The sequence below is a fragment of the Rhodococcus sp. RD6.2 genome, assembly GCF_001040705.1.
Lineage (GTDB): Bacteria > Actinomycetota > Actinomycetes > Mycobacteriales > Mycobacteriaceae > Rhodococcus_G.
The window spans coordinates 283731-739069 of the sequence record NZ_CVQP01000006.1; the positions used below are offsets into that span (position 1 = coordinate 283731).

At 68.5% G+C, this 455339-nt stretch carries 436 protein-coding genes, 4 tRNA genes, 1 other RNA gene, 7 pseudogenes and 1 riboswitch (2 of these 449 cut by a window edge); of the genes and pseudogenes, 262 read left to right on the plus strand and 186 right to left on the minus strand.

Translation table 11 applies throughout. The features are described from left to right. A protein-coding gene (locus RHCRD62_RS11505) for a siderophore-interacting protein (protein WP_050064836.1) crosses the window boundary here: on the minus strand, positions 1–71 show its start. Its footprint begins 763 nt before the window's first position; 71 of the gene's 834 nt are visible here — the first part of the coding sequence; the start codon lies at positions 69–71; its stop codon lies beyond the left edge, outside the window. A gap of 391 nt (positions 72–462) precedes the next feature. Between RHCRD62_RS11505 and nrdH the strand changes: the two genes are divergently transcribed. The 5 genes from nrdH (at position 463) to RHCRD62_RS11530 (ending at position 4880) form a co-directional block, all read left to right on the plus strand. Further along, positions 463–696 (plus strand): glutaredoxin-like protein NrdH, encoded by a 234-nt coding sequence (gene nrdH / locus RHCRD62_RS11510; protein ID WP_050064837.1) that lies wholly within the window; start codon positions 463–465, stop codon positions 694–696. Between the two features lie 23 nt (positions 697–719). Then, a complete protein-coding gene (gene nrdI, locus RHCRD62_RS11515) occupies positions 720–1178 on the plus strand; it encodes a class Ib ribonucleoside-diphosphate reductase assembly flavoprotein NrdI (RefSeq protein ID WP_050064838.1) in 459 nt (152 codons plus the stop codon). Next, positions 1136–3322, plus strand: a complete 2187-nt coding sequence (gene nrdE, locus RHCRD62_RS11520) for a class 1b ribonucleoside-diphosphate reductase subunit alpha (protein ID WP_050064839.1) — start codon at positions 1136–1138, stop codon at positions 3320–3322. The genes nrdI and nrdE overlap by 43 nt, the downstream gene beginning before the upstream one ends. A 37-nt stretch (positions 3323–3359) precedes the next feature. Continuing rightward, the gene (gene nrdF, locus RHCRD62_RS11525; RefSeq protein WP_137873997.1) at positions 3360–4334 is read left to right on the plus strand and encodes a class 1b ribonucleoside-diphosphate reductase subunit beta; all 975 of its coding nucleotides are present in this window, start codon (positions 3360–3362) and stop codon (positions 4332–4334) included. Positions 4335–4493: 159 nt separating this feature from the next. Continuing rightward, the gene (locus RHCRD62_RS11530; RefSeq protein WP_050064840.1) at positions 4494–4880 is read left to right on the plus strand and encodes a VOC family protein; all 387 of its coding nucleotides are present in this window, start codon (positions 4494–4496) and stop codon (positions 4878–4880) included. A gap of 4 nt (positions 4881–4884) precedes the next feature. Here RHCRD62_RS11530 and RHCRD62_RS11535 read toward each other — a convergent pair whose 3' ends face one another. From RHCRD62_RS11535 to RHCRD62_RS11545, 3 genes are read right to left on the minus strand one after another with little or no spacing between them, the layout of a single operon-like run. Beyond that, positions 4885–5358: an NUDIX hydrolase gene (locus tag RHCRD62_RS11535; protein WP_050064841.1), complete on the minus strand. Its 474-nt coding sequence runs from the start codon at positions 5356–5358 to the stop codon at positions 4885–4887. Further along, positions 5358–6443, minus strand: coding sequence for an HtaA domain-containing protein (locus RHCRD62_RS11540; RefSeq protein WP_050064842.1), 1086 nt, complete (start codon positions 6441–6443; stop codon positions 5358–5360). Before RHCRD62_RS11540 ends, RHCRD62_RS11535 begins: the two co-directional genes overlap by 1 nt. Further along, the gene (locus RHCRD62_RS11545) at positions 6427–7503 is read right to left on the minus strand and encodes an ABC transporter substrate-binding protein (RefSeq protein ID WP_050064843.1); all 1077 of its coding nucleotides are present in this window, start codon (positions 7501–7503) and stop codon (positions 6427–6429) included. Before RHCRD62_RS11545 ends, RHCRD62_RS11540 begins: the two co-directional genes overlap by 17 nt. Before the next feature lie 423 nt (positions 7504–7926). Here RHCRD62_RS11545 and ctaD point away from each other — a divergent pair, with 423 nt between their 5' ends. From ctaD to kstD, 11 genes are all read left to right on the plus strand, one after another. Then, positions 7927–9657 (plus strand): aa3-type cytochrome oxidase subunit I, encoded by a 1731-nt coding sequence (gene ctaD, locus RHCRD62_RS11550; protein ID WP_084734212.1) that lies wholly within the window; start codon positions 7927–7929, stop codon positions 9655–9657. Positions 9658–9807: 150 nt separating this feature from the next. Next, positions 9808–11040 (plus strand): phosphoserine phosphatase SerB, encoded by a 1233-nt coding sequence (serB, locus tag RHCRD62_RS11555; protein ID WP_050064845.1) that lies wholly within the window; start codon positions 9808–9810, stop codon positions 11038–11040. A 5-nt stretch (positions 11041–11045) separates the two neighbouring features. Beyond that, positions 11046–11882 (plus strand): aminoacyl-tRNA hydrolase, encoded by an 837-nt coding sequence (locus tag RHCRD62_RS11560; RefSeq protein ID WP_084734257.1) that lies wholly within the window; start codon positions 11046–11048, stop codon positions 11880–11882. Positions 11883–11950: 68 nt separating this feature from the next. Continuing rightward, entirely contained in the window at positions 11951–12556 is a 606-nt protein-coding gene (locus RHCRD62_RS11565) for a TenA family protein (protein ID WP_050064846.1), read from the plus strand. 171 nt (positions 12557–12727) lie between these two features. After that, a complete protein-coding gene (locus tag RHCRD62_RS11570) occupies positions 12728–13558 on the plus strand; it encodes an ABC transporter ATP-binding protein (protein ID WP_050064847.1) in 831 nt (276 codons plus the stop codon). Between the two features lie 54 nt (positions 13559–13612). Next, positions 13613–14422: an NUDIX hydrolase gene (locus tag RHCRD62_RS11575; RefSeq protein ID WP_050064848.1), complete on the plus strand. Its 810-nt coding sequence runs from the start codon at positions 13613–13615 to the stop codon at positions 14420–14422. 72 nt (positions 14423–14494) lie between these two features. Continuing rightward, positions 14495–15274 (plus strand): enoyl-CoA hydratase/isomerase family protein, encoded by a 780-nt coding sequence (locus RHCRD62_RS11580; protein ID WP_050064849.1) that lies wholly within the window; start codon positions 14495–14497, stop codon positions 15272–15274. 100 nt (positions 15275–15374) lie between these two features. Beyond that, complete coding sequence (locus RHCRD62_RS11585; protein ID WP_050064850.1) at positions 15375–16364, plus strand: class I SAM-dependent methyltransferase; 990 nt, start codon at positions 15375–15377, stop codon at positions 16362–16364. A gap of 6 nt (positions 16365–16370) precedes the next feature. Continuing rightward, a complete protein-coding gene (locus RHCRD62_RS11590) occupies positions 16371–17525 on the plus strand; it encodes a THUMP-like domain-containing protein (RefSeq protein ID WP_050064851.1) in 1155 nt (384 codons plus the stop codon). A gap of 92 nt (positions 17526–17617) precedes the next feature. Next, the gene (locus RHCRD62_RS11595) at positions 17618–18211 is read left to right on the plus strand and encodes a TetR/AcrR family transcriptional regulator (protein WP_050064852.1); all 594 of its coding nucleotides are present in this window, start codon (positions 17618–17620) and stop codon (positions 18209–18211) included. A gap of 64 nt (positions 18212–18275) precedes the next feature. Further along, positions 18276–19958: a 3-oxosteroid 1-dehydrogenase gene (kstD, locus tag RHCRD62_RS11600; RefSeq protein ID WP_050064853.1), complete on the plus strand. Its 1683-nt coding sequence runs from the start codon at positions 18276–18278 to the stop codon at positions 19956–19958. Here kstD and RHCRD62_RS11605 read toward each other — a convergent pair. The 6 genes from RHCRD62_RS11605 to RHCRD62_RS26720 form a co-directional block, all read right to left on the minus strand. Beyond that, positions 19955–20704, minus strand: coding sequence for a sirohydrochlorin chelatase (locus RHCRD62_RS11605; RefSeq protein ID WP_050064854.1), 750 nt, complete (start codon positions 20702–20704; stop codon positions 19955–19957). The two genes, kstD and RHCRD62_RS11605, sit on opposite strands and share 4 nt — an antisense overlap. Positions 20705–20708: 4 nt before the next feature. Further along, a complete protein-coding gene (locus RHCRD62_RS11610) occupies positions 20709–21995 on the minus strand; it encodes a sulfate adenylyltransferase subunit 1 (protein WP_050064855.1) in 1287 nt (428 codons plus the stop codon). After that, the gene (cysD, locus tag RHCRD62_RS11615) at positions 21995–22930 is read right to left on the minus strand and encodes a sulfate adenylyltransferase subunit CysD (RefSeq protein ID WP_050065235.1); all 936 of its coding nucleotides are present in this window, start codon (positions 22928–22930) and stop codon (positions 21995–21997) included. Before cysD ends, RHCRD62_RS11610 begins: the two co-directional genes overlap by 1 nt. Next, positions 22927–23646, minus strand: a complete 720-nt coding sequence (locus tag RHCRD62_RS11620; protein WP_050064856.1) for a phosphoadenylyl-sulfate reductase — start codon at positions 23644–23646, stop codon at positions 22927–22929. The genes cysD and RHCRD62_RS11620 overlap by 4 nt, the downstream gene beginning before the upstream one ends. Then, on the minus strand, positions 23643–25361 hold the full coding sequence (locus tag RHCRD62_RS11625) for a nitrite/sulfite reductase (protein ID WP_050064857.1): 1719 nt from the start codon (positions 25359–25361) through the stop codon (positions 23643–23645). The genes RHCRD62_RS11620 and RHCRD62_RS11625 overlap by 4 nt, the downstream gene beginning before the upstream one ends. Positions 25362–25499: 138 nt before the next feature. After that, positions 25500–25589, minus strand: a complete 90-nt coding sequence (locus RHCRD62_RS26720) for an Ms4527A family Cys-rich leader peptide (protein ID WP_367379641.1) — start codon at positions 25587–25589, stop codon at positions 25500–25502. 132 nt (positions 25590–25721) lie between these two features. Here RHCRD62_RS26720 and hemW point away from each other — a divergent pair, with 132 nt between their 5' ends. The 3 genes from hemW (at position 25722) to RHCRD62_RS11640 (ending at position 27894) form a co-directional block, all read left to right on the plus strand. Continuing rightward, positions 25722–26933 (plus strand): radical SAM family heme chaperone HemW, encoded by a 1212-nt coding sequence (gene hemW, locus RHCRD62_RS11630; protein ID WP_253277287.1) that lies wholly within the window; start codon positions 25722–25724, stop codon positions 26931–26933. Positions 26934–27185: 252 nt separating this feature from the next. Further along, positions 27186–27491: a hypothetical protein gene (locus RHCRD62_RS11635; RefSeq protein ID WP_157050881.1), complete on the plus strand. Its 306-nt coding sequence runs from the start codon at positions 27186–27188 to the stop codon at positions 27489–27491. Then, positions 27481–27894, plus strand: a complete 414-nt coding sequence (locus RHCRD62_RS11640) for a hypothetical protein (protein WP_050064859.1) — start codon at positions 27481–27483, stop codon at positions 27892–27894. The genes RHCRD62_RS11635 and RHCRD62_RS11640 overlap by 11 nt, the downstream gene beginning before the upstream one ends. A gap of 68 nt (positions 27895–27962) precedes the next feature. Here RHCRD62_RS11640 and RHCRD62_RS11645 read toward each other — a convergent pair whose 3' ends face one another. Beyond that, positions 27963–28265 (minus strand): type II toxin-antitoxin system VapB family antitoxin, encoded by a 303-nt coding sequence (locus tag RHCRD62_RS11645; protein WP_050064860.1) that lies wholly within the window; start codon positions 28263–28265, stop codon positions 27963–27965. 175 nt (positions 28266–28440) lie between these two features. On the opposite strand from RHCRD62_RS11645, the gene hrcA reads away from it, so the two are divergent. The 3 genes from hrcA (at position 28441) to RHCRD62_RS11660 (ending at position 31495) form a co-directional block, all read left to right on the plus strand. Then, a complete protein-coding gene (gene hrcA / locus RHCRD62_RS11650; protein WP_050065237.1) occupies positions 28441–29466 on the plus strand; it encodes a heat-inducible transcriptional repressor HrcA in 1026 nt (341 codons plus the stop codon). Positions 29467–29566: 100 nt separating this feature from the next. After that, positions 29567–30721: a molecular chaperone DnaJ gene (gene dnaJ / locus RHCRD62_RS11655; RefSeq protein WP_050064861.1), complete on the plus strand. Its 1155-nt coding sequence runs from the start codon at positions 29567–29569 to the stop codon at positions 30719–30721. Positions 30722–30733: 12 nt separating this feature from the next. Then, positions 30734–31495 carry a 16S rRNA (uracil(1498)-N(3))-methyltransferase gene (locus RHCRD62_RS11660; RefSeq protein ID WP_050064862.1) on the plus strand — a complete coding sequence of 254 codons (762 nt, stop codon included), beginning with the start codon at positions 30734–30736 and terminating at the stop codon, positions 31493–31495. Here the strand turns inward: RHCRD62_RS11660 and puuE are convergent. The 9 genes from puuE to RHCRD62_RS11705 all read right to left on the minus strand — a co-directional run bounded on the left by puuE (position 31461) and on the right by RHCRD62_RS11705 (position 40012). Beyond that, positions 31461–32411, minus strand: coding sequence for an allantoinase PuuE (puuE, locus tag RHCRD62_RS11665; RefSeq protein WP_050064863.1), 951 nt, complete (start codon positions 32409–32411; stop codon positions 31461–31463). The two genes, RHCRD62_RS11660 and puuE, sit on opposite strands and share 35 nt — an antisense overlap. Next, positions 32408–33361: an allantoicase gene (gene alc, locus RHCRD62_RS11670; protein WP_050064864.1), complete on the minus strand. Its 954-nt coding sequence runs from the start codon at positions 33359–33361 to the stop codon at positions 32408–32410. Before alc ends, puuE begins: the two co-directional genes overlap by 4 nt. 7 nt (positions 33362–33368) lie before the next feature. Beyond that, positions 33369–34607 carry a DUF6986 family protein gene (locus tag RHCRD62_RS11675; protein ID WP_050064865.1) on the minus strand — a complete coding sequence of 413 codons (1239 nt, stop codon included), beginning with the start codon at positions 34605–34607 and terminating at the stop codon, positions 33369–33371. Between the two features lies 1 nt (position 34608). Then, entirely contained in the window at positions 34609–34932 is a 324-nt protein-coding gene (gene uraH, locus RHCRD62_RS11680; protein ID WP_050065238.1) for a hydroxyisourate hydrolase, read from the minus strand. Continuing rightward, a complete protein-coding gene (pucL, locus tag RHCRD62_RS11685) occupies positions 34929–35852 on the minus strand; it encodes a factor-independent urate hydroxylase (protein WP_050064866.1) in 924 nt (307 codons plus the stop codon). Before pucL ends, uraH begins: the two co-directional genes overlap by 4 nt. Further along, positions 35849–36367, minus strand: a complete 519-nt coding sequence (gene uraD, locus RHCRD62_RS26175; RefSeq protein WP_050064867.1) for a 2-oxo-4-hydroxy-4-carboxy-5-ureidoimidazoline decarboxylase — start codon at positions 36365–36367, stop codon at positions 35849–35851. Before uraD ends, pucL begins: the two co-directional genes overlap by 4 nt. Then, on the minus strand, positions 36364–37695 hold the full coding sequence (locus RHCRD62_RS26180; RefSeq protein ID WP_050064868.1) for an amidohydrolase family protein: 1332 nt from the start codon (positions 37693–37695) through the stop codon (positions 36364–36366). Before RHCRD62_RS26180 ends, uraD begins: the two co-directional genes overlap by 4 nt. A gap of 116 nt (positions 37696–37811) precedes the next feature. Then, complete coding sequence (locus tag RHCRD62_RS11700; RefSeq protein ID WP_050065239.1) at positions 37812–38831, minus strand: isopenicillin N synthase family dioxygenase; 1020 nt, start codon at positions 38829–38831, stop codon at positions 37812–37814. A gap of 32 nt (positions 38832–38863) precedes the next feature. Further along, entirely contained in the window at positions 38864–40012 is a 1149-nt protein-coding gene (locus RHCRD62_RS11705) for a substrate-binding domain-containing protein (protein ID WP_050064869.1), read from the minus strand. Between the two features lie 331 nt (positions 40013–40343). Here RHCRD62_RS11705 and RHCRD62_RS11710 point away from each other — a divergent pair, with 331 nt between their 5' ends. The 5 genes from RHCRD62_RS11710 to RHCRD62_RS11730 all read left to right on the plus strand — a co-directional run bounded on the left by RHCRD62_RS11710 (position 40344) and on the right by RHCRD62_RS11730 (position 44576). Further along, on the plus strand, positions 40344–41126 hold the full coding sequence (locus RHCRD62_RS11710; protein WP_050064870.1) for an ABC transporter ATP-binding protein: 783 nt from the start codon (positions 40344–40346) through the stop codon (positions 41124–41126). Continuing rightward, positions 41123–42001: an ABC transporter permease gene (locus RHCRD62_RS11715; RefSeq protein ID WP_084734213.1), complete on the plus strand. Its 879-nt coding sequence runs from the start codon at positions 41123–41125 to the stop codon at positions 41999–42001. The genes RHCRD62_RS11710 and RHCRD62_RS11715 overlap by 4 nt, the downstream gene beginning before the upstream one ends. Positions 42002–42011: 10 nt before the next feature. Continuing rightward, positions 42012–43058, plus strand: a complete 1047-nt coding sequence (locus tag RHCRD62_RS11720) for an isopenicillin N synthase family dioxygenase (RefSeq protein WP_050064871.1) — start codon at positions 42012–42014, stop codon at positions 43056–43058. A gap of 74 nt (positions 43059–43132) precedes the next feature. Further along, positions 43133–43777: a GntR family transcriptional regulator gene (locus RHCRD62_RS11725; protein WP_050064872.1), complete on the plus strand. Its 645-nt coding sequence runs from the start codon at positions 43133–43135 to the stop codon at positions 43775–43777. A 34-nt stretch (positions 43778–43811) separates the two neighbouring features. Then, a complete protein-coding gene (locus RHCRD62_RS11730; protein ID WP_050064873.1) occupies positions 43812–44576 on the plus strand; it encodes an alpha/beta hydrolase family protein in 765 nt (254 codons plus the stop codon). Between the two features lie 55 nt (positions 44577–44631). Here the strand turns inward: RHCRD62_RS11730 and RHCRD62_RS11735 are convergent, their stop codons facing one another. After that, entirely contained in the window at positions 44632–46002 is a 1371-nt protein-coding gene (locus tag RHCRD62_RS11735) for a hypothetical protein (RefSeq protein WP_050064874.1), read from the minus strand. A 123-nt stretch (positions 46003–46125) separates the two neighbouring features. Between RHCRD62_RS11735 and RHCRD62_RS11740 the strand changes: the two genes are divergently transcribed. Beyond that, complete coding sequence (locus RHCRD62_RS11740) at positions 46126–46740, plus strand: QsdR family transcriptional regulator (RefSeq protein WP_157050882.1); 615 nt, start codon at positions 46126–46128, stop codon at positions 46738–46740. A gap of 14 nt (positions 46741–46754) precedes the next feature. Here RHCRD62_RS11740 and RHCRD62_RS11745 read toward each other — a convergent pair whose 3' ends face one another. Beyond that, entirely contained in the window at positions 46755–47372 is a 618-nt protein-coding gene (locus RHCRD62_RS11745; protein ID WP_050064876.1) for a TetR/AcrR family transcriptional regulator, read from the minus strand. Positions 47373–47473: 101 nt separating this feature from the next. Here RHCRD62_RS11745 and RHCRD62_RS11750 point away from each other — a divergent pair, with 101 nt between their 5' ends. Then, positions 47474–48409, plus strand: coding sequence for an alpha/beta hydrolase (locus RHCRD62_RS11750; RefSeq protein WP_050065241.1), 936 nt, complete (start codon positions 47474–47476; stop codon positions 48407–48409). Beyond that, positions 48406–49911, plus strand: a complete 1506-nt coding sequence (locus RHCRD62_RS11755) for a flavin-containing monooxygenase (protein WP_050064877.1) — start codon at positions 48406–48408, stop codon at positions 49909–49911. Before RHCRD62_RS11750 ends, RHCRD62_RS11755 begins: the two co-directional genes overlap by 4 nt. 35 nt (positions 49912–49946) lie before the next feature. On the opposite strand, the gene RHCRD62_RS11760 is transcribed toward RHCRD62_RS11755, so the two are convergent. The 3 genes from RHCRD62_RS11760 to RHCRD62_RS11770 all read right to left on the minus strand — a co-directional run bounded on the left by RHCRD62_RS11760 (position 49947) and on the right by RHCRD62_RS11770 (position 52004). After that, the gene (locus tag RHCRD62_RS11760) at positions 49947–50555 is read right to left on the minus strand and encodes a hypothetical protein (protein WP_050064878.1); all 609 of its coding nucleotides are present in this window, start codon (positions 50553–50555) and stop codon (positions 49947–49949) included. Between the two features lie 26 nt (positions 50556–50581). After that, positions 50582–51091, minus strand: a complete 510-nt coding sequence (locus RHCRD62_RS11765) for an Rv1352/Rv1906c domain-containing protein (RefSeq protein ID WP_050064879.1) — start codon at positions 51089–51091, stop codon at positions 50582–50584. A 67-nt stretch (positions 51092–51158) separates the two neighbouring features. Next, the gene (locus RHCRD62_RS11770; RefSeq protein ID WP_050064880.1) at positions 51159–52004 is read right to left on the minus strand and encodes a ribonuclease H family protein; all 846 of its coding nucleotides are present in this window, start codon (positions 52002–52004) and stop codon (positions 51159–51161) included. 182 nt (positions 52005–52186) lie between these two features. On the opposite strand from RHCRD62_RS11770, the gene RHCRD62_RS11775 reads away from it, so the two are divergent. The 8 genes from RHCRD62_RS11775 (at position 52187) to RHCRD62_RS26390 (ending at position 61737) form a co-directional block, all read left to right on the plus strand. Then, a complete protein-coding gene (locus tag RHCRD62_RS11775) occupies positions 52187–54295 on the plus strand; it encodes a hypothetical protein (protein WP_050064881.1) in 2109 nt (702 codons plus the stop codon). 2 nt (positions 54296–54297) lie between these two features. Continuing rightward, entirely contained in the window at positions 54298–55911 is a 1614-nt protein-coding gene (locus RHCRD62_RS11780; RefSeq protein WP_050064882.1) for a type I restriction-modification system subunit M, read from the plus strand. Continuing rightward, complete coding sequence (locus RHCRD62_RS11785) at positions 55908–57038, plus strand: restriction endonuclease subunit S (RefSeq protein WP_216596630.1); 1131 nt, start codon at positions 55908–55910, stop codon at positions 57036–57038. The genes RHCRD62_RS11780 and RHCRD62_RS11785 overlap by 4 nt, the downstream gene beginning before the upstream one ends. Beyond that, positions 57035–57508 (plus strand): DUF6508 domain-containing protein, encoded by a 474-nt coding sequence (locus RHCRD62_RS11790; protein WP_050064883.1) that lies wholly within the window; start codon positions 57035–57037, stop codon positions 57506–57508. The genes RHCRD62_RS11785 and RHCRD62_RS11790 overlap by 4 nt, the downstream gene beginning before the upstream one ends. Before the next feature lie 32 nt (positions 57509–57540). Further along, the gene (locus RHCRD62_RS11795) at positions 57541–58296 is read left to right on the plus strand and encodes a hypothetical protein (protein ID WP_050064884.1); all 756 of its coding nucleotides are present in this window, start codon (positions 57541–57543) and stop codon (positions 58294–58296) included. Between the two features lie 27 nt (positions 58297–58323). Then, positions 58324–59082 carry a PASTA domain-containing protein gene (locus tag RHCRD62_RS11800; protein ID WP_050064885.1) on the plus strand — a complete coding sequence of 253 codons (759 nt, stop codon included), beginning with the start codon at positions 58324–58326 and terminating at the stop codon, positions 59080–59082. Continuing rightward, positions 59079–59672 (plus strand): GreA/GreB family elongation factor, encoded by a 594-nt coding sequence (locus RHCRD62_RS11805; protein WP_157050883.1) that lies wholly within the window; start codon positions 59079–59081, stop codon positions 59670–59672. The genes RHCRD62_RS11800 and RHCRD62_RS11805 overlap by 4 nt, the downstream gene beginning before the upstream one ends. A gap of 61 nt (positions 59673–59733) precedes the next feature. Further along, positions 59734–61737: an HNH endonuclease signature motif containing protein gene (locus tag RHCRD62_RS26390; RefSeq protein WP_050064887.1), complete on the plus strand. Its 2004-nt coding sequence runs from the start codon at positions 59734–59736 to the stop codon at positions 61735–61737. Positions 61738–61756: 19 nt separating this feature from the next. On the opposite strand, the gene RHCRD62_RS11815 is transcribed toward RHCRD62_RS26390, so the two are convergent. The 3 genes from RHCRD62_RS11815 to RHCRD62_RS11825 all read right to left on the minus strand — a co-directional run bounded on the left by RHCRD62_RS11815 (position 61757) and on the right by RHCRD62_RS11825 (position 64594). Continuing rightward, complete coding sequence (locus tag RHCRD62_RS11815; protein WP_050064888.1) at positions 61757–63529, minus strand: EndoU domain-containing protein; 1773 nt, start codon at positions 63527–63529, stop codon at positions 61757–61759. Between the two features lie 90 nt (positions 63530–63619). Next, the gene (locus RHCRD62_RS11820) at positions 63620–64258 is read right to left on the minus strand and encodes a DUF4352 domain-containing protein (RefSeq protein WP_050064889.1); all 639 of its coding nucleotides are present in this window, start codon (positions 64256–64258) and stop codon (positions 63620–63622) included. Between the two features lie 39 nt (positions 64259–64297). Then, positions 64298–64594, minus strand: coding sequence for a hypothetical protein (locus tag RHCRD62_RS11825; protein WP_050064890.1), 297 nt, complete (start codon positions 64592–64594; stop codon positions 64298–64300). Between the two features lie 363 nt (positions 64595–64957). Between RHCRD62_RS11825 and RHCRD62_RS11830 the strand changes: the two genes are divergently transcribed. Further along, positions 64958–68152, plus strand: coding sequence for a type I restriction endonuclease subunit R (locus RHCRD62_RS11830; protein WP_050064891.1), 3195 nt, complete (start codon positions 64958–64960; stop codon positions 68150–68152). A gap of 14 nt (positions 68153–68166) precedes the next feature. On the opposite strand, the gene RHCRD62_RS11835 is transcribed toward RHCRD62_RS11830, so the two are convergent. Continuing rightward, the gene (locus RHCRD62_RS11835; RefSeq protein ID WP_172671051.1) at positions 68167–68709 is read right to left on the minus strand and encodes an AAA family ATPase; all 543 of its coding nucleotides are present in this window, start codon (positions 68707–68709) and stop codon (positions 68167–68169) included. Between the two features lie 80 nt (positions 68710–68789). Here RHCRD62_RS11835 and RHCRD62_RS11840 point away from each other — a divergent pair, with 80 nt between their 5' ends. Next, complete coding sequence (locus RHCRD62_RS11840) at positions 68790–69158, plus strand: SpoIIAA family protein (protein ID WP_050064892.1); 369 nt, start codon at positions 68790–68792, stop codon at positions 69156–69158. Between the two features lie 10 nt (positions 69159–69168). Here the strand turns inward: RHCRD62_RS11840 and RHCRD62_RS11845 are convergent, their stop codons facing one another. Then, a complete protein-coding gene (locus tag RHCRD62_RS11845) occupies positions 69169–70749 on the minus strand; it encodes an MFS transporter (protein ID WP_050064893.1) in 1581 nt (526 codons plus the stop codon). 86 nt (positions 70750–70835) lie between these two features. On the opposite strand from RHCRD62_RS11845, the gene RHCRD62_RS11850 reads away from it, so the two are divergent. From RHCRD62_RS11850 to RHCRD62_RS11875, 6 genes are all read left to right on the plus strand, one after another. Then, on the plus strand, positions 70836–71570 hold the full coding sequence (locus tag RHCRD62_RS11850) for a TetR/AcrR family transcriptional regulator (RefSeq protein WP_253277310.1): 735 nt from the start codon (positions 70836–70838) through the stop codon (positions 71568–71570). A gap of 148 nt (positions 71571–71718) precedes the next feature. Continuing rightward, positions 71719–72768: a PhoH family protein gene (locus RHCRD62_RS11855; RefSeq protein ID WP_050064894.1), complete on the plus strand. Its 1050-nt coding sequence runs from the start codon at positions 71719–71721 to the stop codon at positions 72766–72768. Between the two features lie 103 nt (positions 72769–72871). Next, positions 72872–73414 carry an rRNA maturation RNase YbeY gene (gene ybeY / locus RHCRD62_RS11860; RefSeq protein WP_050064895.1) on the plus strand — a complete coding sequence of 181 codons (543 nt, stop codon included), beginning with the start codon at positions 72872–72874 and terminating at the stop codon, positions 73412–73414. A 34-nt stretch (positions 73415–73448) separates the two neighbouring features. Beyond that, on the plus strand, positions 73449–74792 hold the full coding sequence (locus RHCRD62_RS11865; protein WP_050064896.1) for a hemolysin family protein: 1344 nt from the start codon (positions 73449–73451) through the stop codon (positions 74790–74792). Then, a complete protein-coding gene (era, locus tag RHCRD62_RS11870; protein WP_050064897.1) occupies positions 74789–75706 on the plus strand; it encodes a GTPase Era in 918 nt (305 codons plus the stop codon). Before RHCRD62_RS11865 ends, era begins: the two co-directional genes overlap by 4 nt. A 4-nt stretch (positions 75707–75710) precedes the next feature. Beyond that, positions 75711–76094 (plus strand): hypothetical protein, encoded by a 384-nt coding sequence (locus tag RHCRD62_RS11875; RefSeq protein WP_050064898.1) that lies wholly within the window; start codon positions 75711–75713, stop codon positions 76092–76094. Positions 76095–76097: 3 nt separating this feature from the next. Here the strand turns inward: RHCRD62_RS11875 and RHCRD62_RS11880 are convergent, their stop codons facing one another. Together RHCRD62_RS11880 and RHCRD62_RS11885 are read right to left on the minus strand one after the other, a co-directional pair. Further along, positions 76098–76658 carry a TetR/AcrR family transcriptional regulator gene (locus RHCRD62_RS11880; RefSeq protein ID WP_050064899.1) on the minus strand — a complete coding sequence of 187 codons (561 nt, stop codon included), beginning with the start codon at positions 76656–76658 and terminating at the stop codon, positions 76098–76100. A gap of 1 nt (position 76659) precedes the next feature. Continuing rightward, entirely contained in the window at positions 76660–78135 is a 1476-nt protein-coding gene (locus RHCRD62_RS11885; protein ID WP_050064900.1) for an amidase, read from the minus strand. 151 nt (positions 78136–78286) lie between these two features. On the opposite strand from RHCRD62_RS11885, the gene recO reads away from it, so the two are divergent. The 4 genes from recO (at position 78287) to RHCRD62_RS11905 (ending at position 81858) form a co-directional block, all read left to right on the plus strand. Further along, positions 78287–79111, plus strand: coding sequence for a DNA repair protein RecO (gene recO / locus RHCRD62_RS11890; protein ID WP_084734215.1), 825 nt, complete (start codon positions 78287–78289; stop codon positions 79109–79111). Beyond that, positions 79068–79874 (plus strand): isoprenyl transferase, encoded by an 807-nt coding sequence (locus RHCRD62_RS11895; protein WP_050064902.1) that lies wholly within the window; start codon positions 79068–79070, stop codon positions 79872–79874. The genes recO and RHCRD62_RS11895 overlap by 44 nt, the downstream gene beginning before the upstream one ends. Then, on the plus strand, positions 79871–80272 hold the full coding sequence (locus tag RHCRD62_RS11900) for a hypothetical protein (protein WP_050064903.1): 402 nt from the start codon (positions 79871–79873) through the stop codon (positions 80270–80272). Before RHCRD62_RS11895 ends, RHCRD62_RS11900 begins: the two co-directional genes overlap by 4 nt. A gap of 182 nt (positions 80273–80454) precedes the next feature. Further along, the gene (locus RHCRD62_RS11905) at positions 80455–81858 is read left to right on the plus strand and encodes an aldehyde dehydrogenase family protein (protein ID WP_050064904.1); all 1404 of its coding nucleotides are present in this window, start codon (positions 80455–80457) and stop codon (positions 81856–81858) included. On the opposite strand, the gene RHCRD62_RS11910 is transcribed toward RHCRD62_RS11905, so the two are convergent. The 3 genes from RHCRD62_RS11910 to RHCRD62_RS11920 are packed head-to-tail and all read right to left on the minus strand — an operon-like array spanning position 81855 to position 83377. Then, positions 81855–82589, minus strand: coding sequence for a Clp protease N-terminal domain-containing protein (locus RHCRD62_RS11910; protein ID WP_050064905.1), 735 nt, complete (start codon positions 82587–82589; stop codon positions 81855–81857). The two genes, RHCRD62_RS11905 and RHCRD62_RS11910, sit on opposite strands and share 4 nt — an antisense overlap. Before the next feature lie 53 nt (positions 82590–82642). Beyond that, on the minus strand, positions 82643–83086 hold the full coding sequence (locus RHCRD62_RS11915; RefSeq protein WP_050064906.1) for a Fur family transcriptional regulator: 444 nt from the start codon (positions 83084–83086) through the stop codon (positions 82643–82645). Further along, entirely contained in the window at positions 83087–83377 is a 291-nt protein-coding gene (locus RHCRD62_RS11920; protein ID WP_137874083.1) for an ArsR/SmtB family transcription factor, read from the minus strand. A 278-nt stretch (positions 83378–83655) separates the two neighbouring features. On the opposite strand from RHCRD62_RS11920, the gene RHCRD62_RS11925 reads away from it, so the two are divergent. After that, positions 83656–85047 carry a glycine--tRNA ligase gene (locus RHCRD62_RS11925; protein ID WP_050064907.1) on the plus strand — a complete coding sequence of 464 codons (1392 nt, stop codon included), beginning with the start codon at positions 83656–83658 and terminating at the stop codon, positions 85045–85047. Positions 85048–85099: 52 nt separating this feature from the next. Here the strand turns inward: RHCRD62_RS11925 and RHCRD62_RS11930 are convergent, their stop codons facing one another. Both RHCRD62_RS11930 and RHCRD62_RS11935 read right to left on the minus strand, forming a co-directional pair. After that, positions 85100–85840: an ABC transporter permease gene (locus RHCRD62_RS11930; RefSeq protein ID WP_050064908.1), complete on the minus strand. Its 741-nt coding sequence runs from the start codon at positions 85838–85840 to the stop codon at positions 85100–85102. Between the two features lie 3 nt (positions 85841–85843). Next, complete coding sequence (locus tag RHCRD62_RS11935; protein ID WP_050064909.1) at positions 85844–87862, minus strand: TPM domain-containing protein; 2019 nt, start codon at positions 87860–87862, stop codon at positions 85844–85846. A gap of 93 nt (positions 87863–87955) precedes the next feature. On the opposite strand from RHCRD62_RS11935, the gene RHCRD62_RS11940 reads away from it, so the two are divergent. Next, on the plus strand, positions 87956–88633 hold the full coding sequence (locus tag RHCRD62_RS11940; RefSeq protein ID WP_050064910.1) for a YdcF family protein: 678 nt from the start codon (positions 87956–87958) through the stop codon (positions 88631–88633). After that, a complete protein-coding gene (locus RHCRD62_RS11945) occupies positions 88630–89898 on the plus strand; it encodes a deoxyguanosinetriphosphate triphosphohydrolase (RefSeq protein WP_050064911.1) in 1269 nt (422 codons plus the stop codon). The genes RHCRD62_RS11940 and RHCRD62_RS11945 overlap by 4 nt, the downstream gene beginning before the upstream one ends. A 6-nt stretch (positions 89899–89904) precedes the next feature. On the opposite strand, the gene RHCRD62_RS11950 is transcribed toward RHCRD62_RS11945, so the two are convergent. Then, positions 89905–91092 (minus strand): dipeptidase, encoded by a 1188-nt coding sequence (locus RHCRD62_RS11950; RefSeq protein ID WP_172671052.1) that lies wholly within the window; start codon positions 91090–91092, stop codon positions 89905–89907. 60 nt (positions 91093–91152) lie between these two features. On the opposite strand from RHCRD62_RS11950, the gene dnaG reads away from it, so the two are divergent. Further along, a complete protein-coding gene (gene dnaG, locus RHCRD62_RS11955; protein WP_050064912.1) occupies positions 91153–93057 on the plus strand; it encodes a DNA primase in 1905 nt (634 codons plus the stop codon). 14 nt (positions 93058–93071) lie between these two features. On the opposite strand, the gene RHCRD62_RS11960 is transcribed toward dnaG, so the two are convergent. After that, positions 93072–93311 carry a hypothetical protein gene (locus RHCRD62_RS11960; protein WP_050064913.1) on the minus strand — a complete coding sequence of 80 codons (240 nt, stop codon included), beginning with the start codon at positions 93309–93311 and terminating at the stop codon, positions 93072–93074. 137 nt (positions 93312–93448) lie between these two features. Between RHCRD62_RS11960 and RHCRD62_RS11965 the strand changes: the two genes are divergently transcribed. Then, positions 93449–93521: transfer RNA gene (locus RHCRD62_RS11965), tRNA-Asn, on the plus strand. Positions 93522–94114: 593 nt separating this feature from the next. Here the strand turns inward: RHCRD62_RS11965 and RHCRD62_RS25815 are convergent. The 3 genes from RHCRD62_RS25815 to RHCRD62_RS11975 all read right to left on the minus strand — a co-directional run bounded on the left by RHCRD62_RS25815 (position 94115) and on the right by RHCRD62_RS11975 (position 95611). Next, entirely contained in the window at positions 94115–94276 is a 162-nt protein-coding gene (locus tag RHCRD62_RS25815; RefSeq protein ID WP_157050885.1) for a hypothetical protein, read from the minus strand. Positions 94277–94343: 67 nt separating this feature from the next. After that, entirely contained in the window at positions 94344–94799 is a 456-nt protein-coding gene (locus RHCRD62_RS11970; protein WP_157050886.1) for a hypothetical protein, read from the minus strand. Positions 94800–95005: 206 nt separating this feature from the next. Then, on the minus strand, positions 95006–95611 hold the full coding sequence (locus RHCRD62_RS11975) for a DUF4822 domain-containing protein (protein ID WP_084734258.1): 606 nt from the start codon (positions 95609–95611) through the stop codon (positions 95006–95008). 170 nt (positions 95612–95781) lie between these two features. Here RHCRD62_RS11975 and pip (RHCRD62_RS11980) point away from each other — a divergent pair, with 170 nt between their 5' ends. From pip (RHCRD62_RS11980) to RHCRD62_RS11995, 5 genes are all read left to right on the plus strand, one after another. Further along, positions 95782–96750, plus strand: a complete 969-nt coding sequence (gene pip / locus RHCRD62_RS11980) for a prolyl aminopeptidase (protein ID WP_050064916.1) — start codon at positions 95782–95784, stop codon at positions 96748–96750. Positions 96751–96905: 155 nt separating this feature from the next. Continuing rightward, complete coding sequence (locus RHCRD62_RS25820) at positions 96906–97058, plus strand: hypothetical protein (protein WP_157050887.1); 153 nt, start codon at positions 96906–96908, stop codon at positions 97056–97058. Positions 97059–97156: 98 nt separating this feature from the next. Continuing rightward, positions 97157–97233 (plus strand) — tRNA-Ile (locus RHCRD62_RS11985). An 81-nt stretch (positions 97234–97314) separates the two neighbouring features. Next, positions 97315–98517: a trans-sulfuration enzyme family protein gene (locus RHCRD62_RS11990; protein WP_050064917.1), complete on the plus strand. Its 1203-nt coding sequence runs from the start codon at positions 97315–97317 to the stop codon at positions 98515–98517. Between the two features lie 101 nt (positions 98518–98618). After that, positions 98619–99095 (plus strand): DoxX family protein, encoded by a 477-nt coding sequence (locus RHCRD62_RS11995; RefSeq protein WP_253277288.1) that lies wholly within the window; start codon positions 98619–98621, stop codon positions 99093–99095. 71 nt (positions 99096–99166) lie between these two features. On the opposite strand, the gene RHCRD62_RS12000 is transcribed toward RHCRD62_RS11995, so the two are convergent. Further along, on the minus strand, positions 99167–100234 hold the full coding sequence (locus RHCRD62_RS12000; protein WP_050064919.1) for a ParB/Srx family N-terminal domain-containing protein: 1068 nt from the start codon (positions 100232–100234) through the stop codon (positions 99167–99169). Positions 100235–100357: 123 nt separating this feature from the next. On the opposite strand from RHCRD62_RS12000, the gene RHCRD62_RS12005 reads away from it, so the two are divergent. Next, complete coding sequence (locus RHCRD62_RS12005; RefSeq protein WP_050064920.1) at positions 100358–100876, plus strand: DinB family protein; 519 nt, start codon at positions 100358–100360, stop codon at positions 100874–100876. Between the two features lie 158 nt (positions 100877–101034). Next, positions 101035–102162, plus strand: coding sequence for an NDMA-dependent alcohol dehydrogenase (locus tag RHCRD62_RS12010; RefSeq protein ID WP_050064921.1), 1128 nt, complete (start codon positions 101035–101037; stop codon positions 102160–102162). A gap of 69 nt (positions 102163–102231) precedes the next feature. Here RHCRD62_RS12010 and RHCRD62_RS12015 read toward each other — a convergent pair whose 3' ends face one another. Continuing rightward, positions 102232–103104 (minus strand): alpha/beta fold hydrolase, encoded by an 873-nt coding sequence (locus RHCRD62_RS12015; protein WP_050064922.1) that lies wholly within the window; start codon positions 103102–103104, stop codon positions 102232–102234. A 122-nt stretch (positions 103105–103226) separates the two neighbouring features. Between RHCRD62_RS12015 and RHCRD62_RS12020 the strand changes: the two genes are divergently transcribed. The 4 genes from RHCRD62_RS12020 (at position 103227) to RHCRD62_RS12035 (ending at position 105796) form a co-directional block, all read left to right on the plus strand. Then, entirely contained in the window at positions 103227–103856 is a 630-nt protein-coding gene (locus RHCRD62_RS12020) for a TetR/AcrR family transcriptional regulator (RefSeq protein ID WP_050064923.1), read from the plus strand. A gap of 17 nt (positions 103857–103873) precedes the next feature. Further along, complete coding sequence (locus RHCRD62_RS12025) at positions 103874–104689, plus strand: serine hydrolase domain-containing protein (protein ID WP_050064924.1); 816 nt, start codon at positions 103874–103876, stop codon at positions 104687–104689. 139 nt (positions 104690–104828) lie between these two features. Further along, entirely contained in the window at positions 104829–105347 is a 519-nt protein-coding gene (locus RHCRD62_RS12030; protein WP_050064925.1) for a DUF3145 domain-containing protein, read from the plus strand. 14 nt (positions 105348–105361) lie between these two features. After that, positions 105362–105796, plus strand: coding sequence for an anthrone oxygenase family protein (locus RHCRD62_RS12035; protein WP_050064926.1), 435 nt, complete (start codon positions 105362–105364; stop codon positions 105794–105796). 60 nt (positions 105797–105856) lie between these two features. Here RHCRD62_RS12035 and RHCRD62_RS12040 read toward each other — a convergent pair whose 3' ends face one another. The 6 genes from RHCRD62_RS12040 to aceE form a co-directional block, all read right to left on the minus strand. Continuing rightward, on the minus strand, positions 105857–107290 hold the full coding sequence (locus tag RHCRD62_RS12040; RefSeq protein ID WP_050064927.1) for an acyl-CoA carboxylase subunit beta: 1434 nt from the start codon (positions 107288–107290) through the stop codon (positions 105857–105859). Between the two features lie 95 nt (positions 107291–107385). Continuing rightward, positions 107386–108627, minus strand: coding sequence for a KasA/KasB family beta-ketoacyl-ACP synthase (locus RHCRD62_RS12045; RefSeq protein ID WP_050065247.1), 1242 nt, complete (start codon positions 108625–108627; stop codon positions 107386–107388). A gap of 8 nt (positions 108628–108635) precedes the next feature. Continuing rightward, the gene (gene acpM, locus RHCRD62_RS12050; protein ID WP_050064928.1) at positions 108636–108914 is read right to left on the minus strand and encodes a meromycolate extension acyl carrier protein AcpM; all 279 of its coding nucleotides are present in this window, start codon (positions 108912–108914) and stop codon (positions 108636–108638) included. Positions 108915–109034: 120 nt separating this feature from the next. Further along, a complete protein-coding gene (locus RHCRD62_RS12055) occupies positions 109035–109952 on the minus strand; it encodes an ACP S-malonyltransferase (RefSeq protein WP_084734218.1) in 918 nt (305 codons plus the stop codon). A 128-nt stretch (positions 109953–110080) separates the two neighbouring features. Then, entirely contained in the window at positions 110081–111442 is a 1362-nt protein-coding gene (locus RHCRD62_RS12060; RefSeq protein ID WP_253277289.1) for a PucR family transcriptional regulator, read from the minus strand. A 137-nt stretch (positions 111443–111579) separates the two neighbouring features. Beyond that, positions 111580–114396 (minus strand): pyruvate dehydrogenase (acetyl-transferring), homodimeric type, encoded by a 2817-nt coding sequence (gene aceE, locus RHCRD62_RS12065; RefSeq protein ID WP_253277290.1) that lies wholly within the window; start codon positions 114394–114396, stop codon positions 111580–111582. A 288-nt stretch (positions 114397–114684) separates the two neighbouring features. Between aceE and RHCRD62_RS12070 the strand changes: the two genes are divergently transcribed. From RHCRD62_RS12070 to RHCRD62_RS12080, 3 genes are all read left to right on the plus strand, one after another. After that, positions 114685–115107 (plus strand): DUF3052 domain-containing protein, encoded by a 423-nt coding sequence (locus RHCRD62_RS12070; protein ID WP_050065249.1) that lies wholly within the window; start codon positions 114685–114687, stop codon positions 115105–115107. A gap of 51 nt (positions 115108–115158) precedes the next feature. Beyond that, a complete protein-coding gene (locus tag RHCRD62_RS12075) occupies positions 115159–115623 on the plus strand; it encodes a peroxiredoxin (protein WP_050064931.1) in 465 nt (154 codons plus the stop codon). A 42-nt stretch (positions 115624–115665) separates the two neighbouring features. Continuing rightward, positions 115666–115737, plus strand: a tRNA-Val gene (locus RHCRD62_RS12080). A gap of 111 nt (positions 115738–115848) precedes the next feature. On the opposite strand, the gene RHCRD62_RS12085 is transcribed toward RHCRD62_RS12080, so the two are convergent. Further along, positions 115849–116265, minus strand: a complete 417-nt coding sequence (locus RHCRD62_RS12085; protein ID WP_050064932.1) for an Rv1352/Rv1906c domain-containing protein — start codon at positions 116263–116265, stop codon at positions 115849–115851. A gap of 190 nt (positions 116266–116455) precedes the next feature. On the opposite strand from RHCRD62_RS12085, the gene RHCRD62_RS25825 reads away from it, so the two are divergent. Further along, positions 116456–116620, plus strand: a complete 165-nt coding sequence (locus RHCRD62_RS25825; RefSeq protein ID WP_157050888.1) for a hypothetical protein — start codon at positions 116456–116458, stop codon at positions 116618–116620. Positions 116621–116791: 171 nt separating this feature from the next. Here RHCRD62_RS25825 and RHCRD62_RS12090 read toward each other — a convergent pair whose 3' ends face one another. The 3 genes from RHCRD62_RS12090 to RHCRD62_RS12100 form a co-directional block, all read right to left on the minus strand. Continuing rightward, positions 116792–118099, minus strand: coding sequence for an FtsX-like permease family protein (locus tag RHCRD62_RS12090; protein WP_050064933.1), 1308 nt, complete (start codon positions 118097–118099; stop codon positions 116792–116794). Next, a complete protein-coding gene (locus RHCRD62_RS12095) occupies positions 118096–118788 on the minus strand; it encodes an ABC transporter ATP-binding protein (RefSeq protein ID WP_050065250.1) in 693 nt (230 codons plus the stop codon). The genes RHCRD62_RS12090 and RHCRD62_RS12095 overlap by 4 nt, the downstream gene beginning before the upstream one ends. Before the next feature lie 207 nt (positions 118789–118995). Beyond that, positions 118996–119967: a biosynthetic peptidoglycan transglycosylase gene (locus RHCRD62_RS12100; RefSeq protein WP_172671053.1), complete on the minus strand. Its 972-nt coding sequence runs from the start codon at positions 119965–119967 to the stop codon at positions 118996–118998. Between the two features lie 382 nt (positions 119968–120349). Between RHCRD62_RS12100 and RHCRD62_RS12105 the strand changes: the two genes are divergently transcribed. Continuing rightward, positions 120350–120817: a hypothetical protein gene (locus RHCRD62_RS12105; protein ID WP_157050890.1), complete on the plus strand. Its 468-nt coding sequence runs from the start codon at positions 120350–120352 to the stop codon at positions 120815–120817. A 40-nt stretch (positions 120818–120857) separates the two neighbouring features. On the opposite strand, the gene RHCRD62_RS12110 is transcribed toward RHCRD62_RS12105, so the two are convergent. Together RHCRD62_RS12110 and RHCRD62_RS12115 are read right to left on the minus strand one after the other, a co-directional pair. Further along, on the minus strand, positions 120858–121334 hold the full coding sequence (locus RHCRD62_RS12110) for an SRPBCC domain-containing protein (protein ID WP_050064936.1): 477 nt from the start codon (positions 121332–121334) through the stop codon (positions 120858–120860). 59 nt (positions 121335–121393) lie between these two features. After that, positions 121394–122347: a GlxA family transcriptional regulator gene (locus RHCRD62_RS12115; protein WP_050064937.1), complete on the minus strand. Its 954-nt coding sequence runs from the start codon at positions 122345–122347 to the stop codon at positions 121394–121396. A gap of 86 nt (positions 122348–122433) precedes the next feature. On the opposite strand from RHCRD62_RS12115, the gene RHCRD62_RS12120 reads away from it, so the two are divergent. Further along, positions 122434–123720, plus strand: coding sequence for an MFS transporter (locus tag RHCRD62_RS12120; RefSeq protein ID WP_253277311.1), 1287 nt, complete (start codon positions 122434–122436; stop codon positions 123718–123720). A 3-nt stretch (positions 123721–123723) separates the two neighbouring features. Here RHCRD62_RS12120 and RHCRD62_RS12125 read toward each other — a convergent pair whose 3' ends face one another. Both RHCRD62_RS12125 and RHCRD62_RS12130 read right to left on the minus strand, forming a co-directional pair. Beyond that, complete coding sequence (locus RHCRD62_RS12125; RefSeq protein ID WP_050065251.1) at positions 123724–124323, minus strand: CueP family metal-binding protein; 600 nt, start codon at positions 124321–124323, stop codon at positions 123724–123726. Positions 124324–124762: 439 nt separating this feature from the next. Then, positions 124763–125575: an alpha/beta hydrolase gene (locus tag RHCRD62_RS12130; protein ID WP_050064939.1), complete on the minus strand. Its 813-nt coding sequence runs from the start codon at positions 125573–125575 to the stop codon at positions 124763–124765. 61 nt (positions 125576–125636) lie between these two features. Between RHCRD62_RS12130 and RHCRD62_RS12135 the strand changes: the two genes are divergently transcribed. Continuing rightward, positions 125637–126122: an acyltransferase gene (locus RHCRD62_RS12135; protein WP_050064940.1), complete on the plus strand. Its 486-nt coding sequence runs from the start codon at positions 125637–125639 to the stop codon at positions 126120–126122. 7 nt (positions 126123–126129) lie between these two features. Here RHCRD62_RS12135 and RHCRD62_RS12140 read toward each other — a convergent pair whose 3' ends face one another. Beyond that, complete coding sequence (locus tag RHCRD62_RS12140; protein ID WP_253277291.1) at positions 126130–126468, minus strand: type II toxin-antitoxin system Phd/YefM family antitoxin; 339 nt, start codon at positions 126466–126468, stop codon at positions 126130–126132. A gap of 127 nt (positions 126469–126595) precedes the next feature. Between RHCRD62_RS12140 and RHCRD62_RS12145 the strand changes: the two genes are divergently transcribed. Further along, a complete protein-coding gene (locus tag RHCRD62_RS12145) occupies positions 126596–127555 on the plus strand; it encodes a cobalamin biosynthesis protein (RefSeq protein WP_050064942.1) in 960 nt (319 codons plus the stop codon). Here RHCRD62_RS12145 and RHCRD62_RS12150 read toward each other — a convergent pair. The 3 genes from RHCRD62_RS12150 to RHCRD62_RS12160 form a co-directional block, all read right to left on the minus strand. Next, positions 127537–128463 carry an SURF1 family cytochrome oxidase biogenesis protein gene (locus RHCRD62_RS12150; protein ID WP_050065252.1) on the minus strand — a complete coding sequence of 309 codons (927 nt, stop codon included), beginning with the start codon at positions 128461–128463 and terminating at the stop codon, positions 127537–127539. The genes RHCRD62_RS12145 and RHCRD62_RS12150 overlap by 19 nt on opposite strands. A 66-nt stretch (positions 128464–128529) precedes the next feature. Next, positions 128530–129003 (minus strand): low molecular weight protein-tyrosine-phosphatase, encoded by a 474-nt coding sequence (locus RHCRD62_RS12155; RefSeq protein ID WP_050064943.1) that lies wholly within the window; start codon positions 129001–129003, stop codon positions 128530–128532. Further along, a complete protein-coding gene (locus RHCRD62_RS12160) occupies positions 128993–129652 on the minus strand; it encodes an HAD-IA family hydrolase (protein WP_253277292.1) in 660 nt (219 codons plus the stop codon). The genes RHCRD62_RS12155 and RHCRD62_RS12160 overlap by 11 nt, the downstream gene beginning before the upstream one ends. Before the next feature lie 56 nt (positions 129653–129708). Between RHCRD62_RS12160 and cobC the strand changes: the two genes are divergently transcribed. The 6 genes from cobC to RHCRD62_RS12190 all read left to right on the plus strand — a co-directional run bounded on the left by cobC (position 129709) and on the right by RHCRD62_RS12190 (position 136512). Then, entirely contained in the window at positions 129709–130770 is a 1062-nt protein-coding gene (gene cobC / locus RHCRD62_RS12165) for an Rv2231c family histidinol phosphate aminotransferase CobC (RefSeq protein WP_084734221.1), read from the plus strand. Further along, complete coding sequence (locus RHCRD62_RS12170) at positions 130767–131894, plus strand: Nif3-like dinuclear metal center hexameric protein (RefSeq protein WP_050064944.1); 1128 nt, start codon at positions 130767–130769, stop codon at positions 131892–131894. Before cobC ends, RHCRD62_RS12170 begins: the two co-directional genes overlap by 4 nt. 142 nt (positions 131895–132036) lie before the next feature. After that, complete coding sequence (locus RHCRD62_RS12175; RefSeq protein ID WP_050064945.1) at positions 132037–132774, plus strand: zinc ribbon domain-containing protein; 738 nt, start codon at positions 132037–132039, stop codon at positions 132772–132774. Continuing rightward, positions 132771–133880, plus strand: a complete 1110-nt coding sequence (locus tag RHCRD62_RS12180; protein WP_050064946.1) for a bifunctional RNase H/acid phosphatase — start codon at positions 132771–132773, stop codon at positions 133878–133880. The genes RHCRD62_RS12175 and RHCRD62_RS12180 overlap by 4 nt, the downstream gene beginning before the upstream one ends. Positions 133881–134070: 190 nt before the next feature. Next, positions 134071–134865, plus strand: a complete 795-nt coding sequence (locus tag RHCRD62_RS12185) for an SDR family oxidoreductase (RefSeq protein WP_157050911.1) — start codon at positions 134071–134073, stop codon at positions 134863–134865. 219 nt (positions 134866–135084) lie between these two features. Then, on the plus strand, positions 135085–136512 hold the full coding sequence (locus RHCRD62_RS12190) for a dicarboxylate/amino acid:cation symporter (protein ID WP_050064948.1): 1428 nt from the start codon (positions 135085–135087) through the stop codon (positions 136510–136512). 45 nt (positions 136513–136557) lie between these two features. Here the strand turns inward: RHCRD62_RS12190 and RHCRD62_RS12195 are convergent, their stop codons facing one another. Then, a complete protein-coding gene (locus RHCRD62_RS12195) occupies positions 136558–137088 on the minus strand; it encodes a DUF1697 domain-containing protein (protein WP_050064949.1) in 531 nt (176 codons plus the stop codon). 37 nt (positions 137089–137125) lie between these two features. On the opposite strand from RHCRD62_RS12195, the gene rnpB reads away from it, so the two are divergent. The 3 genes from rnpB to RHCRD62_RS12205 all read left to right on the plus strand — a co-directional run bounded on the left by rnpB (position 137126) and on the right by RHCRD62_RS12205 (position 139567). After that, an RNA gene (gene rnpB, locus RHCRD62_RS13705) (RNase P RNA component class A) lies at positions 137126–137536 on the plus strand. A gap of 395 nt (positions 137537–137931) precedes the next feature. Further along, complete coding sequence (locus RHCRD62_RS12200; protein WP_050064950.1) at positions 137932–138114, plus strand: hypothetical protein; 183 nt, start codon at positions 137932–137934, stop codon at positions 138112–138114. A 49-nt stretch (positions 138115–138163) separates the two neighbouring features. Further along, positions 138164–139567 carry an RNB domain-containing ribonuclease gene (locus tag RHCRD62_RS12205; RefSeq protein ID WP_050064951.1) on the plus strand — a complete coding sequence of 468 codons (1404 nt, stop codon included), beginning with the start codon at positions 138164–138166 and terminating at the stop codon, positions 139565–139567. Positions 139568–139570: 3 nt separating this feature from the next. On the opposite strand, the gene RHCRD62_RS12210 is transcribed toward RHCRD62_RS12205, so the two are convergent. The 4 genes from RHCRD62_RS12210 to panB all read right to left on the minus strand — a co-directional run bounded on the left by RHCRD62_RS12210 (position 139571) and on the right by panB (position 142940). Beyond that, the gene (locus RHCRD62_RS12210) at positions 139571–140377 is read right to left on the minus strand and encodes a CHAD domain-containing protein (protein ID WP_050064952.1); all 807 of its coding nucleotides are present in this window, start codon (positions 140375–140377) and stop codon (positions 139571–139573) included. A gap of 96 nt (positions 140378–140473) precedes the next feature. After that, a complete protein-coding gene (gene pip, locus RHCRD62_RS12215; protein WP_050064953.1) occupies positions 140474–141439 on the minus strand; it encodes a prolyl aminopeptidase in 966 nt (321 codons plus the stop codon). Then, positions 141440–141889 carry a hypothetical protein gene (locus tag RHCRD62_RS12220; protein WP_050064954.1) on the minus strand — a complete coding sequence of 150 codons (450 nt, stop codon included), beginning with the start codon at positions 141887–141889 and terminating at the stop codon, positions 141440–141442. A 169-nt stretch (positions 141890–142058) separates the two neighbouring features. Next, on the minus strand, positions 142059–142940 hold the full coding sequence (panB, locus tag RHCRD62_RS12225; protein WP_050064955.1) for a 3-methyl-2-oxobutanoate hydroxymethyltransferase: 882 nt from the start codon (positions 142938–142940) through the stop codon (positions 142059–142061). A gap of 193 nt (positions 142941–143133) precedes the next feature. Here panB and RHCRD62_RS12230 point away from each other — a divergent pair, with 193 nt between their 5' ends. The 5 genes from RHCRD62_RS12230 (at position 143134) to RHCRD62_RS12250 (ending at position 150305) form a co-directional block, all read left to right on the plus strand. Beyond that, on the plus strand, positions 143134–144687 hold the full coding sequence (locus RHCRD62_RS12230; RefSeq protein ID WP_050065255.1) for an alpha/beta hydrolase: 1554 nt from the start codon (positions 143134–143136) through the stop codon (positions 144685–144687). A 52-nt stretch (positions 144688–144739) separates the two neighbouring features. Continuing rightward, complete coding sequence (gene glnA, locus RHCRD62_RS12235; RefSeq protein WP_050064956.1) at positions 144740–146080, plus strand: type I glutamate--ammonia ligase; 1341 nt, start codon at positions 144740–144742, stop codon at positions 146078–146080. A 7-nt stretch (positions 146081–146087) separates the two neighbouring features. After that, positions 146088–149105 (plus strand): bifunctional [glutamine synthetase] adenylyltransferase/[glutamine synthetase]-adenylyl-L-tyrosine phosphorylase, encoded by a 3018-nt coding sequence (locus tag RHCRD62_RS12240; protein ID WP_050064957.1) that lies wholly within the window; start codon positions 146088–146090, stop codon positions 149103–149105. A gap of 169 nt (positions 149106–149274) precedes the next feature. After that, positions 149275–149808 carry a C40 family peptidase gene (locus RHCRD62_RS12245; protein WP_050064958.1) on the plus strand — a complete coding sequence of 178 codons (534 nt, stop codon included), beginning with the start codon at positions 149275–149277 and terminating at the stop codon, positions 149806–149808. Between the two features lie 62 nt (positions 149809–149870). Then, positions 149871–150305 (plus strand): nitroreductase/quinone reductase family protein, encoded by a 435-nt coding sequence (locus tag RHCRD62_RS12250; protein ID WP_050064959.1) that lies wholly within the window; start codon positions 149871–149873, stop codon positions 150303–150305. On the opposite strand, the gene RHCRD62_RS12255 is transcribed toward RHCRD62_RS12250, so the two are convergent. Further along, positions 150302–150982 (minus strand): GntR family transcriptional regulator, encoded by a 681-nt coding sequence (locus RHCRD62_RS12255; RefSeq protein ID WP_050064960.1) that lies wholly within the window; start codon positions 150980–150982, stop codon positions 150302–150304. The two genes, RHCRD62_RS12250 and RHCRD62_RS12255, sit on opposite strands and share 4 nt — an antisense overlap. Positions 150983–151115: 133 nt before the next feature. Here RHCRD62_RS12255 and RHCRD62_RS12260 point away from each other — a divergent pair, with 133 nt between their 5' ends. From RHCRD62_RS12260 to RHCRD62_RS12270, 3 genes are all read left to right on the plus strand, one after another. Then, the gene (locus tag RHCRD62_RS12260; RefSeq protein WP_367379642.1) at positions 151116–151997 is read left to right on the plus strand and encodes a sulfurtransferase; all 882 of its coding nucleotides are present in this window, start codon (positions 151116–151118) and stop codon (positions 151995–151997) included. 63 nt (positions 151998–152060) lie between these two features. Next, positions 152061–152894 carry a hydroxyethylthiazole kinase gene (gene thiM, locus RHCRD62_RS12265; RefSeq protein WP_050064962.1) on the plus strand — a complete coding sequence of 278 codons (834 nt, stop codon included), beginning with the start codon at positions 152061–152063 and terminating at the stop codon, positions 152892–152894. Then, on the plus strand, positions 152891–153991 hold the full coding sequence (locus RHCRD62_RS12270) for an LLM class flavin-dependent oxidoreductase (protein ID WP_050064963.1): 1101 nt from the start codon (positions 152891–152893) through the stop codon (positions 153989–153991). The genes thiM and RHCRD62_RS12270 overlap by 4 nt, the downstream gene beginning before the upstream one ends. Positions 153992–154059: 68 nt before the next feature. Here RHCRD62_RS12270 and RHCRD62_RS12275 read toward each other — a convergent pair whose 3' ends face one another. Further along, the gene (locus RHCRD62_RS12275) at positions 154060–156186 is read right to left on the minus strand and encodes an oxidoreductase (RefSeq protein WP_050064964.1); all 2127 of its coding nucleotides are present in this window, start codon (positions 156184–156186) and stop codon (positions 154060–154062) included. Positions 156187–156421: 235 nt separating this feature from the next. On the opposite strand from RHCRD62_RS12275, the gene RHCRD62_RS12280 reads away from it, so the two are divergent. Then, positions 156422–157405 (plus strand): endonuclease/exonuclease/phosphatase family protein, encoded by a 984-nt coding sequence (locus tag RHCRD62_RS12280; RefSeq protein WP_050064965.1) that lies wholly within the window; start codon positions 156422–156424, stop codon positions 157403–157405. A gap of 42 nt (positions 157406–157447) precedes the next feature. Here RHCRD62_RS12280 and RHCRD62_RS25445 read toward each other — a convergent pair whose 3' ends face one another. Continuing rightward, positions 157448–158470, minus strand: a complete 1023-nt coding sequence (locus tag RHCRD62_RS25445) for a helix-turn-helix transcriptional regulator (protein ID WP_172671054.1) — start codon at positions 158468–158470, stop codon at positions 157448–157450. Positions 158471–158610: 140 nt separating this feature from the next. Here RHCRD62_RS25445 and RHCRD62_RS12290 point away from each other — a divergent pair, with 140 nt between their 5' ends. Further along, the gene (locus tag RHCRD62_RS12290; protein ID WP_050064966.1) at positions 158611–160044 is read left to right on the plus strand and encodes an amidase; all 1434 of its coding nucleotides are present in this window, start codon (positions 158611–158613) and stop codon (positions 160042–160044) included. A 469-nt stretch (positions 160045–160513) separates the two neighbouring features. On the opposite strand, the gene RHCRD62_RS12295 is transcribed toward RHCRD62_RS12290, so the two are convergent. Then, positions 160514–161458 (minus strand): chymotrypsin family serine protease, encoded by a 945-nt coding sequence (locus RHCRD62_RS12295; RefSeq protein WP_050064967.1) that lies wholly within the window; start codon positions 161456–161458, stop codon positions 160514–160516. A gap of 185 nt (positions 161459–161643) precedes the next feature. Here RHCRD62_RS12295 and RHCRD62_RS25450 point away from each other — a divergent pair, with 185 nt between their 5' ends. Continuing rightward, the gene (locus RHCRD62_RS25450; RefSeq protein WP_253277293.1) at positions 161644–161790 is read left to right on the plus strand and encodes a hypothetical protein; all 147 of its coding nucleotides are present in this window, start codon (positions 161644–161646) and stop codon (positions 161788–161790) included. Between the two features lie 98 nt (positions 161791–161888). Here RHCRD62_RS25450 and glnA (RHCRD62_RS12300) read toward each other — a convergent pair whose 3' ends face one another. Next, positions 161889–163325, minus strand: coding sequence for a type I glutamate--ammonia ligase (glnA, locus tag RHCRD62_RS12300; protein ID WP_050064968.1), 1437 nt, complete (start codon positions 163323–163325; stop codon positions 161889–161891). 190 nt (positions 163326–163515) lie between these two features. Here glnA (RHCRD62_RS12300) and RHCRD62_RS12305 point away from each other — a divergent pair, with 190 nt between their 5' ends. Then, the gene (locus tag RHCRD62_RS12305; RefSeq protein WP_050064969.1) at positions 163516–163989 is read left to right on the plus strand and encodes an RDD family protein; all 474 of its coding nucleotides are present in this window, start codon (positions 163516–163518) and stop codon (positions 163987–163989) included. A gap of 184 nt (positions 163990–164173) precedes the next feature. Here RHCRD62_RS12305 and RHCRD62_RS12310 read toward each other — a convergent pair whose 3' ends face one another. The 4 genes from RHCRD62_RS12310 to sucB form a co-directional block, all read right to left on the minus strand. Beyond that, positions 164174–164929 carry a DUF4191 domain-containing protein gene (locus RHCRD62_RS12310; protein WP_050064970.1) on the minus strand — a complete coding sequence of 252 codons (756 nt, stop codon included), beginning with the start codon at positions 164927–164929 and terminating at the stop codon, positions 164174–164176. A 56-nt stretch (positions 164930–164985) separates the two neighbouring features. Continuing rightward, a complete protein-coding gene (lipA, locus tag RHCRD62_RS12315) occupies positions 164986–166023 on the minus strand; it encodes a lipoyl synthase (protein ID WP_050064971.1) in 1038 nt (345 codons plus the stop codon). A gap of 38 nt (positions 166024–166061) precedes the next feature. After that, entirely contained in the window at positions 166062–166826 is a 765-nt protein-coding gene (lipB, locus tag RHCRD62_RS12320; RefSeq protein ID WP_050064972.1) for a lipoyl(octanoyl) transferase LipB, read from the minus strand. A gap of 136 nt (positions 166827–166962) precedes the next feature. Further along, a complete protein-coding gene (sucB, locus tag RHCRD62_RS12325) occupies positions 166963–168708 on the minus strand; it encodes a 2-oxoglutarate dehydrogenase, E2 component, dihydrolipoamide succinyltransferase (RefSeq protein WP_050064973.1) in 1746 nt (581 codons plus the stop codon). 269 nt (positions 168709–168977) lie between these two features. On the opposite strand from sucB, the gene RHCRD62_RS12330 reads away from it, so the two are divergent. Beyond that, complete coding sequence (locus RHCRD62_RS12330; protein WP_050064974.1) at positions 168978–169313, plus strand: hypothetical protein; 336 nt, start codon at positions 168978–168980, stop codon at positions 169311–169313. Between the two features lie 71 nt (positions 169314–169384). Here RHCRD62_RS12330 and RHCRD62_RS12335 read toward each other — a convergent pair whose 3' ends face one another. Then, complete coding sequence (locus tag RHCRD62_RS12335; RefSeq protein WP_050064975.1) at positions 169385–170896, minus strand: leucyl aminopeptidase; 1512 nt, start codon at positions 170894–170896, stop codon at positions 169385–169387. Between the two features lie 149 nt (positions 170897–171045). Between RHCRD62_RS12335 and gcvT the strand changes: the two genes are divergently transcribed. Beyond that, positions 171046–172146 (plus strand): glycine cleavage system aminomethyltransferase GcvT, encoded by a 1101-nt coding sequence (gene gcvT, locus RHCRD62_RS12340; RefSeq protein WP_050064976.1) that lies wholly within the window; start codon positions 171046–171048, stop codon positions 172144–172146. Between the two features lie 84 nt (positions 172147–172230). Continuing rightward, positions 172231–173334 carry a branched-chain amino acid aminotransferase gene (locus tag RHCRD62_RS12345; RefSeq protein ID WP_050064977.1) on the plus strand — a complete coding sequence of 368 codons (1104 nt, stop codon included), beginning with the start codon at positions 172231–172233 and terminating at the stop codon, positions 173332–173334. Between the two features lie 120 nt (positions 173335–173454). Here the strand turns inward: RHCRD62_RS12345 and RHCRD62_RS12350 are convergent, their stop codons facing one another. The 4 genes from RHCRD62_RS12350 to RHCRD62_RS12365 all read right to left on the minus strand — a co-directional run bounded on the left by RHCRD62_RS12350 (position 173455) and on the right by RHCRD62_RS12365 (position 176876). Then, positions 173455–174216, minus strand: coding sequence for an adenosylcobinamide-GDP ribazoletransferase (locus RHCRD62_RS12350; protein WP_050064978.1), 762 nt, complete (start codon positions 174214–174216; stop codon positions 173455–173457). A gap of 4 nt (positions 174217–174220) precedes the next feature. Next, complete coding sequence (gene cobT, locus RHCRD62_RS12355) at positions 174221–175264, minus strand: nicotinate-nucleotide--dimethylbenzimidazole phosphoribosyltransferase (RefSeq protein ID WP_253277312.1); 1044 nt, start codon at positions 175262–175264, stop codon at positions 174221–174223. Between the two features lie 97 nt (positions 175265–175361). After that, positions 175362–175898 (minus strand): bifunctional adenosylcobinamide kinase/adenosylcobinamide-phosphate guanylyltransferase, encoded by a 537-nt coding sequence (locus tag RHCRD62_RS12360; protein WP_050064980.1) that lies wholly within the window; start codon positions 175896–175898, stop codon positions 175362–175364. A gap of 3 nt (positions 175899–175901) precedes the next feature. Beyond that, entirely contained in the window at positions 175902–176876 is a 975-nt protein-coding gene (locus tag RHCRD62_RS12365) for a helix-turn-helix domain-containing protein (protein WP_050064981.1), read from the minus strand. Between the two features lie 84 nt (positions 176877–176960). Here RHCRD62_RS12365 and RHCRD62_RS25830 point away from each other — a divergent pair, with 84 nt between their 5' ends. Then, complete coding sequence (locus tag RHCRD62_RS25830) at positions 176961–177137, plus strand: hypothetical protein (RefSeq protein WP_157050892.1); 177 nt, start codon at positions 176961–176963, stop codon at positions 177135–177137. Positions 177138–177193: 56 nt separating this feature from the next. Here RHCRD62_RS25830 and RHCRD62_RS12370 read toward each other — a convergent pair whose 3' ends face one another. Continuing rightward, positions 177194–177868, minus strand: coding sequence for a DUF3043 domain-containing protein (locus RHCRD62_RS12370; RefSeq protein ID WP_050064982.1), 675 nt, complete (start codon positions 177866–177868; stop codon positions 177194–177196). Between the two features lie 103 nt (positions 177869–177971). Between RHCRD62_RS12370 and RHCRD62_RS12375 the strand changes: the two genes are divergently transcribed. The 3 genes from RHCRD62_RS12375 to RHCRD62_RS12385 all read left to right on the plus strand — a co-directional run bounded on the left by RHCRD62_RS12375 (position 177972) and on the right by RHCRD62_RS12385 (position 180604). Then, complete coding sequence (locus RHCRD62_RS12375; RefSeq protein WP_050064983.1) at positions 177972–179033, plus strand: glycerate kinase family protein; 1062 nt, start codon at positions 177972–177974, stop codon at positions 179031–179033. Between the two features lie 168 nt (positions 179034–179201). Further along, entirely contained in the window at positions 179202–179513 is a 312-nt protein-coding gene (locus RHCRD62_RS12380) for a HesB/IscA family protein (protein ID WP_137873497.1), read from the plus strand. A 125-nt stretch (positions 179514–179638) separates the two neighbouring features. Further along, a complete protein-coding gene (locus RHCRD62_RS12385) occupies positions 179639–180604 on the plus strand; it encodes a carbohydrate kinase family protein (RefSeq protein ID WP_050064985.1) in 966 nt (321 codons plus the stop codon). A 72-nt stretch (positions 180605–180676) separates the two neighbouring features. Here RHCRD62_RS12385 and asnB read toward each other — a convergent pair whose 3' ends face one another. After that, positions 180677–182602 (minus strand): asparagine synthase (glutamine-hydrolyzing), encoded by a 1926-nt coding sequence (asnB, locus tag RHCRD62_RS12390; RefSeq protein WP_050064986.1) that lies wholly within the window; start codon positions 182600–182602, stop codon positions 180677–180679. Between the two features lie 215 nt (positions 182603–182817). On the opposite strand from asnB, the gene RHCRD62_RS12395 reads away from it, so the two are divergent. Both RHCRD62_RS12395 and RHCRD62_RS12400 read left to right on the plus strand, forming a co-directional pair. Continuing rightward, the gene (locus tag RHCRD62_RS12395) at positions 182818–183888 is read left to right on the plus strand and encodes an aa3-type cytochrome oxidase subunit II (RefSeq protein ID WP_084734224.1); all 1071 of its coding nucleotides are present in this window, start codon (positions 182818–182820) and stop codon (positions 183886–183888) included. A 74-nt stretch (positions 183889–183962) separates the two neighbouring features. Continuing rightward, a complete protein-coding gene (locus RHCRD62_RS12400; protein WP_050064987.1) occupies positions 183963–184379 on the plus strand; it encodes a cytochrome c oxidase subunit 4 in 417 nt (138 codons plus the stop codon). 152 nt (positions 184380–184531) lie between these two features. Here the strand turns inward: RHCRD62_RS12400 and RHCRD62_RS12405 are convergent, their stop codons facing one another. Together RHCRD62_RS12405 and RHCRD62_RS12410 are read right to left on the minus strand one after the other, a co-directional pair. After that, positions 184532–184720: a hypothetical protein gene (locus RHCRD62_RS12405; RefSeq protein WP_050064988.1), complete on the minus strand. Its 189-nt coding sequence runs from the start codon at positions 184718–184720 to the stop codon at positions 184532–184534. Between the two features lie 40 nt (positions 184721–184760). Next, positions 184761–185024 (minus strand): antibiotic biosynthesis monooxygenase family protein, encoded by a 264-nt coding sequence (locus RHCRD62_RS12410; RefSeq protein ID WP_050064989.1) that lies wholly within the window; start codon positions 185022–185024, stop codon positions 184761–184763. A 159-nt stretch (positions 185025–185183) separates the two neighbouring features. On the opposite strand from RHCRD62_RS12410, the gene RHCRD62_RS12415 reads away from it, so the two are divergent. Beyond that, entirely contained in the window at positions 185184–185387 is a 204-nt protein-coding gene (locus RHCRD62_RS12415) for a sigma factor-like helix-turn-helix DNA-binding protein (RefSeq protein WP_172671055.1), read from the plus strand. Positions 185388–185508: 121 nt separating this feature from the next. Here the strand turns inward: RHCRD62_RS12415 and RHCRD62_RS12420 are convergent, their stop codons facing one another. The 4 genes from RHCRD62_RS12420 to RHCRD62_RS12435 form a co-directional block, all read right to left on the minus strand. Beyond that, positions 185509–187197 (minus strand): cytochrome bc1 complex cytochrome b subunit, encoded by a 1689-nt coding sequence (locus RHCRD62_RS12420; RefSeq protein ID WP_050064991.1) that lies wholly within the window; start codon positions 187195–187197, stop codon positions 185509–185511. Next, complete coding sequence (locus RHCRD62_RS12425; RefSeq protein WP_050064992.1) at positions 187194–188336, minus strand: cytochrome bc1 complex Rieske iron-sulfur subunit; 1143 nt, start codon at positions 188334–188336, stop codon at positions 187194–187196. Before RHCRD62_RS12425 ends, RHCRD62_RS12420 begins: the two co-directional genes overlap by 4 nt. Then, complete coding sequence (locus RHCRD62_RS12430) at positions 188333–189184, minus strand: cytochrome bc1 complex diheme cytochrome c subunit (protein ID WP_171018589.1); 852 nt, start codon at positions 189182–189184, stop codon at positions 188333–188335. Before RHCRD62_RS12430 ends, RHCRD62_RS12425 begins: the two co-directional genes overlap by 4 nt. A gap of 63 nt (positions 189185–189247) precedes the next feature. Beyond that, entirely contained in the window at positions 189248–189859 is a 612-nt protein-coding gene (locus RHCRD62_RS12435) for an aa3-type cytochrome oxidase subunit III (protein ID WP_050064994.1), read from the minus strand. Positions 189860–189985: 126 nt separating this feature from the next. Between RHCRD62_RS12435 and RHCRD62_RS12440 the strand changes: the two genes are divergently transcribed. After that, positions 189986–190438, plus strand: coding sequence for a hypothetical protein (locus RHCRD62_RS12440; RefSeq protein WP_050064995.1), 453 nt, complete (start codon positions 189986–189988; stop codon positions 190436–190438). A 44-nt stretch (positions 190439–190482) separates the two neighbouring features. Next, positions 190483–191517: an anthranilate phosphoribosyltransferase gene (trpD, locus tag RHCRD62_RS12445; RefSeq protein WP_050064996.1), complete on the plus strand. Its 1035-nt coding sequence runs from the start codon at positions 190483–190485 to the stop codon at positions 191515–191517. Between the two features lie 34 nt (positions 191518–191551). On the opposite strand, the gene RHCRD62_RS12450 is transcribed toward trpD, so the two are convergent. After that, on the minus strand, positions 191552–191827 hold the full coding sequence (locus RHCRD62_RS12450; RefSeq protein WP_050064997.1) for an Lrp/AsnC family transcriptional regulator: 276 nt from the start codon (positions 191825–191827) through the stop codon (positions 191552–191554). 7 nt (positions 191828–191834) lie between these two features. After that, on the minus strand, positions 191835–193562 hold the full coding sequence (locus RHCRD62_RS12455) for a DEDD exonuclease domain-containing protein (protein ID WP_050065258.1): 1728 nt from the start codon (positions 193560–193562) through the stop codon (positions 191835–191837). 140 nt (positions 193563–193702) lie between these two features. Between RHCRD62_RS12455 and RHCRD62_RS12460 the strand changes: the two genes are divergently transcribed. The 5 genes from RHCRD62_RS12460 to RHCRD62_RS12480 all read left to right on the plus strand — a co-directional run bounded on the left by RHCRD62_RS12460 (position 193703) and on the right by RHCRD62_RS12480 (position 198637). Next, entirely contained in the window at positions 193703–193972 is a 270-nt protein-coding gene (locus RHCRD62_RS12460; protein ID WP_050064998.1) for a hypothetical protein, read from the plus strand. 128 nt (positions 193973–194100) lie between these two features. Continuing rightward, a riboswitch (cyclic di-AMP (ydaO/yuaA leader) is annotated at positions 194101–194263 on the plus strand. A 12-nt stretch (positions 194264–194275) separates the two neighbouring features. Continuing rightward, positions 194276–194842 (plus strand): NlpC/P60 family protein, encoded by a 567-nt coding sequence (locus RHCRD62_RS12465; RefSeq protein WP_050064999.1) that lies wholly within the window; start codon positions 194276–194278, stop codon positions 194840–194842. A 226-nt stretch (positions 194843–195068) separates the two neighbouring features. Further along, positions 195069–196112 (plus strand): C40 family peptidase, encoded by a 1044-nt coding sequence (locus RHCRD62_RS12470; protein ID WP_050065000.1) that lies wholly within the window; start codon positions 195069–195071, stop codon positions 196110–196112. 140 nt (positions 196113–196252) lie between these two features. After that, on the plus strand, positions 196253–197464 hold the full coding sequence (locus RHCRD62_RS12475; protein ID WP_367379643.1) for a hypothetical protein: 1212 nt from the start codon (positions 196253–196255) through the stop codon (positions 197462–197464). A gap of 48 nt (positions 197465–197512) precedes the next feature. Further along, entirely contained in the window at positions 197513–198637 is a 1125-nt protein-coding gene (locus RHCRD62_RS12480) for a glycosyltransferase family 4 protein (RefSeq protein WP_050065001.1), read from the plus strand. 63 nt (positions 198638–198700) lie between these two features. Here the strand turns inward: RHCRD62_RS12480 and RHCRD62_RS12485 are convergent, their stop codons facing one another. Then, positions 198701–200509, minus strand: coding sequence for an AMP-dependent synthetase/ligase (locus tag RHCRD62_RS12485; protein WP_050065002.1), 1809 nt, complete (start codon positions 200507–200509; stop codon positions 198701–198703). A gap of 116 nt (positions 200510–200625) precedes the next feature. Here RHCRD62_RS12485 and RHCRD62_RS12490 point away from each other — a divergent pair, with 116 nt between their 5' ends. From RHCRD62_RS12490 to RHCRD62_RS12515, 6 genes are all read left to right on the plus strand, one after another. Then, complete coding sequence (locus tag RHCRD62_RS12490; protein ID WP_050065003.1) at positions 200626–201018, plus strand: polyketide cyclase / dehydrase and lipid transport; 393 nt, start codon at positions 200626–200628, stop codon at positions 201016–201018. 44 nt (positions 201019–201062) lie between these two features. Continuing rightward, complete coding sequence (locus tag RHCRD62_RS12495; protein ID WP_050065004.1) at positions 201063–201500, plus strand: SRPBCC family protein; 438 nt, start codon at positions 201063–201065, stop codon at positions 201498–201500. Positions 201501–201529: 29 nt separating this feature from the next. Next, complete coding sequence (locus tag RHCRD62_RS12500; RefSeq protein WP_050065005.1) at positions 201530–202780, plus strand: ArsA family ATPase; 1251 nt, start codon at positions 201530–201532, stop codon at positions 202778–202780. Further along, a complete protein-coding gene (locus RHCRD62_RS12505) occupies positions 202768–203193 on the plus strand; it encodes a hypothetical protein (protein WP_084734227.1) in 426 nt (141 codons plus the stop codon). Before RHCRD62_RS12500 ends, RHCRD62_RS12505 begins: the two co-directional genes overlap by 13 nt. Then, entirely contained in the window at positions 203190–204152 is a 963-nt protein-coding gene (locus tag RHCRD62_RS12510; RefSeq protein ID WP_050065006.1) for an ROK family protein, read from the plus strand. The genes RHCRD62_RS12505 and RHCRD62_RS12510 overlap by 4 nt, the downstream gene beginning before the upstream one ends. Before the next feature lie 95 nt (positions 204153–204247). Continuing rightward, on the plus strand, positions 204248–204970 hold the full coding sequence (locus tag RHCRD62_RS12515) for a lysophospholipid acyltransferase family protein (protein WP_050065261.1): 723 nt from the start codon (positions 204248–204250) through the stop codon (positions 204968–204970). Positions 204971–204985: 15 nt separating this feature from the next. Here RHCRD62_RS12515 and RHCRD62_RS12520 read toward each other — a convergent pair whose 3' ends face one another. Next, the gene (locus RHCRD62_RS12520) at positions 204986–206329 is read right to left on the minus strand and encodes a glycosyltransferase 87 family protein (protein ID WP_050065007.1); all 1344 of its coding nucleotides are present in this window, start codon (positions 206327–206329) and stop codon (positions 204986–204988) included. Between the two features lie 64 nt (positions 206330–206393). Here RHCRD62_RS12520 and RHCRD62_RS12525 point away from each other — a divergent pair, with 64 nt between their 5' ends. The 3 genes from RHCRD62_RS12525 (at position 206394) to RHCRD62_RS12535 (ending at position 209245) form a co-directional block, all read left to right on the plus strand. Continuing rightward, on the plus strand, positions 206394–206885 hold the full coding sequence (locus tag RHCRD62_RS12525; protein WP_050065008.1) for a polyadenylate-specific 3'-exoribonuclease AS: 492 nt from the start codon (positions 206394–206396) through the stop codon (positions 206883–206885). An 82-nt stretch (positions 206886–206967) separates the two neighbouring features. Further along, positions 206968–208353: a class II 3-deoxy-7-phosphoheptulonate synthase gene (locus tag RHCRD62_RS12530; protein ID WP_050065262.1), complete on the plus strand. Its 1386-nt coding sequence runs from the start codon at positions 206968–206970 to the stop codon at positions 208351–208353. A 136-nt stretch (positions 208354–208489) separates the two neighbouring features. Then, positions 208490–209245: a VOC family protein gene (locus RHCRD62_RS12535; RefSeq protein ID WP_050065263.1), complete on the plus strand. Its 756-nt coding sequence runs from the start codon at positions 208490–208492 to the stop codon at positions 209243–209245. 10 nt (positions 209246–209255) lie between these two features. Here the strand turns inward: RHCRD62_RS12535 and RHCRD62_RS12540 are convergent, their stop codons facing one another. Then, entirely contained in the window at positions 209256–209654 is a 399-nt protein-coding gene (locus RHCRD62_RS12540; protein WP_050065009.1) for a hypothetical protein, read from the minus strand. A gap of 65 nt (positions 209655–209719) precedes the next feature. After that, positions 209720–211747: a Stk1 family PASTA domain-containing Ser/Thr kinase gene (gene pknB / locus RHCRD62_RS12545; protein ID WP_050065010.1), complete on the minus strand. Its 2028-nt coding sequence runs from the start codon at positions 211745–211747 to the stop codon at positions 209720–209722. Between the two features lie 124 nt (positions 211748–211871). Between pknB and RHCRD62_RS12550 the strand changes: the two genes are divergently transcribed. Together RHCRD62_RS12550 and RHCRD62_RS12555 are read left to right on the plus strand one after the other, a co-directional pair. Beyond that, positions 211872–212237: an Rv2175c family DNA-binding protein gene (locus RHCRD62_RS12550; RefSeq protein ID WP_050065011.1), complete on the plus strand. Its 366-nt coding sequence runs from the start codon at positions 211872–211874 to the stop codon at positions 212235–212237. A gap of 39 nt (positions 212238–212276) precedes the next feature. After that, a complete protein-coding gene (locus RHCRD62_RS12555) occupies positions 212277–213164 on the plus strand; it encodes an SDR family oxidoreductase (RefSeq protein WP_050065012.1) in 888 nt (295 codons plus the stop codon). Here the strand turns inward: RHCRD62_RS12555 and RHCRD62_RS12560 are convergent. From RHCRD62_RS12560 to RHCRD62_RS12575, 4 genes are all read right to left on the minus strand, one after another. Further along, positions 213149–214069: a phytoene/squalene synthase family protein gene (locus tag RHCRD62_RS12560; RefSeq protein ID WP_050065264.1), complete on the minus strand. Its 921-nt coding sequence runs from the start codon at positions 214067–214069 to the stop codon at positions 213149–213151. The genes RHCRD62_RS12555 and RHCRD62_RS12560 overlap by 16 nt on opposite strands. A 10-nt stretch (positions 214070–214079) precedes the next feature. Then, positions 214080–215633, minus strand: a complete 1554-nt coding sequence (locus RHCRD62_RS12565; RefSeq protein ID WP_050065013.1) for an alpha-(1->6)-mannopyranosyltransferase A — start codon at positions 215631–215633, stop codon at positions 214080–214082. Positions 215634–215780: 147 nt separating this feature from the next. Further along, on the minus strand, positions 215781–217316 hold the full coding sequence (gene crtI, locus RHCRD62_RS12570; protein WP_050065014.1) for a phytoene desaturase family protein: 1536 nt from the start codon (positions 217314–217316) through the stop codon (positions 215781–215783). Next, positions 217316–218404 carry a polyprenyl synthetase family protein gene (locus RHCRD62_RS12575; protein WP_050065015.1) on the minus strand — a complete coding sequence of 363 codons (1089 nt, stop codon included), beginning with the start codon at positions 218402–218404 and terminating at the stop codon, positions 217316–217318. Before RHCRD62_RS12575 ends, crtI begins: the two co-directional genes overlap by 1 nt. 101 nt (positions 218405–218505) lie before the next feature. Between RHCRD62_RS12575 and RHCRD62_RS12580 the strand changes: the two genes are divergently transcribed. Beyond that, positions 218506–219429 carry a methylenetetrahydrofolate reductase gene (locus RHCRD62_RS12580; protein ID WP_050065016.1) on the plus strand — a complete coding sequence of 308 codons (924 nt, stop codon included), beginning with the start codon at positions 218506–218508 and terminating at the stop codon, positions 219427–219429. A 35-nt stretch (positions 219430–219464) separates the two neighbouring features. Here RHCRD62_RS12580 and RHCRD62_RS12585 read toward each other — a convergent pair whose 3' ends face one another. The 5 genes from RHCRD62_RS12585 to RHCRD62_RS12605 are packed head-to-tail and all read right to left on the minus strand — an operon-like array spanning position 219465 to position 224311. Continuing rightward, positions 219465–220589 carry a glycosyltransferase family 2 protein gene (locus RHCRD62_RS12585; RefSeq protein WP_050065017.1) on the minus strand — a complete coding sequence of 375 codons (1125 nt, stop codon included), beginning with the start codon at positions 220587–220589 and terminating at the stop codon, positions 219465–219467. Then, positions 220586–221254, minus strand: a complete 669-nt coding sequence (locus RHCRD62_RS12590) for an LppM family (lipo)protein (protein WP_050065018.1) — start codon at positions 221252–221254, stop codon at positions 220586–220588. Before RHCRD62_RS12590 ends, RHCRD62_RS12585 begins: the two co-directional genes overlap by 4 nt. Then, entirely contained in the window at positions 221242–222075 is an 834-nt protein-coding gene (locus tag RHCRD62_RS12595) for a carotenoid biosynthesis protein (RefSeq protein ID WP_050065019.1), read from the minus strand. The genes RHCRD62_RS12590 and RHCRD62_RS12595 overlap by 13 nt, the downstream gene beginning before the upstream one ends. Beyond that, a complete protein-coding gene (locus tag RHCRD62_RS12600) occupies positions 222072–223649 on the minus strand; it encodes a phytoene desaturase family protein (RefSeq protein ID WP_050065020.1) in 1578 nt (525 codons plus the stop codon). Before RHCRD62_RS12600 ends, RHCRD62_RS12595 begins: the two co-directional genes overlap by 4 nt. Next, positions 223646–224311, minus strand: coding sequence for a GNAT family N-acetyltransferase (locus tag RHCRD62_RS12605; RefSeq protein WP_050065021.1), 666 nt, complete (start codon positions 224309–224311; stop codon positions 223646–223648). Before RHCRD62_RS12605 ends, RHCRD62_RS12600 begins: the two co-directional genes overlap by 4 nt. 230 nt (positions 224312–224541) lie before the next feature. On the opposite strand from RHCRD62_RS12605, the gene RHCRD62_RS12610 reads away from it, so the two are divergent. The 24 genes from RHCRD62_RS12610 (at position 224542) to RHCRD62_RS12725 (ending at position 251993) form a co-directional block, all read left to right on the plus strand. Continuing rightward, a complete protein-coding gene (locus RHCRD62_RS12610; RefSeq protein ID WP_050065022.1) occupies positions 224542–224943 on the plus strand; it encodes an SAV_6107 family HEPN domain-containing protein in 402 nt (133 codons plus the stop codon). A 187-nt stretch (positions 224944–225130) separates the two neighbouring features. Then, positions 225131–225541, plus strand: coding sequence for a DUF3040 domain-containing protein (locus RHCRD62_RS12615; protein ID WP_050065265.1), 411 nt, complete (start codon positions 225131–225133; stop codon positions 225539–225541). Positions 225542–225970: 429 nt separating this feature from the next. Next, positions 225971–226402, plus strand: coding sequence for a division/cell wall cluster transcriptional repressor MraZ (gene mraZ / locus RHCRD62_RS12620; protein WP_050065023.1), 432 nt, complete (start codon positions 225971–225973; stop codon positions 226400–226402). Positions 226403–226630: 228 nt separating this feature from the next. After that, entirely contained in the window at positions 226631–227587 is a 957-nt protein-coding gene (gene rsmH, locus RHCRD62_RS12625) for a 16S rRNA (cytosine(1402)-N(4))-methyltransferase RsmH (RefSeq protein WP_253277313.1), read from the plus strand. After that, positions 227584–228447, plus strand: a complete 864-nt coding sequence (locus tag RHCRD62_RS12630) for a cell division protein FtsL (protein WP_253277294.1) — start codon at positions 227584–227586, stop codon at positions 228445–228447. Before rsmH ends, RHCRD62_RS12630 begins: the two co-directional genes overlap by 4 nt. Then, a complete protein-coding gene (locus RHCRD62_RS12635; RefSeq protein ID WP_084734230.1) occupies positions 228444–230336 on the plus strand; it encodes a peptidoglycan D,D-transpeptidase FtsI family protein in 1893 nt (630 codons plus the stop codon). The genes RHCRD62_RS12630 and RHCRD62_RS12635 overlap by 4 nt, the downstream gene beginning before the upstream one ends. A 133-nt stretch (positions 230337–230469) precedes the next feature. Next, a complete protein-coding gene (locus RHCRD62_RS12640; protein WP_050065025.1) occupies positions 230470–232083 on the plus strand; it encodes a UDP-N-acetylmuramoyl-L-alanyl-D-glutamate--2,6-diaminopimelate ligase in 1614 nt (537 codons plus the stop codon). After that, a complete protein-coding gene (gene murF / locus RHCRD62_RS12645) occupies positions 232080–233588 on the plus strand; it encodes a UDP-N-acetylmuramoyl-tripeptide--D-alanyl-D-alanine ligase (RefSeq protein WP_050065026.1) in 1509 nt (502 codons plus the stop codon). Before RHCRD62_RS12640 ends, murF begins: the two co-directional genes overlap by 4 nt. Then, the gene (mraY, locus tag RHCRD62_RS12650; RefSeq protein ID WP_050065027.1) at positions 233585–234664 is read left to right on the plus strand and encodes a phospho-N-acetylmuramoyl-pentapeptide-transferase; all 1080 of its coding nucleotides are present in this window, start codon (positions 233585–233587) and stop codon (positions 234662–234664) included. The genes murF and mraY overlap by 4 nt, the downstream gene beginning before the upstream one ends. Before the next feature lie 2 nt (positions 234665–234666). Continuing rightward, positions 234667–236196, plus strand: a complete 1530-nt coding sequence (gene murD, locus RHCRD62_RS12655) for a UDP-N-acetylmuramoyl-L-alanine--D-glutamate ligase (RefSeq protein ID WP_253277295.1) — start codon at positions 234667–234669, stop codon at positions 236194–236196. Then, positions 236183–237739 carry a putative lipid II flippase FtsW gene (gene ftsW, locus RHCRD62_RS12660; RefSeq protein ID WP_050065028.1) on the plus strand — a complete coding sequence of 519 codons (1557 nt, stop codon included), beginning with the start codon at positions 236183–236185 and terminating at the stop codon, positions 237737–237739. Before murD ends, ftsW begins: the two co-directional genes overlap by 14 nt. Further along, positions 237736–238884: an undecaprenyldiphospho-muramoylpentapeptide beta-N-acetylglucosaminyltransferase gene (gene murG / locus RHCRD62_RS12665; protein WP_050065029.1), complete on the plus strand. Its 1149-nt coding sequence runs from the start codon at positions 237736–237738 to the stop codon at positions 238882–238884. Before ftsW ends, murG begins: the two co-directional genes overlap by 4 nt. Continuing rightward, complete coding sequence (gene murC / locus RHCRD62_RS12670) at positions 238881–240395, plus strand: UDP-N-acetylmuramate--L-alanine ligase (protein ID WP_050065030.1); 1515 nt, start codon at positions 238881–238883, stop codon at positions 240393–240395. Before murG ends, murC begins: the two co-directional genes overlap by 4 nt. After that, positions 240392–241129: a cell division protein FtsQ/DivIB gene (locus tag RHCRD62_RS12675; RefSeq protein ID WP_084734231.1), complete on the plus strand. Its 738-nt coding sequence runs from the start codon at positions 240392–240394 to the stop codon at positions 241127–241129. Before murC ends, RHCRD62_RS12675 begins: the two co-directional genes overlap by 4 nt. Before the next feature lie 264 nt (positions 241130–241393). Beyond that, positions 241394–242611: a cell division protein FtsZ gene (gene ftsZ, locus RHCRD62_RS12680; RefSeq protein ID WP_050065031.1), complete on the plus strand. Its 1218-nt coding sequence runs from the start codon at positions 241394–241396 to the stop codon at positions 242609–242611. Further along, positions 242608–243351 carry a peptidoglycan editing factor PgeF gene (pgeF, locus tag RHCRD62_RS12685; protein WP_050065032.1) on the plus strand — a complete coding sequence of 248 codons (744 nt, stop codon included), beginning with the start codon at positions 242608–242610 and terminating at the stop codon, positions 243349–243351. Before ftsZ ends, pgeF begins: the two co-directional genes overlap by 4 nt. Next, positions 243344–244093 (plus strand): YggS family pyridoxal phosphate-dependent enzyme, encoded by a 750-nt coding sequence (locus RHCRD62_RS12690; RefSeq protein WP_050065033.1) that lies wholly within the window; start codon positions 243344–243346, stop codon positions 244091–244093. The genes pgeF and RHCRD62_RS12690 overlap by 8 nt, the downstream gene beginning before the upstream one ends. A 50-nt stretch (positions 244094–244143) precedes the next feature. Beyond that, positions 244144–244755, plus strand: coding sequence for a cell division protein SepF (locus RHCRD62_RS12695; protein WP_050065034.1), 612 nt, complete (start codon positions 244144–244146; stop codon positions 244753–244755). A gap of 117 nt (positions 244756–244872) precedes the next feature. Further along, positions 244873–245160: a YggT family protein gene (locus tag RHCRD62_RS12700; protein ID WP_050065035.1), complete on the plus strand. Its 288-nt coding sequence runs from the start codon at positions 244873–244875 to the stop codon at positions 245158–245160. 147 nt (positions 245161–245307) lie between these two features. Beyond that, on the plus strand, positions 245308–246132 hold the full coding sequence (locus tag RHCRD62_RS12705) for a DivIVA-like cell division protein Wag31 (protein ID WP_050065036.1): 825 nt from the start codon (positions 245308–245310) through the stop codon (positions 246130–246132). A 77-nt stretch (positions 246133–246209) separates the two neighbouring features. After that, a complete protein-coding gene (locus RHCRD62_RS12710) occupies positions 246210–246446 on the plus strand; it encodes a DUF3784 domain-containing protein (protein WP_050065037.1) in 237 nt (78 codons plus the stop codon). A 277-nt stretch (positions 246447–246723) separates the two neighbouring features. Beyond that, entirely contained in the window at positions 246724–249900 is a 3177-nt protein-coding gene (ileS, locus tag RHCRD62_RS12715) for an isoleucine--tRNA ligase (protein ID WP_050065269.1), read from the plus strand. A gap of 105 nt (positions 249901–250005) precedes the next feature. Further along, positions 250006–251349, plus strand: coding sequence for a DNA polymerase IV (locus tag RHCRD62_RS12720; protein WP_157050893.1), 1344 nt, complete (start codon positions 250006–250008; stop codon positions 251347–251349). A gap of 143 nt (positions 251350–251492) precedes the next feature. Continuing rightward, positions 251493–251993, plus strand: a complete 501-nt coding sequence (locus RHCRD62_RS12725; RefSeq protein WP_050065038.1) for a WKL family lipoprotein — start codon at positions 251493–251495, stop codon at positions 251991–251993. Between the two features lie 68 nt (positions 251994–252061). Here the strand turns inward: RHCRD62_RS12725 and RHCRD62_RS12730 are convergent, their stop codons facing one another. Together RHCRD62_RS12730 and RHCRD62_RS12735 are read right to left on the minus strand one after the other, a co-directional pair. Then, positions 252062–252784 (minus strand): hypothetical protein, encoded by a 723-nt coding sequence (locus RHCRD62_RS12730; RefSeq protein ID WP_050065271.1) that lies wholly within the window; start codon positions 252782–252784, stop codon positions 252062–252064. Beyond that, positions 252781–253701, minus strand: a complete 921-nt coding sequence (locus tag RHCRD62_RS12735; RefSeq protein ID WP_050065039.1) for a hypothetical protein — start codon at positions 253699–253701, stop codon at positions 252781–252783. Before RHCRD62_RS12735 ends, RHCRD62_RS12730 begins: the two co-directional genes overlap by 4 nt. Positions 253702–253852: 151 nt before the next feature. Here RHCRD62_RS12735 and lspA point away from each other — a divergent pair, with 151 nt between their 5' ends. The 6 genes from lspA to dnaE all read left to right on the plus strand — a co-directional run bounded on the left by lspA (position 253853) and on the right by dnaE (position 261342). Next, positions 253853–254368: a signal peptidase II gene (gene lspA / locus RHCRD62_RS12740; protein ID WP_216596632.1), complete on the plus strand. Its 516-nt coding sequence runs from the start codon at positions 253853–253855 to the stop codon at positions 254366–254368. Next, positions 254368–255294: an RluA family pseudouridine synthase gene (locus RHCRD62_RS12745; RefSeq protein WP_050065041.1), complete on the plus strand. Its 927-nt coding sequence runs from the start codon at positions 254368–254370 to the stop codon at positions 255292–255294. The genes lspA and RHCRD62_RS12745 overlap by 1 nt, the downstream gene beginning before the upstream one ends. Next, entirely contained in the window at positions 255275–255958 is a 684-nt protein-coding gene (locus tag RHCRD62_RS12750; protein WP_050065042.1) for a hypothetical protein, read from the plus strand. The genes RHCRD62_RS12745 and RHCRD62_RS12750 overlap by 20 nt, the downstream gene beginning before the upstream one ends. Further along, entirely contained in the window at positions 255955–256893 is a 939-nt protein-coding gene (rarD, locus tag RHCRD62_RS12755; RefSeq protein WP_050065043.1) for an EamA family transporter RarD, read from the plus strand. The genes RHCRD62_RS12750 and rarD overlap by 4 nt, the downstream gene beginning before the upstream one ends. Positions 256894–256905: 12 nt before the next feature. Then, positions 256906–257436, plus strand: coding sequence for an Rv2253 family sensor-like surface protein (locus tag RHCRD62_RS12760; protein WP_050065044.1), 531 nt, complete (start codon positions 256906–256908; stop codon positions 257434–257436). A gap of 360 nt (positions 257437–257796) precedes the next feature. Then, positions 257797–261342 carry a DNA polymerase III subunit alpha gene (gene dnaE / locus RHCRD62_RS12765; protein WP_050065272.1) on the plus strand — a complete coding sequence of 1182 codons (3546 nt, stop codon included), beginning with the start codon at positions 257797–257799 and terminating at the stop codon, positions 261340–261342. On the opposite strand, the gene RHCRD62_RS12770 is transcribed toward dnaE, so the two are convergent. Together RHCRD62_RS12770 and RHCRD62_RS12775 are read right to left on the minus strand one after the other, a co-directional pair. Next, a complete protein-coding gene (locus RHCRD62_RS12770) occupies positions 261242–262504 on the minus strand; it encodes a glycosyltransferase 87 family protein (protein WP_253277296.1) in 1263 nt (420 codons plus the stop codon). The genes dnaE and RHCRD62_RS12770 overlap by 101 nt on opposite strands. Before the next feature lie 204 nt (positions 262505–262708). After that, the gene (locus tag RHCRD62_RS12775; protein ID WP_050065045.1) at positions 262709–262936 is read right to left on the minus strand and encodes a hypothetical protein; all 228 of its coding nucleotides are present in this window, start codon (positions 262934–262936) and stop codon (positions 262709–262711) included. A gap of 110 nt (positions 262937–263046) precedes the next feature. On the opposite strand from RHCRD62_RS12775, the gene RHCRD62_RS12780 reads away from it, so the two are divergent. The 6 genes from RHCRD62_RS12780 (at position 263047) to RHCRD62_RS12805 (ending at position 268896) form a co-directional block, all read left to right on the plus strand. Next, entirely contained in the window at positions 263047–263481 is a 435-nt protein-coding gene (locus RHCRD62_RS12780) for a nitroreductase family deazaflavin-dependent oxidoreductase (protein ID WP_050065046.1), read from the plus strand. 68 nt (positions 263482–263549) lie between these two features. Beyond that, positions 263550–265316, plus strand: a complete 1767-nt coding sequence (locus RHCRD62_RS12785; RefSeq protein WP_050065047.1) for a pyruvate dehydrogenase — start codon at positions 263550–263552, stop codon at positions 265314–265316. A 60-nt stretch (positions 265317–265376) separates the two neighbouring features. Further along, positions 265377–266717 carry a threonine ammonia-lyase IlvA gene (gene ilvA, locus RHCRD62_RS12790; protein ID WP_050065048.1) on the plus strand — a complete coding sequence of 447 codons (1341 nt, stop codon included), beginning with the start codon at positions 265377–265379 and terminating at the stop codon, positions 266715–266717. 9 nt (positions 266718–266726) lie between these two features. Beyond that, positions 266727–267038, plus strand: coding sequence for a DUF6191 domain-containing protein (locus tag RHCRD62_RS12795; RefSeq protein ID WP_050065049.1), 312 nt, complete (start codon positions 266727–266729; stop codon positions 267036–267038). A gap of 56 nt (positions 267039–267094) precedes the next feature. Then, positions 267095–267442, plus strand: coding sequence for a TfoX/Sxy family protein (locus tag RHCRD62_RS12800; protein WP_050065050.1), 348 nt, complete (start codon positions 267095–267097; stop codon positions 267440–267442). Further along, the gene (locus RHCRD62_RS12805; RefSeq protein WP_050065051.1) at positions 267439–268896 is read left to right on the plus strand and encodes an NAD-dependent succinate-semialdehyde dehydrogenase; all 1458 of its coding nucleotides are present in this window, start codon (positions 267439–267441) and stop codon (positions 268894–268896) included. Before RHCRD62_RS12800 ends, RHCRD62_RS12805 begins: the two co-directional genes overlap by 4 nt. Before the next feature lie 49 nt (positions 268897–268945). On the opposite strand, the gene RHCRD62_RS12810 is transcribed toward RHCRD62_RS12805, so the two are convergent. The 4 genes from RHCRD62_RS12810 to treZ form a co-directional block, all read right to left on the minus strand. Next, complete coding sequence (locus RHCRD62_RS12810; RefSeq protein ID WP_050065052.1) at positions 268946–270037, minus strand: chymotrypsin family serine protease; 1092 nt, start codon at positions 270035–270037, stop codon at positions 268946–268948. Positions 270038–270322: 285 nt separating this feature from the next. Further along, positions 270323–271417, minus strand: coding sequence for a hypothetical protein (locus RHCRD62_RS26185; RefSeq protein WP_050065053.1), 1095 nt, complete (start codon positions 271415–271417; stop codon positions 270323–270325). Between the two features lie 306 nt (positions 271418–271723). Next, positions 271724–272044 (minus strand): DUF6389 family protein, encoded by a 321-nt coding sequence (locus RHCRD62_RS12820; protein ID WP_253277314.1) that lies wholly within the window; start codon positions 272042–272044, stop codon positions 271724–271726. Between the two features lie 281 nt (positions 272045–272325). Beyond that, a complete protein-coding gene (treZ, locus tag RHCRD62_RS12825; RefSeq protein WP_050065054.1) occupies positions 272326–274068 on the minus strand; it encodes a malto-oligosyltrehalose trehalohydrolase in 1743 nt (580 codons plus the stop codon). Between the two features lie 739 nt (positions 274069–274807). On the opposite strand from treZ, the gene RHCRD62_RS12835 reads away from it, so the two are divergent. Then, a complete protein-coding gene (locus RHCRD62_RS12835; protein WP_050065056.1) occupies positions 274808–275245 on the plus strand; it encodes a hypothetical protein in 438 nt (145 codons plus the stop codon). Between the two features lie 9 nt (positions 275246–275254). Here the strand turns inward: RHCRD62_RS12835 and RHCRD62_RS12840 are convergent, their stop codons facing one another. The 3 genes from RHCRD62_RS12840 to glgX form a co-directional block, all read right to left on the minus strand. Beyond that, positions 275255–276064: a mycofactocin-coupled SDR family oxidoreductase gene (locus RHCRD62_RS12840; protein WP_050065057.1), complete on the minus strand. Its 810-nt coding sequence runs from the start codon at positions 276062–276064 to the stop codon at positions 275255–275257. A gap of 128 nt (positions 276065–276192) precedes the next feature. Beyond that, positions 276193–278511 (minus strand): malto-oligosyltrehalose synthase, encoded by a 2319-nt coding sequence (gene treY / locus RHCRD62_RS12845; RefSeq protein WP_050065058.1) that lies wholly within the window; start codon positions 278509–278511, stop codon positions 276193–276195. A 1-nt stretch (position 278512) separates the two neighbouring features. Next, positions 278513–280621, minus strand: a complete 2109-nt coding sequence (glgX, locus tag RHCRD62_RS12850; protein WP_050065059.1) for a glycogen debranching protein GlgX — start codon at positions 280619–280621, stop codon at positions 278513–278515. Between the two features lie 118 nt (positions 280622–280739). Between glgX and RHCRD62_RS12855 the strand changes: the two genes are divergently transcribed. After that, on the plus strand, positions 280740–281654 hold the full coding sequence (locus RHCRD62_RS12855; RefSeq protein WP_084734233.1) for an ABC transporter substrate-binding protein: 915 nt from the start codon (positions 280740–280742) through the stop codon (positions 281652–281654). Between the two features lie 31 nt (positions 281655–281685). Here the strand turns inward: RHCRD62_RS12855 and RHCRD62_RS12860 are convergent, their stop codons facing one another. After that, positions 281686–283719 carry an acyltransferase family protein gene (locus RHCRD62_RS12860; RefSeq protein WP_050065061.1) on the minus strand — a complete coding sequence of 678 codons (2034 nt, stop codon included), beginning with the start codon at positions 283717–283719 and terminating at the stop codon, positions 281686–281688. A 95-nt stretch (positions 283720–283814) separates the two neighbouring features. On the opposite strand from RHCRD62_RS12860, the gene RHCRD62_RS12865 reads away from it, so the two are divergent. From RHCRD62_RS12865 to bioD, 3 genes are all read left to right on the plus strand, one after another. Further along, positions 283815–285101, plus strand: a complete 1287-nt coding sequence (locus RHCRD62_RS12865) for an adenosylmethionine--8-amino-7-oxononanoate transaminase (protein WP_050065062.1) — start codon at positions 283815–283817, stop codon at positions 285099–285101. A 73-nt stretch (positions 285102–285174) separates the two neighbouring features. Next, positions 285175–286308 (plus strand): 8-amino-7-oxononanoate synthase, encoded by a 1134-nt coding sequence (locus RHCRD62_RS12870; RefSeq protein WP_050065063.1) that lies wholly within the window; start codon positions 285175–285177, stop codon positions 286306–286308. Continuing rightward, positions 286305–287021, plus strand: a complete 717-nt coding sequence (gene bioD, locus RHCRD62_RS12875) for a dethiobiotin synthase (RefSeq protein WP_050065064.1) — start codon at positions 286305–286307, stop codon at positions 287019–287021. Before RHCRD62_RS12870 ends, bioD begins: the two co-directional genes overlap by 4 nt. 51 nt (positions 287022–287072) lie before the next feature. Here the strand turns inward: bioD and RHCRD62_RS12880 are convergent, their stop codons facing one another. The 8 genes from RHCRD62_RS12880 to RHCRD62_RS12915 form a co-directional block, all read right to left on the minus strand. After that, on the minus strand, positions 287073–288236 hold the full coding sequence (locus tag RHCRD62_RS12880) for a thiolase family protein (RefSeq protein ID WP_050065065.1): 1164 nt from the start codon (positions 288234–288236) through the stop codon (positions 287073–287075). A gap of 30 nt (positions 288237–288266) precedes the next feature. Then, positions 288267–289046, minus strand: coding sequence for a crotonase/enoyl-CoA hydratase family protein (locus tag RHCRD62_RS12885; protein ID WP_050065066.1), 780 nt, complete (start codon positions 289044–289046; stop codon positions 288267–288269). Next, positions 289043–289807, minus strand: coding sequence for an SDR family NAD(P)-dependent oxidoreductase (locus RHCRD62_RS12890; protein ID WP_050065067.1), 765 nt, complete (start codon positions 289805–289807; stop codon positions 289043–289045). The genes RHCRD62_RS12885 and RHCRD62_RS12890 overlap by 4 nt, the downstream gene beginning before the upstream one ends. Positions 289808–289841: 34 nt before the next feature. Then, positions 289842–290990, minus strand: coding sequence for an acyl-CoA dehydrogenase family protein (locus RHCRD62_RS12895; protein WP_050065068.1), 1149 nt, complete (start codon positions 290988–290990; stop codon positions 289842–289844). A gap of 42 nt (positions 290991–291032) precedes the next feature. Beyond that, positions 291033–292295 (minus strand): CaiB/BaiF CoA transferase family protein, encoded by a 1263-nt coding sequence (locus tag RHCRD62_RS12900; protein WP_253277297.1) that lies wholly within the window; start codon positions 292293–292295, stop codon positions 291033–291035. Beyond that, on the minus strand, positions 292292–293605 hold the full coding sequence (locus RHCRD62_RS12905; protein ID WP_084734234.1) for an MFS transporter: 1314 nt from the start codon (positions 293603–293605) through the stop codon (positions 292292–292294). The genes RHCRD62_RS12900 and RHCRD62_RS12905 overlap by 4 nt, the downstream gene beginning before the upstream one ends. A 184-nt stretch (positions 293606–293789) precedes the next feature. Further along, entirely contained in the window at positions 293790–294791 is a 1002-nt protein-coding gene (locus RHCRD62_RS12910; RefSeq protein ID WP_172671056.1) for a LysR family transcriptional regulator, read from the minus strand. A 44-nt stretch (positions 294792–294835) separates the two neighbouring features. Next, the gene (locus RHCRD62_RS12915) at positions 294836–296089 is read right to left on the minus strand and encodes a cytochrome P450 (RefSeq protein WP_157050918.1); all 1254 of its coding nucleotides are present in this window, start codon (positions 296087–296089) and stop codon (positions 294836–294838) included. A 123-nt stretch (positions 296090–296212) separates the two neighbouring features. Here RHCRD62_RS12915 and RHCRD62_RS12920 point away from each other — a divergent pair, with 123 nt between their 5' ends. The 5 genes from RHCRD62_RS12920 to RHCRD62_RS25840 all read left to right on the plus strand — a co-directional run bounded on the left by RHCRD62_RS12920 (position 296213) and on the right by RHCRD62_RS25840 (position 300310). Beyond that, a complete protein-coding gene (locus RHCRD62_RS12920; protein WP_050065070.1) occupies positions 296213–296497 on the plus strand; it encodes a hypothetical protein in 285 nt (94 codons plus the stop codon). Beyond that, positions 296494–297312 carry a hypothetical protein gene (locus tag RHCRD62_RS12925; RefSeq protein ID WP_050065071.1) on the plus strand — a complete coding sequence of 273 codons (819 nt, stop codon included), beginning with the start codon at positions 296494–296496 and terminating at the stop codon, positions 297310–297312. Before RHCRD62_RS12920 ends, RHCRD62_RS12925 begins: the two co-directional genes overlap by 4 nt. A 45-nt stretch (positions 297313–297357) precedes the next feature. After that, positions 297358–299319: a fumarate reductase/succinate dehydrogenase flavoprotein subunit gene (locus tag RHCRD62_RS12930; RefSeq protein WP_050065072.1), complete on the plus strand. Its 1962-nt coding sequence runs from the start codon at positions 297358–297360 to the stop codon at positions 299317–299319. Further along, a complete protein-coding gene (locus tag RHCRD62_RS12935) occupies positions 299319–300080 on the plus strand; it encodes a succinate dehydrogenase/fumarate reductase iron-sulfur subunit (RefSeq protein WP_050065073.1) in 762 nt (253 codons plus the stop codon). The genes RHCRD62_RS12930 and RHCRD62_RS12935 overlap by 1 nt, the downstream gene beginning before the upstream one ends. 74 nt (positions 300081–300154) lie before the next feature. Next, on the plus strand, positions 300155–300310 hold the full coding sequence (locus RHCRD62_RS25840) for a hypothetical protein (protein ID WP_157050894.1): 156 nt from the start codon (positions 300155–300157) through the stop codon (positions 300308–300310). Positions 300311–300393: 83 nt separating this feature from the next. Here RHCRD62_RS25840 and murJ read toward each other — a convergent pair whose 3' ends face one another. The 7 genes and pseudogenes from murJ to RHCRD62_RS12970 form a co-directional block, all read right to left on the minus strand. Continuing rightward, positions 300394–301980 carry a murein biosynthesis integral membrane protein MurJ gene (gene murJ, locus RHCRD62_RS12940; RefSeq protein ID WP_050065074.1) on the minus strand — a complete coding sequence of 529 codons (1587 nt, stop codon included), beginning with the start codon at positions 301978–301980 and terminating at the stop codon, positions 300394–300396. 635 nt (positions 301981–302615) lie between these two features. Further along, positions 302616–303221, minus strand: a complete 606-nt coding sequence (locus RHCRD62_RS12945; RefSeq protein ID WP_050065075.1) for a hypothetical protein — start codon at positions 303219–303221, stop codon at positions 302616–302618. A 516-nt stretch (positions 303222–303737) separates the two neighbouring features. Beyond that, positions 303738–304310: pseudogene (locus RHCRD62_RS12950) on the minus strand (DUF6226 family protein); the annotation flags it as partial. A gap of 1372 nt (positions 304311–305682) precedes the next feature. Then, positions 305683–306771 carry a hypothetical protein gene (locus RHCRD62_RS12955; RefSeq protein WP_050065077.1) on the minus strand — a complete coding sequence of 363 codons (1089 nt, stop codon included), beginning with the start codon at positions 306769–306771 and terminating at the stop codon, positions 305683–305685. Beyond that, positions 306768–307625, minus strand: a complete 858-nt coding sequence (locus RHCRD62_RS12960; protein ID WP_050065078.1) for an ABC transporter ATP-binding protein — start codon at positions 307623–307625, stop codon at positions 306768–306770. The genes RHCRD62_RS12955 and RHCRD62_RS12960 overlap by 4 nt, the downstream gene beginning before the upstream one ends. After that, a complete protein-coding gene (locus RHCRD62_RS12965; RefSeq protein WP_050065079.1) occupies positions 307622–308023 on the minus strand; it encodes a GntR family transcriptional regulator in 402 nt (133 codons plus the stop codon). The genes RHCRD62_RS12960 and RHCRD62_RS12965 overlap by 4 nt, the downstream gene beginning before the upstream one ends. Before the next feature lie 99 nt (positions 308024–308122). Next, entirely contained in the window at positions 308123–309226 is a 1104-nt protein-coding gene (locus tag RHCRD62_RS12970; RefSeq protein WP_253277298.1) for a lipase family protein, read from the minus strand. Positions 309227–309472: 246 nt separating this feature from the next. Between RHCRD62_RS12970 and RHCRD62_RS12975 the strand changes: the two genes are divergently transcribed. Then, the gene (locus RHCRD62_RS12975) at positions 309473–309760 is read left to right on the plus strand and encodes a putative quinol monooxygenase (RefSeq protein ID WP_050065081.1); all 288 of its coding nucleotides are present in this window, start codon (positions 309473–309475) and stop codon (positions 309758–309760) included. Between the two features lie 4 nt (positions 309761–309764). On the opposite strand, the gene RHCRD62_RS12980 is transcribed toward RHCRD62_RS12975, so the two are convergent. Together RHCRD62_RS12980 and RHCRD62_RS12985 are read right to left on the minus strand one after the other, a co-directional pair. Beyond that, positions 309765–310421 (minus strand): sterol desaturase family protein, encoded by a 657-nt coding sequence (locus RHCRD62_RS12980; RefSeq protein ID WP_050065082.1) that lies wholly within the window; start codon positions 310419–310421, stop codon positions 309765–309767. Then, positions 310418–311146, minus strand: a complete 729-nt coding sequence (locus RHCRD62_RS12985; RefSeq protein WP_050065083.1) for a FadR/GntR family transcriptional regulator — start codon at positions 311144–311146, stop codon at positions 310418–310420. Before RHCRD62_RS12985 ends, RHCRD62_RS12980 begins: the two co-directional genes overlap by 4 nt. Positions 311147–311263: 117 nt before the next feature. Between RHCRD62_RS12985 and RHCRD62_RS12990 the strand changes: the two genes are divergently transcribed. Continuing rightward, complete coding sequence (locus tag RHCRD62_RS12990) at positions 311264–311863, plus strand: hypothetical protein (RefSeq protein ID WP_050065084.1); 600 nt, start codon at positions 311264–311266, stop codon at positions 311861–311863. 5 nt (positions 311864–311868) lie between these two features. Here the strand turns inward: RHCRD62_RS12990 and RHCRD62_RS12995 are convergent, their stop codons facing one another. Continuing rightward, positions 311869–312456, minus strand: a complete 588-nt coding sequence (locus tag RHCRD62_RS12995; protein ID WP_050065085.1) for a TetR/AcrR family transcriptional regulator C-terminal domain-containing protein — start codon at positions 312454–312456, stop codon at positions 311869–311871. A 142-nt stretch (positions 312457–312598) separates the two neighbouring features. On the opposite strand from RHCRD62_RS12995, the gene bioB reads away from it, so the two are divergent. Genes bioB through RHCRD62_RS13010 form a run of 3 tightly spaced genes read left to right on the plus strand, consistent with a single transcriptional unit; the run spans position 312599 to position 314455 of the window. After that, the gene (gene bioB / locus RHCRD62_RS13000) at positions 312599–313612 is read left to right on the plus strand and encodes a biotin synthase BioB (RefSeq protein WP_050065276.1); all 1014 of its coding nucleotides are present in this window, start codon (positions 312599–312601) and stop codon (positions 313610–313612) included. 2 nt (positions 313613–313614) lie between these two features. Then, a complete protein-coding gene (locus RHCRD62_RS13005) occupies positions 313615–313839 on the plus strand; it encodes a biotin synthase auxiliary protein BsaP (RefSeq protein ID WP_050065086.1) in 225 nt (74 codons plus the stop codon). Between the two features lie 34 nt (positions 313840–313873). Next, entirely contained in the window at positions 313874–314455 is a 582-nt protein-coding gene (locus RHCRD62_RS13010; RefSeq protein ID WP_084734235.1) for a DUF2567 domain-containing protein, read from the plus strand. A gap of 38 nt (positions 314456–314493) precedes the next feature. Here RHCRD62_RS13010 and RHCRD62_RS13015 read toward each other — a convergent pair whose 3' ends face one another. Further along, positions 314494–315183 carry an NUDIX hydrolase gene (locus RHCRD62_RS13015; protein ID WP_050065087.1) on the minus strand — a complete coding sequence of 230 codons (690 nt, stop codon included), beginning with the start codon at positions 315181–315183 and terminating at the stop codon, positions 314494–314496. An 82-nt stretch (positions 315184–315265) separates the two neighbouring features. Here RHCRD62_RS13015 and nadA point away from each other — a divergent pair, with 82 nt between their 5' ends. From nadA to nadC, 3 genes are read left to right on the plus strand one after another with little or no spacing between them, the layout of a single operon-like run. Next, on the plus strand, positions 315266–316297 hold the full coding sequence (gene nadA, locus RHCRD62_RS13020) for a quinolinate synthase NadA (RefSeq protein WP_050065088.1): 1032 nt from the start codon (positions 315266–315268) through the stop codon (positions 316295–316297). Next, on the plus strand, positions 316297–317910 hold the full coding sequence (locus RHCRD62_RS13025) for an L-aspartate oxidase (RefSeq protein ID WP_050065089.1): 1614 nt from the start codon (positions 316297–316299) through the stop codon (positions 317908–317910). Before nadA ends, RHCRD62_RS13025 begins: the two co-directional genes overlap by 1 nt. After that, positions 317907–318770 carry a carboxylating nicotinate-nucleotide diphosphorylase gene (gene nadC, locus RHCRD62_RS13030; protein WP_050065090.1) on the plus strand — a complete coding sequence of 288 codons (864 nt, stop codon included), beginning with the start codon at positions 317907–317909 and terminating at the stop codon, positions 318768–318770. The genes RHCRD62_RS13025 and nadC overlap by 4 nt, the downstream gene beginning before the upstream one ends. A 46-nt stretch (positions 318771–318816) precedes the next feature. Here the strand turns inward: nadC and RHCRD62_RS13035 are convergent, their stop codons facing one another. Both RHCRD62_RS13035 and RHCRD62_RS13040 read right to left on the minus strand, forming a co-directional pair. Further along, positions 318817–320247: a cellulase family glycosylhydrolase gene (locus RHCRD62_RS13035; protein WP_253277299.1), complete on the minus strand. Its 1431-nt coding sequence runs from the start codon at positions 320245–320247 to the stop codon at positions 318817–318819. Between the two features lie 140 nt (positions 320248–320387). After that, on the minus strand, positions 320388–322547 hold the full coding sequence (locus RHCRD62_RS13040; RefSeq protein WP_050065092.1) for a phosphocholine-specific phospholipase C: 2160 nt from the start codon (positions 322545–322547) through the stop codon (positions 320388–320390). Between the two features lie 138 nt (positions 322548–322685). Between RHCRD62_RS13040 and RHCRD62_RS13045 the strand changes: the two genes are divergently transcribed. Next, positions 322686–323099 (plus strand): VOC family protein, encoded by a 414-nt coding sequence (locus RHCRD62_RS13045; protein WP_050065093.1) that lies wholly within the window; start codon positions 322686–322688, stop codon positions 323097–323099. 34 nt (positions 323100–323133) lie between these two features. Here RHCRD62_RS13045 and RHCRD62_RS13050 read toward each other — a convergent pair whose 3' ends face one another. Together RHCRD62_RS13050 and RHCRD62_RS13055 are read right to left on the minus strand one after the other, a co-directional pair. Beyond that, positions 323134–323766 (minus strand): LysE family transporter, encoded by a 633-nt coding sequence (locus RHCRD62_RS13050; protein WP_050065094.1) that lies wholly within the window; start codon positions 323764–323766, stop codon positions 323134–323136. A 28-nt stretch (positions 323767–323794) separates the two neighbouring features. After that, positions 323795–325081 (minus strand): glycoside hydrolase family 1 protein, encoded by a 1287-nt coding sequence (locus RHCRD62_RS13055; RefSeq protein ID WP_253277315.1) that lies wholly within the window; start codon positions 325079–325081, stop codon positions 323795–323797. Positions 325082–325226: 145 nt separating this feature from the next. Between RHCRD62_RS13055 and RHCRD62_RS13060 the strand changes: the two genes are divergently transcribed. Further along, positions 325227–326063: a thioesterase family protein gene (locus RHCRD62_RS13060; protein ID WP_050065095.1), complete on the plus strand. Its 837-nt coding sequence runs from the start codon at positions 325227–325229 to the stop codon at positions 326061–326063. A gap of 17 nt (positions 326064–326080) precedes the next feature. Here RHCRD62_RS13060 and RHCRD62_RS13065 read toward each other — a convergent pair whose 3' ends face one another. Continuing rightward, positions 326081–327280: a S8 family peptidase gene (locus RHCRD62_RS13065; RefSeq protein WP_050065096.1), complete on the minus strand. Its 1200-nt coding sequence runs from the start codon at positions 327278–327280 to the stop codon at positions 326081–326083. 337 nt (positions 327281–327617) lie between these two features. Between RHCRD62_RS13065 and RHCRD62_RS13070 the strand changes: the two genes are divergently transcribed. From RHCRD62_RS13070 to RHCRD62_RS13080, 3 genes are all read left to right on the plus strand, one after another. After that, entirely contained in the window at positions 327618–328169 is a 552-nt protein-coding gene (locus RHCRD62_RS13070) for a DUF1036 domain-containing protein (protein WP_157050895.1), read from the plus strand. Positions 328170–328256: 87 nt separating this feature from the next. Then, positions 328257–329114, plus strand: a complete 858-nt coding sequence (locus RHCRD62_RS13075; RefSeq protein ID WP_050065098.1) for a DNA/RNA non-specific endonuclease — start codon at positions 328257–328259, stop codon at positions 329112–329114. A 42-nt stretch (positions 329115–329156) separates the two neighbouring features. Further along, positions 329157–330005: a caspase family protein gene (locus tag RHCRD62_RS13080; RefSeq protein ID WP_157050896.1), complete on the plus strand. Its 849-nt coding sequence runs from the start codon at positions 329157–329159 to the stop codon at positions 330003–330005. Here RHCRD62_RS13080 and RHCRD62_RS13085 read toward each other — a convergent pair. Both RHCRD62_RS13085 and RHCRD62_RS13090 read right to left on the minus strand, forming a co-directional pair. Beyond that, a complete protein-coding gene (locus tag RHCRD62_RS13085; RefSeq protein ID WP_050065100.1) occupies positions 329975–330766 on the minus strand; it encodes a slipin family protein in 792 nt (263 codons plus the stop codon). The two genes, RHCRD62_RS13080 and RHCRD62_RS13085, sit on opposite strands and share 31 nt — an antisense overlap. Then, positions 330763–331233 carry an NfeD family protein gene (locus tag RHCRD62_RS13090; protein WP_050065279.1) on the minus strand — a complete coding sequence of 157 codons (471 nt, stop codon included), beginning with the start codon at positions 331231–331233 and terminating at the stop codon, positions 330763–330765. The genes RHCRD62_RS13085 and RHCRD62_RS13090 overlap by 4 nt, the downstream gene beginning before the upstream one ends. 375 nt (positions 331234–331608) lie before the next feature. Between RHCRD62_RS13090 and RHCRD62_RS13095 the strand changes: the two genes are divergently transcribed. The 6 genes and pseudogenes from RHCRD62_RS13095 to RHCRD62_RS25455 form a co-directional block, all read left to right on the plus strand. Beyond that, entirely contained in the window at positions 331609–332556 is a 948-nt protein-coding gene (locus RHCRD62_RS13095; protein ID WP_253277300.1) for an alpha/beta hydrolase, read from the plus strand. 90 nt (positions 332557–332646) lie between these two features. Continuing rightward, entirely contained in the window at positions 332647–334008 is a 1362-nt protein-coding gene (gene hisD / locus RHCRD62_RS13100) for a histidinol dehydrogenase (RefSeq protein ID WP_050065101.1), read from the plus strand. After that, positions 334005–335138 carry a histidinol-phosphate transaminase gene (locus RHCRD62_RS13105; RefSeq protein WP_050065102.1) on the plus strand — a complete coding sequence of 378 codons (1134 nt, stop codon included), beginning with the start codon at positions 334005–334007 and terminating at the stop codon, positions 335136–335138. The genes hisD and RHCRD62_RS13105 overlap by 4 nt, the downstream gene beginning before the upstream one ends. Next, a complete protein-coding gene (hisB, locus tag RHCRD62_RS13110) occupies positions 335135–335749 on the plus strand; it encodes an imidazoleglycerol-phosphate dehydratase HisB (RefSeq protein ID WP_050065103.1) in 615 nt (204 codons plus the stop codon). The genes RHCRD62_RS13105 and hisB overlap by 4 nt, the downstream gene beginning before the upstream one ends. Next, positions 335746–335901: a hypothetical protein gene (locus RHCRD62_RS26085; RefSeq protein ID WP_172671057.1), complete on the plus strand. Its 156-nt coding sequence runs from the start codon at positions 335746–335748 to the stop codon at positions 335899–335901. Before hisB ends, RHCRD62_RS26085 begins: the two co-directional genes overlap by 4 nt. 94 nt (positions 335902–335995) lie before the next feature. Next, positions 335996–336145, plus strand: a pseudogene (locus RHCRD62_RS25455) (pirin family protein); the annotation flags it as partial. A 7-nt stretch (positions 336146–336152) separates the two neighbouring features. On the opposite strand, the gene RHCRD62_RS13115 reads toward RHCRD62_RS25455, so the two are convergent. Genes RHCRD62_RS13115 through RHCRD62_RS13130 form a run of 4 tightly spaced genes read right to left on the minus strand, consistent with a single transcriptional unit; the run spans position 336153 to position 340394 of the window. Continuing rightward, positions 336153–337346: a hypothetical protein gene (locus tag RHCRD62_RS13115; protein ID WP_050065104.1), complete on the minus strand. Its 1194-nt coding sequence runs from the start codon at positions 337344–337346 to the stop codon at positions 336153–336155. After that, positions 337343–338584, minus strand: a complete 1242-nt coding sequence (locus RHCRD62_RS13120; protein WP_050065105.1) for a vWA domain-containing protein — start codon at positions 338582–338584, stop codon at positions 337343–337345. Before RHCRD62_RS13120 ends, RHCRD62_RS13115 begins: the two co-directional genes overlap by 4 nt. Before the next feature lie 3 nt (positions 338585–338587). Continuing rightward, positions 338588–339712, minus strand: coding sequence for an ATP-binding protein (locus RHCRD62_RS13125; RefSeq protein ID WP_050065106.1), 1125 nt, complete (start codon positions 339710–339712; stop codon positions 338588–338590). 34 nt (positions 339713–339746) lie between these two features. Beyond that, entirely contained in the window at positions 339747–340394 is a 648-nt protein-coding gene (locus tag RHCRD62_RS13130) for a hypothetical protein (RefSeq protein ID WP_050065107.1), read from the minus strand. A 219-nt stretch (positions 340395–340613) separates the two neighbouring features. On the opposite strand from RHCRD62_RS13130, the pseudogene RHCRD62_RS25460 reads away from it, so the two are divergent. Further along, positions 340614–340787: pseudogene (locus RHCRD62_RS25460) on the plus strand (imidazole glycerol phosphate synthase subunit HisH); the annotation flags it as partial. Between the two features lie 86 nt (positions 340788–340873). Here the strand turns inward: RHCRD62_RS25460 and helR are convergent. Then, the gene (helR, locus tag RHCRD62_RS13140; RefSeq protein WP_050065109.1) at positions 340874–343048 is read right to left on the minus strand and encodes an RNA polymerase recycling motor ATPase HelR; all 2175 of its coding nucleotides are present in this window, start codon (positions 343046–343048) and stop codon (positions 340874–340876) included. A gap of 226 nt (positions 343049–343274) precedes the next feature. Here helR and RHCRD62_RS13145 point away from each other — a divergent pair, with 226 nt between their 5' ends. The 8 genes from RHCRD62_RS13145 (at position 343275) to RHCRD62_RS13180 (ending at position 349501) form a co-directional block, all read left to right on the plus strand. Further along, positions 343275–344432, plus strand: a complete 1158-nt coding sequence (locus RHCRD62_RS13145) for an MFS transporter (RefSeq protein ID WP_172671058.1) — start codon at positions 343275–343277, stop codon at positions 344430–344432. After that, a complete protein-coding gene (gene hisH / locus RHCRD62_RS13150; RefSeq protein WP_050065110.1) occupies positions 344429–345058 on the plus strand; it encodes an imidazole glycerol phosphate synthase subunit HisH in 630 nt (209 codons plus the stop codon). Before RHCRD62_RS13145 ends, hisH begins: the two co-directional genes overlap by 4 nt. Then, positions 345055–345315, plus strand: coding sequence for a hypothetical protein (locus RHCRD62_RS13155; protein WP_157050897.1), 261 nt, complete (start codon positions 345055–345057; stop codon positions 345313–345315). The genes hisH and RHCRD62_RS13155 overlap by 4 nt, the downstream gene beginning before the upstream one ends. 19 nt (positions 345316–345334) lie before the next feature. Next, positions 345335–346069: a bifunctional 1-(5-phosphoribosyl)-5-((5-phosphoribosylamino)methylideneamino)imidazole-4-carboxamide isomerase/phosphoribosylanthranilate isomerase PriA gene (gene priA, locus RHCRD62_RS13160; RefSeq protein WP_050065111.1), complete on the plus strand. Its 735-nt coding sequence runs from the start codon at positions 345335–345337 to the stop codon at positions 346067–346069. A 9-nt stretch (positions 346070–346078) separates the two neighbouring features. After that, positions 346079–346912, plus strand: a complete 834-nt coding sequence (locus tag RHCRD62_RS13165) for an inositol monophosphatase family protein (protein ID WP_050065112.1) — start codon at positions 346079–346081, stop codon at positions 346910–346912. After that, entirely contained in the window at positions 346909–347682 is a 774-nt protein-coding gene (gene hisF, locus RHCRD62_RS13170; RefSeq protein ID WP_050065113.1) for an imidazole glycerol phosphate synthase subunit HisF, read from the plus strand. The genes RHCRD62_RS13165 and hisF overlap by 4 nt, the downstream gene beginning before the upstream one ends. Continuing rightward, positions 347679–348026 (plus strand): phosphoribosyl-AMP cyclohydrolase, encoded by a 348-nt coding sequence (gene hisI, locus RHCRD62_RS13175; RefSeq protein ID WP_050065114.1) that lies wholly within the window; start codon positions 347679–347681, stop codon positions 348024–348026. Before hisF ends, hisI begins: the two co-directional genes overlap by 4 nt. A gap of 128 nt (positions 348027–348154) precedes the next feature. Continuing rightward, entirely contained in the window at positions 348155–349501 is a 1347-nt protein-coding gene (locus RHCRD62_RS13180) for a DUF1214 domain-containing protein (protein WP_050065115.1), read from the plus strand. A gap of 12 nt (positions 349502–349513) precedes the next feature. Here RHCRD62_RS13180 and RHCRD62_RS13185 read toward each other — a convergent pair whose 3' ends face one another. Next, complete coding sequence (locus RHCRD62_RS13185) at positions 349514–350128, minus strand: class I SAM-dependent methyltransferase (protein WP_050065283.1); 615 nt, start codon at positions 350126–350128, stop codon at positions 349514–349516. A gap of 80 nt (positions 350129–350208) precedes the next feature. Between RHCRD62_RS13185 and RHCRD62_RS13190 the strand changes: the two genes are divergently transcribed. After that, positions 350209–351462, plus strand: coding sequence for an APC family permease (locus RHCRD62_RS13190; RefSeq protein ID WP_050065116.1), 1254 nt, complete (start codon positions 350209–350211; stop codon positions 351460–351462). Between the two features lie 15 nt (positions 351463–351477). Here the strand turns inward: RHCRD62_RS13190 and nhaA are convergent, their stop codons facing one another. Together nhaA and RHCRD62_RS13200 are read right to left on the minus strand one after the other, a co-directional pair. Continuing rightward, complete coding sequence (gene nhaA, locus RHCRD62_RS13195; protein WP_050065117.1) at positions 351478–352782, minus strand: Na+/H+ antiporter NhaA; 1305 nt, start codon at positions 352780–352782, stop codon at positions 351478–351480. Positions 352783–353184: 402 nt separating this feature from the next. Beyond that, complete coding sequence (locus RHCRD62_RS13200) at positions 353185–353544, minus strand: Rv2640c family ArsR-like transcriptional regulator (protein ID WP_050065118.1); 360 nt, start codon at positions 353542–353544, stop codon at positions 353185–353187. Positions 353545–353637: 93 nt separating this feature from the next. Here RHCRD62_RS13200 and RHCRD62_RS13205 point away from each other — a divergent pair, with 93 nt between their 5' ends. Then, a complete protein-coding gene (locus tag RHCRD62_RS13205; RefSeq protein WP_050065284.1) occupies positions 353638–354108 on the plus strand; it encodes an ArsI/CadI family heavy metal resistance metalloenzyme in 471 nt (156 codons plus the stop codon). 75 nt (positions 354109–354183) lie between these two features. Here the strand turns inward: RHCRD62_RS13205 and arsA are convergent, their stop codons facing one another. From arsA to RHCRD62_RS13240, 7 genes and pseudogenes are all read right to left on the minus strand, one after another. Then, positions 354184–355965 carry an arsenical pump-driving ATPase gene (gene arsA / locus RHCRD62_RS13210; protein WP_050065119.1) on the minus strand — a complete coding sequence of 594 codons (1782 nt, stop codon included), beginning with the start codon at positions 355963–355965 and terminating at the stop codon, positions 354184–354186. Positions 355966–355980: 15 nt separating this feature from the next. Further along, a pseudogene (gene arsD, locus RHCRD62_RS13215) lies at positions 355981–356385 on the minus strand (arsenite efflux transporter metallochaperone ArsD); the annotation flags it as partial. Positions 356386–356395: 10 nt separating this feature from the next. After that, positions 356396–356821, minus strand: coding sequence for an arsenate-mycothiol transferase ArsC (locus RHCRD62_RS13220; RefSeq protein ID WP_050065120.1), 426 nt, complete (start codon positions 356819–356821; stop codon positions 356396–356398). Between the two features lie 26 nt (positions 356822–356847). Beyond that, positions 356848–357894, minus strand: coding sequence for an ArsO family NAD(P)H-dependent flavin-containing monooxygenase (locus tag RHCRD62_RS13225; protein ID WP_050065121.1), 1047 nt, complete (start codon positions 357892–357894; stop codon positions 356848–356850). 16 nt (positions 357895–357910) lie between these two features. Beyond that, on the minus strand, positions 357911–358327 hold the full coding sequence (locus tag RHCRD62_RS13230) for an arsenate reductase ArsC (protein WP_050065122.1): 417 nt from the start codon (positions 358325–358327) through the stop codon (positions 357911–357913). A 166-nt stretch (positions 358328–358493) separates the two neighbouring features. Continuing rightward, a complete protein-coding gene (gene arsB, locus RHCRD62_RS13235) occupies positions 358494–359594 on the minus strand; it encodes an ACR3 family arsenite efflux transporter (RefSeq protein ID WP_050065286.1) in 1101 nt (366 codons plus the stop codon). Continuing rightward, positions 359591–359977 carry an ArsR/SmtB family transcription factor gene (locus RHCRD62_RS13240; RefSeq protein WP_050065123.1) on the minus strand — a complete coding sequence of 129 codons (387 nt, stop codon included), beginning with the start codon at positions 359975–359977 and terminating at the stop codon, positions 359591–359593. The genes arsB and RHCRD62_RS13240 overlap by 4 nt, the downstream gene beginning before the upstream one ends. On the opposite strand from RHCRD62_RS13240, the gene RHCRD62_RS13245 reads away from it, so the two are divergent. After that, complete coding sequence (locus RHCRD62_RS13245; protein ID WP_157050898.1) at positions 359917–361434, plus strand: ATP-binding protein; 1518 nt, start codon at positions 359917–359919, stop codon at positions 361432–361434. The genes RHCRD62_RS13240 and RHCRD62_RS13245 overlap by 61 nt on opposite strands. A gap of 12 nt (positions 361435–361446) precedes the next feature. Here the strand turns inward: RHCRD62_RS13245 and RHCRD62_RS13250 are convergent, their stop codons facing one another. Then, entirely contained in the window at positions 361447–362322 is an 876-nt protein-coding gene (locus tag RHCRD62_RS13250; RefSeq protein ID WP_050065125.1) for a metalloregulator ArsR/SmtB family transcription factor, read from the minus strand. A 102-nt stretch (positions 362323–362424) separates the two neighbouring features. Between RHCRD62_RS13250 and RHCRD62_RS13255 the strand changes: the two genes are divergently transcribed. From RHCRD62_RS13255 to RHCRD62_RS13265, 4 genes and pseudogenes are all read left to right on the plus strand, one after another. Beyond that, the gene (locus RHCRD62_RS13255; protein ID WP_050065126.1) at positions 362425–363765 is read left to right on the plus strand and encodes an NAD(P)-binding domain-containing protein; all 1341 of its coding nucleotides are present in this window, start codon (positions 362425–362427) and stop codon (positions 363763–363765) included. 4 nt (positions 363766–363769) lie between these two features. Beyond that, on the plus strand, positions 363770–364993 hold the full coding sequence (locus RHCRD62_RS13260; protein ID WP_050065127.1) for an MFS transporter: 1224 nt from the start codon (positions 363770–363772) through the stop codon (positions 364991–364993). A 27-nt stretch (positions 364994–365020) separates the two neighbouring features. After that, positions 365021–365275, plus strand: a pseudogene (locus tag RHCRD62_RS25470) (NAD(P)-binding domain-containing protein); the annotation flags it as partial. Between the two features lie 258 nt (positions 365276–365533). Next, on the plus strand, positions 365534–365713 hold the full coding sequence (locus tag RHCRD62_RS13265) for a tautomerase family protein (RefSeq protein ID WP_050065128.1): 180 nt from the start codon (positions 365534–365536) through the stop codon (positions 365711–365713). A 25-nt stretch (positions 365714–365738) separates the two neighbouring features. Here RHCRD62_RS13265 and RHCRD62_RS13270 read toward each other — a convergent pair whose 3' ends face one another. Beyond that, positions 365739–366257 (minus strand): MarR family winged helix-turn-helix transcriptional regulator, encoded by a 519-nt coding sequence (locus RHCRD62_RS13270; RefSeq protein WP_050065129.1) that lies wholly within the window; start codon positions 366255–366257, stop codon positions 365739–365741. Between the two features lie 83 nt (positions 366258–366340). Between RHCRD62_RS13270 and RHCRD62_RS13275 the strand changes: the two genes are divergently transcribed. After that, positions 366341–367123 carry a dioxygenase family protein gene (locus tag RHCRD62_RS13275; RefSeq protein ID WP_050065130.1) on the plus strand — a complete coding sequence of 261 codons (783 nt, stop codon included), beginning with the start codon at positions 366341–366343 and terminating at the stop codon, positions 367121–367123. On the opposite strand, the gene RHCRD62_RS13280 is transcribed toward RHCRD62_RS13275, so the two are convergent. Then, positions 367120–367572 carry a peroxiredoxin gene (locus RHCRD62_RS13280; protein WP_050065131.1) on the minus strand — a complete coding sequence of 151 codons (453 nt, stop codon included), beginning with the start codon at positions 367570–367572 and terminating at the stop codon, positions 367120–367122. The two genes, RHCRD62_RS13275 and RHCRD62_RS13280, sit on opposite strands and share 4 nt — an antisense overlap. 45 nt (positions 367573–367617) lie before the next feature. On the opposite strand from RHCRD62_RS13280, the gene RHCRD62_RS13285 reads away from it, so the two are divergent. From RHCRD62_RS13285 to RHCRD62_RS13350, 14 genes and pseudogenes are all read left to right on the plus strand, one after another. Then, entirely contained in the window at positions 367618–368304 is a 687-nt protein-coding gene (locus RHCRD62_RS13285) for a hypothetical protein (protein WP_050065132.1), read from the plus strand. 46 nt (positions 368305–368350) lie between these two features. Further along, a complete protein-coding gene (locus RHCRD62_RS13290) occupies positions 368351–369925 on the plus strand; it encodes an anthranilate synthase component I (RefSeq protein WP_050065287.1) in 1575 nt (524 codons plus the stop codon). Further along, positions 369918–370604, plus strand: a complete 687-nt coding sequence (locus RHCRD62_RS13295; protein ID WP_050065288.1) for a TIGR02234 family membrane protein — start codon at positions 369918–369920, stop codon at positions 370602–370604. The genes RHCRD62_RS13290 and RHCRD62_RS13295 overlap by 8 nt, the downstream gene beginning before the upstream one ends. A gap of 96 nt (positions 370605–370700) precedes the next feature. Beyond that, the gene (gene trpC / locus RHCRD62_RS13300; RefSeq protein WP_050065133.1) at positions 370701–371510 is read left to right on the plus strand and encodes an indole-3-glycerol phosphate synthase TrpC; all 810 of its coding nucleotides are present in this window, start codon (positions 370701–370703) and stop codon (positions 371508–371510) included. A gap of 151 nt (positions 371511–371661) precedes the next feature. Continuing rightward, a complete protein-coding gene (gene trpB / locus RHCRD62_RS13305) occupies positions 371662–372915 on the plus strand; it encodes a tryptophan synthase subunit beta (protein WP_050065134.1) in 1254 nt (417 codons plus the stop codon). After that, on the plus strand, positions 372912–373715 hold the full coding sequence (trpA, locus tag RHCRD62_RS13310) for a tryptophan synthase subunit alpha (protein ID WP_050065135.1): 804 nt from the start codon (positions 372912–372914) through the stop codon (positions 373713–373715). The genes trpB and trpA overlap by 4 nt, the downstream gene beginning before the upstream one ends. Then, positions 373712–374734 carry a prolipoprotein diacylglyceryl transferase gene (gene lgt, locus RHCRD62_RS13315; RefSeq protein WP_050065136.1) on the plus strand — a complete coding sequence of 341 codons (1023 nt, stop codon included), beginning with the start codon at positions 373712–373714 and terminating at the stop codon, positions 374732–374734. Before trpA ends, lgt begins: the two co-directional genes overlap by 4 nt. A gap of 209 nt (positions 374735–374943) precedes the next feature. Next, positions 374944–375207 (plus strand): annotated as a pseudogene (locus tag RHCRD62_RS26395) (TM2 domain-containing protein); the annotation flags it as partial. A gap of 174 nt (positions 375208–375381) precedes the next feature. Then, complete coding sequence (gltB, locus tag RHCRD62_RS13325) at positions 375382–379959, plus strand: glutamate synthase large subunit (RefSeq protein WP_050065138.1); 4578 nt, start codon at positions 375382–375384, stop codon at positions 379957–379959. Next, on the plus strand, positions 379952–381457 hold the full coding sequence (locus tag RHCRD62_RS13330; protein WP_050065139.1) for a glutamate synthase subunit beta: 1506 nt from the start codon (positions 379952–379954) through the stop codon (positions 381455–381457). Before gltB ends, RHCRD62_RS13330 begins: the two co-directional genes overlap by 8 nt. A gap of 113 nt (positions 381458–381570) precedes the next feature. Next, positions 381571–382992 carry a pyruvate kinase gene (pyk, locus tag RHCRD62_RS13335; protein WP_084734240.1) on the plus strand — a complete coding sequence of 474 codons (1422 nt, stop codon included), beginning with the start codon at positions 381571–381573 and terminating at the stop codon, positions 382990–382992. Next, entirely contained in the window at positions 382989–383903 is a 915-nt protein-coding gene (locus RHCRD62_RS13340; protein WP_172671059.1) for an acyl-CoA thioesterase II, read from the plus strand. Before pyk ends, RHCRD62_RS13340 begins: the two co-directional genes overlap by 4 nt. Before the next feature lie 36 nt (positions 383904–383939). Next, positions 383940–385076, plus strand: a complete 1137-nt coding sequence (locus RHCRD62_RS13345) for a cation:proton antiporter (RefSeq protein WP_050065141.1) — start codon at positions 383940–383942, stop codon at positions 385074–385076. Between the two features lie 83 nt (positions 385077–385159). Further along, a complete protein-coding gene (locus RHCRD62_RS13350; protein ID WP_084734241.1) occupies positions 385160–387028 on the plus strand; it encodes an ABC transporter ATP-binding protein/permease in 1869 nt (622 codons plus the stop codon). A 3-nt stretch (positions 387029–387031) separates the two neighbouring features. Here RHCRD62_RS13350 and RHCRD62_RS25845 read toward each other — a convergent pair whose 3' ends face one another. Next, the gene (locus RHCRD62_RS25845; RefSeq protein WP_137873428.1) at positions 387032–387220 is read right to left on the minus strand and encodes a hypothetical protein; all 189 of its coding nucleotides are present in this window, start codon (positions 387218–387220) and stop codon (positions 387032–387034) included. 363 nt (positions 387221–387583) lie between these two features. Between RHCRD62_RS25845 and RHCRD62_RS13355 the strand changes: the two genes are divergently transcribed. Both RHCRD62_RS13355 and RHCRD62_RS13360 read left to right on the plus strand, forming a co-directional pair. Beyond that, the gene (locus RHCRD62_RS13355; RefSeq protein ID WP_050065291.1) at positions 387584–388555 is read left to right on the plus strand and encodes an alpha/beta hydrolase; all 972 of its coding nucleotides are present in this window, start codon (positions 387584–387586) and stop codon (positions 388553–388555) included. A 182-nt stretch (positions 388556–388737) separates the two neighbouring features. Beyond that, positions 388738–389805 (plus strand): phosphatidylinositol-specific phospholipase C domain-containing protein, encoded by a 1068-nt coding sequence (locus tag RHCRD62_RS13360; protein ID WP_301280721.1) that lies wholly within the window; start codon positions 388738–388740, stop codon positions 389803–389805. A gap of 41 nt (positions 389806–389846) precedes the next feature. Here RHCRD62_RS13360 and RHCRD62_RS13365 read toward each other — a convergent pair whose 3' ends face one another. Beyond that, complete coding sequence (locus RHCRD62_RS13365) at positions 389847–390500, minus strand: NAD(P)-dependent oxidoreductase (protein ID WP_050065292.1); 654 nt, start codon at positions 390498–390500, stop codon at positions 389847–389849. A gap of 111 nt (positions 390501–390611) precedes the next feature. On the opposite strand from RHCRD62_RS13365, the gene RHCRD62_RS13370 reads away from it, so the two are divergent. Beyond that, positions 390612–391595, plus strand: a complete 984-nt coding sequence (locus RHCRD62_RS13370) for an AraC family transcriptional regulator (protein ID WP_253277301.1) — start codon at positions 390612–390614, stop codon at positions 391593–391595. A gap of 1 nt (position 391596) precedes the next feature. Here the strand turns inward: RHCRD62_RS13370 and RHCRD62_RS13375 are convergent, their stop codons facing one another. From RHCRD62_RS13375 to RHCRD62_RS13395, 5 genes are all read right to left on the minus strand, one after another. After that, positions 391597–392064, minus strand: coding sequence for an SRPBCC family protein (locus RHCRD62_RS13375; protein ID WP_050065144.1), 468 nt, complete (start codon positions 392062–392064; stop codon positions 391597–391599). A 31-nt stretch (positions 392065–392095) separates the two neighbouring features. Next, the gene (locus RHCRD62_RS13380) at positions 392096–392857 is read right to left on the minus strand and encodes an SDR family NAD(P)-dependent oxidoreductase (protein ID WP_050065145.1); all 762 of its coding nucleotides are present in this window, start codon (positions 392855–392857) and stop codon (positions 392096–392098) included. 496 nt (positions 392858–393353) lie between these two features. Continuing rightward, a complete protein-coding gene (locus RHCRD62_RS13385) occupies positions 393354–394217 on the minus strand; it encodes an SGNH/GDSL hydrolase family protein (protein WP_253277302.1) in 864 nt (287 codons plus the stop codon). Positions 394218–394283: 66 nt separating this feature from the next. Beyond that, positions 394284–394511 carry a hypothetical protein gene (locus RHCRD62_RS13390; RefSeq protein ID WP_050065146.1) on the minus strand — a complete coding sequence of 76 codons (228 nt, stop codon included), beginning with the start codon at positions 394509–394511 and terminating at the stop codon, positions 394284–394286. Between the two features lie 72 nt (positions 394512–394583). Further along, positions 394584–395720, minus strand: a complete 1137-nt coding sequence (locus RHCRD62_RS13395; protein WP_050065147.1) for a helix-turn-helix transcriptional regulator — start codon at positions 395718–395720, stop codon at positions 394584–394586. Positions 395721–395837: 117 nt separating this feature from the next. Between RHCRD62_RS13395 and RHCRD62_RS13400 the strand changes: the two genes are divergently transcribed. Continuing rightward, a complete protein-coding gene (locus RHCRD62_RS13400) occupies positions 395838–396530 on the plus strand; it encodes a DNA alkylation repair protein (protein ID WP_253277303.1) in 693 nt (230 codons plus the stop codon). Between the two features lie 18 nt (positions 396531–396548). On the opposite strand, the pseudogene RHCRD62_RS13405 reads toward RHCRD62_RS13400, so the two are convergent. Both RHCRD62_RS13405 and RHCRD62_RS13410 read right to left on the minus strand, forming a co-directional pair. Continuing rightward, positions 396549–397942 (minus strand): annotated as a pseudogene (locus RHCRD62_RS13405) (FAD-binding oxidoreductase). 42 nt (positions 397943–397984) lie between these two features. Further along, complete coding sequence (locus tag RHCRD62_RS13410) at positions 397985–398395, minus strand: RidA family protein (protein ID WP_050065295.1); 411 nt, start codon at positions 398393–398395, stop codon at positions 397985–397987. Between the two features lie 193 nt (positions 398396–398588). Here RHCRD62_RS13410 and RHCRD62_RS13415 point away from each other — a divergent pair, with 193 nt between their 5' ends. Then, complete coding sequence (locus RHCRD62_RS13415) at positions 398589–398861, plus strand: hypothetical protein (protein ID WP_050065148.1); 273 nt, start codon at positions 398589–398591, stop codon at positions 398859–398861. 26 nt (positions 398862–398887) lie between these two features. Here the strand turns inward: RHCRD62_RS13415 and RHCRD62_RS13420 are convergent. Then, positions 398888–398964: transfer RNA gene (locus tag RHCRD62_RS13420), tRNA-Leu, on the minus strand. 147 nt (positions 398965–399111) lie between these two features. Here RHCRD62_RS13420 and RHCRD62_RS13425 point away from each other — a divergent pair. From RHCRD62_RS13425 to RHCRD62_RS13460, 8 genes are all read left to right on the plus strand, one after another. After that, entirely contained in the window at positions 399112–399720 is a 609-nt protein-coding gene (locus RHCRD62_RS13425) for an ANTAR domain-containing response regulator (protein WP_050065149.1), read from the plus strand. Between the two features lie 312 nt (positions 399721–400032). Then, complete coding sequence (locus RHCRD62_RS13430; protein WP_253277304.1) at positions 400033–401214, plus strand: branched-chain amino acid ABC transporter substrate-binding protein; 1182 nt, start codon at positions 400033–400035, stop codon at positions 401212–401214. A gap of 85 nt (positions 401215–401299) precedes the next feature. Next, complete coding sequence (locus RHCRD62_RS13435; protein ID WP_050065151.1) at positions 401300–402358, plus strand: branched-chain amino acid ABC transporter permease; 1059 nt, start codon at positions 401300–401302, stop codon at positions 402356–402358. Further along, positions 402355–403596: a branched-chain amino acid ABC transporter permease gene (locus tag RHCRD62_RS13440; RefSeq protein WP_050065152.1), complete on the plus strand. Its 1242-nt coding sequence runs from the start codon at positions 402355–402357 to the stop codon at positions 403594–403596. Before RHCRD62_RS13435 ends, RHCRD62_RS13440 begins: the two co-directional genes overlap by 4 nt. Next, a complete protein-coding gene (locus tag RHCRD62_RS13445) occupies positions 403593–404555 on the plus strand; it encodes an ABC transporter ATP-binding protein (RefSeq protein WP_157050899.1) in 963 nt (320 codons plus the stop codon). Before RHCRD62_RS13440 ends, RHCRD62_RS13445 begins: the two co-directional genes overlap by 4 nt. Next, positions 404542–405276 (plus strand): ABC transporter ATP-binding protein, encoded by a 735-nt coding sequence (locus tag RHCRD62_RS13450; RefSeq protein WP_050065153.1) that lies wholly within the window; start codon positions 404542–404544, stop codon positions 405274–405276. The genes RHCRD62_RS13445 and RHCRD62_RS13450 overlap by 14 nt, the downstream gene beginning before the upstream one ends. Before the next feature lie 47 nt (positions 405277–405323). After that, the gene (polA, locus tag RHCRD62_RS13455; protein WP_050065154.1) at positions 405324–408053 is read left to right on the plus strand and encodes a DNA polymerase I; all 2730 of its coding nucleotides are present in this window, start codon (positions 405324–405326) and stop codon (positions 408051–408053) included. Beyond that, entirely contained in the window at positions 408053–408826 is a 774-nt protein-coding gene (locus RHCRD62_RS13460; RefSeq protein WP_050065155.1) for a PIG-L family deacetylase, read from the plus strand. Before polA ends, RHCRD62_RS13460 begins: the two co-directional genes overlap by 1 nt. A gap of 33 nt (positions 408827–408859) precedes the next feature. Here the strand turns inward: RHCRD62_RS13460 and trxA are convergent, their stop codons facing one another. After that, entirely contained in the window at positions 408860–409225 is a 366-nt protein-coding gene (gene trxA, locus RHCRD62_RS13465) for a thioredoxin (RefSeq protein WP_050065156.1), read from the minus strand. A 135-nt stretch (positions 409226–409360) separates the two neighbouring features. After that, complete coding sequence (locus tag RHCRD62_RS13470) at positions 409361–409873, minus strand: 2'-5' RNA ligase family protein (RefSeq protein WP_050065157.1); 513 nt, start codon at positions 409871–409873, stop codon at positions 409361–409363. 70 nt (positions 409874–409943) lie between these two features. Here RHCRD62_RS13470 and RHCRD62_RS13475 point away from each other — a divergent pair, with 70 nt between their 5' ends. The 6 genes from RHCRD62_RS13475 (at position 409944) to RHCRD62_RS13500 (ending at position 414876) form a co-directional block, all read left to right on the plus strand. Then, positions 409944–411008: an isocitrate/isopropylmalate dehydrogenase family protein gene (locus RHCRD62_RS13475; protein ID WP_050065297.1), complete on the plus strand. Its 1065-nt coding sequence runs from the start codon at positions 409944–409946 to the stop codon at positions 411006–411008. 106 nt (positions 411009–411114) lie between these two features. Then, on the plus strand, positions 411115–411957 hold the full coding sequence (locus RHCRD62_RS13480) for an ABC transporter substrate-binding protein (RefSeq protein WP_253277305.1): 843 nt from the start codon (positions 411115–411117) through the stop codon (positions 411955–411957). A gap of 26 nt (positions 411958–411983) precedes the next feature. Beyond that, positions 411984–412931 (plus strand): amino acid ABC transporter permease, encoded by a 948-nt coding sequence (locus tag RHCRD62_RS13485; protein WP_050065298.1) that lies wholly within the window; start codon positions 411984–411986, stop codon positions 412929–412931. Between the two features lie 27 nt (positions 412932–412958). Further along, positions 412959–413711: an amino acid ABC transporter ATP-binding protein gene (locus tag RHCRD62_RS13490; protein ID WP_050065159.1), complete on the plus strand. Its 753-nt coding sequence runs from the start codon at positions 412959–412961 to the stop codon at positions 413709–413711. Between the two features lie 87 nt (positions 413712–413798). After that, the gene (locus RHCRD62_RS13495) at positions 413799–414695 is read left to right on the plus strand and encodes an SPFH domain-containing protein (RefSeq protein WP_050065160.1); all 897 of its coding nucleotides are present in this window, start codon (positions 413799–413801) and stop codon (positions 414693–414695) included. A 1-nt stretch (position 414696) separates the two neighbouring features. Next, a complete protein-coding gene (locus tag RHCRD62_RS13500) occupies positions 414697–414876 on the plus strand; it encodes a type II toxin-antitoxin system antitoxin (RefSeq protein WP_050065161.1) in 180 nt (59 codons plus the stop codon). 8 nt (positions 414877–414884) lie between these two features. Here RHCRD62_RS13500 and RHCRD62_RS13505 read toward each other — a convergent pair whose 3' ends face one another. Continuing rightward, a complete protein-coding gene (locus RHCRD62_RS13505) occupies positions 414885–415775 on the minus strand; it encodes a class I SAM-dependent methyltransferase (RefSeq protein ID WP_050065299.1) in 891 nt (296 codons plus the stop codon). Positions 415776–415962: 187 nt separating this feature from the next. On the opposite strand from RHCRD62_RS13505, the gene rpsA reads away from it, so the two are divergent. After that, positions 415963–417435, plus strand: a complete 1473-nt coding sequence (gene rpsA / locus RHCRD62_RS13510) for a 30S ribosomal protein S1 (protein ID WP_050065162.1) — start codon at positions 415963–415965, stop codon at positions 417433–417435. A 99-nt stretch (positions 417436–417534) separates the two neighbouring features. On the opposite strand, the gene RHCRD62_RS13515 is transcribed toward rpsA, so the two are convergent. Both RHCRD62_RS13515 and RHCRD62_RS13520 read right to left on the minus strand, forming a co-directional pair. Beyond that, a complete protein-coding gene (locus tag RHCRD62_RS13515; RefSeq protein ID WP_157050900.1) occupies positions 417535–417780 on the minus strand; it encodes a hypothetical protein in 246 nt (81 codons plus the stop codon). A gap of 117 nt (positions 417781–417897) precedes the next feature. Next, complete coding sequence (locus tag RHCRD62_RS13520; RefSeq protein WP_050065164.1) at positions 417898–418116, minus strand: hypothetical protein; 219 nt, start codon at positions 418114–418116, stop codon at positions 417898–417900. Positions 418117–418239: 123 nt separating this feature from the next. Between RHCRD62_RS13520 and coaE the strand changes: the two genes are divergently transcribed. After that, a complete protein-coding gene (gene coaE, locus RHCRD62_RS13525; RefSeq protein WP_050065165.1) occupies positions 418240–419463 on the plus strand; it encodes a dephospho-CoA kinase in 1224 nt (407 codons plus the stop codon). A 24-nt stretch (positions 419464–419487) separates the two neighbouring features. On the opposite strand, the gene RHCRD62_RS13530 is transcribed toward coaE, so the two are convergent. Further along, on the minus strand, positions 419488–419991 hold the full coding sequence (locus tag RHCRD62_RS13530; RefSeq protein WP_253277306.1) for a ribonuclease FAU-1 family protein: 504 nt from the start codon (positions 419989–419991) through the stop codon (positions 419488–419490). 82 nt (positions 419992–420073) lie between these two features. Between RHCRD62_RS13530 and uvrB the strand changes: the two genes are divergently transcribed. Then, positions 420074–422230: an excinuclease ABC subunit UvrB gene (uvrB, locus tag RHCRD62_RS13535; RefSeq protein WP_050065166.1), complete on the plus strand. Its 2157-nt coding sequence runs from the start codon at positions 420074–420076 to the stop codon at positions 422228–422230. 21 nt (positions 422231–422251) lie between these two features. Here the strand turns inward: uvrB and RHCRD62_RS13540 are convergent, their stop codons facing one another. Then, positions 422252–423118 (minus strand): ABC transporter permease, encoded by an 867-nt coding sequence (locus tag RHCRD62_RS13540; RefSeq protein ID WP_084734245.1) that lies wholly within the window; start codon positions 423116–423118, stop codon positions 422252–422254. After that, the gene (locus RHCRD62_RS13545; RefSeq protein ID WP_050065167.1) at positions 423115–425913 is read right to left on the minus strand and encodes an alpha/beta fold hydrolase; all 2799 of its coding nucleotides are present in this window, start codon (positions 425911–425913) and stop codon (positions 423115–423117) included. Before RHCRD62_RS13545 ends, RHCRD62_RS13540 begins: the two co-directional genes overlap by 4 nt. A gap of 169 nt (positions 425914–426082) precedes the next feature. Here RHCRD62_RS13545 and RHCRD62_RS13550 point away from each other — a divergent pair, with 169 nt between their 5' ends. Beyond that, positions 426083–426535 carry a universal stress protein gene (locus tag RHCRD62_RS13550; protein ID WP_050065168.1) on the plus strand — a complete coding sequence of 151 codons (453 nt, stop codon included), beginning with the start codon at positions 426083–426085 and terminating at the stop codon, positions 426533–426535. A gap of 49 nt (positions 426536–426584) precedes the next feature. On the opposite strand, the gene RHCRD62_RS13555 is transcribed toward RHCRD62_RS13550, so the two are convergent. Genes RHCRD62_RS13555 through RHCRD62_RS13565 form a run of 3 tightly spaced genes read right to left on the minus strand, consistent with a single transcriptional unit; the run spans position 426585 to position 430230 of the window. Beyond that, positions 426585–428903 carry a HelD family protein gene (locus RHCRD62_RS13555; RefSeq protein ID WP_050065169.1) on the minus strand — a complete coding sequence of 773 codons (2319 nt, stop codon included), beginning with the start codon at positions 428901–428903 and terminating at the stop codon, positions 426585–426587. A 47-nt stretch (positions 428904–428950) separates the two neighbouring features. Further along, positions 428951–429496, minus strand: coding sequence for a pyridoxamine 5'-phosphate oxidase family protein (locus RHCRD62_RS13560; RefSeq protein WP_050065170.1), 546 nt, complete (start codon positions 429494–429496; stop codon positions 428951–428953). Positions 429497–429540: 44 nt separating this feature from the next. Further along, entirely contained in the window at positions 429541–430230 is a 690-nt protein-coding gene (locus RHCRD62_RS13565; protein WP_050065171.1) for an MBL fold metallo-hydrolase, read from the minus strand. A gap of 153 nt (positions 430231–430383) precedes the next feature. Between RHCRD62_RS13565 and uvrA the strand changes: the two genes are divergently transcribed. Then, positions 430384–433308: an excinuclease ABC subunit UvrA gene (gene uvrA / locus RHCRD62_RS13570; protein ID WP_050065302.1), complete on the plus strand. Its 2925-nt coding sequence runs from the start codon at positions 430384–430386 to the stop codon at positions 433306–433308. Positions 433309–433824: 516 nt separating this feature from the next. Here the strand turns inward: uvrA and RHCRD62_RS13575 are convergent. After that, complete coding sequence (locus tag RHCRD62_RS13575) at positions 433825–434184, minus strand: DUF1844 domain-containing protein (RefSeq protein WP_050065172.1); 360 nt, start codon at positions 434182–434184, stop codon at positions 433825–433827. A gap of 283 nt (positions 434185–434467) precedes the next feature. On the opposite strand from RHCRD62_RS13575, the gene infC reads away from it, so the two are divergent. From infC to RHCRD62_RS25850, 8 genes are all read left to right on the plus strand, one after another. Further along, on the plus strand, positions 434468–435151 hold the full coding sequence (infC, locus tag RHCRD62_RS13580) for a translation initiation factor IF-3 (RefSeq protein WP_050065173.1): 684 nt from the start codon (positions 434468–434470) through the stop codon (positions 435149–435151). A 53-nt stretch (positions 435152–435204) separates the two neighbouring features. Beyond that, a complete protein-coding gene (gene rpmI, locus RHCRD62_RS13585) occupies positions 435205–435399 on the plus strand; it encodes a 50S ribosomal protein L35 (protein ID WP_050065174.1) in 195 nt (64 codons plus the stop codon). A 64-nt stretch (positions 435400–435463) separates the two neighbouring features. Then, complete coding sequence (gene rplT, locus RHCRD62_RS13590; protein ID WP_050065175.1) at positions 435464–435853, plus strand: 50S ribosomal protein L20; 390 nt, start codon at positions 435464–435466, stop codon at positions 435851–435853. 23 nt (positions 435854–435876) lie between these two features. Further along, a complete protein-coding gene (locus RHCRD62_RS13595) occupies positions 435877–436689 on the plus strand; it encodes a TrmH family RNA methyltransferase (RefSeq protein WP_050065176.1) in 813 nt (270 codons plus the stop codon). A gap of 41 nt (positions 436690–436730) precedes the next feature. Then, positions 436731–437801: a phenylalanine--tRNA ligase subunit alpha gene (gene pheS / locus RHCRD62_RS13600; RefSeq protein WP_050065177.1), complete on the plus strand. Its 1071-nt coding sequence runs from the start codon at positions 436731–436733 to the stop codon at positions 437799–437801. Between the two features lie 36 nt (positions 437802–437837). Beyond that, positions 437838–440321, plus strand: a complete 2484-nt coding sequence (gene pheT / locus RHCRD62_RS13605) for a phenylalanine--tRNA ligase subunit beta (protein WP_050065178.1) — start codon at positions 437838–437840, stop codon at positions 440319–440321. Between the two features lie 140 nt (positions 440322–440461). Beyond that, a complete protein-coding gene (locus RHCRD62_RS13610) occupies positions 440462–440890 on the plus strand; it encodes a hypothetical protein (protein WP_253277307.1) in 429 nt (142 codons plus the stop codon). Between the two features lie 43 nt (positions 440891–440933). Continuing rightward, complete coding sequence (locus RHCRD62_RS25850) at positions 440934–441098, plus strand: adenylate cyclase (RefSeq protein ID WP_157050901.1); 165 nt, start codon at positions 440934–440936, stop codon at positions 441096–441098. Between the two features lie 105 nt (positions 441099–441203). Here the strand turns inward: RHCRD62_RS25850 and RHCRD62_RS13615 are convergent, their stop codons facing one another. Then, on the minus strand, positions 441204–442868 hold the full coding sequence (locus RHCRD62_RS13615; RefSeq protein WP_050065179.1) for an acyl-CoA dehydrogenase family protein: 1665 nt from the start codon (positions 442866–442868) through the stop codon (positions 441204–441206). Continuing rightward, on the minus strand, positions 442865–443542 hold the full coding sequence (locus RHCRD62_RS13620) for a TetR/AcrR family transcriptional regulator (protein WP_084734247.1): 678 nt from the start codon (positions 443540–443542) through the stop codon (positions 442865–442867). Before RHCRD62_RS13620 ends, RHCRD62_RS13615 begins: the two co-directional genes overlap by 4 nt. Before the next feature lie 130 nt (positions 443543–443672). On the opposite strand from RHCRD62_RS13620, the gene RHCRD62_RS13625 reads away from it, so the two are divergent. Next, positions 443673–445205, plus strand: coding sequence for a class I adenylate-forming enzyme family protein (locus RHCRD62_RS13625; RefSeq protein WP_050065180.1), 1533 nt, complete (start codon positions 443673–443675; stop codon positions 445203–445205). Positions 445206–445253: 48 nt separating this feature from the next. On the opposite strand, the gene RHCRD62_RS13630 is transcribed toward RHCRD62_RS13625, so the two are convergent. Further along, positions 445254–446405 carry a hypothetical protein gene (locus RHCRD62_RS13630; RefSeq protein ID WP_050065181.1) on the minus strand — a complete coding sequence of 384 codons (1152 nt, stop codon included), beginning with the start codon at positions 446403–446405 and terminating at the stop codon, positions 445254–445256. Next, positions 446405–447355: a metal-dependent hydrolase gene (locus RHCRD62_RS13635; RefSeq protein WP_050065182.1), complete on the minus strand. Its 951-nt coding sequence runs from the start codon at positions 447353–447355 to the stop codon at positions 446405–446407. Before RHCRD62_RS13635 ends, RHCRD62_RS13630 begins: the two co-directional genes overlap by 1 nt. A gap of 160 nt (positions 447356–447515) precedes the next feature. On the opposite strand from RHCRD62_RS13635, the gene RHCRD62_RS13640 reads away from it, so the two are divergent. From RHCRD62_RS13640 to argH, 9 genes are all read left to right on the plus strand, one after another. Further along, entirely contained in the window at positions 447516–448124 is a 609-nt protein-coding gene (locus RHCRD62_RS13640; RefSeq protein WP_050065183.1) for a TetR/AcrR family transcriptional regulator, read from the plus strand. Positions 448125–448156: 32 nt separating this feature from the next. After that, a complete protein-coding gene (gene argC, locus RHCRD62_RS13645) occupies positions 448157–449218 on the plus strand; it encodes an N-acetyl-gamma-glutamyl-phosphate reductase (RefSeq protein WP_050065184.1) in 1062 nt (353 codons plus the stop codon). Continuing rightward, positions 449215–450459, plus strand: a complete 1245-nt coding sequence (gene argJ, locus RHCRD62_RS13650) for a bifunctional glutamate N-acetyltransferase/amino-acid acetyltransferase ArgJ (protein ID WP_050065185.1) — start codon at positions 449215–449217, stop codon at positions 450457–450459. The genes argC and argJ overlap by 4 nt, the downstream gene beginning before the upstream one ends. Continuing rightward, a complete protein-coding gene (argB, locus tag RHCRD62_RS13655) occupies positions 450456–451379 on the plus strand; it encodes an acetylglutamate kinase (RefSeq protein WP_050065186.1) in 924 nt (307 codons plus the stop codon). Before argJ ends, argB begins: the two co-directional genes overlap by 4 nt. Next, the gene (locus RHCRD62_RS13660; protein WP_050065187.1) at positions 451376–452563 is read left to right on the plus strand and encodes an acetylornithine transaminase; all 1188 of its coding nucleotides are present in this window, start codon (positions 451376–451378) and stop codon (positions 452561–452563) included. The genes argB and RHCRD62_RS13660 overlap by 4 nt, the downstream gene beginning before the upstream one ends. 4 nt (positions 452564–452567) lie before the next feature. Continuing rightward, a complete protein-coding gene (gene argF, locus RHCRD62_RS13665; RefSeq protein WP_050065188.1) occupies positions 452568–453509 on the plus strand; it encodes an ornithine carbamoyltransferase in 942 nt (313 codons plus the stop codon). Then, the gene (locus RHCRD62_RS13670) at positions 453506–454018 is read left to right on the plus strand and encodes an arginine repressor (protein WP_050065189.1); all 513 of its coding nucleotides are present in this window, start codon (positions 453506–453508) and stop codon (positions 454016–454018) included. Before argF ends, RHCRD62_RS13670 begins: the two co-directional genes overlap by 4 nt. 88 nt (positions 454019–454106) lie before the next feature. Continuing rightward, a complete protein-coding gene (locus RHCRD62_RS13675) occupies positions 454107–455306 on the plus strand; it encodes an argininosuccinate synthase (RefSeq protein WP_050065190.1) in 1200 nt (399 codons plus the stop codon). Between the two features lie 3 nt (positions 455307–455309). Then, positions 455310–455339, plus strand: partial view of an argininosuccinate lyase gene (gene argH, locus RHCRD62_RS13680; RefSeq protein ID WP_050065191.1) — the start only. 1395 nt of this gene lie beyond the right edge of the window; 30 of the gene's 1425 nt are visible here — the first part of the coding sequence; its start codon is at positions 455310–455312; its stop codon lies off the right edge, out of view.

The following is a 455339-nucleotide window of genomic DNA, read 5'->3' on the forward strand; positions in this document are numbered from 1 at the left end:
CGCAGGCTCGGTGAGAGCGTCGTCACGTCTTCGACGCGGGCGCGGAATCGAGGGTCGTCGGGGGTCGCCACGGGCCTACCCTAGGCCGACCAGGCACATCCCAGCGATTTCCTCGGCATACCTGCTGGAATGTGACCCGCGACACGCCGAGGGTGGCACGCCGATGACCTGCGCGAAGGCTTACGACCTGGGAATTCCATGAATGTCGTTCACAACATCTCGCGTGTTGCGGGTTTGTCTGCCACTAGGTGTAGTGTCGGAGGCACCGAGAAGGCAGTGCCCGGAACGGTCGAGAACGTGGGCCGAGGGGCTGCTTCAGTAGGTGAGATTGGCGTCACGCACGGCGTCGCGATCCGGCTGTTGCCGGCCGTGTTCACCGCGTTCGGAAGGACCGAGTAAACACCGTTCACTGGATTTCGAAAGCACAGCTTCGATTCGTAAGCCAAGGGGAAGAGGACTTACATGAGCATCACCGTCTACACCAAGCCGGCATGCGTTCAGTGCAATGCGACCTACCGTGCGCTCGACAAGGCCGGTATCGAATACAACGTCATCGACATCAGCGAGGACGCCGAGGCCCGCGACTTCGTGATGGCCCTCGGGTACCTGCAGGCGCCCGTCGTGGTCGCAGGCGACGATCACTGGTCGGGATTCCGCCCCGACCGCATCAAGTCCCTCGCCACCGCCGCGGCCTGAAGACCTCACGGAGATGATCGGCAGTGACCTCGCTGGTCTACTTCTCCAGCGCATCGGAGAACACCCACCGCTTCGTGGAGAAGCTGGGAATCCCGGCTGAGCGCATACCGCTGCACGACCGCGAGGGCACGTTCGAAGTCGACGAGCCGTACGTCCTGATCCTGCCCACCTACGGCGGCGGGACGACGGTGACCGGACGCGACACGAGCTACGTGCCCAAGCAGGTCATCCGATTCCTCAACAACCAGCACAATCGCTCCCTCATTCGAGGGGTGATCGCTGCTGGCAACACCAACTTCGGCGAGTCGTATTGCTATGCCGGAAACGTGATTTCGCAGAAGTGTCAGGTTCCGTACCTGTACCGCTTCGAACTAATGGGAACAGCCGAGGACGTCGACGCAGTGCGCCAGGGCCTCGCAGACTTCATGGAGAGTGAACAGTGGCACCGACCATCACAGACACAGCCCCGGCTGGGAGTGTAGAGCGCGCTACGGCACGACCCGACTCGTCCGCGGGGGAGCTCGACTACCACGCGCTGAACGCGATGCTGAACCTGTACGGCCCGAACGGGGAGATCCAGTTCGACAAGGACCGTGAGGCGGCGCACCAGTACTTCCTGCAGCACGTCAATCAGAACACCGTCTTCTTCCACAACGTGGACGAGAAGCTGGACTACCTGATCAAGGAAAACTATTACGAGCGTGAGGTTCTCGATCAGTACACGCGCAACTTCGTCAAGGATCTGATCGACCGTGCGTACGCGCACAAGTTCCGATTCCCGACGTTCCTCGGCGCGTTCAAGTACTACACCTCGTACACGCTCAAGACGTTCGACGGCAAGCGCTACCTGGAGCGCTTCGAGGACCGCGTCTGCATGGTCGCGCTGACCCTCGCTGCGGGTGACGAGCACCTCGCGGAGCAGCTTGTCGACGAGATCATCTCCGGCCGCTTCCAGCCGGCGACCCCGACGTTCCTCAACTCCGGCAAGAAGCAGCGCGGCGAGCCCGTCTCCTGCTTCCTGCTGCGCATCGAGGACAACATGGAGTCCATCGGCCGCGCCATCAACTCGGCACTGCAGCTGTCCAAGCGCGGTGGCGGAGTTGCGTTGCTGCTCAGCAACGTTCGCGAGCACGGTGCGCCGATCAAGAAGATCGAGAACCAGTCGTCCGGCGTAATCCCGATCATGAAGCTGCTCGAGGACTCCTTCTCCTACGCGAACCAGCTCGGCGCGCGTCAGGGTGCGGGCGCGGTGTACCTGCACGCCCACCACCCGGACATCTACCGCTTCCTCGACACCAAGCGGGAAAACGCGGACGAGAAGATCCGCATCAAGACGCTGTCCCTCGGCGTCGTCATCCCGGACATCACGTTCGAGCTGGCGAAGAAGAACGAGGACATGTACCTCTTCTCGCCGTACGACGTCGAGCGCATCTACGGCAAGCCGTTCGCCGACATCAACGTCACCGAGAAGTACTACGAGATGGTCGACGACAAGCGCATCCGCAAGTCGAAGATCAAGGCGCGCGAGTTCTTCCAGACCGTCGCCGAGCTGCAGTTCGAGTCCGGCTACCCGTACATCATGTACGAGGACACCGTGAACCGCGCCAACCCGATCGCGGGCAAGGTCACCCACTCGAACCTGTGCTCGGAGATCCTGCAGGTCTCCACGCCGTCCGAGTACAACGACGACCTGACCTACAGCACCGTGGGCAAGGACATCTCCTGCAACCTCGGGTCGCTGAACATCGCGAAGACGATGGACTCGCCGGACTTCGCGCAGACCATCGAGACGTCGATCCGTGCGCTGACCGCAGTCGCGGATCAGACGTCCATCGACTCCGTGCCGTCGATCCGGAAGGCCAACGACGAGGGCCACGCCATCGGCCTCGGGCAGATGAACCTGCACGGTTACCTCGCCCGCGAACGGGTCCACTACGGCTCGGCCGAGGGTATCGACTTCACGAACATCTACTTCTACACGGTCGTGTACCACGCGATCCGCGCGTCCAACGCGATCGCCAAGGAACGCGGCACGTACTTCGCGGGATTCCCGGAGTCCAAGTACGCGACGGGCGAGTACTTCGACAAGTACACGAACCAGGTGTGGGAGCCGGCGACCGAGCGGGTGCGGCAGCTGTTCGCCGACGCGAACGTCCACATCCCCACCCAGGACGACTGGCGTGAACTGAAGGCGTCCGTGCAGCAGTACGGCATCTACAACCAGAACCTGCAGGCCGTCCCGCCGACCGGGTCGATCTCCTACATCAACAACTCCACCAGCTCCATCCACCCGGTGGCGTCGAAGATCGAGATCCGCAAGGAAGGCAAGATCGGTCGCGTCTACTACCCGGCGCCCTACCTGACGAACGACAACCTGGAGTACTACCAGGACGCGTACGAGATCGGGTACGAGAAGATCATCGACACCTACGCCGCTGCCACCCAGCACGTGGATCAGGGGCTGTCGCTGACGCTGTTCTTCAAGGACACCGCCACCACCCGCGACATCAACAAGGCGCAGATCTACGCGTGGCGCAAGGGAATCAAGACGCTCTACTACATCCGCCTGCGGCAGATGGCCCTCGAAGGCACCGAGGTGGAGGGTTGCGTCTCATGCATGTTGTGAGTCTTGGTAATGATTTTTCGAACGGAGTGAGGGCATCGTGAGCCAGAAGATCAAGCTGATCGACCGGGTGTCGGCGATCAACTGGAACCGCGTCCCCGACGAGAAGGACGCGGAGGTGTGGGACCGCCTCACCGGCAACTTCTGGCTGCCGGAGAAGGTGCCGGTCTCCAACGACATCCCGTCCTGGAACACGCTGACCGCGGGCGAGAAGCAGCTCACCATGCGGGTGTTCACGGGTCTGACGCTGCTCGACACCATCCAGGGCACCGTCGGCGCCGTCTCGCTGATTCCGGACGCGCTGACCCCGCACGAGGAGGCGGTGTACACCAACATCGCGTTCATGGAGTCGGTGCACGCGAAGTCGTACTCCAGCATCTTCTCCACGCTCTGCTCCACGCGTGAGATCGACGACGCGTTCCGCTGGTCGGAGGAGAACCCGAACCTGCAGCGCAAGGCCGAGATCGTCCTCGAGTACTACAACGGCGACAGCCCGCTCAAGCGGAAGGTCGCTTCGACGCTGCTCGAGTCGTTCCTGTTCTACTCCGGCTTCTACCTGCCGATGTACTGGTCGTCGCGAGCCAAGCTCACCAACACCGCCGACCTGATCCGCCTGATCATCCGCGACGAGGCCGTCCACGGCTACTACATCGGCTACAAGTACCAGCGCGGACTCGAGCAGCTCACGCAGGAGGAGCGCGAGGACCTCAAGAACTACACGTTCGAGCTGCTGTTCGAGCTGTACGACAACGAGGTCGAGTACACGCAGGATCTCTACGACGAGGTCGGGCTCACCGAGGACGTCAAGAAGTTCCTGCGCTACAACGCCAACAAGGCGCTGATGAACCTCGGCTACGAGGGCCTGTTCCCGAAGGACGAGACAGACGTCAACCCGGCGATCCTGTCGGCGCTGTCTCCGAACGCGGACGAGAACCACGACTTCTTTTCCGGCTCCGGCTCCAGCTACGTCATCGGCAAGGCCGTCAACACCGAAGACGAGGACTGGGACTTCTAGCGCACCCGGCCCCGCTTCACCCTGCATCGACCGAATGTGGCGGTCAGTCATTCCGAATGACTGACCGCCACATTCGGTCTTGGGCGCCGGCGCTCTTCTCACACGTTTCGAACGGGGTTACCGTCGACGTGGCGGGTTCACAATCGCGAGGAGGCGGCGATGAGCGGTCGGGTGGTGCACTTCGAGGTCCCGTTCGACGACGGGGACCGGGCACGGGGGTTCTACCGTGACGTGTTCGGTTGGGACTACCACGAAATGCCCGAGTACAACTACACCGGTGTGTCGACCGGTCCGACGGCGGACACCGGGATGCCCGCCGAACCTGGGTACATCGGTGGCGGCATGTTCGAACGCGAACCGTCGTTCCCGCGGGGGCCGGTGATCACCATCGACGTCGCGAGCATCGACGACACGCTCGCCAAGATCACCACCCTCGGCGGTGAACCGGTGGGGGAGAAGACGGAGGTCGGCGAGATGGGATACGCCGCCTACTTCAAGGACACCGAGGGCAACGTCATGGGTCTGTGGGAGACCCGGACGTCCTGACCGCTCAGCGCTCGAACCAGGTCTCCGGACTGCCTCGCAGCGCCTTCTCGATCCGCCCGACGGAACTGTCGTTGAGTGGGGCGGGCAGCGCGTCGGGGGAGAACCACGCGAACTCGAGGTTCTCGTCGTCGGACGGGTGCGGTTCCCCGCCCACGTGGCGCGCCAGGAAACACAGGTCCAGATACTGGGCCTGGTCGCCGTTGGCGTGCGTCAACGGCGAGGTCACGTCCACGCTGGACAGTCGGACGAGTTCGACGTCGACGCCTGCCTCCTCGCGGATCTCCCGGACGATCGCGGCCGCGGGCTGCTCGCCGGGTTCGAGGATGCCCGAAACGATCGCCCAGTTTCCATTGTCGGCCCTGCGTCCCAACAGGATTCGTCCGTCCTCGTCGACGACGACGGCGCTCACGCCGGACAGCCACAGTGGGGCGTGTCCGACGTGAGCGCGGAGGTCGAGGATGAACTCGGGGACCGGCATCAGTACCGGAACGTGACGGGTGCGGCCTGCTGCCCGGAGTAGGGGAGCAGGATGCTCGGCGCGAGCGGCGCCGCGAACCGCGCCGGGATGCCCGCGAACTCGCCGCCGCCTGCCCGCGCCGGGGTGTCGAGTTGCGCGAACCGGATGCGGTGCATCGAGTCGTCGCCGACCATGTTGCCGTCGGACGTCTCCGCGGTGAGGAAGGTGCCCTGGTCGGTGAATTCGATCCACGGGTTGGTGAGGGCGATCTCCGCGAGGTGGAACCGGGTGAACGAGACGACGGTGCCGCGGTAGCGGACGGTGCCGAGACCGGTCGCGGGATCGACGTCGGCGCCGTCGAGTTCGAAGGTGAGACGGCCGTCGCCGCTGACCGATGCGCCGTCACTGCCCGTGATCGATCCCTGCAGTGTGGTCTTCACGAGATCTGCGTATCCGGGTGCAACGCCCCACACGAGGTCCTGCTGCGGCGGCACCGGCGCGTTGGGCCCCGGTGCGGGATCGAAATTCACCGGCACCGACAGTTCCTCGGCGGCGTTGACGGCGTCGGCGGCTGCATACGTGTAGACGCCGTACACGGCATCGGGGGCGGTCTTCGCCGGCTTGGTGACGGTGAGCGTCGCGGTGAACGAGCCGTCGTCGGCCAGTGGCACCCACTGCTGGCGAATGGTCCGACGGAAGTCGAACGGGACGTCGGGCACCCGGTTCAACGCGTCCTCGGACATCACCCATGCCGTTGCGGAACGCTGCTGGCCGACGCGGGCGTCGGAGGGAGCGTCCTCGGACGGACGCCAGTCGGGCGCGAACGCACCGAAGGCGACGAACGTGCCGTGCGGGACGCCAGGGGGAACGGGGACGGGCAGACCCGATGTGTTGGCGTCGGGGTCGAATCCGGTGCCGCGCACCACGATCCGGTCGCCCTGGTGGACGGCGGTGTCGCCCAGCGGAGTGACACCGTCCGCTGCGAGCACCTCGATGTGCGCGGTCCCGGTCGGTGCCGCGACCGCGCCCGGCGCGGTGAGGGCCGAACCGGCGAGCGCGACGCCCAGTCCCGCGAGGAGAACCCGCGTCCTAGTTGACGTAGCCATTCAGTGACGCCTCCAGATCGTCGAGGATGCCGTTCGCGGCGATCACGCCGATGCCGGTCATCCAGATTTCGTCGTCGACCGCGAACACACGCTTGTCCGTCACCGCGCCGAGCCGCTGCCACAGGTCGCCGTTCATGATCTCGACGCCCTGGCCACGGGCCTCGTCGCCGTAGAAGCTGACGTAGATGATGTCGCCTTCGGCCTTCGGCAGTTCCTCTTCGCTGAGTTCGGCGAACCGGCGATCCTGCGCGCCCTCGAGCCGCTGGAACGGGGGCCGCTGCACGCCCGCGTCGGCGAGGACCTGACCGGAGAAGCTGTCCGGGCCGTAGATCCGGATGACGCCCGGCATGAACCGCACCACCGACGCCTGGGTCTCGGAGGAGTTCAACGACTTGCCGGTCTCGGTGGCGGTGGTCTCGTACGTGTCGAGCACCTGCTGAGCACTGGCTCCGCGGCCGAGGGCCGTGCCGTCGAGGACCAGGTTGTCCTTCCACGTCAGGCCCACCTTCTCGGTGAACGTGGTCGGCGCGATGGCCGAGAGTCGCTCGTAGTCGTCCGGGGTGCGGAACTTCGAACCGAGGATCAGATCCGGCTGCAGTGCCGCGATCTTCTCGAAGTTGGGCTCCTGGACGGTGCCGACCGGTTCGACCGCTGCGATGGTCGCGCCGAGGTACTCGGGCTGCGCGCCGACCGCGCCGGTGACGGCCGCACCGACGAGGCGGTCCTGCAGTCCGAGCGCACACACGGTATCGAGCTTGTCGGTGTCGAGGACAACGATTCGCTGCGGGTCCGCCGGGACCTCGGACTCGCCCGCGGCGTGCGCGACCTTCCGAACCGAGCCGGTGACGCCTGCGGGGTCGACGGGGGCGGTCGGGCCGCAGACGTTCTCGGTGTCGCGGGCGTTGCCGAGGACGCCCGCACCGGCGACATTGGTGGTGCTGCGGACGATGGTGCTCGCCGCGTCTTCGGTTCCGGATCCGCCGCACGCGGTGAGGACGAGCACGGAGGCCGCGAGCACGGCGGTAGGTGTCAGGCGGCGGATGAGTGTGGGCTTGCGCATGTGGCGGGGCTTTCCTCTCGCGGGGGGATGCTCCGAAGACTATCGACGGTGACGGTCCGGTCACCGTGGGGGAGAGCCAATCGAACGTAGGTAAGCCAAACCTTAACATTGCGAAGGTTGGTCATGGCTCGACGGAGTGTGCGGTCGCACACGCGCCGATGCGCGCACACGTCGGTAGCGCCGCCGGTGCGACGGCGACGCGCGATCGCGATCGTGATGAGCCTTCCCGTCTCTGCAGGTCAGGGACGAGTTCGGTTTTCGGATCGACACGAAGTACGACAAGAGGTAGGACCCGGTCCCCGGATCGTCCGGCGACGGTCTACGATTCTCACAGCGCAAGCCATGAGGATGGTCGTCTCGCAGCCCGAGGCGAGTGTCCTGAGCGAGCCTGCGGAGCGACCAAGGGCACATTCAGGAGGATCAGTGACTGCCGTAGCGCCCCAGCCAGTCCCCGAGCTAACGGCCAAACGGCCGTTTCCGGCGAGGCTTGGACCTAAGGGTTCCTACATCTACAAGATGATCACCACGACCGATCCCAAGGTCCTCGGGATCATGTACATGGTGACGTCGTTCGCGTTCTTCCTGATCGGCGGCCTGATGGCCCTGCTGATGCGTTCGGAACTCGCGATCCCCGGCATGCAGTTCCTGTCGAACGAGCAGTTCAACCAGCTGTTCACCATGCACGGCACGATCATGCTGCTGATGTACGCGACGCCGATCGTCTTCGGTTTCGCGAACTACATCCTGCCGCTGCAGATCGGTGCGCCCGACGTCGCGTTCCCGCGCCTGAACGCCTTCAGCTACTGGCTGTACCTGTTCGGCTCGACCGTCGCGACCGCCGGCTTCATCACCCCCGGTGGTGCCGCCGACTTCGGTTGGACCGCGTACAGCCCCCTCACCGACGCCCTGCACTCGCCCGGCGTCGGCGCGGACCTGTGGATCCTGGGCCTCGGCGTCAGCGGCCTCGGCACCATCCTCGGTGGCGTCAACATGATCACCACCGTCGTGTGCCTCCGCGCTCCCGGCATGACCATGTTCCGCATGCCGATCTTCACCTGGAACATCCTGGTGACCAGCGTGCTGATCCTGCTCGCCTTCCCGCTGCTGACCGCGGCGCTGCTCGGCCTGTTCGTCGACCGTCACTTCGGCGCGCACATCTTCGACCCGGCCAACGGCGGCGTTCTGCTGTGGCAGCACCTGTTCTGGTTCTTCGGACACCCCGAGGTGTACATCATCGCCCTGCCGTTCTTCGGCATCGTGTCGGAGATCTTCCCGGTCTTCTCGCGTAAGCCGATCTTCGGTTACAGCGGCCTGGTCTACGCCACGCTCGGCATCGCCGCCCTGTCCATCGCGGTGTGGGCGCACCACATGTACGCCACCGGCGCGATCCTGCTGCCGTTCTTCTCCTTCATGACGTTCCTCATCGCGGTTCCGACCGGTGTGAAGTTCTTCAACTGGATCGGCACCATGTGGAAGGGCCAGTTGACGTTCGAATCGCCGATGCTGTTCTCGGTCGGCTTCATCGTGACGTTCCTCTTCGGTGGCCTGTCCGGCGTCCTGCTCGCCAGCCCGCCGCTCGACTTCCACGTCACCGACTCGTACTTCGTCATCGCGCACTTCCACTACGTGCTCTTCGGCACCATCGTGTTCGCCACCTACGCGGGCATCTACTTCTGGTTCCCGAAGATGACCGGACGCATGATGGACGAGCGTCTCGCGAAGTGGCACTTCTGGACGACCTTCATCGGCTTCCACGCCACGTTCCTCGTGCAGCACTGGCTCGGCAACGAGGGCATGCCCCGTCGCTACGCCGACTACCTGCCCTCCGACGGGTTCACGACCCTGAACACGATCTCCACGATCGGTGCGTTCATCCTCGGTGCCTCGACGCTGCCGTTCATCTGGAACGTCTTCAAGAGCTACCGCTACGGCGAGGTCGTCACGGTCGACGATCCGTGGGGCTATGGCAACTCGCTCGAGTGGGCGACCACCTGCCCGCCGCCGCGCCACAACTTCACCGAGCTGCCCCGGATCCGTTCGGAGCGCCCGGCGTTCGAGCTGCACTACCCGCACATGGTCGAGCGGATGCGCGCAGAGGCACACGTCGGCCCCGGGCACGGCAGCAAGACCGCCGTCCTCGAGGACGCACACTGAGCCTTCGCGTCGCCGACCAGCGATAGCGCAGATGGCAACTGAAAGGCCCCGCCCGACATTCGGGCGGGGCCTTTCGCCTTGCAGAACCCTGCTTGGCACAATGGAGTACGAAACTCGTGGCAGCGGCCGCGGGATGGAGGGAGATTCTCGGTGGGTTCGGATGCACAGTCGGCGACGACGGTTCTCGTGACCGTGACGGGCCGGGACCGCCCGGGCGTCACCTCGGTCCTGCTCGCCGCGCTCGCACGGCACCACGTGAGCCTGCTCGACGTCGAGCAGGTGGTCATCCGCGGCAGGCTCACGCTCGGAGTGCTCGTCGAGTGCCCGTCGGATCCGGAAGCGCTGCAGGAGGCGCTCGAGGGCGCGATGGCCACGGTCGGCATGAGCGTGGACGTCGAGATCGGTGGAGGTGCCGCGGCGCGGCCCGTCGCGCCCACACACGCCGTCGTGGTGCTCGGCAGCCCCGTCACCGCGCGCTCGTTCAGCCACATCGCGAGCGAGCTGGCGAAGCAGGGCGCGAACATCGACTCGATCCGTGGCGTCGCGGACTACCCCGTCACCGGTCTCGAACTGATGGTCACCGCGTCCGACACCAGCGAGGCCGCGAACGCCCGTTTGCGCACCGCGTTGTCCGAACTGGCGATGGCCGAATCGGTCGACATCGCCGTCGAGCGCGCCGGCCTTTCCCGGCGGGCCAAGCGGCTCGTCGTCTTCGACGTCGACTCGACGCTCGTTCAGGGCGAGGTCATCGAGATGCTCGCCGCACACGCAGGCGTCGAGGACAAGGTCCGTGAGGTCACCGAGTCCGCGATGCGCGGCGAGATCGACTTCACCGAGTCGCTGCACCAGCGGGTCGCGACCCTGGCCGGGCTCGACGCGTCCGTGATCGACGAGGTCGCGGCGCAGATCGAACTCACCCCGGGCGCCCGCACCACCATCCGAACCCTCCGTCGCCTCGGCTACCACTGCGGCGTCGTGTCGGGCGGTTTCCGGCAGGTCATCGAGGGCCTCGCGCACGAACTCGAACTCGACTTCGTCCAGGCCAACACGCTGGAGATCGTCGACGGCAAGCTCACCGGCCGCGTTGTCGGGGAGGTCGTCGACCGCGCAGCCAAGGCCGTCGCACTGCGCCGGTTCGCCGATCAGGTCGGAGTGCCGATGGAGCAGACGGTCGCCGTCGGCGACGGCGCCAACGACATCGACATGCTCAACGCCGCGGGTCTCGGGGTCGCGTTCAACGCGAAGCCTGCGCTGCGCGAGGTCGCCGACGCTGCGCTCTCGCATCCGTTCCTCGACGCGGTGCTGTTCGTTCTCGGAGTGACCCGGCACGAGGTCGAGGCCGCGGACGCCGTCGACGGGCTGGTGCGTCGGGTTCCGCTCTGATGCTGATGCTGCCCGACGCCGGGTTCGCTGCCAGGCACGCCGTCCTCGCGGCCGGGTACGGTCACCGACCCGACCCGGAGGATCCCGCGCAGGTGCTGGCGATGCCGCTGGTCCTGCACATCCCGAAGGCCGATCGGCCCGCACGTACCGCGGTGCTGGAAGCGGCCGCCGCGGCGACGGTGGCGCTGTGCCTGGACGCTCGCGTCGGAGAGGGCGAGGACGGCGAACCCGGGCCGTGGCAGCGTGACTACCTGGCATGGACGGGCGCCCGCATCCGTAAGGTTGCGCGCCGGGCGAGGGGCGCGCAGTGGCTGGCCGTGCAGGACGTCGACGGTGTCACCGTCGACGTCGACGGTGCGCAGGCTCGGGCGTTCGTCCCGGGGCCGGTCGGCGACCTCGATCCTCGGGTGCGCAAACTGCAGATTGGTGGCACCGATCTCGACCACGACGATCCCGACGACGCCGACCCGTCGTTGCCGGTGCTGTGGCTGAACGCCCCGCTCGGGATGACGGTGGGGAAGGCGGCCGCCCAGGTCGGGCACGCGGCGATGATGCTCGCGGGCGCGATGACGGTGACGCAGGCGGCGGAGTGGGCGGCGCAGGGGTTCCGCTGTGCGGTGCGTGAAGCCGATCCACAGCGCTGGGCCGAGGTGACCGCACTGGTCGCCGCGGGCGAGGCGGTGGCCGTTCGTGACGCCGGCTTCACCGAGGTCGCCCCCGGGTCGATGACGGTCGTCGCGACGGCGACGCCACGGGATGCGGTGCCGGGTGTGCCGGCTGGTGAACGGATCTCCGGTCGGCGCTGGGCATTTCGTCGACCGGGTGGTCGGCGGCGGTCGTAGCGCTGGTCGTTCGCGGGTGGGCTGACACTGCTCGCCGGACTTGTTGATCGTCGGAAGGTGGTGCAGGCGTGAGTCTTTCGTCAAGGTTGCAGGACAAGGGCGGGCCGTTGCTCGCGGAGCAGCTCGCGCATCCGACGGTCGTCGGTATCGGCCGAGGCGACCTCGACCCCGCCGAGTTCCGACGCTGGCTCGAACAGGACTACCTGTACCTGCTCGACTACACGCGGGTGTTCGCACGACTCGCGTGGCAGGCGCCCGACGGGCACCTCGGAGAACTCGTCGACCTGGCGCACTCGACGCTGCACGAGGAACTGAACCTGCACCGGGAACTCTCGCAACCGTTCGGCGCCGACTTCGACGCCGCGACCCCGAGTCCGCAGTGCGCGGCGTACACGGGTTTCCTGCTCGACGCCGCCGCCGACTACGGGCGCGGGCTTGCCGCGTTGCTGCCGTGCATGTGGGGCTACTCCCGGTTGGGAGTAGCGCTCGCGCACAACCCGCCCGCCGACCCGCGCTTTCGGCGCTGGGTCGACACCTACGCGGATCCCGGCTTCGCGGCGCTCGCACAGCGATGCGCGCAGATGTTGGACGAGGCGGCGCCGGACGAGACCGTCGCGGAGGAGGCATTCATGACGGCGATGCGGCACGAGCTCGCATTCTGGGACGCCCGGTGAGCACGGCAGCAGGCGCTGCTCGACGGTGAGACCGAGCGCTGGTCGACGGTGACGCAGCGCGCCGCGTTCGGGCGCGTCGTCGGCTTCGAGGAACGGTTCCGGGGCGCGCCGGCATGAGTCCCCGACACGCGTCTGCATCCCGGTGTACGGGGACGGCGTGCGTGAGAGAAGATGGCAGCCGTGTCCGAACCTGATCCCGATCTGCTCATCGATTTCGACGACGTCCTGATCCGCCGCGGTGGCGTGACCCTGGTGGGTCCGGTGACCTGGAAGGTGGAGCTCGACGAGAGGTGGGTCGTCCTCGGCCCGAACGGTGCCGGTAAGACGTCGCTCCTTCGTATCGCGGCGGGGGAGGTGTTCCCGACGTCCGGTCACGCGAACCTGCTCGGGGAGACGCTCGGCCGGGTCGACGTCAACGAATTGAAGCCGCGCATCGGGCTGTCGTCCTCGGCGCTCGCGAACCGCGTCCCCTCGGACGAGTTGGTGAAGGACCTCGTCGTCTCCGCCGGGTACGCGGTCCTCGGCAGGTGGCGTGAGCGCTACGAGGACATGGACACCGAACGCGCCGTGGAGATCCTGGAGAGCATCGGCGCGGAGCACCTCGCTGACCGCACCTACGGCACGCTGTCCGAGGGCGAGCGCAAGCGGGTGCTCATCGCTCGCGCGCTGATGACGGACCCGGAGTTGTTGCTCCTCGACGAGCCCGCGGCCGGACTCGACCTTGGCGGTCGCGAGGAGCTCGTGGCGCGGCTCGCCGATCTGGCGGCCGACCCCGACGCGCCGGCGACGGTTCTCATCACCCACCACGTCGAGGAGATTCCGCCCGGCTTCACCCACGCGCTGCTCCTCAAGGAGGGTGAGGTCGTCGCGCAGGGACTCGTCGACGACGTCATCACCGCGGAGAACCTGACGACGGCGTTCAGCCAGTCGATCTCGCTCGACCGCGTCGACGGCCGCTTCTTCGCCCGTCGCACCCGGCTGCCCGGTCAGCACCGCCGCTGACGCCGCTCCACCCGGGCGGCGGGGCGGCGGCGGACGCGGCGTAAGTTGCGTGACATGGATCTCAGCCAGCTGCCCACCGACGTCCCGGTCAAGGACGCGTCCACCGTCATCCTGTTGCGCGACGGCGCCTCCGGTCCGGAGGTGTTCCTGCTACGCCGCGTCGTGAGCATGGAGTTCGCCGGCGGCATGACGGTGTTCCCCGGTGGCGGCGTCGATCCCCAGGACGCATCCGCCGATGTCGCGTGGGCGGGGCCACCGGTCTCGTGGTGGGCAGAGCGGTTCGGCGTGGACGAGTCGCGCGCGAAGGCGCTCGTGTGTGCGGCGGTGCGCGAGACGTTCGAGGAATGCGGGGTTCTGCTCGCGGGCCCGACCGCGGACACCGTCGTCGCCGACACCTCCGGTTATGCGCAGGCCCGCAAGCAACTCGAGTCACGCGAGCTGTCCTTCAGCGAGTTCATCGCGAACGAGGGATTGGTGTTGCGCGCGGATCTGCTTCGCCCGTGGGCGAATTGGATCACCCCGGTCGGGGAGAGCAGGCGCTACGACACCCGCTTCTTCGTCGCCGCCGCACCGGAAGGTCAGACGGCCGACGGCGAGACGTCCGAGGCGGCGTCGGTGGCCTGGCAGACGCCCGAGGAGGCGCTCACGGACTGGCGTGCCGGGAAAACGATCCTGCTTCCGCCGACGTGGACGCAGTTGACCTCGCTCGCGCAGTTCGGTTCGGTCGCGGAGGCACTCGCCGCAGAGCCGGAGATCCCCGTGATCCTGCCGACGCTGTACCAGGAGGACGGGCAGCTGAGGGTGCGGTTCCCGGGGCAGGATCCCTACTACGAGGCCGTGATCCATCCGTGGAGCAAGCGGTAGCGACGCAGGCTCCGGGTTGGGACGAGCGGAGCGCCGGATCTGGGATCAGGGATTACCGGTAGCCTTCCGGTCATGGCTGAGTTCGTAACCCTCGAAGTGTCCGACGGCATCGGCACCATCCGTCTTGCCCGTCCCCCGATGAACGCCCTGAACCGTCAGCTCCAGGAGGAGCTGCGGGCGGCGGCCCGTGAGGCCACCGTCAACGACGAGGTCGCGGCCGTCATCGTGTACGGCGGCGAGAAGGTGTTCGCGGCCGGTGCGGACATCAAGGAGATGGCGGACATGACGTTCGCCGAGATGTCGCCCATCGCGGGGGAGCTGCAGTCTGCGTTGGGTGTGATCGCCGACATCCCGAAGCCGACGGTCGCGGCGATCACGGGCTACGCCCTGGGTGGCGGTCTGGAGATCGCGCTCGGTGCCGACCGCCGCATCGCGGGGGACAATGCGAAGCTCGGTGTTCCCGAGGTGCTGCTGGGCGTCATTCCCGGCGGCGGCGGCACGCAGCGGCTGGCGCGTCTGATCGGCCCCGCGAAGGCGAAGGACATGGTGTTCACCGGTCGTTTCGTCGGCGCCGAGGAGGCCCTGGCGATCGGTCTGATCGACGAGATGGTCGCACCCGACGAGGTGTACAACGCTGCCCGCGCGTGGGCGTCGAAGTTCGTCGGTGGCGCTGCGCGTGCGTTGGCCGCGGCGAAGGCGTCGATCGACCAGGGTCTCGACACGGATCTGAACACCGGTCTGAAGATCGAGGCGGCCCAGTTCGCGGCCCTGTTCGCCACCGAGGACCGCACGATCGGCATGGCGTCCTTCGTCGAGAACGGACCGGGCAAGGCCAAGTTCGTCGGCAAGTGACCTCGGGTGCTCCGGGTGACGCGTGGTCGCGTCACCCGGGGCCATTTTTAATCCAAAACTAGAACTTGTTCCTTGCTTACCGCAGGGTAGGCTCTCCTCCATGACTGCAAGCCCGAACAACGGCGTCGATCCCGCGCCGAACCCGCACGCCACGGCCGAAGAGGTCGAAGCAGCGCTCAAGGACACCAAGCTCGCCCAGGTCCTGTACCACGACTGGGAAGCCGAGACGTACGACGAGAAGTGGTCCATCTCGTACGACGAGCGGTGCATCGAGTACGCGCGCGGTCGGTTCGACGCCGTCGCCGGCGACGCGGGGGATCTGCCGCTGCCGTACGGGCGGGCGCTCGAACTGGGCTGCGGTACCGGGTTCTTCCTGCTCAACCTGATGCAGGGCGGGGTCGCGAAGACCGGTTCGGTGACGGACCTGTCGCCGGGCATGGTCAAGGTCGCGCTGCGCAACGCCGAGAACCTCGGACTCGAGGTCGACGGCCGGGTCGCGGACGCCGAGCGGATCCCGTACGACGACAACACCTTCGACCTCGTCGTCGGGCATGCGGTGCTGCATCACATCCCGGACGTCGAGCAGTCGCTGCGCGAGGTGCTGCGGGTGCTCAAGCCAGGCGGCCGTTTCGTCTTCGCCGGTGAGCCCTCCACCGTCGGCAACTTCTATGCCCGCTGGCTCGGCCGCATCACCTGGGAGGCCACCACCACGGTCACCAAGCTGCCGTTCCTGGCCGACTGGCGTCGCCCGCAGGCCGAGCTCGACGAGTCCTCTCGCGCTGCGGCACTCGAGGCCGTCGTCGATATCCACACCTTCGACCCCACCGACCTCGAGAACATGGCGAAGTCGGCGGGCGGCACCGAGGTGCGGGCGATCACCGAGGAGTTCGCCGCGGCGCTGCTCGGCTGGCCGGTCCGGACCTTCGAGGCGGCGGTTCCGCCGGAGAAGCTCGGCTGGGGATGGGCCAAGTTCGCGTTCGGTGGCTTCAAGACGCTGAGCTGGGTCGACGACAAGGTGCTCAAGCACGTCGTCCCGCGCAACTTCTTCTACAACGTGATGATCACCGGCGTGAAGCCGGGCGAGAACTGATCGTCGGTGGGTTATGACTTCACCCCGGAGGACGTGCGGTACCTGAGCGCCGCCGCCGCCGATCTCGCGGAGGTGGATCAGCTCGAACTCTCCGCGCGCACGCACCTGGCTGACATCGGCCGGGTGCGTGCCCGTTTCGGCGACCGGTCGGGTGCGCTCGTCGAGACGGTGCTGCTGCGACGCCGCGCCGAGGGCAAACTCGACGCGCATGCCTGGCTGCTCACCGACGACGCACTCCAGCAGGCCACCCCGACCGTCGTGGCGCGGCACCGCGCCGCTCGGCTGTCGGGCCGGGACGTGCACGACGTCACCTGCTCGGTCGGCGCGGAACTGTCCGCGCTCGTCGGCGCCGCACGTCGCGTCCTGGGCAGCGACATCGACCCGGTTCGGACGGCGATGGCGTCGCGAAACGTTCCCGGCGCCACCGTCATCCGCGCCGACGCCCTCGCACCGTGCAGCCGCGACACCGTCGTGCTCGCCGACCCGGCCCGCCGCTCGGGCGGAAAGCGCAGGCATGACCCCGCCGCGCTGATTCCACCGTTGCCGGACCTGCTGGACGTGTATGTGGGCCGGGACATCGCGGTCAAGTGCGCCCCGGGACTGGACTACGACAAGCTCGGCTGGGACGGCGAGGTGGAGATCGTCTCGTTGTCGGGTGGGGTCCGTGAGGCCTGCCTCTGGTCGCCCGGTCTCGCGGGTGAGCGCGTCGGTCGTCGGGCGACGGTCCTCGCCGCCGACGGTACCGGCTGGGAGATCACCGATGCCGAGTCCGACGACATTCCGGAGCAGGATCCGGGGGAGTGGATCGTGGACCCGGACGGCGCCGTCGTACGCGCGGGGTTGGTGCGGCACTACGCGGCCCGCCACGGGCTGTGGCAACTCGACCCACGGATCGCCTACCTGACCGGCAACTCGGTGCCCGAGGGCGTGCGCGGATTCCGGATCCTGTTGCAGCTCAAGTACTCGGAGAAGGCACTCAAGCAGGAGTTGGCCCGACTCGACTGCGGCGTCGCGGAGATCCTGGTGCGCGGTCTCGACGTCGACCCGGCGGTGCTGCGCCCGAAACTCAAGTTGAAGGGTGACCGCTCGCTGAGCGTGGTCCTGACCCGGATCGGTCGGACACCGGTGGCGTTCGTCTGTGAGGCCGGCGCCCGAGTCTGAAATTCGAAAAGTTGACAGTCGCTGTCACAAAGGCAGATACTCTCATCATGTGGGGTTGGTGTACCCCGGCGACATGATGAAGGGCGGTTCGGATGTCACTGCGGGAACGTCAGCGCGCGCAGGTTCGGGCGGAGATCCAGCGAGCGGCATTCGCACTGTTCGCCCGTGACGGTTTCGACGACGTCACCACAGACCAGATCGCCGCAGCCGCCGGGGTCTCGCCCAGCACCTACTTTCGGCACGTGCGCAGCAAGGACGATCTGCTGCTCGACCCGGTCCGGGAGGGTGGTGCCGGAATCGTTGCGCTCCTCGAGGAGCGTCCGGACGCCGAGTCCGCGGATGTGTCACTGGCACAGGCGATCCTGACTCGGTCGACCATGTTCGCAACGCCGGAGATCGAGCAGTGGCGTGCGGCCTTCCGCACCGCCCCCCACCTGCTGGACCGGGTCGCCCTGATCACCACCGAGCACAGGTCCAGGCTGATCGAGCTGGTGGCGCAGCGCATGTCGCGTGATCCCGAGACCGACAGCAACCCGGGACTGCTGGTGCACCTGATGCTCGCGGCCGCCGAGTTCGGCTACCTGCAATGGCTGCGCGCTGTCGACGACCACGGCGCCTCCCTGCCCGTGTGCGTCGAAGGCGCGGTCGGGGCGGTCCTGAGCGATCGGTGGAGCATCACCTCCTGACCGATCCACACGTTCGAAATATCGCTTTCACCAATCTGATTCACCAACGACAGGAGTCAGTGTGATGACGCACGCCCATGAGCAGGTTCACGAGACGGTCGACCTCGTCGTCGTCGGTTCCGGTGCGGCCGGGATGGCCGCTGCCATCACGGCCGCCCGTAGCGGCCTCGACACCGTCATCGTGGAGAAGTCGGAGTACTGGGGTGGGTCGTCGGCCCGCTCCGGCGGCGGGGTGTGGATCCCCGGGAACTCCGTGCTCGCACGTCAGGCGCCGACGGACGACCTCACGGACGCGCGAACCTACCTGACGAGCATCGTCGGGGAGGGCGCCGACAGTGCTCGGATCGACGCCTACATCGATCGGGGCGCGGAAGCGCTCGACTTCCTCATCGAGCATTCGGCGCTGGATCTCGAATGGGTGAAAGGCTATTCGGACTACTTCCCCGAGGCGCCCGGTGGACGGGCGACCGGGCGGTCGTGTGAACCCGTGCCGTTCGACGGGCGCAGACTCGGTGACGACCTGCGTACGCTGCACCCGTCCTACACCAAGGCGCCGCTCGGTGTCGTGGTCAAACAGGGCGACTACCGGTGGCTCAGTACGGGTCTGCGTCACTGGCGCGGCCCGGTACGAATGATCGGTGTCGGAGCCCGGACCTTCCTGGGTCGCGTCCGCGGGAAGAAGCTGCTCGGGCTCGGCTCCGCGCTCATGGGCCAGATGATGCTCGGTGTGCGCGCCGCGGGGGTTCCGGTCCGCCTGGGTACCGCAATGGCGGGGCTGGTCATCGAGGGCGGCCGCGTCGTCGGCATCGAGGTCGAGCGTGACGGCGTCCGGACCGTGCTGCGTGCCCGCCGCGGAGTCGTGTTGGCGTGCGGCGGTTTCGACAACAACGCCGAGATGCGGCAGCTCTACCAGCGGGAACCGGTGAACACGTCGTGGTCGCTCGGCGCGCCGACCAACACCGGGGACGGCATCACCGCAGGACTGGAGGCAGGTGCGACGGTGTCGTACATGGACGACGCGTGGTGGGCGCCGTCGATCCCTCTCCCGAAGGGGCCGTGGTTCGCACTCGCCGAGCGGTCCCTGCCGCGCAGCCTGATCGTCAACGATCGCGGGGTGCGGTTCATGAACGAGTCGTTGCCATACGTGGAGGCGACGCACCGGATGTTCGGTGGCCCATTCGGTCAGGGTGAGGGCCCGGCCGAGAACTTCCCGGCCTGGCTCGTGTTCGACCAGACGTACCGGGATCGGTACATGTTCGCCGGTCTGCCCGCGCGGCAGCCGATGCCTCGCTCGTGGCAACGGGACGGGGCGATCGTCGCCGCCGGGTCGATCGCGGAACTGGCCGACCGGATCGGGGTTCCCGCCGACGCGCTCACCGCCACGGTCGACCGGTTCAACGGCCACGCGCGGGCCGGTTCCGATCCCGACTTCGGGCGCGGCCAAAGCGCGTACGACCACTACTACGGCGACATCACCAACAAGCCCAACCCCAGCCTCGGTGAGCTCACCAAGGCGCCGTTCTATGCAGCGCAGATGGTGCCGGGGGACCTCGGCACGAAGGGTGGAATCGACACCGACGCGGTCGGCCGGGCCTTGCGCGGCGACGGAACGGTCATCGACGGTCTCTATGCCGCCGGAAACACGAGTGCGCCGGTGATGGGCCACACCTACGCCGGTCCCGGGGCGACGATCGGACCCGCGATCGTCTTCGGCTACCTCGCGGCACTCGACGCAGCAGCAGGCTAGGCGGCGCGCGCGATCGTGGCGCGCCCGATGCCGGCGCGGTAGCGGTCCAGGACGACCTCGACGAGCAGGGCGTGGTCGCCGATCACGTCGGCGCGCAGGGCCCCGGGCGCGGCCTCGTCGGCCGCGGCGTCGATGCGGTCGGTGAGCAGGCCGGGAGCGAGGAACCAGGGTGCGATGACGATCTGCTTCGCCCCATCGGCCCGCAATCGGGAGACGGCCTGCGACACCGTCGGTTCGGTGGTGGCGAAGCACACCTCGACACCGGACCACGCGGTGCCCACGAGCAGGCGCGGAGCGATCGTGGCGGTGCGCGCGTTGGCGTCGGCGCGGGACGACCCGACGGCGGCGAGAACCACTCCGGCACCGGGATCGTCCACCGTCACGCCTGCCGCAGCGACCCGGTCCCGAACCGCCGAGACGAGCCGGTCGTCGTCGCCGAGGACATCGGTCTGCACCAGGTCGAGTCCCGGATGACGCGACCGGGCGGCGGCGAGCAACCCGGGCAGGTCGACCCGGGCGTGGAACGCACTGCCCAGCAGCAGTGGCACCACGACCGCGGACGAATGGCCCTCCGCGGCAACGGTATCGATGACCTGATCCACCGACGGAGCGGACAGGTCGAGGAAGCACAGCCGGACGTCGAGGTCCGGACGCGCGCCCCTGATCGCCGCCGCGGCGGCCGCCATCGCCCGCGCGGAGCGGGGATCGCGGCTGCCGTGCGCGACGAGAATCAGGGGCGGCGTCATGGACCTAGACCGGCTGGCCGAGCTCGACCGCGGCGATCGCGTCACCGACGAGACCTGCGGCGAGGGTGTTGCCACCGGCGGGGTCGATCAGCAGGAAGCTGCCGGTGTGCCGGTTGACGCGGTAGTCGTCCGCGACGATCGGGTCCGCGACACGCACCGAGATCTTGCCGATCTCGTTGAGCTGCAGCGCTGCCGGGCTCTGCTCGGTGGTCAGGCTCTGCTCGTCGAAACGCTCGACGAGCGAGCCGACGATGGCCTGCGTGGTGCGGGTGCCGTGCTTGAGCAGCAGCCGGGCACCGGGGTGCAGGGGCTTCTCGGCCAGCCAGCACACGGTCGCCTCGAACTCGCCGAGCGGTTCCGGGGCGTCCTGCGGAGAGGCGATGGTGTCGCCGCGCGAGATGTCGACGTCGTCCTCGAGCACGAGGGTGACGCTGCGACCGGCATGTGCGAAATCGAGTTCGCCGTCCGCCGTGTCGACCCGGGTGACCGTGGTGCGGATGCCGGACGGCAGCACCACGACCTCGTCGCCGGGCCGGACCTCGCCCGCCGCGACCTGGCCCGCGTATCCGCGGTAGTCGGGGAAGTCGGCGGTGCGCGGCCGGATCACGTACTGGACGGGGAAGCGCAGGCCCACCCGGTGCGGCTCGGCGTCGACGGGCACCGACTCGAGGTGCTCGATCAGCGTCGGGCCGTTGTAGTACGGCGTGTTCTCCGACCGGACGGCCACGTTGTCGCCGTGCAGCGCGGACACCGGGATCTCCACAACGTCCTCGTCGGCCCAGCCGAGCGAGGAGGTGAGGGCGTTGAACTCGCGGGAGATGTCCGCGAACACCGTCTCGGGGTCCTCGACGAGGTCGATCTTGTTGACCGCCAGCACCAGTCGCGGCACACCGAGCAGCGCGAGAACCGCGGCGTGCTTACGGGTCTGCGAGATGACACCCTTACGGGCATCGACCAGCAGGATCACCAGCTGCGCGGTGGACGCACCGGAGACGGTGTTGCGGGTGTACTGCACGTGCCCAGGGGTGTCCGCGAGCACGAAGCTGCGGTTCGGGGTCGCGAAGTAGCGGTACGCGACGTCGATGGTGATGCCCTGCTCGCGTTCGGCGCGCAGGCCGTCCACGAGGAGCGACAGGTCGGGGGTGTCGAGACCCTTGTCGACGGACGCGCGGGTGACGGCGTCGATCTGGTCGGCGAGAACGGATTTCGTGTCGTACAGCAGCCGGCCCACGAGGGTGGACTTGCCGTCGTCGACGCTGCCGGCCGTGGCCAGGCGCAGCAGATCACTCATCAGAAGTAGCCCTCTCGCTTGCGGTCTTCCATGGCCGCTTCGGAAACTCGGTCGTCGCCACGCGTCGCGCCGCGTTCGGTGAGGCGGGACGCCGCGACCTCGGCCAGGATGGCCTCGTTGTCGGCGGCGTCGGACAGCACGGCGCCGGTGGTGGAGCCGTCGCCGACGGTGCGGTAGCGGACCGAGAGGTTCTGCACCTGCTCGCCTTCGCGGGGGCCGCCCCAGACGCCGGACGTCATCCACATGCCGTCGCGCTGGTACACCTCACGCTCGTGGGCGTAGTAGATGCTCGCCAACTCGACGTTGTCTCGGGCGATGTAGCGCCAGATGTCGAGCTCGGTGAAGTTGCTGAGCGGGAACACTCGCACCTGCTCACCCGGGGAGTGCTTGCCGTTGTACAGGTTCCACAGCTCCGGGCGCTGCTTCTTCGGGTCCCAGCGACCGAAAGCGTCACGCAGCGAGAAGATGCGCTCCTTCGCCCGGGCCCGTTCCTCGTCGCGGCGAGCACCGCCGAAGACCGCGTCGAAGCGGTTCTCGGCGATGGCGTCGAGCAGCGGAACGGTCTGCAGCGGGTTGCGGATCCCGTCGGGACGCTCGGTGAGCCGTCCGTCGGCGATGTACTCCTCGACGCTCGCGACATGCAGGCGCAGGTTGTACTTCGCGACGACGTGGTCGCGGAACGCGAGGACCTCGGGCAGGTTGTGCCCGGTGTCGACGTGCAGCAGCGCGAACGGCAGCGGCGCGGGCCAGAAGGCCTTGATCGCCAGGTGCAGCAGCACCGTGGAGTCCTTGCCGCCGGAAAACAGGATCACCGGACGCTCGAACTCGCCCGCGACCTCACGGAAGATGTGGATCGCCTCGGACTCGAGCGCCGCGAGGGTGTCGAAGTCGGAGCCGGAGAGCGTCGGCCGGATGTCGGTGAGTTCAGCAGTCATGAGGCGTGCAACCCGCATTCTGTCTTGGAGTTGCCGGCCCACCGTCCGCTGCGCGGATCGGAGCCGGGGGCTGGCTTGGAGGTGCAGGGTGCGCACCCGATGGACGGATATCCCTCGTCGACAAGCGGATTGACGAGGATGCCGTGCTTGTCGATGTAGTTCTGCATGTCCTCGTCGGACCACGCGGCGATCGGGTTGATCTTCACCAGCCCGAACGCGTCGTCGAACGAGATCAGCGGCGCATTGGCGCGGGTGGGGGCCTCGACCCGGCGGATGCCGGTCACCCACGCCTTGTAGCCGGCGAGCGACTTCTTCAGCGGCGCCACCTTGCGCAGCGCGCAGCAGCGTCCCGGGTCGCGGGCGAACAGGTCCTTGCCCTCGGCCGCGTCCTGCTCTGCGACGGTGGCCTCGGCCTGAACGTTGATCACGTTCACCCCGTACACGGCCTCGACGGCGTCACGGGTGCCGATGGTCTCCGCGAAGTGGTAGCCGGTGTCGAGGAACAGCACGTCGACACCGGGATGCACCTGCGCCGCGAGGTGCACGAGCACCCCGTCCTGCATGTTCGACGCCACGATGTACTGGCTGCCGAAGGTGTCCTCGGTCCACCGCAGCAGTTCCTCGGCGGACGCACCCTCGAGACTCGCCGCCCCCTGCGCGGCAAGGTCGCGGAGGTCGGCCTCGGTTGCGTCGGTCAGATCCAATCCGGTGGTCATCGCAGATCCTCCTCGTCGGCGCGGACGGTCCACTCGGCGAACCGCTCGCCCTCGTTGCGGTGCTTGACGAACTGCCGCACCACGCGCTCGATGTAGTCGCCCAGCTCCTCGCTGGTGACCTTGTGCTGGCGCAGCTTGCGACCGAATCCGGCGTCGAGGCCGAGGCTGCCGCCCAGGTGCACCTGGAAGCCCTCGATCTGGTTGCCTTCACCGTCGTCGACGAGCTGGCCCTTGAATCCGATGTCGGCGATCTGCGACCGGCCGCAGGAGTTGGGGCAGCCGTTGATGTTCACCGTGATCGGCACGTCCAGGGACGCGTTGATGTCGGCGAGCCGGTCCTCGAGCTCCGGTGCGAGCACCTGGGACCGCTTGCGGGTCTCGGTGAACGACAGCTTGCAGAACTCGATTCCGCTGCAGGCGAGGAGGTTTCGACGCCAGTGCGACGGCCGGCCGTGCAGGCCGAGCGGCTTGAGCTCGTCGATCAGCCATTCGACCTTGTCGTCGGGCACGTCGAGCACGATCAGCTTCTGGTACGGCGTGAAGCGGACGCGGTCGGAGCCGACGGCCGCGACCGCCTCGGCGACCTTGCTCAAGATGCTGCCCGACACGCGACCGGCGATGGGGGAGAAGCCGATCGCGTTGAGCCCGTTTCGCAGCTTCTGCACGCCGATGTGGTCGATCGGGCGCTCCGGCTTCTCCGGCGCGGGGCCGTCGATCAGCTTCCGCTTGAGGTACTCCGTCTCGAGCACCTCACGGAACTTCTCGATGCCCCAGTCCTTGATGAGGAACTTCAGGCGCGCCTTGGTGCGCAGGCGCCGGTAGCCGTAGTCGCGGAAGATCGACACGACCGCTTCCCAGACGTCGGGAACCTCGTCGAGCGGGACCCACACGCCGACGCGCTGCGCGAGCATCGGGTTGGTGGACAGGCCGCCGCCGACCCACAGGTCGAGGCCCGGTCCGTGCTCGGGATGGTTGACGCCGACGAACGCGACGTCGTTGATCTCGTGGACCACGTCCTGCTGGCCGGAGATGGCGGTCTTGAACTTGCGGGGCAGGTTCGAGTACGCCGGGTCGCCGATGTAGCGGCGGACGATCTCGTCGATCGCCGGGGTGGGGTCGAGGACCTCGTCGAACGATTCGCCTGCGAGCGGCGAGCCGAGGACGACGCGGGGGCAGTCGCCGCACGCCTCGGTGGTCTTCAGGCCGACGGACTCGAGGCGGCGCCAGATCTCGGGGACGTTCTCGATCTCGATCCAGTGGTACTGGACGTTCTCGCGGTCCGAGAGGTCGGCGGTGTCGCGGCCGAACTCGGTGGAGATCTCACCGAGGGTCCGCAGCTGCGCGACGTTGAGGGCGCCTGCGTCGCACCGCACCCGCATCATGAAGTAGCGGGCCTCGAGCAGGTCGATGTTCTCGTCACCGGTGAAGGTGCCGTCGTAGCCCTGCTCACGCTGGGTGTAGAGGCCCCACCAGCGCATGCGGCCACGCAGGTCGGCCTTGTCGATGCTGTCGAAACCCTGCTTCGAGTAGATGTCCTCGATGCGGGCGCGAACGTTGAGCGGGTTGTCGTCCTTCTTGGACTGCTCGTTCGCGTTGAGCGGTTCGCGGTAGCCGAGGGCCCACTGGCCTTCGGAACGGCGCTTGACCGGGCGCGGTGTGCGCGCACGCGGCGCGTCGTCCGCCGCGGGAGGTGACGAGTCGACTGTCTGCGACATCAGGAGGCGCTCCAAGATCTGCTTCAGGTGGATCTGTACGGGCGCCGGTCTACCGGGGGCATGGCTGTCGAGGGGAGGGCTGTCCCCGCGTGCCCACATTCGAGACCGGCCGGGACTGGCGGGTTGCTGAGAATGCGTCTACGCAGAGCAGGAAAGACAGCAACAGCTACAGACACGCTTGAGATCCACATGGCGTCGAGCCACGAGCACAATCCCAAGTCCGGTCACGCCGACGATTGTGCCAGATCACACCGCCGATGCCGACACCTGCTCCGGTATTTCCCCCGAATTGGGGGGAAATGCGCAGACCAGTGGCCGGTGTGGGATGGATCACTCTCGGCCCGGTGGGACACTGGAGCGGTGAGTACCCGCCTGACCGAGCCGACCACGACCGCCTTCGCACTGCCCGAGACGGCGCTGGAAGGGCTCGGCTCACGGCCGTTCGGCATCTACGTCCACGTCCCGTTCTGCGCCACCCGCTGCGGCTACTGCGACTTCAACACCTACACCGCGGGCGAACTCGGCACGTCGGCCTCGCCGCAGTCGTGGCTCGAGGGCCTGCGCCGCGAACTCGACGCCGGTGCGGCGATGCTGGGGCGCGGGGCAGCGGCCGTGCCGGCGGCGCAGACGGTCTTCGTCGGCGGCGGTACCCCGTCGCTCCTCGGCGGCGACGGGCTTGCGGAGGTGCTCGCGGCCGTCCGGTCGAGTTTCGGCCTCGCTCCGGGCGCCGAGGTGACCACCGAGTCGAACCCGGAGTCGACGTCGCCGGAGTTCTTCGACACCATCCGCGGCGCCGGCTACACCCGGGTCTCGCTCGGCATGCAGTCCGCGGCGCAGCACGTGCTGCGCGTCCTCGATCGCACCCACACGCCGGGCCGTGCCGTCGCCGCGGCAAAGGAGGCCAGGGCGGCCGGGTTCGGACACGTGAACCTCGACATGATCTACGGGACGCCGGGCGAGCGCGACGAGGACCTCGACGCCACCCTCGACGCGGTGCTCTCCGCCGACGTCGATCACGTCTCCGCGTACTCGCTGATCGTCGAGGATGGCACGGCACTGGCCCGCAAGGTCCGGCGTGGCGAACTGCCTGCCCCCGACGACGACGTCCTCGCCGCCCGCTACGAACGCATCGACGCCCGCCTCGCGGACGCGGGTCTGGGCTGGTACGAGGTGTCGAACTGGTCGAAGCCCGGCGCCGAGTGCAGGCACAACATCGGGTACTGGGACGGCGGCGACTGGTGGGGCGCCGGACCGGGCGCGCACAGCCACGTCGGCGGGCTGCGCTGGTGGAACGTCAAGCACCCGGCCCGCTACGCCGACGAGCTGGCGTCCGGGGCCCTGCCCGTCGCGGACAGCGAAACCCTCACCGTGGAGGACCGGCACCTCGAACGCGTGATGCTGGTCCTCCGGCTGCGGTCCGGAATGCCGCTCTCGGATCTGCGCCCGAGTGAGCTCGCGGCCGCCGAGCAGGTCGTCGCGGACGGGTTGCTCTCGCGCATCGATGACCGCCTGGTGCTCACCGACCGTGGCAGGTTGCTGGCGGACGGCGTCATCCGCGACATCCTGAGCTGAACCCTCGATACGCAACTCCGCCCGCCCAGCGATCCCGGGCGTGCGGAATACGGCCGACGCGGTGCCCCCACCGAGGGCTGGAGCTGGTCGAGGTGGCGTGCGCAGTCCGGTGTCACGCGGATTTCGGTCGTGAGATCCCACTGCGGCATGGCCAGGTGGTGCCGCGCGCCGACATCGTGGCTACAAAGGAACCGCCAACTCGCCGTTCCACAGGGTTCGTTGGTGTCGGTGGGCGTGGATACAGTCGGCCGCGTGTCTGTGAATATAGGTGTCTACGTGGAGATCTCCGGGTTGCGCGACGACCGGGAGCAGGTTGGCATGACGATGCTGCTGACCGAGGTCATGCGGGAACATCGGCTGGAGAACGACGTATTCGTCAGCATGCGGGGCAAGGGGGCGGACCTGTCCGTGCGCGCCGATTCCGGCGATCACAAGGTGATCTTCAGCGGGTTCTACGCCTGGGGACCCGCCTTCGAGGAAATGCTGACGGCGCGGGCTACCCAGCTGGTGTCGCACGCGCAGGTGGACTACGAATGGGAGTACGAAGATGAGGTCTGATCTGCGTTTCCACGGACCGTGGAACGACCGTCTGCCGGATCCGGTGCCTGTCGTCCACCGCGATCTCGACGTGAGTGTGGGCGGCCGAGAGCTGACGACACTGACCCGTGAGCACCTCGAGTACTGGGTGCGTCGCATCGAACTGGAGCAGCCGGGCAACACCTTCATGGTCGTGGACCGACCTGACGAACCCGGTTACATCCAGACCTATCGCAACAGCGCCACCGACTTCTACCTCGAATGGTCCGACGCGCCGCCGCCAGCTCCGAGCAGACAGACTGTCGTCAACGACGAAGCACAGATCGTGGCCCTGCTGTGGGCCTGGCTCGAAGGCGATTACACCGAGCTTGACGCACTGGATTGGGAGTCGTTCGACCGTGTAACCGGTGACATCCTCAGCTGATCGCTGAACGGGCGGTTACCGGGGTCGGCACCGGGCCGATGGTCCGGTAACCGCCCGCTCGGCGGATGTCAGGCGATCGCGTCGTAGTCGAACAGCCGTGCGTGCAGCACGACGCGGTTGCGCAGCGCCGAACGGACGGCGTGGTGGACGCCGTCCTCGAGGTAGATCACGCCGTGCCAGAGCACCGCGTGGGGGAACAGGTCGCCGTAGAACGTGGAGTCCTCGGACAGCAGCCGGTCCAGTTCGAGGACCTTCGTTGTCGTGACGATCTCGTCGAGGCGGACCTGGCGAGGAGGAATCTTCGACCAGTCGCGTATCGACAGGCCGTGGTCCGGATAGGGCTTGCCGTCCCGGACACCCTTGAAAATCATGTTGCACCCCGTCGGATGGTTTCGGTCGGTGCGGTGGGCACCGACGCTCGGTCGAGCGCCACCACAGTAAGGGCTGCACGGGCGGTGGTCACGGGACGACTAGAATGCGGGGGCACCCGGCGGCACGGCGGGGGACCCGGCGGCGCGGGGCGAGACGAGCATGGAGGTGGCCGGCATGTCGAGTACCGACGAACGACGCTTCGAGGTGCTGCGCGCGATCGTCGCCGACTACGTCTCCACGCAGGAGCCGATCGGGTCGAAGGCACTCGTCGAGCGGCACAATCTCGGAGTTTCCAGCGCCACGATCCGCAACGACATGGCGGTCCTCGAGGCCGAGGGCTACATCACCCAACCGCACACCAGTTCGGGACGTGTTCCGACCGACAAGGGTTACCGCGAGTTCGTCGACCGGATCTCCGAGGTCAAGCCGATGTCGGGGCCGGAGCGCCGCGCCATCCTCGAGTTCCTGGAAACCGGCGTGGACCTCGACGACGTCCTGCGTCGCGGAGTGCGGCTGCTGGCGCAGCTGACCCGGCAGGTGGCGGTCGTGCAGTACCCGACGCTGTCGGCGTCGTCGGTGCGGCACCTCGAGGTCGTGGCACTGACACCGGCACGGTTGCTGCTGGTCCTCATCACCGACTCCGGGCGAGTGGACCAGCGGATCGTCGAACTCGGGGACGTCATCGACGACGAGGCGCTGTCGCAACTGCGGGCGCTGCTCGGCGGAGCGCTCGAGGGCAAGCGTCTTGCGGACGCGTCGGTGGCGGTGTCCGAACTGGCGATGGCGGCGCCGGAGTCGTTGCGGGACGCGGTGGTTCGCACATCGACGGTGCTGATCGAGACGCTCGTCGAGCATCCGGAGGAGCGTCTCGTTCTCGGCGGAACCGCGAACCTGACGCGCAACGCCGCGGACTTCCCGGGGTCGCTGCGGTCGGTGCTCGAGGCACTCGAGGAGCAGGTGGTGGTCCTCAAGCTGCTGGCCGCGACGGGGACGCCGGGGTCGGTGACGGTGCGGATCGGTGAGGAAACCCAGGTCGAGCAGATCCGCGGGACGTCGGTGATCACCACCGGTTACGGCGCGGGTGGCGCCGTGTTCGGCGGAATGGGTGTGCTGGGCCCCACCCGAATGGACTATCCGGGAACAATCGCGTCGGTCGCCGCCGTTGCCCGGTACATCGGCGAGGTGCTGGCCGAGCGGTGATACGCGCCCACGTCGGGGCGCTGCAGGGGTCGAAACGGCCCCGAATTTCGACGTAGTGACCTTTTTCGAGTGGACAGACAACGAGGACGAGAGACGTAACGTGGCACGGGACTATTACGGACTGCTGGGTGTTTCGCCCAAGGCGACCGATCAGGAGATCAAGCGGGCCTACCGCAAACTCGCCAGGGAACTGCACCCCGACGTGAACCCGGACGAGGCGGCGCAGGCGCGGTTCAAGGACATCTCGACCGCGTACGAAGTGCTGTCGGACCCCGAGAAGCGCCGCATTGTGGACCTGGGCGGCGATCCGTTGCAGCAGGGCGGCGGCGGAGCGGGCGGCTTCGGCGGCGCCGGGTTCGGCGGCGGCGGCCTCGGTGACGTGTTCGAAGCCTTCTTCGGCGGCGCGGGCGGAACCCGCCGCGGTCCGCGCGGTCGCGTGCAGCCCGGCGCGGACTCGCTGCTGCGCACGAAGCTGACGCTCGAGGAATGCGCGACCGGCGTCACCAAGCACATCACCGTCGACACGGCGATCCTCTGCGACCTGTGCACCGGTTCCGGAACCAACGGCGACTCGAAGCCCGTGACCTGTGAAACCTGTGGCGGCGCCGGCGAGGTGCAGTCCGTGCAGCGGTCCTTCCTCGGTCAGGTCATGACGTCGCGGCCCTGCCCCACCTGCCGCGGCGCGGGCGAGACCATCCCCGACCCCTGCCACAAGTGCAGCGGCGACGGCCGCGTGCGGGCCCGCCGCGACATCGCGGTGAAGGTGCCGGTCGGTGTCGGCAACGGCATGCGGATCCGGTTGTCCGCGCAGGGTGAGGTCGGCCCCGGCGGCGGCCCGGCCGGTGACCTGTACGTCGAGGTCATCGAGCAGCAGCACGACGTGTTCGTGCGCGACGGCGACGACCTGCACTGCACGATCCGCGTTCCCATGGTCGACGCGGCGCTCGGCACGACCGTCACGGTCGACACCATCATCGACGGACCCACCGAGATCACCGTCGATCCCGGCACCCAGCCGGGATCGGTCGCGACGCTGCGCGGGCACGGCATGCCGAAGCTCCGCTCGGGTGTTCGTGGCGACGTGCACGCGCATCTCGAGGTGGTCGTTCCGACGAAGCTTGACTCGAAGCAGGCCGCCGTCCTCCGCGATCTCAAGGCACTGCGCGACCGCGACCTCGCCGAGGTCGTCAGCAGCGGCTCGCAGCAGAGCGGTGGGTTGTTCTCCCGGCTGCGCGACGCGTTCAGCGGACGCTGACGAGCGACGCCGATGGCAGCGACGCTGTTCTACCTCGACCCGCTCCCCGACGTCGGAGCGGTCGCGGTCCTCGACGGCAAGGAAGGCAGGCACGCCGCGACGGTGCGCCGCATCCGCGTCGGTGAGCACCTGGTGCTCGCCGACGGCCGCGGCGGCATCGCCCGCGCCGAGGTCGTCGAGGTCGGGAAGGATCGCCTCGACCTGACGGTCACCGCCCGCGACGAGCTGCCCGCCGCGAGCCCGACCGTCACCGTGGTTCAGGCCCTGCCGAAGGCGGAACGATCCGAGCTCGCGGTCGAGCTGGCGACCGAGGCGGGGATCGACGAGATCGTGCCGTGGCAGTCGTCCCGCTGCGTCGCCAAGTGGGAAGGCCCGAAGGCCGTCAAGGGTGTCGCGCGCTGGCAGGCGGTGGCGGTCGCGGCGGCGAAACAGTCACGGCGACCGTACATTCCGCAGGTCGCCGATCTGCACAGGACCGGACAGGTCCTCGCGCGGGTGCGGGAGGTCGTCGCGGCCGGTGGCGTCGTACTGGTGCTGCACGAGGCCGCGACCGCCGAACTCGCCGCCCTGGAACTGCGGACCGTGCCGGAGATCGTGCTCGTCGTCGGCCCCGAGGGCGGACTGGCCGACGACGAGGTTGCCGCGCTCACCGAGGCGGGCGCACACGCGGTCCGGCTCGGCCCGACCGTGCTGCGCACCTCGACGGCCGCGGCGGTTGCCCTCGGCGCGCTCGGGGTCCTCACCGACCGCTGGTCAGCAGCACCGCTCGCGTAGCCCCCGCGGGCGCGGGATGTGTGGCGCGCCAGTGGTCGGCGACGTCGATGCGCCGGGTGATCCAGACGTCGTCGCGGCGCTGGATGTGGTCGAGGAACCGTTCGAGCGCAGCGGTTCGACCCGGTCGTCCCGCGAGGCGGCAGTGCAGTCCGACGGACATCATCTTCGCGCTGCCCTGCATTCCTTCCGCATACAGGACGTCGAAGGTGTCGCGGAGATGTGTGAAGAACTGTTCGCCGCTGGGGAATCCGGCGGGCGACGCGAACCGCATGTCGTTGGTGTCGAGAGAGTACGGGACCACCAGGTGCTGCGAGTCGCCGACCGGAACCCAGTAGGGCAGGTCGTCGGCGTACGAGTCGGAGTCGTAGGCGAATCCGCCGTGCTCGGCGACGAGTTCGCGGGTGCTGGGGGAGTCGCGGCCGGTGTACCAGCCGCGCGGAGACTCGCCCGTCAGGTCGTGGAGGATGCGAACCGCTTCAGCGATGTGGGCGCGTTCGACGTCACGGTCGACACCCTGGTAGGAGATCCACCGCAGCCCGTGGCAGGCGATCTCGTGCCCCAGTTCACCGAAGGCCGCCACCGCCTCCGGATTGCGCTGCAATGCCCGGGCGACGCCGAAGACGGTGAGTGGCAACCCACGTCGCTCGAATACCCGCAGCAGACGCCAGAGGCCGGCTCGGGAGCCGTACTCGTAGAGCGACTCCATGCTCATGTGCCGGTCCGGAAACGCCTGTGCGGGAACCATGTCGGACAGGAACGTCTCGGAGGCGGGATCGCCGTCCAGGACACAGTTCTCGGCGCCCTCCTCGTAGTTCAGGACGAACTGCACCGCGATCCGCGCGCCGCCGGGCCACTGCGGATCGGGCGGGTGCGGGCCGTACCCGACGAGGTCGCGGGGGTAGATGCCGGCGCTCACAGCAGTGCACCGTGCACGCGCAGTCGCGCCATGCCGCCGTCGGGGAAGATGTCGAGCCGGACGTCGGTGACGGGCTCCGGTGTGTCGACGAGGAACCGGTGCCGAGTGTCCGGCTGCAGGACGGTGCGGGGCAGCAGGTCGTGCCACTCGCCGTCGGGTCGGCGTCCGCGCAGGCTCGCGGCGCCGGGCGCGTTGCCGAGGAAACACGACGTGTCGAGTTCGACCATCCGCACGACGCCGGTGCCGGCGAGCCGCACCTGCACCCAGTCGTTGCCGTCGTCGCGGCGTCTGCTGGTCTCCCAGCCCTCGCCCATCGTCCGGACCGGTCCGGGGAACAGCAGGCCCTGCGGCGCACCGTAGTAGCCGTTGGAGCAGGCCGTCACCAGCGCGCCGTTCTCCAGCGCGGCGAGGTCTAGTGACGTGCGGTCGAGGAGGTCCAGGTCGGGTCGGCCCTCGCCGTGCACCCGGAGTCGGGCGACGCCGCCGTCGGGGTGGATCGTGAGTTTGACGTGTGTCCAGCGGGTTTCGGAGTCGACTGCGAACGGGGTGCGGGTGTCGCCGCCGACCGGGCTGCGGGCGACGAGCGTGTGCCACTCCGCCTTGCGCACGTCGTCGGGGGATGGGTGACCGTCGACGGCCGCCGCCTCGACGGTGACCTCGGTGGGGTGGTTGCCGGTGAACCACGCGGTGTCGACGACGACGCCCCGCACGACGCCGGGCACACCGAGGCGGACGATCGCCTCGTCGCAGCCGGGTTGGCGTCGGCGCCGGGTCTCCCAGCCGTCGTAGATCTGGCCGCGCGGCCCGAACGTCGCCGGGCGATGGCCGGCATCGGTCGGAAGGATCAGGTTCTCCTTCTCGGCGAAGGATTCGTCGCTCGCCCACACGACGGCGCCGCCGAGGCTGCGCAGCGCGAGATCGGGGAGGACACGGAAATCGGTTGTGGTCATGGGGGCCTCACTCGGGACTGGGAAGGGGCAGGGTGCGGTCGGCGAGGCCGTGCAGGACGTCGGTGGTGCAGTCCGGTGCGAGCGCGAGGAGCTCGGTCCCGTCGTAGGCGCCGCAGCCGAGGCCGCGCAGGACCACCGCCGCGAGTGCCTGCGCGGTGGCCGGTTCGTCGACGACGGAGCCGCCGCGCCGCTGCAAGTACGCCTGGAGACGGGACGCCGCGGCGGTGAGGGCGGCCCGGTGGAAGTGCAGTACCGCGGCCCACCGGGTCACCAGGTGACCCGGATGGATGTCCCAGCCCTGGTGGTAGCCGCGTTCGAGGGCGCGAGTGACGAGCCGGAAATGCCGGGCCAGGGCGTCCCGAACCTCCAGGTCGGTGCCCTCGGGGACGACCTGGGTCGACCCGTCGGACACCCGGACCCCGGTCTGCGCGGCGGCGGCGAGCATCACCGCTTTCGCGTGGTCGGCAACCGGATGGTCCGCGGACTGCTGGCGCGGCGCGATACCGCAGGCGGCGCTGTAGTCGTAGGTGCCGTAGTGCAGGCCGGTGCACCGCCCGTCGGCGAGATGAACCGCCCGGGCGAGGGGTACCGTCCCGTCCGCGCCGATCACCGCCTGGGGGCTCTCGATCTGCAACTCGAACCGCAGCGCGCGCTCCGGAAGTCCGTGCACGCGTTCGATTTCCTCGCAGAGTGCGACCACGGCGGGAACCTGCTCGGCGGCTCGTAACTTCGGCACGGTGAACACGAATCCCGGTGGCACGCCGCCCGCGGCGTCGAGAACCAGTTCGAGGGTGCGGATCGAACGTCGTCGCTCGGTGGGGGCCAGCCCCTTGGTACGAATCCCGCACCACCGGGGTGCCGCCTCGCCGCCGTCGGTCACCGCGCACAGCGTTCGTCCGGCGCGCCGGGCGTGCTCGTCCTCCACCGTGTCGGCTCGCCATCCGTAGCCGTCCTCGAAGTCGATACGCAGGTCGGCGATCGGGCGCCGGGACAGGATTCCGTCGACGCGGGCGACCGTCGCCGCGTCCGTGAGGTCGGCGATCAGTTCGGACCGTGCGGCGAGGAGGGTGCGTGCCGCATTTCCCCACTCGGTCGGCGTGGCGGAGTCCGCGTGGGCGGCACCGACGTACACGGTGTGCACCGGCTGGTCGTCGGTGCGGGTGTCCGGATACCGGGCGGCGAGTTGCGCGTCGACGGGAGCGAGGATCGCGTCGATTCGGTCCAGGTCGACGGTCACGGTGTTCACCTCAGCTGCCCCGATAGGTCGAGTACGCGAACGGGGACAGCAGCAGCGGGACGTGAGTGTGCCCGCCCGAGGCGTCGAACGCGATCACCACCTCCGGGTAGAACGTGTCCCGTCCCCGGCCGCGGAACCATTCGCCGGTGTCGAACGAGAGTCGGTAGCGTCCCGGCGGAATCGGCGCGGCGGTGAGCGCGCCGATCCGGCCGTCCGCATCGGTTCTGCCCGAGCCGATCTCGGCCCCGCCGGAGTCCGTGAGCCGGACGGCGACCGCGGCGGCGGGCGTCCCGGTGACGGCGTCGAGTACGTGCGTGCTGACGGTGACGCTCACGCCGCGCCCCGGGTCCACGCCGGCCCGGCATCGGGGGCGTCGGTGCGCTGGACTGTGGCCTGGATCAGCCCGTACGGGCGGTCGTCGGCGTGGAACACCTCGTTGGGGTTGTCCAGCCCGAACGGGCTCAGGTCGTAGTCGAAGTGGTGCTTGTTGGGGGCGGCGAGGCGGACCTCCGCGATCACCGGATACGTCTCCAGGACAGCCTTGCCCATCTCGAACAGCGTCTGCTGCAGCGCAAGCGAGTGGACCTCGGCGAAACGCTCCACGAACAGGGCACGCACCCCGAGATAGGTGGCCTCCCAGTCCACGTCGGTGGTGGTGTACCGCCATTCGGCGATCAGGGTGGTCGCCAGGACGCGGTCCTCGGTCGGGGTGAGGGTGGTGTACTCGTCGACCAGGAACCCGGAGAACGCGGATCCGGTGGACTTGAGGAGTGTGAAGTCCTTGAGGCCCGCGGTCACCCACGTGCGCTGCTCGTCTCCGGTGCCCTCCACCGTGATCGCGGCGGTCCGCACCTCCTGGCCCTGACGCACCCAGGTGTGGTCGTGTTCGGCGCCCCGGACCTGGGCGCGGGCCCACGCGTACTCCTCGATGTCGATGCGGGCGCAGCGCACCGGTTCGACGTCGTCGACGAAGTGTCGCGCCAGGTCGAGCCCGTACGTTTCGATCGACTCCAGGCCGCGCTGCTTGGCGAAGGCGTACACCGTCTGCTTCTGGGTGTCGGTGGGCAGCACGGAGGACTGGTCGCCTGCGAGGTGGGCGGCGGCGAAGTCGCCGCGCAGCGACGTCGAGACGCTGACGTCGCGGATCTCGTGCCGGTCGGTGTCCCGCTGGATGCGGACCACGCGGTTCTCGGACTTTCCGTACTGGTGGGGTCCGAGGACGATCTCTCCGGTCAGTGTCGTCGGGGCGGTCATGGTGCGTCTCCCTCGTGTGTGGCGACTCGCCCGTCGGGCGCAAACATCTGCCGCAGTCGGTTTCGGTTGATCGTGGCGAGTTCTTCTCTGGCGGTGCGACGTTCGGTCGCGGTGTCGTTGCCGACGCGATCACGGAGCAGGTCGAGCAGGTCGGTGCCGGAGCGGCCGGACGCGTACACGAGGTAGACCATCCCGTGCCTGCGCTCGTACTCGGCGCCGAGCGCGGCCAGCTCCGCGAGGGTGGCGGTATCGGACTCGTCGACCCCGGCCTGCTCCAGTCGGGACTGCGCGCGCTCGGTGCGTTCGCCGATCCGGGGGTGTCCGGCCAGCGCCGCATCGAACTCGGAGTCGGGCAGCGCGTCCAGCGCCGCGTCGGCAGCATCGAGCAGGTCGGTCAACGTGCCGTACGGACGGCCGGCGACGACGCCGGCCGCCCACCCGCCGGACTCGCAGACGCGCAGCAGCACGGGCTCGGCGTCGAGCGCCCCGAGCGCGTCGAACTCCGCGACCCTCACAGCGCCGCCAGGGTTCGGATCAGCCCCGCCTCGTCGACGCGGGTGCTGCGGCCGTCCCGGATCACGACCTCGCCGCCGACGACGACGGTGTCCACGATCCGGCTGGTGCCGGTGGTGAGGATCGCGGCGCCCGGGTCGCGGACGGGCAGGGTCGCGAAGTCCCGGTCGAATCGGATCAGCGTCAGGTCCGCCACGTCGCCGACCGCGACACCACCGGCGCGCGCTGGCAGGCCGAGCGCGGAATTGGCACCGCCCGAGGCGATGTCGAGCATCTCCTCGAACCCGAACAAGTCCGCCTTGCGGCGCGCCGCCCGCTGCACGTACGCGCCGGTGCGCAGCGACTCGAGCATGTCCTGGGTGTCGTTGCTGGCGGCGCCGTCCACGCCGAGCCCGACCGCGACCCCGTCGGCGATCATGTCGGGGACCGCGGCGATTCCACTGCCGAGGCGCATGTTCGACACCGGGTTGTACGACACCGCGACGCCGCGGTCGGCGAGGGTGCGGCGTCCGGCCGCGGAGAGTTCGACGCAGTGCACCGCGATCATCCGTTCCCACAGGAAGTCGTGCGTGGCAAGGTACTCCACCGCACCCATGCCCGCATGCTCGCGGCACATCGCGTCGTCCGTAGTGGTTTCGAGCAGGTGGATCGACACCGTCATGTCGCGCGCCGTCGCGAACTCCCGGATCGCGGCCATGCCGTCGGGCGTGACGGACCGCGGGTTGGGAACCGCGAGCCCGACCGTGACGGCGGAACCCGCCGCATCTTTCGCGAGCAGGTCGGTGTGGTCCAGGACGTCGCCGAGCGGTTGCATGAGGCGGGGCTCGAAACCCCATTTGCGGGTGGCGTCGCCCCGATCGGCGACGCCGCGGCCGAGCACCGCGCGAATCCCGGTGTCGCGCAGCCCCCTCAGCACCGCGTCGTGCACCTCGGTGGACGGGTGCGGCCACATGTGCTCGACGAGTGCGGTGGTGCCGCTGCGCAGCGCTTCGAGGGAGGCGGCGACCGTCGCGGTGTACGCCCGCTCCGGGGTGATCGCGACCGATTCCTCGCCCACCTGCAGCAGCCATTCGAGGAGCGGATCGCCTTCGGCGATGCCGCGCATCAGCGACTGCTGCAGGTGGGTGTGGGTGTTGACGAATCCCGGGATCAGGTGGGCACCGGAACCGTCGATCCGGCTCGAGCCGGTCAGATCGACCTCACCGCGGACTCCGATGGCGGTGACGTGGCCGCCGGAGATCAGGACGTCCCGTCCGGGGAGCCACCGACCCCCCGTGAACACCGACACGTCGGTGATCGCGGTCGTGGGCTGGGGGGTGGTGTCGGTCATGGTCGTTCCTCCGGGGTCGTGTCAGCAGCTGGGGTTGTAGGGCAGCACGGTGTGGACGGCTCGGGCGTCGGCAGCGAACACGTCGATCTGGCGACGCGCCCACCGCAGCAGCGAGGTCATCGGGCGGCAGCGCTGTTCGGCTGTGACTCCGTCACAGCGGGTGCGTAGTTGGCCTCGACCCGCTGACGCAGGTAGTCCTCCGCGGTGATCGGCGGGTACTTGCCCTGCGGGCTCTCGATCAGCACGTCGCGGTTGGCCTGAGCGAAGAACGCGAGGCTGTAGCGGGCGCCGCGATGGTCGTCCGGTCCGGGGGAGCGGACGCGGTGGAAGTTGGAGGGCAGCAGGTCGTCACTCCAGCGCATCAGCATGTCGCCGATGTTGCAGGTGATCGCGTCATCGGACGGTTCGATCGGCGTCCACGCCTCGCCGTCCATCTCGCGGCCGGGGCACACCTGAAGCCCGCCCTGCCCGTCGCGCTGGAACAGCAGTGTCAGGCAGTCGAAGTCGGTGTGGGCGCCTGCCCGCCACGCCGTCGGATCGACCGGGGCATCGTCCGCCAGTGCGAAGTAGTGCAGGAGGCGAAGGGTGCTCTGGTAGCTGACGGTCGCGGGATCGTGTGCGCGGGTGAAGAAGTCGCAGTCGAAGCCGAGCCGGTCCGCGAAGCAGGACAGCAGCCGCATCGCCAGCTCCCAGCACTGCCGTTCGAAACCCAGGACGGTGTCGCGGAACCCGGGAAGTTCCGACTCGCTCGGCCACAGCCCATCCATGTGCGGCCGGGTGAGCTGGAACGACTCCTTCTGGTCGGGGGTGCCGATGGACGGACGCACCTGGGTCATCGACTCCCAGCCCGAGTTCAGACCCTTCTTCAGCGGCGCCGCACCCTTCACGGATTCGGGCAGTGCGAAGTACGCCTCCGCGGCGGCGAAGGCGTCACGGACCTCGGCGAGGTCGATACCGTGGCCGACCACCTGGAAGAAGCCGATATCGGTGGCTGCGGCCCACAGTTCGTCGGTGATCTGCGCGCGCCGGTTCTCGAAGTCGGAGAGGTCGATGCGGCGCACCTCGCGTTCGGTGGTGACGGTACCGAGCGCGCCCATCCGGGACTCGCGCTGCAGTTCGGTCATGGTGTGGTTCATCGAGAGTCCTTCTCGGTCGGATCGTGTCGCGGTCACTTGATGCCGATAGCGGCGTCGGTGAACCGGTTGGTGAAGAGCTGCTCGGCGGTCAGGCCGGCGGGCAGGTTCGCTCCGCCCGCGTTCAGCACGGGCACGAGTTCGTCGAGGTTGTGCTGGGTGCGCGCCGTGTCGTACGTGCCCACCGATCCGTCGGCCTCGTTGGCGATCAGGCCGTCCGCGGCCAGCAGTTCGGCACCGGCCGCCGCCTCGCCTGCGCTGTAGGGCGTGTAGGCGACGTCCTGGGCGATCACGTCGACGATCGTCGCGTTGGCCGCGTCGGGCGCGGTGATGTAGTCGGCGCTCGCCTGCTGGATGATCGGGACCAGCTTGTCCAGGCAGGACGACATCGCGTCGACCTTGTCCGCGCGCACCACGACGTTCGAGGCGTAGATGTCGAAGCCGACGTCCTTGACGAGCTGGTACTCGATCGGCTTGTTCCAGGCGGGGGTGTCCTCCTCGTAGGAGTACGGCTCGGAGTTGGCGAAGCCCTGCTGCGCGATCGTCGGGTCGCCGACGAACCGGGACGGGGCGCCGTCGTACGTGGTGTCGAGCTGGGACGCCTTGAGCAGGTTCTTCGCGACGAGCCACTGCGGGAAGATCTGTTCCTTCGAGACCACGACCGTCGCGTCGGTCTTGCCGATGTCGCCGATGGACGTCCAGTCCGGGTGGCTCGCCGGATCCCACATCAGGATCGCCGGGCTGTACTTGAGCAGGGGCGTGACGCCGGTAACGGGCTGGCTGCCCGCGGCGGCGATCAGCTGGTCGCCGTGCACGATGCCGAGGTGTATCGCGTCGTCCACGTACAGCTGCGAGGACACGGACTGGAAGCCGATCGCCGGCCCGCCCGCCCGGAGGGTGAGGTCGACGCCGGTGTCCTTGCCACCCGCGACGAGCGGGCCGGTCACGGACCGGTTCTCGGTGTCGACCGCGTAGCCGGGGCCCAGCATCTCGAACAGTGCGCCCATGTCGGACTGCGGCTGCCACTGCAGCTGCACTGTCACGTTCGCGGGGCAGGCGCCGGCGAGTGTCTGCTCCTGCGCGGCGGGTTCGAGGGCGACGTCCTCGGCTGCCGCGGCGTCGCTGCCGCCGCACGCCGTGAGGGTCAGCGAGGCGAGGGCGAGAGCGGAGAGGCCCGCCCGCATGCGGATGGTGCGTGAAGTGGTCACTGTGCTCCTCGTGGATCTGCGCGTCACCGCGCCGGGAAGGTCATGGGGGAGAGGCGATGTGGGGACCGGGGGACGTCACCGGTCCGACGAGAACCACTATCCACGGCGCATGATTACATGCAATATCTCGGATGTTTCTTCTGGGTTACAAAGCGTCTCTGTGTCACTTGCTTCGGAAGTGCACTGGTGAAGCCCGGATTGGTGATCGGGTCGTAACACGCGGTCATTCCGTCGTCATACATGTAATCAATGATCTGACTCATCAATTCACGGAGTTCTGCATGTAAGAACTGATCCGGAGGTCGGTATGGCTCTAGCGAACACGATGCGCGACGCGGACGCGCGCACCCTGACCAAGTCGACGGAGATGACCTTCGACGGCGTGGTCAAGCGATTCTCCACGGGGACAACGGCACTCGACGGCATCGACCTGCAGGTCGGGCGGGGTGACTTCGTCGCGGTGGTGGGCCCCTCCGGCTGCGGAAAGTCGACGTTGCTGCGGATGGCCGCCGGCCTCGACGTCCCGACCGAGGGCAACGTCGCCGTCGGAACCGAGTCCGTCGGCTTCATCTTCCAGGAACCCACCCTGCTGCCGTGGCGGACGGTCCGCCGGAACGTCGAGCTCACCGCCGAACTCGGGCACCTGCCCAAGGCGGAACGACGCGAGCGGGCGGACGCCGCGATCGCCGCGGTCGGGCTCGGCGACTTCGCCGACCAGCTTCCCCGGGCGCTGTCCGGTGGCATGAAGATGCGTGCCTCCCTTGCCCGTTCGCTCGCCCTCGCGCCCGACGTGCTGCTCCTCGACGAGCCGTTCGGTGCCCTCGACGAGATGACCAGATTGGACATGCAGGTCGAGCTCCAGAAGCTGTACGCGGAGAAGCGCTTCACGGCGATGTTCATCACCCACTCGGTGTCCGAGGCGGTCTTCCTCGCCAATCGCGTCGTCGTCATGACCGCCCGGCCCGGGCGGATTGCCGAGGTGATCGACGTGGATTTCCCCTACCCCCGCGGCCCCGAACTGCGCTACGACCCCCGCTTCACCGACCACGTTTCGCGGATCTCCGCCTCGCTGCACGGAGGTGCACGATGACCGTCCTCGCCCGTCCCGCCCCCGTGGCCCGCGCGTCCGAGGTTCGCGTCGCGGCCGGATCACGGCACCTGGGTCGATCCGCGCGAACCCTGTTCGGCGGCATCGTGGTTCCCCTCGCCTCGTTCGGCGCCGCGATCGCGGCCTGGTACGCCGTGACCTACCTCGTCCTCAGCCCCGAACGGCGGTTCCTGCTGCCGCCGCCGCATCAGGTGCTGACCAACTCGATGCTCGATTGGACGCACCTGAAGCCGATGCTGGAGGCGCTCGTCGTCACCACCCAGGTCGCCGCCGTCGGATTCGCCGTCGCGGCCGCGATCGGTGTCGGTGTCGGTGTCCTGATGAGCCGCGCACGCTGGCTGGAGCGCGCGATCTATCCCTACGCCGTCGTCCTCCAAGTCATCCCGATCCTCGCGATCGTTCCGCTGATCGGACTGTGGTTCGGGTACGGCATGTTCGCCCGCGTACTCGTCTGCGTCATCATCGCCGCGTTCCCGATCATCACCAACACGCATTTCGGCCTCCAGTCCGTCGACCGCGGGCAGCACGAACTGTTCACCCTCGCCCGCGCATCCGCCTGGGATCGACTCCGCAAACTCGAACTCCCGTCCGCACTGCCGTCCATCCTCACCGGAATCCGCACAGCGGCGGGGCTCGTCGTGGTCGGCGCGATCATCGGTGACATGTTCTTCGCCAAGGGCGAGCCCGGCATCGGCACCCTGCTCGACGTGTACCGCAGCCGGCTGCAGTCCGAGGACCTGTTCGCCGCCATCGTCCTCGCGTCACTTCTCGGCGTCGCCGTGTTCATGCTCTTCGGCGCCCTGTCCAAAGTCCTGATCGGCAACTGGCATTCCTCCGCCGACACCTCGAAGAAGTAGGAGAACTTCCATGCACGAGACCGACACCGACTTCCACGTTCCGACCGTCGACATCAGCGCCTACCTCGCCGACGTGCCCGACCCGTCGGCACGCGCCGACGTCGCTGCGCAACTCGACCGCGCCTGCCGCGAGGTCGGTTTCGTGCAGATCGTCGGGCACGGCATTCCCGACGACGTGCAGGCGGACCTCGCCGCCGCGCTCGACGAGTTCTTCGCGCTGCCACTCGAAACCAAGAGGGGCTACCGCAGGCCCGGGGAGAACCGCGGCTACGCGCCGCCGAAGTCCGAGTCGCTGAGCATGAGCCTCGGGGTGGCGTCGGCGTCCGCGATGAATGACTTCTACGAGGCGATCACGGTCGGCACCGAGGCCGCGGACTTCCCGGACATGGACCTGCCCGAGGTGAGCTATCCGCACAACACGTGGCCCGAGGCGGCGCCGTCGTTCCGGGCGCCCGTCGAGGAGTACTTCCGTCGCGCGCAGGAACTCTCGCGAATCCTGATGTCCGCCTTGACCGATGCCCTCGGGCTGGGTGCCGGCTACTTCGACACCCTCGTCGACCATTCGATCGAGGTCCTGAAGATGAACAACTACGCCCTCCCCGAATCGGAGATCGCGGTCGCCGACGACCTCACCGGAATGGGGGCCCACACCGATTTCGGGATCCTGACCGTGCTGTGGGCGGATCGCGTGCCCGGGCTCCAGGTGCTCGGCGGTGACGGCCTCTGGCACGACGTTCAGCCTGCGGAGGGCGCGTTGCTCGTGAACCTCGGTGACGCCCTGGCGAGGTGGACCAACGACCGCTGGCGATCCACCGTTCACCGCGTTGACCCGCCCGTCGTGGACGGCCGGATTCTGCGCAGACGATCGGCGGCGTTCTTCTTCGACGGCAATCACGACGCGGTGATCGAAACACTGCCCGGGTGCCTCGGGGACGGCGAGACCGGCTACCCGCCGATCACCGTCGCCGACAACATCGCCGCCAAGCTCGCGGGCATGAAGGACGGTGTCGCGCCCGTCGGGCTCCGCGAAGCCGAACGGGTTCTCGCGGCCCGCTAGATCGCACGCGCACGAGTTAGGACGCCGCATCCGCGTTACCGTGGGTCGTGGCCAACAGCAGCGGAGAATCAGAGATGACGACCACCGAACGCGAGCTGCTCGCCGAGTCGGTCCACGCCACACTCAGAGAACAGATCTTCGCCGGGGAGCTGCCTCCGGGAACCGCACTGTCGGTGCCCGCGCTGGCCGCCAAACTCAACGTCAGCCGCACCCCCGTCCGTGAGGCCGTGCAGCAGCTCATCAACGACGGCATCGCCGTGTACACCCGAAACGCGGGTGCCAAGGTGGACACCGTCGACGACCAGACGATCCAGGAGGTGTTCGCGGTCCGCGAGGTCCTCGACGGCCTCGCCGGCTACCGGGCGACACTGCGGGCCACCCACCGAGACGTCGACGATCTGGTGGCGATGCTCGACTCGCAGCGGAAGTTGCTGGACGCACCTGCCGACCAACGCAGGGACGCCCGCCTGGACCTCGAGTTCCATACCGCGATCCGCGACGTCGCCGCGAACAAACCCCTGCGCGAGGCGCTGTTCCGCCTCGACGCCCAGGCCCACCTGTACCGCTCGGACATGTGGGCGATGGAGGCGAACCGGCGCATCGCCGTCGACGAACACGAACGGATCGTCGCGGCGATCCGCTCCGGCGACGCGGAGGGAGCCCGCGCTGCGTCGTGCGCGCACGTCGCGGGGCTGGCGGTGCGCATCAGGAGGCGGTAGCCGTCACCCTGTGTGGGAGCGGGACAATTGCCTCATGCCGCGTATCCGCATCGACTACGGCCAGCACCCCGCGCAATTCGGGCACCTGTACACCCCGATCGGGGTCGACGGTCCCGTGCCGGTGGTGATGGTGATCCACGGCGGCTACTGGAGCGCCGACTTCCACCTCAACCTCGCGACGACCCTGGCCTCCGAGTTGGCCAGGCGCGGGGTCGCGGCGTGGAACGTCGAGTACCGCCGTGTCGGAGCGGGTGGCGGCTGGGCGGAGACCAGTGTCGACATCGAGGCCGCGCTCGTGGCAACGTCGACGCTGCTGCCAGAGGCGTCGCCGGTGGCACTCGACACCGCCGACGTCCGCATCGTCGGACACTCGGCCGGGGCCCAGCTCGCGGTATGGGTTGCGGGACAGCGGGACTGCGCGGTGCGTCCCACCCGCGTGGTGTCACAGGCCGGTGCGCTCGACCTGGCGTCGCGGGCCGCGACCCGCAGCGGCGGCGCGGCGTTGACGGCACTGTTCGGTGTGTCCTACGCCGACGACCCGCAGCTGTACCGCGACGCGTCGCCGCTGCACCGCGTCCCCACCGGTGTCCCGACGGTCTGCATCCACGGAGTCGAGGACATTCAGGTGCCCGCGGCTGCGAGCCGCGTCTACGTGGACGCGGCCCGGTGCGCGGGCGACCGGGCGGCGTTCTGGGAGGTGCCGGCGGAGGGACACAACGCCTTCCTCGACCGCACCACCCGCAGTTGGGAACTCACCCTGCGTGCGGTGCTGGACCAGGATCCGTGGTCGATGCCGTGACACGGCCGAGGGTGGTACCCACTCGGTGAGTACCACCCTCGATCGGTGTTCGCGGTCAGCGGAGTTGCGGCGAGCAGCCTCTGGCCTCGAAGACGGCCTTCGAGGAGTACCGACCGTCAGGCAGGTATTCCCCCATCACGGTCTTCTCGTCGCCCGGTGTCGCGGTGTTCTGGACGGCGTGATCGAAGCCGGCCGCCGGCAGCATGTTGCGCAGGATGAGGTACCCGTCGTCGGGGTGTCCGGCGCCGTCGCCCGTCGGTGACAGGGGAAGCCAGGCGACGCCGCACGCCTCGGTCGCGTTCACCGGGCGGTCCTCCGGCAGCGTCGCGACGATGGTGAACTGGCGTGCCGAGTCGAGCGGCACCTGCTCGTCGTAGAGGCATCCGATCACCTTCGTGGTGGCCATCGACTCGTTGTTGCACAGCGACCAGTAGCGCATGTCCGCGTCGCCGACCCGATCCTGACCGCCCGTGGTGCGGGGTGTCACGGGCATCGTTCCCGTCAGCGTGAGCACCTCGCCGAAGCCGCGATTGGTGTGGGCGGCAACGTAACTGTTGTCGATGTTGGAGTACTGGCCACCCGTGCGAGCGGGGTTCCCGGAGCACTGCCCGAAATAGCTGCATCCGATCCCGAACGGCACGTTGTAGAACGTCCGCCACGCCGGCTGCTGCTCGGCGGGGAAGGTTGCAGGCTTGCCGGGCTGGTCACGCAGCGACAGGTATTTGTCCAGCGGAAGCTTGTCCACGGCGGGCGTGGTCGTCGCGGCGCTCACGGCGGTGCACAGGGACTCCCCGGTCAGTACCTGACCGTCCGCCATGTGCAGTTCGGGTTCGGGCAGTCCGACACCGCCGGTCACGTCGCGGCCGTTGTCGGGCAGGTACAGGCGGTAGAGCAGGGTGGTCCGGTCCTGGCCGGGGACGCCCGCGTACAGGGTGTTCGCCGCCGCGGATGCGGGATCCGTCGGCGGCACCTCGTTCAGGACGGTGGCGGTGTACGAGCGGGGACCGTGCCCGTTGCGGGACGCGCCGGGTAGGTACGGGTTCGCCGAACCCGGGTCGGGCGCCGTGGACACGTCGTTCAGTGCCGCGGTGGGGGAGTTGGTGCTGATGTCGTAGGAGTTGAGCGACTGGTACCGGGCGTGCGCGTAGTCGCCCTGCAGCACGAGGCGGGCGCCGTCGGGGATCGCGAACTGCGCTGCCCAGTACAGCGCCCCGGAGTCGGGGAAGGCGTAGTTGAGGTTCTGGTCGGTAGCCGAGAAGGTCGGGCCGAACCAGAAGCACGAGGACGTGGGGTGGGATTCGCCGCCGGAGGAGCCGGAACCAACGGACCCGAGGTCGGGCAGGTCCAGAGCCTGAGCGGTGGGCGGGATCAGTGCGACACCCGCCGCGATTGCGGCGGCCGTCACGAGTCTTGCCAGGGCAGGCATTCGTACTCCTTGTGACGTGGGTAACAAAACGTGGGGTGGACGATAGGGCGGGTGTGGAACAAAAGTCAATAACGTCCCATATGGAAAGGTTCAGGAATACGTTCCGTGCAGTACAGTGCGACCGTGAGTTCGCAACCCGACGACGGGCCGCCGTCGTTCCGCAAGCCGACCGCCAGCGATGCGCGCACGATGGCGACGTGGCTGTTCCGGCACGGCGAGCGCGTGGACATGCACACTCTCGCGACACATCTGGACATCGGCCGGTCCACGCTCTATCGGTGGGTGGGGGACCGTGAAAAGCTCATGGACCAGGTGATTCTCGCCTCGATCGGTGACATCTGGGACGAGGCCCGTCGAGGTGCCGACGGTGCAGGCGTCGACCGCGTGCTGGACGCGACGCGGCGCTTCATGCAGGGTTGCATCGACTTCGAACCGCTCGCGACCTTCGCGCGACGAGAGCCGAACCTCGCGCTGCGGGTCCTGCTCGACCCCGACGGTCTCGTCACCGGGGCGCTTGCTCGCAACCTGTCTCGCGAGGTGGCGGTAGCGGCGCCCGGCGTCGCGGTCCCCGAGCGGACGTTCGAGGTTCTGGCGTTGGCGGCCACAGCGCTGCTCTGGGCGCATGTCGCCGCGAGCCGTGATCCGGACATCGACGCGACGATCGACATCATGCGCACGGTGCTCACCGCGCATGCGCGGGTCACCGAATCGCCTGGCGCCGAACCGGATCAACCGTAGATCCGGCTGAATCCTCAGCGGGGGAGGATGCCGTTCTGAATCACGGACATCGCCGACTCCACCATCTGTTCGATCGTCGCGGCGTCCACTCGGATTCGATCGCCCCGCCAGTTCAGGGCCAGGATCCCGTCCATCATCGCCCACATCGCCACAGCGAGGGTGGCGGGGTCGATCGACGCGGTGAAGCTGCCGTCCGCGACCCCGTCGGCCAGTACGTCGGCGAGCTTGCCGACCTGTTCGTCGATCAGCCCTGAGATCCGATCCACTGCCTGTGGTTCGTCGGGTGGGTCGAGGATCAGTCGGAACTGCTGGGGCCGCTCGATCGCGAACCGGGTGTAGGCGTGTGCCGCCTGCCTGATCCGGGTGAGTGGAGGGCCCGTCTCGGCGAAGGCCGCATCCATGTACTGCCTGTTCTCGACGAGTGCCCGCTCGGCCACCGCGAGCAGGACCTCGGGTCTGCGTCCCACCCGGTTGTAGACGGTCTGGACCGCGACATCGGCGCGTTCCGCGATCGACTCGACCGTCACCGCGTCGGGACCTCCGTCGATCAGCAACTGTTCCGCGGCGTTGATGATCGCCGAGCGGGTGGCGGCGGCACGCCTGGTGGTTCGGGTCTCTGTGATCTCTTTCACGAAAAATACTTTACCGGATTCCAAGGTTGGTATAGAGTCCAAATGTGGAAGCGCTCCCAACTATGGGATTGAACAGCGCAGATACGCTCGAGGAGCGATTCATGACAGATCGTCACGATGTGGAATTCCGATCCGGGGACTCATTCTGTGCCGCTTGGCTCTACCTGCCGGAGAGTGCCGCGCCCGCACCCGTGATCGTGCTCGGGCACGGCCTCGGCTGCGTCCGCGACATGGGCCTGGACGCGTACGCCCGGCGTTTCGCGGGCCTCGGCTACGCCTGCCTGGCGTTCGACTACCGGCACTTCGGTGCGAGCGGTGGCTCGCCCCGGCAACTGCTCGACGTCGACCGGCAACTCGAGGACTGGGCGGCGGCCCTCGCCTTCCTCCGTGCCCGAGACGATGTGGACGCCGATCGAATCATCCTGTGGGGCAGTTCGTTCGGTGCCGGGCATGCCATTGTCACCGCCGCCGCCGATCGGCGGATCGCGGCAGTCGTCGCCCAGTGTCCGTTCACCGACGGGCTCGCGTCGACCCTCGCGATGAACCCGCGATCGGCGCTGGCGGTGACCGCGCGCAGCGTGCGCGACCTCGTCAGCTCGTGGCTCGGCCGCCCACCCGTCATGGTCGCAACGGCCGGCCCGTACGGATCCGCCGCGCTGCTGTCGTCCCGCGACAGCGAACGCGGCTACCTGGACCTCGTTCCGGCTGCCGCGCCGTTCCGGAACGAGGTCGCGGCCCGGGTGGCGTTGCGAATCCTCCGGCACGCGCCCGGCAGGCGGATCGCCGAGATCGAGGCGCCCGCGTTGTTCTGCATCTGCGACGACGACTCGGTCGCGCCCGCGAAGGCGTCGCTGCGTCACGCGCGCCGGGCCCCGCGCGGCGAGGTTCGCCGCTACCCGGACGGGCACTTCGCGATCCACGTCGGTGACGGCTTCGAACGCGCCATCGCCGATCAGATCGACTTCATCACCACCCGTGTGCCGGTCGCCGCGACCGGCTCCCACGACCGCACCACGAGAGCAGAGGACCCGTCATGACACGAACCACCCCGGCCGCCGACCACGTCGACGTCCTGATCATCGGTGCCGGACTCTCCGGGATCGGTGCGGCGCACCACCTGCAGGCCACCCTCCCGAACAAGACCTACACGATCCTCGAATCGCGTGAAAGCATCGGCGGAACCTGGGATCTGTTCCGCTACCCCGGGATTCGATCGGACTCGGACATGTACACCCTCGGATACCGGTTCCGGCCGTGGACCGGGGGCAAGGCGATCGCGGACGGCCCGTCGATCCTCCGGTACATCCGCGACACGGCCGCCGAGGCGGGCATCGACCGCAACATCCGCTTCCGTCACCGGGTGGTTCGGATCAGCTGGTCGAGTGCGGACCGCCTGTGGACCGTCGACGCCCGCCGCACCGACACTGGCGAGCAGGTCACGCTCACCGCAGGATTCGTGATGACCTGCACCGGCTACTACCGCTACGACGAGGGCTACACCCCGGACTTCCCCGGTGTCGACCGTTTCGCCGGCCGCGTCGTCCATCCCCAGTACTGGCCCGAGGACCTCGACTGCGCAGGCAAGCGTGTGGTGGTAATCGGCAGCGGCGCCACCGCCGTCACCCTCGGGCCCGCGCTGGCCGACCTGGGTGCGCAGGTGACGATGCTGCAGCGCTCACCGACGTACATCGTGTCGGCGCCGTCGAAGGATGCGGTGGCCTCGGCCCTGCGACGGGCACTGCCCGCCCGCGCCGCCTATGCGCTGGCACGGGCGAAGAACATCACCCGCTCGGTCGCGATCTACGAACTGTGTCAGCGATTCCCGCGGCCCGCACGGGCCCTGATCCGGCGGTCCCAGGTCGGTCGACTCGGTGCCGGTTTCGACATCGACGCCCACCTCACGCCGCGATACGACCCGTGGGACCAGCGAATGTGCCTGGTTCCAGACGGCGACCTCTTCGATGCCCTGCGTCGCGGCGACGTCGCGATCGAGACCGATCACGTCGACACTTTCACCGAATCCGGCATCACGTTGCGCTCGGGCAAGGAACTGCCCGCGGACATCGTGGTGACCGCGACGGGCCTGAACCTGGTCGCCTTCGGGGACGTCGAGATCGTCGTCGACGGGAAAGGGGTGTCGCTGCCGGAGACCATGTCCTACAAGGGCATGATGCTCAGCGGTGTCCCGAACTTCGCCTTCGTCGTCGGATACACCAACGCCTCGTGGACCCTGAAGTCGGACCTGGTGTGCGAGTACGTCGTTCGCCTCCTGGCCCACATGGACGCCGCCGGTCAGGTGGTGTGCGCGCCGCGTCGTGATCCGTCGGTCGGTGAGGAGCCGTTCCTCGACTTCGCCGCCGGGTACGTGCTCCGCACGGTCGACAGCTTTCCGAAGCAGGGGGACACGGAGCCGTGGAAGTTGCGGATGAACTTCTTCCACGACGTCCGCACCCTTCGCCGCGGTTCAGTGACCGAATCGATGGACTTCGTGCCCGCCGGTGAGCGGGCCCCGAACCGTGCGTCCGTGGCCCGCCCCTGAGTCGACCCGGGGCGGACACGGCGACCTCCCGACCCCTACGCCGAGCCGGTGACCTCGATGATGTTCACCTGCAGCTTCGGCACGGTGGTGTTGCCGCCGGCCTGGGTGTCGTAGCTGAAGGAGCCGAGCACCTCGGCGTGCATGGTGACGAGGTCGTCTTCGACGACGTTCGCGATCAGTGCTGCGGTGTCACCCACGACCATGGTGTTCTGGTCGTAGTCGTACACGCTGTCGGGCACGGACGGTGCGGTGCGAGCGAGGAACTGCGCCGTCCCGGTGGCGGAGTCGAACTGGGTGACCCGGCCGTACACGACCACCTTGCGGCCGATGGCGGCGCCCGGGTTCTTCGCGATCAGCGCGAAGTCACGGTCGGTGAGCTGCTCGTAGGTCGCCGGATCCTTCTTTGCCGCCTCCTCGGCCTGACGCTTCGCGGCTTCCGCGGCGGCAGCCTCCTGCCTGGACTTGGCGGCAGCGGCCGCGGCGTCCTTCCGTGCCTGGGCCTGCTCGGGCGTCTCCGTCGGGGTGGCCGATGCCGGTGCCGCGGCCTCCGACGGCGCCTCGGTACCGGAGCACCCGGTCACGGCGGCGAGGACGGCGATCGCCGCGCCCGTGGATGCGAGGATGCGCCGTGTCGATGAGGTCATGAGTCGTCTCCTGTCGAAGCGGGTGGTCATGCCGCCGAGCCGGCGACGAGAAGGGGGAGGATGGCGGGCAGGACGGTGCTGCCGACGACGGCGCTGCCCACAACGCCTGCGCCGATGAGCGGCGCCGTGAGGTCGGGTGCCACGGCAGCGGGTGCCGCGGGCTCCACCGGCAGGGTCGCCGCGGGAACCGTTGCGGCCCCGCGGGAGTCGCCGATCCGGATCCACGGCTGGCAGTTCCAGCTCTCGAAGGCGGCATCGGTGGGCTTGACGTCCACGACGACGCGACCCTTGCCGTAGGCGTATGCGATGGCGTCGTCGGCCTCGCCTGAGAATCCCGACAGGCGGGTGCCCCAGCAGTTGACGTCGCCGTCGACAGGGCCCGCCGAGGCGTACAGGCCGGGCTCGATGTCGACTCCGACGATGTAGGTGCTGTCCGCGGCCATCGTCGTGGCGGCGGCGTTCGCCGTGCCGGTGGTCGCGAGGACCGCGCCGGTCGCGAGGGCAGACACGACGAGTGTGGTGGTGTGGGTACGCATGATGAAACCTCCAGTGGTGGTGAGTGAACGCCCCAGCGCAGGAGTGCGCCGAGCCGGTTTTCGATCGCTAGACCGCTGCGCGCAGCGGGGCGACGATGTTGTCGGCGACGGCCTCGCGGACGTCGGGATCGATGTGCGCCTCGTGGCCGCGGCGGGCCGCGACGGCGAGACGATGCGCCGCCTCGTTGAGGGGGTGGCCGGCATGTCCTCGAACCCACGAGAACCGCACGCGCCTGCCCCGGCTCAGGTAGCGGATGTGGTCGACGGTCTTGGCCACGCGACCGCGGTTGGGGTAGCCGCTGCCCAGGCAGGCGAGTGCCGCGCGGCTGTCGGTGAGGACGTGCAGCGGATGGTTCCGGAAGCTGGACACGGCGAGGTCGATGGCGAGCAGTTCGCCGACCAGGACCGAGTCCGCATCGGCCACCACCTTCTGCCTGCGGACGCCGTCCGCCCGCACACACGCCACGCCGACGCCGCGCCGCCTGCTGCACTTGGACGCGTCCGTGGCAACGACGAGTTCGGGGAGCGGTCCAGCGGCTGCCGCTGCGGCGGCGGCGAGGTCGCTGACGTGCTGCGACATTGCATCGGCCGCGGTCAGCAGGAGTGCGGGCATCCGTCCTCTCGGTGTCCCGACGAGGTCGAGTGCCGCGAACGAGCCGGCCACGGCCTGAAGTTCGCTGCGAACGCGGGAGTCGCTGACATACAACGGCATCGGGGCCTCGGCGCCTGCGGCGTACTCGTGGACATACTCGACGGCGTCGAGCACGGAGGCCAGACGATGATGGTCCTCGCCGCCCGGAGTCGTGAACACGCGGGTGTCGAGGGCCGTGCCGTCGTGAATCGTTGCCGCGCTCAGGGACAGGTCGGATTCGGTGCCTGCGGTGTGGCGAGTGTGGATCACTGCGATCGTCATGGCTGCTCCTGTCGGTTCCGGTGTGGGAACAACAGTCGCCGACGAAGCGCAGTGTGAACACATCAATCAGTGATAACTGGGGTTATCGCTCGGACAGAGATTGCTGTTGGTCGGATGCGCTACCTTCGAGCAGCATCCGTGAGAGCGGACGCTCGACACGGTAGGGAAGGGGTACGACACGCATGAGCAGCCAGGCCGCGTCACCTCTGTTGTTGTCGAAGCCCGCCATCGCCGATCTCGCCAAGGTGCGCCGGCCGGTGGTGACGATGTGGATCAACCGCTACCGCGAGTCCTCGCACCCGTTCCCGCTCCCGGTCGTCACACGCGCCCGGGTCGACCACTACGCCGCCGACGAGGTGGTGCAGTGGATCAGGTCCCGGGGTCTGGGCAACAGCGACACCCTCGCGGAGGATCTCGCGCTGCACGCCGTGCTCGGTCACGAGTCGACGTTGCCGTCCGATGCCGTCCTCGACGGCGTGACGGCGCTGCTGTGCGTCAAGGTTCTCCTCGGCATCCAGCTGTCCGAACTCGATGCCGAGGATCTGCTCGACGAAGTCGACGGCCTCGACCCGGACGATCGCTTCCTCTTCCGTGAGGTCGAACGCCTCGGCGACGAGGCCGAACTCCTGGGCAGGCACGTCGACACCATGGCCGATGCTGCCTACTCAGCTGCCGAAGCGTTCGAAACGGTGATGCGGCAACGCTTCCGGCTCGGTCTGCGGGACCTGAGCGACGTCGCCCTTCGTCCCGCTGCCCTCGAGTTGGCGGCGCGGATCGCGGTGGCGGTAACCGGTGACGAGGGTGCGGTGTTCGTCGATCCGTCCGTCGACGGCAGCGACCTGCTCGTGACGTTGCGGGACGTGCTGCCCGAGTACACGGACGCGGTCGCGATCGCTGGCTGGGCCGACACCAGGGCGTCGCGGCTCGCGCGCCGCAGGCTCGTCGTGCACCGCTGGAGTCTGCGTCCTGCCACCGGTGACGACGGAGACGGTGTGCCCGGCCCGGCCACGTTCCTGATGCAGTTCCCCTCGCCCGCGGCACCGACCCTGTCGGACGGGCAGATCCTCTCCACGATCGACGACCTCGCACTGCAGATGCGGGAGGGTCAGTCCGCGGTGATCGTCGGGCCGGCGAGCGCACTTGTCGACCCTCTGGCGGACCGGGACGCCGAGTCGACCCGGTCGGCCCTACTGCGGACGAGTCGGGTGCGTGCGGTGGTGCGCCTGCCGGAGGGGCTGCGGGTGTCGCGGCCCGGACTGTCGACGGCGCTGTGGGTACTGGGCTCCGGCGACGCCTCGGTGAAGCCCAGGGAGCGGTGGACGGTGGTCGCGGACCTCGGTGGCGTCGAGCTCGACGATTTCGTGACCGAGTCGGTGCTCTCGGACGTCCTGGCCGCGTTGGGGTCCAGGAAGTCGTTGGAAGCCCATTCCTTTCGTGTCGGCGGGGTGTACAGGACGTCCTCGTTGCTCGCGTCGGGGTCGCTGCTGCCGCCGCGCCCGCACCGCCCACCACGGCCGCGTCACTCCGGTGCTGAAGCGGCCGGTCGGGTGCTGCACCTGGTGGGGGAATACCGCGAGGGTGCGCGCCGGATGGATCCGCACCTGATGGTGCCGGTCGAGTACCGTTCCGCCGATCAGGCGCCGGCGGAGTCGGCAGGCGAGCTGGCGAGTCGGCGGGAGCTCGCCGTGGTGCCGGGCAACCGGATCGACCCCGCGGACCTCGCGGCGGTAGGCGCGAACCACGCCGCGGGTGCGGTGCGGGTGATCGGACCGGACGAGGTTCTCGGCCGGACGGCATTGGGGGCGCGGGTGATCGACCGCCTGCAGTTCACGACGAAGAACCCGAACGGCCGCTACACCGAGCCGGGCGACATCGTGTTCTGCACCAGCCCGGAATTCGGGGTGCTCGTCGACGTCGAGGGGTCGTCGGTGGTGCTCGCGCCGGCCCGGATCATGCGGATCACCGATCCGTCCGCATCCGGCCTGGTCCCGGAGTTGATCGCCGGGCACCTGAAGTCGGCGGGCATCGGCGACCGCGCACCGGGAGCGGTGCGGCGGGGGAAACCGTGGCGCGGGTGGGAGATTCCCCGCATCGACGCGGCCCGTGTGCCCGCGGTGACGGCGATGCTGGCGGACCTGCGCCGCCGCAGGCAGGCGGCCGCGGACCTGATCGCGACGATCGACCGACTCACCGACACCGTCGTCGACGGGGTGGGCCGAGGAGCGCTGGTCGTCACCGAGGAGACTGTGTTGGAACCGGATAGCGCTGTGTTGGAACCGGAGAGAGGCTGAGGATGCCACCCAAGAAGAAAGTCGCGGTCACGGCACCGTCGACGATGAAGGAACTCAAGGACACGCTGTGGAAGGCCGCGGACAAGCTGCGCGGCTCCATGGATGCGTCCCAGTACAAGGACGTGATCCTCGGACTGGTGTTCCTCAAGTACGTGTCGGATGCGTTCGCGGAGCGCCGCGAGCAGATCCGTGCGGAGTTGGTGGCGGAGGGACTGGACGAGAACCAGATCGCGCAGCTGATCGACGACGAGGACGAATACCGCGCGGGCGGCGTGTTCTGGGTTCCGGACACCGCTCGCTGGGACTTCCTGTCGACTAATGCCAAGGGCATCGCCGAAGCGCCGGGCACTGCAGGCCGGACGGTCGGGGAACTGATCGACGGTGCGATGCGGCATCTGATGGACGCCAATGAGAGCCTGCGCGGCACCCTGCCGACGATCTTCAACAGCGACAGTGTCGACCAGCGCCGCCTCGGTGAACTCGTCGACCTCCTCGGCGACACCCGCTTCACCGGCGAGGGTGCGCGGAAGGCGCGGGACCTGCTCGGCGAGGTGTACGAGTATTTCCTGGAGAAGTTTGCGCGCGCCGAAGGCAAGCGGGGTGGCGAGTTCTACACGCCCGCAGGCGTGGTGCGGGTGTTGGTCGAGGTCCTCGAACCGTTCGGTGGCCGCGTCTACGACCCGGCATGTGGTTCGGGCGGCATGTTCGTGCAGACGGAGAAGTTCATCGAGCACCACGGCGGCAACGCCACGGACGCTGCTGTCTACGGTCAGGAACTGAACCAGCGCACCTGGCAGATGGCGAAGATGAACCTCGCGATCCACGGCGTCACCGGCAATCTCGGTGACCGCTGGGAGGACACGTTCGCGCAGGACAAGCACCCCGATCTGCTCGCCGACTACGTCCTCGCGAATCCGCCCTTCAACATCAAGGACTGGACGCGCAAGGAGGACGACAAGCGCTGGAAGTACGGCGTCCCGCCGATCGGCAACGCGAACTACGCGTGGATCCAGCACATCGTCTCGAAGCTCGCCGAACGAGGCAGCGCCGGCATCGTCATGGCCAACGGCTCGATGTCGTCGAACTCCGGCGGTGAGGGCGACATCCGCGCGCAGCTGGTCGAGGCCGATCTGGTGTCCTGCATGGTCGCCCTCCCGACACAGCTGTTCCGCTCCACCGGCATCCCGGTGTGCGTGTGGTTCCTCGCGAAGGACAAGGGAATCGGACCGAAGGGCAGCATCGACCGCCAGGGTCAGGTGCTATTCATCGACGCGAGAAACCTCGGCTACATGGTGGACCGAGCCGAGCGCGCCCTCTCCGACGATGACATCGCCAAGATCGCAGGCACCGTCCACGCTTGGCGCGGAACGGAATCCGCTGCCGGCGCAGCGTACGAGGACGAGCCCGGATTCTGCTACTCGGCTACCCTCGCGGAAATCAAGGAAGCCGACTACGCACTGACCCCGGGCCGCTACGTCGGCGCCGCCCCCATAGAAGACGACGGCGAACCCATCGACGAGAAGCTCGCCAGGCTCACCGGCGAACTCTATGCGCAGTTCGACGAATCCGAGCGGCTCCAGAAGGTCGTGCGCGAGCAGTTGGGGAGGGTGCTGTGACGGTGCTTCCTGAACTGTGGCGGACGCAGACGCTCGACGAGGTCGTCGAGCTTCGGCGTGGGTTCGATTTGCCTACTCACAGCAGGCGCGAAGGGCCGTTCCCTGTGCTGTCGGCTGGAGTGACCGCCGGATGGCATGACGAGGGCCCTATCAAAGGTCCTGGACTCGTTGTCGGCAGAGCAACCAATCTGGGCGTTCCGACTTGGTCGGAAGGCGACTTTTGGCCATTGAACACAACCTTGTATGCGGCTGACTTTCATGGAAACAGCCCGCGCTTCGTATTTCACTTGTTCGAGTCGATGGATCTGAGCGGATTTGACTCGGGCAGTGTGCAACCGATGCTCAATCGGAACTATATTGCGAAACTCAAAGTGGCGGTGCCGCCGCTGAGCGAGCAGCGTGCCATCGCCGAAGTCCTCGGCGCCCTCGACGACAAGATCGCCGCGAACCGGAAGCTGGTGGAGACGGCCGATCAGCTTGCTTCGTCGCTGTTTCGAGATGCCGCGGCACAGGGAAGCGTTGAAGTCGAGTTGCGCGAGGTAGCGGAGCTCATCACGCGAGGAGTGGCGCCGAAGTACACCGAGGACGAGACCGAGTTGCTCGTGTTGAACCAGAAGTGTGTGCGTGATCAGCGGGTGAACCTTGGGCCCGCTCGGCGCACATTGCAAACCAAGGTTCCTGCTGCCAAACGTCTTCGAGCGAACGATGTGCTGGTGAACTCAACTGGTGCTGGCACACTTGGTCGGGTCGCCCGCTGGGTATCGGACCTTGATGCGACTGTGGATTCGCACGTGTCGATTGTGCGGTTCGGCTCGGACCGCGTAGATCCCGTATGTGCTGGGTTCGCTGTACTCCATGTGGAGCCGATGATCGAAATGATGGGCGAAGGAAGTACCGGGCAGACCGAACTGTCGCGAGACCAGCTCGGGAAGCTTCGCCTGCGATTCGTTGCCCGCGAGCGTGAAGCAGAGGTGTCGGGGAAGCTAGCAGCTCTGACGGCAACCTCAGTCGCGCATATCGCTGAGAACGGCAACCTCGCAACCCTCCGCGACACTCTCCTCCCGCGCCTGATGTCGGGTGAGCTTCGTGTCCGTGATGCGGAGCACGAGGTGGAGGAGGTCTTGTGACGCAGGAGGTCACGCGCGAGCTTGTCGAGTTGGCGGATGTGGCGCGAGCGTCGCTCACGTCGAGCGACTGGGCGAGGCTGCGCGATTTCACGAATCGGATCAACGCTCATAACGGGCCGTTTGCGGAGCGCGTGCCGCCGAAGCGTCGAGAAGACGGTGCTCTCGTAATGGGTTACACCGCTGTGGGCCCGTTGATCATGGAGCTGCTGCCGTTGGCCTACGACCTGAAGCTTGTCGTTCCGTTCGCGTGGCCTGACTGGGAAGAGGGCCGCCAGCTGATCAACAGCCAGCCCTTTGACGCGGCGACGCTGACGTGGGAACAGACTGTTGGGCTGTTCACGGCACTGATCCGCGGGGACCGGTTCAGTGAGGGATCGCTGGCGCAAGTGTTCGGGGACGGCAGGATGCCACGGCTGATGGAGCGCTTGCTGGACTTCGCGCCGGAGGGCGGCGAGGCGGCTGGCATGTAATACCAGGTGAATTCGGAGTACAGGGGGAGAACATGGATCAGGATCTGCGGGACCGACTGCTGGCGATGGACACCATGGCGGTGTTCGAGGTGATGTCGCATTACCTCGATAGGGTCGGCCATCAGCTTCAGCAGGCGCGCACGACCCATTCGGACGGTCTGGGGGCGGCGTGGATCGAGGCGCAACTCGGTGCGCTGCGGGACTTCGGGGAGCAGGTGCCGTTCGAGAACGAGTCGATGGCGGATGCGACTGCCATCGCGTCTCGGTGGTCGACTGCGGCAGCGGAGGTCCTGGCAGCGCTGCCGAAACCGGAGGCCGACCCGGACCTCCTGACGGTGGTGGTGACACCGGACGAGGTCGCGGCATGCAGCACAGGACCGGTACTCGGCCTGCTGACGATGCTGCTCGAGTCGCCTGCCCGCGCCCGTAGCCGGCAGGGCGTGCTCGATCTCCGGATCAGCGGGTACGACACGCACCCTGCCGAACTGTCCGAGATCCCCGAGGTACGCACGTACATCCAGCAGTTGGGCCGGGAGTTCCCGTACTGGCTCTACTTCGCGTCGACGAAGTCGTCCTCGCTGCAGATGATCGCGCTGTGTCACCTGCCGCCTGGCCTCACGAAGAACGAGAAGCGGGCACAGTTCCCGATTCGGCTGCACGACCTGCTGATGGGTCGGTGGATACCCGCACTGAACGAGATGGCGGAATTCGCGGGACTCGCACCGGAAGTACTGCGCGAGGTGTCGGATCGCGCGATCGGCTACTTCAGCACCACTGCAGCCGTTTGACGGCTGCCACGAATACAGGAGCCCAATGTGAAACCCTTTGCCCCCTACCTCCGCGTTGTCGCGGGGTTCTTTGCCGCAGTCTGCCTGTGGCTGGTGTTCGTCGATCTCGTGAACGGACTGTTCGGGGAGGCGCTCGTGCTTCTCGCGTTTGCGGCGGGGCTCGGCTATCTCGCTGTCGGCAAGCCGATTCGCGAATACCTCGCCCGGCAGAAGGCCGCCAACGATGCGCTCGCCGCACGTGCCCAGGCGGGGCACGAGGCGTTCATGGCGGGCGATCCGTCCGCGTTCGCCCCGCCGCCGCCCGCACCGGAGAAGCGGCCGGTGCGCCGCGGCGTGTTGATCGCCTCGGCGGTCGCCGCACTGTTCGTGGTGATCGGGATCGTGGGCGACATCAGTGACGGACTCGATGCGGAATCCGGTACGGAGACAACGACCACCGCGCCCGTCTCGCCTGCCTCCAAGGTCGCGACCCCGGCGCCGCAGGCGCCTCCCGTCGCGCAGGCTGCCGCACCGGACACCGCGGCACCCGTCGCGGCAGCCGCGCAGGCCGAGCCCGCTGTCATGCCGTACGTGACGTGCATGAACCTGCAGGACGCGCAGGATGCCATTCAGGTTGCCGGTGTCTTCTACTCCCGCAGCCAGGACGCGACCGGCAAGAGCCGTAATCAGGTACTCGACAGCAACTGGGTGGTCGTCGGTCAGACACCTGCCGCCGGTGCCACCGTCGACGAGGGTGAAGCCGTCCTTTCTGTCGTCAAGATCGGCGAACCCGGAGACTGCTCATGACCAACAGTTCCGCTGCCCGCACGCGTCGAACGAGCACGGTCCCCCAGCGGGTGCCCATGATGAAGAGATTTCCGAGGACGGTCGCGGACCGGCTGCGCGACGTGGGATCCATCCCGTCCGGACTACGAGCTCGGCACGTCGTGAACAAGCAGATCAACGCTCAACGCGCACGCTGGGAGACCGAGCTCGCTTCGTGCCGCAGCCGTCGCGCCGTGGTGTCCGCGAAGATCAACGACGAGCGATGTGGATTCGACCCTGCGGAGAGCGAAGGTTCGCGACTCGCGATGAAGGCCCGCAACGACAATGCGGCGCGGATCGAGGAGCTTCGGGACCTCCTGCGGCACACGGCGATGCCGACCTACAGGCCGCTGTTCAAGGTCAGGGAAGGGTCGATCGTCTCCCTGCAGTTCGGCGACGGTCGGCCGGTTCGCATGATCGTGGGCGAGCGTAGTCATGACGCGGCTATCGAGCCGTGTCCGCTGGATACGCCGCTCGGCGCCGCGCTGCTCGGTCGCCGGCGCAACGCCACGATCACGTACTCCGTGCGGGGCAGGGAGCGAGTGGTGACGATCGTCGGCCTGATCGCCTGAGTCGCACACCTTGACGTTCGAACCCTGGTGCGACTGATCGAACGTATGTACTATAGAACGTATGTTCGAGTCGGAGGAGTCGCAGCAGGTGGGGGCCGAGGCTCCCGGCGTGCTGTCAGGCGTCCCCGAGTCGGAGTGGACAGGTCTGCTTCGCGAGCGTCATGCCGGGATTGCGCGGGCGCAGTTCCTCGAAGTCGACGCCGTGGTATCGGTGTACCTGGCGCGCTGCGCCGACGATGCCCGGCGCGGCTGCAACGAGGCATTCCAGGGGGAGTTCGCGCACGCCGAAGTCGGGATCATGCTGACCGTGACGGAGCCAGTGGCACGTCGGTGGATCGGCCTCGGACTCGACCTGCGGTGGCGGCTGCACGCCACGTCCGAGGCGTTCGCCACCGGCCGGATCGATCAGGCTCGCGCGCAGGCCATTTCCGATGCGATGGCCAATGTGTCCGCGGACAAGGTCGAGATGGTCGAACGCCTCCTCCTCGACGGAATCAAGGGTGCCACGACGACGATGATCCGCCGTACCGCTCGCCGGCTCATCGCACGCCACGATCCCGCAGGCGCGAAAGCACGACGAGAGCAGGGAGAGATCGACCGCGACGTACGATTCCGCGCGAACGACGACGGCACCTGCTCGGTGGACGGCACGCTGCCCGGGCCTGCCGGGCAGGTCGTTGCGATGCGACTGCGGAAGATGTGCTTCGAGGTGTGCGGCGGCGACCCGCGAGCATTCGCACAGCGTCGCGCCGATGCGCTCGTCGCGCTGGCCGACGGCTCCGGTCGGCTGCGGTGCCTGTGCGGACGCGCCGACTGCCCGCGCGCAGCGCGTGTCGATGCAGCCGAGAACGGAGCCCACGCCGACGACCAGGCGCCGTCGCCCACGACGCCGGCGCCGCGTGATCCTGAGCGTGCCGTGCCCGCGTCGTCGTCGACCGAACCGGCCGCGGAACCCTTCGCCGCGACAGGAGCCGGACACCGCGACGCGGCCGACCGTAGCGCGTCGCGCAGTCACGGTGGCTGGCACCTGCCGCCGCTGCCTCCGGCGACCGTCCACGTCGGCGTGAATGTGACCACGCTGCTCGGCCTCGACGATCACCCCGGTTACCTCGCGGGACACGGCTGGATAGATGCGGACCTCGCCCGGAGCATCGCCGCCGACGGCACTTGGCGGAAGGTCCTGACCCTCACCGACACAGACCGGGAGGCACTGCTCGACGCCCTGTGTGGACACACCGGCCGCGGTGTCCATGCGGAAGCCGCGCCCGACAGCATCTCCGACGAGGCGTGGCTGTCGGGGCGGCGAATCGAGACTCGCGCCCACGGAACGATCCTCGGCCTCGGCCACGCACTGGCCGCGGCGGGCATCACGCCTGCGGCGATACGGGCACGGAGCAGGCATCGACGCGAACAACTCACCTACCGCCCGTCGGACCGATTGGCGGAGATCGTGCGCGCCCGAGACGGGAACTGCCGATTCCCCGGCTGCACCGTGCGCGCAATCGCCTGCGACCTCGACCACACCGTCCCGTTCGACCACGCACAACCCGAAGCTGGTGGGTGGACCGTCGAACAGAATCTGGCGTGCCTCTGCCGACGGCATCACCGCCTCAAGACGGCCGGACTCTGGAAGGTGCGGCAACTGGGAGGCGGTCGTCTCGAATGGACAACCCCCACTGGCGAACTCGTCATCACCGAACCGGCAGGTGAGTTCAGTGGGGAGTCCATGCCGCCCGGAGACCCGTGTGCCGGATTACCTGAAACACCACCACCTACCGGCGATACAGAGTCTCTCGGGGAAGGTGAAAGCCCGCCCGACACTTCCGCGGTGGGTGACACCGGCACCGACGCTGAAATCGCGGCGGCCCTCGGGCTGACGCTCACCGAACCGGACACCCTCGCCCGCGTGTTCGGGCAACCACGGGGCCGTGGCGTCGAGGACGACCTCAAATACATCCTCGATGTCACTCCGCGGTCGCTCGCGGTCATCGATCCCGCACACACCATCGTCCTCCGCGACATCGACAACCCGACTTCCGGGGACGACGAACCGCCGCCGTTCTGACCAGGTGGGCCGCCCGCGACTATCCCCTCGGACCCCAGTCGTTGTCCGGATGATCTCGATCCACCAGCGCGGTGTAGACCTCGAACACCTCGTCGCCGTCCTCCTCTGCGAACCACTCGTCGTACACCAACTCCGCGATCGCATTCATCAGCTCACGCGACAGGGTTGCCGGATGATCGAGTGCCATCCACATCCCGGCCAGCACCGCCTCGTACGGCTCACCCGAATAGGCAGCGGACCGCGCGAGCCGGGCATCGACACCTGCACCGACGAGGAAATCCGCGAGCAGGCGAGCCGTGTCGGTGGCGAGGTCTACAGGACGGTCGCTCGGATCCGGGTTGGTCACGACGCCAGGGCCGGACATCGGATAGGCCGTGACCATTCGTGGGGGACTGTCCGCTGACCGGCGCCACACCGCAGCGACCCGAACCTCGTCGATCACGCGCTCGTCGAAGACCGTGCGGCCGATCGGAATCCGAGACTCGGGTTCGTTCACGGTAGCCTCGATCGCGGCCATGACAGCCGCCTCGGACCACGTTGCCGGGAACTCCGCGGTGCCGGGGAACCCAACGCCGGACCCGTGGCCTCCACCGGTCGGTCGAAACAGTCGGCGCGCGAACGAATCGAGCACCTCCTTCCGATCGACTCCGGTGTCGTCCGGCCGCTCCTCGGAGAACCGTTCGACGCCACGCGCGGTGAGCCATGCGATCGGGTCGCCCGCGAGGATCTCGTCGGCGAACAGGCTCAGCACCGGAAGCGGATGTGCCCGCTCCGGTGCGCCGAGTCGCCGGCACAGGGCATCGATCTCGTCCCGCGGCACCGTGATCCGATACTCGGGCGGCCGAATGCCGGGGAGTCCGCGACCACCCTGACAGGCGATGGCGAAGCCCTCCGGGCCGACACCGAAAAAGACCTGCGGCGCACCGTCCGGGGTGACTCGCACCGACCAAGCCGGGTCGGTGGCAGCTGTCGCCTCGGTACCCAGGGAGTCGATCCGCGCGTCACGAGGACCACGGATCACGGTCTCCTCGGCCGCCCACAGAATCATGTCCAGGAACAGTTCCGCCAGGAACAGCAGGTCCGCGTCACTGTCGAGTTCCGCCCGGGTCGCGGCCGCGGCGACCTGGGACGCCGCGGCGGACGTGCCGCGCAGGGTGTCGTGCGCGTCGCACCAGTCGGCCACGTCGGTTCCGGCGGCATCGACCACGGACTGGACTCGGTCGGGATTGCGAGTGTCGATGTCGCCGAAAGGTGTCACGCGAACACGAGTGTCGAACTCGATCATCCACCCCGTATAGGGGCCGATCGTGGTCGGCTCGATCTGTCTCGACTCCGGATCCGATTGGTAGAACCGCCACAGGTCGTGAGCGCTCGCGCCGCCGCCGAGAGAATTCTCCCGGTCGAGCGCGTCGAGAGCGAATGCCAGCACGTCCCGCACCCGGACTCGGCGATGAGTGCGGGGGTCCTGGCCGTCGATCCAGTGAGCCTGGAAACCGATCACGTGGTGGACGTACTCGGGGTCGTCGGCCGCGACGAGCGCTTCGTCACCGGTCCACACGATCGCGGTACCCGCCGGTGCCGGTTCGGCCAGGTGCCACCGGAGTGCTCCGATATCGGCGTAACCGCAGGATTCGGCGGCGGATTCGGCGCCGCGGGCATCGTTGGTGTCCACGTTCGGTGGCAGCACCGAACCGGACATGAACCGGGTTGCGGGATCCGTGGTGTGCACGATGCCGGTTCTGGCGCCGATGTCGAATCGCAGACGCGCGATCCGCTGGTCTCTGGATGGCATTGTCGAGATTCCTCTTTCGGAGTTGAAAGCTGACTGCAGTGGACACGGCCGTGGTGCGCCCACCCCCCAGCGGGCGCACCACGTTCCGGATTACCCGAGATTCACCTCGGTGCCACCGGAGAACATGGAGTCGTGGAGTTCCATGGATGCGGGGACCGCTCCCGTGGGCATGTCGTAGACGACCTTCAGCGTCACCGTGTTGCCGGGGTTGATCTCGTCCCAAAACGCGACGTCGGTGTCGAGGTTCAACGCTGCCGCCGTGTCGGCCTTGAACTCGCGGCCCTGCGCGTCGAACATCTTCTGGTCACTGGGGCTCACGCCCTTCGGCTCCCCGGACGTGTTCAGGACGGTCATCGTGACAACGACGAACTGGCCCTGCGCCTCCTCCGCCAGGTACGGGTTGTCGCCCAGCGAGGTGAGCCCGGACTCCACGTTCGTGACGGTGAACTCGAACTTGCCGTCGCGCACCGCACTTCCGATGCCGGGTGCAGGCGCGTCCTGCTCCTCGACTGCCGGGGCGGCGGGTGCGGCGCCGCCTGCGGCGGGTGCGGCGGCAGGTGTGGCCGGTGCGGGAGTGTCCTTGTCCCCGCCGCCTGCGACACCTGCGATCACGAACACCGCGACGATTGCGCCGAGCACCCACGGCCATTTCTTGGCCTTCTTCGGCGCTGGCGGGGTGCCGCCGAACTGCTGGGGAAAGGACTGGTCGGGGCCCTGAGGTGCGGACATGGGTATGACCTTTCTGTGAAGTGAAGTCGACGACCGAGATCAGGCCGCGACGAGGAGGAGCACGCCGGCTTCGGCCTGCTCCGCGCTGACGGTGACGCCGCCGAGGCGTCCGACCGTCACCTGGTAGTGGTCGTGACCACGAGGGACACCTGCCACCGAGAACGTGAACGTGCATCCGCCGCCGAGGACCGTGCTGGAGTCGAGTCGGCTGACGGCGAGAGTGGAACCCGCGCTGTCGCGGACGGTGACCTCCGCGCCGGGCGTCACCCGGTCGGTGCCGGCGCAGCCGAAGCCGGCGGGTTGCTCCGACGTCGTGTTCGGGCCGGCGGCGGACACCTGACCGGACAGCTCGAACGGTCGCGTCCCGGGTCGATTGCCGTAGTCGACCGCGAACGCAATCCCGGCGAGGACAACACATCCGACGACGCGAGCGCGACGCGTGCCGCAACGGCCGTCCGTGACAGCCGGTGCCGGGGTGGGTCGAGGTCGGGGTCGGACCCCGGAGCTTCCGCTCGCTCGTTCACTGCAACTCCTGACTCGAGGCGATGTGCCGCAATCGTGTCCGGCGGGTTGGGATTCGATCGACTGGCGGAGCGATAAGGAGGGTTATCAATCGAGGAGGCTCGAGAGTGGGCCGCGCTACCTACCCTGGGATGTCGGCGACGTCGATCATCGGCACGCCCATCTACATTGATCACCATGAGTGAGGGAGCCGGTATGGCGGACCGTGGCCTGACCGAGGCCGACTGGGAGCATCTCGCACTGGAGACGCTCGGTGAGCTCGGCTGGAAGCCGCTGCACGGTACGGAGATCGCACCCGACACCGGTCAGCGTGCCAGCTGGGACGACCTCCTCATCGTTCCGCGGCTGCGCGCCGCGATCGCCGTCCTCAACCCGGCGCTACCGCCGCACGTCGTCGACCAGGCAGCGGCGATCGTCGCGACCGCAGGATCGCTCGACGCGCTCGCCGAGAACCACACCATGCACGGCTACCTGACCGAGGGGCTTCGCAAGGTCACCTACATCGACGACAGCGGCGCCGAGGTGACGCCCACGATCAGGTTGGTGTCCACCGAACCCGACGACAACGACTGGCTCGCCGTCAACCAGGTCACCGTGATGCGCGGCGACCGCCACCGCAGGTTCGACGTCGTGCTGTACCTCAACGGGATGCCGGTCGGGATCGTCGAGCTCAAGCGTGCGGGCAGTGAGCACGCCGGATTGGTCGAGGCGCACGCGCAGCTGACCACCTATGTCGCCGAGTTCCCGCTCGCGTTCCGCTTCGCCGTGTTCACGCTCGTGTCGGACGGGATCACCGCCAAGTACGGCACGCCGTTCACCGCGTACAACCACTTCTCGCCGTGGAACGTCGACGACGACGGCACCCCCGTCGCCGGCACCTCGGCCACAGCGCTCGACGTCGCGATGTTCGGCCTCTACAACCAGGAACGATTCCTGCAGCTCCTGCGCAACTTCACCGCGTTCGACAAGGGCGACACCGGCCTCGTCAAGCGGATCGCCAAACCACACCAGTACTTCGCGGTCACGAAGGCGGTCGCGTCGACCGTGCACGCCGTCGAGTCCAACGGCAAGGCCGGGGTCGTCTGGCACACCCAGGGCTCCGGCAAGTCGATGGAGATGGAACTGTATGCCGCCCAGGTGATTCGGCACCCCAAGCTCGCGAACCCGACGATCGTCGTCATCACCGACCGCAACGAACTGGACGGCCAGCTGTACGAGACGTTCCTGCGTTCCCAGCTGCTGCCGGAGCAGCCGCGGCAGATCCGTCGACGCGAGGAACTGCGCTCCGAACTGTCCGGCCGCACCACCGGAGGCATCTACTTCACCACCCTCCAGAAGTTCGGAAGGACGAAGGAGGAGAAGGACTCCGGCGCCAGCCACCCGCTGTTGTCGAACCGGCGGAACGTCGTGGTCGTCGTCGACGAGGCGCACCGCAGTCACTACGACAACCTCGACGGGTACGCGCGACACCTGCGTGACGCGTTGCCGCACGCGGCGCTGATCGCGTTCACCGGTACCCCCGTGTCCTTCGAGGATCGCAACACACGCGACGTGTTCGGCGACTACATCGATGTCTACGACCTGACCCGCGCCGTCGAGGACGGTGCCACGGTCCCTGTCTACTTCGAGAGCAGGCTCGTCAAGGTCGCATTCGCGGACGGCGTCACCGAATCCGACCTCGACGCGACGGCGGACGAGGTGACCGTCGGCCTCGACGACACCGAACGCGATCGGATCGAACGCAACGTCGCCGTCGTCAACGCCGTCTACGGCGCGCCCGCCCGCCTCGACCAACTCGCCCGCGACCTCGTCGAACACTGGGAGACCAGGCGCAAGGCGATGAGCGAGTTCGTCGGCTCGGCAGGCAACCCGACGGCCCCCGGCAAGGCCATGATCGTCGGTGGCACCCGGGAGATCTGCGCCAACCTGTACTCGCGGATCGTGGCGTTGCGTCCCGACTGGCACTCCGACGACCTCGACAAGGGCCGGATCAAGGTCGTCTACTCGGGCGACGCGTCCGACCAGCCGCCGGTCAGCGACCACGTCCGGCGCGACTCGGCGAACGCGGCGATCAAGAAGCGTCTCAAGGACATCGACGACGAACTCGAACTGGTCATCGTCAAGGACATGATGCTCACCGGTTTCGACGCGCCGCCGCTGCACACGATGTACCTGGACCGGCCGCTCAAGGGTGCGCTGCTCATGCAGGCGCTCGCGCGCGTCAACCGGACGTTCCGCGGCAAGCAGGACGGGCTCCTCGTCGCGTACGCGCCTGTCGCCGACAACCTCGCGGCTGCGCTCGCCGAGTACACCGAATCCGACAAGCAGAGCAAGCCTCTCGGTCGTGACATCGACACGGCGATCGACACCGCGAAGAACCTCCTCACCAAGCTCGGCAACCTTCTGCACGGGTTCGACTGGCGGGCGAAGCGCCTCGAGGCCGATCGAAAAGCTTACGTCCGGGCTGCGCTCGGCGCCGTCGACTACCTGCGCGACCCGCGGCACCCGGAGAACCAGGTGGGGGAGAGAGAGGAAACGCTCGCCGCCCGCTACCGGAAGTTCTCGTCCCAGCTCTCCCGGGTTTGGGCGATCTGCGGCAGCAGGGACGAGCTGCGCGAGCAGGTATCGGACGCGCAGTTTTTCGAAGAGGTCCGCGTCTACATGGCCAAGTTCGACGCAGAAGACCGTGCCGCGCGCGGGCAGGTCGTCCCCGAGGACGTCGAGCGGGCGTTGCGCACCCTGATGGCGGCGTCCGTCGAGTCCGGCGACGTCCTCGACATCTACGACGCCGCGGGCATGCCGAAGCCGTCGCTGTCCGACATCAACGTCGAGTTCATCACCCGCACCCAGCAGGCCCGCAACCCGAACCTTGCGATCGAGGCGCTCCGCAAACTCGTCAACGAGGAGTCCCGAAAGGCGGCGAGGCACAACGTCGTCCGACAGCGAGCGTTCTCGGAACGGCTGCAGGAGCTGATGCGCAAATACACCAACAGTCAGCTCACCTCCTCCGAGGTCATCGCGGCGATGGTCGAGATGGCCCAGGAAGTGGCACGGGAGGCCGAGCGCGGCAAGCGGTTCGACCCACCGCTCGACGAGAACGAACTCGCCTTCTACGACGCGGTCAGCCAGAACCCGTCCGCCGTCGAGCAACAGGGGGAGGGCAAGCTCGCCGACATCGCCCGCGACCTCGTCGCCGTGATGCGTCGAGACGTCAAGACCGACTGGAAGCAGCGCGACGACGTCAAGGCTAAGCTGCGATCACAGATCAAGAGGCTGCTGGTGCGGCACGGCTACCCGCCGGACCAGCAGCCCGCCGCGATCAAACTCGTCCTCGAACAGATGGAGATGATCGCCCCCGACCTGGCGGAGTGAACTACTGCGTTCTGTCACCCGGCGAGTTCGTTCACCCCGACGAGCGGTGCCGCCGGATGGTCGCGCAACACGGCTTCCAGTCGCGCTGCAACGTCCGCCGGGTCCGTGCCCTCGGTGCTCAAGACCAGGTCCACGACCGTGAGCCCGCGCATGGTGGTGGCGAGCTTGTGCGCATGGTCAGCGAGTTCCTGCCGCCCCGACCAGGTTTCGGGCTCCCGGTCGAGCACTCGGCGTCGCACGGTCTCGGGTTCGGCGTCCAGGCGCACGGTCAGGTGGTGGTCGGCGCCGAGCGCCGCCGACACCGCCCGGCCGTAGGCGTCGTCCTCGACCGTCGCGGTGACGAGCAGGAGAGTGTGGCCCGCCTCGCGGTAGGAGCGGGCAAGCATTGCCGCGTGCCGGAGCACGCGCCGGGTGTCGAGCGGCGGGTAGCAGCGCTCGAGTTCGTCGAGTTCGATCAGTGCGTTGGCGATGCCGGCGTCGCCGAGGCCGTCGTGCAGTTCGGTGAGGACCGAGGTCTTTCCCGCCCCGGGTGGTCCTGTCAGCAGCAGTGCGAACATGTCGGCCAGTGTGTCAGCTCGCGCAGCGGTCGTCGGCGTGCCTCCGGGCACGCTCGCCGGATGTGTACGAGAGTCGGGCCATGACCATCGAGAAGATCGACGGACTCCCGGCAGGCACCCTCGGCTACCGCGGTCTCGGGGTGGTGACCTCCGAGGACTACCGCACCGTGCTCGACCCCGCGATCGAGGAGGCCGTCTCCACGCACGATCGTGTCAACCTCGTCTACGTCCTCGGCGACGGATTCGACCGGTACTCACTCGGGGCGATGTGGCAGGACACCCAGCTGATCGGTGTCCCGCGCAACATCTGGGGGCGCCTTGCCCTGGTCACCGATCACACCGGGCTCGGTGAAGCCGTGCACCTTTTCGCGTTCCTGTTCCCCGGCGAACTGCGGGTGTTCTCGACCGCCCGCGAGGCCGATGCGATCGAGTGGGCCGCGGGCGGCTGACCTGCGCCCGTCAGGTCCGGGCCCGGCCGGGGAGGATCACCGCGACCACGAACGCCCCGACCACCAGTGCCAGTCCGCCGACGAGGCTGGCCTGCCCGATGGCGTCGGCGAACGCGCTGCCCGCGGCCTCGCGCAGGGGTTCCGCGTACGACGAGGCGAACGGATTCGTGGCCATCTCCTGCGCGACGAGGGTTGCGCCGCCGACGGATTCGCGGGAGACCTCCATCGCGTAGTCCGCCTGCGCCGCCATGTCGCCGGTCAGCTTCGGTAGCGGTGCGGCGTCGAGGAATCCGGCGATCGACTCCTGGTACCGCGAGGCGAGGACCGATCCGAGGATGGCGATGCCGAGGGAGCCGCCGAGCTCGATGGCGGTGTCGTTGAGCCCGCCCGCGGCGCCGAGGTCGTCTTCGGGAAACCTGTCCATGATCGCGTCGGTGGCGGGCGGTTCGGCGAGACCGATACCCAGACCCAGCAGTGCGAGCGCGGCGGCGAAGATCGGGTATCCGGAGTCGGAATCGGCCGCCGTCATCAGGAGGATGCCTGTCGCGGCGAGGAGCATGCCGGCGACCACGGTGCCGCGCACGCCGAGACGGGGCGCGATCCGTCCACTGGTCAGGGCACCGAGGGAGACGGCGCCGGCCAGTGGTAGCAGTCGGACACCGGTTTCGAGCGGGCCGTAGCCGAGGACGAACTGGAACTGCTGGGCGATGAAGTAGATCGCGGCGAACGCGGCGAGGAACAGCAGCAGCACCGCCACCGCCGCGCCGCCTATGGTCCGGTCGGAGAGACGCCGGATGTCGAGCAGCGGATGCGGGTGCCGCAGTTCCCACACGACGAACGCCGCGGTGGCGACGGTCGCGAGGGCAGCCGCGGCGATCGGACCCGTGCTCCACCCGAAGTGGAAGCCGTTGATGATCGAGTAGACCAGGGCGCCGATCGCGACCACGGACAGCAGGCCGCCGATCCAGTCGATGCGGCGGGACTCGGCGGCCCGCGACGGGGGTACCAGGATCAGGGCGCCGACGGCCGCGGCGGCGGCGATCGGGACGTTGATGAGGAAAGTGGCGTTCCACGAATGGGATTCGAGGATCCAGCCGGCGAGCAGAGGCCCGAACGCGATCGCGAGACCAGCGGTGGCCGCCCACGCCGCGATCGCGCGGGAACGCTCGGCGCGCGGGAATGTCGCGACCAGGAGCGACAGGGTCGCGGGCATGATGACCGCCGCGCCGACGCCCATGACCATCCGGGCGGCCACGACAGCGGTCGTGGTGTCCGCGAGGCTGCCGAACACCGCGCCCGCTCCGAACACGAACAGGCCTGCGAGGAGCGCGCCGCGGCGGCTGTAGCGGTCGCCGACGACGCCGAACAGCAACATCAATGCGGCGTAGGGGACGGTGTAGCCGTCGATCACCCACTGCAACTGCGAACTGGTGAGCGCGAGATCCCGGGTCATGTCGGGTGCCGCGACGATCAGCGCCGTGTTGGCCATGACGACGATAAGCAGGGCCAGGCACAGCACGCCGAGCGCCGCCCACCGCAGGCGGTACGGCGACCGGTCGTCGGTGACCGGTCTGGTGGAGAGAAGGGTCATGTCGGGCTCCGTTCCTCGGGTTCTCGACGCTGATTGCACACTGATGTGCAAGTTACTTTCCTTGCACACGAGTGTGCAATATGGCTGTGTTGCGAATCACGGGCGCGTGGAAGGTCGGTTCGGTTCGGCACGCGTGGAACACTGCGGAGGTGGAAGGCGGTGCAGGCGTGGACAACGAACCGGTCAGGCCGCGGCGTAGTCAGGCCCGTGCGAACCGGTCCCGGATCATCGAGGCCGCGATCGCCGAGTTCGCAGGCAATCCCGACGCCAGCATGGACGACGTCGCGCGTGCGGCAGGAGTGGTCCGGCGAACCGTCTACGGGCATTTCCCCAGCCGCGACGCGCTGATCGAAGGTCTCGTCGACGAGGCGTCGTCCGCGCTGCTCTCGGTGCTCGAAGCGTTGCCGACCCTGCCCGACCGTCCCGACGTCTCGACCGCGATGCTCGCCCTGCTGAGCTGGCCCATCGGTGACCGGTTCCGGGTGCTGCTCACCTTCGCGCGCGCAGAACTGGGGGAGAAGCGCATCCGCGACCTCATCGAGCCGGCCCGTGCGCCGAGCGTCGCCCTCGTCGAACGCGGGCAGGCCGACGGCCTCTTCTCCACCTACCTGCCCGCCCCGGTGCTCGTCGCGATGACCGAGGCCGTCACCCTTGCGCTGTTCGAGGAGGCGAACAACGGAGCGATCGCCGACGACGGCGATTCGTTCGCCCTCGCATCGCTCGTCCTGCTCGGGGTTCCGCCCGACCGGGCCGCCGAGGTGGTCGCCGAGGCGTGGGACCTGCTGCGGACGAGGACCGAGGCGCCAGCCGGGCGGCGCTGATTACTCGGTGGGAAGCCGTCGTCGTGCGAGATAGACTGCATTACGTCACCGTCGTCGGATCAGGAAAGCAGGCCATAGCTACCACGTGAGCGCAGACAGCATGGGTGGGACGTCGTCCCCCGTCTCCCGGTCCGATTCCTCGGCGCGGATGGTCGACGCGCAGCAGCGCCCCGCGCAGCGCTCCGTCCGATCGAGCATGGAGATCTCGCCCGAAGCGATGTTGCCTCTGCTCGGCTCCACCGACGAGAACCTCAAGGCACTCGAACGTGCCCTCGACGCCGACATCCACGTGCGCGGCAACACCGTCACCTTCACCGGCGTCGCCTCAGACGTCGCCCTCGCGGAGCGGGTGGTGAGTGAACTCGTCACGTTGGTCGGCAAGAGTCAGGCGCTCACACCCGACGCGGTGCGGCGCAGCATCTCGATGATGACCGACGGTGCAGGCGAATCGCCCGCCGAGGTGCTCAGCCTCGACATTCTGTCCAGGCGCGGCAAGACGATTCGCCCGAAGACCGTGAACCAGAAGCGGTACGTCGACGCGATCGACGCCAACACCATCGTGTTCGGCATCGGTCCCGCAGGCACCGGCAAGACGTATCTGGCGATGGCGAAGGCCGTGCAGGCGTTGCAGTCGAAGAACGTCAGCCGGATCATCCTCACGCGACCGGCCGTCGAGGCGGGCGAGCGGCTCGGCTTCCTGCCGGGCACCCTGCACGAGAAGATCGACCCCTACCTTCGGCCGCTGCACGACGCGCTGCACGACATGATGGATCCCGAAGCGATCCCGAAGCTCATGCAGGCGGGCGTCATCGAGGTCGCGCCCCTGGCGTACATGCGTGGCCGGACGTTGAACGACGCGTTCATCATCCTGGACGAGGCGCAGAACACCACGGCCGAGCAGATGAAGATGTTCCTGACCCGCCTCGGGTTCGGGTCGAAGATCGTCGTCACCGGCGACGTCACCCAGGTGGACCTGCCCGGCGGGCAGCGCTCCGGGTTGCGCGCCGCGGCCGAGATCCTCACCGAAATCGACGACATCCACTTCGCCGAACTGACCAGTGCCGATGTCGTCCGGCACCGGCTCGTCTCCGACATCGTCGACGCCTACGACCGGTTCGAGTCCGAGCGGGTCGACGACGTTGCACTGGGCAACCGGGCGCAGCGCCGCGCTGCCGGCGGTCGCCCGGGGCGTCGGTGACCGGGATTCGGCACCACCCCGCACTACAGTTGAATCCCCGCGCGGTCGCCGGTCACCCAGCGGACGCGACCCGCGCAGAACGGCCCCGAGGAGAACGGCACAGATGAGCATCGAGGTATCCAACGAGTCCGGGATGGACGTCTCCGAGGCGGAGCTCGTCAGCGTCGCCCGGTTCGCGATCTCCCAGATGGACGTGCACCCGGCGGCCGAGCTGTCGATGGTGCTCGTCGACCTGGACACCATGGCGGACCTCCACATGCGGTGGATGGACCTCCCCGGACCCACCGACGTGATGTCGTTCCCGATGGACGAGCTGGAACCGGGTGGCAGGCCCGACGCACCCGAACCCGGCCCGGCGATGCTCGGCGACATCGTGCTCTGCCCGGCGTTCGCCGCCGACCAGGCCGCGAAGGCGGGCCATTCCACGGCGCACGAGCTCGCGTTGCTGACCGTCCACGGTGTCCTGCACCTGCTCGGCTACGACCACGCGGAGCCCGAGGAGGAGAAGGAGATGTTCGCCCTCCAGAACAGCCTCCTCGCCGAGTGGTACGACGATGTGGCGCGTCAGGAACGCGACGCCGAACTCGCCGCCCGCGACAGCAGGCTGCTCGGCAAGACCGGGTTCGTAGACCGGCCCGAGCCGTGAACCCCGACTCGGTCCGAGCGGTGAGCGGTCGCCAGTGAGCGGTGCCGTCCTGCTCATCCTGTCCGCTGTCCTGCTCGCGTTGCTCGGTGGCGTGTTCGCCGCACTCGACTCGGCGCTGAACACGGTCTCGCCCGCTCGTGTCGAGGAGATGGCGAAGGACGAACGTCCCGGCGCGCAGCGGTTGCTCGCCATCGTCGAGGACCGGCCGCGGTACGTGAATCTGACGGTCCTGCTTCGCATCGCGTCGGAGATCAGCGCAACCGTGCTCCTCGCCGCCGGGCTGCTCACGATGCTCTCGACCGGCTGGGCGCTCGGGATCACCGCCGTCGTGATGGTGCTGGTCAACTACGTCGCCATCGGCGTCGGACCGCGCACCATCGGCAGGCAACACGCCTACTCGATCGCCCTCGCCGGGGCGTTGCCCGTGCAGGCGCTCGGTGTCCTGCTCAGCCCGATCAGCCGCCTGCTGATCCTGATCGGCAACGCGCTGACACCCGGCAAGGGTTTCCGGAACGGTCCGTTCGCGTCCGAGATCGAGCTTCGGGAGCTCGTCGACCTCGCGCAGGAACGTGGCGTCGTCGCGGACGAGGAGCGGCGGATGATCCAGTCCGTCTTCGAACTCGGCGACACCCCCGCGCGTGAGGTGATGGTCCCGCGGCCGGAGATGGTGTGGATCGAGGCCGACAAGTCCGCGGGCCAGGCCACGTCGCTCGCGGTGCGCAGCGGGCACTCCCGCATCCCGGTGATCGGGGAGAACGTCGACGACGTCCTCGGCGTCGTCTACCTCAAGGACCTGGTGGAGAAGACGTACCACGCGACGGACGGCGGCCACGGTGTCTCCGTCGCCGAGGTCATGCGCCCCGCTGTGTTCGTGCCCGACTCCAAGCCCCTCGACAGTCTGCTCGCGGAGATGCAGCGCGACCGGAACCACATGGCGCTGCTCGTCGACGAATACGGCGGCATCGCCGGGCTCGTCACCATCGAGGACGTGATCGAGGAGATCGTCGGCGAGATCGCCGACGAATACGACACCGACGAGATCCCGCCCGTCGAGGACCTCGAGGACGGGCGCTACCGGCTCTCCGCGCGGCTGCCGCTCGAGGACCTCGCCGAACTGTTCGACATCGAGATCGACAGCGACGAGGTCGACACCGTCGGCGGACTCGTCGGCTACGAACTCGGCCGCGTCCCGCTGCCCGGGTCCGAGGTGATGGTTGCCGTCCGCGACGCCTCCACCTCCGGCCGCGACGCCGTGACCGACGGCATCGTGCTGCGCGCCGAGGGCGGCAGCGACATGCGCGGACGAGTCCGCATCACCACGGTGCTCGCCTGGCGTGCACCACAGACCGACGAGAACGAGACCCAGGAGTCCGCATGACCACCACCGAATTTCGTTCCGGCTTCGTCTGTTTCGTCGGCCGACCGAACACCGGCAAGTCGACGCTGACCAACGCGCTCGTCGGCAGCAAGATCGCCATCACGTCGTCGCGGCCGCAGACGACGCGGCACACGATCCGCGGCATCGTCCACCGCGAACACACTCAGCTGATCCTCGTCGACACCCCCGGCCTGCACCGGCCGCGCACCCTTCTCGGTCAGCGCCTCAACGACCTGGTGCGTGACACGTACTCCGAGGTCGACGCGATCTGCCTGTGCATTCCCGCGGACGAGAAGGTCGGACCCGGCGACCGCTGGATCCTCGAGCAGGTACGGCAGGTCGCGCCGCGCACGAAGCTGATCGGCATCGTCACCAAGATCGACAAGGTCGGCAAGCAGCAACTCGCCGCCCAACTGCTCGCCGTTTCGAAGCTCCTCGGGCCGGAGACCGACGTGGTTCCGGTGTCGGCGGCGTCGGGGGAGCAGGTCGAGGTCCTCGTCGACGTCCTCGCCTCGCACATGGAGGAGGGGCCCGCGTTCTACCCGGACGGCGAGCTCACCGACGAGCCCGAGGAAACCCTCATGGCCGAGCTGATCCGCGAGGCCGCACTCGAGGGGCTCGGGGACGAACTGCCGCACTCGCTGGCCGTCGTCATCGAGGAGATCGTCGAACGTGAGGGTCGCACCGAGAAGCAGGGCGAACTGCTCGACGTGCACGCCCTGCTGTACGTCGAGCGGCCCAGCCAGAAGGGCATCGTGATCGGCAAGGGCGGTGCCCGGCTCCGCGAGGTCGGCACCAAGGCGCGCCTGCAGATCGAGAAGCTGCTCGGCACGCGAATCTTCCTGGAACTGCACGTCAAGGTCGCCAAGGACTGGCAGCGGGATCCGAAGCAGCTCGGGCGGCTGGGGTTCTGACGCGATGGTCTCGCGTCGTCATCCCGGTGCCGCGCTTGCGGTGACCGCGGCTGCGGCGCTGGGTGCGGCAGGCTGCGCGTCCGACACCGCGCCGCGCCGCGTCCCTCCCCCGAGCGGCCTTCACATGATGTCGAGCACCGATGACGCGCCCCTCGACTGGTCCCGCACCTTCCGCCCGGCATCCGAGATCTGCACTGGCATGGCGCGGTATCTCGACGTCCTCGAGGCGGGCCTGGCGCGGAGCGGACTCCAGGACCGCGGGCGCGAATACGAGGCGACGTGGATGCTCGACCTGCGCCGGTCGACCGCTGCGTGGGCGCTGGCGAGCGACGAGGAACGCAGCGAGGTCGAGCGCGGGTACCACGACGCCGTGCGCGGTGACTGCTGACGGTCAGGCGCTGAGCAGCCGCAGTATCGCGGCCGAGACGTCCTGCGGGACACCCGTTGCGACGCGACGCAGCTGCAGGCCCGCGATCGTCGCGACGAGCGTCGAGGCGACGTCGCGGGCGCCGGGGACGCCGAGCGCCTCGAGGATCGTCACCGTCAGGGTGTCGTACGCGGCGAAGCACTTGTTCGCCGCGTCCTGGAGCGACGGGTCGCGGCCGGCCTGGATGAACAACTCGAACGGAGCGAGGCGCTCGGCCGTCCACCCGAGGTCGCGGACCACCTGCTCAGTGAGCGATGCGGCGTCGACGATGCTCAGCCCGTGGTCGCGGTAGCTCTCGGCGAGCTCGGTCAGCCGGGTGGTCTCGTCCGTGACGAACCCGAGAAGCGCGTCGCGGAGCATGTCGTTGCGGGTGGGGAAGTGATAGGTGATGGAGCCGAGGGACACCTCGGCTTGCGCGGCGATGCGGCGATTCGTCACCGCTGCCACCCCGTCGCTTCCGATGACGTGCAGGACCGCCTGCAGGATGCGTTCCCGTGCGGGCGTGGCGACGGTGGGCTCGTTCACGTCACCACCACCGCTCGGGAGTTGCGGTGTCCCAACGCAGCTCGCGCTCCAACTGCGCTGCCAGCGAGACGAGGAGGGGTTCGCTCGACTCGTGGCCCATCAACTGGACGCCGCGCGGCAGCCCCTCGTCGGTGAACCCGGCGGGCACACCGACACTCGGCCACCCGAGCACGTTCCATGGCCAGGCGTACGGGCACGCCGCGGTGATGACCTTGTCGGTCTCGTAGTGGCCGGTCCGGTCGATCGCGTCGACCTTCGGCGGCGGTGTCGCGGTCGTCGGCGCGAGGATCACGTCGAATTCGTTGAAGATCGACCCGATCCGGCGCCGGATCCGCGGTTCGGCGGCCCGGGCGACGCGCAGGGGCAGTCCGCCGAGCAGTCGTCCGGTGCGGGCGTTGGCGAGGGTGCGGGGATCGAGTTGCGTGGGGTCCGGCACTCGCTGCCGCCACTCCTCCAATCCGGCCATCGAGCGCGGAAGGAAATTGGCGCCCAACAGGATTCCGTACGCGGGATCGGCAACGACCACCTCGTGACCGAGTCGGCGCAGCGTGTGGGCGATACCGCCGACGGCATCGCGGATCTCCGGGTGCAGCGCCGTCGGGGTCGCCGTGAACGGCAGTTTCAACGAGAGTGCGATCCGCAGTCGTCCGGGCTCGCGGTCCGCGGCGTCGCGCACGGTGAGCGGACGGGGGGTGTGCAGGTCGCCGTCGTGGGGTCCGGCGACGAGGTCGAGCAGGAGCGCGGCGTCCTCGACGGTGCGGGCCAGGGGGCCGAAGACGGTGACGCCGTTGAACGCCTCGGGGTCCGGCCAGGTGGAGATCCGTCCGCGCTGCGGTTTGATGCCGACGAGGTTGGTCCACGACGCCGGGATACGAACCGACCCGGCGCCATCCGACCCGAGCGCGGCAGGAACCAGTCCGGCCGCGACCGCAGCGGCACTGCCGCCCGAGGAGCCGCCGGGGGTGCGGTCCCGCGCCCACGGGTTGCGGGTGTGCCCGAAGCTGCCGCCGGTGAAGGGCCACTGCCCGAGTTCGGGGCTGTGCGTCTTCCCGACGATCACCGCGCCCGCCGCACGGAGTCGACGTACGGCCTCGGAGTCGGCGGTCTTCGCCGGGAAGTCGCCCGCGCACCCGAAGGCGGTCGGTTCACCCGCGACGTCGACGTCGTCCTTGACGGCGATGGGCACGCCGAGGAGTGGGAGGCGTTCACCTGCGGCGAGGCGACGATCCGCGTCGGCGGCCTCGGCGAGCGCGGCGGCGCGGCGCACGACCTTGAACGCGTTCAGTGTCGGCTGGGCGGCGTCGATCGCGTCGAGGCTGCGGGTGACCATCGCGACGGAGGTGGTGTCGCCGTCGGCGAGCGATCGCGCGCATTCCGCGAGCGTCGGCCACGTGAGTGTGGGTCGGGCGCGGCCGGACCCCTCGTGCGCGGCCGCACCCGACCGGTCCGTCCCCTGTTGACCGGTGTCAACGCTCATGTCGCCTCCCTGTTCGTTCGAACGAACGGTAGCAGCGGTCGGTGTGGTGCGGGCCGTTTTCGCCGTGAGTCCTTTCGGTCCTCCGGCGGGCCGAAAGGACTCACGGCGCGGGGGTGGCGGCGGTGTCGTTCCTGCATGGGACACTGAACCGGTGAGGTTGTACCGGGATCATGCAGTGGTGCTGCGCCAGCACAAGCTGGGCGAGGCCGACCGCATCGTCACCCTCCTCACCAGGCAGTACGGACTCGTTCGTGCCGTTGCCAAGGGAGTCCGCCGCACCAAGTCGAAGTTCGGGGCCCGGCTCGAGCCGTTCGCCCACATCGACGTCCAGCTCTACCCCGGCCGCTCGCTCGACGTGATCACCCAGGTGCAGACGCTCGACGCGTTCGCCACCGACATCGTCGACGACTACGGCCGCTACACCACCGCCTGCGCGATCCTCGAGACCGCCGAACGGCTGTCCGGGGAGGAGCGGGCGCCCGCGCCGCGCCTGCACCGGCTGACGGTCGGGGCGCTGCGCGCGGTCAGCGACCAGGTCCGCGCACCCGAGCTGGTCCTCGACGCCTTCCTGCTGCGGGCGATGGGCTTCGCCGGCTGGGCGCCTGCCCTCGACGAGTGCGCCCGCTGCGCCGCGCCCGGCCCGCACCGCGCGTTCCACGTCGCCGCCGGGGGAGCGGTGTGCGTGCACTGCCGCCCGCCGGGTGCCGCCACGCCGTCGCCCGGTGTGCTCGACCTGATGGCCGCACTGGACCGCGGTGACTGGGAGTTCGCGGAGACCGTCGCCGCAGGGGTGCGGTCGCAGGCGTCCGGTCTGGTCGCCGCGCACCTGCAGTGGCACCTGGAACGGCAGCTGCGGACACTGCCTCTGATCGAACGAGCGCGGCCGCATGCCGCTGCCCCTGAGCAGGTCGGGCAGGGGGCCGTCGGGCAGGATGAAGGGCGTGATCCGACGACGCGCACCGCAAGCCTCGCCTGACCGGGAGATCCGTCCCCCGAACCCGCACCCGTCCGGGGCGCGGGCGCCGATCATCCAGCCCGAGCTCATTCCCCGGCACGTCGCGCTGGTGATGGACGGCAACGGCCGGTGGGCGCAGGAACGCGGACTGCCGCGTACCGCCGGACACGAGCGTGGTGAGGCCGTCCTCATGGACTCCGTCGAGGGGTGCATCGAGGTAGGTGTGAAATGGCTGTCGGCCTACGCGTTCTCCACCGAGAACTGGAAGCGCAGCCCCGAAGAGGTCAAGTTCCTGATGGGCTTCAACCGGGACGTGATCCGGCGCCGCCGCGACGAGATGCACGAGATGGGCGTCCGGGTGCGCTGGGCGGGACGCAGGCCGCGTCTGTGGGCGTCGGTGATCAAGGAACTCGAGATCGCCGAGGAGCTCACCAAGGACAACGACGTCATGACGCTGACCATGTGCGTCAACTACGGCGGCCGGGCCGAAATCGCCGACGCCGCACGGGAGATCGCACGCCGGGTCGCGGCAGGCGAGATCAACCCGGAGAAGGTCACCGAGGCGACCGTCGCCAAGTACCTCGACGAACCCGACATGCCCGACGTCGACCTGTTCCTGCGCCCTTCCGGCGAGCTGCGCACGTCGAACTTCCTCATCTGGCAGTCCGCCTACGCGGAGATGGTGTTCCAGGAGAAGCTGTTTCCCGACTTCGACCGCCGCGACCTGTGGGCCGCCTGCGTCGAGTATGCGTCGCGTGACCGCCGCTTTGGCGGAGTCAAATGAGCGAGGACACCGCCGCTGCGCTCCAGGCGCGGGTGCACGGCGCGCTCGCGCTGTTCGTTGACATCGCGGAAACGACCGATGGTTCATTGGGATTCGAGTACGCGGGTGCCCTGTGCTCGATGCGTGCCGTGAATCTCGCTCCCGGATTGGATGTGCTGTCGCTGACGGCGGTCCTGGCGTGGGATCGGCCCGTCAGCACCACGCTGCACCGCAAGGTCGCGGCGAAGAACGATGCGCTGCAGTTCGGGTTGGTCTCGGTGATCACCCGCGGGCGCCTCGCCGACGTCATCCTCCGCTACACCTTCCCCGCCGCCGGGCTGACGGACGAGGCGCTGACCACGATGCTCCTGCTCGTGCTCGCCGGTGTGGAGGACAGCAGGCAGGGTCTGCTCGGGTAGCGCGCACCTGCTCGACCTCGTCTACGGCGATCACCGGCGACACCTACAGCTGAGCACCGGGGTTGCTGCCCCGACGAACGATCCTGTCGGCCCGCACCGAACAGTCGTATCGTGACTCGGAGACCCGGCGCTCGGGTGGGACCCGCGTCGGGCGAATCCCCATCAGAGCCGAGGTGGCAGTCATGGGAGTCGACCAGGGGACCGACCTCACCGAATCACGATCGGACGTCGCGTCGATCGCCGCCGACCTGCGCAGGGTGTTCGCTACCGGACGCACCAGACCCGCGGCCTGGCGGATCGCGCAACTCGAAGGCATCGAACGTCTCCTCGTCGAGCGGGAAGACGACCTCGTGCAGGCGCTGGCCGAGGATCTCGGGCGCAGTGCTCTCGAGAATTGGTTCATCGATGTCGCGCCGGCCGGGGCCGAAGCCTCGTATGTCCGGAAGCGGTTGCGGCGGTGGATGCGGCGCAGCCTGCGCGGTCTGCCCGTGAACCAGCAGCCTGCGCTGGGCTGGGTGCAGTACGAGCCGCTCGGTGTGGTGTTGATCGTCGGGGCGTGGAACGCGCCTGTGACACTGGTCCTGAAACCGCTGGTTGCTGCCATCGCGGCGGGTAACTGTGTCGTGCTCAAACCTTCCGAGTTGACGCCCGCCACGTCGCGACTGCTCGCGCGGATCGTTCCCGAGTATCTCGACCCCGAGGCGATCGCCGTGGTCGAGGGGGACGGGGCGGTCACCCAGGACCTCCTCGCGCAGGGAATGGATCACTGTCTCTTCACCGGTGGTACCGAGATCGGGCGGAAGGTAATGGCTGCTGCGGCGCCGCACCTCACACCCGTCACCCTCGAACTGGGCGGGAAGTCGCCGGTGATCGTCACCGCCGATGCCGATCTCGAGGTGACGGCTCGCCGGATCGCGTGGGCGAAGCTGCTGAACTCGGGTCAGGTGTGCCTGGCGCCGGACTATCTGCTCGTCGAGCGTTCGGTGCGGGACGAACTGGTCGCCCGGATCGTCGAGGCAGTCGGGCGGTTCCGGGCGGAGGAATCGAGTCCGGGGGTTCGGATCGTCAACGAGCGCCAGTTCGACCGTTTGGCCGGGTATCTCGCGACAACACGCGCGACGGTGGTGCTCGGCGGTGGGTTCGACCGCGCGGCTCTCACGGTCGAACCCACCGTGCTGCTGGATCCGGAAGTCGACGAACCGATGATGACCGAGGAGATATTCGGTCCGATTCTTCCGGTCCTTGCCGTGGATTCACTCGACGCGGCATTCGCGTTCGTGACGTCCCGGCCGAAGCCGCTGGCCGCGTACCTGTTCACCCGCTCCGCTGATGCGCGGCGCCGGTTCGTGGCCGAGATCAGCGCCGGCGGCATGGTGGTGAACCACCTCATCTATCACTACAGTGCGCAGGTTCTTCCGTTCGGTGGGGTCGGTGCCAGCGGAACTGGCCGCTACAACGGGAAATGGGGGTTCGAGACCTTCAGCAACCGGAAGGCCGTGCTGGTCAAGCCTTTCAAGCCGGACCCGCGGTTCGTCTATCCGCCGTACACCGACCGTGCCGTCGCGATCCTGCGCAGGCTGTTCTAGTCCTCCGCCGGTTTCGGGGTCAGGGCCTCGAGGGCGCTGGTGAGGTCGGCCTCGAAGCGGTCGCGGTCGACGCCTGCCGCGGTGAGGGGGCCGTCGCCGTTCTCGACCTCCAGTAGCGCCAGGAGGATGTGCTCGGTTCCGATGTAGTTGTGGCCCAATCGGAGTGCGTGGCGGAACGTCAGCTCCAGTGCCTTGCGTGCGGCGGCGTCGTAGGGCACCAGGTCGGGCGTCTCGTCGGCGGGAGCGGGCAGGATGACGGCGTCGCGGATGGCGGCGGCGTCCACCTGCTGCGAAGCGAGCAGGGTGATCGCGAGCGATTCGGGCTCGGAGAGCAGTCCGAGGGCCAGGTGCGCGGGCGTCACCTCTGTGGAGCCGGCGGACTTCGCCTCGTTGTGTGCGGCGGCGATGACGTTGCGGGCGCGCGGGGTGAACTGGTTGAAGCCCTGGTTCGGATCGAGGTCGGTGGCGGTACCGGGGTCCTTCGGTGTGAAGCGCTTCTGGGCGGCCTGCTTGCTGACGCCCATGCTGCGGCCGATGTCCGTCCACGACAATCCGGTGCGACGCGCCTGATCGACGAAGTGGCCGATCAGGTGGTCGGCGACGTCGCCGAGGTGGTCGGCGGCGAGAACCGCGTCGGAGAGTTGGTCGAGCGGGTCGTTGTGGACCTTCTTGATGGCGTCGATGAGGTCGTCGAGTCGGACCTTGGGCGTGAGTTGCGTCGGTTCGGGCATGCGTCAACTCTAGGTTGACGCATGGGCATCGTCAACCATTGGTTGACGATGGGTCAGGCGGAGCAGTTGCGGCAGGTTCCGAAGACCTCGACCGTGTGGCTGACGTTGGTGAACCCGTTCTCCTCCGCGATCGAGTGCGACCACTTCTCGACCTCGGGTCCGTCGACCTCGACCGTGAACCCGCACGACCGGCACACCAGGTGGTGGTGATGCCCGGAGGAGCAGCGGCGGTAGACCGACTCGCCCGAGTCGGTGCGCAACATGTCCACGGTGCCCGCGTCGGCCAGGGTCTGCAGCGTTCGGTAGACGGTCGTCAGGCCGATGCCCTCGCCGCGCCTGCGCAGCACGTCGTGCAGTTCCTGTGCGGATCGGAACTCGTCGATCTCGTCGAGCAGTGCCGAGATCGCGCTCCGCTGCTTCGTGGCGCGCACGCCAACAGCGACGGGGGTGCGGGGCTTGTCGGTCACTCGGGTTCCCTTCTCGGCGCCTGCGTCCATTTAGTGCCCTTCCTCGGCGTGGGCGACGGCGTCGACCACGATGTGGGCGAGGTGATCGTCGACGAGTCGATACACGACCTCGCGTCCGGAGCGATCGCCCCGAACCACTCCCGCCGACTTGAGTACGCGCAGATGCTGGCTGATCAGCGGTTGGGTGACCTCGAGCGCGTCGACGAGTTCGTGGACGCACCGCGGAGCGGCACGCAGTTGCAGAACGATGGCGATGCGAACCGGTGCGGCGAGCGCGCGCAGGATGTCGCCCGCGGCGGTGAGCGTGTCGCGATCCGGCATCGCGGCCGGGGGCGGGGAGTCGGCGTCGTGCGGCGCGGAGTGGTCGCGCAGGTCGTCCGCGTCGGCGATGCTCACGAGTGCGCGCTCCTTGTCGATGCCGTGGTGTGTCGAGGCCGTGCGTGGGGTGTCGGACACAGCTTATTGCAAACAATATCCATTTTGATATGCACGAGTATGCATGTCAAACGACGAATTGGGTGCGGTGTCCGACCCCGATAGGCTGGATCCGTACATCCCTACCCACACGGCATCTATTACCCAGATGGAGAGCTATTCCAGTGGCACCCAAGTCCAAGGTCGAAACCGTCGCCAACCTCGCCAAGCGTCGAGGTCTCGTCTTCCCCTGTGGTGAGATCTACGGCGGTACCAGGTCCGCCTGGGACTACGGGCCGCTCGGCGTCGAGCTCAAGGAGAACATCAAGAAGCAGTGGTGGCGGTCGATGGTCACCGGCCGCGACGACGTCGTCGGCCTCGACTCCTCGGTCATCCTGCCCCGCCAGGTGTGGGTCGCGTCCGGTCATGTCGGCGTCTTCAACGATCCGCTGGTCGAGTGCCTGAACTGCCACAAGCGGCACCGGCAGGACCACCTGCAGGAGGCGTACGCGGAGAAGAAGGGCCTCGACAACCCGGACGACGTCGCGATGGACCTCATCGTCTGTCCCGATTGCGGCACCGTCGGTCAGTGGACCGAGCCCCGCGACTTCAACATGATGCTCAAGACCTACCTCGGTCCGGTCGAGTCGGAGGAAGGACTGCACTACCTGCGTCCCGAGACCGCGCAGGGCATCTTCGTCAACTTCGCGAACGTGCTCACCACGTCGCGCAAGAAGCCGCCGTTCGGCATCGGCCAGATCGGCAAGAGCTTCCGCAACGAGATCACGCCCGGCAACTTCATCTTCCGCACCCGCGAGTTCGAGCAGATGGAGATGGAGTTCTTCGTCAAGCCCGGTGAGGACGAGGAGTGGCACCAGTACTGGATCGACACCCGCCTCGCCTGGTACACCGACCTCGGCATCGACCCGGAGAACCTGCGCCTGTTCGAGCACCCCGAGGACAAGCTCTCGCACTACTCCAAGCGGACCGTCGACATCGAGTACCGCTTCGGCTTCCAGGGCAGCGAGTGGGGCGAGCTCGAGGGCGTCGCGAACCGCACCGACTACGACCTCCGCGTCCACGAGGAGTCGTCGGGCCAGGACCTCAAGTACTTCGACCAGACGACCGGTGAGCGCTACACGCCGTACGTCATCGAGCCGGCAGCAGGCCTGACCCGGTCGCTGATGGCGTTCCTCGTCGACGCGTACCAGGAGGACGAGGCGCCGAACGCGAAGGGCGGCGTCGACAAGCGCACCGTGCTGCGCCTCGACCGCAGGCTCGCCCCCGTCAAGGCCGCGGTGTTGCCGCTCAGCCGCAACGAGGCACTGAGCCCCAAGGCGCGCGACCTCGCGGCGCAGCTGCGCAAGAACTGGAACGTCGAGTTCGACGACGCCGGTGCGATCGGTCGCCGCTACCGCCGTCAGGACGAGATCGGCACCCCGTTCTGCATCACCGTCGACTTCGACACCCTCGAGGATCAGGCCGTCACCATCCGTGAGCGCGACACCATGGAGCAGGAGCGGGTCTCCCTCGACAAGGTCGAGGGCTACCTCGCCCAGCGTCTGATCGGCGCGTAGCAGTTGTGCGCGCTTCTGGTGGTGCGAGCCACCAGAAGCGCGCACCCGCGCGTCAGCGCCTGACCAGGCCTCGGGCGACGAGTTCCATCGTCACCGCGACGCTGCACGTCTGGGCCAGGAGGAGCCCGACGAGCACCAGGATCTGCACGGCACCGGCCTGCACCGCCGACCCGCTCGCGAGCAGGACACCGACGAAGGCGCCCGGCAGGGTGACCAGGCCGACGGTCCGGGTCTGGTCGAGGCCGGGCAGCAGCGCGTCCGCGGCGACGTCGTGGACGACGAGCATGCGCGAATCCCGTTCGTCCAGACCGAGACTCAGCGCCGCCTCCACCTCGCCGTGGCGCTGGTCGATGGAGTCGAGTGCGCGTTTGGCGGCCAGGGACGTGGACGTCATGGCGTTGCCGAGGACGATGCCACCGATCGGGATCAGCGCGACCCCCTCGAGCGGCACCACGCCACTGGCCAGCATCGGGGTGAGCGCCGCCGTGATCCCGACCGCCAGGGCCACCGTCAGCCACAACCCGGAGCGGCCCGCCTTGGATCGCCGCGCCGCGGTGACCGACGCCGCCGCGAACATCACCAGCAGGACGGCAACAGCCGACCACAGGTGACGCAACGCCGCCGCCAGCACCAGGGACACCACCGCGAGCTGCGCGGCGCCGCGCAGCGTAGCGGCAGGGACCGACAGCGCGCGGTCCAACCCGGAGATCCGATACACCAGCGCGGCCGCGACCGCCATCGCCGCACACAGTGCGGCGAGCGCGAACCCGGCGTCGGCCAGGTCCGCACTCACGGCTCAGAACCTTCCGCTGCGGCTGATCCGGCCCGAACTTCCCGAGCCGCCGAACGATCCCGGACTCCGGCTGCCGCCCCTGTGTCCGCCACCGCCCCGGTATCCGCCACCGCCCATGCTGCCCCGGATCATCGAATCGATGAGGATGCCGCCGAGGATGGCACCGGTGTTCCCGCCCGACGACTGCTGCGGACGCCTGCTCGCCTCCCACTGCTGCACGTCCGCCTGCGCGACGTACAGTGCACGGCCGCTGAGCTCGCCCGCCGCCTTCGAGTGCTGCAGGGCCCGCGCCGGATCGGACTGGCTGAGCTGCCGCGCCGCGTCCAGGTGCCGCTGCGCCTCCGACAGTCGGGTGCGCGCCTCGGCGCCGACCGCGCCGCGGCGCGTCGCGATGAAATCGGTTGCCGCGGTGATCTGGGCCTGCGCGGCGGTGATGTCCTGGGTCAGACGCTGCGCGGTCCGCTCCGCCTGAGCCTTCGCCTCGGTGGCCGTGGCCAGCATCTCGTCGAGGACGGCATCCGCCTTCGCGACCTCGGTGAATGCGCCGAGGGGATCGCTCTCGCGAAGCGTCTCCGCCCACGCGACGGCATCCGCGGCGGCCGTGCGCGCCGCCGCGAGATCCGCACCCCCGTGAGCGGTCAGCGCGTCGGCCGCAGCGATGTCCTTGCGGGCGTCCTCGATCGCGGCGGGCAGGGTCGCGGTGGCCGCACGGATGTTGTCGGCGGCGTGGTCGATGCCGTCGAGCAGCTCCCGGACCTGGTCCAGCGCACCCTCGGCGGCGCGGATCGCGACCACCGCCGGACCCTGCTTGCCCGCGGGCAGCGCGACGGCCGCACGGCCCGCGGTGACGTTCTGGTCCGCGAACGCCAGTTGCTCACGAGCCAGCGCGATGTTGCCGTCGATCGACGCCAGCGCAGACGCCGGGAACTCGGACTTGAGTTGCGTCAGAACCGAATCCGATGCGGGCACCCGCACCGTCATCTCGATGACCCGCTGGGTGAGGGTGTCGAGGCGGGCGGGCGCGTCGATCAGCAGGTCGCGCATCCCGTCGAACTCCGCCACCCGGGCGTCGAGCTCACGGTCGGCGCGGGAGCAGGTGGCGATGAGTTCGACAAGCATGTCGCGCTGCTGCTCCGGGGTTTCCGGGACGTCGTCGTCGAGGCGCTGCCGGATGGTGAACGCCGACGCGAGCGCCGCCTTCGCCGCCTCGAACGCGGCCGTGAACGGTGCGGTCGCTGCGTCCCCGAATTCGCCGCGCGCCAGGTTCAGTTCCTCTTCGCTCGTGCGGATCGCGTTGTCGGTGTCGACGAGCACCTCCTTCGCGCGGGCGTCGAGCGTGGCGATCGGCAGCATCGCGACCGCGGCGGGGTCTGTCCAGTCGATGTCCGCGGGTACGTGCCCGCCTGCCGCGGACTTCTTGCGGCGCCGCGTGTAGACGACGGCGCCACCGACGAGGACGACCCCGACTCCGCCGATCACCAGATAGGTGACGCCGGACCCGGACCCGCTCGGGGCGATCGCGTCCGACAGGCCACCCGCGGCGGCGACGGCAGCGCCCGCCCAGTCGTCGTCCCGCAACGCGGGCACGACGGCGTCCCGTTCGATGTCCGCGATGTCGGCGTCGGTGACGTTCGTGATTCCCGTCGGCACCGTGAACGTGTATGCACGGTCGCCGGTGGCGACCGACAGCAGCGCCGTCTCCGCGCCGAGGCCGCTGAGTTGTTCGGTCCGTGCCGCCCAGGTGTCGGCGTCCATGCCGTCGAACGAGTCGACGTACACGACCCACAGCTGCACGTGATGCTCGTCGAACAGGGTGTCGACGGCGGCCTGGACCTCGCTGCGCCCGTCGTCGTCGAGCGCGCCCGCGGTGTCGGTGATCTGCTGCGGCAGTCGGGCCGGCGCGTCCGCGGCGGCGGTGGCCGGGAGGCAGAGCAGCATGATCGCCGCGACCACCGAGGCGAACGCGGCGGCGGCGCGGTGGGTGACGAGCAGGTGTGCGGATGACGGGACACCGAATGGCATGGCGACGAATCTATCGGGTGTCGCGGCGTTGGTGCTGACCTCGACGGTGCGCCGCTGGCCGGTGCCCGCGATCGCGGCTGGCAGACTTGGGGAGTGAGTTACGCAGCAGCGCCCCCGGAGCGCGACGACAGGCTCGGCTTCGCGGGCACCCTTGCGCGCTGGACGCGTCGCGTCGTCGTCGGTTCGATCCTGATCGGGCTGCTGCTCGTCGGCGGTACCGCGGTACGGGTGTGGCAGGTCGCGCGGATCGACGACACGCGGCCCGCCGACGCGATCGTCGTCCTCGGCGCGGCGCAGTACTCGGGTACCCCGTCGTCGGTGTTCGAGGCTCGTCTCGAGCAGGCGGTGAAGCTGTACGAGAAGGGGGTTGCGCCGACGGTGGTGACCGTCGGCGGCAAGCAGGTCGGCGACCTGTACACCGAGGCGGCCTCCGGGAAGAACTACCTGATCTCTCGGGGAGTCCCGGAAGAGCAGATCGTCGCGGTCGAAGAAGGCTCCGACACCCTGCGCAGCATCGAGGGCGTCGATCGGGTGATGGGGGAGTTGGGGATGGGGTCGGCGGTGCTCGTCAGCGATCCCTGGCATTCGCTGCGCACCCGGACGATGGCCCGCGACGCCGGGCTCGAGGCGTGGACGGCACCGACCAGGCAGGGCCCTGCTGTCTTCACCAGGGAATCGCAGTTCCACGGAATCGCAAGGGAGACAGGCGCATTGATCTGGTATCAACTCACCCACTTCTCGGCGGACTTCCCGTACGACGCAGGCCAGTGACCGTGGCTCCGTACACCGAGCACGACCTCGAACGGCGCGTCCCCGAGGGGGCGAAGAGCGCCGGACTGCCCGGAGCGAGCGCACCGCGCAGCGACTTCTCCCGCGACCGGGCCCGGGTGCAGCACAGCGCGGCGTTGCGTCGCCTCGCCGACAAGACCCAGGTCGTCGGGCCCCGCGACGGCGACACCCCACGAACCCGCCTCACCCATTCGATCGAGGTCGCGCAGATCGGCCGCGGCATCGCCGACGGGCTCGGGTGCGACCCCGACCTGGTCGACCTCGCGGGCCTCGCCCACGACATCGGGCACCCCCCGTACGGGCACAACGGCGAGAAGGCGCTCGACGAGGTCGCCGCCGACTGTGGCGGTTTCGAGGGCAACGCGCAGAACCTGCGCATTCTCACCAGCCTCGAACCGAAGGTCCTCGCACCCGACGGCAGCAGTTCGGGCCTCAACCTCACCCGGGCCGCGCTCGACGCCGCGATCAAGTACCCGTGGACGCGGCCGTCGCCCGGCGCCAAGTTCGGCGCCTACGACGACGACGCCGACATTCTCGCCTGGGTCCGCGACGGCGCCCCGGACCGGCGCAAGAGCCTGGAAGCGCAGGTCATGGACTGGGCCGACGACGTCGCGTACTCCGTGCACGACGTCGAGGACGGCGTCATCGCCGGACGCATCGATCTGCGCGCACTCGCCGACCCCAGCGAGCGCGCAGCGCTCGCGGAGATGGGTGCCGCCGAGTTCCGCGGTCTGGTCGTCGACGACCTGGTCGAGGCGGCGAGCAGGCTGTCGCGGCTGCCGGTGGTCGTCGCGGTCGGCAGCTACGACGGCACGCTCGCGTCGGCCGTCGCGCTGAAGAACCTGACCAGCGAACTCGTGGGCCGGTTCGCGACGGCCGCGGTGTCCGCCACCCGGTCCGTCGCGGGCGACCGGCCGCTCACCCGCTACGCCGCGGACCTGGAGATCCCGCCGGTCGTCGCGGCGGAGGTGGCGCTTCTCAAGAGGGTGGCCCTGCGCTACGTGATGTCCGACGCCGGGCACCGCACCAAACAGGACCGTCAGCGCGACCGGATCCACCGCGTCGCCCAGTGGCTGCTGCACACTGCCCCGAGCTGCCTCGACCCGATCCTGCTGCCGTCGTGGGAACGCGCGCAGGACGACGCCGCGCGGACCCGGGTGATCGTCGACCAGATCGCGTCCTACACCGAGAGCCGACTCGAACGCGTCGACAAGCAGAGCCTCGGCGCTCAGGCGTCGTGGGGGTGAGTCGCGCTACTCCGGCAGGACCTGACCCATCACGCGGAACGTGTTGCCGCCCATGATCGCCCGGATCTCGTCGTCACTGCGGCCCCGGTCGCGCAGTTCCTGGGTGATCACCGCGATCTCACTGGTGTCCCACGCGACGGTGGTGGCGCCGTCGTAGTCGGACCCGAGCGCCGCGGTCTGCAGGCCGCCGACGGCGATCACATGCTCGATCGCGTCGACGACCGCGGTCGGGGTCAGCTCGCACACCGCGGCGTCCCAGTACCCGATTCCGACGACGCCGCCGGTCGCCGCGACGCCGCGGATCTCGTCGTCGGTGAGGTTGCGGTTGACGTTGCACGTCGCCTGCACGCCGCCGTGGCTGGCGACGACCGGCTTCGTCGCCAACGCGAGCATCTCCGCGATCGCCGTGTGGCTCGAATGCGCGATGTCGACGATGACGCCGCGCCGCTCCATCTCCGCGAACGCCGCCCGGCCGAGGTCGGTCAGCCCACCCTGCTCGACGCCGTGCATCGAGCCGACGGCCTCGTTGTCGAAGAAGTGCGCGAACCCGGCCATCCGCATGCCCGCGTCGTACAGCGCGTCGAAGTTCTCGATGTTGCCCTCGAGGTTCTGCAATCCCTCGACGGAGAACAGTGCGCCCGTCACGTCCTGCCCGGCCTCGCGGTCCGCGAGCAGGGTGTCGAGGTCGCCTCGGGTGCGAATGACCCGCAGCGTGCCGTTGGAGTCCGCGGCCGCCTTCTCCAGCTTCTCCGCGTGGTACAGCGACCGCTGCAGCAGCGATCCCCACGTGCGCGGCGGCTGCAGCTGCGCGAAGGTGAGAAGGGTGATGTTGTCGGTGTCGGCGGTGTTCGCGTCGTAGTTCTGGCCCTTCGGCGACTTCGACACCGACGAGAACACCTGCAGCGCGACGTTGCCGTCCTGCAGGCGCGGCAGGTCCATGTGGCCGCGGGACGACCGCTCCAGCAGGTCGCGGTCCCACATCAGGGTGTCCGAGTGCATGTCGGCGATCTGGAGGCTGTCGTGCAGCGCCTGCGTCTGCGGGGTCACCGCGGGCAGGTCGGCGTCGACGACCTGGTTCTGGGCGCGTTCGACGATGCCGGGGGTGAGCGCGAAGAACGCGACGGCGGCGACGGGGACCAGGACGGCGACACCGACGAGGGCGCGGCGCAGCCATCGGCGTGAGGTGGGCGACATGGCCGAATCCTAGGGCGTCCACCCTGCGGGGTTCCCGGAACGGGCACCTACACTGTCCTCGTGGCCGGCCGAATCTCTGAACGTGACATCGCGGCCATTCGAGAGCGCACTCGCATCGAGGACATCGTGGGCGAGTACGTCGCCCTCAAGAACAGCGGCGGCGACTCGATGAAGGGACTGTGTCCCTTCCACGACGAGAAGTCGCCCTCCTTCCATGCTCGACCCAACCACGGCACCTTCCACTGCTTCGGCTGCGGTGAGGGCGGGGACGTGTACTCGTTCCTGCAGAAGATCGAGCACATCTCGTTCGTCGAAGCGGTCGAGCAGCTCGCGGACCGGATCAACTACACCATCTCTTACGAGGGCGGCGGGCCGTCCGTCCAGCGCGACCGCGGCACCCGGGCGCGCCTGGTCGCGGCGAACGCGGCGGCGCAGCAGTTCTATGCGGCGCGGTTGTCGCAGCCGGATGCGCAGACCGCCCGCGACTACCTCACCGAACGCAACTTCGACGGCCAGGCCGCGCTGACGTTCGGCTGCGGCTACGCCCCCGACGGCTGGGACACCCTCACCAAGCACCTCATGACCAAGGGGTTCGAGGCGAAGGAGATCATCGACGCCGGCCTCGCGACGCCGGGCAAGCGCGGAACTCCGATCGACCGGTTCCGGCGTCGCCTGGTGTGGCCGATCCGCAACCTCGGCGGCGACGTCATCGGGTTCGGGGCTCGCAAGCTGTTCGACGACGACACGATGCCGGGGAAGTACATCAACACCCCGGAAACCATGCTGTACAAGAAGTCCCAGGTGTTGTTCGGGCTCGACCTGGCCAAGCGGGACATCGCGAAGGGTCACCAGGCGGTCGTCGTCGAGGGCTACACCGACGTGATGGCGATGCACCTCGCTGGCGTCACCACCGCCGTCGCATCGTGCGGCACCGCATTCGGCGACGATCACCTGGCGATGCTGCGGCGCCTACTCATGGACGACAGCTACTTCCGCGGCGAGATCATCTACACCTTCGACGGGGACGCGGCCGGGCAGGCCGCGGCGATGAAGGCGTTCGAAGGCGACCAGAAGATGGCAGGCCAGACGTACGTCGCCGTCGCACCGGACGGCATGGACCCGTGCGAGTTGCGGCAGGAGTCCGGTGACGCCGCCGTGCGCGACCTCGTCGCCCGACGGGTTCCGCTCTTCCGGTTCGTCGTGAAATCGGTTCTCGCCGAACATGATCTGGAGACCGCGGAGGGTCGGGTCGAGGCTCTGCGCCGCACCGTCCCGGTGGTGGCCCGGATCAAGGACACCGCCCTGCGTGAGGACTATGCGCGCCAACTCGCCGGCTGGGTCGGCTGGGACGACATCAACTCCGTCGTGCGCCGGGTCCGGGACGAATCACGTCGCGGTGGATCGCGCACGGGTAAGCCGCAGCAGGCGAATCGGTTCCGGGAGGAACCGCAGGCCCCGGCCGCTCCGTCGGGTCCGCCGCGCCCGAATCCGCGCGATCCGGCCCTGTGGCCGCAGCGGGACGCCCTCAAGGCGGGTTTGCAGTACCCGGAGATCGCCGGGTCGGTGTTCGACTCCCTGCCGCCCGAGACGTTCACCCATCCCGCGTACGCCCTGGTGCGGCAGGCGATGGCGGACGCGGGCGGCACCGCGGCCGGGCTCGGCGGCGCCGAATGGATGGACGCCGTCGCGAAGCTGTCCGACCCGTTGCAGTCACTGGTGACGGAGCTGGCCGTCGAGCCGATCCGCGCCTCCGACGTCCCCGACTACATTCCCCGCGTCCTCGCGCGCCTGCAGGAGGTGTGGGTCGGGCAGCAGGTCGCCGACCTCAAGTCGCGACTGCAGCGGATGTCGCAGGCCGACCGCCCCGACGAGTACATGTCGCTCTTCGGCGACCTCGTCGCCCTCGAGCAGTACCGGCGAAGCCTGCTCGAGCAGGCGGTCGGGGACAACGCCGAGGACTTCTGACCTCCAGGCGAGGGTCAGAGGCTGTCGCGGGGCACGTAGATCTGCGTCTTCTCGTCGATCGGCTTGAGCGGTTCCAGCTTCGGCTGCGGATCGAGGCTGTCCGCGAGCTTCTTGCGTCCCACCTCGATGGCCTTCTTCGTCGCCGGGCTCTCCACGATCGCCTTCGTGGTCCGGGTGATCTGTTCGTAGCGTCCACGGCCGGCCTTCGTGCCGAGTACGTACCCCGCCGCCACCGCCATCAACAAGCGCAACATCTACTGCTTTCCCTCCTGTCGAACGGCCTGACACAGTGTGCCTGACGAGCCCCGGCGCAGGCGATTTGGTACCAGGGTGGGTCTATGGGTTAAAGTCTGTTCCGCAGCCAAGCGCAAGCGAGAGCTGCCGAAGATAATCCCCTGTAGCTCAATTGGCAGAGCTTCCGACTGTTAATCGGACGGTTGCTGGTTCGAGTCCAGCCGGGGGAGCTTCGAAAGGCCCTTCACCTGTAGCAATGCAGGTGAAGGGCCTTTTTCGTTTCAGGGACGACTACGCACTGTTGTCACGGATTGTCACAACTGATCCCAAAACTCGTCGCACCGGCAGCGAGCGCGTCAGTCTGGGAATGCGCGTAGGACCGCATCGTGAACGAGGAATCTGCGTGCCCGAGCCAAGCTAATCACCGCGATGGGGACGCCCGGCAGCCTCAGGCGTGAGGATCACCATCCACACTTCCCGAGGTGACCTTGATCGGAGTGTGCGGGCTGAGGCTTCCGACTTGTATGCCGGAGCGGCGTCGCAGCGTGACCGGTGGGACTACGGGTAGCGAGGTCGGTCAGCATGAGCATGCACGCGCCGCGATGTGGGCAGGACTAGCCTGGCCCGTAGCCAAACACCCTGGAGGTGATTGACGATGGATGCCTGGTCTGTGTGGCTCGGCCCCATAGGTTCCTTCATCGACTACGCGCTGTACTGGGTGCGCAATGGGCACCTGCCCGGATGAGCAAGCGACGGCGGGCCAGTGATCTGTGGGACCGCTGACCCGCCGTAGCTCAACTCATTGTTGATCGGGTTGAAGTTCTTACCGATCCAAGACGAGAACGGGTTGCCCGAGTAGTTCATAGTCGCGGCCGATTCGGGCGTCCGGGTCGGGCATGTAGCCGCGTCGGACGTAGTCGTCGATCGTGTTGATCGACAGTCCCTCTCGCTCGGCGACTTTGGCGCGACTCAGGTACTCGATCACTGTGCCACCTTGGTTCGACGCGCCTGGGGGATCGGCCCAGTGTGGTTGTTCCATGTTCTCCACCGACCTACTTACCGAGTGCCTGGGAGACCTGGTCGTAGGCTTCGAGCATCGCGGTGTACTCGGAGCACTTGAATCGTGCGCTCAGTAGATACCGAGCCCGGATTTGCTGTTCGGTTCGCCCGGATTCCTGAGCCTGCTTGGCTACAAGCGGGTCGAGGGTGTCCGCAGCTGTCGCGGCGCCGCCTGACGATGTCACTGACGGGCTGCGGGTCGACTTTGCGAATCCTTGAACCACACCGCAGTCCGCGGCAGCCACCGCGACAGTTGCTTCGACTGTCTCTGGTTGATCTGCTGCCGCGTCGGCCGCGGCCATGCTTTTGCCGTAGACCTCGCGTGCGACCGCGTACGTGTACTCGCGATCTGTCATGGTTGGCGCGGCGTCACTTGAGTCGCTGTTGCTGCAGGCGGTCGCCGCCAGCAGCGCGATAGCTGCGGCGCTGGTCACGATTGTCCGTTTCATGCGCGGATTGAACCAGACTGCCGGCGGCCGGATGTGGCTGTCGTGCGAGTGACTGACATCGCTTCTCGTTGGGGAGCGCCAGTCTCGGCTACTCGTTGATGCCCCCACTCCTATGTCGGAGTGGGGGCGTTTCGTCGTAGCTCACGAGCCCTTGCGTGCCCGGCCCGGCACGCCGGGACGGTCTCGCTCGTACACGGCTGTTCGGGTCAGTGGCTGTTGCCGTTGTTGAAGTGGTAGTCGGTGCTGCCGTTGCCGTCCAGGCTGCTGTTCGCGCTGGGGCCGCGGCCGTCGGTGCCGGGCTCGACGTGGTTGGTCTTGGTGTGCACGATGTCGTAGTAGACGCTCGTGTCGGCTGCGTTCGGGAAGATGCGGTAGGTGAAGACCTTCTTGTCGAGCTGGGTGATCGGGACGACACGCTCGAAGAGAACCTGGCCGGCGTCGTTCTTCGCGTTGATCCAGCGCTCGGAGCCGTCGGGGGTGACGGTCCAGTCGCCGTGCAGCTTGGGGCTGTCGTCGAGGTTGTACATCGTGTACGTGCCGTCTGCCTTGAAGTAGGCCCAGCCCACGAAGTTCGAGACGGCCGGGTTGTCGAGGGCGACGCGGTTGCCGTCCTGGTCGACAGCGCTGGTGGTCTTCCACGGGGTCGAGGCGAGCACGTCCGAGGGGGTCTGCGCGACGTCGGATGAGCCGACGTACGCCGGCGCGGCGAGTGCGGCGGCAGCCGCGGTGGTCGGGGCGATCGCGAGTGCGGCGAGCACGAGGGTCGAGGCGGCGACAGCGGTACGGCGGGAGATCGGCGCGATGATGTTCATGTCCTCGACGCTACGAATCGGGCCCACGGGTCCACATCATCCGATTGGCTATTTGCTCGGACGCCGAACGGATGATCCGGAGGAGATCACTTGGACGCGACGCGAGCACCACAGGCTGTAGTCCGCGGCTGTGTCGGTGGGCCGAGTCCGCCGCCTGCAAGACTTGCGTCGTGACTGGCCTTCACCCATCCGTCGAACCGTACGACTCCGGTCATCTGGATGTCACCGACGGCAACTCCCTGTACTGGGAGACCGTCGGAACGCCCACCGGCCTTCCCGTCGTCTACCTGCACGGCGGGCCCGGCTCGGGTTGCACACTCGGTGCGCGGAGGTTCTTCGACCCGCAGGTTTTCCGCGCGGTGCTGTTCGATCAGCGGGGGTGCGGTCGCAGTCACCCGCGGGCGGACGACCCCACGACCGACCTGGCGGCGAACACGACCGATCATCTGATCGCGGACATCGAACGGCTCCGGGAACATCTCGGGATCGACAGGTGGGTTGTGGCCGGACTGTCGTGGGGAGTGACACTCGGACTGGCCTACGCGCAGGCGCACCCCGATCGGGTGCTCGCAATGGCACTGGGTGCAGTCACGGCCGGCACCCGGAAGGAGGTCGAGTGGGTCACGCGCGACATGCGTCGCGTCTTCCCGCGTGAATGGGAGCGGTTCATCGAACCGGTGCCCGAGAACGAGCGTGAGGGGAACATCGCCGCCGCGTATGCGCGCCTGCTCGCTGACGCGGATCCGCGGGTACGTGAGCACGCCGCTCGGCGGTGGTGTGAGTGGGAAGACGTCCACGTCTCGCTGATGCCCGGCTGGACGCCCCGCGCGAGCTATCAGGACCCATCGTTCCGAATGATGTTCGCGCGAACGGTCACCCACTACTGGGGCAACGACTGCTTCCTCGCCGACGGCCAGCTCCACGACCGGATGGACAGGCTCGCAGGCATCCCCGCCGGCCTCGTCCACGGCAGGTACGACGTGTCCGGCCCACTCGACACCGCGTGGCAACTTCATCGCCGGTGGGACGGGAGCACTCTCGTCGTAGTCGACGACGCCGGGCACGGCGGTGGCAGCTTCAGCGGACGGTTCGCCGACGCGGTCAGCGCGGTCGCGGAACGGGTGGCGCATCGGTTGTGACCGAGTGCGGCCAGGGATTCGACGTGCAGGTCCCCGACCTGTGTACGCAGGTCGGGGACCCATTGTCGTCGCGGTGATCGAGATCGGGGACCTTCGGCCCTGTTTCTGCCGCGTCGAGGGTGGAACCATCGCATTGTCGATGAAAGGCGATGGAAATGATGCAGAACTCGCGAACTCTCGCGAACACCCACCTTCTCGCTCCGCGGGATGCCGGTGAGCATGTCACCCGCGCGCAGTTCGTCCTGGCGATGCTCGCCGCGCTGTCCGTCGTGGCGGCGGGGGTTCTGCTGCTGACCGTTTTGAGCTGACACCGGTACTGGCGCTGACACCGCCGGTGTCCGCGTCGCCACGGCCTCCCGGTAGCATTCCCGTGCGCCCGCATCGGTTCTCGGACCAGCGGGCGGATGGGGCGGTAGCTCAGTCGGTTAGAGCCGTGGACTCATAATCCATTGGTCGCGGGTTCGAGCCCCGCCCGCCCCACCACCGAGCCTCCCCCTCCGTGCGGCGCGATGCATCGCGTGCGTGCGCGCTTTAATCCTCACGAGGGTTGGCTAGCGTGGAGCGATGCCGCGCCCCGACAAGCATGATCCCCGCCGCCTGTCCGACCTGTCGCTCGCCGTCCACGGCGGCAATCGCGTCGACGAGGGTACGGGAGCCCTGCGCACGCCCCTCGTGATGGCGAACTCGTATGCACTGCCCGATGATCCCTCGCAGATCAGCTGGTCGTCCACGGATGGCGGGCTCTACACCCGCAACACCGGCGCGAACCAGGTTGCGTTGCAGAAGAAGCTCGCAGCGCTCGAGGACGGGGAGGATGCGGTCGCGCTCGCGTCGGGGGTGGCCGCGTTGCACGCGGTGTTCTTCACACACCTGCGCTCGGGTGACCATGTCGTCGTGGCAGATGCGACCTACGAGGCCACATTCAAGCTTTTCACCCAGTTGCTCCCGTGGAAGTACGGAATCGACGCCACATTCGTGGATATCGCCGACTTGGACGCTGTCCGCGCCGCTGTCCGGCCCCGGACACGTCTGATCGTGACCGAGGCGATCGCGAACCCGACCACGAAGGTTGCGGACATCGAGGCACTTGCAGACGTCGCGCATGCCGCCGGGGCGCTGCTGGTCGTCGACTCCACCTTCACGCCGCCGCCGTTCTACCGGCCGCTGCGCGACGGAGCGGACCTCGTCGTCCACTCGTTGACGAAGTACATCAACGGCCACGGCGACGCGATGGGCGGCGCGGTGATCGGTCGCCGTGATCTCGTGCAGCCGATCAAGGACGAGGCGATGGTGGACGTCGGCGGGGTGATCTCGCCGTTCAACGCCTGGCAGATCATGCGCGGCTCCGTGACGCTGCCGCTGCGCCTGCGGCAGCACTTCGCCAGTGCGCCGGAGCTGGCCGCGGTGCTCGAGGCCGATCCGCGCGTTGCCTTCGTCGCGTACCCGGGACTCGACTCGCATCCTCAGCACGCGCTCGCGACCCGCCAGTTCGGCGGCCGCGGTTACGGCGGGATGCTCGCGTTCGCCGTGGCCGGTGACGCCGACGCGCAGAATCGCTTCGTGGCGAATCTTCGCCTGGTCACGTCGGCGGTCTCGCTCGGGCACGACGAATCGCTCATCGTGCACGTGGGGACGGAGGGACCCCGGGTGGCCGCCTATCCGGCACCGTTCCGTGAGTACGGCCATCTGCGATTCTCTGTCGGCCTCGAGGACGTGTCGGACCTGCGTGCCGACCTTCTCGCCGCGCTCGACGCCACGTTCGCCTGACAGGCGTGCGGTTGTTGCATTTCATGGCGCAACCGGGCCGAACGTCGGGTCCGATGCGCTGGCACCCCACAAGTTAGGTTAGGCATGCTTGACTTCGTTGAGTGACAACAACCTTGCGTACCTGGCTGACCAACAGCGGCGCCTACGTGATCGCCGCGTTCCGGATCGTCATCGGATTCCTCTTCCTCTGTCACGGCACCACGAGCCTGTGGGCGTGGCCGGCCGAACCCTACGGCGGCTCGACGGCCGAGGTCGGCGCGTGGCCGGGCTGGTGGGGCGCCGTCATCCAGGTGGTCTGCGGAGCCGCCCTGATCGTGGGGTTCGGCACCCGGCTCGCCGCGTTCCTCGGCTCGGGATCGATGGCCTACGCGTACTTCTGGAGCCACCAGGCCGACGGCGCCCTGCCCATCCAGAACGACGGCGAGTCCGCCGCACTGTTCTGCTGGGCGATGTTCCTGCTGATCTTCGTCGGCTCCGGGGCCTTCTCGGTTGACGGACTGCTTCGTCGCCTCCGGGGAGTGGGCGACGCGGACGAGGTGCGGACGAAGGCAGACGGACCCGCGCTCGTCGACGCCTGACCCGCCAGCCACTCACTCATCCATCCGAACATCGGGGTCGTCCGCTCGTGGAGCGGACGACCCCACCGTCGTCACTTGCCTTGTGCTGCCTTGTATTCCAGCGCGTACGCGATCTTGCCGGGCTTGGCGTCGGAGTAGGGCTTGGACAGCTTGCCGAATTCCCCCTTGTCAGCGGCCTTCCCGTCGTTCCACGCACCGAGCACGCCGAGCTGCGACGCGGTGAAGCTGTTGTTCACCACCGCGCCGGCGGGTAGCGCGGTCTGCGCCCGAGTGACGCGATCGACCGCGGCCAGGTAGCTCGCCGAATCGTGGTTGTCCCAGCCGCGCAGGTCTCCGGCGCCGCCGCCGCGCAGCCACTCTCCCCAGTAGAACTCCTGGAAGGGGATTGTCCCGGCGGTGTATCCGATGTCGCGGCCGAAGTACATCAGGCTGCGGTACCGGTCGTCGGCGAAGTTCGCCAGCCCCACGCCCTTCGGGAGTGCCGCGTACGCGACCTCCTTGCCGTCGACGTCGTGATTCCACACCCATCGGTTGGTCTGCATCTGCGCCCAGAAATCGGGGATGCTCAGCGCCGAGAGGTTACCGAGCACCCGCAGGCGCACGTGCACGTCCGGACCCTCGACCTCCTGGAACGACGTCAACGTGTGGTGGCCGTCCGTCAGATACAGCAGGCCGCCGGGGCCCACCACGACCGTCTTCATCGGTGCGACGGTCTCGGGGGTCTCCTTGCCCACCGCGACCGAGCAGGTGAACGAGCCCGGATCGGACAGCCGAGCTTCCGGTGTCGCGGCGACCGCGGTGCCCTGGCCGTTCGCCTCGCACCAGTCCTCGAACTTCTTGTTGACCGCGTCCTTGCCGAGGGTGTAGCGGCCGAGCTTGTAGTACACCTCGTCGTAGCCGAGCGAGGGTTGCGTCGCCCGGACGTCGCCGATGCGGACGTCGAGCAGTTCGCCCTCTTGGGCGCACAGGTACGGCGAATCGCTCGACCCGCCCGCCGACCCGGTCGCGAGCAGTGTCGTGACGCCGCCGGAGGTCGTGCAGGGGACAGCGGAGGCGGTGCCGCCCGTGATTCCGACGGTGACGCCGGTGAGGGCGAGCGCCGCGGTGGTCAGGGTCGCGACGCGCGAGGCTACGGACATGGGTGGTGATCTCCTGTCGGATGGGCGTTGGCGGGGTCACCGTCGCGGACGTCGGTGAGCGTTGGGTTGCCGCAACACGACGGCTCGCCGGACGGTCGGTGAACGCGCGGCTAGGGTGGCGGTATGGCGATCACCCCGGATACGAAGAACTGGACCTGGGTCGTGGAAAAGCCCTGTCCGGATTGTGGATTCGACCCCGCTGGAGTCGAGTTCGAACAGATCCCCGACCTGGTCCGGGCGAACGCCGCCCGATGGCCCGCGGTCCTCGCACGCCCCGACGTCGCGGTGCGGCCTGACGACCGGACGTGGTCGGCGCTGGAGTACGGCGCGCACGTCCGCGACGTCTTCCAGATCTTCCGCGAACGCCTCGAACTGATGCTGACCGAGACGGATCCGTCGTTCGCGAACTGGGACCAGGACGCGACGGCCGTCGCGGAGAACTACGGCGCCCAGGACCCGGGCGTGGTGTCCGCGGAACTGGTGGCGGCGGCCGACGAGATTGCGGTCGCCTTCGCCGCCGTACCCGCGGACGCGCTCGATCGGAGAGGTCTGCGCAGCGACGGTTCGGCGTTCACCGTCCGCACCCTCGCCGTCTACTTCTTGCACGATCCGGTACACCACCTGCACGATGTGCGGGGTTGACGCCTACGTGTGACCTGGGGAAACAGGACTACGTTATAACCTGTTACGAAATTGACCTAGAACGTGTTCCATTTTGGTGTCGTTCCGGCTATGGTGAGCGCTTGTGATCGCCGTCACCTCGATCACCTCTAGCTGCTGTGGACGAAAGGCCGGAACTTATGAAGACAAAAGGCGCGCTCCTGTGGGGACTGAACGAGCAGTGGTCGGTCGAGGAGATCGAGCTGGGTGATCCGCGGGAGGGTGAAGTCCAGATCCGCATGGAAGCGGCCGGCATGTGCCACTCCGACTACCACCTCGTCACCGGCGCGACCCCGATGCCGTCCTTCCCGGTGCTCGGTGGGCACGAGGGCGCGGGCGTCGTCACCAAGGTCGGCCCGAACGTGAAGCGGCTCAAGGAAGGCGACCATGTCGTCCTGTCCTTCATCCCCGCCTGTGGCCAGTGCGACCCGTGTACGCAGGGTCATTCGAACCTCTGCGACCTGGGCATGGGCCTGCTCACCGGCCAGTCCATCTCCGACGGCTCGTACCGCATCCAGGCGCGTGGCCAGAACGTCATCCCGATGTCGCTCCTCGGCACCTTCTCGCCGTACATGACCGTGCACGAGTACTCCGCGGTCAAGATCGACGAGCACGTCCCGTTCGAGGTCGCCGCGCTCGTCGGCTGCGGCGTCACGACCGGTTGGGGCTCGGCGACCAACGTCGCGCAGGTCCGCCCCGGCGACTCCGTAGCGATCGTCGGCGTCGGCGGCGTCGGCATGGCCGCGCTGCAGGGCGCGGTGGTCTCGGGTGCACGCAATGTCATCGCCATCGACCCGGTCGCGTCCAAGCGCGAGCGTGCCCTCAAGTTCGGTGCCACCCACGCCTACGCCAGCCTCGAAGAGGCCATCGTCCCGGTCATGGAACTGACCTGGGGCAAAATGTGCGACAAGGTCATCCTCACCATGGGTGAGATGGACGGCGCGATGGTCGATCCCGCGCTGACGCTGACCGCCAAGGCGGGCACCTGCGTCGTCACCTCCATGGGCAACATGTCCGACATGGACGTGAAGATGAACCTCTTCCTCTTCGCGATGCTGCAGAAGACCCTCAAGGGCAACGTCTTCGGTGGCGCCAACCCGCGCCACGAGATCCCGATGCTCCTCGACCTGTACAAGTCGGGTCAGCTGAACCTGCAGGACATGATCTCCAACACCTACAGCCTCGAGCAGATCAACGACGGCTACCAGGACATGCTGGACGGCAAGAACCTCCGCGGCGTCATCAAGTACACCGACGCGGATCGCTAGACACGCAATCAACGACGACGACGCCGGGCCGGCAGAGGAGGCCCGGCGTCGTCGCGTTTCGGGGTCGATTCACGTCGGTGGCCGCACCTCGACGTGAAGTGCATGGATGAGTTCGGCGATCAGTGCGGGGGCATCGAGGGGGACGAACGCGGCGCAGTCGTCGATCACCTCCAGGCGTGAACCGGGAATGTCCGCCGCCAGCCTGCGACCAAGTTCGAGACCGAACACGCGGTCGTCGGCGCCCCAGGCGAGCAGCGTCGGGTCACGCCGATCACTCAGGCGCGCCACGGCATCGAAGGTGTAGGCGGTGTCGATTCCCGCGAAGACGGCCCTGATGTCACGTCGGACGGCCTTGTCTCGGAGTGGTCGTGTCCATCCCCTGACCACGTCGTCGGCGGGGGCATGGTGTGCGAGCAGGCGAGGGACCGCCAGGCTGCGAACCCGACGCGACCGCGTCAGGAATGCGCTGAGTTGCAGTGTCCCCGGCACCCGGGCGAGGGAGAAGAGCCACCGCAGGGACGGTGGCGGGAAGTAGTCGTAGGCGTCGCACGACGTCAGGACGAGTGCGCGAACCAGTTCGGGGTGTCGAGCGGCGGCGATCTGACTCAGTGCTCCGCCGGTGTCGTTGCCGACCAGGGTGATTCGATCCACCTCGAATGCCGCGGCGATGTCGGCGACGAGATCTGCGAGCGCAGGTGGGCGTAGATCGGCGTCCGGATTCATGGGCCGGGTGTGTGCACCCAGGGGGAGTGTCGGCAGCAGGCATCTGTAGCCGAGTTCGGCGGCTCGTGCGGCGACGCCGTCCCACAGGTGACTGTCCACGAGCACGCCGTGCACGAACAGCAGCACCGACGAGCCGGTGCCCATCTCACGTACCTCGATCGGTCCTGCGGTGGTGTCGATCCAGTGCCTGATCTCGCTGTGGTGATCTGCGGACGTCATCGCGAACCTCCTGTTGAATGTCTTTTCAATAGTTCGGACGGTAGTGGATATTGAATACTTCTTCAATAGTGCGAGTTCTACAGTGGCAGGATCCGGCTGATTCGAGAAGGTGGTGGGAGCGCGTGGCGGGGCAACGGACACGGTTGTCGACAGAGGAGCGGCGGGCCGAGCTGATCGAGGCGACGCTGCGTGCCCTCGCGTCTCGAGAGCCCGAACGACTGTCCGTGCAGGAGATCTCGTCGGCCGCCGGCGTATCCGACGGTCTGCTGTACCACTACTTCGGCAGCAAGGATGCACTGGTGTTCGCGGCCATGGAGTCTGCTGCTGACCGGATGATCGAGGACCTTCTTGCGGTGTCGGGTGAGGGTCCACTTCTGCATAGACTGTCGGCTGCCCTCGTCGCGTATCTCGACCATGTTCAGTTGCACAGCGTTGGTTGGCGCGCGCTCCTGCGGGCAAGTGGCAGCGCGGGCCTTGCGGAACTCGCACAGCGTGTGGACGCCGCCTCCACCGAGTTGTTCCTCAGAACCCTGGACGTCGACGAACCCACCGAGACGACCATGATGGTGATCGCCGGCTGGCTGGCCTTCGAGCGAGCCGCCTGCCTCCACTGGCTCGAAGGCGGTCAGGTCGACCGAGCAATACTCGAACAGGTGCTGGTTGCCTCGTTCTTCTCGACGTTGCAGGTCGCGGCAACGGCGGATCCAGCGCTGGCCGCGGGTCTGGCCCGGATCACAGAGGGCAACGGATGAGCTCGTACCCTGACGGGATGCACGCTCTCGCCGCTATCGAGACCTGGCCCGTCGACCATGCCGCCGCCTCGGTTGTCGGCCCGGAACGAGCTCTCGCGACCGCAGGGGACCAGGACCGGGTGTTCGAGCTGGCATCGGTGACCAAACTGCTGGTGGCGTACGGGGTGCTCGTCGCGGTGGAAGAGGGTGCCGTCGAACTCGACACCCCGGCAGGGCCGCCCGGTGCGACCGTCCGGCACCTGCTCGCGCACGCGTCGGGAATCGCGTTCGGCGACCGATCCGTCGCGGCCGAACCGGGCGCCAAGCGGATCTATTCGAGCGCCGGGTTCGAGGTCCTCGCCGAACTCGTCGAAGCGGAGACCGGCATCGCGTTCCCGGACTACCTGCACGAGGCCGTGTTCGAGCCGCTCGGCATGGCGGGCGCCGCACTGACCGGCCCGGCCGGGCATGGTGCGCGCGCCTCCGCCGCCGATCTGACGCGGTTCGCCGGTGAACTCCTGCGGCCGACGCTGATCGCCGCCGACACTCTCGCCGACGCGACGACCGTGCAGTACCCCGGCCTGCGAGGTCTGCTCCCGGGCTACGGGATGCAGCGGCCCAACGACTGGGGACTCGGATTCGAGATCCGGGACGGAAAGTCGCCGCACTGGACGGGTACCTCGAATGCGCCGTCCACCTTCGGGCACTTCGGTCAGTCGGGGACGTTCCTGTGGGTCGACCCGACCCGCGACCTCGCGTGTGTCGCACTCGCCGACCGGGCCTTCGGAGACTGGGCGAAGAATGCGTGGCCGCCGCTCAGTGAGGCCGTGGTCGCTGAGTTCGGCGGTCGCTGACAACGTCGCCACCGCGCCAATCGCTGTTTCAACTGGCGCACCACCGGTAACAGGGGGCACACTGTTATCGCGCCGTTGCCCGTCTGCGACGACAGAGGCCGTTGGGGAAGACGACCCTCGTCGAAGCTGGAGGTGCCCTGTGCGCGAATTGGATCAGTTCGCCGACGCGACGACCGGTGTGCTCCACGTGCACTCGTCGCCAGCGGCTCTGTGCCCGCACGTCGAATGGGCACTCGCCGCCACGCTCGAGTCCAAGGCGAACCTCAAGTGGACGTCCCAGCCCGCCTCGCCAGGCCAACTTCGCGCGAGCACCGACTGGCTGGGTCCGGTCGGCACCGGTGCCCGACTTGTCAACGCGCTGCGTGTTTGGCCGATGCTTCGCTTCGAGGTCACCGAGGACGCCAGCGAGGGAGTCGACGGCGAACGGTTCGCGCACGCACCGGGACTCGGTCTGTGGCACGGTTCGATGAGCGCCAACGGCGACGTGATCGTCGGCGAGATGCGACTGCGGTCCCTGATCGCCGAATGCAGCGGAACGGGCTCTCTCGCAAGCGAACTCGAGCATGCGCTCGGTTCGCCGTGGGACGCGGAACTCGAGCCGTACCGCACCGGCGGCGAAGGCGCCGAGGTGACCTGGCTGCGCCGCAACGTCGGGTAGGTAATCATGAGTCCATGATGGTTCTCGGACTCGTCACACTCGTCCTGCACGGAACGCTCGCGGGGCTGTACTACGCGTTCTCGATGTCGGTGATGCCGGGTCTGCGGGCCGTCGACGCGACCGCCGCCGGAGAGGCGATGAGCGGCATCAATCGAAAGATCCAGACGCCGTGGCTGTTCGTGCCGTTTCTCGGTGCCCCGGTCGCGGCGCTCGTCGCGGGATTCCTGGCGTCGGGGGAGGCGGCGCCCTGGTACTTCTCCGCGGCAGGCGTCAACCTCGTCGGATCGCTCGTCGTCACCGCCGCGATCAACGTCCCGCTCAACAATGCACTCGACGCCGGTCGAATCACCTTCGGTGACTACGCTCCGCGCTGGACGGCTTTCAACACGGTGCGTGCGGTCGCGACGGTGGCCTCGCTCGTCCTGGTGGGTGTTGCACTCACGCGGTGACGAAACGCCGAACGCGGGTGCGCCCTGGTGGGCACACCCGCGCTCGCGAGAAATCGCCGTTTACAGCGGAATGTTCTTGTGCTGTCCGCGGCGGGCGGGAGCGGCAGCCAACGCCGCCGTGAGCAGGCTGCGCGTCTGCGCCGGCTCGATCAACTCGTCGACGACACCGATCGAGATGGCCCGTCCGACACCGCCCGCGATCGCCTCGTGCTCGGCGGCGAGGCGGTCGTGCAGCGCCTCGCGCTCCTCCTCCGGGGCGGCCGCGAGGGCCCGCTTGTGGAGGATGCCGACGGCGGCCTTCGCGCCCATGACGGCGACCTCGGCCTCCGGCCACGCGTACACCTTGGTGGCGCCGAGCGCGCGTGAGTTCATGGCGATGTAGGCGCCGCCGTAGATCTTTCGGGTCACCAGGGTGACGCGGGGAACCGTGGCCTCGGCGAACGCATGCAGCAACTTGGCGCCGCGCCGCACCACGCCCTCCCACTCCTGGCTGACGCCGGGCAGGTAACCGGGCACGTCGACGATGACGACGAGCGGGATGCCGAACGCGTCGCACAGTCGGACGAAGCGTGCGGCCTTCTCGGCGCTCTCCGAGTTCAGGCACCCGCCGAGACGCAGGGGATTGTTCGCGATGACACCGACGGTGCGGCCACCCATGCGGCCGATGCCGGTGACGATGCTGCGGGCCCAGTTGCCTTGCAGCTCTTCGAGGCTCGACTCGCCGTCCACATTGTCGAGAAGCTCGTGCACGATCGGGCGGACGTCGTAGGCGCGCTTGGCCGACTCCGGCATCAGCGCGCGCAGGTCGGTGTCGCCGCGGCGGGCCGCGTCCAGGTCGAACTCGCCCTGGTCGGCGATCATCGACACGAGTCGGCGTGCTCGGTGCAGTGCATCGAGTTCGTCGCGTGCCGCGATGTGGGCGACACCGGACTTCTTGGTGTGGGTCGCGGGACCGCCGAGGGACTCCATGTCGACCTGCTCGCCGGTCACCGAGCGCACGACGTCGGGGCCGGTGACGAACACGCGGCCCTCCGGGGCCATGATCACGACGTCGGTCAGTGCCGGTCCGTAGGCGGCGCCGCCCGCGGCGAAGCCGAGGACGACGGAAATCTGGGGGATGAGGCCGGACGCGCGCACCATGGCTTCGAACACGAGGCCGACGGCGTGCAGGGCTTCGACGCCCTCCGCCAGGCGGGCCCCGCCCGAGTGCCAGACGCCGACGATCGGAACCTGATCTTCGATCGCGGCGTCGATCGCCGCGACGATGTGCTTGCAGCCCTCCACTCCCATCGCGCCGCCCATCACGGTGGCGTCGGAGCAGTAGGCGATGGTGCGGACGCCGTCGATCTCACCGGACGCGGCGAGCACACCGGACTTGTCGCGGGGATGCAATGCGACTGTGGTGCCGGCGTCGAACAGCTTCTCGAGCCGGGCCAGGGGATCACGGGGGTCGAGCTGCGTGTCGGATCTGGTGATCGGATCAAGAATGGTCATCGCCGGTCCTCCTTCATGCGAGCCGCTGACTGCGGAGTGGGTGGTGAGGGGCTCGGTGGAACCGAGCCCCTCACCGTCTAGCTGAAGCCGATCCGTCAGGCGCGGCCGAAGGCGAGCGCAACGTTGTGCCCACCGAATCCGAACGAGTTGTTGAGTGCGAAATCGATCTGGCCGCTGCGGGGTTCACCCTTGACGACGTCGAGGTCGATCTCTGGATCCTGATTCTCGAGATTGAGCGTGGGGGGAATGACCCCGTCACGCACACTCAGGACCGTGAGCACTGCCTCGAGCGCGCCGACGGCGCCGATCGAGTGCCCAAGTGCGGACTTCGGTGCATACACCGCGGCATGATTGCCGACCGCGGCGTTGATCGCCCTCGCCTCGGCGATGTCGCCGATGGGAGTGGCGGTCGCGTGGGCGTTGACGAAGCTGATGTCCGACTTCGACAGGCCGGCATTCTGGATGGCGCGGGTCATCGCCCGTGCCGCTCCGGTGCCGTCGGGGTGCGGCGCCACGATGTGGTAGCCGTCCGACGTGATGCCCGCACCCAGCAGTCGCGCGTGGATGGTGGCACCGCGGGCCTTTGCATGCTCCTCGGTTTCGAGGACCATCATCGCGCCGGCCTCGCCGAAGACGAACCCGTCACGATCCTTGTCGAACGGCCGCGAGGCGCCCGCCGGATCGTCGTTGCGCGTGCTCAGTGCACGCATCATCGCGAAGCTCGCGGTCGCGACGGCGTCGAGTTGCCCCTCGACGCCACCGGCCACCACGATGTCGGCGTCGCCGAGCGCGATCATCCGGTACGCGTGCGCGATCGCTTCCGAACCCGACGAACATGCCGAGACCGGAGTGATGACGCCTGCGCGGGCACCGAGCTCGAGTCCGACCGTTGCAGCCGGACCGTTCGGCATGACCATCTGAACGGCGAACGGGGACACCTTGCGGTAACCGCCGGTGTTCAGCTTGTCGACCGCGTCGATCAGCGCCTCGCCGCCACCGAGACCGGTGCCGATGACGACACCGAGGCGGTCCTTGTCGACCTCGGGGCTGCCTGCGCCCTGCCACACGGCACGGCTCAGGGTCAGAGCCACGCGCTCGGCGAACGCCATGCGGCGGACCTCGACGCGGGTCAGGCCCTCGTCGGGGCTCACCTTGAGGCGGCCGCCGATACGGACCGGGAGGTCGTACTCGTCGACGAAACCGTCGAGCGTGCCGATTCCGCTTTCACCGGCGAGCAGCGACTTCCACGTGGCATCCACGTCACCCGCGAGTGACGTCGTGGCTGCCAGGCTGGTGACTACGACGTTGGGCAACGTGCGGGGAGAGGTGGAGGACACGTCGAGGCTCACTCGCCGTCGGTGCCGGTCTGGACGCCTTCGGCCTCGAGCTTCTGGGTGTACGCGACGGCGTCACCGACGGTGCGCAGGCTGGCGAGATCCTCGTCCGGGATCTTCACGCCGTACTTGTCTTCCATCTGGACGGCGATCTCGACCATGGACAGCGAGTCGATGTCGAGGTCGTCGACGAAGGCCTTCTCGATGGTCACCTCGGACGGCTCGATGCCGGTGACCTCTTCGATGATCTCGGCGATGCCGGCGATGATTTCTTCCTGAGTGTGTGCCACGGGGTGGCTCCCTTCGTGATGGTGTTATTTATCGGGTCCTGCGTTCGGCCGATGTTCAGACCGGCCGAGTGATGCAAGTTGTGGGGTCTATCAGTTACACGGTGTGGGGGCCGTGTTCGCTCAGACGAGTTGGGCGAACTGAGCGAGCCCGTCCAGGTCGGCGGGGGTCTTCAGGGCGAGCGTGGGCGTGCCCTTCATCTCGCGCTTGGCGATACCGACCAGGGTTCCGGCCGGAGGCAGTTCGACGACCGCCGTCGTCTCCGCGTTCCGCAGGTATTCGCTGCACAGATCCCACCGCACGGGACGGGTGACCTGCGCGGCCAGCTTCGACAGGGCGTCGGCACCGGAGGTGACGGGCTGCCCGTCCGCGTTGGACAGCAGCGTGTGGGTCGGATCGCCCGGGACGATCCGGGAGGCGGCCTCGGTGACCGCGTCCTGGGCCGGTCCCATGAACCGGGTGTGGAAAGCGCCCGCAACGGGAAGTGCACGAACCCGAGCCTTCTCCGGCGGATTCGCGGCGAGTTCCTCGAGCTGGGTGAGCAGGCCGGCCGCGACGATCTGGCCGGCCGCGTTGCGGTTGGCCGGTTCGAGGTCGAGTTCGGCGAGCCGGGCGAGGACTGCTTCCTCGTCGCCGCCGAGCACAGCGGACATGCCGGTCGGCTCGAGTGCGCACGCCTTCGCCATCTCCGCGCCACGGATCGCGGCAAGGGTGACGGCGTCGTCCGCCGTGATCACGCCGGCGATGGCCGCTGCGGCGAGTTCACCGACCGAGTGTCCGGCAGCGACGAATGTCGCGGGAAGCTCGCCACGACGTTCGAGCTCCTCGAAGGCGAGCAGCGCGGACGCCACGACGAGTGGCTGGGTCACGGCGGTGTCGGTGATTTCCTCCGCCGTGGCGGTGGTGCCGAGGCGGACGAGATCGAGACCGGCTGCCTTCGACCAGATCGCAAGGCGATCAGCGGTGCCCGGCAGCTCCAGCCAAGGGCTGAGCATGCCGGGGCTTTGGGACCCCTGACCCGGGGCGAGCATCGCAATCACAGGAATAAGGGAACACTGAGAGGACCGGTTTGCGGGGTGTTGTTGACCATGAACCTTGGACGGGTGTTTTGGAGGGTTCCAACAAAAGCGCAAGTCGAGGCCCAGCATCGTACGGGAGCGATTCGTCGTTACAGCTGGTTCTCCGAACTTGTGATGGATGTTATTGGTGTGACGGAAAGCGAAGGTTTGTAGTGATTTCGAGTCAGCCTTCCCACTGTTGCTGCAATACGGAGAACGTAAGCGTCTCGCGGGGTGGTCGGATCGCGGCCGGTGATCTCCGCGATCTTCTTCAGGCGATACCGGACAGTATTTGGATGGACGAACAGTTGCCGGGCGCATGTCTCGACGGCGGCGCCGCAGTCCATGTAGGCGTCGAGAGTGTCCGACAGCACCGACCCGGCGGTTTCCAGGGGACGCACCAACTGGTCGTACAGGGCATCGAGAGCGGCCCGATCGCCGAGGAGTGCCCGCTCGGGGAGTAGCTCGCCCGCGTGCACCGGACGGGGAGCGCCGCGCCAGCCGGGAACCGCGTCCATGCCTGCGAGCGCCTCGACCGCGCTGAAGTGGGCCGCGCCGAGCGTCCCCGTCGTCGGTCCGATCACCACCGGCCCCGGGGAGAACGCCGCAAGCAGGTCGTTGAGGAAAGGCCGATTCTCCGGCGTCGGTCTGACGTCGCCGCTCACCACCGTCACCAAGCGCGACCCTTGCACCACCGCGAGGGCCGCACGGTCGTGGCGCTGCGCCACGACGTGGACCGTGCCGACCACCGAGACGCCCTGATCCGGAGGCGGTGTCCCGACGAGGACGGTCGCAGGCGCGTTCGCGTCCCAGTTGAGGGTCGCCGCACGCGAGAGCATGTCCGGGCCGGTGTCACCGCGCACCACGGCGTCCACCACGAGCGCCTCGAGCCTGGTGTCCCACGCGCCGCGGGACTCCGCCGCGCTCGCGTACACCGATGCCGCCGTGAACCCCAGTTCGCGGCCGTACCGCAGAACCGCCTCCGTCAGCGCGATCAACTGCTGATCGTTGCGGGCGAGCGCCGGAAGCCATTGCTCGAAGAACTCCATCGCGACCCGGACCATGTCGACGGTCTGCCGCAGCGTCAGCCGCCGGGCCAGGTCCTGCGGAATCACCTGGAACGCGTCGAGGCTGAACCGCATGTCGCTGTCGGCGGGGTTCTGCAACCAGTCGAGGAAGTTGACGATGGCCGTCTGCACCAGCAACTGCACACTGGCTCGCTGGTCGGCGTCGAGATCGTCGAAGAACGGCAGCTGTGCCTGCATCGAGGTCACGGCCTCGGTGGACAGCCGCCCCGAGAACTGCTTGACCCGGCGCAGCAGGGCGTCGGGCAGGGGATTGCGCTGCACACGCTGCCGGACGAACGGTGGCGGCGAGGCAGGTGAGCGCCCTGCCGGTGCGGGCGTTACCGCTGCGTCGCCGTCACGCACGTCGGTCGCCTCGACCTGCGGCTCCGCGTCCTCGTCACCCATGACACCGAAACCTACGCCACCGCCGGCCCCGCGTTGTGCGCCACGGCCCGACCGTTACACAGGCGACGCCCCGCCGCCGAGTCGGTGGCGGGGCGTCGAGTGACCGTGCGGATCAGGCGCGACCCGGGCCGTGTGGATCAGGCGCTGCCCGGATCCTTCATCGACGTCGGCGCGGCGAGGACGTCGTCGATGCGGTACTGCTTCGCCGCAGCGGCGGGCGTGTTGTGCTCGACCTTCCCCTCGCGGGCGAGGCCGGCGAGCGCCGCGACGGCAATCGACTCGGCGTCGACGTTGAAGAACCGTCGCGCCGCCGTACGGGTGTCGGAGAAACCGAACCCGTCGGTGCCGAGGGTCGTGTAGTCGCCGGGCACCCACTGCCGGATCTGGTCCGGCACGGCGCGCATCCAGTCGGAGGCGGCGACGAACGGGCCCTCCGCGCCGGCGAGCACCGACGCGATGTACGGCACCGGAGCCGGACGGTCGGGATTGCGCAGGCCCTGGCGATCGCATTCGAGTCCCTCGCGGCGAAGCTCGCCCCACGACGTCACCGACCACACGTCGGCCGCGACACCCCAGTCGTCGGCCAGCAGCTGCGCGGCACGCAGGCCTTCCGGCATCCCGACACCGGACACCAGGATCTGTGCTCGCGGTCCCGTTCCCTGCGACTTCTGGTACAGGTAGATGCCCTTGAGGAGGCCCTCGACGTCGAGGTCCGCCGGCTCGGCGGGCTGCACGTACGGCTCGTTGTAGATCGTCAGGTAGTAGAAGACGTTCTCGCCGCCGAACCCGGGGGTTCCGGGAGTGCCGCCGTACATGCGGCGGATGCCGTCCCGGACGATGTGCGCGATCTCGTAGGAGAACGCCGGGTCGTAGGTGACAGCCGCCGGATTGGTGGACGCCAGCAGCAGCGAGTGCCCGTCCGCGTGCTGCAGGCCCTCGCCGGTCAGGGTCGTGCGACCCGCGGTGGCGCCGAGGACGAAGCCGCGAGCCATCTGGTCGGCGGCGGCCCACAGGCCGTCGCCGGTGCGTTGGAACCCGAACATCGAATAGAAGATGTACAGCGGGATCATCGGCTCGCCGTGCGTCGCGTAGGACGAACCGACCGCGGTGAACGACGCCGTCGAGCCGGCCTCGTTGATGCCCTCGTGCAGGATCTGCCCGACGCTGGACTCCTTGTACGCCAGCATCAGTTCGGCGTCGACGGACGTGTACAGCTGCCCGTTGCGGTTGTAGATCTTCAGCGACGGGAACCACGAGTCCATACCGAAGGTGCGGGCCTCGTCCGGGATGATCGGGACGATCCGGTGGCCGATCTCCTTGTCGCGCAGCAGTTCCTTGATGACGCGCACCAACGCCATCGTCGTCGCGACCTCCTGCTTGCCGGATCCCTTACGGATCGGGTCGAGCGCGGAGATGTCCGGAACCGGCAGGGGAGCGGCGTCGGTGCGACGGGACGGCAGGAAGCCGCCGAGTTGCCTGCGGCGCTCGAGCATGTACCGGATCTCCGGCGCGTCCGGCCCGGGGTGGTAGTACGGCGGAAGGTAGGGGTCCTTCTCGAGTTCGGCGTCCGAGATCGGGATGCGCTGCAGGTCGCGGAACGCCTTCAGATCGTCGAGCGTCAGCTTCTTCATCTGGTGCGTCGCGTTGCGGCCCTCGAAGTGCTTGCCGAGGGTGTAGCCCTTGATCGTGTGCGCCAGGATGACCGTCGGCTGGCCCTTGTGCGCCATCGCGGCGGCGTAGGCCGCGTGGATCTTGCGGTAGTCGTGGCCGCCGCGCTTGAGGTTCCAGATCTCCTGGTCCGACAGGTCCTTGACCAGTTCCTTGGTGCGCGGGTCGCGGCCGAAGAAGTGCTCGCGGACGTACCCGCCGTCGTTGGCCTTGTACGTCTGGTAGTCGCCGTCCGGGGTGACGTTCATCAGGTTGACCAGCGCGCCGTCCTTGTCGGCGTGCAGCAGCGAGTCCCACTCGCGACCCCACACGACCTTGATGACGTTCCAGCCGGCGCCGCGGAAGAAGGACTCCAGCTCCTGGATGATCTTGCCGTTGCCGCGGACCGGACCGTCGAGGCGCTGCAGGTTGCAGTTGACGACGAACGTGAGGTTGTCGAGGCCCTCCGTGGCCGCGACGTGCGCGAGACCACGCGACTCCGGCTCGTCCATCTCGCCGTCGCCGAGGAACGCCCACACGTGCTGCTGCGAGGTGTCCTTGATGCCGCGATCGTGCAGGTAGTGGTTGAAACGGGCCTGGTAGATGGCGTTCATCGGGCCCAGGCCCATCGACACCGTCGGGAACTCCCAGAAATCGGGCAGCAGCCGCGGGTGCGGGTAGGAGGGGAGGCCGCCGCCCGAATCGGCGTGCGAGGCCTCCTGTCGGAAGCCGTCCATCTGCGAGGGCGGGATCCGGCCCTCGAGGAACGCGCGGGCGTAGATGCCGGGGGAGGCGTGGCCCTGGACGAAGATGTGGTCTCCGCCGCCGGGGTGGTCCTTGCCGCGGAAGAAGTGGTTGAACCCGACCTCGTACAGCGCGGCGGACGAGGCGTACGTGGAGATGTGGCCGCCGACGCCGACGCCGGGGCGCTGCGCGCGGTGCACCATGACCGCCGCGTTCCAGCGGATCCAGGCGCGGTACCGGCGCTCGACCTCCTCGTCGCCGGGGAACCACGGCTCGTTCTCGGTCGGAATGGTGTTGACGAAATCGGTGGAGGTCAACGCGGGAATCGACACGCGGTTCTCGCCTGCGCGCTCGAGCAGTCGCAGCATCAGATAGCGTGCGCGCGCCGGCCCGGAACGCTCCAGCAGATCGTCGAAGCTCTCGATCCATTCACCGGTCTCGTCCGGATCGATGTCGGGGAGATAAGACGCGACACCCTCTCGGATGACGCGAACCCGGCCGTCGGAACCGGGGGTGGGACCGGGCGTTGCTGGAGATACCGGGTCCTGGATCTGCTCGGACAACATTTGCTCCTCATCGCGGTGGACGCTCGGTGTGGCGTCCGTTCCAATCCGGTTCGCCAACTGTGACGGCGACCCGGTTCGTTCATGATGGTGATCTGCATCCAATCCTGCCAAACGGCATCGATCGCTGCGCGTGCGAGGGGCATTCGTCGCCTGTACGAACATTTGTTACCTCGAATCGGCGCGGCCCGCTTGCGCGAGCGGCCCCGAGCATGTTCGCTTTCACTACCGATCACCACCGATCGGATGCTGGAGGTTCAGCTGTTTGACTTAGAGGAGGACACCACCGTGGTCGCCGCGGCCGACGCTCAGAACTACATCCAGAAGCTGGGCATCACCGAAGACATGGCTGTGCAGGAACTGGGTTGGGACGAGGACACCGACGACGACCTGCGGTCCGCGGTGGAAGAAGTCATCGGTGGCGAGATGGTCGACGAGGACTCCGACGAGGTGATCGACGTCGTCCTGCTGTGGTGGCGCGACGGTGACGGAGACCTCGTGGACGCCCTCATGGACGCCATCGTTCCGCTCAACGACGAAGGCTTCGTCTGGGTCCTGACTCCAAAGACCGGACAGCCCGGCCATGTCGAACCCAGCGAGATCGCCGAGTCGGCCCCCACCGCGGGGCTGACGCAGACGTCCGCTGCCAATCTGGGATCCTGGTCGGGAAGCCGCCTGGTGCAGCCGAAAGCACGGCCCGCCAAGCGCTGACAGGCTCTGCTGCGCCTGCCTCACCGACATCGAAGATTCGAGGAGTTCGTCATGCCGTTGGCCGTGGGCACCGTCGCGCCCGATTTCACGCTCAAGGATCAGAACAACCAGGAGATCACGCTCTCCGACTACCGGGGAAAGAAAAACGTCCTGGTCGTGTTCTATCCGCTCGCGTTCACCGGCACCTGTCAGGGTGAGCTTTGCAAGGTGCGGGACACCCTCCCGACCTTCGAGAACGACGACACCGCCGTCGTCGCCATCTCCGTCGGCCCCCCGCCGACGCACAAGATCTGGGCCGCGGAACAGGGGTACACGTTCCCGCTGCTGTCCGATTTCTGGCCGCACGGCGCCGTCACCCAGGCCTACGACGTGTTCAACGAGAAGGCCGGTTTCCCGAACCGCGGCACCTTCGTCGTCGACAAGTCCGGAATCATCCGATTTTCCGAGATGAACGGGCCCGGAGAGGCCCGTGACCAGGGAGCTTGGGAGAAAGCGCTCGCCACGCTAGATTCCTGAGTGCAATTCGGCGAACGGACGAAGCTCCGTTTGCCGCGTTGAGGGCGTGTAGCTCAGTGGTAGAGCTCTGGTTTTACACACCAGCGGTCGGGGGTTCGAAACCCTCCGCGCCCACCTGCAGCCGAGGCGTCGATCTTGCCTGACCAACAGTCAAGACAAGCCCCCCGCCTCGACGAGGCGGGGGGCTTGTCTTGTTTCGCGGAGGCGGGAGCCGAAGCCGGTCGGTCAGGAACCCAGCGGGAGGTTGTCGAAGACGAAGCCCTCCAGGCTGCCCGTCATTCCGAGCAAGCCCAGGTCGTCCGACCCGGCCGACCCGAATGAGTCGCCTTGCCGGTGCCAGGTGGTGCAGCCGACGGAGTCGAGCCGGTCTCCGGCGTCCAGGTCGACGATGCGGTACCTGTTGCTCATGCTGATGCCGTCGAGGCTCGGCTCGGTTTCACCGGCCTGGGTGAGGGTGAATTGGCAGGCGTCGCCGGTGAAGCGGGAGTAGTACGTTCCCGGCTCCATGTCGACTCCCGCCACGTAGGAGTGGCTGGTGGTTCCGGGAAGGCTCACCGGGAGCGCGTTCGCGACGCCCGCGGTGCCGATGACGAGGCCGACTGCGGCGATGGCGGCGCCGACGAATCCTGCAGTTCTACGCAACGCGGTTCTCCTCGTGGGTGGTGGAGTGAACCAGGTCACGCTAGTGGCTTCGTGATGCTCCGGTCGGGAAATCCGACAGCACTCCTACTTTCGACTGATCAGTCGCCATACTGCGAACCTCACCAGGTGGCCTCGGTCGCAAGCCGATCGGCCACGCTCGGGGTCACGTCCGCCGACGTACGATTGACCGATGAGGATGGGAGCGGTGCTGACGCTCGTCGGGCTCGCGGTGCTGGCCTTCGGCCTCGGGCTGGCGGCGGCCCGGCTGGAGAGCGTCGGCTGGACCATCGCGCTCGGACTGCTGTGGCTCGTCATTGCTGCGGTCGCCCTCGCCCGGACCCGTCGCACCGGCTGACCGAAACCTGTCAGTTCCTTTCCGGCGCAGCCGAATCCGTGATCCCTCCGCAGGACTGCCATCCCCGCAGGTCGGCGCAGTCAGCCCCACAACCACCGCGACGACGGCGCCTCCGCGCCGAGGGTGAGTATCCACTTCCTTCGGGGCGCAGGGGCTTTCATCGGTCCGGGCTCAATCGGCGAGCACCCGGCGCATCACCGGCCGAGCCACGAGTGCGCTGGCCAGCACCAGGGCAATGCCCGCCGCAAGCGTGACACCGAGCTGCACCAACGCCATCGGAGTGGTGAGGACGACGGCGCCCGCGAGGGGGAACAGGAACAGCAGCGCGCCGCCGGCGCCTGCCAGCGCCATCACCATCACCGGGGTGCGGACCTGCCGGATCCGCGCCCGGTCCATCACCTGGACGGGGGTGCCTGCCAGGGCGAGGCTGCGGTAGACCTGCCGGCTGTCCAGGATCGTCGACACCTGGGTGAGCGCCGACGAGATCGCGGCGAGCGCGAAGGTCGCGCCGAGGGTGAACAGCACGCCGGTCCGCAAGTCCGCGTAGATGAACTCCTGACCCGGCTGAAGCTCCTGACCCTCACCGTCGCCGATCGCCGCGAGCAGCGAGGTTCCGGCCGCGACGAAGGCGGCCATCGTGACGCCGCTGACGGTGCGCCACACGGACTTCGGGTTGTCGAGCACCCGGCGCGCGGCGATCAACGAGGCGGCGTCCCGCGATCGGGCGAGCATGATGCGGCCCAGCAGGGAGATCACGAACGGTCCGATCAGGGCCACGATGCCGAAGCAGACCGCGAGTCCCGCCAGGATGGCCGCGACGCCCGGCATCGCGCCGCCGACGGCGGTCCACCCGATGAGGACCGCAACCGCGAGAACGGCGATGAGTGCCTTCGGGGCAGGCTTAGCGTGGCCCTGTGCCACGCCGAGCGGGCTGACGAACACCTGCCGCATGCCGAGCATCGAGGTGAGCGCGGCCAGTACCGTCATTCCGAGCACCACCCCGAGCAACGGCAGGGCGCCGACCCAGAGCTCGGAGAGCTCGAAGGTGCGGCCCTGGAACCGCAGCTGCGCGACCAGTGGGAGCGCGGCGAGGTAGCCGACTACGCCGATCAGCGCACCGACCAGGCCCTGCGCACCCGATTCGGCAGAGCACAGGGCGACGATCTGACGCGGGGTGGCGCCGATCAGCCGCAGCGCCGCGAGCCGCTCGTCCCGGCGCCGCGCACCGAGTCGCGCCGCCGCGAGTCCGAGGGTCACGGCGGGCACCACCATGAGGACCGAGGCCACGCCCGCGAGGGAGAGGTACATCTGCGCTTCCGGCTCCCCGGTGCGCCCGTCGAAGGCGCCGTACCCGCCGAGGACCGTGAGCAGCAGCGCGGTGGAGGCGGCGAAGGCGGTGACAGGAAGGGCGTAGGTGCTGATCGCCTTCCGGCCCTCGCCCCGCACCGTCAGCAGGGCGACGCGGGCGGTGGCGTTCATGCCGCCACCTGCTGCGCGACGAGGGAACCGGCCTGCATCACCAGCGTGCGATCGCACCAGCGGGCCACCTCGAGGTCGTGGGTGACCACCACGAGGGCGGACCCGATCTGCTGCGCCGACTCCCGTAGCAGCCGCATCACCTCCCAGCTGGTCTGCGCGTCCAGCGCGCCGGTCGGCTCGTCCGCGAACAGCACCGAGGGTTTGGTCACCAGAGCCCGGGCGATCGCGACTCGCTGCGACTGCCCACCCGACATCTGGCCCGGCCGGCGGTCCTGCAGACCGTCCAGGCCGAGCGGCGCGAAGAAGGTGTTCGCGGTGGCCTTGGCGTCGCGGATGGAGGCGCCGTTCAGGATCAGCGGCAGTGCGACGTTCTCGATCGCGGGAAGTTCCGGGAGGAGTTGCCCGGACTGGAAGACGAAGCCGAATGCCTCGCGCCGGAGCCGGCTGCGGTCGTTCTCGCCGAGGTTCTGGATGTGATGCCCCGCGAGCAACACCGCGCCGGAGTCCGGTTTCACGATCCCCGACATGCAGTGCAGCAGGGTCGATTTGCCCGATCCGGACGGTCCCATGATCGCGGTCGCGGTGCCGGCCCGGATCTCCAGGCTGACGTCGCGGAGCACGGGGGCCTGCCCGAAGGACTTGCCGAGGGCGTGCACGGACAGGACGGGTGGCGGGGTCGGATCGGTCATGGTTCCACCGTCGCCGATGCGGGGTGTCCGAGTCATCGGACCGTCGCCGGATTCCGGGTGGCCCTGCCTCATCCCCGGGTATGACCGGACCCCGAGGCAGACCCGGATCCGGCGGGAGCGAACCTGATCCGACGCGAGAGGCAGGGGTCTACGGCAAGCATCGGAAGAACCCCGCACCACACAGTGCGGGATTCTTCGTCGGCTGGCTCAACTCGGGTACTGGTCGCTCCACCAGGCACCCTCGGAGGCCAGTCGATCCGCGACCGAGTCGGGCATCGTCGAGCAGCTGTCCGGATCGTCGAGGGGATTGTTGTCGCTCGCCGAGTCGAGGATGCCGACCGTTTCCACGGTGCCGTCCCAGCCGCCCATCTCGTCGACCCGCTGCGGCACCTTCGTGCGCGCCCGCGTCACGGTGCTGGCCACCACCCACTGGCCGTCGCTGGTGATGTCGACGCCGCCGCCGGGAGATCGTTTGGCGTCCTCCCCGAGCGGCAGCAGACCGGCCAGGGTTGCCGCGTCCGAGGGGTTTCCGTCCCACGGCGGGCGGTTGAAGTAGTACCAACTGGCTGCGCAGACCCCGTACAGGTTGGGTCCGAACTGTGCGTAGTTCAGGTAGAGCTCGAGTTGCCTGCGGTCGCCGATCATGTTGAACGGCCAGGCCAGCAGGGCCTCGACTCCCTTGCGGACGATCTTGGTCACTCCCCACTCGCCCCGGAACAGGAAGATGTTCTTCACGAGCTGCTGCGGAATGGTCGACCCCGAGTTGTCCTCGCCCGTGCTGACGTAGGTCAGCGTGCGGTCGACGAACTCGCCCACGTGATACGGCCCCGTACGGGTGCCGAGTTGCGCGTCCTCGTGGACGATCACCGCGGCGACGTAGTGCCTGCTGATGTAGTCGAGCGAGACGTTCTGGAAGACGGTCGGACCGCTCGCCTCGTCGGTCAGCATGAACAGCGTTCGTGGCGGTGTCGCCACGCGGTACACGACCGGCATCAGGACGCACAGCGCCACGAATGCCGCGAGCGCACGCAGTCCCCACCGGAGCGCCGATCGACGGGGCCGCTCCCATTCCGGTTGCCCGACCGGGGGAGTCGCACCGGGGCGCCCGTCGTACGGCGGTACCGGCGGCGTCGGCTTCGGGGGAAGCGGGGGCTGGCCCGCAGACGGTGCCGGCCACAACGGGGGAAGTCGGCGTTCCAGGCGGGGGCGGGGCCGGGGGGTGCCGCTCGATGGGACCGCGGGTGGCGGTTCGGGCCAACGTCGCGGGGTCGCGGGAGCGTCCGCGTCCCGACGCTGGGGGCTCCGGCTGTCGCCGAGTCGTATCCTCATCAGTCCTCGACGGCGGTGGTACAAGGCCAGAAACCGGATCTGGCAGGCTCGCCGTGGCATCGATTTTAGATGGTGTACGAGAGTGCGAATTCCGGTGGCCGGGCGTCGATTCCCTCGTGGATCGAGTGCGACCCGCTCGCGGCCCGATGTCCGTCTCCAGCATGACGCGGCGGGAGAAGACTCATCCTGCCGTGCGACGCGAGTGGCGCACTACCGCTCGTAGGTTGAGGTGGTGATCAACACCAAGCGAATCAGCGGCAGCATCGCCGCATCGCCCCTGCTCCTCGGCGTGATGCTCGCGGCGACAGCATGCAACGTCGACCGCTTCGACGACAGCAAGGCATACAAGAAGACGGAGACCCACTCCTTCTCCACCGCCACCGACGGACGGCAAGTCCTGCCCGACTGGGTACCCCCCAACGCGACCGCCATCGACGAGATCGTCAGAACCACGGGTGACGAACGGATCCTCAGGATGACGAGCAGTGTCGAGGCCCTGGACCACCCGGGGTGCGCCGAGATCGACGGCTCCGATGCCCGCCCGCCGTCACTGTCGGCAGGTTGGTGGCAGTCCGGAGTCGAATCCGCCAGCACGGTGAAGTGCGGTGACTGGTATGTCGTACAGGCAGGTGAGCACCTGTACGCCCACAAGCCGGAGGCGGTTCAGTTCATCCTGGACCAGCTGGTGGCGAACGAGTAGGAGCCTGCCACCCTTCGTCGTTCCACCCCTTCGGGCGGGTTCACTTGTAGAAGCCGTCCCGCAGGTTGATACCGTGCTCGACCCACACCTTGAGTGCGGCGAGCATTCCGGTCCATCCCTGGCAGTTGCCGAAGGCACTCGTCGCGCCCTCGTCGGTCGGCTGCCACGACGACTCGGTGATGGTGACCCGGGTCCGGGTGTCATCGTCGACGGGCTCGAACTCGAACGTGGTGGTGGTCGTGCCGGCCTCGGACGTGGTTGCGGTTCCGGCCCATTCGATGACGATGCGGCTCGGCTGTTCCGCGGCGACCACCGTCACGGGGAATGCGCCCGGGAAGTCCGCGAAGTCCCAGGTGACGTCCGCGCCCGGTTCGAGGCGTCCGCGCGCGCCGCCGGTGGTGAAGTACTGCGACAACTGCTCGGGGTCGGCGACGGCCTCGTAGGTCTGCGCGGTCGGCCGGGATACGTGGCCCGAGACGGTGAACGAGAGCTCGATGAGTGTGCTGTGGTCTGCCATGCAGTCCAGGATTCACGTCCGCGGGGGCGGTGACCAGCCCCGCCCGACCGTGTCTCACGTCAGGCGCGAAAGGTCCTGCGGTAGGCGGACGGCGGCACACCGAGCTGCGTGGCCATGTGCTGCCGCAGGGAGGTCGCCGTGCCGAAACCGACGTCGGCGGCGATGGTGTCGACGGATAGGTCGGTGGTCTCGAGGAGTTGCCGGGCACGGTCGACGCGGCGAGTGATGAGCCACTGGGTCGGCGTCGTCCCGACCTCGTCGGCGAACCGGCGCGTGAACGTCCGCACGCTCATGTTGGCGTGCCGGGCCAGACGGGACAGCTGCAGCGGCTCGTCGAGTCGCTGCAGAGCCCAGTCACGGGTCGCCGCAGTCGAATCCGAGGCGTGCACCGGGACCGGGCGCTCGATGAACTGCGCCTGCCCGCCGTCCCGCCACGCCGGGACGACCGACCGCTTGGCGACCCGGGTCGCGACGTCGGCGCCGTGGTCGCGGCGGACGAGGTGCAGGCAGAGATCGAGTCCGGCGGCGACGCCCGCCGAGGTGACGACGTGACCCTCGTCGACGAACAACACGTCCGGGTCGACCTGCACCGCCGGGAACGTGCGCTGGAAGTGGTCGGTGTGCCGCCAGTGCGTGGTGGCCCGCAGCCCGTCGAGCAGGCCCGCGGCCGCGAGCACGTACGACCCGATGCAGATCGAGACGTAGCGGGTGCCGGGGCGGACGAACCCCAGAGCTTTCTCCATCTCCGGGGGCAGGTGCCCGTCGCGGGTGGAGCCGAGTTGATACGTCGCGGGGATGACCACGGTGTCCGCGGTGGAGAGCAGTTCGGGGCCGTGGTCGACCGAGACCGTGAAGTCGGCTTCCGTGCGGACCGGTCCGCCGTCGACGGTGCAGGTCAGCACCTCGTACAGGGGTTCGCCCGCCGCGTCCTCGGCCATGCCGAAGATTCGGGACGGGATGCCGAGCTCGAAGGGCACCACCCCGTCGAGTGCCAGGACCACCACACGATGCATGGCTCGATTCTTTCACACATTGGCATTCAAGCCATTGGTTCGCGCCGGTCACGACCCACACACTGATTCTCGTGACCTCCGAGCTCGTGCCTCCACGTCCCACCGTCGCCCCGACTTCCCGGCGCCCACACCCCGCCTGGTCGGTCGCCGCGGTCGCGTTCCTCGCGCTCGTCGGCGCGGCCGCCTTCCGTGCGGCCCCGTCGATCCTCATCGACCCGCTGCACCAGGACTTCGGCTGGTCGCGGGCATCGATCTCCTCGGCGGTGTCGATCAACCTCGTCCTGTACGGCCTCACGTCGCCCTTCGCGGCGGCCCTGATGGAACGCTTCGGAATGCGCCGGGTCGTGACCGCGGCGCTACTCCTGGTGTCGGCGGGCAGCGGGCTGACGGTGTTCATGACCGCGCAGTGGCAGCTGGTGCTGCTGTGGGGCGTCCTCGTCGGTCTCGGCACCGGATCCATGGCGCTGGCATTCGTCGCCACCGTCGTCGACCGCTGGTTCGTCGCCCGGAAGGGTCTCGTCACCGGCATCCTCACTGCAGGTGGAGCGGCCGGACAGTTGGTGTTCCTGCCCGTGCTCGCAATGATCTCCGAGAGGCACTCGTGGCAGGTGGTGGCGTTGACCGTCGCATTCGCTGCACTCGCGGTGGTCCCTCTGGTGTTGCTGTTCCTCCGGAACCGGCCGTCCGACATCGGCGCTGTCCCGTACGGCGCCGACCCCGACTTCGTCGCGCCCGAGGTGCCCGCGGCGCCCGGCGGCGCGGTGCGTCGCGCGCTGTCGGTGCTGGCGTCGGCGTCGCGGACCCGGGTGTTCTGGCTGCTGGCAGGCACATTCGCGATCTGCGGCGCCAGCACCAACGGACTCGTCGGCACCCACTTCGTGCCGGCCGCCCACGACCACGGCATGCCCACCACCGCCGCGGCGAGCCTGCTCGCGGTGATCGGCATCTTCGACGTACTCGGGACCATCGCGTCGGGTTGGTTCACCGACCGCTTCGACGCCCGCAAGCTTCTCGGGACCTACTACCTGCTCCGCGGGATCTCGCTGGTGTTCCTGCCGATCCTGTTCGCGGAGTCGGTGCATCCGCCGATGATCGCGTTCGTCATCTTCTACGGCCTCGACTGGGTGGCCACCGTGCCGCCGACGGTTGCGCTGTGCCGTCAGCACTTCGGTGCCGACAGCCCGATCGTGTTCGGGTGGGTCCTGGCGTCGCACCAGATCGGTGCGGGCATCGTCGCGTTCCTCGCGGGCCTGGTCCGGGACCGGTTCGGCGGGTATGACGCTGCATTCTTCGTCGCGGGCGGTCTGTGTGCGATCGCCGCGGTGATGTCACTCGCGATCGTCGGTCGAAGGCGGGAAGCCGTCGCGCAGTGAGGCTTACGCGAGGGCGATGGTGGTGACGCAGGTCGGGTCGTCCGGGCCGGTGCCGACGGTGGCCCGGCCGGTGCGCCCCTCGTACTCGACCACCACGTCGGCCTCGATCCCGCGGGGCAGCCACAGGCCGACGAACCCATTGTCGTAGGTGCGACTTGTCAGGTCCGCCAGCACGGCACCGTCGGCAACGTCCGTGGCGGTCACCCGGATCGGCTGGTCGCGCAGTTCACCGAGACAGGTGGTGAGGCTGTGGAAGTAACAGTCGTGGGTGCGGTTCACGTAGGGCGCGACGGAGACGTAGAACTCGTCGTCGGGGAGCGCGACGGACGTTTCGGGGCCGTCGTTCTCGGAGATGAGGACCTCGTCCGGCCGCACTGACGCGACGAGGCCGTCGGGCCGCTCCGCTACGGGAAGTGTGTCGAGTCGCTCGATCAACTCCTTTCCACTCAGGTCGTCGAGTCCTTTCGCCGCAAGCACATTCGTGGTCGGCGAGGTGGAGGCGGGCGAGTCCGCAGGGGTGGACGAGCATGCCGTCAGGGCCAGTGCGCCGACGGTGGCGACAGCAGCGATCAGGGCCTTCGAGCGGAACGGTGAACGAGCCATGACCACACGCTAGCCGCGTGTCCGCTTTGTCTGTTGTCGGGGGTGCCGCGAAGTGCTCCTCGGTCCCGTGGATCCCCTCGAACGAGACGTGGATCACTTGTGACCTGGGGAAAGTGCGGGATGTCACAAGATCAGTTCACGCTGCATTCACCGGCAGCGCCCCTCGATTCACTACCTTCGTGTGAAGGGGGGTCGCAGAGCAGCAGCCGCCCGAGGCTCCGGCCGACCCGTCCGAGATCGTCCGTCTTCTGCACATGGAGGTGCCCATGACGCTCCTCGCAGTACTGACGTTGATCTTTGCGCCGCTGTGTGTGCTGGCCGCCTACGCGACCGTGTGCGCCGTGTTCCTGGTGGAATTGCGCCGCAACGACCGTGAACACCAGACCGAGCAGGCCCCGATCCGGACGACGCAGGACATCTCGCTGCGGTCGCGTCGCCGTCAGCCTTTCTCGGCCCCGAGGTCATGGCGCTCCAGGAAGTCCAGCGTCAGGTCCGCGACCTCGCGCCACCCGTCGTCCGCGGCAAGCGAATGTCCGCGGTCCGGCAGCACCGAGTACTCGGTCGCGCCGGTGTTGCGCCTCTGAATGTTGTACTGGGACGCGACGATCGACTCCGGCGTCATGCGGTCGGCACCGCCCGCGACCAGCAACAGTGGACCGCGCGCGGTGCGGGTGTCGATCTTGGCGGGACTGCCGACCGCGACGTTGGCCAACGCGGCTTGGAACAGCGGCCGGGCAGGCGCCGGGATCGTGTGGGCGTCGAAGATCCGGTCCGACTCCTCGCGGGAGATCGCGTTCGCGAACGTGTGGTGATACGACTCCGGTGTGTGCGTCCAGGTCTTGTTCCGCAGCAGCGGATTCCGCAGGATCGGCATCACACTACGCACCTGGTCGAGTGGCAGGCGGAGGACGCCCTTGAATTGTGCGGGGGCGATCGCGACCGCTCCACGCGCCAGCCCGTCGCCGAGGAGCTTCTGCGCGATCAGACCGCCGAAGGAATGACCGACCAGGATGGGAAGCGTCGGCAGCGCTTCGACGACGGTCCGGTAGTGCCGAGCGACCTCCGCGAGGCCGACCCCGTTCAACTTGTCCGGATTCTCGCGCGTCGCCTCGGCCGTCTCCCCGTCCCCGGGCCAGCCGGGAGCGATCGGGATGTACCCGCGCGACGCGAACAGTTCCGTCCACGGCTGCCAACTGCTTGCGTGCATCCACAGTCCGTGCACGAACACGACAGGGATCGGGTCGGACGCCATCTTGTCTCCTCGGTCTCGGTGCTTGTCGAGCCTAGAGTGCCGACGTCGCTATCGTGACGTAGTGCGCTTCATCACGATCGTCCAGTCGTCCCCGTTCGTGCCGGTGTGGCTACGGATCCTGCTCCTGCTCGCCGCCGGAGCGCGGGTGTGGGGTGCGGGCATCTATTCGGGATGCCACTTCGGCGGCAAGGACATTCGGATGGGCGTCGGCACATTCGTCAACCGTGGCGTCCTGTTCGACGGCACCGCGCCCATCACTCTCGGCAGGCAGGTTGCCGTCGGCCACGGCGTCAAATTCATCACCAGCACCCACGACATCGGACCGGAGGACGGCCGCGGCGGACGCGTCCGCAACATGCCGATCACCGTCGGCGACGGCAGCTGGATCGGAGCGGGCGCCATCGTCCTGCCCGGGGTCACGGTCGGTCCGGGATGCATCGTCGGGGCCGGAGCCGTCGTCACCCGCGACTGCGAACCCAACGGCCTCTACGCGGGCAACCCCGCGCGCCGGGTACGCGACCTGCCGGTCGGGGTCGTGCGGACCTGAGTCGCGCTCACGCGGACTTCTTCTTCTTCTTCCTTTTCGTACGTTTCTTCCGGGCCTTGGCCTTCGATCCGCGACGGCACTTTTCGGTCGACGTCGCAGGTTCCGCGGCGGGCGGTTGGTCGGGGACCGCCGGGAGAAGCGAGCGGGCCAATTCGCGGCGCAGACTGGCCATCAGCTCGGGGGACCGGAGCAGGAACGTGGCCTCCTGCAGCGCGGTGTAGTGCGCGAGCGAGATGAGCACTGCACTGTCCGTCTTCCCGGCGATCTCGACGGCGACGGTGCCCGAGTTGACCTCCTGGACGAGGGACGCCAGGCGTTTGCCCGCGGACTTCACCGTGGTCGCCACCGCTGTCGACTCCGTTCGCCTTTCGAATTCTGTCGCCGCGCATCTTCGCATCCCCTGCCTCCGAATCGGGACGAGGACACGACGGTCGGACGAATCGTGAACGGTGCGGGTTGATAGAACTGGTCCCGTGACTCGACCCCGGATCTCGGCCCGCGCGGCAGGCATCGCCCTCGGATACGTGGCCGACCGGGTGTTCGCCGACCCGAGGCGCGGACATCCCGTCGCCGGTTTCGGTCGAGCGGCCGCCGCCCTGGAACGCGCCACCTACCGCGACTCCCGGGCCGCGGGGGCCTGCCACACGGCGCTGCTCGCCGGCGGCGTCGTCGGGGGCGCGGTCGTCGCGTCCCGCGCGGCCCGCCGGCTCGGCTGGGCGGGGGAGACGGCCCTCGTGGCGGCGGCGACGTGGACCGCGCTCGGCGGAACGTCGCTCGCGCGCGTCGGCAACGAGATGGCCGATCGTCTGGACGGCGACGACCTCACCGGTGCACGCGAACTCGTCCCGTCCCTGTGCGGACGTGACCCGAATTCACTCGACGAAGCCGGGATCGCCCGCGCCACGGTCGAATCGATCGCCGAGAACACGTCCGACGCGACGGTCGGGCCTCTGGTGTGGGCGGCGATCGCCGGGGCGCCCGGCGCACTCGGATACCGCGCCGTCAACACCCTCGACGCGATGATCGGGTACCGGTCACCGCGCTACCTGCGGTTCGGCTGGGCCGCGGCCCGCCTCGACGACGTCGTGAACCTCGCTCCCGCGCGGCTGACCGGACTGCTCGCCGTCGCCTCCGCGCCCGCCGTCGGCGGTTCCCCTGCCGCGTCGGCACGGGCGTGGCGACGCGACGCGTCCGCTCACCCCAGCCCCAATGCGGGCGTCGCGGAGGCGTCGATGGCTGGAGCGCTCGGCGTGCGGCTCGGTGGCCGAACCGAGTACGCGCACGGTGTCGAGGAGCGCCCCACCCTCGGGGACGGTCCGTCCCCCCGGGTGGGGGACATCGCGCGGGTCGCGCGGCTGTCCGAGGTGGTGCAGGCCGGTGCCGCGGTGACCGCGGCCCTCGTCGTGGTGCTCGCTCAGCGGCGCTTGCCGTAGCGATCGGCGAGCCTCGCCTCGGTCGCTGTCAGTGTGGCCGGCTCGGGCTCGGTCGATCGGCCGAAGCGGCGGCGCGGCAGCGCGACCTCGTCTCGCTCGGGGTTCGTCTCGGCCGGCGTCTGTTCTGTGTCGGAGGCGTCCGTGTCGGGGACTACGACGGTGTTCGCGCGTTCGCGGCGGCGCTCCCGGATCTCCGCGCGCACGAAGTACGCCAGACCCAGCGGCGCCATGATCCCGAACGCGAGCCACTGCAGTCCGTAGGAGAGGTACGGGCCGGCGTCGAGCTGGGGAAGCGGAATCGGGTTCAGCGCACCCGGCTCGCCCGCAGGCAACTGGAACCACGCGTCGACCAGCGGCAGACCGACCGTTGCACCGACCTGCCCGGCATCGAGGAAGTACACCTGGGGGACACCGTTCTCGATGATCGGGTCCTTGCCTGGGACGGTGCCCTCGGACACGCGAGCCCGGGCCGTGACGGTGACCTCACCGGACGGTGCGGCCTCGATCGGCGGCGCGAGGGTGCCCTGGACCGGTCGCACGTACCCGCGGTTGATCAGGATGATCTCGCCGCCGGTCAGACGCATCGGTGTGAGCACCTCGTACGCGGGATCGCCCTCGATCGAGCGCAGTCGGACCAGTGCCTCGTGATCCGGCAGGTAGGTGCCCGTCGCCGTCACCTGCCGCCACTCGTCGTTGGCGGCGAGCGGACCCGACTCGGGCAGGATCGACTCGACCGGAACAGGCTCCGCGTTCACGGACTCCTCGATCAGCGCGTTGCGGTGCTCGGTGCTCGTGTTCTTGCCCAGCTGCCACGGCGCGAGGACGGTGAAGCACATGTAGGCGAAACCCGCCACGACGACGGCGAGCACCAGCCAGCCCGGACGCAGCAGAAATTTCAGCCTTCGCACGCCACCACGGTACTGGGCGTGCCGGGTGAGACCGAAATGTCGGTGTCCGGGATCACCCAACGGCCGTCAGAGTCGTTCGCGAACCCACTCCAGCAGGCCCGGAACAGCGGCTTCGATCTGCTCGCGAACCAGCTCGAAGTCCTCGCCGTCGCCGTAGTACGGATCGGGCACCGAATCATCCTCGGCGTCCGGGTCGAAGCTGCGCAGCAGGCGCCGCCGTTCGGTCGGCACCCCGAGGTGGGCCAGCGCGCGATCGTGACCGGTGTCGAGCGCGACCACGAGGTCGGCGTCCAGATGGTCGCGTCCGACCTGCGCGGCGCGGTGCCCGACCGGGTAGCCGTGCGCCGCCAGCACGGCGGTCGTCCGGTGGTCGGCGTCGTCGCCGACGTGCCAGTCGCCGGTGCCCGCGCTCGACACCCGGACGACGTCCGCGAGACCGGCGTCGGTCAGGTGGCCGAGCAGGATCTTCTCCGCCATCGGCGACCGGCAGATGTTGCCGGTGCACACGAACGTGATGTGCAGCGCAGCGTCAGCGGGCATGCAGGATCGCCCCCAGCTCGCCGACCGTCCGAGCCGACCACGCGGCGTCATCGGCCTCCGATTCGGCGCCGTAACCCCAGTGCACGAGGACCGTCGGGATACCCCAGTGCGCGGCTCCGTGCACGTCGTGGACGCGGTCGCCGACCATCACGACATCGGGCGTGCCGCCGGGAACGGGGCTGACACCGAGCCCGCGCAACGCGTGCTCGACGACGTCCGCCTTCGCTCGCCGGGTGCCGTCCGCGGACGCACCCGCGACGACCTCGAAGTGCCCGGACAGGCCGAAATGATCGAGGATCCGGACTGCGAACCGCTCGGACTTGCTGGTCGCGACCGCCAGCCGCGACCCCGACGCGGACAGTCCGGTCAGCAGGTCCGCGACGCCGGGGAACACCTCGTTCTCGGCCCACCCGATCCGGTCGTAGCGGTCGAAGTAGGCGGCCAGGGCGCGCTCCGCGTCCGCGTCGTCCAGGCCGACCGTGCGCAAGGTGTCCGCCATCGGCGGTCCGAGGATCAACTGCGTCAGGTCGACATCCGGCTCCGGTGCGCCGACCGTGGCGAGCGCATGCCGGAACCCGGTGACGATGCCGGGCGCGGAGTCGGTGAGGGTGCCGTCGAGGTCGAAGAGGGTGATCGCGGGAGAACGCACCCGTCCATCCTGCCTGGCTCCCAGGTCCTGCGCTCGACCGCCATACACTGCCGATCGTGGACACCCGAGCATCCGACGCCGTCGACCCGAACAGGTGGGGCGACGTCGACCTGCGCCACCACGGCGACATCGACGCCGTACCCGGACTGCTCGACTTCGCCGTCAACGTGCGCGGCGACGGACCGCCGGACTGGCTCGCGGCACGCCTCGCCTCGGCGGTGCCGACCCTCGGTCGCTACCCGTCCGAGCAGGCCGAGCGCGCCGCTCGCGAGCAGGTCGCGGCGCGTCACGGCCGCGACCCCGACGAGGTGTTGCTGCTCGGCGGCGGAGCGGAGGGATTCGCGATGCTGCCGCGGCTCGCGCCGCGGCTGGCGGCGCTGATCCACCCGTCGTTCACCGAACCCGAATACGCGCTGCGCGAGGCCGGGGTGCCGGTCACCCAGGTGGTGCTCGCGCCGCCGTACCGCCTGAGCGGCGCCGCCGTCCCCGACGCAGCCGACCTCGTGGTGCTCGGCAATCCGACCAACCCGACGTCGACGCTGCATCCCGCCGGCGACGTCCTCGCCCTCCGCCGACCCGGACGCCTCCTGGTCGTGGACGAGGCGTTCGGCGACGCGGTTCCCGGCGAGCCGGAGTCGCTGGCCGGCCGGTCACTGCCCGACGTCCTGGTGCTGCGGTCGCTGACCAAGACGTTCGCGCTCGCGGGCCTGCGGTGCGGGTACGCGCTCGGCGCCCCCGACGTTCTGGCGCGCATGCAGAAGGGTCGCGCGCACTGGCCGCTCGGCAGCCTGCAACTCGAGGCGATCAGAGCATGCAGCGAACCGGACGCAGTCGCGTGGGCCGATCGCGAGGCGCGACAGATCGAGGTCGAACGGGCCGAGATGCTCCGCCTTCTCGCCGCCGCGGGTGTGGAGGTGGTGGGTCCGGCGCGGGCGCCGTTCCTGCTGCTTCGCGTCCCTGACGGCGAACTCGTCCGAAAGAAGCTGCAGGAGAAGGGGATCGCGGTGCGTCGCGGCGACACCTTCCCCGGGCTCGACCCGAACCACATCCGCGTCGCCGTCCGCGCAGCCGAACCGGCTCGCGCCCTGGTGGCCGCACTGACGGAGGTACTGGCATGAGTGTTCCGCTGTCCGAGGTCATCTCGGCGCTCGAGGAGGCGTACCCGCCGCGGCTTGCGCACAGCTGGGATTCCGTCGGCCTCGTTTGTGGCGACCCCGCCGACTCCGTCGACCGCGTGATGATCGCCGTGGACGCGACGGCCGCCGTCGTGGACGAGGCACTGGCGTGGGGGGCGCAGCTGCTGCTCGTCCACCACCCGCTGCTGCTGCGCGGCGTTGACACCGTCGGTGCCCACACCCCCAAGGGTGCCCTGCTGCACCGGCTGATCCGGGGCGGCTGCGCCCTGTACACGGCGCACACCAACGCCGACTCCGCCGATCCCGGAGTTTCCGATGCGCTCGCGCAGGCACTCGGTCTGACCGTCACCGGACCACTCGACCAGGCAGCGTCGGAACCGCTCGACAAGTGGGTCGTCATGGTCCCGTCCACCGACACCGCCCCGGTCCGGGACGCACTGTTCGCGGCGGGCGCGGGCGAGATCGGCGACTACAGCTGCTGCAGCTGGACGGTCACCGGCACCGGCCAGTTCCTACCCGGCGACGGCGCGACCCCCACGATCGGAGCGGTCGGACGTGTCGAGCAGGTCACCGAGGACCGCGTCGAGGTAGTCGCACGTCGGGCGCTGCGGTCGCGGGTGCTGGCCGCGCTGCGCGCCGCGCACCCGTACGAGGAGCCCGCGTTCGACGTCGTCGAACTCGCCGACACCGGGTCGGCACTCGGCATCGGCCGGGTCGGGGAACTGCCGGAACCCGAGACGTTGCGCGAGTTCGCCGCCCGCGTCCGCCGCGCACTGCCCGAAACCGCGTGGGGTGTGCGGGCCGCAGGCGACCCCGACACCGTCGTGCGCACCGTCGCGGTGTGCGGCGGCTCCGGCGACTCCCTGCTCGGCGCGGCACGCGCGCGCGGCGTCGACGCGTATGTGACCGCCGACCTGCGGCACCATCCCGCCGACGAGCATCTGCGCGGTGGCGGTCCGGTGCTGGTCGACGTCGCGCACTGGGCCAGCGAGCAGCCGTGGTGTGCGCAGGCGAGCGGCATCCTCGATGCCCGGTTCGCCGACGTCGACGGCTGGTCCACGGTGGTCTCCGAGGTCCGGACCGATCCCTGGACCCTCGGCCTCTGACCACCCCTCCCACGGGGCGAGAGGAACCCGACGCGGGCTGGGCGGGGCGAGGGTTCCCCTCGCCCGGGTGGAGGAGAGGGCCGGGGCGGTAACGTATGCGGAACCCTCCACCCCTCGAATCACAAGCAGGAGCGAAGCCCGAGTGAACGTCGACCCCCGGATCCAGGCCAAGCTGCTCGACCTCGCTGCGGTCGACACCGAGCTGACCAGGATCGCGCACCGCAGGCGCACCCTCCCCGAGCAGGAGGAGGTCGAGCGGCTCGAAGCCGACCGGGTGGGACGCAAGGATGCCGCCGTCGCCGTGCAGATCGTCCTCGACGACCTCGACCGCGACATCAGCAAGCTCGAAGGCGAGGTCGACGCGGTTCGCAAGCGTGAGGACCGCGACCGGAAGCTGCTCGAGAGCGGCACCGTCGGCGCCAAGCAGCTCACTGAACTCGAACACGAACTCGGCAGCCTCACCCGCAGGCAGGCCGCGCTCGAAGAGGACCTGCTCGACGTGATGGAGCGGCGCGAGGCCACCCAGGCCGACTACGACCACGCCGGCGGCCAGGTCGACCAGATCGACGACGCCCTCGTCGACGTGACCCGTCGCCGCGACGACGCGCTCGCCGACCTCGACGCCGCCCAGCAGCGCTGCGACGCCGACCGGACCGCCCTCGTCGCCGAATTCCCCGAGGACCTGCTCGCCGTCTACGACCGTCAGCGCAGCGGAGGCGGAGTCGGTGCGGCGCTGTTGCAGGCACGCCGGTGCGGCGCCTGCCGGATCGAGATCGACCGTGGCGAGTTGACGCGGATCGCGGCGACCGCACCCGACGTCGTCGTCCGGTGCCCCGAGTGCAGCGCGATCATGGTGCGCACCAAGGAATCCGGTCTGTGACCGCTGTTTCCCACGTCCGGGTCGAAGCCGACGGTGGATCGCGCGGCAACCCGGGTCCCGCAGGTTACGGCGCAGTCGTGTTCGACGCGGACACCGGTGCCGTGCTCGCGGAGCGCCGCGAGTTCCTCGGCGTCGTCACGAACAACGTCGCCGAGTACAGCGGCCTGATCGCCGGCCTGACCGCGGCATCCGACCTCGGCGCAGGCGTCGTCGAGGTCCGGATGGACTCCAAGCTCGTCGTCGAACAGATGTCGGGACGCTGGAAGGTCAAGCACCCCGACATGATTCCGCTGGCGCAGCGCGCCCGGGAACTCGCGTCCGGGTTCGATCGCGTGACCTACACGTGGATTCCGCGGGCCGAGAACTCGCACGCGGACCGGCTCGCCAACGAGGCGATGGACGGTGGAGCTCAGCCCGAGGATGTCCCCGAGGTCGGCCCGGTGCCCGCCGCGGTCGAAAAGACGCCGACCGCGCCCGGCTGGACCGGCGCCGTCGGGAAACCGACACGCCTGCTGTTGCTGCGACACGGCCAGACCCCACTGTCGGTGGAACGTCGCTACTCCGGACGCGGCAACCCGCAGCTGACCGAGGTCGGGCTGGCGCAGGCCGCTGCCGCCGCCGCGCGTCTCGGCGGCCGAGGCGGTGTCGCGGCAGTGGTGTCGTCGCCGCTGGGCAGGGCGAGGCAGACCGCGCAGGCCGCAGCCGACGCACTCGGTCTTCCGCTCACCGTGCATGAGGGCTTGACCGAAACCGACTTCGGCGCGTGGGAAGGGCTGACGTTCCGGGAGGCCTCCGAGCGTGACCCGGACCTGCACCGCGCGTGGCTCGGCGACACGTCGATCCGGCCGCCGGAAGGTGAGAGCTTCGACGAGGTCCGCGTCCGCATCGAGGAGGTCCGAGCCGACCTGGTCCGTGAGTACCCGGGCCAGAACGTCCTCGTCGTCTCGCACGTCACCCCGATCAAGACGCTGCTGCAGCTGGCGCTCGACTCCGGTCCGTCGCTGCTGTACCGCCTGCACCTGGACCTCGCGTCGCTGTCGATCGCCGAGTTCTATCCCGACGGGGGAGCCTCCGTTCGGCTCGTCAACGACACCTCCCACCTGTGAGGTCGAACGCCGGATCGTGAGGTGAAGCGCGCCGGTGAACCCTGACCGGCCCGGCAGCGCTGGCGCCGCTACGCGGACCGGAGGAGTATCACGACGAGGCCGCCCACAGTCCCGCCGTAGGCCGTAGGCCGTAGGCCGTAGCGGCCGGTTCGCGGGGACCAGCGGAATCGTGCGTCCACCGGAGGGAGCGATCGTGTCCACGAGCACCCGGGTAGCCCTCGTGACCGGAGGTTCCGGCGGGATCGGCAGGGCCGTTGTCGAACGGCTCGTCGTGGATCGTTTCGCGGTTGCCGTCCACTACGCGGGGAACAAGGCGCGGGCCGACGAGCTGGTCGAGCAGGTGACCGACAGCGGAGGTCATGCGCTCGCAGTCGGCGGTGACGTAGCCGACGAGACCGCGATGAAGGCGGTGTTCGACGCCACCGAGCGTGCGTTCGGCGGACTCGACGTCGTGGTCAACACCGCCGGGATCATGATCCTCGCCCCGATCGTGGACCTGAATCTCGACGAACTGGACCGGATGCACCGCACCAACATCCGCGGCACCTTCGTCGTGTCGCAGCTGGCGGCGCGCACCGTTCGGAAGGGCGGAGCGATCATCAATTTCTCCACGTCGGTCACCCGAACGAAGTTCCCGAACTACGGCGCGTACGCGGCCAGCAAGGCTGCGGTGGAGGCGATGACGCTGACCCTCGCCCGAGAACTGCGGGGCCGGGACATCACGGTGAACGCCGTCGCGCCCGGACCGACGGCCACACCCCTGTTCCTGGACGGCAAGGACGACAGCACGATCGCAGGCCTCGCCGCGGCCGTCCCACTCGAACGGATGGGCCGTCCCGAGGACATCGGGGAGACAGTGGCCTTCCTCGCGGGTCCCGCACGGTGGGTCAACGGGCAGGTCTTGTTCGTCAACGGCGGGCTCGCGTGGCGGAACGGGACCTCCGCGGGAGGACGGACGGGGCACCGCGCGAAACCGCGTCTTTAGCGTGAGTAACATGGTCTGGGTGACCCTGCTGCTGACCAGTCGACGCTTCGTCGACAACTGTCTGCAGTCGAGCGCCGTCTGTATCAGCTGACCCCGGTCGACTCTCGTGTCCCGGGCGGCCGTGTTTCCTCACCGGCCGTAGGAATCTCCTTCCGCATGTCAGCTTTCCCCGCGCACCACGTGTGATTCGTGCTGCGCGTCCTCAGAAAGGTCCGCCGAATGTCGGCCTCCACCAGCGCCCCCGCCGGGCGACGTCTGCCCGCCTGGGCGACGTCCTTCGGTACCCAGATCGTGATCGGCCTCGTCGCAGGCGTCCTGATCGGTCTGATCGCCCGCTCCATGCCCGATGCCGCCGACGGCAACCCGAACTGGCTGGTCGGCACCGTCACGACCATCGGATCGAGCTACGTCGCGTTGCTCACCGTCGCGGTGATTCCGCTGGTGTTCACCGCGATCGTCAGCTCCATCGCCAACCTCCGACAGGTCGCCAATGCGGCCCGGCTCGCCGCCCAGACGCTGCTGTGGTTCGCGATCACCGCGCTGATCGCCGTTGTCATCGGCATCGTCGTCGGCCTGCTCGTCCAGCCCGGAGCGAACACCACCGTCGACGCCGCCGCCGCTGCCGCGCCGAAGTCGTCCGGCTCGTGGTGGGCGTTCCTGACCGGACTCGTACCGCAGAACTTCCTGGCACTCGGCGCGAAGACCACCGTCACCGATTCCGGGGCAGCGACCACCTCTCTGAGCTTCAACGTGCTCCAGCTGCTCGTCATCGCGATCGCGATCGGCATCGCCGCCCTCAAGGTGGGGGAGAAGGCCAAGCCCTTCCTCGACTTCAACGCCGCGCTCCTCGCGATCGTGCAGAAGGTGCTGTGGTGGATCATCCGCCTCGCGCCGATCGGCACCGCTGCGCTGATCGCCAAGGCCGTCGCCACCTACGGATGGGACGCGCTCGGTCAGCTCGGCTGGTTCACTGTCGCCGTCTACATCGGCCTGGCACTGGTGTTCTTCGTCGTCTACCCGATCCTGATCCGCGTGCACGGACTGTCGGTGCGCCGGTTCTTCTCCGGCGTCTGGCCGGCCACGCAGTTGGCGTTCGTCTCCCGCTCCTCGATCGGCACCCTCCCGCTCACCGAGCGGGTCACCGAACGTAACCTCGGCGTGCCGCGCGAGTACGCCTCGTTCGCGGTGCCGCTCGGCGCGACCACCAAGATGGACGGCTGCGCCGCGATCTACCCCGCGATCGCCGCGATCTTCGTCGCCCAGTTCTACGGCCTCGACCTGACCCTGACCGACTACCTGCTGATTGTCGTGGTCGCGGTGATCGGCTCGGCCGCGACCGCGGGTACCACCGGCGCGACCGTGATGCTGACGCTGACCCTCTCGACGCTCGGCCTGCCCCTGGCGGGTGTGGGTCTGCTCCTGGCGGTCGAGCCGATCCTCGACATGGGCCGCACCGCCGTCAACGTGACAGGTCAGGCGCTGATCCCGACGATCGTCGCGAAGCGGGAGAACATCCTCGACGAGGACCTGTACAACGCCGAACGCAACGGCGACCCGTTCGCGGACGAGGACGTCGAGCCCGGGGCACCGGACGAGGAGGTCCAGCCCGCAGCGTCGGTCCAGGGCCGGGAAACCGTCCACGCCTGACGATCTCCCATGAGTCCTTTCGGCCCTCGAGCGGGCCGAAAGGACTCACGGGCCCAGCAGCTTGCGGAGGGTGCGCAGGTTCCGGTTCGTCGTGGTCGACTTGTACTTGGCCTTCCCCGACAGCTTCCCGAACGGACTCTGCAGGGTCTGGCCGCGTTCGACGTGCCAGTACAGGACGCCGTCGCCCGGTTGCAGCGCCTCGTCGCCGAGGGCGAGACCGTCGGCGGCGGTGAACATGTCGGTGAGCGCGGCGGGGTCGGACGACAGCAGTACGTACGGATGCCAGCCGTCGCGGTCGGCGTCGAATGGGAACTCGTCGACGATCCGCGCCAGTGTCGGCTGGTCGACCAGCACGATCCACGCGTCGTAGCCGAATCGTTCGCGCAGCGCCGCCTCGATGTCGGCCTTGATCGCCGCGGTGTCCGTGCGGTCGGAGTCGAACAGGACGTTGCCCGACGCCAGAACGGTTGTCACATCGGTGAACCCGATGGCGGCGATCGTGTCCTTGAGGTCGGCCATCTTGATGTTGATGCCGCCGACGTTCACGCCCCGAAGCAGGGCCACGTACCGTGTCATTCCCCGACCCTAGTGCCGGGTAGTCTGTACGGGCGGACGAGTTGGTCGGACGGCCGCGGCGAAGGGAACCACGCGCGTCGGCGTGCAGGCCCGGCGCCGAGGAAAGTCCGGACTCCACAGAGCAGGGCGGTTGCTAACGGCAACCCGGGGTGACCCGCGGGACAGTGCCACAGAAAACAGACCGCCGGCGCGTGAGCGTCGGTGAGGGTGAAACGGTGCGGTAAGAGCGCACCAGCGCCCCGGGTGACCGGGGTGGCTAGGTAAACCCCGCCCGGAGCAAGGTCGAAGGCCGCACCTCACGGTGCGGCTGCGCAGGTGTTCGAGGGCTGCTCGCCCGAGCCTGCGGGTGGACCGCTCGAGGTACCCGGCAACGGTGTGCCCAGATGGATGGTCGTCGCCCGGCGCCTAGCGCCGGGAACAGGATCCGGCTTACAGACCAACTCGTCCGCTCACACACCTCCGCTCTCCACAGACAACTGTGCCCCCGTCCGTCGACGGGGGCACAGTTGCGTATGTGGAGCGATCAGATCGGGTTGACGACCAGAAGGGTCGCCCAGTGCTTCGCCTCCTGCTCACCGACATGCGGCAGCAACGTGTCGAAGAGGATGTAGGACATCGGCTCCATGGTTGGTGGTTCTCCGTTCAAGGTTCGTCGCGACACAGCCGATCCAGGACAGATCGAAGGGCACGGTCAGTCGAGGGGGAGTCGACGGACCGTGGACCGCTGCGGCCGTAAGAGTCTCACGGTTGTGACTTCCGCTCAAGGGGACTGGAAGAAATGATGCCCTGCCGGCCGGAAATTGTTCGTGAGCGGGTCCGCAGGCGATGGAGCACACTGGAGGAATGAGCGACGACGACAAGTGGTACTACTGCGTTTCGGACGGGTCGGTGCGTCAGGGCAAGGACGCTCGCGGGCTGGATCGCATGGGGCCGTATCCGGATCGGGAGACGGCCGGGCGGGCCCTGGAGATCGCCGCGGAGCGGAACCGCGCGGCCGACGACGCCGACCGCGACTGGGAGGACTGAGCGGATCGGGCAGCGCTGCGCCCGCCCGAATCGGTCGTAGGCTCCGCCCGTGACTCTGCGAATTTCCGCCCCCGGCATCGACTTCGATGCGATCAGATCCGAATTCTCCCTGGACGGTGGATTTCCGGTCGCCGCACTGGCCGAGGCCGACGGCGCGGTGGACCGGTGTGCGTCCGGCCGGGTCGACCGCACCGATCTGCCGTTGGTGACGATCGATCCACCGACCTCGATGGATCTGGACCAGGCACTGCACATCGAGCGCACCGACACCGGATTCGTCCTGCACTATGCGATCGCCGACGTCGCGGCGGTGGTGCGACCGGGCGGCGCACTCGACACTGAGACGCGGCGGCGCGGCCAGACGTTCTACCTGCCCGACGGCTCGGTTCCCCTGCATCCCCGAGTGCTGTCGGACGGTGCCGCGAGCCTGCTCCCGGATCAGGTGCGGCCCGCCGCGCTGTGGCGGATCGACCTCGACGAGACGGCGGAGCCCGTTGCCGTCGCCGTCCGTCGCGCGTCGGTCAGGTCGGTGGCCCGGTTCGATTATGCGGGAGTGCAAGCGGATTCCGATCGCGGGACGTTGCATCCGTCGATTGCCGCGCTCCCCGAGTTCGGTGCGCTGCGGCTCGCGTCGGCCCTGCGACGCGGCGCGATCGAACTCAAGCTTCCCGAGCAGGCGGTGGTCGCCGACGGCGGGGGCTGGCGGCTCGACGTCGAGCCCCGGACAGCGGCCGACGACTGGAACGCCGAGGTGTCCCTGCTGACCGGGATGTGTGCCGCCCGCATCATGCTGGACGCTCGCATCGGACTGGTGCGGACACTGCCGCCCGCTCCCGCGGACGCCGTGGCGGCGCTGCGGCGATCCGCGCGGGCGCTCGGACTGAACTGGAAGCCGGATGTGTCGGTGGGGGTGATGATGGCGGGTCTCGATCCCAACACTCCGGACGCGTTGGCGATGATGAGCGACGCGACGACACTGCTGCGCGGCGCGGACTACGCGGCGTTCGACGGCGCGGTTCCGCCCCTGACCGTGCATGCGGGGATCGGTGCCCCCTACGCGCACGTGACCGCGCCGCTGCGGCGCCTGTCGGACCGGTTCGCCACCGAGGTCTGTCTCGCCGTGTGCGCGGGAGTCGAGATACCGCAGTGGGTTCGACAGGCGTTGCCGCTGTTGCCCGGCGTGATGCGCGGTTCGGATCAGTTGGCCGGCAAGGTCGACCGGGCGTGCGTCGACCTCACCGAGGTCCGTGTGCTCGCCGGGCGCATCGGTGAGACGTTCGACGCCGTCGTCCTCCGGTCCGCGGACCGCAAACGCGACGCAGAGGTGTTCGTCGCCGATCCGATCGTCATCGCGCGGTGCGCGGGAAACCCTCCCGAAGGCGAGCGCGTGTCGGTGCGGCTGATCGCGGCGGACGCGGAGACGCGTCGGGTGCAGTTCGAGTACGCGGCCTGACGATCAGAGTGCCGACTTCAGCCGGCGGACCGTGCGAAGGACGTCCCGTGCCGCCGCACCCGCCTGCTCGGCTCGATCGGTTTCGAGGGCGGCGACGACGCCGAAGGTGAAGGTGTCCTCGCCCGCGGCCCGCGCCCGATCGGCTGCCGCGAGCACCTCGCCGCGCGCGACCACCGCGTCCTGATGGTTGCCCAGGACCGTCTGCAGTTCCTCCGCGGCCGCCGCCACTCTCTTCGCCCGGGGGCGGGACGCGGTGATCGCCTCGGCCGCGTACCGCAGCGCCTTCGCACGCTTGCGGGTGCGGTGCAGCGCGCTGTCCGGACCGGGGTCGCCCTTGTGCCCCCGCAACCCGGCCTTGCGGCCGGCCTTGACGACCCGCCCATGAGCGCGGCGTACCTCGTCGAGCGGCCGCCCCGACGACCCCGGCTGCGCGCAGAGCGCGTCCAGGTCCGTGAGGAGTGCGTGGAATCGGGGAGTCGCCAACGTCGCCACCGCCACGTCGTGGGCGCTGCGATAGCGCTCACGGTAGGTGTCGACCAAGCGGTACCGCACCGTGCCCCGGATCAGTTCGGACGGCAGTGCGTCCAGCACGTCCGCGAAGTGGTCGGCGAGCACCTCGGCGTCCCGCGCGTCCCCGAGAACCGTCCCGAGCCACCGCAACTCGTCCCGCAGCGCGGCCGAATCCGGGAACACCGACGCGTACGTCCCGAGCACACTGCGCAGCCTGCGCGCCGCGACCCTCATCTGGTGCACGGAGTCGGGTTCGTCCCCCCGCACGGCGTCGGCCGTGGTGGACAGCTTCGCGCTCAACGCGCGTGCGTTGTCCAGTACGGCCGCTCGATCCCTACGTCTGTGTGAGCCCACACCCCAGGTCTACCGCACCGAGGGGCGCGATGCGACCACACGTCAGAGTCCTCGGAATCCGTCCGTCGCCTCGACCAGGTGATGGGTGATGCCGGGCTCCGCGGCGGCATGCCCGGCGTCGTCAACGATGCGCAGCCGAGCGGACGGCCATGCCCGGTGCAGTGCCCACGCCGTCGTCACCGGGCACACGACGTCGTACCTGCCCTGCACGATCACGGCGGGGATGTGCGCGATCGTGTCGACCCCGTCCAGCAGCTGGTTCTCGGCGAGGAACCCGTCGTTGACGAAGTAGTGGTTCTCGATCCGCGCGAATGCGAGCGCGAAGCGCTCTTCCGCGCTGCGATCGACGTGTTCTTGCTTCGGGATCAGTTCACTGGTCGAGCCCTCCCACGTCGACCAGGCGACCGCCGCCGCCGTCGCGACGTCCGGATCCGGGTCGTGGAGGAGCCGGTGATAGGCCTCGACGAGGTCGCCGCCCCGATCGGACTCCGGGACCGCGGCGAGGAAGCCCTCCCACCGGTCCGGGAAGATCGCGCTCGCGCCGCCGTTGTAGTACCAGTCGATTTCGCTGCGCCGCAGCAGGAAGATCCCGCGCAGCACCAGCTCCGTGACTCGAGCCGGGTGGGTCTGCGCGTACGCCAGCGCGAGCGTCGAACCCCACGACCCGCCGAACACCTGCCACCGCTCGACTCCGAGGTGTTCGCGCAACGCCTCGATGTCGGCGATCAGGTGACCGGTCGTGTTCACCGACAGGTCCGCTCCGTCCGCGACGTGCGGCGTCGATCGCCCGCACCCGCGCTGGTCGAACAGGACGATGCGGTAGGCGTCCGGGTCGAAGAATCGGCGATGGTCCGGGCTGGTCCCGCCACCCGGTCCGCCGTGCAGAAACACCACCGGCTTGCCGTCCGGATTGCCGCACTGCTCCCAGGCGATCGACTGCCCGTCACCGACGTCGAGCCTGCCCGTCAGGTGCGGCTCGATCGGTGGGTACGGCTGTCTGCGGTTCACTCAGAACCCGATCAGGCCGGAGGCGAGATCCGGGAGCTCGAGGGCGTACAGGGCGCCGTCCCGCACGTCGGGGCACTGTGCGGTGGTGATGACGTCGATCCGTGCCTTGTGCGTGACCAGGTCGATCATGTTGACGCCGTTCTGCGCCGCCCAGGTACCGACCACGGAGTTCAGTCCGCCCTTGCCGATGGTCGGTGTGTATGTCCTCCAGCTCTGCAGCTGAGCCTCCATCTCCGAGCAGAGCTGCTCGGCCTGAGTCGTCGTCACCCCACCCGAATCACCGGGGATCACGCCGCCCGCGGCGCCCGCTCCGCCGGAGTTCGTCGACGGGGCAGGCGCGGGTGCTGCCGTCGAGGCGGGAGCCGGGGTCGTGTCGCTCGCGCATCCCGCCGTTCCGGCGAGAAGGGCGGCAGCCCCGGCGAAGGCGAACGCGTAACGGCGGAAAGGCATGTGGCGACCCCAGACTGTCGGCCCGGCGCGCAGGGTGCCAGGTATGCGAAGGACGGTGCCCGCGGCCGGGTGCCGGTCGCGGGCACCGTCGAGTGTGCCATCGATCCGCGCGCAGAATGAGGCATCGCGCGCTGTGACGTTCAGCCCAGCGGAGCTGCCGGGGCCACGATCAGAAGCTGTGCTCCTCGGCGGGGAACGTGCCGGTCCGCACCTCGTCGGCGTATGCGACGGCAGCGCCGCGCAGCGTCTCGCCGATCGCGGCGAACTGCTTGACGAACTTCGCGGTCTTGCCGCTCGTGTACCCGGCCATGTCCTGCCAGACGAGAACCTGCGCGTCGCACTCGACACCCGCGCCGATTCCGACGGTCGGGATGGTCAGCTTGCGGGTGACCTGCCCGGCGATCTCGGCGGGGACCATCTCCATGACCACGGAGAACGCGCCGGCCTCCTGGACCGCGATCGCGTCCGCGACGAGCTGCTCCGCGCCGTCACCGCGACCCTGGACACGGAACCCGCCCAGGCTGTTCACGGACTGCGGAGTGAAACCGATGTGCGCCTGGACGGGAATGCCTGCGGCGGTCAGTGCCGCGATCTGCGGGGCGACACGTTCGCCGCCCTCGAGCTTCACGGCGTGCGCCTGTCCCTCCTTCATGAAGCGGAAGGCGGTCTCGAGTGCCTGCTGCGGCGATGCCTCGTAGCTGCCGAACGGAAGATCGGCGATCACCAGGGCGTGCGGAGCCCCGCGGACCACGCCGCGGACCAGGGGGAGCATCTCGTCCACGGTGACCGGGACGGTGGTGTCGTAGCCGTACACGACGTTGGCGGCGGAGTCGCCGACCAGCAGCGCCGGGATGCCCGCCTCGTCGAAGATTCGGGCGGTGGAGTAGTCGTAGGCGGTGAGTTCCGCCCAGCGTCGTCCCTCGGCCTTCATGGCCTGCAGGTGGTGGGTGCGGATCTTGGTGCGCCTCGGTGCGGCTGTCGCAGGCGCTCCGCCATACAGGGCGGTGGCGGAATCGGACGCCGGGGTGGTGGACGCGGAGGTGTCGGACATCAGTGTCCCTTTCGTGCCTCGAGGCCCAGTGCGGGTCCCCGGGTTGCGGGTGATGACACCCACAGTCTGCCACCGCAGGGCAGGGACCGGACCGTGCAGTTCGTCACACCTGGCCCGCGCAGGATCGGTCCCGCTGACCGGGGCGGATCCTGCCGAAACGGGGCCGGTGGACTGTCGTGGCACCATCGACGGCATGCGAATGGTTACTGCAGCGGCGCTGGTCGCGACGGCGGCGATGGCGGTGGCGGGCTGCAGCGGAGCCGGTGAGACCGGCGGGCAGGCCGTTCCGTCCGACGCTCCGACGGCGACGGCAACAGGACCGGTGCCTGCGGGGCTGGACGCCTTCTACGCGCAGACCGTCGCGTGGGGGTCGTGCGCGGACTTCGAGACCGACGGACCCCTCGCGAGCGCGTTGGAGTGCGCTCGGGTGACGGTGCCGGTGGACTACGACGACCCGGACGGTGCGACCGCGCAGATTGCGATCTCGCGGAGCCCGGCGACCGGTGATCGGATCGGGTCGCTGCTGGTGAACCCGGGCGGACCTGGTGCATCGGGGTTGTCGATGGCGAACGTGGCCGACATGACCGACCTTGCCGAGCGATTCGACGTCGTCGGGTTCGACCCGCGCGGCGTGGGTGCATCGACGCCGCAGGTCCGGTGCCTGACGAACGCCGAGTTCGACGCCGACCGCGCCGACCCGAAGGTCGACATGAGCCCGGAGGGGGTCGCGCGAGTCGAATCCGTCAACGCCGCCTATGCCGCGAAGTGTGCGGAGCGGACGGGTGCCGACTTCCTCGCGCACGTCGGCACCCACGAGGTGGTCCGCGACATGGACGTCATCCGGTCGGTGCTCGGTGACGAGCAGTTGACGTTCCTCGGGTTCTCGTACGGCACTCGCATCGGCGCGGAGTACGCGGAGACGTTCCCGGGCAACGTGCGGGCGATGGTTCTCGACGGTGCCGTCGATCCGGAGCAGGACCCGGTCGAGGAGACGGTGCTGCAGGCGGCGGGATTCCAGCAGGCGTTCGACGACTTCGCCGCGAACTGCGCCACGGTCGACCGGTGCCCGCTCGGTTCCGATCCGACGCAGGCGGTCGCGCGGTTCCGGGCGCTGGTCGATCCGCTCGTCGAGCGCCCGGCCGAGACGACCGATCCTCGTGGACTCGGGTACCAGGACGCGATCACGGGGGTGCAGCAGGCGTTGTACTCGCCACAGTTGTGGGGGGCGCTGCGCAGCGGGCTGACCGCGCTCGCCGACGGCAAGGGCGACTCGCTGCTGATGCTCGCCGATCAGTACCAGGGCCGCGACGACGACGGCGCCTACTCGAACATCAACGACGCGTTCAACGCGATCCGGTGCGTGGACGATCCGCCGGTGACGGATCGGGCGGTCGTCGATGCAGGGGACACCGCGTACCGGAAGGCGGCACCGTTCCTGGACGACGGCCGCGGCACGGGCGCGGCGCCTCTCGACGCGTGCGCGTTCTGGCCGGTGCCGTCGTCTGCGAATCCGCACGCAGTGGACGCTCCGGGGCTCGCGCCGGTCGTGGTGGTCTCGACGACGCAGGACCCGGCGACGCCGTACCAGGCGGGGGTCGACCTGGCGAAGCAGCTCGGCGCGTCATTGATCACGTACCGCGGAACGCAGCACACGGTGGTGTTGAACGGGGAGGCGTGCGTGGACGATCCGGTGGTGGCGTACCTGACCGACCTGGCGATTCCGGCTCCAGATCTCACATGTTCATAACCGCCCGAGTTATGTAACACAGATTTAACGCGCGGTGCCTAGTCTCGCGTGCATGGATCGCCAAATGGAATTCGTGCTCCGTACCCTCGAAGAGCGCGACATTCGTTTCGTTCGACTGTGGTTCACCGACGTGCTCGGGTATCTCAAGTCGGTGGCGATCGCTCCGGCCGAGCTCGAGGGGGCGTTCGCGGAGGGCATCGGCTTCGACGGCTCGGCGATCGAGGGCTTCTCGCGGGTCTCGGAGGCGGACACCGTCGCCAAGCCGGACCCGTCGACCTTCCAGATCCTGCCGTGGGAGCACAAGGACGGCAGGCAGCATTCGGCCCGCATGTTCTGCGACATCGCGATGCCGGACGGCACCCCGTCGTGGGCGGACCCGCGCCACGTCCTGCGTCGCCAGCTGAGCAAGGCCAGCGACCTCGGCTTCAGCTGCTACGTGCACCCCGAGATCGAGTTCTTCCTCCTCGAGAACGGCCCGTACGACGGCACGCGCCCGGTCCCGGCCGACTCGGGTGGCTACTTCGACCAGGCGGTGCACGACTCGGCACCGAACTTCCGCAGGCACGCGATCGACGCCCTCGAGCAGATGGGCATCTCGGTCGAGTTCAGCCATCACGAGACGGCGCCCGGGCAGCAGGAGATCGACCTGCGCTACGCGGACGCCCTGTCGATGGCCGACAACGTGATGACGTTCCGGTATGTCGTCAAGGAGGTCGCGCGGAACGAGGGCGTGCGGGCATCGTTCATGCCGAAGCCGTTCGCGGAGCACGCCGGCTCTGCGATGCACACCCACATGAGTCTGTTCGAGGGCGAGAACAACGCCTTCCACAACCCGGACGACCCGATGCAGCTGTCGGCCACGGGTAAGGCGTTCATCGCCGGAATCCTCGAGCACGCCAACGAGATCAGCGCGGTGACGAACCAGTGGGTGAACTCCTACAAGCGCCTCGTCCACGGCGGCGAGGCGCCGACCGCGGCGTCCTGGGGTCCGTCGAACCGGTCCGCACTCGTGCGCGTCCCGATGTACACGCCGAACAAGGCGTCGTCGCGTCGCGTCGAGATCCGCAGCCCTGATTCGGCATGCAACCCGTACCTGTCGTTCGCGGTGCTGCTCGCGGCCGGATTGCGCGGCATCGAGAAGGGCTACGACCTCCCGCCCGAGGCCGAGGACGACGTGTGGTCGCTGACGTCGGCCGAGCGGCGCGCGATGGGGTACAAGGCGCTGCCCGGAAGCCTCGGTGAGGCACTCGAGGAGATGGAGCGCTCCGAACTGGTCGCGGAGACCCTCGGCGAGCACGTCTTCGACTTCTTCCTCCGCAACAAGCGGCGGGAGTGGGAGGACTACCGCAGTCAGGTGACTCCGTTCGAACTCCAGACCTACCTCGGGCTGTAATCCGACGATGGTCAAGCCTCCCACCGTCCGGTCCACCATCCCCGGCGTCGGTCGACTAGGCCTGGTCGAGCCGTCGGCACCTGCCGAACTGGCCGCACTGGGCTGGGTGAACGCCGACAGCGTCGAGCTGCTGTGGTCCTTGTCGCGCGCCGCGAACGCCGATCTGGCGTTGCGCACCCTGGTTCGGGTCAAGGACGGTCTCGATGCGGAGGGCTGGGCGGAACTCGATGCCGCGTTGCGCGTCGACACCGGCTTGCGCGGCAGGCTCTTCGGGGTCATCGGCGCGTCGAGTGCGCTCGGCGATCACCTCGCCTCGGATCCGGGGCAGTGGACGTCGCTGCGCGGGAACGTGGTGCTGCCGACGAAGCAGGAACTCGTCGACGAGCTCCTCGCTGCGGTCGAGGCGGTGCCGGACGGGTCGGCGTCTCCGACGAATCTCGTGTATCGGGCGGCGGTGACGGGCCACGACGCGATTGCGGCGTTGCGTCGCACCTACCGGAACCAGATGATGCTGCTGGCGTCGATGGACCTGGCCCCGATCGTCGAGAACGAGCCGGTGATCCCGTATCAGGTCGTCGGGCATCAGCTCTCGGACATGGCCGATGCGGCGTTGACAGCGGCGCTCGCGGTCGCCGTCGCGACGATCCACCCGGACGGACCGTGTCCCGCCCGCCTCGCGGTGATCGCGATGGGCAAGTGTGGCGCGCGGGAACTGAACTACGTCAGCGACGTCGACGTCGTGTTCGTCGCGGAGCCTGCGGACTCGTCCGCCAGCCGGCTCGCGGGCGAGATGATGCGGATCGGGACGTCCGCGTTCTTCGAGGTCGACGCCGCGCTCAGGCCGGAAGGCAAACGCGGAGAACTGGTCCGGACCCTCGACTCGCACGTCGCGTACTACAAGCGCTGGGCCAAGACGTGGGAGTTCCAGGCGTTGCTCAAGGCGCGCCCCGCCACGGGCGACCTCGCGCTGGGCCAAGACTACTTCGACGCGTTGAACCCGATGGTCTGGACCGCGGCCGAACGCGAGGACTTCGTGCCCGAGGTGCAGGCGATGCGGCGCCGGGTCGAGGAGATGGTGCCGCCGGAGCTGCGTGAGCGTGAGATCAAGCTCGGCCGCGGGAGCCTGCGGGACGTCGAATTCGCCGTCCAGCTCCTGCAATTGGTACACGGACGCGCCGACGAGTCGCTGCGCGTGCAGAGCACGATCGACGCCCTGACCGCGCTCGCGGCGGGGGGCTACGTCGGCCGCGACGACGCCGCCAACCTCACCGCGTCGTACGAGTTCCTTCGCCTCATCGAGCACCGGTTGCAGCTGCAGAAGCTCAAGCGCACCCACACCCTGCCCCCCGCGGACGACGAGGAGGGCCTGCGCTGGCTGGCGCGGGCCGCGCACATGCGCCCCGACGGCCGCCTCGACTCGCTCGGTGTCCTCAATGCCGAGGTCAAGCGGAACGCGCACCGGATCCGCCGGTTGCACGCGAAGCTCTTCTATCGTCCGCTGCTCGACTCCGTTGCCCGACTGGACAAGGAAGCACTGGGTCTGTCGCCCGACGCCGCGGTCCGTCAGCTCGCGGCGCTCGGCTACGTTGCCCCGGAGAACGCCCTCGGGCACCTCAAGGCGCTGACGTCCGGCGCCTCGCGCAAGGGTCGAATCCAGGCGCTGCTTCTCCCGACACTGCTCGAATGGCTCAGTGACACACCGGATCCCGATGCCGGCCTGCTCGCCTATCGACGGCTGTCGGATGCGATGATGGATGCCGAGTGGTACCTGCGCCTCCTCCGCGACGAGGGTGCGGTCGCGCAGCGGCTGATGATCCTGCTCGGTTCCTCCGCCTACCTGCCGGACCTGCTCATCAAGGCGCCGGACGTGCTGCGGACGTTCGCCGACGGACCCAACGGTCCGCGACTGCTCGACGTGGATCCCCACGACGTGGCCCGCGGAATCCTGGCATCGTCGGCGCGCTACGACGACCCGGTTCGGGCGGTCGGTGCGGCGCGATCGTTGCGCAGGCACGAGTTGGCGCGGGTGGCGTCGGCAGACGTGCTCGGGATGCTCGACGTCCCGCAGGTGTGCCAGGCGTTGTCGTCGGTGTGGACGGCTGTGCTCGGTGCCGCGCTCGCTGCGGTGGTGCGGGCGTCGGAGGCGGAACTGGGTGAGGCGGCGCCTGCGACCATCGCCGTGATCGGGATGGGCAGGCTCGGGGGCAACGAACTCGGGTACGGCTCCGACGCGGACGTGCTGTTCGTCTGCGAGCCGCGTCCGGGCGCCGACGAGACGCGAGCGGTCAAGTGGGCCAACATGGTTGCCGACCGGGTGCGGACGCTGCTTGGCGCACCGAGCACCGACCCGCCGCTCGAGGTCGACACGGGCCTGCGTCCCGAGGGTCGCAACGGCCCGGTGGTGCGAACGCTCGCGTCGTACCAGGCGTACTACCGCCAGTGGGCGCAGGCCTGGGAGATCCAGGCGCTGCTGCGTGCGCACGCGGTGACCGGCGACACCGACCTGGGCCTGCGGTTCCTGACGATGATTGACGAGTTCCGGTACCCGGACGGCGGTGTCACCGATACCGCGGTGCGGGAGATCCGCCGGATCAAGGCACGGGTCGACTCGGAGCGACTGCCCCGCGGCGCCGACCCCGCCACCCACACCAAGCTCGGACGCGGCGGACTCGCCGACATCGAGTGGACGGTCCAGTTGATCCAGCTGCGGCACGCTCACGACGTGCCCGCGCTGCACAACACGTCGACCCTCGAGACGCTCGACGCGATCGGTGCGGCGGAACTGCTCGCCGAGACCGACGTCGAACTGCTCCGCGAATCGTGGCTGACCGCGACCAAGGCACGCAACGCGCTGGTGCTGGTCCGCGGAAAACCGACCGATCAGCTGCCCGGTCCGGGTCGCGTGCTGTCCGCCGTCGCGCAGGTGGCGGGCTGGCCGGGCGGCGACGCCAACGAGTTCCTCGACAACTACATGCGGGTCACCCGGCGGGCGAAGGCCGTGGTGGAGCGCGTGTTCGGTGCCTGAGGTCGCCGTTCGTACGCCGTAAGGCGAAAACCACTACGTACCCCCGTTTTTCGGGGAACAGGTACTTCGGTGGGTGATTTCCCCGCTGTTCTCGTGGGCGGTTCCCGGGATTCTTCGATGCGTTGCCGACGATCTCCGTCGGCCGGAGAATCCTGGAGGAATCCGCTCGATGTCGAAGCACCGCAAATCCCACACCACCCGCGCCACGCGAACGGTGTGCGGCCTCGCCGTCGCCGCTGCGATCACCGGGGGAGTGCTGGCCCTGCCCGCCGCCCGCGCGTCCGCGGAACCGTTCGCCATTCCGGGTATCGGCACCCTCGACGTCCCCGGAGGTGCCCCGGTGACGCCCGCGCCGCTGCCCACTCGCGGGCAGCAGGCACTCGACGCTGCGCTCTCGAAGCTGGGCGCGCCGTACGTGTGGGGGGCTACCGGGCCCAACGCCTTCGACTGCTCGGGTCTGGTCCAATGGGCGTACCGGCAGGCGGGCGTTTCCGTTCCACGCACCACGTACGACCAGGTCAACGGCGGCAGTCCCGTCGGTCGCGGCGATCTGCAACCCGGTGACGTGGTGCTGTTCAACGGCGCGGAGCACGTCGGCCTCTACGCGGGTGGCGGTACCGTCGTCCATGCGCCGACCAGTGGTCAGCCGGTCAAACGCGCGCCGCTGGACTCGATGCCGTTCTTCGCGGCGCGCCGTTACTGAACGCGCGGCCGAGAACGACGACCACCGTAGACTCGTTCCCGTACCCGAGGGAAGGATCGCACGTGAACGCTCCCGACCCCAACGACTGGAATGCGAAGATCGTCGCCGAGTTCCGGGCCAACGAGGGCAGGGTGGGTGGTCAGTTCGAGGGTGCTCCACTGATCCTGCTGCACCACCGGGGCCGAAAGTCGGGGCGCGAGTTCGTCTCCCCGATGATGTACCTGCCCGACGACAGCGACCCGGACCGGATCTTCGTGTTCGCGTCGAAGGCGGGTGCGCCGACCAACCCCGCCTGGTACCACAACCTCGTCGCGGCCGACACGGCCACGGTCGAGCGTGGCACCGACACCTACACCGTGGCCGTCGAGGAGATCACCGGCGACGAGCGGGACGTCGTCTTCGCCGAACAGGCGTCCCGCTACCCGGGTTTCGCCGGGTACGCGGTGAAGACCGCCGGGGTCCGGGTGATCCCGGTCGTGGCGCTCACCCGCGTCTAGCTGCCCGCGAACAGCCGGATGCGCTGCTCACGACTGCGCTCGAGGTGCGAGCGCATGTGCTCGCGGGCGGCTCGTTCGTCCCGGGCGCGCAGCGCGTCGAGGATGAGGTCGTGCTCGGAGTTCAGTAGGTCCGGCTCGCCGTAGTTCGACGGCGGTCCGCTGTCGTAGATGCGCAACTGGGTCGTGAGCCGGATGAGCAGGGCGGTGATGGTCGCGTTGTGGGCGGCCTGCCAGAGGGCCTCGTGGAAGCGGAAGTTGCCCGAGCGCACCTCGGCGTCCTCGGTCGCGTCGCAACAGACGCGGTGCAGGCTTTCGAGTCGGGCCATGTCGAGGTCGGTGTGGCGCAGCGCCGCGGCCCCCGCGGCCTCGGATTCGAGCGCGACCCGAGCCGCGTAGATCTCGATGACGTCCTCGGGCGTGCCGGAACGCACGCGGAAGCCCCGTGCCGCGCGTTCGAGCAGGCCGTCGTGGGCGAGCCAGTTGAGAGCCTCGCGGATGGGGGTGCGGGATGCGCCGTACGTCTCGCTGAGTTGCGTCTCGTGGAGGGGAGACCCCTGCGGGAACTTGCCGTCGAGGATGTCGGCCCGCAGGCGGAGGTACTGCTTCGACGTCTGGTCGGAACGGCCGGCGGCGCCCGTCGTCATCAGCGTTCCCAGGTCGTCGTCCTCGCGCGCCATCGTGTCCCCTCCGTCGATTCGTTGCGGTCTGCGCCGCGTCGATGATTATGCCAGGGGAGACAGCCGGATACTTGCGTATACGCTCGTCCTCGCTTACGTTCGGGTTGTTCGAGTCCTCCAGGAAGGTGTGTCGGTGCAACCAGTGATCCAGGCGCAGGAGTTGGCCGCGCTGCTCGGCCGCCCCGACGCGCCCGTCGTCCTCGACGTCACCGTCCTCCTCGCACCCGCCCGATTCGACGGCGACTACCGACCCGAATCGGGCGAGTCGCTCTGGCGCGAGGCGCACCTGCCGGGGTCCCGGCACGTCGACCTCCTGACGACCCTGTCCGACACCTCGGGCTCGCTGCACTTCACCCGCCCGTCGGCCGACGGACTCGCCGCCGACCTGGGCAGGCTCGGCATCACGCCCGACAGTTCCGTGGTGCTCTACGACCAGGGCGGCGCGACCTGGGCGTCGCGGGTGTGGTGGCTACTGCGGGCAGTCGGAGTCGACGCCAGGATCCTCGACGGCGGTCTCGCCAGGTGGACCGCGCTCGGGCTGCCCGTGGAATCCGGTGAGCCCACCGCGGCCGAGCCGGTCCAGGTTTCGTCGTCCGCGCTCGCCGACCGTGGACTCTGGGTCGACCGCGGCGAGGTCGCGGCCATCGCCGCAGGCCGAGCGCCCGGAACGCTGGTGTGCGCGCTCGCGCCCGCACAGTTCGCGGGCGCCGAGAACACCCGCTACAGCAGGCGCGGCCACATCCCCGGCAGTCGCAACCTGTCCGCGAAGAGCATGCTCGACGACCGCGGACTGCTCCGCGAGGCCGACGAACTCACCGCGCTCGCCGCAGCGGCGCTCGCGGACGTCGACCAGCCCCTGGTGATCTATTGCGGTGGAGGAATCTCGGCGTGCCTGACCGCACTCGGGCTCGTCCTCGCCGGACACGACACGGTCCAGGTCTACGACGGGTCGATCGAGGAGTGGTCGGCCGACTCGACACTGCCGATGGTGACGACGACGGGTGGTGACGAGTGAAGCGATGTCGCCCTCGGCCCTGACCCCGACACCCACGACGATGCCTACCTCACAGGAATTTCCATGACGATCACCCCCGCCGATCTCGGTACCGCACTCGACTCCCTTCGCGCCCGCGTCCCGCTCGTCCACTCGCTCACCAATGTCGTGTCGGCGAACTTCCTCACCAACGTCCTTCTCGCCGCGGGCGCCAGCAACGCGCACATCGACAACGCCCACGAGGCAGGCGATTTCGCCCGCATCGCAGGTGGCGTCCTCGTCAACCTCGGAACCCCCGACGACGGCACCGCGGCCGCGTTCACCGCCGCCGCCGAGTCCGCTCACGATGCGGGTACCCCGTGGGTGCTGGACCCGGTCGGGGTCGGTGGTCTCGCCTGGCGCAGCGGCCTCGCCCTCGACTTGCTCAAGTACCGGCCGACCGCGATCCGCGGCAACGCGTCCGAGGTCATCGCGCTCGCCGGGCTCGGCGCCGACACCCGAGGCGTCGACAGCTCCGACGATCCGGCCGCCGCGGTTCCTGCCGCCGTCGCGCTGTTGCAGCACGCCGAGGTCGTGTCCGCGTCCGGCCCGGTCGACCACCTCGTCGGACGCGACGCGGACGGCACGGTCGTCGGAGTCCGGATCGGCGGCGGCAGTGCGCTGCTGCCTCGGGTGACGTCCACCGGCTGCTCGCTCGGCGCACTCGTCGCCGCCTACCTGGCCGTCGCGGAGACGCCGCTGATCGGTCTCGCCGCCGCGCACGCCCACGTCGCGGTCGCGTCGGAGATCGCGGAGGCGAACTCCTCTGGGCCGGGTTCGTTCGCCGTCGCCTACCTCGACGCGCTGTACACCCTCGACGCCGCCACACTCGCCGAGCGCGTCGTCCTCGACACCTTCGAGGTGGCCGAGAACCGATGAGCATCAAGACCTTCTGGTATCTCACGCAGGCCGACGGCGACTTCCCGTGGAGCCCGGGTGGGCTCTATCCGGTCGACGGGCAGCGGCAGATCGAGCTCGCGAGAACGATCGACGACGGCGGATTCGACGGCGCACTGGTCGCCACGTGGTCCAACGACCCGTTCCTGTCCGCAACCTGGGCGGCCTCGCACACCTCGAGGATGAAGTTCCTCGTCGCGGTGTACGCCAACATGATGCCCGCGCGACTGCTCGCCGAGAAGGCGTTGACGTTCGACGCGTTCAGTGGCGGCAGGCTGATGATCAACTCCGTCAACGGCCGCGACAACATCCTCACCAAGTACGACATGAACGTCGAGCACGACCGGCGGTACGAACTGGGCGAACAGTACTGGGCCGACTTCCGCCGCTACTACCGCGAGGGTACGGAGTCGAACTTCCCGAACACGCCGCTGCGCGTCGACTCCGCGGACGGACACACGGTCCCACTGTGGGGGACCGGCGACTCGCCTGCGGGACTGGAGAACTCGGGCAAGGTCCTCGACGCCTACCTGGTGATGTCGCGCGAGACGTCCTTCGTCAAGGAGAAGTTCGACGGGGCCCGCTCCGCCGCGGCCGCCGCGGGCCGCGAGTTCACCGACTTCGGTGCCCTGTCCGGGGTCATCGTCCGGCCGAACCGCGGCGAGGCGATCGACCGGTTCCGGTCCCTGTTCGAGAAGGCAGGGATCGACCAGATCACCGACGTCCTCGACAATGCGGTCCGGCGCCGCACCGGTGGCAAGCACGATCTGGCCACGTTCACGGCCCGTGACGCGCAACGGCAGGGCTGGGTCGACACCATCGTCGGCGGCAAGCTTCCCGAACCCGAGGACCTGTACATCGGCGACGGCCTCTACGCGGGTATCACCGCGTGGTCGCCACTCGACATCTTCGGCACCGGATCGTCGGCGGTGTACTACGTCGGCGACCCCGACGAGATCACCGGTCACGTACACGACCTGCAGGCCCGCACCGGCCTGACGTCCCTGATCCTCGCCGGCTGGCCGCTGGTCGACGAGGCGAAACAGGTTGCCGAGCACCTGATTCCCCGCCTGGCGTAGGCGCGTCGCGCCCGTGCGTGAGGTCGGTGGCTCTGACCGCCGATCTCATGCACGGGTGCCACAGGCGCCTACAGTGCCGTCGCGACCTTCCACGCCGAGTGCATGGCGCCCTCGATGTAGTCGACGCTCCCGGCGTCGCCGACGACGCGGGTGTTCACCCCGGCTCGCGCCAGCTCGTCGGCGAGCGGCGCGGCCGCGGTCACGCCTGCCGCCATCACGACCATGTTCGCGGGCGCCGACAGCGACTTTCCGTCGACGGTGAACTCGACCGTCGTGCGGGTGATGCGCTGCACCGTCGCATTCCGGTGGACGGTCACACCCACCTCCCGGGCGTGCTTGACGGCGGTCCAGCGGCGCGGCATCGCCATCGGGACACCGAGCTGCCCGCCCTCGGCGAGGAGGGTGACGTTGCTGCCGCGTTCGGCGAGGAACTCCGCCAGTTCGAGTCCGACGAGCGAACCACCGATGACGACGACGTTCCTGCTCATCGGGAGGAACTTGAGGTACTTGCGGCTGAGGTCGCGGATCCTGCCGGGGCTCTTCGTGATTCCGGTCAGTCCGGCCAGTTTGCCCGCGATGCGGAACAGCAGGGGCTGGTCGGAGACGTCGCCCGATCCGGTCATCAGGGCGCGCATGGTGTCGCCGGTCTGCACGTGCGGAAGGTTCCCGCCCGGCACACTCGGACGGTCGCGGACCGCGCCGGTCGCCACGACGACCTTGTCCGGGTTCAGGGCACGCACCGAGGTGACGGTGGCCTCGGTGGCGACGCGGATCTCGACGCCGAGCCGCGTGACTTCGCCCGTCAGCCAGTTCAGCAGTCGCTCGTTGTCCGGCGTGGTGAGGGTCGAGAACCACAGGGTGCCGCCGATGCGGTCGGACTTCTCCAGCACCGTGACGCGGTGGCCGCGTTCGGCGGCGACACGGGCCGATTCGAGACCGCCCGGGCCGGAGCCCACGACGACGACGTGCTTGCGGGCCTTCACCGCGGGGAACGGCAGGAGCTTCTCGTTGCCGAGCGTCGGGTTGACCGCGCAGAGCGGGGTCGCGTCCCAGAAGTTCTCCTGGACACAGACGTAGCAGTTGATGCAGGGGCGGACCTGCTCGGAGCGTCCCGCCTTGAGCTTGTTCACCAGGCCGGGATCGGCCAGGAGCTGACGACCCATCGCGACGAAATCGGTTCGGCCGTCGGCGATCATCTCCTCGCCGACCTCGGGGAGCATGCGGCCGACGGTGATGACGGGAATCGAGACCGCACGCTTGATGGCCGACGCGTTGTCGGTGTAGTAGCCGACCGTGTTCGGCAACGGCCCGTCGGTGAAGTTCGCGAAAGCGTTGAGCGCGGTGCCGGTGACGTGAATGGCGTCCGCACCAGCCTTTTCGAAAAGCTCTGCTGCAGCTACCGACTCGTCGCTGCTCAAGCCGTCGGACTCCCCGTACTCCTGCCCCGCGAGCCGCACGATCACGGCGAGGCCGTCGCCGACGGCGTCCTTGACCGCGCGGATCACCTCGCACGTCAGGCGTGCCCGGTTCTCCAGCGCACCGCCGTACTCGTCGGTGCGCTGGTTCGAATAGCGGCTCAGGAACGTGCCGAGCACGTAGTTGTGGGCGCAGTGGATCTCGACGGCGTCGCCACCGGCCGTCTGCACGCGCACCGCCGCTTCGGCGAACATGCGAACCAACCAGTCGAGGTCCTCCTGGGTGGCCTCGTGGTAGGTGGCCCGCTTGCCCTCCTGGATGGCGGCCATCTTCCCGAGCTCCTCGGGAGTGCAGTCGAGCATTGCGCTCATGTCACCCGGAGGCTTCGGCATCGAGGGCACCAGCTGAGGGCGACCGTCGAGGGTGTCGATCCGTGCCACCTTGCCGTGGTGCGTCATCTGCACGCAGAGCTTGCTGCCCGCGGCGTGCACGGCGTCGGCGAGCGCCTTGAGGCCGGGAATGAACCGGTCCTCGGACAGGCCCGGCTCCTTCCGGCTGGTGCATCCGATCGGGTAGGCGACCGCGCAGCACCCCGTGATGATCAGTCCGGTACCGCCCTCGGCGCGGGCGACGAAATGGTCGATGTCGCCCTGGTGGATCTCGCCGTCCTCGCAGAGGTTCATGTCCATCGCGGGCAACACGACCCGGTTGGGGAGGGTCATCGGCCCGATGGTGCCGGGAGCGAGGAGATGCGGAAACGTCTGCTGTCGGATCGTCACCGTCGGAAGCTACGTCGCGCCCGTCCACCGCGTTGCGACCTTCTCGCTGAACGGGACCGAATCGTGAGCAGCGTCCCGGCGGTTGCCGTGGTTCCCTCGCTGTTCCGCCGGTTCGGACATGGGGTCGACGCTCGACGCGATATAAGGGTGCGTGCCGACAACTTCTGCCAGACACGCGACCGGGATCCGAACAGATACGCGCAACCGGTGGGGACGACGAATCGGGTGGCTGGCGGTGGCGGCGCTGTGTCCGCTGATCGGAGTTCCAGCCGCGACGGGCCTCGCCAACGCCACTGCACCCGAGCCGAGCGCGACCGTGCCGGCCGAGTCGGGAACGCTGCGGGCAATGACCTACAACATCGCGGGACTGCCGGAGCTCCTGTCGAGCGCGGAGACGGACCGGCAGACGAGCACGACGACGATCGGCGCAGGACTGAATTCGTACGATCTCGTGAACGTGCAGGAGGACTTCAACTATCACGCCGCCCTGTACTCGACGGCGGTACACCCGTATCGGACACCGACCAGTGGCGGCGCCGGCATCGGCAGCGGACTGAACACCCTGTCCGCCTTTCCACTGGAGGGGCCGGAGCGGGTGACCTGGGAGCGCTGCTGGATCGGCACGGGGGACTGCCTGACGCCCAAGGGCTTCACCTTCACTCGGGTTCGTCCGGCCGACGGTCTCGTCATCGACGTGTACAACCTGCACACCGATGCCGGCTCCGAGCCCAACGACCTGACCGCCCGCGCGGCCAATCTGGATCAGCTCACTCGATTCATCGCCGCTCGGTCGTCGGGCAACGCGGTGATCGTCATGGGAGACACCAACAGCCGGTACACCCGAGCGGGGGACGAGATCGCCGAGTTCGTCGCGGCGAACAACCTCCGTGATCCGTGGGTGGACCTGGTCCGGAACGGCGACGTCCCGGTCAAGGGTGAACCCGCGCTCTCCTGCGCCGAGACCAGCCCGACCGACGACTGCGAGATCGTGGACAAGGTGCTCTACCGCAGCGGCGACCGGGTGAGCCTCGAGGCGACCGGCTACCGCAACGACCACTCCCGCTTCGCCGCCGCCGACGGCACGCCGCTGTCGGATCACTTCCCGATCGCGGTCGACCTCGACTGGTCCTGTGCCGGCGACTGCGTCGACGACATGGACGATCCGCTGCGGTCCGACGGTGTCGGCTCGGTGGACCGGGGCGGCTCGTTGGGCCGGTGATGCCGCGGCGGGCCGACTCGGGGGCGCCTCGGATCCCGCCTGTCAGTGGTCCGTCGACACGCGGGGCGGATCGGAGAGTCGCGTCGTCTCCACTGCGCATCGCAGGGCATCGACGCTGTCGAGGTCGTGCTCGATCGCGGCGCGGGCCAGCGCGGTGCGATTGGGCACCTGGACCTTGCCCAACGCCGACTCGACGTGGCTGCGCGCGGTGCGAACCGAGATGCCGAGCGCTTCGGAGATCTGTTCGTTCGACCAGCCTCGGGCCACCAGACCGACGACGTCGAGTTCTCGCGCGGTGAGACCCCCGACGATGTCGGCTCGACCGATCCGAATCAGTGCGGCGCCGGATCGGACGACGAGACGAATGTGCCGCCACCGTCCGTCGGTACCCCGCCGGCGAAGGCCGGCGCGTCCTGTTCCGTCGGCCACGGTCAGGCGAGCCAGCCGGCGCAGATCCGTGCTCGACAACCCCGTGGAGTCCAGCGCGCCGATCCGGACGTCGACCGAATCTCCCCTCACCCAGGCGACGAGATCGGCAGGAGGGTCGCCGGCCGATGCCCCCGGATCGATCAGTCCGGCGATCTCGTGCGACAGCATCGTCAGCGCCAGGCGCGCGTCGTCGTCGAGCGGTCGCGCATGGGTCGAGCTCATCGCGACGAAGCCGGGGCGCACCACACCACCCGAGTCGACGGCCAACGGCAACGTCAATCCTTCGTGAAATCCGTTCGGCTGCAGCGCTTGTCTGAACGTCCGAGTCGAATGAAAGTCGAAGGGGAGGTCGATGAACCTCATCGCGGAGGGGTGCCGCAGGGCGTAGTCGTGTCCGGGACAGCTGTGGGCGTAGGTCGTGGCGATGAACTCCATGACATCGCGCGGATAGTCGAGGTTGACGAGCACCGGCTGACCGCGATCACCGGCGTCGACACCGGCTCCCACGAGGGCCGCGCAGTCGAAACCCAATCCGTCGCGTGCTGTCCGGATGGGGAGATCGACCGGCGCGTCACCGCGCGCTGCCGCGCGCACCTCGGCTGCGAAACGGCTCCACCACTCGATGCTGTTACCCACGTCACCTCCCGAGTTGGCCGAAGTGTACCCGCGCCATGCCATCGGCCTTTCGGCCGATGTGTCCTGCGCCACAATCGCGCACCATCGGTGGCGCCATCCCGAGTGGGGTGGTCCCACCACGAGATGGAGGAGAGTCATCCGTGAACATCGATGAATACGCAGCCCTCGACGCGACGGGCATGGCCGAGGTGATTGCTTCCGGCGACGTCACTGCCGACGAGGTCGCGGCTGTCGCCACGAAGGCGCTCGCCGACGTCGACACCAAGCTCAACGCCGTGGCGACGGGGCCCTTCGAGAAGCCCCTGGACTACGCCGGAGACGGTCGATTCGCCGGTGTGCCGTTCGTGATCAAGGATCTGGTGTGTCACGCCGAGGGCGTACCGACGCGGATGGGCACCCGCATGCTCGGCGACGGGATCCGTCCTCCCGCCGACACCCATCTGATGGAGCGCTTCCGCGCCGCCGGCCTCGCCACGCTCGCAGTCTCGACCACGCCCGAGTTCGGTTTCAACGCCAACACCGAAGCCCTCGCCTACGGTTCGACGCGGAATCCGTGGAACCTCGACTACAGCGCGGGAGGATCGAGCGGCGGCTCCGCAGCACTCGTCGCGGCGGGGGCGATCCCGGTCGCTCACGCCAATGACGGCGGCGGTTCGATCCGCATTCCCGCAGCCTGCAACGGGCTGATCGGCCTCAAGCCCAGCCGTGGTCGTGTGCCGCTGGGACCCGACCTCGGTGATGCGTTGAGCGGGTTCGCGATGGAGTTCGCGGTGACCCGCTCGGTCCGCGACACCGCCGCGCTGCTGGACGAGGTGGCGGTGAGCTACCCCGGCGACCGCTTCGTCATCGCTCCGCCCAGTCGCCCGTGGGCAGACGAGGTCGGTGTCGACCCCGGCCGGCTGCGGATCGCCGTCCACACCGAGTCGTGGGCGGGCACCCACGTCGATCCCGAGGTCGCCGCCGCCGTGGACTCGGTGGCGGCCACTCTCGAAGCAGCGGGTCACCACGTCGAGCGCGGCACGCCGGTCTTCGACTGGCAGCAACTGCTCGATGCCCACGTCGTGATCTGGTCCGCATTCCTGGCCGAGTCGGTCGCCGGTGTCGAGGCCATGACCGGCGTTCTCGCCGGCCCCGACAACCTCGAACGAACCACCTGGGAATGCGTCCAGTTCGGTCGTCGGGTCACCGCGGTGGAACTGGGCATGGCCAACCTGACGATCAACACGGTGTCGCGTGAGGTGGGCCGGTTCTTCACCGAATACGACGTGTTGCTGACCCCGACGACCAACTCACCTTCGGTCCCGCTGGGTCAGCTGGATGCGAACGCCGATCTGACCGCCGCGGAGTGGACCCGGCAGATCTTCGACACCTGCTCGTTCACGCCGCTGTTCAATGCGACCGGCACCCCGGCGATCAGCCTGCCGCTCGCACAGTCGGCGCAGGGCCTGCCGATCGGCGTCCAGTTCGCAGGACCCATGTGTTCGGAGGCAATGCTGCTGCGCGTTGCGGCGCAGCTCGAGAAGGCGCTGCCGTGGGCCGATCGACGTCCCGGAGTCCACGTGACCACGCTCTGACCCCTACAACGCAGATGAGTCAGCCCGTCCGGCGATCATTCGGTGATCGCCGGACGGGCCTGGGACCTCCGCCAACTGCGTGCAAGGAAGCTCCCCGGCCACAGAATCGGGCGTCAGTGGCGACTGACCGAATCCGACCTAGAGGGCGCCCTCGACCTCACCGCCGTACCCGCCGCGCCCCGCAACATCGACCCGGCCGGCGCAACGCCCACCACCCGCCGACGCGCCAACAGGCGCTTGGGCAGATAGGCGATCCCGCTCACCGTGGCGATCGAGCCTCGCGGACTTGGTCGTCATCGTCAGACGATTGGCGCAATGCTCAGGTCGCGTCTGAACTCAGCCGGCCGAACAGTTCATCGGCGACGCGGGAGCTGCAGATGATGCGCGAGTGGTGACGGGCCCGGCAAGGCGAAGTCCCCACCCTTGGGGTCAACGCGTCAAGGGTGGGGACTTTCGGTGTCTCGGGAGACTAGTTGTTGGTGATCTGGAAGCCCTTGCCGGGGAACCCGGCCGCCTTAGAGTTCAGATCCGCAAGGATCGTCGTGGCAGGGGTGTTGACGAAGTACAAAAGGGTCTGCAGCCAATGATACTTACGGGTAGTGATTCCCACCCATTTGGTGGAATTGTTCTGAACCCATACGGGTCCACCAGAATCCCCCGGTTGGTGGACAGCCCCGGCGTACATTTGGCCGTCGGTGTAGTGGCTGATGGTGCCACAATTGGCGGCGTACGGCCTATCGGCTTGTGCGAGGTCCTGTGAGGTGATCGTGCCCGCGTGGCACACCACACTCAGCGCAGGGGGGTTGGCTGGGTTTCCTGACGAATCGCTGAAGACCTCATTCATCTTGAACCATGGCACCGACGGCGTCACGACAGGACCAGGCTCGTATGTCGTCTGGGGACTGAACGGCTGTCCGTTGACATCACCGTACTTGGGAACAGTCATGACCATGCTGGACAGTTCCACATTGTCCGCGAACTCGATCACCATGTAGTCGAGCTTGGTGTTAATCCCGGTGATGGGGTTTGCTTCCCGGTTGTCGGTCGTTATGTAGCGGATCCATCCAATCGGGGATGCAGTGTGATCCCTCGTGAGATCTCGCCAGTCCCACACCGGATGGTTGTTTTTGTTGTTTTCGGTGACGAGATCACGCAGGGGAGCCCCCGGCCAGAAATTGCCGCCGTCGTTCGGATCTTCCTGACGTGGGTTGCAGTGCCCTGCGGTGATGCCTACCTTCCTCCCAGATGCGTCTGTTCCAACCGCACCGAGCGTGCAGGTGCCCACTCTGCCAACCATGTCGTCGAACTTGAGCCGCATACCGGCCTGGACAACCTTGGTGGGCGTGACCGGGTCCGCGCCGGCCGTGCCGACGGTCAAAGTCAGAAGCATCGTCGCTGCCCCCGTCAAAGCCACGAAACCCCTTGTTAAACGCTTCAATTCATTCCCCTCCGTGGAGCACTGCGGTCGTTCAGGTGAACGACCCGAAGGAGAGTAGACCGCCTGGTCCTGTCTGGGCGCCGGATTGAGAGGATCGATCGGGAACCGAAACGCCACGGAGCCTCCCGGACGAGTTCACCTTCCACGACCTCCGCCACTACATGGCGTCGCTGCTCATCTCGTCGGGCGCCGACATCAAGACCGTGCAGGCGCGGATGACACACGCAGCGCGAATACGACTCTCAACGTCTACGCCCATCTGTGGCCGGATGCAGACGAGTCCACCCGCTCTGCGATCGGTGCTGTGATCGCGAAGCGGGTGGACTCGGCAAAATCTACTGCGTACTGACTGCGTACCGAGACGGTCTCTCAACCGCCCCGGCACAGGTCAGATGGTGCGAACGACTTACACGTCGTAGTAGAGCTGGAACTCGTAGGGGTGCGGCCGCAGGTTCACGGGCGCGATCTCCTGCTCACGCTTGATCGAGATCCAGGTCTCGATCAGGTCGGTGGTGAACACGCCACCCTCGGTGAGGTAGTCGTGATCCTGCTCGAGACGGTTGATGACGGCCTCGAGGCTGGTGGGGGCCTGCGGGATGTTGCGGGCCTCCTCCGGCGGGAGCTCGTAGAGGTCCTTGTCGACCGGAGCCATCGGCTCGATCTTGTTCTTGATGCCGTCCAGGCCGGCCATCATCTGAGCCGCGAAGTTCAGGTACGGGTTGCCCGAGGAGTCCGGCGCGCGGAACTCGAGGCGCTTGGCCTTCGGGTTGTTGCCGGTGATCGGGATACGGACCGCAGCCGAACGGTTGCGCTGGCTGTACACGAGGTTGATGGGGGCCTCGTAGCCGGGAACCAGACGGTGGTACGAGTTGATCGTCGGGTTCGTGAACGCCAGCAGCGACGGCGCGTGGTGCAGGATGCCGCCGATGTACCAGCGGGCCAGGTCGGACAGGCCTGCGTAGCCGGACTCGTCGTGGAACAGCGGCTTGCCGTCCTTCCACAGCGACTGGTGCACGTGCATGCCCGAGCCGTTGTCGCCGAAGAGCGGCTTCGGCATGAAGGTGGCGGACTTGCCGTGCTGCCAGCAGGTGTTCTTGACGATGTACTTGAACAGCTGCAGGTCGTCGGCCGCGGCGAGGAGGGTGTTGAACTTGTAGTTGATCTCCTGCTGGCCGCCGGTGCCGACCTCGTGGTGGCCGCGCTCGAGCTCGAAGCCCGCGTTGGTCAGGTTGGTGGAGATCTCGTCGCGCAGGTCGACGTAGTGGTCGTACGGGGCGACGGGGAAGTAGCCACCCTTCGCGCGGACCTTGTAGCCGAGGTTCGGGCTGCCGTCGGCGTTGCGCTCGTTGCCGGTGTTCCAGGAGCCGGACACGGCGTCCAGCTTGTAGAACGCGCCGTTCATGTTCGACTCGTAGGAGACGTTGTCGAAGATGTAGAACTCGGCCTCGGCACCGAAGAAGGCGGTGTCGGCGATGCCGGTCGACTTCAGGTACTCCTCGGCCTTGCGCGCGACGTTGCGGGGGTCGCGGCTGTAGGACTCGCGGGTGAAGGGGTCGTGGACGAAGAAGTTGATGTTCAGCGTCTTCGCGGCACGGAACGGGTCGATCTGCGCGGTGGTGACATCCGGGAGCAGCATCATGTCGGACTCGTGGATCGACTGGAAGCCACGGACCGAGGAGCCGTCGAACGCCAGACCGTCCTCGAACACGTCCTTGTTGAACGCGGAGGCCGGAATCGAGAAGTGCTGCTGGACGCCCGGCAGGTCACTGAATCGAATGTCGACGTACTCGACCTGTTCGTCCGCGATGTACTTGATGACCTCTTCGGCCGTGCTGAACGCCACGCTTGTGCTCCTTCAGTTGGGTCCCAGCCAATGTTGATGCGGCGGGTTCGTCGAGGTGACGGTATGGACTCGGTGTTGCCCAACAATCAAGTCCATGTTTCGCCAGTGTTACACGTCGCGATATACGACGTAGGTCACATCGGTCGAGCGGCCGAGGTGAGCAGATCAGCGCACCGCCTATCCTGGACACATGGCGCGCATGACTGGTTCCTGGCTCTCCGGCCCCACGGCCGCACTCCCGATCGACGACGACGGTACGCCGAAGTATCGGGGCGAGCGCATCGGACTTCCGGCGACCGGCCGCGGCTCACTCGTCGGCTCCGGGCACCGGATCGGCGCGCTGATGCTCGACTGGCTGATGGCGGGAGGCGTCGCGATCCTGATCCTCGGCGGAGACGCGCTCGACCCCCGGCTGTCCAGCGTCGTGCTGATCGTGTGGTTCCTCGTCGGCATCGTCACGGTGACGCTCTTCTCGTTCACGCCAGGCCAGTACATCGTGGGACTTCAGGTTGCGCGCATCGACAAGCCCGTCGGCGTCGGAATCGTTCGCGCACTCGCCAGGCAGGTGTTGCTCGTCTTCATGGTTCCGCCGCTCATCACCGACGTCGACGGCCGCGGCATGCACGATCGCGCGACCGGAACCGCGCTGGTCCGCAGCCGGTAGCAGCCGAGGCTGTGCAGTCAAGGGCCGTAACACGCACGATGTCAGTGGTGCGCCCGCCGAGACCCTGCCCCTGATCGGTACGCGTTCTCCGCACCACACAGCGCAAAAAGCTCACGACCACGTCACTCGAATCGAGAGATCCGAAGTGACGTGGTCGTGAGCATTGTGCGAAGCGTCTGAGCGCCTACCGGCGGCGGATCGTGCGCTGCACGCCCTTCATCTTGGCGCCGCCGGGGACCGGGCCCTTGGGCATGGCCGGGCCGCCGCGGGTGCCGAGTGCGGTGAGCCGCGACTCGATGGAGTCCATGCGCTTGGTGTCGATGTTGCGCGGCAGCTTCGTCAGGTACTTCTGCAGCTGACCGAGCGGCACCTGACCTTCGTCGTTGCCGACGACGATGTCGTAGATCGGGGTGTCGCCGACGAGTCGTGCGACCTTCTTCTTCTCCTGGGCGAGGAGCGGCTTGACCCGCTGCGGCGCGCCCTCGGCGACGAGGATGATGCCGGGGCGGCCGATGACGCGGTGCACAGCGTCGAGCTGGGTGGTGCCGGCGATCGTGTTGGTGACTCGCCAGCCGCCCTGCAGGTTGTCGAGTGCCCACGCGGCAGCTCCGGCCTGACCGTCGGCCTTGCCGTAGACGGTGCGCTGCACGCGGCGACCGAAGATGACGAACGCAGCGAGCACGCCGAGCAGGATGCCGACGGGAAGCAGGAACCACTGGATCCCGAAGGGCAGTCCGATCAGGAACAGCACGACGGTGATGCCGACGAGCGCGCCGATCATCAGCGGCAAAAGGAGCTTGTCTTCCTTGCGCTGAAGCTGGAATGCCTGCCACAGCTGAGTGCGTCGCTCCTTCGACGCCGCCTTGCGCGCCGCCTTTGCAGCGGCCTTCGCCTCTTTCGATGCCTTGCCCGCTTTGCCGGACCTACTGCCGTTCGCCATACCTCACAGGATACGACCAGGCCCGGTCGCCGATCACACCCGACCGGGCCGGGATGTCAGGCGCGAGCGAGACGCGCGAGCAACGAACCTGCTTCCTGGGAAGCGCTGCCCTCGTCCGCGAGGTGCGCCTGCCCCTCGGGGAGAGCGCGGCCGTGGTGGGCCATCGCCTGCGCGTACAGCCGTCCCGCCCGATACGACGACCGGACGAGGGGACCGGCCATGACGCCCGCGAATCCGAGTTCGGTCGCGAAGTCGGAGTGGTCGACGAACTCCTCCGGCTTGACCCAGCGCTCGACGGGATGGTGTCGCGGCGACGGGCGCAGGTACTGGGTGATGGTGATGATGTCGCAGCCGGCCTCGTGCAGGTCGACCATCGCCGCCTGCACCTCCTCCGGCGTCTCGCCCATGCCCAGGATCAGGTTGGACTTGGTGACCAGGCCGAAGTCGCGCGCGGCGGTGATCACCGCGAGGGAACGTTCGTAGCGGAACGCGGGACGGATCCGCTTGAAGATCCGCGGCACCGTCTCCAGGTTGTGCGCGAGGACCTCGGGGCGCGCGTCGAAGACCTCGGCGAGCAGGTCCGGGTTCGCATGGAAGTCGGGGATCAGGTTCTCGACGCCGGTGTTCGGGTTGAGGGCGTGGATCTGGCGGACCGTTTCCGCGTACAGCCAGGCGCCCTCGTCGGGCAGGTCGTCGCGTGCGACGCCGGTGATCGTCGAGTACCGCAGCCCCATCGACCGGACCGACTCGGCGACGCGCCGCGGCTCGTCACGGTCGAGGTCGGCGGGCTTGCCGGTGTCGATCTGGCAGAAGTCGCATCGCCGGGTGCACTGGTCGCCGCCGATCAGGAAGGTGGCCTCGCGGTCTTCCCAGCACTCGTAGATGTTGGGGCAACCGGCCTCCTCGCACACCGTGTGCAGGCCTTCGGACTTCACCAGCGACTTCAGTTCGCTGTACTCCGGCCCCATCTTGGCGCGGGTCTTGATCCAGTTCGGCTTCCGCTCGATCGGAGTCTCGGCGTTACGGACCTCGATGCGGAGCAGCTTGCGCCCTTGTGGGGCGGCGGAGGGTGAGTTCTCGGGTGCCACAGTCACGAAATCGATGCTACGCCCGTCACATTCTCGGCCCGCGGTCAGCCGAACCGATGCGTGGTGAAAGCCGGTGCGGCGGCGTCGCCGGACGGGAAGACGTTGCGTTCGATGTCGTGATCGGCGACTGGGAGGGTGCCGGCGAACGCCGCGACGACGGCCTCGACCACGGCCGGTACGACGTCGGAAACCGTTACCCTCCTGCCCAATTCGCCGGACAGTGAGGAGACACCCGCGTCCGTGATGCCGCAGGGCACGATGTCGTCGAAGCGGTCGAGAGCGGCGTCGCAGTTGAGGGAGAAGCCGTGCAGCGCGACCCCGCGCTGGACCCGGACACCGATCGCGGCGATCTTGCGTTCCGGCAGCCACACGCCGTCGCGCATACCCGCCGCCAGCCACACGCCGGACCGGCCCTCCACCCGACCGCAGTCGAGGCCGAGATCGGTGCAGACCGTGATCAGCGCCTCCTCGATGCGGCGCACGTAGTTCACGACGTCGACCGGTTCGGCGAGCTTGACGATCGGATAGCCGACGAGCTGACCGGGACCGTGCCAGGTGATCTTCCCGCCCCGGTCGACGTCGATGACGGGGGTTCCGTCCGTCGGGCGGTCCTCCGGTTGGGTGCGCCTGCCCGCGGTGTAGACGGAGGGATGCTCGAGGAGCAGCAGGGTGTCGCGGCCGAGGTCGTTGGCGCGGTCGTCGGCGAGCCGACGTTGCAGTTCCCAGGCCTCGAGGTAGTCGACCAGGCCGAGCTCGCGGATGTCGAGAGGTTCACTGTCGGTGCGGACGGAAGAGGTGACCCTGGTCATTCTCGACACGCTACGCCTGGCGTCGGGTCGCGCATCGCGTGCCTCTCGCCCGACCGTGAGATGAACTGGCCAGACACGCGAATCGGGGTGTCGCCGACGGTACGGCGACACCCCGATTCGGTGGAGCGAGAAATTCCTACAGGCCGAGATCCGCGTCGAACGCGGCTTCCTCGAGACGCTGCTTGATCGTCGTCAGGAACCGACCGGCGTCGGCGCCGTCGATCAGGCGGTGGTCGTAGGTCAGCGGCAGGTAGCACATCGACCGGACGCCGATGGACTCGTTGCCGTTGTCGTCGGTGACCACCATCGGACGCTTGACGATGGCGCCGGTGCCCAGCATCGCCGCCTGCGGCGGAACCAGGATCGGGGTGTCGAACAGTGCACCCTGGCTGCCGATGTTGGTGATGGTGAAGGTGCCACCGGCCAACTCGTCCGGCTTGAGGCCGCCGGTGCGGGCGCGCTTGGCGATGTCCGCGATCGCGCGAGCCAGACCGGCGAGCGACAGGTCTCCGGCGTTGTGGATGACCGGGGAGAGCAGACCCTGCTCGGTGTCCACGGCGATGCCGAGGTGGACGGCCGCGTGGTAGGTGATCTCCTTGGCGTCCTCGTTGTAGCTGGCGTTGACGTTCGGGTGCGCGCCGAGTGCCTCGACGACGGCCTTCGCGAAGAACGGCAGGAACGTCAGGTTGACGCCCTCACGATCCGAGAAGCCGGCCTTGGCCTGCTTGCGGAGCGCCGCGATCGTGGTGACGTCGACCTCGAAGGTCTGGGTCAGCTGCGCGGTGGTCTGCAGCGACTCCCGGGTCTTGACCGCCGTGATCTGGCGGATCCGGTTGACCTTCTGCGTGGTGCCACGAAGGTGTGCGAGTTCCGGACGCACACCCGCTGCCGCGGCGGCCGGGGCCGATGCGGCCGGAGCTGCCGCGGCGGGCGCAGCGGCCGGAGCCTTCTTCGCCTCGGCGGCGGCCAGGACGTCCTGCTTGCGGATGCGGCCACCGACACCGGTGCCGGTGACGGAGGCGAGGTCGACACCGTTCTCGGTGGCGAGCTTGCGCACGAGCGGGGTCACGTACGGCGTCGAGTCGCTGCTCGGAGCGGCAGCGGGCGCCGGGGCAGCGGCTGCAGGCGCAGGTGCGGGAGCCGGTGCGGCAGGCGCGGGTGCCGGGGCCGGCGCCGGGGCAGGCGCAGCTGCTGCGGGTGCCGGGGGAGCAGGCGGTACCGGGGGAGCAGGCGGTGCCGGGGGAGCGGCAGGCGCTGCCGGTGCGGCGGCCGGGGTGCCGGAGCCGACGACGGCGAGCTGCGCGCCGACCGCGATGGTGTCGTCTTCCTGCGCATTGATCTCGAGCAGGGTTCCCGCGACCGGGGAGGGGATCTCGGTGTCGACCTTGTCGGTGGAGACCTCGAGGAGTGGCTCGTCGACGGCGACCTCGTCACCGACGGCCTTGAGCCAGCGGGTGACGGTGCCCTCGGTGACGGACTCGCCGAGCTCGGGCATGGTGACCGGGGTGCCGGATGCCGGGGCCGCGGGCGCGGCAGGTGCGGCGGGCGCGGGTGCAGCCGGGGCCGCGGGAGCCTCCGCGGCGGGCGCGGCGGGAGCCTCGACTGCGGGAGCCGCAGGGGCCGCGGGTGCTGCGGGGGCGTCGTCGGCGCCACCGATGACTCCGAGCTCACCACCGATCTCGACGGTGTCGTCCTCCTGCGCGACGATCTTGGTCAGGATGCCGGCAGCAGGCGAGGGGATCTCGGTGTCGACCTTGTCTGTGGAGACTTCGAGCAGGGGCTCGTCGAGTTCAACCGTGTCTCCCTCCTGCTTGAGCCACCTCGTGACGGTTCCCTCGGTGACGCTCTCACCGAGAGCCGGCATCTGGACGGAGAAGGCCATTTCTTTTGACTCCTCGACAGTTGTGTTCGGGTTTGTGAGTTTGTCGACTTGTGGTCGAAATTCATTTTGCAGTACGGGCGCTGCCTCGGGTTGGGCTGCGATGGATGAACACGCCGTCCGAACAGCCGCGCCGCGGTGCGTACTCATCCTTACACCTACGCGGATCCGCCGTCCGATGAGGGCCGCATCACAACGTCTCACCAACCTCACAGCATTCGCTGGCACACTGCAATTGCACAGGTGTGTGGGATCGGAACGAGGTGAGCGCGATGGGGCTGCGTACGAAACTGTTCGGCTCTTCCCACCGGAAAGGTGAGCGGGTCCGCGACGAGGACGCCGCCTACCTCGCGAACTGGGCGCGTTCCCACATCGGAGTCGAGGCCTTCGTCGAACCGAAGACCACCGTCACGCCCACGACCGTCGTCCTCGTCGCGAACGACGGCGCGTGGACGCGTCGCGCGGTCGGCGGTGAGCGCGGTGCCCGCAAACTCGGCCACGACCTGCGCATCCCCGTGTACGACGTGCGCAAGACCGGGTATCCGCAGCGGATGCGCGACTACGACTCGCGGCAGCGGATCCTCCGCAAACGCGCCCGGGAGGCGTGAGCGGCGACACCGCCCGTGCGTGATCCTCACACCCCGGGGGAGCGAGAATCACGCACAGGCGTGCGGCACGCCTAGCCGTTGGCGGCGATGTCCTCCAGAACGGTGATCATGGTGCGGACCGGGACGCCGGTGCCACCCTTCGGGGTGTATCCGAACGGGCCGCCGGTGTTGTACGACGGGCCCGCGATGTCGATGTGCGCCCACTGCACGCCGTCCGCGACGAACTCCTTGAGGTACACGGCCGCCGCGAGCATGCCGCCCCACCGATGGTTGGTCACGTTCATCAGGTCCGCGACCTTCGAGTTCAGGTCGGCGCGCAGTTCCTTGGGCAGCGGCATCGCCCACGCGTTCTCGCCGACCTCCTGCGCGATGCTGGCGACGCGGTCCCGGAAGTCGTCGGTGCCCATCACGCCGGATGTCCGGGTGCCGAGCGCGACCATCTGCGCACCGGTCAGGGTCGCGGTGTCGATCAGGTAGTCGGGGTTCTGTTCGCAGGCCTTGACGATCGCGTCGGCGAGGACGAGTCGTCCCTCGGCGTCGGTGTTGACGACCTCGACCGTGGTGCCGCCGTACTGGGTCAGGACGTCGCCGGGGCGTTGCGCGGTCGCCGACGGCATGTTCTCCGCCATCGGTGCGTAGGCGTCGACCGTGACCTTCAGGCCCAGCTTCGCGGCGAGCACGACGGTCGCGATGACCGCGGCGGCGCCGCCCATGTCGGACGTCATGTTCTCCATGCCGGCGGCAGGCTTGATGGAGATGCCGCCGGTGTCGAAGGTGATGCCCTTGCCGACCAGGGCGACCTTCTTCGCGCCGCGTCCGCCGGTGTGGGTGAGCCGGACCAGGCGGGGGCCTCGCGACGAGCCCTTGCCGACGCCGACGATGCCGCCGTAGCCGCCCTTCTCGAGTGCCTTCTGGTCGAGAACCTCGACCTTGAGGCCTGCCGCGGTGCCGAGCGCCTTCGCGCGGACAGCGAACTCCTCCGGGTAGAGGTGGCTCGGCGGCGTGTTCACGAATTCACGTGCGGTTGCGACGGCTTCGGCGATCGCCGTGCTGCGCGCGAGAACCTTCTTGGTGGCGGCGGTGCGGGGCGAGTCCACGAGCAGCTCGACGCGGCCGAGCGGCAGGGCGTCCTCCTTGGGTGCCGATTTCGCCTTGAACTCGGTGAATGTGTACGCGCCGAGGTAGAAACCCTCGGCCGCGCCGGCCAGGTCGATCGACGACAGCGTCGTCGCGGCGACGGCGGTGCCGCTCAGAGCGCGCGCGGCGGCACCCGCCGACGCGCGGACCTGCTCGGTGTCGACCGCGTCCGGGGCGCCGAGCCCGACGGCGACGATGCTCGAGACGGACAGACCCGCCGGTGCGGGGACGCGCGTGACCTCCTCCGCCTTGCCGGTCGCGCCGACGGCGACCAGACCGGCGAGGACGGATTCCGCGGTCGCGTCGTCGAGGGCCTCGCCGACCGAGACCTCCGGCCCGTCGGGGCCGGTGGTGAGGCCGACGACGAGCACGTCGACCCGGGCGGTGATCGAGCCGGCGAGGACGAGTTCCGGGCCGATCGGTGCGTCGGACGTGGCAGGGCTCACGGTCAACTCCTGGGGTGTAAGTGATTGCGTTGTCCGCAACTGTAGTTCGCGGTGTCACGGCGAGTCCGGCGCCGCTGCCCCGGCCCCTCGACCGGGTGGTCGGCGGATTCGGCGGCGTTGCAGGCTGCGCGGTCCGTTAGCGTGGTGGCATGAGCAATGCGGAACTCCAGCACGGTCCCCTCCACGCCCTCCATGTCGAACTCGGCGCCACGTTCGCGCCGTTCGGTGGATGGGAGATGCCCGTGTCGTATGCGGGAGTCGTGGCGGAGCACACCGCTGTTCGCGACGCGGTCGGTGTGTTCGACGTGAGCCACCTCGGTAAGGCATCGGTGGTTGGTCCGGGTGCCGCGGCCTTCGTGAACGCCTGTCTGACAAACGATCTCGACCGGATCGGCCCCGGCCTCGCCCAGTACACGTTGTGCGCCAACGAGACGGGCGGCGTGATCGACGACCTGATCGCGTACTTCGTCTCCGACGACGAGGTGTTCCTGGTGCCGAACGCGGCGAACACCGCCGCGGTGGTGGCGGAACTGGCGGCGCAGGCGCCGGAGGGCGTGACTGTGACGGACCTGCACCGCGACCATGGCGTGCTCGCCGTCCAAGGTCCGCGGTCGGCCGAGGTCCTCGCTGCGCTCGGGTTGCCCACCGACATGGACTACATGGCCTTCGCGGACGCGGAGTTCGAGGGCGCACCGGTGCGGGTGTGCCGGACCGGCTACACCGGCGAACGTGGTTACGAACTGCTGCCCCGCTGGGACGACACCGCGACGGTGTTCCGGGCGCTGGTCGCGGCCGTCGAGCAGGCCGGAGGCCAGGTCGCGGGCCTCGGCGCACGCGACACGCTGCGGACGGAGGCGGGGTACCCGCTGCACGGTCACGAGCTGTCGACCGAGATCTCGCCGCTCGAGGCGCGGTGCAGTTGGGCGATCGGCTGGAAGAAGCCGCAGTTCTGGGGTCGCGACGCGCTGCTCGCGCAGAAGGCGGCAGGCCCGGCGCGAACGATGTGGGGCCTACGCGCACTCGACCGCGGCGTGCTGCGGCAGGGGCAGTCGGTGCTGCGCGACGGCGCCGTGGTCGGAGAGACGACGTCGGGGACGTTCTCGCCGACGTTGAAGGTGGGGATCGCGCTGGCTTTGCTCGACTCGTCCGCGGGTCTGGTAGCGGGTGACGAACTGACCGTCGACGTGCGTGGCCGTGCGCTGCGGTGCGAGGTGGTCGCGCCTCCGTTCGTTCCGGTGCACACGCGCTGAAACAGACGCCTCCGGGTGCTGTGACGGAACGAAGATCCGCACTCGCGCAATGTCGTGCACGGAGGGTTGGATAGGATTCGGCGCATGACTGGTGTCCTCGAATTCACGCGCGTTCCGCATCCCTCACCTGCTTCCGAGCAGGAGCGCGCGCGAGTACTGGCCGCCCCCGGGTTCGGGACCTACTTCACCGACCACATGGTGACGATCGACTACACCGAGGGTCGGGGCTGGCACGACGCCACGGTGCAGCCGTACGCACCGCTGCAGATGGATCCGGCGACGATGGTCCTGCACTACGGGCAGGCGATCTTCGAGGGACTGAAGGCGTACCGCCAGCAGGACGGGTCGATCGCGTCGTTCCGGGTGTCCGCGAACGCGGAGCGCCTGAACACGTCCGCTCGGCGGATGGCGATGCCGGACCTTCCGGAGGACCTGTTCCACCGGTCGATCACGGAGCTGCTCGCCGTGGACGGCGACTGGGTGCCTGCCGCGGGCGGCGAGGACGCCCTGTACATGCGGCCGTTCATGATCTCGACGGAGGTCGGGCTCGGGGTGCGTCCGTCGAACAGCTACAAATACCTGCTCATCGCGTCGCCGGCGGGCGCGTACTTCTCGAAGGGCGTCAAGCCGGTGAGCGTCTGGCTGTCCACCGAGTACGTGCGCGCCGCGCCGGGCGGCACCGGTGCGGCCAAGTTCGCGGGCAACTACGCGGCGTCGCTCGTCGCGCAGGCGCAGGCCGCGGAGAAGGGGTGCGACCAGGTCGTCTGGCTCGACGCGATCGAGCGCACCTACGTCGAGGAGATGGGCGGGATGAACCTGTTCTTCGTCTTCGGCTCCGGCTCCGAGGCGCGCCTGGTCACCCCCGAACTGTCGGGTTCACTGCTGCCCGGTATCACCCGCAATTCCCTGCTCACCCTCGCCGCCGACGCCGGGTACGCCGTCGAGGAGCGCCGGATCAGCACCACCGAGTGGCGGGAGAAGGCGGCGTCGGGCGAGATCACCGAGGTGTTCGCCTGTGGCACCGCCGCGGTCATCACTCCGGTCGGCACGGTCAAGTCCGCCGAGGGCGAGTTCACGGTCAGCGGCGGCGAACCGGGTGAGGTCACGATGGCGCTGCGTGACACCCTCACCGGCATCCAGCGGGGCACCTTCGCCGACACCCACGGCTGGATGACCACCCTGGCCTGACACGGTCGAGGTCGAGGTCGAGGTCGAGCAGGCGCCGGGCCCGGCTCGCGAGCCGGCGGGTGTCGCCCGATGTGCGTCGGACGACGTGCTAGGCCGGGCCGGTGCCTGCTGACGCGCCGGTCAGCCTCCGACGAGGAACCCGACCGCGGTCACGGCGACGGACACCTCGATCGCCGCGCCGAGGACGTCGCCGGTGATGCCACCGAACCGGCGGGCACAGTGCCGGGTCAGTCCGAGTGTGAGCGCCAATGCGGCGGCTGCGACCGCGGGTCCCTGCCACCAGCGGTCCGGGACGGCGAACACCGCACCGGCGACGAGGACCGTCGACCACGCCGCGCACACTCCTGCCCGCTGCGTCCCCGCGACGAGGGCGCCGAACCCGGTGGGGGCGGCCGCGGGCAGGGCGGTCCGGCAGGTGAGGACGGCCGCGACACGGCCCGCCGCCACCGCGGTGACGATCGCGGCCCACTGTCCGCCTGTGGCGAGTGCGCCGAACGAGAGTGTCTGTCCACCAAGGCAGATCAGGAGTGCGGCTGCGCCGAAGGGGCCGACGCCGCCGCTGCGCATCACCTCGAGTGCGCGGTCGGGCGGGCCGTAGCAGCCGAGGCCGTCGACGGTGTCGGCGAGCCCGTCGACGTGCATTCCCCGGGTCGCCAGCGCCAACGCGGCAACGGCGATCAGCCCGGCGAGGGCGGGGTCGAGCGACGCACGGAGGGCGATCCACAGCACCCCGGCGGCGGCCGTTCCGAGCAGCAGTCCGACCAGTGGCGTCGAGGTGATCGCGCGTCGGCCCGATGTCCGGTCGATGGCCGGGCCGTCGTCGCGATGCGGGACGGGCAGGACCGTCAGCCAGGACAGCGCCAGCCGCAACCCGCCGAGCACCGGACTACTCCGCTGACTCGGGCTCGGGCTCGGGCTCGGGGGCGGCGTCCCGGGTGCTCACGCCCGCGTCGTCGAAGGTCGCCATGTTCGCGAGGGTCGCGACCGCGCCCTGCAGGATCGGATAGGCGACGAGCGCTCCCGACCCCTCGCCCAGGCGCATGCCGAGGTCGATGATCGGATCGAGCTGCAGCTGTCGCAGCGCCACGGTATGCGCCGGTTCGGGGGACCGGTGGCCGGCGACCCACCATTCGCGGGCGCCGGGAGCGAGGTCCTCGGCGACCAACGCGGCCGCCGTGACAACGACCCCGTCCACGATCACCGGCGTGCGCCGCACCGCTGCCTGCGCGAGGAATCCCGCCATCGCGGCGAGGTCCGCGCCGCCGCCGATCCGGAGCAGCGCCACCGGATCGGCGACGTGGGGACGCACCCGTCGGAGCGTGTCGCGGATCGCCGCCGTCTTCCGCGACCAGCCCGCATCGTCGACGCCGGTTCCTCGGCCCACGGCAGCCACGGGCTCGGTGTCGGTGAGCGCCGCGATCAGCACGGTCGCCGGGGTCGTGTTGCCGATGCCCATCTCGCCCGCGATCAGCAGGTCGGCGCCCTCGTCGACCTCGGCGTCCGCGATGGCGCGGCCCGCGTCGATCGCCCGGACAACCTCGTCCTGGGTCAGGGCGTCCTCGCGGTCGATGGCGCCACTCGAGCGGCGAATCTTGAACTGGGAGACGGTGGGATCGGTGTCGGCGTCGACCGAGATGTCGACGACGCGGACACCGGCGCCGGTGGTCGCGGCGAGGGCGTTCACCGCGGCCCCTCCGGAGGTGATGTTGGCGACCATCTGAGCCGTCACCTCGGCGGGGTACGCGGACACACCGTGCCGGGCGATGCCGTGGTCACCCGCGAACACCACCACCCGCGGGCGCGTGAAAACCGTGGGAGGGCACTCGCCCTGGCATGCGGCGACCCACGCGGACAGGGCCTCGAGGCGACCGAGCGACCCCGCGGGCTTCGTCAGCTGAGCCTGGCGGGCATTGGCGGCGGCGCGGACCATGGCCGACGGTGCGATGACCGGGTCGAACGTCACGGACTCGGAGGTCGAGTTCGAATCGGTTGTCACAGTGGGCCTTTCGTTGGATGCCGAGGCATGATCACTTCAATCGGACCGTCAGGCCCGCGACGGAGAGCAGTACCTCGTCGCACACCTGTGCCAGCCTGCCGTTCAGGGCGCCGATCTCGTCCCTGAACAGCCTGCCCGACCGGGTCTCGGGAATGACACCCAGCCCCACCTCCGGGCTGACCAACACCAGCATTCCGGCGTGGCCGGAGACCGCGTCGACCAGGTCGTCGCAGCGGGTGCCGATCGTGCCGCGCGGCGCATCCCACGCGTTGGCGGCGTCGAGTTCGGTGGTGAGCCAGGTCCCGAGATCGTCGACCAGCGTCGGCGGACCGCCCGCACGCAGGAGTTCGGCGAGGCCGGGTCCCGATGCGCTCTCCAGGGTCGTCCAGTGCGCAGGTCGGCGTCGGCGGTGCTCCTCGATCCGGTCGGCCCAGTCGGTGTCGTCGGGATCGAGCGCGGATGTGGCGATGTACCGGACAGCACCTGCAGGCATCAGTGACTCGGCGTGGCCGGACTTACCGGAGCGGGCCCCGCCGAGAACAAGGGTGCGATGCGCGGCGGTGGACACGCGCTAGACGGTACCAACGGCCTCGGCGGCGTCTCCGAAGCGTCGGCGGTACTCGGCAGGCGCGAGTCCACGCTGCCGCTGGAAGTGGTGACGCAGCAGGGCGGCGGATCCGAATCCGCAGCGGTGGGCGACGTCCTCGACGGGAAGATCGGACCGTTCCAGCAGCTCCTGCGCGAGAAGTACCCGCTGCGCAGTGAGCCATCTTCCGGGAGTGGTACCGGTCTCGGCGGCGAACCTGCGGGCGAAGGTTCGAGGGGACATCGCGGCCCGGGACGCCAACGATTCGACCGTGTGCGGTGCGGCGAGATGGTCGCCGAGCCAGTCGAGCAGGTCGGCGACACCACCCGCGGCACAGTCCGGGGCCGGACGTTCGATGAACTGCCGTTGACCGCCGTCGCGCTGCGGTGGGGTCACCATGCGCCGGGCGATGGTGTTCGCGACGTCGGACCCGAGTTCGCGGCGAACGACGTGCAGGCAGGCGTCGATGCCCGCGGCGGTGCCCGCGCTGGTGACCAGCGCACCCTCGTCGACGAACAGGACGTCCGGGTCGACGGTCGTCGCAGGGAACGCGCGGGCGAGTTCCTCGGTGTGCATCCAGTGTGTGGTGCACCGGCGCCCGTCGAGCAACCCCGCCGCCCCGGCGAGGAAGGCGCCGGAGCACACCGACAGGACGATGGCGCCGGAGTCGGTGGCAGATCGGATCGCGTCGACGGCGTCGGGCGGATAGTTGTCCCGGATCGTCGTCGCGGAGAGCACGACGAGGTCGGCGCCCGCGAGCCCGTCGAGGCCGTGATCGGGGGTGAGGGTGGTGCCGGAGATGTTGGTGCGCAGGGGAACCCCGGCCTCGATGCCGCAGACGCGGAAGTCGAAGGCGGGCACACCGGCAGTCGAGCGGTCGAGGCCGAACACCTCGCAGATGGTGCCGAACTCGAACATCGCCACCCGGTCCAGAAGGAGGACCGACACGCGCGACAGCATGAATCCAGTCTATGGCGCTATCTTGACGGTGTTTGTCATTGCTGCCACTTTCGGCAGCAATTGTTCGGTCGAAGAATTACTGCCATGAACGACACCATGAGTCGGGCCGTCGCAGCGGTGTTCACGCGGGGCCGACAACGAGCACGCAGGAATCGTCACCTCGTCGACCCGCGCCGCGGAGCGGACGCCGTCATCGACCGGGATGTCGAACGCATCGCCGCCGACATGACGGTTCTCCGGGGACGAGCACCGCACAACTGACCGGTCGATGCCGGCGGGACGCGGCCCGCCGGCATCGAGGTCAGACGGTATCGAGGTCAGACGGCGTCGCCGGGGGAGACGCGGGGCTGCGGGGCACGCATCTTGCGGATCTGCGACGAGCGCACGAACGCATACCAGCCGAGCTTGAATCCGCCGTCGATCGAATCCGGGAAACGCTCGCGGACCTTGTTGTTGATCTGACGTCCCATGATCACGCCCTCGACGACCATGAACAGCATCATCACGAACATGACCAGCGTGACGATCGCCTGCATCGCAGGATTCAGGAACATCGCCAGGATCAGCAGCACCGCCAGCGGCATGAACATGCCGACCAGGTGACGGCGCGAGTCGACGAGGTCGCGCACGTAGGCCCGGACTTCGCCCTTGTCGCGAGGCAGGAGGTACTTGTCCTCGCCCGCGAGCATCCGGGCGCGCCGATCCGCGGCGTCCGCGCGCCGCTCGGCGGCGGCCGCCTTGCGCTGCTCCTTGTCGCCGCGGCTCTCCTTGCGCCGGGCCCGTGCCTCCTTGGAGGTCATGGGCGCGGGGGTGACCGGGCCGCGTCGCTTGCCTTCCGCCTCGCGGCGGGACGGCGTCGGCCTGCCCTTGCCTTCGGTGACAGCGGACGGGGCCTTCGAACTCGGCTCGGTGGCGGTCGACTCGTCGACCCCGGCGTCACCGGCGTCACCGTTGTCGGGATTGTCGGGGTTTCCACGGCGCAGCAGTTTCACGTCACCAGGCTACTTGCCTGCGGGTACTCCTTTCGACCCCGCTCACCCGTCCGGCTCGATCGGTGGCCGGGCCCGCCCGTCGATCCGGTCCTAGACTCGCCCGATGCGAGTGCTGATCGCTCCCGATTCGTTCGGCGACACCCTCACCGCGGTCGAGGCGGCCGCCGCGATCGCCGCCGGGTGGACGCGGGCCCGTCCCGGCGACGACCTGGTGTCGGCGCCGCGCTCCGACGGCGGGCCCGGCTTCGTCGACGTCCTGGCGGTCCACGGCGGCCTGATTCGTGAGGCCGCCGTGTCGGGCCCCCTCGGCGAACGCGTCGTCGCCCGGTGGGTACAGGCAGGCGACACCGCCTACGTGGAATCGGCGCAGGCATGTGGCCTGCACCTGCTCCGACCCGATCCCGCCACCGCCCTCGCCGCACACAGCACCGGAGTCGGCGAACTGGTGGCCGCTGCGCTCGACGCGGGCGCGCGCACCGTCGTCGTCGGGCTCGGCGGCAGTGGCTGCACCGACGGCGGCCGTGGGCTCGTCACCGCGCTCGGTGGCACACCCGACGCCGCAGGGCTGACCGCAGCGCGTGAGCGGCTCGCGGGTGCGCGCCTGGTCGCGGCCACGGACGTCGAGAATCCACTCCTGGGACCGCGGGGCGCGGCCGCGGTGTTCGGACCGCAGAAGGGCGCCGACCCAGCCGCCGTCGACGAACTCGAACGCCGCAACGCCGCATGGGCGCCGATCCTCGACGCCCAAGGGGGCGGTTCCGTGTCCGGCGCCGTCGGTGCGGGCGCCGCCGGCGGTCTCGGCGCCGCGCTCCTCGCACTCGGGGCGCAGCGACGATCGGGCGCCGACGTGGTGGCCGACGTCACCGGGCAGGACGCCCTGCTCCGCGGCTCCGACGTCGTCGTGACCGGCGAGGGCCGGTTCGATCGTCAGTCCCTCGGCGGAAAAGTCGCGGTCGCATTGGCCCGTGCCGCTCGCATCCACGGTGTTCCCGTGATCGTTCTCGCAGGTCAGGTCGCTGTCGACAGCACTGATTCCGACCTGGCGGCACTCGGCCTGCGAGGCGTCCATTCCGTCGCCGAGCACGCCGGATCGGTGCAGCTGGCGATGGACGACGCGGCGACGCAACTGGCCGACCTGGCTGCGCGCGTCGCACGGACGTGGTGATCGCCGCTCGAAACAGCACACCGACGGCGGGAATAGTGCGGCGGAGAGTACGGTTGAGATGTTCACGGTTTTGGTACGAGCGAACAGGGAGAGTCCATGTCAGTGCAGAACGAGAGTGCCGTTCAGTCCGAAGGTGCGGTGCAGGACGAGGCTGCACACAAGGTCGTGATGAGCGACGCCGCCGCCTCGAAGGCGAAGGCTCTGCTCGACCAGGAAGGTCGCGACGACCTGGCCCTGCGTATCGCCGTTCAGCCGGGTGGATGCGCGGGACTCCGGTACCAGCTGTTCTTCGACGACCGCTCCCTCGACGGTGACCTCGTCGTCAACTTCGGCGGCGTGAACCTGGCCGTGGACCGGATGAGCGCACCGTACGTCGAGGGCGCCACCATCGACTTCGTCGACTCCATCGAGAAGCAGGGCTTCACGATCGACAACCCGAACGCCACCGGCTCCTGCGCCTGCGGCGATTCGTTCAACTGATCGCACCGCACCCTCCCCTCCGGCGCGGCACCCCCTCGGGGTGTCGCGCCGGACGTGTGTCCAGGGACGGTGCGCACGGCGGGTAGATTGTGCACTTTGCACCCGTCGAACTGAAAGGTCAGCGCGTGACAATCGCGGTCACCGGTTCCATCGCCACCGATCACCTGATGCGTTTTCCCGGGCGCTTCGCCGAGCAGTTGATCGCCGATCAGCTGCAGCACATCTCGCTCAGCTTCCTCGTCGACGACCTCGTGGTCCGGCGCGGTGGCGTGGGCGGCAACATCGCGTTCGCGATGGGTGTGCTCGGCGGATCGCCGCTGCTGGTCGGAGCGGTCGGAGCGGACTTCGCCGAGTACCGGGGATGGCTCGAGAAGCACGGTGTCGACTGCAGCGCCGTCCACGTGTCCGAGTTCGCGCACACCGCTCGTTTCGTCTGCACGACCGACGAGGACATGGCGCAGATCGCGTCGTTCTACCCCGGTGCGATGAGCGAGGCCCGGGACATCTCCCTCACCGACCTGCCCGCGGGCGTCGACCTGGTCCTGGTCGGAGCGAACGACCCCGCCGCGATGGCACGGCACACGCAGCAGTGCCGCGAGCTCGGACTCCCGTTCGCTGCGGACCCGTCGCAGCAGCTGGCGCGGCTCTCCGGTGCCGAGGCGCGCGAACTCATCGGCGGCGCCGAGTACCTGTTCACCAACGAGTACGAGTGGGCGTTGCTGCTCCAGAAGACCGGCCTGACCGAGAAGGAGGTCGCCGATCAGATCGGTCTGCGCGTCACCACCCTCGGCGCGAAGGGCGTCGAGATCGTCGACCGCGAGGGCAACTTCGTCCACGTCGGCGTCGTCCCGGAGCGGGCGAAGGTCGATCCGACCGGTGTCGGCGACGCCTTCCGCGCCGGCTTCCTGACGGGCCGCAGCGCCGGACTCGGCCTCGAGCGGTCCGCGCAGCTCGGCTCCCTGGTCGCGGTGCTGGTCCTCGAGACCGTCGGCACTCAGGAGTGGACCCTCGACCGCGACGACGCCGTCAAGCGTCTCGCGGAGGCGTACGGCACCGAAGCCGCCGAGGAGATCGCCACCCTGCTGAAGTAGCAGGCGGTCGCGCCGCCCGTGAGTCCTTCCGGTCCCGTGACGGGCCGAAAGGACTCACGGGCGCGACGCGCCCTACACGTGGACCGGGTACACCGGCTCCTGGATCTGCGGCACGATCCGCTTCTCGACGAAGATTCCGTGCCACACCATGAAGCACAGCACCGTCCACAGGCGACGGCTGTGATCCGACGTGCCCGCGCGGTGCTCGTTCAGCATCGAGGCGACTGCGGCCTTGTCGAAGATGTGGTCCGTCTGCGAGTCCGCGATCTGCTGGTGCGCCCAGTCGAACAGTTCGGTGCCTGCCAGCCAGTGCCGCAGCGGAACAGGGAAGCCCAGCTTGGCGCGGTGCAGCACGTGCGCCGGGACGATCCCCTCGAGTGCCTGCCGCAGGGCGTACTTGGTGGTGCTCTTGGTGATCTTCTGCTCCAGCGGCACCCGTGAGGCGACCTCGAAGACCTCGGTGTCGAGGAACGGCACGCGCAACTCGAGCGAGTTCGCCATCGTCATCTTGTCGGCCTTGACGAGGATGTCGCCGCGCAGCCACGTGAACAGGTCCAGATGCTGCATCCGCGCGACCGGATCCCAGCCCGCCGACTGCGCGTAGATCGGCGCGGTGACGTCCCGGTGCGTCCACTCCGGGCGGAAGTCCCGCAGCACGGCTCGCAGCTGCGCGTCGTTGAAGCTGCGGGCGTTGCCGTAGTAGCGCTCCTCGAGGGTCATCGACCCGCGGTTGAGGAGGCTCTTGCCCCGGGTGCCTTCGGGGATCCGCTCCGACAGCTTCCCGGCGGCGCGGCGCAGAGGCGCGGGCAGGTACTCGAACGGCTTGAGCGACAACGGTTCCCGATAGATGGTGTACCCGCCGAACAGCTCGTCGGCGCCCTCGCCCGACAGCACCACCTTGACGTGCTTACGGGCTTCCTTCGCGACGAACCACAGCGGCACGAGCGCGGGGTCCGCCACCGGATCGTCCAGGTACCAGATGATTTCGGGAATCGCAGCGGCGAACTCGGCGGGGGAGACGACCTTCACGATGTGGCGGGCGCCGATCGCGGCGGCCGACTCGGCGGCCACGTCGACCTCCGAGTAGCCCTCACGTTCGAATCCGGTGGTGAAGGTGATCAGCTTCGGGTTGTGCCGCATCGCCAGCGCCGCGATCGCCGTCGAGTCGATGCCGCCGGACAGGAACGAGCCGACCGTGACGTCCGCGCGCATGTGCTTGGCGACGGAGTCCTCGAGGGCCTCTGCGATCTCGCGGTAGCGAACCTGCTCCGAGCCGGGCGAGAACGGCCGCACCGGGAACTTCGGGGTGAAGTACCGCGTGATCCGCGGCTCCTCGCCGGGACGCACCCACGCGTAGGACCCCGACTCGAGACGCCGGATGTCGGCGTGCAGCGATTCCGGCTCCGGGACGTACTGCAGGACCGTGTAGTGCTCGATCGCCCGCGGATCGAGATCGGTGTCGATGCCGATGACGTCGGCCAGTTCGAGGAGGCTCTTCTTCTCGCTGCCGAACGCCGTCCCCGCGGATCCGGACGCCAGGAACAGCGGCTTGATGCCGAACGGGTCTCGGGCGATGAACAGTTCCCGCTTCTCGGTGTCCCAGATCGCGAAGGCGAACATGCCGCGCAGTCGGCTCACCGCATCCGAACCCCAGTGGTGGAACGCCGCGACGATCGACTCGCTGTCACCCTCGGTGGCGAACTCGGCGCCGTGGTCGCGAGCGAGTTCCTCACGCAACTCCAGGTAGTTGTAGATCTCGCCGTTGAATGTCAGCGCATACCGGGTCGGGTTGTCCGCGGGACCCCAGCGGAGCGGCTGGTGCGAATGCTCGATGTCGATGATCGAGAGGCGGTTGAAGCCGAAAACGAGGTCGTCGTCGTGCCACGTGCCGTGCTCGTCGGGGCCGCGATGCCGCAGACAGTGCATCGCGGAATCGACCCGGGCGACGGTGTCGTCGGAGGTTCCGTCCGAGGTCAGTAACCCGAGCAGTCCACACACAGCGTCCAATACCTCAATTCGCTTCGGGGGCACCTCCGCACCGGCGTGAACAGGCGGGGAGGAAGTTGCCGATTGATTCTGCCGAGTATGCCGCAGACCCGCCGAACCGCCGGGTGTGACCCGGGAGTGGATAGGCGACGGCTTTGGTCTACGCTGCGTAGTATTCGGGTGGTCCGCTGGGCTGCCCCTATCAATTTTGCGGCGATCAGGAAGGCGTGAACGTGGCGCAGAGTCGGATCCTTCGGCGAGCGGGGCTAGTGGTCTCATTGGGACTGGCCGCCATGCTGCTGTCGGGATGTTCGATCGACAATTCGGTGCTTCGCTTCGGATGGCCGTCGGGCATCACCCCCCAGGCCGAGCGGATGCGCGAACTGTGGACCTGGTCGGTCATCGCCGCCCTGTTCATGGGCGTGATCGTGTGGGGCCTGACGTTCTGGACGGTCATCTTCCATCGGAAGAAGAAGGACTCGCCGGAATTCCCGAGGCAGACGGCCTACAACGTGCCGCTCGAGCTGTTCTACACAGCCGTGCCGTTCGTCATCATCGCCGTGCTGTTCTACTTCACCGTGGTCGTGCAGAACTACGTCCACGAGAAGAAGGACGACCCGAACGTCGTCGTCGACGTGACCGCATTCCAGTGGAACTGGAAGTTCGGTTACCGCTCGATCGATCTCGGTGACGGCACGGCGAAGTACGACGGCGTCGACAAGGAAGCCCAGGCTGCGGCCGAGGCTCCGGCCGAAGAGCAGATCATCCACGGCAAGGCCGTCCCCCCGCCGCTAGCCGGCAAGGGTGAGCACGATCTGTCCTACCTGCGCTACGACACCATCGAGACCGTCGGCAGCAGCACCGAGATCCCGATCCTGGTCCTGCCGACCGGCAAGCGGATCGAGTTCGTGCTCGCCGCGTCCGACGTCATCCACGCGTTCTGGGTTCCGGAGTTCCTCTTCAAGCGGGACGTCATGCCGAACCCGAAGGAGAACCACTCCGACAACGTCTTCCAGATCAGTGAGATCCAGAAGGAAGGCGCGTTCGTCGGCCGCTGCGCCGAGATGTGCGGCACCTACCACGCGATGATGAACTTCGAGGTCCGCGCCGTGAGCCCGGAGAAGTTCGCGCAGTACATCGAGCTGCGCAAGCCCACCGACGAGGGTGGCAAGGGCATGACGACCGCAGAGGCACTCGACGCGATCGGTGAGTCGCCGGTTGCGACGTCGACGACACCGTTCAACACCGAGCGCACCTACCGCCAGGCCACCGAGGTTCTCGAGGGCGAATACCAGTAGGCGCGCCGGGCATGCAGGGCATGCCGCGCCACTGGCATCCAACGACCTAGCTACCTGCTGAAGGACGAGCTGATATGAAGATCGAAGCGAAGCTCTTCGAGATCTTGACGGTGTTTTTCATCTTCATCGCGATCGTGTACGGCATCTTCACCGCCGTCTCACGAACCGGTGTCGAGTGGGCGGGCACCACCGCGCTGGTGCTGACCGCCGGGCTGAGCCTGATCATCGGAACCTACTTCCGATTCGTCGCTCGCCGCCTCGACACCCGCCCCGAAGACTACGAGGAGGCCGAGATCTCCGACGGTGCAGGCGATCTGGGCTTCTTCAGCCCGGGTAGCTTCTGGCCCATCCTGGTCGCCTTCGGAGCCGCATTCACGGCTGTCGCCCTCGCGTTCTTCCAGCCCTGGATGATCGTCGTCGGTGCCATCCTGGTCATCGCGTCGGCCGCTGGTCTGGTCTTCGAGTACCATGTCGGTCCCGAGAAGCACTGACACCGGCGCACACGTCCACGCCGAGGGCGCCGCACTCCACACGGAGTGCGGCGCCCTCGGCGTTTCGGCGTGTCCCGGTTCGTTCCGGTGTCCCTGTTGTTCGTCGTCGAGCCATGCCCCTTCATCGCTCCGATGAAGGGGCACAGCTCACGCTAGCGACGTCGTCCTCCGATGAGGACCACGCCGATGACCCCGACGATCACGAAGGCCACGGACGCGGGCAGCGCCCACTGACCGATGAAGGGGCCACCGAACAGGATGGCGCCGACGGTTCCCACCGTGCCGACGACGAGTAGGAGCGCCCCGATCGCGGCCACGACGTGTTCCCTTCGGTTGGTCATCCGGCATTCAGGCCCGACGAGAAGGCCGTCAGATTCGATCTCAGGGGCGAACGGCGTCGACCTGCTCGTAGTGCTCGACCGTGGGGAAGGGCTCGTAGAAGTGGTGCAACAGGCGACGCCACTGCTGATACTCGGGAGATCCGCGGAACCCTTTGGTGTGGTCCTCCAGCGCATCCCATTCGAGGAGCAGTAGATAGGCGCCGGGTCGTTCGATGCACCGGGACAGGCTCAGGCTTCGGAAGCCCGGCATCCCCGCGACGATCTGCTTGGCGTGACCGAACGCGGACTCGAATTCGGTGGTCATACCGGGCTTCACCACCAGGGAGCGTGTTCCAGGATCATCACCGAATGGTAGGCCGCTGCTGTGGTCGGGCGGTCGGTCCTGGTCCGGGACGACATCGTCCCGGACGCTCGGGACACCCACCTCTTCCACCCGGGACCTGTCGTTCGACACGATCACGGGGTGACGACAGTCGACGCGACGAGCCTGATCGCCGAACTCCCTCAGCACCAGCGGCTCATACTGCATCTGCGCGTCGTGCGCGGACTGTCCGTGGAGCGCACCGCACGGCTCCTCGGTGTCGGCCCGGACGAGGTTCTCCTGCGTCAGCACTGGGCGTTGAACGCCCTACGGCGCGTTCTGAGGAACTCGGAGGCGGTGGGGTAGGGGAGCGGTGCCTGCGCGCGCGTGAGATGTACCCGAGGCATCGACGGTCCGGGACGACAACGGGGAAGGCCCCGAACCCGTGTGGGTTCGGGGCCTTCCCCGTTGTCGTTGCCGACTGCGATCAGTGCTTCGTGTCGCCGTCCGCAGACTCGATGCTCTTGGCACCGGACTCGATGCCGTGCACCTCGTCCTGGTAGTCCTTCAGCGTCGTGAGGAGCTCGTGCTCCTTCTCGTGCTCGGCGGCGAGGAGCGCGGCTGCCTCGTCGGCCGGGTCGGCGTACAGCAGGCTGCCGGAACCGGGCTTGCCGGCCGAACCGAGCTTGTTCATCTTCTTCGGGATCGCGGCACCCTGGTACTCGAGCGGGATCGGGTGGCCGTGATCGTCCACCGGTCCGAGGGGCTGGTGAACCTCGATGTACTCGCCGTGCGGCAGGCGCTTGATGACGCCGGTCTCGATGCCGTGCTCGAGCACCGCGCGGTCGCTGCGCTGGAGGCCAAGGCAGAACCGGTAGGTGACGAAGTAGGCGATCGGAGGCAGCAGCACCATTCCGATGCGGCCGATCCACGTCATCGCGTTGAGCGAGATGTCGAACTTGAACGCGATGATGTCGTTGATGCACATGATCGTGAGGATCGCGTAGAAGGTCACGGCCATGACACCGAGGCCGGTACGGACCGGCACGTCACGCGGACGCTGCAGCAGGTTGTGGTGCGCGTCGTCCTTGGTGAACTTCTTCTCGATCCACGGGTAGGCGATCAGCACCGTGAACACCAGGCCCATGATCAGCGCGACAGCGAACACCGCGGGGATCGTGTACCGGCCGAACGGGTAGAGCTCCCACGCCGGCCACAGTCGGGCCAGGCCGTCCGTCCACATCATGTAGATGTCGGGCTGGCTGCCCGCGGACACCTGCGACGGGTTGTACGGGCCGATGTTCCAGATCGGGTTGATCTGCAGGACGCCACCCATGACGGCGAGGATGCCGAAGGTGAAGGCGAAGAACGCGCCACCCTTGAGGGCGAAGACCGGCAGGATTCGGACGCCGACGACGTTGTTCTCGGTGCGGCCGGTTCCGGGGAACTGCGTGTGCTTCTGGTACCAGACCAGCGCGAGGTGCGCGCCGATCAGGGCCAGGATGATGCCGGGAACGAGCAGCACGTGCGCCACGTACAGACGCGGGATGATCAGCGTGCCGGGGAAGTCGCCGTCGAAGATCAAGAACTGCAGCCAGCTACCGACGATCGGGACCGACAGGGTGATGCCGGACAGGGCGGCGCGGAGGCCGGTGCCGGACAGCAGGTCGTCGGGGAGCGAGTAGCCGAAGAAGCCCTCGAACATCGCCAGGATGAGCAGCAGACAGCCGATCACCCAGTTCGCCTCACGCGGGCGTCGGAACGCGCCGGTGAAGAAGATGCGAAGCAGGTGGACGATGATCGACGCCGCGAACATCAGCGCGGCCCAGTGGTGGATCTGTCGGACGAACAGACCGCCGCGGACCTCGAACGAGATGTCCAGGGTGGTCGCGTACGCCCGCGACATCTCGACACCGCGAAGCGGCTGGTAGGCGCCGTTGTAGACGACCTCCGCCATCGAAGGGTCGAAGAAGAGGGTGAGGTACACACCCGAGATCAGCAGGATGAGGAACGAGTACAGCGCGATCTCGCCGAGCATGAATGACCAGTGCGTCGGGAAGACCTTGTTGATCTGCTTTCGCATCCCGGCTGCCAGGTGGTAGCGCGAGTCGAGATTCTCGCCGGCTTTCGCGGCGTGAGCTGCGGCCTTGGTCTGGCCGCCAGTGATGGTTGTCATGAACGACGCTCCCAAAATCCGGGGCCGAGGGCCTCGACGAAGTCACCGTTGGCGACGAGGAAACCCTCTTCGTTCACGGTAATCGGCAACTGGGGCAGAGCGCGAGCCGCGGGACCGAAGATCGGCTTGCCGTACTGCAGAGCGTCGAACTGCGACTGGTGGCACGGGCAGAGAATCCGGTTGGACTGCTGCTCGTACAGCGAGGTCGGGCAGCCCAGGTGGGTGCACAGCTTCGAGTAGGCCCAGTAGTCGCCGAAGTTGAAGCTCTCCTGACCCTTGCGCCGGATTGCGCGGTCGCTGTCCTCGGTGCGAAGACGGATCAGCATGACCGGGTTGTCGGCGCGCTTGAGTGCGTGCGCGAGCGCCTTCTCGTTGCCGCGCTCGGACTCACGGAACGGGAAAACCGTCTCCATGGCTCCCGCGTCGAGATCCTCCGGGCGAACCAGGACGATGTCGTGCGGACGGCCGGTGTAGCGACGCAGGTAGATGGTCTCGCCCGGGAAGGTGGGGGTCCAGCCGGAGGTCCACAGGTCGGAGTTGTCGCCCTTGGCCCACGGGTTCTTGATCAGGCCACCGAGCGGCATGATCGCCATGACACCCAGTGCACCCGCACCGAAACCGAGGGTGCGCTTGATGATCTTGCGGCGACCGATCGTGGAGGTCTCCAGCGAATCGGCCAGCTCGGCGACGATCGTCTTGCGGTCGACCTCGGCGGAGCCGCCCTGGTCGTGACGATCCTGGATCGACACCTCTTCGGGAACGAACTTCTTGGTGAACAGCACCGCGCCGACACCGAGCCCGAGGATCGCCAGGCCCATCGTCAAACCGATGAGCGGCGTGTACAGGCTGTACTTGTCGTAGCCCTCTTCGCCCATGCCCTTGTACTCCCAGGGCCAGAAGAGGTAGATCGCGATGAACGCGACCGCGGAGATGCCTGCGAGAGCGAACCAGTAGGCGACGGCGCGCTCGGCGCGCTTCTCGGCCTTGGTTCCCTCGACGGTCCAACGCTCACGACGGAACGCCACGTCGACACCGTCAAGGTTGGTGCCGAGGGTGACGAGCTCGTCGCGACTCATCGCGTCGAGTTCTTCCTTCGTGTAGTCCTTCTTCGGCGTACCGCCGTGTCCGGCGTCGCTCATGACCTTGCTCCGATCCACATTGCTGCGCCGACGACGGCAACGATTCCGATGGCCCACATGGCCATGCCCTCCGAGGCGGGGCCGAAACCGCCGAGGCCGTAGCCGCCGGGGCTCTGGGTCTCGCTGGCGGACTTGATGTACGCGATGATGTCGCGCTTCTCGTCCGGGCTCAACTGGCGATCCGAGAACTTGGGCATGTTCTGCGGACCGGTGGCCATCGCCTGGTAGATCTGCTGCTCGTTCGGGGCGTCGAGCTCGGGCGCGAACTTGCCGGACGACAGTGCACCGCCGCGACCGGTGAAGTTGTGGCAGGACGCGCAGTTCAGCCGGAACAGCTCGCTGCCGCGGGCGATGTCGTCACCACGCAGCGACGTCGTCGCGATCTCGCCGTTCTCGTCCCGCACGGTGGTCGGGCCGCCGCCGTTGGCCTGGATGTAGGCGCCGATGGCGTCGGTCTGACGGGCGTCGAACTTCGTCGGCTTGCGGACGGCCTGCGCTTCGTTGCGGACCATCGGCATGCGGCCGGAGGACACCTGGAAGTACACGGCTGCCTCACCGACACCGATCAGGCTCGGGCCGCGGTCCTGGACACCCTGCAGGTTCGCACCGTGGCAGGTGACGCACGAGGTGTCGTAGAGCTGCTTGCCCTCGCGGATCAACGCCGATGCGTCGTCGGACGCCGTGGCGACCTGCGGGGTGGGCGTGAGGGCCGAGGCGAGGAAGCCGGCGCCGACAAGTCCCATCATCAGGATCAGCGCGCCGGTGATCCGGCGGCGGAACTTGCGCTGACGACGGGCTCGTGTTGCAGACGCGCTGTCGGCGGCTGCTGAAGGGGGGGATGAACTCATCTGTATCCCTTTGGTCTCGCGGGACGGACTGAACGGGCTGGGGCTGGGTACTGCGTTCAGCTGCTAACGGATGAAATAGATGGTGGCGAACAGGCCGATCCACACGATGTCGACGAAGTGCCAGTAGTACGAGACGACGATTGCTGCCGTCGCCTGTGCCGGGGTGAACTTGCTGACTTTGGTTCGGACAATCAGGAAGACGAAGGCGACGAGACCACCGATCACGTGTAGGCCGTGGAAGCCGGTCGTGATGTAGAAGACGGAGCCGTACGCGCTGCTCGACAGCGTCGTGCCATGCTCCACCAGGTGGATGTACTCGTACGCCTGGCCGAGCACGAAGAACGTGCCCATGGCCAGGGTGAGGACATACCAGCGGCGCAGGCCGAAGACGTCGCCCTTCTCGGCGGCGAAAACGCCCATCTGGCAGGTGAACGACGAGGCCACGAGCACCGCGGTGACCGGCACGGCGAGTGCCAGGTTCAACTCGGTGGGCTCCGGCGGCCAATTGCCGTTCGCCTGTGCACGCGCGACGAAATACATCGCGAACAAACCAGCGAAGAACATCAGCTCGCTGGACAGCCAGATAATGGTGCCGACGCTGACCATGTTCGGCCGGTTCAGCGAGTGCACGCGCTGGGTGATTGCGGATCCTTGGGTCCCTACTGCGCTCGTCACAGAAGGAAGTATGACGCGTTGTCGTACGAGAGGACCACCCGGGTCCGCTGTTGGCGCGTCGTGCCCGAATTCCAGTATGCCCGAAGTCGCGATTGTGCAGGTCGGTGCTCATGGCAGGCTGAACGCATGACTGGGGCGCGGTGGTGGAAGCAGCTTTTCGGACGGGGTAAGGCGGTGGCGCTGGACGCGGAGCGCACCGATCTGGTGGTGGTCGTGTCGAGCTTCGACGACGCCGAGGCATGCAGCACCGCACTGGCCCGTGGCGCCGAGACCGCACCCGCGTGGAATGAGCAGGACGAGGCTGTCCTGCGGCACCATCTCCGGCTGCCGGGGGACAGCGTCGATCGCGCCGTCGAGCTGGCCGCCCAGGACGGGTACGTGATGGCCTCGGATCCTGTCGACGCGCCCCGAGTGGAGGTGTCCGACGGTCTGGTCGCCGTCGTCCTGCAACGCACCCAGACCCTCGACGCACTGCACTGCTCACAGGAGAAGTCGCGGATGGCGGGTCTGGCGCAGCGAGCGGGAGGAACCGTCGTGGGTTGGGATGCCCTGCAACCTCCGCGGGACGCTGCGCTCTGACTAAGCTGCCTTGCGGATTGCAGCGACGACAAGAGGCGGTTGGAATGGCGACGTGGCCCGAGGTGCTTGGCGCTCTGACGGACGGACAGGATCTCGACGCGACGACCGCTTCCTGGGCGATGAGCGAGATCATGTCCGACAACGCCACCTCGGCCCAGATCGCGGCGTTCGGCGTTGCGCTCAAGATGAAGGGCCCGACGCCATCCGAGGTGGCGGGGATCGCCGACGCGATGCTCGAGAACGCCCGGACCCTCGACGTGGACGACGATGCCGTCGACATCGTCGGAACGGGAGGGGACCGTCAGCACACCGTCAACATCTCCACGATGGCGTCGGTCGTGGTGGCGGCAGCGGGCGTCCGCGTCGTCAAGCACGGAAACCGGGCGGCGTCCTCGAAGAGCGGTGGCGCCGACGTCCTCGAAGCGCTCGGAGTCCGCATCAACCTCGACCCCGCCGCCGTCGCACAGTGCGTCCGCGAGGTCGGCATCGGATTCTGCTTCGCACCGACCTTCCATCCCGCGTTCCGGTTCACCTCCGGTCCGCGCAAGGAGATCGGCATCCCGACCGTGTTCAACGTCCTCGGGCCGCTGACGAACCCGGCCCGACCCCGCGCAGGCCTGATCGGGTGCGCGTTCGCCGACCTGCAGCCGGTGGTCGCCGGGGTCCTGGCACGCCGGGGCGTGTCGGCGTTGGTGGTCCGCGGCGACGACGGACTCGACGAGATCACCACCTCCACGACCAGTACGGCCTTCGTGGTGGACGGCGGGACCGTGCGTGAGGCGCGGATCGACCCGACGGTGCTGGGAATCGAGCGCGTGCCGCTCGACGCCCTGCGCGGCGGGGACGCCGAGGCCAATGCGGTGATCGCCCGGTCGGTCCTGGCAGGCGAACGGGGGCCGGTCCACGATGCGGTGGTGCTCAATGCAGGCGCGGCGATCGCCGCCTACAGCGGACTCGGCGGCAACCTGGACGACGCGCTGCGATCGGGGATCGCGCGTGCCGTCGAGGTCGTCGACAACGGGGCGGCGGCCGAGCTGCTCCAGCGCTGGGTGGACGTCAGCACGCGCATCGCCGGCTAGCGAACGCCGACTGGGGCCGGCGTTCGCCTGACCGTCACTCTCCGATGGAGAAGGCGGCCTCGACGTCGGCGCTCGCGTAGGAGCGGAACGCGATGTGGGTGGTCGTCCGCAACACTCCGTCGACCTTGTTGATGGCGCCCGTGACGACGTCGGCGATCTCCTCGTGGCCGCGCACCTTGACGATGGCAATCAGATCGACGTCGCCCGCGCACGAGTACACCTCGGAGACACCTGCGATGTCGGCGACGGCCTGGGCGGTCTCGGGGATCCGGTTCGCCTCGGCGTGAATGAGGACGATGGCGTTGATCATCTCGCTCCTAGTGACGGGGGTGCGGTGCTCGTTCAGCGTATTCGCCCGCACCCCGGGCAAGCGCACACCACTCCTGCCACGAACCCGCGCCGCGCGCAGGTTCGCGGTAGCCGTCGGTGGCGCGCACAATCCGCACACCCGGCGAGTCGAGCCAGTTCGCGACCAGGCGAACCTCGTCGGCCATTGCCCCGCGCAGTGGCGACGGGTCCGGGAGAACCGTTTCCGCCGAGAGGGTGAGCGCGTCCACCACCGGCATCGGCGCGACCCCACGTGCCGCAACACCCGCTGACGCCAGCCGTCCCGATCTGATGACGGCGAACTCCCACCCACCTTCGTCGCGGGGACGGGCAGCGACGAGCTCGTCGATCGCCGCGACCGCGGCGAGGCGTTGACAGCGCCGCAGCGCGATGCCGAGTGCGGCCGTCCGATCCCGAAGTCGGGCGGCATTCTCGAACAGTTCGGAGGCGGCCAGGTCTTCGATACGGGCACGCAGTGCGAGCAGGGGACGGTCGGTCTCGCCGCGGATCAGGTCCCGCGTCAGGTCGACGGTGACGGAGTACTGCGCGGCCGACTGCGGTGTGCTCCCGGCCGGACAGCCGCCCACGGCGTCGTCGGGGCAGTCCGGCCCATGGACGCCGTCCGGGCGAATCTTCCTGGTGCACTGCCGGAGTCGACAGGCTTCGGTGATCGTGGCGGCGATGTCGGTGGCGTCGGTGCGGTTGGTGAACGGGCCGAGGGCGTCGCGGCCCGCGCGCCGGGTGATCGACAGGCGGGGGAACGCTTCATCGGTGAGGGTGATCCACCAGGCGCGCTTGGGGAACTTGGAACGGCGGTTGTAAGGGGGCGCGTGGGCGGCGAGAAGTCGCAGTTCGCGCACGCCTGCCTCGAGGCCGTGCGCGCACTCGACATGGTCGACTCGGGTGGCGAGCGCGACCATCTCCTTCATCCTGGCGCGGGTCTCGGACCCGGTGAAGTAGCCGCGCACCCGTCGCTGCAGATTGACGGCGGTCCCGACATAGAGGACCTCGTCCGACGGTCCGCGGAACAGATAGACACCCGGCGTGCGGGGCAGGTGTGCCGCGAGGCCCCGTTTACCGCGCTGGGCGGCCGACACGTTGGGTAGGTAGTCGACCAGTTCCGGATAGCTGTGCACGCCGAGGTTGCCGACCCGTTCGATCAGGGCGTGGAGCACGTCGACGGTGGCGCGGGCGTCGTCGAGCGCCCGGTGGGTCGGTCGGGTCGACACCTGGAACAGGTCGGCAAGCGCGGACAGCTTCACCGACGGGGCTTCGTCGCGGGAGAGGACGCGCCTGGCCAGGCGGACGGTGCACAGCACCTGGAACGGTGGCCAGGCGATGTCGCAGCGGGTGGTTGCGGCTCGGAGGAAGCCGATGTCGAACGGGGCGTTGTGGGCGACCAGGACGGCGCCGCGGGCGAACTCGAGGAAGCTGGGGAGCACCTGCTCGATACGAGGTGCGTCGACGAGCATCGCGGACGTGATGCCGGTCAGTTGAACGATGAAGGGTGGGAGGGTCCGGCCGGGGTCGACGAAGGTCGACATCTCTCCGATGACCTCTCCGCCGCGGATCTTGACCGCACCGATCTCGGTGATTGCGTCGTCGCCCGAGTTGCTTCCCGTGGTTTCGAGGTCCACGACGACGAAGGTGGTGTCCCGGAGCGGGGTGTCCAGTTCGTCGAACGTCAACTGGCGTGCTGTTGCGTCGCGGGAACTCACGGTGCCGAGATTAGGGGGCGGCACCGACACCGCCCGCCGGAGCGGGATTCGTCGTGGGCATTCCTGTCGGCAGGGGGCGTTACCTTGCCCCTGTCGGGCTCGAAAATCGCCCGGAAACGCAGAAAGAGACGAGGGTCACAGTGATTGTTGATTGCAGTGGATGTGCGGTGCGCGGTGTCGCATGCGGCGACTGCGTCGTCACGGTTCTGCTCGGTTATCCGGAGTTCGACGAGTCCACGCAGACCCCTCGGTCGGGTGCTGTCGCGCGGATGAGTCTTGAGCAGGACGAACGGGTTGCGTTGGCGGTGCTGGCCGATGCGGAGCTCGTTCCTCCGCTTCGGCTCGTCGAGGCGGCCGGCGAGACACAGACCGCCTGGTCGTTATCTGTTCGTGATGCGGGTGTCGCATAGCCGGTGGTTTGCGCGCAATTAGGGCGAAATGTCTGGTTTGCGGCGTCCGATGAGTCGACACCGCTCGGGGGCTTTCGTAATCTTCTCGAGACCTAGCGGAGTCTCGCCGCCCCAGACCGGAGCGGCGTCGCGAGGTACCGCCTAATCGAACTCCCGTGAGGGACTCGAACCGGGAACCCACCGTTTTCTGGGGTGAATCCCGACGGAGCGCACACGCGTGACGCCGGGTAGGGCTGATCTTCCCAGCCCGAACCCGTCAGCTAACTCGGTCGGCGGAGGAATGGAAGAAAGGCCCCTCCTTTCGTGGCAACACTGAGTACCAAGGCTCGGCGCGTCGCCGTCGCCAGCACCCTCGCCCTCGGCGCGATCACGGCTTCCGCGGCCCCGGCACTGGCTGAGCCCGTCACCGTTCCCGGCGTCGGCACCTTCGACATCCCGGGTGTCCCCGCCCAGACGATCGAGATCCCCGGCCTCGCGCAGCTGCAGGGCCAGGTCCCCGGCGCTCCCGCGGCCGTGGCCCCCATCATCACCGCCGGTCAGAAGGCCGTCGACGCAGCCGCCAGCAAGATCGGTGCACCGTACGTTTACGGCGCATCCGGCCCGGACGCCTTCGACTGCTCCGGCCTCGTGCAGTGGGCCTTCAAGCAGGCGGGCCTGAACCTGCCCCGCACCAGCTACGACCAGGCCGCGGCAGGCACCCCGGTGTCGACCAACGCCCTCCAGCCGGGCGACGTCGTCTCCTTCTACGGTGGCTCGCACTCGGGCATCTACGCAGGCAACGGTGAGGTCATCCACGCCGCGACGTCCGGTACCCCGGTCAAGCGCGCGCCGATCTCCTCCATGCCGATGGACGGCGCACGCCGCTACTGAGGCATCACGCACCACGGCTGTGACAGGCTGCGCACCGCGGCTGTGACACGCGACAGGGGAAGTGTCGCGGGCGCACTCGGCGAGCTCACGACGGGCCCGGCGATCCGACTCGGATCGCCGGGCCCGTCGGCGTTGGAGATCCCGTCTGTCAGAGTGGACACCGTCGTATGCCGTTCCGTAACCTTGCCGAGACCTTTCAGCGCGGGAGAAGAGGAGTACCCGGTTCGTGGCGTCACCGAGAAGTAGGTCCACTGCACTTGCGACCGGCGTGCTCGCGTTCGCCCTGATTGCCGGGACGGCAGGGCCTGCCGCAGCAGATCCCGCACTGGACAATCCGACCGCGGCCCTCGAACGACTCTCCGAGCTCTCGCGCACGTCCGAACAGACGGCCGAGGCCATGCACAACGCCCAGATCGATCTCGACTCGAAACTGGCCGTTCAGCGTGACTCGGAGGCACGCCACCAGCAGGATCTCGAACGCGCCGACGCCGCGCGCGCGGAGATGGCCCGGTTCCAGCCGGCCGTTGACCGGCTCACCGCCGCGAACTACCAGGGCGGACGCGTCAACCGGCTGTTCGCGGTGATGGTGTCCGACTCACCGCAGCAGTTACTCGACCAGATGTCCACGCTCAGCGTGCTCTCCGCCGACACCGCCGCCCAGGTGCGCGAGTTCAAGGATGCGAGTGACGCCGCCACCGCCGCCGAGGAGTCCTCGCGCAGATCCGCAGACGATGCCAGGACCGCCACCGAGCACGCACGGGTGATCAGCGACGACCTGCAGCGCACCCAGAGCGACCTGAAGGAGCAGATCGCCGACGTGACGGCGGCGTTCGCGGAGCTGAGCAGCGCGGAGAAGGCTCAGCTCGCCGGTTCGGTCTTTCCTCCCGGCTTCGACCCGTCGATCGTCCTGAAGGGTCTGGTTCCCGGGTCCAACACGAGTGCCGTTCAGGCGGCGCTCTCCCAGGTCGGCAAGCCGTACGTGTGGGGCGCCACCGGGCCTGATGGCTACGACTGCTCGGGCCTGATGGTGTGGGCGTACCGGCAGATCGGCAAGGGATTGCCGCGATCGAGCCAGGCGCAGGCGGCGGCCGGAATCCCGGTGCGCAGGGAGGATCTCCAGCCCGGGGACCTCGTCCTGTACTACGACGACGCATCCCACGTCGGGATGTACGTCGGCGACGGCAACATCGTGCACGCGTCGACCTATGGAGTGCCCGTCAAGGTCGCACCGGTGGATGCGTATCCGTTCTACGGCGCCCGCCGGTACTGACCATCGAGCGGGGGAGTTCGCCGCGGGAGACGCGGCGCGGGATTCGGCGCTGGGAGGCGGTTGCGCTCGCAGGCCTCCTCGTCGCCGTCGCGGGCGCAGCGGGGATAGTGCTGAGCCAGCAGTCGGACGGTCCCTCCACGGTGTCCGCGGAGTCCAACCCGTTCGAGCAGGCTCGCCGCGAGGGCGTGCAGGACCTACTGAACCGGTGGGCCAAAGCCGTCCGATCGGGTGACGAGGCCGCGTTGGCGGCACTGTTCGACGCGGGTGCCGCGCCCGAGTTCCTGGCCGCGGAGGTGCGTCGGTCGCGCAACCTGGCAGGGGTGCCGTTGGCGGACTGGGGCTACGAAATCGGCTCCGGACCCGAGACGCCGGTCCCCGGAGACATCGCCGAGCGTCTACAGGCCACCGACGTGTGGGCGCCGCACGTCTTCCTCAGATACGGGATCGCGGGCGCCGACACGGCCTCGACGCGCAAGCCCGTCTCGCTCGTCGTGGCGCGGCGCGGTGAGGAGTGGAAGCTCGTCTCGGACGGCGCACTGCCCCAGTACGACCGGAGCACCTGGCGCGGCCCCTGGGACTTCGGGCCCGTCGTGGCACGCTCCGTGCCGACCGATGGCGGCGTGTCCGTGGTGCTCGGCCACCCGTGGCAGCAGGACCGCGTCGACGCCATCGCTGCCGAACTCGTCACCGCCGTTCCCGCGGTCACCGAGGTGTGGGGGCCGCAGTGGCCACGCCGAGCGCTCGTCCTCGTCACCGCGGGCCAGGAGGAGTTCACCGAACAGGTGGGGCATCAGCACAGCGGCTCGGACATCGCCGCCGTCGCGGTGTCCGATGCGGTGACACCGGGGTCGGACACCGTCACCGGTCAGCGAATCGTGTTCAGCCCCACCGCGGGAGAGCGGCTCACGGAGGCGAGCAGGCGGGCGGTGCTCCGACACGAGTTGACCCACGTCGCGGCCAGGTCGACCACCGTCGACGGGTCACCGATGTGGGTCCTCGAAGGGTTCGCCGACTACGTCGGTCACCGCGGTTCCGGTTCCGAGGTCGTCGACGTCGCACCGACCGTGTCCGCCGCGGTCGCGGCACACGGACCGCCGGTTCGCCTCCCCACCGACGACGACTTCGGGGCAGGCGGTGAACGATCGCTCGCGGCCTACGAATCCGCCTGGACCGTAGCCGAATTCGTCGCCGACCGATTCGGCGAGGAAAGCCTGCGGTCGATGTACGGGGAGCTGTCGACCGGGCCTGCGGACCAGGCCACCGTCGACGACCGGATCCGGTCGTCGATCGGGGTGCCGACACAGGAACTGATCGGACAGTGGGCGTCGTGGCTGTCCGACACCGTGCGGTGACCCGACCCCTCTTCCCGCACCGCGTCGACCACCGCCTACCGTGATCGCATGCGCCGAACTCTGCTGGTGACGAACGACTTTCCACCGCGACCGGGCGGCATCCAGTCCTATCTGCAGTCCCTGACGTCCGCGCTGCCCGCGCACGAGCTCGTCGTGTACGCCCCGCGCTGGCGCGGTGACAGCCACATCCGGTTCGACGCCGCGCAACCGTTCGAGGTGGTCCGCCATTCCACCACCCTCATGCTGCCCACTCCGCTCGTCGCGCGGAAGGCGGCAAAGCTGGTGCGCAGGCACGATTGCGAGACGGTCTGGTTCGGCGCCGCGGCGCCGCTCGCGTTGCTCGGGCCGCACCTGCGTCGTGCGGGCGCGGACCGGATTGTGGCAAGTACCCACGGCCACGAGGTCGGATGGTCGATGTTGCCCGCGGCACGGCAGTCGCTGCGCCGAATCGGGGACACCACCGACGCCGTCACCTACGTCAGCAAGTACACGCGGCGACGGTTCTCGGCCGCGTTCGGTCCGCGGGCCGGGCTCGAGCACGTTCCGCCCGGCGTGGACAGTGAGACGTTCCGCCCCGACCCCGCGGCCCGAGCCGAGCTGCGGGCCCGGTACGGGCTGGGGGAGCGGCCGACGATCCTGTGCCTGTCGCGGCTCGTGCCACGCAAGGGACAGGACGTCCTGATTCGCGCGCTGCCGCAGATTCGTCGTGCCATCGACGGTGCGGTACTGGTGATCGTCGGCGGCGGGCCCTACGAGGAGTCGCTGCGCCGATTGACGCGTTCGGTCGGAGTCGAGGATCACGTGGTGTTCACCGGTGGTGTCCCGTCCGCGGAACTGGCCGCACACCACACGATTGCGGACGTGTTCGCGATGCCGTGCCGCACGCGCGGAGCAGGGCTGGACGTTGAGGGCCTCGGAATCGTGTACCTGGAGGCGTCGGCGTCGGGTGTTCCGGTGATCGCGGGAGCGTCGGGTGGCGCCCCGGAAACGGTGCGCGAAGGCGAGACCGGCCATGTCGTGAACGGCCGCTCGGTGTCCGCGGTGGCGGAGTCGGTGATCTCGGTGCTCGAGGATCGTGACCGCGCGGCGGCGATGGGTGTCGCGGGACGGGCCTGGGTCGCGGAGCAGTGGCGCTGGGACGTGCTCGCCGCGAAGCTCGCGTCGCTCCTGTAGGTGCTTCGCGCCGTGAGTCCTTTCGCCCGCGGGGGGCGAAAGGACTCACGGGCGGCGGGCCCGCTAACGGCTGTAGATCGCCTCGATCGCGGCGCCGTGGTTCTGCAGGATGATGTTGCGCTTGAGCTTGAGTGTCGGCGTCAGTTCGCCGGTCTCCTCGGTGAAGTCGAGCGGCAGGATGCGGTACTTCTTGATCGACTCGGCGGCCGAGACGAGCTTGTTCGCCTCGGCGATCGCCTCGTCGATCTCCGCGATCAGATCGACGTCGGCGATCAGGCTCTCGATGGTCGCATCGGAGGCCTTCTCGTTGCGCTCGAGCCAGCCCGGCCATGCCTCCGGATCGATGGTGATCAGTGCGCCGATGAACGGCTTCTGGTCGCCGACGACGAGGGCCTGGCTGATCAGCGGGTGCGCCCGCAGGTGATCCTCGAGGCCCGCGGGGGCGACGTTCTTGCCGCCCGCGGTGACGATGATCTCCTTCTTGCGGCCGGTGATGCTCAGGTAGCCCTCGGTGTCGAGCGAACCGAGGTCGCCGGTGTGGAACCAGCCGTCCTCGATGGCGTCCTTCGTGGCGGCCTCGTTCTTCCAGTACTCGGTGAACACGACCGGGCCCTTGAGCAGGATCTCGCCGTCCTCGGCGATGCGAACGGAGTTGCCTGCCAACGGCTTTCCAACGGTCCCGACCTTCTGGTTGCCGGGGGAGTTGACGGTGATCGCGGCAGTGGTCTCGGTGAGGCCGTAGCCCTCGTAGATGGTGACGCCCAGGCCGCGGAAGAAGTGACCGAGTCGCGCACCGAGCGGCGCACCGCCCGAGATGGCGAGCTGGCACTGGCCACCGAGGGCCGCCTTGAGCTTGCCGTAGACCAGCTTGTCGAAGACGGTGTGCTTGAGATTCAGGAAGAAGCCCGCGCCGCCGGTGTCCTGGGCCTGGCTCCACTCGACCGCGACCTCGGCGGCCGCGTCGAAGATCTTGCCCTTGCCTTCGCTGTGCGCCTTCTGCCGGGCGGTGTTGTAGACCTTCTCGAACACGCGCGGCACCGACAGGATGAAGTCGGGCTTGAACTCGCCGAAGATCGCGACGATGTTCTTCGTGTCGGACGTGTGGCCGACGGTGGTGCCCGCGTTGAACGCGGCGAGGCTCACGGCCCGCGCGAGGACGTGCGCGAGCGGCAGGAACATCAGATTGCGTCGCCCGGGCTGCAGCAGCGCCCCGAAGCCGGACGTGGCGATGGCGTTCGACTCCGCGATGAGATTCGAATGCGTGAGCATGCAGCCCTTGGGGCGTCCGGTGGTGCCGGAGGTGTAGATCAGGGTGGCGGGGTCGGACGCCTTCAGCGCTGCCGTGCGGGCGCGCACGTCGTCGTCGGCGACGTCGGCGCCGCGCTCGACGAGGGTCGCGATCGCACCGGGCTCGTCGTCACCGGGTTCGATCTGCAGGACCGTCGTCAGGCCGGGGAAGTCGCCGACGACGCCGGCAACGGTGTCCGTGTGGGCGGCGTTCTCGACGATCAGCGCCACCGCGGCGGAGTCCTGGAGGATCCATCGGACCTGCTCGGCGGAGGAGGTCTCGTAGACCGGGACCGTCACGCCGCCTGCCGACCAGATCGCGAAGTCGAGGATCGGCCACTCGTACCGGGTGCCGGACATGAGGGCGACGCGGTCGCCCGGCCCGACGCCGGACGCGATCAGGCCCTTGGCGACGGCGGTGACCGTCTCGGCGATCTCGCGGGCGGTCACGTCCACCCACGTGCCGCCCGTCCGCCGCTTGAAGAGAGCAAGCGTCGGGTTCTTCTCGGCGTGGGCGTACACCGCGTCGACAGCGGATCCGTCGTCGGGAACGGTGAAGTTGAGGGGGACACTGAACTCACGCACGTGAGGCCTCCGACCTGAAAAGAATACTGACGAGTAGGTTGTGCTCTTCCCACTGTAAACCCTCGAGGATGCGACCTGCGCCACGTCGATCGCGGGTGATGTGTGAAGCTGTCCGGGTGAGCAGCATTCAGGTCGCAGACCAGACCTTCATCGCGGCGGCGCCCGAGCGCGTCGCCGAGTGTCTGTCGGCGCAGCGCAAATGGGGCCGTTGGTGGCCGGACCTCCGCCTCGACGTGCGGGAGGACCGTGCCGAGAAGGGGATTCGCTGGACCGTCGGCGGTGCGCTCACCGGGACGATGGAGGTCTGGCTCGAGCCCGAGCTGGACGGCACGATCGTCCACTACTTCCTGCACGCCGAACCGGCAGGTGTGGCCGCCGAAGACGTTGCGTCCCTCGACCTCGCCGGAATGAACCACGCCCGCAGGCTCGCGGGCAAGGTCGTCACCTTCGAGGCGAAGCGGGAACTCGAGGCAGGCCGCCCCGCCGGAGAGTCGCCGCAGTCCAGCTGACGCCGCGGCGTGGGTGACGGCGCGAGGGAAGGGAACGTTCTCGGATGTCGGAGAAGACAAAGAGGTCGATCACGATCGCGGCACCGCCGGGCCGCGTGATGGACGTGATCGCGGACTACGACAGCTACCCGGAATGGGTCGCGGCCGCGAAGTCGGTCGAGGTCCTCGACGTCGGGCCGTCGGGTCGTGCCCACCGGGTGCGATTCGTGCTGGACGCCGGGATGGTCAAGGACACCTACGTTCTCGAGTTCCGGTGGGCCGAAGACGGTCGCGCGGTGTCGTGGGAACTGGTTTCCGGCGAGATCCAGAAGGCGCAGTCCGGGTCGTACCTGCTCGCGCCGCAGCCCGACGGGTCGACCCTGGTCACCTACGAACTGACGGTGGACCTCACGATTCCGATGATCGGGCTGTTCAAACGCAAGGCGGAGAAGGCGATCACGGACACCGCGCTCAACGAGCTCAAGAAGAGGGTGGAGGGCTGAGCCCGCAGGAGGCCGACGCGCATCCGAGGGTGCAGTTCGTCGTCGGCAAGGGAGGCGTCGGCAAGTCGACCGTCGCGGCCGTCACCGCGGTGGCCGCTGCGCGTTCGGGTGCCCGGGTGCTCGTCGTCTCGCTCGACCCGTCGCATTCGCTCGCGACGGTGTTCGGTGTCGACTCGAGGCCCGGCGGCGCGGACGCGATCCACGACGTCCCGGGGTTGACCGCAGGCGCGATCGCGATGCTCGAACTCGACACCCGCGCTCTGCTCGAGCGCAGGCTCACGACGCTCGCAGCCCTCGTGCCCGCGGGCGGCGACCACGACCACACCTCGCCGCTCTCGCTCCCCGAACCGGAGGAACTGACGGGGCTGCCGGTGGCCGAGGAACTGCTCGGGCTCGCGGAGGTGACGAAGCTCGTCGACGGCGGCGACTGGGACCTGGTCGTCGTGGACTGTCCCGCGACCGCGGGCACCGTGCGACTGCTGACGGTCGCCGATCTGGTGGCGGACGGCGTCGAGCGGATCTGGCCGCGGCACGCGCGCGTCACCCTGGGGCGGGGTGCCGCGCAGTGGCAGCTCGTGACGGCGTTGCTCGTCGACCGTCTCGTCGAGTCGACGGCGCCGATCCGTGCGTTGCTGACGGACCCGCAGCGGTGTGGCGTCCGGCTGGTGACGGAGCCGAGGACGGTCGCCGCCGCGGAGGTGCGGCGGACGATCACCGTGCTGGCGCTCCTGGGTGTTCACGTCGACGACGTCATCGTCAACGGTGTACTCCCGCAGACTGATTCGAGTGCGGGTCCGGACGAGGCCGACGACTCCGGATCGCAGTCGGGCCGGTGGTACGCCCGCCGCAGCAGCGAACAGTTCGCCGTCGTGGCGGAATTGCGTGCGGCTCTGTCGGACCTGCCGATTCGGGTGGTCCACGACGACGGCGGCGAGCCGGTAGGGTTGGGCGCTCTCGGGGTCGTCGCCGACGACGCCTTTCCGGACGGAGTCGATCCCGCACCCGCGGATGGTTCGACGCGCCTGGTGTCGACGGTGGAACTCGAATCGGAAGGGGGGTCGGACTCGGTGTACGCGTTGCGGATTCCGCTGCCCCTCGTCGACCCCGCGACCGTGACCCTCGGACGCGTCGGCGACGACCTGCTCGTCGGCGCCGCCGGAGTGCGGCGGCGGTGGCCACTGGCGTCGGTGCTCAAACGGTGCGACGCGATCGGCGCGGGTGTCGAAGGGCAGGATCTCGTGGTGCGGTTCCGGCCGAATCCGGAGGTATGGCCGCAGTGACCGCCGACCACGCCGCGCTGATGGCCGAACTCCGGGCGATCGCGCTGGCCGCACTCGACCGCCTCGAGCCGATCCTCGAACGTGCGGCGCAGGCCGCCTCGGAGGCGACGCACGACGGCCCGCAACAGGATCCGGGCACCGAGACTGCCGACGATGCCGCGGGAGGAACCTCTGGTTGCTCGTGGTGCCCGGTGTGCGCGCTCGTCGCCCTCGTCAAGGGCGAACCGCACGATCTGGTGACACTGGTGAGCACGCAGCTTGCGGCACTGCTTGCGCTGGTCCGGGCGCTGCTGGCCGAGTACGACGGCGGCGATGGTCCCGACGGCGGGGGTTCGCACGGTGACGCGCAGGCGACGCGGAGTCGCGCCTTCGTCCCGATCCAGGTCCGGATCGAGGACAATCCCGAAGCATGACGACAGCGCGCGGAACCGGCCTGACGATCGGCGTCGACGTCGGAGGAACCAGTATCCGCGCGGCCGTGGTCGACTCCGGCGGCGACGTCCTCGACACGGCGCAGGCTCCGACCCCGAGGTCGGCGAGCGCACTGGAGGACGCCCTCGACCGCACTCTCCGCGAACTGATCGGCCGCAACGTGGTCGACGCGGTCGGGCTCGCGGTCGCCGGCTTCGTCTCGCAGGACCGCAGGGTCGTGAGATTCGCCCCGCACCTGCCGTGGGTGGAGGTGGAGGTGGCCCGAGAACTCGGCGGCCGCCTCGGGCTCCCGGTCGTGCTCGAGCACGACGCGAACGCGGCGGCGTGGGCCGAGCGCCGCTTCGGTGCCGCGACCGGCGGCGGCAACGTCGTCACGGTCGCGATCGGCACCGGTATCGGTGCCGCGTTGCTGGTGGACGGCAAGTTGTACCGCGGCAGCTTCGGAGTGGCGCCGGAACTCGGGCATCTCCAGGTGGTGCCGGACGGCAGGCCCTGCTCGTGCGGGAAGCGCGGCTGCTGGGAGCGCTATTGCAGCGGAACGGCGTTGGTGGAGACGGCGATCGAACTGCTCGCCGCCGACCCGTCCGGCTCGACGGTGCTCGCCGCTGAGGTCGCTCGCGATCCGGGATCGCTCACCGGGCGCCGGATCGCTGGGGCGGCCAGGGACGGAGACGTGGTCGCGACACGGACGATGGCGGATTTCGCACGGTGGCTCGGACTCGGGCTGGCGATGGTCGCGGACGTCTTCGATCCGGAACTGATCGTGATCGCCGGTGGCGTCGCGAGTTCGGCGGGCCTGTTCCTCGACGATGCACGGGAGCACTACGCCCGAGCGCTCACGGGGGCGGGGCATCGTCCACTCGCCCGGATCCGCCCGACCCAACTCGGTGAGGCCGCGGCGATGGTCGGGGCCGCGGATCTGGCTCGCACGCGGATGTGACCGTCGACACCACCGGCGTGTCGTCGTCTGGTCGCGCACACCGGGCGTCGGTACAGTTCGCGACACCGGATGTGTCGTCCGGTCGGGAGGTGAGCATGTGGTACTGGCTCTTCAAATATGTCCTTCTCGGCCCCATTCTGTTCGCCCTCGGCAGGCCCCGAATCGAAGGCGCGGAACATCTTCCGGCGCACGGACCGGCGATCCTCGCGAGCAACCACCAGGCGGTGATGGACTCGTTCTATCTGCCGCTGCGGGCGCCGCGGCGCATCACCTTCCTCGCGAAGAGCGAGTACTTCACCGGCCCCGGGCTCAAGGGGCGATTCCAGAAGTGGTTCTTCACCGCGGTCGGGCAGGTACCCATCGACCGCACCGGCGCGGACGCCGCGGCCGACGCGCTCGCCGCGGGACTGCGGGTCCTCGGTGACGGCAATCTGCTCGGCATCTACCCGGAGGGCACACGCTCCCCGGACGGACGTCTCTACAAGGGCAAGACCGGCATGGCCCGGATGGCACTCTCGTCGGGCGTGCCCGTGATCCCGGTCGCGATGATCGGCACCGCGAAACTCAATCCCATCGGATCCCGTTTTCCGCGACCGGCGAAGGTCGTGGTCCGGGTCGGTGAGCCGATCGACTTCTCGCGCTTCGCCGGGATGGCGGGCAACCGCTTCGTCGAGCGAGCCGTCACCGACGAGGTGATGTACAAGCTGATGCAGCTATCCGGACAGGAGTACGTCGACGTCTACGCGGCGTCGCTGAAGACGTCCGCCCCGAACGCGCATACGCCGACCGCACCGGAGCGCGCCGTCGCGGAGAAGTGATCAGGGAGTTGCTGATCAGAATGTGACGACGGGATCGGCGACGGGCCGCTCCGCGCCTGCCGTCGATGTCCGAGCGGGCAGCCGGACCACCGCGAGCAACACGAGCGTCGCGACGCCCCACCAGACGTACGACGACGCCAGCACCTGGTCGACGATCGGCCAGTCGAGGCCGCTGGACCGGCCCGGTGTGAGCCGCCAGTGCGGGGCGACGACCATCAGCGCGATGCCGGCGAGCGTCCACCCCGCCCACAGTGCCCGCCGCTTCGGTTCCTGCTCCGCCCGGCCGATCGCGAGGTGACCGAACGCCATCAGCAGCGGGACCACCCACACCCAGTGGTGCGACCACGACACCGGCGACGCCAGCAGTCCGAGGACCGCGACCGACGACACCGCGAGCACGAGGTGACCGGACGCGAGTACGCGGCGGACCGCGATCACCGTGACAACGAGGGCGAGCGCGCAGAGCGCCAGCCACACGACGGATCGAGCCGAATCCTCGAGCCCGAGGCGGGCCAGCATACCGTTGATCGACTGGTTCGCCGGATATGCGGGCCGGCCGATGCGGCCGGAGTCCAGGAGCGTGTCCGTCCAGTACTGCTTCGCGTCGTCGAACGTCACGAGGAATCCGAGTGCGGTTCCGCCGAGGAAGCCGATGCCCGTGGTGATCGTGGCGCGGAAGTCCTTACGCAGCAAGAAGTACAGCACGAACACCGCGGGGGTCAGCTTGATCGCGGCCACCAGTCCGACGAGCAGTCCCCGCGGCCACGGCGTCCGAGGAAGCAGGCAGTCCGCGGCCACCAGTGCCATCAGCACGATGTTGACCTGCCCGTAGTCGAGCGTCGAGTACACGGGCTCGAGGAGCAGCGCGCCCGCGAACACGGACACCGCCGTCCACGTCGCCGTCGCGCGGTCGACGATCCCGAGTGAGCGGAGCGTCAGGGCGACGGTGCCGAACAGTGCCGCCAGCGAGATCGCGGTCAGTACGACGCTCGCCTGTTCCAGGCTGATCAGCGACAGCGGACTGAACACGATCGCGGCCAGCGGTGGATAGGTGAAGGGCAGTGCGCTGCCGATCTCGGTCGGCGGCATCGCGCCGTACAGTGCGAGGCCGTCCACGAGGGCGGTTCCGCCGAGCCGGTAGACGTCGAGGTCGATGCGGTAGTGGGCGGCGAACTCACGTAGCGGTGGGAACCCGACGAGGTTGTACGCGATTCCGATCAGCGCGGCGACCGTTGCCGCGATCCGCAGCATCGCCCCTGCCGGGGTCGCCGCGGGCGGCAGCCAACTGCGTCGAGACGACGCGGACTGGTCGGCGTCGACCTGCGCAGCTGCTGTCGCGGGGTCGCGGGGAGTCGGCACCAAGTCATCCTTCGGTTCGGGGGCGGTCGCGTCACCAGTGTGCCGGGCGCATAAGGTGCCCGTCGTGCGCTACTTCTACGACTGCGAGTTCATCGAGGATGGTCGCACAATCGACCTGGTCTCCATCGGCGTGGCCGCCGAGGACGGCCGAGAGTTCTATGCGGTGTCCACCGAGTTCGACGCGTCCCGCGCCGGGAAGTGGGTTCGCAGCAATGTGCTCCCGAAGCTGCCGCCGCAGTCGTCTCCGGCGTGGCGCAGCCGCGAGAAGATCCGCGACGACCTGCTGAAGTTCCTGATCCCGCGGCCCGGCATCGTGCCCGAACTGTGGGCGTGGGTGGCCGCGTACGACCACGTGGCCCTGTGCCAGTTGTGGGGTGACATGACGGCGTTGCCGCAGTCGATGCCGCGGTTCACGAGGGAACTCAAGCAGTACTGGGAGGACGGCGGCAGGCCCGCGCTGCCGCCCGCGCCGACCGACGCGCACGACGCGCTCGCCGACGCCCGCCACAACCTGGTGAAGTTCGAAGCCATCCGTCGGGCCCAGATGCTGCGCTGACTGACAGGCCCGCCCGGTCACGGGAGGGCGACAATCGCACCCACCCGTGTCGGTCGTCACCGCGACCGAATATCCTGGATCGGTGAACTGGACTGTCGACGTGCCGATCGACCGCTTGCCCGAACTGCCGCCGCTGCCTGCGGCGCTGCGAACGAAGCTGGACGAGGCGCTGAGCAAGCCCGCCGCGCAGCAGCCGTCGTGGCCCGCCGACCAGGCTGCCGCGATGCGCACCGTTCTCGAAAGCGTCCCGCCGATCACGGTGGCCAGCGAGGTCGAAGACCTGCAGAACCAGCTGGCGAGCGTGGCTCGCGGCGAGGCGTTCCTGCTGCAGGGCGGTGACTGCGCGGAGACGTTCGCAGACAACACCGAACCGCACATCAAGGGCAACATCCGCACCCTGCTGCAGATGGCCGTCGTGCTCACGTACGGCGCCTCGCTCCCGGTCGTGAAGGTCGCTCGGATCGCCGGTCAGTACGCGAAGCCGCGCTCGTCCGACACCGATGCGCTCGGCCTGCAGTCGTACCGCGGCGACATGGTCAACTCGATCGTCGCCGACGCCGCGGTCCGCGCGCACGACCCGTCGCGCCTGGTCCGCGCGTACGCGAACGCGAGTGCGGCGATGAACCTGGTCCGCGCGATCACCGCGGCAGGCGAGGCCGACCTGCACCGCGTGCACGACTGGAACCGTGAGTTCGTGTCGTCGTCGCCTGCGGGCGCACGGTACGAGGCGCTCGCCGCCGAGATCGACCGCGGCCTGCGCTTCATGGACGCGTGTGGCGTCGTCGACCCGAACCTGAAGGCCGCGAAGATCTTCGCCAGCCACGAGGCCCTCGTCCTCGACTACGAGCGCGCGATGCTGCGTCTCGACGACACCGGGGACCATCCCAAGCTGTACGACCTGTCAGCGCACTTCCTGTGGATCGGCGACCGTACCCGCCAGCTCGACGGCGCGCACATCGCGTTCGCGGAGCTGATGGCCAACCCGATCGGTCTGAAGATCGGCCCGTCCACCACGCCGGAGATGGCCGTCGAGTACGTCGAGCGCCTCGATCCGACGGGCAAGCCGGGCCGCCTGACGCTGATCTCCCGGATGGGCAACGGCAAGGTGCGCGACCTACTGCCCGGGATCATCGAGAAGGTCCAGGCCACCGGACACCAGGTGATCTGGCAGTGCGACCCCATGCACGGCAACACGCACGAGTCGTCGACCGGGTACAAGACCCGCCACTTCGACCGCGTCGTCGACGAGGTGCAGGGCTTCTTCGAGGTGCACAACGCGCTGGGCACGCACCCCGGCGGCATCCACGTGGAGCTCACGGGCGAGGACGTCACCGAGTGCCTCGGCGGCGCGCAGGACATCTCCGACGTCGACCTGTCGGGACGCTACGAGACGGCGTGTGACCCTCGCCTGAACACCCAGCAGTCCCTGGAGCTCGCGTTCCTGGTCGCCGAAATGTTGCGTGGCTGAACGATTTTCAGTTGACCCTCGGCCCGTCCCGGTTTCTCCGGGGCGGGCCGAGGTGCGTTCCGGGCCGACGGTGTCGGCGCCCGGCGTTATGGTCGCGGTGATCGATGAATCCCACACCGAGAGTGAGGCACGCATCATGAAGATCACCGAACCGCAGCTCGGCGCACCCTGCTGGTCCGAACTGGGCACCACCGACCTGGCCGCCGCGGGCGCGTTCTACTCGGAACTGCTGGGCTGGACCCCGGGCGAGCCCAGCGCGGACGCGGGCGGCTACACGAGAATGCTCCTCGACGGCGACCCGGTGGCCGCAACCAGCCCGCTGTACCAGGAGGGACAGCCGGTCGCCTGGACCGTGTCCATCGCGGTCGCGGACGCCGACGCGACCGCGGCGAAGGCGACCGCGGCCGGAGGAACTGTGATCGCCCCGCCGATGGACGTGTTCGACCTCGGTCGGTTCGCGGTCCTCGCCGACCCGACGGGCGCGGTGTTCTCCGTGTGGCAAGCCCGGGCGTTTGCAGGTGCCGCGCGGCGGGACGAGACCGGCGCACTGTGCTGGATCGAGCTGCGTACCCGCGACACCGCCGCCGCGCAGGCGTTCTACACCGAGGTGTTCGGTTGGTCCGTCAACGCCGGTGAGGGTTACACCCAGTTCGGGCTGGAGGGTGCCGATTTCGGCGGCATGATGGCGATGGGACCGGATTTTCCGGAGGGCATCCCGCCGCATTGGGCGCTCTACTTCGGCGTGGACGACGTGGACGCGTCGGCCGCGAAGGCCACCGAGCTCGGTGGCATGGTGCACGTCCCCGGCACCGACATCCCCGGCGCCGGCAGGTTCGCGGTGCTCACCGACCCGCAGGGCGGGGCGTTCGCGATCTACACGCCGCAGTCTTGACCGGAACCCGCTAGATCGGCGCAGACCACGCCGGGTAGACGAAGTGGCCCGGTCCGCCGCCGGGCAGTGACGACCCGGTGACGTTCGGCAGGTTCGAGGGCAGCTGCACCAGCTTGTGCGGGTTGCCGTCGCGGTCGGCCTGCCAGCACTCCAGCAGCACGCCGTGGAAGGCGGTGCACACGATGCGGGTGCTGTTGCCGTACGGAGACGTCAGCCGATCCTGGTTGACGAACGGATTCCAGTACGCGGGGTTGTCCGGCGTCAGGAAGTTCGACTTCTCGAACGGGACGAGCGGGGTCGGATAGTCCGGCACCGTCGGCCAGGCGTCGGCGGCGTGGGCAGCGGCGGGTGCGGCGAGAACGGCGACCGCGGCCAGTGGGCCGGCCAGCCACAGCGAGCGACGGGGCATCGGTCCTCCTCTGGACGTGTGTCCTGTGTGTCGAGGGAGTTGAGGCGCGCGTTACCGGGTGTTCGTCAGGGCAGGGCCGTCAGCGTCACGGTGCCGCCGGGCTCGATTCGCTCGCCGACACCGGGATTCTGTGCGACCACCAGTGACTTGTCGGACTTCGATACCCTCCGGACCTCGACGTCGAGGCCGAGGCGCTTGAGCTCGTCCCGGGCCGACCCGACGGTGCGCCCCAGGAAAGACGGCATCTTCACCGCGGTCGACACCGTCAGGGTCACACTCGACCCGGCGCCGACCGTGGTGCCCGATGCCGGGTCGGAGCCGATCACGTCGCCCGCGTCGACGTCCTCGTCGAAGACCTCGCGGGTGTCGGACACGGCGATTCCGAGCGCGTCGAGTTCGGCGCGGGCCTGATCAACGGTCTTGCCCTGCAGATCCGGCACCTCGACCGGCGGTGACCCCTTGCTGCGCAGGACCTTCACCTCGGATCCGACGGGGAGCACGGTGCCGGGGCCGGGGTCGAGGGCGGCGACGGACCCGACGGGGGCGTTGGTGCTGAATGCCTCACCGCCGTCGACGGGGACGAACGTCCGGGACCGGAGGGCGTCCTCGACGGCGGCGACGTCGGCACCGACGGACAGGGAGGGGACGGTGGGCTTGCCGAGTGAAACGAGCAGCGCCACCGATCCGTCGCGAGGCACCCTGGCGCCCGTGTCGGGGTCGGTGCCGAGGAGCGTGTCGACGGCCACGGTGTCCGAGTACTCGCCGCGGATCTCCGTCGTCAGTCCCGCGGCCTCGATCGTCGCCGTTGCCGCATCCCGGTTCATCCCTTCCACGGACGGCACCGACGTGTAGCGACCGGAGCCGAGCCACCAGCCCCCGAGCCCGACGAGAGCGGCCAGGAGGACGATCACGGTCAACCAGATCACCATCGACCGCCGCGACCGCAGCCGATCGGCAGCGAAGTCGGGGAACTCGTACCGGCGCGAGTCCGGATGGTCGTCGCGTTCGGCCGGATCCATCGGATCGTGGGGCCAGTCCTCGCGATGTGTCAGCTGGGTGACGGCCTTCGTCGGCTGCGGCGTGACGTGCTCGACCGCGGGATGCGCGACGACAGTGGTCGGCGCGGCGGTGGAGACCGTCGGTGCGGCGGACCCCGACACCTCGGTGGCCGTGGTGGCCGCCGCGACCTGCATCGCCGCACTCAGGTGCTGTGCGGAGCGTCGGGGGGCGGGGACGCGGTAGTCCGGCAGGTTGAGCTGTCGGGCCGCGCCCTGCAGCGCGGCACTCATCTCGCCCGCGTGCGCGAACCGATCCTCGGGGTTGCGCGCGGTGGCCTGGAGAACGATCTGGTCGAACTCGGCGGGCACGCCGGGGATCATCGAACTCGGTGCGGGGACGTCGGTGTTGATCCGCTGGTAGGCGATCGACAGGGACGTGTCGCCGGTGAACGGAGTTCGCCCGGTGAGCGTTTCGAACAACATCAGGCCCGTGGCGTAGACGTCGCTGCGGGGGTCGGCGTAGCCGGAGGTGACCTGCTCGGGCGACAGGTACGCGGCGGTGCCGAGGATGACGCTCGACGAGGTGACGTTGGACGCCGCGACCGCGCGTACGAGGCCGAAATCGGCGATCTTCACCTCACCCGCGTCCGAGATCAGGATGTTCTCCGGCTTGACGTCGCGGTGCACCAGTCCGGCGCGGTGCGCGACGGCGAGGGCATCGAGCACCGGGCGGACCACCGCCGTCGACGCATGCGGTGGCATCGGTCCGCGTTCGCGGAGCAGTTCCCGCAGCGTTCCGCCCGCGACCAGCTCCATCACGAGGAAGACGTGTTCGCCGTCGACGCCCTGATCGTGGACGGCGACGAGGCCGGGATGGCTCAGCCGGGCCACGGCTCTGGCCTCGAACTCGAATCGGGACAGGAACTGCGGGTCCTGCGCGAACTGCGGGTCCATGACCTTGATCGCGACCGGCCTGTCCAACCGCAGGTCCATGCCGCGGTAGACCGTGGACATGCCTCCGCGCGCGATCGGGGCGTCCACCCGATAACGTCGCTCGAGCAGCTCGCCGATGAGCCGCTGATCGCCTGCCCCCACCCGGAGTTACCTCGCTTCTCGTGATGCTGCCCGCAGGCAGGTCGACGCCGCCCCTAGGCGGTCCTGTGCGATCGATCGTAGCCAGCGCGGTCACCCGTCGGCCGAACCCGATACCGTAGCGGGTGTGAGTGCCATTCCGTACACCGACGACGTCCTCGATCCCAGCGTCTCGCTGCTGCAGTTGCCCGACGTGGCCAAGGTCCTCGGTCTCGTGGTCACACGAGTCCATCAGATGCTGCGCGACGGCGAGCTGATCGCGATCCGGCGTGACGGCATCATCTCCGTGCCCGAGGACTTCTTCTCCGACGACGGCGTCGTCCGGATGCTTCCCGGCCTGCTGAGCGTCCTGCGCGACGGCGGGTACACGGACGTGGAAATCCTTCGCTGGCTGTTCACCGAGGACGACACGTTGCCGGGAACTCCGGTCGCTGCCCTGCACACGGACTCGGCGCGCGAGGTGGTCCGTCGCGCGCAGGCGATGGCGTTCTGACCCTGGTCGACGCCCGTCCACCGGCGTAACGTCACGCCGGTGGGCAGCCTTGCAGGCAAGGTCGTACTGATCACCGGCGCAGCGCGCGGCATCGGGGAAGAGGTGGCCCAGCGGCTGCACCGCCGCGGCGCCCGACTCGTTCTCGTCGACCTCGACGAGGTTCCCCTGAACGCTCTGGCCGCGGAACTCGGGGACCGGGTGGCGACTGCCGTCGCCGATGTCACGGATCTGGGGTCGATGAACGCCGCGGTGGCGACGGGAGTCGACGCGTTCGGGGGACTCGACGTCGTGGTCGCCAATGCGGGAATCGGCAGCTACGGCTCCGTCCTCGCCGTCGACCCGGCGGCGTTCAGGCGGGTGATCGACGTCAACCTGATCGGCGCATTCCACACCGTTCGCGCAGCCCTGCCCTCGATCATCGACCGCCGGGGCTACGTGCTCGTCGTGTCGTCCGCGGCGGCCTACGTCCCGTCCCCGGGCATGGCCGCATACGACGCCTCGAAGGCCGGCCTCGAACATTTCGCGAACGCCCTGCGCCTCGAGGTCGCGCACCGCGGCGTCGACGTCGGGTCCGCCCACATGGCGTGGATCGACACCCCGCTCGTGCGGGAAGCGAAGGCCGACCTCGCATCGTTCCGGTCGATGCTGAATTCGCTCCCCGGTCCGTTGGGGCGGACGGTGTCGGTGCAGGAGTGCGGTGAACGGCTCGAGAAGGGCATCGCCGACCGCTCACGACACATCGACGTCCCCGGCTGGGTCGCATGGCTGCGGCGGCTGCGTCCGGTGCTACAGACGCGGCTCGGGGAGCGTGATGTCCGCCGGACGGCCGCCGAGGGTGTGCCGCAGATGGACTCCGAGGTCGAGGCGCTCGGCCGATCCGTCAGCGCTCGGACCCGGTCCCTCGGTGACGGTCACACCGCAGGCTGACGTGTTCTCGTCAGCGCGGCGGCGACGATGGCGGCCCGGCGACGCCGTGGCACCACCACCCGCCGCTGCAGGACCGGGAATCCGCCTCGCTCGATCTCGTCGAGGATCGCCGCGTACAGCTCGAACGCGGCGACCATCCCGGGCCGCACGCGCGGGGACAGCATCGCCAGGCCGGGTTCGGCGAGGCGGTACCAGTGTCGGTTGACCGCGATCAGGTGCGCGAGGGCGCGGTCGACTCGCGGATCCCGGCGGCCGCGGTCGCGGCACGCGCGGAGCAGGTCCGCGTCGACGCCGAACGCGGAGAGCTCGTCGGCCGGGAGGTAGACGCGACCCCGGTCGAGGTCCTCGCCGACGTCGCGCAGGAAGTTCGTCAGCTGGAACGCCTCACCGAGGGTCGCGGCCGCAGGTTCCGCCTCGGCGGTCGCGACCACGGTGCCGAGGACGGGCAGCATCTGCAGTCCGATCGCGGCCGCCGACCCGTGCATGTACTTGCGCAGGGCCGTCATCGTCGGATAGGTGGCCCGAAAGTGGGGAGCGCCGGGCAGGTCCATGCGCATCGCGGTGAGGAACGCGGCGAAGTGGTCGGGGGCGATGTGGTACCGGGTGATGGTGTCGGCCACGGCACGCACCACGGACCGGGTGTTCGTCGCATTGCCGGCCAGCGCCGCCGCCAGTTCCGCCTCGATGCGGTCGAGCTCCGCGAGACGCGCGGCGGGGGAGTCGGCGGAGGTGTCCACGACGTCGTCGACGGTCCGGGCGAATCCGTACAGGGCGTGCACGGCGGGACGGTCGCGGCCGGGGAGCAGTCGTGTCGCGAGGTGGTAGCTCTTGCCGTGGTGGGCGGCGAGCTGCCTGCAGTACCGGTACGCGGCGTCCAGGTCGGGGTCGGCCTGCGGTAGGCCCACGGCGGTCACGTCAGTCACTGGTCGCGGTGACGACGGCGGCCACCGGAGCGTTCGCCTTCGCGGTCCGCACCGATCGCAGTCGCAGGGGATCGACCGCGACGAGTGAGCGTCCCGCCACCACGGCCGCGAACGTCGCGAGCAGGACGTGCGGCAGCGAGTACAGACCGATGGACCCGTCGGGCTGGAACACCAGCATGAGCCATGTGGACATGCCCACGAGCCAGGCCAGGGTGGTCGTGGACATCGCGAAGCCCGCAGCGACGGCGAGCGGCCAGGAGTAGTACCAGGGCAGTGCGGCGGGGGACAGCAGCACGATCACGACCAGCGCGACGAGGATGCCCAGCACGGCCTGCTTCTCGGTCCTGCGGAAGTGCCACCAGATCGCGACGAGCGCCACCACCATGACCAGCGCGGAGATCGCGCGTGTCACCTCGAGCACCGGTCCGAGACGCAGTCCGGTCGCCCACGACGTCGAGACGGTCACGATGTGCGCGAGGATCGTCGGAACCGACAGCCAGTTGATGATCTTCGCCGAACCCTGCAATGCGGTCAGCCACCCGAGCCCGACCCCCGCGATCAGCGAGCAGACCGCGAACACGGCCGCGAAGACACCGAAACCGGCGCCCGCGGTCCGGGCGAAAAGCATGACGGGCGACGCCGGTTCGCGTCCCTTTGCGCGCGCCTTCTCTCGTTCGTGGATCATCCAGATCCACACGACGAAGGGCAGCGCGATCCCTGCCATCGCCTTCACCGCGACGCCGAGGGCGATGACCGCGATGCCCGCGACATGCCTGCGTTCGAGCGCGAGGACGATGCCCGCGACCATGAGGCCGACCATGAGCAGTTCGTTGTGCACGCCGCCGACCAGGTGGATCAGGACGAGCGGATTGAGGACGGCGAGCCACAGGGCGGTCGCCGGGTCGCCCCCGAGGTGGCGTGCGAGTTTCGGCAGCGCCCACATCATCAGGGCCAGGCCGGGAAGCATGGTCAGCCGCAGCAGCATGGTGCCCGCGATGACGTTGTCGCCGGTCACGGTGGTGATGCCCTGCCCGAGGAGCAGCGAGACCGGACCGTACGGCGCCGTTGTGGTCGTCCACACGTTGCTGACGTTGTCGAGCAGGACACCCGGATTGGCGACGGGTCCGACGGCGTAGGGGTCGTACCCGTCCCGGAGCAGTGCGCCCTGGGCGAGGTACGAGTAGGCGTCCCGACTGAAGAGCGGGACCGCCAGCAGTAGGGGCGCGGTCTGTGCGGCGATCACCCAGCGCAGTTCCCGCACGTCAACGAGCCCGGCTCGAACGTTGCGACCGATTCGCACCCAGGCCGCGATCATCAGCAGGACGCCGATCCAGACGATCAGGCCGGACAGGATCAGGCCGTGCCCGAAGCGCAGCCACGACAGGTACATCGATTCGAGCAGCGGATCGCGGCGGCGTACGGCACCGGAGCCGAAGCTGCCGAAGGTGATCATCACCGCACCGACGACTCCGAGGATCGCGGCGTGGCCTGCGTCACTGCGGAGGAAACGGCCGCGCGGGGCCGACACAGGCAGGGGGGCTGACATCGGTTGCGGATCTCCCCCCGAATCGGCGTGCGGCAGCCACCGGCGTCGGAGCGGTGGAACAGTGTCGGCCACAGAGTTTAGTGGGTGTTCGGCCCGACCCGGGAATTGTGCCGACGCGTAGCTGTTCACCTGGCGTTTCGTCACCGGTCACGCGCACGCGATGCGGGCAGCTGCGAGTTTGCCCGACAACAGGACCGTCGGTACCCCGACTCCCGGGGTTGTTCCGCAGCCGGCGAGCACGACGTTCGCGGCGCCGGTGTCGAGGTTGCCGCGTCGGAACGGGCCGGTCTGGACGAACAGGTGCGCGGCGGCGAACGGTGAGCCGTCCGCCATGCCCTTGGCCGCCCACGTGTGCGGGGTGTCGAGGTGATCGACGCGGAAGTGTTCGGCGATCCCGGTGTAGCCGCGCGACTCCAGCAGCGCCAGCAACTCCCGGACATAGGGTTGGCCGAGGGTGGCCCAGTCGAGACGGGCGCTGCGCAGGTTGGGGCACGGGGCGAGCACGGAGAGCGGTTCGTGCAGTTCGCCGTCGCGGGTGAGCCGCAGGGCCGGGTCGGTGCAGGCGGGCCGGGTGAGCAGCAGTGACGGGTCGCTCATCAGTCGGCCACGACCGGCGCGCGCGGTGATCTCCCTGAAGGTGCGCGACCACGCGGCGCCGAAGTCGATGGTGTGGTGTCCGCTGTCACGCCACTGCTGAGCGACCGCGACCGGGACGGTGCCGTGCGCGACGACCGCGGACGGGGAGTGCCGGACCGGCCGGCGCGGCAGCCGCCTGCAGGGGAGCAGGGACTCGGCGGAACCGAGGTCGGCGGTGACGACGACGGCGTCGGCGTCGAAGACCCGTCCGTCCGCGGATCGCACCGCCACGGCGCGATCCCCGTCGTAGTCGATCGAGGCGACCTCCGTGTCCAGTTCGATCCGACCGCCCGCATCGGTCAGCGCCGACGCCATCGCCTCGGCGACCCGACGCATGCCGCCGTCGGGGAAGTACACGCCGGTCGAGGTGTCCATGTGGGCGATCGCGCCGTACACGCCGAGCGCCCGGGACGGCGCGACCCCGGCGTAGAGGGCCTGGAAGGTGAAGATCCGCTGCAGTCGCGGATCGTGCACCAGGCGGGCGACCTGAGGGCCGAGTCGGCCGAACCCGCGGTGGCGCACCAGCGTCACCAGGTCGCGGCGCGCGGACGGCGAGCGAACCAGGTCGAGCGGCGAATCGAAGTTCGCGTCCATGAAGCTGTCGAAGTCGGCGTCGAAGATCGTGGCCAGCCAGGCCCGCAGCCGGCGGTATCGGGTGCTCTCCTCGGGTCCGCAGACCCGCGCGATCTCGTCGGCCATCGCGTCCTCGTCGGCGTGCACGCGCAGCGCGGACCCGTCCGCGAATCGGGCGTGGTACGACGGGTCGAGGCGGTGGATGCGTAGCGGCGGGGTCACGGATCCGGCAGTGGCGCCGACCGCGGCGAGAGCCTCGTCGACGAGTTCGGGCATCGTGAGAACCGTTGCACCGCTGTCGATGTCGTATCCGGGGCCGTGGAACACCCCGACCCGGCCACCGACGCTGTCGTCGCGTTCGAGGACCGTCACCTCGCGTCCCGATCCGCGCAGGTGCAGGGCAGCGGCCAGCCCGGCGAGGCCGGCGCCGACGACGACAACGCGGTCGGTGGGCCCGGGAACCGTGCGAACCATCAGGCGCTGCGTCTGCCGACCGCGACGGCCATCGCCCGCAGTTCGTCCTTCGCGGCCGCGGTCGCCGTCGACGCGTCCAGTGCACGCAACCCGGCCGTGGTGAGGTCGTCGATACGCGCCTGCACGGCGTCCACCGCACCGAGGTCGGTGATGACCTGCCTCATCCGTTGCACCTGATCGTCCGTCAGATCGGCGCCGATACCGCGGCGCAGGAAGTCCGCGGTTCCCGGATCGGACGCGTCCGCGCGCACCAGGGCTTCGGCGAACAGCACCGTGCGCTTGCCCTCCCGCAAGTCGTCACCGGACGGCTTCCCGGTCACCGCCGGGTCCCCGAAGACCCCGAGCAGGTCGTCCTGGAGCTGGAACGCGATACCGATGTCGGTGCCGAACTCCCGGTACGCCGCGATCAGCGCGTCGTCGGCGCCCGCCAGCGCGGCACCGAGATGCAGGGGCCGCTCGATCGTGTACGCCGCGGTCTTGTAGCGGTTGATCCGCAGGGCCGCCGCCACCGACTCGTCGCCCGTGACCTCCGTGCTGATGTCGAGGTACTGCCCGCCGAGGACCTCGGTGCGCATCGCCGACCACACCGGCGCGATCCGGGCCTGCGCCGCGGCGTCGACGCCGGATTCGCGCACCATGTCGTCCGCCCAGGAGAGGGCGAGGTCGCCGAGCAGGATGGCGACGGACTCGCCGAACTTCCCGGGGTCTCCGGCCCAGCCGCCGACGGAGTGCCGGTGCGCGAACTCGACGTGCAGCGTCGGGAAACCGCGGCGGGTTGCCGAGGAGTCGATGATGTCGTCGTGCACGAGTGCGCACGCCTGGACCAGTTCGAGGGCCGCGCACGCGCGGAGCACCGCGTCGGCGTCCCCACCGTTCGGGTCGCCACCCGCGCCGAGCCAGCCCGTCCACGCGAACGCCGGACGCACCCGCTTACCGCCCCGCAGGACGAACGCCTCCAGCGTCGCCGTCGCGTCCGTGAACGTGCCACCGACCGCCTCGGTCAGGGGACGACGGGACTCGAAGAAGCCGCGCAATGCCGCCTCGACAGCCGGCAGTGGAGAGATGGTCGGGCCGGGAGGGGTGGTCATGGACGTCAGCCTAGTGGTGGCCGGTGATCGCCCCACGGGCTCGCCCCTATGATTGGGCCGTGACTTTTGATGCCGTCAGGGGGCGGTCCAGCGAGGGATGGGTGACCCGGACCCCGTCCATCGTCGACCGCATCGGTGCCGCCGAGGGCAGGATCCCGTTCTCCGTCGAGTTCTCTCCGCCGCGCGACGCCGACGCCGAAGCGCGGCTGTGGCGTGCCGTCCGCGAGTTCGAGCGCATGGGCCCGGCCTTCGTGTCCATGACCTACGGCGCGGGCGGGTCCACCCGAGACCGCACCGTGCGCGTGACCGGCGACCTCGCCGAGGAGACCACGCTGCTTCCGGTCGCGCACCTGACCGCGGTCGGGCACAGCGTCGACGAGCTGCGCACGATGTGCGGCGCATACGCGGACCGCGGAATCAGCAACGTCCTCGTGCTGCGCGGCGACCCCCCGGGCGATCCGCTGGGTGACTGGGTCAAGCATCCAGAGGGCGTCGAGTACGCGGAGGAACTGGTTCGCCTGGTCCGCGACATGGGCGACTTCCACGTCGGCGTCGCGTCGTTCCCCGAGGGGCACTACCGGGCGCCGGACCTCGACCACGACACGAAGTACCTGGTGGCGAAGCTCCGTGCAGGCGCCGAATACTCGATCACCCAGATGTTCTTCGACGTCGACGACTACCTGCGACTGCGGGACCGGGTCGCCGCGCTCGACCCCGAGCAGGGCGCGAAGCCGATCATCCCGGAGATCATGCCGATCACATCGTTGCGGTCGGCGCGGCGCAGTCTCGAACTGTCGGGGTCGAAGCTGCCCGCGGTGTTGGAGGAGCGGCTCACGAGGGCCGCCGGGGACGGCCCGGAGGAGAACCGGGCTGCCGTCCGCGAGGTGGGCATCGAGGTGGCCACCGAACTCGCCGAGCGGCTGATCTCCGAGGGGGCACCGTGCCTGCACTTCATCACGCTGAACTTCGCGCGGGCCACTCGTGAGGTGCTCACGAACCTGGGCCTGGCGTCCCACGTCGCGTAGGCGCCCGTCAGTCCCTGTGGTCGGGGCGAAGTCGCTCAGGAGTCGCGGAGCGGCCTGTTCTTCCAGGTGAGGGTGCCGCGGCGGCGTCGTAGGTGTGAGTCGACGGTCAGTGCCGCGAGCCCCGCCACGGACAGCGGGTGCGCGGCGGCGTCGGCCCCGTCCCGCACGGTGAGTGCGCGTCCCGACTCGACTCGGCGAGCCAGCAGCCGTGATGCCACGGCAGCGGCGAAGGCCGCCGCACCCCACCGGCGCGGACGGGTCACGAGCGGGCCGGCCGTGTACCCGAGGACCGTCACGCCGAGCACCGCCGCGGCGCCGACCGGGGACCCGAACTGCGTCCACAGCCAGCGGCCGTGACCGTCTCGAACCTGGGCGGCCGACGAGTACATCCGGCACGACGCGAACTCGCCGGCGACGGCGACCGCGGTGCGTCTGCCCGCGCGGCGCATCGTTCGCGCCAACTCCAGGTCCTCGGCCACGCACGAGGCGACGGCCCGGTGCCCTCCGACGGCGCGGTAGGCGTCGGCATCGAACACCATGAACTGGCCGCACGCCACCGCCATCGACGGGCGCGTGCTGCGGTTCGCGATCGGCAACGGCGCGGTGGCCAGCCATGACCAGCACAGCAGCGGCTGCAGCAGTCGCTCGCCCGCCGTCACCGCGACCTGGAAGGGCCACGGCGACAACAGATCCACCCGGAGTTCGCGCAGGGCGCGCGCGGCAGCGGCCAGCGCGTCGGGGGCGAGTCGGACGTCGGCGTCGAGAAAGACGAGGACACCGCCGCGATCGGCGGACAGGTCCGCGAGTCGCGAGCAGGCGTGCGGTTTGCCGAGCCATCCGGGCGGGGGATCGCCTTCGGCCTCCTCGATCGAGAACCTGCCGTCGGCCGCGGCGGCTGCCGTGGCCGACGCCGCCGTCCCGTCACCGGAATCGTCGTCCAGGATCAGGATCCGTAGGTCCGGGACCCCGCGCTGCGCACGCAGGTCGGCGACGAGCCGCGGCAGCGTCTCGACCTCGTCGCGAGCCGGAATGCACACCGTCACCGGCTCGGTGACGGGTGAACCCGCGCGCAGACGCGGCGCGGTCGCCGCATTCAGCGCCGCGATGGCCAGCCCTCCCGCGGACACCGCGACCGGGACACCGACGAATCGGCGCGTCACACCTTGTTCTGGTTGGCGCCGTCGCTGCGCACGTACCGGGGAGAGCGGTCCCGCTTCACGTAGGCCATCACGCCGACGACGATTGCCACACCGAGGGTGATGCCGCCCATGATGCCCGCCCAGCCCGCGAAGCCCCTGGTGCTCGGATCCTGATACCGGACCTCGGCGCGCATCGTGTTCACCTCGCCGGGGACGAGCTTCCAGGTGACGATGGAGTCGCCGTCCCTGGTCCCGTTGGTGGTCGCGACCCGCGCGGGGAACGCGACGGTGACCTGGATGTCGCTGCTGTCGGGCACGGCCTTGAGGTCGGCCTTTCCGTCGAGGGTGACGACGTCACCGGCCCGCTGGAAGTTCAACTGCACGGCGGGCCCGGTCTGGCTCGACATCGACCCGAGCTGCTGGACCTCGCCGAAGGTGAGGTCGGTGAAGAACACCTGGCTGCCGACGTACCCGTCCTGCTTGTACTCCTGGACGCGTACCTTGCCGGTCAGCGAGTCCGGCGCCGTCAGCTCGGGACCCTTGTCCTCGGCGCTGGTGGGGACGTTTGCGGCAACCAATTGGCCCGACACCCGGTCGTCGGAGGACACGCCCATCGACACCTGAACCCGCAGGCATCCGCTGAGCAGCGGCACGGCGAGCAGCAGCAGCGCGGTCAGTGCGGCCACTCGGGCGCGCGGTCGTCGAACACGGGGCGGGGTGTCGGTGAGCACTCGGATATGGTGCCAGCCCGCCGAGAACGCGTCACCAGCGGCACGCCGACGATCCCCATGCCGACGAGCCCGTAGACCGCGGACCACCCGAGTTCCGGGAGGAAGACGGCGTGGGCCAGCGCCGATCCGAGCCAGGTCCACAGGAAGAGCGAGAGCGGAACGACGTCCTCGCGTCGGGTCGAGGTGGGCCGGGACCGGTCCAGCCACGCGAGGGTGACGGCGATCGCGCCCGCGATCAGCAGCCAACCCAGGTAGTTGGTCCACGGAATCGGTTCGAGCCCGGGGGGCGAGGGATGCGGCGAGCACCACATCCACTGACCGTCCGCGACCATCTGCGGATCCAGGTAGAGGTCCCAGCCGACGATGCCGACGGTCGCCAGTGCGACCCGCACGGCCGGTCGGGAGCGGTCGACGACATGGGTGACGGCGATCCACACCGGATAGCTGCCCGCCGTCCATGCCAGCGGCACCAGCAGCGGCACCCCGGCCAGTTCCGGGCCGAGCCTGCCGTCGGCATACGTGTAGCAGCCGAACGGGAAGCCCGTTGCGGTGCCCAGGATCTCCGAGAACAGCCCGAGTCCGGCGGTGACGGCGAGCATGATCGCGGTCCACCGGCCTCCGCGCGTCGCCCACGCATGCGCGACCGCGGCGACGGTCAACGCGAGCACCACGACGACGGTGACGGTGTCGCGGGCGTCGCCGTCGACGAGCGGGTAGACGATCTGTGCGGAGACCGCGACCACCGCGGCGACGACGGTCGGGGCCTGCCGACTCATCTGTTCAGCAGGCGGCGGAACCTGCCGAATCTCGCATCCGACAGCGCGATTCGCGCGGCGCTGCGGCCACTCGACCCCGACACGCCGCCGCCGGGATGGGTGGACGCGCCGGTCAGGTACAGCCCGCTCGCGTCGGGCACCCGGTGTCCGGCCAGTTCGGGGAGAGGACGCCACATGAACATCTGATCGAGCGACATCTCCACGTGCATGACGTTGCCGCCGATCAGGCCCAGTTCCGACTCGAGGTCGGCGGGCGTCTGCACCAGGCGGTGCGTGACGGAACCCGCGAAACCGGGTGCGAGGCGCTCGATCTCACCGACGATGCGGTCGCCCTCGGACTCGGCCAGATCAGACCAGCGGCGACCGCCCGAGAGCCGGTACGGATGCCACTGCGACCACAGGGTCGCCTGGTGCTCGCCGGGTGGACACAAGCTGGGGTCGAGGCCGCTGAAACTCATCGCGAGGACGGCAGGTGTCGGCGGCAGTTCACCCGCGAGGGCTGCGCCGTGCGCGAGCCGCAGTTGAGCGCGATCGGAGACGAGCAACTGCAGCCCGGACGTGACCGTCGCATCGGGGGGAGCACTCGGATACCGCGGCAGCGCGGACGTGCCCAGGCGCACCACCATGCCGATACCGGGTCCGACGCGAATCCGGCGTCGCCAGTCGGTGATCCGCTGCGCGTCGTATCCGCCGCGTTCGAGGAGGTCGAGTGTCGTGAGGACGTGGCAGCCGGCGATCACGGTACGGGAGCGCACCTCGTGGCCCGCCTCGGTGCGCGTCACCCAGCCGTCGCCGTCCCGGCGCAATTCCACGACGGCGTCCCCGAACCGGATCGTGCCCCCGTCCGCCGCCAACCGAGATGCCAGGGCCGCGGTCAACGCGCCGCTGCCACCGACTGCGCGACCGGGCGGGATCGTGTGCATCAGCGCGGCGAAACCCACCATCGGCGCGGTGCCCGGCTCGGACATCGGTGGGCCCGACTGCGCACCGAACCAGGCCAGAGCCGCCTTGAGGCGTTCGTCGTCGAACCAGTCGTCGAGCAGGGCGTCGCCGGACGCCAGGAACTCCCGCGACATGGTGGCGGGGCCGGCGCCGGTGTCGAGACCCCAGAACGAGCGGACCAGGCGTCCACCGGTGGGCGGCGCACCGAATGCCTTCATCACCGACGCGGTCCGCGGTCCCCACACCTCGACGAATCGTCGGTAGGCGTCGGCGTCGCGATGCGAGCACGCCGCCGCGATCGACGCGCAGGTGGCGTCGATGTCGCGGTGGAAGACGATGCCCGGACGCGAATCGCCCGCCGGGGCAGGCGCGAACGCCCACGGATCGCAGTCCAGATAGCGCAGGCCGTGCGACGCGAGGTCGAGCTCCTCGACGATCCCGGTGTGCCGGACCATGATGTGCGCCGACGATCCGCGGTCCACGCGGTGTCCGGGGAACCGCTCCACGGTCGAGACGGCGCCGCCGAGTTCGGTGTCCCGTTCGAGGACCTGCACCGACCACCCGTCCTTGGCGAGATAGCACGCCGAGACGAGCGCGTTGTGTCCGGAACCCACGACGACGGCGTCGATCATGACGTGACTCCGGGGGCGGCGGTGGGGCCGTGGAGGGGTAGCTCCCGGCCCAGTACCGCGAAGGGACGGCTGTCGCCGCTGAACCGGAAGTGCCGCACCACGTCGGTGAATCCGAGCCTGCGGTAGAGCCGCCAGGCTCGGTTGTCCTCGAGGGGCACCTCGGGGGTCGACAGCAGCACCCGGGCTTCCGGACGTCCGGCGAGCAGTGCCGTCAGCAGCGCTGCGCCCGTGCCGTGTCCCTGGGCGCGCGGCGACACGTGGAGTTCGGTGAGCTCGAAGTAGTCGCCGAGAATCGACTCGGTGGTACGCCGGTCTGCACCCGAGCGACGCAGACCCTCTCGAACCTGCTGATGCCACCACTGGTGCGGGGCGCCGCGGTAGCCGTAGGCGATGCCGACCAGCGACGTGCCGGGGTGCGCCGAGGCTCCGGCGTCGCCGTTGGGGGCGCCGGTGTCGCGGTGAGGGGTGGTGAAGGCAGCGATCGCACGCCATCCCGGACGGGTGGCGTGCTCCGCCCACATCGGGGCGCGGTGCAGTTCGGTGCCCCTGGGGTAGTTCATCGCTTCGACGTAGACGGCGAGCGCTTCGTCGAGGTGGGCGCGCAGGTCGGCTGCGGACAGTTCGACCAGCCGGGGTGCGGGGGTGGTGTCGACCGGACTCACCCTCTCTCTTGACTGCGTGTCGGTGGGTGCAGTTATATTGAATAGGTCGAACGGATGTTCGATACCGGCAATCCGGTGAAGCGTGAGGGAAGCGCGCTTCGCCGGATTGCACGGCAAGGCTGCGGGTCCAGGAGCATCCCACCGACGGGTACGTCGCGCAGGGGTAGGCGCGTCGCCCCCCGTCGGTTCGGTCGCGAGGTCGGGCCCGGCGCAGGGGAGGTGTTCGGAAGATGGCAATTCGGGTGAATCTGCTCGACCGAGCGGATGCGCTGTTGGCGGAAGCTGCCGGAGCTCACGACCCGGCGGACCGGTTTCGGGCCGCCTATCTCGCTGCACTGCGAGGCGCGGGTGCAGCGCTGGCGGGGCGCACGGCCCGGTCCGGGTCGAGGAGTGCGTGGGCCCTGCTGAGTCGTGTCGAGCCCGACCTCGCCGGGTGGGCGGAGTTCTTCGCCGCGCATTCCGAGACGCGCGCCGCGATCGAGTCGGGCATATCCCGCACGATCACGATGGGTGAGGCCAATCGATTCCATGCCGAGGTCTCCCGGTTCCTGACGGTCGTCGAGGACAGGCTGTCCGCACGCAGGGGTCACGGAATGCCCGGTGAGATCGGTCTCGGACGTAGGTCGGCGTGACTCCGGTGGAACTGTCCACCAGGCGATCTCCGCGTCCGAACGAAATTCTCGGACAACTCGTATGCGGAGTAGGTGGTACGCGGTGACGTGTACTCGTATCATTGACGGCAGGTAGCCGCGAACGGCGGCAACCGGTCGAATCGACCCACGATTCCCCCGCCACCTTGATGTGCCGGGGGAGGTAACCGTGCCACTCTCCGAGCACGAGCAGCGGATGCTCGATCAGATCGAGAGCGCTCTCTACGCCGAAGACCCTAAGTTCGCATCCTCTGTGAGAGGTGGCCGCATGCGTGCGGCCTCGAGCAAGCGTCGGATGCAGGCGGGGGCTCTTTTCGTTCTGGGTCTCATCCTTCTCGTCGCGGGCATTCCGCTCGCGGCGAAGGCGGGTGCGTTTCTGATCATCAGCCTGCTCGGCTTCCTTGTGATGTTCGGAGCCGGCGTCCTGTTCCTGCGGGGATCGGGCGCGGCTGTGAAGGCAGGATCGGGCGAGAAGTCCGGATCAGCCACTGCGGCGAGCAAGCCCTCGGGCGGCCGTAAGGGCGGCGGGTTCTCGTCCCGCATGGAAGATCGCTTCAAGAAGCGGTTCGAACAGGAGTAGGCAAACTCCGAGAACCGCAGCGCCAAGGCGCGACACCACGAGGTGTCGCGCCTTTGTCGTGTGCGCACCCGTGGTGTGCGGGGGAGTTGCGTGGAGCGAGCCCCCCCACGACTCCCCACGTGGGTCACCCACATCTCCCCACTCCGCACGGCCCGGGTGGTTTCGCTCGACGAATGCGAACGTGGCGAGTCCACGACCTGGGATTTCGGCGTGAGCGCTGCGGGGTGGCCCTGCGGTGGTGCAGGACACACGAAAATCCCCCCACCTTCCACCACGGTATTGACCTGCGAAGACAGGCTGAAGAGGTGCTTGTTCGCCGAGTGTTCGCCTTGAATGTGGGGGAAAGTGGGGTAACGTGGTGGCCACTGGTTCGCCTCGGCGAATCACAGGGCAAGGTGTTCTTTTTTCCCGTAGCAGGGAGGTGCCGAGATGTTCCTCGGTACCTACACGCCGAAGCTCGATGACAAGGGGCGGCTGACGTTGCCCGCGAAGTATCGCGACGCACTGGCGGGAGGGTTGATGGTCACGAAAGGGCAGGACCACAGCCTCGCGGTGTACCCCCGTGAGGAGTTCGAGACGCTCGCTCGTCGAGCAGCCGCGGCCTCGCGGAGCAATCCGGAGGCGCGTGCGTTCGTGCGCGCTCTCGCTGCAGGCGCCGACGAACAACGCCCCGACGCTCAGGGCCGCATCACCCTCTCTCCCGGCCACCGGCGCTACGCCGGGCTGACCAAGGACTGCGTGGTTGTCGGATCGGTCGACTTCCTCGAGATCTGGGACGCCCAGGCGTGGAACGCCTACTCCGACGAGAACGAAGAAGCCTACTCCCAAGCCAGATCCGACTCACTCAGCGAGATCCTGTAGCCGCTTTCGTCGAGGCGAGTGCCGCGAGGCCTCTGCCCGATGCCGACCCTGACGCACTTCCCCAGCGCCAGGTCCGGTGAATCGGACAGAGACCTCGCGGCATCCGCCCCCACCTCGAGAAGCAGAGATGACCGACCAGGACGTAAGGGAGTGCTCGTGGACGACGACCTGAACCCGCCGGGTGACCCTGGTCGAGACCCCGAGCCGGAGTTCGCTCACGTCCCCGTGATGCTCACCCGCGCAGACGAGTTGCTCGGCCCCGCGATCACCGCCCAGTCCGAGGACGGCACGGGTGCGGTCATGATCGACGCGACACTCGGGTTGGGCGGGCATTCGGAGCACTTCCTTCGCACCTACCCAGGACTCCGCCTGATCGGGCTGGATCGAGACCCCGCCGCGCTGGAGATCGCAGGCAGTCGACTCGAGCCCTTCGGAGACCGGGTCACGTTGGTGCACACCCGATACGACGGTATTGCCGACGCGCTCGAGATCGCGGGCTACGACCAGATCGAGTCCGTGCACGCCATCCTGTTCGACCTCGGTGTGTCCTCGATGCAGTTGGACGAGGCCGATCGCGGATTTGCGTACTCGGTTGACGCTCCGCTGGACATGCGGATGGATCCGACGCGCGGGCAGACCGCCGCCGACATCCTCAACACCTACAGTCACGGTGAACTGGCGCGGGTGCTGAGCACCTACGGTGAGGAACGATTTGCCGGCCGGATCGCGTCGGAAGTGGTGCGGCGCAGGAAGACCGAGCCGTTCACGACGAGTGCTCAGTTGGTCGAGGTGCTCTACGCCTCGATTCCGGCGGCGACACGGCGAACGGGTGGGCATCCCGCGAAGCGGACCTTCCAGGCCCTGCGCGTCGAGGTGAACGGTGAACTCGACTCACTGCGAGACGCCGTGCCCGCGGCGTTGGACTCCCTGGCAGTGGGTGGACGTGTCGTGTTCATGTCCTACCAGTCGCTGGAAGACCGTCTGGTGAAGCAGGAATTGACCCCACGTACGCGCTCTCGCAGTCCGGAAGGACTTCCCGTCGAGTTGCCGGGCATGGGACCGGAGTTCGCGATGCGCACGCGCGGCGCCGAGCGAGCCAGTGATCAGGAAATTGCGGAGAACCCACGGTCGGCGCCGGTTCGATTGCGCTGTGCCGAACGGATTTCGAGGAGGGCGACGGAATGACAGTTCCCGTGCAGGACCGCGCTGCGACGAAGCCCGCCCGGGTCGGGCGACGAGTCCCGGCGAAGCCGACCGATCGTTCCGTCGCGCGGTCGAGTGCCGCGCAGCGCGCCTACGCCAAGCGCAGTCAGCGGGCCGCCGTCGACGCGTCGACCCCGAAGGCCGCACGTCCCGGCTTCACGGCTCGGATCCCGTTCGTCGCAGCGGTGATCGGTCTGCTGTCGGTCGGCCTGGCCGTCACGCTGCTGCTCACGACGCGGGCGGCGGAGGACTCGTACAAACTCAGTGCCGCCAAGGCGTACAACCAGGAACTGATCGAGAAGAAGGCCGCGCTCGAGCGCGACTTCCGGGCGGCGAACTCGGCGCCCGAATTGGCCCGCAAGGCTGCGGAACTGGGCATGATCCCGGTCACGGACGTGTCCAGGCTGGTCGTCGCGGACGACGGATCCGTCACGGTCGTCGGTGAACCGAAGCCGGCGACGGGTACGCCGGTTGTTCCGCCTGCGCGTCCTGCTGCCGCGCCCGCCGGTGCCTCTCGGGGTGCCGGAGTCACGGCCGCAGATCTTCCGCCGGTCGGTTCCCGTGCGACGGCGGACCTTCCGCCGATCGGTTCACGGGCCCCCTCCGTGGTCGCGGCGCCCGCGCCGGCCGCCACGGCGCCTGCGCCGGCCGCCACGGCGCCTGCGCCGGCCGCCACGGCGCCTGCGCCGGTCGCCCCGGCACCTGCGCCCGCCACGCCGCCGGCAGCCAATTCCCAGCAACCGGCCGCGCAGGATGAACAATTGGTGCCCATGGCACGCGGAGACCAGGCAGCGGCGGGAACCGGCACCGGGGGTGCCGCCGACACCGGCGGTGCACGGTGACCGGAGGCCGTCCCACTCAACCCCGCCGCACGGATCCGCGCGGCGGGGTTCGCCGTTCGGGCGCCGGCCGTCGGAGCGATCACGGTGGATCCGGAAGCTTCCGCTTCCGGCACAAGTGGGGCCGGGTGGTGATGTTCGGCGCACTGGGGCTCGCGGTGTTGCAGTTGCTGTGGCTCCAGGTCGTGCAGGCGCCCCAGCTGTCCGCGCAAGCGGCCGACCAGCGGTCGACGACCCTGATCGATCCCGCCACCCGTGGATCGATCACGGACCGGAACGGCAAGCCGATCGCGTTCACGATGGAGGCCAAGGCCCTCACCTTCCAGCCGCCGAAGGTCCGCAAAGAGATCGAGGAGAAGGCACGCGACAAGGGGGAGGAGCCGAAGGTCGCCGAGCGGCTCGAGGCCATCGCCAAGGGCATCCACGACGAACTGGGCGACGCGGCACTCGAGAAGGACGTGCTCGCCAAACTGAAGAGCGACCTGACCTTCGAGTACCTCGCGCGCAGTGTCGACCCGGACGTCGCGGCGCGGATCGCGGAGAAGTTCCCCGAGGTGGGTCTCGAACGCCAGGACATCCGCGAGTACCCGGGAGGCGACCTCGCCGCCAACCTCGTCGGCGCGACCGGCTGGAACGGGCACGGTTTGCTCGGGCTCGAGGACTCGATGGATTCGACCCTGGCGGGTACGGACGGGTCGCAGACCTACGACCGTGGCTCCGACGGTGCGGTGATCCCCGGCAGTTGGCGGGACAAGCAGCCCGCTGTCGACGGGTCCGGCGTCGAGCTGACCATCGACGCCGACCTGCAGTTCTACGTCCAGCAGCAGACGCAGCGCGCCAAGGACCTGTCGGGGGCGAAGAACGCGTCGGTGGTGGTGCTCGACTCGCACACCGGTGAGGTGCTCGCGATGGCGAACGACAACACCTTCGACCCGTCGATCGGCGTCGGCAAGAACGTCAACAAGGAACTCGGCAATCTGCCCGTCAGCACACCGTTCGAACCGGGATCGGTCAACAAGATCGTCACCGCCGCCGCCGCGATCGAGTACGGATTGACGAAGCCCGACGAGGTACTGCAGGTGCCGGGCTCGATCCAGATGGCAGGCGTGTCGGTGAAGGACGCGTGGGATCACGGCGTGGTCCCGTACACGGCCACCGGTGTGTTCGGGAAGTCGTCCAACGTCGGAACACTGATGCTCGCCCAGCGGGTCGGTGAGGACCGGTACGCGGAGATGCTCGAGAAGTTCGGGCTCGGCCAGCGCACCGAGGTCGGGTTGCCCGGCGAGAGCGCGGGCAGCGTGCCAACCCGCGACCAGTGGTCCGGCGGTACGTTCGCGAACCTGCCGATCGGCCAGGGCCTGTCGATGACGCTGCTGCAGATGGCGGGCATGTATCAGGCCATCGCCAACGACGGTGTGCGGATCGCGCCGCGCATCGTGCGGGCCACCGTCGACGCGGACGGCAATCGGACCCCGACCGAGCACCCCGAGGGTGTCCAGGTGGTCAGCGAGCAGACCGCGACCACGGTCCGCGACATGTTCCGGTCGGTCACCCAGCGCGACCCGATGGGCTACCAGCAGGGCACCGGCTCGCAGGCGTCCGTGGAGGGCTACCAGGTCAGCGGCAAGACGGGAACGGCGCAGCAGGTCGACCCGGCCTGCAAGTGCTACTCGAACTCGAACTACTGGATCACGTTCGCGGGGATCGCGCCCGCCGACAGCCCGAGGTTCGTCATCGGGATCATGCTGGACGCACCGGTCCGCAGTGCCAACGGGTCGGGCGGCCAGTCCGCCGCACCGCTGTTCCACGACATCGCGTCCTGGATTCTGCAGCGTGACCGGATCCCGCTCTCCGCGGACCCCGGCCGGCCGTTGGTGTTGCAGGCCGACTGACCGCGGCCACCCGCGGGACGCCGACTCCCCACCTTCGGGGACTCGCCGGTAACGTGACACGTCGGCCGAGCCAGCCGACCGGCATTCGAATCACCGTCAGCGCACAACCTCGCCCGAAGGGAGTCACCTGCCCGTGCAAGGGACCAACGACAGCTCCGAGGCGGGTCCGCAGAGCGTGCCACCGGGATTGCGGCCGGCACATCCGCCGACGACGGCGGTGGCGACGCTGGCGCAGCTCGTCGGAGCGGACCTGCGGTGGCACGGGGGTGGCGCCGAGCAAACCGATCACCCGGCAGGCGAGGTGCGGGTGACGGGAATCGACCTCCGAGCGCAGGGCATCGTCGCGGGTGATCTCTTCGCGGCACTGCCCGGTGCACGGGCACACGGGGCAGATTTCTCCGAGGACGCGATACGCCGGGGTGCGGTCGCCGTGCTCACCGATCCGGCGGGCGCAGCCCGGATCGATTCGCTGTCGCGGCCCGTTGCGGTGCTCGTGCATCCGGACCCCCGCGCGGTGCTCGGTGTCGTGTCGGCTGCCGTGTACGGCAATCCGTCGGAGCGGCTGCGGATTGTCGGCATCACCGGTACTTCGGGCAAGACCACGACGTCGTATCTGGTGGAGGCGGGGCTGGCCGCATCCGGTCGTCGACCCGGACTGGTCGGCACCATCGAGACCCGCATCGAGGGCAGGCACGTGCCCAGCGCACTCACGACGCCGGAAGCGCCGCAGCTGCATGCACTGTTCGCCACGATGCTCGAACGTGGCGTCGACACCGTCGTGATGGAGGTGTCCAGTCATGCACTTGCTCTCGGCCGCGTCGACGGCACCCGTTTCGCGGTGGGAGCATTCACCAACCTGTCGCAGGATCACCTCGATTTCCACACGGGGCTGGACGACTACTTCGGCGCGAAGGCCCGCCTGTTCGACCCGGCGTCGACCGTGCACGCCGAGCGTGCGGTCGTGTGCGTCGACGACGAGTGGGGTCGACGGATGGCCGACGTCGCGGGCGCGGACACCGTCACCGTCGCGACGACGGGCACCGCTCGGTGGACCGCACGCGACGTCGTCACCGAAGCGGACGGATCGCAGGCGTTCACGGTCGCCACCCCGGACGGTGCCGAGATGACCGCCTCACTGCGACTTCCCGGCCGGTTCAACGTCGCGAACGCCCTCCTGGCGCTCGCGGTACTGCACGAGTGCGGGGTCTCCGAGGCGGACGCCGTCCGTGGGCTCGCCGAGGTGGACGTGCCGGGCAGAGTGCAGCGCATCGATCGTGGACAGCAGTTTCTCGCGGTCGTCGACTACGCGCACAAGCCGGCGGCGCTGGAGGCGGTCATCGCGACGCTGCGCGGGCAGACCGCGGGACGCCTCGCGGTGGTCGTGGGTGCTGGCGGCGACCGCGACCACGGGAAGCGGCCGCTGATGGGCGACGGCGGCGCCAGGGGAGCGGACCTGCTGATCGTCACCGACGACAATCCGCGCACCGAGGATCCTGCGGTGATCCGCCGGGCACTGCTCGACGGTGCGCTTGCGGTTCCCGACGGGGAGCGCGGCGAGGTCCGTGAGATCGGCGACCGGGCGGCGGCCATCACGGCGGCCGTCGAGTGGGCACAGCCCGGCGACGTCGTGCTCGTCGCGGGTAAAGGACACGAGATCGGACAGGAGATTGCTGGGGTGAAGCACCCATTCGACGACCGTGAGGTCCTCGCGGAGGCCATCGATCGGGTGATCGGGGTGGAGCAGTGATCGAGATGTCGCTCGCCCGGCTCGCCGAGATCGTCGGCGGCACGCTCCATGACGTCCCGGACCCGGACGTCCTGGTCACCGGCACGGTGGAGTTCGATTCGCGGAAGGTCACCGCGGGCAGTCTGTTCCTGGCGCTGCCCGGCGCACGCGTCGACGGTCACGATCACGCGGCAACGGCGATCGACGCGGGCGCCGTGGCAGTCCTCGCCGCGCGCCCGGTCGGCGTTCCCGCGGTTGTCGTGGAACCGCTCGGCCCCTCGGACAGCAACGCGATGGCCCTCGAACACGACGTCGACGGGTCGGGTGCCGCGGTTCTCGCCGCGCTGGCCCGCCTCGCCCGCGCCGTGACGTCGGAGCTGCCGGACCTCACGGTTGTCGGCGTCACCGGTTCGTCCGGCAAGACGTCCACCAAGGATCTGCTCGCCGCCGTCCTCGCTCCGCTCGGTCCGGTGGTCGCTCCGCCCGGATCGTTCAACAACGAACTGGGCCATCCCTGGACGGCTCTGCGGGTCGACCGGGGCACCCGGTTCCTGGCGCTCGAACTGTCCGCGCGCGGCGTCGGGCACGTCGCGGCGTTGGCCGAGGCGGTCCCGCCGCGTATCGGCGTCGTCCTCAACGTCGGTACCGCGCATCTCGGCGAGTTCGGGTCGCAGGAGGCGATCGCGCAAGCGAAGGGCGAGCTGGTGGAGGCGTTGCCCGCGTCCGAGGACGGCGGTGTCGCGGTCCTCAACGCAGACGACCGCCTGGTGTCCGCGATGGCGCAGCGCACCCGTGCTCGCGTGGTGACGGTCGGGTTGTCGCAGTCGGCGGACGTGCGCGCGATCGACGTGCAGCTCGACGACCAGGCGCGGGCCGAGTTCACGCTCGTTGCACCGCAGGGAAGCATCCGGATCGCGCTCGGTGTGCACGGTGACCACCAGGTGGGCAACGCGCTCGCCGCGGCGGCGGTCGCGCTGGAATGCGGCGCCACCCTCGAGCAGGTCGCCGCCGCACTCGGCGCCGCCCGCGCGGTGTCGGCGAAGCGGATGGACGTGCGTACCCGCGCGGACGGCGTCACCGTCATCAACGACTCCTACAACGCGAACCCCGACTCGGTCCGCGCTGCCCTCAAGGCACTGGTCACGATGGGTCGCGCCGCGGACACACCGAGGCGGACGTGGGCGGTGCTCGGCGAGATGGCCGAACTGGGCCCGAACACCGTCGTCGAGCACGACGCGATCGGCCGATTCCTCGTTCGCCTCGACGTCACCAAGCTGATCGTCGTCGGCGAGGGCCGTCCGCTGCGCGGCATGCATCAGGGCGCGATCATGGAGGGCTCGTGGGGTGACGAGTCGACCCTCGTGCCCGACGCCGACGCGGCGCTCGAGATCCTCCGCCGGGAGGTGCGCCCCGGTGACATCGTGCTGGTGAAGGCATCGCAGTCCGTGGGGCTGTGGACGGTCGCAGACGCCCTGCTCGCCGACCCGCAGGAAGACAACGAGACGAACGAGGAGCGCGACCGGTGAGACAGATCCTCTTCGCAGGTGGCATCGCGCTCGCGGTGTCGATCCTGCTGACGCCGGTGCTGATCAAGGCGTTCTCGCGGCAGGGATTCGGCCAGGAGATCCGCGTCGAGGGCCCCGCCAGCCACCAGGCCAAGCGCGGGACACCCACGATGGGTGGTGTCGCGATCATCATCGGCCTGTGGGCCGGGTACTGGGGTTCGCATCTGATCGGCATCGGGTACGACGCCGACGGTCCGAGTGCCTCGGGTCTGTTGGTGCTCGGCCTGACGACGGTCCTCGCGGGCGTCGGCTTCCTCGACGACTTCATCAAGATCCGCAAGCAGCGGAACCTGGGCCTGAACAAGACGGCGAAGCTGGTCGGTCAGCTCCTCGCGGCCGTGGTGTTCGGTGTGCTCGCCCTGCAGTTCCGGGGCGCAACCGGACTGACACCGGGCAGTCTGCACCTGTCGTACGTTCGCGACATCACCACCGTGACCATGGGGTCGGTGGTGTTCATCCTGTTCGTCTACCTGCTGGTCAGTGCCTGGTCGAACGCGGTCAACCTGACCGACGGACTGGACGGCCTCGCCGCCGGATCGATGACGCTGGTCCTCGGCGCGTACACGGTGATCACCTTCTGGCAGTACCGCAACGCGTGTGAGACCAATCCCGGCAAGGGCTGCTACGACGTCCGTGACCCGCTCGACCTCGCACTGATCTGCGCGGCCGCGGCAGGCGCCTGCATCGGCTTCCTGTGGTGGAACGCGGCCCCGGCGAAGATCTTCATGGGCGACACCGGGTCGCTCGCACTCGGCGGCCTGCTCGCCGGGTTGTCGATCACGACTCGGACCGAACTGCTGATGGTCGTGGTGGGCGCGCTGTTCGTCGCCGAGGCCGCCTCGGTCGTCATCCAGGTCGCGGTGTTCCGTTCCAGCAGACGACGGGTGTTCCGGATGGCGCCGTTCCATCACCACTTCGAGCTCGGTGGCTGGGCGGAAACCACGGTCATCATCAGGTTCTGGTTGCTGGCGGCGATCGCGTCCGCGGTCGGCCTCGCACTGTTCTACAGCGAGTACCTCGCGGTGGTCGGGAACTGATGATGGACACGGCCCCAGCCGGCGACATGCCCGAGAACCTGCCCGAGGCTTCGCCCGAGGACCTGCCCGAGAACCTGCCCGAGGCTTCGCCCGAGGACCTGCCCGAGGACCTCGCCCGACTGCGAGGTGCCCGAGTCCTGGTCACGGGAGCAGGCATTTCCGGGCGCGCTCTGATCGCCCCCCTGCGCGACCTCGGCGCCGACGTCACCCTCACCGACGGCAACGCCGACGCGCTCGCCGCGACCGCGCGCGAACACGGCGTGGCGACGGTGAGCCCCGACGACGCAGCCGGCGCGATCTCCGGGTATGCGCAGGTCGTCACCAGCCCCGGCTGGCGTCCCGACTCGCCGGTGTTGTCGGCGGCAGCCGGCGCAGGCGTTCCGATCTGGGGAGACGTCGAGTTCGCGTGGCGCCTCGACCGGTCCGGCGTCTACGGTCCCGCTCGGGACTGGCTGGTCGTCACCGGAACCAACGGCAAGACGACGACGACCTCGATGCTCGAATCGATCCTGCGTGCGGGCGGAATCTCCGCCGTCGCATGCGGGAACATCGGCCTCCCGGTGACCGACGCCCTGCGCGCCGAGTCACCGGCCTACACGGCGCTGGCGGTGGAACTGTCGAGCTTTCAGCTGTTCTGGGCGCCGTCCGTGCACCCGACCGCGGGCGCGGTACTGAACATCGCGGAGGACCATCTCGACTGGCACGGCGGCATGGACGGCTACGTCGAGGCGAAGGCGCAGGCCCTGACGGGCGGAGTCGGTGTGCTCGGCCTCGACGATCCGGTCGCGGCGTCCCTGCGTGATCGTCCGGGCATCGCACGGACCGTCGGGTTCCGCCTCGGCGTTCCCGGCGCGGGCGAACTCGGCGTCGAGAACGGCACACTGGTCGACCGCGCCTTCGCGACGGACGAGACCCTGGCCGACGTCGCCGACGTGACCCCGTCCGGGCCCGCGGGTGTGATGGACGCGCTCGCCGCGGCCGCGTTGGCCCGCACGGTCGGGGTGTCCGCGGATGCCGTGCGCGACGGACTGCGCAGCTACCAGGTCGGTCCGCACCGGGCCGCGACGGTCGGGCAGGTTGCGGGAGTGACCTATGTCGACGACTCCAAGGCCACCAACCCGCACGCGGCGCGAACCTCACTGCTCGCACACCCGCGCGTCGTGTGGATCGCGGGCGGTCTGCTCAAGGGGGCCAGCGTCGACGAGCTCGCCGTCGAGGTCGCGGATCGCCTCGTTGCCGCGGTCCTCTTCGGCCGTGACGCAGGCCAGATCGCCGACGCACTCGCCCGACACGCACCGCAGGTCCCCGTCCACCGCGTCGAACCGGGGCACGATGAGAACGTGAAGTCGACCGATGCACCCGACGCCGTGATGGCGCGCGCGGTGCGGGTTGCCGCCGATGCGGCCGAGCCGGGGGACACGGTGCTCCTCGCCCCCGCCGCGGCGTCGCTCGACATGTTCACCGACTACGGTCACCGCGGCCGCAGTTTCGTCGCGGCCGTGGACGCGTTGGCGGACGATGGCGCCCCCTGATCGTCGTCGCCGCGATCCGAACCCCGTTCCCGGACTCGCCGCCGCGTGGGCGCGTTTCGGTGCGTGGCTCGCGAGGCCGTTGGCGTCGTTCCACCTGATCGTCACGATCGCAACCCTGCTGACCGTGCTCGGCCTGGTGATGGTGCTGTCGGCGTCGAGCGTGGAGGCCTATGCCGACACCGGGTCGTCGTACAGCATGTTCACCACCCAGGCGACGTTCGCCGCCCTGGGCGCCGTGCTCTTCTACATCGCCCTGCGCATCCCGGTGCGCATGTTGCGGCGCCTCGCGACACCGGCCTTCGTCGTGGCGCTGGTGATGCTGTTCCTGGTGCTCATCCCGGGTATCGGCACGCTGTCCGGTGGTGCGCGGCGTTGGTTCACGCTGGGTCCGCTGTCACTTCAGCCGTCCGAGCTGGCCAAGGTGGCGCTCATCGTCTGGGGTGCCCATGTGCTGGCGTCCCGGCCGCGTGGCGGTCCGGTCAAGGACCTGCTGGTACCCCTGATCCCGGGTGCGCTGCTCGCGTCCGTCCTGGTGATCCTCCAGCCCAACTACTCGACGACGGTCACGTTCGTCATCATCGTGGGTTCGCTGCTGTGGTTCGCCGGGTTGTCGGTCAGGCTGTTCGCGGGCGCAGCCATCGGTGTTCTGGCACTGGGCGTCGTCCTCGCGTTCTCCGCCGACTACCGCGCCGCGCGACTGTTCAGCTTCCTCAATCCGGGTGACGATCCGCAGGGCGCCGGCTATCAGAGTCGCCAGGCCAAGTTCTCGCTCGCGGACGGGGGATGGTTCGGTCGTGGACTCGGGCAGTCGCGGGCGAAGTGGAACTACCTGCCGAACTCGCACAACGACTTCATCTTCGCCATCATCGGCGAGGAACTCGGGTTCCTCGGGTGCGCCGCCGTCATCGGCCTGTTCGCGCTGTTCGCCTACGCCGGACTACGGATCTCGATGCGGTCGGTCGACCCGTTCCTCCGCCTGCTGACGGCAGCGGCCACGACGTGGATCGTGGCGCAGTCGATGATCAACATCGGTTACGTCATCGGCCTGATGCCGGTGACCGGTCAGCAGTTGCCGCTGGTCTCGGCGGGCGGTACGTCGACAGCCGTCACCCTGCTGATGTTCGGCATCATCGCGAACGCCGCACGACACGAACCCGAGGCCGTCGCGGCACTGCACGCTGGCCAGGACGGCCGATTCGGCCGGCTGTTGCGGCTGCCGAAGCCCGAGCAGTACTCGCCGGCGCGAGCCGCCGAGGCGCGCCGCGCCGCGGCCGTGAAGGCGGACCGCAAACGGGCCGCGCAGCGGGAGGCACAGCGTCGGTCCGCCCAGCAGCGGGAACGGCGAACACGTGAGGACCAGCGTCGCCGCGAGGATCAGCGCAGGCGGGAGCAGCAGCAACGCCGCATCGAGGCTGGTAGGCGCGGGGACGCACGCCGCGAGACCCCTCGCCGCGGTCAGGCACTAGCATCGGACCAGCGCCGGGACCGTTCGTCCGGCCGCGCCCAAGAACGTGGATTCCCTGAACGAGGTTTTCGTAGGTGAGTGAGAGCGGTACATCGTCCGGCCTGTCCGTCGTCGTCGCGGGGGGTGGCACCGCAGGCCACATCGAGCCCGCACTCGCGGTCGCAGACGCGTTGCGGCGTCTCGATCCGTCGGTGACCGTCACCGCGCTCGGCACCGAGCGAGGACTCGAGACGACACTCGTGCCCGAGCGCGGCTATCCGCTGGAGCTGATCCCGCCGGTGCCGTTGCCCCGCAAGCCGACCGCCGATCTGCTGCGCCTGCCCGGGCGGGTCCGGGCCTCGGTCCGGCGCACCCGCCAGGTCCTCGACGGCGTCCAGGCCGATGTCGTCGTGGGATTCGGCGGCTACGTCGCACTCCCCGCCTATCTCGCGGCCGGCCGGGGTGTCACCCGCCGCAGGCGTGCGATCCCGGTGGTCGTGCACGAGGCCAATGCGTCCGCCGGAATCGCGAACAAGATCGGTGCGCGGCTTGCGGCACGGGTTCTCGCCGCGGTTCCCGGCTCGGGTGTGTCGGGCCGAGGCCGGTCGGATGCCGAGATCGTCGGCATCCCGGTGCGCTCGTCCATCACCGGCCTCGACCGCGGCGGCTTGCGCGCGCAGGCCCGTGAGCACTTCGGACTTCCCGCCGACGGACCCGTCCTCCTCGTGACGGGCGGGTCGCAGGGCGCGCGGTCCCTCAACGAGGCCGTGTCGGGTGCCGCCGAGGCACTCGCCGCGGGCGGCATCTCCGTGTTGCACGCGTACGGGCCGAAGAACTCCGTCGAGGTTCAGCAGCACAATCCCGCGGCGCCGTACGTCGCGGTCCCGTACCTGAGCCGGATGGACCTGGCGCTGGCCGCCGCCGACGCGACCGTGTGCCGCTCGGGGGCGATGACCGTGGCGGAGATCTCGGCCGTCGGCCTGCCCGCGGTGTACGTGCCGCTGCCGCACGGCAACGGGGAACAGGAACTGAACGCCAGGCCGGTGGTCGCGGCGGGAGGTGGGCTGCTGGTCGCCGACGCGGACCTCACGCCCGCGTTCGTCGCCGACTCGGTGGTCCCGTTGCTGCGGGATCCCGAGCGGCTCGCCGCGATGGGCGCGGCCGCAGCCGGTGCCGGGCACCGGGATGCGGCCGACACGGTGGCCCGGATGGTCCTCGAGGTTGCGAAGGGTGGTCGACGATGAGTTCGGACGACACACAGAATCGGGTTTCGGCACTGCCCGACCATCTGCAGCGTGTGCACATGGTCGGGATCGGCGGCGCAGGCATGTCGGGGATCGCGCGGATCCTGCTGGCCCGCGGAGGGCAGGTGTCCGGATCGGATGCCAAGGAGTCCCGAACCGTGCTGGCGCTGCGGGCACGGGGCGCACAGGTCCGCATCGGACACGACGCGAGTGCGCTCGACCTGATCCCGGGAGGGCCGACCGCGGTCGTCTCGACGCATGCGGCGATCCCGAAGGACAATCCCGAGCTGGTGGCGGCCGCGGAGCGTGGCATCCCCGTCGTCCTGCGGCCCGCCGTTCTGGCTTCGCTGATGTCCGGGCACCAGACGTTGCTCGTGGCCGGAACGCACGGCAAGACGTCGACGACGTCGATGCTCGTGGTCGCGCTCCAGCACTGCGGTGTCGACCCGTCGTTCGCCGTCGGCGGCGAACTGAACGAAGCGGGAACGAACGCGCACCACGGGTCCGGCACCGTGTTCGTCGCCGAAGCGGACGAGAGCGACGGTTCGCTGCTGCAGTACGACCCGAACGTCGTGATCGTGACCAACGTCGAGGCCGACCACCTCGACTTCTTCGGCACCACCGAGGCGTACGTCCAGGTCTTCGACGACTTCGCCGACCGGATCGCGCCGGGCGGGGTGCTGGTCGTCTGTCTGGACGATCCGGGATCGGCGGCGCTCGCCGAGCGGGTCGCGTCGCGGGGCCTGCCGATCCGGGTCATCGGCTACGGCGGTGACGACCCGGCGGGAACGGTGCCGCTGGCGGCGCGCCTGCTCGACTGGGAGGCCAGGGACGTCGGCGGCGTCGCACGGGTGCAGTTGGACGGCGAGGATCACCCGCGGACGATGACGCTGTCGGTTCCTGGTAGGCACATGGCGCTCAACGCTCTCGGAGCCCTGCTCGCGGCCCGCGAGGTCGGTGCGGAGGTCGACGAGATCATCGAGGGCATCGGCGGCTTCGGAGGCGTCCACCGCAGGTTCCAGTACACCGGGCGAGAGAACGGTGTCCGGGTGTTCGACGACTACGCCCACCATCCGACCGAGGTCAGGGCGGTCCTCGGAGCGGCCCGCGAGCTGGTCCGCACCTCGGGTGGCCGGGTCCTCGTCGTGTTCCAGCCGCATCTCTACTCGCGGACGTCGGCATTCGCGACCGAGTTCGGCGAAGCGCTCGACCTCGCAGACGAAGTGGTCGTGCTCGACGTGTACGGGGCTCGCGAGAAGCCGCTGCCCGGCGTCACGGGTGCGCTCGTCGCACACGCGGTGACGAAGCCGGTGCACTATCAGCCGGACCTGTCGATGGCGCCGCGTCAGGTGGCGGCCCTGGCCCGCTCCGGAGACGTGCTCATCACGATGGGCGCCGGTGACGTGACGATGCTCGGCAAGGGGATTCTCGGGGCACTCGCAGCCGCGCCGTCGGGGACCCGGAACCGGACCCGGCCCGACGCGGCGGGACGGGCCGGAGGGCAGCAGTGAGCCGTGGGCGTCGACCGGAACGCACGCGCAGCACCGGAACCGCGGTGCGGTCGGGTTCTGCGCCGCGCCCGAAGCGTCCTCGCAAACCGATCTATCTGACGGTCGCAGCGGTCGGCGCCGTCGTGGTGCTCGTCGTCGTGGCCTGGTTCACGCCGCTGCTCTCCGCACGCACTGTGACAGTTGTCGGCAATGCCGGCGTCCCCTCCGAAGAGATCCTCGCTGCTCTGTCCGTCCCGACGGGGCAGCCGCTGCTTCGGGTGGACACGGGTGCGGCCGCGGACCGGGTGGCCTCCATCGCGAAGGTCGACCACGTTCGGGTCGAGCGCAACTACCCGTCGACGATCAAGGTCACCGTGGTGGAACGGGCTCCCGCGGTCTTCTACGACGCGCCCGAGGGCACGCACCTGATGGATGCCTCCGGTGTGGCGTACGCGATCGAGCCGCCGCCGCCCGGGTTGCCGCGCCTTGCGGTCGCGCGTCCGGCGCAGGACGACGCCGCAACCGTCGACGCGCTGACCACCCTGGAGTCGTTGCCGCCGCACCTGCGGCCGCAGGTGACGGAGGTGTCGGCGGCAACGCTGCCGGACATCCGCCTGACGCTGGTGGACGGAAGACAGGTGCTCTGGGGGAGCGTGGAGGAATCGGAGCACAAAGCAGCGATCCTCGGGCCCCTTCTGGGACAGCCGGGGCAGGTGTTCGACGTCTCGAGCCCTGATCTCCCGACCGTCAAGTGAACCGGATCCCTCGACAAATCGGCGTGTCCGTCGGCGCGCCTGCTGGCATCGAGGGGTCACCGTGCATAGCGTTCCGCCTAGTCATCCACTTGACATAACTGTAAGTCTATGGTTGAGGTTGAGGGTTTGGCTGCACCAATCGGTGGCACAAAGGCGACCGGCCGCACACGCGGCATCGGCCACACCAGTAGCCTCTGCACCACAAGTAACGTCAGCATCGCCAGAAACACCCTCAGTGCGACTACAAACGGAAGGCGAGAGCCCATGACGCCCCCGCACAACTACCTCGCCGTTATCAAGGTCGTCGGCATCGGCGGCGGCGGTGTGAATGCGGTCAACCGCATGATCGAGCAGGGACTCAAGGGAGTCGAGTTCATCGCCGTCAACACCGACGCGCAGGCACTCCTGATGTCCGACGCCGACGTCAAGCTCGACGTCGGACGTGAACTGACCCGCGGCCTCGGCGCAGGCGCGGATCCCGAGGTCGGGCGCAAGGCGGCCGAAGACCACAAGGACGAGATCGAAGAGGTCCTCAAGGGCGCCGACATGGTGTTCGTGACGGCAGGCGAGGGCGGTGGCACCGGTACCGGTGGCGCGCCGGTCGTCGCATCCATCGCACGCAAGCTCGGCGCACTGACCGTCGGCGTCGTGACGCGTCCGTTCTCGTTCGAGGGCAAGCGCCGCGGCACCCAGGCCGACAACGGCATCCAGGCGTTGCGTGAATCCTGCGACACCCTCATCGTCATTCCCAACGACCGCCTCCTGCAGCTCGGCGATGCCGCGGTGTCGTTGATGGACGCCTTCCGCTCTGCCGACGAGGTGCTCCTCAACGGCGTCCAGGGCATCACCGACCTGATCACCACCCCTGGCCTGATCAACGTCGACTTCGCGGACGTCAAGGGCGTCATGTCCGGAGCGGGCAGTGCACTGATGGGCATCGGTTCCGCCCGTGGCGACGGGCGCGCCATCCAGGCCGCGGAGACGGCGATCAACTCGCCGCTTCTCGAGGCGTCGATGGAAGGTGCCCGTGGCGTCCTGCTCTCCATTGCGGGTGGTTCGGATCTGGGACTCTTCGAGATCAACGAGGCCGCCTCGCTGGTGCAGGAAGCCGCCCACATCGACGCGAACATCATCTTCGGAACGGTGATCGACGATTCGCTCGGTGACGAGGTCCGCGTCACGGTCATCGCTGCCGGCTTCGACGGCGGAGGGCCCGTGCGCCGCATCGAGCAGCCGCAGCAGCAGGCCGCGGCCGGGCGGGGCAACATCGGTGTCGCTCGGGCGGGTGAGATCGGAAAGTCCCCGGCGGCTGCGGACGAACCGCAGCCCGTCGAGCGTGCGCCGCAGCACAGCACCGACTCGCGTCGCGAGACCGGCGGATCGCTGCCTCCGATCCCCGTCGGTGCGACCACTCGGGCCGTGCCCGTCACGGACGACGACGGCGAGGACGACGTCGACGTCCCCGACTTCATGCGTCGGTGACGGCACCGACAGTGACGTCCACGGTCCGGATTCGCCGGGTCGTCACCTCGCGAACGGGTGGCGTCTCGGCGGCTCCGTACGACACGTTCAATCTCGGTGACCACGTCGGGGACGATCCGGTGGCGGTCGACGCCAACCGGCGCCGCCTGGCCGCGGGAATCGGACTGCCGTTCGAGCGGCTGGTGTGGATGGAGCAGATCCACAGCCGGAACGTGGCCGTCGTCGACGGTCCGGTCGGTGCGCCCGTCGAGGCGACGGATGCCCTCGTCACCGCGGAGCGGAACCTCGCTCTGGTGGTGCTCACGGCCGACTGTGTGCCGCTGCTGCTGTCGGACGACGAGGCCGGGGTGATCGCCGCCGTACATGCGGGTCGGGTCGGTGCGCGTATCGGCATCGTCCCTCGGGTGCTCGACGCGATGGTCGCGAAAGGCGCTGACGTGTCACGGATTGGCGCCTTCCTCGGGCCCGCCGCCAGCGGCAGGCAATACGAGGTTCCCGAGGCGATGCAGGCCGACGTCGAAGCCCACCTGCCGGGCAGCGCGACCCGGACCGCACGCGGAACCCCGGGACTCGACCTCCGCGCGGGCCTGCGGCGGCAGCTCGAAGCGGCGGGAGTCGCGGGGATCGCGGAGGATCCGCGGTGCACCATCGAGGACAGGACGCTGTTCAGCTACCGCCGTTCCGGAACGACGGGACGCATCGCCGGGGCGATCTGGATGGAGTCCGTCGGACGTGACTGACGATCGCCACACGGAGATCGCGTCGGCGCTCACTGCCGTACAGGAGCGTCTCGGACGGGCGTGCGTCGCCGCGGGCCGTGATCCGCGCGATGTCCAGCTCCTGCCGGTCACGAAATACTTTCCGGTGTCGGACGCGCGGATCCTGTACGACCTGGGATGCCGGGAGTTCGGTGAATCGCGGGACCAGGAGGCGTCCGCGAAGGCCACCGATCTCGCCGGTCTGGTCGCAGGGGAGCGTCCCGGCGGTGCGGGCGACGTCCGCTGGCACATGATCGGGAGCGTGCAGCGGAAGAAGGCGCGCTCGATCGTGCGGTGGGCGACCGTCGTGCACTCCGTGGACAGCGAGCAACTCGTCGACGCCCTGTCGCGGGCCGCTGTCGCCGCGTTGGACGCGGGCGAGCGCGCGGCCCCGCTGCAGGTACTGCTGCAGGTGAGCCTCGACGACGACCCGAAGCGCGGCGGAGTTCCGCTCCCGGAACTGCCCGCACTGTGTGAACGTGCCGCCGCCGCAGACGGACTCGGGTTCGCCGGACTGATGGCAGTGCCACCACTCGGTGCAGACCCCGACGTCGCTTTCGCTACACTCGCGGCCACCCACCGCGACGTGCTGCGTGACCATCCGGACGCGCGCATTCTCTCGGCCGGGATGACCGCAGATCTCGAAAGCGCGGTCCGACACGGATCGACCTGCGTGCGTGTCGGAACGGCGCTGTTGGGTTCTCGGCCGTTAGCCTCGGAATGAACTGATCGGCGTTCCGACCGATTATCCGCCGCGCCAAGGAAGGTCGACCGATGAGCACTCTGCACAAGTTCAAGGCTTACTTCGGCATGGTTCCCCTCGAGGATTACGAGGACGACTACCTCGACGAGCCCCGTCGGGCGCCGAGGAGCGCCCGCTACGAGGACGGAATCGACGGCGGATACGACGACGCCGGGTACGGCGGACTCGACGAAATCGACGACCGGCAGCCGGCACCGCGACGGATGGAACCACTGCCGCCGCGTTCGACCCGTCCGACGCAGGCACCCGTGTCGCGGTCCACGGCCACGCACGGTTCGCTGGCCGTCAACCCGGCTCCGCGGGTCGAGAGCAGGCGCGCGCCGGTGTTCGACGAGGGCGGGCCGCTGTCGAAGATCACCACGCTGCGCCCGCGCGATTACGGGGAGGCCCGGATCATCGGTGAGCGGTTCCGTGACGGAACGCCGGTCATCATGGACCTGGTCGAGATGAGCAACGCGGACGCGAAGCGTCTCGTGGACTTCGCCGCGGGCCTGGCATTCGCGCTGCGCGGCTCCTTCGACAAGGTTGCGACCAAGGTGTTCCTGCTGTCGCCCGCGGACATCGACGTGTCGGCGGAGGAACGGCGGAGGATCGCCGAGAACGGCTTCTACAATCAGAAGTGACATCTCACCCCGTGCAGAGGGTGTGAACGACGGGTGCGACCGGGGGTTCCGGTCGCACCCGGTTCGTGAGAGGAACCCGGTTGTGAGTGGCGTGGAGAGGTCAGGCAGAGTGGTGGAGTGCCCTTGTTCGCGGTGATCTACTTCGCTCTGTTCGTGTTCTGGCTGCTTCTCATCGGCCGAATCATCATCGAGTTCATCCGGACGTTCGCGCGGGACTGGCGCCCGACCGGTTTCGTGGTCGTCGTGCTCGAGGCGATTTTCACGGTCACCGATCCGCCGATCAAGTTGCTGCGGCGACTGATTCCGTCGATTTCTCTCGGCGGGGTCCGGCTGGATCTGTCCATCATGGTCTTGCTTTTCATCGTGTTCGTGCTCATGCAGGTCACCCAGGGACTTGCCACGTGACGTGCGCGAATCGAGTCGTGGCGCAGGCCTGCGGGTTGGGTGTGACAGAATGACCCGCAGTTACAGTGTGAAAATGTGGTCCTGCAGTGAGTGCGCCATAACTGAATGCTTGCTCGACCGCCAACAGATGCGCGAAGGGATCCTTCCATGCCGCTGACACCAGCTGATGTCCACAACGTCGCGTTCAGCAAGCCTCCGATCGGAAAGCGTGGCTACAACGAGGACGAGGTAGATGCCTTCCTCGACCTCGTCGAGCAGGAGCTCGCTCGCCTGATCGAGGAGAACGCAGACCTGCGCCAGCGTGTCGGCGAGCTCGACCAGGAGCTCGCGGATGCAAAGAAGGCGCCGCGCCCGAGCGGTCCGCCTGCAGCTCCCGCGCCTGCACCGATTCCTGTTCCGGAACCGCCGAAGCCGGTCGCCCCCGTGGTTGCCGCTGCGCCGCCGGCTCCGCCGCGCGCCAGTGGCACGGAAGAGGCCAACCTGCAGGCCGCGAAGATCCTCGGTCTCGCCCAGGAGATGGCCGACCGTCTCACCGGTGAGGCGAAGACGGAGTCCGAGCAGCTGGTGTCCAGCGCCCGCGCGAACTCCGAGCAGCTCGTCAGCGACGCGCGGACCCGGTCCGACGGAATGGTCGCCGAGGCCAAGCACAAGTCGGAGGCACTGCTCGCCGATGCGCAGACGCGCTCGGAGACGCAGCTGCGGCAGGCCAAGGAGAAGGCCGACGCCCTCCAGGCCGACGCCGAGAAGAAGCACACCGAGATCATGGCGACCATCAACCAGCAGCGCAGCGTGCTGGAGGAGCGGATCGAGCGGCTCAAGACGTTCGAGCGCGAGTACCGGGTTCGCCTGAAGTCGTACCTGGAGTCGCAGCTCGAGGAACTGGAGCAGCGTGGTTCGGCGGTCCCCGTGGACGGCGGCCAGGATGCACTCGGTTCCGAGGGATCCAAGTCATTCGCCAAAGGGAGCAACTGACCCGGCGTTGCTGGGGCCGCGGTGATGGTTCACTCGCCCGGCGGTCGCGTCCTGTCGGCTGGTGACAGGGGGATTCCGTGCTGGTCCTGACACTTGCCATGGCGGCGATCGGGTTCGCCCTCCTCGTCCTGGCGCTGACGACAGGTTCGGTCGCCTGGGCGTGGGGCTGCATCGCGGTCTGCGTCGTCGGTGCGGTTCTGCTCCTGGTGAGTTCGCTGCGAGGGACCGCACCGGATCCGGAGCGCTCGGATCCGCGGGCTGCTCCGGCGCGGGAGGACGATCCGCCCACGGAGCGATTTGACCGTCCCGAGTAGAATCGAACAACGACATTGGCCCGATCGGATCGGGCCGTGACAGACGACGTCGATCCGGCCATCACCGGGGAGTCTTCGGAAGAACGGTGACGCCAGGCCCCCGTGGGCCGGGTCACTCAGTAGAACCGAACGGGTTCGGCCCGTCACAGCCGACTACGAGAGGCCGGGTCGGGTGGAGAAGTCCACCGGATCGGGCAAGCGGGGTGGTACCGCGGCCAGGCGCACCGGCGCCGACGTCGTCCCCGTGCCGGATGAACAGGCACGAGGGAGCACGACAGTGTCCGACAGCACCGACGGTGTGAATTCCACCTATCCACGTGTCGATCTCGCCGGCGGCAGGTCCGGCGCGAGCGTCAACTTCCCCGAACTCGAACGGCGCGTGCTGGCCGAGTGGGATTCGGACGACACTTTCCGCGCGTCGATCTCGAACCGTGACGGCGCCGAGGAGTTCGTCTTCTACGACGGGCCGCCGTTCGCGAACGGGCTCCCACACTACGGTCACCTGCTGACCGGGTACGTCAAGGACCTCGTGCCCCGCTTCCAGACGATGCGCGGCAAGAAGGTCGAGCGTCGTTTCGGCTGGGACTGCCACGGTCTGCCCGCCGAGCTCGAGGCGGAGAAGCAGCTCGGCATCAAGGACAAGTCGCAGATCGACGCGATGGGCCTGGCCGAGTTCAACGCGTACTGCAAGCAGTCCGTGCTGCGCTACACCGACGAGTGGCGCGACTACGTGACCCGGCAGGCCCGCTGGGTCGACTTCGACAACGACTACAAGACCCTGGACCTGGACTTCATGGAGTCGGTCATGTGGGCGTTCAAGGAGCTCTACGACAAGGGCCTGATCTATCAGGGCTTCCGGGTTCTGCCGTACAGCTGGTACGAGCAGACGCCGCTGTCGAACCAGGAGACGCGCCTCGACGACGCGTACAAGATGCGTCAGGACCCGGCGGTCACCGTCGACATGGTGATCACCGCGCCCGGCTCGCCGCTGGACGGCGCGAACGCGCTGATCTGGACCACGACGCCGTGGACCCTGCCGTCCAACCTGGCGGTCGCGGTGCACCCCGACGTCGACTACGTGCAGGTCCGCGCAGCGGACGGCAAACGCTACGTCCTCGCTGCGGCGCGGGTCGGTCACTACGCTCGTGAGTTCGGGGAGTCGCCCGAGGTGCTGGGCGAGTACAAGGGCAGCGACCTCGTCGGTCTGACCTACGAGCCGCCGTTCGACTTCTTCCACGGACCGGGCAAGGGTCACGAGAACGCGCACCGCGTGCTGTCGGCCGACTACGTCACCACCGATTCCGGTACCGGAATCGTCCACCTCGCACCGGCTTTCGGTGAGGAGGACATGGACGTCGCGACGGCGAACGGCATCGAGATCGTGCAGCCGCTCGACCCGGGCGGCAAGTTCACCTCGCTCGTGCCGCCGTACGAGGGCCTGCAGGTCTTCGATGCGAACCCGGTGATCATCAAGGACCTCAAGGCCGCCGGAAAGCTGTTGCGGCACGAGACGATCGAGCACTCGTATCCGCATTCGTGGCGGTCCGGTCAGCCGCTGATCTACATGGCGGTGCCGTCGTGGTTCGTCGCGGTGACGAAGTTCCGCGACCGGATGGTCGAGCTGAACCAGGAGATCACCTGGGTGCCCGAGCACATCAAGGACGGCCAGTTCGGCAAGTGGCTCGAAGGCGCCCGCGACTGGAACATCAGCCGGAACCGCTACTGGGGCAGCCCGATCCCGGTGTGGGTCTCGGATGATCCGACGTACCCGCGGGTCGACGTGTACGGCTCGCTCGACCAGCTCGAGGCCGACTTCGGGGTGCGCCCGACGGATCTGCACCGCCCGATGATCGACGAGCTCACCCGCCCGAACCCGGACGACCCGACCGGGAAGTCGACGATGCGTCGCGTGCCCGAAGTGCTCGACTGCTGGTTTGAGTCGGGCTCGATGCCGTACGCCCAGGTGCACTACCCGTTCGAGAACCGAGACTGGTTCGAGACGCACTACCCGGGTGACTTCATCGTCGAGTACAACGGCCAGACCCGCGGCTGGTTCTACACGCTGCACGTGCTCGCCACCGCACTGTTCGACCGGCCTGCGTTCAAGACCGTTGCCGCACACGGCATCGTGCTCGGCGACGACGGCCTGAAGATGAGCAAGTCCAAGGGCAACTACCCCGACGTGAAGGAGGTGTTCGACCGGGACGGCTCCGATGCAATGCGCTGGTTCCTGATGTCGTCGCCGATCCTGCGCGGCGGAAACCTGGTCGTCACCGAGCAGGGCATCCGCGAGGGCGTCCGGCAGGCGCTGCTGCCGCTCTGGAATACCTGGAGCTTCCTGCAGCTGTACGCATCGAAGCCCGGCACGTGGCGTACCGATTCGACGAACGTGCTCGACCGGTACATCCTCGCGAAGCTCGCCGCGACGCGGGACGCGATGACCGACGCACTCGAGGTCAACGACATTGCAGGTGCGTGCGACGAGCTGCGCACCTTCTGCGACGCCCTGACGAACTGGTACGTGCGCCGCTCCCGGAACCGCTTCTGGGACGAGGATCGTGATGCGATCGACACCCTGCACACGGTGCTGGAGGTGACCTGCCGGCTGGCGGCACCGCTGCTCCCGATGGCGACCGAGGTGATCTGGCGGGGGCTGACCGGTGGGCGCTCGGTTCACCTGGCGGACTGGCCGGCGGGAGCGAAGCCTGCGGAGCGACCCGGACACACTGCAACGGACCTGGTGTCGGACCCCGAGCTCGTCGAGTCGATGGACGAGGTGCGCAACGTCTGTTCCACCGTCCTGGGCCTGCGCAAGGCGCAGAACCTGCGGGTGCGGCTGCCGCTGCCCGAGGTGACGGTCGCGGCGTCGGATGCCGAGCGACTGCGGCCATATCTGGGCATCATCGCGGACGAGGTCAACGTCAAGAAGGTGGACCTGACCGACGACGTGGATGTGCACGGCAAGTTCGAACTGGTTGTCAACGCCCGCGCGGCGGGTCCGCGACTCGGTAAGGACGTGCAGACCGTGATCAAGGCGGTCAAGGCCGGCGACTGGACCGAGACCGATGGTGTCGTCAGTGCGGCGGGCATCGAGCTGCTGCCGGAGGAGTACACGCAGCGGCTCGTCGCGGCCGAGCCGGAATCGACGGCCGCCCTGCCGGACAACGCCGGACTGGTGGTGTTGGACTCGCTGGTCACCGAGGAGTTGGAGGCCGAGGGCTGGGCGAAGGACCGTATCCGTGAGCTCCAGGACGCGCGGCGCGCGGCCGGGCTGGACGTCTCCGACCGCATTTCCGTCACCCTCGAGGTTCCCGCCGACCGGCTCGACTGGGCGCAGCGGCACCGCGATCTGATCGCGGGCGAGATCCTCGCCACGACACTGGAACTCGGCCCGGTCGGGGCCGATGCGGTGGATCTCGGTGAGGGTGTGCGGGCCGTCGTCGTCAAGGCGTGAGATGAGTACGCCACGGCGGTGCTTACTGTGACCGCGCGCCGGCGGTGCCGGCTGTGACGACGCGCCGGCGGTGCCGGCTGTGACGACGCGCCGGCGGTGCCGGCTGTGACGACACAGCGTCGGTGGGTGCTGCATCTCGACATGGATGCGTTCTTCGCGTCGGTCGAGCAGCTCACCCGGCCGACGCTGCGCGGCCGCCCGGTCCTCGTCGGAGGGCTCGGCGGCCGCGGCGTCGTCGCGGGCGCGAGCTACGAGGCGCGGGCGTTCGGGGCCGGGTCGGCGATGCCGATGCATCAGGCCCGGCGTCTCGTCGGGGCCCGTGCGGTGGTGCTGCCTCCGCGTGGGGCCCTGTACTCGGCGGTGAGCAAGTCGGTGTTCGACACCCTGCGTACGCGTGTGCCTGTCCTCGAGATGCTGTCGCTGGACGAGGCTTTCGGGGAGCCTCCGGAGTTGGAGGGCGCGGACGCCGACGCCGTTCGCGACTACGCGGAACAGTTGCGCACCATGATTCGCGTCGAGACGGGTCTGGTGGCGTCGATCGGTGCCGGATCGGGGAAGCAGATAGCGAAGATCGCCTCCGGTCTCGCGAAGCCGGACGGGGTGCGCGTGGTGACCGCGGACGAGCAGGCGGACCTGTTCGAGGCGTTGCCGGTGCGCAAGCTGTGGGGGATCGGCCCGGTGGCGGAATCGAAGCTGCGCAGGCTCGGAATCGAGACGATCGGGCAGTTCGCGGCGACCAGTGAGTCCGAGGTGGTCACACTCCTCGGCGGCACCATCGGGCCGGGTCTGCACCGGTTGGCGAAGGGGTTCGACGACCGGCCCGTGGCCGAGCGCGCGGATGCCAAACAGATCAGTGCCGAAACGACTTTCGCCGAAGACCTGGTGACGATGGATCAGCTTCGCGCCGCCGTCGAGCAGTGCGGGGGACACGCGCATCGCCGACTCGAGAAGGACGGGCGGGCGGCTCGCACGGTCGTCGTGAAGCTGAAGAAGACGGACATGACGATCGTGAGCCGGTCGGCGACCCTGCCGTACGCGACGACGGATCTGCAGACGCTGATCGCGACGGCACGCAGGCAGTTGATCGACCCCAGGGAACTCGGTGCGGTGCGTCTGGTCGGGGTGTCCTTCGGCGGGCTGACGGCGACACAGCAGGGGTCGCTGTTCCCGGATCTCGACCAAGGAGAGGCGGACAAGGACGCTGTGACTCCGGACACAGCGGCGGTGCCGGAGCCGGGTCGGTCCGCGGTACCGGCACCGGGATCGCGATGGCGTCCCGGCCAGGACGTGCACCACACCGAACACGGTCACGGCTGGGTGCAGGGTTGCGGGCACGGCGTGGTGACGGTGCGGTTCGAGACCCGATCGACGGGTCCGGGCCCGGCGCAGACGTTTTCGGACGACGACGCGGCGCTCCGGATCGCGGACCCCGCCGACAGTCTTCGTTAAGGAAGCCCTTATTTTTCCCGTGTTAACTAAGGTGACACCTGCTCGCACGCGGGCTCGGCCACTGTCGGGCGGTGCCGAAGCACCGATCCCGACCACGGTTACAGCGAAATGCACAGTTCAAACGAAGAGAAGGACACACATTGATGCTCCGGAAGACCCTCGTTGCCGGTGTCGCGGTTGCCGCCGCGCTGACCCTCGGTGCTTGCAGCAGCTCTGACGGTGACGACACCACCAAGACCACCACCAGCAAGGCCACCACGACGTCTGCCGTCGCCGACGCCGGGACCGAGACGCCGCCCGTGCCGACGGCTGCCGAGCTGAACGCGATGCTGGTCAAGGGTCTGGATCCGGCCACCCCGGTCGAGGAGAAGACCACCCTCGTCGAGGACGGCCAGTCCGATCCGGGCCTGTTCGACCAGGTCGCCGCTGCCGCCAAGCAGAACAACGCGACCGTCGAGGTCGTCGACCCGATCCTCGACAACGGCGACGGCACCCTGACCGCCACCGTCAACATGACCATCGGCGGCCAGGTCAACCCGGGCACCGCCACCTTCGTCGTTCAGGACGGCCAGTGGGTGCTGTCCAAGGAGTACGCCTGCAACATCGTCAAGCTGGCGAACCTGACCTCCCCGGCCTGCGTCTGACACGCTGCGCTCACGCGAATGCCGGCACCCGATCGGGTGCCGGCATTCGGCGTCTGTGAGGGCTCCCGTCAGGGGGTGTCGTCGCGCAGGTTCTCTGCCGCGGTCCGGGCCAGTGTGGTCAGGACTCCGGGGTCGACGGGGTCCTGCCCGGTCGCGGTCACCTGCACGACCGCGCCGTCGACGACCGTGATCACGGTGTCGGACACCATCGTGAATCCTTCGCTGCCCGTCTCGAGCCGAACGGCGATCGAGGCGTCGCCGACGGACGGCTGGTCGAGTCCGCCGAGCCGGTAGGTAACGGCGATCCCTTCGGCGTCCGTTCCCGAGTATTCGGTGCAGGCGGTGAGAGTGCGCTGCACCGCGGTGAACGCCGCGCCCGCATCGGCGTACGCGGCGGCGTCGGTGTCGATGCTGGCGAAGTCGGGTCCGGTGAACCGGGCCACCGCCTGCGCGGTGGCACCGGGCGCCTGGTCCGAGATCGGGGCGAGCACGTCCGCGCACACGCGCGGTTCGGTGGACGACAGGTCCGACTCGGCGGACTCGGAGGCAGGCGGCAGTCCGAGGTCGTCGACGGGGTCGGGAAGCGGAACGAATCCGACGGGCAGATCGGCCTGGTCGAGGAGTGCGGCCCGGAGCGCCGCGTCGTCGAAGGACCCGGCGGCGGTGGTCGCGGTCGGGGGTGCTGCCGTGGTCAGCGGCGGCAGCGATGCTGCGGTGTCGTCGCCGCACGCGACGAGAAGGGGTAGGACCAGCAGGGGAAGCGCCAGGGCGGCCGCGCGTGGCGTCCTCACTGCCCGGACCACCGGACAGTGTTGGTCGTGGCCTGGCGCAACCGGGTGGTGCTGTTCGGGTCGGAGTAGGTCTGCTCGCCGCTGACGGTGACGGAACCGTCCACCGGGAGCGACGCACCCAGGTCGACGACGAGGGTTCCGGTGCCTGCCATCACGAACGTGTCGATGTTGAGTGTGCCCGAGTCCCCGGGCAGATCCCACACCTGTGCTTCCGGAGCCTGGCGGATCGCGACGTCGACGGTGAGCCGATCGCCGGCCCGTTCGCGCAATGTTGCGGTGGTGACCTGTCGCAGGACCATTCCGCTCATCACCTGCTGCTCCATCGTCCACACCGCCCCGACACCGATCTCGGCGTCGGGGAACGCGACACCGCGGTACACGGCCTGGAAGAACGCCTGCTCGATCGCGGATCGCGCGATGTCCGTCGAACCGGGGTCCGGGGTGATGCGCAGGGCCGAGATCGCACCATTCGGCTGGACCGTCAGGCCTGCCTTCGACCCCTCCGAGGAGGCGAGTGCGTCCTGCAGTCTGCGATCGGGCGACTGCATCGCACCGAGCGTGAGGTCGACCGACACCGCGGGAGTCGGCGCCGCGGCGACGGCAGTCAGCGGCATCGTCAGTTCGGGCGTGGACAGATCCTGCTGGGGCTGGTCACCGATCTGCTGGTGGATGTCCGAGCGCGACGTCATCACCACCTGCTGGGAGACACCGGCGGGCGGAGCGAACGTGATCCGGCTGCGCGGCTCCGCTCCGGCGTCGACGACGGCGGTCGTGACCGCCGAGATGGGGACCGTGGTCTCCTTGGTGGTTTCGGTGGGGGCGGGTGCCGCCCCGTCGTCGCTGCTGCACGCGGCGGCGAGCGCGACCGCGGAGAGGACGGCCGCGACCTGCGCGACCCGTTTCGAGAACACTGGCACCCGACCAGGTTAGCCACGGTTCGGCTCGGCGAACCGCGGGCCGTGCCGTGCGAGGACGGTGCCTGTGCCCGCCGACGGCGCGGTAAGGGATGATGGCGTGGTGAGTGAAGTGGACAAAGAGGTGAACGCCGCTGCGCGTCCGCCGGTGCGAATGCGGATGCTGGTCGTGATCGCGGCGACGGTCCTGGCCCTCGACGTGGCGACGAAGGTCGCTGTCGTGCACTTCATCGAACCCGGAAACCCGGTCGAGGTCATCGGCGATTTCGTCACCCTGAAGCTGATCCGCAACCCCGGCGCCGCGTTCTCGATGGCGACGGGAATGACGTGGCTCCTGACGCTGGTCGCGATCGCCGTCGTGGTCGGGGTGATCCGAATCGGCCGTACCCTGCGGTCGCCGTGGTGGGCACTGGGGCTCGGTTTGGTGCTCGGTGGCGCGCTCGGCAATTTGATCGACCGCCTGTTCCGGGCGCCCGGACCGCTGCAGGGACACGTCGTCGACTTCGTGTCCGTCGGCTGGTGGCCGGTCTTCAACGTCGCCGACTCGGGGATCGTGTGCGGCGCGATCCTGCTGGTCGTGCTGACGTTGTTCGGTCTGAACCCGGACGGAACCCGCGGCCAGGCCGACGAACAGGTCGAGTCGGACTCGTCCGCTGGGAAGGAGTCCTGATGCGCGAGACGCGGTCGATGCCGGTGCCCGACGGGCTCGAAGGAATGCGGGTGGATGCGGGTCTCGCTCGTCTCCTCGGACTGTCCCGCACGACGGTCGCAACGCTGGCCGACGAGGGATCGGTTCTCGTCGACGGTGGTCCGGTCGGGAAGTCGGATCGCCTCCCGTCCGGTGCGTGGCTCGAGGTGACGCTGCCCGAGCCCGCGCGTCCGCTGACGGTCGAGGCGCAGCCCGTCGAGGGCATGGACATCCTGTACGCGGACGACGACATCGTCGCCGTCGACAAACCGGTCGGTGTCGCCGCGCACGCCAGCGTCGGGTGGACCGGACCGACGGTCGTCGGGGGACTGGCCGCGGCCGGATTCCGGATCTCGACGTCGGGGTCGCACGAACGCCAGGGGATCGTCCACCGCCTCGACGTCGGCACCTCCGGGGTGATGGTCGTCGCGACGTCGGAGCGCGCCTACACCGTGCTCAAGCGGGCGTTCAAGCAACGCACCATCGACAAGCGGTACCACGCGCTGGTGCAGGGACACCCCGATCCGTCGAGCGGGACCATCGACGCCCCGATCGGGAGGCACCGCAGCAACGACTGGAAGTTCGCGGTCACCGCGGACGGCAAGCCGTCGATCACGCACTACGACACGGTGGAGGCGTTCCAGGCGGCGAGCCTGCTCGACGTCCACCTGGAGACGGGACGCACCCATCAGATCCGGGTGCACTTCTCCGCGTTGCGGCATCCGTGTTGCGGCGACCTGACCTACGGCGCCGATCCGCGGCTCGCGGAGCGACTGGGCCTCGAACGGCAGTGGCTGCACGCGCGCTCCCTCGGCTTCGCGCACCCCGCCGACGGTCGCTGGGTCGAGATAAGCAGCGAATACCCGAAGGATCTCCAGCACGCGCTGGATGTCCTGCGGAGTGCCTGACCGGATCGCCACCGTCGTGGCCGCGGTGTGCGCGGTCGCCCTCGCGGTGGTGGTCGTGGTGCTCGGGGTCGAGAATCCGCCGACTCCTCGACCGGTCTCCACCGACAGTCTCGGCCCCGACGCCGGTGAGCCGGTGGCCGACTACCTCGCCCGCGCGGCCGTGACGCTGGACGAAGCTGAGGTGGACGGCGCGGACCCGGACCCGCGATGGGGCCTGGTCACGTTCGACGACGAGGTCACCGCGACGGACGCGGACGCGCTGACCGGCGACGCCCGGATCTCCCAGGTGTGGTTCCGGGTCCCGATCGACCGGGTGCAGACACCGATCGTCCCGGTCGGGGTCGCAGGAACGGAATCCGTCGCTCGCGCATCGGGACTCGCGGCGACACAATTGCACGGCACCACGGGGGAGTGGGACCGGCAGGCGCGGGTCGATGCGGTGTCGGCGTCGCGCCTGACGCAGGACTGCGCGTGCGTGGTGGCAGTGACGGTGCGGGCACCCCTGACCGAGCTGGCCGCGCTCTCCGACGTCGCAGGCGTCCGCTCCGTGGAGGCGTTGCCTGCGGACGCGGTGTTCGGGCGTTTCGCGGTCCGACCGTTGCTGCCGGAGCAGACGGAGGCGGTGACACCCGGTCCCGACGACGGCGAGGTACCGGAGCGATGAGCGGGTCTGGCCGGAGGCAGCGGAGCGATCGCGAGGTCGGCATCGTGTCCGCCGTCGGTGCCTACGCGCTGTGGGGGATGTTCCCGATCTTCTTCGGTCTGCTCGCCCCGGCGGGCCCGGTGGAGATCCTCGCGCAGCGGATGTTGTGGACGATGGTGGTGATGGTCGCCGTGGCGGCGGTCATCGGCAGGCTGTCCCGGCTGCGCACCCTCACCCTGCGAACAGCGTTGATGGTGGTCGCGGCGGCATCGGCGATCTCGATCAACTGGGGTGTCTACATCTACGCCGTCACGTCCGGGCGGGTGGTCGAGGCGGCGCTCGGCTACTTCGTGAACCCGTTGGTGAGCGTGCTGCTCGGCATGGTGGTTCTGAGGGAGCGGGTCAACCGCTGGCAGGGTGTCGCGCTGGGCTTCGGCGGGCTCGCGGTGGTGATCCTGACGGTCGACTACGGCAGGCCGCCGTGGATCGCGCTGATCCTCGCCTTCAGTTTCGGGGCGTACGGGCTCGTCAAGAAGACGATTCCACTCGACCCCGTGACGAGCCTGACGGCCGAGGGGATCGTGACGGCGCCGTTCGCGATCGGCTACCTCGTCTGGCTCACGGCCGCGGGCACGAGCACGTTCCTCGGGCACGGTGCCGGGCACACGCTGTTGCTGATGTCGGCGGGCGTGGTGACCGCGGTGCCACTGCTGCTGTTCGGTGCGGCCGCCCAGCGCGTGCCGCTCGTCACTCTCGGCCTCATCCAGTATCTGAATCCCGCCCTGCAGATGACGTGGGGTGTCGCGGTCCTGCACGAAGCCATGCCTGCGTCCCGGTGGGCCGGGTTCGCGCTGATCTGGCTGGCGCTCGCCGTGTTCACCGTCGACGCGGTGCGGCGAGCGCGGCGGACCCGTCGCGACAGCGCTGACTCCCCAGCAGGCAGTCCGTCGGCGTGATTCAATTCACGCATGCGAAGCGGACTGCTGGTGGCAGCGATGAGCTCGTTGTGTCTGGTCGCCGTCGCGGCGCCCGCGAGCGCCGCGCAGCCGTCGTGGTCCGGTGACTACTCGGTGAAGCGGTTCGCTGCGTCGAAGACCGGGACCAGTCTGGCGGCGAGCCAGGGGGAGCCGGATTTCGCCGACACGTACCGTTTCGAGACGAGTTGCTCGGACCCGCAGTCGGACGAGTCCTGCGTGGCCACGGTCGTCGACGGGCCCACACCCGCCAACCCCACGTTGCCGCTGCCGCCGCAGTACACCTGGGACGGGACCAGCTGGGTCCACGTCTACGACTGGCAGTGGGATTGCTGGCAGGGTGAAGGCGTGCCCAAGGTGTGGACTCCGGCGCATTCGGTGGCGTACTACACGCCGCAACCGGACGGCACGCTGACCGGTTCCTGGCGCACCGACATCACCGGTGGACCGTGCGACGGCTCGGTGATCATGGACGTCGCCGCCTATCCCGTGAGCGCTCCGGGCCCGAGCCCGTTCAGCAGCTAGAAGGGCCCGACGGTCAACATCTTCCTTGCGAGACGCGGGGGGTGAAATCTCCTTCTACCTGGCATAACGTCATAACGGGACTTATCGGTATTTGAACCCGGGTCAGCGGGCCTAACTGGGTGAGCCATCACAGGGCTGGATTGATGCGGCGTCCCGGGCGGTCGGTGACGACAACGAGCTGATGGCGCGGCAAATCAGGCTGACACCGGTGGACGGGACGGGAATCGTGGGGCACGGTGTCCTCCGAAAGAGGCGGTGCACGCGGGCCGGCGGGTAGCGTCCGTCACGTCGTGCTGGGGTAGGTGCAGGTGACCCGGCGTGCCGGGAATCGGTGTCGCGCCGACCGCCTACACTCGGTGCGTGGCTGACTCCTTCGTCCATCTTCACAATCACACCGAGTACTCGATGCTCGACGGCGCGGCGAAGGTCGGACCGCTGTTCAAGGAGGCCGAGCGCCTCGGCATGACGGCGGTCGGGATGACGGACCACGGAAACATGTACGGCGCCAGCGAGTTCTACAACAAGGCGAAGGCCGCCGGCATCAAGCCGATCATCGGGATCGAGGCGTACATCGCGCCGGAGTCCCGGTTCAACACCAAGCGTGTCCTCTGGGGCGATCCGAGCCAGAAGTCGGACGACGTGTCCGGTTCCGGTTCGTACACGCACATGACGATGGTCGCGGAGAACGCCACCGGGGTGCGGAACCTGTTCAAGCTGTCGTCGCGGGCGTCGATCGAGGGACAGCTGGGTAAATGGGCCCGGATGGACGAGGAGATCATCGCCGAGCACCACGAGGGCATCATCGCCACCACCGGCTGCCCGTCGGGGGAGATCCAGACCCGCCTGCGCCTCGGACACGACCGCCTGGCACTCGAGGCGGCGGCGAAGTGGCAGGAGATCTGGGGGAAGGACAACTTCTTCCTGGAGCTGATGGACCACGGCCTGTCGATCGAGCGTCGCGTCCGCGAGGGCCTGCTGCACATCGGCAAGACGCTCGGCATCCCGCCCCTGGCGACGAACGACTGCCACTACGTCACCAAGGACGCCGCGGAGAACCACGAGGCACTGCTGTGCATCCAGACCGGCAAGACGCTGTCGGACCCGACCCGGTTCAAGTTCGACGGTGACGGCTACTACCTGAAGTCCGCCGAGGAGATGCGGGCGATCTGGGACACCGAGGTGCCCGGTGCCTGCGACAGCAGCCTGCTGATCGCGGAACGGGTGCAGTCGTACGACGACGTGTGGCAGCACCGGGACCGCATGCCGATCTTCCCGGTTCCCGAGGGCTTCACGCAGCAGTCGTTCCTGCATCACGAGGTGATGCGCGGGCTGCGCGAGACCCGGTTCCCGGGCCGCGAGATCCCGGCGGAGTACGTGACCCGCGCCGAGTACGAGATCGGCGTCATCAACGAGATGGGCTTCCCGGCGTACTTCCTGGTGGTCGGCGACCTCATCAACCATGCGAAGAACGTCGGGATCCGTGTCGGTCCCGGTCGTGGGTCGGCGGCAGGCTCTCTCGTCGCGTACGCGATGGGCATCACGAACATCGACCCGATCCCGCACGGACTGCTGTTCGAGCGGTTCCTCAACCCCGAGCGCGTGTCGATGCCCGATATCGACATCGACTTCGACGATCGCCGCCGCGGTGAGATGGTCCGCTACGCCACCGACAAGTGGGGCAGCGACAAGGTCGCACAGGTCATCACCTTCGGCACCATCAAGACGAAGGCGGCGATCAAGGACTCCGCACGAGTCCAGTTCGGCCAGCCGGGGTTCGCGATCGCCGACCAGATCACGAAGGCACTGCCGCCGCCGATCATGGCGAAGGACATCTCGGTGTCCGGCATCACCGATCCGGAGCACGAGCGGTACAAGGAGGCCGTCGAGGTCCGGGCGCTGATCGAGTCGAATCCGGACGTCGCGAAGATCTACCAGACGGCGAAGGGACTCGAGGGCCTGATCCGCAATGCGGGCGTGCACGCCTGCGCGGTCATCATGTCGTGCGAGCCGCTGACCGACGCGATTCCGGTGTGGAAGCGCAACCAGGACGGCGCCATCATCACCGGCTGGGACTACCCGTCCTGCGAGGCCATCGGCCTGCTGAAGATGGACTTCCTCGGTCTGCGCAACCTCACCGTGCTCGGTGACGCCATCGAGAACCTCAAGGCGAACCGCGGCATCGACCTGGATCTCGATGCGCTGCCGTTGGAGGACCCGGCGACGTACGAGCTGTTGGCCCGCGGCGAGACGCTCGGCGTCTTCCAGCTCGACGGCACGGCGATGCGGAGTCTGCTCAAGCTGATGAAGCCGACCGGCTTCGAGGACATCGTCGCCGTGCTCGCGCTGTACCGGCCCGGTCCGATGGGTGTGAACGCGCACACCGACTACGCGAAACGCAAGAACGGCCTGCAGGAAGTCAAGCCGATCCACCCTGAGCTCGAGGAACCCCTGAAGGAGATCCTGGCCGAAACGTACGGCCTGATCGTCTACCAGGAGCAGATCATGCAGATCGCGCAGAAGGTGGCCGGGTACTCGCTCGGCCAGGCCGACCTGCTGCGCCGCGCGATGGGCAAGAAGAAGAAGGAGATCCTCGACGAGGCGTACGACGGGTTCGCGGCGGGCATGAAGGAGAACGGATTCTCCCAGGCCGCGATCACGGCGCTGTGGGACACCGTCCTCCCGTTCGCCGGCTACGCGTTCAACAAGTCGCACGCCGCCGGGTACGGCCTGGTGTCGTTCTGGACCGCGTACTTCAAGGCGAACTACCCGTCGGAGTACATGGCCGCACTGCTCACGTCGGTCGGCGACGACAAGGACAAGTCGGCGATCTACCTGGCGGACTGCCGGTCGATGGGCATCACGGTGCTGCCGCCGGACGTCAACGAGTCGGTCGTGAACTTCGCGTCGGTCGGTGAGGACATCCGGTTCGGCATGGGCGCGGTGCGCAACGTCGGCGCGAATGTCGTGGAGTCGATCATCGCGGCCCGCAGCGAGAAGGGGAAGTACACCGACTTCTCCGACTACCTGAACAAGATCGATGCGGCGGCCTGCAGTAAGAAGGTCACCGAGTCGCTGGTCAAGGCGGGCGCGTTCGACTCGCTGAACCATCCCCGCAAGGGTCTGTTCCTCGTGCACACCGACGCGATCGACGCCGTCATGGGTACGAAGAAGGCGGAGGCGGCCGGGCAGTTCGACCTGTTCGGTGGTGCGGACGCCGACGAGTCGATCGCGGCGGTGTTCAACGTGAAGGTGCCCGACGAGGAGTGGGACACCAAGCACCGCTTGGCGCTGGAGCGGGAGATGCTCGGCCTGTATGTGTCCGGTCATCCACTCGACGGTGTCGAGCACGTGATCGCCGCACAGACGGACACCCCGATCGCCGCGATCCTCGAGGGGCAGGCCGGTGACGGCGCGCAGGTGACCGTCGGCGGCATCCTCGCATCGGTGACCCGGCGCATCAACAAGAACGGATTGACCTGGGCGGCAACGGAACTCGAAGGCGTTGGTGGCGCGTCCGTCGAGGTGATCTTCTTCCCGCAGGCCTACTCGGTGTACGGCATGGACATCGCCGAGGACTCCGTCGTCCTGGTGAAGGGCCGCGTCAACGTTCGCGACGAGCGGGTGTCGATCATCGCCAACGACCTCGCGGTGCCGGACCTGTCGGCGATCGGGGTGGCGAAGCCGCTCGCGGTGAGCCTGCCGACGCGGCTGTGCACGCCGGACAAGGTGGGGGCGCTCAAGCAGGTGCTGTCCAAGCATCCGGGCACGTCGGATGTGCATCTGCGTCTGGTCAGCGGCACGCGGATCACGATGCTGAAACTGGACGATAGTCTGCGGGTGGAACCGTCGTCGGCGCTGATGGGAGACCTGAAGGCGTTGCTGGGACCGAGCTGCTTGAGCGTGTAGTCCGGATCGCGCGGAGTTCGCGTACGAGTACCGAGCCGAGCACCGACGCGAACACCACGACGTGGATGTTCACGAGGATCTTCGTGACCGGCCACGCCGGCGGGTACAGGAAGAGCCCGATCACCACGTTCGTGTCGTCCCAGTGGTACGCCCAGGCACCCGCCACCACGTACAGCGCACCCGCCGCGATCCACCAGCGCGGTTGGGTCGACGCCCGGTGCACGAGATACACCGCCAGCGGCACGAACCACACCCAGTGGTGGCTCCACGAGAACGGGGACACTGCGGCAGCGGTCAGCCCCGAGAGGGTGACCGCGAGCAGGTGTTCACCTGCCGCGGACAGGCGGGCCGTCAGCCACAGGCCGAGAGCGGCGACAACGGCCGCCAGGAGGATCCACAGCCAGACCGGGGTGGGTGTGCCCGTGATGTGCGCGACGACCCCGCGGATCGACTGGTTCGACGGGTGGGTGTCGTCGGCGATTCGCGTGGACTGGAAGAACGTCGACGTCCAGTACTGACGCGAGTCGACGGGAAGGACGAGCCACGCCCCGACGATCGTCGCCGCGAACACCGCTCCGGCGGTGGCGGCCGCGCGCCATTGCCGCAGTGCCAGGAACACGGCGACGAAGTACAACGGCGTGAGCTTGATGCCTGCGGCGAGACCGACTCCGACTCCGCGAAGGCGGCTGCGGTCGTCGCGGGAAAAGTCCCACAGCACCAGCAGCATCAGAATCACGTTGATCTGGCCGTAGAAGAGGGTGGTCCGAACGGGTTCCAGGAAGGTGCACGCGCCGGTCAGCAGAACGCTCAGGGCGACCAGTCGCGGTGTCGCGCGGTAGCCGAGCATCTTCCAGCACAGGAGGACGCAGCCGAGTAGGGCGGCCAGGTTCAGGGCCATCCACACGTGATTGACCGCTCCCCACGGGATCAGCTCGATCGGGATGAACGCCAGCGTCGAGAACGGCGTGTAGGTGTACAGCAGCCCGAACAGCACCGTTTCGGTGTACAGCGGGTACCCGTGCGTGACGCGGAACGCGCCGTCCCGGTACACGTGGAGGTCCGCCCCGCCTGCGAGGATGCCCGCGCCGTCCAGGCGTGGATCGACCGTGGTCAACACCAGGAGTACGGACAGCACGGCAACGACTCCGAGCACTGCCGTCACCCGACGGGGAATCCGCCCTGCCTGAGATTCCCCCGCCACCGTGTTCCCCGATTCGCCGTCGACAGACCGACGGCGGGCGCCGTCGGTCGACACCGACGCTAAGGATGGGTAAGGATTTTGTCGCGCGGACGCGCGGGGGAGTGTGGTTCGTATCCGAAGAGGCGTCGAATCGAGACGCTCGGAGTCGTCAGTGTCCGGCGGTGTTCAGTGTCGGGCGATGTTCCAGTGGTGCCGGCGCATCCACCACACGACCACTGTTGCGGCGGCTCCGGCGAGCACAGCAGGCTGCAGTGCCTGCGCGACGACGAGCACGGTCAGGAACACGAGGAGGCCGACGGCCAGCGCCTCGAGCTTGTAGAGGGGCCACGCGGTGCCTGCGATGTCGATCGCGGCGCGTGGACGCGACGAGCGAGTGAGGCCGACTGTGGTCATGGGTTCAGGGTAGCGGCGTGCAAGGTTTCGGTCCACCTAACATTTTCGGTGGGCATGGGTGATCTTCGTCTCGCGCTGCGCGCTCCGTGGCCGCGGTGTTGACTGGATCCATGCCACTCACCGGTGAGTACGAACCCAGTCCGACGAAATGGGCCGCCGATCAGGCCAACCTGTACGAGGCCTCGGGTGGGACCGACGGAACCACCATGCGCGGAATGCCGGTGGTGCTGCTCACCACCCGCGGCCGTAAGTCCGGCAAGCTTCGCAAGACCCCCTTGATGCGCGTCGAGCACAACGGTGAATACGCGATCGTCGCCTCGCTGGGCGGCGCCCCCAAGAATCCGGTCTGGTACTACAACGTCGTCGCCGACCCCCACGTCGAACTGCAGGACGGGACCTCCCGGCAGGACATGACTGCCCGCGAGGTCACCGGCGACGAGAGGGCGGTGTGGTGGGAACGCGCCGTCGCGGCGTACCCGGACTACGCCGACTACCAGACGAAGACGGATCGGCAGATTCCGGTCTTCGTCCTGAGCCCCCTGTAGTTCCGACACCGTGTAGTTCCGACACGCAGTAGTTCCAGCACGCAGTAGCCCTCGCCCGGGAGGTTGTCGTGGCGCCCACCACCGTCGCGGATCAGCTCGTCACCCAACTCGTCGACGCGGGTGTTCGCCGCATCTACGGCATCGTCGGGGACAGCCTCAACCCGATCGTCGACGCCGTCCGCCGATCCGGGGGTGCCGCGCAGGGCGGCATCGACTGGATTCATGTCCGGCACGAGGAGGCCGCCGCGTTCGCGGCCTCGGCCGAGGCTCAGGTCACCGGCGAACTCGCGGTGTGTGCGGGTTCGTGTGGGCCCGGCAACCTGCATCTGATCAACGGTCTGTACGACGCGAATCGATCGGGTGCGCCGGTCCTGGCGATCGCATCGCACATCCCGAGCGTGCAGATCGGATCGGGGTACTTCCAGGAGACGCACCCGGATCGGATCTTCGTCGAGTGCTCGGTGTACTCGGAACTCGTCGCCGCGGCTGCGCAGTCGCCGCGGGTCGTGCACAGCGCGATCCAGCATGCGATCGCCGGACCCGGCGTCGCGGTCGTCACCCTGCCCGGTGACGTCGCCGATCTCCCGGCAGAGGGCATCATCGCGACGCTGGTCCGTACCCGGCCGCCCGCGGTGGTCCCCGCCACCGAGGATGTCGCGGCGCTCGCGAACGCGATCAACTCGGCGCAGCGGGTGGCGATCTTCGCCGGGTACGGCGTGCGGGGAGCCCGCCGCGAACTGCTCGAACTGGCCGAGCAGATCGGCGCGCCGATCGGTCACTCCCTGCGCGGCAAGGAGTGGATCCAGTACGACAACCCGTTCGACGTCGGGATGACGGGGCTGCTGGGATACGGCGCCGCCCACGACGGGATGCACGATGCCGATCTGCTGTTGCTCGTCGGCACCGATTTTCCCTACGACCAGTTCCTTCCCGACGACGTTCCGACGGCGCAGATCGACGTGGACGCGTCCCGACTCGGTCGCCGCACCGCACTCGATCTCGCGGTGCACGGCGACACCCTGAGCACGCTGCGTGCACTCGCCCCGCTCGTCGAGCGCAAGACGGATCGCAGTTTCCTCGAGTCCCAGCTGACACGGCATCGAACGTTGATGGACAAGGTCGTCGGCGCGTACACCAGCGACGTCAAACAGCGCACACCCATCCACCCCGAGTACGCGGCGTCGATTCTCGACGACCTGGCCGCCGAGGATGCCGTGTTCACCGCCGACACCGGCATGTGCAATGTGTGGACCGCGCGCTATCTGAATCCGAACGGGTCACGCCGATTCCTGTCGTCGGCGCTGCACGGGTCGATGGCGAACGCGCTCCCGCACGCGATCGGCGCTCAGGTCGCGTTCCCCGACCGGCAGGTGATCTCGGTGTCGGGTGACGGCGGTCTGTCGATGCTCCTCGGTGAGCTCGTCACCCTCGCCGCGACGCGACTGCCGGTCAAGGTGGTGGTGTTCAACAACTCCACGCTCGGCATGGTCAAGCTCGAGATGCTCGTCGACGGGCTTCCCGACTTCGGAGTGGACGTGCCGAGCGTCGACTATTCGGCGGTCGCGGCTGCACTCGGACTGTATGCGCGCCGCGTCGAGGACCCCGCCGACATCGAGCCGGGTTTGCAGGCCGTCCTCGGCCATCCCGGGCCTGCCCTCCTCGACGTGGTGACGGACCCGATGGCACTGTCATTGCCGCCGACGATCACTGCGGGGCAGGTGAAGGGTTTCGCGTTGGCGATGTCGAAGATGGTGATGGGTGGCGGTGCAGGCGAGGCAGTGAAGATGGCGAAGTCCAATCTGCGCAACATCCCGCGGCCCTCCCAGTTCGGGTGAGTGTTCACCTACCGACCGCCCGAGTAATCGTGACGCGCCTCGAAGTGGCAGCATGGACGGGTGTCGAACACCAGGGAACTTGCTGACGTGAAGGCCGCGCCGCTCGATGCGCGCGAGATCGATGCCGCCGCGAAGCGAATTTCCGAGGTCGTCGACGCGACCCCGCTGCAGTTCTGCCCGCGCCTGTCCGCCGCGACCGGCGCCAGGGTGTTCCTCAAGCGCGAGGACCTGCAGATCGTCCGGTCGTTCAAGATCCGCGGTGCCTACAACTTGATCGTCCAGCTCAGCGAGGACGAGCGCGCAGCCGGTGTGGTGTGTGCCAGCGCAGGCAATCACGCGCAGGGTGTGGCGTTCGCCTGCCGCAGCATGGGGATCCGGGGCCGGATCTACGTTCCCGCGAACACCCCGCGGCAGAAGCGGGATCGCATCCTCGCGCACGGCGACGGGTTCGTCGAACTCATCGCGACGGGGCAGACGTACGACGCGGCTGCAGAGGCCGCCGCGGACGATGCTCGCCGCACCGGCGCGACGATGGTGCCGCCGTTCGACGATCCGCGGACAGCAGCAGGTCAGGGCACGATCGCCGCGGAGATCCTCGATCAGCTCGGTGAGGAGCCGGGCACGGTGATCGTGCCCGTCGGCGGTGGCGGACTCATCGCGGGCATCGCGACGTACCTGCAGGAGCGGTCGCCGCGGACGGCGATCGTCGGTGTGGAACCGAGCGGTGCCGCGTCGATGACGGCGGCGCTCGTCGCGGGTGCGCCGGTGACGCTTCCGGAGATCGATCCGTTCGTCGACGGCACCGCGGTGCGTCGCATCGGTGACCTGCCGTTCGAGGTGATGTCCGCGCTCGGCGGCGAGGTCGTCACGCACAGTTCGCTGCCGCTGGTCGCCTCGCAGAACGCGGGCACCGGCAACTTCACGATGATGCACGCCGACGAGGGCGCCGTGTGCACGGCGCTGCTCGGGCTCTACCAGAACGAGGGGATCATCGCGGAGCCGTCGGGTGCGCTCTCGGTGGCGGCGCTCGACGACCTCGACATCGAGCCGGGATCGACGGTGGTGTGCCTGATCTCCGGCGGCAACAACGACGTCTCCCGCTATGGGGAGATCGTGGAGCGCTCGCTGGTCCATCTGGGCCTCAAGCACTATTTCCTGGTCGACTTCCCGCAGGAGCCGGGCGCGCTGCGGCGGTTCCTCGACGAGGTGCTCGGACCGGAGGACGACATCACCCTGTTCGAGTACGTGAAGCGGAACAACCGGGAGACGGGGGCGGCGCTCGTCGGCGTCGAACTCGGCTCGGCGGACGGCATCACGTCGCTGCTGGAGCGGATGGCGTCATCGCCGATGAAGGTCGAGCAACTGGAGCCGGGTTCGCCGGCGTATCGATACCTGACGTAGGGGCAGGCCGTGGGCGCACTGTGGGCGATGACGCTGCCAGGACTGGTGGTCCTGCTGGTGGTGTGTGCGTTCGCGGAGACTCTGTGGAACCGCCTGACCGGGGGTCGCATGCTGCCGTGGACGCGGCGGCGCGGCGGTCGCACGGTGGCGGCCACCGGGTTCGAGGAGGTCGCCGCGGTGTTCCAGGGCGGCAAGCATCACGAGTTCGAGCAGCGGCAGACGACCCTGATGCACCGTGACGACACCGGCGACTCTCGGCGCCGGGTCGACGTCGACATCACGGCCAACCGCGTGATGCTGCGACGCGACGGGTCCGGCTGACCTGGGCACCGTCTTCGGACTGGACAGGGAACCGCGTCGGCAGCAGGATCGTCGGCATGGGTTACGACGTCGATCTGGCGGACAGGTTGCGTGCCCAGCTGAGCCGCAGCGGTGAACCGTTCATCGAGCGGGCCATGTTCGGCGGCCTCGGCTTCATGCTCGGCGGCCACATGGCCGTTGCGGCGAGCGGCGCGGGCGGGCTGCTGTTGAGGTGCGCCCCCGACGACACCGAGGCTCGCACCGAAGCGTCCGGCGTGGAGCGGTTCGAGATGCGTGGTCGCCCCATGAACGGATGGTTGCACGTATCCCGCGAAGTGGTCGCGGACGACGAGGCGCTCGCGCGCTGGGTCGCGGTCGGCACGTCGTATGCCGCCGGACTACCGCCCAAGACTGGAGAAGCATGAACGACTTCGACGAACTCCTCGCCGCGGTACCCACCGGACTGTGGATCGGCGGCAGGCAGTCCGACGCCGCCGGAGGCGGTGTGTTCGACGTTCACAACCCCGCCACCGGTGAGGTGCTCGCGTCGGTCGCCGACGCGACCGAGGCCGATGCGCTGCGCGCGCTCGACTCGGCATGTCGGGTGCAGGGGGAGTGGGCGGCGACCGCGCCGCGCGTGCGCGCCGAGATCCTGCGCGCCGCATGGCAACTCGTCACCGACAGGGCCGAGGACTTCGCGCTGCTGATGACCCTGGAGATGGGCAAGGCGCTCGCGGAGAGTCGCGGTGAGGTGACATACGGGTCGGAGTTCCTACGCTGGTTCAGCGAGGAGGCGCCCCGCATCCAGGGCCGTTACACCACCGCCCCGTCGGGAAACGGCCGCATCCTCGTCACGAAGGCGCCGGTCGGACCGTGCTTGGCGATCACACCGTGGAACTTCCCGCTCGCAATGGGGACCCGCAAGATCGGTCCTGCGCTCGCGGCTGGGTGCACCATGATCGTCAAGCCCGCCGAGGCCACCCCGCTGACGATGCTGCTGCTGGCTCAGGTGTTCGCCGACGCCGGGCTGCCGGAGGGTGTGCTCTCCGTGCTCACCACCTCCGACGCGGCCGGGGTGAGCGGCCCGCTGATGGCGGACCCGAGGCTGCGCAAGGTGACGTTCACCGGATCCACCAGGGTCGGAAAGGTTCTCATCGAACAGTCCGCGCAGCAGGTGCTGCGGACGTCGATGGAACTCGGCGGCAACGCACCGTTCGTGGTGTTCGACGATGCCGACCTCGACGCTGCAGTGGACGGGGCGATGGCCGCGAAGATGCGCAACGGCGGTGAGGCGTGTACGGCCGCCAACCGGCTGATCGTCGCGAACTCGGTGCGCGAGGAGTTCACGGCCAAGCTCACCGAACGGATCGCTGCGATGGTCGTCGGACCGGGCTGGGAGGACGGCACCCAGATCGGTCCGCTCATCACCGAGAAGCAGCGCGACAGCGTCGCCGAGCTGGTCGACGACGCGGTCGCCGCCGGTGCCAGGGTCCGCACCGGAGGCGGACCGGTCGACGGCCCGGGCTGGTTCTACCAGCCGACCGTCCTCGACAACGTTCCGACGGATTCGCGGATCGTGGCGGAGGAGATCTTCGGCCCCGTCGCCGCGATCACCGGCTTCGACACCGAGGACGAGGCCATCGACGCGGCCAACGCCACCGAATACGGTTTGGCTGCATACATTTACACGCAATCGCTTGATCGCTCGCTGCGCGTCGCCGACGCACTCGAGTCGGGCCTGGTCGGCATCAACCGCGGTGTGATCTCCGACCCGGCAGCGCCGTTCGGCGGCGTCAAGCAGTCCGGGCTGGGCCGCGAGGGCGGCACAGAGGGGATCGAGGAGTATCTGGAGACGAAGTACGTGGCCCTGCCGTCATGACAGGCCCAGTCGGGCGGCAGGGGCGAATTCCCCTGCCGCCCGGTCAGGTTCAGTTGTTGATCGGGGTGAAACCGCTGCCGACGATGCCACGCGGATTGAGGTCCGTGAGGATGTTCTTGGCGGAGGTGTTGACCCACGGAATCAGACCGCCAAGATTTGCGGTGACGATTCCGACCCACTTGCCGGTACCCTTCAGCACCACCGGGCCGCCGGAATCGCCCGGGCTGTGTCCCGCTGCGGCGCGGATGATGCCGTTGCTCACGCTGGTGACAATGCCGCTGGAGGGGGTTGTGAGGACGTCGAGGGTGGGTTCTCGATCGGTCCTGGCGCCATATAGTTCGACGTAGTTCGGGAAGCCGGGCAGGGCAGGTGCGCCATTCGCATCGGTGTAGATGGAGTTGACCTTGAAGGGCTTGTTGCCACCGACGGTGCTGATGACATTGTTGTTGTTCTTGTCGATGATCTGACTGGACAGCTGCACCTCGGGCGCGAATTCGATCACCATATAGTCGGTGAGGGATTCGAGGTCGGTCTGGTACGGGTTGTCGGAGCAGACCTCACCGTCGCCGCCCAGTTCGGTGGGGACGTTGCACGTGACGCCGTCGACCCAGCGGATCCATCCGATCGGGGCGGGAGCGGCTGTTCCCGGGTGCTGCTGGGTCCATCTCGTGGCGTTCTTGTCGTAGACCGGGTACTTGGTGAGATCCTGATCGGACACCACGACCCCGCGCGGCGGCCCGGGATGTAGGGGTGCGCCCCACTGGGTCGACCACGCTGTCTGGGCGCAATGCCCGGCCGTGATTCCTACCTTGCGGCCCGCGGCATCGGTCCCGACAGGTCCCAGGGTGCACGACTTCGTGTTCGTGAACTTTCCTTCGGCCTTGGCGGCCAGCATGAAGTCGGTTCTGGCCTGGCCGCTGTACGCCTCGGGACTCTTGAAGTTGGTGAAGTCTCCGGTGAAGTCGATGTACATGCCGGGACGTGCGGTGGGAATCGGATCTGGCTGGTAGGCAGTCCAGTTGTTTCCGGTCACGATGCCGATCAGTGCGGCGTTCGCCGTGGTGGCAGTTGCCGTGGTCATGCCCGCCGCAAGAGCCATGGTTGCGAGCGTTCCGGCCAAGAGCCGGGTGGTGCGCTTCATGCAAGGAGCCCGTCTGTGAGAAGAGAGGAAAGGTCGCACGAGCGTACCGGCGGGTCTTGTTTTTTGGGTTGGGATTCGAAAACTATTGTCTGCCTGACCAATTGATGATCATGCATCGCCCCGGGTGGCTGTTCGTTCGCAGACTGTGTCACAGCAGGGGGCGGCATCCGTTGGCCCGACCCGTGCCCTCGAGGGGTTGACCGTGGACAAGCAGGATTCGGCAGGGTGGAGAGGTGCTTTTCGAGCAGGGCCGCGGACGGATGTGCCGTCCGCGGCCCCGCCGCCTCAGTTGTTGATCGGGGTGAAGCCGCGTCCGATCGTTCCGGGACGGTTCGGATCGTTCAGGTCGTCGAGGATGTTCTTTGCGGAGGTGCTGACCCACGGGACGAGTCTGGAGGCCAGAGTGGGGATGTGAAGCATCGTGGTGATGCCTGCCCACTTGCCTGTGCCCTTGATGACGACAGGACCCCCGGAGTCCCCGTGCCAGAAGCCGGCTGCGGCGCGGAATCGTCCGTTGGTCACGCCCGTGACCATTCCGTTGGACGGGGTGGTCAGTACCGGGGGCGAAGAACTGGGATCGGGCATCCGATCCGTTCGTCCTCCGTAGATCTCGACATAGCTGAACAATCCGGGGACTGCCGGGGCCCCATCCGGGCCGGTGTAGATGGAGTTGACCTTGAAGGGCTTGTTGCCGCCGGCCGTGCTCATGACCGGCTTGCCCTGCTTGTTGAGTACCTGGCTCGACAGTTGTACCTCGGGAGCGAACTCGATCACCATGTAGTCGGTGAGGCTGTCCATGTCGGCTCCGCGCATTTCGAACGGCATCCCCGCGTAGCAGGGGGCCTCTCCGTTTGCCGAGTTGAGATGTGTTTCGCCGTCCTCGCAGACGTCGTCGTCAACCCATCGGATCCATCCGATGGGCTTGGCAGGGGGTTCGTCAGGATGCTGTTCGGCCCATTTCGAGGCGTTCCTGTCGAAAACGGGGTGTTTGTCGCGGTCCTGGTCGGACACTTCGATACCGCGTGTCGGGCCGGGATACCTGAACTGCTGGCCGTTGATCGTACGAGGCCTTTGATTGCAGTGGCCGGCCGTGATGCCGATCTTGCGTCCGGCTGCATCGGTGCCGACAGCCCCCATCGTGCACGACGCACCTTCCAGGTACGTGGTGTCACCATCGGTCAGGTCACCGGAGAAGTCGATGAACATGCCGGGGTACGCGGTGGATGCACCGGGAGTTGGCTGGTAGGCGTCCCATTTGCCGCCGTTGACGATCGCGTTGATGAGCGCGGCGTTGGCTGTCGCCGCGGCGGCCGTCGTCACGCCCGTCGTGAGGGCGAGGGCCGCGAGAGAGCCAGCGAGCAGCCGGGCGGTGCGTTTCATGCGGTATGTCCTGTCGTCGTGGGCAATCCGCACGAGCGTACCGATGGGTTTCGTTCAGGGCGGCGGATTGCAGAAACACTGCTCACCTGGGCAGATTCATGATCAGGCATAGCCCTTGCGGCTGGTTGTTCGCGCATGTCGGTGCTCGGCTCGTGGAGGCGTGGCCAGGCGGATCAGGTCGTCGTCGTGGAGTTGGGCTGCCTCTGAACCGCCAACGGAACTCGACATACAGTTGCGCCGGCTCGCAGTTCGAGGTCGAAGCGGCGGAGGCAGTCCGGTGCCGGCCCTGGCCGACAGTGGTGCTGCTCAGGGCTGGGGGCCAACCGGGTGGGGGTCGAATGCCCCGTCCGGAGCCACGACCTCCCCGTGCAGGTCCACGTCGGTGACTGGGATCATCGGCGCGATCCACTCGGCGACGGTGTAGAGCACGGCTTTCTCCAGGTCGGCGTGTGACCATCCCCGCGGTCGGGGTTGGACGTCCGGTTCCCAGCCGTCCTCGGTCCAGGTCACGCCGAACAGTTCCCGCTCGCAGCCGAACCGCTGGTCCAGCGTGAACGAGTCCGGCCCTTCGTAATTCAGCCAGACGGCGAATGGGCCTTCGTCGTCCTGCTCGACGAAAACGGTGATCGTGACACCCTCCGTGCGCGCCCCGCCGCCTCCGCGAGCGTGGTCAACCGGGCGGCCGCGACCATCGTCGTCGACTCCAGCACTCGTCTCAGTTCGTCGTGGTACTCGGCTGCCTGCACGGTGTCAGGCTATCGGCGGACCATCGCGCCGGTGCCTCTGCCACCTCCAGTGCCAAGTCCACTTCATGGGCGGCTTCGAGGACCCAGCCGTCGTGGAGAAGGTGCTCTGCGAACGCTGCGTACGGCACGGGGACGAATGGTGTCGGGATCAGCGCCATGCTGTCAGGACCGGGCCTCGAGGACGACGAACGAGTGCCCCGGCACAACGGTCGCCGCGCCTGTCGCGTCCTGCGTCACCGGATCCCACCACAGCACCGGACGACCACCGAACGGGACCGTGACCGGATCGGATCCGAGGTTGCACGCAAGTCGAATGTCGCTGCGGTGCAGTGTGATCCACCTGTTGTCTTCGTCGTAGTCGACGGCGACACGGTCGAGCCACGGGTCGGTGAGTTCGGTGCGCTGCGCACGAAGTGCCAGAAGCGCCCGATAGGTGGCCAGTAGTCGCGCGTGATGACCGGACTCGAGTTCCGACCAGTCGAGTTTCGACGCGTCGAAGGCGCGCCGATCCTGTGGATCGGGAATGTCGCGTTCCGGCCAGCCGTGCGCGGCGAACTCGGCGATACGGCCGGATGCAGTGGCCGCGGCGAGTTCCGGTTCGGGATGGGAGGTGAAGAACCGGAACGGGGTGCTCGCGCCCCATTCCTCGCCCATGAACAGCATCGGGGTGAAGGGTGAGCACAGGATCAGCGCGGCCTTCACGGCGAGTTGGCCGGGTGTCAGATATTCGCCGGGGCGGTCGCCGGTCGCGCGGTTGCCGATCTGGTCGTGGGTGCAGGTGTAGGCGAGCAGGGAACTCGCGGGTGTGCGGCGGGTGTCGAGGGGTCGGCCGTGAACACGCCCGCGGAAGCTGGAGTAGGTGCCTGCGTGGAAGAAGCCCTGCCGCATCGTGGTCGCCAGGCACTGCATCGACCCGAAGTCGCCGAAGTAGCCCTGTCGCTCGCCGGACACCGCGGCGTGGACGGCGTGGTGGACGTCGTCGTCCCACTGCGCGTGCAATCCGTATCCGCCCGCCGATCGCGGCGTGACGAGAGTCGGGTCGTTGAGGTCGGACTCGGCGATGAGGGTCAGGGGTCGACGCAGGTGGGTCGACAACGTCTCGACCTCGATCGCGAGTTCCTCGAGAAGATGGGTGGCGGTGTTGTCGACGAGGGCGTGCACGGCGTCGAGGCGCAAACCGTCGATGTGGAAGTCGCGGAGCCAGCGCAGCGCGTTGTCGATGATGTAGCGGCGCACGGGGCCGGAATCGGGGCCGTCGAGATTGAGCGCGGCGCCCCACGTGGTGCCTCCCGGCGACAGATACGGCCCGAAACGGCCGAGGTAATTGCCCGACGGTCCGAGATGGTTGTAGACGACGTCGAGGATCACCCCGATACCGCGCCGATGGCAGGCGTCGACGAATCGCTGCAGGCCGTCCGGTCCGCCGTACGGTTCGTGCACCGTGTACCAGAGAACTCCGTCGTAGCCCCAGTTGTGTTCGCCGTTGAACCCGTTGACCGGCATCAGCTCCACGAAGCCGATTCCGAGTTCGGTCAGATGGTCGAGGCGGTCGACGGCAGCGTCGAAGGTGCCTGCTTCGGTGAAGGTTCCGACGTGCAGTTCGTAGACCGCGCTGCCGGCCAACTGGCGTCCGGTCCATGCCCGATCGGACCACTGCTCGACGTCGACGTCGTGCAGCATCGACGGCTCGTGCACCCCGTCGGGTTGGCGGGGCGAGCGAGGATCGGGCAGGACGGTCGGGTCGTCGTCGAGGACGAAGCCGTAGCGCATGCCCGTGACTGCGCCGACGTCGCTGTGCCACCAGCCGTTGTCGGTGCGGGTCATCGGGTGAAGTGCCCCGTCGAGGTGTAGTCGGACCCGCTCGGCGAACGGAGCCCAGACGTCGAGCTGGCGCGCAGTGCTCATGGATCCAGGATGCCGCACCCGTGCTGACGATGCGTGCGGTGAGGGCGCTGCGGGTGCCCGGGCGGCGGCGGATATTCATACGTTCAGCCGACGGTCCGTCCAGTTCAACGGCATATCCGCTAACACTCGGCAAACTTTGAAACCTGTGACCCGTCCACGATATTTTCGGTGTAGGTTCCAATTCGAATTGAATGCGCAATGATAACAGTCAGGTCACGGGGTCGCGGGGAGCCGGGTGGCCGATGTTGATGCGATATTCAATTACGTGTCAGCTAACCGGGGAGGGTTGTTGAAGATGGCATACGTGAGTTCGTGGCGACGAGATGGATTGGACACTGCGCTCGGTGGCGCATGGCGCGGAGTGACGGATGCGCTCGAGACGTGCGTCATCCCGGGATGCGGTACCCCGGTTGGTGCGGGCGGTGGAGCATGCGACGACTGTCGGGTTGCCTACGTCGGCACATTCGATTCCGTGGAGGCGTCGGTGGAGGGCGCGGACCGCGTCGGGTGCTGGCTGTGTGATGCACCGGTCCTCGGTGCCGGAGCGGCCTGCTCCGACTGTGTTCCTGTTGTGACTCGGCGACGGCAGCCGCTCGACTCGTCGCTGCTCGCATCGGCGGTGTGACCACCGCATAGGTCGACGATTCTCCGGGTCGGAATACGGCTGGCCTACTTGCTCGTAATGTGTCAAGGTAGTCCTGACAAAAACGTCAGGACTACCTTGACATTGGAGGGCATCATGGACAGCCTCGTCGAACGGGCACTCGCCGCGGACATCACCGCGAACGTCGACGCGATCACGGTCGCGGCACTGGGGGAGGTGGGCGCGCAGGCCGACGTCATCGTCGGCCCCGGACCGCTGCCGGGCACCCCCGAATGGGAGCTCGAGGACGGCACCGACATTCCGGCGCAGCGGCAACTGGCCTGGCAGCTCACTTCGCTGCGACTGCAGTTGGCAGTCGGCCTCGACTGCGCGGACACCATCGTCGTGCTTCGTGCGGGCGGGGTGACGTGGGCGCTGATCGCGCAGGCGGCGGGCATCACCCGTCAAGCGGCGCACGAACGCTGGGGCGGACGGGTTCGCGACATCCTCGATCGTTACGGCGACGGCATGCCCGACAGCGTCGCCGACGACGAACCGCCGACCGGCGCGGAGCCGATCGGCGGTTCGGTGTGATCGAGACGGTCAGCGGGCGGCGTTGCCCAGATCGATCGGCATGTTGATGCCCGTGATGTGGTGGGCCTCATCGGAGCAGAGGAACGCGACCACGTTGGCGACGTCCTCCGGCTCGCTGAAGCCGTAGGGCAGCGACGGCATGAACGCCGGTGCGAGGGTGTCGGAGAACTTCTCGAGCAGCGGCAGCATGTCGGACATCACCATTCCGGTGTTCACGCCGAAGGGATGCACGCTGTTGACGCGGATCTTGTGCATGCCGAGCTCGTTCGCCATGGTTCGGGTCAGGCCCGCGATACCGGCCTTGCTCGCGACGTAGTGGCCGACGAAGGGTGCGCCCTTGAGGCTGGAGACGGAGCTGGTGACGACGATCGCCCCGCCCTCGCCCTGCTCGATCAGCTTCGGGATCGACGCCTTGCATGTGTGGAACACGCCCGTGAGATTGACGTCGATGGTTTCCTTCCACTGCTCGAGGGTGATCTCCCACGACAGCGCGGCCGAACAGATGCCTGCGTTCGCGACGACGTAGTCGAGCCGGCCGAACGCCTCGACTCCGGCGTCGAGTGCGGCCGTGACGGCGTCGAAGTCACGGACATCGGCCTTGGTCGCGACGATCTTGCGGCCCTGCTCCTCGACGAGGCGGACGGTCTCGGCGAGATCCTCCTCGGTGGCCCCCTCGTAGGGAGTCGACGCGAACGTCGTGCACGCGTCGAGTGCGATGATGTCCGCGCCCTCCGACGCGAACTTCACGGCCTCGGCCCTGCCCTGCCCCCGCGCGGCGCCCGTGACGAATGCGACCTTGCCGTCGAACCGATTACCCATGTTCCGTAGTCCTCCGCATACCGATTGTCAGTTGTGTTCACGGTCACGGTAGGCGGTGGCGCCCCGTCGTGTGCCGAATTGTCTCGGCCAGTGGTGGGTGCGGGTGCTGTTCATCCGGCAGGCGGAGGTTATTGCCGGACCAGCAGCAGGACGGACCGGCCGACGAACAGGGCGGAGAGTTCGACGGTGCCCTCGAACTCGCGGCCGCTCAGCCGATCGGTCCACCGCCCGGGCGGGAACCGGATGACGGTGCCGTCCCATCGTCGTCCGAATCCGGAGACCGACAGTCGCACCGCCAGCGCGATCACCTCGTCGCCGCGGAGAAAGCCGACCACGTGGTCGGCGGTGGGGCCGTCCGCGAACACGGGGGTGTAGGAACCGCCGACGAAACACCACGGCCGTTCCCGGCGCAGGCAAAGTGCTTCCCGGACCACCAGCATCTTCACCGATTCGTCGACCGCATCGAGCGGGTCGAGCGCCGCGAGCAGGGCCCGACGTACCGCGAAGTCGACGGGCCTTCGGTTGTCCGGGTCGACGAGGGAGTCTTCCCACACTTCGGTGCCCTGGTAGAGGTCGGGTATTCCGGGTGCGACGAGTTGCAGCAGCTTCTGGCCCAGTGCGGCGACCTCACCGTGCGGCGACAGTCTGCGGACGAGGTTCGCCATCGACCTGGACACGGGCCCGCCGACGACGGCGTCGATCCAGCTGTGCACCTTGCCCTCGTACTCCTCGTTCACCGAAACCCAGTCGGTGTGGACGGCCGCCTCCCGTATCGCCTTGGTCGCGTAGTCGTGCAGTCGTGCTCGTAGCAGTGATGTCGGCTCACCGTCGTCGGGCCACACCCCGAACATGTTCTGCCACAGGAATAGTCCCGTTGCGGGGTCCGGGCTCGGCGCCACGGCTTCCCACTCGCGCACCGACTGCGCCCACAGGTCGGCGGCCTGCGACAGGACGCCGATCCGTGCCCGCACGTCCTCGCCGCGTTTTGTGTCGTGGGTCGACAGGGTGGTCATGGAGCGCGGCCAGTTCAGTGCCCGCGCGGCCTGCATCAGGTGGAACTGCGACACCGGTGTCGCGAATCGTCCCGGGTTGCCACCGACCTCCTGAAGTGACGTCAACCGCGCCGTCCGGTAGAAGAGTCGGTCCTCGACGGCCTTGGCGGTGGCCGCCCCGCACACCTGCTGGAGTCGCACGGCGGCTTCGCCTCCGGCGAGAACCGCCCGGGTGACGGCGGACAGCGCGCCCGTCAGGTCGGGACGGGCGTCTGCGGCGCCGCCGACGGCGGCGGCGAGCAGTCCGCGGTTCGGGCCGTAGTCGGTGCGGTAGGTGGGGATTCGGGTCAGAACCTCGATCACCGCCCCGGTCAGGGGGGCGGTGTCGGTGGTGGCGGTGCCCGAGTCCCGGCGGATCGCCTCGACGAGCCGGTCCACCTCGGGTTTGAGTCCACCCCACAGCACTTCGCGCTTGGTGTCCTGCTCCGCGCCGTCGAGGAACTCGGTATCGCCCGCGTTGCCGGTGAACTCGCGGTGCAATGCGCTGAGGGGGCCCTCGCCCGCCGGGTCGAGGAAGACACCGCCGAACTCACTCAGGGCGTCGTAGCCGGTCGTGCCGTCCACCGGTAGTGCGGGATCGAGGGATTCGCCGGGGGTGAGGACCTTCTCGGCGACGAGCCACCGCTCCGGACCGAGGAGGCCGCGGAGCCGAGTGAGGTAGCCGGCCGGGTCCGCGAGCCCATCCGGGTGGTCGACGCGGACACCGTCGACGAGGTCGTCGGCGAACCACGAGGCCGGTTCGCGGTGTGTCGCGTCGAAAACGGACGGATCGTCCTGGCGCAGTGCGGCGAGGGAGTCCACGGTGAAGAACCGGCGATAGCCGACGCGTCCACTGCGCCAGTGGACCAGTTCGTACGCCTGCTCGGCATGCGTGGACGCCGGGTCGCCGTGGTCGGTGCCGGGTGCAATCGGGAAGCGATGTTCGTGGTACGCGAGCGCGGGCTCCCGCCCCGTGCGGTCGACGGTGAGCGCGTCGGCACCGTCGTCGCCGAGGACGGGGACGGCGAATCGTCCCTGCGTCCAGTCGATGTCGAAGAACTCGGCGTACTCGGAACTGCGACCGTTCCGCAGCACGTCCCACCACCACGGGTTCTCCTGCGCCCGGCCCACCCCGACGTGGTTGGGAACGAGGTCGACGACGACCCCCATGTCGCGTCCGCGAAGATCGGCGACGAGTGCCGCGAGCGCCGGCCGTCCACCGAGTGCGTCGGAGATGGTGGTCGGGTCGGTGACGTCGTAGCCGTGGGTCGATCCGTCGACGGCCGTGAGGATGGGTGAGAGGTACAGGTGGGACACGCCGAGTTGCTGAAGGTAGTCGGCGACGTTCCGGGCGTCGTCCAGCGTGAGTGCGTCCGGGCGTAGTTGCAGACGGTACGTCGACGTGATCGGCTGCATGTCAGTCCACCCGCCGCAGGACCGTCAACGACCGCGACTCGGCCTTGAGGTTCGCGCCGCCGTCGACGATCGCGTCGGAGTGACCGGTCGGGGTCGCGGTGTCGAGAACGACCTCCCAGTGCGAGCCTGCCGCGACGTCGGGGACGGTGAACTCGATGCCCTCGTCGTGCGCGTTGAAACACAGGAGGAACGAATCGTCGCGGACCGGTTCTCCCCGGTGGTTCGGCTCCCGGATGGCGTCCCCGTTGAGGAGGGCGGCCAGCGAGCGGGCGAAGCCGCTGCCCCAGTCGCTCTCGGTCATCTCGGTGCCTGCGGGCGTGAGCCACAGGATGTCGCGCGCGGACTCGCCTGCGGTGATCGGCCTGCCCTCGAAGAACCTGCGACGCCGGAAGACGGGATGCGCGGCGCGCAACGCCACCACGCGTCGAGTGAACTCGAGGAGGTCCGAATTCGTCTGCGCCAGAGTCCAGTCCATCCACGACAGGGGGGAGTCCTGGCAGTACACATTGTTGTTGCCGGACTGTGTTCGGCCCATCTCGTCACCGTGCGCGAGCATCGGCGTGCCCTGGCTCAGGAGCAGTGTCGCGAGGATGTTGCGGCGCTGACGGGCGCGCAGCGCGAGGATCTCCGGGTCGTCGGTCGGGCCCTCCACCCCGCAGTTCCACGACCGGTTGTGGCTCTCGCCGTCGCGGTTGTCCTCCCCGTTGGCCATGTTGTGTTTCTCGTTGTAGGACACCAGGTCCGCGAGGGTGAACCCGTCGTGTGCGGTGACGAAGTTGATGCTCGCGCTCGGGCGCCGTCCCGTCGCCTCGTACAGGTCGGACGATCCCGTCAGTCGAGAGGCGAACTCGCCGAGCGTCGCGGGTTCACCGCGCCAGTAGTCGCGAACGGTGTCGCGGTACTTGCCGTTCCACTCCGTCCACAGTCCGGGGAAGTTGCCGACCTGGTAGCCGCCCTCGCCGACGTCCCACGGTTCGGCGATCAGCTTCACCTGGCTGACCACCGGATCCTGCTGCACGAGATCGAAGAACGCGGACAGCCTGTCGACGTCGTGCAGCTCGCGGGCAAGGGTCGATGCGAGGTCGAATCGGAATCCGTCGACGTGCATCTCGAGGACCCAGTATCGCAGCGAGTCCATGATCAGCTGAAGGGTGTGAGGATGCCTGGCGTTGAGGCTGTTTCCGGTACCGGTGTAGTCCGTGTACTCCGCCTTGTCGTCTTCGACGAGGCGGTAGTAGGCGGCGTTGTCGATGCCGCGGAAGCTCAGGGTCGGGCCCTGGCTGCTGCCCTCGGCGGTGTGGTTGTAGACCACGTCGAGGATCACCTCGATGCCCGCCGCGTGGAAGGCCCGCACCATGGCCTTGAACTCGGCGACCGCAGCCGACGCCTTCTCCGCCGACGAGTACATGACGTGCGGGGCGAGGAAGCCGAAGGTGTTGTAGCCCCAGTAGTTTCGCAGCCCCTGGTCGATGAGGATCTGGTCGTGCAGGAACTGGTGGACGGGCATCAGTTCGATGGCGGTCACGCCGAGGGACGTCAGGTGTTCGATGACCGCGGGGTGCGCGAGCCCCGCGTAGGTGCCGCGCAGTTCTTCGGGAACGCCGGGATGTGTTGCCGTCATGCCCTTCACATGGGCCTCGTAGATCACCGTCTCGTGATAGGGACGGCGAGGCGCCCGGTCCGACTGCCAGTCGAAGTACGGGTTGATGACGACCGTCGTCATGGTGTGGCCGAGGGTGTCCTCGCCGAACGTGTGGAGCGAGGGGTCGCCGTCGAACCGGCCGTCGAACGCCTTGCCGTAGGGGTCGAGCAGGAGCTTCGACGCGTCGCAGCGGTGGCCCGCGTCGGGGGCGTACGGTCCGTGGACGCGGTATCCGTACCGCTGGCCCGGCACGACGTTCGGCAGGTACGCGTGCCACACGTAGCCGTCCACCTCGGTGAGCGGAATGCGTTCCTCGCTGCCGTCCCGCGCGAGCAGGCACAGCTCGACCGACTCCGCGACCTCGGAGAACACCGAGAAGTTGGTGCCGGCTCCGTCGTACGTCGCGCCGAGAGGGTAGGCGCTGCCCGGCCACACGGGGCGGGGAGTGGACGGCGGGGCATCGAGCATGGACTCGACCCTAGTGTCCGGGGGGCCCGACCGTCGGACGGGCGAAGAAAGTTAGATTTGGCTACCCTAACTGGGATGGCCTAGCGTGACCGGTATGTCAGGTTCACACAGACGCTCCATGCGAGCGATGATCGGCGCCGCCGTCGCGACATCGGCACTCTTCCTTTCCGCGTGCGGCTCGACCCCGACCGACGAAGGCGCGGCGCCCGACGAGGCCTACACCGTCGAGCACGCGATGGGTTCGGCCACCCTGCCCAGTGTTCCCGAGCGTGTCGTCGTGATCGATTCGCCGCACCTCGACGCCCTCGTGGCACTCGGAATCACTCCCGTCGGTGCCACGGAATCCGGTGCGGGGGAGGGCTTCCCGTCCTACCTCGCGGGCGGGCTCGACGGAACTACGAGCGTCGGAACCACCGCCGAGCCCGACATCGAGGCCATCGCGGGTCTCGCGCCCGACCTCATCATCGGGTCCAAGGTGCGGCACGAGAAGATCTACGACCAGCTCTCGGCGATCGCACCGACCGTCTACTCGGTGAACTCCGGAACCGACTGGCAGGAGCAGGCTCGGGTCACCGCTGCCGCGGTGGACGAGACACCCGAGATGGACGCGCTGCTGACGTCGCTCGCGGATCGGACGGTCCAGGTGGGGCAGGATGTCGGAGCCGAGGGGCGGACGGTGTCGATGGTGCGGTTCCGGCCCACCAATTTCCGTCTGTACGGACCGAGCACCTTCTCGGGTTCGATCCTCACGCAGGCCGGCTTCGACCTGGGCGAGCGTGACTGGAACGAGTACTCCATGCTCGAACTCAGCCCCGAGCACTACGCCCAGATCGACGGTGACGTCGTGTTCTACACCAACCCCGGAGGCGATCCGAGCGCCACCACCATGGGTACGGTGACCGGGATCTGGGGCACCCTCCCCGCGGTGCAAGGAGGCAAGGTCTTCGAGTTCGAGGACGAGACGTGGATGGTCGGGATCGGCGTGGTCGGCGCGAACCTCATCCTCGACCAGATCGGTGCCGCGCTCGGCTGATCCGATCCGGGCGGCACCACCACCCGCCGGGTCACCACCAGCCGACGGCCGCGCCCAGCTGACGGTCCAGTTCCGGCGCGAGAGTCCGCGAGTATGCGGTGGTCAGATGGTCGGTGTCGCGGTACACGAGCAGGTTTCCCTCGATGGCACGACACCGCTCCGGACGGCACACGGCGTCCGACAGGTCGAGTGGATGCACAGTGGGAAGATGCGCCGTCGCGGCGAGGGCCGGATCCACGGGATCGAGGACCGTTGCGCGATCCATGCCGCAGGAATCGGTGTCGCCGCCGTTCGAGAGGCAATCAGCGGCGCGGTAGACGACCCCGTCCTCCCACAGCCACGGGGTGTCCCGCACGACCGCCATCGGGATGCCGTGTTCGGACAGGCGGTCCCAGGCGCGCACGTAGCCGTCGGGTGTCCAGTCACCGCCGACGTGGTCGGGCCGCGGTCGGGTCGACGTGGAGAACACCAGATCGGGTGGGTCCGCCGTGAGCGCGTCGATCACCGCACCGGACCACACCGAACACTCGTCTGCGTCGTCCTCGGGTGCCGCGAGCGTGACCGGGCAACCGACCTTCATGTACGTCACGAGACGCAGGCCGCGGTCGCGGGCGATGGTTTCCAGTGCCGGGAACCAGTGTTCGGAGTGTGAGCCACCGATCACCGCCACGGTCGGCGCGCCTGCGTCGCCGTACTCGCAGCGGACGGCGTCGACGATGCCGCTTCCGGCGAGGCACTCGTCCGCGGTGGTGACCGGCAGGTCGAGGTGGGCTATGAAGCGTGACGGTTGCTCGGGTCGCGCCGGCGCGACGACACCGTCCAGGAGTGCCGCGGCGCCCGGGTACTCCGCGGGGTCGAGTTCGGAGGGCTGGGCGATCTCGTCGGACTTGCCTTCGACGTAGGTGATCCAGCCGCTGGTCGCGGCCAGCACCGCGACGGCGGTCGCTGCGACCGCGGTCACGAGTACGCGGCGGCGGGGTGAGGGCGTGCCTCGCCGGATCGGCGTCTCGACCAGTCGGGTGGTGAGCTGTGCGAGAACCAGCGAGACCGCGACGACGGCGAGGCCATCGACGAGCCCCGCGCGTGGTTGGTCGAGTGCGATCAGCGTGAAGATGAGCACCGGCCAGTGCCACAGGTACAGCGAGTAGGCGATGTCGCCGAGCTGCTGGAGTGGTCTGCTTGCCAGCAGCCGCGTGGCCGGACCGGTCGCGAGGATCACCGCGATCGCACCGCCCACGGGAACCAGCGCCCACGGGCCGGGAAAGTCGTGCCTGCCGTCGAGGAACATGCCCGTGCCGACGATCGCGGCGAGTCCGGTGACGCCGAGCAGCGCACGCACCACCTGGGGCACCTGAATCCACGGCATGGCGCACGCGAGCAGGCCGCCTGCCAGCAACTCCCACAGCCGCGCGCCGGTGTCGTAGTACAGCCAGGACTGCGGGTGGTCGGCGTTCGAGGCGTACCAGATCGAGACGGCTGTCGCGGTGGCGAGGAGCGCGGCCACCGGGCCTCGGACGGCGAACCCTCGGCGGCGGAGCAGCCATGCGAAGCAGAACACCACCACCAGGGCGGACAGGTAGAACTGGGCCTGCACCGAGATGGACCACACGTGTTGGAACGGGCTCACGGACGGGTCGGCGGCCAGATAGTCGCTCGCCGTGTCCGCCAGGTGCCAGTTCTCCTGGAACAACAGCGCGGACCGAGCCTGCTCGGCGAGTGCCGACCACGACGTGGGGGCGATCAGCACCACCGCGGCGATCGTGGTTGCGGCCAGCACGAGGACGAGCGGTGCCAGGAGACGGCGTGCGGTCCGCAGCAGCACCGGCCGTGGATCGAGCGGTGCGGCCGACTCGGCCGTGCGCACCAGTGATCCGACGAAGAAGAACCCGGCCAGGGCGAGGAAGACGTCGACGCCGCCGGACACCTTGCCGAACCAGACGTGGAAGACGACGACCAGCGCGATGGCCAGTCCGCGCAGGCCGTCGAGGTCCGCGCGGTGCCCTGCTCGGTTCGGCGTCGTGTCCGGGAGGAGGGTGACGTCGGTCGTCTTCGTGCGGACGGGCAAGAACTCTCCCTCGGTGGCGTGGCCGGTCGTGCTCGGTGGCTGAGTCCAGGGCGGACCGTGATCGCCGATCCGGCAGGACGCTATCGTCGGGCGACGTGAGCACCGACAGTTATACGCGTGACCGCATCGCCGCCCTCGACGCCGCCCACCTGTGGCACCCGTACGGCGCGTTCCCGGCGAGCACCGAACCCCTCGTGGTCGAGAGTGCGCACGGCACCCGGCTGACACTCGCCGACGGGCGCGAGCTCGTCGACGGGATGAGTTCGTGGTGGGCGGCGGTGCACGGCTACCGGCATCCCGTCCTGGACGCGGCCGCCACCGAGCAGCTCGGGCGGATGAGTCACGTCATGTTCGGTGGCCTCACCCACGAGCCGGCGGCGCGCCTCGCCGAGCTCCTGGTCGCGATCACGCCCGACGGTCTCGACAAGGTGTTCCTCGCCGACTCCGGTTCGGTGTCGGTGGAGGTCGCCATCAAACTGGCGTTGCAGTACCAGCGGGCGGTGGGGCGTCCCGAGCGGCATCGGCTGTTGACGTGGCGCGGTGGCTACCACGGCGACACGTTCGCGCCGATGAGCGTGTGCGACCCCGACGGCGGCATGCACTCGATGTGGACCGATGTGCTGGCGCGGCAGGTGTTCGCGCCCGCTCCGCCGCGCGACTTCGATCCCGCGTACGTCGTGGAGTTCGAGGCCTTCCTCGCCGCACACCGTGACGAGTTGGCCGCGGTGATCGTCGAGCCGGTCGTGCAGGGTGCGGGTGGCATGCGATTCCACGACCCGCGCTACCTTACCGAGTTGCGCCGTATGTGCGACGAACACGGGCTGCTGCTGATCTTCGACGAGATCGCGACCGGTTTCGGACGCACCGGCGAGCTGTTCGCCGCGGACCACGCCGGCGTCTCGCCCGACCTGATGTGCGTCGGCAAGGCGCTGACAGGCGGATACATGACCTTGGCGGCGGTGCTGTGCACGTCGGCGATCGCGGAGGCGATCAGCCGCGGTGAGGGTGGCGGCGTCATGCACGGGCCGACGTTCATGGGTAATCCGCTCGCCTGCGCGGTCGCCGTCGCCGCCGTCGAACTGCTGCTCTCGAGGGACTGGCGTTCCGAGGTCGCGGCGCTCGAATCCGGACTGGACGCCGGTCTGGCCCCGCTCCGGGGGCTGTCCGGCGTCGCGGATGTGCGGGTGCTCGCGGGAATCGGGGTGGTCGAGATGGAGCGACCCGTGGACATGCGCACCGCGACCGCGGCTGCCGTGGACGCCGGAGTGTGGTTGCGGCCGTTCGGGAAGCTGATCTACACGATGCCGCCGTACATCTGCACCTCGGAGGATGTCCGGATGATCACCTCGGGCATCGTCGCTGCGGCGCGCAGTCAGGTCTGACCGGCGGTTCGGTGCAGGTCTTCGGCACACTTGAACGCTGTACTTGAACAGCGTTCAGGTATGGTCGGTTGTCATGACCGATGCACTGAGTTGGCTCGACGACATCGCTGACGCACGCCGGGCCGCCGGCCTGCACCGTGTGCTGCGACCGCGTACCGCGGGATCCGCGTTCGTCGACCTCGCCTCGAACGACTACCTCGGTCTCACCCGGCATCCCGAGGTGCTCGACGCCGCCGGCACCGCGCTGCGCCGCTGGGGTGGCGGCGCCACGGGGTCGCGGCTGGTCACCGGCACCACGGCCGAGCACGAACTCCTCGAAAGCGAACTCGCCGACTTCGTCGGCGCCGCATCGGGACTGGTTTTCGCCAGCGGCTACGCCGCGAACCTGGGCGCGGTCACCGCACTCGCCGGACGCGACGCCCTCGTCGTCTCCGACGCCGGCTGCCACGCCTCCCTGGTCGATGCCTGTCGCCTGTCGCGGTCGCGGGTGGTCGTCACCCCGCACGCCGACGTCGCCGCGATCGCCGCCGCGCTCGCCACCCGCACCGAACCGCGGGCGCTCGTGCTCACCGACTCGGTGTTCAGCGCCGACGGCGACCTCGCGCCGCTGCGCGAGATGCACCGGGTGTGCCGCGAACACGGTGCCCTGCTGCTCGTCGACGAGGCGCACGGCATCGGCGTGCGCGGCGACGGCGGTCGCGGACTCGTCCACGAGGTCGGCCTCGCCGGAGAGCCGGACGTCGTGGTGACGGCAACGCTGTCGAAATCCCTTGCCTCGCAGGGAGGTGTGGTGCTCGCCGACGAGCGCGTCCGGGTGCACCTGATCGACACGGCCCGCACCTTCATCTTCGACACCGGCCTCGCGCCGGCGGCCGTGGGCGCGGCTCGGGGCGCCCTCGCGGTGCTGCGCCGCGAACCCGAGCGGGCTGCGGCGGTCCTGGAACGCGCCCGCGACCTCGCCCGGATCACCGGAGCGCAGAACCCCGAATCGGCCGTCGTGTCCGTCATCCTCGGCGACCCGCAGGTCGCGTACGACGCGTCCGTCGCGTGCCGCGAACGCGGACTCCACGTCGGCTGCTTCCGGCCGCCGTCCGTTCCGGAGGGCACATCGCGGCTGCGGCTCACCGCCCGCGCGAACCTCACCGAGGCGGACATGACCCTCATCGAGGGCGTGCTCACCGACGTCCTGGCGACGGCACACGCATGACCGTCCTGTGCGTGACCGGAACTTCCACCGACGTCGGGAAGACCGTCGTGACCGCGGCGCTCGCGGCGTGCGCGCAGGCCGACGGCTTGTCGGTCGGTGTCGTCAAACCGGCGCAGACCGGTGTCGCCGCGGATGAACCCGGCGACCTCGCCGAGGTGCAACGGCTGACGGGGGTTCGGGACGTCGTCGAACTGGCGCGCTACCCGGAGCCCCTCGCCCCCAACACGGCGGCGCGACGGGCGGGTGCACCGCTCCTCGAACTACGCGACCTCGTCGCGGCCGTCCGCGCCCTGGACGCCGACCACGACCTGACGATCGTCGAAGGCGCCGGGGGAGTACTGGTGCGGCTCGGAGTGGGCGGGTTCACGCTGCTCGACGTCGCGGCCGAACTGGGCGCACCGCTGCTGCTGGTCGCCGCGGCGGGGCTCGGCACCCTCAACCACAGTGCGTTGACCGTCTCTGCCGCCCGGAACGCGGGCGTCGACTGTGTCGGAACGGTGGTCGGGTCGTGGCCTTCCGAACCCGACCTCGCGATGCGCTGCAACCTCGCCGACCTACCCGATGTGACGGGTGTGCCGCTGCTCGGCCGCATCCCGGACGGCGCCGGACGGCTCGACCGGGAGGCGTTCATCTCCCTGGCGCCGGGCTGGTTCGACGGCGCACTTCCGTTTCGGGCGGATGGCAGTTCCGGTCCGGCCGTGACGTCCGGATAGCCCGATGCACCGGACGCGTCTCGTGCGGGTCCGGTGCATCGGGTTCGGCTGTCAGGCCGTGGCGGACAGGTTCTCGAACACGGTGGCGTTGGCCATGCCCCCGCCCTCGCACATGGTTTGCAGCCCGTACCGGAGGCCGTTGTCGCGCATGTGGTGGACGAGGGTGGTGGCCAGGCGCGCGCCCGAACCGCCGAGCGGATGGCCGAGTGCAATCGCTCCGCCCAGCGGGTTCACCCTGTCCTCGTCGGCGCCGGTCTCTCGCAGCCACGCCCCGACGACGCTGGCGAACGCCTCGTTCACCTCGAACGCGCCGATGTCGTCGAGGGTCAGGCCCGCGCGCTGCAGGACCCGTTCCGTCGCCGGGATCGGGCCGCCGAGCATCGCGACCGGATCGGACCCGACCACCGTTGCGGTGTGCACCCGGGCAAGCGGGGTCAACCCCAGTTGCCGGGCACGCTCCCCGGACATCACCAGGAGCGCCGCGGCGCCGTCCGAGATCTGTGACGCGTTGCCCGCGGTGACGCGCCCGTTCGCGTCGAACACGGTCTCGAGCTGAGCCAGCTTGTCGAGCGTCGTGCCGCGGCGAATGCCCTCGTCGGCGTCGAACTTGGTCCCGTCCGGCAGGGTCACCGGAGCGATCTCACCCGCGAAGCGGCCCTCGTCGACCGCGCGTGCCGCCCGCTGGTGCGACCGCATGCTGTACTCGTCGAGCCAGCCGCGGCCGAGGTCGTAGCGGGCGGCGAGGATCTCGGCGCCGCGACCCTGGTTGAACTCGATGCCCTCGTATCGGCGCTTGATCGTGTCGCTGTTCGGGTCGCCGAGGCCGACGCGGCGCGCCGACCCCATCGGGATCCGGGTCATCGACTCGACACCGCCTGCGACGACGACGTCGTACTGGCCCGCGATCACGCCTGCGGCGGCGAAGTGCAGTGCCTGCTGGCTGGACCCGCACTGCCGCTCGATCGTGGTGCCGGGCACGGACTCCGGCCACCCGGCCGCGAGGACGGCGTTGCGGGCGATGTTGCCTGCCTGCTCGCCGACCTGGCCGACGCAGCCCCACACGACGTCGTCCACGACCGCGGCGTCGACTCCGGTCCGGTCGAGCAGTGCGGTGAGGACGCCCGCCGACAGGTCGACGGGGTGGACCTCGGCGAGGCTGCCCTTGCGGCGGCCGATCGGCGTACGCACCGCCTCGACGATGACTGCATCACGCATGGTGTGTTCCTGTTCTCTCGTACCCGGCGCTCATGTTGCGGTCCAGACCGGGGTGCGTCGTTCGGTGAAGGCCGCAGCGCCTTCGCGGGCGTCGTTGGATCCGAACACCGGCATCACGATCTGCCGGGTCCGCTCGAAGGTCTCGGTCGGAGACCAGCTGGGGGCGTAGTCGACCACCTTCTTGCTGGCCCGCACCGCGAGCGGGCCGTTCGCAGCGATCTCCTCGGCGAGTTCGAGTGCCTCCGCGAGCACCTCGCCCTCCGGTGCCAGCCGGTTGATCAGTCCGAGCGGGTGCAACTGCGCGCCGGTCATCGACCTTCCCGTGAGCACCATCTCCAGCGCGATCGCGCGTGGCAGCCGCGCCGGTAACCGGTGCAGTCCGCCTGCCGCGGCGACCAGGCCGCGCCGCACCTCGGGCAGACCGAAGGTCGCGTCGGGTGCAGCCACGATGAGGTCGGCGGCCAGGGCGATCTCGAATCCGCCGGCGAGAGCGGGACCGTCGACAGCGGCGATCAGCGGTTTCGCCGGTGTCGACTCGACGAGTCCGGCGAAACCGCGCCCCTCGACGCGGGGGCTCTCGCCCCGCAGGAATGCCTTGAGATCCATTCCAGCGCAGAAGAATCCGCCGGCGCCGGTGAGCACGCCCACGCTGAGCTCGGGATCGTTGTCGAGCAGGTCCATCGCGGCGGCGATCGCGGCGGCAACCGCACCGTCGACAGCGTTGCGGGCCTGCGGGCGGTTGAGGGTGATCACCATGACCCGGCCGCGGCGTTCGGTCAGGACCACCGGCGCGGTGACCTCGTCGGTCATCGGGGCGCCATCCGGATCGCACCGTCGAGGCGGATCGTCTCGCCGTTGAGCATCCCGTTGGTGATGATGTGTTCGGCCAGCGCCGCGAACTCGGACGGGTCACCGAGCCGCTGCGGGTGCGGAACGGCGGCTGCGAGCGCGTCGCGGATGTCGTCGCGCGCGTTCAGCAGCAGCGGAGTGGCGAACACGCCGGGCGCGATCGTGTTGACCCGGATCCCGACGCTGGCGAGATCCCGGGCGGCGGGCAGGGTCATGCCCACGACGCCGGCCTTGGAGGTCGCGTAGTTGATCTGCCCGATCTGGCCTTCGTAGGCGGCGACGGAGGCGGTCAGCACCACCGCGCCGCGGTCTCCGTCGAGCGGCTCGTTGGCGGCCATCGTCTGGGCCGCGTAGCGCAGCACGTTGAACGTGCCGATCACGTTGAGCCGGATCACCGACTCGAACGGCTCGAGGTCGGCCGCCTTGCCCGCCTTGTCGAGGATGCGCATCGGCTTGCCGCGGCCGGCGCAGTGCACGACGGCACGCACCGGGCCGCGCTCCGCGGCGGCGGCGAATGCGGCCTCGACGGCCGCGGAATCCGTGACGTCGGTGGGTACGAACGTGGCCGCCGCGCCCAGCGCCGCGGCCTGCTCGGCGCCGGGCGAGCCGGGCAGGTCGAGCAGGGTCACGGTGGCGCCGGACTCGATCAGCCGGGTGGCGCTGGCCAGGCCGAGACCGGAGGCGCCGCCGGTGACGACCGCGTTGATGTCCTTGATCTGCATGGTGATTCGTCCTTCGGTGTTCTCTGGTACGGGTCTAGATTCCGAGCGACTTGGAGATGACGCTCTTCATGACCTCGCTGGTGCCGCCGTAGATCCGGGTGACGCGGGCGTCGGCGTAGAGGCGGGCGATCGGGTACTCGGTCATGTAGCCGTAGCCGCCGTGCACCTGCAGGCACTTGTCGATGACGCGGGCCTGCATTTCGGTGCAGAACAGCTTGACCTTCGCGGCGTCGGCCGGGGTCAGGGTGCCGTTGTCGAGGGCGATCAGCGCCTGGTCGAGCATCGACTGACCGGCCTGCAGTTCCGTTGCACATTCGGCGAGCACGAACTTGGTGTTCTGGAAGCTGGACAGCGGCTTGCCGAACACCTGACGTTCCTGGGCGTACTCGATGGCCAGGTTCACTGCGGCGGTGGCGGTGGCCACGCCCGTGATCGCGATCGACAGGCGCTCCTGCGGCAGGTTGTGGCCGAGCATGCCGAACGCCTTGCCCTCCTCGCCGAGCAGGTTGGCCACCGGCACCCGGACGTTGTCGAAGGTCAGCTCCGCGGTGTCGGACGACTTGATCCCGATCTTGTGCAGGTTCCGGCCGCGGAGGAAGCCGGCCATGTCACGCTCGACGACGATCAGTGACAGGCCGTTGCGCCGGTTGGTCTCGTCCTTGGACGTGCGTGCCACCACGATCACCAGGTCGGCGCCGATGCCACCGGTGATGAACGTCTTGTTGCCGTTGAGGATGTAGTGGTCGCCGTCGCGGACCGCGGTGGTGGCGACGCCCGCGAGGTCGGAGCCGATGCCGGGCTCGGTCATGGCGATCGAGCTCACCAGGCTGCCGTCGGCGAAGCCGGGGAACCAACGCTGGCGCTGCTCCTCGTTGGCGTACTCGAGGAAGTAGGGCAGCACGGTGTTCAGGTGCACCTGGAAGCCGCCGAGCGAGGCTGCGGCGTAACCGATCTCCTCGTACACGACGGTGTTGAACAGGAAGCTGTCGATGCCGCCGCCGCCGTACTGCTCGGGCACCTGCAGGCCGTTGATGCCGATCTCCGCGGTCTTGTAGTAGAAGTCGCGGGGGATGCAGCCGGCCTCCTCCCACTCGGGCATGTTCGGAGTGATCTCCTTGGCGATGAACTGTCGGACCGAGTCCCGGAAGGCGTCGTGATCCTCGGTGAAGATGGTGCGCTGCATGATGATTCCTTCGGAAATGTGGCGGTGCGGGTGTTGAGGTGACTAGCGCCGGACGACGACGCCGTCGGCGGCGAGGGCATCGATCGACTCGCCGGGGTAGCCGAGCTCGGTGAGCAGTTCGGCGGTGTGCTGGCCGAGGTCGGGCGCGCCGGCCGTGGGCAGCTTCGGGACGCTCTCGAGGTGCCACGGCGTGCCCAGGGCGGTCGCGGGCATGCCGTCGGGGCGGCTGACCTCGATGAAGAGTCCGGAGGCCTCGACGTCGGGGCTGCGCAACGCCTCGGGGTAGGTGTTGATGCGGCCGGCGACGACACCGTTGCCGGTCAGCATGCTCATCGCCTCGTCACTGGTCATCGCCCTGAACGCGGCGTGCAGGTCGGCGAGCAGGGCCGCCTTGTTGCGGACCCGGGACGCGTTGTCGGCGAAGCGGGGGTCCTCGGCGAGCTCGGGCCTGCCCAGCAACCGGCACAGCCGGCTGAAGTGAACCTCGGAGTAGGCGGAGACCACCACGCTGCCGTCTCGGGTCGGCATGATGTCGGCCGCGGGCGCCACGGTCGGCTGCCCGTTGCCCATCCGCTTCGGCTCGACCCCGGTGCTGAGGTAAGCGCCCCAGTTGGGTGTCTGCAGGTGCAGCGCGACCTCGAGCAGCGAGACCTCGACGGTGTCGCCCTCCCCGGTGCGCAGGCGCCGGATGTAGGCGGCGAGGATCGCCTGGGCGCAGACGTAACCGGTTGCGGCGTCGACGATCTGGGCGCCGACCTTCTGCGGCTCACCGTCCCGCTCTCCGGTCACCCACATCAGGCCGCTCTCCGCCTGTGCGGCGATGTCCAGGCCGGCGCGGTTGCGGGACGGCCCGTGCAGGCCGAAGCCGCTGACGGTGGCGTACACGAGGTGCGGGTGCGCGGCGCGCATCGCCTCGGCGCCCAGTCCCATCGAGTCCATCACACCGGGGCGCAGGTTCTGTACGACGATGTCGGAGTCGGCGATCAGGCGACGGGCGATCTCCTGGCCGCGAGGGTCTTTGAGGTCGATCGCGATGTCGCGCTTGCCTCGGTTGTAGTTCTGCACCATCGCCTCGCCGTGCGGGCCGATGCCGCGGGCGGATTCGCCGTGCACCGGCTCGACCTTGACCACGTCGGCACCGAGGTCGACGAGGATCTGCGTGGCGGCGGGGGCCGCGATGAACTGTCCGAAGTCGACGACGCGGACGCCGTCCAGGGGCTTGTCGATCATGGCTGTCCCGTTCCTGGTGGTGCCGTTCTCGGTCATGGGGTGCGTGGGTGTCGGGTTCGCGGACGCGCCGTTCATGCGGTCGCCTCGACCCGGCGGCGGATGAGGGCGATGTCGCGCTCCGGGTTGACCAGGAAGACCGCGACGATCGCGCCGACGATCATCAGGACGCCGCTGGACTGGAAGCCGATCGCGTAGCCGGTGATCTTGTCGACCGACGATCCGACGGTGAATCCGAGGACGAGCGGAGCCACCATGCCGGAGATGCTCGCGATGGCCGAGAGCATGCCGAGGACCATCCCACGCTTCTTCGCCTGGACGACGTCGGCGATAGCGGACAGCGCGACACCGAATGCCGCGGTGTTCATCGAGAAGGCGAGGGCGATCAGGATCAGCTGAGGTGTGCCCTGGTCGAGCAGGGTGAACCCGGCCATGGAGAGTCCGCCGCCTGCGACGAGCGCCGCGCTGAACCAGCCGCGGGCGACCTTGCGGGAGACGCCTCGAGAGACCAGCCTGCCGGAGATCCAGCCTGCGCCGATGGCACCGACGGCGGCGAGTCCGTACGGCAGCATCATCAGCTGTCCTGCGGTGGCGGTGTCGTAGCCGAGGCCTTCCTGGAGGTAGACGGGCAGCCAGGCGATCTTGAGGGTGGTGGACCAGTACGAGCTGAACATCAGGACCGCGATGCCGATGACGGTGCCGGTGCGCAGGATCGTCTTGTACGGCGCGTCGACGGTCTCGACGACGACCGTGGAGGTGGGCGCCGCGTCACCGTCGCCGGAGTTGCGGCCGAGGATCAGCCAGGCCACCGCCCACAGGACACCCATTGCGATGAGGACGTAGAACGCGGCGTGCCAGTCCCACCGGAAGATGATCCAGGTGAGCGCGGGCGCGGCGAGAAGGGTTCCGATCGAGGCGCCCGCGGAGACGAATCCGCCTGCCATTGCCCGCTTCTCGGGTGGGAACCAGGAGTGCGCGGCGTGATTGGCGAGAGCGAAAGCGGGGCCCTCCGCGAATCCGAGAACGACGCGGCACGCGATGAGGACGCCGAAGCTGACGGTGCCGAGCAGCGGGATCATCGTCGCGACCCAGGTCAGCATCAGTCCGGCGAGCAGCCAGCGCAGGCTCACCCGCGAGGAGAGCCAGCCGAAGAACAGTGCGCCTGCCGCGAACAGCCAGAAGAAGCTGCTCTGCAGGAGGCCGAACTGCTCGGAGGACAGGCCGAGGTCCTTCTGGATCTGGACGCCTGCGAACGCGATGACGGACTTGTCCGCGTGATTGATGAGCATGAAGGCGACGAGGAGTCCGACGATGATCCATGCGCGTCGCGACCGTGTCGGGTGCGGCGCACGGACCGGCGCGTCGGTCGGTGCGGCTGTTTGTGTCATGGGGATCCCTTCGGTGGCGACGGGACACCGGCGAGCTGCTAGGGAGGCCCGGAGCGGGCGGATCCGGAGGCGAAAGCTGCGGTTGATCCGGCCAGCGCGGCGGTGTGATCGGGTACACACCATTCAAGGGCGCAGGGATGGATTGGGTCAAAGACGAAAAAAGTAGCGAAAATACTGCAATTGCCTATGAGTTCGTGCTCCCGGCGTTGTCCTGACGCATGCGCCGGTCGGTCTCGTCGCGGGTCACTTTCGCGGCGTCGACCAAGGTCGCACCGCCCGCCATGCGCTCGGCGATGGACCGCGCGAACTCCTCGAAGGACTCACGCGCGCAGCTCAGGAACTCCGTCGACGCCTCGGTGAGCCGTCCGGGCCGTCGGATGACCCCCATGCGGCGGGTCAGCCGCGGCGAGAGCTCGCGCACCACACCGCCCCGCAGCATCGCGTCCAGTCCACTGCGCAGCGCGACGATCGACACGCCGCCGCCGGCGAGCACGATCGGCAGGACGGCACCGCGCTGACGCACCTCCACCGCGACCTCGGGTTCGATTCCGTGGGTGCGCAGCGAGCGCTCGATGTAGTCGCGGGTCGCGGTGCCGCGCTCGCCCATCACGAACGGTGCGCCGGACAGCATCCCGATCGGCACGGGGTCCGGCCAGCGGGCCTCGGTGCCAGGTGGGCACACCAGCACCAGCTGTTGATCGATCAGTTCCTCGCCCACCAGGTCCTCGGTCGGGAGCGGAAGCGACAGGATGCCGAGTTCGCAGGCGCCCGAGCGCACCAGAGTCACGACGTCCGCGGTCTCGTCGCGTTCCTCGATGTGGAAGCGGATGTCCGGGTACAGCCGCCGGAACTTGGCGACCCACACCGACAGTGGATCCGACGACAGGTCCGAGAGCGAGGCGATGTCGATTCGGCCGCGCCGCATCGCGCCGACGTCGCGGACCGCGTTCTCGGCTGCGTGCACCTCCCGCAGGATCGACCGCGCCGGGCCGACGAGGGCCTCGCCTGCGGGGGAGAGCACCAGTCCGCGACCGACCCGATGGAACAACTCGGTGCCGAGGTCCTTCTCGAGCTTGCGCACCGCCTGGGACAGTGACGGCTGCGCCACCCGCAGCTGCGCCGCTGCCCGGGTGACCCCGCCGTGGTCGACCACGGCGAGGAAGTACTCCATCTGGCGCAGGTCCATGGTCCGAATCTAGTTGCACGACCCTCGCGCGGTCGCGAGCCGCCTCAGTGCGGCACCGGGCATTCGCCGCCGTATCCGACCGGGAAGTGCTTGATCCCGTTCAACCAGCCCGACCGCAGCCGCTGCGGGTCTCCGAGCTTGGTGATGTCCGGCAGCCGGTCGGCGATCGCGCCGAAGATCAGGTCGATCTCCATCCGAGCGAGGTTCGCGCCCAGGCAGAAGTGCGCCCCCGAACCGCCGAAGCCGAGGTGCGGATTCGGATCCCGCGTGATGTCGAAGACCGTCGGATTCTCGAACACCTCCTCGTCGAAGTTCGCCGACGCATAGAACATCGCGAGACGGTCGCCCGCCCGGATCTGCTGGCCGCCGAGAACGGTGTCGGCGGTCGCGGTGCGCTGGAACGACGTCACGGGAGTCGCCCACCGCACGATCTCGTCGGCGGTCGTGGCGGGACGCTCCCGCTTGAACAGCTCCCACTGGTCGGGGTGGTCGAGGAAGGCGAGCATGCCGTGGGTGATCGCGTTGCGGGTGGTCTCGTTGCCCGCGACGGCGAGGAGCAGCACGAAGAAGCCGAACTCCTCGGGAGTGAGCGAGTCACCGTCGACGTCGGCCTGGATGAGCGTGGTGACGATGTCGTCGGCGGGGCAGCGGCGCCGCTCGTCCGCCATCCCGTAGGCGTAGCCGATCAGCTGCGACACCGACTCCATCGGATCGGCGTCGTACTCCGGGTCGTCGCCGCCGATCATCTCGTTGGACCAGTCGAACAGCTTGCGGCGATCCTCCTGCGGAACCCCGATCAGCTCCGCGATCGCCTGGAGGGGCAGTTCGGCAGCGATGTCGGTGACGAAATCGCCGCCGTCGCCTGCCGCCGCGGCGGTCGCGACGATGCGTTCGGCACGGTCGGACAGTGCCGCGCGAAGATTCTCGATCGCCCGCGGCGTGAACCCGCGCGCCACCAGTTTGCGCAGCTTCGTGTGTTCGGGCGCGTCCTTGTTGAGCATGATCAGCCGCTGCATCTGGAACGACTGCTCGTCGATGTCGTCGTCGAGTCGCACCAGCGCGCCGTTGCGCCAACTCGAGAACAGTCCGCTGTCACGCGAGATCGCCCGCACGTCCTCGTGCCGGGTGACGACCCAGAATCCCTCGTCGTGGAACCCGCCGACGGTCGGCGGCTGCGGGTTCCACCACACCGGGCAGGTCCGGCGCAGTGCGGCGAGCGCGGCGTGGGGGACGCCGTCGGTGTAGGCGTCGGGATCGGTGAAGTCGTAGCCCGGCGGGAGGTTGACGGGCGGTGGCACGGTTTCGTTCGACATGGACTGCTGTCCCTTCGGGTTGGACTCGTGTCCCTTCGGATCGCACGCGAGTGCAAAGCTTCTGCCGTACTGTGAGGGTCATCACATCATCTGTGGTTGGAGGTTGCCATGTCCACCAGCGAAATGATGGAGCTGCAGCGCACGATCGGGCATCTTCGCCAGTGCGTCGGCTCGCTTCGCAACACCTACGGTGACGCGGCGGCGGTGCAGCGGCTGGCGAACGACGTCGAACGCCTCGGGATCGACGCGGGCGACCTCGACGCGTCACCGCCCCGCCTGGCGCACCCCGTCACGGAGGCCGAACGGGTCCGCGTCCCGGAGGCTCCGTACGACCACACGCTGTGGCAGGGGGCCGACGACGAAGGCGTCGGCGGTCACCCGCACGAGCGGTGAGCGCGCCGGCGAGAACCGCCACCGGCGTCCGGACGCCCGGGCGCGCGTCCCTCGCGGCGCGCACCCTGCGCACGGACCTGTGGTGGCGTCCGCCGCTCCTGACTGCGCTCGGCCTCGCGGTGTTCGTCGGCTACGCGACCGTTCGCTCCTTCGTGCGGACCGCCTACTGGGTCGACGAGTACCACTATCTGACGCCGTTCTACTCGCCCTGTGTCAGCGCGTCCTGCGCGCCCGGATCCACCCACTTCGGAGTCTGGATCGGCCAGCTGCCGATGTGGATTCCGCTCGCGTTCCTGTCGCTGCCGTTCCTGCTCGGATTCCGGCTCACCTGCTACTACTACCGCAAGGCCTACTACCGGTCGATCTGGATGGCCCCGCCCGCCTGTGCGGTCGCGGAACCACACAGCAAGTACACCGGTGAGACGCGGTTGCCGCTGATCGTGCAGAACGCGCACCGCTACTTCTTCTACGTCGCGCTGGTCGTCTCCGCCATCAACACCTACGACGCGGTGCTCGCATTCCACGGAGCCACAGGCGGATTCGGATTCGGGCTCGGCAACGTGATCATCACCGTCAACGTGATCCTGCTGTGGGCGTACACGGTGTCGTGCCACTCGTGCAGGCATGCCGTCGGTGGTCGGCTGAAGCACTTCTCCGCGCATCCCGTCCGGTACCGATTGTGGACGTGGGTGAGCCGCCTCAACACCCGGCACATGCAGTTGGCGTGGGTGACCCTCGCGACGCTGATGCTGACGGACTTCTACATCATGCTCGTCGCGAGCGGCACCATCTCCGACCTGCGCTTCGTGAACTGAGTTTCCTGGACAGAGAAGTTCTTGGTGGCACGAGGGAGGTTGTCGGTGGCGGGAGTGGAGCGGCACGACTACGACGTGGTCGTCATCGGCGCCGGAGGCGCGGGCCTGCGGGCCGTCATCGAAGCCAGGGAGCGGGGGCTGCGGGTCGCGGTGGTGTGCAAGTCGCTGTTCGGCAAGGCGCACACGGTGATGGCCGAGGGCGGCTGCGCCGCCGCGATGGGCAACGCCAACTCGAAGGACTCCTGGCAGGTGCACTTCCAGGACACCATGCGCGGTGGAAAGTTCCTGAACAACTGGCGGATGGCCGAACTGCACGCCCGGGAGGCTCCGGACCGGGTGTGGGAACTGGAAACCTACGGCGCGCTGTTCGATCGCACCGCGGACGGGCGGATCGCGCAACGGAACTTCGGCGGCCACACCTACCCGCGACTCGCGCACGTCGGCGACCGCACCGGCCTCGAACTGATCCGGACGATGCAGCAGAAGATCGTCTCGCTGCAGCAGGAGGACTTCGCCGTCACCGGCGACCACGAATCGCGGATCAGGGTGTTCGCCGAGTGCACGATCACCGAACTGATGGTGCGGGACGGCGCGATCGCGGGGGCGTTCGGGTACTGGCGCGAGTCCGGCCGATTCGTCCTGTTCACTGCACCCGCCGTCGTGCTTGCGACCGGTGGAATCGGCAAGTCCTACAAGGTGACGTCGAACTCCTGGGAGTACACGGGCGACGGTCACGCCCTCGCGCTGCGGGCCGGGGCGAAGCTCATCAACATGGAGTTCATCCAGTTCCACCCCACCGGAATGGTGTGGCCGCCGAGCGTGAAGGGCATCCTCGTCACCGAGGGCGTCCGTGGCGACGGCGGCGTCCTCAAGAACTCCGACGGCACCCGATTCATGTTCGACTACATCCCTGCCGTGTTCAAGGGTCAGTACGCCGAAACCGAGGACGAGGCGGACCAGTGGCTCAAGGACAACGACAGCGCCCGACGCACCCCGGACCTGCTGCCGCGTGACGAGGTGGCGCGCGCGATCAACTCCGAGGTCAAGGGCGGGCGCGGCACCGAACACGGTGGCGTGTACCTCGACATCGCCTCCCGGATGCCTGCCGACGAGATCGTGCGGCGACTGCCGTCCATGCACCATCAGTTCCTCGAACTCGCGGATGTCGACATCACGAAGGAACAGATGGAGGTCGGGCCGACCTGTCACTACGTGATGGGCGGGATCGAAGTGGACCCCGACACCGGATCATCCAGTGTGCCCGGACTTTTCGCGGCAGGAGAATGCTCCGGAGGCATGCACGGCTCCAATCGGCTCGGTGGCAACTCGCTGTCGGATCTCCTGGTGTTCGGGCGGAGAGCCGGGTTGGGTGCGGCGACCTACGTCGAATCGCTCACCGAGCGGCCCGAGGTCACACCGGACGCGGTGGACGCCGCCGCGGCGATGGCGCTCGCGCCGTTCGACCCCCCGACGACGGGGGCGTCACCCGAGAATCCGTACACCCTGCACATGCGGTTGCAGCAGGTGATGCACGACCTGGTCGGCATCATCCGGACCGAATCCGAGATCCGCTCCGCCCTGGACGAACTCGAACAGATCCGGGCCCGCATCGAACACGTCGCCGTCGAGGGGCACCGGCAGTTCAACCCCGGCTGGCACCTCGCGATCGACCTCCGCAACATGCTGCTCGTCAGCGAATGCGTCGCCAGGGCGGCCCTGATGCGCACTGAGAGCCGAGGAGGGCACACCCGGGACGACCATCCGGGTATGGAGTCGAGCTGGCGGGGCACGCTGCTCGTCTGCGGCCTCGTCGGCGGCGCCGACGCGGGCGGCCGGGTCGTCCCCGACGTCGGGGTCACGCCGGAGCCGCAGCAGCCGATGCGTCCGGACCTGTTCGCGCTCTTCGACTTCGCCGAGGTGGCGAAGTACTACACAGATGTGGAGCTCGCGGAACATCCAGGCAGAGCCGACGACGAACCTGCGGGACATCCGGGAAAGGTGGAGTGATGGGCTATCAGGCGGCTTTCCGGGTGTGGCGCGGCGACGCCGACGCCGGCGATCTGCAGGACTACACGGTCGAGGTCAACGAGGGTGAGGTCGTGCTCGACATCGTGCACCGACTGCAGGCGACCCAGGCCCCGGACCTCGCGGTGCGCTGGAACTGCAAGGCGGGCAAGTGCGGCTCCTGCTCGGCCGAGGTCAACGGCAGACCCCGCCTGATGTGCATGACGCGGATGTCGACCTTCGCTGTCGACGAGGTCGTCACGATCACCCCGATGCGCGCGTTCCCGGTGATCCGCGACCTCGTGACCGACGTGTCGTACAACTACGCCAAGGCTCGTGAGATCCAGTCCTTCACGCCGCCAGCCGATCTAGCGCCGGGCGAGTACCGCATGGCACAGGTCGACGTCGAGCGGTCGCAGGAGTTCCGCAAGTGCATCGAGTGCTTCCTCTGCCAGAACACCTGCCATGTCGTGCGCGACCACGACGAGAACAAGGCGGCATTCGCGGGCCCGCGATTCCTGATGCGGATCGCGGAACTCGAGATGCACCCGCTCGACGTCGCGGACCGCCGCGACGTCGCGCAGACCGAGCACGGCCTCGGGTTCTGCAACATCACCAAGTGCTGCACGGAGGTGTGTCCCGAGGGGATTCACATCACCGACAACGCCCTGATCCCGATGAAGGAACGGGTCGTGGATCGGCGCTACGACCCCGTGGTCTGGCTGGGCAACAAGCTGTTCCGGCGCGGCGGCTCGTCGACCTGAAAACTCCCTCCGAAAGCGGTACATGTGGCGGCATGCGGCCGTACTGTGAGCGCAGTCACACACTGGAGGTTGAGATGCGCACGAAGTCGCTGGTCGCGGGAGTTGTCAGTGCCGGATTTCTCGCGGCGAGCGTGTGGGGTGCATCCGCGGTCGTCAACGCGGGCCTGACCGCCGGCCCCGGTGCGCCCGCGCCCGTCTCGGCGCCGGCGGCCTTCGCCGCAAACCGCTGACAGGGGCGGCATCCGCGATGAGCCGGTGACCGGTTCGTCTCCACGCGGGACGGTCGAGCATGGGTCCAGCAGATGCGCGCCGGTCAGCCAATCAGCAGAGCCCTGGCGTTGCGTATCTCGGGGATGCCGATCTTCTGCGCGGCGAGAAGGAACGTGGGGACTCCGAGGACGGCCACTGCCGCAAGAGTTGCCGCTGCCGCCTGCCGTGGGTTGGCGAGCAGATGGTGCGACAACCCGACCGCGACGACGCAGATCGCCCCGGTGACGATCGACGCCCACAGCGCCCGCGAGAAGTTTCCGAGCACGTTGTGGAAGCCGAGCAGTCCGTAACGGCGACGCAGGGCCAGATGGCCACCGATGGCACCCACGAGGTAGGACAGCGAACTCGCGACCGGCAGCATCACCACGATGGAACTGTCCGGAAGCGTCGTGACGACCAGGGCGACGACGGCGATCTTCGTGGCCACCATGCCGGCGTTGATCAGCGTCGGCGTGCGCATGTCACTGCCCGCGTAGAAGACCCGCATCTGAAGCATCACCAACGCGAACGGCGGCAACCCGAACGCGGACAGCGCCAACGCGACACCGATGAGGCGGGCGGCATCCACATCGATGCGGCCCACGAACAGTACCGTGGTCAGCATCGGTCCGAGGAGGGCCATCGCGACTGCGGCAGGGACGAGGGCGACCACCGAGTACCGGGCTGCGCGGCCCATGTCGGCGACCAGCCCATCACGGTCCCCGACGGCCACCGCATGGGAGATGCGGGGCATGAGCACGGTCAGCAGGGATACCCCGAGGATCCCGTACGGCACCTGGAACAGCAGGTCGGCGTACGTGTAGGTCGAGACCCCGCCGTGGCTGAACGCCGCCTTGAGCACGACCGCGACGCCGACCTGACTGATCGCGACGTACAGCAGCACCCAGCCGAGCAATGTCACGCCGACGCGGACCGGCCGCCATGTGTACGGCACCGGCCTCACCCGCCAACTCCACCGAAAGCCGGTACGCCGCAACGCCGCCACCGTCCAGATGGCCTGGACCACGATCCCGGTCGTGGTCCCACCGCCCAGGACGAGAACCTGGGCGGTGGTCATCGTCGATGGCAGCAACGTCACGGGCCCCGGCACTGCCGCGAAGACCCCGACCGTCGCGAGCACGACCAGGTTGTTGACCACCGGCGCCCAGGCCGCAGGCGCATAGCTGTCACGTACGTTGAGCACGGCGGTCACCGTCGCAGCGATCGCGTAGAAGAAGATCTCCGGCAACAGCAGGTATGCCAGGACGGTCGCCAGTTGTGACTGCTCCGCGTCCGACACCAACGCCGTGACGAGGATCGGGGCACACGCCACCGCCAGCGTCGTGACTGCCGCTGCCGCGAGAACCGTCGCGAGCAGCAGGCGCTGCGTGAAAACTCGCGAACAGGTTCGCCCGCGGAGCCGCGCACGCGCCAGTGCAGGAACGAAGACACTGCTCATCACGCCACCGAGGAGCAGTTCGTACACCATGTTCGGCATGCTGTTCGCGCCGTTGTAGGCGTCGCCGACCGCCGCTGTGCCCAGCACCGCCGCCAGGGCGAGGGTGCGGACGAGTCCTGTTGCACGACTGGCCGCGGTCGCCACGGCGACGGCCCCGGTCGCGCGCGCAAATGTGCTCTGTGAAACCCCCATCCGAACATGGTGCCCCAACTCGGGGCGGGGGAGGGCGGTTCGTCGCCCGAGTCGAACGCGCGCGGCACTTCAGTGCGGTGGGCAGTGCCATTTCGGGCATTCAACGGGACATGCTAACCGGAATGCGACAACCGGAACCTATATCCGGCGACCTGAGGGTACGCCAAGCCCCACCTGGTGTAATGTCATAATGTTTGGGCTATCGGATTTCGGAGGACTGGCGGTGGTCGCCGCCGTACCCCGCGTGCGGCCACTCACGTACCCGGCCAGGTGATCTCGGACCGGAGGGGTGGGCGCCGGCGCCCGCAGCGGGGTCATCAGCGGCTCCGCATCACCACCGGGGATCGAGCTTCGGTGCGGGGTAGGGGATGACGGCTCGAATCGCGCTGCAATCGGGTCGGAGATCCGCTCGAGCGGATCCCACTTGGAGCCGTGGGCGCAGGCGGCGAAGGCGCAGGTGGCTCCTGCGCACTCCCCAGCGGCGGCTGTGAACGGTCACCGTACTTGGCAATTTGCCAGGTAGTTGGCACAGCGTCGGTCGAGATCGCCGACCACCTGGATCCCATCCTGTCCAGTCAGGTGCGACAGCGACTGGAGGAGCCTGAGTAACCTCAGTCGACGCCCCCGCGGACCGATCAGATCGATTCGGGGCTGTTAGCCGACTCGACGAACCGTGACCAGTGCGGCACTCGCACGACGATAGGTGAGAGCGTTTTTCGTCCCTGGCCGAATGGAAGTTCGTTGGCCAAATACTCAACGAGGTTGGCCCCGTAGTAGATGATGTCGGTTTGCCACGCGGAGAACACCGGCGATCCCGCCGGGGAGGGCGCTGCGGGGGTGAACCGGTGCCCGAATATCGGGACGAGGCGAGGCCACGTGCCTAGTTCTCGGCGCACGGTCGTGGCTACATCCTCGGGCGCGCACGGTAACTCGCCCCAGGTTGCAGGCCAGAAGGGTGGATTTTGGTTCAGTGCGTCGAAAATGAACCCTTCGGCCACCCTGTCCAGCCAGGCCCTTAACTCGAGGTCGCTTCCATTGCGCCAATCCGGCCAGCCGTCGCCCAGCGGTAGGGCTGTCGTGAGGAGGCTCTGGTGGTCCGGGTTGAATCGGAATCCGAAGCGTTCGTCGATCGAGTCGAATTCGGCATCGGTCAAGCCGGGACCCAGTTCGATCCCTGCATCGTCCAGCAGCTTCGCCGCGTCGTACCCGGGTTGTCCCACTCGAAGATCATCGCAGAGCATTCGCTCAGCCGAACATCTCGCCCGTAGTGCGTGCGGGCATGGGGTTCTGAATTTGCGCATCCGCGGCCGATGCTGAACTTCGCTCGCCGGAATGCGCCTCCTGATCAATGCGTTCGGGGTGCGACGAGCCCACATGGCATCGGTCAGGTCGACGATCCAGCGCAATCTGCGGCCCTGGCGCGCCGACGGAGCGGCCGGCTACACGGTCCCGGCAGCAATCCCGAAACTCTCCCACCACCACCTGTGAATCGCCAAGATAGGTGGCCATTTGCCAGGACAGTTGGCCTACCTCGTCTCAAGGTCGACAACGAGTCGGGTCCGGCCTGACTACGCCGAAGATGGCCGATGAGCAGCCGGATGCCGTAGAGCAGCCGCAGTCCCCCTGTTAATGGACGCCGCAGTTGGCAACTTGCCACATAGTCCGTGCAGCCGAGTCGGCAGAGTCGTCGGCATCATGCCGCTTCGCCGGTGTTGTGCAGGAGTACGTCGTGCTCAGACGGCAGCCCGCTCCGCGTTTCACCGGTGGTCACCCGACTTTTTGATCAGCCAGGGCCGCCAGTGCCCGCTTTGCGGTGGTATGACTGGGCGGGCGCGCAGCTCGGCCTCCCGTTGCGGGGACAGGGACTGACTGCCGCTGCGACCCCAGTCGTCACCGTCCCAGGTGTGCTCGAGCGTCCGCTGTGCCACGTTGATGCGTTCGGACAGTTTCCCGCCGGCGAGAGCCGTGCAGTACTTGACCAGGTCCTCGACAGCGTCTTCGACTTGCTCGTCGCAGGTGTCGCATCCACATGCAGGAAGTGCGATGTGCTGCCAGGCACCTACATCTAGATACAGCCCCGGAAACGATGTCGTGGTGATCGTCAGCGGCGCCTGATCCGGATCCGGTGGTATGAGCCGAATCGACTCGATCGTCCGGACAGTCGATGACGCTCGCCTTGGCACTGCCGGTTCGCGGGTAACGGTCACCTCGAACCGAAGCTCGAGGTCGGCAACGAGCTCCTCCGCCGCGGGAATGAGCGGCGCGAACCGCTGCGGGTTGGTCACCCGCCCGTAGGCCTCCTGCGGCGGACCCTCCACTGCACCTCCCTCGTGTCGGTCACCGTCTCAGTGACGACGATGCACCGCATAGTGTTGCGTGAGCTGACGCAGCCCGGCAAATGCGACACGGCCGCGAACCGCCGGCGGTGTAGCTTCATTCCACTCAGATCGAAAGGCGCGCATCGTGGCCGGATCGACGTTGCTTGGAAGTTGCCATCGAGACTGGATTGACCCAACAGGCAATCGTTGACTGCGAGAACTCGAGTTCTCTCCTTGAATGCGTCCTCGACAATCACCAAGGTCGGGACGGTCGCACCATCGTCGGAATCTCAGGGATCGAGGCCTCCGAAAATCGACGATCACCGACGAGCTGGCGAATCGTCTCTCGACTCTCGGGCACGACGTGTTGGTCATCCGTAGCGACCACGTGCCGAGAGGCCGCGATGGCGGGCACTGCCCCCGGAATCGGGAAGACCTGCACTGCGCAGCGTTCCCGAGTGCGGGATTGGAGCCGTCGACGCCGTGAGTGTCGGCGGCTTCAACTCGTTAGGAGTGGATCGGTTCCGGGTTCAGAGCATGCGCGCACTGCGGATTGATCGGTAGGTCCCATCGGCGTCCCGTTGTCCATCAATCGTTCGTACTCCGGATACAAATCCGGGCTTCACGGCCGGCATCGGTGACCGGTTGGCGAGTCTCCCAATAACGTGTCCGAATTGGGTGTGTCTCGAAACCCGTTGGTGTCGACGATTTATGGGACACCTCAGCTCGAGAACGAATCGTCGGCCTCTACTTAAGGTCCGTACGGCGACGAGGGTGTTGAGCCCACGCAGCCGCTGAGTCGGATCGGTGCCCCAGGAAGGTTGCATCGCCAACCTCCGCCGACAGCATGATTTGGCCAACGAACTGCTGCGAACAATTGCCAACTATCTTGACCACGATCACGACTGGCCGTGGTCAAGATAGTTGGCACGCCGCAGGTCAGGGCGCCGGGAATTGCCAACTACGAGGGCGATTCACAGAAGGAGGATCGATGACAGGCAGGCAGTATCGATGAATCGTGCGATCACTGCCACGCCCTCGTCCACGACGAGCCCGGCGGCTGGGCAACTGAGACGGCACCCGATCACACCAGCGATGCCGGGCGCACCCAGCGGACCGCACCGAAACACATCGACCCCGACCAGAGATCCGGATCAATCACCGCCACCACTTGGGCGAGTTGATGGCCGAGGCGCTCGACCACGCCCGCACCCGCCGCGAAACCGAACTGCGGTGGGGCAGTAGCCGGGAACGCGGCGGGCGGGCAGGGGTCGGGAGACGACGACGTCCCGTGACGGCGAACTCTGTTCAGGACGCGAAGGCGTTTCGGACGAATGTGTGCGTCTCGTCCCTCGGAGTGCAGCACGGCAAGTGCGGCGTTCGGTCAGGGTCGCAACCTGCGCAGCGCCCACAACGACGGGACGAACAGCAGTGCCGACAGTGCCAGAGCCAGCGCGGCCTCCGTCACCTGAAAGCGGCGCAGCAGTCCGACCGGGTGGTATCTGACCTCGAAGTGGTCGGCGCCCTGCGCGCGTAGGCACTCGGTGTACCTGAGTTGCTGTTGGCTCTCGATGGCATCCTGGCGAGTCTCGTACTCGGCGAACGTCTCCTCGGGCCGCTGCTGCCAGTTCTCCTCGTAGACGGTCGCGCAGTGGCTGTAGTCGATCGGCACGGCGTTGCCGTCGGCGTCGACGTAGTTCGAGTCGAGCTGCCAGGACCTCGGATCGTCGGCCGCGTCGTACGCTCCGACGAACTGGCTGTCGGAGTATGCGACGTACCCGCCCGACCAGCCGAGCGGCTGCGCCCGGACGGTGACGGCCGCGTAGTGCGGTCGGGCGCCGAACTGGAACCCGACGAGCAGCACCGACATCGCGATCAGCGTCACCACCATGGCGCCGATCGTGTTGCGCAGCAACAGTGCCACGCCGCTCCCGAGGATCAGGGCGAGGAAGGTGTACGCGCCGGCAACGAGGCCGGTGGACTGGAACAGCGGAAAGCTCAGCGGCGAGTAGAAGGAGTAACTACCGCCCGAGAGATACGGGTGCTGCGTTCCGCCCCCCGGCGACCGGGTCCAGTCGAGGACGGCCCCGAGTACCGTCATGGCGACGGTAACGGGAACGAACACCACCAGTACTCGCGTCCAGTACCAGCGGGCACGGCTCACGGACTGGGACAGTCCCAGCACGTGGGTGCCGCGTTCGATGTCGCGGGAGAACACCGTCACGCCGACCAGCAGCCCGAGCAGAATCGGTAGCAGCACCGTGAGCAGGGTGACGAAGGTCAGGGTCGACTCCGCCCAGCACTGCGTCGAACCCCCGCCGGGAACGCACCCGAAGAACGTCCCGTACGGCAGGGGTTGGTCCGAACGCCGCACCACCAGACCCGCGAGCAGCGCCGCCCCGGTGAGCAGCGCAATGGCGCCGAGCGTGAGGATGATCGACATCCGGTGCTGGCGCCAGGTGGCCCAGGTCATGCCGCCTCCCCGTCGGTGTCGGTCAGGTAGGCGAGGACGATGTCGTCGAGGTTCGGCGGCTCTACTCGCCAGCCGTCGCTCGGCGTCGGGCGCGGGCCACGTACGAGGTGACTGTGCCGGTGCGAGTCGATGACGGTGCCGTCGCCGATCATCGTCGTCGGATCGGACGACCCGGTGAGCAGATAGTGCTCGCCGATCAGGTCGTCGAGCGATCCGGTCAGACGCGTCCGGCCGGATCCCAGGATCACCAACTGATCTGCGATCTCGGACACTTCGGAGAGCACGTGCGAGGACAACACGACGGTGGTGCCGTGCTCGGCGACATCCGCGAGGAGGGTGCGCACGACGGATCGTCTTGCGAGCGGGTCGAGTTCGGCCAACGGCTCGTCGAGCAGCAGCACTTCGGGACGCCTGCCTAACGCGAGGGCGAGCGCGACCCGCGTGCGATGCCCGGGGGAGAGTGTCTTTACCCGGGCGGACAGCGGGATTTGCGCGTCCGCCACCAGCGCGGTCGCGTAGTCGTCGTCCCAGCGGGCGTTCGTCTTCCGGCCGAACGCCAGAGTGTCGGCGACCGAGAATCCGCGGTAGAGCGGCTTGTGCTGGGCGACGTAGGACAGGCCGGGCACGATGCCGTTCCGGCCGGGCCTGCTGCCCAGCACCGTCACCTCGCCTGCGTCGGGCTCGAGCAGTCCGACGACGATCGACATCAAGGTGGACTTGCCTGCCCCGTTGGCGCCGACGAGGGCGGTGATGCTGCCGTGCTCGACGTCGAACGAGCAGCCCCGCAGCGCCTCGGTGCGTCGGAACGACTTGTGCAGCTCGCGCACGGTCAGTGCGCTGCCGGTCTCACTCATACGAACTCTCCTGTGTCCTCGCCGAACTCGGAATCCAATGCCGCCGCGACCAGTGCCTCGAGATCCGATCGGTCCAGCCCCGCGGCCGCGGCCGTCCGCGCCCAGTCGGTCAACTCGGCCTCCAGGGCGCGGCGTTCCGCCATGCCGGGTTTGCTCAGCGACCGGGTCACGAAGGTGCCCAGGCCCGGTCGGGCTTGCACGAGCCCGTCGTTCTCCAGCTCCCGGTACGCCTTGAGGACCGTGTTCGGGTTGACGGTGACCGCCTCGACCACTTCCTTCGCGGTGGGCAGTCGGTCGCCCGGATTCAGGTCGCCGAGCCGCAGGGCCTGTTTGACCTGCAGGACCAGCTGAACGTAGGCGGGGATGCCGGATCGACGGTTGATGTGAAACTCGACCATCGAATCTCCATTTCACTACTTAATTAGTGAAATGGATATTGGCGGTCTTCCGGCCGGCTGTCAACCCGGCACGCGTCATGGCATGCCCTTAGGCGGTCGTCAGGGTCCGAACAGGTTGCGCACGAACGTGTTCGCCTCGGGCTCGGATGCGAGCATCGTCTCCAGATGGCCCTTCGGGTACACCCGGAACGTGAAACGCTGCCCCGCCAGGGCGAGGTCAGTGGCCAGCTTGAAGGTCAGCGGAGAGGGAACGACGGTGTCGAACAGGCCCTGCCCCAGGAACAGTGGCCGGTTGTACCCGCGCACCGGAATCGCCAGCATCTCTTGCAACGCGGCCAGGATCGGGGTGTCGAGCCTGCGGGAGAACAAGTCTCCGATGGAGGTGGCGCCGATCGCCGCGTTCGCCTCCTCGTAGCAGAGTTCCTCGGCCAGCGTCAGCACCGCCCGTCCTCGTGCGCTCAGGTAGGCGTCGACGTCCACGTCGGGTCGCGCGGCGCGCAAGCCCGCGAGCGCGTACGCGATGAAAGTGGTGGTTCCGGTCAGCGGCAGCTGGGGGAATCCGGGACCGCCGAGAACGGCGAGATTCTCGATGTTCGACGGCACACCGAGTGCGACGGTTCCCCGGTAGTCGAGTTCCGGCGCGTAGGAGGTGGCGATCGTCGCCGTGACCATCGCCGCCTGCCCACCCTGGGACTGCCCGAGCGTCAACCACTTTCGCGACAACGTCGGTTCGGTCGCCACCCCCGCCCGCACCATGTCGACCACGGCGTGGGCCTCGGACCGGCCGTCTAGGTACGGATGCACACCGTCGGTGCCGAGCCCGACGTAATCCGTCGCGACGATCGCGTAGCCCTGCGCGAGCCATCTCCCGAGGTACGGCCCACCAATCTTGCCTGTCACCGTCGGTGCGCACGTATCGGAGATCCCGACCGCGCCGTGGGCCCACGACACCACCGGCCAGCCGCCGGGTGGGGGAGCGCCCGGCGGTAGGAACACCGCACCCGTGGACAGTGCGGGCTCGTCGTTCGGGCCGAGGGTGCCGTAGGTGACCGCGGTCCCGGACACCGAGCCGGGGATCCACTGCTCGGGCGGCAGAGGCCTTGTGGCGGTGACGGTTCCCGGCGCGGCAACGTCGGCGGCGGCCGACGCGGCCATCACGACGGGCATCGTGAGCACCGCGGTGACGGAGACAGTTGCGACCATGCGCGCAAACATGTGACCAGTCTGACGAACGAGACGACGAACAAGCAGTGCTGAATCGGCAACTATGGCGTAACGATCCGGCGGCGGGAGTCTCGCCGTTGTGTGGGGCCGCCTCTCGGGCGCAGTCTGAAACGGATGCTGGTCACCGAGATCGCGCCCGACATCGACTGCTTCTCCACACTGGCAGATGAATGTCACCGTCCGGGGCGGTCTGCACTGTCACCACCGCAAACGATAGGAGACACCGTGATCATCGTTGCCGGACACATTGTCGTCGACGCGCACGATCGTGAGAGCTACCTCGCGAGCTGCGTCGACGTCGTCGAGCAGGCCAGGGCCGCTACAGGTTGCCTCGACTTCGTGATCGCCGCCGACCTCGTCGATCCCGCGCGGGTCCACGTGTTCGAGCGGTGGGACTCGCGCGCCGCCGTCGAGGCGTTCCGTGGGTCGGGACCCGACGGCGGGCAGGCCGCGATGATCGTCGCCGCGTCGGTCAGCGAGTACGAGATCAGTTCGGAGCGGTCGCTGAACTGATTTCTCACGCGCCTGCGTGGAGGCTGCGCGCAGTCGGGGACGTCGGGACGTCGGCCGGATCGGGGCAGGTGCCGAGCATTCGGTCGGCGGTGCCGCTCGTGGTGACGGTGAACCAGTAGTGCTCGTTCTTGAAGTGGTGGTGACGATGATTGCGCCACACCGCCCGATACGACCGGGACCGCGGCTTGTAGTCGCTGTGAACGAGGAAGTGCGTCCACTCGTACACCATGCCCAGCGCGGCGACGGTGACCAGGAACGTCAACCCGAGTCCGAGTCGACCGAACGCGAACGCGGCGATCGCCACCAATGTCGGTAGCAGCCAGACGAGCGTCTGCCACGGAATGAACACCAGTGGTACGTCACGCGGATCCGCATGGTGCTCACGGTGCTTGCGTGCCAGCAGAGAGTCGGCCGTGACACCGAGAACGCGGCGGGGCCGCCAGTGCAGGATGCTCACGTGGATGACCCACTCGACGAACGGGAACGCCGCCAGTGCGACGACGGGGACCAGCGCGTCGGTCCACTGCCAGTCGCCGACGGCGATGCGCGCACCGGTCGCCGCCACCAGGACGCCGCCGATCATCCACGGCGTCGGATGGCGCCGGAACTCGTCTGCCGCGTCGCGGAGGGTGACGTCTCGGCGTACTCGTGTGCTGGTCATTGCTCCTCCTGTGTCTGGTCGAGCTGCTCGATGAGGCCGGTCAGTGCCGCTGTTCCGAGGTCGAGGAGTGTGGCGGCGGAGGTCGCGGCGGCGTCCGCGCCGCGGTCGGCGATGGCCGAAGCGAGTTCCCGGTACAGGTCGGTGCGGCCGACCTCCGCCACCATCACCGTCGACAGTGCCGCCATCGTCGGTTCGTAGGCGTTTCGCAGGCTGTTGAAGATCAGCCGGAACGCGATCGACTCGGCCGCGTCGACGACGTGCTCCCAGAAGACGAGTGCGCACCGTTGGAGCTCGACGGGGTCGCGCACGGACTCCAGTAGAGCCAGTGAATCCCGCAGCAGCGCATCGGTTTCCGTGGTAGCGCGTGCCGCTGCCAGTCCCGCGACCTGCACGCCGATCAGTCGCCGCGCCTCGAGGACGCTGCGAGCGACCGCCCAGTCCGGCGTGCCGGCGGCGATCAGGAGGTGCGGCAGTAGTTCCGGGCCTGCGTGGCGCCGGAAGTCGCGAACGGAGGTCGACTCGCCCTGTCGAACCTCGACGAGTCCGGCCTGCGTCAGCTTCTGGATGGCCTCCCGAACTGCGGGCCGTGACACTCCGAACGCCTCGGCGAGGTGGCGTTCGCTCGGTAGCGACTCGCCCGCGAGGAGATCGCCGCCGAGTACCCGCGCGCTGATCTGGTCGAAGACGGCGGCGGAGGTGGTCGTGCGGGCGATCGGTTCGAACATGGATCGACGGTAGGCTCCACGCGGTATGAGGTCAAGTGGTCAGACCAGTTGGATTCGGACTTTTCGTCGCCCGGCAGTGGGCGGGTCGTGTTTTGCTGGATCGACGCGGCGACTGCCGTGGGCGATCGTCGAAAGGGTGAACGTGCACTACTCCACCGCAGCGGATCAGGGCTCATCGTGCCGGATGCGGGTGGACGCACGGTGATCGATCCGCGGATGGTTCGGCTCGGCGTCGCGGAATCGGCGGAGACCCTGCGTGAGGTGAAGACACTGCTCGAAGGGCTCGTCCATGCCGCGGCCGAACTGTCGGGCGGCGAGGAGATCGGTGCGCGGCTGGGCGATCTCGTCGCTGTCCTCGCCGACGCCGACACGACGCTCGGCGGTGTCGATCGCATGGTGGTCCGCGTCGTCGACGCGGCTCGCGAGGCGGGCACGATTCCCCCGGAAACGTACACGGCGCGCGTCGACCCGGCGGGAGTCACCGAGTGGGTCGACTCGCCGAACCCCCTCGAGCGTGCCCGCACTGCGGGCAGGATCGTCGTGTCGGACGGGACCGGTGCCGAGGTCGCGGTGTTGCCGTACGGCACGGTGACGGGCTGGTCACCGAGCAGTTTCGATCGGATTCTCCTCGACTCCGGGTGGATCCGTATCGGCCTGTGGGACGAGCGGAGTACCTGTGTCGTCGAGCCGGAACTCGGCGGGTCCGGAACGCGCTGACACCGTCAGTGCCGCGCGTGCTCCGACAGGCGGCTGCGGACGCCGTCGACGAACAGGGTGAGGCCGTATTCGAATCGCGCCGTCCCGCTGGTGACGTCGTAGAGCGGAGAAGCGTCCTCGGTCAGTGCGCCGTGGCTGTCCATCTGCATCCGAGACTGTTCGTCCATCGTCTGGCCGAGAATGTAGAAAAGCAGTGTGTCGGCGGCGAATTCGGCTTCGTCCGCGGGCAGGCCGGCATCGGTGCACGCGCCTGCGAGGGTGTCGCGGGCGTCGTTGGTGGCGAGCCGCGCGGCGTAGGACGCCGATGCCAGTTCCGCGCCGTCGCGGTGGGCGAGCAGTGCGTCGCGGAAGCGATGCGCCAGCACGTCGAGCCGTGCGTCCCATGTGGACGTGTCCGTCGGCGCCGCCACTCCGGCGAGCATGTCGTCGGTGATCGCGGCCAGCAACGTCTGCTTGTTGGGGAAGTGCCAGTAGAGCGCGCCCGGCTGCACCCCGAGCGACGTCGCGAGCCTGCGCATCGTCAGGTCGCCGAGTCCGTACTCGTCGAGGATTGCGATCGCCCCTGCCAGGACGTCGGCTCGTCGCAGCTGCACTCTCAGGCCCGCTTTCCCTCGGTGGTCGGTTGACACCATTTCACCACGACCCTAACCTGAACGCTGTTCAACTTGTACGGTGTTCAAGTTCGCGAGGCGAACCATCTCAGCCCGGACACCCGAGAGCATCCAGGAGCTACCCGTGACCCAGGCACCCGCCCGCACCGACATCCTCGCCGTCGCGAGGGAGCAGGTCCTCGAACGGGGTGAGGGCCTGACGCAGGACCAGACCCTCGAGATCCTGCAACTGTCCGACGACCGGCTCGAGGAGCTGCTCGCACTCGCCCACGACGTCCGCATGAGGTGGTGCGGCCCGGAGGTCGAGGTCGAGGGCATCATCTCGCTCAAGACGGGCGGCTGCCCCGAGGACTGCCACTTCTGCTCTCAGTCCGGCCTGTTCCAGTCCCCGGTCCGCGCCGCGTGGCTCGACATCCCGAGCCTGGTCGAGGCCGCCAAGCAGACCGCGAAGACGGGTGCCACCGAGTTCTGCATCGTCGCGGCCGTCCGCGGCCCCGACGAGCGCCTGATGGCGCAGGTCGCGGCGGGCGTCGAAGCCATCCGCAACGAGGTCGACATCCAGGTCGCCTGCTCGCTGGGCATGCTGAACCAGGAGCAGGTCGACCAGCTCGCTGCGATGGGCGTGCACCGCTACAACCACAACCTCGAGACGTCGAAGTCGTACTTCCCGAACGTCGTCACCACGCACTCCTGGGAGGAGCGCTGGGACACGCTGCGGATGGTTCGCGAGGCCGGCATGGAGGTCTGCTGCGGCGGCATCCTCGGCATGGGCGAAACCCTCGAACAGCGGGCCGAGTTCGCCGCGAACCTCGCCGAACTGGAGCCCGACGAGGTTCCGCTGAACTTCCTGAACCCGCGTCCGGGCACGCCGTTCGGCGACCTCGACGTCCTGCCCGCCGCCGACGCACTGCGCGCCGTCGCCGCGTTCCGGCTCGCGCTGCCCCGCACGATCCTGCGTTTCGCCGGTGGACGCGAGATCACCCTCGGCGATCTCGGTGCGAAGCAGGGCATTCTCGGTGGTATCAACGCCGTCATCGTCGGCAACTACCTGACGACCCTCGGCCGTCCCGCCGAATCGGACCTGGACCTGCTCGGCGAGCTGCAGATGCCGATCAAGGCCCTCAACCAGACGATCTGACGATGAGCGAGTCTGTCACCGCCGAGCGGTACAACCCGTTCACCGGGCTTCGGATCGTCGAGGGCGTCCCGGATGCGACACCCGCGTCCGCCGCACTCGGCCTGGAGCCGCCGCGCTTCTGTGAGCACTGCGGCCGCCGGATGATCGTCCAGGTCAGCCCGGACGGGTGGTGGGCGAAGTGCTCGCGGCACGGGGTCAGCGACTCGGCGGCGCACGAACTGCGCTGAGCACGGCTCCTGCTGCCGCCTAAGGTGGACTCCCATGACCGCCGACATCGTGCAGCCGACGCAGACGACGCCGCGGGCCGACCGCGCAGAAGTGCGGTTCGCCGCCCGCGTTGTCGTCGGCGTCGTCGCGGCAGGTGCGATCGCCGGAATCGTGTGGGGTCTGCTCGCCCCGGCGCAGCATTTCCTCGTCGTCTCCGGCGGCGGTGCGGTGTCGCTGACCGGGGAGAGCATCCATCAGTTCGACGCCGTCGCACTGTTTCTGTGCCTCGGCCTGATCGTCGGGGTGTTGTCCGCGGCCGCGGTGTGGACGCGTCGCGCACTGCGCGGAGTGGTCCCGTTCCTCGGCCTGCTCGTCGGGTCCATGGTCGGCGCTGCCACGACCGCGGTCGTCGGCCTCGGTGTCGTGGGGTTGCGTTTCCCGAGTCTCACCGATCTCGAGGTCGGGCAGATCGTCGCGGCGACACCGGGTCTCGGCACGGCCTTGGCCCTGATCGCGCAGCCGCTTGCGGCCTCGGTCGTGTACGCCGGGCTGGTGGCGTTCAGTCCGGATCCGCACCTCGGGCGTCCACCCGAGGGTGCACCTACCGACCCGGACTCTCGCGAAACGCTCCGCTGACCGCACTTTCGGCGCTGCGCCGCGGTGACGCCGTGCGCTCAGGACGGTGGACGCAGCGCGGCGAACTCGTCGGTGACGCGCAGTCGGGACTCGGCAAACCGGTAGAGCGCGGGCGGCCTGCCGCCGAAGCGTCCGGGGGGTGCGGTGGCGCCGGTCGCGACGAGTACCCCTCGACGTCCGAGGACGCGCTGCAGGTTCGTCGCGTCGACCTGGTAACCCAGAGCGGCACAGTAGATTTCACGCAGCGTCGACATGGCGAACTCGGCGGGTGCGAGGGCGAACGCGATGTTGGTGTACGACAGCTTGGCGGCCAGACGTGTGCGCGCGTACTCGACGACGACGCCGTGATCGAACGCGGTGCGGGGGAGCGAGGACACGGGATGCCAGGCGGTGTCCGGCGGCAGTACGGGGTCGGCGCCGAGGGGGATCAGGCCGAGGAAGGTCGACGCGATCAGCCGGACGTCCGGGACGCGGTGCGGGTCGGAGAACACCGACAGCTGTTCGAGATGGGCGACTTCGCGGACGTCGACCTTTTCTGCGAGCTGCCTGCGCGCGGACGTCGTCATGTCCTCGTCCTCGCGCAGGATGCCGCCGGGTAGCGACCAGGCGCCGAGTTCGGGTTCGAGGGCGCGCTGCCAGAGCAGGACGCACAGCTCCGGGCAGTCGCCGATCTTCCGAACCTGGAACACCGCGGTGAGCACTTCGTGGAGAGTGTTACCATTGGGCACGTTTTCGATCCTAAGTCGAAAACCCCCGAACAGGAAATCCGGGCACAGCCCGCCCGGATTGCAGCCAGTAAGGAGCAAGGCCATGACCACGACAGAGTGGACGGGAGCCGCCGCAATCGTCGACGGCCCGGGTGGCTACACCGGTGTCGAGGGGACGCCCGAGTGGGCGGAGGAGGTCCGCAGGCTCGCACGCGCCCAGAACGCCACGATCCTCGCGCACAACTACCAGCTCCCGGCGATCCAGGACGTGGCAGACCACGTCGGCGACTCCCTTGCCCTCTCGCGCATCGCGGCCGAGGCGCAGGAGGAGACGATCATCTTCTGCGGTGTGCACTTCATGGCCGAGACGGCGAAGATCCTCAGCCCGGAGAAGAAGGTGCTGATCCCCGACGAGCGCGCCGGCTGCTCGCTCGCCGACTCCATCACCGCCGACCAGCTGCGCGAGTGGAAGGCCGAGTACCCCGACGCCCTCGTCGTCTCGTACGTCAACACGACGGCCGAGGTCAAGGGCCTGACCGATATCTGCTGCACGTCCTCGAACGCCGTCGACGTCGTCGCGTCGATCGATCCGGACCGCGAGGTGCTCTTCCTCCCGGACCAGTTCCTCGGAGCGCACGTCAAGCGCGTCACCGGCCGCGAGAACATGCACATCTGGGCAGGCGAATGCCACGTCCACGCCGGCATCAACGGCGACGAGCTCACCGCGCAGGCCAAGGCCCACCCGGACGCCGAGCTGTTCGTGCACCCCGAGTGTGGTTGCGCGACGTCCGCGCTGTACCTGGCGGGCGAGGGCTTCGTGCCCGAGGACAAGGTGAAGATCCTCTCGACCGGCGGCATGCTCGACGCCGCCCGCGCGACCGGCGCGAAGCAGGTCCTGGTCGCCACCGAGATCGGCATGCTGCACCAGCTGCGCAAGGCTGCGCCCGAGGTCGACTTCCAGGCTGTCAACGACCGCGCCTCCTGCCCGTACATGAAGATGATCACCCCCGCCGCCCTGCTGCGCTGCCTGCTGGAAGGCAAGGACGAGGTGCACGTCGACGCTGCCGTCGGTGAACGCGCCCGCAAGTCCGTGCAGCGGATGATCGAGATCGGCAACCCGGGCGGCGGCGAGTAGTGACGGCACACCCGACCTCCGCCTGGGAGGCGCACGCCGACCTGGTGGTGGTCGGCGGCGGGGTCGCGGGACTGACCGCGGCCCGCACCGCGACCCGCGCCGGACTGCGCGTGCTCACCGTCAGCAAGGGTGGTCCGACGGATACCGCGACCGTGTACGCCCAGGGCGGGATCGCGGTGAGCTCCGGGTACGACGTGGACGCGCACGTTGCCGACACCCTCGCGGCAGGCGGCGGCCTGTGCGACGACGCCGCGGTGCGGTCGATCGTCGCAGCGGGCGCGGACGCGGTGGCGGCGCTCGCGGACCTGGGTGCCGTCTTCGACCGGGGCCGCGACGGACAGGTTTCGCGCACCCGCGAGGGTGGTCACAGCGCCCGTCGCATCATTCACGCGGGCGGCGATGCGACGGGCGCCGAGGTCCAACGGGCGCTGAACGCGGCGGGGATGCCGGTGCTCTTCGGTGCCGCCGCGTCCCGCGTCGTGGTCGACGGCACGGGGGTTCAGGGCCTGGTCGTGCTGTCCGACAAGGGCTTCGGCGTCATCCACGCACCGACCGTCCTTCTCGCCACCGGGGGGATCGGGCAGCTCTACTCGTGCAGCACCAATCCGCCCGGAGCGACCGCCGACGGCATCGCGGTCGCGCTCGCCGCAGGCGCGAGCGTCGCGGACCTCGAATTCGTCCAGTTCCATCCGACCGTGCTGTTCGCCGCGGACGGAGTCGGCCGTCGGCCCCTGATCTCCGAGGCGGTGCGCGGTGAGGGCGCTGTTCTCGTGGATTCCCACGGTGATTCGGTGACCGCAGGCGTCCATCCGATGGGGGACCTGGCGCCGAGGGACGTGGTGTCGAAGGCGATCGCGGCGCGACTGCGGGCGCTCGGCGAGGACCACGTGTACCTCGACGCCAGGCGAATCGACGGATTCTCGGCCCGCTTCCCGACCATCACGGCGTCGTGCCTGGCGGTGGGTATCGACCCCGTGGCCGACCTGATTCCGGTCGCGCCCGCCGCCCACTACTCCTGCGGCGGCGTCGTCACCGACGTCCACGGTCGCACCGCGGTCCCCGGGCTGCTCGCGGCCGGCGAGGTCGCGCGGACGGGCCTGCACGGCGCCAACCGCCTGGCCTCGAACAGCCTCCTCGAAGGACTCGTGGTCGGGGAGCGTGCCGGACTCGCCGCCACCGAACGCGCCGGACTGCGTACCGAGGTCGGGTCCGCGGACCTTTCTGCGCACGAAGTGGTTTCGCGGGCATCGCTGCAGGCGACGATGACGGCACATGCGTCGGTGGTGCGGGACGGCGATGGACTTGCCGCGGCGTCCGCGGCGCTCGCGGCCACGACGTCGGGAATCCCGCGCACCGTCACCGATCTCGAAGACGCCGCGCTCACCACGACCGCGACGGCCCTGGTTCTCGCCGCGGCCGCGCGCACCGAGAGTCGCGGCTGCCACACCCGCCTCGACCACCCGGACACCGACGACGACTGGCGGCGCCCGCTCCACGTGCGCCGCACCCCCGACGGCACCCTGGCCGTCACGACGACGGCGGTGCCGTCCATGAGTACGACGGTGCCGTCCATCGGTACCGACCTCGACCTCGTCCCGACAGGAGCACGATGACCACCCTTGCCGAAGGCCTCGACGCCGACGAAGTTCGCACCCTGGTGCGCGTCGCGCTCGACGAGGACCTGCGTTACGGACCCGACGTCACCTCGGTGGCCACCGTCCCCGACGGGGCCGTGGCGAAGGCGTCGGTCGTCTCACGGTCGGCGGGTGTCGTCGCAGGTGTCGACGTCGGACTGCTCGTCCTCGACGAGGTTGTCGGCGCGGGCAACTACGAGGTGCTCGCCCGCCTCGACGACGGTGCGGCGGTGGAACCGGGAACCGTCGTGCTCACGGTGTCCGCGCCCACCCGCGATCTGCTCACTGCCGAACGCACCATGCTCAACGTGATGTGCCACCTGTCGGGTATCGCGACCGCGACTGCACTGTGGGTCGGCGAGGTCGAGGGTACCGACTGCAAGATCCGCGACAGCCGCAAGACGCTGCCGGGCCTGCGCGGACTGCAGAAGTACGCGGTCCGGGTGGGCGGTGGCGTCAACCACCGGATGGGTCTCGGTGACGCGGCCCTCATCAAGGACAACCACGTCGCCGCCGCGGGATCCGTGGTCGCCGCTCTGCGCGCGGTCCGCGAGGTCGCGCCGGACATCGAGTGCGAAGTCGAGGTCGACAGCCTCGCTCAGTTGGACGAGGTACTCACCGAGGACGTCGAGCTGGTGCTGCTCGACAACTTCGCGCTCTGGGAGACGCAGGCCGCGGTGCAGCGTCGCAACACCCGCTCTCCGCGGACGAAGCTCGAGTCCTCGGGTGGGCTGACTCTCGACGTCGCGGCCGAGTACGCGGCGACCGGGGTCGACTACCTGGCGGTCGGCGCCCTCACCCACTCGGTGACGGTGCTCGACCTCGGCCTGGACATGTGATCCCGCCTGCGGCCGGCCGCAGAAGTCGGCCGGCCGCAGGTACGGGTCAGGCCGCGGGCGTCACCGTGACGGTCACGTCACCGGTCGCCGCGGTACGGACGGTCAGCAGTCGGCTCTGACGGTCCCACGCCACGACGTCCGCGCCCTCGACGTCGACATCGCCTGGGAATCCGCTCTGCGGCAGGTAGATCTCGGTGGGAGCGGTGATCGCGGCGTCCGGCCGGAACGTCAGTTCGAGGCGGTCGACGGCCGACGACCAGCTGACCGGATCGCCCGCGACCGCGCGGGGGTATGCCTTGTTCAGGGTCTCGACGAGAATCGTCGGCGTGCCGTCCGGCATGTACGGTCCCCAGGTACCGGGGTCGCTGGACCAGTACGAGACGCCCGCACCCATCTCCCGCGCCTCGGTGTAGACACGATCGAGGTAGTCGCGGGCGCCGGGCAGGGTGGTGTCGAGCCCGAACTCCCCGATGATGATCGGGACGTCGCCGAGGACGTCGCCTGCGACGTGCTCGATACTGGCGCGCCAGGTGGTGATGGTCGCGTCGGTGAGGTCGCGGGACAGTCCCGAGTAGCCGTCGCCGAGGTCCAGCGGCAGCGGGTAGAGGTGTGGGCAGTAGGCGATGCGCTGCTCGCCGGCGCGGGGGTCGTCGATCTTGGCGAGCCCGCTGGGGATTCCCTGGTTGACGCCGATCGCCTGCGGGGCCACGCACACCCAGCTGTCCTGGTCGACCTGCCGGATGGCATTGGTGGTTCGTTGGTACATCGCGGTGAGCGGTCCGGCCTCGAACTCGGGTCCCTGCATGGTCCCGCCGAAGGGCTCGTTCATCAGGTCGTAGGCCACGACGGTGTCGTTGTCCGCGAACCGGTCGGCGACTGCCCGCCACGCGTTCGCGTAGTGCTCGACGAGCTCGGGGTGCTTGCCGGTGGTGTTCCAGAAGTTGTCGAACGCGCGCATCACGCCGGGCTGGATGTAGTAGAGCTCCCACCGGGGCTGCGGCGCCACCGGCAGGCCGTCCATGTAGGTCGCCCAGGCGGGAGCGCCGTTGCCGATCGCGCCCGCGCCGTTGCCGCCGTTGCCCTCGGGCGTGATCGCGCCGGAGTACACGTCCTGGTGCATGTCGAGCATCACCTTGTAGCCACGCTCGGCGTACCAGCCGACCCGCTCCTCGACGCGGTCGAGGTACGCCTGGTCGTACTGTCCCGGTGCGGGTTCCACCGAGCGCCACGAGATCAGGAAGCGAACGAAGTTGGTCCCCATCTCGGCGTGTTCGCGCACGAGGTCGGCCTCGGTGAAGTCGGGCATGCCGTCGGGAGCGCTCTTGGCGCTGGACGCGGTGTTGAATCCGCGCAGGATGAGGGACCTTCCGGCGTCGTCGGTCAGGTAGGACCGAGTCGCGGCTGTGTTGCTTCCGGACGACGGCAGACTGCTCTGGGCGGCGGCGATACCGCCGCCGAGCAGCAGCGAACCTGACACGATCAGGGATGTGAGCCGTATTCGACGCACCTGAGTCCTCCTAAGGGTCACCTACTGGACGCTTGTTCTAAGCGCGATTTCTTCATGCTGCACCGCCTCTGACGGGTTCGTGGCCGGAACCGCGAATCGGGACAGAACGGTCACGTCGCCTGGCTGACGCTGTCGCCACCGTTCTCGATGTGCCCGACCAGTGCGCGCCGGAACTCGGGGTCCTCGTCGACCGTCACGGTGCACCGGTACCAGCCGTCCGTCGACTGGACCGTCCACGAGCCGTGGGCCCCGGAGGCGAGGCGGCGCCGATCGCCGTCGACGACGACCGTCAGGTCACGTGATCCACTGTTCGTCACGGACAGGCCGACGGTCCGGCGGCCGGGGTCGATCGAGGTCGACACCGTGAGCGCCGACGCCGGACCGTCCGCCGAACCGGCGAACTCACGGCGAAAACCGTTGGGGCCCAGCAGGTGTAGATCGTACCGTGGGCCGGGCAGGTGGACGGTGTCCTCGATGTCGCCGAGGACGTCGACGTGGCGCGGCACATCGAACTCGGCCGCGTAGGGGTACAGCGCCAGGTGTGCCGATTCCGCGCCGGTGTTGCTGATGTGCACCGTGAGTACGCGGCCGACGGGATCGAGGCTCGCGTGTGCGTCCGGTTGGTACGGCAAAGGCCGTGCGGGCCGGGATCCGTTCTCCTGCACGGGCATCCGCTGCTCTGCCGGAGGGGTCGGGGTCCATCGAGGTTCGAGCGGTGGTGTCGGCTGCGGGCGGGTCACGGTCGGCCTGCTACGCGGGTTCGCGAAGTCGAACGCCGCGGTCAGGTCCCCGCTGACGGTGCGCCGCCACGGGTCGATCTCCGGCTGCGAGATCCCGAAGCGCCGCTCCAGGAACTGGGCCACCGCCGTGTGGTCGAACACCTGCGAACACACGAACCCGCCGACGGTCCAGGGCGAGATGATGGTCATCGGCACCCGGGGCCCGAGGCCGAGCGGCTGGCCCGCCACCCACTCCGACGTCGCCGAGGCCGGGGGGCGGGGCGGAGGCACGTGGTCGAAGTATCCGTCGTTCTCGTCGAAGTTCACGATGACGGCCGTTTTCGCCCACAGGTCCGGATCCGACGCGATGGCGTCGAGCACCTGGTACAGCAGGGTCGCGCTCGCGGCGGGCGACGACCCCGACGGGTGCTCCGAATCGGCCTCGGAGGGAACCAGATAGCTCACCTGCGGTAGGCGGCCGGCGTCGACATCGGCACGGAACGCGTCGGCGAGGGTGCCCGGCCGCGAGCGGTACAGCGCGCGATCGTAGAGCTGGCGGTCGGTGGGCGACAGTTGGTCGGCGGCGAGCTCGAGTGCTCGTACCGCCGCGTCCTGGACCGGCGGGGGTAGTGCGGGCAGTGCCAGGTAGAAGCCTTGAAGCGTCTGCACCTGGTAGGGGATCAGGCCCGGATTGCCCAGCAGTGCGGCTCCCACCTTCTTGAAGGTCGTGAAGTACTCGAGGTTGTTGTCCCCGAAGTTGTCCCATTCCTGGTACGTCTTCCAGGTGACGCCTGCCGACTGAAGTCGTTCGGGAACGGTGGTCCAGCCGTAGCCGGCGTGCCACGGGTCGTAGGCGGCATTGGTGACCGCGCGACCCTCCAGACCGGGATTCGACAACAGCGTCACGTCCGACGACGTCACGCCGTCCGACGACCCCACCGCGTCCAGTGGGATCGGGGCGGGGGGCTCGAATCCGGTGTATCCGGACACCCAGTAGTTCCGATTGGGGCTCGTCGAGGTCGGGACCGAGCAGTGGTACGCGTCGCAGATGGTGAACGCGTCCGCGAGCTCGTAGTGGAACGGAAGGTCCTGGCGGTCGTAGTACGCCATCGTCGTGGCGGTCTTCGCCGCGACCCAGCCGTCGTGCCAGCCGTCCGCGAGAGCTTGGTGGCCACCGTCCCAGCTGTGGTCGAGCCCGGTGACGTTCTGCGTGTCCATGCGTTGCGCCGCAGCGGAGTCCCGGATCGGGAAGGGGAGCGTTCGTCCGGTGGGGCCGGGCTGGTCGAACACCGACTTCCCGTCCCGAAGCCGAAGTGCGTTGGGATCTGCGAAGCCGCGCACGCCGCGCAGGGCGCCGTAGTAGTGGTCGAACGACCGGTTCTCCTGCATGAGCAGGACGACGTGCTCGACAGACGCGAGTCCGCCGGGCGGTGCCGGTGTCGCCAGCGCGCGCTGGAGGGACGGCGGGAGGAGGGACGACGCGGCGGCGGCGGCCACTGCGCCGGCTCCTGCAGTGAGAAAGCCGCGCCGGGAGAGTGCAGGTCGGGTCACTTCGGCTCCAGTGTCGGAAGGCTGGACGACTACGCCACGGCACTCTAGACCAAACGTCCAGTTTGGTCAGGAAACCTGAATTTCCGGTAGATGCCCTACTGTGGTGCGTGTCACTTTTCGGTCGACCCGAGGAGAACCATGAGCACTCGCTTGAACCCCTACATCAGCTTCAAGGACGATGCCCGCCCGGCGATGGAGTTCTACCGGGACGTGTTCGGCGGCGAGCTGAACATCAGCACGTTCGGAGAGTTCGGCGACAAGGACGCGCCCGGCGCCGACGGCGTCATGCACGCCATGCTCGAGACACCACAGGGCTTCACCCTGATGGGCGCCGACACGCCACCCGGCATGGAACACAACCCCGGCACCAACTTCTCGGTCAGCCTCAGCGGTGACGACGGCGACGAACTGCGTGGCTGGTTCGCGAAGCTCGCAGACGGCGGGCAGATCGCGGTGCCGCTGGAGAAGCAGATGTGGGGTGACGAATTCGGCATGTGCACGGACCGGTTCGGCGTTGGCTGGATGGTGAACATCGCGGGCGCGCCCGCCTGATCCACGAAGACGCGCGCCCGAGCAGCAGCGTGGTCTACACGGGTACTGCTCGGCGCACCAGAGACAGGAACCCGGCGGCAGCGAAGAACAGGCAGGAGAACACGCGGCCGGTGACTCGCTGCTGCCGGGGTGACCGCATGTACGTCAGCACACGGGAGGCGAGGCCCGTGTAGCCCGTCATCACGATCACGTCGACGGCGACCATTGTTGCGGCGATGATCACGTATTGCGGCACCAATGGCGCGGTGGGGTCGAGGAACTGGGGCAGTACCGCAAGCATGAACACGACTGCTTTCGGGTTGCTCGCGTTCACGAGGAAGCCCCGGATCACCATGCCGGTCGCCGATCCGCTCGCGTCCGTGTCGGCGGGGTCGACATCGGCCGGAGCGGAGCGCCACTGTCGCACGCCCAGGTACACGAGGTATGCGACACCGAACCATTTGATGACGGTGAACGCCACGGCCGACGACGCGAGCAGAGCGCCCACGCCCGCGGCGACGATCGCGATCTGCAGCAGCAGTCCCAGTTGCAGTCCGAGGATGTTCCAGTATCCGCGCCGCAGTCCGTGGCTCAGTCCCGACGACATCGACGCGATCGCGCCGGCGCCCGGCGACAGGCTGATCACCCACGCTGCACCCAGAAAACCCAACCAGATCTGCCACGACACCCGACCAGGATAGTGGGGTGCTCGACCGTCAACTTCCGGGCGTCGTCACGCAACTGTCCGGCGGGCTCACCAGCGAACACACGGAGTCGGGCATCACCGGCACGTAGTCGCCTGCGACACCGTTCGCCGCCGTCAGTTCCCGATAGGCGGCGACGGCGTCCGTCGGGCGTCGGGTCAACGTCGGGTCCGTGAGGACGTCCACGGTGTACAGGCCGAAGCGGTTGCGGTAGTTGCCCCACTCGTAGTTGTCGGTGATCGACCAGTAGTTGTATCCGATGACGTTCGCGCCGTCCTGATTCGCGCGCTGCAGCCAGTAGACGTGGTCGCGCAGGTGGTCGGCCCGGGTGTACCCGTCGGGTCGGGGCTTGCCGTCGTCGGACGGCATTCCGTTCTCGACGACGAGGATCGGCAACTCGGGGTATTTGCCCGCGAAGTGCTTTGCGGCGTGGTAGATCCCGTCCGGCTGCGGCCGGACGTCGTAGAAGCTGTCGGTCAGGGCCGCGGAGGCGGTGAGGTTGTCGAGCGAGACGCCGTAGTAGTAGTCGAGTCCGACGAAGTCCAGTTTGTCGCGGACCCGGTCGGTGAACAGGGCGTCGATCACACCCATTGCCGCGGGGATGTAGGCGACATTGCTCGAGACGCGGGCGTCGGGGTCGAGGCGGTGGATCGTGTCGTAGGCGGCGCGGTGCGCGCGGACGAGGCGGTCCAGGACGCCGGGCGCGTCGAGTGGGCCGATGCCGCCGTGTGCGAGTTCCTTCTGCACGAAGACGGTCGGCTCGTTGAACGTGATCCAGGTGACGTCGTCGCCCGCGTATCGCGAGACCACCTTTTCCGCGTGGGTGAGCCACAGTCCGATCGTCTCGTCGCGGGTCCACCCACCCCGATCGACGACCCAGCCGGGGAACACGAAGTGGTCGAGGGTGATCATCGGCCGCATGCCGTGCGAGCGGATCTCGCGCACCACGTCGTCGTAGTAGGCGAGTTCGGTCTCGTCCCACGTGGCGGGTGTCGGTTGGATCCGGGCCCACTCGACGGAGAACCGGAAGGTGTCGACGCCCATCGCCGCGGCGTTGGCGATGTCCTCGGTGTAGCGGTGCCGGAAGTCGGGCCCGCTGCCGTACGGGTCGTGGGGGCCGCCGCCGGCGACGTAACGCGACCAGTTGCTGTCCGGGGGTGGACCCTCGGACTGGAAGCCGGAGGTGGCGACGCCCCACTCGAAGTCGGGTCCCAGGGGCGCCACCGGGGCTGCGCCGGCAGGTGCGGCGGCGAGCGCCCCAGCCACGGCGACCACGACCACGGTCAGGGCACGTGCGATTCGGCTCACCCCAGCAGGTTAGGCGAGTGCGCCGTGTCGGTATGGGGAATCTCACAGACAATTCCGTGCAGTGCTTTAACGTTTTTCGCAACGCATTCGCCGCGGGGCGGCGATCATGAGCAGTCACTCGTCGAAAGGCTCACCCGTGACCGACCCGCTCGCGTTCTTCAGTTCGACCGCCGACGGCTTCGTCGCCGAGCGATTCGCGATCAGTCGCTGGTCGCCGGACATGATCAACGGCGCCGCACTGTGTGGTCTCGTCGCGCGGGCACTGGAACAGGACCACGGTGGTGACGGCTTCGTTCCCGCCCGACTGACGGTCGACCTGTTCAAGCCCGCCAAGACCGCCCCGATCACCACCCGCACCACCCTCGTCCGGGACGGCAACCGGATCCGCGTCGCCGACGCGGAGCTGCTGCAGGACGGCGAGGTCGTGGTCCGGGCCGGTGCCGTGTTCCTGCGTCCGTCGGAGCAGCCGCCGGGGGAGGTGTGGACGCGCGACTACCGGCCGTCGCCGCCGCCCGTCCATATCCCGATGCAGGCCGGCGACGTGACTCATCCGTATTTCGGTAGCGACGACCATCCCGACGGCTGGTCGCAGTCGATGCTCGAGCACCAGGGCTCGAGCCGGAAGCGGATGTGGGCACAGCACCTGCCCGTGGTGGCCGGGGAGGAGCCGTCACCGTTCGCGCGGGCCGCGATGGCGGGGGAGCCGACGAGCCTCATGACGAACTGGGGCACCGCGGGCGTCGGCTTCATCAACGTCGACATGACGCTGGTGCTCGCGCGGCTGCCCGAGGGTGTCGAGGTCGGTATCGAGGCCGACGACCACATCAGCTCCGACGGCCTCGCGGTCGGTACGACCACGATGTACGACCGCCGCGGACCGATCGGAACGTGTGTCGTCAGCGCCCTCGCCAATGCCCGCAGGCAGGTCGACTTCTCCGATCAGGGCGTCTTCGTCCTCCCGGAGAACGCCTGACCCGAGGCGGCCCCGGATCACGGGGCAGTCGCGAGGCCCGCGCCTACATCCTCCTTCGGCAGTGCCAGTGCCTCTGTGGTGGTGATCAGCGCCTTCCACAGCTCTTTCCCACGCTTGCCGGTGCTCTCCGCGACCAGCGCGGCGATACCTGCGACATGCGGGGTTGCCATGGACGTGCCGCTGATCGTGTTGTACCGGTTCGGCATCGGCCAGCTCGAGAGCACGTCGACTCCGGGTGCGGCGATATCGATCGTCCCACCGTCGACCGAAGTCGCTCGCGCCGAGAATGCGGCGATTCGCAGGTCCGATGCGAGAGCCGCGACCGCAACGATCGACGGTGAATTCGCCGGGCTGCCCACGAATCCCGGGTTGCCGGGGCGGGAAGCGTTGTTTCCAGCTGCCGCGATGATCAGCGATCCCTCGGCCAGGGCCCTACGGCCGATGATCTCGTAGGCTTGGACGGGTTGTGGGGTGTTGGCACCGAGAGACATCGAGATGACCGCGCAGCGGTTGGCGATAGCCCATTCGATACCGGCAAGGATTCCCGAGTCGGAACCCGTCCCCGCATTGCTGAGAACCTTGCCGACGAAGATGGTTGCTCCGCCCGCCACCCCGTACCGGGGTCCCTGTCCGGGTTTCCTCGGTCCGCACGAGGTGCCGACGCAATGAGTCCCGTGACCGTTCCCGTCCTGGACCTCTTGACCGGTGACGAACGATTTCGAGGTGATCGTCCGGCCTGCGAAATCGGGGTGGTCGAGATCGAACCCGGTGTCGAGGACGGCGACGTTCACGCCGGTGCCGTCGAACTGGGACGTGAACACGCGGGTGGCTTGCAACCCCCACGTGGCGGCTCGACCGTCCCGCAGGTGCGTCTCGACGGCGAGCGGTGTCGCGAGAGCGTGTACGACGTGTTCTGGTTCGACTGCGATGATGACCGGATTGTCGTTGGCGACGGAGTCCAGGGATTCCATCTGTGCGCCACTGACATTCGCTACTGCGACACCGATCCGCTCGAGTATTGTCGCGTCGGCTGATTCGATGTCGTCGGGGCCGACGGATTCCGGGCCGAGGCCCTCGCTCGATGCCACGCTGCTGACCCCGGACACCTGCTGCAGCGCCGCGACCCGCTCGTCGTGCGTACTGTCGTCGGTGAACGTGATGATCTGGCGACCGGTGGTCTCGGCGGCTGCGGCGTCCGTGTTGTCGTCGGTGATCATGTTCTCTACCTGCCTTCTGGTTGGCTGGCTCCCCGGCGGTGGCGCTCGTGCGACATCGGCTTCGGGGAGTGACCCGCTCACGCGGGCGGGTCCGTGGTTGTCAGCCTTCGCCGGTGCGACTGCGCTGTAACGAGTACCGCGCTACCCGAATCCCCTCCGCGCTCGCCGGGGCGCCTCGCTTGGGACCCGGCGGTCGAGCAGCGGCGGAGCCGGTTACTCGTTCAAGGGGTTTCGCCGGCCGTATCGCAGTCGGCGAGGATTCGAGTAGTCGCCTACTCGTGTGGGTTGCACCGGTGCGGAGCACGCTGGCCTTCGAAACAAACCGGAGGAGGACGACATGACGAATCTTCTCGAGCCGAACACGGAATCGGCATTCGAACTTGTGGAGACGCCATCGCGAGCAACCGAGTCCGAGATGCAGGTCACCGTCGACTGGCCGCAACACGAACCCGCAGGCGCGGACGTCTCACCGCCTGCCCACCCTGCGGACATCGAAGGCGCCGTTTCGTCGCTTCCCGTCGTGCGCGAGGGGATCGGGACGAAGGGCAACACCCGCCAGGTGCATTTCATCAATGGCCACAACCGACCCTTGGCGGTGGCTGTGGCGTATGCAAACAACTCCTGCACCAAACTGTGGGCGGTTCAGGGGTGGTGGAACATCGCTCCCGGCGGCGACGTGCACGTGCTCAACACGACCAACCGCTACATGTTCTTCTATGCGGAGTCCTCGGACCGGGTGTGGGCCGGCGATGCCTGGGAGAACCACGCCGATGCCTACGTGACGCAGAACGCGTTCAACCATTGCATCGAGATTGGCACAACCACTTCCCGCATCGTGCGTATGAGATTCCTCGACCTCGATGTCAACACCCGGTGGCGACTGACGTAGCCGTCACGTCAACGTCATTTCGTCCCACCGGTCCATGCCCCTGATCGCATGGACCCTGGGTCTCGTGCAACAGAAGGAGTAGCCGGCATGTCAACCACCTACAGCGGGCCGCTGGATCAGCGGACCGGCTATGACCCGAGCTTCGTCGGACTCCGCGTCGCGCCGCCCGTCGGTGCCGAAGCGGACGATTCGGTACAGGTGAACGGTTCGTCCGTCGTGCACTACACGCGATTCTCACTGGCGCTGAGCAAGAGTCGAAAGCTGTGTCGCTGGGTGGCGTGGAACATCGACGGATCGACCTTGCCTGCTCCCGACGATCCCGATCCGATCGGTCGCGATGGTCTCGAGTTCACCCTCGACCCCCGAATCGAACCACGTCGCCAAACCGACGACAGTGTCTACAAGAGGAACCGCCTCGATCGTGGGCACGTCGCCCGCCGCGCCGATTTGTTGTGGGGAGAACGCGAGGAGGCGATCCGAGCGAACGAGGACTCGTTCTTCCTGACGAACATCACACCGCAGATGGACAACTTCAATCAGTCGGGGCTGCACGGCGTGTGGGGGCGTCTGGAGAACGCACTGCTGGACCACGTCGACGAAGACAACTCGCGGGTGGCCGTGATGGGCGGGCCGGTCCTGGCCGACAGTGATCCGTCGTACCGGACCGTGCAGGTCCCGATCGAGTTCTGGAAGCTGTTCGTCTACCAGCGGGAAAGTGAAGTGCGGACCAGGGGTTTCATTCTCACCCAGTCCTTGTCCGGACTGAAGCGGCGCGACCCGTTCGCCGAGTTCGTGGTCGCCGAGAGGACGGTCGAACAGATCGCAGCGAAGGCCAAGGTGACTTTCGACAGCGTCCTCGGCGAGTTGGAACAGCGTGGTCGCCCCAGGCCACGCGGACACCTCGAACCGCGAGTCATTCGCGATGAAGGTCAAATCGATTGGTGACACGACCTTCGCTCAATACCCACCAACTACCAAGGAGTGGTCATGACGAAACGTCGATCCCTGCACATCGGTCTGAACTCTGTCGATCCGAAGAAGTACAACGGGTGGGATGGCGCCCTGGCGGGGTGCGTCAACGACGCGAACGCGATGCGGGACGTGGCGGCCAGCCGCGGCTTCACTCCGACGATGCTCCTCGACGGCGACGCGACCGCCGAGGCTGTGCGCCGTGAGTTGGACGCCGCCGCTGCCGATCTCGGCGAGAACGACTTCTTCTTCCTGACCTACTCGGGTCACGGCGGCCAGGTTCCGGACAGGAACGGCGACGAACGCGACAGCTTCGACGAAACCTGGTGCCTGTACGACACCGAGCTCGTCGACGATTCGCTGTACGGCGCACTGTGTACTTTCGGCCCGGGTGTGCGGATCTTCGTGATGTCCGACAGCTGTCACAGTGAAACGGTCACCCGGGCGAACCGAGTACAGGGCCGTGAGCAACTCCGCGATCAGCGGGAGGCGGCCCCAGGCCCAAATGCCAAGCAGGCGCCACGCAACGTGACTGTCGCCGAGTTCGACGGCCACCGCGACGCGTACGAAGAGCAGAACAGATGGTGGGAACCCAAGGCGCTGCCACGAGATGCCAGCGCGAAGGTGGTGCTCATCTCGGGATGCAAGGACGAGCAGACGTCGATGGACGGGCCCGTGAACGGGGCCTTCACAGGCGCCTTTCTGCAGGTCTGGAACAACGGTAGCTACCGAAGCGACTATGCCGCTCTGAAGGACGCAGTGGTCGCCGAGATCGACGACCCGAGCCAGACACCGTGCTTGTTCTCCTACGGTGCGCACGTGCAGCAGATGCTGCCTCAGATTCCGCTCAGCGACGAGGACGCATGAACGGTGGCGCTGCCGGGCGCGGTGAGCATTCGCAGCAGGTCCATGGGTAGGGGAACGACCACGGTCGACTTGCTGTCCCCGCCGACCTCGCGCAGCGTCTGCAGGTAGCGCAACTGCAGCGTCGTCGGGTTCCGGGAGATGATCTCCGCCGCATCCGCCAGTTTCGCCGACGCCTGGTATTCGGCCTCCGCGTTGATGATCTTCGCGCGACGCTCCCGTTCGGCTTCGGCCTGCCGGGCAATCGCGCGCTGCATGCGTTCGGGGATCTCGACGTCCTTGATCTCGACGGTGGTGACCTTCACGCCCCACGGTTCGGTCTGCTGGTCGATCACCTTCTGCAGGTCCTCGTTGAGCCGGTCGCGGTCGGCGAGAAGGGTGTCGAGTTCGGCCTTGCCGAGCACCGACCGCAGCGTCGTCTGCGCGATCTGGGTGGTCGCGGCGAGGAAGTCCTCGACCTCGATGATGGCGCGGTCTGCGTCCAGGACGCGGAAGTAGGCCACGGCCGTCACCTTCGCGGGCACGTTGTCGCGGGTGATGATCTCCTGCACCGGGATCTTCAACGTCACGGTGCGCAGGCCGACACGGACCATCCGGTCGACGACGGGGATGAGCAACACCAGTCCCGGGCCCTTGACGTCCTGTGCCCGGCCGAGCCGGAAGACGACTGCGCGCTCGTACTCGCGCAGCACCCGGATCGCCGTGCCCGGGATGATCAGCGCCAAGAGCGCGAATACGACCAGGAGGGTCAGAAGGACGGTCATGGTAGCTCCCACGGTTCTCGGCGCCGCACGCCGAGAGTCAGGCCCCGCACCGATTCCACGACCACCGACTCACCGGCGGAGGGGGTGGGGGACTGCGGATAGCCGAACTCGATGCGTGCGTGCCAGAGTCCACCGTCGGCGTGGACCTGACCGCGGTCGCCGGCCCAGCTTCGTACCGTCGCCTCGTGGCCGACCAGCCCCCGCGTGCCGCCCCGCACCGGCAACCGGCGGGCGGTGAGCATCGTGCGCCCGAGGACGGCGGCCCCCGCAAGTCCGACCCCGGCGATTCCGACCGCGACCGGGACGGCGACGACGTCGCCGACTCCGCCCGCGACGAAGAGCATCGCGACGCCCGCGCCGATGAGGAGCGCGGCCAGGCCGGTGAGCACTCCGGCGGTGGGCGCGTGGGCCTCGACCAGGATCATCACCAACCCCAGCACCACGGCAACCACACCCAACGTGGCCATCACACGGCTCCCACGCCCGCCCGGTGGCGGGCCGATCGACGCTATCGACTTCCACGGTAATCGCGGTGTCGGCGGGGTGCCACCACGCCGGAACGGGACAAACGACGTGTTACGGGCTCGTAAATGTGTCGCAAGTCACGTACCATGGTTCAGCTGCCCATGAACTTCGGCAGCGCGGTCGGGATGCAGGGAAACAGGTGCTCGAAGCCCCTTCGTGCTTGCCAGGAGCTCGCGATGACAACAACGCAACCGTCATCACCGCAGTCGCCGCGGCGAACGTCATCCGCGGCGCAACAGAGGCGCTCCCGTCGTGGTCGAGCGGCCGGTTCATCGGTCGCCATCGCCGTGGAGCCGACATTCGTCGCAGGTGCGGGCATGCGGTCACGCGTCTTCGCCCACACCGTGAAACTGACCGTCAAACCCGTCCTCGACGTGTGGGGACGGTATCCGGGGCTGGTGTGGCCCGCGGGACTGCTCGACTACGGGGCGCGGTACCTGCAACCGACGCGGGGGATCGGCAGGCACCGAGTCCATCTCGACAACTGTGCCGCGGAGTGGTGGGAACACGGCGTTTCCCGCGGCGCGGCATCGACAGGCGAGGCATCGACAGGGGAGGAAACTGCGGGGGCCGGGACCGCGATCCTCTACCTCCACGGCGGCGGGTTCATGACCTGTGGGCTGAACACGCACCGAGTCCTGGCCCTGCGAATCGGTGCCGCTTCGCAGGCGTCGGTACTCACGGTCGACTACCGGATGCTGCCGCGGTACTCGATCGCCGAATCCGTCGCCGACTGCATCAGCGGTTATCGCTGGCTGCTCGACCGCGGCTTCACGCCCGACCGCATCGTCGTCGCCGGCGATTCCGCGGGTGGGTTCCTCACCTTCTCGACCGCTCTCGCACTGGCCGGCCTCGGTCTTCCTCAGCCTGCGGGGCTGGTGGCGTTGTCCCCGTTGACGGACCTCGACCCCACGATGAAGCTCGCCCGCGCGGAGGGGCGGGAGTGCCCGCTGATTCCGAGTTCGGTGCTGCTGACACTCGCGGAGATCGCGGGACGGGCCGACGGCGAAACCCCGACCGTGTCGCCAGTGGACGGTGTCCTGACCGGGCTGCCGCCGGTGTTGATCCAGGTCGGGTCCACCGAGATGCTCTACGTGGACGCCGAGCTCATGGCGCAGCGGCTCGGCGCGGCAGGCGTGCCGGTGGTCCTCGAGGTGTGGGATCGGCAGGTCCACGTGTTCCAGGCGGCCGCCGACATCCTTCCCGAGGCGGCCCGCGCGGTCGCTCGGATCGGTGAGTTCGTCCGCGACCGCGTCGAGGGCTGACTCTCTCGGTGGGCGCGATTCGGGGTGTGCGCAGGGGTAGCGCCTAAACTGGGCAGTCGATAACACGCTTCCTCTCGCGAAGGGACACCCATGTCTGCCCGCACCGAGCTCGCCCGCGTCGATTTGCGCGGTCGAACACCGTCCGTCGCCGAACTCCGGTCGGCACTGCCGCGTGGCGGAGTGGACGTCGACGCGGTGCTGCATCAGGTGCGTCCCGTCGTCGAGGCGATCCGGGACCGCGGCGCCGAGGCCGCACTCGAATACGGCGAGACCTTCGACGGCGTCCGGCCCGCGACCGTCCGGGTTCCGCGCGCGGAACTGACCCGTGCGCTCGCCGAGCTGGACTCCGATGTGCGCGCCGCGCTCGAGGTCGCAATCGAGCGCACCCGCAAGGTCCACGCCGATCAACGCCGGACCGACACCACCACCGAGGTCGTGCCGGGTGGCACCGTCACCGAGCGGTGGATTCCGGTCGAGCGGGTCGGGCTTTACGTGCCGGGTGGCAACGCCGTCTACCCGTCGTCCGTGGTAATGAATGTGGTTCCCGCCCAGGCTGCCGGTGTCGAGTCCCTCGTCGTCGCGTCGCCCCCGCAAGCCGCGTTCGGCGGGTTGCCGCACCCGACGATCCTCGCCGCGGCGGAGATGCTCGGCGTGGAGGAGGTGTGGGCGGTCGGCGGCGCGCAGGCCGTCGCGCTGCTCACCTACGGCGGCACCGACACCACCGGAATTGACGGCACCGCCGTCGGCGGTTCGGAACTCGCTCCGGTCGATCTGATCACCGGCCCCGGCAACATCTACGTCACCGCCGCCAAGCGGCTGTGCCGCGGCCTCGTCGGGATCGACGCTGAGGCGGGCCCGACGGAGATCGCGATCCTCGCCGACCACACCGCGGATCCGGTCCACGTCGCTGCAGACCTGATCAGTCAGGCCGAACACGACGTGATGGCCGCATCCGTCCTCGTCACGACGTCCACGGATCTCGCGGATGCCGTCGACGCCGCCCTGACTGCGCAGTTGGAGCTGACCAAGCACCGCGAGCGGGTGGCCACCGCGCTGGCGGGCAGCCAGTCCGGCGTGATCCTCGTCGACTCCATCGACGACGGTCTCAGGGTCGTCAACGCGTACGCCGCCGAACACCTCGAGATCCAGACCGAGAACGCCTCCGAGGTCGCCGGTCGGGTGCGCTCCGCCGGAGCCATCTTCGTCGGCCCGTGGGCGCCCGTGAGTCTCGGCGACTACTGCGCCGGTTCGAACCACGTCCTCCCCACCGCGGGATGCGCACGACACTCGTCCGGACTGAGCGTGCAGACCTTCCTGCGCGGCATCCACGTCGTCGACTACTCGGAATCGGCGCTGAAAGACGTCGCGCGGCACGTGATCAACCTCGCGAACGCCGAGGACCTGCCCGCGCACGGTGAGGCCGTGCGTCTGCGTTTCGAGAGCCTGCAGTGAGCGCCGCTCCCGGCGCGGCGGCAACGGTCGACGACCTCCCGCTGCGCGAGAACCTGCGCGGCAAGTCGGCATACGGTGCCCCGCAGCTGACGGTTCCGGTGCAGCTCAACACGAACGAGAACCCGCACCCGCCGACCCAGGCTCTCGTCGACGACGTCGCGGAGTCGGTTCGTGAAGCGGCCCGGGAACTGCACCGTTACCCGGACCGCGATGCCGTCGCGCTGCGCACCGACCTCGCCGCGTACCTGTCGCGGCAGACCGGGGTGCCGGTCACCGTCGACAACGTGTGGGCAGCCAATGGTTCCAACGAGATCCTGCAGCAACTGCTGCAGGCGTTCGCCGGCCCGGGACGCAGTGCGATGGGATTCGTCCCGTCCTACTCGATGCACCCGATCATCTCCGACGGCACCGACACCACGTGGCTGCCGGTACTGCGCGGTGCCGACTTCGCGCTCGACGTCGACGCGGCACTGGACGCGATCACCGCGCAGCGGCCCGACGTCGTGTTCGTCACCAGCCCGAACAATCCGACCGGGCACAGCATCCCGATCGCGTCGCTGCGGCTGATCCTCGACGCGGCGCCCGGCGTCGTGATCGTGGACGAGGCGTACGCGGAGTTCTCGGAGGCACCGAGTGCGCTGACCCTGATCGACGAGTACCCGACGAAGCTCGTCGTGTCGCGGACGATGAGCAAGGCGTTCGCGTTCGCGGGAGGCCGGCTCGGATACCTCGCCGCTGCACCGGCGTTCGTCGAGGCGCTGCTCCTGGTTCGGCTTCCGTACCACCTGTCGGTGGTCACGCAGGCCGCTGCCCGCGCCGCGCTGCGGCACGCCGACGAGACTCTCGGCAGTGTGCACGCGCTCGCGGCCGAACGGGTCCGCGTGTCGAAGGCGCTGTCGGACACCGGCTTCCATGTTGTTCCCTCGGACGCGAACTTCATCCTGTTCGGTGAGTTCGCGGACAGTGCCCGCGCCTGGCAGGCGTACCTGGACCGCGGCGTCCTGATCCGCGACGTGGGGATCCCCGGATTCCTGCGTGCCACCGTCGGACTCGCGTCGGAGAACGACGCCTTCATCGCCGCGAGCGACGCGATCGCGGCCACCGAACTCACCCGGGAGGGGAACCGATGACCGACCGCATCGCGAAGATCGAGCGGACCACGAAGGAGTCGTCGATCTCAGTCGAACTGAACCTCGACGGCACCGGCATCGTCGACGTCTCGACGGGCGTCCCGTTCTTCGACCACATGCTCACCGCGCTCGGTGCGCACGCCAGCTTCGACCTGACGGTCAAGGCGGAGGGCGACATCGAGATCGAGGCGCACCACACCGTCGAGGACACCTCGATCGTGCTGGGGCAGGCGCTCGGTCAGGCGCTCGGCGACAAGAAGGGCATCCGGCGGTTCGGTGACGCGTTCATCCCGATGGACGAGTCCCTCGTGCACGCCGCCGTCGACGTCTCGGGCCGCCCCTACTGCGTGCACACCGGGGAGCCGGAGCACATGCTGCACACCGTTATTGGTGGCTACCCCGGCGTCCCCTACGCGACGGTCATCAACCGGCACGTGTTCGAGTCCATCGCGTCCAACGCCCGGATCGCGCTGCACGTGCGGGTCCTGTACGGCCGCGACCAGCACCACATCACCGAGGGCGAGTTCAAGGCCGTGGCCCGGGCGCTGCGCGAAGCGGTCGAGCCGGACCCGCGGGTGAAGGGCGTGCCGTCCACCAAGGGAAGCCTGTGAGTGCCCTCCTCGTCTACGGGTTGTTCCTGATCGCGGGATTCGCGATCGGTGGTGCGTACTCGATGTGGAAGAACGACAACATGCTCGGCATGGGTGTCCTGCTGGCGTTGGCGGTGCTGGCGGCGGCGGGTGGGGTGTTGCGGTTGGTCTGAGGGCCGGGAACAGGATCCGCGGGCGGGCCTTGTTGGTGGGGAGGACCCGGCGAACACCCACCACGGCGTCCTGATGGTGAACAACGACGACATCGTCGCCCGCGGCGAGGCGTCGCTCGAGGGTGTCGGCGTCCTGCACGAGGGCGAAGCCGTCCGGATCAGCGGTGCCGGTGGTCAGCAGCTCACCACCGAGACGGGCGCCGAGGTCCTCGTCTGGGAGATGCACGCGAGCATCGGGCGGTGACGGGCGTTCACTCGCGCGGCTCGCTGTCCAGATAGCTGTCGACGACCACCATGCGCCGAAGGGCGTCGACGTGGCACAGGTTCTCGATCCGTGCGGTGGTCTGCGCGGTTAGCAGTTGTGGCGGAGCGTCTGAGCGGCGCTCGTGAATGACGCTGACGGTGCCACAGAGCTCGGCCAGTGCCGCGACGAGCGCCATCGCGGCCAGCCCTCCCACCGGGCAGTAGAGGACGAGCAGGCTCCAGAAGTCCACGCGACCGAGCTCCGCCTCGATTCCTGCACCGGATGTCCGGCGGCGTACTGCTTGGTAAGGGTCCTGCTGCGGGACCAGAAAGACTCGTCGTGGGTCGTCAACCGTGACCGTGACCGAGCCGTCCTGTCCTAGTACGAATTCGGCCTCGACCAGCCCCGCCCGCGAAGTGGGAGTCAACTCGGGGAGCAGCTCATCGAGGAACTCTCGGGCGCGGCGAACAATCGCATCGGGTGGCGGAGTCGGTCCCGGTCCCGGGTAGAGATCGACTGTATAACCCACCGTGCCGGGGGGCAGTCCCCATGTTGCGGGATACTGTTCGGCCCACACTTGACTGACGAATGTCGGGTGCTCGCAACGTGAACCGGCGAAATCGCCGCGCAGAGCCAGAATGTAGAGCGCCGTGAACACGTCCTCCGGAACCGAGACGTTCCAGGCCGCGACACTGTCGATCAGCCAGGCGACGGCGTCCGCGGCCCGACCGGACTCCCAGAGCGTAGTGCCGAGGATCGCGAGCGTGCGAATCCTGCTGTCGGGTTCGCGCTTGAGCGCAGCGATGAGCTGGCGGACCAGCGGTTCCAGGCCAGCAGACCTGCCGGGATTCTGTCCGACTCCTGGCCAACCGGGCTGGGGGAACGACGCCATCACCTCCTCGCCCCACTCGTTGTCCCCGATGGACGGTGTGCGGTGGGTCAGCACATGGACCCAGACGCCATCGCAATCCCGGTAGTAGATCCTGCTGAGCTCAAGATCCCGCCATCCACCGAACATGATGGTGTCTTCGGTGTGCCGCTCGATGACCTCCTGCGTCCAGTGCGCCGGAAATGTGGTGCATCCGGCGACCTCGCTGCCGTGGGCATGGTTCGGTGCGGGCGGTGGCTCGCCAAGCGCAGCGCAGTAATCGGCATCACGCAACGCGGTGCCGACTATCCCCGGTACCCAGACCCGGCTCATCGGTCGGCCCTGCATTCGACTCGCGACACCCAGTCTGGGGTCGGCGGCAACGACTGGCCGTGGGCCCCGAGCAGCGCCACCACCACCGAGACCCCACTGGGGGGCGCGTCAGGCCATGGCGTGTAGCCGTCGGTGAAGACGACAACGACTTCCGGTCGAGGTTTCTGCTCCAGTGCGGCACCGATACCCACGCGCATGTCAGTTCCACCCGCCCCGGCGACGGCAGCATCGCGCACTCGCCGTACCCGCCTGGTCACGTGTGCGACGGTGTCGACGGAGATTAGTGTGACGCCGGGCTCGCCCAGACCCAACGACATGATCAGGCTGTCTACTTCTCCGAGCGCGCGGCCGAGCAGGGTGTCGTTGACGCTCGCTGAGGTGTCCACGACGACAGCCAGTTGCGGAACCGGGCGATGCTGACCGGGCAGGATCACGCCTTGGGCTATGGTCGACCGGCGCGACGGTCGTCGGTAGGTGTAGTCCCCACGACCGGACACGGTCGTGACGGCGCGCCGAACGGCGTTGGCCAGCAACGACTCCCATGCCGTCGTCGGGTCGAGGATGGTGGTTGCCCATCGGGCCGCACCGCCCCGACCATCGCCGCGCGAATGGGTCCGGAATTCTATGGCCACCTGACGGCGAAGCGCGGACGCGGCGAGCCTGGACAACGGTGGCGTGCCGGCGTCCGGAGCGAGCTCGTGATCGCGGTCGATGCCATCAGCGCCGCTACCGCAGTCGAACTTCCGAGCCCGCAGTTCGAGTGCCTCGCGCCGTGGCATCAGGGCGGCGAAATGCTCTTCGAGTGTTCCGTCGTAGGGGAGGCCAAGCTTGTTGGCGTCGGTGAGGCGCCGTGGTCTGAGTCCGGTGACGTCGATGACGTCGGCAATTGCGGCATCGGCGGCAGCCGTCCACACGGCCGAAGTCGGCTGCGATACCCCGACGCTCGCGGCACGTCCCGAATGATCCGCCAGCAGATGCCACAGGAGATGCGCCAGCTCTCGCCCGACGACCGGAACAGGCTTGGCCGCAACCCATTCCGGGTTCACATACAGGCGCCAATGCCGGTCAACGGTCATCCGGCGGACCTGGTCCGAGAAGACGGTCGGCAGGCTGAACAGCGCAACGGCCAGGTATGGCTGATTGCGGGCCGAGTCCTTGCCCGGCGTGGCGTTGACGCCGATCACCCACAGCTTGGCGGCGGTCAGCGTGGCCGAGACGGCACTGTGGTCGATGGTCATCGCTTAGGCCAGTACCCCTGCTTTTTCGAGTGCTGCCGCGAACACCACGAGCCCGTCGGGCAGGGGTGCCCCCGCGGGTCGGCGGTCCGGGCTCATCAGCGCGCGGACCGCGGGAATCGCGGGTTCGACGCCGATCTGATTCGCGGCCGCACAGCAGAGCTCGACGGCCCGTGACCACCGCTCGGGCGAGTTGCGTCGGTCCAGCGCCTGCACCGTGGACTGCAACACCAGGAAGCTTCGGTCCGGGCGTAGCGACGAGAAACTCACCTCGGACGCGTTGTCGAGAAGATCGTCTGGATCGGGTAGGTCAAGATGTGAGCGCCAGGTCAGATACTCGTACGCCGTGGATTCGCCGACGGCCCCGGCGGCCAGCAGTTGCAGGACCTCCGCGCTCGCTCCCGTCGATTCCGCCACGGAGATGAGCCGTCCGGCGAAGTCCCAGGTGCGAGGGGTGGGAAAGGCCCGCCCACGCGCAGCGGCTTCCTTGGGCAGTGCGCACAGCTGGGTCGGTCGCGCCTGCAGGAATGCGGCGATCCGCGCCATCTCCGCGATGCGCCGAACCTCGGAATCGGCTGGGAGGCCTTCGACGCGCAGCGGCGGCCACGTACCAGTGACCGTGCCCTCCGCGAACACCTCCAACGGCATTGCGAAGTCCAGATGCACGAAACGGGACGCCGTCGGTGCCGCGAGTTCCCAGCCTGCCGCGGCGATGTCGACGGGATTGGCCGCGGCCACGAACGCCACCGTCTCGGGGAGCCGCAGTGCCCCCACCTCGCCGTGTGTGAGAATCCGCAACGCCGCCGCCTGAAGTGAAGGCGCAGCGGTGCTGAACTCGTCGAAGAAGCAAATCGACGGTGTGGACTGCTCGGCGAGTCTGCGCGCCCACCTCGGTGCGGCAAACGCGACATCACCGGCCGCTGTCACGACGGGCAAGCCCGCGAGATCGGACGGCTCGCTCTGGCTGATGATGACGGTTTCGACGTGAAACCCGCTGCCCGCGGCCGACTCGATCATCGACGTCTTGCCTTCGCCGGGGTTACCCCACAGCAGTACGGGAATTCGTGCATTGATACAGGCCGCGATCGCGGTGAGGGTGTTCTCGTAGTCGATTCGGGTGGTCAGGGTCATGTGCACTACCTCTGAGCGTGATGGACGGGTGGAATCAGTGGTGTTCAGGGTCCGCAGAGTTCAAGTACCGGTGGACAGCCTGGTCACGGATGACGGTCAAGGTCGTCGCGAGATCGCCGGACTTCCTGGCGACCCGTGAGATGTCCCTACCGGGAATTCCCGAGTAGGCGAGAAGGACGAAGTCGCGCGCGGCAAGGCGCTCACTTCCGAGCTCGATCCGCCGCGCGATCCGGCGGACTCTCTTCGGGTGAATGCCGTTGTCCCACAGTAGGTTCAAGCCGTCAGGTTCGGTGACGTGCTCGCGCATGTCGTCGTATCGCTCGGGGACGGCCGCATGGACGCCGAACTCGGCGATCAGGCGCGTCTGCAGATCACGCGTCTGCCAGTGCAGGCCGCCGGTGAGACCCGCGAGCCACTCTGCTGACGATCGCACGTACATCGCCGCGGCCAACGCGCTCCCGAACATGACGCTGGACCGATCCACCAACCAACGCCCTGACTGGGCCGGGTGTCGCCGGACCGGGTACTTGGCGGTTCGCATCGTGAACTCCATCCCGCGCAGCGCGGCTGCGAGCGACTTGTCCAACTGCATGCAGGAGTTCCAGCTACCGAACGCCGCCGCTACCCGTTCCGCCGCGGTGTCGTGTGGAGTCGTGATCGTCCAGTCCGGCTCGATCGTCACTGGGTGCATATCGTGTTCGTTCGAGTCCGGCGACGGACGGCACGGCATCGTCAGGGTGATCGGGCCGTGCTGGCAAAGGGATTTCGCGGCTCGGGTGACTCGCTGGGCTGGCACGCGACCAGTATGCGCGGAGGAGCCGACACGTCCGCATTCGTGAGCGAGCAGTGATCGTGCGCCGATGCCGCAACGACCCACGCATCAACGGTCGATGGAAGGCCCATGACCTCCGCCGCGCTGCTCGATTACGGCTCCGGGAACCTGCACTCCGCACAGCGGGCCCTCGTGCGCGTCGGCGCCGACGTCACCGTCACCGCCGACCCCGAGATCGCACTCGCCGAGGACGGGCTCGTCATCCCCGGCGTGGGAGCCTTCGCCGCCTGCATGGAGGGCCTCCTCTCCGTGCCCTGCTGGCGATCGTGGTGCTCGCCGCGGCCGGTGGCATCCTCCGTCTGGTCTGAGCCACCGACCGCGACACCACCTCAGTTGGTGAGGACGACGAGTTGTCGCGTCGCACGGGTCATCGCGACGTAGCGGTCGACGGCGCCCTCGATGCCGGTGCCGAAGTCGTCGGGATCGATCAGCGCGACGAGGTCGAATTCGAGTCCCTTCACCAGGTCCGGTGGTAGCCACCGGACGCGTGACGTCGGAGTGAACCCGGCCGCCCCGGTGGCGACGACGCAGGCGATGCCCTCGTCGTGTTCGGCGAGCCAGGTGCCGAGGATCCGGTCCAGTTCGTCGACGTGGCCTCGGGTGACGGGAATGCCGCTGCTGCGGATCGACGTCGGGACGTTCGCGTCGGGCAGTGCGGCCCGGATGACGGGTTCGGCCACGGCCATCACCTCTTCGGGCGTCCGGTAGTTGACGCTCAGCTCGGCCAGGTCGATGTGGTCGACGCCGACGCGCTCGAGTCGTTCCCGCCACGATTCGGTGAAGCCGTGCCTGGCCTGGGCGCGGTCGCCGACGATGGTGAAGCTGCGGGATGGGCAGCGCGACAACAGCATCTGCCACTGCGCATCGGTCAGTTCCTGGGCCTCGTCGACGACGATGTGCGCGAACGGGCCCGCGAGCAGGTCCGGTTCGGGCCGCGGCATCGCGTCCTCGTCGACGAGCATCTCCTGCAGGTCGTGCTGACGTAGCTGCGTCATCAGACCCTCGCCGTCGGCGTAGGCGTCGGAGGCGATCAGGTCGTCGACAACCGCGGATCTGCGTTCGCGTTCGGCGGCGACGGCGCTCCGATGCCTGAGGAGGCGCCGAGAGGCATTCGGATCGCCGAGTCGCTGCCGCGCCGCGTCGAGGATCGGCAGGTCGGATTCGGTCCACGCCGTCGGGTCTGCGCGTTGCAGCGTCCGCACCTCGTCGGGCCCGAGCCAGGGCGCGCACAGACGCAGGTAGGCGGGAACCGACCACAGGTCCGCGACGAGGTCCGCCGCCTCGATCAGCGTCCACGCGTTGTCGAGGGCCGCGCGCAGTTCCTCGTTCCGGAACAACGACTGCCGCAGTGGGCCGCGAGGAATGTCGGCGTGGGCCTTGTCCATCAGGATCGTCAGCAGCAGGTCCCAGATCTCCTCGCGCGCTTCGTTGTGCGGAGTCCCGGGTTCGGGTGCCCCGAACGCCTCCGTCCAGTCGTCGGCGCTGAGCGGGAGGTCGGCCCAGTCGGTCGCGACGGTCATCGTCTCGGTCGGCGGCTGCTCGTAGAACCGCACGGCGCGGTCGACGGCTCGTACCAGGTCCGCGGACGCCTTGAGTCGCGCGACCGCCGGATCGGTTTCCGGCGTCGCGTCCGCTCCCTCGGTGACGAGGTCGCGCACGGTGCACAGTTGCACGCCCTCCTCGCCGAGGCTGGGCAGCACGTCCGCGACGTACGCCAGGTACGGCTCGTGCGGGCCGACGAACAGCACGCCGTGCCGGAGTCGAGGGTCGGAGTAGAGCAGGTAGGCGGCGCGGTGCAGGGCGACGACGGTCTTGCCGGTACCGGGACCGCCGTCCACGACGAGCGTCCCGCGTGATCCCGCCCGGATGATGGCGTCCTGGTCGGCCGCGATGGTGCCGAGCACATCCCGCATCCGAGGCGACCGGTCGCTGCCGAGGCTGGCGATGAACGCGGACTGGTCGTCGAGCGCGGCGCCGGAGCCGGTGCTGTCGGGGGTGAAGACCTCGTCCCAGTAGTCGCTGATCCGGCCGCGGGTCCAGCGGTACCGGCGGCGGCTGGTCAGGCCCATCGGGTTCGCGTGGGTCGCGCCGAAGAACGGCTCCGCGGCTGGGGAGCGCCAGTCCACGAGCAGTTGGGCGCCCGCGCCGTCGAGGAGGCCGAGCCGCCCGACGTAGACCCGCTCGGAACCGTCGGCGGGCACCATGTGGCCGAGGCACAGGTCGAGGCCGTAGCGGCGCAGTGCGCGCAGCTCGGCGCCGAGCTGATGGACGGCCATGTCCCGCTCCATCGCCTCCTGCCCGAGGCGGCCCGGCGCCTTGCGGGCGGCGTCGATGCGGCGGGTCAGGTCGGCGACGGCCTTCTCGAGGCTGTCCGCGAGTGCGGCGAAGTGCTTCTCGTCGTCCGCGATCAGCGTCGGATCGGCCTTCGCGGCGAGACGATCCGGAAGGTCGAACGCACTGTCGGGTCCGTCCCCGTGTTCGCGATCTCGATCCAGTTCACGCATTCGGTGGAGTCCACCCTTCCCTCGGTGTCGTGGTCAGGTCAGCGATTCTGCGCCGCCCCCGGGGTCTTGCCGCAAGCCCCCGGGTGCGCTATAAGTTGAAAGTGGAAGGGACTGTGTTTCCGCCCGGTTCTCCTGACGCGTCGCGTCGATCCCCAGTTCAGAACAGAAGGTGAGCTTTCGTGCGCCCGGACACGCCGGCCCTGCCCGGCATGCGAGTTCACGTCCGATGACCCTCCTCCGTACCCACGGGATGCCCGTCGCCATGGCGATGGGCTTCGCCGCGTTCGGTGGCTGGTCGCTGCTGCTGCCCGTCGTCCCGCTCGCCGTCTCCGAGGCCGGTGCCTCCGATGCGATCGCCGGGGCGGTGACCGCGGTGTTCATGGCGGCGACGGTTCTCACCCAGCTCGTCACGCCCCGACTCCTGCACACCTGGGGTTATCGGCCCGTCCTCGCCCTCGGGTGCGTGCTGCTCGGCGTTCCCGCACTGGTGTTCCTGGCGTCCGTCGCCGAACCCGTCGCGCTCGGGGTGTCCGTCGTGCGCGGCATCGGGTTCGGTCTCGTCACCGTCGCCGGGAGCGCGCTCGTCGCCGAACTCGTCCCGGCGGACCTGCTCGGTCGCGCCACCGGCGCGCAGGGCATCGCGATCTCGGTCGGGCAGATGATCGCCCTCCCGGTGGGCCTCGGCCTCTACGGGCGCGGTCACGCGGATGCGGTCTACCTGCTCGGCGCGGCCGTCCCACTCACGGCGGTGGCGGCCGTCGCCGCGCTGCCCCGGATCCGGCACGCCGCGCCCGACGGAGCGCGGACCCGACTCCCGCTGTCGCTGTTGCTCGTGCCGTGCCTCGCGATGATCGTTGTCGCGTCGGTCTACGGCGGCGTCACGACCCTGCTGCCGATCGCCGTCGCCGACCGTGCCGCGGCGGCCGGGGTCGCGCTGGCCGTCGTCAGCGGCGCGATCCTCGTCGGCCGCTACGGCGCCGGTGTGCTCGCCGACCGGATCGGGGTCGGACGCGTCCTGGCGCCCGCACTCGTGTGCGCTAGCGCAGGGGCGGCGCTGCTGACGGTCGCCATCGTCGTGGGTGGCGCCGGGCTGCTCGTTGCGGGTGCCGCACTGTTCGGAACCGGTTTCGGTGCCGTCCAGAACGAGTCGCTGGTCCGGCTGTTCCGGGCGGCGGGCCCGGCCCGGCTCGGCGCCGCCAGTGCGGCCTGGAACATCAGCTACGACGCCGGGACGGGCGTGGGAGCGCTCGCGCTCGGCGTCGTCGCGGACGCGGCCGGGTACCCCGCCGTGTTCACCGTCTCGGCCGTCGCGATCGCTCTCGTGGTCCCGGTGGCGCTGGTGATTCCGGCGGCCACCCGCACGGCCGATAGAGTTGAACCATGACCTCCGTCGCCCTCCTCGATTACGGTTCCGGGAACCTGCACTCCGCGCAGCGGGCCCTCGCGCGCGTCGGCGCCGACGTCACCGTCACCGCCGACCCCGAGATCGCGCTCGCCGCCGACGGTCTCGTCGTTCCCGGTGTCGGCGCGTTCGCCGCCTGCATGGAGGGCCTCACGGCGGTTCGCGGTGAGCGGATCATCGGCAAGCGGCTCGCGGGTGGACGACCTGTCCTGGGCATCTGCGTCGGCATGCAGATCATGTTCGAGCGCGGCGTCGAGCACGGCGTCGAAGCCGACGGCTGCGGCGAATGGCCGGGCACCGTGGAACTGCTGCAGGCCGACGTGCTGCCGCACATGGGGTGGAACACCCTGCAGGCACCCGAGGACAGCGTCCTGTTCGCCGGTCTCGACGCCGACACCCGCTTCTACTTCGTGCACTCCTACGCCGTGCAGAAGTGGGAACTGGCCGACGACACAGTCATCGCGCCGGCGAAGCTCACGTGGGCCGATCACGGCGGACCGTTCCTTGCGGCCGTCGAGAACGGGCCCCTGTCGGCCACGCAGTTCCACCCCGAGAAGTCCGGGGACGCGGGCGCCGCGCTGTTGGAGAACTGGGTCCGCAGCCTGTGAGCGGGCAGCGCGAGAACCTGTCGCTCGGCAAGCTCGCGCTGTACTCCCTCGGCGCCGCGACGGCGGTGCTTGTCCTGGCCGCCGCCCTCATCGCCGTCCTCGAACCGGGACCGGTAGTGGGGTTGGTCATCGGGCTCGGCGGTGTCGCGGGCGCGATCGCGGCGATGGGCGTCGTGTCCACCCGGATGACGCGCCGCGCCTTCGGTGCGACGGACGGGGCGACCGAGACGGACCCGGAGGCCGGCGCACCGTCGTGACGCAGTAATCTTCACGCACGTGAGCCTGGTCCTTTTGCCTGCGGTAGATGTCGTCGACGGTCAAGCTGTTCGCCTCGTTCAGGGAGAGGCAGGCAGCGAGACGAATTACGGCTCGCCGCGCGACGCCGCACTCTCCTGGCAGAACGCAGGCGCCGAGTGGGTGCATCTGGTCGACCTCGACGCCGCATTCGGGCGTGGCTCCAACCGCGACATGCTCGCAGGTGTCATCGGCGAACTCGACGTGAAGGTCGAGTTGTCGGGTGGTATCCGCGACGACGCCTCCCTCGAGGCCGCACTGGCCACCGGCTGCGCCCGCGTCAACCTCGGCACCGCCGCCATCGAGAACCCCGAGTGGTGCGCGAGCGCCATCGCTCGCTTCGGCGACAAGATCGCCGTCGGACTCGACGTCCGGAACGTCGACGGCCGCTACCAGCTCCGCGGCCGCGGGTGGGTCACCGAGGGCGGCGACCTGTTCGAGACACTCGCCCGGCTCGACCGCGACGGGTGCGCACGTTACGTCGTCACCGACGTCTCCAAGGACGGCACCCTCACGGGCCCGAACCTCGACCTGCTGCGCGAGGTGTGCGCCGCCACCGACGCTCCCGTCGTCGCGTCCGGCGGCATCTCCGTTCTGCAGGACGTCGTCGACATCGCCGGTCTGACCGGCCTCGGTGTCGAGGGCGCGATCATCGGCAAGGCGCTGTACGCCGGCCGCTTCACACTGCCCGAGGCCCTCGCCGCGGTCTCCGGATAGTCTCGCCGTATGACGGACCCACACGAGTTGCTCGCGGTGGCCGCGGGTGTGCTCGACGGGGCCGTGGATCGATTCGTCGCCGGAGTCGGGGCGCCCAGCGCGGTTGCCAAGGGGCCGAAGGACTTTGCAACGGCCGTCGACCTCGAGCTCGAGGAGCGGATCTCCGCCGAGCTCGTCGCCCGCACGGGAATTCCGGTGCACGGCGAGGAGTTCGGTGGGCCGGACCTCGGTAGCGGCCTGGTGTGGGTCCTCGATCCCGTAGACGGCACCCTGAACTACTCGGCGGGGCTGCCGATGGCGGGCATCCTGCTCTCGCTCCTGCGCGACGGCGATCCGATCCTCGGATTGACGTGGTTGCCGATGATGAACCGGCGGTACGCCGCGACCGTCGACGGTCCGCTGTACTGCAACGGTGAGGAACTGCCCCGGATGGCGCCGAGGGACCTGGCGGAATCAATGGTCGGGTTCGGGGCGTTCAACCTGGACGGGCGTGGACCGATTCCCGGCGAGTTCCGGGTGCGGGCGCTCGGCGAGGTCAGCCGGGTGTGCCGGCGGTTGCGGATGCACGGGTCGACCGGTGCGGACCTGGCGTTCACAGCGGCCGGCGTCCTGGGTGCGTCGGTCGTGTACGGGTACCACCCGTGGGACAACGCGGCGGGTGTCGCGCTCGTGCGGGCGGCGGGCGGGGTCGTCACCGACCTGGCCGGACAGCCGTGGCACCTCGGGTCGCGGTCGGTGCTCGCGGCCGCGCCGGGTGTGCACCAACAGATCTTGGACATTCTCGTCTCCCTGGGTGACCCGGGGGACTATCGGGACGGCGGAAGTCGGGAAGGATCGACATGAGTGTGGCGGTACGGGTCATCCCGTGTCTGGACGTCGACGCGGGCCGTGTGGTCAAGGGCGTCAACTTCGAGAACCTGCGGGACGCGGGCGACCCGGTGGAATTGGCTGCCGCGTACGACGCGCAGGGCGCCGACGAGCTGACCTTCCTGGACGTGACCGCGTCCAGCGGCGACCGCGGGACGATGATCGACGTCGTGACGCGCACTGCGGAACAGGTGTTCATTCCGCTCACCGTCGGCGGCGGGGTGCGGACCGTCGACGACGTCGATCGATTGCTGCGCGCGGGCGCCGACAAGGTCAGCGTCAACACCGCGGCGATCGCCCGGCCCGAGGTGCTGCGGGAGATGTCGCAGCGGTTCGGCGCGCAGTGCATCGTGTTGTCCGTCGACGCGCGCACCGTCCCCGCGGGTCAGGAACCGACCCCGTCCGGCTGGGAGGTCACCACGCACGGCGGCAAGCGCGGCACCGGTATCGACGCCGTCGAGTGGGCGCAGCGCGGAGCCGAGTTGGGCGTGGGGGAGATCCTGCTGAACTCGATGGACGCCGACGGCACGAAGGCCGGGTTCGACCTGTCGATGATCCGCGCCGTCCGGGCCGCCGTGCACGTTCCGGTGATCGCGAGTGGCGGTGCGGGCCTGGTCGAGCACTTCGCTCCCGCCGTGCAGGCGGGCGCCGACGCGGTGCTCGCCGCGAGCGTCTTCCACTTCGGTGACATGACGATCGGTGACGTCAAGGCATCCATGCGCGCAGAGGGGATCACGGTCCGATGAGCACACTCGACCCCGCCATCGCGGCGCGCCTGAAGCGGAACGAGGCCGGCCTGTTCAGTGCCGTCGCGCAGGAACGGTCCACCGGCGACGTGCTCATGGTCGCGTGGATGGACGACGAAGCCCTCGCGCGGACACTGGAAACCCGTAAGGGAACGTACTTTTCGCGGTCCCGGCAGGAGTACTGGGTCAAGGGCGAGACGTCCGGGCACACCCAGTACGTGCACGAGGTGCGGCTCGACTGCGACGGCGACAGCGTGCTGCTCGTCGTCGATCAGGAGGGCGCGGCGTGCCACACCGGCACGCACACCTGCTTCGACTCCGACGTCCTGCTCGCGCGCCCGTAGTTCGGGCGCAGGCCTTCATCGCCTGTGCGACACGCCGATTCGACGCGCGGCGCGGATCGTGGGCGACGGCACTGGCATCGACTAGCGTCGGTGCGGTCGTGCCAGTCGCGAACGAGGGGGATCCTGAGATGAAGAAGTTGCCCGCACCTGAGCAGATCGCACGCATCCGTCGGGAGGCGCTGCTCAACCGCGCTGTCGAGGCGTACAAGTTCTTCTATCCGACCGTGTCGATGCAGCTCAACTTCGAAGCGCTCGAAGATCTGGGAGCACCCGTGAACCGGGGTTTCCTCATCCAGCTGACCACCCCTGATCTGGTGACGCTCACACAGAACTCGGACACGCCGTACGGTCTCGCCTACGGGGACGCGACCGACGGTCCTGTCGTCGTCGAGGTGCCGGCAGGCCCGATCATGGGCGTCGTCGACGATCAGTACTTCCAGTTCGTCACGAACATGGGATTCGTCGGAGAAGAGAGGGGTGCGGGTGCGAAGTACCTCCTCGTCGGGCCCGGCTACGACGGTGACCTGCCCGACGGATACCTGGTGAAACGCATGCACGCCAACAGATTCCTCGTGTGTGCGCGGGCTCCCTTCCCTGACCCGGAGGAGGGCAAGGCGCTCCTGCGAACCCTGCGGCTCTATCCGCTCGCCGATGCCGCGCATGCCCCGGAGAACACGTTCGTGGACATGTCGGAACGCAAGGCCGTCGCGAATCCCTGCGTCGTCGACGGCACCTTCGAGTTCTGGAACGTCGTCAAGCGCGCGCTGGACGGGGATGTAGCTTCGGCGACCTACTACAACGAGTTCGGAATGCTGGCCGACCTCGGTCTGCGCAGGGATCGGGCGTTCACGCCGGACTCGGCGACGGCCGCAGTGCTCACGGAAGCCGCGGAGAAGGCGAACGAGCAACTGGTCGTCGCTGCCTTCGCCGACGAGGATCCGCAACGCCTGGTCTGGCCGGACCGCCGCTGGGAATGGGTCGTGTACTCCGAGGGTGACAACGGCTACTACGAACGCGACTTCCTGCACCTCTCCGTCCGTGAGCGCTGGTTCTACCAGGCCACGCTCGAAACGCCTGCGATGTTCCGCCACTCCGAGGGTGCGGGTTCGCTCTACTGGCTTGCGAACGTCGACGACGAGGAAGCGCCTCTCGACGGCGCGAACACCTACGTGCTGACTGTTCCGGCTCCCGTTCCGGCAGCACAATTCTGGTCGGTGACCCTCTACGACCTGGACACCCGATCCGAGATCAACACCCCACAGTTCAAGCCGGTGCTGACCTCGCTCCGTGACGAGCTGACTCCCGATTCGGCAGGGAACATCACGCTGTACTTCGGTCCCGAACGTCCCGACGGAAATGTGCCGTGGCTGCAGACGAACCCCGGGAACAGTTGGTTCGCGTACTTCCGCGTCTACGGCCCGGGCGCCGCCGCGTTCGATGGCAGCTGGAAACCGTCGAACTTCAGCCGGCTGTAGGCGGCGGCTGCCTCAGGGTGCCGTGACGCCGAGCGACAGCGCACCGAGCACCTTCGGGACGCCGTGCTCGTAGAAGGTGTCGAGATCCTGGATCTCGAAGCCGCCTTCGCGCACCAGGTCGGGGATCTGCCGGGTGAGATGGCAGCCGCCGGCGACCCGCTTCTGGATCGGCTCGAGACGCCGCTGCCAGCGCTGCACGCCCTCGTCCGGGGCCAGTCCGTGCTCGACGAAGTGCAGCGTCCCGCCTGGCTTGAGCACGCGGCGCATCTCGAGCAGGGCGGTGTGGACGTCGGGGATGGTGCACATCGTCCACGTGGACAGGGCGCAGTCGAAACTGTCGTCGGGGAACGGCAACGACTGCCCGTCGAGGCCGGACCGTTGGATCGGCACGCTCGCAGTCGCGAGCCGCGATTGCGCCAGCTTCCAGCCGAGGTCGGCGGGTTCCACGGCGGCGACGGAGTCCACGGTGTCCGGGTAGAACGGAATGTTCAGCCCGGACCCGAATCCGATCTCGACAACGCGTCCGTGCAGTCCGGAGCACGCGCTGCGGCGTAGGTGCTCGAGTGAGGACAGGCCGCACGAGACGTTGACCAGGCGCGGTACGAAGTGATCGTCGTAGAACCCCATGTCGTTCTCCTTCGGTTCCGGTATCAGCATCCCACGCTCGGCGGGCGGCGGCGGGTGCCACACGTCTACCATCGCTCACCGTGACAACTCCCGGTGACCTGCGGCGAACTCTCAGACTGTTCGACGCGACCGTGATCGGCGTGGGATCGATGGTCGGGGCAGGAATATTCGTGGCACTGGCGCCCGCCGCGCAGGCTGCCAGGACGGGGTTGCTCGTCGGACTGGCGGTCGCGGCGGTGGTCGCGTACTGCAACGCGACCTCTTCGGCACGCCTGGCAGCGCAGTACCCGACGTCCGGAGGAACGTACGTCTACGGTCGTGAACGCCTCGGCGAGCTCTGGGGTTTCCTCGCGGGGTGGAGTTTCGTCGTCGGAAAGACGGCCTCGTGCGCTGCGATGGCGCTGACCGTCGGCGCCTATGCGTGGCCCGACCACGCCCGCACCGTCGCGGCGGTCTCCGTGATCGCACTGACGGCGGTGAACTATCGCGGAATCAGCAAGTCCGCCACTTTGACTCGCCTGATCGTGGCGGTGGTGTCGGCCGTCCTCGTCGCGGTCGTGATCGCGGTCCTCGGATCCGGTGCGGTCGACACCGGAGCGCTGACAGACGAATCGGGGACGACCGTCGCCGGCGTTCTCCAGGCTGCCGGACTGCTGTTCTTTGCGTTCGCCGGCTATGCACGCATCGCCACCCTCGGTGAGGAGGTGCGTGATCCGGAGCGGACCATCCCCCGCGCGATCGGCATCGCCCTGGCGGTCGCGTTGATCGTGTACGCGACCGTCTCGGTGTCCGTGTTGCTCGTGCTCGGGTCCGACGGCCTGGCGTCCTCGGCTGCGCCGCTGCTCGACGCGGTCCGCGCGGCAGGTGCGAGCGGGTTGGTACCGGTCGTGGTCGCCGGTGCCGCGGTCGCGGCGCTCGGCTCGCTGCTGTCCCTGATCCTCGGGGTCTCACGGACGGCATTGGCGATGGCGCGCGACCACAGGTTGCCCCACGTCCTCGCCGCGGTGCACCCGAGGTTCGGTGTCCCGCATCGCGCCGAACTCGCCGTCTGCGTGACGGTGGTGATCCTGGTGATCACCGTCGACGTCCGGGATGCCATCGGGTTCTCGTCGTTCGGCGTCCTCGTCTACTACGCGATCGCCAACGCCGCCGCCTGGACCCTCACGCGCGCGGAGCGGCGACCACCGAGGATCGTCCCGATCACCGGACTCGGCGGATGTGTCGTCCTCGCCGTCGCACTGCCCGCGTGGTCGGTGGTCGCAGGCGTCGGGGTTCTCGCTGCGGGCACCCTCGTCCACGCGGTGCAGGCGTGCCGCGTCAGAGTCGGTCGCTGAGCCCCGGACCGTTGCTCACGGACGTTGGTAGACGTCCGGGATGCCGTCATTGTCGGAGTCGTTGGACTGTCGCTCGTACAGTTCGCGATGCGCGCGGTTGCGAATGCGAAGTGCGACGGTCGCCAGCAGAGCCGACGCGAGGCTCCCGACGAGGACACCGACCTTGACGTGGTCGATGCGCGTCTCGTCCCCGGCGAAGGCGAGATCACCGATGAGCAGTGACACCGTGAATCCGATGCCGCCGAGGAGTGCGACGGCGGCGACGTCGAGCCAGCGCAGTCCCTCCGACAGGCCGGTGCGGGTCACCTTCGCCGTCAAGTAGCTGGCCCCGGTGATGCCGACCGCCTTGCCGATCACGAGGCCGGCGATGATGCCGATGGCGACGGGGTCGGTGAGGGTGTTGAGAAAGCCGTCGATGCCGCCGACCGTCACGCCCGCCGCGAAGAACGCGAACACCGGGACGGCGAATCCTGCGGAGAACGGCCGGATTCGGTGCTCGAAGTGCTCCGCGAGGCCGGGGCCCGCGTCGGGTCCGCCCGCAGCCTTGCTCCGGAGGACGGGGACAGTGAGGCCGAGGGCGACACCCGCGATCGTGGCGTGGATCCCGGACTGGTGCAGCAGCGCCCAGGTGACGACGGCGAGTGGGATGAGAATCCACCAGGTTCGGATGCGCTTCTGGACCGCGATCGCGAAAAGGACCAGCGGAATCAGTGCGGCGCCGAGGTAGGCGAAGTGGATCTCGTCGGTGTAGAAGACCGCGATCACGGTGATCGCCAGCAGGTCGTCAACCACAGCCAGTGTCAGTAGGAAGGTGCGCAACGCCAGCGGTAGGTGCGAACTGATCACCGCGAGGATGGCCACGGCGAAAGCGATGTCCGTCGCGGTCGGAATCGCCCAGCCGTGGACCCCGCCCGAACCGGAACTGACGGTTACGACGACGAAGATGACGGCGGGCACCAACATGCCGCCGATGGCCGCCATGACAGGGAGCGCGGCCCGCCTGGGGTCGCGCAGGTCACCGGCGACGAACTCGCGTTTGAGTTCGAGTCCGACGACGAAGAAGAAGATGGCGAGCAGGCCGTCCGCCGCCCACAGGGACAGCGGAAGGTTGAGATGCAGGCCCGCCGGCCCGATCGTGAAGTCGCTGATCGTGTAGTAGCTCGCCGACCAGGGCGAATTCGCCCAGATCAGTGCGGTGGCCGCGGCGATCAGCAGCAGAATGCCGCCGACCGTTTCCTTGCGGAGGATCGCGGCGATCCGCGACGTCTCGGGCCAGGAACCCGGCGTGAACAGTGGGAGGTTGGCAAAAGGTCGGCTCATGAGGTCTTTCCGTGCGGACCGTGGGACGCCGGGATGTCGGCGTCTGCGATCGAGTCGGACCGTCGTGGCGGTCCAGGGCAGCGGTCAGCGCCGAGAGGGTGGGCAGCCGGCGAGTTTGCCGTGCGCGTTGGTGCCCCACAAGGTCGTGTACCCGTTCGTTCCGCCGGGGAATTCGTTCCGGTCGAGCTGCGGCCGATTCGGTCGGCGGAGCGCGCTTGTCCGCGCGATGTACGGGGGGACCGTAGAAAGCTCGTACGGATCCCAGGCGAGGCTGGAGTCGGCACGGTGCATCCGTCTATCCTACCGGGCGGTCGCCCCGCCGCCCGCGCATTCGTGACTCCGCGGCGGTGCACACCGTCCGTGCGTGGGGTTGAGCCTGGCGCCGTTCTCGCTTTCCGGAAACTAGCGACAGCAGTTCGGGTCGAGCACCAGGCGGAGTGCGTCGAGGGAGTCGGCGCGGGCGCTGTAGAAGACGTTCATCCCGCGGCGGGTGGGCTCGACCATGCCGGCCTTCTTGAGTTGGCCGAGGTGATGGCTGACGGTCGATTCGGCGAGCCCGACGCCGGTGGCCAGGTCGCAGGTGCAGACCTCGCCGCTGTCCGCGGTGAGCAGGATCGACATCAGCTTGATCCGGACCGGATCGGCGAGGGCCTTGAGTCGAAGCGCCACCTGCAGTGCCGCGTCGTCGCTTATCGGGGCCGCGGAGACCGGGGCGCAGCAGATGGGTGCTGTGACGTCAACGATCGGCAGGGCCTTGGGCATGACCGAATGCTACCGACCTACTTGACTTATGTCGAAATGGTGGGACTCTGTAGGTGCCCTTATTCGACATATGTCACACACGTGGAGGCTGTCATGTCACGCGCCCAGCTCGCACTCAACGTCGACGACCTGCAGGAATCGGTCGCCTTCTACTCCAAGCTGTTCAACACCCAGCCGGCGAAGCTCAAGCCCGGCTACGCAAACTTCGCCATCGCGGAACCGCCCCTCAAGCTGGTGCTGCTCGAGAACCCGGGACAGGGCGGAACCGTCAACCACCTCGGCGTCGAGGTCGAATCGTCGGCGAAGGTGCACGAGGAGATCGCCCGCCTGACCGGGGAGGGTCTGTTCACCGACGAGGAGATCGGCACCACCTGCTGCTTCGCCACCCAGGACAAGGTGTGGGTCACCGGCCCGGCGGGGGAGAAGTGGGAGGTCTACACCGTCCTCGCCGACTCCGACACCTTCGGCTCCAGCCCCCGGCGCCTCGACATCGACTCCGCAGGTGGCGTGTGCTGCGGCACCGCTACCGACGAGGAGGCGCCCGCCGGGTCGTCTTGTTGCTGACGCCGGAGCACCAGTTCGGCCGCCGACAGGGCGGCCGAACTCGTCCGCGCAGTGTCGGGTAGGTGGTAGGCGCGCTCACTCGGTTGCGCTGTCTCCGCAGCCTTCTCGAGTCAGTGCCCGCAGTGCTTCGACGCCCACGGGTTCGGCGGCGAGCATCGGTACCACGGCGCATCGTGTGGCATGGTCAGCGGTGACGGCCCTCAGTTCGGTCGCCTCCGCCGCCGCGCGGCACCGCAACAGCGGCGAGGACGGCGCCGCAGCTGCAAGGGAGTTGTTGACCACCCACGCCCACGGATCGATACCGGCCCGCTCGAGGTCAGCCTGCAGGCCCGCCGCTTCGAGGCGCGGGGTGGTTTCGGCGAGGGTGACCAGGACGATCTTGGTCTCGTCCGGATCCTGCAGCCGCATCAACGGCGTGGTGAAGTTCGCGTTCTCGCCCATCTGCCGGGCGATCTCGCGATGGTAGGAACCGGTGGCGTCGAGCAGCAGCAAGGTGTGCCCGGTGGGGGCGGTGTCGACGACGACGAACTTGCGTCGGGACTCGTGGATGACCCGCGAGAACGCCTGGAAGACAGCGACTTCCTCGGTGCACGGTGACTTCAGATCCTCGGTCAGCGCGGCGCGGCCCTGCTCGTCCAGCACTGCCCCCTTCGACTTCAGGACGCGGGTGCGGTACTGCTCGGAGGCCTCCGCCGGGTCGATCCGCGAGACCACGAGGTTCGCGACGGCACCGGCGAGGGTGTCGGTCAGGTGCGCCGCGGGATCGGTGGTGGTCAGGTGCACCTGGTGGCCGCGGTCGGCCAACGCGATCGCCACCGTCGCGGCAAGGGTGGTCTTCCCGACACCACCCTTGCCCATGAACATGATCAGCCCGTGATCGTCTGCGGCGAGCTCGTCCACGAGAGTCGACAGAGACGCGGTGTCGGTGACCGCTCCCGGCTCGGTGGTGGGAGCCGCCGGTTCGGCGACAGGCGTCGTGGTGAACAGTGAGTCGAGGGCGGCGATGCCGACCATGTTGGTGGGTTTGAGTTCGATCTCGTCGACGGGCAGCGTACGCAGGTTCACCGGCAGCGCATCCAGGAGAGCGCGTTCGCGTCGGTGGATCGCAGTGTCGAGGGCATCGCGCCCGTCCGGCGCCGGGAGCAGTCCGTTCACGACGACGTACTGATGGGCCAGGCCGATGTCGGCGAGCTCGGTCCGGGTGCGGGCGACTTCCGCGATCGGTGCTCGCTGCGCCCGGGTCACCAGCACCAGTCGAGTGCGGTCGGGGTCGGCGAGGGCGCTGACGGCGTCGGCGTAGATGCTGCGCTGCTTGCCGAGACCGGCAAGTGGGCCGAGGCACGAGGCATCACCCTTGCCGTCATCGAGAAATTCGGTCCATGACCCGGGGAGTTGAAGCAGCCGGATGGTGTGGCCGGTCGGGGCCGTGTCGAACAGGACGTGGTCGAACCCGCCGGTGACGCCGTCGGTGTCGGTCAGCAGCGCGGTGAACTCGTTGAACGACGCGATCTCGGTGGTGCACGACCCCGAGAGCTGTTCGGTGATGGAGGCGATCTCGGCGTCGGGCAGCAGCCCGCGGACGGGCCCGACGATCCGTTCCCGGTAGGCGTCGGCTGCCTGCTGCGGGTCGATCTCGAGCGTGGACAGCCTCGGCACCGCGGGCACGGCGGTGACGGTGTTGCCGATGCGCAGTCCGAACACCTGCCCGACGTTCGAGGCCGGATCGGTGGACACGAGCAGCACCTTCTTGCCGGCGCGGGCGAGGGCGATCGCTGACGCGCACGCGACGGAGGTCTTCCCGACCCCGCCCTTTCCGGTGAAGAACAGGAATCGGGGCGGGTTGTCGAGAAACTTCATGTCGGAGAGTCCTTTTCAGCAGCAGGTCGAGGGTGCCGAGTCGTCGCCGCAGCAGCCTGCGTCGGCGTTCGCGGTCTCGGTCAGGCCCAGCATCGTGACTCCCGCCGGAGCGGCGACCATGGCTGCCGAGGTGTCGAGCCCGGCCCACTTCGCGAGCTGGGCCCGGTTCGGGTAGCGGCCCGTGATCGCGATGACACCGTCGACGAGGACCAGCGGAAGCCCTTCCGACCCCGAGAGTTTCAGGAATGCGGCGACCGGTTCCCGCTGTGCGAACGCCAGCGGTTCACTGGCCAGGTTGACGCGGGTGATCTCGCCGCCCTGGAAGCGGACCCAGTCCATGTCGGCGGAGAAGGTCACCAACGCCTGGTCGACGTCGTCGCCGCAGACGCCGGTGTTACAGCACAGGGCGGGTTCGAAAACTCCATGGTGCTCAACGGATCTCCTGGTGTTGTCGGGTGAGGCGGATGGCGAGGTCGGCGACGCGGGCGGCGATGTCGTCGCGCACGAGCCGCATCCGCTCGATGCCGTCGATGCCGCGTTCGGACGGCTCGTCGGTGTCCCAGTTCTCGAAGGTGGTGCCCGGCACCTCGTCGACGTGGGCTTCGCGGCCGAGGGTGACCACGACGTCAACGTCGCGAACCAGCTGCGGGTCCACCGGTTTCGGGGTCTCGGAGGTGATGTCGACGCCGACCTCGAGCAGGGACTCGGCCGAGAGCGCGTTGACGGCAGTACCGGGTTTGATGCCGGCGGAGTGCACGGTGACGGTGTCACCGGCGGCGGCGCGCATCAGCCCGGCCGCCATCTGGGACTTGCCGCCGTTCTTCACGCACACGAACAGCACCGAGGGTGTGCTCATCGAAATGGGTCCTTTCAGGGATCGGGTCAGTCGTCGAGGTCGAGTTCGGCCACAGCGGATTTGGCGGTGCGGCCCACGCCGAGGATCGTGGCCGACCCTGGTCCTGTCCAGTCGCCGTAGCCGAGCAGGTGCAGGCGCGGTTCCTTCAGCGCGCGGGTCCCGATGGTGGGCACGGCGCCGTCCTGGCCGCGCAGCCGCAGCGGCCTCAGATGGCCGAGGGCGGGCCTGAACCCCGTCGCCCACACCACGATGTCAGCGTGCTGCCGCCGGTCACCCCAGGCGATCCCGTCCGTGGTGAGGCGGTCGAACATCGGCAGGGCCGTCAGCGCACCACGTTCACGCGCGGCCAGCACCTCCGGAACCATCACGATGTCACCGAGAGCCGCGACGCCACCGGGATCGGGTCGCCCGGCGGCCAGGGCTGCGGCGCGGCGTGCCGCGACCTCGAACAGCGCCCGCCCGTCGACGCCGTCGGCAAGAAACCGCGGTGGACGGCTGGTCACCCACGTGGTCGACGCGGTCGTCGAGATCTCCGCGACGAGCTGGGCTGCGGAGTTGCCGCCCCCGACGACCACCACGTCGGCGCCGGCGAACTCGTCCGGGGTGCGGTAGTCGACGGTGTGCAACTGGCGGCCCGTGAATGTGCGTGCGCCGGGGTAGATCGGCCAGAACGGCTGCTGCCAGGTCCCCGTTGCGCTGATGACCCGGCGTGCCCGCCAGATCCGGGTACCCGCCTCGACCATCAGGTCGCTGCCGTCGCGGCGGACAGCGGCCGCCCGCACAGGACGCTCGACCGGCAGGTCGTAGCGGGCTTCGTAGGACGTGAGGTAGTCCACGACATGACCGGCGGGCGGGAACCCGTCCTGCCAGTGGGGCATCGGCCACCCCGGCAGGGTCGCGTACTCCGCCGGAGAGAACAGGCGCAGCGACGGCCACATGTGCGGCCACGCCCCGCCCGGCGTGGGCTGGTCGTCGAGGATCACGAACCGGTGCCCGGTGCGCCGCAGGTAGTAGCCGGCCGCCAGACCTGCCTGGCCGCCGCCGATCACAACCACATCGACACTCGTCGCCATCAGATCAACCTGCAGTTCAGCGGCCTGCGGAGGCGGCAGTCAGCTCCACGATCAACGCCTCGACCTTGGTCTTGATCTCGTCGCGGATCGGGCGGACCGCCTCGATGCCCAGGCCGGCCGGGTCCTCGAGGACCCAGTCGCGGTATGACTTGCCGGGGAAGACCGGGCAGGTGTCGCCGCACCCCATGGTAATCACCACGTCGGAGGCCTGCACCGCGTCGACGGTAAGGAACTTCGGGTTCTCGGCGGAGATGTCGATGCCGAGCTCCGCCATTGCTTCGACTGCGGCCGGGTTGACCTGGTTGGCGGGTGCGGAGCCGGCGGAGCGGACCTCGATCCGATCGCCGGCGAGCGCGGTGAGGAAGCCCGCGGCCATCTGGGATCGCCCGGCGTTGTGCACGCAGACGAACAGGACGCTCGGGGTAGTGGACATGCACAGTCCCTTTCGAAGAGGAGGGTCGGACAGACTGGACGAGTCAGTCAGGTGATAGCGGTGGACACGAGCTCGCGGAACAGGACGCTGATCCTGCGGCACCAGCAATTCTGGCTGCGACCGGTGTTCGTCAGTGCGCAGTTCCCTCGTCGAGCGACCGATCGGGTCAGGGCTTCGTGGCCGACACGGACAATCTCGTGGTGGGGGTGAAGCGCTTACGTAGCGCGAGTGAGACATACACGAGGCCGACGAGGACGGGGACCTCGATCAGCGGCCCGACCACCCCGGCCAGCGCCTGCCCGGACGTGGCGCCGTAGGTGGCGATCGCGACCGCGATGGCGAGTTCGAAGTTGTTGCCCGCCGCGGTGAACGCGAGTGTGGTGGTGCGCTCGTACCCGAGGCCCATCACTGCCCCGAGGAGGTATCCGCCGCCCCACATCACTGCGAAGTACACCAGCAGCGGGATCGCGATGCGCACGACGTCGACCGGATTGGAGGTGATCTGGTCACCTTGCAGGGCGAAGAGGATCACGATGGTGAACAGCAGCCCGTACAGCGCCCACGGCCCGATCCGCGGCAGGAACTTCGACTCGTACCACTCACGGCCCTTGGCCTTTTCGCCGTAGCGGCGGGTCAGGTAGCCGGCGAGCAGAGGGATGCCGAGGAAGATCAGCACCGACTTGGCAATCTGCCACGGTGAGGTGTCGATCGTGGTCTGTTCCAGGCCCAGCCAACCCGGCAGGACCGACAGGTAGAACCAGCCGAGGACGGCGAACATGACCACCTGAAACACCGAGTTGATCGCTACCAGTACGGCCGCGGCCTCGCGGTCACCGCACGCTAGGTCGTTCCAGATGATCACCATCGCGATGCAACGGGCCAGGCCGACGATGATCAGGCCTGTCCGGTACTCGGGCAGGTCCGCGAGGAAGATCCAGGCCAGGGCGAACATCAGGGCCGGTCCGACGACCCAGTTCAGGACGAGGGAGCCGACCAAGAGCTTGCGGTCGCCGGTGACGGTGTCGAGGCGGTCGTAGCGGACCTTCGCCAGGACCGGGTACATCATGATCAGCAGCCCAAGGGCGATCGGCAGCGAGATACCGTCGATCTCCACTGCGGACAGGACGTCTCCGAGGCCGGGGATCATCCTGCCGAGCAGCAGGCCGGCGACCATGGCGACGCCGATCCACACCGGCAGGAACCGGTCCAGCGTCGAGAGCTTGCCGACGACGGCCGGATGCTCCGTCGTGGTCAGGGTCTCACTCACGCCGAGACCTCCGCGCACTGTACCGACGGCACGGCTGGCTCACCCTCGGTGAGCAGCACCGCCGAGAGTTGCTGCAGCGCGGACGGGATCACCCAGTAGTACACCCAGGTGCCGCGGCGTTCGCAGTCCAGGAGGCCGGCCTCGCGCAGCACCTTGAGGTGATGGGAGATCGTCGGCTGCGACAGGTCGAACGACCTGGAGATGTCACAGACGCACGCCTCGCCGCCGGCGTGGGAGGCGACCAGCGACAGCAGGCGCAGACGCACCGGATCGCCGAGCGCCTTGAACATCCGTGCCAGATCGCCGGCCCAGTCCTCAGTCAGTGGTTCGCGCACCAGCGGCGAACAGCACGCACCGGCGTCCGCCGGCTGTTGTTTCGACATACATCAATATTGACAGATGTCGAAACAACCCGCAAGGAACGTCAAGTGAACTGTCGGTGCGCTCGGATACTGTTGCTGCCCCGAGGGAAGGGGCAAGCGTGACGGATCCGGATCTGAGTCGGTTGCCGATGGGGCAGCGCGAATGGCGGGGGCTCATCGATGCATTGAGTGAACTCGACGACCGCGCAGAGCGGCACTTCCTGGAGTTGAAGTCGCAGATCGATCTGTCCAGCACCGGCGGCGGAGCGAAGGTGGCGAAGTTCATTCTGGGAGCTGCGAATCGAGACCCAGAGCAAGCCTCGAAACGTCTCGCCGGTCACGCGCTCATGGTTCTCGGAGTCAGCCAGGGCTCCGTGTCGGGCCTTCCGTTCTTCGAGGCCAAGGATCTCGAGGACATCGTGAAGAAGTACATCGGCGACGATGGGCCCCGATGGGACTTCGAGCGAGTTCGTGTCGACCAGGACCGCGACATCATCGTCATCAAGGTCGACCCGCCGCGGCCGGGCGATCCCGTCTACACCTGCTACAAGGACGGGCCCGAGAACCTCAAGAACGGTGGCATCTACATCCGTCTCGACGGTCAAACCCGCGAAGCGAGGGGCGGGGAAGTCCGCACACTTCTCAAGCGGGCCGCATCAGCTCGCCCGAGCGCGAACATCGCGGTCTCTATCACCGGCACCGCACTGCCGTTCCGGTGCAGCCCGCAGATCCTCGACAGCTACGTCATGAGTGAACGCACACGACTCGAGGCCGCCTACACGGAGACCATTCGCAAGGAATCTGCACCTATGACCACTACGTCGGTATGGGCACTCGCCACTACCGCGTCGGTGTTCGGCACCGAACCGGAGGACCGCAGCCTCGCGGAATACCGGGCGGAGATCGATGAGTGGGAGGCGGCGATACGCGCTTCCTGGGTCGCGTTCCTCGACGATGCGGCGTCCGCAGTGTGGCCCTGCGCGCGAGTGCGAGTGCGCAATCTCCGCAAGACGTTCATGGAAGGCGTCGAGGTGAAGATTCATCTCGCTGGCCCTGTGGAAGCGGTCGCCAAGCCGCACGATGACGACGACGTGACCAAGAATCTTCCCGCACCGCCGCGCCCTTGGGGACCCAGGGATGCACAGCCGTACACGTGGATGGCAGCTCATCAACCACGTCTCCACGACCTCCAGCTGCCACCTTCGGCTTACCAGCGAGATTCGGTGGTGTTCACCAATTCTGGTTCGGTCGACCTGGAATTGACGCTGAACGAGCTCCGCCCGGACGCCACCTACAACAGCGATGACGGCGAGTTCGTTCTTGTCCTGCGAAGCACGGAGGCCGACCGTATTACGGGAACCTGGACAGCAACTGCTCGCGACCATCACGAGCTGTTCGAGGGTGAACTATCGGTGGAAGTTGCCGACGACCGCGATTTCTCCGCCGGCATCCGGCGGCTACTCACATCGGGTGGGTGACATCTTCACAACTCAGACCTGCGTATCGACGGCGGAGCGGCGCTCGAGGAAGACGGTGTCGCGCCACCGGCCGTCGAGTTGGGCGACGCGTTCGCGGACGCCGACGGTGCGGAATCCGGCGGAGTGGTGCAGGGCGATGCTGGCGCGGTTCTCGGGGAAGATCGAGTTCTGCAGGGTCCACAGTCCGGCCCGGTCGGCGGCGATGACCTGGGTGTGCAGCAGTGCCTTACCGACGCCGCGGCCGCGCATGCCGTCGGCGACGTAGACGGAGTTCTCGGCGACGCCGCGGTAGCAGTCCCGGTTCGAGACCGGGCTCAGGGCGGCCCAGCCGACGACGACGCCGTCGATCTCGGTGACCCACCGGTGCTCCGGCAGCCACTGCGCCTCGAGCGCCTCGCGGGTGGGGACCTCGGTGGCGAAGGTGGCGGTGCGGGTGGCGATGCCCTCGCCGTAGATGCGGCGCACGGCGTCCCAGTCGGTGCCGCGCAGTTCCCGCACCGTGACGTCGGCGGGGAGGTCGTCGGGGCAGCACGGCCGCGGGGTGAGCACACCCATCACCACGTCGGCGGCCTGCGGGAGCCCGGTGCAGCACGACGGGTTCACCACTACCACGGTGCGGGTCCCGTCCTTGTGGACGCTGACGAACCCGACATCGGAGAGCTTGCGGACGTGATGCGAGACGGTCGGCTGCCCGACCCCCAGGGCCTCGGCAAGCTCGCCCACGGTCAGTCCGGCGGGATGGGCGGCGACCTGGTGCAGCAGCCGCACCCGGGTCGGGTCGGACAGGCACGCGAACCAGCCCGCGTAGGTCGCTGCGTCGTCGACCGCCAGCGCATCTGCCCCGGCCGGGCGGGTGTTCCGCACGACCGGTGTCTCCAGGGAGGTCATGAGTTCACTATATCGATGCTCGTCGATGGTTGTATTCATCGACAGGCATCGATACAGTCCGAAGCGTATTGATCGATGCCTGTCGATGAAAGGGTGATTGTGATGACCAACCTGCCCGTGGTGGTTGTGGGCGCCGGCCCGACCGGCCTGGCCGCGGCCGCCGAACTGCGCGAACGAGGGCTGACCCCGATCGTGTTCGAACGTGGAGCCGGCGCCGGGGCAGCGGTCGCCGAGTGGAACCACATCCGGCTGTTCTCCCGATGGTCCGAGGTGATCGACCCGGCCGCCCGCCGACTGCTCGACCGGGCGGGCTGGTCCGCCCCCGACGACGAGGCGTACCTGACCGGACAGGAGTGGGTCAGCGAGTACCTGACACCCCTGGCCGATGCGCTCGGCGACGCCGTCCGGTTCGACACCGAGGTCGTCGGAGTCGCCCGCCGTGGCCGCGACCGGGTGGTCGACGCGGGCCGTGACACCGAACCGCTGTCGGTGCACATCCGCCGCGCCGACGGCGCCGAGGACCGCGTCCTCGCCCAGGCCGTCATCGACGCGTCCGGCACCTGGGGCACCCCGAACCCGCTCGGCGGCGAAGGACTGCCGGCACTCGGCGAGAAGACCGCCGCCGACGTGGTCGAGTACCGCGTCCCGAACCTCGACGACCCGGCCGTGCGCACGCAGTACGCCGGCAAGCACACCGCGATCGCCGGCGGCGGACACTCGGCGCTCAACGCCATCGTCGCCCTCGCAGCACTCGAGAAGGACACACCCGGCACCCGGATCACCTGGATCCTGCGCCGCGGTGACGTCTCCTCCACCTTCGGTGGCGGCGACGCTGACCAGCTACCCGCCCGCGGCGCCCTCGGGTTGCGCGCGAAGAAGGCCGTCGACGACGGACTGCTGCACGTGGTCACCGGATTCCGCACCGCCGCCGTCGAAACCACCAGTCAGGACCGGGTCGCGTTGGTCTCCGACGCCGGGCAGCGCATCGACGACCTCGACCGGGTCGTGGTTCTGACCGGGTTCCGCCCGGACCTGTCCTGGCTCTCGGAGATCCGCCTCGGCCTCGACCCGGTCCTGCAGGCCCCGATCGAGCTGGCCCCTCTGATCGACCCGAACGCACACTCCTGCGGCACCGTCTACCCGCACGGCGCCAAGGAACTGAGCCACCCCGAGCCCGGCTTCTACCTGGCCGGAATGAAGAGCTACGGCCGCGCACCGACATTCCTGGCGATGACCGGCTACGAGCAGGTCCGTAGCATCGCTGCCGCCATCGCCGGCGACCACGACGCCGCTTCCCGGGTCGAGCTGATCCTCCCCGAGACCGGCGTGTGTGGCGGCGCGGGAGTGTTCGACGAGCCCGACGTCGACGCTGCCGAAGGCGGCTGCTGCAGCACAGCGGAACCGGAACTGGTCACCCTGACCGCACCCGGCGGGGCACGCTAGCCCAATGACGGACACCAAGGCCCCGCCGCAGACCGAAACCCTTCCCGCAGCAGGTCTGCGGCGGGTCTTGGCGATCCTGTGCCTGACGGAGATCACCAGCTGGGGAATCCTCTACTACGCGTTCCCCGTGCTGTCGGTGTCCATCGCGGACGACACCGGATGGTCCCTGCAGACGATCATGGCAGCGTTCTCGATCGGCCAGCTAGCCGCCGCGTTCACCGGCATCCCCGTCGGCCGCATCATCGACCGCACCGGCCCACGCGCCATCATGACCGCCGGCTCCGTACTCGCCGTGCCCGCACTGCTTCTCATCGCGACCGCACACAACCTGCCGACCTTCTACGCCGGCTGGATCCTCGCGGGCATCGCGATGGGCGCCGTGCTCTACCCGCCCGCGTTCGCGGCCTTGACCCGCTGGTACGGCGACAGCTACGTCAAAGCGCTGATGATCCTTACCCTCGCCGCGGGCCTGGCGAGCACCGTCTTCGCCCCGCTCGCCGCGACGCTGGTCGAGCGAACCGACTGGCGCGCCACCTATCTCATTCTCGCGGCGATCCTCGCCGCCATCACCATCCCCGCCCACCTCTGGGGGCTGCGCGGGAGTTGGCCACATCCACCCGCACCGGCGCACGGCGACGCGGCCAATCACCGCGATGCCTCCCGCAGCCCCGCGTTCCTCGCGCTCGTCGTCGCCCTGAGCCTCGGCGCGTTCGCTGCCTTTGCCGGCGTGTTCAACCTCGTACCGCTGCTGATCGAACAAGGCTTCTCCCCGTCGCTGGCGGCATTGACCCTCGGCCTGAGTGGGGCGGGACAGCTCCTCGGCCGCATCGGCTACCTGCCCCTCACGGCGCGTACCTCGGCTCGCAGCAGGGCCATCGGCGTTCTCGTCGCCACCGCCGCCAGCACAGCACTTCTGGGTGTTGTGACGACGGTCGCCACCCTGATCACCGTCGCGATCGGCGCCGGCCTGATCCGTGGACTGTTCACCCTCGTCCAAGCCACCGCCATCACCGACCGCTGGGGCTCCACCCACTACGGCCGCCTCAACGGCCTGATGTCCGCCCCGATTGTCATCGTCATGGCTCTCGCGCCATGGGCCGGCACCGCACTGTCCGACTGGACCGGCAGCTACGCCCGCACCTACCTCGTCCTCGGCGCCATCGCACTCCTCGCAGCCGGAGTCGCCGCTGTCTCCATTCCCAGCCGCACCGCTGAACCCGCACCCTGACCCGCAAGGCCTCACTACTACGACAGCCTCACACTGTTCTCGCCCGCGAAATGCAGTGCCCTGACCGGACTCCCGTTCCGCGGGGACGGCGATCGGTACCCGCACCGCGATGAAGTAGTCGACTACCTACGTCTCTATGCCAAGACCCTCGACGCCGACATCCACGTCAACCAACGCGTGACGACCGTCGCCCACGACGGTGACCTCCACACAGCCACCACCGACTCCGGATCAACGTTCACCGCACCGCGGATCGTCGCGGCTACCGGCGGATTCGGATAACCCATGACGGCCTCGGTTGCATTGTCCTCGAATGGCAACGCAGCGTCTCCTCCGCGTCACTACGCGGAGTCGGCCGTGACGCTAAGTGCCTCGTCACTCAGTGGAACCGGCAAGCGAGCGTTCGAACTGCTTGATGTTCAGCGCTGTTCGACGATGTCGACGTGAGTCCCATGCGGCCCTGGACCAACTTGATCGGCCCGATCGCGAGATGCCAGACGGGTCACTCGTCGCCAATGGAGCTGTGGCACAGTTCGTCGCATGCCGATGATTCAGATCAGTCAGACACCGGGTCTCACCGCCGAGCAGAAGCGCGCCGTGATCGAGGGCGTGACGCGGGCCTACGCCGAGGCGAGCGGCAAGGATCCCGCCAAGGTGTGGGTGACGATCACCGAGGTCCCCGGGGAGAACTGGGGCGTCGGCGGTATTCCACTGGCCTGACTCGGGAGAGTCTCATTCGCCCGGCTCACGCCCTGCCGGTGCCCTGGGCGATCGTGCGGTCGAGTTGCTCGACCATCGAGGCGCCCAGGGTGGCGAGGGTGCTGACCTGCTCGTCGTCGAGTCCGTCGAACACGAGCGCCTGCACGGTTGCGACGTGTCCGGGAGCCGTCGCGACGACCTTGGCGAGACCCGCGGGTGTGAGGACGGCGTAGGAGCCGCGCGCTCCGACGATCGGTTCGCGCTGCGCCCAGCCGGCCTTCTCGAGGCGCGTCACGACATGGGAGAGGCGGGACAGCGACGCATTCGCCGCGGACGCGAGGGCGTTGAGTTGCAGGCGCTGTTTCGGTGCCTCGGACAGCACCGCTAGCACGAAGTACTCGAAATGGCTGAGCTCGGCGTCGCGCTGGAGTTGGGTGTCGAGTGCGGCGGGCAGTCGCGTGCACAGCGCGACGAGTTCGCGCCACGCCCGCTGTTGCTCATCCGTCAGCCAGCGGGTCCCGCTATCGTTCCCGCTCGCCTCTTCGCCGCCGTGTGACTCGGCCATCCGGAGCTGCCCCCCTCGGAATACTTGTCGAACTTCTGCGTTGACTCCTATGATAGTTGAAGCTTCAACTCAAAGGAGTGGACATGACGGACCTCGCCATGCCGACGCTGTACCTCAGCCATGGTGCCCCGCCGCTCGTCGACGACGAACTGTGGGTCTCGGAACTCGCGGCATGGTCGCGGAATCTGCCCCGGCCGAAAGCCGTGCTGATCGTGTCGGCGCACTGGGAATCCGCACCTCTGACCATCGGGACGGTCACCACGGGAACTCCGCTCGTCTACGACTTCGGGGGCTTCGACCCCAAGTACCGCCGGGTGCGATACGCGGCGCCCGGAGCGCCCGACCTGGCCCGGACCGTTGCGTCGCTGATGCCCGACGACGAACCCGTGTACCACCAGCCCGACCGGGGGCTCGATCACGGCGCCTACGTCCCGCTCACCGTCATGTACCCCGCGGCGGACGTCCCGGTCCTGCAGATCTCCCTGCCTACCCTCGACCCGCAGCGGCTCCTCCACCTCGGTGAACGACTGCAACCCCTGCGTGACGATGGCGTTCTGATCGTCGGGTCCGGCTTCACCACCCACGGACTGCCGTTCCTGCGCGACTGGACGCCGAACGCCACCGCGCCCGGCTGGTCTCGGGAGTTCGACGCCTGGGCAGCCGAACGCCTCGCAGCAGGTGATGTCGACGCGCTGGTCGACTTCCGTGCTCAGGCGCCCGGCATGCCCTACGCGCACCCGACGATCGAGCACTTCGCGCCGCTGTTCGTCGCGCTAGGTGCGTCCCGCGACGTCGAGCAGACACCCGACCAGGTCATCGACGGATTCTGGATGGGCCTGTCCAAGCGGTCCCTGCAACTGGCCTAGCGTCGCAGGAACTCCAACGCCTGATCGGCGTGCGTGTTGGCACGGAGTTCGCTGGCGATCACCTTGAGAATCGTCAGATCCGACCCGACGACGAACGTCGTCCGCTTCACCGGCATGAACTTCGCCAGCAACCCACGCCGCACGCCGAACTGCTCCGCCACCGCGCCGTCGGCATCGGACAGCAGCGGATAGTCGAACGACTTCGCCGCCGCGAACGACGACTGCGTCTCCACCGCGTCCGTCGAAATCCCGGCCCTCGATGCACCCACGGCGGCGAACTCGTCGGCCAGATCGCGGAAATGGCACGCCTCGGCGGTGCACACCGGCGTGTTCGCGGCCGGGTAGAAGAACAGCACCAGCGGCCCGTCCGCGACGAGGTCACTCAGTGTCCTGACCGTGCCGGACTGGTCGGGAAGCGCGAAGTCGGGGGCCTTGTCTCCGGGATTCATGCGCCGAGAGTACGCGGCGCGGCCCACGTCGATTACGGTCGGCGGATGCGGACGATCGTGCGGGGATTCTGGGGGCCGAGGCCCGAATCGGTCGACGTGGTGGCCGACCGCTGGCTGGCGACACTGACGGCGATCGACTCGCTGCTGCCCGGTGGTGGTTGGCAGCAGGTGCACGCGTCGGGGCCGCCCACGGCTCTCCTCCCGGACCGCGAGCCACTGCTCCGAGCACTGCGTGCGGCCGAGGCCGACGAGGCCTGGTCGGACGTGATCGGAACCGGACTGCGCCTGATCCGAACCGCGACGGCGGGCTGTGAGATCGAGGCGAGCGGGCTGGCGGGAGGGGCCCCCGAGTACCTGCTGCAGTCCCTCGTGATCGGCATCACCGCACCCGACGGGTTCGTGCTCCCCGAGTCCCGGCTCCTCACGGCGGTGGTGCTCGCGTGGGATCCGGATTTCGGCGACGTGACAGACGACGACATCCTCGACGCGCTCGAGGACGACGCGGGGTTCACCGTCGGCGATCCAGCGCTCGGGCGTCTCGCCTACCTGTCCGCGGGGCGCGGCGCCCGGTTGCCGGACGATCTCGGGGCCGCGCGCCGGGAGGCGCTGGCGGCCGGCGTCGTCGTCGAGACGGGCGGGGGGCCGGAGGAGGTCGTGCGGGTGTCCAGGCTCCTGCGCGACGCCGGGGCCCTCGAGTCGCTGCCCAGGCCGATGGATCGCGCGCTCTGGTAGGCAGCCATCGCACTCGTGTCCGACCGCTCCTGCCATGATTGACGTCATGTCCGGCGAGCCAACCACCGTCCCCTCCGCACCCACTGCAGCCGACACAGCCGCAGCCACCACCTCCCGCGCGCAGTTCCGGGCGCTCGCGGCCGAACACCGGGTCGTGCCGGTCACTCGAAAGGTGTTGGCGGACTCCGAGACTCCGCTGTCCGCGTATCGCAAGCTCGCGGCCGACCGGCCCGGCACCTTCCTCCTGGAGTCGGCCGAGAACGGGCGCTCCTGGTCGCGATGGTCGTTCATCGGTGTCGGTTCTCCCGCGGCGCTGACCGTCGTCGACGGGGAGGCCGCGTGGTACGGCAACGTCCCCGCGGGCGCGCCGTCCGGCGGTGACCCCGTCGCCGCGCTCGGGCAGACCCTCGAACTGCTCCGTAGCGAGCGCCTCCCGGACATGCCGCCCCTGACCGGCGGCATGGTCGGCTTCCTCGGCTACGACGTCGTGCGCAGGCTCGAACGGCTTCCCAGCCACGCCGTCGACGACCTGCACATCCCGGAGATGGTGATGCTGCTCGCGACGGATCTCGCTGCGGTCGACCACCACGAGGGAGCCATCACGCTGATCGCGAATGCCGTCAACTGGGACGGCAGCGACGAGCGGGTCGACGAGGCGTACGACGACGCCGTCGCCCGACTCGACGAGATGACCCGGGCACTCGGCGCCCCGGCGGCGTCGACGGTGTCGACGTTCACGACCCCCGCTCCGGAGTTCCGCCGCCAACGCACCACCGAGGAGTTCGGCGCCGACGTGCGCCGCCTGATCTCCGAGATCGAGGCCGGTGAGGCGTTCCAGGTGGTGCTCTCGCAGCGATTCGAGATGGACACCGACGCCGCACCCGTGGACATCTACCGGATGCTGCGCGCATCCAATCCGAGCCCGTACATGTACCTCGTCAACGTCCCGGACGGCGACGGCGGCACCGCGTTCGCGATCGTCGGATCGAGCCCCGAGTCCCTGGTCACCGTCAAGGACGGCACCGCGACCACGCACCCCATCGCGGGCACTCGCTGGCGCGGCGGTACCGAGGAGGAGGACCTTCTGCTCGAGAAGGACCTCATCGCGGACGAGAAGGAGAACTCCGAGCACCTGATGCTCGTCGACCTCGGCCGCAACGACCTCGGCCGCGTGTGCGAGCCGGGCACCGTGAAGGTGCACGACTATCGGCACGTCGAGCGTTACAGCCACGTCATGCATCTGGTGTCGACGGTGACGGGACGCCTCGCAGACGGCAACCACGCCCTCGACGCCGTCACCGCGTGCTTCCCGGCGGGCACCCTGTCCGGCGCGCCGAAGGTCCGCGCGATGGAGCTGATCGACGAACTCGAACCGACTCGCCGCGGCATCTACGGCGGCATCGTCGGCTACCTCGATTTCGCCGGCGACGCGGACACCGCGATCGCGATCCGCTCGGCGTTGGTCAAGGACGGGGTCGCGTACGTGCAGGCGGGTGCCGGCGTCGTGGCCGACTCGGATCCCGTGTACGAGGACACCGAGGCCAGGAACAAGGCGATGTCCGCGCTCAGCGCGATCGCCGCCGCGGGCACCCTGCGCACCCTCGGTGGTCACGATGCCTGAATCCGAAGCAGAGCCCACCGCACGGCGGTCGCCTGTCGCGGCGGCGTTGCCGGTGCTGCTGTTGGCGGTGGCGGCACTGTGCCTGTGGGCGGCGTCGAGGATGACGTGGGTGCGGGTGGACTCGTTCGACGGACTCGGGGAGGCGCGCACCACCGCACTCGACGGGGGTACGTGGGCGGCTGCGACGACTCCGCTGGCTCTGGCACTGCTCGCCGCGATCGCGGCCTCGTTCGCGGTCCGTGGGTGGGCGCTGCGCGTGGTCGCGCTCCTGGTGGCCGTGGTGGCCGTCGCGGCGATCGTGCCTGCGGTGACCCTCCTGACGTCCGACGTCGACGACGACCGGGCGGGACGGCTCGCCGAGCTTCCCGATCGGGCGGACGTGACGGGTACCGCGGTGTCCACGACGCCTGCATTGCTGGTGATCGTCGGGGGAGTGGCGGCGCTCGCCGCGGCGATCCTGTTACTGCGCAAGGCGTCGGTCGCTGCCGGACTGTCGTCGAAGTACGCGGCCCCGGCGGCGCGGCGCGACGACGCCGTCAAACGTCGGGAATCGAACGAGCCTCCGAGCCAACGGGTCCTGTGGGATGCGCTCGACGCGGGCGACGATCCCACCGATGACGATCGCCCCGACGATGTTCGCGGCGACCAGGACGGACAGGGTCCGGTCACTGGCACGTAGACCCGCCGTTAGTCAAGACATGGGCGGCATCTAGGCTTGCTTGTACAGATGACGTTTCTCACAATCGGCAACTGCCCAGAAAGGACTCGGGACGTGATGACTGTTCTCGATTCGATTCTCGACGGGGTGCGCGCCGACGTCGCCGCTCGCGAGTCACAGCTCGACTTTGCCGCTGTCAAGGCCGCTGCTGCCGCCGCGGCGCCTGCACTCGATGCCGCGGCCGCGCTGCGGGCCGATGGGATCGGCGTCATCGCGGAGGTCAAGCGCGCCAGCCCCTCGAAGGGTGAGCTGTCGACCATCACCGACCCCGCGTCGCTGGCTCGCGCCTACGAGGAGGGCGGGGCGCGCGTGATCAGCGTGCTCACCGAGGAACGGCGCTTCAAGGGGTCCCTCGCGGATCTCGACGCCGTCCGCAAGGCGGTGTCGATCCCCGTCCTGCGCAAGGACTTCATCGTCGGCCCGTACCAGATCCACGAGGCCCGTGCCCACGGCGCCGACGTGATCCTGCTGATCGTCGCGGCCCTCGACCAGAACACCCTGGCGTCCCTGCTCGATCGCACCGAGTCGCTCGGCATGACCGCCCTCGTCGAGGTGCACACCGAGGAAGAGGCCGATCGCGCACTGGAGGCGGGGGCGAGCGTCATCGGCATCAACGCCCGCGACCTCAAGACCCTCGACGTCGACCGTGACACGTTCGCACGCATCGCGCCGGGCCTGCCGAGCCGGGTCGTCAAGATCGCCGAGTCCGGTGTCCGTGGCACCGCGGACCTGCTCGCGTACGCCGGTGCGGGCGCCGATGCGGTGCTCGTCGGCGAGGGCCTGGTCACCAGCGGAGACCCTCGTACGGCGGTCAAGGATCTGGTCGCGGCCGGAACTCATCCGTCCTGCCCGAAGCCCGCTCGCTGACGGGCCGGTCACGGCCAGGCCCCCGAATACCGATTGGCCGGACCCGGCGAGATTTCGGGTCTGCAGACTAGGGCAGACTGAACAGGTGACTGCAGACGATCCCGTACTTTCCGCCAAGGGTTTCCCCAGCACGAACCAGGGCCTGCCCCGCATGAGCGACGGCGTCACCGCGCGAAGCGCCCACGAACCCGATGCGGGTGGCCACTTCGGCGCCTACGGTGGCCGCTACGTCCCCGAGGCATTGATGGCGGTGATCGAGGAAGTCACCGCCGAGTACGACAAGGCCCGCGTCGATCCGGCGTTCCTGAGCGAACTGGATCGCCTGCAGCGGGACTACACCGGCCGGCCGTCGCCGGTCTACGAAGCGGCCCGGCTGTCCGAGCACGCCGGCGGTGCTCGCCTGCTCCTCAAGCGCGAAGACCTCAACCACACCGGCTCGCACAAGATCAACAATGTGCTCGGGCAGGTGCTGCTCGCCAAGCGGATGGGCAAGACCCGCGTGATCGCGGAGACCGGCGCCGGCCAGCATGGCGTCGCGACCGCGACGGCGTGCGCACTCCTCGGACTCGAGTGCGTCGTCTACATGGGTGAGGTGGACACCAAGCGGCAGGCGCTCAACGTCGCACGGATGCGCCTCCTCGGCGGCGAGGTCATCCCCGCGGTCACCGGATCGGCGACCCTCAAGGACGCGATCAACGAGGCGCTGCGCGACTGGGTCACCAACGCGGACAACACGTACTACTGCTTCGGCACTGCGGCGGGCCCGCATCCGTTCCCGACGATGGTCCGCGACTTCCAGCGCATCATCGGCCTCGAGGCCCGCGCACAGGTGCGCGCGCTGACCGGCAGGCTGCCGGACGCCGTCGCCGCGTGCGTCGGCGGCGGCTCCAACGCGATCGGCATCTTCCACGCCTTCATCGACGACCCGGCCGTGAAGCTGGTCGGATTCGAGGCAGGCGGTGACGGTGTGGAGACCGGACGTCATGCATCGACGATCGCGGGCGGATCGCCGGGCGCGCTGCACGGCGCGTACTCCTACCTGTTGCAGGACGACGACGGTCAGACCATCGAGTCGCATTCGATCTCGGCCGGCCTCGACTACCCCGGCGTGGGGCCGGAACACTCGTTCCTCAACGACATCGGACGGGCCGAGTACCGCCCGGTCACGGACACCGAGGCGATGGACGCGTTCGCGCTGCTGTGCCGCACCGAGGGCATCATCCCGGCGATCGAGTCCGCGCACGCCGTCGCGGGTGCACTGAAGCTCGGCCGGGAGCTGGGTGAGGGTGCGATCGTGCTCGTCAACCTTTCCGGGCGCGGTGACAAGGACGTCGACACCGCCGCCACGTGGTTCGGGCTCATGCCGACCGATTCCGATACCGACACCGAGGGGGACGACAAGTGAGCGCGCAGCAGTCGCGACTGGGGGAGATCTTCGCGCAGTGCCGGGCCGAGAACAGGCCGGCTCTCGTGGGGTATCTGCCCACCGGCTATCCGACGGTACCGAAGTCGATCGAGGCGTTCGAGACGCTCGTCGACGCGGGCTGCGACCTGATCGAGGTCGGCGTCCCCTACAGCGATCCGGTGATGGACGGCCCGACGATCCAGGCGGCCGCCGACGAGGCGCTGCGCGCCGGATTTCGTGTGCGCGACGTGTTCACGGCCGTAGAGGCGATCACGAAGGCGGGCGGCAAGGCGGTCGTCATGACGTACTGGAACCTCGTGCTCAAGTACGGCGTGGACGAGTTCGCACGCGATCTCGCCGCCGCAGGCGGTCTCGGCATCATCACTCCGGATCTGATCCCGGACGAGGCCGCCGACTGGATTGCAGCGTCCGACAAGTACGGCCTGGACCGGATCTTCCTCGTCGCGCCGAGCTCGACGAACGAGCGGCTCGCGATGACCCTCGACTCGTGCCGGGGATTCGTCTATGCGACGTCGACGATGGGTGTCACGGGCGCCCGCGACGCGGTGTCGAACCTGGCGCCGGAGCTGGTGGCACGGGTGCGTGAGCACTCGGACATCCCGGTCGGTGTCGGTATCGGCGTCCGCTCGGGTGCCCAGGCCGCCGAGATCGGGGCATACGCCGACGCAGTCATCGTGGGATCCGCACTGGTCGCAGCGGCCGGGCATGGGATGGACGCGTTGCGGGCCCTCACGGTCGAACTCGCCGAGGGTGTCCGTTCGGCTACCGTGGCGTCGTGACGTCAACTGTCGACATCCTCGCCTACATTCCGAGCCCACCGCAGGGCGTGTGGCAGATCGGTCCGTTTCCGCTGCGCGCCTACGCCTTCTGCATCATCGTCGGCATCCTCGTCGCTGTGGTGTGGGGTGACCGTCGCTGGGTCGCGCGCGGCGGCGAGAAGGGAACGGTCCTCGACGTCGCCATCTGGGCGGTGCCGTTCGGTCTGATCGGTGGCCGCCTCTATCACGTCCTCACCGACTGGAGCACGTACTTCGGTGAGGGCGGCAATCCCGGTGACGCACTGAAGATCTGGCAGGGCGGGCTCGGAATCTGGGGTGCCGTCGCACTGGGCGCGGTCGGTGCCTGGATCGGGTGCCGCCAGCGCGGTGTGTCCGTCGCCGCACTCGGTGACGCCATCGCGCCGGGAATCCTGTTGGCGCAGGCCATCGGTCGGCTCGGCAACTGGTTCAACCAGGAGCTGTACGGACGCGAGACCACGGTGCCGTGGGGGCTCGAGATCTACGAGCGCGTCAACGACGCGGGACGGCTCGACCCGCTCACCGGCACCTCCAACGGTGTCGTCGAGCGGATCGTGCACCCGACGTTCCTGTACGAGTTGGTTTGGAACGTGCTGATCGTGATCCTGCTGGTCGTCGTCGATCGCAGGTTCCGGATCGGGCACGGACGCCTGTTCGCGCTGTACGCCGCCGGATACAGCCTCGGCCGGTTCTTCGTCGAGCTCATGCGCGACGACTACGCGACCCACATCGCGGGCATCCGCATCAACTCGTTCACGTCGGCGATCGTGTTCGCCTGTGCGATGGCATACTTCGTGCTGGCCACCAAGGGTCGGGAGACGCCTGCGGAACTGCGTATCGGGGCGGCCCGGGAGCGCTATCTGGCGGAGCATCCCGAGTTGGCCGACGGCGCCGACACGGATGTCGTGGCCAGTGCCCAGGCAGACGACGCCGACGACACTGCGGGTGCCGCCGCCGACGACGACGAGAACAGCACCACAGGGGGGAACGAGAAGTCATGACCGCACCGAACGACGACTGGCAGAAGCGGATCGAGAACGGGCAGGGTTTCGACCCGATGGCCGCGTTCGCGGCGCAGGGGCCCGAGGATCAGCAGACGACGTCCGCATACCCCCCGCCGGGGCCGGTCTACGGTGCGCCGGGCACCGGGCCCGGCTACGCTCCGCACCCGCAGGTGTCCGCGGTCCCCGGCTACGGATACCTGGGCGTCGATCCGACCGCCCCGTACGGTCGTGATCCGTTGACGGGGGAGCCGCTGTCGGACAAGACCAAGATCGCGGCGGGGCTGTTGCAGATCTTCCTCGGCGGGTTCGGTGCCGGTCGCTTCTACACCGGCCACACCGGTATCGCCATCGGCCAGATCGCCGCTACCTGGCTGACCTGCGGGATCGGCGCGATCTGGCCGCTGATCGACGGGATCATCATGCTGGCAGGCAACACCCGTGACTCGCGGGGTCTGAAACTGCGCAGCTGATCGGCCCCCGCCCGATCCAGTCGGAGAACGGCATCTCGACCGCGCCCTCACCTCGCGTCTACACTGTGCGCACCCGAGTGTGACGCTCGGTCGACCATCCTCTGCGCGCCACACCCGGACGCCGCCTGCCTCACGGCCGGTTCCGTGACGGCGGCCTCCCGTGGAGGTGTCCAGGTGCTGTTCTCCCAATTGCCCGCACCGCAGGGCCTGTACGACCCGGCGCGTGAATCCGACTCCTGCGGGGTCGCGATGGTGGCGGACATTCACGGCAGGTCGGATCACGGCATCGTCGCCGATGGTCTGTTGGCGCTGGCGAACCTCGAACACCGTGGGGCAGCCGGAGCGGAACCGAACAGCGGTGACGGCGCCGGGATCCTGGTGCAGTTGCCGGTCGACCTGCTGACCGCGGTTGCCGGGTTCGACCTCCCCGACGTGGACGATTCCGGCGACGCCGCGTTCGCCGCCGGGATCTGTTTCCTGCCGCAGGAATCCGCGCCGCGGGCCGCAGCGGTCGCGCGAATCGAGGCGATCGCAGCCGAGGAGCGCCTCGAGATCCTCGGATGGCGGGAGGTGCCCGTCGATCCGGACGGCGCCGACATCGGCATCAGTGCCCGCGGGTGTATGCCGTACATGAGCCAGTTGTTCGTCGCGGCACCCGTCGGCCCGGGCGGCCGCCGACCGTCCGGTGTGGACCTCGACCGGCTCGTCTACCCCCTGCGTAAACGTGCCGAGCAGATCCCCGACGACCCGGCGCAGGGCGTCTACTTCTCGTCGCTGTCGGCCCGGACGATGGTCTACAAGGGCATGCTCACCACCACGCAGCTGCCGGTGTTCTTCCCCGACCTGCGGGACGAGCGATGCCGCAGCGCGATCGCGATCGTGCACAGTCGATTCTCGACCAACACTTTTCCGTCGTGGCCGCTGGCACATCCGTTCCGGTACGTCGCCCACAACGGCGAGATCAACACCGTCCGCGGAAACCGGAACCGGATGCGGGCCCGTGAGGCGATGCTGGCGTCCGACCTGATCCCCGGTGATCTGACCCGGCTCTATCCGATCTGCACGCCGGACGCGTCGGATTCCGCGTCGTTCGACGAGGTGCTCGAACTGCTGCATCTCGGCGGGCGCAGCGTCGAACACGCGGTGATGATGATGATCCCGGAGGCGTGGGAGAACAACCGGGCGATGCCCGCGGACCGTCGCGACTTCTACCGCTACCACGCCTCCCTGATGGAACCGTGGGACGGCCCGGCGTGTGTGACGTTCACCGACGGTGTCCGGGTCGGCGCCGTTCTCGACCGTAACGGGCTGCGGCCCGGCCGGTGGTGGCTCACGGAGGACGGTCGCGTCGTCCTGGCCAGCGAGTCCGGTGTGCTCGACATCGATCCGTCTCGGGTCCTGGCGAAGGGTCGGCTGGAGCCGGGGCAGATGTTCCTCGTCGACACCGCCGCAGGTCGGATCGTGCCCGACAGCGAGGTCAAGGGGGAACTCGCGGCCGCGGAGCCCTACGCGGAATGGTTGTACGCGGGTCTGCTCTCGCTCGACGAACTGCCGGACCGGCCTGCCGCGGTGCACCCGCACGAGTCGGTGGTCCGCAGGCAGATCGTGTTCGGGTACACGGAGGAGGAGCTGCGGCTTCTGCTGACGCCGATGGCGGCGGCGGCCGGTGAGCCGATCGGGTCGATGGGAACCGACACTCCGATCGCGGTCCTGTCGCAGCGGTCGCGCCTGCTCTACGACTACTTCGTCGAGCTGTTCGCGCAGGTCACGAATCCGCCGTTGGACGCGATCCGTGAGGAGGTCGTCACCTCGCTGTCCCGGGTGATGGGCCCGGAGCAGAACCTTCTGCGGCCGACGGCGGCCTCCTGCAGGCAGATCGTGTTGCCGTGGCCGGTACTCGACAACCGGGCCCTGAGCAGGATCGTCCACATCGACGACGAGGGCGAGCATCCGGGGCTCGCGGCGACGGTACTGCGCGCGCTCTACGAGGTGGAACGCGGGGCCGACGGGATGCGCGAGGCGATCGAGGACCTGCGCTCGCGTGCGAGTGCCGCCATCGCCTCCGGGTATCGCACGCTCGTCATCTCGGATCGGGACGCCGACCGGTCGCATGCGCCGATCCCGTCGCTACTGGCCGTCTCGGCGGTGCACCACCACCTGATCCGGACGAAGGAACGCACGCGGGTCGCGCTCGTCGTGGAGTCGGGGGATGCCCGTGAGGTCCATCATGTGGCGATGCTCATCGGATTCGGGGCGGCAGCCGTCAACCCGTACCTCGCGATGGAGACCATCGAGGACCTGGTCCGCGAAGGTGAACTGAGGGGCCTCGAATCGCAGGTGGCCGTGCGAAACTACCTGACCGCCCTCGGCAAGGGCGTGCTGAAGGTGATGTCCAAGATGGGGATCTCGACCGTCGGATCATACACCGCCGCACAGGTTTTCGAGGCGATCGGACTCGACCGTGATCTGGTGGACGAGTACTTCGCCGGCACCGTCTCGACGCTCGGAGGCGTCGGGATCGACGTGCTCGCCGAGGAGGTCCGCAGGCGGCACCGTCTCGCCCACCCCGCGAATCCGAGCGATCGCGCATTCCAGCGCCTCGACGTGGGCGGCGAGTACCAGTTCCGCCGTGACGGCGAACTGCACCTGTTCACCCCCGAAACCGTGTTCCTGCTTCAGCACGCCACCCGAACCGGCAGACGTGAGGTGTTTGCACGCTACAGCGACACGGTCAACACGCTCGCCGAACAGGGCGGGGCGTTGCGCGGGCTGTTTCGTTTCCGGGAGGATCCGGCGACGGCGGTCCCACTCGACGAGGTCGAACCCGTCGACGCGATCGTCGCCCGGTTCAACACCGGCGCAATGAGTTACGGGTCGATTTCCGCCGAGGCCCACGAGACGATGGCGATCGCGATGAACCGTCTCGGAGGACGATCCAACACGGGAGAGGGAGGCGAGACTTCCGACCGGCTGCGTGATCCACTCCGGCGCAGCGCGGTCAAACAGGTCGCGAGCGGCCGCTTCGGTGTCACCAGCGACTACCTCGTCAACGGGACCGACATCCAGATCAAGATGGCGCAGGGCGCGAAGCCGGGCGAGGGCGGCCAGTTGCCGCCGTTCAAGGTGTACCCGTGGGTGGCGTCGACACGGCACTCGACCCCCGGAGTCGGGTTGATCTCCCCGCCTCCGCACCATGACATCTACTCCATCGAGGACCTGGCGCAGCTGATCCACGACCTCAAGAACGCCAACGACCGTGCCCGCATCCACGTCAAACTGGTCAGCTCCGTCGGGGTCGGCACCGTCGCCGCCGGTGTCTCGAAGGCCCACGCCGATGTCGTGCTGATCTCCGGGAACGACGGCGGGACCGGCGCCTCGCCCCTGACCTCGCTCAAGCACGCCGGTGCCCCGTGGGAGATCGGCCTCGCCGACGCGCAGCAGACGCTGGTGCTCAACGGTCTTCGCGACCGGATCACGGTCCAGTGCGACGGCGGGCTGCGCACCGGCCGGGACGTCATGGTCGCGGCCCTCCTGGGCGGTGAGGAGTACGGATTCTCGACGGCACCGCTGATCGTCGCCGGGTGCATCATGATGCGTGTCTGCCACCTCGACACTTGTCCGGTCGGCGTCGCCACCCAGAACCCGGTGCTACGCGCGCGGTACACCGGCAAGCCGGAGTTCGTCGAGGAGTTCTTCCGGTTCGTCGCCGAGGAGGTGCGCGAACACCTGGCGCGGCTCGGGCTGCGCAGTCTCGACGAGGCGATCGGTCGCGCCGATCTGCTGGAGACCGCGGAGGGGGTGGCGCACTGGAAGAGTCGCGGCCTGGACCTGTCGCCGATCTTCGCGGTCCCCGCAGGCGACGGTGGCCAGTCGGTGCCGCAGCGGCGCCGGATCCGCGAACAGGATCACGGACTGGCAGAAGCGTTGGACCGCAGTTTGATCCAGCTCGCCGACGGTGCGCTCGAGGATGCGAGGCCCGTTCGACTGCGACTTCCCGTCCGCAACGTCAATCGCACCGTCGGCACCCTGCTCGGGGCGGAGGTCACCCGCAGGTACGGGGCCGACGGCCTGCCTGCCGACACGATCGTGGTGGAACTGACGGGATCGGCGGGCCAGTCGCTCGGGGCATTCCTGCCGCCCGGTGTCACCCTCGCTCTGACGGGTGATGCGAACGACTATGTCGGGAAGGGTCTTTCGGGTGGGCGGATCGTCCTGCGGCCCGCCGCGGATGCTCCCTTCGACGCACAGGAACAGGTGATCGCGGGCAACACGTTGCTGTACGGCGCGACCTCGGGTGAGCTGTTCGCGCGCGGGCAGGTGGGGGAGCGCTTCTCCGTCCGCAACTCGGGGGCGACCGCCGTTGTCGAGGGGGTCGGCGACCACGCCTGCGAGTACATGACCGGCGGCCGGGTCGTCGTCCTCGGGCCGACGGGCCGCAACCTCGCGGCGGGCATGTCGGGCGGAATTGCCTACGTGCTCGACCTGGATCCGACCCGGGTCAACACGGCGATGGTCACCCTCGAATCGCCCGACCCGGACGACCTGGAATGGCTCCACGCCGTCGTGGCGCGACACCGGGAGTACACGGACTCACCGGTGGCGGCGTCGATGCTGGCCGACTGGCCTCGACGGGCGGCCCTGTTCACGAAGGTGCTGCCGATCGACTACCGGCGGGTGCTCGAGGCGGGCCGGCTCGCGCGGGCCGAGGGACGCGACGTGGACACCGCGATCATGGAGGCCGCTCGTGGCTGATCCGCACGGATTCCTCACCGTGAACAAGCGGGAGGCGCCGAAACGGCCCGTTTCCGAGCGAGTGCGTGACTGGGCCGAGGTCGGCGCCGAGCAGTCCGCCGAGACGCGGGCCGCCGATGTGGCGCAGCAGGCCACCCGGTGCATGGACTGCGGAATCCCGTTCTGCCACTCGGGGTCGGCGGGCTGCCCGCTCGGCAACCTGATTCCCGAGTGGAACGACCTCGTTCGACGCGGCCGATGGGACGCCGCCGCCGACCGACTCCACGCCACCAACAACTTTCCGGAGGTCACCGGCCGCATCTGCCCCGCCCCCTGCGAAGCGGCGTGCGTGCTGTCGATCGCCGAGAACGACACCGGCGGCAGCGTCACGATCAAACGGATCGAGCAGGCCATCGCCGATGTGGCCTTCGAGACGGGGGCCGTGGCGCCCCGGCCCGCGATCGTGTCGACCGGCCACCGGGTCGCAGTGGTCGGCTCCGGGCCGGGCGGGCTGGCGGCCGCGCAGCAGTTGACGCGGGCCGGGCACGCCGTCACCGTCTTCGAGCGCGACGACCGCCTCGGGGGACTGCTCCGATACGGCATCCCGGCCTTCAAGCTCGACAAGGCGGTGATCGACCGCAGGATCGAGCAGATGCGCGGCGAGGGAACCCGCTTCGTCACGGACTGCGAGGTCGGGGTCGACGTGACCGTTCCGCGGTTGCGTGAGGAGTTCGGGGCAGTCGTTCTCGCCGTCGGTGCGCTGCGTGCCCGGGACAACACCGAGGTCCGGGGTCGCGAACTGGAGGGGATCCACCTGGCGATGGAACACCTCGTGCTGGCTAACCGGGAATGCGAGGGCGACGGCCCGAGCCCGGTCACCGCACATGGCAAGCACGTGGTGATCATCGGCGGCGGTGACACCGGCGCCGACTGCCTCGGCACCGCCCATCGGCAGGGCGCCCTCTCCGTGACCCAGTTGGACTACCACGCGGAGGCCCCGGTCGTACGCGACGACGAGCGGTCGCCGTGGCCGTCGTGGCCGATGGTCCTGCGAACCTCGCCCGCTCACGCGGAGGGTGGCGTGAGGCGTTACGAGGTTGCGGTGCAACGTTTTCTGGGTGACGAGCGGGGTCGCGTGCGGGCCATGTCGCTCGCGGAGGTGCGGGTGAGTCGCGACGAGCAGGGTCGCAGGCACATCGCGCCGGTCGGCGAGGAGGTCGAATTGCCGTGCGATCTGGCACTTCTCGCGATCGGCTTCGAGGGTGTCGAGCGCAGCGCGCTGCTGGACGGACTCGAGCTGCCGCTGTCCGGGAGGGGGGTGCTGTCGTGTGGTCCGAACTGGCAGACGTCGTCGCCGGGGGTGTTCGTGTGCGGTGACGCGCACCGCGGCGCGTCGCTCGTGGTGTGGGCGATCGCGGAGGGTAGGTCGGTAGCGCACGCGGTCGACGTATTCCTCACCGGCGACTCGGATCTCCCGTCGCCGGTGCATCCGACGGCCCTGCCCCTCGAGGTCCTGTGAGCGGCGGCTCTCGTGAACGCGGCGGTGACACGACGGTGAACGCTTTACACGAGTTCATTGTGTTCATGGGGCGGGAATAGAACTGAATCGGTTCACAGACTAGGCTCGCACAGGTGACTCGACGGACAAAGATTGTGTGCACCCTGGGCCCTGCTGTTGCGACCGGGGAACGAATTCGCGAGCTCGTCGAGAGCGGCATGGATGTCGCTCGGCTCAACTTCAGCCACGGTGAGCACGCCGACCACGAACACAACTATCGGCTAGTGCGGGATGCCTCCGACGCGAGCGGCAAGTCGGTCGGCATTCTCGCCGACCTGCAGGGCCCGAAGATCCGGCTCGGCCGGTTCGCGACCGGCTCCACGGTGTGGGAGAACGGCGAGGAGGTCCGGATCACCGTCGACGAGGTCGACGGCACTCACGACAGGGTCTCGACCACCTACAAGGAACTCGCTGCGGACGCGAAGGCGGGTGACCGCCTCCTCGTCGACGACGGCAAGGTTGGACTCACGGTCTCGCGTGTCGAGGGCAACGACGTGGTCTGCGTCGTCACCGAGGGCGGTCCGGTCAGCAACAACAAGGGCGTTTCCCTGCCCGGCATGAACGTCTCGGTTCCGGCGCTGTCCGAGAAGGACATCGCCGACCTCGAGTTCGCGCTCGCGCTCGGTGTCGACTTCATCGCGCTCTCCTTCGTCCGCTCGCCCGCCGACGTCGAGCTCGTGCACGCCGTGATGGACCGCGTCGGCCGGAGGGTGCCGGTCATAGCGAAGCTGGAGAAGCCGGAGGCGATCGAGAACCTCGAGGCCGTGGTGCTGGCGTTCGACGCGGTGATGGTTGCCCGCGGCGATCTCGGTGTCGAGTTGCCGCTCGAGCAGGTGCCGCTGGTACAGAAGCGCGCCATCCAGATCGCCCGTGAGAACGCCAAGCCCGTCATCGTCGCGACGCAGATGCTCGACTCGATGATCGAGAACTCCCGTCCCACTCGCGCCGAGGCGTCGGATGTCGCGAACGCCGTGCTCGACGGTGCCGATGCGGTGATGCTGTCCGGTGAGACGTCGGTCGGCAAGTTCCCGATCGAGACGGTCGAGACCATGGCCCGCATCGTGGAGGCCGTCGAGACGGAGTCGACGCGGGTGCCCCCGCTGACCCACGTGCCCCGCACCAAGCGCGGCGTCATCTCGTACGCGGCCCGCGAGATCGGCGAGCGGCTCGACGCGAAGGCGCTGGTGGCGTTCACACAGTCCGGCGACACGGTTCGCAGGCTCGCGCGACTGCACACCCCGCTGCCGCTGTTGGCGTTCACGCCGTTGCCCGAGGTGCGCAGCCAGCTGTCCCTGACCTGGGGGACCGAGACGTTCCTCGTGCCGCCGGTCTCGACGACCGACGTCATGATCGAGCAGGTCGACACCGCATTGCTGTCGCTCGGTCGGTACAACAAGGGCGATCTCGTCGTTATCGTCGCCGGGTCGCCGCCCGGCACCGTAGGCTCCACCAATCTGATTCACGTCCATCGGATCGGGGAAGAGGACCATAGGTGAGTGATGCGGCGGTCGAGCTGGTGAACCCGCAGGCGCAGGAGCGTGGCGAGGACCTGGAGACCCTGCTGGGTCTGCTCGAACTCGAGCAGATCGGCGAGGATTCGTTCCTCGGCAGGCATCCGACGGGCAGGCAGCTCGGCAGCCGCACGTTCGGTGGGCAGCTGGTCGCGCAGTCGATGATCGCGGCCGGCTACACCGTCGACGGTGACCGCCCGCTGCACGTCATCAATGTGCACTTCATTCGCGGCGGCGACCCCAAGGAGCCGATCGAGTACCGGGTGGAGCGTTTCCGTGACGGCCGCGCACTGGCCAACCGGCAGGTGACGGCGATCCAGGACGGACGCGAGCTGTCCGTCGCGCTGGTCGCGTTCCAGGAGCACGGACGCGGACTCGAGCACGCGGTGCCGCGGCCCGACGTGCCCGCACCGGAGACGCTCCCGACCATCGGGGAACGGCTGGTCGGGTTCGAGGACACGCTGCCGCACTTCGTCGGAGCGCTGCGCCCGATCGACATGCGCTACGCCAACGACCCGGCATGGATCCTCAAGGGCGCCGGCGAGACACTCGGGCACAACCGGGTCTGGATGCGTACCGACGGGCCGCTCCCGGACGATGGCCGGCTGCACGCCGCCGCCCTCGCCTACGGTTCGGACACCACCGTCCTGGATTCGATCATCACGACCCACGGACTGTCCTGGGGCCTGGACCGCATCGTCGCGGCGACGGTCAACCACTCGATCTGGTTCCACCGCCCGCTGCGTTTCGACGAGTGGGCGCTGTATGCGACGGAATCGCCGGTGGCCTCGGGATCCCGCGGACTCGCGACGGGCCGATTCTTCTCCCACTCGGGTGAGTTGCTCGCGACAGTGGTGCAGGAGGGCCTGATCCGGCACTTCCCCAAGCGGGGCTGAACGGCGCGCCGCGACAACCGGCGGAGGTGAGTGGCCGTGGGATTCGGGACGCTCGCGCTGATCTCGGTCGTCGCGCTGCTCGGCCCCCTGCTCGCTGCGCGCAGGCAGTGGAACCTTCCCGTCGTGCTCGGAGAGCTGCTCGCCGGGATGCTGATCGGGATCAGCGGTCTCGACGTGATCGACCCGGGCGACCCGATTCTGGCGTTCCTCGCCGACATCGGGTTCGCCCTGGTCATGTTCGTGGCGGGCACCCACGTCCCGATGCGGGACGCGGCGATTCGCCCGGCCCTGCGCCGAGGGGTGCTCCGCGCAGGACTGGTCGGGCTCGCCGCCGTGCCCGTCGGGATCGGTCTGGCGGCCGCGTTCGGCACGGGTAAGGCCGGCCTGTACGCGGTGCTGGTCGCGTCGTCGTCGGCGGCACTGGTGCTCCCGATCGTCGACTCGCTGCGCCTCGGCGGCGCGTCCGTGGTCGACACCGTCGCTCAGGTCGCCGTCGCCGATGCCGCGTGCATCGTGGCGCTTCCTCTGGTGATCGACCCCGGCAGGGCGCCGCGGGCCGCGGTCGGTGCGGTGGCGGTTGCTGTCGGTGCCGCGGTCGTCTACGTGATCTTTCGGGTGATGGTCCGCAGCGGATTCCAGGAACGGCTGCACCGAGTATCCGAGAAGCGCGGATTCGCCCTCGAGCTGCGCGTGAACCTCGTCCTGCTCTTCGCGCTCGCCGCCCTCGCGACGTCCATGCACGTGTCGGTGATGCTCGCCGGATTCGCGCTCGGACTGGCGCTGTCGGCGGTCGGGGAGCCGCGCAGGCTCGCCCGTCAGCTGTTCGGTCTCACCGAGGGATTCCTCGGGCCGCTGTTCTTCGTCTGGCTCGGCGCCTCACTCGACCTTCGCGCGCTCGTCGAGGACCCCGTGTACGTCGGTCTCGGGCTGGCGCTCGGACTGTCGGCGGTCGCGGTGCACTCCCTCGCACGGCTGCTCGGGCAGCCGCTGTCACTGGCGGCGCTGTCCGCGGCGCAACTCGGCATCCCGGTGGCGGCCGCCACCGTCGGCACCCAGCTCGGGCTGTTCGCACCCGGCGAGGCCCCCGCACTGCTCCTCGGAGCGCTCGTGACGATCGGGATCGCCGCTGTCGCGGGAGGTCTCGCAGTGCGGCGCGGACTGCTGCGGTCGTGAGCCCGCGACCTGCAGTTACACGGACGGCGCCACCGCGGCGGAGTTAGAATTCGCGCACTCCCACCACGCCAGGAGGGGTCACGATGCCCGAGTCGTCGTCGTTGGACTGGAACCACGAGCTGTGGAGCAGCGTGCGGTGGACCCTGGAGGCGTTCGGGATTTCCGCAGTCTGTTTCGTTCTCGCCGCGGTGGTCCTGTTGCGTTACACCAGATGGGGTCGGCAGTTCTGGCGGATCAGCGGCCCCTATTTCACGGGCCGCGACAGCGCACCGGTCTGGGGGCTGCTCGCCGCAGTGCTGTTCATGACGGTCTTCGCGGTGCGGATGACGGTGTTGTTCTCGTACCAGGGCAACGACATGTACACGGCACTGCAGTTGGCGGCGCAGGCATTTGCGCAGGGCGATGCGGCCGCCCTCGACGCGGCCGAGTCGGCATTCTGGACGAGCCTCGTGGTCTTCGCGATCCTCGCCACCATTCACGTCGCCCGGTCACTCCTCGACTTCTACGTCGGCCAGGCGTTCGACATCCGCTGGCGTCGCTGGCTCACCGACGACGTGACCACAGACTGGCTGGACGGCCGCGCCTACTACCGGAACCGGTTCGTCGACTCGACCATCGACAACCCGGATCAGCGGATCCAACAGGACATCACCGACTTCGTGCAGATCTCCCGAACGCTGTCGATGGGGGCGGTCGGCGCGCTGGTCTCCCTCGTCTCGTTCACGAAGATCCTCTGGGACCTGTCCGGGCCGATGACGGTGTTCGGCACCGAGGTTCCCCGGGCGATGGTGTTCCTCGTGTTCGCGTACGTCCTCCTGTCGACGATCGTGGCGTTCTGGCTCGGCCGGCCGCTGATCCAGCTGAACTTCTGGAATGAGCGGCTCTCGGCCAACTTCCGCTACGCCCTCGTCCGGGTCAGGGACGGTGCGGAGAACGTCGCGTTCTATCGCGGGGAACGGGTCGAACGACACGGCCTGCTCACCCGGTTCGCCGCGGTACTGCGGAACTACTGGCAGATCGTGTTCAGGACCCTGAAGTTCAACGGCTGGAATCTCGGTGTCAACCAGGTCGCGGTGGTGTTCCCGATCCTGATCCAGGCACCCCGGTTCTTCTCAGGCACCATCACACTCGGTGACGTCACCCAGTCGGCCACGGCGTTCGGTCAGGTGCACGATTCGCTGTCGTTCTTCCGCGAGTCGTACGACACCTTCGCCGGCTACCGCGCCAGCCTGATCCGTCTCGACGGGCTGCGCGACGCCGATCGCGCTTCACGGGAGCTGCCGGCCCTGGAGTCCCGGGACCTGGACGCGGCGCTCGAGATCGAGGGTTTGCACGTCCGAACCCCGGACGGTTCCCCACTGGTGACGGCCCTCGATCTGACAATGGGACGGGGGGAGACGCTCGTCGTCAAGGGCCGTTCGGGCAGCGGGAAGACGACGCTGCTGCGGAGTCTCGCGCAGATGTGGCCGTACACCGACGGGAGGATCGGTCGTCCGCCCGGACGTCGGACGCTGTTCCTGTCGCAGATGCCGTACCTGCCGCTCGGTGATCTGCGGACGACGGTCGCCTACCCCGGCTCCGTCCGGGACCTCGATCACGACGGAACGGCCGACGACACGATCCGCGAGGTTCTCCGCAAGGTCCAGCTGGGCAACCTCGTCGGGCGTCTCGACGAGGAACAGGACTGGGCGAAGGTGCTGTCGCCGGGAGAGCAACAGCGGATCGCGTTCGCGCGAATCCTGTTGTTGCGCCCGGACCTGGTATTTCTCGACGAGGCGACGTCCGCTGTCGACGAGGGGCTGGAGTACTCGCTCTACGACCTGGTCCGCTCCGAGGTTCCGGACTGCATGCTCTTCAGCGTCAGCCACCGCAGTTCGGTCGACCAGCACCACTCACGCCAACTGGAACTGTCCGGTGACGGGGCGTGGGAGCTGTCGACGGTGTCGGTCTGAGGGTCAGGGCCGCCAGCCGGCGGGCATGTGCTCGTCGGCGAACGCCAACTTGATGCGGATGAGCTCCGAGCGATTGGGCTTGCCGGACTTCATCAGAAGGCCCTCGACCGCGGCCTGCTGATCGTAGAACTCGATCTGCACCGCATCCATCTTGACGCCGACCAGCGGGCGCACCGGGCCGGGCCTAGGCATGGCCGAGGGCTCCGTCGGAGGCACGGGCGACCGGGCCCCTGCCTGATAGTTGGTTCTCGACCGCATGCCGTGTCGCGCTCACCGGTGACCTCCCGAGGATCAGATCGTGTGCGTTGGACCGTGTTGGGTGGCGTGCGGACGAATCCGCACAAGTCTGCAGAGGAGAGTAGCGAACCGAACGGTCTCTGCAGGCGGTTTGACCGTATTGGGCACCGCGAGTGTCCGGATCACGATCCGGGCAAGGGGGATAACGATTGGGTGGCGATCGAATCGGCACCGCGGAGCGCGGAATACCGTGACCGAAAGACTGTGGCATGAATCACAGTGCGGCTCCGAGGGTTCGGTGTGACGGAGGTCGATCGGATGGGTGCGTCGACTCGAGGCTGGCGGCATCTCGTACTGCTCGTGGTGGCGGCGGTGGTCGTGCCACTCGGCATCGCGGTCGGCGCGGCCGGAGTCGCGTCCGCCGACCCCTACTCCCGGCTGCGCGAGGACTGGGTTCCGGCGCCCGGCGGAGTCGGGCACATCAAGGTCCGGACCTGGCTCGCCGCGAACGGGAGCAACCGGAGCGTCTACCTGCTCGACGGGCTGCGTGCCACCGACGACGTCAGCGGCTGGGAACACGAGACCAACGCCGCATGGCTCTCGGAGCACGGCGTCAACGTCGTCGAACCCGTCGGCGGGAAGGCCAGCTTCTATGCAGACTGGTACGCGCCCAACAACTTCACCCGTCAGCCCTACACCTACACGTGGGAAGCCTTCCTCACTCGCGATCTGCCCGACTTCCTCGCCGCGCGGTACGGATTCAGTCGATCCCGCAACGCCGTGGTGGGACTGTCCATGGGTGGCAACGCGGCACTGATCCTCGCGTCGAGGCATCGTGACCAGTTCGCGTTCGCCGGCGCACTGTCCGGCTACCTCAATCTGTCGGCGCCCGGCATGCGGGAAGCCATCCGGGTCGCGATGCTCGATGCCGGTCTCTACAACTCGGACTGCATGTGGGGCCCACCGTGGGATCCGGCTTGGCTGCGTCACGACCCGTTCGTCCAGGCCGAAGGGCTCCGCGGCCTGCCGATGTGGGTGTCGGCAGGCAGCGGACTCCCGGGCGATCACACGCGCCCCGCCGCTCCGATCGACTACTGGAACACGACGGTGGGAATGGGTCTGGAAGCGCTGTCGCTCGCCCAGTCCCGCGCCTTCCAGGTGCGGCTGCTGACGATGGGGATCGACAGCGCTCACTTCGATTTCCCGAACACCGGCATCCACTCCTGGCCCTACTGGCAGGACCAGTTGTGGGCGATGCTGCCGATGATGAAGGGTGCGATCGGGGCCTGAGGTCCCTCCGGACCGGTCGTCGGCGCGGCCTGCGCCGTCCGTTGCCGACCCGGTCGATCCTGTTGCCGGACATCATCCGTTCCCGACGTGTGGCCGGATCCTGCTGAACGGCCCCGGTCGCACACGTTTGTTCGTACGCTGCCCGGTGGCGGAGTTGTCGAGTGGTGAGGACGGTGTGGCGGGTGTCGCGTGCGGTGGGCCGGGTACTGGTGGTGTCGGCCGTCGTGGCCGTGATGTCGGCGGCGGCATCGGCATCTGCGGACAGTGGTCCGGATGTCGGTGGCCTGCGCTACGACCAGACCACCTCGGTGGGAGTGCACAACACCTACGAGAAGGCGACCTACCCCTTTCTCGTCGACGCTCTCGATGCCGGTGCCGGACTGATCGAACTCGATGTGTGGACGAACGCAGGAGGGACCGGCTGGAGGGTGTCGCACGAGAATCCGTTGGCGAACGAGAACAACTGCGTCGGCGGTGGATCGGGAGACGGACGGAACGGTGACCTCGGCGCCTGCCTGACAGATCTGCGTACGTGGCACGACGCGAACCCGGCCCACCCTCCGGTGCTGGTGAAGATCGAGATGAAGGACGGGTTCAGCGCGGTACCGGTCGGTGGATCGGCCGGTTCGGAAGGGTCGGCCGGAATCGCGCGCGGGCCTGCCGAATTCGATGCCCTCGTGCGGGAACGACTCGGTGACGCGGTGTACGCGCCGGCGGATCTGCTCGGCGCCGCCGCCACCCTCGACGACGCCGTGCGTGAGCGCGGCTGGCCGACCCGCGACGAGCTCGCGGGCCGGTTCCTGATCGACCTGATCCCGGGCACCATCGAAGAGGTGAACCCGTTCGACACAGTGTGGACGGACAGTGAGTATGCCGCCCACCTGCGTGACCGCGCGGCGTCGGGTGACCTGACCTCCGCCGTCGCGTTTCCCGCAGTCAACGGCGCCGCACCCGGCGATCCGCGACTGCGGTACGCCGATGTCTCGCTTCGGCCCTGGTTCGTGGTGTTCGACGGGGATGCGTCGGCCTACGTCGACGGCGATGTCGACACCGGGTGGTACCGGGACAACAACTATCTTCTGGTGATGACCGCCGCGCATGCGGTGGTACCGGCGATCGACAACCGCGTCCCCGATCCGGTGGCGGCATCGGCGCGGGTCAGCGAGCTGGCGGGCCGCTCGGCGAATGTGATCACCTCCGACTGGGCGACGCTTCCGTCGGTGCTGTCCCAGGTGGAGCCGCGTCGGTGATCGTCGAGGCCCGCGTGCTGTGATGCGCGCGTTCGTCCCCCTCACCCCGACACGCTGACGGTCGCGCCGATCCAGTCGTCGTGGCGCAGCGCGTCGGCATGTACCCGACCCACCTGACCGCGCGTGACCTGAAGGCCCTCGATCCGGTCGTGGACGTCGACGTGGGCCGGTGCCGAGTCGGCGTCTGGTGTTCCGTCGGTCAGCGAGACCGGGCGGATGATTGTCCAGTCGAGATCGCTGCCGCGGACGACGGCCTCCTGCGCCTCGCTGTCCGCGAGCTGCGGGGCCAGCACCGCGCGGAAGAACAGCTTGAGCGGCAGCGACAGCCGCCCGAAGGTGTCGCCGAGTCCGTAGGTGGTCTGCACGACGATCCGGCGAATCCCGTTGGCCCCCATCGCCTCGATCACGCGGCGCGTTCCCTCGGATCGAACGTCGAGTGGCGTCCGGGCCCGGCCGAACAGGCGCACCCCGAACGGATTGTCCGAGATGCCGAGAATCACGACGACCGCCTCCTGGCCGATCATCGCCTTGCCCAGCGCGTCGGGGTCGAAGACGTCGCCCGTGACCGCACGGACGTTCTCGGATGTCGGTGCCGCGGTGCGCGCGAACGCCGTCACTTCGTGTCCGTCCCGGACCAGTGCGGTGACGGCGGCCGCCCCGGTTCCCCTGCTCGCTCCCACTACCAAGACCTTCATGTCGTCCACTCCTTCGTTCTCGGTGCCCGGTCTCTCCGGGTGCTTCCAGGTTCGGTCAGCGAACGAAGACGATCAATACCAATCAAGCTCGATTCATTGCTCAATCGTCCAATGAGTGGAATGCTTGGACACATGCACACCGACCTGCTCACCGCCGCGCTGCAGGACTTCGGCATGACCGGCGTGTTCTACGCGGTGTCCGACCTGGCCGCACCGTGGGGCATCGACATGCCGCCACTTCCGGGGACGATGATCTTCCACCTCGTCACGGAGGGTTCGGCGGTGGTGCGCGTCGACGACGTGGAGTGTCGGCTCGAACCGGGCGACGTCGCGCTCGTGCCGCGGGGTACGGGCCACCTGTTGGCGGACTCGCCGGACACTCGTGGCACCCCGCTGTTCGATCTTCCGCGAGAAGAGCTCACCGACCGGTACGAGCGAATTCGGATCGACGGTGGCGGTACGCCGTGCCGACTGGTGTGCGGCGCGGTGTCGTTCTCCGGTCTCGGCGTCGCGCGTTTGGCGCGGACCTTGCCACCGGTGCTCGTCACCGCCGGAGCGGACGCCGGGTGGCAACGCGCTGCGCTGGATGTCATTGCGGCCGAGTCGATCACACCTCGTCCGGGTAGCGACGTCGTCACGGCCCGTCTCGCGGACGTGCTGGTGGTCCAGACGATTCGGTCGTGGTTGGAGGAGTCGTCACCACGGCGGGGCTGGGTCGCCGCGGTGCGCGATCCGGCCGTCGGCGCGGCGCTCGCGGCCTTTCACGCGGAACCCCATCAGGCGTGGACGGTCGAATCACTGGCGAAGGCGGCGGGGATGTCGCGTTCGGCGTTCGCGGCCCGGTTCACCGACCTCATGGACGAACCGGTGATGGCATACGTGACGTCCTGGCGCATGGATCTCGCGGCCAGGCTGGTCCGGGGCGGCGAACTCGCCCTCGGCCGGATCGCCACCCGTGTCGGCTACCGCTCGGAGGCGGCGTTCAACCGCGCATTCCGGCGTTGGCACGGCTGCACTCCCGGGGTCTTCGCGCGACGCGGGGCCGCGTTCCAGGACCAGATCGGCCGGGACGACGAGACCGCGGTGACCGGGTAGGTCAGCGCCCGGCCGCCTCGGCGCGCGCGGCGATGTCGTCGAGATCGGTGGCCATCGCCTTCGTCGTCGCTCTCATGCCGATGCCCCCGAACACCGCCATCATCACCTTCGTCACCAACGACGACGACCCGACCTCGGCGGAGAATGTCATCGTCAGTTCCGTCCCGGCGCCGGCTGCGGCGACGGTGAAGGTGGTGGTGTAGTCCGTGCCCGACGAGTGCGCCTTGACCACCGTGCGGCCAGGCGCGTCGATCTCGGCCACCCACATCTCCTCGGTGGCCTCCTTGCCGAACATCTTTCGCGTCTCACGCCAGCGGGTGCCGACCTCGTAGCCTGCGCCCGCGACCCGCTCGACGCGAGAGACCCCGGACAGCGTCTGCGCGGCCGAGTCGAGGTCGGTCAGCACCGCCCAGACCTGATCCGGGGTTGCAGCGACGTGTCGTTCGAGGCGTATCTCCTTGGGTGCCATCGGTATTCCTCCTGAGTTCGGTCTCCGTGGATCAGGTGATGGTGAAGCCGCCATCGACCGCGATGGTCTGCCCGGTGACGTAGCCCCCTGCGTCCGACGCCAGCCACACCAGGCTGGCGGCGAGTTCGGCCGGATCGCCGGTGCGGCCGAGCACGATTCGCGACGCCTGGCTGTCGAGGTAGCCGTCCTTGTAGTTGTCGGTCATCTCCGACTGGAAGAAGCCGGGCGCGAGGGCGTTCACGCGGATGCCCTTGCGCGCCCCCCACTGCTGTGCGAGGTCGCGGGTGAGGCCGATGACCGCGGCCTTGCTCGCCGCGTAGGCCGCCTGCGGCAGCTGCGCGGTGGTGAGGCCGAGGATGCTCGCGATGTTCACGATCGAGCTGCCCGGCTGCATGACCCGGCCGCACGCCTGAGCGCACCAGTAGGACCCGTTCAGGTTGATGTCCACCACCGACCGGAACTCCTCGGGGGTCTCGCGGGTCGCCGGAACGGCAGTCCCGATGCCCGCATTGTTGACCAGGACGTCGACGCGTCCGAACTCGGCCATCGCGGCGTCGACCATCGCCTGGCACTGCTCCGGCGACACCACGTCGGTCGCAACCGACAGCGCCCGTCGTCCAGCGGCACGGACCAGGTTCGCGGTGTCCTCGAGCTTGTCGGTGCGGCGGGCCGCGAGTACGACGTCGGCTCCCGCCTCGGCGCAGGCCTGGGCGAACGCAACGCCGAGCCCGGACGAGGCGCCGGTGACGATGACGACCTTGTCGTCGAGACGGAACTTGTCGAGTACGGACATGCGGCCACCTTCTCCTGTGTGTGAGGCGGCGCCGCCCGGCGCCGCCCCGATCCGCCGGTGCGACGGACGAACTCGGTTCGGCTCACTAAACCATCTCTGATGGCGGCGGTCACCGTCGCGCCACGCGCACGGCGGGCACGCCGTCCCGGTAAGGTGTCGGCGTCGTGCCGGTGGTGGACCGCCGGCCTCACGGGGCGCGCACGTCGTTGCTTGTCGCCGATCTCGGCGTCGGCCGCTCACCCTGCCCGAGACCGCTCGGATGCGTTACCGTGATGCGTCACCGATTATCGGTGGCATACCTTCACACAGTCATTGAGGAGCATTTCATGGGCAGCATCGCGGAGATCTTCGCATCCTTCGGAGACATCCTGGGTGGCCTCGGCCTCGGATCGAGCGAGCCGGAGACCCCGCCGGCGGCGTAGTCCCCGGATTCGACACGACCCCCGTTGCTCTCGGTGAGCGGCGGGGGTCGCGTCGTATCTGTGGTTGTGACGACTCAGGCCGGGACGGCCGCGAGCACGGCATCCGCGAGCGCGCGCTCACCAGCAGCATTGGGGTGCACCGGAACCGGCTGTAGCGCGCCGATCATCGGCTCGATCCACCGATGCTCCGGCGACTGGCATCCGTCGCGGCCCACGGAGACCTGTGCCATGTCGACGAACGTGGTGCCTGTTTCCGCGGCGGCGCGGGACACGGCGTCGTTCAGTGTCGCCTGGAGGCCGCGCAGGTACGGCACATCGCCCGCGGCGAGCGGCATCTGCGGTAGGCAGCCGCCCGACTCCGGCAGCAACCACGGGTACCCGACGATCGCGACCTCGGCGTTCGGGGCTCGGTCGTGGACGTCGCTCAGTGCCTGGACCAGTGCCGGGTACGTCTTGGCGCGCACCTCCTCCGCGAGGCTGTCGCCGTACTGGTCCTGGCACGGGCTCCACGCTCCGAGTCGAGTCACCCCGGCGCCGATGCATTTGGCCATCGCCATCGCGAACGTGCTGTTGTTGTTGCCGCCGATCATCATCGTGACGAGGTCCGCGGACGGCGTCAGCGCGTCGAGCTGCGGTCGCATCCCCTCGTACTGGGCTCGGTAGAAGTCCTCGGTCTTGGCGCCGCCGCAGCTCACGTCGGTCAGCCGATAGCCGCGTTCGGCAGCGATCAGGTGGGCGAAGTTGCGGGAGGACTGCGCGCAGGACGTCGGGGTCCCCGGAACCGTCGGGAGAACACCGGAACCGGCGCTGAAGCTGTCGCCGAGGTTGACGTACTCGACCGGATCCTGCGCCGCGGCGCCCACCGCGGCCGTCATCGTCACCGCTGCTGTCACCGCGGCGGCAACCGCCACTGCCCGCGTTCTCGAGAACCTGCCCACGAAGGAGACTCCTTGCCCGCCGAGAGGTGGCCCCCGCCGCCTCGATCGGCCAGGAATCTAGCAGGGTCAGGCGACGCAGATGGGCAAAATGATGTTCGGTCCGAACAGTGGGATGAGACCGACGGGCGCGCACGCGAGGAATGCCGCGAGCGGGTTCTGGTTCTGGCCGAGGAGAACCACCGGACGGACCGGGTCCGGTGCCGGCTGGTCAGCGGCCGCGGCTCCGGAGCCGAGCAGGAGCAGGGACGGGACGGCGGCCGCGGCGACGGCGGCGCGCAGGGCAACGGTTCTCATGACGGATCACGACCAGTTCGTCGACAGGGGTACCTGTCTCACGGTGCGCTCTCCCGAGGCCGGAATCAAGCCTCATCGCTCCGGAAGAAAGGTCCCCGACGGCGTGAGCGGTTGGTTGATGCGCGGCGCGTACTGGTCGAAGTAGACGCGGGCGATGAGGTCGCGGCGACTGCGGACGCCCGCCTTGTTGAAGATCAGCTTGAGGTGGTCCTGCACCGTGTAGGCGGACAGATGCAGTGCCGCTGCGATGTCCTTGGTCGCGACCCCCTGCAGCACCAGCTGCGTCACGTCCCGCTCGCGGGGGCTCAGACCGAACGCCTCGACCACGATCGGCACGATGTCCGGTGGCCGGGCCTCCTCGATCGTGACCACCACTTCGCCGACTCGCCCGTCGCTCGACGACAGGGGAGACGCGTTGATCACCAGCCACATTCCCGACCGGCCTCGCACTCGGAGGCGCGGAGGCACCTCCGACTCGCCGCGGCCGTAGCGGCGCGCGGCCCCGATCAGCGAGTAGATCGGATTGACGGCGGCACCGCTGTTGTCGCCTGCGATCAGGTCGTCGATGCGTCCCTGGCTGCCCGCGCTCATCTGGACGATCTCGTCGTCCCGGCTGACGATGAGGACCGCCGGGCCGGTCATCGTGGTCTGCGGTTCGGCGACGACGGAGCACAGCAGGCCGGACCGTACGCCGTGCGCGAGGGTGCGGGACAGCGCTGCCAGGAACGTGATCTCGTCCTCGCCGAAGGGGCGGCAGTCCGATCCCGCACGGAAGAACGAGATCCCGCCCCAGACATGGTCGCCGTCGCGGAGAATCATTCGGGCCTCGTCGTGGAACGCGTACTCGGGGATCATCAGTTCGCTCATCCGATTCGAGACGCGGGGTTCGCCTCGGGTCAGGGCGTTGAGCCCGACCGCGTCGACCCGCTGCGCGGCCATCTCCCGGAACGCCGTCTCCTCGACCCGCCCGTACTCCAGCAGGCCCCAGGCGGCGTCCTTGTGGTCCTGGCCGAGCAGACAGCCGTACTTGCGGGCCGAGGTCAGCAGCAGCGAACCGGGGTCGAGGCCCGCGACACAGATGGCGTCGTTGGGGATCGCGCGGCTGATCGACTCGACGACCTCGGCGAAGAACTCGTCGAGGCCGAGGCCGGCATGCGCGACCACGTCGAGGTCGCGTCGTACACGCTCGGCAGTCAGGCTCCGCGTCATCGTCCCAGTGTGGAACCGTGCTAATCGGCTGTCCATCCCAGATAGTTGGGGTCGATCGGGCAGCGGACGTCCAGGTGGGTTCGTTAGCCTCGAACGATCCTCGACGACGGGAGTGCGATGCGCGAGCGGCTGCTGACGGCGGACGCCGTCCAGGCACTGTTGGTGTCGCACGCCGATGCGACGCAACTGCCGGCGATGCGCAAACGTCTCGACCCCGACGAAGCCGCCATCGGGATGCGCATGCGCGACCTCTTCGACACGGCCAAGGCGGCAACCGGGATGCCGTTGACCGAGGTCGAGCGGCTGATGGACCACGCGGAGTACGAGTCGCGGATGGCGGCGTTCTGCGTGCTCGACTTCAAGGCCCGCGCGGCGATCGGCGATCCCGAGCTCCACGACCTGTACCTCCGTCGCCACGACGCGATCAGTACCTGGGACATGGTCGACCGCGCGGCCCCGCGGGTCGTCGGCGGCCACGTCGCAGGCGGTCCCTACGACGTGCTGTACGAGCTGGCCGTCGCCGAGCATCCGTTGCGTCGTCGGACGGCGGCCACGGCGCCCCTGTACTTCGCGATGTCGGGGACCGACGCCGACCGCGCCGTTGGCTTCGAGGTCTGCGCGGTCCTGCACGCCGACCCGGAGCCGGTCGTGACCAATGCGGTCGGCATCTATCTCAAGCACGCGGGCAGTCGTGACCGCGGCGCGCTCGAGGCGTTCCTCGCGGCGCATGCGGCGGCGATGCCCCGTCCGGCGCTCAGGCTCGCGGTCGAGAAGCTCCCGCCCGATCTCCGGCGCAGCTGGCTCGGCTGACGCCGGAGACGGTCGGGGTCAGACGTCCGCTCGGGCGTCGAGCGCGGAGTCGAGAGGGAAGAGCACGCCGTTCGGGTCGTGACGCCGCCGGATCTCGTCGAGACGGGCGCGCTGCTCGGCGGGCCACAGTCCCGCCCGCTCGGCCGCAGGCAACCCGCAGAAGCTCAGTAGCGCCCCGGCGGTCCAGGGGCGACCGCATCCGTCACCGCGCGCAGATCCTTGTCGACCTGGTCGCCCAGGGGGCCGGCGCAGACTCCGATGGCCGTCACGGCGAACGCGGCATCGCGGCCGGTGACGGCGTTGTCGGTGCCGTGCGGCCGGCGAAGTGCACCGCCGAGCAGGCGGATCTCCACGATTGCCAGCGGGCTCGGGACGTCGGGTCCGGCGACGGCGAGGATCGCGTCGACGGCCTCGGCCGGGAGGGCGGTCAGTGCCGCTCCGCGGTCGGAGGCGGGTAGCGGCCCGGGCGGATCCATATGGACGGCGTCGAGCGCCGCGACCGGCATGACGCCGACACCGTCGAGGAGGATGCGCCCAGAGGTGCGCATGGGAGCCAGCAGGGCGTCGGCGACATCGGGGTCGCCCGTGTGGGTGTAGCGCAGGTGCGCGACGACCTGACCCTGCAGCGGCGGAGGAAGATCTGGGTCCGGCGGCAGCCGTGTGATCGCGACCGATGTTCCCGCCTCCGCGGGCAACGCGGGTGCCCACCGCCGCCAGGCGTGCAGGACGTCGCGGGCGCTGTCGCCCGCGAAGAACATCCCGCCGCCGTAGATCTGGGAGAGCTCGACGAGGCCGAACTCGATTGCGGTGACGATGCCCAATCCGTCGCGGCCACCGCGCAACGCCCAGAACAGGTCCGGGTCGGAGTCGGTGTCCACGGTGCGGACGGCTCCGTCCGCGGTCACGACCTCCAGTGCGCGCACATGGTCTGCGGCGTAACCGAATTCGCGTCCGAGGGGGCTGAGACCGCCGCCGAGGGTGTATCCGACGACGCCGACACTCGACGAGGAACCGACCCGCCCCGTGAGTCCGTGCGGGGCGGTGGCCGCGACCACGTCGCGCCAGCGGGCTCCCGCCGACGCCCGGGCAGTCCTGGACTCCGGGTCGACGGCGACGTCGGTCATGCGGGACGTGGTCACGATCAGCTGGCCGGCGCCTTCGGGCGACGCACCGTGGCCGGTGGCACGTACTCCCACCCGCAGGCCGTGGAAGGCGGCGTACCGGACCGCGGCGGCGACATCGTCGGCGCAGGTGGCGCCGACGACGATCGACGCTGCGGGTGTGGACGCGAGATTGAAGCCGGTCAGTTCGGTGTCGAACCCGGCGTCGCCGGGGGTGAGGACGGCTCCCGCGACGGTCGCGCGGAGACGGTCGACGGACGGGGACGGTTGCTGCTGGGTGGTGATCGACATGTGGGGTTCCTCGAGGTGTCGGGTCGGGAGGCAGGGCGGGTGTCAGCGACCGGCCTGGGCGGTGATCTCGACGGCGAGGCCGGGGAGCGCGAGCGCGGTGACGCCGACGAGCGCGGCGGGCGGCGTCGCCTGCGCGGCGTCGAGGCGCTCCGTCAACGCCGAGTACGCGGCGAGCGTCGCGGGCACGTCGGTCGTGTAGATGGTGAGCATGTGCACGTCGGTGAGGGTCATGCCCGCGGTCTCGAGGATCTCCTCGATGTTGTGCATAGCGAGGGAGATCTGCGCGGACAGGTCGCCCTCGTGCAGGACCTGCCCCGACGCGTCGACCGAGGCCTGTCCTGCGACGGTCAGGATGCGGGTGGGTGCGGGGCGCAGCTGCGCGTGGTCGAACCGGAACGGGGCGTTCCACGTTGTGGGGTTGATTCGCTGGGTGGACGAGGTGGTGGTTGTCATGCCTTCGAGCGTCGTCGCGGCCCGTTCCGTTTCCCATCCCGTCTCGCCGGGGAATTCCGCGTCCACGGACCTGGGGCGCTACCGGACCCAGAAAACTGGGGGATCGGCGTCGCGCTGCCGGGACCACCGGCCCGGATTAGCATGTCGCGGAAAAGGAGGTGTCCATGCCCGATACGCCGATGGGGACACGCCGGTGACCGAGGTGCGGGGAGCCGATGGCGAGTCGATTCTCTTCGACGGAACGACCGTGGCGAAGTACCGGCATCACGGGAAGGACGAGGCCGCCCGCAATCCCGTCTCGACGTTCCGTGAATTGCAGATCACGGAGAAGAAGTCACTGTTCGGAAAGCCGCGCACTCCGCGACAGTTCACCGCGCTGCTCGTCATGTCGTCGATCATGAGTCTCACCGTCGACGAGGCGGGGAAGGCGGACCTCGAAGCGATGGTGGCGGGGTTCAGGAGCTGACGGAAATCCGCTGACCTGTGTCTTGCTGGTGCCCTCGGTGAGACTCGAACTCACACTGCACGGGTTTTGAATCCGTTTCCTCTGCCAATTGGGATACGAGGGCTGGTGCGGATACCGACTGTAGATGATCCTGGGCGAGCGTCAAACACCGGTACCGTACAAGCGGTCGCCGAAGGGTGACACGATGGCGGGCGAATGCTGTCGACGCGTGTCGTGTTCCCGCTCTGCGCGGGGAGAGGAGTGGCCGAGGATGAACGACCCGGTAGGGCAGGAAGGCCGCCTCGCACCGCGACGCGTCGTGGTGGCGGAAGACGAGACCCTCATTCGGATGGATCTCGTGGAGATGCTCCGCGAGGAGGGGTACGACGTCGTCGGCGAGGCCGAGGACGGGCAGCGGGCAGTCGAACTCGCCGAGGAACACCAGCCGGACCTGGTCATCATGGACGTGAAGATGCCGCGGCGCGACGGCATCGACGCGGCGTCGGAGATCGCGGCGAAACGCATTGCGCCGGTAGTGATCCTGACGGCGTTCAGTCAGCGTGAACTCGTCGAACGGGCGCGCGACGCGGGAGCGATGGCCTATCTGGTCAAACCCTTCTCCAAGGCCGACCTCGTTCCCGCGGTCGAGCTGGCGGCCAGCAGGTTCGCCGAGATCGCAGCCCTGGAACAGGAGGTCGCGGGCCTCACCGACCAGATCGAGACGCGCAAGCTCGTCGAGCGTGCCAAGAGCGTGCTCATGACATCCCAGTCGTTGAGCGAACCCGAGGCGTTCAAGTGGATCCAGCGCGCCGCGATGGACCGGCGCACCACCATGAAGGTCGTTGCCGAAGTGATCCTGGAAACCCTCGGCACCCCGTGAACACTGCGCTACCGCCGTGTTTCCGAACGCGCGGTCAGTTCACCCCTCGGCGGTGAGGTGCGCTCCTGTTCGACCTGATCCGAGCACGTTCCAACGGTGCTGTGAGCCGGCGTGACATCTTCGCTGCCCCTGTAACGCTCGAAACACGAATCGCGCCACGTCGATTCATAGTGGTGCACAGCGATACTCGCGACGCTATGTTCACTCCGAAGCCGGCTCGGTCGGCACATGCGACCGTCCGGGTAGTGCAGACATCGGAGGTGGACCGTGCATCGTCGTGCAGTGCAAGGCGCGTTGGTTCTGGGGGTCGCAGTGACCCTTGCCGTGGCGGGGTGTAGTAGCAAGTCGACCGACGAGGGATCGAGCAGTGGTGGCACCAGCGCATCGGCCGGTGGGCTGAGCATCACGCCGCAGGTTCTGCTCGACACCGCGGGCGCGGAGGTCGCCGCCACGGACGTCACTGACGCCGCCGATCCCGCCGGAAGTGGCACTGCCACCTGCGAGGGCGTGTCCATCGCCATGGCCGGTGCCCTCACGGGCGCGAACGCCGCGCTCGGCCAGAACATCCTCAACGGCGCGAAGCTCGCCGTCGACAAGCACAACGAGAACAACCCGAACTGCCAGGTCGAGATCGTTCAGTTCGACACCGAGGGCGACCCCCAGAAGGCCACCCAGGTGGCCCCGAACATCGTCAGCGACCAGTCGGTGATCGCACTGCTCGGACCGGCGTTCTCCGGTGAGACCAAGGCGACGGGCGCGATCTTCAACCAGGCCGGACTGCCGTTCCTCACCGCGTCTGCCACCAACCCGACCCTCACGGAGAACGGCTGGACCACTTTCTTCCGCGGCCTCGGTAACGACAACAGTCAGGGCGCCGTCGTCGCGAAGTACCTGACCGGCACCCTCGACGCCAAGAAGGTCTGCGTCGTCCAGGACGACTCCGACTACGGCGTCGGCCTCGCGAAGGTGGTAACCGAGAACCTCGGCCCGGCAGCGGACGCCGCCTGCTCGGCAAGTGTGAAGACCGGGCAGAAGGACTTCGCGGCCACCGTTTCCCAGATCAAGGCCGAGGAACCGGACGCGATCTGGTACTCCGGCTACTACGCGGAGGCCGCGCCGTTCGTGACCCAACTGCGTGAAGGGGGCGTCACCGCGCTCTTCGCGTCGGGCGACGGCACCAACGATCCCGAGTTCGTGAAGCAGGCGGGCGAATCGGCCAAGGACGCGATCCTCACCTGCCCGTGCATCCCCGCTCCCGATGCACTCGCCGAGGCCTACGAGGCGTCCAGCGGACAGGCGCCCGGCGTCTACTCCGTGGAGGGATACGACCTCGCCACGATCATGCTCACCGCGATCGACTCCGGTGTGAAGGACCGTGCGGGCATGCTCGAGTTCGTCCGTAACTACGACGGCCAGGGCGTGGGTAAGAGGTACCAGTGGAACCCGCAGGGCGAACTGTCGAACGCCCTCGTCCAGATCTACGAGGTCAACTGACCGTCCGCGGCCGGGCATCGGTGAACGGTGCCCGGCCGCGTGACGCGGCATCACCGACCTCCACACCAATGATCGAGAGACCGCGATGATCGCGACCGTCCTCGTCGACTCCACGGCCCTGTACGCAGGCGGCGTCGACATCCTCGCCGACAACATCGACTTCAACATCGAAGGGTTGACGAAAAGCTTCTGGCAGTTGACCGTTGACGGTCTCAGTTACGGTGCGATCTACGCGCTCGTCGCGATCGGATACACCCTGGTCTACGGAGTGCTGCGACTGATCAACTTCGCGCATTCCGAGATCTTCATGCTCGGACTGTTCGGCCAGTACGTTGCACTGATGCTGCTCGGTTTCGCGCCGAGCGGCAACGTGTACAACGAAGGTGTCGCGATGACCGTCGTCTACCTCGGACTGGCCATGCTCTTCGGCATGGCCGTGTCGGGTGGCGCCGCCGTCGGACTCGAGCGTGTCGCGTACCGACCGCTCCGAAAACGCGGCGCAAAACCGCTCGTCTTCCTCATCACCGCGATCGGAATGTCCTTCGTCCTCCAGGAATTCGTGCACTACGTGCTGCCGAGAATCTGGCCGGGGCTCGGCGGCACCAACGCCCAACAGCCGATCAAACTGGTGCAGCCGGTCGAAGTGTTCACCGTCTTCGGCGCCACCGTCACCAACGTGACGATCGTGATCATCGTCGCGGCACTGCTGCTCACCGCAGCCACCGACATGCTGATCAACCGCACCAAGTTCGGGCGCGGAATCCGAGCCGTCGCCCAGGACCCGGACACGGCGACCCTGATGGGCGTCTCGCGGGAACGCGTCATCATGCTGACCTTCCTCATCGGCGGACTGCTCGCCGGCGCCGCCGCGCTGCTGTACGCGCTGAAGATCCCGTCCGGGATCATCTACAACGGCGGATTCATCCTCGGTATCAAGGCATTCTGCGCAGCCGTCCTCGGTGGAATCGGCAACTTGCGCGGTGCACTCATCGGCGGACTGCTCCTCGGCGTGATGGAGAACTACGGTCAGGTGGTCTTCGGCACCGAGTGGCGTGACGTCGTCGCGTTCGTGCTGCTCATCGCGGTGCTGATGTTCCGGCCCACCGGAATACTCGGCGAAAGTCTCGGGAAGGTGCGGGTATGAGCGCCCGGCACGCCGACGCCCACGAGGTGCGGGGTCGCGGCGTCGGGGACGCGATCCGCAGCTGGTGGAACGCGCTGACGCGGCCGATGCAGTGGCTGATGGGGGTGCCGCTGATCGCGCTGATCGCGATCCTGCCCGTGTGGCGGCCACCCCTGCTGGACACCCCCGGCACCGACTTCGGCGGCGTGATGGCACAGTTCGCGATGGTTGCGCTCATCGCGATCGGCCTGAACGTCGTCGTCGGGCAGGCCGGTCTGCTCGACCTCGGATATGTCGGCTTCTACGCGGTCGGCGCCTATACGGTCGGGTTGCTGACCAGCCCAAACAGCCCGTGGAACAAGATGGGCGCCAACGTGTTCTTCTCCACGGACTGGGCGTGGCTGTCGTGCCTGCCCATCGCGGTGGCGATCACCGCGTTCACCGGCCTGCTGCTCGGGACACCGACGCTGCGACTCCGCGGCGACTACCTCGCCATCGTCACCCTCGGCTTCGGTGAGATCGTCCGACTGCTCGCCGACAACCTCACCGACGTCACCAACGGCGGCCAGGGACTGTCCCAGATCGCGTATCCGCACCTCGGCGAGTCCGAGGAGAAGCCCTACGGCGTGTTCTCCGCGGGCAACACCGGCGGCAACGTCAACTCCGGAGTGTGGTGGTTCTGGGTCGGCATGGCAATGGTCATCGTCGTGCTGCTGATCGTGGGCAACCTCGAACGCAGCCGCGTCGGTCGTGCCTGGGTCGCGATCCGGGAGGACGAGGACGCCGCCGAGATCATGGGCGTGCCGACGTTCAAGTTCAAGCTCTGGGCGTTCACGATCGGGGCCGCGATCGGCGGCCTGTCGGGCGCGCTCTATGCGGGCCAGGTGCAGTTCATCAACCCGACCGGGTTCAACGTCATCAACTCGATGCTGTTCCTGTGCGCCGTGGTCATCGGCGGACAGGGCAACAAGCTCGGCGTCATCGTCGGCGCCTTCATCATCGTGTACCTGCCCAACCGGGTGATGTCGGTCCAGGTCGGCGACCAGTCGCTCGGTGACTACAAGTACCTGTTCTTCGGCCTCGCGCTGGTGGTACTCATGATCTTCCGGCCGCAGGGATTGTTCCCGGCCAGACAGAAGCTCCTGGCGTACGGTCGACAGGTGTACCAGGCGGTGCGCACACCGGTCGACACCCCGGACCCGCCCAGCACGGGTGATCCCGAGTCGACTCCGGAACCCGTGGGCGGAGGTGGACGATGACCTCGGGACCTGGCGCGGGCGACGCGCTGTTCGACAACGAGGACCTTGCCGTCGAACTCCCACCGGAGACGGACGAGCCGACGGCCGGTGTCGTCGACGTCACCGCGCTCGATCCGGCGCTCGCCGATCCGGACGCGGTCGCGGATGCCGTTGCGCCGCAACGTGAAATCCGGGTCGACGAGGGTGAGGCGCTCCTACGCACCGACGGACTCACCGTGAAGTTCGGCGGACTGGTCGCGCTCGACGACGTGAGTTTCGAGATCCGGCGCGGCGAGATCCTCGGCCTGATCGGACCGAACGGTGCGGGCAAGACCACCTGCTTCAACGCGATCACCGGTGTCTACAGGCCGTCCAGCGGCACCGTGACCTTCGACAGTCGTCCGCTCGGGAAGACCAAGCGCAACGAGATCACCCGCCTCGGCATCGCCCGGACCTTCCAGAACATCCGACTGTTCGGGGAGATGACGGCGCTGGAGAACGTCGTCGTCGGTACCGACGCCCGGCACCGGACATCGGTACCCGGCGCGATCTTCCGCACCGCCCGGCATCGGCGTGAGGAGCACGACGCCGTCGAACGCGGAATGGCGCTGCTCGAGTTCGTCGGTATCGCACCGAAGGCGGTCGAGAAGGCTCGGAACCTCTCGTACGGTGACCAGCGCCGGCTGGAGATCGCCCGCGCCCTGGCCACCGAACCGAAACTGCTCTGCCTCGACGAACCGGCCGCCGGGTTCAATCCCAGCGAGAAGGCCGCGCTGATGGACCTGATCCGCAAGATCCGCGACGACGGCTTCACGGTCCTGCTGATCGAGCACGACATGCGCCTGGTGATGGGGGTGACCGACCGGATCGTGGTCCTCGAGTTCGGTCGCAAGATCGCCGACGACGTTCCCGCCGCGATCCGGGAGAACCCGGCCGTGATCGCCGCCTACCTGGGGGTGCCCGACGATGAATCAGCCTGACACGCCGCTGCTCGAGGTGAGCGACATGATCGTGGGATACGGCCGGATTCGTGCGCTGCACGGCATCTCGCTGCAGGTCCGCCGCGGTGAACTGGTCACCCTGCTCGGCGCGAACGGGGCGGGAAAGTCCACGACGATGCGTGCGCTGTCCGGACTGCTGCCGCTCGGCGGGGGACGGATCGTCTTCGACGGCAACGACATCAGTCACGTCAAGGCTCACGATCGGGTGAATCTCGGGATGGTGCAGGTGCCGGAGGGGCGCGGCGTGTTCCCCGGCATGACCGTGCAGGAGAACCTCGACATGGGTTGCTATGCAAGGACGTTCGCGTCGAAGGGGGAGTACGCGGAGCGGCTCGACTGGGTGTTCGAGTTGTTCCCCCGCCTCGCCGAACGTCGCAGCCAGGTCGGCGGCACCATGTCCGGTGGCGAACAGCAGATGCTCGCGATCGGGCGGGCGCTGATGGCCCGGCCACGGCTGCTCATGATGGACGAGCCCTCGATGGGGCTGGCGCCGATGGTGATCGCACAGATCTTCCGGATCATCGCCGAGATCAACGCCCAGGGCACCACCATCCTGCTCGTCGAACAGAACGCGCAGCAGGCGCTGCGCCGCACCGACCGCGCCTACATTCTCGAAACCGGTGAGATCACACGCACCGGCACGGGGGCGGAACTGCTCGCGGATCCCGCGATCAAGCACGCGTATCTGGGCGTCGGGTGAGTGGCGATGTTGCGAACCTGTCGGGGCACTTCCCTAGACTCACTGCGGTGAGCCCGACGACGTCCCCCTCATCCGACACCACACCCGCAGGCACCGGCGACAAGCCGACGTTGCTGCTCCTCGACGGGCACTCGCTGGCATACCGCGCGTTCTTCGCGCTGCCCGCCGAGAACTTCAAGACCCACAGCGGGCAGACCACGAATGCCGTGTACGGGTTCACGTCGATGCTCATCAACCTGCTGCGCGACGAGCAGCCGACGCACGTCGCCGCCGCGTTCGACGTGTCCAGGCAGACGTTCCGCGCCGAGGCGTTCCCCGAGTACAAGGCGAACCGCAGCGCGACACCGGACGAGTTCAAGGGTCAGGTCGAGATCACCAAGGAGGTGCTCGGCGCGATGGGCATCCCGGTGATGGCCGAGGCCGGGTTCGAGGCCGACGACATCATCGCCACGCTCACCACCCAGGCCACGGCCGAGGGATTCCGGGTGCTGGTGTGCACCGGTGACCGGGACGCGCTGCAGCTCGTCACCGACGACGTGACGGTGCTGTACCCCCGCAAGGGCGTATCCGACCTGACCCGGTTCACCCCGGCCGCCGTCGAGGAGAAGTACGGCCTCACCCCGCGGCAGTACCCCGACTACGCGGCGCTGCGCGGTGATCCGTCCGACAACCTGCCCGGTATCCCGGGCGTGGGGGAGAAGACGGCCGCGAAGTGGATCCGCGAGTTCGGCTCGTTCACCGAGCTGGTGGACCGAGTCGACGAGGTGCGCGGCAAGGTCGGCGACTCGCTGCGCGCCAATCTGGCGGCGGTGGTGATGAACCGTCAGCTCACCGAGATGGTGCGGGACGTGCCGCTGCCGTACACCCCGGACCAGCTCGCGCTCGCGCCGTGGGACCGCGACCGGATCCATTCGCTGTTCGACGACCTCGAGTTCCGGGTCTTGCGGGACCGGCTCTTCGACACGCTGTCGTCGGCCGAACCCGAAGCCGAGGAGGGCTTCGAGGTGCGCGGTGGCCCCCTTGCGCCCGGCGAGGTCGGCGCCTGGCTCGCCGCGCACGTCCGCGACGGCGCCCGTGCGGCGCTGGCCGTCGTCGGCCCCGGCAGCCCGTTCGGCGGCGATGCGACGTCCGTCGCGATCGCCGCCGCGGACGGCGAGGGCGCGTACATCGTGACCGCGACGGTCACCGAGGACGACGAGAACGAGCTCGCCGCCTGGCTGGCCGACGCCGCCGCGCCCAAGGCGCTGCACGAAGCCAAGTCGGCCATCCACGCGCTGCGCGGCCGGGGCTGGACGCTGCGCGGTCTCACCAGCGACACCGCGCTGGCGGCCTACCTGGTGCGGCCCGGCCAGCGCACGTTCAACCTCGACGACCTGTCCTTGCGGTACCTCAAGCGAGAGTTGCGTGTCGAGGACTCCGGTGACGCGCAGCTCTCGCTCCTCGACGCCGAGGACGAACTCGAGTCGAAGGCCGCGGAATCCGAGATCCTGCGTGCTCGCGCCGTCCTCGACCTCGCCGACGCCTTCGACACCGAACTGGCGGCCATCGAGTCGGCCCGACTGCTGACCGACCTGGAGTTGCCGCTGCTCGAGGTGCTCGCCGAGGTCGAAGCCGCAGGCATCGCCGTCGACACCGACCACCTGGACGAGCTCCAGTCGACGTTCGCGGCCCGCGTGGCGGACGCCGCGAACGCCGCCTACGAGGTGATCGGTGAACAGATCAACCTCGGCTCACCGAAACAGTTGCAGGTGGTCCTGTTCGACAAACTCGACATGCCGAAGACCAAGAAGACGAAGACGGGGTACACCACCGACGCCGCGGCTCTGGAGTCGCTGTTCGAGAAGACGCAGCATCCGTTCCTCGAGCACCTGCTCGCGCACCGCGACGCCACCCGACTCAAGATCACCGTCGACGGTCTGCTCAAGTCGGTTGCCGATGACGGCCGTATCCACACCACCTTCAACCAGACCGTCGCCGCGACGGGCAGGCTCTCGTCGACCGAGCCGAACCTGCAGAACATCCCGGTCCGCACCGATGCCGGCCGCCAGATCCGCGACGCATTCGTCGTGGGCGCCGGTTCCGAGTCGCTGATGACCGCCGACTACAGCCAGATCGAGATGCGGATCATGGCGCACCTGTCGAAGGACGAGGGGCTGATCGAGGCGTTCAACACCGGCGAGGACCTGCACAGCTTCGTCGGGTCGCGGGCGTTCGGTGTGCCGATCGAGGAGGTCACCCCCGAACTGCGTCGCCGCGTGAAGGCGATGTCGTACGGCCTGGCCTACGGGCTCAGCGCCTACGGGCTCGCGGCTCAGCTCAAGATCTCCACCGAGGAGGCGAAGGAGCAGATGGACGCCTACTTCGCCCGGTTCGGCGGCGTGCGCGACTACCTGCACGAGGTGGTGGAGAAGGCCCGCAAGGACGGCTACACGTCCACCCTGTACGGGCGGCGCCGCTACCTTCCGGACCTGAACTCCGACAACAGGCAGCGCCGGGAGGTCGCCGAACGCGCGGCACTGAACGCACCCATCCAGGGCACCGCCGCCGACATCATCAAGGTCGCGATGATCGACGTCCAGGCGGCGTTGACCGACTCCGGTCTGCGGTCCCGGATGCTGCTCCAGGTGCACGACGAACTGGTACTCGAGATCGCCTCCGACGAGCGGGACGCCGTCGAGGCCCTCGTGCGGGAGAAGATGGCGGGCGCCATCGAACTGTCCGTGCCGCTCGACGTCTCCGTCGGAGTCGGTCGCAGCTGGGATGCGGCGGCTCACTGATGGGTGTCCTGGTCTGCTTCCACGCTCACCCCGACGACGAGGTGTTCATCACCGGCGGGGTGATCCGTCAGGCGTCCGACGCCGGGCACCGCGTCGTGCTCGTCACCGCGACCGACGGCGCCCTCGGTGAGGTTCCGGACGGGCTGCTCGCGCCCGGTGAGAGCCTGGCCCGCCGCCGCCTCGCGGAACTCGAGGCGTCGGCCGCGGCGCTCGGCGTGCATCGGGTGGTGCCGCTGCACTACCGGGACTCCGGAATGGCGGGCACGGACGACAACACCCACCCGGATGCGTTCTGCAACGTCGATGTCGAGGTCGCGGCGGGGCGCCTGGCGGAGGTGCTCACAGCCGAGAACGCGGACGTCGTCACGATCTATGACGAGAACGGCGGCTACGGGCACCCCGACCACATCCAGGTGCACCGGGTCGGCGTTCGGGCGACCGAACTCGCGGGCGTGGAGCGGGTGTACGAGGCGGCCGTCAACCGGGACCACATGAAGCGGATGATCGCGGCGAACCCGGCCTGGTCGGACGGTGCGCAGCCGCCGGATGTCGACGCCCTCGGCCTGCCCGAGGACCAGATCACGACGGTCGTGGACGTCACCGGTCACGTCGAGGCGAAGCGGGCGGCGATGGTCGCGCACGCCACCCAGGTCGGTGACTTCGGTCCCTTCCTCGAGCTGCCGGGGAAGCTGCTGGCCGCCGCGTTCGGAACCGAGTGGTTCCGTCGGCGCGGGGTGCCCGACGGAACCAGCGAATCGGCGTTGGCGCTGTAGCGCCGGGCCGGCACAGCCGACCCGGCGACATCGCTACGCCTCCTGCTGGGCCTCGATCTGCTTGCGGACCTCGTCCATGTCGAGGGCCTTGACCTGCGTCACCAGGTCCTCGAGTGCGGCCGCGGGCAGGGCGCCCGGCTGGGAGAACACGAGGATGCCCTCGCGGAACGCCATGATCGTCGGGATCGACCGGATGTTCGCGGCCGCGGCGAGGCCCTGCTCGGCCTCGGTGTCGACCTTGCCGTGCACCACGTCGGGATGCGACTCGGAAGACGATTCGAAGGTCGGGGCGAACTGGCGGCACGGGCCGCACCACGAGGCCCAGAAATCGACCAGAACGACGTCGTTGCCGGTCACGATCTCGTCGAAGTTCTGCTGGGTCAGGGTCTGGGTGGCCATTCGAATCCTCTCGCCGCCGGCGGGTACCGGGCTCGGTGCAGCCTCGTGGCTGCTGTTGCGTCGTTCAACACGCCGTCGCCGCCGATTCTTCCCGACCGTCCTCGTGTGGTCACACCGGGCGCCGCGCCGCCGCGGTCAGGAGATGAGCCACTCACGCCTCGCGTCGCCGTCCCAGCGGCGCACACCCGCGGCCTTCCCCGTCGTGTGCGCGGGGCTGACCAGGTTCACGGCGGGGCCGATCTCGTCGGAGAACACGCGCCGCGCGAGCGTGATGTGCGGGGTCCAGTCGCCCGGATGGATGTGGGAGGGAACTCCCGGGCATCCGTGTAGCACCCGAAAAATGCTGCGCTGCAAAGCCAGCAGTCCGGCAGTTGGAATCACCAGGTACGCCAGGGTCTTTCGGTGCCCCCCGAACACGACCAGGCCGCCGAGTGAGATTCGCAGGTCCGGCGGCGACAACTGCTGTTGCAGTAGCAGTTCGGTTTCCGGGTCGATGTGCTGCGCGACCGCCAGGGTCACGTGCGGGCGATTCGTCGACTTGCGGACGATGTCCTGACTGGGCAGTGCGGCGTCGGACAGGCGCCGCCACTCCCGTCGGACGGCAGTGTCGAGGGCGGAGTCGAGCAGCAGTTCAACGGACTGCACCATGCTGAGCAATGATTGTCGGGTGACCCCACCGAGCGCAACGACCCCCGATTCCGGGCGAGCCCCCACGCCGCTGCGACTGGGCCTGCTGGTCGGAGACGGGATCGGCCACGAAATCGTCCCCGCCACGCGGCGAGTCGTCGACACCGCCGTGGCCGCGGTCGGACACGAGCCGATCGACTGGGTCCTGCTGCCGATCGGATTCGACGCGATCGACAGTCACGGCACGCCGATCCCGGACGAGACCCTGACGGCGCTGGAGGGGCTGGCCGGCTGGGTGCTCGGTCCCCACGACAGCGCGGCGTACCCCGAACCCTTCCGTGGGGACCTCACTCCCGGTGGTGTGATCCGGAAGCGATTCGACCTGTTCGCCAACATCCGGCCTGCTCGCGCCCACGCCGGTGTCCGGTCCACGGTCCCCGACATGGACCTGGTGATCGTGCGGGAGAACACCGAGGGGTTCTATGCGGACCGGAACATGCACACCGGCAGCGGCGAGTTCATGCCGACGCCGGACGTCGCGATGGCGGTCGCGGTGTTCACTCGGCGGGCTTGTGAACGCATCGCCCACACGGCGTGTCGCCTCGCCACGCAGCGCCGGGGGCGCGTCACCGTCGTCCACAAGACCAACGTGCTGCCCCTGACGACCGGACTGTTCCTCGACGCCGTCACAGATGTCGCCGCCGGCTATCCGGGAATCCGGGTCGACGCCGAACACGTCGACGCGATGGCCGCGCACCTCGTGCGCCGCGGCGGCGACTTCGACGTCGTCGTCACCGAGAACATGTTCGGCGACATCCTGTCCGATCTGGCAGGCGAACTCTCCGGTTCGCTCGGTACGGCGCCGTCCCTCAACGCGTCGGAGACCCAGGCGATGGCGCAGGCCGCCCACGGCGCCGCACCGGACATCGCGGGCCGCAATCGAGCCAACCCGACGGCACTGATGCTGTCGGCGGCGATGCTGCTCGATTGGCTGTCCGACCGTCGCGGCGAGGTCGGGCTCACTCGCGCCGCCGACCGCATTCGACGCGCCGTGGCTGACACCTTGGCCGCCGGAGTCGCGACGGCCGATCTCGGCGGGCTGGCGTCGACCGCCGAATTCACGGAAACGGTGGGGGCGCGAATCCTGCGCCGGTGACTCGGCTGCCAGTACGCTGCGAAGGGTGCGACTCTTGCCGGTCGAAGTTGCGAGGTGGGTGCGTCGACCATCCAGGCGTGTCCGGCTTTTCGGTGTGCTGGCCGCGGTGACCCTTGCGGCCTCGGCCTGTGTCCACAACAGTGAGGGCCTCGTTCCGCCCGACACCGTTCACGTCGACCGCGTCGACGAGATCGCCGCGACGCTGCCGCCCGCCGTCGCGGATTCGGGGCGGCTCCGGATCGGCGTCAACGTGCCCTACGCGCCCAACGAGTTCAAGGACGAGAACGGCGAGATCGTCGGTTTCGACGTGGACCTGATGGATGCGGTCGCCTCCGTGCTCGGGTTGCGAGCCGAGTTCAACCAGGCCGACTTCGACAAGATCATCCCGGCCGTCCAGGCAGGCACCTTCGACCTCGGCATGTCGTCGTTCACGGACACCGTGGAACGCCAGCAGTCGGTGGACTTCGTCGACTACTACCAGGCGGGTGTGCAGTGGGCGCAGCGCACCGGTGAGCCGGTGGATCCCAACAACGCCTGCGGGCTGCGCGTCGGGGTGCAGACGACCACCTACGAGGACATCGACGAGGTTCCGGCGAAGAGCGACGCCTGCGTCGCGGCAGGCAAGGATCCGATCGTCAAGGTCAAGTACGACAGCCAGGATGACGTCTCCAACGCGCTGATCCTCGGCCGCATCGATGCGATGTCGGCGGACTCACCCGTCACTGCCTACGCGATCAAGCGCAGTGGCGGCAGGCTCGAGGACGCGGGCGACATCTTCGACTCGGCACCGTACGGGTGGCCGCTGAAGAAGGGCTCACCGCTGGCCCCGGCATTGATGGCGGCACTGCAACACCTCATCGACACCGGCGCGTACCAGCAGATCGCCGACAACTGGGGCGTCGGTGAGGGAACCGTGACCACTGCGCAGTTCAACGGCGCGACGAGCTGACACCACACGACCGGAAGGTGGACGCGATGGCGCAGGAAACGGTGTCCGAGCACACGGACGAACCCGAACCGATCCAGGCGGTGCCGCTTCGTCACCCCGGTCGCTGGATCGCGGGCACGGTCGTCGTGGTGCTCGCCGCACTCTTCATATACGGCGCCGCCACCAATGAGGCATTCGCGTGGGACGTGTACGGGCAGTATCTCTTCGACGCGCGGATCACCGAAGGCGCGGTACGGACCATAGAGCTGACGGTCCTCTCCATGATCATCGCGGTGGTCCTCGGTGTCGTCCTCGCCGTGATGCGACTGTCACCGAACCCGGTGCTGAAAACGGCCGCCTGGCTGTATCTCTGGATCTTCCGCGGCACGCCCGTGTACGTGCAGTTGGTGTTCTGGGGTCTGTTCCCGGCCATCTATCAGACCGTGTTCCTCGGCATCCCGTTCGGGCCGCAGTTCGTGGAGTTCAACCTCCAGGACCTGCAGGCGCCGTTCCTGTTCGCGGTGATCGGGCTGGGACTCAACGAAGCCGCGTACATGGCCGAGATCGTCCGTGCCGGTGTCGGTTCCGTCAACGAGGGTCAGGTCGAGGCGTCCACGGCGCTCGGAATGTCGTGGTCGCAGACGATGCGCCGCACGGTCCTGCCTCAGGCGATGCGGGTGATCATCCCGCCGACCGGCAACGAGCTGATCAGCATGCTGAAAACCACGTCACTCGTCCTGGCGGTGCCGTACACCGGCGAACTGTACGGCCGGGCGCGTGACATCTCGGGAGCCAACTTCCAACCGATCCCGCTGCTCCTCGTCGCGGCGACCTGGTACCTGGTGATCACCAGCATTCTGATGATCGGGCAGTTCTACCTGGAGCGGCACTACTCGAAGGGGTTGTCGCGGGTGCTGACGGCCCGGCAACTTCAGGCACTCGCCGACGCCCAGAACAAACCGCCGACGGGTCCTGCCGGCGGACAGGGAGGATGACCGATGACTGCTTCGTCGACGACTCCGATGGTCAAGGCAGACCGAGTCTGCAAGAGCTACGGCGCGCTCAAGGTGCTGCGCGGAGTGACACTCGAAATCGACCGAGGGCAGGTGCTCTGCCTCGTCGGGCCGTCGGGGTCCGGCAAGTCGACGTTCCTGCGGTGTATCAACCACCTCGAACAGGTCAGCGCGGGCAGGCTTTACGTCGACGGCGACCTCGTCGGCTACCAGGAGAAGAATGGCAAGCTCTACGAACTGCACCCGCGGGCCGCGGCGAAGCAGCGCCGCGACATCGGCATGGTGTTCCAGCACTTCAACCTCTTCCCGCACCGCACCGCACTCGAGAACGTCGTCGAGGCGCCCACTCTGGTGAAGAAGGCCAAGCGCAAGGACGCGGTGACGCGCGCGATGGATCTGCTCGACCAGGTCGGGCTCGCCGAGAAGGCCGATGCGTACCCGGCGCAACTGTCGGGCGGCCAGCAGCAGCGCGTCGCCATCGCCCGGGCCCTCGCGATGGACCCGAAGTTGATGCTGTTCGACGAACCGACGTCCGCGCTCGATCCGGAGCTCGTCGGTGAGGTGCTCAACGTCATGCAGAACCTCGCCAAGGAGGGTATGACGATGGTCGTCGTGACCCACGAGATGGGCTTCGCCCGCGAGGTCGCCGACCAGCTGGTGTTCATGGACGGCGGCGTCGTGGTGGAGTCGGGGGAGCCCCACGCGCTGCTCGCCAACCCGCAGCACGAGCGCACGAAGGCCTTCCTCTCGAAGCTCCTGTGACCGGCCTGCCCCCGATTGACCGAACGTCACATTCGGTCAGTGTCAGTGATACCTTGGTGATATCACTTCGATAGCAAGGTTGGTGCAATGGAGCGCAGGGCATTTCGGCTGAACGGGTTCGTGATGCTGTTGGTGGTGACGGTTGGGACGTTGGTCGCCGCCGGACTGGCGCTGGCGGGGGTGTTTCTCGACATTGCGATGGCGCAGCGCATCGCCTACTGGGTTGTTGCGGCGCTTCTGGGGCTGGTGATTCTCTGCCTTGCAACGGGATTCGTGGTCATCAACCCCAATGAGGCGCGGGTGATCCAGTTCTTCGGCCGGTACTTCGGGACCGTCGCCGACGACGGGTTCAAGTGGGTGGTGCCGCTGACGGTCAAGCGTCGCGTCACGCTGCGGGTACGGAACTTCGAGACCTCCAAGCTCAAGGTCAACGACGCCGTGGGCAATCCCGTCGAGATCGCCGCCGTCGTCGTCTACAAGGTGGTCGACAGCGGCAAGGCCATCTTCGCGGTCGACGACTACGAGGAGTACGTCGCCATCCAGTCGGAGACCGCGGTGCGGCACCTCGCGACCACCCACCCGTACGACACCACTGCCGTGCCCGTCGACTCCGACGCGGCGGACGCCACGAGCCTGCGCGACGGCGCGCAGGTCTCGGCGGAACTGACGAGCGAACTGGGGGAGCGCACCGAACTGGCGGGCATCGAGATCGTCGAGGCCCGCATCACCCACCTCGCCTATGCGCCGGAGATCGCGCAGGCCATGCTGGTCCGGCAGCAGGCGGCGCAGGTCGTCGCTGCGCGGGCGATGATCGTCGAAGGCGCCGTCGGGATGGTCGGTATGGCCCTCGACCAGCTCGCGGAGCAGTCCGTCGTCGACCTCGACGACGAGCGCCGCGCGGCGATGGTGTCGAACCTCCTCGTCGTCCTGTGCGGGGACAAGGCCACCCAACCGGTGGTCAACGCCGGCACCCTGTACGCCTGACATGACCGAACCGGTTCGGCGCACGGAACGGAAGAAGGTCCTGCTGCGGCTGGACCCGGCCGTCTACGACGCGATCGCGAAGTGGGCGGCCGACGACCTGCGGAGCGTCAACGCACAACTCGAGTACGCGTTGCGTCGCGCACTCGACGAAGCCGGGAGGACTCCCCGGCGACGCGAGTGAACGCGGGGTCAGGCCGGCTTGTGGCAGACGAAGATCGCGGTACCGGGGAACAGTTGCCCGCGAAGCGGACTCCACTGGCCCCACTCCCGGTCCAGCCACTCGGGCCAGTCGGGTTCGACCACGTCACGCAGTTCGAGACCCGCCGCAACGATCTCGCGGACCCGGTCGCCGATCGTGCGGTGGTGTTCGACGTAGGTGGGAGTGCCGGATTCGTCGACCTCGACGTACGGGGTGCGATCGAAGTAGGGGATGGTGGCCGTCAGCCCGGCCGCGCCCGGGTCGTCGGGGAAGATCCACCGCATCGGGTGGTTCACCGCGAACACCCACCGGCCACCCGGACGCAGTACGCGCGCGACCTCCCGCATCACCAGTGCGGAGTCCGCGACGAAGGGCACCGCGCCGAACGCCGAGCACGCGACGTCGAAGCTCGCATCGGCGAACGGCAGCGACTCCGCGCCGGCCTGGACGAGCGGGACGCGGGGTCCGCCGCGCTCCATCGCGGCCAGGCCGCGGTCGAGCATGCCCCGGGAGATGTCGAGGCCGACGGGACGCGCACCCTGGCCCGCGAGCCACCGGGCGCACGGAGCCGATCCGCATCCGATCTCGAGGACGTCGAGTCCCGAGACGTCGCCGAGCAGTTTCACGTCCCCCTCGTGCAGCCCCTCCGGGCACCAGACGAACTCGCCGTTGTCGGAGTCCACCCCGAGGAACTGGCCGTGGGTACGGTGGTAGTCGTCGGCGTCGGCGTCCCACCAGGCGCGGCTCGCGCGCTCGCTCTGCGCGGTGTCCACCCTGGCCCTGCTGAATCCGGCGGTGCCGAGCGTCGCGTTGGCGGCGGCGTGCCGATCGGGTGCGTCCTGGGGATCTTCGTGATGGGGATGTTCGTGATGCTGCGTCATGGCGTTGAGCACGGTATCGCCGTCGCCGGGTCGAGTGCCACCCGGGTTTGCCCAGCTCCCGTCAGGTCGCGTACCCTGTCACTCGCGAGTGTCCGCCGTGCAACTCCTCCTGGGGGTCGGCGGTGGGCGTCCGTGAGTCTGACAGAACACCATCAACCGAACCAATCCCTCCGGAGCAATTCACCTAATGCCCTCCACAACCGTCACCTCGCCGCAGGTAGCCGTCAACGACATCGGCTCCGCCGAGGACTTCCTCGCCGCCATCGACGCCACGATCAAGTACTTCAACGATGGCGACATCGTCGAAGGCACCATCGTCAAGGTTGATCGCGACGAGGTCCTGCTCGACATCGGTTACAAGACCGAAGGCGTCATTCCTTCCCGCGAGCTCTCCATCAAGCACGACGTCGACCCCAACGAGGTCGTCTCCGTGGGCGATGAGGTCGAAGCCCTGGTCCTCACCAAGGAGGACAAGGAAGGTCGCCTGATCCTGTCGAAGAAGCGCGCTCAGTACGAGCGTGCCTGGGGCACCATCGAGGAGCTCAAGGAGAAGGACGAGGCCGTCAAGGGCACCGTCATCGAGGTCGTCAAGGGCGGCCTGATCCTCGACATCGGCCTGCGCGGCTTCCTGCCCGCGTCGCTCGTCGAGATGCGTCGCGTCCGCGACCTCCAGCCGTACGTCGGCAAGGAGATCGAGGCCAAGATCATCGAGCTCGACAAGAACCGCAACAACGTGGTCCTGTCGCGTCGCGCATGGCTCGAGCAGACCCAGTCCGAGGTCCGCAGCGAGTTCCTGCACCAGCTCCAGAAGGGCCAGGTCCGCAAGGGCGTCGTGTCCTCCATCGTCAACTTCGGCGCGTTCGTCGATCTCGGCGGCGTCGACGGCCTGGTGCACGTCTCCGAGCTGTCCTGGAAGCACATCGATCACCCGTCCGAGGTTGTCGAGGTCGGCAACGAGGTCACCGTCGAGGTTCTCGACGTCGACCTGGACCGCGAGCGTGTCTCCCTGTCGCTGAAGGCGACGCAGGAGGATCCGTGGCGTCAGTTCGCCCGCACCCACGCGATCGGTCAGATCGTTCCGGGCAAGGTCACCAAGCTCGTTCCGTTCGGCGCGTTCGTGCGTGTCGAGGAGGGCATCGAGGGCCTGGTTCACATCTCCGAGCTGGCCGAGCGCCACGTCGAGGTCCCGGACCAGGTTGTTGCCGTCGGCGACGACGCGATGGTCAAGGTCATCGACATCGACCTGGAGCGTCGCCGGATCTCGCTGTCGCTCAAGCAGGCGAACGAGGACTACAACGCCGAGTTCGATCCGTCGAAGTACGGCATGGCCGACAGCTACGACGACCAGGGCAACTACATCTTCCCCGAGGGCTTCGATCCCGAGACCAACGAATGGCTCGAGGGCTTCGACAAGCAGCGTGAAGAGTGGGAGTCCCGGTACGCCGAGGCCGAGCGTCGCCACAAGATGCACACCGCTCAGATGGAGAAGATGGCTGCCGACGAGGCTGCCGAGGCTGCAGCCGGTGCGTCGGGCACCAACTACTCCTCCGAGTCCGGTGCTGCCGAGGGCCAGCCTGCTGCGACCGCCGAGGCCGGCGGCTCGCTGGCAAGCGATGCCCAGCTCGCCGCGCTCCGCGAGAAGCTGTCCGGCAACGCCTGACATGATCACCCGTAACCGGGTGTGAACTACGAAGGCCCCGGTCCTGCACTTGCAGGCCGGGGCCTTCGGCGTGGTCGGGGAACACGGTGACCGAGGATCTCAGCCGCCCTGACTCGCGATCGTGGAGTCGAGCATCGCGGCACGTTCGTCCAGGTCGTGGGGGGTGGGATTGTCGGCGTCCGGGAGATCACGACGCAGGTCGTCGAGCGTGGTGACCACCCAGGACGAGAGATCCGCGGCCTGGTCTCGCGAATAGATCTTGGTCTTGCCTTCCTCCAGCACCAATGTGGCGCCGGGTTCGGTGCTGGACAGCAGTGTGCGCAGGTCATCGGCTGTGACAGTCATGTGTTCACGGTAGAACCGGAGATCCGGTGCCGCATCCCGCACGGGCACCGAAGACCGCGACCCCACCCGGAGATCCGGGTGGGGTCGCGGTCGTTGGAGTCGGTGTGGGCCGGGGTGTCAGTTCGCGGTGGCCGCACCGGCGGCCCACGAGCTCTGCATCTCAGCAGTGCGCTTGCGCATCGACGCGAAGCTGTGGCGCGCCGGACTGAGCATCTGGGTGAACCAGTTACGACGGTGTTCCTGCAGGGCGAGCGCCACCTCGGGGATCAGGATGCAATGCACCCCGTCGACCATGCCAAGACGGTGCCGACCAGGCTGGGGAGAAGTGGTGCTCATGGTGTTCCTTCATCTCGAAGTGGGTGGCCTGGCACGTCTGCTCGAAGATAGCCGACGAACGGGTGATACCTGGTGATTTGGGGCGGATGTGCAGCGGGCGTGTTTGGTGACAGACTGTGGGGCGTGTTGCGAATCGGCCTCACTGGAGGCATTGGAGCTGGAAAGTCCACCGTGTCACGGATCCTCGGCGATCTCGGGGCCGTCGTCGTAGACGCGGACCTGATAGCGCGTGAGGTCGTGGAACCGGGCACCCCCGGACTCGCCGCGCTCGCTGACGAGTTCGGTCCGGAGATCCTGCTGCCCGACGGGAAACTCGACCGAGCCGCCCTGGCTGCCAAGGCGTTCGGCGACGACGCGGCCCGCGGTCGACTCAACGGAATCCTACATCCCCTGATCGGGGCGCGAACGGCCGCTCTGGTGGATGCCGCGCCTGCGGATTCCGTGGTCCTGCAGGACATCCCGCTCCTGGTCGAGGGGCGGATGGGTGCGATGTTCAATCTGGTCGTCGTCGTGTACGTCGACGAGGCCGAACGGGTTCGCCGACTGGTCGAGTTGCGGGGCATGCCCGAGGACGATGCGCGTGCCCGGATCGCGTCCCAGGCCACCGACGAACAACGCCACGCCGCTGCCGATGTGTGGCTCGACAACAGTGGGCCGCAGGGCGAACTGGACTCGGTCGTGACTGCACTGTGGGACCGGCTGCAGGCCTACGCGGACAACATCGCGAAATCGGTTGTGGTGCGCGCACTGCCGGTCCTGGTCGAGGCCGACCCGACCTGGGCGGAGCAGGGGCGGCGGCTCGCCGATCGACTCAGGTTCGTGTGCGCAGGCGACGCGCTGCGCGTCGACCACGTCGGATCCACGGCAGTGCCCGGGCTCGATGCGAAGGACGTGATCGACCTTCAGATCACCGTCACCAGCCTCGATGTCGCGGACGCCCTTGCGGATCGTCTGGCACAGGCCGGCTTCCCTCGCGTCGACGCCGTGACGGCCGACGACCCGAAGCCCGCGTACGGCATCGGAGGCGAGGCCGATCCGTCTTTGTGGGACAAGCGTTTCCACGGGTCTGCCGATCCCGGCCGACCCGCCAATGTACACATTCGCGTCGACGGGTGGCCGGGGCAACGGTTCGCGCTGGCCTTCCGTGACTGGCTCCGCGCGAACGAGACCGAGCAGGCCGACTATCTGGCGATCAAGCGCAGCGCCGCGCAGAGCGCGGCAGGCGAATCGGACGTCGCGGTCGCGACCGAGCGCTACCTGGAGGCGAAGACGCCGTGGTTCGACGGCGCCTACACGAGGGTCGAGCAGTGGATCGAACGCACGGGGTGGACACCGGACGCGCGGTAACGCGGGCTCAGGGGGCGGGCGTCGTCACCGCCAGTTGACCGGCATTCCCTCCGACGCCAGCCAGGCGTCGAGGTCGTGGCCGTGGGTCGCGATCCCGTCGACGGCCCGCGCCGCCGTCGCGATCGCCCTCTCGGCGGTCGCCGCATCGAGGTGCCCGGCGGTGTGGGCGGCGAGGAGTTCGTCGACGTCGAGCAGTTCGGTGTCGCGCCCGGTGCGGACCACCAGGTCGAGGTAGTGGTCCACGGACCGCCACACCGGTTCGCCCGGGACGAATTCTCCGATGTCGACGTATCGGTCCTGGTCGCGGGCGTGGTACGGGTGGTAGTGGAAGATCGACGCGCGCAACCCGAGGTCGGGTAACAGCCACGATTCCAGGTAGTGGAAGTGCGGGTGGTCGGAGTGCCGGGCCATGTAGAGCCCCCACGGTTCACGCCGGTAGTGCTCGACGGGCCGCACGAAACCCTTCGGATCGGTGTTGGTGAGGTCCGACAGGTCGAAGGCTTCCTTCTTCGGCGGATGAACGTGCATGGCTGGGAACCTACCGCTCAGGCCGGCGTGCGACACCTCGCATCACCGGACCTTGTCGGTCCCTGCGCCTACCCTGGAGCGCATGGCGTTTGCATCCGAGCATCCAGTGGTGGCGCACTCCGAATTCCGGCCGGTCGGCGACGTCGAACGGTCCGACGGTCGGTTCGAGGTCGTCAGCGAGCATCAGCCTGCAGGCGATCAGCCGCAGGCGATCGCCGAGCTCACGAGACGGCTGAACGACGGTGACAAGGACATCGTGCTCCTTGGTGCGACGGGCACCGGCAAGTCCGCGACGACGGCGTGGTTGATCGAGCAGGTGCAGCGTCCGACGCTCGTGATGGCGCCGAACAAGACCCTCGCCGCGCAGCTGGCCAACGAACTGCGCGAGATGCTCCCCAACAACGCGGTCGAGTACTTCGTCTCGTACTACGACTACTACCAACCCGAGGCGTACATCGCCCAGACGGACACCTACATCGAGAAGGACTCGTCGATCAACGACGACGTCGAGCGGCTGCGGCACTCGGCGACGTCGAGTCTGCTGTCGCGGCGCGACGTGGTCGTGGTCGCGTCGGTGTCGTGCATCTACGGTCTTGGCACGCCGCAGTCCTACCTGGACCGGTCGATCGAGCTCGAGGTCGGTGTCGAGGTTCCGAGGGACGCACTCCTGCGCCTGCTCGTCGACGTGCAGTACAACCGCAACGACGTCGCGTTCACGCGGGGCTCGTTCCGGGTTCGCGGGGACACCGTGGAGATCATTCCGTCGTACGAGGAACTCGCGGTGCGCATCGAGTTCTTCGGTGACGAGATCGAGGCCCTGTACTACCTGCACCCGTTGACCGGTGACGTCGTCCGGCAGGTCGACTCGCTGCGCATCTTCCCGGCCACCCACTACGTCGCGGGGCCGGAACGGATGGAGCGCGCGGTGCGCGACATCGAGGCGGAGCTCGAGGAGCGCCTCGCCGATCTGGAGAATCGGGGCAAGCTGCTGGAGGCGCAGCGGCTGCGGATGCGCACCAATTACGACCTCGAGATGATCAAGCAGGTCGGCTTCTGCTCGGGAATCGAGAACTATTCGCGTCACATCGACGGCCGTCCCGCGGGTTCGGCACCCGCGACCCTGATCGACTACTTCCCCGAGGACTTCCTCCTCGTCATCGACGAGTCGCATGTGACCGTGCCGCAGATCGGCGCGATGTACGAGGGCGACATGTCCCGCAAACGCAACCTCGTCGAGTACGGCTTCCGCCTCCCGTCGGCCACCGACAACCGGCCGCTCACCTGGGAGGAGTTCGCGAATCGGATCGGGCAGACGGTGTACCTGTCCGCGACACCCGGCCCGTACGAGCTGGGCCGGGCAGGTGGTGAGTTCGTCGAACAGGTGATTCGCCCGACCGGGCTCGTCGACCCCGAGGTCGTGGTGAAGCCGACGAAGGGGCAGATCGACGACCTGGTTCACGAGATCCGGGAGCGCACCCAACGCGACGAACGTGTCCTCGTCACCACACTGACCAAGAAGATGTCCGAGGACCTCACGGACTACCTCCTCGAACTCGGCATCCGTGTGCGGTACCTGCACTCGGACATCGACACCCTGCGTCGCGTCGAGTTGCTGCGTCAGCTGCGGCTCGGCGAGTACGACGTCCTGGTCGGCATCAACCTGCTTCGCGAGGGCCTCGACCTTCCTGAGGTCTCCCTCGTCGCGATCCTCGATGCCGACAAGGAAGGATTCCTGCGCAGTACGACCAGCCTGATTCAGACGATCGGTCGTGCCGCCCGCAACGTGTCCGGCCAGGTACACATGTACGCCGACAAGATCACCGACTCGATGGCCCGTGCGATCGAGGAAACGGAGCGTCGCCGCGAGAAGCAGATTGCGTACAACGCCGAGATGGGCGTCGATCCGCAGCCGCTGCGCAAGAAGATCGCCGACATCCTCGATCAGGTCTACGAGGAGGCCGACGACACGGACGTCGAGATCGGCGGTTCCGGCCGCAACGCCAGCCGCGGTCGTCGCGCGCAGGGCGAGGCGGGTCGTGCCGTCAGCGCAGGCGTGTACGAGGGGCGCGACGTGAAGTCGATGCCGCGGGCCGAGCTCGCGGACCTGGTGAAGGAGCTCACCGACCAGATGATGAACGCGGCCCGCGACCTCCAGTTCGAGCTGGCGGGACGACTCCGCGACGAGATCGCCGACCTGAAGAAGGAACTGCGCGGGATGGACGCGGCCGGTCTCAAGTAGGGACGGGCCTTCCGCCCTGGGTCAGCTGGTGACGTCCTTGCGGGCGAACATGATCCACGCCGCGACCGCGAACGCCGTTCCGTAGGCGAGCGCGGAGAACGAGCCGATCACCGCGTCGTGCCAGTCGATCGTCGGCGCGAGGAAACGTGTCCACGCGAACGAGAAGTGCCCGGGGAGGTAGTCGCGCCAGTGGTCGAGCGCGGTGATCTGGTCGAGGATCTGCACGAGGATCGACGCCATCACCGTGCCGCCGACGGCGCCGAGTGGGGCGTCGGTGAGCACCGACAGCAGCAGCGCCAGGCCCGCCACCCAGATCAGGTTCACGGCAATGTAGGTGAGCGCCAGCGTGAGTCGGCCGATCGCGTCGCCGTAGCCGAGCGAATCGCCGAACGGTGTCACGAGCGGTTCGGCGCCGTAGGCCACCGTGCCCACCGCCAACGCGACGGTCACCAGAAGCACGAGCGCGGCCACCGACAGCGTTGCCGACACGATCGCCTTCTGCTGTAGCAGCCGAGTACGGGGCACCGGAATCGCGAGCAGATATCGGAGCGAAGACCAGGATGCCTCGCTGGCGACGGAGTCGCCGAAGAAGAGGGCGACCACCACGATCAGCAGGAACCCGACGGACATCAGCAGGGTGAAGACCGTGAAGTTCACCCCGCCCCGCGTCGCGAGTTCGATCAGGTCGGCGGTACCGGATTCCGCACCACCGCCGCCGATCGCGAAGGCCGCGACGAGGATCAGCGGCAACGCCGTCACGAACGCCAGCGCGACCTGTGTTCGGCGCCGCTTGCACTGCCGAACCAGTTCGGTTCGCAGCGGCAGGGTCCGGCGCGCGCGGTATCCGGCGGCCCGGCCGTCCGCGGGAATCGTCGACTCGCCCGTCACGGCCCTTCTCCTTCCCGATCGGTTGCCGATTCCCGATGATCGGCAGTGTGGACCAGTCGCAGGAACACCTCTTCGAGCCGCGTTGTGCGAGCGACCTGCCGAACGGCGACACCCGCCTCGACGAGGACGCGCACCATCGCCGCGGGGTCGGTGTCGCCGAGATCCACGCGGATGTGCTCGTCACCCAGGCGGTGCACGGCCACCGCGGTGGCGTCGTTGAGGGCGGCCTCCGCGGCCGCGGCATCGTCGACGCGGACATCGGTGGTGCCCTGAGCGGACGTGAACTCCTCGACGGTTCCCGATGCGATCACCCATCCGTGATTCATCACCACGACCGCCGTGCAGGTCTGTTCGACCTCGGCGAGTAGATGGCTCGACACGAGGACGGTCCGGCCGTCGCGGGCGTAGTCCACGAGTACCTTGCGCATCGTGGCGATCTGCGGCGGGTCGAGGCCGTTCGTCGGCTCGTCGAGCACCAGCAGGTCCGGGAGCCCCAGCATGGCCTGGGCGAGCGCGAGACGCTGGCGCATGCCCTGGCTGTACGACCGGACCTTGCGGTGCACCGCGTCGCCGAGGTCGGCGATGGCGAGAGCCTCGTCCATCCGTGACTCGGCCGTGGGCCTGCCCGTGGACTGCCAGTACAGGCGCAGATTGTCGAGTCCGCTCAGGTGCGGGAGCAGGCCGGACCCCTCGACGAACGATCCGAGCCGGGACAGGACCGGCGCGCCCGGCGTCACGCGGTGTCCGAACACCCGAATTTCGCCGTCGGTCGGGGTGATCAAGCCCATCAGCATCCGTAGGGTCGTGGTCTTTCCCGCCCCGTTGGGGCCGAGGAGTCCCATCACCTCACCGCGTCGCACCGTGAAGTCGACGCCGTCGACCGCACGGAACCCGTTGGCGTAGGACTTACGGAGGCCGGTCACCACGAGTGGGGTGTCGACGAGGTTCGGGTCGGCGTCGACGACGGCGCGGCGTCGCGATCGCAGCACGCCGATCCCGATCAGCGCCGCCACGGCGACCGCGATCGCGCCGATCCCCACGCGTGGCGCCAGCGGCAGCGCGCGGGTCGACGACGTGGCGTCGACGCGGGGCACCGCGAGCGTGGTGTCCGCGAGGGCGATCGTGAAGCGGGCGGGCGTCAGCGGCGTCGCGTACGCCTGATCGGTCGTGGTGACCGCGAGCTCGAGGTGGTGGCCCTCGGTGACCTGGTAGGCGACGGCCGGCAGGCTGATGGTCAGCGGAATCGATTGTCCAGGAAGGGTGTCCGCGATTCTGACTGCGGACACCGCGCCGCCGGGAAGGAGGTGGCGTCCCTGGGGTGTGACGTCGTAGAGCTTGGCGTACAGCACCGCGTCGCCCGCGGCGGCCGTCGTCGTGACGGTGAGGGAGACCGTGGATGTGCCCGTGATGGTGAGTGCGTCGCGTAGCGGCTCGGTGGCGAACCGGGCGGTTTGCCCCGGAGGATCCGAGACGAGGTCGGTCGCCACACCCGCGGCTCCGATGAGGTTCGCCGCGGCGCCCAGTCCCGGGACGGACGAGATCGCTGCCGGTGTCGCGCCGGGGGGCCGATCCACGGTTTGCGGGGGACCGGACAGAGTCAATCGCGCGCGGGGTGTGGCCTCGGAGGTCGGTGTCAGGCCGGGGTAGTCGGGTGCGGTTCTGCGCCGATAGGACGGGTTGTCGCCTCCGGTCGCGCCGGGAACGGTGAAGACGAACGGCGTGCTCTGGTCGGGGTCGCCGGCGGCGGAGGGCAGCTGGTCCGAGTGCAATTGCTCGGCGAGGAACCGTGCGGCGGCGGACCTGCTGCCGTCCGAATCGCCGCCGGAGTCGTGACCGGCGGGGAACCAGCGCATCCGAACCGGGGTGCCTGTCGCGGCGATCTGGCGGGCCGTCGCGTCGGCCTGGTCCAGGCCGAAGAGGGTGTCCTGTTCGCCCTGCAACAGGAGGGTCGGCGCGGTGATTCGATCCGCGACCGACACGGGGGAGTGTGACCGGAGCAGGTCGAGCAGTTCCGGTGTGGGCGTTCCCGTTTCGGCGGCGGGAGCGTAGGCGAGGCAGATCGCCGGATCGAACCGGCCGCACGGTCCGGAATCGGTACCCGCAGCGTCGGCGCCCGACACCCCGGCGCCGAAGAAGATTCCCGCCCACCCGCGTTTGAGGACGCCGGGACCCGAGTACCCCGCGGCCGCGGGTGAGGGTGCGGGCGGCGCGGCACCATAGTTGGGAAACAGGGCCTGGCCCAGGTCGTTCCAGGTGATCGCGGCAGCAACCGCGTCCACCCGGGGATCGGTCCCGGCGAGCATCAACGACAACGCACCGCCGTACGACGCACCCGTGACTCCGACCCGGGGATCGCCCTCCGCATCCAGCGTCACCTCGGGACGGCCGGCCAGCCAGTCGACAAGCGCACGGGCGTCGGCGATCTCGCGGTCGGGATCGTTCAGGGAGATGGTGCCCGTGCTGGATCCGAACCCCCGCGCGCTGTACGTGAGGACGACGAATCCGTCGGCAGCGAGGGCGTTCGCCTGCGCCTCGAGGGTGTCCTTGGAGCCGCCGAAACCGTGCGCGAGCAGGACGGCGGGTGCGGGCGTCCGCTGCGGTAGGTGGAGGCGGGCGTCGATCTGCACCCGGGCGTCCGTTCCGGGAGACTCCGCGACCGGCAGTGTGACGTCCTGCGTGACGACTCCGGTGTCCTCGGACGAACCCGACAGCGTCGTACCCACACCGACGGTCACGACCGCGACCGTCGCCGCCACGACTGCGGCGGCGAGTCTGCGGGGGCGGCGGACGCGCATGAGATCCAATCCTGCCAGACACAGCCGCTGTGGCTTGGCGCGCAATTCCCCCGCACGAGACGGGTATCCGACTAGGGTTGCCACGAGTGGCCGGGCATCCAACGGGGTTGGGTGCCATGCCAGGCAGGACAGTTGCGCCGACACCGGCGTGTGAGAAACCGGAGGAAGAATGAGTGCCTACCGCACCATCGTTGTGGGGACCGATGGCTCGGATTCGTCGCTGAAAGCGGTGGACAAGGCTGCGGCACTGGCCAGCGATGCCGGAGCGAAGCTCGTCATCGCGTGCGCCTACTACCCGGCGGACCCCAAGGACATCGAATCCGCACAGGACGCCCTGCGTGAGGATGCCTACCAGATCACCGGATCCGCACCCACGGACGAGATCCTGCGGACCGCCCGGGAGCGGGCACACGCGGTCGGCCCGGTCAACGTCGTCGAGCGTGCCATCGTCGGCGCGCCGGTGGATTCGCTGCTGACACTGGTCGACGAAGTCGAAGCCGATCTGCTCGTCATCGGCAACCGGGGTCTGAACACCCTCACCGGGCGGCTCCTCGGTTCGGTTCCGTCCGACGCCGCACGCAAGTCCACCTGCGACGTCCTGATCGTCCACACGGTGCGCTGAACCTCTGCCGGTGTCGACATTCGCATGTCGACACCGGCAGGTTCGCGCTCTACCCCTCCTGGGTCAATTTCGAGAGGACGTCCGGCAGCGGTTCGCAGTGGACGACGCCGAGGCGTTGCGTAGCGCGGGTCAGTGCCACGTAGAGGTCGTTCAACCCGCGAGGTGAGTCGCCGACGATGTCGGCAGGTTCTACTACGAGCACCGAATCGAACTCCAGACCCTTCGCCTCACGAACCGACAACACGCTCACCGACTCGCCGTGCAGATCCCGGTAGTCGGCGACGGAGTCCTCGCTCGTGATCACCGCGACCAGGCCAGGGCCGCTCTCGGCAGCGACACACTTGCGCACGTGCGCAGCCACATCGGCAGGCGCGACCCGGCGCGCCCACGGCATCGTTCCGGAGTCGCGCACCGATCGCGGAACCGACTGGTTCGGATCGATCGCCGCGAGGACGTCCTGCGCCACTGCCATGATCTCCGACGGCGTGCGGTAGTTCACCGTCAGTTCCGTCAGCTTCCAGCGGTTTGCGACATACGGTTCGAGTACCGACTTCCAGGACGAGCTGCCGGCCGGGTCACCCGTCTGTGCGGTGTCTCCCACCAGGGTGATCCACCGATTCGGGATGCGCCGCATCAGCATTCGCCACGCCATCTCCGAGAGTTCCTGCGCCTCGTCGACGATCACGTGCCCGAAGGTCCACGTCCGGTCGGCGGCGGCTCGCTCGGCCGCGGTCAGCTGCTGACGCATCTCGTGCCGCTGCGCCAGCTGGCTCGCGTCGACGAGGTCGTAGGCCATGAGGATCTCGGGATCGAGCTCGTCCTCGAGATCCTGCGGCGCGGATCCGGTGAGGATGTCCAGTGCGCCCTGCGCGTCCTCGATCTGCGCCCGCCACTCCCGGTCCGCTCGATCACGTTCCGCGGCGTCGTCCACTCCGAGAAGCTCGGCCAGTTCGTCGAGCAGGGGTGCGTCTGCCGCGCTGAATCCGGTGTGACGATCCCGGTACAGCAGCTTTCGCTGTTCGGGTGTGAGCTGCGGCGCCGCCGCCTCGAGCCGCTCGGGCGACTGCAGCAGGTCGGTGAGCACCTGCTGCGGGGTCAACCGCGGCCAGTGCTCGTTGATCGCGGACATCAGGGTGGCATCCTGGCGCATCTCGTCGCGGATGTCAGCGACGTCGTCCCGACTGAGCAGGTTCGAGCCGCCGAGCACGTTGGCGCCGAGGTTCGCGGCGAACTGGTCGGCCAATGCCTCCACCGCCGCGGACACGAACAGCGGACGCGCGAGGTTGTGCGGGCGGCGCGACGAGCGGGCCCGGCCCCTGGCCCGCGTGACGATCCGTCGGTCGAGTGTGACGGTGTAGGTGTCGAAGGGGACTGTCACCGGCTTCGTCGGAACCGACTGCCTGTCCCGTACCGCCGTCTTGAGGACCTCGACCATGTCGAGTGACCCCTTGATCTCGCCGGTGTCCAGTGAATCCTGTTGTGTGGCAGTCACACCCGGGTACATGTCGCCGACCGTGGACAGCAGGACGCCCGTTTCGCCCAGTGACGGCAGCACCTGGCCGATGTAGTCGAGGAACGTGGCGTTCGGCCCGACGATCAGTACGCCCGACTTCGCCAGTTGCTGCCGGTACGTGTAGAGCAGGTACGCGGCACGGTGCAGGGCGACGGCGGTCTTCCCCGTTCCCGGCCCACCCTGAACCACCATCACGGACTTGTGGTTCGACCGGATGATCGCATCCTGCTCCGACTGGATGGTCTCGACGATGTCGGCCATGTGTCCGGTTCGGGCCGCGTTCAGCGCAGTGAGCAGTGCGCTCTCACCCGCGACGCTGCTCGCGTCCCCCGCGACACCGGCGCGTTGTGCGGCCTCGAGGTCGAGGTACTCGTCACCGATGCCGGTCACCTTGCGGCTCCGCGTCCGGATGTGCCTGCGCCGCGTCACCCCCTCGGGAGACGCCGTGGTCGCCAGGTAGAACGGGCGCGCGAGCGGCGCGCGCCAGTCCAACAGGAGCGGTTCGTAGTCGTGGTCCTCGTCGAGGATGCCGACCCGGCCGACGTAGCGGCGGGCGTCGCCTTCCGCCGCGCCCGGCTCGAGCGCGTCGGGGTCGAGGTCGATCCGACCGAAGCACAGGCCGTTCTCCGCGGCGTCGTACTTGGCGATGTCCTCGGTGTACATCTGCGTGAACGACTCACGCTCGCTGCGAGCCTGCGGGGTTCCCCCGGTGTTCAGGAGCACGGCAGCCAGCCGGGACTGCGCGTACCGGCGAAGCCCGTCGAGACGGTCGTACAGCAGCGTCACGTACTGCTGCTCGTGCTCCCGCTCGTCGGTGGTTGTGCTGTCGGGGCCGGTGGCTGCCTCGTCGGGCAAGTGATACTCCTCGGCGAAATCGTCAGGGCGAAAAGTGCCCAGCGAGTCTAGTCGCCGTCGTCGGCCGGTGCGGAAGCGCCTGATCCCGGAGATGCGAAACGCCATCGGGTCTGACTGAAGGGACCCTTCCCGAACCCGAACCCGGTCACGGGGGCCACCCGATACACCCGAGCCAGTCCGCCGCCGCCCTTGAACCCCCCGGCGGTCACCTCGAAGCGCCACTGTCTCCCGTACTTCGCGACGTAGGCGTCCGCGAGGCGATGCAACAGGTCGTTGTCGGACACGATCGCCGCGGTGCCTTCGAGGACCATGTCGAATCCCTGCGCGTACACGTTCGCGCCGGTGGTCACGGCGACGGCCGGATTCCCGTCCAGATTCGCGGCCTTGCGCTCGCCCGCTCCCGTGCAGAAGTGCCAGGCGTCGTCGAGCCAGATACCGATGAGGGGAGTGACGTGTGGACGGCCGTCGGGTCGAACTGTGCTGAGCCAGTAGATCTCGGCGTCCCGGACCAGGTCGCGAGCCCATTCCCAGCTGACCGGGAATGCGCCCGGTTCGCTGTAACGCTCGTCCAACTCTGTGATCGGGTCGGTCATCGCACGCCCCTCTCCTCTGCCACGCGGCGCGTGGCCTGGTCAGGTCACCAGCCGCGCTCCTGCCACTCGGCGAGGAACGGGCGTTCGTCGCCGAGTGTCGTGTCCCGGCCGTGTCCGGGATAGACGACGGTGTCGTCCGGGAATCGTTCGAACAATTTCGTGGTCACATCGCGGTAGAGCGAGTCGAACATCTGGGGGTCGGCGGTCTTGCCGACGCCGCCGGGGAACAGGGAGTCCCCGGTGAACAGGTGAACCTGACCGGTGGCGGGGTCGGTGAGGGCGAGCGCGATCGAGCCCTCGGTGTGACCGGAGAGGTGAATGACCTCGAGTGCGAGTCTGCCCACCTCCACCAGGTCACCGTCGGTGACGGTGAGCTTGGGAACAACGGGAAGGGCGGGCGCGTCGAGCGGATGCGCGATGGTGGGTGCGCCGGTCGCGGCCGCGATCTCCGCCAGCGCGAGCCAGTGGTCGGGGTGCTGGTGCGTCGTGACGATCGACCCGAGATGCGGGGCCGCGGTCTCGATCAGTCCGCGCAGCCGATCCGCCTCGTTCGCCGCATCGATCAGCAACGATTCCCCCGTGCCCGAGTCGACGACGAGGTAGGCGTTGTTGTCCATCGGGCCGACCGAGATCTTCATGATCGTCGCGTCCGCGATGGTCCGTCGCTGCGGATCGCCGCCCTGGGTGAGTACACCGGTGTAGTGGTCGTCGATTCGCATCTGCTGCCGGTCCATGAGGGGAGGCTACCGTCGCGGCGGGCACCGTGACGGGTCGACGGCGCTCTCGTGGCGAAAACGTGTCGGACCCTCGGCCTACGATGGATGGCGGCCGAGAACTCCGAACCGGCGAACACGGGACCGGCGGTGTGGCGCGAGAAAGGACAGCGTGTGGCGGACCGCCTGATCGTGCAAGGGGCGCGTGAGCACAACCTTCGGGGAATCGACATCGACCTCCCCCGGGACAGCCTGATCGTCTTCACCGGATTGTCGGGGTCGGGTAAGTCGTCGCTCGCCTTCGACACCATCTTCGCGGAGGGGCAGCGCCGGTACGTCGAGTCCCTGTCCGCCTACGCGCGGCAGTTCCTGGGCCAGATGGACAAGCCCGACGTCGACTTCATCGAGGGCCTGTCGCCCGCGGTGTCGATCGACCAGAAGTCGACGAACCGCAATCCTCGATCCACCGTCGGCACCATCACCGAGGTGTACGACTATCTGCGCCTTCTCTACGCTCGCGCCGGCACACCGCACTGTCCGACCTGCGGGGAGCGGATTGCGAAGCAGTCGCCCCAGCAGATCGTCGATCAGGTCCTCGCGATGGAGGAGGGAACCCGGTTCCAGGTTCTGGCGCCGGTGGTCCGCACCCGCAAGGGCGAGTTCGTCGACCTGTTCGAGCAGCTCAACACCCAGGGGTACGCGCGCGTCCGCATCGACGGGGTGGTGCACCAGCTCACCGACCCGCCGAAGCTGAAGAAGCAGGAGAAGCACGACATCGAGGTCGTGGTCGACCGTCTGACGGTGAAGGCGAGTTCGAAGCAACGCCTGACCGATTCGGTGGAGACCGCACTACGACTGGCCGACGGCATCGTCGTCCTCGACTTCGTCGACCGTGACGACGACGCACCCGACCGGGAACGGCGTTTCTCGGAGAACCTGGCCTGCCCGAACGGGCATCCGCTCTCGATCGACGACCTGGAGCCGCGCTCCTTCTCGTTCAACTCGCCGTACGGTGCGTGCCCGGAGTGCACCGGCCTCGGGATGCGCAAGGAGGTCGACCCCGACCTGGTGGTGCCGGACCCGGAGCTGAGCCTCGCGGATGGCGCGATCGCGCCGTGGTCGATGGGGCAGACCTCCGAGTACTTCGGTCGCCTGCTGTCGGGACTTGCGGACGCGATGGGATTCGACGTCGACGCACCGTGGCGGGAGTTGCCCGCAAAGGCGCGCCGTGCCGTCCTCGAGGGCAGTGAGCACCAGGTCCACGTCAAGTACAAGAACCGCTACGGGCGAACCCGCTCCTACTACGCGGAGTTCGAAGGAGTCATGCCGTTCCTGCATCGCAGGCTCGAGCAGACCGAATCCGAGCAGATGAAGGAACGGTACGACGGGTACATGCGGGACGTGCCGTGCCCGGCCTGTCAGGGGGCACGTCTTCGTCCCGAGATCCTGTCGGTGACGATCGAGGCAGGGGAGTACGGGGAGAAGTCGATCGCGGACGTCGCGGAGTTGTCGATCGCCGAGTGCGCCCGGTTCCTCGACTCGCTCACCCTGGGAAAACGTGAGGAGGCGATTGCCGGGCAGGTCCTCAAGGAGGTGCAAGCCCGTCTCGGCTTCCTGCTGGACGTCGGTCTCGAATACCTGTCGCTGTCGCGGGCTGCGGGCACCCTGTCCGGTGGCGAGGCGCAACGCATCCGGCTGGCCACCCAGATCGGTTCCGGGCTGGTCGGGGTCCTCTACGTCCTGGACGAGCCGTCGATCGGTCTGCACCAGCGCGACAACAGGCGCCTGATCGAGACGCTCACGCGACTCCGCGACCTCGGCAACACGCTGATCGTGGTCGAGCACGACGAGGACACCATCCGCGCGTCGGACTGGGTCGTCGACATCGGCCCACTCGCGGGCGAGCACGGCGGTCAGGTCGTGCACAGCGGCCCGTATGCCGAGCTGCTGACGTGCGAGGAGTCGCTCACGGGCGCCTACCTGTCCGGCCGTTCCGTGATCGAGGTGCCGTTGGTGCGCCGCGCCGTGGACAAGAAGCGGCAGGTCACGGTCGTCGGGGCGAAGGAGCACAACCTCAAGGGCATCGACGTCAGCTTCCCGTTGGGGGTTCTGACCGCGGTGACGGGTGTGTCGGGGTCGGGGAAGTCGACGCTCGTCAACGACATCCTGGCGACGGTGATGGCGAACAAGCTCAACGGGGCCCGGCAGGTTCCCGGCAGGCACACTCGGATCAACGGCCTGGACCAGCTGGACAAGCTGGTACAGGTGGACCAGTCACCGATCGGCAGGACGCCGCGCTCCAACGCGGCGACGTACACCGGTGTGTTCGACAAGATCCGCACCCTGTTCGCCCAGACGACGGAAGCCAAGGTCCGCGGCTACCAACCTGGCCGGTTCTCCTTCAACGTCAAGGGTGGGCGCTGCGAGGCGTGCTCCGGTGACGGCACTCTGAAGATCGAGATGAACTTCCTGCCGGACGTGTACGTGCCGTGCGAGGTGTGCCACGGCGCCCGGTACAACCGGGAGACCCTCGAGGTGCACTACAAGGGCAAGACGATCGCCGAAGTGCTGGACATGTCGATCGAGGAGGCCTCGGAGTTCTTCGAGCCGATCACCTCGATTCACCGCTACCTCGAGACCCTGGTCCGGGTCGGTCTCGGCTACGTCCGTCTGGGTCAGCCGGCACCGACCCTCTCCGGTGGCGAGGCGCAGCGCGTCAAACTCGCAGCCGAGCTGCAGAAACGGTCGACCGGCCGTACCGTCTATATCCTCGACGAGCCGACCACCGGCCTGCATTTCGAGGACATCCGGAAGTTGCTCGGTGTGGTGAACGGCCTCGTCGACAAGGGCAACACGGTCATCGTGATCGAACACAACCTCGACGTCATCAAGACGGCCGACTGGATCGTGGACATGGGGCCGGAAGGTGGCTCCGGCGGAGGAACCGTTGTTGCGCACGGCGTCCCGGAGGAGGTCGCGGCGGTTCCGGAGAGCTACACGGGACGGTTCCTGCGTGAGGTCCTCGACGCGGCACCGGTGGCAGCCCCGGCCCCGGCGAAGCGGAAGCGCGCGCCACGCAAGGCTACCGCGAAGGTGTGAACCGTCGAGGTGTGGAGCCGACGGACCCCGGACTTCGTCGCATTGCAGGGTGCGTCATGAGAAATGCCGGGGCCGCGTGATCGCGGCCCCGGCACTTCGGGTGCTCGAGATGAACTAGACGGTGCCGGTGCCGGTGCCGGGGTCGGTGCCCATGCTCGATCCGCCCGCGAGGAGCGAGTTCACGATGTTTGCGATGGATCCGAACAGGCCGTCGATGTCGCCGGGGTTGACCATGGAATCTCCTTGGTGATGGTGTGCTGATCCGACCGTCGCGCGCGGACGACGGGCCGGCTTGTGTGCCGGAATCGATCAGCAACCGCGTCCCCGTTTGGCTCGACGGGTACCCGACGGCGGTTGTGGTGACGATCCCCCTGATCGCAGTGACCGCGTGTCTCCGTGCGGCGCCACCACTGCATTCGCGGACCTTTGTACACGACGGTCCGGCTCGGCCGTCCCCGTTTCAGCGAAACCAAATCGACATCAGAAAGTGATATCGATCACCTTTCGAGTGGGTGCTCAGTACACCGGACCGGTGTACTTTTCGCCGGGCCCCTTCCCGGGTTCGTCGGGATGCGCCGATGCTTCACGGAAGGCGCGCTGCAGCGCCTGGAGGCCGTCGCGGATCGGGCCCGCGTGGGGGCCGAGGTACTCGACCGACGCGGTGACCAGGCCTGCAAGTGCCGTGATGACGCGCCGGGCCTCGTCGAGATCCAGGTGAGCGCTCTCGCTCGGATCCTCCGCCGACAGTCCCAGCTTCTCCGCTGCGGAGCTCATGAGCATGACCGCCGCCCGGCTGATCACCTCGACTGCGGGGACCTCGGCCAGTTCACGAACCTCTGCGGTGTCGTCCTGCCCTGCATGCGATGCGTCTGTCATGGCTGCTAGACTTCCATATACGACCGCCCCCGACGACGTTGGGGGCAGCAAGTGGAGTCCGACTCCCACCGTAGTTCCGTGAAGTCAATTCGCAGGTCAACGGTTCCGGTCGCCCGGGTTTCGAGCCCGCCGCCTCCCTGAGGTGGGTAGCTCGTCCGGGTCCCCTCAAGGGGAGTTGGCGGCATGAGTCCGTCGACTGGTCGGTCGACATCGGACCCCGACTGGAGATTCTCCAGCGGGGTTCTTTTGTTGGGGACATTGGGCAGGCGGGCTGCCGGCGGTCATGACGACCACGCCGCACTACCGAGGAGGCCCCATCAGCACTGAGACTCGCATCAACGAGCGCATCCGCGTACCCGAGGTTCGACTTGTCGGACCGGGTGGTGAGCAGGTTGGCATCGTGCGTGTTGAAGATGCACTCCGCTTGGCGCAGGACGCGGACCTCGATCTCGTCGAGGTCGCTCCCGACGCGCGTCCGCCGGTGTGCAAGATCATGGACTACGGCAAGTTCAAGTACGAGGCCGCGCAGAAGGCGCGCGAATCGCGCAAGAACCAGCAGCAGACCGTGATCAAGGAGCAGAAGCTCCGCCCGAAGATCGACGACCACGATTACGAGACGAAGAAGCGCAACGTCGTTCGCTTCCTCGAGGCCGGATCCAAGGTCAAGGTCACCATCATGTTCCGTGGCCGTGAGCAGTCCCGCCCCGAGCTGGGTTTCCGGCTCCTGCAGCGTCTCGGCGCCGATGTCGCCGACCTCGGTTTCATCGAGACGTCCGCAAAGCAGGACGGCCGCAACATGACGATGGTGCTGGCACCGCACAAGGGCGCCAAGACCCGAGTCAAGGCGCAGGAGCAGGCACAGCAGCGCGTCGCACGGCCCGCAGCGGCCGCACCGGCGCCCGCGCCCGAGGCTCCTGCAGCCCCGGAGGCCGTCGCACCGCAGACCCCCGACACGCCTGCGGTCTGACCAAGACCAGCCCGCAGTACGCAGCAGTAGAAGAAACGGAAACTGAGGACTCCATGCCCAAGAACAAGACCCACAGCGGCACCTCGAAGCGATTCAAGGTGTCCGGCAGCGGCAAGATCCTGCGCCAGAAGGCCGGACGTCGCCACCTGCTCGAGCACAAGGCCACCAAGGTCACCCGCCGCCTCGACGGCGTTGCCGTGGTCGACAAGGCCGACGTTCCCCGCGTCAAGCGCCTGCTCGGCATCTGATTCGACCTTCCACCACCTCTCGGGTGCGCCCGCCGCGCGTCCGACCGATTGACAGGATTTTTCAGTGGCACGCGTAAAAAGGGCAGTCAACGCCCAGAAGAAGCGCCGTTCCGTTCTCGAGGCGTCCGCCGGCTACCGCGGCCAGCGTTCGCGCCTCTACCGCAAGGCCAAGGAGCAGCAGCTCCACTCGTTGACCTACGCCTACCGTGACCGCCGCGCGCGCAAGGGCGACTTCCGCAAGCTGTGGATCTCGCGTATCAACGCTGCCGCCCGCGCGAACGACATCACCTACAACCGCTTCATCCAGGGCCTCAAGGCCGCTGGCGTCGAGGTTGACCGCAAGATCCTCGCCGAGCTCGCCGTCTCCGACGCCGAGGCGTTCGCCGGCCTGGTTGCCGTCGCGAAGGCAGCGCTGCCTGCCGACGTGAACGCTCCCGCCGGGGAAGCGGCCTGAGCAAGCCGATCCAGGAGCGACCCGTGGACCCGTTCACCGAGCGGACGCCACGGGTCGTTTCTGCTGTCAAGCTCCTGCGCGGAGCGGAACGCCGCAAGGCGGGCAGGTTCCTGGCAGAGGGCGCGAACTCGGTGACCGCGGCCCTCGACACCACGCGCATCGAGGAACTGTTCGTCACCTCGGACGCCGCAGTCCGGCATGCGGATCTGGTCGAGCGCGCGCTCGCGCAGGGCGTGCGGGTGTCGCCGGTCACGGACCGAGCCGCGAAGGCGCTCGGCGACACCGTGACGCCGCCGGGGCTGGTCGCCGTGTGCCGCCTGGTCGACGTATCCGTTTCGGAGGCGCTGGGGGAGTCTCCGCGGCTGCTCGCGGTGCCGGTTGCGATCTCCGATCCGGGGAATGCGGGAACCGTCATCCGGGTCGCGGACGCGGTGGGTGCCGATGCCGCGATCCTCGCGGGCGACAGCGTCGACCCGCACAACGGCAAGTGCGTCCGTTCGTCCGCGGGCAGCGTGTTCCACCTGCCGATCGCCCGGGAGCGGAACGTCGACGCCGTCCTCGACGTGCTCGCCGACGCGGGGGTCCGGGTTCTCGCGACCGCCGCCGACGGTGAGGTCGAGCTCGACGACGCCGACGAGCTTCTGGCCGGGCCGACCGCGTGGCTGTTCGGGAACGAGGCGCACGGGCTCGATCCCGCGCTCGCCGGCCGCGCCGATCATCGTGTGCGGATCCCGATCCACGGCCGCGCCGAGTCCCTGAACCTGGCGACGGCAGCCGCGATCTGCCTGTACGCGAGTGCGCGGGTGCAGCATTCCGCGTCTCGCCCGACCACCTAGAATCTGCCCTGCAGAACCGACGACGAGGAGTACGACGAGCCGTGGCCAAGAACGAGGGCGACAGTGCACCGACCATCGACGCGCAGGCGCTGACCGAGGAGTCGCTCTCCGCGGCCGCGGATGCGGCCGAGCAGGCGTTCGCCGCGGCGCCGGATCTCGACGCACTCGCGGCGGCGAAGGCGGAGCATCTCGGCGACAAGGCGCCGCTGTCCCTGGTGCGCCGTGCGTTGGGGTCGCTGCCGGGCAAGGAGAAGGCGGACGCCGGAAAGCGGGTCAACGCGGCCCGCACCCGTGCCGGCGCTGCATACGACGCGCGCCGAGAGGTACTGCTGGCGGAGCGTGACGCCGCGGTGCTGGTGGCCGAGTCGATCGACGTCACGATTCCCGCAGGCCGTCGCCGCGTCGGCGCGCGGCACCCCATCACGATCATCTCCGAGCAGGTCAGCGACGTGTTCGTGGCGATGGGGTGGGAGATCGCGGAGGGTCCCGAGGTCGAGACGGAGCACTTCAACTTCGACGCGCTGAACTTCCTGCCCGACCATCCGGCGCGAACCATGCAGGACACGTTCCACATCGCGCCGGAGGGGTCGCGTCAGGTGCTGCGCACCCACACCTCGCCGGTGCAGGTGCGCACGATGCTCTCGCGCGATGTGCCGGTGTACGTGGTGTGCCCGGGTCGTACGTTCCGCACCGACGAACTCGACGCGACGCACACGCCGGTGTTCTCGCAGATCGAGGGTCTCGCCGTGGACAAGGGCCTGACGATGGCGCACCTGCGCGGTACCCTCGACGCCTTCGCGCGCGCCCTGTTCGGGCCGGACACGCGAACCCGTATGCGCCCCAACTACTTCCCGTTCACCGAGCCGTCCGCCGAGGTGGACGTGTGGTTCCCGGGCAAGAAGGGTGGCGCCGGCTGGGTGGAGTGGGGTGGCTGCGGCATGGTCAACCCGAACGTGTTGCGGGCCAGTGGAATTGATCCGGACGAGTACAGCGGGTTCGCGTTCGGGATGGGGCTGGAGCGGACCTTGCAGTTCCGCAACGGCATCCCCGACATGCGCGACATCGTCGAGGGCGACGTGCGTTTCACGCTGCCCTTCGGTGTCCAGGCCTGAGTGAACCAGCAGAGCGAACGAGAGAGCTGAGTAGACGTGCGAGTAGCGCAATCGTGGCTGACCGAGATCCTGCAGCGGGCTACGCCGGGCTGGGAGGTGACCCCCGAGGAGCTGGATGCGGGCTTCGTGCGGGTCGGTCTCGAGGTCGAGGAGGTGGATCCGCTTCCGCTGATCCCGGGACCACTGGTCGTCGGCAGAGTTCTGCAGATCACCGAGCTCACCGAGTTCAAGAAGCCGATCCGGCTCTGCCAGGTCGAGGTCGGTGAGGAGCAGCCGCGTCAGATCGTGTGCGGCGCCCGCAACTTCGCCGAGGGGGACCTCGTCGTCGCGGCACTGCCCGGTGCGGTGCTGCCCGGAGACTTCCGGATCGCGTCACGCAAGACGTACGGACAGGTTTCCGACGGCATGATCTGCTCGGTCGCGGAACTCGGTGTCGGCAAGGACCATTCGGGCATCCTGGTTCTCGAGCCGGGAACCGCCGAACCAGGCACTGACGCCAACGAGCTGCTCGGTCTCGGTGACACGATCATCGAACTGAACATCACGCCGGACCGCGGTTACTGCTTCTCCGCCCGCGGACTCACCCGTGAGCTGGCCAACGGCTTCGACCTCGAGTACGTCGACCCGGCGGTCGGTGTGCCGTTCGAGGCGTCCGGCGACGCCTGGCCGCTCGACGTGCAGCCCGAGTCCGGGTGCACGCGCTTCACGCTGCGTCGGGTGACCGGTGTCGACCCGAACGCCGTGACTCCCTGGTGGATGCAGCGACGACTGCTGCTGTCGGGTGTCCGCCCGATCTCACCAGCCGTCGACGTGACGAATTACGTGATGCTCGAGCTCGGCCATCCGCTGCATGCGTTCGACGCGGCGAAGGTCGCGGGCGGACTCGTGGTCCGGCGCGCGGCCGGGGGTGAGACGCTGACGACTCTCGACGAGGTCGAGCGCACCCTGGACGCCGAGGACGTCGTGATCTGCGACGACTCGGGTGTCATCTCCCTCGCGGGCGTGATGGGCGGCGCGAGCACCGAGGTCGGTACCGGCACCACCGAGGTCCTGCTGGAAGCTGCGATCTGGAATCCGCTCGCGGTGTTCCGGACCTCGCGCAGGCACAAGCTGATCTCCGAGGCGTCCAAGCGGTACGAGCGGATCGTCGATCCGGCGCTGTCCGCGGCGGCGCTCGACCGGGCGGCGGGCCTGCTCGCCGACATCACCGGCGGCCATGTCGAGCCGGTTCTCACCGATGTCGGCTCGGTGGCGGCCCCCGCCCCGATCTCGATGGACCTGGACCTGCCGAGCAGGGTTGCGGGCGTGACCTACCCCGACGGGACGGCAGCGCGCCGGCTCACCCAGGTCGGGTGCACCGTCGACGTGTCGGTCGACGACGAGATCGGGCATCTCGTGGTGACGCCACCGACGTGGCGTCCCGACCTGACCCAGCCCGCCGACCTCGTCGAGGAGGTGTTGCGGCTCGAAGGGCTGGAGAAGATCCCGTCCGTCCTCCCGGCTGCGCCTGCCGGGCGCGGACTGACGCCACAGCAGCGTCGTCGCCGTGCTGTCGGCAAGGCGCTCGCGTTCGACGGGTATGCGGAGGTGCTGCCGACGGTGTTCCTGCCCGCGGGAGTGTTCAACGTGTGGGGACTCGACACGGACGATCCTCGTCGGGTCACCAGTCGCGTGCTCAACCCGCTCGAGTCGGATCGCCCCGAGCTGGCCACGACGCTGTTGCCCGGTCTCCTGGAGATCCTGTCCCGCAACGTCTCTCGCGGTCAGCGCGACGTCGCGCTCTACGGTGTGCAGCAGGTCGTGCAGCCGGGCCCGAACACGAAGGCCGTGCAGGCTCTGCCGGTGGATCGCAGGCCGACGGACGAGCAGGTCGCGGAACTGATCGCGTCGTTGCCAAGTCAGCCGCTGCACGTCGGCGTCGTCCTGACCGGACAGCGTGAGCCGAGCGGCCCGTGGGGGCCGGGTCGGGCAGCCGACGCCACCGACGCGTTCGCGGCCGCAGACACCATCGCCGCCGCGGCAGGCGTCACGCTCGAACGTCGTGCCGCACAGCACCTTCCCTGGCATCCCGGCCGGTGCGCAGAGCTGCTCGTCGACGGTGTCGTCGTCGGTCACGCCGGTGAGCTGCACCCCGCCGTGCTCGAGCGCGCAGGGCTGCCTGCTCGCACCTGCGCCGTCGAGGTGAACCTCGATGCGCTTCCCATCGCGGAATCGCTTCCCGCTCCGCGCGTGTCACCGTTCCCCGCTGTGCTGCAGGACGTCGCGGTCGTCGTCGACGACTCCGTCGCGGCGGCGGCGGTCGAGGCGGCGCTGCGCGGCGGTGCGGGCGACCTTCTCGAGGACATCCGCCTGTTCGACGTGTTCACGGGTGAGCAGGTCGGTGCGGGACGCAAGTCGCTTGCCTTCGCGCTCCGGTTCCGCGCGGCGGATCGGACTCTCACCGAGGACGAGGCGAGTGCCGCGCGCGATGCGGCGGTGGCAGCCGCCGGTGCCGCCGTCGGCGCGACGCTGCGGGCCTGAACGACCGAACGCCAACGAAGGCCGTCCCACCACTCGGTGGGGCGGCCTTCGCCGTCTGCGGCCTCCAGATCGGGCTAGCCTGGAGGCACCGACCCGAATGAGGTGCCGTTGTGACCGATACGCAGGCTGTCGTTGATGCGATGAGTTCCCTGACCGATGACGAGCTTCGCGCGGTGGTCGCCGCTGCCGCCACCGGAAGACCGGCATTGGCGGCACTGCGCGCCGCGGCGCTGCAGATCGGGTACGGCCCGGAATCCGTGGTCCCGATGCCTCCACCCGCCGTGCCGTCGCCACCGGAGATTCTCGACGCGCACGTGGTGGACGATCCGGGGATCGTCGTGCCGAGCGCCCAGGGCGTCGCGCCCCCGACAGGGTGGACCGACGCAGGCGTTCCGACGTTCGACGCCGTCCGGGAACGCATCGAAACCCGCGCGGGCACGGCGGACGGTGCCGCTGAACTCGATGCGGAGTCCGGTGCCGGGCGCAGCGTCGAGGAGCAGTACGCGGCCAGGGAGAAGGCGGCGCAGGAGAGGCTCGCCGAGATCCGCAGGTCGCTGCGAAAGGACTGAGTCGGCCTGGGTACGGTGGACGGAACAATCTACGGAGGTCGTGATGGTGGAAATTGGTGTCGTGTTCGGTTACATCGTGGTGATTGCCACGATCGCGGTGGTCCTGTTCGGCGTGGTCGCGCTGTTCATCCTCTCCATCAAGGGCAGTCCTTCCTCTTCCGGGGCCCAGCCCGAAGGATTCGAGAAGGACACCCGCTCGATCCGATAGGTCAGAGCGGTCCGCATCGTCTGCTCTTCCGAAATGGCCCATTCCGTCACCCGACGGAATGGGCCATTTCGCGTAGCACTGACGGCAGGAAGGCGATGACAGCCGTCAGTGCCGTTCGAGGATCGTCGCGAAGTCGGTGCCTGCGGGCAGCGAGCCGTACTCGAGGTCACGGTCCTCCCCGAGACGCGCGGCAAGGAATGCCTCCGCGACCGCGGTCGGAGCGGTCTTCAGCAGCAGCGCGCCCTGCAGTCCGAGTGCCATCGACGCCGCCACGGGGCGTGCTCGCAGTTGTGCCCGGGCCGGATCGAGTGTCGCGAGTTCGGTGAGTGCGGCGCGCATGCGATCGTGGTGCGTATCGAACAGCGTCGACGCGCCGCGGGCGCCCGCCAGTTCGGCATCGAAGGCCGCGACGGACTCGGGTTCGCGGGTCATCGCGCGCAGCACGTCGAGGGCGATGACGTTGCCCGATCCCTCCCACACGGCCATGACCGGCTGCTCGCGGTAGCGGCGGGCGAGGGGGAACGCCTCGGTGTACCCGTTGCCTCCGAGGCATTCGAGGGATTCGTACGCGTGGTGGGGACCGCGCTTGCAGATCCAGTACTTGGCGACGGCGGTCGCCAGCCGGCGGAACGCCTTCTCGGTCTCGTCGGCGTCGTCGTCGTGTGCGCGGGCCAGTCGCAGGGCGGTCGCGGTGGCGGCCTCCGATTCGAGGGCGAGATCCGCGGCGACGGCGGTCATCGCGGGCTGGTCGATCAGGGTCGCGCCGAACGCGGAGCGGTGGCGGACATGCCACAGTGCCTCGGCGACCGACTGACGCATGCCCGCGGTGGAACCGTAGACGCAGTCGAGTCGGGTGCGGGCGACCATCTCGATGATGGTGCGGACCCCACGTCCGGGTTCGCCGACCAGGTGACCGATCGTTCCGTCGAGTTCGATCTCCGAGGACGCGTTGGACTTGTTCCCGAGCTTGTCCTTGAGGCGCTGGATTCGGAAGACGTTTCGGGTGCCGTCCTCGAGCACACGAGGCACGAGGAAGCAGGACAGTGCGGACCCTCCGCCGTGGTCGGTCTGCGCGAGGATCAGGAATCCGTCGGACATCGGCGCCGAGCAGAACCACTTGTGGCCGGTGAGCGACCAGGTTCCGTCCGAATTGGGCACGGCGCGTGTGGTGTTCGCGCGGACGTCCGATCCGCCCTGCTTCTCGGTCATCGCCATGCCGAGGAGCACACCGGGCTTGTCTCCGGGTGCGACGAGGTTCCCGTCGTACCCGCGGCCGTACAGGCGCGGCAGCCACACGTCAGCAAGGTCGGGGGAGAGTCCGATCGCCGGTACCGCGGAGTGAGTCATCGAGATCGGGCACGCGTGCCCGGGCTCCACCTGAGCGAAGAGCATGAACGAGGCGGCTCGGGCCACGTTGGCGCCCGGCTTCGGATCCGCCCACGCGGAGGTGTGCGCACCGTGTTCGACGGCAGCCCCGATGATCCGGTGGTAAGCGGGGTGGAACTCGACCTCGTCGATCCGGTTGCCGTAGCGGTCGTGGGAGTGGAACTCCGGAGTGATGGTGTTGGCGAGTTCGGCGTCGTGCTGGAAGGACTCTGTTCCGACGAGGGCGCCGACCGCGCTGAGTTCGTCGTTCGCCCAGTCGGCGTCGTACCTCGCCACGCCCTCGACGAGGGGGAGGTTGGTGGCGTACTCGTTGACGTCGATGCGAGGCGGTGCCTGGTTGAACACCTCGTGGGTGCGGAATCCTGTCGGGGCGGTGGCGGTCATGAGTCGCTTCCTTCGCGGTGTGATGGGCGCACTGGTGCTGTGGTGGTACGAGGTTCGGTGTCGACGTATCCGACGCCGTGCAGACAGAACTGGAGGATGGCGTCGACGGTGTCGGCGTCGTCCGTGTCGGTGGCGACGGCGTGGGTCGGGGAGAGGCGTCCGGTGAGGGCTTCGCTGATCGCACCGATGAGGGCGGTGGCGGTGACCGCGAGGTGCTGGCGGGGAAATTCGCCCGACTCCATCCCGTCTCGGAGGATGTCCGTCGTGAGGGCGTGGTAGTCGGCGCGATAGGTGAGGCGCTCGGCGTCGATCCGGGGATCGACCGGTTCGAACAGGAGTGACCAGGCGAGTTGTCTGCCGCGGATGGCGCGCAGCGCGAAGGTTTCCACCAGCGCGCGGAGCCGGTCTGCTGCGCTGCCTGCCTCGGCGACGGCGGTGCGCACGGCGGCAAGCTCCTGATCTGCGCCCGACCGGAACACGGAGGCCAGTAGATCGGCGTTCCCGTCGAAGTGCGAGTACACCGAGCCGACGCTGACCTGGCATCGCTCGGCGATCGCCTTGACGGTCGCCGCGGCGAATCCGCCTTCGGCGACGAGCCTGGTGGCCTCGGTGAGCAGGGCGGTGCGGCGCTGCGCCTTCGCTGCTCGCGTCTTCTCGGTCGGCCGGTAGGCCATGTGGTCGACCCCCTTCCCGAATACTCTGAATCGTGATTCAATCCTTCGGGTCTGAACTGTAGAACGATTCGGGCCGCACGGCAACGTCCCCCGGATCCGCCGGTCATCGCGCCGAGTACGAGGAGAATCCATGAACCTGACCACGATGTTGGAGAGCACGGCGCGCAAGTATCCGGACAAGGACGCGATCGTCTACGGAGACGAGCGGATCACGTACGCGGAGCTGCTCGCGGCGTCGAAGCGTGCCGCGGAGGTCTTCCGCGCCCGTGGGGTGGGGCGTGGCGACCGGGTGGCCGTCATGACCTACAACAGTCCCGGCTTCGCGATCGCCGCGTTCGGTGCGTGGCGCGCGGGCGCGGCGTTGGTTCCGGTCAACCACAAGCTAGCCCCGCCCGAGGTCGCGTACACCGTCGGCCACTGCGGCGCGACGGTCGGCGTGGTGTCGGCGGACCTGCGCGCCAACGCGGAATCCGGTGCGCCGCATGTGGAGTGGCTTCTCACCGAACTCGGCAGTGAGGAAGCCTGCCGCGGTGACCACGATTTCGACGCCCTCGTCGACGCGGCAGACGAGTGGGACGGCGTCGACGTGGACGAGTCGGACATCGCCCAGGTGCTCTACACGTCAGGTACCACCAGCGCGCCGAAGGGCTGCCTCCACACCCACCGGTCGATCACGACGGTGGCGCCGTACATCGCGACGACGCTCGGCCTCGACCGCGAGGAGCGGGTGCTCATCGCGATGCCGATCTGGCATGCGGCGCCGCTCAATGTGTGGTTCGTTCCCACCATGTTCCTCGGCGGGACCGTGGTGCTGATGCGTGAGTACCACCCGATCGAGTTCCTCAAGGCCATTCCGAGGGAGCGGATCACCGCGTTCTTCGGTGCCCCGATCGCGTATCTCGCGCCGCTTCAGGCAGCCAGGGCCGCCGGCATCGACCTTGCCGACTTCGACTTCTCCACCATGCGGCGCTGGACCTATGGCGGCGCGCCGATCGGCGCCGAGGTCGCCCGGCAACTGCAGCAGGCCTATCGGTCGGAGAACTTCTACCAGGTGTACGGCATGAGCGAGATGGGCCCGACCGGCACCGCGCTGTACCCGCACGAGCAGATCACGAAGGCCGGTTCGATCGGCCGCTGCGGCATGCCCGGAGTCGACCTGCGGGTGGTGAGGGCGGACGGCGGCGACGCCGCGCCGGGTGAGACGGGGGAGATCTGGCTCGCGGGCGACACCCGAATGGTCGGGTACCTCGACAACGACGACGCCACCGCGGAAGCGTTCGAGGGCCGCTGGTACCGCAGCGGCGACGTCGCCCGCCTCGACGAGGACGGCTACATCTACATCGTCGACCGCACCAAGGACGTCATCATCACCGGCGGTGAGAACGTGTACTCGCAGGAGGTGGAGGAGGCGATCCGGCCGCGCGCCGACGTGCTCGACGTCGCGGTGATCGGTCGCCCGCATCCGGAATGGGGCGAGACCGTCGTGGCGGTGGTCGTGCCGGTCGAGGGCGCCGCGATCGAACTGGACGACCTGCGGAACGATCTGTCGGACAAGTTGGCGCGCTACAAGATTCCGCGCGAGATCGTCCTGGTGGATCAGTTGCCGCGCAATCCGTCCGGCAAGCTCACCAAGCACGTCCTGCGTGAGACCGTGCTGTCGTGATCCGGTGGTCGGGGCGCGAACGGATTCGCGCCCCGACCGCGGGGACCGTCAGGCGGCGGCCGTCTCGAGGTCGTCGGCCTTCGGATCGGCGTCCGCACTCGTCCGTGGAACCGTGAACACTGCCGCGACGCAGAGGATGGCGATCACGAAGCAGCCGATCACGTACCAGAGACTCCCGATCGGATCGCCGTTCGCGGTGACGCCGTCGACGGCGTCGAACCAGTCGGGGAGCGCGGTGGCCCAGAGCAGGCCGAAGACCGCCAGATACGCGACGGCGTACCAGCGGACGAAGTCGTCGGAGTATGCGGGCGTGGTGCTCGTCCCCTTGCGAAGGGCGGCCCACTGCCGGGACATCGCCCAGATTGCGACGCCGAAGACCACCGCGAGTTCCGCCAGGTAGATCGCGCCGCGAACGGTGTCGCTGCCCATGCCGAGGACGGTCGCGGGGAGCGGGAGCACGAACACCCCGACGGAGGCGACGAGCCCGATCACGATGGTGCGCCACACCAGCTGCAGGCCGGAGAAGTGTCGGCCCGCGTCGACGTGCTTGCCGACGAAGAACTGGACGCACAGCGCGAGCGACATCGGCCACAGCGCGGCGAACACGACCACGCTCGGAATCGGGACGGAGTCGAGGAACGGCAGGTTGACCTTGTTGTCGAGTGTCCACTCCCACCAGCGCAGTTGCGGTCCGAGGTGGTCGAAGATCTCGTAGAAGGCGTGGTGGACGAATCCGACGGAAGCGGCACCCACGAGAACGCCGTAGCGACGGAACACACCGAGCATCCGGACGATCTCGAACGCGATGGTCGCCATCAGCGGGTAGATCGCGATGATGTAGAGCGGTAGGCGACCCCACAGGAAGTCCACGCTGAACACGTTGTGGGCGAACATCGTGCCGAGGTATTCCTCGGTGCCGAACGTCGCCGGGAAGTAGATGGGCGGCTCGATCACGAACAGGAATGCGGTGGCGCCGAACCACAGCACGAGGTTGGTGGGATCGCCGTGCCTACGCAGTCGCAGGATCGCGTAGACGAGTGCGAGTACGGCCCCGAGGATGATGGTGAACTCGAGGACCGGCAGCGTCCAGTTCTCCAGCGCGGCGGGGTTTCGGAACTCGACGAGCCCGCCGGCCTCCTCGCACGAGAAGCCGAGTCGGGTTGCGAGATCCGAGAACGTGGGTGGGCAGCCGGCCGCCATCAGTTCGCCCCCGAGGTGACCGGCTCGCCCTGGCCCTCAGGCGCTTCGGCCGTGTACCAGCGGGTGCAGTCGTAGCCCGCGTCGTAGCGGGTGAACCACCGGTCGGCGAGTACGGGCAGGTTCTCGTGTTCGGGGTTGTGTCCGGGCAGCTGGCTGCGGACGGCGCCCGACAGTGCGGTGAGCTGCTCGCGGATCGGCAGTCCGTCGAATGCCCGCGGCATGGGCCCCTTGGTCAGGTACGGGGCGAAGGCGGTGAGGACCCGCTGCTTGGCCCGATGCCGGGCGAACATCGACATCGAGTCGACCTTCCGCTCGGACAGGGGAACGTGCTGGTTGAAGCCCTGGCAGGCGATCCGGATCGACTTCATCACGTGCGCGAAGATCGATGCGGCCATCCGCATCCGGTACATCTCGTTGCCGACGATGGAGTTGTAGATGATCAGCGCCGAACTGCGGTGCTCGACCTCCTCGACGAAGTGCCACAGGAACAGTGACGCGACGCGGTCGTCACCGGGGCGGAACAGGGTGGCCTCGTTGTCGAGCATCAGCTTGAAGACCGGGGTGAACGTGGCCTCCAGGTCTGCGGTGTACGCGAGGCGGTACTCGATGGAGGTCCGCTCGGTGAGGAGGTCGAATTCGCCGATCACCGCGTCGAGGGTGTTCTGCAGGCCGGGGTACCGCCGGATCAGTGCGTTCACGTGCTGACGGTGCGCCGTGGAGTGGTGGCCCTCCTGACGCATGAACGCGACGGCCTCCGCTGCCACTTCGGGATCGGTGATGCGGGGCTTGGCCTGCATGATCAGCTTGACGATCATCTTCTCGAAACCGATTGCCAGGAACGAGACGGCGTTGGACATGCTCGACCACGCCGGGTTGTCGGGATTCCAGTTGAACGGGACGTCGGAGTCCTCGAATCCGAAATCCATCTTTCGGGGGTGTAGGTCGGTCACTTTCCGTACCTCGCATATCGGGTGGTCTGGTGTGTTCGGGCTGGCAGTCGCACTCTTCTCGTGAACATACGCCGAATCCGTTCTGTGTATGATCACTTTCGCCGAGATGGTAGAACGTGTTGCAGTTGTTGTCATCTGGGGCTGTGATAGCGTCCGCTCGGTGGCGCGCAGACGCGGATGGGGTGGCAGTCCGCCCGACAGTGACGAGGACGCGTCGCGCCGCATCGTCGCCGCGGCCGTCGACCTGATCGGGGAGACCGGAGCGGCGATCGGGATCGCCGACGTCGCCGAGTCGCTCGGAGTCATCCGGCAGACCGTGTACCGGTACTTCCCGAGTGCGGACGCTCTGATGAGGGCCGCGGCGATCGCCTCCGTCGATGGATTCCTCGATCGGCTCGATCACGCCGTCGCGGGTCTGGGTGACCCGGTCGAGGCCATGGTCGAGGGCATCGTCTTCACGCTCGACGAGGTGCGTCGCACCCCTCATCTCGGCATCCTCCTGACGGGGGCGTACTCGGACATTCATCCCGACGGGATGCTCTCGTCCGAGGCGCGGGTCTTCGGAAGGACGATGATCCGGCGATTCGACGTGGACTGGGCGCGGTACGGGTACGACGACGACGCGCTCGACGAGCTGGTCGAGTACGTGCTGCGCACCATGCAGTCGTTCTTCGTCTCGCCAGGTGACCCGCCCCGCGAAGGCGACGACCTGCGCCGGTATCTGACACGATGGGTGGGGAGCGCGATCGCGGCACAGTCCCCACTGTGAATGGGCTTGCATGATGGTGCATAATCGTCCATATGGTCCCCACAGCAGCCACCACCGGTCCGATCCGGGTCGCGATTGCCGGAGCCAGCGGGTATGCGGGCGGCGAGATCCTGCGCCTGCTGCTCGGACATCCGGCGTACCGCGACGGACGCCTCGTCATCGGAGCACTCACGGCAGGCGGTAACGCCGGAGCCGCACTCGGCGGGTTCCACCCGCACCTGCTCCCTCTCGCCGACCGAGTGCTCGAGCCGACGACCCTCGAGGTCCTCGCCGGCCACGACGTCGTGTTCCTCGGATTGCCGCACGGCAACTCCGCCGAGATCGCGAAGGCGCTGCCCGAGAGCACCGTCATCATCGACTGCGGCGCCGACTTCCGGCTCGCCGACGCGGCCGACTGGGAGAAGTACTACGGCAGCGCCCACGCGGGAACCTGGCCCTACGGACTGCCCGAACTGCCCGGCAACCGCGACAAACTCGTCGGGGCCACCCGGATTGCGGTCCCTGGCTGCTATCCGACCGCGGCGAGTCTCGCCCTTGCCCCCGCCGTGGCCGCGGGCATCGTCGAGCCGCGGGTCAACGTCGTCGCGGTCAGTGGCACCTCAGGAGCCGGTCGTGCTCCGAAGGCGGACCTCCTCGGCTCCGAGGTGATGGGGTCGGTCAAGGCATACGGCGTCGGCGGCGTGCACCGGCACACCCCGGAGATCATCCAGAACCTGTCGGCGTTGACCGACACCCGCGTCGCGGTGTCGTTCACACCGGTCCTCGCCCCGATGCCCCGCGGCATCCTCGCGACCTGCACCGCACCGACGAGCGTCGACCTGGCGCGCGCCCGCGAGGTCTACGAGAAGGCCTACGCGGACGAGCCGTTCGTGCACGTGCTGCCCGAGAACGTCTACCCGCAGACCGGCGCCGTCGTCGGGTCGAACGCCGCGCAGATCGGCGTCACCGTAGACGAGGACGCAGGTCTGCTCGTCGTGATCGCAGCGATCGACAATCTCACCAAGGGCACCGCCGGTGGTGCCGTCCAGTCCATGAACCTGGCCCTTGGCCTGCCCGAGACCGATGGTCTCTCGACCGTGGGAGTTGCTCCGTGACAACCGAATCCGAATTCGCCGCGCCGCATGCAGTCGAGATCGCCGGTGGCCGCCTGATCCGGACCCAGGGGGTCACCGCGCCGGCCGGGTTCCGCGGCGCCGGAATCGCGGCGGGCATCAAGGTCAGCGGTAGGCCCGACCTCGCGCTCGTCTTCAACGAGGGGCCCGACACGGCCGCCGCCGGAGTATTCACGACCAACAAGGTCAAGGCCGCACCCGTGCTGTGGTCGCAGCAGGTGCTCACCGCCGGTGCACTGCGCGCCGTCGTCCTCAACTCCGGCGGCGCCAACGCCTGCACCGGCGCCCCCGGATTCCAGGACACGCACGCGACCGCGGAACACGTCGCCGCGACGCTCAGCGACTGGGGCACCGAGACCGGTGCCGGCGAGGTCGCGGTGTGCTCGACCGGTCTGATCGGTGACCGGCTGCCGATGGACAAGCTGCTCGCAGGCGTGACCGAGATCGTGCACGAGCTGGCGGGCGGGATCACCGGCGGCACCGACGCCGCCTACGCGATCATGACCACCGACACGGTGCCGAAGCAGGCCGCGCTGCACCATGCGGACAAGTGGAACGTCGGCGGAATGGCCAAGGGCGCGGGCATGCTCGCGCCCGCGCTCGCGACGATGCTGTCGGTGATCACCACCGACGCCGTCGCCACCGCCGCTCAGCTCGACGAGGCGCTGCGCGCGGCGACCCGGCTCTCCTTCGATCGGCTCGACGTCGACGGCGCCACCTCCACCAACGACACCGTGTTGCTGCTGTCGTCCGGTGCGAGCGGGGTCAGCCCGACCCAGGCGGAACTCAACGCGGCCGTACTCGCGGTCTGCGACGACCTGGCCGACCAGATGATGGCCGACGCCGAGGGCGTCACCAAGCGCGTCACCGTCACCGTCGCGGGTGCGGCCAGCGAGTCCGACGCCCTGATCGGGGCCCGCACCGTGGCGCGCGACAGCCTCGTGAAGACCGCGCTGTTCGGATCCGACCCCAACTGGGGTCGGGTGCTCGCCGCCGTCGGTGTCGCTCCGATCGAACTCGACCCGAACCGGATCTCGGTGTCGTTCAACGGGAATCCCGTGTGCATCGACGGTGTCGGGGCACCCGGCGCCCGCGAGGTCGACCTGAGCGGTGAGGACATCGCGCTGAGGATCGAACTCGGTGTCGGCGACGCGGAGGTCTCCATCCGCACCACCGACCTCTCGCACGCGTACGTCGAAGAGAACTCGGCGTACTCGTCATGACCGACAGCATCCTCGACCTGACCTCCAGCCAGAAGGCCTACGTCCTCGCGGAAGCGCTGCCCTGGCTGCAGCTGTTCCACGGCAAGATCGTCGTCGTCAAGTACGGCGGCAACGCGATGGTCGACGACGAGCTCAAGGCTGCGTTCGCGGAGGACATGGCGTTCCTGCGGACAGTCGGCATCCATCCTGTCGTCGTGCATGGTGGCGGCCCGCAGATCAACGCGATGCTCGGACGCCTCGGCATGGAGGGCGAGTTCCGCGGTGGTTTCCGCGTCACCACCCCCGAGGTGATGGACGTCGTCCGGATGGTGCTCTTCGGTCAGGTCGGGCGGGAGCTCGTCGGGCTGATCAACGCGCACGGCCCGTACGCGGTCGGCATCTCCGGGGAAGATGCGCACCTCTTCACCGCCACCCGCCGCACCGTGGTGGTCGACGGTGAGCCCACCGACATCGGACTGGTCGGCGACGTCACCACCGTCAACCCCGCTGCCGTGCTCGATCTCATTGCCGCGGGACGCATTCCGGTCGTGTCGACGATCGCGCCGGATGCCGACGGCGTCGTCCACAACATCAACGCCGACACCGCGGCCGCCGCACTGGCGGAGGCGCTCGGCGCGGAGAAGTTGGTCGTCCTCACCGACGTCGAGGGTCTGTACACCGACTGGCCCGACCGCAGCTCGCTCGCCTCGGTCATCGACACCGCCGCGTTGGAGGCACTTCTGCCTTCGCTCGATGCGGGCATGGTCCCGAAGATGGAGGCCTGCCTGCGTGCCGTGCGCGGCGGTGTCCCGACCGCCCACGTGATCGACGGCCGCGTGGCCCACGCGGTGCTGCTCGAGCTGCTCACCACCGCAGGCATCGGCACCATGGTCACCCCGTCCGCACCCTCACCGGTCTCCACGAAAGAAGGCACCGCATGACCGGCACCTCGGCCCTGCAGCAGCGCTGGTCCGGCGCTCTGATGAACAACTACGGCGTCCCGCGGGTCGCGCTCGCCTCCGGTGACGGTACCGTCGTCACCGACGTCGACGGCAAGCAGTACCTGGACCTGCTCGGCGGCATCGCCGTCAACATCCTCGGCCACCGTCACCCCGCGATCATCGGCGCGGTGACGGCCCAGCTGAACACGCTCGGCCACGTGTCCAATCTGTATGCCAGCGAACCGGCCGTCGCGCTGGCGGAGCAGTTGCTGCACCACCTGGGTCACCCCGGTCGCGTGTTCCTCTGCAATTCCGGCACCGAGGCCAACGAAGCGGCGTTCAAAATCGCCCGGCTCACCGGCCGGCCGAAGATCATCGCCGCCGAGAGGGCGTTCCACGGCCGGACGATGGGCGCACTCGCGCTGACCGGACAGCCCGAGAAGCGGGCGCCGTTCGAACCGATGCCCGCGGGCGTCGAGTTCGTGCCCTACGGCGACATCGAGGCCCTCGACGCCGCCGTCGACTCCGATACGGCCGCGGTCTTCCTGGAACCGATCATGGGCGAATCGGGTGTCGTCGTGCCGCCGGAGAGCTACCTCGCCGAGGCCCGGCGGATCACCGCCGAGCGTGGCGCACTCCTGGTCCTCGACGAGGTCCAGACCGGCATCGCACGCACGGGCTGGTTCTATGCCCACCAGGCGGCAGGCATCGTGCCCGATGTGATGACCCTCGCGAAGGGGCTCGGCGGCGGGATGCCGATCGGCGCCTGCATCGCCACCGGGGCGACGGCCGACCTGCTGACACCCGGCAAGCACGGCACCACCTTCGGCGGGAATCCCGTGTGTGCGGCCGCGGCGCTCGCCGTGCTCCGGACCGTCGAGCAGGAGGACCTGATCAGCCACGCCGACGCCGTCGGCAAGTCGATCGCCGCCGGCATCGAGGCGCTCGGGCACCCGCTGGTCGACCACGTCCGCGGCTCGGGTCTGCTCCTCGGAGTCGTCCTGACCGACACCGTTGCCCCCGCCGTCGAGGCCGCCGCGCGGAACGCCGGCTACCTCGTCAACGCCGCTGCGCCGGACGTGATCCGCCTCGCGCCGCCGCTGATCATCACCGAGGAGCAGGCGCAGGGCTTCGTGTCGGCGCTTCCGGCGATCCTCGACACTGCTGCCGCGGAAGGAAAGTGACGCCATGACCGTGAAGCACTATCTGAGGGACGACGACCTGACGCCCGCGCAGCAGGCCGAGGTCCTCGATCTCGCCGCCGCGCTGAAGAAGGACCCCTTCGCGAAGCAGACGCTCGCCGGGCCCCGTGCGGTCGGCGTCATCTTCGAGAAGAACTCGACCCGCACCCGGTTCTCCTTCGAGGTCGGCATCGCCCAACTCGGCGGACACGCCGTCGTGGTCGACGGTCGCAGCACCCAGTTGGGACGGGAAGAGACGCTGCAGGACACCGGCCGCGTGCTCTCGCGCTACGTCGACGCCGTCGTGTGGCGGACGTTCGGACAGAGGCGCCTCGAGCAGATGGCTTCCGGTGCAACGGTTCCCATCGTCAACGCCCTGTCCGACGAGTTCCATCCCTGCCAGGTCCTCGCCGACCTGCAGACGCTGAGGGAGCGCAAGGGCGAACTCAAGGGACTCAAGCTGACCTACCTCGGCGACGGCGCGAACAACATGGCGCACTCGCTGCTCCTCGGTGGTGTCACCGCGGGCGTCGACGTCACCATCGCAGCACCGGAGGGATTCGCGCCGCTGTCGTGGGTCCTCGACGCCGCCCGCGCCCGTGCCGACGAGACTGGGGCATCGATCACCCTGACCACGGACCCCAGGGCCGCGGCGGAGGGCGCCGATGCGCTCGTCACCGACACCTGGACGTCGATGGGGCAGGAGAACGACGGACTGGACCGGGTCGGACCGTTCCGGCCGTTCCAGATCAACAGCGAACTCCTCGCCACGGCCGCCGCGGACGCCGTCGTCCTGCACTGCCTGCCCGCCCACCGCGGGGAAGAGGTCACCGACGAGGTGCTCGACGGACCCCAGTCGGCGGTGTGGGACGAGGCGGAGAACCGACTGCACGCGCAGAAGGCGCTGCTCGTGTGGCTGCTCGAGAACCAGGACCGGGCACGGCCGTGACCACCGCTCGGACGGGCACGCCGAAGGCCGTCGCGGTCGCGCAGACCCGTGCGGGCAGGCAGGCGCGCATCACCACACTGCTCGCGTCGACCGAGGTGCGTAGTCAGCCCGAACTGGCTGCGCTCCTCGCCGCCGAGGGCATCGAGGTGTCCCACGCGACGCTGTCGAGGGACCTCGAAGAACTCGGAGCGGTGAAACTGCGGGCCGCGGACGGGGGAGCGGGCGTGTACGTCGTCCCCGAGGACGGCAGCCCCGTCCGGGGAGTCTCGGGCGGCACCGACCGGCTGTCGAGGCTCCTCGGGGAGCTGCTGGTCTCGACCGACGCCAGCGGGAACCTGGCCGTGCTGCGGACACCACCCGGTGCCGCGCAGTACCTCGCGAGCGCGCTGGACCGGGCCTCGCTACCCGAGGTTGTGGGAACCATCGCCGGGGATGACACCATTCTCGTAGTGGCCCGCGAGCCGCTGACGGGTGCCCAGCTCGCCGAGATGATCGAGAAACTGGCCTGACCTGGTGGGACACCTCCAGGTTCGGTGAGTGCGCGATCGAACGAACGAATATCAGACACAGTTACAACCTTGAAGGAGCACACAGACCATGGCTGAACGCGTCGTACTCGCGTACTCGGGCGGGCTTGACACCTCGGTGGCCATCAGCTGGATCGGCAAGGAGACCGGCAAAGAGGTCGTCGCCGTCGCCATCGACCTCGGCCAGGGCGGCGAGGACATGGAGGTCGTGCGTCAGCGTGCCCTCGACTGCGGCGCTGTCGAGTCGGTCGTGGTCGACGCCCGCGACGAGTTCGCGGAGCAGTACTGCCTGCCCACCATCCAGGCCAACGCCCTCTACATGGACCGGTACCCGCTGGTGTCCGCGATCAGCCGCCCGCTGATCGTCAAGCACATCGTCGAGGCTGCCCGCGCGCACGGCGGCACCGTCGTCTCGCACGGCTGCACCGGCAAGGGCAACGACCAGGTCCGCTTCGAGGTCGGCTTCGGCGCCCTCGCCCCCGACCTCGAGGTCATCGCCCCGGTCCGCGACTACGCGTGGACCCGCGAGAAGGCCATCTCCTTCGCCGAGGAGAACAACATCCCGATCAACGTGAGCAAGCGTTCGCCGTTCTCGATCGACCAGAACGTGTGGGGCCGCGCCGTCGAGACGGGCTTCCTCGAGGACCTGTGGAACGCGCCGACCAAGGACGTCTACGACTACACGCAGGACCCGACGCTGAACTGGAACACCCCCGACGAGCTGATCATCAGCTTCGAGGCCGGTAAGCCGGTCGCGATCGACGGCAGGCCCGTCACCGTGCTCGAGGCGATCCAGGAGCTCAACACCCGCGCGGGCGCGCAGGGCGTCGGCCGCCTCGACGTCGTCGAGGACCGTCTCGTCGGCATCAAGAGCCGCGAGATCTACGAGGCACCGGGCGCGATGGTCCTCATCACCGCGCACCAGGAACTCGAGCACGTGACCCTCGAGCGTGAACTCGGTCGCTACAAGCGGCAGATGGAGCAGCGCTGGTCCGAGCTGGTCTACGACGGCCTCTGGTTCTCCCCGCTCAAGGAAGCCCTCGACACCTTCGTCCAGAAGACGCAGGAGAAGGTCACCGGCGACATCCGGCTGTTCCTGCACGGCGGCGCGATCACCGTCAACGGCCGTCGCAGCTCGCAGTCGCTGTACGACTTCAACCTCGCGACCTACGACGAGGGCGACACCTTCGACCAGTCCTACGCCAAGGGCTTCGTCAACATCCACGGCCTGTCCTCCAAGGTCGCGGCGAAGCGCGACCTGGGTCTCTAGGTCATGAGCGACGCGCACGGCACCAACGAAGGC

What these genes read in the sequence shown, in the direction of transcription:
- nrdH (WP_050064837.1), top strand. Translation starts at nt 463, where the DNA reads ATGAGCATCACCGTCTACACCAAGCCGGCATGCGTTCAGTGCAATGCG.
- RHCRD62_RS11530 (WP_050064840.1), top strand. Translation starts at nt 4,494, where the DNA reads ATGAGCGGTCGGGTGGTGCACTTCGAGGTCCCGTTCGACGACGGGGAC.
- RHCRD62_RS11535 (WP_050064841.1), bottom strand. Translation starts at nt 5,358, where the DNA reads ATGCCGGTCCCCGAGTTCATCCTCGACCTCCGCGCTCACGTCGGACAC.
- RHCRD62_RS11540 (WP_050064842.1), bottom strand. Translation starts at nt 6,443, where the DNA reads ATGGCTACGTCAACTAGGACGCGGGTTCTCCTCGCGGGACTGGGCGTC.
- RHCRD62_RS11545 (WP_050064843.1), bottom strand. Translation starts at nt 7,503, where the DNA reads ATGCGCAAGCCCACACTCATCCGCCGCCTGACACCTACCGCCGTGCTC.
- RHCRD62_RS11560 (WP_084734257.1), top strand. Translation starts at nt 11,046, where the DNA reads ATGCTGCCCGACGCCGGGTTCGCTGCCAGGCACGCCGTCCTCGCGGCC.
- RHCRD62_RS11570 (WP_050064847.1), top strand. Translation starts at nt 12,728, where the DNA reads ATGGCAGCCGTGTCCGAACCTGATCCCGATCTGCTCATCGATTTCGAC.
- RHCRD62_RS11575 (WP_050064848.1), top strand. Translation starts at nt 13,613, where the DNA reads ATGGATCTCAGCCAGCTGCCCACCGACGTCCCGGTCAAGGACGCGTCC.
- RHCRD62_RS11580 (WP_050064849.1), top strand. Translation starts at nt 14,495, where the DNA reads ATGGCTGAGTTCGTAACCCTCGAAGTGTCCGACGGCATCGGCACCATC.
- RHCRD62_RS11585 (WP_050064850.1), top strand. Translation starts at nt 15,375, where the DNA reads ATGACTGCAAGCCCGAACAACGGCGTCGATCCCGCGCCGAACCCGCAC.
- RHCRD62_RS11595 (WP_050064852.1), top strand. Translation starts at nt 17,618, where the DNA reads ATGTCACTGCGGGAACGTCAGCGCGCGCAGGTTCGGGCGGAGATCCAG.
- kstD (WP_050064853.1), top strand. Translation starts at nt 18,276, where the DNA reads ATGACGCACGCCCATGAGCAGGTTCACGAGACGGTCGACCTCGTCGTC.
- RHCRD62_RS11605 (WP_050064854.1), bottom strand. Translation starts at nt 20,704, where the DNA reads ATGACGCCGCCCCTGATTCTCGTCGCGCACGGCAGCCGCGATCCCCGC.
- RHCRD62_RS11610 (WP_050064855.1), bottom strand. Translation starts at nt 21,995, where the DNA reads ATGAGTGATCTGCTGCGCCTGGCCACGGCCGGCAGCGTCGACGACGGC.
- cysD (WP_050065235.1), bottom strand. Translation starts at nt 22,930, where the DNA reads ATGACTGCTGAACTCACCGACATCCGGCCGACGCTCTCCGGCTCCGAC.
- RHCRD62_RS11620 (WP_050064856.1), bottom strand. Translation starts at nt 23,646, where the DNA reads ATGACCACCGGATTGGATCTGACCGACGCAACCGAGGCCGACCTCCGC.
- RHCRD62_RS11625 (WP_050064857.1), bottom strand. Translation starts at nt 25,361, where the DNA reads ATGTCGCAGACAGTCGACTCGTCACCTCCCGCGGCGGACGACGCGCCG.
- RHCRD62_RS11640 (WP_050064859.1), top strand. Translation starts at nt 27,481, where the DNA reads ATGAGGTCTGATCTGCGTTTCCACGGACCGTGGAACGACCGTCTGCCG.
- RHCRD62_RS11645 (WP_050064860.1), bottom strand. Translation starts at nt 28,265, where the DNA reads ATGATTTTCAAGGGTGTCCGGGACGGCAAGCCCTATCCGGACCACGGC.
- hrcA (WP_050065237.1), top strand. Translation starts at nt 28,441, where the DNA reads ATGTCGAGTACCGACGAACGACGCTTCGAGGTGCTGCGCGCGATCGTC.
- RHCRD62_RS11660 (WP_050064862.1), top strand. Translation starts at nt 30,734, where the DNA reads ATGGCAGCGACGCTGTTCTACCTCGACCCGCTCCCCGACGTCGGAGCG.
- alc (WP_050064864.1), bottom strand. Translation starts at nt 33,361, where the DNA reads ATGACCACAACCGATTTCCGTGTCCTCCCCGATCTCGCGCTGCGCAGC.
- pucL (WP_050064866.1), bottom strand. Translation starts at nt 35,852, where the DNA reads ATGACCGCCCCGACGACACTGACCGGAGAGATCGTCCTCGGACCCCAC.
- RHCRD62_RS26180 (WP_050064868.1), bottom strand. Translation starts at nt 37,695, where the DNA reads ATGACCGACACCACCCCCCAGCCCACGACCGCGATCACCGACGTGTCG.
- RHCRD62_RS11700 (WP_050065239.1), bottom strand. Translation starts at nt 38,831, where the DNA reads ATGAACCACACCATGACCGAACTGCAGCGCGAGTCCCGGATGGGCGCG.
- RHCRD62_RS11705 (WP_050064869.1), bottom strand. Translation starts at nt 40,012, where the DNA reads ATGCGGGCGGGCCTCTCCGCTCTCGCCCTCGCCTCGCTGACCCTCACG.
- RHCRD62_RS11710 (WP_050064870.1), top strand. Translation starts at nt 40,344, where the DNA reads ATGGCTCTAGCGAACACGATGCGCGACGCGGACGCGCGCACCCTGACC.
- RHCRD62_RS11715 (WP_084734213.1), top strand. Translation starts at nt 41,123, where the DNA reads ATGACCGTCCTCGCCCGTCCCGCCCCCGTGGCCCGCGCGTCCGAGGTT.
- RHCRD62_RS11720 (WP_050064871.1), top strand. Translation starts at nt 42,012, where the DNA reads ATGCACGAGACCGACACCGACTTCCACGTTCCGACCGTCGACATCAGC.
- RHCRD62_RS11725 (WP_050064872.1), top strand. Translation starts at nt 43,133, where the DNA reads ATGACGACCACCGAACGCGAGCTGCTCGCCGAGTCGGTCCACGCCACA.
- RHCRD62_RS11730 (WP_050064873.1), top strand. Translation starts at nt 43,812, where the DNA reads ATGCCGCGTATCCGCATCGACTACGGCCAGCACCCCGCGCAATTCGGG.
- RHCRD62_RS11735 (WP_050064874.1), bottom strand. Translation starts at nt 46,002, where the DNA reads ATGCCTGCCCTGGCAAGACTCGTGACGGCCGCCGCAATCGCGGCGGGT.
- RHCRD62_RS11750 (WP_050065241.1), top strand. Translation starts at nt 47,474, where the DNA reads ATGACAGATCGTCACGATGTGGAATTCCGATCCGGGGACTCATTCTGT.
- RHCRD62_RS11755 (WP_050064877.1), top strand. Translation starts at nt 48,406, where the DNA reads ATGACACGAACCACCCCGGCCGCCGACCACGTCGACGTCCTGATCATC.
- RHCRD62_RS11760 (WP_050064878.1), bottom strand. Translation starts at nt 50,555, where the DNA reads ATGACCTCATCGACACGGCGCATCCTCGCATCCACGGGCGCGGCGATC.
- RHCRD62_RS11765 (WP_050064879.1), bottom strand. Translation starts at nt 51,091, where the DNA reads ATGCGTACCCACACCACCACACTCGTCGTGTCTGCCCTCGCGACCGGC.
- RHCRD62_RS11770 (WP_050064880.1), bottom strand. Translation starts at nt 52,004, where the DNA reads ATGACGATCGCAGTGATCCACACTCGCCACACCGCAGGCACCGAATCC.
- RHCRD62_RS11775 (WP_050064881.1), top strand. Translation starts at nt 52,187, where the DNA reads ATGAGCAGCCAGGCCGCGTCACCTCTGTTGTTGTCGAAGCCCGCCATC.
- RHCRD62_RS11780 (WP_050064882.1), top strand. Translation starts at nt 54,298, where the DNA reads ATGCCACCCAAGAAGAAAGTCGCGGTCACGGCACCGTCGACGATGAAG.
- RHCRD62_RS11795 (WP_050064884.1), top strand. Translation starts at nt 57,541, where the DNA reads ATGGATCAGGATCTGCGGGACCGACTGCTGGCGATGGACACCATGGCG.
- RHCRD62_RS11805 (WP_157050883.1), top strand. Translation starts at nt 59,079, where the DNA reads ATGACCAACAGTTCCGCTGCCCGCACGCGTCGAACGAGCACGGTCCCC.
- RHCRD62_RS26390 (WP_050064887.1), top strand. Translation starts at nt 59,734, where the DNA reads ATGTTCGAGTCGGAGGAGTCGCAGCAGGTGGGGGCCGAGGCTCCCGGC.
- RHCRD62_RS11815 (WP_050064888.1), bottom strand. Translation starts at nt 63,529, where the DNA reads ATGCCATCCAGAGACCAGCGGATCGCGCGTCTGCGATTCGACATCGGC.
- RHCRD62_RS11820 (WP_050064889.1), bottom strand. Translation starts at nt 64,258, where the DNA reads ATGTCCGCACCTCAGGGCCCCGACCAGTCCTTTCCCCAGCAGTTCGGC.
- RHCRD62_RS11830 (WP_050064891.1), top strand. Translation starts at nt 64,958, where the DNA reads ATGAGTGAGGGAGCCGGTATGGCGGACCGTGGCCTGACCGAGGCCGAC.
- RHCRD62_RS11835 (WP_172671051.1), bottom strand. Translation starts at nt 68,709, where the DNA reads ATGTTCGCACTGCTGCTGACAGGACCACCCGGGGCGGGAAAGACCTCG.
- RHCRD62_RS11840 (WP_050064892.1), top strand. Translation starts at nt 68,790, where the DNA reads ATGACCATCGAGAAGATCGACGGACTCCCGGCAGGCACCCTCGGCTAC.
- RHCRD62_RS11845 (WP_050064893.1), bottom strand. Translation starts at nt 70,749, where the DNA reads ATGACCCTTCTCTCCACCAGACCGGTCACCGACGACCGGTCGCCGTAC.
- RHCRD62_RS11855 (WP_050064894.1), top strand. Translation starts at nt 71,719, where the DNA reads ATGGTCGACGCGCAGCAGCGCCCCGCGCAGCGCTCCGTCCGATCGAGC.
- ybeY (WP_050064895.1), top strand. Translation starts at nt 72,872, where the DNA reads ATGAGCATCGAGGTATCCAACGAGTCCGGGATGGACGTCTCCGAGGCG.
- era (WP_050064897.1), top strand. Translation starts at nt 74,789, where the DNA reads ATGACCACCACCGAATTTCGTTCCGGCTTCGTCTGTTTCGTCGGCCGA.
- RHCRD62_RS11875 (WP_050064898.1), top strand. Translation starts at nt 75,711, where the DNA reads ATGGTCTCGCGTCGTCATCCCGGTGCCGCGCTTGCGGTGACCGCGGCT.
- RHCRD62_RS11885 (WP_050064900.1), bottom strand. Translation starts at nt 78,135, where the DNA reads ATGAGCGTTGACACCGGTCAACAGGGGACGGACCGGTCGGGTGCGGCC.
- RHCRD62_RS11895 (WP_050064902.1), top strand. Translation starts at nt 79,068, where the DNA reads ATGAAGGGCGTGATCCGACGACGCGCACCGCAAGCCTCGCCTGACCGG.
- RHCRD62_RS11900 (WP_050064903.1), top strand. Translation starts at nt 79,871, where the DNA reads ATGAGCGAGGACACCGCCGCTGCGCTCCAGGCGCGGGTGCACGGCGCG.
- RHCRD62_RS11905 (WP_050064904.1), top strand. Translation starts at nt 80,455, where the DNA reads ATGGGAGTCGACCAGGGGACCGACCTCACCGAATCACGATCGGACGTC.
- RHCRD62_RS11910 (WP_050064905.1), bottom strand. Translation starts at nt 82,589, where the DNA reads ATGCCCGAACCGACGCAACTCACGCCCAAGGTCCGACTCGACGACCTC.
- RHCRD62_RS11915 (WP_050064906.1), bottom strand. Translation starts at nt 83,086, where the DNA reads ATGGACGCAGGCGCCGAGAAGGGAACCCGAGTGACCGACAAGCCCCGC.
- RHCRD62_RS11920 (WP_137874083.1), bottom strand. Translation starts at nt 83,377, where the DNA reads ATGCCGGATCGCGACACGCTCACCGCCGCGGGCGACATCCTGCGCGCG.
- RHCRD62_RS11935 (WP_050064909.1), bottom strand. Translation starts at nt 87,862, where the DNA reads ATGCCATTCGGTGTCCCGTCATCCGCACACCTGCTCGTCACCCACCGC.
- RHCRD62_RS11950 (WP_172671052.1), bottom strand. Translation starts at nt 91,092, where the DNA reads ATGTCGCCCACCTCACGCCGATGGCTGCGCCGCGCCCTCGTCGGTGTC.
- RHCRD62_RS11960 (WP_050064913.1), bottom strand. Translation starts at nt 93,311, where the DNA reads ATGTTGCGCTTGTTGATGGCGGTGGCGGCGGGGTACGTACTCGGCACG.
- RHCRD62_RS11970 (WP_157050886.1), bottom strand. Translation starts at nt 94,799, where the DNA reads ATGAAACGGACAATCGTGACCAGCGCCGCAGCTATCGCGCTGCTGGCG.
- RHCRD62_RS11975 (WP_084734258.1), bottom strand. Translation starts at nt 95,611, where the DNA reads ATGAACATCATCGCGCCGATCTCCCGCCGTACCGCTGTCGCCGCCTCG.
- RHCRD62_RS25820 (WP_157050887.1), top strand. Translation starts at nt 96,906, where the DNA reads ATGATGCAGAACTCGCGAACTCTCGCGAACACCCACCTTCTCGCTCCG.
- RHCRD62_RS11990 (WP_050064917.1), top strand. Translation starts at nt 97,315, where the DNA reads ATGCCGCGCCCCGACAAGCATGATCCCCGCCGCCTGTCCGACCTGTCG.
- RHCRD62_RS12000 (WP_050064919.1), bottom strand. Translation starts at nt 100,234, where the DNA reads ATGTCCGTAGCCTCGCGCGTCGCGACCCTGACCACCGCGGCGCTCGCC.
- RHCRD62_RS12005 (WP_050064920.1), top strand. Translation starts at nt 100,358, where the DNA reads ATGGCGATCACCCCGGATACGAAGAACTGGACCTGGGTCGTGGAAAAG.
- RHCRD62_RS12010 (WP_050064921.1), top strand. Translation starts at nt 101,035, where the DNA reads ATGAAGACAAAAGGCGCGCTCCTGTGGGGACTGAACGAGCAGTGGTCG.
- RHCRD62_RS12015 (WP_050064922.1), bottom strand. Translation starts at nt 103,104, where the DNA reads ATGACGTCCGCAGATCACCACAGCGAGATCAGGCACTGGATCGACACC.
- RHCRD62_RS12025 (WP_050064924.1), top strand. Translation starts at nt 103,874, where the DNA reads ATGCACGCTCTCGCCGCTATCGAGACCTGGCCCGTCGACCATGCCGCC.
- RHCRD62_RS12035 (WP_050064926.1), top strand. Translation starts at nt 105,362, where the DNA reads ATGATGGTTCTCGGACTCGTCACACTCGTCCTGCACGGAACGCTCGCG.
- RHCRD62_RS12040 (WP_050064927.1), bottom strand. Translation starts at nt 107,290, where the DNA reads ATGACCATTCTTGATCCGATCACCAGATCCGACACGCAGCTCGACCCC.
- RHCRD62_RS12060 (WP_253277289.1), bottom strand. Translation starts at nt 111,442, where the DNA reads ATGGGTGACGAGGACGCGGAGCCGCAGGTCGAGGCGACCGACGTGCGT.
- RHCRD62_RS12075 (WP_050064931.1), top strand. Translation starts at nt 115,159, where the DNA reads ATGCCGTTGGCCGTGGGCACCGTCGCGCCCGATTTCACGCTCAAGGAT.
- RHCRD62_RS25825 (WP_157050888.1), top strand. Translation starts at nt 116,456, where the DNA reads ATGAGGATGGGAGCGGTGCTGACGCTCGTCGGGCTCGCGGTGCTGGCC.
- RHCRD62_RS12090 (WP_050064933.1), bottom strand. Translation starts at nt 118,099, where the DNA reads ATGAACGCCACCGCCCGCGTCGCCCTGCTGACGGTGCGGGGCGAGGGC.
- RHCRD62_RS12095 (WP_050065250.1), bottom strand. Translation starts at nt 118,788, where the DNA reads ATGACCGATCCGACCCCGCCACCCGTCCTGTCCGTGCACGCCCTCGGC.
- RHCRD62_RS12110 (WP_050064936.1), bottom strand. Translation starts at nt 121,334, where the DNA reads ATGGCAGACCACAGCACACTCATCGAGCTCTCGTTCACCGTCTCGGGC.
- RHCRD62_RS12115 (WP_050064937.1), bottom strand. Translation starts at nt 122,347, where the DNA reads ATGCATCGTGTGGTGGTCCTGGCACTCGACGGGGTGGTGCCCTTCGAG.
- RHCRD62_RS12125 (WP_050065251.1), bottom strand. Translation starts at nt 124,323, where the DNA reads ATGGCTCGTTCACCGTTCCGCTCGAAGGCCCTGATCGCTGCTGTCGCC.
- RHCRD62_RS12130 (WP_050064939.1), bottom strand. Translation starts at nt 125,575, where the DNA reads ATGGCGTCCGACCCGATCCCTGTCGTGTTCGTGCACGGACTGTGGATG.
- RHCRD62_RS12155 (WP_050064943.1), bottom strand. Translation starts at nt 129,003, where the DNA reads ATGCCCGCTGACGCTGCGCTGCACATCACGTTCGTGTGCACCGGCAAC.
- RHCRD62_RS12170 (WP_050064944.1), top strand. Translation starts at nt 130,767, where the DNA reads ATGAGTGTTCCGCTGTCCGAGGTCATCTCGGCGCTCGAGGAGGCGTAC.
- RHCRD62_RS12190 (WP_050064948.1), top strand. Translation starts at nt 135,085, where the DNA reads ATGTCGGCCTCCACCAGCGCCCCCGCCGGGCGACGTCTGCCCGCCTGG.
- RHCRD62_RS12195 (WP_050064949.1), bottom strand. Translation starts at nt 137,088, where the DNA reads ATGACACGGTACGTGGCCCTGCTTCGGGGCGTGAACGTCGGCGGCATC.
- RHCRD62_RS12200 (WP_050064950.1), top strand. Translation starts at nt 137,932, where the DNA reads ATGAGCGACGACGACAAGTGGTACTACTGCGTTTCGGACGGGTCGGTG.
- RHCRD62_RS12220 (WP_050064954.1), bottom strand. Translation starts at nt 141,889, where the DNA reads ATGCCTTTCCGCCGTTACGCGTTCGCCTTCGCCGGGGCTGCCGCCCTT.
- panB (WP_050064955.1), bottom strand. Translation starts at nt 142,940, where the DNA reads ATGTCCGACACCTCCGCGTCCACCACCCCGGCGTCCGATTCCGCCACC.
- RHCRD62_RS12230 (WP_050065255.1), top strand. Translation starts at nt 143,134, where the DNA reads ATGCGAATGGTTACTGCAGCGGCGCTGGTCGCGACGGCGGCGATGGCG.
- glnA (WP_050064956.1), top strand. Translation starts at nt 144,740, where the DNA reads ATGGATCGCCAAATGGAATTCGTGCTCCGTACCCTCGAAGAGCGCGAC.
- RHCRD62_RS12240 (WP_050064957.1), top strand. Translation starts at nt 146,088, where the DNA reads ATGGTCAAGCCTCCCACCGTCCGGTCCACCATCCCCGGCGTCGGTCGA.
- RHCRD62_RS12245 (WP_050064958.1), top strand. Translation starts at nt 149,275, where the DNA reads ATGTCGAAGCACCGCAAATCCCACACCACCCGCGCCACGCGAACGGTG.
- RHCRD62_RS12255 (WP_050064960.1), bottom strand. Translation starts at nt 150,982, where the DNA reads ATGGCGCGCGAGGACGACGACCTGGGAACGCTGATGACGACGGGCGCC.
- thiM (WP_050064962.1), top strand. Translation starts at nt 152,061, where the DNA reads ATGACGATCACCCCCGCCGATCTCGGTACCGCACTCGACTCCCTTCGC.
- RHCRD62_RS12270 (WP_050064963.1), top strand. Translation starts at nt 152,891, where the DNA reads ATGAGCATCAAGACCTTCTGGTATCTCACGCAGGCCGACGGCGACTTC.
- RHCRD62_RS25450 (WP_253277293.1), top strand. Translation starts at nt 161,644, where the DNA reads ATGGCGTCGCTGCTCATCTCGTCGGGCGCCGACATCAAGACCGTGCAG.
- RHCRD62_RS12305 (WP_050064969.1), top strand. Translation starts at nt 163,516, where the DNA reads ATGGCGCGCATGACTGGTTCCTGGCTCTCCGGCCCCACGGCCGCACTC.
- RHCRD62_RS12310 (WP_050064970.1), bottom strand. Translation starts at nt 164,929, where the DNA reads ATGGCGAACGGCAGTAGGTCCGGCAAAGCGGGCAAGGCATCGAAAGAG.
- lipB (WP_050064972.1), bottom strand. Translation starts at nt 166,826, where the DNA reads ATGACCAGGGTCACCTCTTCCGTCCGCACCGACAGTGAACCTCTCGAC.
- sucB (WP_050064973.1), bottom strand. Translation starts at nt 168,708, where the DNA reads ATGGCCTTCTCCGTCCAGATGCCGGCTCTCGGTGAGAGCGTCACCGAG.
- RHCRD62_RS12330 (WP_050064974.1), top strand. Translation starts at nt 168,978, where the DNA reads ATGGGGCTGCGTACGAAACTGTTCGGCTCTTCCCACCGGAAAGGTGAG.
- gcvT (WP_050064976.1), top strand. Translation starts at nt 171,046, where the DNA reads ATGAGCAATGCGGAACTCCAGCACGGTCCCCTCCACGCCCTCCATGTC.
- RHCRD62_RS12345 (WP_050064977.1), top strand. Translation starts at nt 172,231, where the DNA reads ATGACTGGTGTCCTCGAATTCACGCGCGTTCCGCATCCCTCACCTGCT.
- cobT (WP_253277312.1), bottom strand. Translation starts at nt 175,264, where the DNA reads ATGGTCCGCGCCGCCGCCAATGCCCGCCAGGCTCAGCTGACGAAGCCC.
- RHCRD62_RS12365 (WP_050064981.1), bottom strand. Translation starts at nt 176,876, where the DNA reads ATGCTGTCGCGCGTGTCGGTCCTCCTTCTGGACCGGGTGGCGATGTTC.
- RHCRD62_RS25830 (WP_157050892.1), top strand. Translation starts at nt 176,961, where the DNA reads ATGAACGACACCATGAGTCGGGCCGTCGCAGCGGTGTTCACGCGGGGC.
- RHCRD62_RS12375 (WP_050064983.1), top strand. Translation starts at nt 177,972, where the DNA reads ATGCGAGTGCTGATCGCTCCCGATTCGTTCGGCGACACCCTCACCGCG.
- RHCRD62_RS12380 (WP_137873497.1), top strand. Translation starts at nt 179,202, where the DNA reads ATGAGCGACGCCGCCGCCTCGAAGGCGAAGGCTCTGCTCGACCAGGAA.
- RHCRD62_RS12400 (WP_050064987.1), top strand. Translation starts at nt 183,963, where the DNA reads ATGAAGATCGAAGCGAAGCTCTTCGAGATCTTGACGGTGTTTTTCATC.
- RHCRD62_RS12405 (WP_050064988.1), bottom strand. Translation starts at nt 184,720, where the DNA reads ATGACCAACCGAAGGGAACACGTCGTGGCCGCGATCGGGGCGCTCCTA.
- RHCRD62_RS12410 (WP_050064989.1), bottom strand. Translation starts at nt 185,024, where the DNA reads ATGACCACCGAATTCGAGTCCGCGTTCGGTCACGCCAAGCAGATCGTC.
- RHCRD62_RS12420 (WP_050064991.1), bottom strand. Translation starts at nt 187,197, where the DNA reads ATGACAACCATCACTGGCGGCCAGACCAAGGCCGCAGCTCACGCCGCG.
- RHCRD62_RS12425 (WP_050064992.1), bottom strand. Translation starts at nt 188,336, where the DNA reads ATGAGCGACGCCGGACACGGCGGTACGCCGAAGAAGGACTACACGAAG.
- RHCRD62_RS12430 (WP_171018589.1), bottom strand. Translation starts at nt 189,184, where the DNA reads ATGAGTTCATCCCCCCCTTCAGCAGCCGCCGACAGCGCGTCTGCAACA.
- RHCRD62_RS12440 (WP_050064995.1), top strand. Translation starts at nt 189,986, where the DNA reads ATGACTGGGGCGCGGTGGTGGAAGCAGCTTTTCGGACGGGGTAAGGCG.
- trpD (WP_050064996.1), top strand. Translation starts at nt 190,483, where the DNA reads ATGGCGACGTGGCCCGAGGTGCTTGGCGCTCTGACGGACGGACAGGAT.
- RHCRD62_RS12450 (WP_050064997.1), bottom strand. Translation starts at nt 191,827, where the DNA reads ATGATCAACGCCATCGTCCTCATTCACGCCGAGGCGAACCGGATCCCC.
- RHCRD62_RS12480 (WP_050065001.1), top strand. Translation starts at nt 197,513, where the DNA reads ATGCGCCGAACTCTGCTGGTGACGAACGACTTTCCACCGCGACCGGGC.
- RHCRD62_RS12495 (WP_050065004.1), top strand. Translation starts at nt 201,063, where the DNA reads ATGTCGGAGAAGACAAAGAGGTCGATCACGATCGCGGCACCGCCGGGC.
- RHCRD62_RS12505 (WP_084734227.1), top strand. Translation starts at nt 202,768, where the DNA reads ATGGCCGCAGTGACCGCCGACCACGCCGCGCTGATGGCCGAACTCCGG.
- RHCRD62_RS12510 (WP_050065006.1), top strand. Translation starts at nt 203,190, where the DNA reads ATGACGACAGCGCGCGGAACCGGCCTGACGATCGGCGTCGACGTCGGA.
- RHCRD62_RS12515 (WP_050065261.1), top strand. Translation starts at nt 204,248, where the DNA reads ATGTGGTACTGGCTCTTCAAATATGTCCTTCTCGGCCCCATTCTGTTC.
- RHCRD62_RS12535 (WP_050065263.1), top strand. Translation starts at nt 208,490, where the DNA reads ATGAAGATCACCGAACCGCAGCTCGGCGCACCCTGCTGGTCCGAACTG.
- RHCRD62_RS12540 (WP_050065009.1), bottom strand. Translation starts at nt 209,654, where the DNA reads ATGCCCCGTCGCTCGCTGTGGCTGGCCGGCCCACTGGCCGCGGTCGCC.
- RHCRD62_RS12565 (WP_050065013.1), bottom strand. Translation starts at nt 215,633, where the DNA reads ATGTCAGCCCCCCTGCCTGTGTCGGCCCCGCGCGGCCGTTTCCTCCGC.
- crtI (WP_050065014.1), bottom strand. Translation starts at nt 217,316, where the DNA reads ATGGTTCGCACGGTTCCCGGGCCCACCGACCGCGTTGTCGTCGTCGGC.
- RHCRD62_RS12575 (WP_050065015.1), bottom strand. Translation starts at nt 218,404, where the DNA reads ATGACCACCCCTCCCGGCCCGACCATCTCTCCACTGCCGGCTGTCGAG.
- RHCRD62_RS12595 (WP_050065019.1), bottom strand. Translation starts at nt 222,075, where the DNA reads ATGAGTCGGCAGGCCCCGACCGTCGTCGCCGCGGTGGTCGCGGTCTCC.
- RHCRD62_RS12600 (WP_050065020.1), bottom strand. Translation starts at nt 223,649, where the DNA reads ATGATCGACGCCGTCGTCGTGGGTTCCGGACACAACGCGCTCGTCTCG.
- RHCRD62_RS12610 (WP_050065022.1), top strand. Translation starts at nt 224,542, where the DNA reads ATGGCAATTCGGGTGAATCTGCTCGACCGAGCGGATGCGCTGTTGGCG.
- mraZ (WP_050065023.1), top strand. Translation starts at nt 225,971, where the DNA reads ATGTTCCTCGGTACCTACACGCCGAAGCTCGATGACAAGGGGCGGCTG.
- rsmH (WP_253277313.1), top strand. Translation starts at nt 226,631, where the DNA reads ATGCTCACCCGCGCAGACGAGTTGCTCGGCCCCGCGATCACCGCCCAG.
- RHCRD62_RS12630 (WP_253277294.1), top strand. Translation starts at nt 227,584, where the DNA reads ATGACAGTTCCCGTGCAGGACCGCGCTGCGACGAAGCCCGCCCGGGTC.
- murD (WP_253277295.1), top strand. Translation starts at nt 234,667, where the DNA reads ATGGACACGGCCCCAGCCGGCGACATGCCCGAGAACCTGCCCGAGGCT.
- ftsW (WP_050065028.1), top strand. Translation starts at nt 236,183, where the DNA reads ATGGCGCCCCCTGATCGTCGTCGCCGCGATCCGAACCCCGTTCCCGGA.
- murC (WP_050065030.1), top strand. Translation starts at nt 238,881, where the DNA reads ATGAGTTCGGACGACACACAGAATCGGGTTTCGGCACTGCCCGACCAT.
- ftsZ (WP_050065031.1), top strand. Translation starts at nt 241,394, where the DNA reads ATGACGCCCCCGCACAACTACCTCGCCGTTATCAAGGTCGTCGGCATC.
- RHCRD62_RS12695 (WP_050065034.1), top strand. Translation starts at nt 244,144, where the DNA reads ATGAGCACTCTGCACAAGTTCAAGGCTTACTTCGGCATGGTTCCCCTC.
- RHCRD62_RS12705 (WP_050065036.1), top strand. Translation starts at nt 245,308, where the DNA reads ATGCCGCTGACACCAGCTGATGTCCACAACGTCGCGTTCAGCAAGCCT.
- RHCRD62_RS12725 (WP_050065038.1), top strand. Translation starts at nt 251,493, where the DNA reads ATGCTCCGGAAGACCCTCGTTGCCGGTGTCGCGGTTGCCGCCGCGCTG.
- lspA (WP_216596632.1), top strand. Translation starts at nt 253,853, where the DNA reads ATGCGGATGCTGGTCGTGATCGCGGCGACGGTCCTGGCCCTCGACGTG.
- RHCRD62_RS12745 (WP_050065041.1), top strand. Translation starts at nt 254,368, where the DNA reads ATGCGCGAGACGCGGTCGATGCCGGTGCCCGACGGGCTCGAAGGAATG.
- RHCRD62_RS12750 (WP_050065042.1), top strand. Translation starts at nt 255,275, where the DNA reads ATGTCCTGCGGAGTGCCTGACCGGATCGCCACCGTCGTGGCCGCGGTG.
- rarD (WP_050065043.1), top strand. Translation starts at nt 255,955, where the DNA reads ATGAGCGGGTCTGGCCGGAGGCAGCGGAGCGATCGCGAGGTCGGCATC.
- RHCRD62_RS12760 (WP_050065044.1), top strand. Translation starts at nt 256,906, where the DNA reads ATGCGAAGCGGACTGCTGGTGGCAGCGATGAGCTCGTTGTGTCTGGTC.
- RHCRD62_RS12775 (WP_050065045.1), bottom strand. Translation starts at nt 262,936, where the DNA reads ATGACCACAGTCGGCCTCACTCGCTCGTCGCGTCCACGCGCCGCGATC.
- RHCRD62_RS12780 (WP_050065046.1), top strand. Translation starts at nt 263,047, where the DNA reads ATGCCACTCACCGGTGAGTACGAACCCAGTCCGACGAAATGGGCCGCC.
- RHCRD62_RS12800 (WP_050065050.1), top strand. Translation starts at nt 267,095, where the DNA reads ATGGGTTACGACGTCGATCTGGCGGACAGGTTGCGTGCCCAGCTGAGC.
- RHCRD62_RS12805 (WP_050065051.1), top strand. Translation starts at nt 267,439, where the DNA reads ATGAACGACTTCGACGAACTCCTCGCCGCGGTACCCACCGGACTGTGG.
- RHCRD62_RS12810 (WP_050065052.1), bottom strand. Translation starts at nt 270,037, where the DNA reads ATGAAGCGCACCACCCGGCTCTTGGCCGGAACGCTCGCAACCATGGCT.
- RHCRD62_RS26185 (WP_050065053.1), bottom strand. Translation starts at nt 271,417, where the DNA reads ATGAAACGCACCGCCCGGCTGCTCGCTGGCTCTCTCGCGGCCCTCGCC.
- treZ (WP_050065054.1), bottom strand. Translation starts at nt 274,068, where the DNA reads ATGAGCACTGCGCGCCAGCTCGACGTCTGGGCTCCGTTCGCCGAGCGG.
- RHCRD62_RS12835 (WP_050065056.1), top strand. Translation starts at nt 274,808, where the DNA reads ATGGACAGCCTCGTCGAACGGGCACTCGCCGCGGACATCACCGCGAAC.
- RHCRD62_RS12840 (WP_050065057.1), bottom strand. Translation starts at nt 276,064, where the DNA reads ATGGGTAATCGGTTCGACGGCAAGGTCGCATTCGTCACGGGCGCCGCG.
- treY (WP_050065058.1), bottom strand. Translation starts at nt 278,511, where the DNA reads ATGCAGCCGATCACGTCGACGTACCGTCTGCAACTACGCCCGGACGCA.
- glgX (WP_050065059.1), bottom strand. Translation starts at nt 280,621, where the DNA reads ATGCTCGATGCCCCGCCGTCCACTCCCCGCCCCGTGTGGCCGGGCAGC.
- RHCRD62_RS12855 (WP_084734233.1), top strand. Translation starts at nt 280,740, where the DNA reads ATGCGAGCGATGATCGGCGCCGCCGTCGCGACATCGGCACTCTTCCTT.
- RHCRD62_RS12870 (WP_050065063.1), top strand. Translation starts at nt 285,175, where the DNA reads ATGACCGATGCACTGAGTTGGCTCGACGACATCGCTGACGCACGCCGG.
- bioD (WP_050065064.1), top strand. Translation starts at nt 286,305, where the DNA reads ATGACCGTCCTGTGCGTGACCGGAACTTCCACCGACGTCGGGAAGACC.
- RHCRD62_RS12880 (WP_050065065.1), bottom strand. Translation starts at nt 288,236, where the DNA reads ATGCGTGATGCAGTCATCGTCGAGGCGGTGCGTACGCCGATCGGCCGC.
- RHCRD62_RS12885 (WP_050065066.1), bottom strand. Translation starts at nt 289,046, where the DNA reads ATGACCGACGAGGTCACCGCGCCGGTGGTCCTGACCGAACGCCGCGGC.
- RHCRD62_RS12890 (WP_050065067.1), bottom strand. Translation starts at nt 289,807, where the DNA reads ATGCAGATCAAGGACATCAACGCGGTCGTCACCGGCGGCGCCTCCGGT.
- RHCRD62_RS12895 (WP_050065068.1), bottom strand. Translation starts at nt 290,990, where the DNA reads ATGCAGCGCACCATCTTCACCGAGGATCACGACGCCTTCCGGGACTCG.
- RHCRD62_RS12900 (WP_253277297.1), bottom strand. Translation starts at nt 292,295, where the DNA reads ATGAACGGCGCGTCCGCGAACCCGACACCCACGCACCCCATGACCGAG.
- RHCRD62_RS12905 (WP_084734234.1), bottom strand. Translation starts at nt 293,605, where the DNA reads ATGACACAAACAGCCGCACCGACCGACGCGCCGGTCCGTGCGCCGCAC.
- RHCRD62_RS12910 (WP_172671056.1), bottom strand. Translation starts at nt 294,791, where the DNA reads ATGGACCTGCGCCAGATGGAGTACTTCCTCGCCGTGGTCGACCACGGC.
- RHCRD62_RS12920 (WP_050065070.1), top strand. Translation starts at nt 296,213, where the DNA reads ATGTCCACCAGCGAAATGATGGAGCTGCAGCGCACGATCGGGCATCTT.
- RHCRD62_RS12935 (WP_050065073.1), top strand. Translation starts at nt 299,319, where the DNA reads ATGGGCTATCAGGCGGCTTTCCGGGTGTGGCGCGGCGACGCCGACGCC.
- RHCRD62_RS25840 (WP_157050894.1), top strand. Translation starts at nt 300,155, where the DNA reads ATGCGCACGAAGTCGCTGGTCGCGGGAGTTGTCAGTGCCGGATTTCTC.
- murJ (WP_050065074.1), bottom strand. Translation starts at nt 301,980, where the DNA reads ATGGGGGTTTCACAGAGCACATTTGCGCGCGCGACCGGGGCCGTCGCC.
- RHCRD62_RS12945 (WP_050065075.1), bottom strand. Translation starts at nt 303,221, where the DNA reads ATGCTCTGCGATGATCTTCGAGTGGGACAACCCGGGTACGACGCGGCG.
- RHCRD62_RS12955 (WP_050065077.1), bottom strand. Translation starts at nt 306,771, where the DNA reads ATGACCTGGGCCACCTGGCGCCAGCACCGGATGTCGATCATCCTCACG.
- RHCRD62_RS12960 (WP_050065078.1), bottom strand. Translation starts at nt 307,625, where the DNA reads ATGAGTGAGACCGGCAGCGCACTGACCGTGCGCGAGCTGCACAAGTCG.
- RHCRD62_RS12965 (WP_050065079.1), bottom strand. Translation starts at nt 308,023, where the DNA reads ATGGTCGAGTTTCACATCAACCGTCGATCCGGCATCCCCGCCTACGTT.
- RHCRD62_RS12970 (WP_253277298.1), bottom strand. Translation starts at nt 309,226, where the DNA reads ATGGTCGCAACTGTCTCCGTCACCGCGGTGCTCACGATGCCCGTCGTG.
- RHCRD62_RS12980 (WP_050065082.1), bottom strand. Translation starts at nt 310,421, where the DNA reads ATGACCAGCACACGAGTACGCCGAGACGTCACCCTCCGCGACGCGGCA.
- RHCRD62_RS12985 (WP_050065083.1), bottom strand. Translation starts at nt 311,146, where the DNA reads ATGTTCGAACCGATCGCCCGCACGACCACCTCCGCCGCCGTCTTCGAC.
- RHCRD62_RS13005 (WP_050065086.1), top strand. Translation starts at nt 313,615, where the DNA reads ATGAGCGAGTCTGTCACCGCCGAGCGGTACAACCCGTTCACCGGGCTT.
- RHCRD62_RS13010 (WP_084734235.1), top strand. Translation starts at nt 313,874, where the DNA reads ATGACCGCCGACATCGTGCAGCCGACGCAGACGACGCCGCGGGCCGAC.
- nadA (WP_050065088.1), top strand. Translation starts at nt 315,266, where the DNA reads ATGACCACGACAGAGTGGACGGGAGCCGCCGCAATCGTCGACGGCCCG.
- nadC (WP_050065090.1), top strand. Translation starts at nt 317,907, where the DNA reads ATGACCACCCTTGCCGAAGGCCTCGACGCCGACGAAGTTCGCACCCTG.
- RHCRD62_RS13045 (WP_050065093.1), top strand. Translation starts at nt 322,686, where the DNA reads ATGAGCACTCGCTTGAACCCCTACATCAGCTTCAAGGACGATGCCCGC.
- RHCRD62_RS13065 (WP_050065096.1), bottom strand. Translation starts at nt 327,280, where the DNA reads ATGATCACCGACGACAACACGGACGCCGCAGCCGCCGAGACCACCGGT.
- RHCRD62_RS13070 (WP_157050895.1), top strand. Translation starts at nt 327,618, where the DNA reads ATGACGAATCTTCTCGAGCCGAACACGGAATCGGCATTCGAACTTGTG.
- RHCRD62_RS13075 (WP_050065098.1), top strand. Translation starts at nt 328,257, where the DNA reads ATGTCAACCACCTACAGCGGGCCGCTGGATCAGCGGACCGGCTATGAC.
- RHCRD62_RS13080 (WP_157050896.1), top strand. Translation starts at nt 329,157, where the DNA reads ATGACGAAACGTCGATCCCTGCACATCGGTCTGAACTCTGTCGATCCG.
- RHCRD62_RS13085 (WP_050065100.1), bottom strand. Translation starts at nt 330,766, where the DNA reads ATGACCGTCCTTCTGACCCTCCTGGTCGTATTCGCGCTCTTGGCGCTG.
- RHCRD62_RS13090 (WP_050065279.1), bottom strand. Translation starts at nt 331,233, where the DNA reads ATGGCCACGTTGGGTGTGGTTGCCGTGGTGCTGGGGTTGGTGATGATC.
- RHCRD62_RS13095 (WP_253277300.1), top strand. Translation starts at nt 331,609, where the DNA reads ATGCGGTCACGCGTCTTCGCCCACACCGTGAAACTGACCGTCAAACCC.
- hisD (WP_050065101.1), top strand. Translation starts at nt 332,647, where the DNA reads ATGTCTGCCCGCACCGAGCTCGCCCGCGTCGATTTGCGCGGTCGAACA.
- hisB (WP_050065103.1), top strand. Translation starts at nt 335,135, where the DNA reads ATGACCGACCGCATCGCGAAGATCGAGCGGACCACGAAGGAGTCGTCG.
- RHCRD62_RS13115 (WP_050065104.1), bottom strand. Translation starts at nt 337,346, where the DNA reads ATGAGCCGGGTCTGGGTACCGGGGATAGTCGGCACCGCGTTGCGTGAT.
- RHCRD62_RS13120 (WP_050065105.1), bottom strand. Translation starts at nt 338,584, where the DNA reads ATGACCATCGACCACAGTGCCGTCTCGGCCACGCTGACCGCCGCCAAG.
- RHCRD62_RS13125 (WP_050065106.1), bottom strand. Translation starts at nt 339,712, where the DNA reads ATGACCCTGACCACCCGAATCGACTACGAGAACACCCTCACCGCGATC.
- helR (WP_050065109.1), bottom strand. Translation starts at nt 343,048, where the DNA reads ATGCGTGAACTGGATCGAGATCGCGAACACGGGGACGGACCCGACAGT.
- RHCRD62_RS13145 (WP_172671058.1), top strand. Translation starts at nt 343,275, where the DNA reads ATGACCCTCCTCCGTACCCACGGGATGCCCGTCGCCATGGCGATGGGC.
- hisH (WP_050065110.1), top strand. Translation starts at nt 344,429, where the DNA reads ATGACCTCCGTCGCCCTCCTCGATTACGGTTCCGGGAACCTGCACTCC.
- RHCRD62_RS13165 (WP_050065112.1), top strand. Translation starts at nt 346,079, where the DNA reads ATGACGGACCCACACGAGTTGCTCGCGGTGGCCGCGGGTGTGCTCGAC.
- hisF (WP_050065113.1), top strand. Translation starts at nt 346,909, where the DNA reads ATGAGTGTGGCGGTACGGGTCATCCCGTGTCTGGACGTCGACGCGGGC.
- hisI (WP_050065114.1), top strand. Translation starts at nt 347,679, where the DNA reads ATGAGCACACTCGACCCCGCCATCGCGGCGCGCCTGAAGCGGAACGAG.
- RHCRD62_RS13180 (WP_050065115.1), top strand. Translation starts at nt 348,155, where the DNA reads ATGAAGAAGTTGCCCGCACCTGAGCAGATCGCACGCATCCGTCGGGAG.
- RHCRD62_RS13185 (WP_050065283.1), bottom strand. Translation starts at nt 350,128, where the DNA reads ATGGGGTTCTACGACGATCACTTCGTACCGCGCCTGGTCAACGTCTCG.
- nhaA (WP_050065117.1), bottom strand. Translation starts at nt 352,782, where the DNA reads ATGAGCCGACCTTTTGCCAACCTCCCACTGTTCACGCCGGGTTCCTGG.
- RHCRD62_RS13200 (WP_050065118.1), bottom strand. Translation starts at nt 353,544, where the DNA reads ATGCCCAAGGCCCTGCCGATCGTTGACGTCACAGCACCCATCTGCTGC.
- RHCRD62_RS13205 (WP_050065284.1), top strand. Translation starts at nt 353,638, where the DNA reads ATGTCACGCGCCCAGCTCGCACTCAACGTCGACGACCTGCAGGAATCG.
- arsA (WP_050065119.1), bottom strand. Translation starts at nt 355,965, where the DNA reads ATGAAGTTTCTCGACAACCCGCCCCGATTCCTGTTCTTCACCGGAAAG.
- RHCRD62_RS13220 (WP_050065120.1), bottom strand. Translation starts at nt 356,821, where the DNA reads ATGAGCACACCCTCGGTGCTGTTCGTGTGCGTGAAGAACGGCGGCAAG.
- RHCRD62_RS13225 (WP_050065121.1), bottom strand. Translation starts at nt 357,894, where the DNA reads ATGGCGACGAGTGTCGATGTGGTTGTGATCGGCGGCGGCCAGGCAGGT.
- RHCRD62_RS13230 (WP_050065122.1), bottom strand. Translation starts at nt 358,327, where the DNA reads ATGTCCACTACCCCGAGCGTCCTGTTCGTCTGCGTGCACAACGCCGGG.
- RHCRD62_RS13240 (WP_050065123.1), bottom strand. Translation starts at nt 359,977, where the DNA reads ATGTCGAAACAACAGCCGGCGGACGCCGGTGCGTGCTGTTCGCCGCTG.
- RHCRD62_RS13250 (WP_050065125.1), bottom strand. Translation starts at nt 362,322, where the DNA reads ATGACCTCCCTGGAGACACCGGTCGTGCGGAACACCCGCCCGGCCGGG.
- RHCRD62_RS13255 (WP_050065126.1), top strand. Translation starts at nt 362,425, where the DNA reads ATGACCAACCTGCCCGTGGTGGTTGTGGGCGCCGGCCCGACCGGCCTG.
- RHCRD62_RS13260 (WP_050065127.1), top strand. Translation starts at nt 363,770, where the DNA reads ATGACGGACACCAAGGCCCCGCCGCAGACCGAAACCCTTCCCGCAGCA.
- RHCRD62_RS13265 (WP_050065128.1), top strand. Translation starts at nt 365,534, where the DNA reads ATGCCGATGATTCAGATCAGTCAGACACCGGGTCTCACCGCCGAGCAG.
- RHCRD62_RS13270 (WP_050065129.1), bottom strand. Translation starts at nt 366,257, where the DNA reads ATGGCCGAGTCACACGGCGGCGAAGAGGCGAGCGGGAACGATAGCGGG.
- RHCRD62_RS13275 (WP_050065130.1), top strand. Translation starts at nt 366,341, where the DNA reads ATGACGGACCTCGCCATGCCGACGCTGTACCTCAGCCATGGTGCCCCG.
- RHCRD62_RS13280 (WP_050065131.1), bottom strand. Translation starts at nt 367,572, where the DNA reads ATGAATCCCGGAGACAAGGCCCCCGACTTCGCGCTTCCCGACCAGTCC.
- RHCRD62_RS13285 (WP_050065132.1), top strand. Translation starts at nt 367,618, where the DNA reads ATGCGGACGATCGTGCGGGGATTCTGGGGGCCGAGGCCCGAATCGGTC.
- RHCRD62_RS13290 (WP_050065287.1), top strand. Translation starts at nt 368,351, where the DNA reads ATGTCCGGCGAGCCAACCACCGTCCCCTCCGCACCCACTGCAGCCGAC.
- RHCRD62_RS13295 (WP_050065288.1), top strand. Translation starts at nt 369,918, where the DNA reads ATGCCTGAATCCGAAGCAGAGCCCACCGCACGGCGGTCGCCTGTCGCG.
- trpC (WP_050065133.1), top strand. Translation starts at nt 370,701, where the DNA reads ATGACTGTTCTCGATTCGATTCTCGACGGGGTGCGCGCCGACGTCGCC.
- trpB (WP_050065134.1), top strand. Translation starts at nt 371,662, where the DNA reads ATGAGCGACGGCGTCACCGCGCGAAGCGCCCACGAACCCGATGCGGGT.
- RHCRD62_RS13350 (WP_084734241.1), top strand. Translation starts at nt 385,160, where the DNA reads ATGCCCGAGTCGTCGTCGTTGGACTGGAACCACGAGCTGTGGAGCAGC.
- RHCRD62_RS25845 (WP_137873428.1), bottom strand. Translation starts at nt 387,220, where the DNA reads ATGCCTAGGCCCGGCCCGGTGCGCCCGCTGGTCGGCGTCAAGATGGAT.
- RHCRD62_RS13355 (WP_050065291.1), top strand. Translation starts at nt 387,584, where the DNA reads ATGGGTGCGTCGACTCGAGGCTGGCGGCATCTCGTACTGCTCGTGGTG.
- RHCRD62_RS13365 (WP_050065292.1), bottom strand. Translation starts at nt 390,500, where the DNA reads ATGAAGGTCTTGGTAGTGGGAGCGAGCAGGGGAACCGGGGCGGCCGCC.
- RHCRD62_RS13370 (WP_253277301.1), top strand. Translation starts at nt 390,612, where the DNA reads ATGAGTGGAATGCTTGGACACATGCACACCGACCTGCTCACCGCCGCG.
- RHCRD62_RS13375 (WP_050065144.1), bottom strand. Translation starts at nt 392,064, where the DNA reads ATGGCACCCAAGGAGATACGCCTCGAACGACACGTCGCTGCAACCCCG.
- RHCRD62_RS13380 (WP_050065145.1), bottom strand. Translation starts at nt 392,857, where the DNA reads ATGTCCGTACTCGACAAGTTCCGTCTCGACGACAAGGTCGTCATCGTC.
- RHCRD62_RS13390 (WP_050065146.1), bottom strand. Translation starts at nt 394,511, where the DNA reads ATGAGAACCGTTGCCCTGCGCGCCGCCGTCGCCGCGGCCGCCGTCCCG.
- RHCRD62_RS13395 (WP_050065147.1), bottom strand. Translation starts at nt 395,720, where the DNA reads ATGACGCGGAGCCTGACTGCCGAGCGTGTACGACGCGACCTCGACGTG.
- RHCRD62_RS13400 (WP_253277303.1), top strand. Translation starts at nt 395,838, where the DNA reads ATGCGCGAGCGGCTGCTGACGGCGGACGCCGTCCAGGCACTGTTGGTG.
- RHCRD62_RS13410 (WP_050065295.1), bottom strand. Translation starts at nt 398,395, where the DNA reads ATGACAACCACCACCTCGTCCACCCAGCGAATCAACCCCACAACGTGG.
- RHCRD62_RS13425 (WP_050065149.1), top strand. Translation starts at nt 399,112, where the DNA reads ATGAACGACCCGGTAGGGCAGGAAGGCCGCCTCGCACCGCGACGCGTC.
- RHCRD62_RS13435 (WP_050065151.1), top strand. Translation starts at nt 401,300, where the DNA reads ATGATCGCGACCGTCCTCGTCGACTCCACGGCCCTGTACGCAGGCGGC.
- RHCRD62_RS13440 (WP_050065152.1), top strand. Translation starts at nt 402,355, where the DNA reads ATGAGCGCCCGGCACGCCGACGCCCACGAGGTGCGGGGTCGCGGCGTC.
- RHCRD62_RS13445 (WP_157050899.1), top strand. Translation starts at nt 403,593, where the DNA reads ATGACCTCGGGACCTGGCGCGGGCGACGCGCTGTTCGACAACGAGGAC.
- RHCRD62_RS13450 (WP_050065153.1), top strand. Translation starts at nt 404,542, where the DNA reads ATGAATCAGCCTGACACGCCGCTGCTCGAGGTGAGCGACATGATCGTG.
- RHCRD62_RS13460 (WP_050065155.1), top strand. Translation starts at nt 408,053, where the DNA reads ATGGGTGTCCTGGTCTGCTTCCACGCTCACCCCGACGACGAGGTGTTC.
- trxA (WP_050065156.1), bottom strand. Translation starts at nt 409,225, where the DNA reads ATGGCCACCCAGACCCTGACCCAGCAGAACTTCGACGAGATCGTGACC.
- RHCRD62_RS13470 (WP_050065157.1), bottom strand. Translation starts at nt 409,873, where the DNA reads ATGGTGCAGTCCGTTGAACTGCTGCTCGACTCCGCCCTCGACACTGCC.
- RHCRD62_RS13485 (WP_050065298.1), top strand. Translation starts at nt 411,984, where the DNA reads ATGGCGCAGGAAACGGTGTCCGAGCACACGGACGAACCCGAACCGATC.
- RHCRD62_RS13490 (WP_050065159.1), top strand. Translation starts at nt 412,959, where the DNA reads ATGGTCAAGGCAGACCGAGTCTGCAAGAGCTACGGCGCGCTCAAGGTG.
- RHCRD62_RS13495 (WP_050065160.1), top strand. Translation starts at nt 413,799, where the DNA reads ATGGAGCGCAGGGCATTTCGGCTGAACGGGTTCGTGATGCTGTTGGTG.
- RHCRD62_RS13500 (WP_050065161.1), top strand. Translation starts at nt 414,697, where the DNA reads ATGACCGAACCGGTTCGGCGCACGGAACGGAAGAAGGTCCTGCTGCGG.
- RHCRD62_RS13505 (WP_050065299.1), bottom strand. Translation starts at nt 415,775, where the DNA reads ATGACGCAGCATCACGAACATCCCCATCACGAAGATCCCCAGGACGCA.
- rpsA (WP_050065162.1), top strand. Translation starts at nt 415,963, where the DNA reads ATGCCCTCCACAACCGTCACCTCGCCGCAGGTAGCCGTCAACGACATC.
- RHCRD62_RS13515 (WP_157050900.1), bottom strand. Translation starts at nt 417,780, where the DNA reads ATGACTGTCACAGCCGATGACCTGCGCACACTGCTGTCCAGCACCGAA.
- RHCRD62_RS13520 (WP_050065164.1), bottom strand. Translation starts at nt 418,116, where the DNA reads ATGAGCACCACTTCTCCCCAGCCTGGTCGGCACCGTCTTGGCATGGTC.
- RHCRD62_RS13530 (WP_253277306.1), bottom strand. Translation starts at nt 419,991, where the DNA reads ATGCACGTTCATCCGCCGAAGAAGGAAGCCTTCGACCTGTCGGACCTC.
- uvrB (WP_050065166.1), top strand. Translation starts at nt 420,074, where the DNA reads ATGGCGTTTGCATCCGAGCATCCAGTGGTGGCGCACTCCGAATTCCGG.
- RHCRD62_RS13545 (WP_050065167.1), bottom strand. Translation starts at nt 425,913, where the DNA reads ATGCGCGTCCGCCGCCCCCGCAGACTCGCCGCCGCAGTCGTGGCGGCG.
- RHCRD62_RS13550 (WP_050065168.1), top strand. Translation starts at nt 426,083, where the DNA reads ATGAGTGCCTACCGCACCATCGTTGTGGGGACCGATGGCTCGGATTCG.
- RHCRD62_RS13560 (WP_050065170.1), bottom strand. Translation starts at nt 429,496, where the DNA reads ATGACCGACCCGATCACAGAGTTGGACGAGCGTTACAGCGAACCGGGC.
- RHCRD62_RS13565 (WP_050065171.1), bottom strand. Translation starts at nt 430,230, where the DNA reads ATGGACCGGCAGCAGATGCGAATCGACGACCACTACACCGGTGTACTC.
- RHCRD62_RS13575 (WP_050065172.1), bottom strand. Translation starts at nt 434,184, where the DNA reads ATGACAGACGCATCGCATGCAGGGCAGGACGACACCGCAGAGGTTCGT.
- infC (WP_050065173.1), top strand. Translation starts at nt 434,468, where the DNA reads ATGACGACCACGCCGCACTACCGAGGAGGCCCCATCAGCACTGAGACT.
- rpmI (WP_050065174.1), top strand. Translation starts at nt 435,205, where the DNA reads ATGCCCAAGAACAAGACCCACAGCGGCACCTCGAAGCGATTCAAGGTG.
- RHCRD62_RS13610 (WP_253277307.1), top strand. Translation starts at nt 440,462, where the DNA reads ATGAGTTCCCTGACCGATGACGAGCTTCGCGCGGTGGTCGCCGCTGCC.
- RHCRD62_RS25850 (WP_157050901.1), top strand. Translation starts at nt 440,934, where the DNA reads ATGGTGGAAATTGGTGTCGTGTTCGGTTACATCGTGGTGATTGCCACG.
- RHCRD62_RS13615 (WP_050065179.1), bottom strand. Translation starts at nt 442,868, where the DNA reads ATGACCGCCACCGCCCCGACAGGATTCCGCACCCACGAGGTGTTCAAC.
- RHCRD62_RS13620 (WP_084734247.1), bottom strand. Translation starts at nt 443,542, where the DNA reads ATGGCCTACCGGCCGACCGAGAAGACGCGAGCAGCGAAGGCGCAGCGC.
- RHCRD62_RS13625 (WP_050065180.1), top strand. Translation starts at nt 443,673, where the DNA reads ATGAACCTGACCACGATGTTGGAGAGCACGGCGCGCAAGTATCCGGAC.
- RHCRD62_RS13630 (WP_050065181.1), bottom strand. Translation starts at nt 446,405, where the DNA reads ATGGCGGCCGGCTGCCCACCCACGTTCTCGGATCTCGCAACCCGACTC.
- argC (WP_050065184.1), top strand. Translation starts at nt 448,157, where the DNA reads ATGGTCCCCACAGCAGCCACCACCGGTCCGATCCGGGTCGCGATTGCC.
- argB (WP_050065186.1), top strand. Translation starts at nt 450,456, where the DNA reads ATGACCGACAGCATCCTCGACCTGACCTCCAGCCAGAAGGCCTACGTC.
- RHCRD62_RS13660 (WP_050065187.1), top strand. Translation starts at nt 451,376, where the DNA reads ATGACCGGCACCTCGGCCCTGCAGCAGCGCTGGTCCGGCGCTCTGATG.
- argF (WP_050065188.1), top strand. Translation starts at nt 452,568, where the DNA reads ATGACCGTGAAGCACTATCTGAGGGACGACGACCTGACGCCCGCGCAG.
- RHCRD62_RS13675 (WP_050065190.1), top strand. Translation starts at nt 454,107, where the DNA reads ATGGCTGAACGCGTCGTACTCGCGTACTCGGGCGGGCTTGACACCTCG.